We start from the raw sequence: 461,373 nt of genomic DNA, 5'->3' as shown, positions 1-461,373 counted from the left end.
CCCACCCAGGCGATTCCCGTCCCCGAACCGGAGCCGGCCAAGCCGGCGCCGGCCGCAGCCCCGGCCGCGGCGGTGAGCAACGAGGAACAGGCCATGAAGGCCGCCCGGGTGCTGACGCTGGCGCAAGACACCGCCGACCGCCTGACCACGACCGCCAAGAACGAGTCGGAAAAGATGCTGGCCGACGCCCGCGCCAATGCCGACCAGATTCTGAGCGAGGCGCGCAGCACCGCCGAGACCACGGTCACCGAGGCACGGCAGCGCGCCGACGCAATGCTCGCGGATGCACAGACCCGTTCGGAAACCCAGTTGCGGCAGGCCCAGGAGAAGGCCGACGCCCTGCAGGCCGACGCCGAACGCAAGCACTCCGAGATCATGGGCACCATCAACCAGCAGCGCACCGTCCTGGAAGGCCGCCTCGAGCAGCTCCGGACGTTCGAACGCGAATACCGCACCCGGCTCAAGACCTACCTGGAATCTCAGCTCGAGGAACTCGGGCAGCGTGGGTCGGCGGCACCGGTGGACTCCAGTGCGGATGCGGGCAGCTTCGACCAGTTCAACCGGGGCAACAACTAGCCTTTCGGGCGTGCCGTTCACTCGCCGAGCCTCGGGGTTGGCACACTAGGTCATGAAACCGCCGTCCCGCTCGTTGCTTGGAGGATGACTGATGCTCATCATTGCGCTGGTATTGGCCCTGATCGGGCTCGTCGCGTTGGTGTTCGCGGTCGTCACCAGCAATGAGCTGGTGGCCTGGGTGTGCATCGCCGCCAGCGTGGTGGGCGTGGTGCTGTTGATCCTCGACGCGCTGCGGGAGCGCCAGCGACGTGACCTGGGCGGCGACGAAGCGGAGGACGCCGGCGAGGCCCAGGCCGACGAGGACGACTACGTCGACTACCCGGAGGAAGTCCCGGCTGAGGGCGAACCGGCGGCGACCGAGGAGACGGCGCAGACCGAGGAGTCTCGGGTCGCGGCCGAAGGCCGCGGCGACGAGCCCGCCAAGTAAAACCCCTCGTCGCCCGTGGGGCGGGTCCGCACTCAGCTGGTCGGCGTGGTGAGCAGTTCGCGCACTTCGTCGTCGCTGATCTGATGGAAGTCGTCGTAGACCTGCCCGACCGCTTCGAATCCGGGCGGCATCGTCGCACACACCACGTCGTCGGCCTCCTGCGCGAGCTCGCGGCACGTCGACTCCGGTCCCACCGGAACGGCGACCACGATCGACCTCGGGCCGGCGGCTCGAATGGCGCGCACGGCGGCGAGCATGCTTGCGCCCGTTGCGATTCCGTCGTCGACCAGGATGATGATCCGGTCGCGCAGGTCGGCGACCGGGCGACCGCCCCGGTATGCGTGTTCGCGCCGGAGCAGCTCGGCCGTCTCGTTGTCGATCACCTCGCGCACCTGCTGGTCGGTGACGTGCAGGCTGGCCAGCACGTCCTCGTTCATCACCACGCCACCACCGCTGGCCAGTGCGCCCATTGCCAACTCCGACCAGTGCGGCACTCCGAGCTTGCGAACCAGGAAGACGTCGAGCGGGGCCCCCAGGGCCGCGGCGACCTCCCAGGCCACCGGCACTCCGCCGCGGGCCAGTCCCAGCACCAGCACGTCGTCGCGGCCGCGATAGGACGTCAGTTCCCGCGCCAGCGCGCGTCCGGCCTCGCGTCGGTCGACGAACGTCTTCAATGATGTCCGCCGGAAAAAACCACTCGATGGGTTCATTCGTTTACGCTCCCGGCTGCTGGGCCTCATTCCAGGCTACGTGCGGTGGCAAGACCGGGGGCGGCGGACGCGACCGGCCCGCCATACATCCCTGCAGGTGTGTGGCGGTGGGCTGTCGGCGACGGTCCCCAGGGGCGTCTGCCCGCCACCGAAGCGGCATACCGTCAGTAGATACGGGTGTGATCGTGGCTGCGCAGCTCAACACACTCCATCGGCTCGGAAATGAACTCAAGCGTCCATTTCGCTCGCCTCAGTCGGGTGTCCGAGGGGGGAGTTGTCCACCTGCGACACGAGTTGAGACCTTCCAACTCGGTCGTTGACGGAACGGCCGATGGCCATCGTCATGAGTTTGAGCTGCATATATTGCGTAAATGCGTCCTCTGGTCGACTATATATGTGTGAGTGAGATGACGGCTGTGGCAGGTGCGGAGATCCTGGGGGTTTCGGCGCGGCAGGTCGCGCGGCTTGCCCGTGCGGGGGAGTTGACGGTGACGCGGACGGTTGGCGGTGCGTTGTTGTTGGATGGTGCGTCGGTGCATCGGCTGGCAAACCAGGTCCGCCACAATGGGCGCCCATGGACGCCGGCCACGGCGTGGGCGGCACTCGCGTTGCTCTCCGGTGAGCGTGTGGATTGGCTGGACGCCTCGGCGTTGTCGCGGCTGCGGCATCGGCTGCGGGCTGGCGGCGCGTCGCAGTTGTGTTGGATGACGCGTCGCCGCGCGTCGGTGCTTCGGATGCGTGGGTGGGGCACCGATACCGGGCTGCTGGCCTCGGGAGTCAGTGCATTGCACGATGAGGCGATGTCGCAGCTGTTCGATCTCACGGCTGTCGATGGGCGAGTCGAGGGTTATGTTCGTGCTCGCGATTTGGCCGGCGTGGTCGGCGCGGCCGGGCTTATCGATGACGTGGGGGGTGACGTGATCGTGCGGGTGGTGCCTGAGGATGCCGGCTACGCGGTCGACCACATCGTGACGGCCGCGGTGGCGGTCGACTTGGCCGAGTCGCTGGACACCCGTGAGTCTGCTGCGGGGATCGGTGTCCTGGAGGATCTGCTCGACCGGTTTCGTTCCGGTGACACCGGCCGGCGCGTGTCGGGACGACGGGACCGATGAGTCCGCAGGCCGAGAATCGACCGCTCTGGCAGGTGGATGCCCCGGCCGGCGGATGGCCGTCGCCGTGGCCGCAGCTCGTCGAGATCGCCCACGCCGTCCCCTGCACGCAGTGGACGCTGGTGGGTGGATTGATGGTGCAGCTGCATGCGGTGCGGGCGGGGTTGCCGCTGACCCGCGCCACGCGTGATGTGGACATGATCCTGCACATCGAGACCGGAGCGGCGACATTTGGTGGTGTCCGGCGTGACTTGGAACGCCTCGGATATCGCCTGCGTGAACCCGTCGGCAGCGGGCCGGTACACCGTTTCGTCCGTGGTGCTGGCGACGGCGAGACGGTCGATGTCATGGTGGCCGATCGCCTTCCGCTCAAGCTTCATCCGAAGGTGTTGCAGCGGAAGGTGTTTGCCGTCCCGGGTGGGACTTCGGCGCTGCGCAAGACGGTCAACTGTGAGGTGACTGCCGGCGCGGGCGCCGTCACGCTCAGCATTCCTGACGTGCTGGGCGCGTTGGTGCTCAAAGGCGCTGCCTACCTGGATGACTCGCGTGATCGCGGTCGCCATCTCGATGACGCGGCAGTGCTGGCCTGCGCAGTGACCGATCCGGTTGGTGATCGCGCTCGGATGATTGGCAGCGACCGCAAACGTATCGCCGCGCTGTGGACGATGCTCAGTGATCTTGGCCATCGATCGTGGATAGCTACGGGGACAAACTCACGACGAGGGCACGCAGCACTGCGAGTCCTGAGCGGCGGCTGACAATCCTGGGTGTTATCAGTGCTTCGAGTGTCCTAGCTGTCGGGAGGAGCTCCTCCCGACAAATCGCTGAGTTGGTTGTATCGCGCAAGTACGCGCTCCAGCGCGGATTGGAGACGATCGCGATGTGCGGGCAGCGTAGGGATCACCCGGTGGAGTTCTCGGCCAACTTTCTTCAAGGCTTCGTGCATGGATAGAAGTACGTAGTTGGCGTGCACGCTGGTGGAGACGAGAGCGTCAGTCGCGGCTAGCGCATTGTCGATATCGTCAGTATGGAGTTGGCACACGATCATCAACGCGTCGAGGAGCACGCCGTTTTCGATTGACTCATTGGCTTCCCGCCATAGGAGTACGTGACGAAGGAGTTCCTCAAACTGCCCCGCCTCGTAGAGACGATTCGCGAGATTGTTCTGTATCGCACCGCCAGGATTCGCAGAGGGGTCACTGTCCGCGATGCCGGCGAGTTCGGTCCGCGCTCCGGCTAATAGCGGCGAATTGCGGTGCAGATCGGTGCGATTGAGGTAGCTGAGGGTCTCGGCGGCGATTACGTAGCCGAACCTGCGTTTCGACTCGTCCGCGCTGGCTGTAGCTTCGCGAACCGCGACCAGGAGTGGGTTCACGAGTGTGGAGACCATCTCCGGGGCTGCCTCGCCGATGGATAGATCGCCGATCATGTTGCTGAGAATCTTGGCTCGGATGAGTCGCGCATGTTGCTCATGCAGCCACGGCGCCAGGTCCTGTGTTGCGGCATGACCGAGTTCAAGTGCCTGCTGCAGCCTGCCACGACTCGCTGCGCACGTGCTGAGCTCGGCGCGCAGAAGTGCTTTTGCGTAGGTGAATACACGGAGACTCTGCCTCGACATCGATGATAACGGCTCGTTCTCCGCGATGAGCGCCAGAAGATCATCGGCGTGGACGCGAAGCTGTTCGACTGCGAAGAATTCGCCTTGGTCGCGCAACTTTCCCAGCCACCCGACAAGGAAGTACATGAATACGGTGCACTGGGACTCTAGATAGCCGTGGGGTACAGCGGCCAAGTATGACCGGCGGAGAATGTCGTGTACGAGGGGATGGACCGCAACCGTCTCACTGACGGGTGTGCGGTTACCTTCCCCGTCGTTCACAACTCGCTGAGCGATGGACTGCGTGCGCAACGCAGACAGAACTCCCCGACGAACAGCTTGATCTACCTCGGTTGGTACCGGGAGGTTCGCAAGATCGACGTAGACTGATTCGTCTGTCGCCTGCAGAACGAAGTTGAGTGGCAACAGTTCTGGTGCAAGCAGACAGCCGATCTCCACGACGGCCCGCGCCGACCTGCCGTACACCTGCCCGGTTCGCGTGCCTTTTGCCAAGCTGCGGGCGGCATGCTGGATAGCTGCAAACGCCGTCGACGGGAAGCCGGGCGGTATCGATGCATCGTCGGCGAGCGCTTCCAAATCGCTGAAGTACTGCAAAGCCAACTCGTCGAGTTGACCCTCAGTGTTCTTGAAGTAGATCGCAGACATGCTCACAGCCAAGGGCACCAGACCCAAACGGACAACAATCTCGCGGATCGAATCGCGGGCACGGTCGAGATCTGCGGGCCCGATATCCGCATACGCTGCAAAGCAATCGATGGCTTCATCTTCGGTGAACTCAGCCACTTCGATAACCGGAGCAGTTGGCCACCAGTTGAGACTGTTATTGGATGCGACGATAATCGAGCCGTAACCTCGCGACGGGATGTATTCCTCGATATCTGTGCGGTTTTGGAGTCCATCGAAGATGAGCAACCAAGGGCCCGGGTGGCGGCCGAGGATGCCGGCGAACACCGGCCCGATTGTCGTGCCACCTGGGACGGTCTCGTTCAACTGCTCAATCAGATTGCGGATCTGCGGTTCGATGAAGTCAACGTCGCGACAGTCGACCCAACATATGAACGCGTACGAGATGGCTTCAATATGGCAATAGTCCGATGCAAGAACGGTTTTCCCGTTTCCTGTCCGGCCCGCTAACACCACGCGAGAAGGAGTCGACACTTCCTTCGTAAGGTCGAGATGGCTTTGAATCCCATTGAGGTAGCCCAGCCTGGGAACGGTCGACAGATAGTTGGGGATGTTGGTAATCGGTAAGCCCCAATCAAATCCGCCGGCGACTTGCGCGATCGCTGCGTCCGGCATGACGAGCTTGTCGAGGAGATCGAGGGCGGAAATTCTGCTTGGTTCTGTCCCCGCCGCAGCGCTGAAGATGAAGTCGACAAGGATCGAGACCAGCAGCTGGCAGGTGACGGTGCCTGGCGAGCGTCCACGCTCCACGCGGAAACCTTTGATCAACTCCGTGATTGAGTCGAACAACTCAGCCGTGCTTCGCGAGTCGAAGATGATGCGCGGTTCCGCAGCTCCAACAGGTGCCTGCGGGCCCGACGGCCAGGTGTACTCCGTCCGGCTCGCATAGGTCGTTTGCTCTATCGCCGCGTCGGCCAGGACGGGCGAGAGGGGCTTGTTCGTGAGCAGAATTCTCTCTTCAGCGGGGTGGATCACAAGTCGGTCGAAGACTTCTCCCGCAGCAGCCGGTTGCAGTGGGTGATCATCGGGCTCAGAGGACGACTTCACCTGCACGTTGTGCGATGGCTCGTCGTCGATCTCGACCGCGAAGTCGACTACATCGTCGTCTTTGCCATCGTCCTTCCTATGCAGCGGCTCGATCACCAGCGTCGTGTGCGGTATCAGAGCGAGGTTATTTCGAAGGAAGCCCAAGACGTATTCGGCCGTTACGAGGTACTGGTACCTGAGACCGAAGGCTGCGATACCACCGCCGCCCAACGCGACCATTCTGCTCCCCGTCGTTGTCAGGTACTTGGTCGCCAGACTATCCACCACAGTCCGGCTGAACCTTTACGTCCGCCAGTGTCACCAGGACGCGGCGCATTGAATCGCGGTGAGTCCGGAGACATGTCGAAGCAATTCACGGTCCTCTTGAATCCGTTACTAATCGGCAGGTCTGATCGCCTGCGACCTCGGTGGTCGCAGTGGTGAGTTCTTCGCGGCGGTGCTTTCGCCGCCGGCGTTAGTTGTGGGGGTCCGTGTCGGTGTCGAGTGGACGTAAGCAACCACGAAAAATCCGCTCCGATGCAGTTCGGAGCTGATTTACGGACACTGCCAGCTAACAAGATTGTGTCCGAGGGGGACTTGGCCATCTGCGACACGGGTCGAGACCTTTCAACTGAGTCTGACCTGACCAGTCGAGTTTGCGACGTGAGTCATCGGGCGTGCAGTGGATGCAAGCGTAGCGATCTCTCGTGCTGTTGCAGAGGGGGCGCACCGCTGCCACAACCGTGAGCATGGGCGTAGCTTCCCGAATCAGGGCGCCGACGCCGGTCCTTGATCAGACAAACGGACTTCAGATCGTCCTCGGGAAGGTCCGCCCGTTCCGCCTCGCCGAGGCTCATCTACAGACCTCTAATCATTGCTCAGCATCAGTAATCACTGCTCAGCATCAGGCGGTCTGACGGGTCACGTCGGGTCGGTTCGGGGTCGAAAAGATCAGGAGGTGGGGCCACATCCGTTTACGGACATAGACATGTCGGCTCGGTGAGCTACGAAGAATCATGCATTTGACATGAATTATCTCTGTTGCTAGGAACAGATTATCGCGACCAGCCAGATCACACTCGGAGCGCAAAGCCAGTGTCGAAAAGTGCAAACTATGTCGGGAGCTCGACAAAGATGGTGACGATTCCGATGTGCTACGTGACCCCGGAGGCTTCGCCGCGCCCACACGCCAGCCCAGACAGAGGCTTCTGCGGTGCGGGCAGGAGGTTGTGAAGTGGTTGACGACTTCGATGACGCCGCTGTGGTGGCTGGCACGGCGCAGCGGGTCGGTCGGTTCCGGTTTTTCCTTGATGGCCAGCGCTGGGAGTGGTCAAAGGCGGTTGCCCGGATGCATGGCTATGAGCCGAGAACGGTGACACCGACCACCGAGCTGCTCCTGCTGCACAAACATCCCGACGATCGCCAGCAAGTCACGGCTGTTTTGGATCGGGTGCTGCAGGGGGAGCCCTTTAACAGTCGGCACCGCATCATTGACACGGCCGGGCATACCCGCTTTGTGGTCGTGGTGGGTGACAGCATGGTCGACGAGTCGGGTTCGGTCATCGGCACTTCGGGGTTTTACCTGGATGTCACCACGGGCGATTCGGGAGGACATCACCACGACGATCTCGGAGACGGCGGTTGCGCGGGGGCAGATTAATCAGGCCCACACAGGTGTTCATCGTCGCCTACGGCGCTCGGGCCGCGCGCCTTCGATATCTTGGTGGCTGTTCCCAGGCGACCAACATCAAATTTCGACAATGGCGTGACCCTGCCCGATCGACTGGCCCGAGTCGATCACGCACTGTTCAGCATCGACTTGCACCACCTGCGGCCCGTCCGACGCCTGCAGGGCCGTTCGACGTAGCCAGGTTCTCGGGAGACGACCGCCTACCGGCCCAGGCCGTGCTTTCAGCGCAAACCTGCCCTTACAGCTTGTGGAAGTTTTCCGCTTGTGTTATCAGAAATATATGTCTGCAGCCATCGATCGTTATCCCTGATCGGGAGGTGGAGTCCCAACACCGCAGTAACGGTGAACTGGCGTCGGCAGCGACGGCCTGGGCCGAAGATCTGCCCGCGGCGGCTCGCGCGGCAACAGAGGCTTTTGTTTATTTGATGCGCCAATACCGGGTGCGCCCCTATGACATCGCCACGACTTGTAGTTCACGATTCGCGGATCGCGACGCGCCGCCCGCAGGGCGCTCTCACTTTGAGATCGTGTGCCATTTCGACGTGGCGGCACCATTTTGGCCCTTGACCGCCGACGCCGATCAGGTCTGCGGTTACGCCATTAGCTCCGATGGGCACTGCATCCGGTATGAGCGAACGTCCTTCTCAATAAGCCCGTATGCCTTCGGGTTTATTGAGCAGCGGGCTGAATTCGCCCCCGGCTGCCGAGAAGTGATCCGCCGCGCGACAGCAAGCAACCCTGCCTTCGTGTGCAAGGTGCTGCCTGCCCGCTCCGCTGTTCATGTTATCGCGAAGTATCTGATTGATGCAGCAGTGACACTAATCGAACGCCGCGGGCCCTTGGCGGTCGAGTAAATTATCGGGTGGGGTGCAGTGGGGCCAATGACCAGGCCGATTGGGTCGAGATGTGATCGGACAGCCTTACTTGCCGTCAACTTCTTTATGGCCGACATGTCGGCCGGCATGGGCCCGTTTTTGGTGTGGTGTTGCAGAGTCGTGGTTGGGGCACCGCCGCTACCGGTATGGTGGTCACCCTGGGTGCCATTGTTGGCATGGTCGCGGTCGCACCGGCGGGAGCGCTGGTTGATGCGACCACGCGCAAGCGGGCCTGTGTCGTCGCCGTCGGCGCGTGCACGGTGACGGCCTCTGCGCTGATCCTCTCGGCGCGACAGTTTTGGGTCATCGGTGCTGCGCAGGCCGCCATGTGTATTGCTGGGGTGACGATGGTGGCGTCCGGAATCCGGTGTAAATGAGGCCGATGAAGGTTCTGGCTTCGGTGGTTGATGTGACGCCGTGGCGCTGGCGGTTTCGGTGGTGTTGTTTGGGCAGTCCTGGTTGTGCTGGGGTCGCAGTTGGCGGGGTGGTTGCAGCAGGCTGCGGCGTAGGTCTTGCAGTTGACGCAGCCCCGCGGGGGTCATGGCGAGGCCGCGCCAGCCGCGGGAGGCGCGGTCGAGGACAGCCCAGGCGATGCTGATGCAGCTGGTTTCTCCGGGGAAGCGGCCGATTACCTTTGCGCGGCGCCGTGTTTCACCGAAGGTGCGTTCGATGAAGTTCGAGTGGCGGATGCGGTGATGGTGTTCGGCCGGGAACCTCAGATAGGCGGTCAGGCCTTCGCGATCGGTCAGCACGATCTTCATCGCCGCCGGATACGTGGTGCCGTAACGCTCGGCGAACGCGGTCAGCCGGGCGTCGACGAGCTCGACCAGGCGCGGACCGGGCCCGGTGTTGACCTCGGCGGTGTCAAAGCAGGCCCAGTAGCCGTCGCGGATCTCGGCCTGCATCCCGGCGGGGATCTTGACCAGAATATTGCGTAGCCGGTGGATGAGGCAGCGTTGCCGCAGCGCGGCCGGCAAGACCTGCTCGATCGCGGCAATCAGGCCGGCCGCGCCGTCGGAGATGACCAGCAGCGGGCACCCCAAGCCCCTGTCGCGCAGGTCGGTCAAGAAATCGGCCCAGGCGTCGGTCGACTCGCCGGCACCAGGGGCCAGGCCGACGAAGACGGGTTTGCCGTCGGTGGTGATGCCCCAGCCGGCCAAGACCGGCTCGGCCGGCGAGCCAGGATGTATCCGGAAGAACGACGCATCCAAGAACAGGTAGTCCAGCACCACCTCGTCGAGCCTCCGCGCCGCCCAGCTGTCGTACTCGGTCTTGATCGCCTGGCATACCTCGACACCGTTGATTTCGAGATCGCGGCCTGATCACCGAGCGCGTCGGCCAGGGTGGCCTCCACATCGCGCACCGACAACCCCCGCACGAATGAGGCGATCACCAGCGACTCCAGTGCGTTGGTCTTGGTGACGTGCTTGCCGAACAATCGCGAAGCGAACGCGGTGGTCGTGTCACGCAGCTTAGGCCGCTCCAAAGTGACCGGGCCGGCGGTGGTCTTGACCGTCACCGGCTGATAGCCGTTGCGTGACCCGGGCTGGGCATCCGGTGCCGCGGCGGCGCGCTGGCAGCGCTCCCGGCCCAGGAACTCGGTCACCTCGGCCTCCAGCGCGGCCTGCATCAGCAACTGCGCGCCGAGGCGGGCCACCTCCTCCAAGATGTCGGGCAGCTCACGATCGGAGGCGAACAGCTCGTCGATCTTGGCGCGAACACGATCGGTCGGTGATACTCGTGCAGGCACGGGCGTAGGTCCTTTCACTTCGATGACTTGGCGGTCTCGAAGCAGAACCTACGCCCGGCCCCCTTTTACACCGGCTTTCGGACGCGACCTCGCCCCGACAGTGATTGGCATCACCCTTGGTGTGGTGGGCCAGGCCGGGTTCACCGGCCAGAACGGTCGCGACCAGGCCTGGAATCACGCTGGCAATATGGCCGGTGCTGCGCTGTCGGGGCTGCTGGGCTGGCAGTTCGGGTACCCCGCGGTGTTTTGGTTGGCGGCGGCCGGCCACAGGCAGGTCGGTCAATGGCCGCGTCACGGTGTCGCGATACCTGCCGTCGCGCCCACAGTCCGGACAACGCGGATTCCTCACCACGGGGGTGCAGAAGATCGTGGTCTGGGTGTCGTCGACGGCGGCGTCGGTGATCGTCACCCCCAACTCGATCGTGCGCATGATCGTGTCGGCAACAACAGAGCGCGGGCAGGCATTGGCCTCGCGCAACGGGTCCCCTCGGTGGTGTTGGTGGAGCTTGGTGTAGGAACCCGCATCGTCACCCACCGAGGGCCCGCCTCAGCTCACCGACACGACACCCTTCCCCAGCGTTCCGCTAACCACCGGTGCACGCTCGATCACGAAGAGCCGGTTTGGCCGCGGCGCCAGCTCGTGAGTGGTGCTGGCTAACGCTGATTCGTCTCGCGATCGGTGGTGATCGCGCTCGGCTTTTAGGCACTCAGCAACGGGCCTCGTTGCGGCCGTCGTCGTGTGTGTGGCGGGCGGGGTGTCGGTGACGGTTGGGGTGTGTGGCGGGCGCGTGCACAGCGGGCCATAATTAGCACTCAAGGAATCGAAGTGCTAACGCTTGTGGATGTTGGGAAAGGAGGAAATCCGAGTGCGCAGCATCGATTTCGTGCAGGGTGTGTCGACGCATTCTCGGCCCGATGGTCGGGCCCGGCGGTTGCGGATTGTGCAGGTGGCGCCGCCGTATTTCGACGTTCCGCCGAAGGGCTATGGGGGTGTGGAGGCGGTGCTTGCTGATCTTGTGGATGCTTTGGTTGCTCGTGGGCATGAGGTGACGGTGTTGGGGGCTGGTGAGTCGGGCACGGCGGCGCGGTTTGTGTCGTTGTGGGATCGCACGATTCCGGATCGGCTTGGTGAGCCCTATCCGGAGGTCATGCATGCATTGAAGGTTCGTAACGCCGTCGCGGACCTCGCGGCGGATCAGGGCGTCGATATCGTGCACGATCACACCTTTGCCGGTGTGCTCAACGTGCCCGTCTACCGGGGGCTGGGCTTGACGACGGTGGTGACGGTGCACGGCCCCATTGATGCCGATCTGTACCCGTACTATCGCGGATTGGGTGCAGACGTGGCGTTGGTGGCGATCAGCGATCGCCAGCGCGAATTGGCCCCGGACCTGAATTGGGTTGGGCGCGTGCATAACGCGCTGGAGGTCGAGCAGTGGCCGTTTGAAACCGACAAGGGCGACTATGCGTTGTTCTTGGGCCGTTTCGCCCCGTATAAGGGTGCGCACCTGGCCGTGCAGGCCGCCCACGAGGCGGGCGTGCCGCTGGTGTTGGCGGGCAAGTGCTCGGAAGCGTCGGAGAAGGCCTACTTCGATCAGCGGGTGCGTCCGCTGCTGACCGGCAGCGATCACGTGTTCGGTGAGGCTGACGCGGTCAGCAAGCGCAAGCTGCTCGCCGGTGCGCGGTGTTTACTGTTTCCGGTTCAGTGGGAGGAACCGTTTGGGATCGTGATGATCGAGGCGATGGCCTGTGGCACGCCAGTGGTGGCGTTGCGCGGCGGAGCGGTGGCTGAGGTTCTCATCGATGGAGTCACCGGTGTGATTTGTGAGCAGCCGGCTGAGCTGCCGGCCGCGATCGAGCGGGCGGGCAGTCTTGACCCGCACGCGTGTCGTCGGCATGTCGCGGCGAACTTCGATGTGGCGCAGTTGGGTTCGGGCTACGAGCGGATCTATCGCCGGCTGCTGTACGGCGAAGAGATTACTCGGGCGGCGAGCAACCCGATATCCCGGCGGCGTGAGTCGACGGATGAGATGGTCACCGCATGAGTGACGCGCCCGCGGCGTTCAACACCAGTGCGCCGGCGCGTCTGGGGGCCGGCGCTGACACCGTCACCCTGGTGGAGGGGTCGACGTTTTGCCTGTCCGATTGTCTCGGCGACGTGGTCGCGGGCCGCGCGCATGGGTTGTTCTTCCGCGACGCGCGGGTGTTGTCTCGGTGGGAGCTTCGGGTCGACGGCCAGCCGCCCGAACCGCTGTCGGTGCAGCCGTCGGCGGGGTTTGCCGCGCAATTCGTGTTGCGCCGCGCCCCGCGCGGCGGCCAGGCCGACAGCACACTTCTGCTGGTTCGGGAGCGGCTGGTGGCCGACGGGTTGCGCGAGACCATCTCGGTGGAAAACCTCGACCACGAACCCACCGTGGTGGTGTTGCAGTTGCACGTCGACGCCGATTTCGCGGACCTATTCGCCGTCAAGGAGGGCCGCGCGGCGCGCGGTGGCGCCGAGGTGGCCGCCATCGACGGTGAACTGGTGCTGTTGGAGTGGGGCGATCGGGTCCGCGGCCTGCGGGTGACCGCCTCGGGGGAGCCGGTGGTGGCACCGGGGTGGCTGACCTGGCGGGTGGTGGTGGCTGCCGGCCAGCGCTGGCACACCGAGATCCTCGCCGAGCCGACGTGGGCCAACAACACCGTGCGAACCCGATTCCGTCGCGGCGAGAACCTGCAGTCCAGTGCCCCGGCGCGCAAACTGGAGGCCTGGCGGCACACCGCGACCACCGTGGAGGCGGGTCATCGCGTGCTCACCGAGGTGCTGCGGCAAACCGAAAGCGACCTGGGCGCGCTGCTGATGCATGACGAGAGCGGTCAGGGTCGTTCGTTCGTGGCCGCCGGAGCGCCCTGGTTCATGACGTTGTTCGGCCGCGACAGCCTGCTGACCGCGTGGATGGCGTTGCCGCTGGACGTCGGATTGTCGGTGGGCACCTTGCAGCAGCTTGCCGCGGTGCAGGGCCGGCGGGTGGACCTGATCACCGAGGAAGAGCCGGGGCGGATCATGCATGAGATCCGCCGCGGCCCGGCCAGCACCGACGTGCTGGGTGGCGCCGTCTACTACGGGTCGGTCGACGCCACCGTGCTGTTTGTGATGCTGTTGGCCGAAGCGTGGCGGTGGGGCGCCGACCCGTCAGTGGTACGCTCGCTGCTGCCGGCCGCTGATGCGGCGCTGTCGTGGGCCCAGCGTTACGGCGATCGTGATGGTGACGGGTTTATCGAGTACCAGCGCGCCACCGACCGTGGCCTGATCAACCAGGGCTGGAAAGACAGCTTCGATGGCATCAACGACGCCACCGGCCGCACCGCCGAGCCGCCGATCGCGCTGTGCGAGGTGCAGGGCTATCACTACGCGGCCCTGCTGGCGCGCGCCGAGCTGGCCGAGGCATTCGACGACCCCACGGGAGCCGGGCAGCTGCGCGAGCGCGCCCAGGCGTTGCGCACGCGGTTCCTCGAGGCGTTCTGGTTGCCGCAGCGCGGCTGGTACGCGGTGGCCCTGGACCGGCGCAAACAGCCCGTCGATGCGTTGACCAGCAACGTCGCGCACTGCCTATGGACCGGTATCGCCACCGATGAGCACGCCGCAACGCTGGTCAAACACCTGGCATCCGGTGAGATGGATAGCGGGTTCGGGCTGCGCACCCTGGCCACCACGATGGGCGCTTACAACCCGATGAGCTACCACAACGGCGCCATCTGGCCGCACGACACCGCGATCGCGGTGGCCGGGCTGCTGCGCTACCCGCATGTGCGCGAAGCCCACGTCCTAGCCCACCGGTTGGCTAACGGCCTGCTGGATGCCGCCGACGCGTTCGGCACCCGGCTGCCTGAGCTGTACTGCGGATTTCCCCGGTCGCAGTTCGGTTCACCGATCCCGTACCCCACCTCGTGCTCACCGCAAGCCTGGTCCAGCGCCGCGCCGGTCCTGCTGCTCAGATCGTTGCTGGGACTCGAACCGCACGTGCCGGCGCGCCAGATAGCGGTCACACCGCATCTGCCCGAGGCGTGGGGCCGCGTCGTGCTGACCGACCTGCGCCTGGGAGACGCCAGCATCGATCTGGAAGCCGAGGGTGACACGGTCAAAATACATCGGATGCCCGAGGACTGGCAGCTGCTCAGCTCCTCAGCATGACCCAGGTATCGCCGCGCTCGCTCCGTGCGCGGCACCGCCTGATCCGTAATCATCTGATGGTGTGGATTCGCTGCTGCCACAACGCCGCCCCCGACATGCGCACACAGACCCGCAGCGGGTATTGCCCGCCGCGGGTGCCGCAACCAGCGTCCTAGGCGGTTTCTGTGGGTGATTGCACGACTTGGCCTTCGATGACGTGTGGTGCCGCGCCGTGGGCGACCTCGATGCGGCGCGGCTTGGCCCCTTCGGCCAGCGGGATGCTGACGGTGAGCACCCCGTTTTCGTACGTCGCGCTGATCACTGAGGCGTCGATGCCCTCTCCCAGCCACAGATGCCGACGGTATTCGCCGAAGAACCGTTCGGCGGTCAGCCACTGCACCGATTCCTCGGAGCGGGCGGTGCGCCGCGCCGACACCGTCAGGGTGCCGTTGTCCACGCTGACGTCGATCGACCCCGGATCGACCCCGGGCAAATCGGCGGTCAGCACATAGTGGTCGTCGATCTTGCACAAGTCCATCGGCATGAACCGAGGACCGCGGCTCGACCCGACCGGCCCGGCCAGCACGTCACGCACCAGAGCGTCGAAATCAGTGAACGGATCGAAACGCAACACAGCAATCCACCTCCTGTCACACTCGGTGCCCGCCACCCTGGCGGGCAGCAAAATTACTGTGCGCCAACAACTTTAGCGCTCTCACCGGCCCGCTGCCAGACGCCGCCAGGCCCGCCGGCGCGCGGCCCTGCACCGGATACGGGCAACGACCGGTGTGCCAGAGCGGAACTCCATCGCAGCGCCCCGCAGCCCAGCTTTCACCGCCCCGACACGGGACCGGATGGGATGGTGGATGAGAACTGGTCGGGATTAGGGATGTGACGCGGCGGGAAACGGTGTTGTCCCGGAAGGCTTTCTCGGCTTCCCCTCCACCGCACACTGGGTGTCACCTCCATGGCAGTGCCCGCGAGCCCCATGGGGCCCCCGGACCATATCGCCGGGCACGTACCTTCCCCGTGACGGGTTGGATCCCTCGCTCACGTCGCCTCGACGGGGGCAGAGGCCAGTGAGATGTGGTTGCCGGTGCGACGCAGCATGGGCGCGAACCCGAGCCAGATGGCCAGCGATCCCATCGACAATCCGCCAAGCATCACGAAAGCCGCTGAAAAACCAAATATTTGGGCGGTGAACCCGCCGAGCACCGGGCTGAGAGCTCCCCCAAGTCCTTGGGCGGCCATGATCGCGCCTTGGCCGACGTTGATGTGGCCGGTGCCGTCGAGGATGCGGGCCACCAGCCCGGGCACCGCTACGGACAACATGCCCGCCCCGACGCCGTCGAGGATTTGCACCGGTATCACTCCCCAGGTCGTGATGACTCCGGCGGCGACGAGCGCGCGGATGGGTAAGGCGCTGAACGCGATCAGAATGGCTAGCCAGTAGCCATGAGTTTGCACAATCCTCATGGCCGCCAGGGATGCGGGGATCATCACGGCCTGTGCCACCACGACGGTGCTGGCCACGGTGGTGAACGCGTTGGCGTGGGTGGCGACAACGGCTAGCCCGTAGAGCGGCAGCATCGCCGCATTACCCAGCCAAAACAGCATCACGGCGGCGGCCAGCGCCAACAGCGGCCGGGACTTTACCAACACCCGTAGTCGTTTGACCGGGGGCTGCTCGCCGGCCAAGATCTCGCCGCGCGCGACATGATGGTTGATGCGACCGGCGGGGATTCTCAACACCGCGAGGACGGTGACCACCGCAAAGGCTGCGGCAAGCCAGAACACTCCGGCGTATCCGAACACCCAGCCCAGCAGACCTCCAATCGCGGCGCCGGCCATGTTGCCGGCGTGGTTGTACGCCTGATTGCGACCGTTTTGGCTGATAAACCCGGCCTGGCCCACCAGGCCCAGTGTGATGCCAATCACCGCCGGGGCGATCATCGCCCCGGAAACGCACATAACAGACTGCGCGGCGGCGACCACCCAAAACTGCCGCGACGTCAAAATCACCGCCGAAGCCGCCACGGCCGCTAGACCGACTACGATCACACAGGCGCGTTTGCGGGTGGTGGCATCAACCAGCGCCCCCGCGGGCGCCACCGTGCACATGCCGACAATCGCACCCAAGGTGATAACGGTGCCAATCGCCCCGGTGGTCCAGCCGCGGCTCGCGAGCAAGACACCCAGGAACGGGCCCATGCCGGCTTCCATGTCCGCCATGAAAAAATTGACCGCCTGCAGCGCGGCGCGATCCCGGATCGGCACCGTGAGCATCGACGTGGCTTGGCTGGCCATCCCCTGAATACTCAGGCATCGAGTCGGATCTTCGCAATGCGATCGCACCGGTTCACGGCCGGGTGGGAAACGGTAACTTGACCGACCACGGGCGCTTCGCTTTTGGCACATCGGGCACCAGGGGGCCCAGAGCCACAGCATCGCCGGCGGCTTATCCACCAGGCTTTGCCGGTGGAAGTCCTGCCTGTCCAGCGGTAATCCGCAAGCTCGCCAGCGTCCACGCTAACCTGCTCGGCAACGTCGCCCATCCCATCGGCGCCCCGACTAGCGGAGACAGAGATTTCATCCAGTTCCCCCCGACACGGGGCTAGCCGCAGGCTAGCCAGTGGTGCCGGCGTCGCGGTCGTCGTCGGGCCAGGCAACGATGATGGCTTGATCGCTGACGTCGATGGGGTTGGCATCACGCTACAGGGGGTCGGCGAGGTGGTCACGATCGAGGCCGTCCTCGGTATCGGCGTCGACGGGCTGCTGCTGTTCGACGGCGTCGCCGATGGGCACATCGTCGGGCAGTTGACAGTTTTCGACGTTGATCCTCATCGCTGACGGGCTCCCCTTCCTCGAGTCGCCACCAGGTGTTCATTGCCCGGGCCGGTGTGGCGCAGGCGGGCGTTTTCGGACCTGAGGTGGCTGAGGTCGGACTCGAGTTCACCGTTGAGGTCTTGCAACGCCAGGATCTGGGCGATTCCGGCGATGTTGACGCCACCGGCGACCAGGGCACTGATGCGCTGCAGGCGCACCACGTCGTCATCGCTGTAGCGGCGGGTGCCCCGCCGGTCCGTGCCGGGGTGAGCAACCCGCGCCGCTCGTAGAGACGCAGGGTCTGCGGATCCAGACCGGTGAGCTCGGCGGCGACCGAGATCGCGTACACCCCGCGCCCTGGACGTGGCCGCTGGTCGTTGGGCAATGGGCGCTCCCTTTCGGTCGATACTCCGCTCTTGCCTCAACCTAACACCAATGCTATATGAAAGCTATGTTGGCTCGCATAGATCACCCACGGTAATGATCGGGAACGATGGGGCCGCGGTTCACCCTCCCGGCCTGCGTAGCGCTACAGCTGAGCTGGCGGTAATGGTGGGGCAGTCAGGGGTCGGGGGCGGTCGGGCATCGCTTCACGTCGCCATCGGTGCACGCTGGGACGCGCGTCCTATCGCTGCACAACGCGTCGCAGCGCGTAATTTAGGCCATTCACCCGCGGCGGCTCCCGGTTGCCGTCATGGCCCGGGAGCCACCGCATTCACCGTCGGGCAGGTGTCGGGGCGGGCACCCGGCAATGCTGATCCGCAGCACGGCGGGGTTATCTGCGGAGCGCCCCGGCGCGGATTCGCAGGGTTGATGCTCCTCGCTGCCTGGGCGGGCTGGCCCGCGCCGGCTGCTATCGATGCTGTGCCATCGAGCACCACCTCCGCAGGCACCACCTCCGCAGGCACCACCTCCGCAGGCCTTGGAGAACCGGTGAGCAGCACGGCGCACACGGTGCGCGCGGCCATCGGGCACCGCCTGCCCGCAGGCGCGCTGACACGCTCGGGCAAGCGCAGCACCCGATGACCACGGATCTTGTGGGTGACCCGCCAGCCCACACCTTGCGTGCCGACGCCGGCGCTGCGGGCAACACCTCGGGCTCGGGGGCGGCGGTGGACTCACCCGACGACCTGAGCGAGACGCCGGGCACACAACCCCATCGCGTCAATCGTGGTGTCGATGGGGGCCGCGGGGCTGACCCGGCCAGCGGGGGTGTTGACGCCGCCCGGTGCGCAGTGATCAGCGCGATCACCAGCCGCATCAGCGAAAAACGCTTGAGTGCAGCACAAGCCGCCCTCATCTTGGGGCTCACCGGGCCCCGAGTGACCGCTCTGTTCAACGGGTATGTCGACACTTTCAGCCTCGACGAGCTGATCAATCTGCTGCCCGCACTTGAACTGACTATTGAGGTGGTGCCCCAACCGCAGCAATGACTCGTCGCGATCACCTGCCGGCCCGGTGCCGGCGTTGCTCAGCCGCGCCAGGTGATCACACTCCGAATCATCGGGCGCGGCGCAGGCATCGGCGGGCTTGCACGTCGGCCGGCCTGCGACGAGCGTCACAGCGTCCAAGCCACTCCGCAGGGCAACACAGCCCCGGCCTGCCGAACACCCTGAGAGGCACCACGATTCGATGGCTAGTACATGCGATTGCAGCAGCCAAAGCGCACCGGCAGCCGGTGTGGCTGTACGGGCTGCTACCCGCAAGCGTTACGTGCGACACCCAGCAGGGCTTCGTCGCCTGACCCGCGAAACACAGATTGGAGGAACGTGAGCACCGATCACAGCACGCCAGATCCGCGCCGCAGTGCCGACCGGATCCTCGACACCGCCGAGGGCGTACTGATCACGCTGCGCCGATACCACCTCAACCAGGCCTTCATCGAGTTAGCGCGAACATCCAGACGCCACGCGATCCCCCTAACCAGCTTGGCTGATGCGCTGGTCGCCCTGGCCCAAGGCCAATCCACGGCTGACTGCGAAAAGCGCGCGGTGCACATCGCCCGGGCGACGTGGGGCGCACTGCTCGACGGCAACGAGCGCTATCACCCTGCAGAACGCGACGCAGCGCCGTGTGACCTCCGACCAACCCGCTCTGGGCAGCCATCCACCTCGACACGTCGCCACCGGATCGTCGGTGATGTGCGCTGAGCCGCTGCTGACTGAGCTGGGCCAACGGTTCCAGGGCTTGTTGAACGCCGCGCTCACCAAGGGTATCGCTCCCCCCGGTCGATCTGGTCTTGGTCCCCGCACGATGGACGCGGTGGCCGTGGTGGCCTGTGAGCATCCCGAAGCCACCCCCGAACACATTGCCCACGCCTACGACATGTTCTTGACCGAACATGGCACAGGCCACCGTTGAGCGCGGGATTCGCTTGCGCCGCAGGCGTGCTGGGGTTTAGCTTTAGCCGCGCCCGTCGCGGTGTAATCTATCGAGTTCACCGTGCAGGGCAGCGATAGTCTGGTCGCGTTCACGCAGTGCGGCCCTGAGCTCGGCGATCTGGGTGTCCTTGGCAGTCAGCCGGGCCGCAGCGCAGCCACGATGCTGGTTTCGGTCCCCGGCGGTGGTGGGTCGTGGGAACGGCCACGACCGGGCGGTGGGCGTAGATGAGAGCCAGCAGGTCCTCGCGGCGGTAGATGCTCTTGCGTGTTACCCCGGCGCGGCGGGCCACGCTGCTGACGGTGATCGTGGCGTTGTGCTTACGCAGCTCGCGCAGCGCCTTCTCAATTCGGGCGCGCACGGCGTCGCGGCGCTTGATACCAGTAGAGAAAGTTCTCACACCGCTGGTCGGGGGCCGGTGTATGAGCGTTTGCGCGCCTGCTGCCCACGGGAGCTCGCTGTGGCGGCGAGGAGCGAGGAGAGCTCTGGGTTGTCGTGGGACCCCGGGGTCGTGAGGTCCCTTGAGGTGTGGGCTCTGACTGGTCGTAGACGGGCTGGTGTGGCGGCGGACGGAGGGCGAAGCGTAGCGACCGGCGCGGACGGGAGCGCCAGCGGACGGGAGCCCAGGGAGCGGAGCGAAGCCCGCAGGTAATCGTCGCATGGCGTGCTCGCCAGACGTTGCGCTCGGTGTCGCGGCGTCGGCTGTGAGCTGCGCCGTGGCGGAGGGACTCGTAGGCTTGCGGGTGTGAGCGGGGTTCTGGCGCAGCGTGGACGGCGCGAGGCTGAGTCGCGGTTGGCAGGGCAGTCTGGGCGGTTGGCGCATGTGCGCGGCGTGGTGACGGCAGCGCAGCAGTTTGGTCGCCATTTCGATGCAGAGACTGCCGATTGTTTGGTGGCGGCGGCGTGGCTGCACGATATCGGCTATGCGCCGTCGGTGCGCCGGACGGGTTTTCATCCGCTCGATGGAGCGGAGTTTGTTCGATCGGCCGGCTTTGGGGAGCTGGTTGCGTCGTTGGTGGCGTTTCATACCGGAGCGCGTGTGGAGGCATCCGAGCGCGGTCTAGAGGGGTTGTCAGAGTTCAGTGATCCGCCCAGCGACGTCCTGGATGCGTTGACGTTTTGTGATTTGACGACCGGGTCGGACGGGGCACCCGTTTCAGCCGATGATCGATTGAGCGACGTGTTGGCTCGCTATGGGCCTGAGGATCCGGTGCATCGCGCGGTCGATGCGGGCCGCGAGGAGCTGTTAGCCGCTGTCCGGCGAATGCGGGACTGGCTCTAACCGCCCGTGGGTCAGCCGAGATAGGGACTGTCGCGGTGCTGTGAGTAGTGATCGATGCGCAGTCGCATCGAGGGGTGCATATCCAGGGTGGGGATGTCGTCAGGGTGGACCCAGGCGATATCGGTGCTTTCGTGGTCTATGGCCAGATCACCGCCGAGCAGGGTGGTGGTGAAGCACAGGGAGAATTGTTGGCGGACTTCGCCGTCGGTGAACGCCACGACGTGGTGTGGGTTGGTGTAGACGCCGACCAGGGCGGTGACTTCGACGTCGAGACCGGTTTCTTCTTTCACTTCGCGCACGGCGGTGCCTGCGATCGTTTCGCCGATGTTGTGTCCACCGCCGGGGAGCGCCCACAGGGTGTTGTCGCGGCGTTTGATCAACAGAATGCGGCCTTGTTCGTCGGTGACGATGGCCGAGGCGGACGGGACCACGCTGTTGGGCTGGGGAGCTTCGGGGTCGTTGTAGTAGTCGGTGCGCATTGAGGATCAGCCTTTCGTTGGCAGTGGGGTGGCGTTGTCCCAAACGCGGGCAAATGCTTGTTCGAAGGTGGCCCAGAGTCGGGGTTCTTGGTGGCGGGACAGCACGAGGACGGGATTGTTGCGTCCTGGTGAGCCATAGATGTGGAAGTTGATGATCATAGTGTCGTCGACCCGGAAGGTTGATGTGTATAGGGTGGTGTCGTGGGTGCGGATGTGCAGCCCCGGTGAGTTGGCGTGTGGAGTGAGCAGTTCGGCGGAGGTGCGGCACCGTGCGATGACGGCTTCACCGATGCCTTCTTCCTCACCGCGCAGGATCGTGGTGGCGGTGTCGGGGTCGCCGATGAGAAATCGCACCTGAACGCCACGGGCGGCGGCGTCGAGCAGGGTGTCGAGAAATCCGTCGAGCGTGTCGAACAGGAACGTGGCAGCCAAGACGAGTATGTCGATACAGATGGTTGCGCCGGCGAAATGCTGCTGCCACGCGGTGATCGGTAACTGCGTGCGGCTGGGATATAGCGTCGCGGTGAACGGCCCGCCCGAGTTTGTCGCCAGCGCGCGTCCGGTAAAGGGTTGGAACTGGTTGGGCCACAGGTCGTGCGGGCTGCAGCCGAGCACGTCGGCGGCGCGGCGTGCATTATCGGGGCGGACGTTGTAGTTGGTGTTGGCTAGCCACCGGCGCACGGTTTTGACGTCTACGCCCACCGCAGTGGCGAACCGCCCATGGGACATCCCCTTGGCGTGCAGCCGTTGCGTGAGGCGATCGTTGGGGATCACTGCGGTGTCGATGCAACCGTCCTGATCGTCCATCGTCTCAGCACATGTCTTTCGGTGTTGATCCTGTCCATCACTAGCGTGGTTCCTAGTTTGCCATGGGGCTGGCGCCTCCCTGCTGCGGTGATGTCTGCCTGGTGTCGGCAGCTATGTCCCTGTCGTGCCCGAAATGTCTGGGGCCGTGTCGGCAACGCCTGCAAACGTCCCTCGCAACGTCCGCGGTGTCCGCGTGAACTGATTCGAGCGCCTCATCGGGCGCATTCAGATCACGAAAGGAATAGCAGGACAATGCGATTGAGAATTGATACATCGGGGACGCGATTCATCGTCACCAGGGCTGCCGAGCCGCGGTTGAACTTCGAGACCGGCAGCCCGAAAGTCGACACCGCGACCGGGGTGCCGTTGTACGCAGCGCAGCTGCTGGCGTTGGACGACACCGGCGGCGAAGTGCTCAACGTGACGGTGGCAGGAGATCCGAAAGTGTCGGTGACACAGGCAGTATCGGTGTCGGGTCTGGTGGCCATTCCGTGGGCTCAAGGTGATCGCAGCGGCGTGGCCTTCCGCGCTGATGCCATCACCTCCACCACACCCGCAGGTGCGCCCAACGAACAGGCCCGCCCGCAGAAATAAACCACGATTTTGGGGCGCGGCGCCCATACGGTCGCGCCCCAAGATGGGCCTGCTATCGGCGAAACACCTACGGAGAGCATCGGTCATGGCATCAAACAAGAAGCACACCAACAACACTGGGTCGGATCATGATGATTGGTTCGAAGACCTCGTCCTATCCCTGGCCAAAGCCACGGGGTACCTGCTGTGGTGGTCGATTCTGTTCCCCGCCCTCAGCATCCCCATCATCCTCAGCCTGGCAGTCGCCATCAGCCACGGCCCACGCGCGGGCTTGATCACTGCCATCGCGTGCGGTGCTGCCTATGCGGGGTGGGCCTGGCTAGACCCAGGGTCATTTCAAGCCTGGGTGACCGAACCGGTGCGACACCGCTGGCTGAGCTGGTGGCGCTACAGCCGCAGCTGGGAATCGGTGTGCAGCCTGCACGGACTCACCGCCCGCCTGGGTGAACGCGCCCTCGTGCCAGCACTACGGTCGGTACAAATCGGCAAGAGTACCGACGTACTGCAGCTGCGCGTGGTGACCGGCCAATCCCTGGCTGACTGGCACAGACAAGCCGACGCGCTGGCCGCCGCCTGGCGCGCCGATCGGCTGACGATCACCTCGACCGCGCCCGGGGAACTAAAGATCACCGTCATGCGCGGGGATGTCTTGGCGGACCCGATCGCATTGCCCATACCCAACCCGGCCACACGGGTGGATGTGGGGGCGGTGCGGGTTGGGATCACCGAAACCCGCCACTGGTGGCACCTGCCCCTGCTGGGCCACCACATGCTGATTGCTGGAGCCACTGGGGCCGGCAAAAGCAGCGTGTTGTGGTCACTGATCGCCGGCATCGCCCCCGAGGTGAAAAACGGGCTGGTGCGGCTGTGCGTGATCGACCCCAAAGGCGGCATGGAACTGGGCGCCGGGGCACCAATGTTCACGGTATTCACGCACGATGCCACTGACACCACCGTGCGCCTGTTGCGCCAACTGGTTGACGTAATGCACGCGCGGGCGCACCGGCTACGTGGCAAGACTCGCCTGCATACACCCACCCCATCGGAACCTTTATTCGTCGTGGTCATCGATGAGATCGCCGCGCTTACCGCCTACGTCTCCGATCGCAAAATCCGCGCCGAAATCGAACAACTCCTGGGCCTGCTGCTCTCCCAGGGCCGGGCAGTGGGAATCAGTGTGGTGGCCGCGGTGCAAGACCCGGCAAAAGAGACACTGCCCGTGCGCCAACTGTTCACCGTGCGGATCGGGCTGCGACTGACCGAAGCCACCCAAACCGCCATGGTTCTCGGCCAGGGAGCAAGGGATGCCGGTGCGGAGTGCGACCGTATCTCTGATGCAACGCCGGGTGTCGGGTACATGATGATTGATGGCACCGCCCACCCGGTGCGGGTACGGGCATTTCACGTCACTGACCACGACATCACCACTCTGGCAGCACGGTTCCGGGCACCCCGTGCCGCGACCCGCACCAACCAGGCCAATAGCGAGCGCACGAACACCGATCGGGGTCAGCGGTGACTACTGCAACGACGGCCCTCGCGCTGGCGTTGCCCGGGATAGCCGCCACAATCGACGCCAACGCGGTGGTGGAGCAGATGGTGCGCCGCGCGTCCTCAATGGGATTCGAATCCTGGTGGCGGCGCGCGGAATCCGTTGGCTTCTGCGCCCACCCCATTCAACTCACGGGTACAGACGAGTTCGGCCGCGATCGGGTCGTGTGGACACGGTGCAATAACCGCCGCGCCCAGATCTGCCCGTCGTGCTCGGACCTCTACGCTCGCGACACGTGGCAACTGGTGCACGCTGGCACCGCCGGCGGCCACCACGACATCCCCGAAGCAGTGGCGGATCGTCCGCAGGTGTTCGTTACCCTGACCGCGCCCAGCTACGGGCCGGTCCACACCACCTCACGTGCAGGCGACAAGCGCCTCCGGGTGTGCCGCGACCACCACGGGACTGGCCGCTACCGCCGCTGCCCGCATGGAAAACCGCTGTGGTGCAGCACAGCTCACGGAGAAGCGGACATCCATGTGGGACAGCCGATCTGCGCGGACTGCTACGACTACATCGGGCATGTGCTGTTCACATGGCACATGCCAGAACTGTGGCGACGCTTCACCATCACCCTGCGCCGCACACTCCGCCGAGAGCTACGCGCCACGGGCGCCGACCCGGATGCGGTGCGGGTCAGCTTCATCAAAGTCGTCGAATTGCAAGCCCGGCTCATCCCGCATATTCATGCCCTGATCCGCCTCGACCCGCCCGACGGCGATAACTGCGGCGGTCATTACTGGCAAGCGCCCCTCACAGCCACCGAACTGGCCACCATCGTCCAACAGGCCGCTCGAACCGTAGCCGTGACGGTCACCGACCCATCCTCAGATACCGCGACACGGGTGATCAGGTTCGGCACACAAGTCGACACTCAACCCATCGACAACCGGCACGCTGGCACGGAAAGTCCTGCTGTGCAGGACGATTCACCACACGGCCGGATGTTGCCAGGCCGCCGCGTAGCTCGCTACCTCGCGAAATACGTCACCAAATCCTTAGCCGACGTAGGGATTAGCGCGCGACGAATCTCCACCGAGGCCATCGCCAACTTGGATGTGTCCGATCACGTCCGGGCGATCCTGACCACCATCAGCCAACTCGCCGATAGGGGACTGGCCGGTGTCGGCCGGTGGCTGCACACCCTGGGCTACCGCGGGCACATCACCAGCAAATCCCGCCGCTACTCCACCACGATGACCGCGCTGCGGGAACGCCGCGCCACCTGGACACGTGAACAACGTCTGAAAAGCACTGCATACCAACATGATTTAGGTTTCGACCCCACCGATAGCGATGATCTGGTGGTGTGGGAGTTCGACCGTGCCGGCCTCACCAGCCTCGGTGATCGCACCCTCGTGAACTCCGCGGCTCTCCGATGCATAGACGCCCGTCGCATCGGACTGATGGAAGTCCGTGGCAAAGCCCGCAACCAGCGATGGGATTTGCCAGGGGGATGCGATGGCTGACGGATCCCCAACAGCAAATGCCCGGTGCGAGGGTGACGCTCGAATCGCTGCGCCGACGATGTCAGTGGGGGATGTTGAAATTGTCCTGCCCGACCACTATCGACTGTCGCGCGAGGCCAACAGCGCGCTGGTACACGTGATAATGGCGGTGCGGGACCGGATGCTCGGATCAGGAAGGGTAGTGGGGTGAGTCTGAGGTTCGCCTTCTATGGCCGAGTGAGCACGGAGGACGCTCAAGATCCGGAGGCGAGCCGCAGCTGGCAGAAGCGGCGGGCCATGGACTTGATCACTCCGCACGGCGGAGTCCTCGCCGCTGACTACTTCGATGTGGGACAGAGCCGTTCGCTGCCGTGGAAGCGCAGGCCAGAGGCGTCACGTCTCCTTGCTGATGTCGCTTGTCGGGACCGTAGCTTTGATGCTGTAGTGATCGGGGAACCCGCCCGTGCGTTCTACGGGCCGCAGTTCGCGCTCACCTTCCCTGTCCTCACGCACTACGGCGTCGGCCTGTGGGTACCCGAGGTCGGCGGAGCGGTTGATCCCGGCTCCGAGGCACACGACCTGGTGATGACTCTGTTCGGTGGCATGAGCAAGGGAGAGCGCGCTCGAATCCAGATGCGCGTCCGTACCGCGATGTCGGCACTTGCGCAGGACACGGCCAGATATCTCGGTGGTCGACCACCCTACGGTTACCGGCTCGTCGATGCCGGCCCGCACCCAAACCCTGCTAAGGCCAATCTTGGGCAGCGGCTTCACCGCCTCGAACCTGACCCCGCGACATCTTCGGTTGTCGAGCGGATCTACCGCATGTACGCCGACGGAGCGGGCCTGCGCTACATCGCGCAACAGCTCACCGACGATGGCGTGCCGTCACCGAGCCAGTACGACCCGGTGCGGAATCGTCACCGTGACCCGCGAGGGTGGTCCCATTCGGCGATCCGCGCCATACTCGACAACCCGGCGTACCGCGGTATCCGTGTTTGGGGCAAGCAGGAGAAATACGAGGTCCTGGTCAACCCCGACGATGTCGCGGCGGGGTATGAGACTCGCATGCGGTGGCGTGATGAGGCCGACTGGATCGCACCAGATCGCCGCACACATGAAGCGCTGATTCCCGATGAACTGGTGCAGGCTGTTCGCCTTCGGACGCAGGCACGGCGTGGTCCCGGTCTCGTTTGCAGCAGAGAATCGACAGTGCCGTATGCGCTGCGCGGCCTGTTGTTCTGCGCCGCGTGTGGACGGCGGATGCAGGGGGCCGCTCGCGTCGGGAAACGAACGACCCGCATTCTCTACCGTTGTGAGCTGGGCAAGTCGCGCTCTGTACCTGTGGACCTGAGTGATCATCCGCGCACCGTCTATCTCCGTGAAGACGAGGTGACTGCGCGACTTGACGAATGGATCGCCAGCCTGGCCGATCCGGAAGACCTCGCACGCGGGCAGGATGTGGACCCGGCAGCCGGCACTGGCTACGCCGCCCTGCAGCGCCAGCTTCGCGAGGCGAATGCCAAGGTTGCTGCTTTGGTTAGCGCCGTGGAGTCCGGCGTGGCCGTGGAGGACCTAACCGCCGCATTGCGTCGCCGCACCGCCGAGCGCGACGAGCTGAAGGCCCGTCTTGAGCAAGCGGAGCGGCCCCGCGTCATGTCTGCGGCACAGATCAGCGAATTGGTCGAGGAACTGGGTGGGCTGTCAGCCGTGCTCGGTGCGGCGACCGGGGCGGAACGCGCCGAGGTGTACGCGAGCCTGGGGCTCCGCCTTGATTACGATCCGCATCTGCGACAAGTCAAGGCGACGGCCGACTTAAGTCGTGTCGCCGGATGTGTCCGAGGGGGGACTTGAACCCCCACAGAGCTACCTGGTCAGGGGCCGAAATCTGGATTCACCAGCGACAATACGTCCCTATAGCTAACAATTTTTGTCGCGTTTTGACAGAAGTTTGTGTCCAAAGTGCGTCCAGAGTTGCTGACGCGCCCTACGGCGCGTCGATCTTGCCCCACACGCCCCACGACTTCCCGCATACTGCGGAAGGCCCCGGCGACCCGCTCGGAACGGGCCCCGGGGAATGGCCGAACCAGATGACAAAGCAAGGAGTTCGACACGATGAGTATGACAACCACACCCAGCCCGCGCCCCACTGTTCCGCTGCCAGACGGTGCGACATCCGACGCCGACGACTGGGCATTCTGGGATAACGAGTGCCGTTGCTTCCGCGGGCCGGAGCGCGTCGTCTTGAACGGCGCCGCCGAAGTGATCGCCGAAGTGCGCACCGTAGGCGTACAGCTCGGTGACGGCCGAGTCGACAACGGCGAGGACGCCCCGACGATCGACGTGTGCCTCCGCGGCAGCGAGCTCTCGCCCGACGAGGCCCAAGACCTCGCGCTGGCGCTCCTCAACGCGGCCGCCGAAGCGCGAGGATGGGTCCGTGGCTAGCCAAGCCTGCGCGCGGTGCGGTTACGAGTCCAGGTGCCCCGATCGGGGCACCTGGTACGACCGGCACCCGGCCGCTGCGGTCACGCTGACCGTCCTCGTGCTAGCTATGGCCGTCGCGCACCCGTGGCTTTTCGGCGGCCTCGCTGTCGGTGGTGGCGTGTATTGGGCGCTTCGGGAACGTCGAAGCCGTGAGGCGATCGCGGCCCGCGCCGACTGGGAGCACCGCGCGCTGATCGCTCGCCAGGTGCCGCAACTACCAACGCCCGTCATGCCACGGCGCCGAGCGGCCGACCACTGGTCGAGGACCGAACCTATGAGGGCAGGAAGGATGTGACCGTGCCAGAAATGAGTCCTGAGCAGCGTCGCGAGCTTGAACGGCTTGCTGCCGAGCACGGCGACGAGCTGACAGAGCAGGTGGTTGTGGATGCGGCGCGGTCGCCGGATTCCCCGCTACACAGCCTGTTTGAGTGGGACGACGCTAAGGCTGCCCGCAAGTACCGCGAAGTGTGGGCGAACGAGCAACGCAACTGACGCCTATAGCGGCTCGCCGCTGTCGTCGTCCTCGATGGGGTCGGTACCGTATGAGTCTTGACGCGCTAAGTCGTTGGCGTCGAGGGCTTTGTACCGTCGCCTGTCGCGTTCAGCCCATCGCTCGTGGCGCTCCCTGATCAGCTCGTAATACTCGGCGCGGCTGGTCTGCCACAAACGCGCTATCCGTACACACCGGGGACACGCGTTGTCCTGTGTCATGTCGAACGACATGCGATAGATGACCCGAAGGCTTAGGCCGCATGCGGCCTCTACGTGCCCATCCTGTAGAAGGGCCGTGCCACGTTGATTGAGAATCCAGCGCGCTGGGCCAACGTCGTCCGGCGTGTAGAGCCAAGCGTGGATTTCGCCAGGCTCGGCTGGTTCGACTGCATCTTTGTAGCCGGTGACAGGGTCGGTCTCCCAGTCGGGATAGCGGGCAGCCGATCGCGAATCCGCAATCTTCATCTACCTAGTGTCGCCTGTCTCGATCGCCGAATACTGGCACCCCGTATCGCTGGGCGAGCCGGTCGTCGAGGGCCTGATCGCCGGTGCTGCGCAACCGCATGATCCGGGCACCCGATGCCAGCCATTCAGGCGAAGCGGACCGCACCGGGTCACCCCGCCTGGGCACGCCTCGCCGAGTCACCGACAGCCCGGCCTTGGCGAGGTAGGCGTCAGCACTCAGCTGCACCCGCCCGAGCACCACGCCGGCGCACTCAGACGGGGCGAGCAAGTCGGGAGCGAATCGTCCGGTCGCGTCGATATGGGCATGGCAGTCAGCCGCGCTCGTGAACGCATAGACACCGCAGCTACAGCTGCCCTTGATGGGGTGCGGACAGAACGCCTTGTAATCGGCCGTCTCCCAACGGTATCCGCCAATCGGCGACGCCAACACACCATCCGGCGTTAGCTTCCACCACCGCCACCACACCGGGCGCCGCTGCTCAACCCACGCCAGCAGCGCGGGCATCGCCGCCTCGATCCGGCCGTAGGCGTCCTCAAACTGGCGCAGAGTGTGCGGATTCTTCGCGTGGAGGCACCTGATGCGGTCATCGTCGACGCCCCACTTACGGAGCAGGTCGACATGCTCGGCGCCGAAAGCCACGACGAGGTCGGCGTTCAGTCGGTCCGCGTTGAGTAGCTGCGTGCGATGCCCGAGCGGCACCCGATAGCCGTGCCGGTGCAGCACCCAGAACGCCCGCTCGTCAGCCGGACCGTGATCCGCGCAAGTGATACAGGTGCCCGCGCTCGACACCCGCACCACATCACCTAAACCGCGCTGGCGCAGCTCGTGTTTGAACATCGCCGCGGCCATGACGCTCCGGCCGCGGTTGAAACTGCACAAAAAGCAGACATGCAGGCTCACAGCCCGAGACGCTCTGTAGCCTCGGCGATTGTCTCGACGCGGAAGCTGATCTCGTCGTCGGCCGACACGCGAGCCACCAGCATCGGACGCCCAGCCTCCAGCCGCGGCCGCATCTCCCGCGGCACCAAAAACGCCGGCACCTCGACCGTCGCCCCATAGGCCATCATCGCCCGCCACCGCGGCCACACAGCCTCCGGCTCGCGACCCAACACCGCCAGCTTGCGGAACTCCTCATCAATAGCCTCCGCAACCGCCGCATACACACCCCGCCGTGGCCTGACAGCGCCACCGTCAACGATCGGCACCCCTTAGCTCCTTACTCGTTTCGGCGGCCTGTTCACGCCCCACCGCGCGGTCGCAGCCGCCTGCTGCTGGGCCGACTTGGTCGGCGCCAGCTCGGGCAGGCCGATCTTCCCGACATGGTCGGCGACGACCTGATCCTGGAGCCGGATCTCGGCCATCAACTTCGCCGCGACAGACACACGCCTCTCACCGCGCATCTCCTCGTTGAGCAGCCGCTGCAGCTTGGCGACATGATCGGCCGCCCGCACCGCCGCATCCACATGGGCCTGCTCCCGGGCGTCGAAAACCAGCGGCAAACCCGCCTTTTCGGACTCCCTTTTCAGTGCGTCGGACAAGGCGGCCCGAAGCCGCCTACCAGCGGCAGAAGTGGTCATTCAGCCCTCCCAAGAACGGCGCCCGCCAGAATTTCCCGGCGCATCGGCGGACAGGCGGGCCCTATGCCGACAGGCTGTAGGCCCTTGCCCGCCGGGGTTACCCCCCCTATGCGCTTGAGCTGCGGTGATGCTGTCACAGCAAATCCGACATGGCGTCGGCTGGGTGTAGTGGTGGTCGGCGTTTGCCGCTGTGGCGTTGTCGTCCGCGTGCGGCTTCGGCTTGGCTCTTCGGTTGGTGGCAGCGTGTGCATAAGGTCTGCAGGTTGTCGAGGTCGTCGGTGCCGCCTTCGGCGCGGTTGATGATGTGGTCGACGTGCAGCTCGCCGCTGCGGGGTTCGCCTTCGTAGCCGCATTGGACGCAGGTGTAGTCGTCGCGCCGAAAGCAGGCGCGCCGCAGGCGGGTTGAGGTGTTCGACATCAGTAGACCTCTCGCGGTTGGCCCGCCGACCGCGACCTGCTCGGCGCGTTTAGAACAGGCCGCGGCCAACGGGTTTCGTGTGCAGCAGGCGCGACGGTGTCGGCTGCCATGACACTGCCGACGTCGCCGCTGCGCTGCTGCCTCACGTCTAGCTGCCGCCCTCGCCGATGGTGAACGTGCCGATGCGCTCTGGGCGGACCACGGTGTGGCCGAGTCGCCAGGTGGCGCGGACGGCGACGCTGTCGGTCTCGAAGTAGCGGTCGTCGCTGGTTGCAACCTTGAGTGTGCCGACTGCGGACATGATCGCGTTGCGGTCGATGACTGCGCCTTCGCCTGTGGGCACCGCGTTGTTGACGATGACCGGAAGGCTCAGCAGCATGGCTTGGGCGTCGCTGGTGCCGGCGCCAAGCAGGCTGAGGTTGCGGTCGGTGCCCGTCTTCAACTTGCGGAAGGCTGCCCATCCTGTCGGATCGAGCAGCAGCAGGCTCGGTGTCGCCAGGTTGTGCTGCAGCGTCGCGATGAGGTCGATCAGTACGTCGAGGTCGTCGGCGACGTGGCCGCCGTCGATCAGGCCCGGGACGTTGAACAGGCCCGCGACTGGTGCCACGGCAGGCGCTACAGGTGCGGGCTGGGTGGTGAAGAACAGGTCACCGCGGCGAGTGACCGCACGAGCCACCGACTGGGCAATGGTCTCGGCCGTGGAGGGCTGTAAAAATTGTTCGTTAGACAGCCTAACAAGTTGGGTCACCTTGGAGGTATAGATGATTCGTTCGGCCAGATCCGGTTGGGCTTCTGGTATTTCGTCGGCCTCGTCCGAGAGTTGGGCTTCGTCGTCGTCGACGTACGCGACCCTGACGGCGGGCGCGTCACCCTCGACGTCGGCGCCTTGCGTTGTGCATTGCAAGATCAGCGCGTCGGGGATGATGTCGCTGGCCGCGAACTCGTAAACGTCGGGGCGCCATGCTTGGGCTGAATTGGGGGTAGTTGCTGTGAATGCCATGTTGTTCTAGTCCTTTTGCCAGGTGCGGGAAACCCGCGCAAGTGATTGACGTGGGTTTGTCGTCCGCGGCTGGCATCTCGCCTAACGCCGTTCCGCACCTGGCTGGGGGACAACACGTTTAGTGTAGCGCGCGGGTCCGCCATATCTCAGTCGCTTTTGGGTGCGAACGCGTCCACCCAGGCGTCACGCTTGGGTGGTGTTGCCATTGCGCCGGACTGCAGCCGGGCCGGTACCGGCTTGTAGGCGACGACCCCGAGCGTTTCTTTCGCCGCCTCGGCGGCCGCCTCAACCTTCGCGGTGTCCGGCGTGCCATCCTCGCCTAACAGATCAGCGAGGTTGGCGCCGGCCGCCCACAGCACGGCGGGCTTGAGTCCCATTGCGGTGACTTGGGCGTCGATCGCGGCCCGCTGCATGGCCTCCAGTCTTGCTGTCACCGCTTGGGTTTGGGCTTCGGCTTCGCGCCGCGCGTGCCGGTGCCTGGCGGCCTCGGTGTTTTCGTCGGGGTTGTCGAGCCGGTAGTCACGCTCAGCGAGAAGCCATTTCAGCGTGTCAACCTCGCTAGGCTCTTCGGTGTCGCTGGGCTCGACGGGCTGCTCATCCGCGACCGCGGCGCCCGGTGTCGGCGGGCGGAACGAGTCGGTGAACTCGGCGCCGGCGGTGGCTTTGACCGCGATGTCCAACGCCTCGGGGCTGAGTTCCGTCTCCTCGGTGGTGGTGGTCTCGTCATTCATTTCTGTTCTCCTTCTTGGGTTTTCGGCATGATCGCCCTGGCGACGGTGACGTGCTCGGTGAACGGTCCGTCAGCGGTCAGGTGGGTGACGGTGGTCGCGGTACACGCCAGCGCGGCGACGTCCGCGGCTGGCTTCGGCGGCCCCGGTTCAATGACGTCTCCACGCGCGCGGCGCTCTCTCCAATCGTCGATGGCGCTTTTCAGGTCGGGGTGATCGCGGCTGCCGCCGCGGAGCGCGCGTACAGCCGCCGCGAGGCGGCCGACGCAGGGAATCCGGCGGACCCCGCAGCCGTCGACACACCACGCGTAAGGCGCTGCACCGCAGTCCGGGCAGCGTGTTTCGAGGACGCCCGTGGTGTTGTAGGCGGCACGGTCGGGTTGTTCGGTCATGGTGTGTTCCCTTTCGTAGGGGTGGGTTGAAGAGATGCATTCGATGAGGCGTGCGGTGCCGGTCCATTGCGGCTCAAACCCCACCTCTTATAGAGGTGGTGGTTTTCGTGATCGCTTGCCGCGTGATCGGCGTGATCGGGCGCGTGATCGCTTGACCTGCGGGTTTGCCCGAAGCGTGATCGGCGTGGTCGGTTCGTGATCGGTTTCTGGTGGAGAGGGGGGCGTGATCGCTTGACCTGCGGTTTCGCGAAAAACGTGATCGCTCCGTGATCGCTCATCAGTGGCCCCAATCAGCTAGGAACCACGCCACCGCCGTACCGCCATCAGCGCCACCCTTGGCGCCTGCAAGGCGAACCAAGAGGCGTTCGGTCTCGAGCTTCATGAGCTTGCGGCGCGCCTTCTCGACCTCCGCGCTCGACGGTTCTCGCTTCTGGAAAATCGCCGCCGCTGCGCCCTTGGCTGTTAGTCCGTCAGCACCAGTCGCCTTGACTAACGCGATCAGGTCGAAGCTGTGTTTCACGGTCATCTGGCCGGCGTCCTGGTCGTGTAGCAGCTGCCACGGCCCGGCTTCCTCGGCAGGTTGTTTGACGTGCCTGAAGCCCACGACTGGGTCGCCGGGCGCTCCGGTGAGCAGGATGACGGAGCCGCATCCATTAGTGAGCCATGCCGAGCCGTAGACGTCGTTGATGTCCTTGATCTCGCCGCCGTTGGGGCCGCGCTTCACGCAGTGGTGCAACTCGCATAGCTGGCAGCCCGCGGCGAGGAGGTGCTGGCGTGCGCGGTTCCAGGCGGCGCCCACTTCGTCGTTGGACAGGCCGAGCGCGGCATCTTTGAGCGAGTCAACGATCACTGTGGCGGCGCCGTAGTACTCGGACATCGCGGCGAGCAGCGTTGGGTGTGCCGCCAGGTCGGCAGGTGGTGGGCCGCGCCGAACGATGAGGCGCTCGGCCAGTACGTCGCGCTCGTCCTCGTTGAATTGGCGGCGCATTGCCCGTGCGATCTGCCGCGGCCGGTCCATAGCTAGGTACAGGGCAGGGCGGTCCGTGGGTGCCACCGGCAGGCCGAGGACGGTGCCGTCTCCGAGCCCCAGGCGTGCGCGGACAATCCTTCCGGCCAGGGTGGTTTTACCGAGGCCTTGTTGCCCGGCGATCATCAGGGATTCGCCCTCGGCCCAGAGCACCTGGCCGCCAGAGCCCCACACGGCGGGGATGTCGGCGGGCTCGTCGAATATGAACGACCCGCCGTCTATAGCGCCATAGTCGAGGGCGCCTGAGCCTGCGAGGCTGCTGTCGCCCGGCTCGGCGGGGCCGGGGTCGTCGGGGTGGTAGTAGCCGTTGTAGGCGGGCGCCGCGGCGGCCTCGGTGTCTGTCATTGCGCCCGCCTCAGCCAGGGCCGGGCAGCGTAAAAGTCAGTGCGCCTGTTGATTTCGCGCGCCAGCGCCGACCAGTCGACAGCACCTGAGACCGCACGGCTTACTTCCGCGTGTGCCTCCTGGTTGAGCTCGAGGCGCAGCGCATGGTGCTGGCCGCCGTCGAGTACGGCCGCCCACTTCCGGGGGTCGTCGTGGGCGAGGCTGCACCACGCCGGGGTGCCCAGCATCGGCCACCCGTTCACCTGATCGAGAACCGCGGCAACGAACTCATGCACAGCCCACCACGACACCTGCCGCGATTCGGGTCCGGCATGGTTGCCCTGCATCAGGCAGCGCCGCCTCGGGGGTCGTCGGTGCGCTGCATTCTGTTGGCATCGAGGTAGGCGAGGATGTCTTGCCGCAGGTAGCGGACCCGGCCGCCGATCTTGACGAAGGGGATGCCCCTCTTGCGGTATCGGTCCTGGGCCAGGCTGCCCTCGCTGGTTTGTATGAACTTTGCCGTCTGAGCTGGCGTGTTCACCTCCAGCAATTCGGTGTCGAGTACGGCCACTGCCATCTCCTGTCATTAAACTGTCATAGCTTGACAGTTATACGAATAGCATGTGTGTAAGTATCCGTCAACTATTGCGCAGTGTTGACAAAGTATGTCAATATGGCGGCATGGCAGGTAAAGAGCCCGACATCGGCGCGACCTCACGGACCGTCGCCGCCAACGTAAAGCGCCTACGTGAGGCGATGAACATGAACTTCACGCAGCTTTCCGAGCGGCTCATCGCTACGGCCGGTTGGTCGATAAATGCGGTCGGCATCCGGCGTCTTGAAGCAGAGGAACGGCGAGTCACGCCGGATGATCTCGTGGCTCTTGCTGTGGCGCTTGGTGTTTCGCCGATAACGCTGCTCATGCCGGTAAGCCATTCCGGCGACGACGCAGTGGAAGCGACCGGCGTGAAGAGCGGCGTGGCGGCCCACCAGCTATGGCGCTGGTACCAGGCTGCCGGACAGCTGCACGACGGCGAGTACGACGAGTTCTTGACGTTTGTCGCGCGGGCCCTTCCGCCTTGGCGGCAGCGCCAAGTCGAACTTGTCGAGTCTGGCATTGAGCCGCATGTGACCAGGTTTGTGCGTGAGAGGGTCGGCGATGGCGACGATTAAGCGGTATCAAACGGCGGGCGGCGAACGGTGGGAAGTTCGCTACCGCCAACCGAATGGCGTAACGAGCCGCAAACGGGGTTTCACCACAAAGCGCGACGCGTCGGCGTGGGCGTCCAAGGTTGAGACATCCAAGGCCGAGGGTGCCTATGTGTCCCCAGCGCGCGGCCGAATGACGGTCGGCGATCTGTCGGCCGGATGGCTGGCGCGCCAGGAACAGGCACTCGCGCCGAGCTACTACCGCACGATCTCGTATGCCTACGGCAAGCACGTCGGGCCGAAGTGGGCCGGGGTCCCGGTGGGCAAGGTAGACAGCCTCGACGTCAAGGCGTGGGCCGCGTCCATGACGCGGGGCGGTTCGAGCGCCACGGTGGTCAATCGCGCTATCGGCATCCTGGCGGGCATCCTCGACGATGCGGTTGAGCATCGGGCGCTGGCGTTCAATCCGGCGCGCAAGTTCAAGCGCGGCGAGAAGCCGAAGAAGTCACCCAAGCGCCACGTTTATCTCACCGAGACCGATGTGTGCCGGCTGGCCGAGGAGTCCGGCCGCCACGCCGACCTGGTGCTGCTGTTGGCGTTCACCGGCCTGCGGTGGGGTGAGGCGATCGCGCTGACCGTTGCCGACGTCGAGTTCCTCAAGCGCCGTATCTCGGTGCATCGCAACGCTGTCCAGGTCGGGCAGGAGTTCGAGGTCGGACAGACGAAGGGCAAGGAGAATCGGACGGTGCCGGTCGCGGCGTCGGTGCTTTCGCGGCTCGCGGTGCGATGCGAGGGGAGAGCGGCCGCCGATCTGCTGTTCCCGGCGCGCAGCAGCGGCTACCTGAAGCGACCGAGCTACGACGAAACCGGGTGGTTCAACCGCGCTGTCGAGCGGGCGGACGTGCAGACGATCACGCCTCACGATTTGCGGCACACTTGCGCGAGCCTGGCTGTCAGCTCTGGCGCGAATGTCCTTGCGGTGTCGCGGATGCTGGGCCACAAAGATCCCTCGGTGACGCTGCGCGTCTATGCCGATCTGTTCGACTCGGACCTTGATGCGGTGGCGGTCAATCTGGACGCGAAGATCGCAGATAGTGTCCAAAGCGTGTCCAAGGCACCGGCCGACCGGCGTCGCAAGCGCCGGATTACGGCCGTCTAGCTGCGGCGATGCGTGCGATTATGTTGTGTCCGAGGGGGGACTTGAACCCCCACGCCCATTAGTAGGGCACTAGCACCTCAAGCTAGCGCGTCTGCCATTCCGCCACTCGGACAAGGCCAAACCCGCATGGGTTGGCAGCTAAGGCTATCGGATCGCGTGCCGCGAACCCAATTTAGCTCCTCGAGACGTCTCGATGCTCGGCGTCGAGCCGTCCAGCCTCGGCAATGGTAGGAAAGGGTGTTGTGACCATTCAGAGCGGGGCGACCGAGGTGCCGACCAACTCGAGCGACGACGTGGTCGAGGTTGTCAGCAAGTTGATCCGGTTCGACACCACCAACACCGGCGAACCGGAGACGACCAAGGGTGAGGCCGACTGCGCGCAGTGGGTCGCGGAAAAGCTCGCGGAGGTCGGCTACGCGCCTCACTATGTCGAATCCGGCGCGCCGGGCCGCGGCAACGTGTTCGTCCGCCTGCCGGGCGCCGACAGCTCGCGTGGCGCGCTGCTGATCCACGGACATCTGGACGTGGTGCCGGCCGAGCCGACCGAATGGAGTGTGCACCCGTTTTCCGGCGCGATCAAAGAGGGCTTTGTCTGGGGCCGCGGCGCGGTCGACATGAAAGACATGGTCGGCATGATGATCGTGGTGGCCCGCCAGTTGAAGCGGGCGGGCATCGTGCCGCCGCGCGACCTGGTCTTCGCGTTCATCGCCGACGAAGAACACGGCGGCACCTTCGGAGCGCAGTGGCTGGTCGACAATCGGCCGGAGCTGTTCACCGGCGTCACCGAGGCGATCGGCGAGGTGGGCGGGTTTTCGCTGACGGTGCGGCGCCGGGACGGGGGCGAACGTCGGCTCTATCTGATCGAGACGGCCGAAAAGGGGCTGTCCTGGATGAAGCTCACCGCCCGGGGCCCGGCCGGTCACGGCTCGATGGTGCACGACCATAACGCCGTCACCGCCGTCGCCGAGGCCGTCGCCCGCCTGGGCCGCCATCAGTTCCCGCTCGTGCTGACCGACACGGTCGCGCAATTCCTGGCCGCCGTCAGCGAGGAGACCGGGCTCACCTTCGACACCGAATCGGGTGACCTGCGCGGAGCGATCGAAAAGCTGGGCCCGATGGCTCGCATGCTCAAGGCCGTGCTGCACGACACCGCGAACCCCACCATGCTCAAGGCCGGATACAAGGCCAACGTCGTCCCGGCGATTGCCGAGGCGGTGGTGGACTGCCGGATTCTGCCGGGCCGCAAGGCGGACTTCGAGGCCGAGATCGACGAACTGCTCGGGCCGGACGTGACGCGCGAGTGGATCAAGGACTTCTCGTCCTATGAGACGGGCTTCGACGGGGACCTGGTCGATGCCATGAACGCCGCGGTGCTGGCGTTCGATCCGGGTGCCCGTACCGTGCCGTATATGCTTTCCGGCGGTACCGACGCGAAGTCTTTCGCGCGCTTGGGTATTCGCTGTTTCGGCTTCAGCCCGCTGCGCCTGCCGCCGGACCTGGATTTCACCGCGCTGTTCCACGGCGTCGATGAGCGGGTACCCATCGATGCGCTGCGGTTCGGCACCGACGTGCTGGCCCATTTCCTGACCCACTGCTAGACGACAAACGCACGCTGATCACACGAGAGGACCGCCATGAGCACTGCTCCTGACCCGTACGCATCGTTGCCGAAGCTGCCAACCTTCACGTTGACCTCGCAATCGGTTACCGACGGCCAGCCGCTGGCCAATCCGCAAGTCAGCGGGATCATGGGTGCGGGCGGCGAGGACGTCAGCCCCCAGCTGAGCTGGTCGGGATTCCCGGACGAGACCCGCAGCTTCGCCGTCACCGTCTACGACCCCGACGCGCCGACGGCCTCTGGGTTCTGGCACTGGGCGGTGGCCAACCTGCCGGCCGACGTCACCGAACTGCCCGCGGGCGCCGGCGACGGCAGCAACCTGCCCGGGGATGCGCTGACTTTGGTGAATGACGCCGGGCAGCGCCGCTACATCGGCGCCGCGCCGCCGGCGGGCCACGGCGCACACCGGTACTACATCGCCGTGCATGCCGTGGACACCGAGAAGCTGGATCTGCCCGAGGACGCCAGCCCGGCCTTCCTCGGCTTCAACCTGTTCCAGCACGCCATCGCGCGGGCGGTCATCCACGCCACCTACGAACAGAAGTAGGGCGTGGATTTAGGCTCTCGCCTTCGGGCGTCGGGCGTCGGGCGTCGGGCGTCGGGCCGAAATCACTTGCGCCACTTTCGTCCCGGTGGTTCCACCGCGGCGTGATTTGTCAGTGGGCGGTCGTAGCATTCGAACATGAGTTCGATTAGTCGCTTTCAGGGGCACTTGTATGAGGCACTGACGCCTGCCGAGCTGCTTGACGTGGTCGGGGAGTACGCGTTTCTGATCGGCCAGTTGAAGGCAGCCAGGTACGAGCTGTGCAGCCCGTTCGCACGGCCGATTGGGCCGTGCAGATGACCGTGACGGACCGCGAGCAGATTCAGGACGACGTCGACACGTTGTGCGCCGTGGCTTCTCGTTTTGAGGAGCATTCGTATGCGGCACTGACCAACCCGGAACGTCTGGGAATCTTGGAGAAACTCGAATGCGTAACACGCAAACTCCAGACGCCAAGGCATCAACTGATCAATCAGGTTGGCGAGCAGTCGGATTCGACGGAGTTGGGTGGCAAGTTGTCCTGGGTGTTGGCCGATCGGCTGCATATCAGCCGGGCCGAGGCCGGCCGGCGCATCGCTGAGGCGGCCGATCTGGGGCCGCGGCGGGCGTTGAGCGGTGCGCCGTTGGCGCCGGTATTGCCGGCGACGGCGGCGGCCCAGCGTGACGGGGCGATCGGGGCCGATCATGTGGCGGTGATCCGGCGGTTTTTTCACCAGCTGCCCGAGTCGGTCGACGTCGAGACCTGCGTGCACGCCGAGCAGCATCTGGCGGCCAAGGCCGGCGAGTTTGGGCCCGAGCAGTTCGCCAAGCTGGCCCGGCGCCTGATGGATTGTCTCCATCCCGATGGCAGCTACACCGACGAAGATCGCGCGCGGGTGCGCGGGCTGGTGCTGGGCACCCAGCAGGCCGACGGCATGTCGCGGCTGAGTGGATGGCTGACGCCGGAAGCCAGGGCCAGTTGGGAGGCGGTGCTGGCCAAGCTGGCCGCCCCGGGCATGTGCAACCCCGACGACGACACCCCGGCCGTGGACGGCGCCCCGTCCGAGGAGGCGGTGCGCCGCGACACCCGCAGTGCCGCCCAACGCCATCACGACGGGCTCAACGCCGCGCTGCGCGCGATGCTGGCCAGCGGACAGTTGGGGCAGCACAACGGGCTACCGGCGTCGATCGTCGTGACCACCACGCTCGCCGACCTCGAACGCACCACCGGCACCGGGTTGACCGGCGGGGGCACCCTGCTACCGATGTCCGACGTCATCCGGCTGGCCCGCCACGCGCATCACTATCTGGCGATCTTCGACAAGGGCAAGCCGCTGGCGCTCTACCACACCAAACGCCTGGCCTCACCCGGGCAACGAATTGTCCTGTACGCCAAGGACCGCGGATGCACCGCACCGGGCTGCGACGTCGCCGGCTACTACTGCGAGGTCCACCACGTCCAAGAGTGGGCCACGACGTACCGCACCGACATCGACCAACTCACCCTGGCCTGCGGACCCCACCACCGGCTCCTCGACAAGGGCTGGACCACCCGAAAACGCGCCAACGGCGACACCGAATGGATCCCACCGCCACACCAAGACCGCGGCCAACCCCGCACCAACACCTTCCACCACCCCGAGGATCTGCTGCGCGAGCACGACGGCGAAGGCGACAACGCAGCGGGCGCAGCTTAAGGCGCCGACTCGCCGGGTGGCCGCGCCGCCGAGCGGGGCGAAGCCGACAAGCGAGATGTGCCATCGAGTTCGACCGACTCACATGCGTCCGTACGCGACGGCCATGATCAGGCCTAAACCCGCTAGCAAGAGGAACATGATCGCCACCGGGTCGATTACTTCGAAGACCATGTGATCACCTCTGGGCGCGCGGGACGTCAGCGATGGACGATTGGGCACCCGGTGCATGCCCAGTTGCCGGTGTATGTGGTTGTAATTCAACATATTCAGGCGCGATGCGATGAATCGGGGTCATATAATCGGCCATGACTTCAAACCGGCCTTGTGAACCCCGTACGGCACCGCTTCAAGCAGTGTGACGTCCAGGGTCGCACCACTGGGCAGGGTATAGGTGCGTCGTTCGCCGGGGCGTGCGCCCGCGATCGCGGCGCCTAGCGGGGACTCGTTGGAGTAGACCTCGATGTCGCTGTATTCCGCGCCGCGAACACCGAGGAGGAAGGTTTCGGTGTCACCGGTATCGTCGTAACGGACGGTCAAGACCATGCCGGGCTCGGCGATCCCGTCGTCGGGTGGGTCCTCGCCGACGACGGCATTGACCAACAAATCATGAATTCGTTGGATCCTGGCCTGCCACGCGAATTGGACAGCGATCGCGTTGTCGTCCGGCTGACCGTCAACGTTTGCGCTGCTGTGCAACATACGTAACCTGGCCAGTTCCCTTTGTAGCCGCTCATAGCCGTGCGGCGAAATCCACACGGGTGGTGTGCTGGTCATATTCGTTGCTCTCCGTATGTGGTACTTAAGGTTTCGGCCCGCGCGACGCGAACGTGGTTGGCGCGGTTGGTTTCCGAGATATGCTGCGTCAGTTGCGTGCTCGGGCCGCTATTGACGTTGCGTCGCGGTGGACTGCCTGTGACCAGCCCCTGTCGTAGGTGCATTTCATACGGCACGGCCTCCACCAGCGTCACCAGTCGACCTGTCTCACCCGGAATTGAGTAAATGCGTTGGTCGCCGGGACGCGCGCCGGCTATTGCGCGACCCAGCGGCGACGCCATCGAGTAGACCTTGATCTTGGCGCCTTCGCTGCCGCGTCTGCCGAGCAGAAAAGTTTCGGTTTCGCCCGTGACGTCGTAGCGAATGGTCAAAACCATGCCCGGTTCGGCGATTGAGTCACCGGCGGGATCCTCGCCCGCCTCGCCAACGACCGCCTTCGCCAACAGGTTCTGTATCTCGCGAATACGACGCTGTCGCGCTGAGCGATTAGCGTCGAAGTCCATCATGTCGTCGGGGACTTCGACGATCAGCCCCGACCGCAACGCGTTGAGTTTGTTCCGCAATCGGGTGTACTGCTGTCGTGTCATCCAGATGGATTTGGTGCTCGTCACTTTGAGCGATGTCCTTTCGTTTGTCGAGAGGCGTCGTCAGGGGCGGGCCAACGGAGGCAGCCGCCGCTGACGACTCGGAGGCCCATGGTGGGCGAAATTCCGGTGCGGTATAAAGGTTTTCGTGAGGCGGTTGACTCCATGGTGGCGTATGCGGGCCCGAAGGTGTTTGCCGGAAACCGACAACTGCGGTGCGAAGCATTGTCACGCCCCGACAACGCCTCTGCCGAGGCCGCCCCGAAACGGCTACAGCCCAAGTGGCGAGAGCGCCTCATACATGCGGAAACTCGATCCCCGCAGACGCTCACGCGGAGACTGTGCTGCGAATTACAAGGTGGACGCGATGCTTATCGTCGCTCGACGAGGCGGTCGAAGCTCCGTTGCCATCGGTCGTAGCGGATTCGGTCAAGGGTGATCCGTGCGCGTGCAAATAGGGCCGCTGCCAAGAGGCTCACGGCCCACCAGGTCGCTACCGCGAAGGTCAGCGCTTCGTCGCGGGCGGTATTCAGCGGTCGGGCAACGGGAAGGCCCTCGTCATCTACCCAAATCTCAACATCGTCGCCAATTTTGGCCGTCAGCGGCGCGGTGACGTCGCCGGTGCGTTCGGCCCCGGCGGCAAACCATCGGGCAGGAACCGTCACTGTCGGGCTCTCAAGGTTGCGGCGAGTGTGGCTCTCCCCGATGACAGTGGCGGTCACCGGGCGGCGAGTCTGGACCTGCTCGGCGTAGTGGCGGCTACGAGAATCATGGACCGCGGTGCCCACGGCTGCACCGATAGGTACGGCGATCAGCGACACCGCAACGGCCAACACCAAAATCAGCGCCTCCACCCGGTCCGTGGTGCGTATCAGCGGATTGCGACCAAACAGCCGCACGAACAGCCTTCGCGGCAAAGGCACGGTGAAGGTCTCCATCGCGGCGTCATCATCTGGTCGGTGGTCGGCGATCGATTGATGATCGGGGTCTGAGGTGGACATCGAAACTTTCCTATCGCAGAGTCGGCCTGGGTTTGCGGTACCGCGCGGCGGGCGGATACCAGCCGTCACTCAAACCTGCCCGCTGGGTTGGCAACCTTCATGATGGTGCGGATGGTCGCCGCCAGCTTTGCCGCAGCCAGACAACTACGGGGCCGCGCGTTATCGGGTTCCGACAGCGCCCCTGGTCAGTCGGTGTCGATAGCCGCGAGTTCTATCATCATCGCCAGCCGCTTTCTGGCATCGCCTAACGGCAGATTGGTGATCTCGGCCATCTTGCGCAACCGGTAACGCACGGTGTTTTCGTGCACTCCCAGCTGTTTACCGGCCTCGGTCGGGTCGCCCTGGGCCGCCAGCCATGCCCGCAGCGTGGCCGCGTAGTCGGTCCCGTGGGCGCGGTCGTGGCGGCCTAACTCGGCCACCGGCCCACGGGATGGGGACCGGCCGGAGCGCGCCGCGGTGCGCAACCGCTGCAGCAGGATGTCAGCCCATGACTCGTCATAGACCGGAGGCGGGATCCCGGGTGACATCTCATGCAGCGCAAGACATTCCTCGGCTTCCTGGCGTGCGGCGGCGAGGTCTGTCACCTCAGCGCCGCCACTTACGCCGGCCAACACCGTCACCTGTTTGGGAAGGGCCGCCCGCAAACCGGTTACCCAGCGCCGCGCATCCGCCGCTTGCCCGCCGGGAAGCAGCGTGTAAACGATATTGCCCGCCAAGGCGCTGCGCCCCGGCCGTGACCAGCCGAACCCAGTGGTGGCACGCTCGAAAGCCAACAACAGAGCGGCATCGCGGTCATCGCCGATGAACGCTTGCAGCGCGATCACCCTCAAACCGTCGTGCGGCAGACCCAGCCTGCTCGCCACCATGGCGGCATCAGCGGTGCCCTCCAGCAACCGGATCACCAGTTCGGATTCGACTTGGCGCTCCAAATCGGCGCTGGCCCGCGAGCGTAGAAGATGCAGGGCCACCGTGTGCGCACCCTCGGCCAAGGCGGTGCGCGCCGCTTCGTTCAGCGGCGCCGAACACGCGACCCACACCGACCCGATCAGCTCTCCGCCGGAGCGCACCGCCACCACCATGCGCCCGATCAAGCCGTGTTCGGAGTCCTTTGGGACAAACAGCGGCTCGTCGGAGACCCTCAGGTGTGCGAACACGCCCCGAGCATCAAACAGTGCGCGCAGCTGCTCCGGTGTCTGCCGTTCCAGGATCGTCTGCACCCGCGCCGGGTCGGCATGTTGCTGCAGTTTCGAATACGCCAGCACCCGCAACAGTCGATCGTGTATGACAACTGAACTGCCGATAGCGTCCGCCAGGCTATCGGCCAACGCGAACAGATCCGTTGGGCCACGACCGGATTCAGTCTCACGGCCCTCGAGCACCAGCCCGTAGACGACCGCACCCACCTCGCTCCACGTGACCGTCTCGTCGACCACCATGACCGCGCCGACCTCGGCGTCTTTGTCGAACGCGATCGGCTCCTCACCGTCGCGTACCAACACCACGACAGCACGCGCTGAAGCTGCCCACTGCACCGCTTCGCGGAGGGAGCGGGCACCGATGGCCAGCAACACATCCCCTACCACCACACGATCCGGGGCGGATTCGTGGATCACCACGCTGCGCAGTTCAGTCGACCTGGGCACCGACGACCAACGCAACCGGACTCCATAACCACCAAGCACGTTCACCAAGCGGTCCAACGTGATCACCAGCCGCTCCTTATGCCGAACTGGTAGTCAGCCTAGCCAGGAGTGGAGCGGGTCCCGCGAAAATCTATTTCCGATTTTCTACTGGTCCTAAGCGATCACCAGCACGGGTTCGTCATGCCGGCGGCCTTCTCGTGCTCGACCGCGCGATCGCAGCGGCGCGGGATTGCGGCACATTGCGGGTCGGGTCCGGACGGGCACTCCTCAATCCGGTGGGTGGGCCGCCGAGCCGACGGCATCACTGAGCGAGGCGAAACCACCGTCGCGCAGCCGCTGCGCGATGCCGTCGTGAATTTTCTTGACCCACAAGCCTCCTCCGTAGACGAAGCCGGTATAGCCCTGCAGCAGCGACGCGCCCGCGGTAATCCGCTCCCACGCGTCGTCCGCCGTCTCGATGCCCCCGACACTGATCAGCACCAGGCGATCGCCGACACGGCGGTAGAGCCGGCGCAGCACTTCCACGGCCCGGCGTGCCACCGGCGGCCCGGAGATACCACCCGGACCCAGCTCGTCGACGCCCGGTGTGTTCAAACCTTGCCGCGACACCGTGGTGTTGGTGGCGACGATGCCGGCCAGGCCCAATTCGACTGCCAAATCGGCGATTTCGTCCACGTCGGCATCGGACAGATCCGGCGCGATCTTCACCAGCACCGGTGTGGACGTCTCGGCGAGCACGGCCGACAGGATGGGCCGCAGCGACTCGACCGCTTGCAGATCGCGCAGCCCGGGCGTGTTCGGTGAGCTGACATTGACCACGAGGTAGGACGCCAGCGGGCCGACCAGGCGGGCGCTCGCCCGGTAATCGTCGACGGCGGCGTCGGCAGGCGTCACCTTCGTCTTGCCGATGTTGACCCCAATCGGCACTTCGGGCCGCTGCCGCGAAAGCCGCATCGCCAGCGCGCCGGCGCCGAGGTTGTTGAAGCCCATGCGGTTCAGCAGGGCGCGATCGGCGGGCAGCCGGAACATCCGGGGGGCCGGATTGCCGGGTTGCGGGTTGGCGGTCACCGTCCCGACCTCGGCGTAACCGAAGCCCAGCGCGCCCCAGGTGAGCAGCCCCAGGCCGTCCTTGTCGAAGCCGGCCGCCAGCCCCAGCGGCCCGGGGAAACGCACCCCGAACACCGTGCTGGCCAGCGCCGGATCTGCCGGGGCCAGCAGCCGGCTCAGCAGCCGTCGTGCCCAGCTGACCGCTGTGACACCACGCAACAAGGCGAAAACCAGCGTGTGAATCCGCTCGGGCGGGATCACAAAGAACAGCCGCCGCAGCACGCCGTACATCCGATGTCCGCCTTCGCGTGGCTGGGCGGCCGTCACAGTTCCGGCTGGTCGGGCCGTCGCCCCTCGGAGTTGGCGCTGTCCAAACGAGACTTCTTGCGGCGCAACAAAACTCGCCTGCTACCATCGGTGTAAAGCCGCACCCTGGTCAATTCCCACCCGCGGTATTCGGCCTCGATGGACAATCGGGTGGACGCGCTGATCCGGGTCACTTCCGGAGGCAGGCGCAGCGGCGCCCATTCGTATTCGTCGGACATCTCCGTGTCCCAGCCTGCGGGCAGCCTGCTCCGCCGCGCCGCGGTCAACGCGTACCCGCCGCGTGCTCGATGACCTGAACTCCGGCACCGGAACCCGACACCACGTACAGGGTGTCTGACGCTTCGTCGAAGGCCAGCGAGTTCGGTTGCTGCACGGTCGGGTAACGCACCTTTTCGACGGGAATTCCGGTGGATAGATCGTAACCAACGACGATATTGGAAACGGTCTGCGAAACCCAGGCTAACGCGCGGGAACCGGCCAGGCCGTATGGCGCCTGCGGAACCGGGTAGGCCTGACGCAGTATCAGCGGATCCACGCCGTACACCAGCAGCTGGCCGCCGCGGGTATCGGCGACCAGCACCCGGCCCGCCGGATCGGCGGCCATGGTGGTGGCGCCCCGCCCCGCCCGCAGCGCCTGCTGGGCACGACCGTCGGCGTCGATCGTCGTCACCGACGTTTGTCCACGGTCCAGCACTATCGTCGTATTCCCTTGTGTAGCAAGGGAATCGACGCGCGCAAAAATCTTATTGTGATTGGCGACGGCCGCACTGGTGCCCGGCGCCGGGGAGGCCGGTGTTGGAGAAGCAAGGGTGTACACCGCGCCGTCGGCGCTGCCCAGCACCAGCCTGCCGTCGGCGCGCTGCGCCACCGCGGTGAATTCGGTTTGGGAGGCATCTTCGACGGCCACCTGCGTCGCGCGGCCGGTGGCCAGCTCAACCGCGAAGTAGCCGCCACGCGCGGCCAGGTAGACGGTTCCGTGACCGTCATCGGCCAACGCGGCCGCCGGTCCCGGCAGCCCGACGACGTGGGGTGTGACCTGCGGTCCGCCGAAGACGGTGACGCTGGCGGGCGCGGCCGGGTCGGCGCCCGGCGTCAGGACGGCCAGCTGGTGGGTGCCGGCGTCGAAGACCGCCGCCGCGGCGGAACCGGCAAGGGGCCGCACCGCGCCGGCCGGCTGCTGCGACGCCGGCGGCGACACGGCGGGGCGCGCCGCTTCGATGGTGCGTGGCGCGGTACTGAGCGGATTCGATGAACAGCCGGCTACCGTGATCAGCAACACCGCGAGACTCCACAAACCGCCCTGACCTGCCAGCTTGTGGCGTCCTAGTCGTGGCGGCAATTCGTTTCCCTCGTGGTGCGGCGGTGGAACACAAATTCTAGGGAACGCCTTCGCATTCACTAGGGCCATGCCGCCTGCGTCCAACCCTACCGGCGAGGTATGGTCGGCTCATGGCCGTCACCGCTGACCGTCATACGGCGCAGAAAGAGTTTGCTGTCGAGGACATGTCGACAGGCATTTCCGCTAGCGGGTACGGGCAAGTCGGTGACGGGCGGAGTTTTTCATTCCACATCGAGAACCGATCCCTTGTCGTCGAGGTTTACCGGCCGCGCCTGGCCGGGCCCGTTCCGCAGGCCGACGAGGTGGTCGCCACGGCCGTCCGCAGCCTGGTCGACATCGACCTCACCGACGAGCGCAGCCTGACCGCTGCGGTGCGCGACTCCGTGGCGCACGCGGTACCCGTTCCGCGCTGATCATTCGCGGACCCGTCCACCGGGTACCGTCGTGGTCGATATGACCGTCATCCTGTTACGGCACGGCCGCTCGAGTTCGAACACCGCGGGCGTTCTCGCCGGTCGCTCCGAGGGCGTCGACCTCGATGACAAGGGCAGCGAACAATCCGCCGGCCTGATCGATCGGATCGGTGATCTGCCGATCCGGGCGCTGGTCAGCTCGCCACTGCTGCGCTGCCGGCGCACCCTCGAGCCGCTGGCCGACGCGCTCTGCCTCACCCCGCTCGTCGACGATCGGCTCGCCGAGGTGGACTACGGCGAATGGACGGGCCGCAAACTCGGTGAGTTGGTCAGCGAGCCGTTGTGGAAGGTGGTTCAGGCCCATCCCAGCGCGGCAGTGTTCCCCGGCGGCGAGGGCCTGGCGCAGGTGCAGGCGCGGGCGGTGGCCGCCGTGCGCGAGCACGACCGCCGGCTGGCTCTGGAAGCCGGGGGAGAGCACGGCGGCGACGTGCTGTGGGTCGCCTGCACTCACGGTGATGTCATCAAGGCGGTCATCGCCGACGCGTACGGCATACACCTGGACGGCTTCCAGCGCGTCACCGCCGATCCGGCTTCGGTGAGTGTGATCCGTTACACCGAACTGCGCCCGTTCGTGTTGCATGTCAACCACACCGGCGCGCGGCTGTCCGCCGCGCTGCGGGCCGGGCCGCCGGCGAAGGACGAGGCAAAAAAGGACGAGGCAAAGCCGGAAACCGATCCCACGTCCAACGGAGGGCCGCAGGAATCGGCCGCGGCAGTGCCGTCCAGCGACGCGGTGGTCGGCGGTTCCACGGATTGATTCCGCGGCTACCTCCATCGGATCGCACGGCGACGGCAACACCCGGTATTTTGGAAGTGCCATGGCCCGCGCAATTCATGTCTTCCGCACACCCGACCGCTTCGTGGCCGGGACCGTTGGCCAGCCCGGAAATCGCACGTTCTACATCCAGGCTGTGCACGACGCCCGAGTGGTGTCGGTGATATTGGAGAAGCAGCAGGTGGCGGTCCTCGCCGAACGCATCGGTGCGCTGCTGCTCGAGGTGAACCGCAGGTTCGGCACGCCCGTCCCGCCGGAGCCCGCCGAGATCGAGGACCTCAGCCCGTTGGTCACCCCCGTGGATGCCGAGTTCCGGGTCGGGACCATGGGCCTGGGCTGGGATTCGGAGGCGCAGACCGTCGTGGTGGAGCTGCTGGCGGTGACCGACGCCGAGTTCGACGCGTCGGTGGTGCTCGACGACACCGAAGAGGGTCCCGACGCGGTGCGGGTGTTCCTGACGCCGGAATCGGCGCGTCAGTTCGCCACCCGCTCCAATCGCGTCATCTCCGCAGGGCGTCCGCCGTGTCCGCTGTGCGACGAACCGCTGGAACCGGAGGGCCATATCTGCGCGCGCGCCAACGGATATCGGCGCAGTGCGCTGCTCGGGCCTGACGATGACCCCGAGGTCTGACGACCGTGAGGTGTTGCGCAACGGCGAGCTGACGGTCATCGGACGGATCCGCTCGGCCAGCAACGGCACCTTCCTCTGCGAATCGACGCTCGGCGAGTCCAGCGTGCACTGCGTCTACAAGCCGATCGCCGGTGAGGCGCCGTTGTGGGACTTCCCGGACGGGACGCTGGCCGGCCGCGAACGGGCCGCCTACCTGGTGTCGGCGAAGTTGGGCTGGAACATCGTGCCGTACACGATCATTCGGCACGGGCCGGCGGGTCCGGGCATGTTGCAGCAGTGGGTGCAGCAACCCGGCGACGCGATGGACACCGAGCCGCGGCCGGGGCCGGATCTGGTTGACCTGTTTCCCGCCGGCAGCAAGCAGCCGGGCTATCTGCCGGTGCTGCGCGCCCTCGATTACGCCGGCGACGAGGTCGTCCTGATGCACGCCGACGACATTCGCTTGTGGCGGATGGCGGTGTTCGACGTGTTGGTCAACAACGCCGACCGCAAGGGCGGCCACGTGCTGCGCGACCTCGACGGCCACATCTTCGGGGTCGACCACGGCGTGTGCCTGCACGTCGAGGACAAACTGCGCACGGTGCTGTGGGGGTGGGCCGGCAAACCCATCGACGACCACACCCTGGACGCCGTCGCCGGCCTGACGGAGGCGCTCGACGATCAGTTCGGCGAGGAACTGGCCGAACAGATCACCCGGGCCGAGATCGGCGCGCTGCGCAGGCGCGCACACGCGCTGCTGGACAACCCGGTCATGCCCGGACCCAACCGGCACCGCCCCATTCCCTGGCCGGCGTTCTAGGGGGCCGGCTTTCTAGATGGCCGCTTTCTAGCGGCGATCGCAGGCGCGGCGCCGCCGGACGCTGGGTGCACCGCCAACGGTGAAGGCGGGGCCGGGAGTGGGCATGCCGTCGGCGATACTGAAGCGGTGAACCCTGCCGCCGACGAGACGTCCGATGCCGCCCTGGCCGCCGATCTCGCCGCCGAGGCGGGGGAGCTGCTGCTGAAGGTCCGCGACGAAGTCGGCTTCGGGTATCCCTGGGCGCTGGGCGACGCGGGCGACAGCCTGGCGAACGCGCTGATCCTGCGGCGCCTGCAGGCCGAGCGGCCCGACGACGCGGTACTCAGCGAGGAGGCCTACGACGACCTGTCCCGGCTTCAGCACGACCGTGTCTGGATCATCGATCCGCTGGACGGCACCCGGGAGTTCTCCACACCGGGCCGCGACGACTGGGCGGTGCACATCGCGCTGTGGCAGCGTCCCACCGGCGACCCCAGCGGCGACTCCAGCAACGGCCGGCGCGAAATCACCGACGCGGCGGTGTCGTTGCCGGCCCGCGGCAATATCGTTTACCGCAGCGACACCGTGACGGCCGACGCCGCGCGCGTCGGTGTCACCGACACCATCCGCATCGCCGTCAGCGCCACCCGGCCCCCCGCGGTGCTGCACCGGATGCGGCAGACGCTGCCCATCCAGCCCGTCGCGATCGGCTCGGCCGGCGCGAAGGCGATGGCCATCATCGACGGGCACGTCGACGCCTACGTGCACGCGGGCGGGCAGTGGGAGTGGGACTCGGCGGCCCCGGCCGGGGTGGTGATGGCCGCCGGCATGCATGCGTCGCGGCTGGACGGATCACCGATGCGCTACAACCAACTCGACCCGTATCTGCCCGACTTCGTGATGTGCCGCGCCGAGCTGGCGCCGATCCTGCTGGGCGCCATCCGCGGCGATCGAGGCTGACGGCCGAGTCGGCGTCGCGAGTTTGGCCGCGCCAGTTCGGCCAGTGGGGCCGGGTCGGCGGTCGGGGCGGGTCATTCCGAGGCGGATCGCAGGCGCGCCTAGGCTGATTGGCATGCAGTCGTGGCCTTCCCCACAGGTTCCCGTGTTGCCGGGACGCGGTCCGGAGCTTCGGCTGTATGACACGTCCGACCGGCAGGTGCGTCCCGTGGCGGCCGGCTCGGCCGCCACGATGTATGTCTGCGGCATCACGCCGTACGACGCGACCCACCTGGGCCACGCGGCAACCTATCTGGCGTTCGACCTGATCTACCGGCAATGGCTGGATCTCGGTCACGACGTCCACTACGTCCAGAACATCACCGACGTCGACGATCCGCTGTTGGAGCGCGCCGAGCGCGACGGCATCGACTGGCGGGACTTGGCCGAGCGTGAGGTGTCGCTGTACCGAGGAGACATGGCTGCGCTGCGCATCCTGGCGCCACGCGATTACGTCGGGGCGACCGAGGCGATCGCAGAGGTCGTCGAACTCGTCGAGAAGATGCTGGCGTCCGGGGCGGCCTACGTTATCGACGGCGAATACCCGGACATCTATTACCGTGCCGACGCGACCCCGCAGTTCGGCTACGAATCCGGCTACGACCGCGAGACCATGCTTCGGCTGTTCGCCGAGCGCGGCGGCGATCCGCAACGGGCCGGCAAGACCGACGAGCTCGACGCCCTGCTGTGGCGTGCCGCGCGGCCGGGGGAGCCCAGCTGGCCGTCGCCGTTCGGCCCCGGCCGGCCGGGCTGGCACGTCGAGTGCGCGGCGATCGCGCTCAGCCGCATCGGCAGCGGCCTGGACATCCAGGGCGGCGGCAGCGACCTGATCTTCCCGCATCACGAATTCACCGCAGCGCACGCCGAATGTGTGCGCGGCGAGCGGAGATTCGCCCGCCACTACGTACACGCCGGGATGATCGGCTGGGACGGGCACAAGATGTCGAAGAGCCGCGGCAACCTGGTGCTGGTGTCGCAGCTGCGCGCCCGGGGCGTCGAACCGGCGGCCATCCGGCTGGGTCTGCTGGCCGGGCACTACCGCGGGGACCGCTATTGGAGCGAGCAAGTCCTCGAGGAGGCCTTCGCCCGGCTGCAGCGCTGGCGCCGCGCGACCGCGCCGCCGGCCGGCCCAGACGCCGCCGATGTGATCGCCCGGGTGCGCCAATACCTGGCCGATGACTTGAATACTCCCAAAGCGATTGCCGCACTTGATGGTTGGACCACCGATGCGCTGGAATACGGTGGCCACGACACCGAGGCGCCCCAGCTGGTGGCGGCTGCCATCGACGCGCTACTGGGCGTGGCCCTGTAACCACCGCGGCGGTACGTCTTCCCCGTTATGCCGGCAGGCTCGTTCCCATGCCGGGTCCATCAGAGGTTACCCGGTTTAAGTCGGTGGCCGCCAGGGCGGGTGCCCACCATTTCGCCAGTGCCAGCAGATCTGCGGCCTCCTCGTAGAGGCTTGTCGATCGGGAGCGCACGACCAAAGCCCGGTCGGGTGTCTGGGGTCGGACGCCCTCGGCTTTGGCCCTGACGGCATGTGCCAGCTCGAACGCGTCGGTCGCGGAGCCGCGTTCGTCGGCCGGCACGGCGTACGCCTGCAGGAACTGGGCCAGCGCGTCCGGTGGCGCATCACGTACGTAGTGGCGCAGTTGCAGGATCCCGTCGCGGATTTCGATGACGGTTTGGTGCAGCTGCAGAGTGGTCTTTTGAAATCGCCGGTCCGCGTGCTCGATGGTGAACCTGCTTTCCGGCACGACAACCATCATGCTGAACCGCAGTGGCTGCAGATTCTTCCAGGCGCGGCTGACGCGATCCAGGCCGAGATACGAATGCAGTCGCACCGCGAGCGAAACCGCCCCGAAGAGGTAGACGATGACGGCCATCCACAGGAACTCCGACCCATGCACCCGGTGCCGGAATTTCACCGTGTGGGTCCAGCCGAGTTGGTCGCTCACCGCCAAGACCAACGCCTCCGAGCAGGCCGCGCCCGTCACGGCAACCGCAAGTACCCCGGCGGCGGCCAGCAGCATCTCGCCACGCTCGGTGGCCCTCAACAGCTCGGAGCCGAACATCCACAGCAAGCGCACCACCAAGATGACAATGATGGTCAGGTACAGGCTCAACGCCAGTACCGCGTCCCAGCCGCCGGAGGCCTCGAACGTCTGCCCCGCGACGCGAGCACGGGTGCCCGCGGCCAGGAATGCCACCGACAACGCGACGGCGGCCAGGCGGTACCAGCGGTGACTGCGGCGCGTTTCCTCCGGTGAGATCCGGTTCCACAGCATGGTGAATCCGATGAATTCGGCGCACGCCAACATCATTGCAACGCAAGACAATTGCTGGGCCGTGGTGACGGTCATGAGCGCGCTTCTGGACAACGCCGCTTCTACCCGGTGCTCACGCAAGATCTGGGCCAGCAGCAGCCATGCCATCACACTGTTCAAGTACGTCTGGTAGAGGTTCGCCCTACACCACCGGAATCGCGCCGCAAGAAGGATCACCATGATCGTGATCACGGGCCACGCGACGACACCCGGGATGGTCGACGTCACGTGCGGCGGAAGAAGGCGCTACGCATCATGGAGTGACGTTCGGCGGCTTCACCGGCGGCGATCATAAGCAGGGAGGCGAACATCTCGGCGTCGCGTTCCTGATCACTTGCGTAGTCGCTGCGCCCCAGGACCGCACGAACGGTTTCAGGATCAAGGTCGGGCAACGCCTGGCGGCACACCCTGTACTCGGGTGCCTCGTCGAAGCTGTGGCCGCGGCTCCGGCCATGTCCGAGCAAGATATGCCCGATCTCGTGGCCGACGATCTGATCGATGTGGTAGTCGGTGGTGCCGATCTCATGCAGGATCAGGTCTTCGTCATCGCAGGCCAGCCAGAGTCCGCACGGGCTTTCCGCCAGCGCCGCGGTGTCCGTTGGGACCAGCCTGATGGCCCGCCCGCGCATTTGGCCCAGGTTCTCGATGAAGGCGTTCCGGTCCCACGGCACCGGGATCGGGAGCTTGCGTGTCAGCGCGAGGATGTCAGTGTTTGGTGCCGCCATAAACGTCGTCACCCCCCTGGGCGGAAATCGGGGGCAACTGTTCGAGCTCGCGAAGGTGATCGACAATCGCCGCCAGGCTGTTCAGGGCCTGCGGAGTCAACCCGGCTGCACGCGCCGCCAGGTCACGCACCCCGTGATCGCGTAATGCCTGCAGAAGATTCAGTTGCGCGTCGATCGCCGGGTCGGTGCCACGGTCTATCAGATACGAAGGCGGCACACCGAAGAAATCGGCAATCGCCCGCAGATGCGTGACGGTGGGGTTCGTCTTCACACCGCTTCTGAGCTGCCAAAGATAGGCCGGACTGATCGGGACGCCCGTCTTATCGGTGATCGCCGCCGCGGCCGCGGCGTTGGAGAGCGGAGGCATTCCCGCCTTGCGCATCAGCCCGAAGAGCTTGTTCAGGCGGGTCGCCAGCTCGCCGTCTTCCGATTCTTTGGCCAGTACTCCGTCGGCTCCCAATGCACTCTCGTTTCATGCAGACGCTCACTCTGTGTACCCAGGTTACAGTCCCGGTCGCGTTTTCTTACCCCGCGCCCCATTTACTCATACTCCCGCAGAACTGCGGTGACCTCGGCAATCTGCCGAGTATTTGTGGAGTGGTGGAGCGCCGCACCGCCGCTGCGCACAGGTAGCAGCCTGTCCAGTTTACATTTTCACCAGTGTACGGTTGAATGCGTGGCGTGTACTGCTGTGTACGGTTCGCGATGGGGTCTGCCAGCTCCCTGAGTCGTTTCACGATTGGCGCTGTCGACGGGAACGTGTTCGACGTTCTGTCTACGTCTCGGGGCTCGGCTTTGCTGGTGAGCGATAAGGGAGACCTGCGACCGCGCCGGAATCGCATTTGCGGGGAAAACCCGCGGATAGCTAACGCTTTTCATCCTGCGCCCGCGCGCCTTCGGAATTGGCGAAGCGACGCGCGGCGAATTGCGCCAGGTTGGCGTCAAAAATCGAAAATGCTCAGCAAACTCCAGTCGCGGTTCGGCATCGATGATGAGCTTTCGTCGTCGTTGTGGGGAAGCGCCCGATCCGGATGCCGAGGCGCAACTCGGGGTTCGATATCCACAGGTGGCCGACACCGCCAGCGGTGTTAACCCGGGATTGCCATCCCCGGGGTTGAAGCTTTCTTAGGCGTCGGTCGCGTCGCCATTCTAGGCCGCGTCGCCCAGTGTGTTGTTATTTGCTACAAAGTCCTCTAGCTTTGCGCGCCAGCCTATGAAACACCTGTATAAGCAGTGACAAATTGACGCTGGCGTCGAAACTAGTTAGTCCAAAAAGATTTGCTGTCGTGTTGAAATCGGGGTATGTTCGTTATCAATTACTGGACTGCAGAAGGAGTTGAGTCCGGTGTATATAACAAGCGGGATCGCGCGGCCGTCAGTAGACGGCCGGCTGCGTCGACCGCCGAAACGTGATCATTGTCGGCTGCAAGGGCGTCGTGTTGCTGTCACCGCCGGGGCCTGTCATCGGCCGTGCGATGTAGGACGCTATTAATGGGTACGGGCTTGGCTTTCCGAAAAGCCGTGGCGCCGAAGCCCTCCGAATAAACCCGGGTTTCCAGGTGTCGGGGGAAGTCGGGTCGACGTGGCCGATTGTCGGCCGCGATGTTGAGTTGCGCCGGTCGCTGGCGGCGCTCAGTAGCGGGGATTTCTACGGGGCGGCCTTGGTCGGCGACAGCGGGTTGGGCAAGTCGACGCTGGCGCGGATGCTGGCAAAGACGGTCGAGTCGGCAGGGCGGACGGTGCGTTTCGCGCTGGGTACCCAGACGGGTCGTGCCGTCCCACTGGGCGCTTTTTCTCGCGCGTTGAGCCTCAGCGTTGCCCATGAACCGGCGGTCATGCTGGCCGCCGCGCATAACACTCTGTGTCAGGACAAGAACCTGGTGGTGGTGGTCGATGACGCCCACCTGCTCGATCCGCTGTCGGCCACCTTGGTCAATCAGCTCGTGGCCGGGCACAGCGCCCGGTTGATCGTGACGATCCAGTCGGGGGAGCCGGTACTGGATGCGGTGACCGCGTTACTGAAAGAACGGCTGCTGCTGACGGTCCACGTCGATCCGTTCACCCGCGAGCAGACTGAATTATTGGCCGGCGCGGTTCTGGGCGGTCCGGTCGACACGCAATTGGTCGACGAGTTGCTCGAGCGCAGTGCGGGAAAACCGTTGCTGCTGCGCAGCTTTCTGACCGCGGGGCGCGCAAGCGGGGCCTTGGTTCACACCGAGGACCGCTGGCAACTCGGCGGGCCGTTGCGCGGAGATCGCGAACTTCACGACGCTTTGGAATTCCGGTTGCAGTCGCTGAGCCCAGGGGAGCTGGAGGTGGTGGAGCTGCTGGCCACCGCCGAGGAGCTGAAGTGGGAGGTCTTGCGTGATATCTGCGATCCCGACGCGGTGGCCGCTCTGGAGCGCCGTGGCCTGATCCAGTTAATTCCCGACGGATCCCACACCGTGGCGCAGTTGAATCACCCCATGCTCGGTGAGGCGGCGACCCGGCACGCCGGGATGGTGCGCTCCCGGCAACTCAACGGCAAGTTGGCGCGAGCTCTGCAAAAGCATCAGCGCAAGCGGGCGGGGGCCCCGGTGTTGAGGCTGCCCGGACCGCCGGGCCGAATCCGGTTGGCGCAGTTCATGATGCGAAGCGACTTGGAGCCCGACCTGGACGTAGTCATCACCGCGGCGGCGGACGCGCTGGCGACATCGGACGTGGTGCTGGGCGAGGAGCTGGCCAGGTTCGCGGTTGATCGTGACGGTGGTCTGCCGGCCGCGTTGGTGCTTGCCGAGGCGGTGAGTTGGCAAGGACGCGGCGAGGAGGCCGATTCCATCCTTATCAACGCCGAACCCGACGGCGACGACGACTGGCTGATCGCGCGGTGGGGCTGCCTGCGCGCGGCCAACCTGTTCTGGGGATGCATGGACGTGGAAGCCGCCACTCGGGTACTCGATGAGGTGAAAAAGCGTGTTGCGTCCGAGCTGGGCCTTCACCTCATCAACGTGCTCGAGATGTCCATGGGCTTCTTCCAGGGGGAAGTTGAGGCGACTCTCGATCTTGGGCCGGGCCTGTGTGCGGCCGATCTGCTGCCGATGGCGACCGTGTGGGCGGCTCTCCCGACATGCGGCGCCCTAGCACTGGCCGGCCGCTTTTCCGAAGTCAGCGGCATAGCTGATGCCGGCGTGCGTGCGACGGCGCTGTGCGGATTGGGACCACATCGATTCAACATCGGGATGACCGAGATCATGGCCGCGACGGCCGCCGGCGATGACGGCGCGGCCGAGCGAATTTACCAACGCTACGCCGCGCAGGCCGACGGTCTTCGCACGGCGGAGGCCATGGTGGACGCAATATTCGGGCTCCTGCAACTGAGTCGCGGCGCGCTGCCGTCGGCGTGCGCCTTGTTTACCAGTTCGGTTGCGGTGTTCGCGAAAGGCTTTTCGTCACCTTGGTTGTTGGTGGTGGCCGCGTTGAAGACCCAGGCCGAGGCGGCGCGGGGCGACTGCGCGGCGGCCGCTGCCGCGTTGCGGCTTGCGGAAAGAGCTTACGGTCCACACGTGGCGGTGTTTTTGCCGGAGCTCGAGCTCGCCCGGGCCTGGGAGCGGGCAGTTGCCGGCGACACGATGGGTGCCCAGGGGCATGCGCTGCAAGCGGCGCAGATCGCGCGAGCCACCGGGATGCATGCGGTGGAGATGCGGGCACGCCATACAGCTGTGCGCTTCGGCGATACCTCGCAGGCCCCGCGGCTCCTGCAAATTGCTCGTTTCCTGAACACCGCATTCGCCGAGGCGATCGCTGACCATGCCCGCGGCCTGGCGCAACACGACGGTGATCAGCTCGACGCCGCGGCACATCAATTGGCCGATGTCGGCGCGCTGGCGTCCGCCGCCGACGCGTCGGCCCAGGCGGCCAGCGAACATGCCCGCCGAGGCGACCGCGGCAAGAAATTCGAATCCGCGGCTTGGGCGCACGCGCTGGCCAGGCGTTGCGAATTACGCACACCGGCACTCAATGCCTCGGCGCACCCCCTCCCCTTCAGCGCCCGTGAGCGACAGATCGTAACGCTGGTCGCGGCCGGCTTGTCCAACCGTCAAATCGCCGACCGGCTGGTCATCTCCGTGCGCACGGTGGAAGGACACCTATACCGGCTTTTCACCAAGCTCGGTATCAACACTCGCGACCAACTCATCTGCTTGACCCGCCAGGAGTGGTCCGGACAGGCCTCGTTATTGGACCTTCACGGCGGATCGCTCGGTTATCAGGACGATGAGCACCCCCACGCCGGTTGAGTGTTCATCAGTCCCTTATGAAAACTTAGGGAGCGCCACTCTATCTCCGCGCACCCACCACTCGACTTGTATACGAGTCCCGACGAGGCGTGTTTAAGGGGCCATACGCTCCCGCACATGATAGGCAGTCGCAAACGCCTGGTCGCGGTCGTTGGTCACCGTGTAGACCGGCCCGGACCCGCAGAAACGGTCTTGCCGTCGGAGTTGCCGATAGTCGAGGACCGACTCCCGTCGGGCTACTCGGGGAGCACCCCGGCGGTGGACGACTTTTTCAGACTTTATCTAGCAGTAGCGAGTTCAGGCTTCATGTAGTGGTAGCGCGCTCAGGACGTCGAGGCCGGCCGATGAGCCCGGCACCGGCGCGGGGCAGACGGAGATCCGGTCCGGCACCAGGTTGGACGTCATTTCCGGCGGCCTCGGTGGAAGTGGGGAGATACATCATTTGACGCAACGGGTAAATGGGTCTACGTGGCCTATCGTGGGGCGCGATGTGGAGTTCCGGCGGTCGCTGGCGGCACTCAATAACGGGGATTTCCACGGGGTCGCGTTCGTCGGCGACAGTGGAGTGGGCAAGTCGACGCTGGCGCGGATGCTGGCAAAGACGGTCGAATCGGCCGGGCGGACGGTGCGTTTCGCGCTGGGCACCCAGACCGGCTGGTCTGTGCCGCTGGGCGCATTCTCTCGCGCGGTGAGCCTGGGGGTGGGACATGAACCGGCGATCATGCTGGCCGCCGCGCATAACACGTTGGGTCAGGACAAGAACCTGGTGGTGATGGTCGACGAGGCCCAGTTGCTCGATCCGTTGTCGGCCACCTTGGTCAATCAGCTGGCGGCCGGGCGCAGCGCCCGGTTGATCGTGACGATCCGGTCGGGGGAGCCGGTGCTGGATGCGGTGACCGCGTTGCTGAAAGAGCGGTTGTTGCTCACCGTTCACGTCGATCCGTTCAGCCGAGAGCAGACCGCGTTGTTGGCTAATGCGGTTTTGGGCGGTCCGGTCGACTCGCGACTGGTCGACGAGTTGTTCGAGCGTAGTGCGGGAAACCTGTTGCTGCTGCGCGGCTTTCTGACCGCGGGGCGCGAAAGCGGCACCTTGGTTCACACCGAGGACGGCTGGCAACTCGGGGGGCCGTTGCGCGCGGACCGCGAACTTCACGATGCCTTGGAGTTCCGGTTGCAGTCGCTGAGTTCAGAGGAGCTGGAGGTGGTGGAGCTGCTGGCCACCGCCGATCTGCTGGAGTGGGAGGTGTTGCGTGATATCTGCGATGCCGACGCGATGGCGAACCTGGAGCGCCGTGGCCTGATCCAGTTGGTTGCCGACGGATCCCATACCCTGGCCCGGTTGAATCACCCCATGCTCGGTGAGGCGGCGACCCGGCACGCCGGGGTGGTGCGCTCCCGGCAACTCAACGGCATCTTGGCGAAAACGCTTCGAAGGCACCTGCGGGTAGGGGGCCGGCGCTCGCAAGTCTCCGACCCGCGAGGCCGAATCCGGTTAGCGCAGTTCATGATGCGAAGCGACTTGGAGCCCGACCTCGATATTGTCGTCACCGCGGCGGCGGACGCGCTGGCGATGTCGGATGTGGTGCTGGGTGAGGAGCTGGCCAGGTTCGCGGTCGATCGTGGCGGTGCTCTGCCGGCCGCGTTGGTGCTTGCCGAGGCGGTGAGTTGGCAAGGACGCGGCCAAGAGGCCGAGTCCATCCTTATCGAGGCCGAACCCGACGGCGACGACGAGTGGTTGATCGCGCGGTGGGCCGGCCTGCGCGCCGCCAACTTGGCATGGGGATGCGGTGACGCCGAAACCTCGACGCGTGTACTCACCGAGGTGAAACAGCGTCTCGTCACCAAGGGCGGGCTCGAGCTGATCAATGCGCTAGAGGTGTCGATCGGGTTCTTCTGCGGCGACGTAAAGACGACGATCGAGCTCGGACCGGGCCTTTGTGAGACCGATGTGGTGCCGATTGCGACGGTGTGGGCGGCGGTCGCGACATGCGGCGCCTTGATGGCGACCGGGCGGTTTTCCGAAGTCGCCGCCATAGCCGATGCCGGCGTGCGCGCGACGACACTCTGCAGGGCGGGGGCGCAGCGCTTCTCCATCGGACTGGCCGAGGTCATGGTCGCGATCGCCGCCGGCGACTATCCTGCCGCCGACCGAATCCATAAGCGCTACGCCGCGCTGGCGACCGGACTTCCCGCAGCGGAGGCCATGGTCGACGCGATGCTCGGGCTCGTGCAGGTCACCCGCGGTGAGCTGCCCGCGGCGTGCGCCACCCTCTCCCGCTCGATCTCTCAACTGTCGCAAGGCTTTCCGTCGCCCTGGTTGTTGTTGGCAGCCGCCCTGCTGGCGCAGGCCGAGGGGATGCGGGGGGACGCCGGCGCGGCAGCCGCGGCGCTGCGGAACGCGGAAGAGACCTACGGTCCGCATTTGGCGGTGTTCTTGCCGGAGCTCGAGCTCGCGCGGGCTTGGGAGCGGGCAGCCGCCGGTGACACGATGGGAGCCCAAACGCACGCGCTGCAAGCGGCGCAGATCGCGCGGGCCGCCGGGATGCACGTGGCGGAGATGCGGGCATACCATGCGGCCACTCGTTTCGGCGATCGTTCGCAGACCACGCGAGTAGACGAGCTCGCCGCAATGCTGAACTCGCCGTCGGCGCAAGCGATCGCCGAATATGCCCGCGGTCTGGCGCAACACGACGGCGATCTGCTCGATGCCGCGGCACAACAATTCGTCGATCTCGGCGCTTCGGCTTTTGCCGCCGACGCGTCGGCTCAGGCGGCCAGCGAGCATGCCCGCCGGGGCGACCGCCGCAAGCAGGTCGAGTCGTCGACCCGCGCGCATGCGTTGGCCAACCAGTGCGGTTTGCGCACACCGGCTCTCGAGGCCGCGGCACGCCCCCTGCCCTTCAGCGGGCGCGAGCGCCAGATCGTGTTGCTGGTCGCGGCCGGCCTGTCCAACCGTCAAATCGCCGACCGGCTGGTCATTTCGGTACGCACGGTGGAGGGACACCTGTATCGACTCTTCACCAAACTCGGCGTCAACCACCGCGATCAACTCGTCCAGCTACTCAACCTGGATTCATCCAGCGCACAAAACGACGTCAGCACGTCATGACGAACACTCCGCAGCGATCCAAGCCCACCGCCGCGCGGGTGGCCCGCGCGAAGGCGGTCGAGAAAGTCATCGACGCCGGGGAAGTGTAGCTCGGCCGTCGGCTACTCCAACTGAACGCAGACCCGCTGCTTGTTTCGGTCCGATCTGAAACAGGCCAGTCGAACGACGCATTAGAACACCACTGCCTTTGTCCGGCAACGCCACTCATGACCGGCTCGACTAGGGTCGATTCCCCTGCGTAACGGCGTACACCAGCACTCTAGGCGAAAAACATTGTTGCAGAATGTAATCCGCACAACCACGCACATTTTAGGGTCGGCATTTCCCTGTCGCTACCGCAGTCACTCGGTTAGCCGGGTCGTACCACTCTATGTGCACGCCCCGACTACGCTACCCGGCTTGATAAGCCTAACAACAGGATTGAAACCCATACGCTCCCGATCAGTGCCCGGTCAAGACGTCTGCCGGGAGACCAAGGCCTAGAGCTCGTGGCCGCAAACAGCTAGTGCACTGAACTGTTCGGCACGTGCCAAATCGAGGATTTGGAGGACTGATGAGTACCAATCCGTTCGACGACGACAATGGCAGTTTCTTCGTCTTGATCAACGACGAAGAGCAACACAGCCTCTGGCCGGCTTTCGCCGATATTCCGGCCGGCTGGCAAAAGGTTTACGGCGAAGCGGATCGCGCTGCGTGCCTGGAGTACATCGAACAGAACTGGCCCGACATCCGGCCGAAGAGTCTGCGCGAGAGGCTGGCAGGCCGTGGTTCTGATATGTGAACCGTGCGGGCCGCCGACGGATCCCGACGACCGGGCACATCCGCTGACGCGCGGTCAGCTGGACATTTGGCTTTCGCAGGAAACGGGTCAGTCCGGGACGGAATGGCAGCTCGGCCTCTTCGTGAAAATCGAGGGCACAGTAGAGCGTGATGCCCTCCAGTGGGCGATCAGCCGGGCGGTGTATGAGGCGGAGGCATGCAGGGCCGGCATCTTCGAGGTGGATGGCCAGGTTTTCCAGAGGGCGGTCGAGTACCCGGAGGTCGAGCTGGCCTTCTTCGACCTGAGCCGCTCCGTGGATCCCGTGCAGGAAGCCCATGAATTAGCGTCATCGATCCAGCGCACGCCAATGCCGTTCACCGGCCCGCTGTTCAGGTTTGCGTTATTGCGGACGCGGCTCGATGAATTCATCTTGTTTGCGTGCGGTCACCACATAGTCGTAGACGGATCCGGCATTGCGCTGGTTGGCCAACGGATTGCATCCGTCTACTCCGCAATTGTTTCCGGGGCGCCCATCCCGCCTTCCATCTTCGGCTCGTTACAGGACTTGGTTGATTTCGAGTCAGAATACGAAGCGTCCAACGACTATCTCGACGATCAGGCCTATTGGACCAAAAACGTTCCCGCGGAAAGTGGATCGCAATATCGGTTGCCTCAGGCCGCGGACGAGCATGATGCGTATTGTTTTTCCGCGCCGGTTCGGCTGGACGCTGTGGTCCTTCGCCGAGTTCACGAGTTGTCCCGAGCATGGAACGTTCCGCGATCATCGGTCCTCACCGCGGCGTGCGCACTTTTGGTGCGCGGGTGGTGCTCTGAGGACTCAGAGGTGGTACTCGACTTCCCGGTCAGCAGGCGAGTGGGTCCGGAGTTAAAGACGCTTCCCGGGATGGTGGCCGGGGTTGTGCCGTTGGTGTTGAAGGTTTCGCCGGAATCGACGGTTGCCGGTTTCTGTGCCCATGTTGATATGCGAATTCGGGAAGCGTTGCAGCATCAAAGATTTCCGGTGCAGGCCCTCGAGCGCAAAATCCATGCCCGCGGCCTGGGGGGGCCAGCCGAGAGGGTGAGCGTCAATTTCCTCCCGTCTAGTTTCACGGTGTCCTTCGGTGGTGTGCCGGCATCGGCGTCCTATACCAATATCGGCCCAAGGGGCGGCTTTGGCTTGATCTTCTCCGGAGACGGTGACCAGCTCTACCTCGGGACGGCGGGCGCTGGGCAGCTGTTTTCGAGTATCGATGTCGCCAATTTGGCCCGACGGTTGCAGCGGATATTGGTGGCGATGGCCGCCGATTCGGGGCGACGGCTCTCGTCGGTGGATGTGCTGGATCCCGGTGAGCACGCCAGCCTGGACGGGTGGGGTAACCGCGCGGTGTTGACAGCACCGCCACCCACTTCGGCGTCGGTTCCGGTGTTGTTTGCCGCGCAGGTGGCCCGCGCGCCCAAGGCGGTGGCGCTGGTGTCCGGGGAGCATTCGTGGACCTATCGCGAGGTTGAGGCCGCCGCGAACCGGTTGGCGCACCTGCTGGCCGATCAGGGCGCGGGCCCGGGGCAGTGTGTTGCGCTGCTGTTTCCCCGTTGCGCCGAGGCGATCGTGGCGATTCTCGCGGTGCTGAAGACCGGGGCGGCCTATCTGCCGATCGATCCTGCGTTGCCGGCGGCTCGGATCGGCTTCATGGTGGCCGATGCGGCGCCGGTCGCCGCGGTGACCACCAGCGCGTTGGCTGAGCGGCTGACGGAGTCCGGCCTGCGGGTCATCGATGTCGATGACCCCCGCATCGACACTTACCCGGACACTGCGTTGCCGGCGCCGGCGGCCGACGATATCGCCTACATCATCTACACCTCGGGTACCACCGGTGTCCCCAAAGGTGTGGCGATCACCCACCAGAACGTCACCCAGCTGATGGCGTCAATGGACGCGAGCCTGCCGCCGGGACCGGGGCAGGTGTGGTCGCAATGGCACTCCTATAGCTTCGACATCTCTGGGTGGGAGATCTTCGGCGCCCTTCTCCGCGGCGGGCGGCTGGTGGTGGTGTCAGAGTCGGTGGCGAGCTCACCGGCTGACTTTCATGCCTTGCTGGTCACCGAAAAGGTCAGCGTATTAAGCCAAACCCCGTCGGCGGTGGGGATGCTGTCGCCTGAGGCTTTGGAGTCGGTCACCTTGTTGGTGGGCGGTGAGGCCTGCCCGGCCGATGTGGTGGATCGGTGGGCGCCGGGGCGGGTGATGATCAATGAATACGGCCCGACCGAGACCACGATGTGGGTGGCGCTCAGTGCGCCGCTGGCAGCCGGGACGGGTGCGCCGCCGATCGGTTCGCCACTGTCGGGGTCGGCATTGTTCGTGCTGGACGGATGGTTGCGGCCGCTGCCCGCCGGTGTAATCGGTGAGTTGTATGTGGCCGGTGCCGGCCTGGCAACTGGGTATTGGCGGCGGTCCGGGTTGACCGCGTCGCGGTTTGTGGCGTGCCCGTTTGGAGGGTCCGGGGCACGCATGTATCGCACCGGGGATTTGGTTTATTGGGGTCCCGATGGACAGTTGCGGTATCTGGGACGCGCCGATGAGCAGGTCAAGATCCGCGGTCACCGCGTCGAGCTCGGTGAGATTCAGAGCGCGCTAGCCGCGCTGGACGGGGTGGACCAGGCGGTGGTGATCGCCCGTGAGGACCGCCCGGGTGATAAGCGCCTGGTGGGCTATATCACCGGCACGGCCGACCCAGCCGGGCTGGGTAGTGCGCTGGCCGAGCGGCTGCCGTCGTACATGGTCCCGGCGGCGGTGGTGGTGTTGGACGCGCTGCCGCTGACACCCAACGGCAAACTCGACAAACGCGCCCTGCCGGCACCGGAATATCAGGACATTTATCGGTACCGTGCCCCTGCCAATCCCACTGAGGAGATCCTGGCCGGCATCTACGCCCAGGTACTCGGGCTGGAGCGGGTCGGTGTCGACGACTCGTTCTTCGACTTGGGTGGGGATTCGCTGTTGGCGATGCGGGTGATCGCCGCGGTCAACACCACTTTGGGTGCCGGGCTTGCGGTGCGCGCGTTGTTCGAAGCTCCCACGATTGCCCAACTGGCGCCGCGTATCGGCGAGGGTTCGGGTGGGCTGGCGCCATTGGTGGCCGGCCAGCGGCCCACGGTTGTGCCGTTGTCATTCGCGCAGAGCCGGCTGTGGTTCCTGGACCGGTTCGAGGGCGGGGTTGCGACCTACAACATGCCGACCGCGTTTCGGATCAGCGGGGGGCTCAATGTCGAGGCGTTGGATGCGGCCCTTGATGACGTGATCGCCCGCCACGAATCGCTGCGCACGGTATTTCCCGAGGTTGAAGGGGTGCCGGTGCAGCAGGTGTTGCCGGCCGAGGCGGGGATGTGGCGGCGCGGCGGCGCGGCCGTGATCTCGGTGCCCGAGCGGGACGTGGTCGACGAGCTGGTGGCGCTGGCCGGATACCGGTTTGATTTGTCGACCGAGGTTCCGATTCGTGCGCAGATCTATGCGGTGGGCCCCGAGCAGTATGTGGTGGGAATTGTGGTGCACCACATCGCGTTTGATGGTTGGTCACTGGCTCCGATGGTCCGTGATGTGGGCGAGGCGTATGCCCGCCGGTGTGAGGGTCAGGCCCCCCAATGGGCACCGTTGGCGGTGCAGTACGTCGATTACACGCTGTGGCAGCGCGAGCAGTTTGGTGATCTCGACGAGAGCGACAGCGCCATCGCCGCCCAACTCGCCTACTGGAAGCAGGCTTTGGCCGGCCTGCCCGAGCGGCTGGAGTTGCCGACGGATCGGCCTTACCCGCCGGTTACCGACTACCGCGGCGCCAGTGCGATCGTGGACTGGCCTGTCGAGCTACAGCAGCACGTTGCCCGGGTGGGCCACGAGCACAACGCAACCAGCTTCATGGTGATTCAGGCCGCCTTGTCGGTCCTGCTGTCCGAGCTCAGTGCCAGTTCCGATGTGGCCGTGGGATTCCCGATCGCCGGGCGCCGCGACCCGGCACTCGATGAACTGGTGGGTTTCTTCGTCAACACGTTGGTGCTGCGGGTGGACTTGGCGGGGGATCCCTCGTTCGTCGAGTTGCTGGCGCAGGTGCGGCAGCGCAGCATGGCCGCCTTCGAGCATCAGGATGTGCCGTTTGAGGTGTTGGTCGATCGGCTCAACCCCACCCGAAGCCTGACCCATCACCCATTGATTCAGGTGATCTTTGCCTGGCAGAACTTCCCCGGACTCAGCGACAGCGATCCCGTGGCCAACCCCGCTGCCGGGCTGGCTTTGGGTGATCTGCAGGTCACGCCGCTGCGGGCGGATACCCAAACTGCGCGAATGGATTTGGTGTTCTTCCTCAGAGAACACTGGACCGAGGCCGGTGAACCCGCCGGTATCTGGGGGACGGTGGAATACCGCACCGATGTGTTCGATGCGAGCACTATCGACACCCTGATCGAGCGGTTCCGGCGGGTGTTGTGGGCGCTGACCGCAGAGCCGACACGGCGGCTCTCGTCGGTGGATGTGCTCGATGCCGATGAGCACGCCTACCTTGACGGGTTGGGTCATCGGGCGGTGCTGACCGAATCGATGACGCCGGTGTCGATTCCGGCGTTGTTCGCCGCGCAGGTGGCGCGCGCCCCGGAGGCGGTGGCGATCAGTTTCGACGGCCGGTCGATGACCTACCGCGAGCTTGATGAGGCTGCCAACCGGTTGGCGCGTCTGTTGGCCAGTCATGGTGTGGGCCCCGGTGAATGTGTGGCGCTGCTGTTTTCCCGGTCGGCTGAGGCGATCGTCTCGATTTTGGCGGTGCTCAAGGCTGGGGCCGCATATTTGCCGATCGACCCGATGGTGCCGGATGCGCGGATGCGGTTCATCATGGCTGACGCCGCGCCGATCGCCGCGGTCACGACTGCCGTTCTGCGCGCCCGGCTCGATGGGTCTGATCTGACCGTCATCGATGTAGAAGACCGGCGCATCGCCACCCAACCGAGCACCGCATTGCCGGCGCCGGCGGCCGATGACCTGGCCCACATCATTTACACCTCGGGTACCACGGGCACTCCGAAGGGAGTGGCGGTCACCCACCAGAACGTGACCCGGTTGTTCGACTCGCTGGATGTCGGGATCGACATGGCGCCCGGGCAGGTGTGGACGCAGTGCCACTCGCTGTCCTTCGACTATTCGGTGTGGGAGATCTGGGGCGCGCTGCTGCATGGTGGCCGGCTGGTGGTGGTGCCCGAAGAGGTGACGCGCTCGCCAGAGGACTTGCACGCATTGCTGGTCGCCGAGCGGGTCAGCGTTTTGAGCCAGACCCCCTCGGCGGCGGGGATGCTCTCACGGCAGGGTCTGGATTCGGCGGCTTTGATGGTCGCCGGCGAGGCATGCCCCACCGACATGGTGGATCGGTGGGCGCCCGGGCGCGTGATGATCAACGGCTACGGCCCGACTGAGACCACGGTGTATGCCACGATCAGCGCTCCGTTGCGGCCGGGGTCGGGGGCGGTGCCGATCGGCTCCCCGGTGCCGGGTGCGGCGTTGTTTGTGCTCGATAACTTGTTGCGGCCGGCGCCGGCCGGTGTGGTCGGTGAGTTGTATGTGGCCGGCCGCGGGGTCGGCGTTGGGTACGTGCGCCGGGCCGGGCTGACCGCGTCGCGGTTCGTGGCGTGCCCGTTCGGCGGCCCTGGGGCACGGATGTATCGCACCGGGGATCTGGTGCGCTGGGGCGCCGATGGGCAGCTGACCTATCTGGGCCGCGCCGACGAGCAGGTCAAAATCCGGGGCTACCGGATCGAACTCGGTGAAATCGAAGCGGTGTTGGCGGCGCACCCCCGGGTGGGGCAGGCGGCGGTCATCACGCACACCGCTCCGTCGGGTTCGTTCGAGGGCGTCAGCGACAAGCAGTTGGTGGGCTACGTCGTGTTGGATCCGGAGATGATGCTGGTCCGGGAGCCCGACCGGGAAGCGCAGCTGGTTGAGCAGTGGCAGGGCGTGTATGAGGGCCTGTATTCGGGGGAGACGTTCACAGCAGGCGCCCGCACAGAATTAGGGGAAGATTTCGGGGGATGGAACAGCAGTTACACCGAGGCGCCGATCCCGCTGGAGCAGATGCGGGAATGGCGGGCGGCTGCGGTGGACCGGATCCGTGCCCTGAACCCGCGGCGGGTGCTGGAGATCGGGGTGGGCTCGGGGCTGTTGCTGGCGCCCCTGGCTCCGGAGTGTGACGAGTATTGGGGCACCGACTTTTCCGCGCCCACGATTCGGACGCTGCGGGCGGCGGTGGCCTCGCAGCCGTGGGGGGATCGGGTTCGGTTGCGGGTGCAGCCCGCCGATGTCACCGACGGGCTGCCCGACGGTCACTTCGATGTGGTGGTGCTGAACTCGGTCATCCAATACTTCCCTAGCGCGGGATATCTGCTGGATGTGCTCGCCGCGGCGATGCGGTTGCTGGCCCCGGGCGGCGCGTTGTTTATCGGCGACGTGCGCAACTTGTCGTTGCTGCGGGCGTTTACGACCGGCGTGGTTTCGACCGATACCGCCGACGACGACGCGACCGCTGCGGTCCGGGAGCGAGTGCGTCGCGAGATGCTGGCCGAGCAGGAATTGCTGCTGGCGCCGGAGTTCTTTATCGGGTTGGCGCAGCTGATTCCGGACATCGCCGCGGTGGATGTGCAACTCAAGGCGATGCACGCGGTCAACGAGCTCAGCGGCTACCGCTACGAGGTGGTGCTGCATAAGGCGCCGGTGGCGGTGCGGTCGCTGGCCGAGTTGCCGTCACAGCCGTGGCAGCGGTTCGCGAGCCTGGCCGCACTGGCGGAATATCTGCGGTCACAGGATCTGCCGGAGCTGCGGGTGACCGGGGTGCCGCACGCCGGGATCTGGCCGGACGTGGCACTGGCGCGGGCGCTGGCCGACGCCGGTGACCGGGTGTCTGTCGGCGAGTTGCGCGCCGGCATCTCGGCATCGGATGCGGTGTTGCCCCACCAGTGCCAGCTGCTGGGGCTCGAGTTGGGCTATGCCACGGCGGTGACCTGGTCACCGACGGCGGGGCTGGTAGATGTCATCTACACCCGCAGCGCAGAACCGCGCGTGGTGTCAGATCTGTATCTGCCCGGCGCGGGGGTGGGTTCGCTGGCCGGGCATGTGAATGATCCCGCGGCGATCGAGCGCGTGGCCGAGTTGCGCAGCTTTGCAGCGGAGCGGTTGCCGGAGTTCATGGTGCCGGCTGCGGTCATGGTGGTGGAATCGCTGCCGCTGACGGTCAACGGCAAGCTGGACCGCCGAGGTTTGCCGGCGCCGGAGTTTGTCAGTGCGGCCGCGTATCGCGCGCCGCGTGATGACCGGGAACGGGTGTTGGCCGCACTGTTCGGCGAGGTGCTGGGGGTGGCCCGGGTCGGCATCGATGAGTCGTTTTTCGACCTGGGTGGGCATTCCTTGTCGGCGACTCGGCTGATCGCGCGACTGAGGGCCGAACTAGGTGTGGAGGTCCCGATCCGGGCGTTGTTCGACGCGTACACCGTGGCCGGGTTGGCCGAATGGATCGGCGCGCATGCCGGGGCACGGGAGTGCGCGCCATTGGTGGCGCAGCAGCGGCCCGCGGTGGTGCCGCTGTCGTATGCCCAGCAACGGTTGTGGTTCATCGACCAATTGCAGGGCCCTTCACCGGTTTACAACATGCCAGTGGCATTGCGGCTGAGCGGGAGCCTTGACGCCGAGGCGTTGGGGGTGGCGCTGGCCGACGTGGTGGGTCGCCAGGAGAGCCTGCGCACCGTGTTTGCTGCGCCCGACGGGATACCGCAGCAGCTGGTTGTGCCCGCTGAGCGGGCCGACTTCGGCTGGCAGGTCGTTGACGCCAGCGGTTGGCCGGCGGGCCGGTTGCAGGAGGCCATCGGCGCGGTAGTGCGTCACACTTTTGACCTGGCCACCGAGATCCCCTTGCGCGCAACACTTTTCCGCGTTGGCGAGGACGAGCACGTGCTGGTCGCCGTGGTACATCACATCGCCGCCGACGGCTGGTCGATCGCCCCGCTGGTGGCTGATCTCGGCGTTGCCTACGCCAGCCGGAGTGCCGGGCAGGCCCCGGATTGGGCGCCGCTGGCGGTGCAGTACGTGGATTACACGCTGTGGCAGCGTGAGCAGCTGGGGGATCTGGCCGATTCCGACAGCCGCATCGCCGCGCAGCTGGCCTACTGGGAGCAGGCCCTGGCCGGCATGCCGGAGCGGCTGCAGTTGCCGACTGATCGGCCTTATCCGGCGGTGGCCGATCACCGCGGGGCCAGTGTGGCGGTGGAGTGGCCGGCAGAGTTGCAGCAGCAGGTCGCTCGGCTGGCCGACGAGCACAACGCGACCGGCTTCATGGTGGTTCAGGCCGCCCTGGCCGTGCTCTTGTCGCAACTGAGCGGCAATAACGATGTGGCCGTGGGCTTCCCGATCGCCGGGCGTGGTGATCCGGCGCTCGACGAGCTGGTCGGATTTTTCGTCAACACCCTGATTTTGCGAGTCGATTTGGGTGGGGATCTGACGGTCGCAGAGCTGCTGGGCCAGGTAAGAGCGCGCAGCCTGGCAGCCTACGAGCACCAGGACGTGCCGTTTGAGGTGTTGGTAGAGCGGCTCAACCCCACCCGAAGCCTGACCCATCACCCACTGGTGCAGGTGATGTTCGCCTGGCAGAACCTTGCCTGGGACAGCAGTGATCCCGCGGCCGGGCTGGCTTTGGGCGAGGTCCAGATCAGTCCGCTGGCGGCGGAAACCCACACCGCCCGAATGGATTTGGCGTTCTCATTAGCCGAACGCTTCACCGAGGCCGGCGAGCCCGCCGGGATTTCCGGCTCCGTGGAGTTCCGCACCGACGTGTTCGACGCGGCCAGCATCGAGGTGCTAATCGAGCGGTTGGGGCGCGTGCTGGCGGCGATGACCGCCGACCCGAACCGGCGGCTCTTGACGGTGGATCTCCTCGATGCGCCTGAGCACACCCGCCTGGATGAGATCGGTAACCGCGCGGTGCTGACCCGGTCCGCAATCGGCGCGTCGATTCCGGTCTTGTTCGCCGAGCAGGTGGCGCGCACGCCCGAGGCGGTGGCGGTGACTTTCGACGGCGCATCGATGACCTATCGGGAACTGGACGAGGCCGCGAACCGGGTGGCGCATCTGTTGGCCGCGCACGGCGCCGGCCCGGGACAGTGGGTGGCGCTGCTGTTCGAGCGGTCCGCCGAGGCGATCGTGGCGATCCTCGCAGTTTTGAAGACGGGTGCGGCCTATCTGCCGATCGACCCGGCAGTGCCGGATACGCGGCTGCACTTCATCGTGGCCGATGCCGCGCCCACGGTCGCCGTCACCACCCCGGAGCTGCGCTCGCGGCTGGACGGGAACGACTTGGCCGTCGTCGACGTCCGCGACCCCCGCATCGATACCCAACCCGGCACCGCGTTGTCGCCGCCGGCCGCCGACGACCTCGCCCACATCATCTACACCTCGGGCACCACCGGTGTGCCCAAGGGCGTGGCGGTCGCCCACAGCAACGTCACCCAGCTCATCGAGTCGCTGGATGCTGGACTGCCGCAGGTCAAGGTATGGCCGCATTGTCACTCGTTGGCCTTCGATGCCTCGGTGTGGGAGATCTGGGCCCCGCTGCTCCATGGCGGACGGGTGGTGGTGGTGCCCGAGGCGGTCGTGCGCTCGCCGGCAGACTTCCACGACCTGCTGGTCGCTGAACAGGTCAACATGCTCCTGCAGACGCCTTCGGCGGTGGGGATGCTCGCCCGCGAGGGTCTGGAGTCGGTGGCGTTGGTGGTCGCCGCGGAGGCCTGCTCGGCCGAGGTGGTGGATCAGTGGGCCCCGGGCCGGGTGATGGTCAACGCCTACGGTCCGACCGAGACCACAGTGATCGTAACGATCAGTGCGCCGTTGGCGGCCGGGTCGGGCGCCCCGCCGATCGGTGGGCCGGTCCCCGGTGCGGCGCTGTTCGTGCTGGATCGATCGTTGCGCCCGGTGCCCCCCGGGGTGGTCGGTGAGTTGTACGTGGCCGGGCGCGGCGTGGGCGTCGGGTATCTGGGCCGGCCCGGGTTGAGTGCGTCGCGGTTTGTGGCGTGCCCGTTCGGCGGGCCGGGCGCGCGGATGTATCGCACCGGGGACCTGGTCAGTTGGGGCGCTGACGGACAGCTGGTTTATGGGGGACGCGCGGACGAGCAGGTCAAGATCCGCGGGTATCGCATCGAACTCGGTGAAGTCCAAGCCGCCCTGGCCGCGGTGGATGGGGTGGATCAGGCGGTGGTGATCGCCCGCGAGGACCGCCCCGGCGACAAACGCCTGGTGGGTTACATCACCGGCACGGCAGACCCGGCCACGGCGCGTCGCCGGCTGGCCGACCGCCTGCCCACGTACATGGTTCCGGCCACGGTGATGGTGTTGGAAGCCCTGCCGCTGACGGTCAACAACAAACTGGACACCCGCGCCCTCCCGGCACCGGAATACACCGACGGCGATCACTACCGGGCCCCCGCGACTCCCACCGAGGAGATCCTGGCCGGCATCTACGCGCAAGTCCTGGGGCTCGAGCGGGTCGGAATTGACGACTCGTTCTTCGACCTGGGCGGGGATTCGCTGTCGGCGATGCGGGTGATCACCGCGATCAACACCATCCTGGACACCCACGTCGCGGTGCGCACCTTGTTCGGAGCGCCCACGGTGGCCCAATTGGCGCCTCATATCGGCGAGGGATCGGGCGGACGTCAACGGTTGGCGCCGCAGCAGCGGCCCGCGGTGGTGCCGTTGTCGTTCGCCCAGCAGCGGTTGTGGTTCCTCGACCAATTGCACGGACCCTCACCGGTTTACAACATGGCGGTGGCGTTGCGGCTGAGCGGCAAGCTTGATGCCGACGCGTTCGGCGCGGCCCTGTTCGATGTGGTGGGCCGCCAGGAGGGCCTGCGCACGCTGTTCCCGGCGCCCGAGGGCATACCCCAGCAGCTGGTGGTGCCGGTCGAGCGGGCCGACTTCGGTTGGCAGGTGGTGGATGTCACCGACTGGCCTGCGGCGCAGCTTGACGAGGCCATGGGCGCGGTGGCGCGTCACAGTTTCGATCTGGCCAACGAGATCCCTTTGCGGGCAACACTTTTCCGCATCGCTGAGGACGAGCATGTGCTGGTCGCCGTGGTGCACCATATCGCCGGCGACGGCTGGTCGGTGCAGCCGTTGGTGGCTGACCTGGGGGTGGCCTATGCCAGCCGGTGTGCGGGACAAGAACCCGACTGGGCGCCATTGCCGGTGCAGTATGTCGACTACACGCTGTGGCAGCGCGCGCAACTGGGCGACCTCGACGACAGCGACAGCCGCATCGCCGCGCAGCTGGCCTACTGGCAACAGGCACTGGATGGCATGCCCGAGCGGCTCGAGTTGCCGACCGATCGGTCCTACCCGCCGGTGGCCGACTACCGCGGGGCCAGTGTGGCGGTGGACTGGCCGGCCGACTTGCAGCGGCGGGTTGTTCGAGTCGCACGTGAGCACAACGCGACCAGCTTCATGGTGGTTCAGGCCGCCCTGGCGGTGCTGTTGTCTGAGCTGAGCGCCAGTCTCGATGTGGCAGTCGGGTTCCCGATCGCCGGGCGCGACGATCCGGCGCTGGACGATTTGGTGGGCTTCTTCGTCAACACCTTGGTCCTGCGGGTCGACCTGGCCGGAGATCCCACGGTGGCTGAGCTCCTGGCGCAGGTGCGAGCGCGCAGCCTGACCGCCTACGAGCACCAAGACGTGCCGTTCGAGCTGCTGGTCGATCGACTCAACCCCACCAGAAGCCTGACGCATCACCCGCTGGTTCAGGTGATGCTGGCGTGGCAGAACCTTCCCTGGAACAGCAGCAATCCCGCTGCCGGGTTGACTTTGGGGGAGGCGCAGGCCACCCCGCTGCCAGCGGAAACCCACACCGCCCGAATGGATTTGGCGTTCTCGTTGGCCGAACGCTTCACCGAGGCCGGTGACGGCGCCGGGATTTCCGGGTCGGTGGAGTTCCGCACCGATGTGTTCGACGCGGCCAGCATCGAACTCCTGATCGAGCGGTTGCGGCGGGTGTTGGTCGCCATCACCGACGATCCGGCTCGGCGGGTCTCTTCGGTGGATGTGCTCGATTCGCCTGAGCACGCCCTCCTCGACGAGATCGGTAACCGCGCCACGCTGGCCCAGCCCGGAACCGGGGCGTCGATACCGGAGTTGTTCGCCGCGCAGGTGGCGCGCGCCCCGGAGGCGGTGGCGGTGACCTTCGAAGGCCACTCCATGACCTATCGGGAGCTGGACGAGGCGGCAAACCGGTTGGCGCATCTGTTAACCGGCCAAGGCGTGGGCCCTGGCGATGTTGTCGCGCTGTTGTTGGAGCGCTCAGCGCAGGCGGTCGTGGCGATGCTGGCGGTGCTGAAGGCCGGTGCGGCTTACTTGGCGATCGACCCCATGCTGCCGGCGGCGCGGATGCAGTTCATGGTGGCCGATGCCGCGCCGATGGTCGCGATCACCACTGCGAAGCTGGCCGACCATCTGGACGGGTGCCACCTGCTGGTGATCGATGTCGACGACCCCCGAATCGACGGCTACCCGGACACGGCGCTGCGTGCGCCAAACCCCGACAATGTCGCCTACCTGATCTACACCTCGGGCACCACCGGCCTCCCGAAGGGCGTGGCGGTCACCCACCACAACCTGGCCCATGTGGCGGAGTCAACGCCCCCGGATCTGCCGGCGGCGCAGGCATGGACGCAGTGCCATTCCTTCGCTTTCGACTTCTCGGTATGGGAGATCTGGGCTGCGCTGTTGGGTGGGGGCCGGCTGGTGGTGGTGCCCGATGCGGTGACGGCCTCGCCAGACGACTTCCACGCCCTGCTGGTTGCCGAGCACGTCAACGTGCTCACCCAAACACCGTCAGCAGTGGCGGCGCTCTCGCCGCAGGGCTTGGAGTCGGCGGCGTTGCTGCTCGGGGGTGAAGCCTGCCCGGCGGAGGTCGTCGATCGGTGGGCGCCGGGTCGAGTGGTGATCAATGCCTACGGTCCGACCGAGGCCACGATTTACGCGTCGATGAGTTCCCCGTTGGCGGCCGGGTCCGGTGCGGTGCCGATCGGTGCGCCGGTCCCGACAGCCGCGTTGTTTGTGCTGGACCAGTGGTTGCGTCCGGTGCCGGCCGGTGTCGTGGGCGAGTTGTATGTCGCCGGCCGCGGCGTTGCGTGTGGGTACCTGGGCCGGGCCGGGTTGACCGGGTCGCGGTTCGTGGCATCCCCGTTCGGGGAGCCGGGGACGCGGATGTATCGCACCGGGGATCTGGTGCGGTGGGGCGCCGATGGGCAGCTGCGGTACCTGGGGCGCGCCGACGAGCAGGTCAAGATCCGCGGCTATCGCATCGAGCTGGGCGAGGTCCAGTCCGCGCTGGCCGCCCTCGATGGGGTGGAACAGGCGGTGGTGATTGCCCGCGAGGACCGCGCCGGCGACAAGCGCCTCGTCGGCTATGTGACTGGAGCCGCTGATCCGACCGAAATTCGGGCCCGGTTGGGTCAGCGGCTCCCCACATATATGGTGCCGTCGGCGGTGGTGGTGCTCGAAGCGCTGCCGCTGACGGTCAGCGGCAAGCTGGACGCCCGCGCCTTGCCCGCCCCGGAGTACACCGCCAGCGGGTATCGGGCGCCGGGCACTCCCACCGAGGAGATCCTGGCCGGCATCTACGCGCAGGTCCTCGGACTCGAACGTGTTGGGGTAGACGACTCGTTCTTCGATCTGGGTGGGGATTCGCTGTCGGCGATGCGCCTGATCGCCGCGGTCAACACCAGCCTGGATGCCGGGCTTGCGGTGCGCACCCTGTTCGAAGCGCCCACGGTGGCCCAGCTGGCGCCGCGTATAGGTGGGGATGGGCATCGACGTAAGCCGTTGGTGGCCGGCCCGCGGCCCTCGGCGGTGCCGTTGTCGTTTGCCCAGAGCCGGTTGTGGTTCCTTGATCGGTTCGAAGGCGGGGTTGCGACCTACAACATGCCGATCGCGTTTCGGATCAGCGGGGCGCTGGATACCGAGGCGCTGGATGCGGCGCTCGATGACGTGATCGCCCGCCACGAATCGCTGCGCACGGTATTTCCCGACGTTAACGGGGTGCCGTTGCAGCAGGTCTTACCGGCCGAGGCGGGGATGTGGCGGCGCGGCGGCGCGGCGGTAGTGTCGTTGTCCGAGCAGGATGTGGTCGGCGAGCTGGTGGCGCTGGCCGGGTATCGGTTCGATCTGTCGACCGAGATCCCGATCCGCGCACAGATCTTCGCGGTGGCGCCAGAGCAGTATGTGGTCGGAATCGTGTTGCACCACATCGTTTTTGACGGTTGGTCGATGGCTCCGATGGTCCGTGACGTCGCCGAGGCGTATCGGGCGCGGCGGCAGGGCCGGGCGCCGGACTGGGCGCCGTTGGCGGTGCAGTATGTCGATTACACGCTGTGGCAGCTGGATTGGCTGGGATCGGAGTCCGATCCGGATAGCGTGATTGCGGGGCAATTGGCCTACTGGCGTGAGCAGCTGGCTGATCTGCCGGAGGTGGTGTCGCTGCCGACTGATCGGCCCCGTCCGCCGGTGCCCAGTTACCGCGGCGATTGGGTCGAGGTGCGGATAGAACCGCAGTTGTGGGCGGGCGTCAAGGCGCTGGCAGCGGCGCATAATGCGACGGCCTCGATGGTGATGCAAGCGGTCATGGCGGTGTTGTTGCACCGCGTCGGTGTCGGCGAAGACGTGGCGATGGGCACGCCCATCGCCGGGCGGCTGGATCAAGCGCTCGATGAACTGGTCGGGTTCTTCGTCAACACGTGGGTCCTGCGGGTGGGTGTCAACCCCACGCAGCGGTTCAGCGACGTCCTTGAACAGGTGCGCCAAAGGGCGCTGGATGCCTACGGCAACCAGGATGTGCCGTTCGACCAACTGGTCGAGCAGCTCAACCCGGTGCGCTCCACGGCGCATCATCCGCTGTTCCAGGTGGCCGTGGCCTTCCAGAACAATGTGCGCCCGGAGGTGGCGCTCGACGGCGTCAGCATCGAGCCGCTGGGGGTGTCCACCCGCACCGCCAAGTTCGATCTGGATTTCGACCTGACCGAGGTGGCCACCGAGGACCCGGCCGCACCGATGGTCGCCGGCATGGCGACCTATGCCACGGATTTGTTTGACCGGGCCACCATCGAGCGGCTGGTCACCTGGCTCGGGCGAGTGATCGAGGCCGTGGTGGCCGATCCTTCGGTGGTGGTGGGAGACGTCGCGCTGCTGGACCGCGATGAGCGTGATCTGGTGCTGTCGGACTGGTCTGGCGCTGAAGTGCAGGCGCCCGTCGGTGTGGCGCCGGAATTGCTGACGGTGGCGGTGGCCGCCGACCCGGACGCGGTGGCGGTGCTCGACGGCACGCGAAGCGTGTCGTATCGCGAGCTTGACGCGTGGTCGACGCGGTTGGCCCGGGTGCTGATCGAAACGGGGGTGGGTCCCGACCGTGCGGTGGGCGTGGCGACGGATCGCTGCGTGGAGCTGGTGGTCGCCTGGTGGGCGGTGATCAAGGCCGGCGGCGTGTATGTGCCGGTGGATCGGACACATCCGGTCGAACGCATCGCCACGGTGTTGGAGACCGTGGGCGCGGTATGTGTGTTGACCGGTGGCGCCGACTCGGTGGCCGGGGCTGAGGGGCGTCCGGTTTTGCGCATCGACGGGCTGGACCTGGCCGGACGGTCCGCGGAGGCGATCACCGACGCCGACCGGCGTGGGGCCCTGCGCGCGGACTGCGCCGCGTATGTGATCTTCACGTCGGGATCCACCGGTGTCCCCAAGGGGGTGGCGGTCAGCCACGCCGGTCTGCTGGGGATGGCAGCCGCACAACGCGCGGTGTTCCGGCTGGGCGCGGATGCGCGGGTGTTGATGGTGGCCGCGCCGACCTTTGATGCCTCGGTGTTCGAGGTGTTGTTGGCGGTGGGGTCGGGATCAACGTTGGTGGTGGCGCCGCCGGACGTGTATGCCGGACAGGCGCTAACCGCACTGTTGCAGGGCCGGCAGGTCAGCACGGCCGTCATGACCCCGACGGTGCTGTCGTCGCTCGATCGGGCCCGGCTGGACGAGTTGGGCACGCTGATCACCGCGGGGGAGACCTGCCCGGCGGAGGTGGTGGCCGCCTGGGCGCCGGGTCGCCGGATGTTCAACGCCTACGGCCCCACCGAGGCCACAGTCTGGGCCACCTGCACCGAGCCGTTGGTGGAGGGGCAGCCGGTCAACATCGGCGCCCCGATCCCGGGAGTGTCTGCGCTGGTGCTGGATGCCCGGCTGAACCCGGCGCCCGTCGGGGTGGTGGGCGAGTTGTATCTGAGCGGACCGGCGCTGGCGCGTGGCTACGTCGGCCGGGCGGAACTGACCGCCGAACGGTTTGTGGCCAACCCGTACGGGGGTGCCGGGACGCGCATCTATCGCACCGGGGATCTGGCCCGCTGGACATCGGCAGGCACCCTGGACTACCTGGGCCGCGCTGACACCCAGATCAAGCTGCGTGGGCAGCGCATCGAACTGGGTGAAATCGAGAACACGCTGCTGGCCTGCCCGCAGGTCACCCAGGCAGCGGCCAGCGTGCACCACAGCAATGCGGGCGTCAACTTGGTCGCTTACATCAGCGTGGAGCAGTCCACGACCGTCGACGAGGACGTCGAAGTGGTCGAACAGTGGCAACACATGTACGACGAGTTGTACGGCGCCGAGGTCGGGGCGCCGGCGTTCGGCATGGATTTCCGGGGCTGGAACAGCAGCTACACCGATGAACCGATCTCGCTCGAAGAGATGAAGGAGTGGCGTTCGGCCACGGTCGATCGGATCATGGCGCTGCGGCCGCGGCGGGTGCTGGAGATCGGTGCCGGTTCGGGGCTGCTGTTGTCCCAGATCGCGCCGCACTGTGAACGCTACGTCGGCACCGACATGTCGGCGGCAGCTGTCCACAACTTGGCCCGCGCGCTGGATGAGTTGCAGATCCCGTGGCGGGATCGGGTCCAGTTGCTGGCCCAGCCCGCTCACGTCACCGAGGGGCTGCCGCGGGGATCGTTCGACACCATCATTCTCAACTCGGTCGTCCAGTACTTCCCCAACGCGGGATACCTGGCAGATGTCATCGACAACGCCATGGACCTGCTCGGGCCGGGCGGGACATTGTTCATCGGCGATGTGCGAAACCACAGCCTGCAGGGCGCGTTCCAAACCGGAGTCGCGCTGGCGCGCACGACCACTGACGACGGCGGCGAGATCCGCCAGCGGGTGTACCGGGCCGTGCTCGGGGAACCCGAATTGCTCTTGGCGCCAGAGTTTTTCATCACCTGGGCCGCCGAGCACACGTCGGTGGTGGCCGGAGTCGGTATCGAAGTCAAGCGTGGATCGGGCGACAACGAGCTGACCCGGTACCGCTACGACGTCAGCATCCGCAAGACCCCCGCCCGGGCTTGTTCACTGGCCAAGGCACCCGCCTGGCCGTGGACGCGGTGCGCAGGCTTGAGCGGGTTGCACACCGAGTTGACAACCCAAAGTCCCGCCATCGTGCGCGTCACCGGCATCCCGCGCGCCGGAGTGATCACCGACGTTCAGATCGAACAGGCGCTGGCCGCCGCCATGCCCCTAGCCGAGGCGCTTGCGCAGGCCAGCGCCACCGCGGACTCCGACGCCGTCACCCCTGAACAGCTGCACCAGCTTGGGGAAGCTGCCGGATATCGCGTCGCAGTGACCTGGGGCGCTCAACCCGGCACCCTGGATGCGGTTTTCATCCGCGCCGCTGACCCCGGCGCGGGGCACACCACATCGCTGACGGACCTCTACTTGCCTGCTTCCACCGGAGCGCAGCTACGCAGCGTCCATGCCAATGACCCGCACACCAACACCAAGGTCAGTGCGGTCCGGCAGTGGGTGGGCGCGCGGTTGCCCGATTACATGGTGCCGACGCAGATCGTGGTGCTCGAGGAGTTCCCGCTGACCTCTTCGGGCAAGGTCGACCGAAAGGCGCTGCCGGCACCGGTATTCGCCGCCACGCCCTTCCGGGATCCGCAGACCGAGACCGAAAAGATCGTCGCCGAGGTGTTCGGCGAGGTGCTCGGGGTGGATAGGGTCGGCCTCGACGACGACTTTTTCGCCCTGGGCGGGGACTCGTTGATCGCCACCCAGGTCAGCGCGAGGCTGCAGTCGGCGCTGGGCCGGGACGTGTCGGTGCGGTACCTGTTCGAAGCCCCCACCGTCGGCGGTCTGGCCGCCTATCTGCACCGGCACCGAGGCGCGGCTGCCCGCCCGCCGTTGCAGGCGATGCCGCGCCCGGAGCGGATCCCGTTGTCGTATGCCCAGCAACGGTTGTGGTTCATCGACCAGGTGCAGGGACCGTCGCCGGTTTACAACATGGCGGTGGCGCTGCGGCTTAGCGGGCGCCTTGATGCCGAGGCGTTGGGGGTGGCGCTGGCCGACGTGGTGGGTCGCCAGGAGAGCCTGCGCACCGTGTTCGCTGCGACCGAGGGGACACCGCAGCAGCTGGTTGTGCCCGCTGAGCGGGCCGACTTCGGCTGGCAGGTCGTTGATGCCATCGGCTGGTCGGAGGGGCGGCTACAGGAGGCCATCGGCGCGGTGGCGCGTCACAGTTTTGACTTGGCCACCGAGATCCCGTTGCGCGCAAGGGTTTTCCGCGTCAGCGAGGACGAACACGTGCTGGTCGCCGTGGTGCACCATATCGCCGCCGACGGCTGGTCGATCACCCCGCTGGTGGCCGAGCTCGGCGTTGCCTACGCCAGCCGGTGTGCGGGGCAGGCCCCCAACTGGGCGCCATTGCCGGTCCAATATGCCGATTACACGCTGTGGCAGCGCGAATACCTGGGCGACCTGGCCGATTCCGACAGCCGCATCGCCGCGCAGCTGGCCTACTGGGAGCAGGCGCTCGTCGGGCTACCCGAGCGGCTGATGCTGCCCACTGACCGGCCTTATCCGGCGGTCGCCGATCACCGCGGCGCCGGCGTGGTCGTGGACTGGCCGGCGGAGTTGCAGCAGCAGGTTGCCCGGGTGGCCCGGGAGCACAACGCGACCAGCTCCATGGTGGTTCAGGCCGCCCTGGCGGTGCTCTTGTCTCAGATCAGCGCCAGCTCCGATGTGGCGCTGGGGATCGCCAGCGCCGGGCGCGGCGACCCGGCGCTGGATGAGTTGGTCGGGTTCTTCGTCAACACCTTGGTGCTGCGGGTGGACCTGGCCGGTGATCCCACGATCGCCGAGCTGCTGGCGCAGGTGCGACAACGCGGCCTGGCGGCCTACGAGCACCAGGACGTGCCGTTCGAGGTGCTTGTCGATCGACTGAAACCCACCCGAAGCCTGACCCACCATCCGCTGGTTCAGGTGATGTTGACCTGGCAGAACCTGCCCTGGAACAGCAGCGGGCCGGCGGGCGGCCTGGTTTTGGGCGACGTGGAGGTTACGCCGCTGCGGGCGGACACCCAGACCGCCCGGATGGATTTGGTGTTTTCGCTGGCCGAACGTTGGACGGAGGCCGGCGACCCGGCCGGGATCGGGGGAGTCGTGGAGTTTCGCACCGATGTGTACGACGCGGACAGCGTCGAAATGCTGATCGAGCGGTTGCGGCGGCTGTTGGTGGAGATTACCGCCGGGGCGGGGCAGCGGTCATGACTGCTGATCTGACGCGGCGGTTGTCGTCGATGGACGTGCTGGATGCCGATGAGCTCGCCCGGCTGGACGAGTGGGGCAAGCGGGCGGTGTTGACTCGGCCCGCGACGGGGGCGTCTATCCCGGCGTTGTTCGCCGCGCAGGTGGCGCGCACGCCAGAGGCGGTGGCGCTGACCTGCGGGGAGCGCTGCCTGACGTATCGCGAGCTGGACGAGGCGTCTAACCGGTTGGCGCACCTGTTGGCCGCGCACGGCGCGGGCCCGGGACAGTCTGTGGCCCTGGTGTTTTCCCGGTCGGCTGAGGCGATCGTCGCGATCGTGGCTGTGCTCAAGACCGGGGCGGCGTATCTGCCGATCGATCCGATGGTGCCGGATGCGCGGATGCAGTTCATGGTGGCCGACGCCGCGCCGATTGCCGCGGTCACCACCGCGGAGCTGCGCTCGCGGCTGGATGGGTGCGGCTTGGCCGTTGTCGATGTCCGCGACACCCGCATCGATACCCAACCCGGCACCGCGTTGCCGGCGCCGGCTCCCGATGACCTCGCGCACATCATCTACACCTCGGGTACCACCGGTGTGCCCAAGGGGGTGGCGGTCACCCACCACAACGTGACCCGGCTGTTCGACTTGCTGGACGTCGGCCTGGAACTGGGGCCGGGACAGGTGTGGACGCAGTGCCACTCGTACGCCTTTGACTATTCGGTATGGGAGATCTGGGGCGCGCTGCTGTTTGGTGGGCGGCTGGTGGTGGTGCCCGAAGCGGTGACGCGCTCACCCCAGGACTTCCAGGCCCTGCTGGTCGCTGAAAAGGTCAGTGTGTTGAGCCAGACTCCCTCTGCGGTGGGGGTGCTCTCGCCCGAGGGGTTGGAGTCGGCGACATTGGTGGTCGCCGCGGAGGCCTGTCCGGCCGAGGTGGTGGACCGCTGGGCTCCCGGGCGGGTGATGATCAATGCCTACGGCCCGACCGAGACGACGGTGTATGCCACGATCAGCGCGCCGCTGACACCTGAGTCGACGGTGGTGCCGATCGGCTCACCGGTGCCGGGCGCGGCGCTGTTCGTGCTCGATCGGCGGTTGCGTCCGGCGCTGGCCGGGGTGGTCGGCGAGTTGTATGTGGCCGGTACCGGCGTGGGCGTCGGGTATGTGGGCCGGCCCGGACTGACCGCATCACGGTTTGTTGCCTGCCCGTTCGGCGGGCCGGGCGCGCGGATGTATCGCACGGGCGATCTGGTGCGGTGGGGTGCCGACGGACAGCTGCGGTATCTGGGGCGCGCCGACGAGCAGGTCAAGATCCGCGGCTATCGCATCGAGCTCGGTGAAGTCCAAGCCGCCCTGGCCGCGGTGGATGGGGTGGATCAGGCGGTGGTGATCGCCCGTGAGGACCGCCCCGGCGACAAACGTCTGGTGGGTTACATCACCGGTACGGCAGACCCGGCCGAGATACGCGCCGCGCTGGCCGACCGCCTGCCCGCCTACATGGTCCCCGCCGCGGTGATGGTGTTGGAAGCCCTGCCGCTGACGGTCAACAACAAACTGGACACCCGCGCCCTCCCGGCACCGGCGTACACCGACGGCGATCACTACCGGGCCCCCGCGACCCCTACCGAGGAGATCCTGGCCGGCATCTACGCACAGGTCCTGGGGCTCGAGCGGGTCGGGGTCGACGACTCGTTCTTCGACCTGGGCGGGGATTCGCTGTCGGCGATGCGGGTGATCACCGCGATCAACACCACCCTGGACACCCGCCTTGCGGTCCGCACCGTGTTCGACTCGCCCACGGTGGCCCAGTTGGCGCCCCGCATCGGCGAGGGCTCGGGCGGGCAAGAGCCGTTAGTGACCCAACAGCGGCCCGCGGTGGTGCCGCTGTCGTTCGCCCAGCAGCGGCTGTGGTTTATCGACCAGTTGCACGGGCCCTCACCGGTTTACACCATGTCGGTGGCCTTGCGGCTGAGCGGCAAGCTTGATGCCGACGCGTTCGGTGCGGCGCTGGCCGATGTGGTGGCCCGCCATGAAAGCCTGCGCACGCTGTTTGCCGCGCCCGATGGCATACCCCAGCAGGTAGTTATCCCCGTTGAGCGGGCCGAGTTCGGGTGGCAGGTAGTCGACGCCAGCGGCTGGCCGGCGGACCGGTTGGGTGAGGCCATCGACCCGCTGGTGCGTCACAGTTTCGATCTGGCCAACGAGATCCCTTTGCGGGCAACACTTTTCCGCATCACCGAGGACGAACATGTGTTGGCGGCCGCGGTGCACCATATCGCCGCCGACGGCTGGTCGATCACCCCGCTGGTGGCTGATCTGGGGGTGGCCTATGTCAGCCGGTGCGCGGGGCACGCCCCGGACTGGGCGGATCTGCCGGTGCAGTATGTCGATTACACGCTGTGGCAGCGTGCGCGGCTGGGTGAGTTCGACGACAGCGACAGTCCCATCGCCGCGCAGCTGGCCTACTGGGAACAGGCGCTGGATGGCATGCCCGAGCGGCTGGAGTTGCCGACCGATCGGCCCTACCCGCCGGTGGCCGACTACCGCGGCGCCAGTGTGGCGGTGGACTGGCCGGCCGAGTTGCAACAGCAGGTGGCGCGGGTCGCACGTGAGCACAACGCGACCAGCTTCATGGTGGTTCAGGCCGCCCTGGCGGTGCTGCTGGCCAAGCTGAGCGCCAGCCGTGATGTGGCGGTGGGATTCCCGATCGCCGGGCGCGGTGACCCGGCGCTGGACGATTTGGTGGGCTTTTTCGTCAACACGCTGGTGCTGCGGGTCGATGTGGCCGGAGATCCCAGTGTCGCCGAGCTGCTGGCCCAGGTGCGTCAGCGCAGCCTGGCCGCTTACGAGCATCAGGATGTGCCCTTTGAGGTGCTGGTGGAGCGGCTCAACCCCACCCGATCCCTGACGCATCACCCGCTGGTGCAGGTGATGTTGGCCTGGCAGAACTTCCCCTGGCAGGACTCCGCCGCCGGGGTGGCGTTGGGTGATGTGCAGGTCGCCCCGATGCCGGTAGACACTCAGACCGCCCGCATGGATTTGACGTTCTCGTTGGCTGAACGCTGGGGTGAGGCCGGTGAGCCTGCCGGGATTGGTGGGGCGGTGGCGTTTCGCACCGACGTGTTCGACGCCGAAACCATCGAGGCGCTGATCGAGCGGTTGCAGCGGGTGTTAGCGGCGATGACGGCCGACCCCGCACGGCGGTTGTCGTCGGTGGATCTGCTCGATGCCGGTGAGCATGCCCGCCTGGATCAGATGGGCAATCGGGTGGTGTTGGACCAGCCCGCGACGCCGGTGTCGATTCCAGCGTTGTTCGCTGCGCAGGTGGCGCGCACACCCGAAGCGGTGGCGATCAGCTTCGACGACCGCGCCATGACCTATCGCGAGGTGGATGAGGCCGCGAACCGGCTGGCGCACCTGTTGGCCGCGCAGGGCGCGGGCCCAGGACAGTGTGTGGCGCTGCTGTTTTCCCGGTCGGCCGAGGCGATCGTGGCGATTGCGGCGGTGCTCAAGACGGGGGCGGCGTATCTGCCGATCGACCCAGGGGTACCGGATGCGCGCATCGAGTTCACGGTGGCCGACGCCGCGCCGGTAGCCGCCGTCACGACCACCGTGTTGGCCGAGCGCCTGGACGGGTGCCACCTGCTGGTGATCGATGTCGACGACCCCCGCATCGACGGCTACCCGGACACGGCGTTGCCGGCGCCGGACCCCGATGACATCGCGCACATCATCTACACCTCGGGCACCACCGGTGTGCCCAAGGGCGTCGCGGTCACCCACCACAACGTGACCCAGCTGATGCGGACCCTGGATGCCGGCCTGGCCGTGCCGGGGCCGGCGAAGGTGTCGACGCAATGGCACTCCTATGCCTTCGACGCCTCGGTCCGGGAGATCTGGGGTGCGCTGTTGCATGGCGGGCGGATGGTGGTGGTGTCCGAGGAGGCGGCAGCCTCTCCGGACGACTTGCACGAGCTGCTGGTTGCCGAACAGGTGAACGTTCTCACCCAGACCCCGTCTGCGGTGGCGATGTTGTCGCCGGAGGGTTTGGAGTCGGCGGCGTTGGTCGTGGGCGGTGAAGCTTGCCCGGCCAGCGTGGTGGATCGGTGGGCGCCCGGGGGACGGGTGGTGATCAACGCCTACGGCCCGACCGAGACCACGGTGGATGTGACGGTCAGTGCGCCACTGTCGGCCGGGACGGGCGTCGTGCCGATCGGGTCACCGGTGTCGGGGGCGGCGTTGTTCGTGCTGGATGGGTGGTTGCACCCGGTGCCAGTCGGGGTGGTCGGGGAGTTGTATGTGGCCGGCCGCGGCGTGGGCGTCGGATATGTGGGCCGGGCCGGGTTGACCGGGTCGCGGTTTGTGGCCTGCCCATTCGGGGGGTCTGGGGAGCGGATGTATCGCACCGGGGATCTGGTGCGGTGGGGTGCCGATGGGCAGTTGCACTACCTGGGGCGCGCCGACGAGCAGGTCAAGATCCGCGGCTATCGCATCGAGCTCGGTGAAGTGCGCGCGGTGTTGGCCGGGCTGGACGGGGTGGAGCATGCGGTGGTGGTTGCCCGCGAGGACCGCCCGGGCGACAAGCGCCTGGTGGGCTATGTCACCGGGACAGCCGATCCGGCCGGAATACGCGCCGCGCTGACCGAGCGGCTCCCGGCCTACATGGTCCCGGCCGCGGTGATGGCGTTAGAGGCGCTGCCGATGACGGTCAGCGGCAAGTTGGACATCCGGGCCCTGCCGGCACCGGAGTACACCGCCGGCGGGTATCGGGCGCCGGGCACTCCCACCGAGGAGATCCTGGCCGGCATCTACGCCCAGGTGCTTGGCGTGGAGCGGGTCGGGATCGACGACTCGTTCTTCGACTTGGGTGGGGATTCGCTGTTGGCGATGCGGGTGATCGCCGCGGTCAACACCAGCCTGGATGCCGGGCTTGCGGTGCGCACCCTGTTCGAAGCGCCCACGGTGGCCCAGCTGGCGCCGCGTATCGGTGGGGACGGGCGTCGGCGCAAACCGTTGGTGGCCGGCCCGCGGCCCGAAAGGGTTCCGGTGTCGTATGCGCAGAGCCGGTTGTGGTTCCTGGACCGGTTCGAGGGGGCTGCGACCTACAACATGCCGATCGCGTTTCGGATCAGCGGGGCGCTGGATGTGCAGGCGCTGGATGCGGCGCTCGATGATGTGATCGCTCGCCACGAATCGCTGCGCACGGTATTTCCCGACGTTGACGGGGTGCCGTTGCAGCAGGTGTTGCCGGCCGAGGCGGGAATGTGGCGGCGCGGCGGCGCGGCCGTGATCTCGGTGCCCGAACAGGATGTGGTCGGCGAACTGGTGGCGCTGGCCGGATACCGGTTTGATCTGTCGACCGAGATCCCGATCCGTGCGCAGATCTTCGCGGTGGCGCCGGAGCAGCACGTGGTGGGGATTGTGGTGCACCACATCGCTTTTGATGGATGGTCAGCGGCTCCGATGGTCCGTGACGTGGGAGCGGCGTATCTGGCGCGGCGGGAGGGCGGGGCACCGGACTGGGCGCCGTTGGCGGTGCAGTATGTGGATTACACGCTGTGGCAACAGGATTGGCTGGGATCGGAGTCCGATCCCGACAGCGTGATTGCGGGGCAGTTGGCCTACTGGCGGCAGGAGTTGGCGAATCTGCCCGAGGTGGTGTCGCTGCCGGCTGATCGGCCCCGTCCGCCGGTGCCCAGCTACCGCGGTGACGGGGTAGAGGTGCGCATTGACCCGCAGACATGGGCGGGGGTCAAGGCGCTGGCGGCGGCGCACAATGCGACGGCCTCGATGGTGATGCAAGCGGTCATGGCGGTGGTGCTGCACCGGGTCGGGGCCGGTGAGGACATGGTGCTTGGCGCGCCGGTCGCGGGGCGGCTGGATCCAGCGCTCGATGAACTGGTCGGGTTCTTCGTCAACACGTGGGTGTTGCGGGTGGGTGTGAATTCTGCGCAGCCGTTCAGCAACGTGCTTTTGCAGGTGCGGAAAAAGGCACTGGATGCCTACAGCAATCAGGATGTGCCGTTCGAGCAACTGGTCGAGCAGCTCAACCCGGTGCGCTCTGCGGCGCATCATCCGCTGTTCCAGGTGGCCATGGTCTTTCAGAACAATGTGCGCCCCGATGTCGCGCTCGACGGAGTGTGCGTCGAGCCGCTGGGGGTGTCCACCCGCACCGCCAAGTTCGATCTGGATTTCGACCTCAGGGAGGTGCCGGGCGAGGGTCCGGCCGCACCGATGGTCGCCGGCATGGCGACCTATGCCACGGATTTGTTTGACCGGGCCACGATCGAGCGACTGGTCACCTGGTTTGGACGGGTGATCGAGGCCGTGGTGGCCGATCCGTCGGTGGTGGTGGGAGACGTCGCGCTGCTGGACGACGGTGAGCGCGATCTGGTGCTGTCGCAGTGGTCTGGTGCTGGGATAGGGGCGCCAGTGGGGCTGGTGTCGGAGTTGTTGGCGGCGGCGGTGGCCGTCTTCCCGGACGCGGTGGCGGTGCTCGACGGCGGGCGAAGCGTGTCGTATCGCGAGCTTGACGCGTGGTCGACGCGGTTGGCCCGGGTGCTGATCGAAACGGGGGTGGGTCCCGAGCGCGCGGTGGGCGTCGCGACGGATCGCTGCGTGGAGCTGGTGGTCGCCTGGTGGGCGGTAATCAAGGCCGGCGGCGTGTATGTGCCGGTGGATCGGACACATCCGGCGGAGCGCATCGCCACGGTGTTGGAGACCGTGGGCGCGGTATGTGTGTTGACCTGCGGCACCGACACCGTGGCCGGGGCCGGGTCGCGTCCGGTGGTGCGCCTCGACGGGCTGGACCTTTCCGGATGCTCCGCGGAGGCGATCACCGACGCCGACCGGCACGCGGTCCTGGGCGTGGATAACACCGCTTACGTCATCTTCACGTCCGGGTCCACCGGTGTGCCCAAGGGAGTGGCGGTCAGCCACACCGGTCTGCTGGGGGTGGCCGCGGCGAAACGCGAGGTCTACGGGTTGGGTCCGGATGCGCGGGTGTTGATGGTGGCCGCGCCGACCTTTGATGCCTCGATCGTCGAGTTGTTGTGGGCGGTGGGGTCGGGGTCAACGTTGGTGGTGGCGCCGCCGGACGTGTACGCCGGGGAGGCGTTGACCGCGTTGCTGCATGACCAGCAGGTCACCGCGTCCCTGTTGACGCCGACGGTGCTGTCGACGCTGGATCGGGCCAGGCTGGACAGGTTGGCCACGCTGATCGCCGTGGGGGAGGCCTGCCCGGCCGAGGTGGTGGCCGCCTGGGCGCCGGGTCGGCGGATGTGCAACGCCTACGGCCCCACCGAGGGCACCATCTGGGCCACCGACGCACAACTGTCGGCGGGGCAGCCGGTCAGCATCGGCGCCCCGATCCCGGGAGTGTGCGCCCTGGTGCTGGATGCGCGGCTGAACCCGGCCCCGGTCGGGGTGGTGAGCGAGCTGTATCTGAGCGGACCGCTGGCCAACGGCTATGTGGGCCGCGCGGAACTGACCGCCGAACGGTTCGTGGCCAACCCGTACGGGGCTGCTGGGGAGCGGATGTATCGCACCGGCGACCTGGTGCGATGGACCCCCGCGGGCACCCTGGACTACCTGGGCCGCGTCGACACCCAGATCAAGCTGCGTGGCCAGCGCATCGAACTCGGTGAAATCGAAAACACCATGTTGGCCTGCCCGCAGGTCACTCGGGCCGCCGCCGCCGTGCATCGCGGCACCACCGGCGTCAACTTGGTCGCGTACATCAGCCTCGAGCACGCCAGCAGCGCTGATCACGACACCGAAATCGTCGAACAGTGGCAACACCTATATGACGACCTGTACGGCGCCGAGGTCGAGGTGTCGGGGTTCGGCATGGATTTCCAGGGCTGGAACAGCAGCTACACCGATGAGCCGATCCCGCTGGAAGAGATGAAGGAGTGGCGTTCGGCCACAATCGATCGGATCATGGCGCTGCGGCCGCGGCATGTGCTGGAGATCGGCGTCGGTTCGGGGCTGGTGTTGTCACAGGTCGCCCCGCACTGTGAACGCTACGTCGGCACCGACATGTCGCCGGTGGCGGTGGCCACCCTGGCCCGCTCACTGGAGCAACTGCAGATCCCGTGGCGGGATCGGGTCCAATTCCTGGCCCAGCCCGCCCACGTCACCGAGGGACTGCCGCGGGGATCGTTCGACACCATCATTCTCAACTCGGTCGTCCAGTACTTCCCCAACGCGGGATACCTCGCCGAGGTCATCGACAACGCCATGGAGCTGCTGGGGCCCGGCGGGACATTGTTCATCGGCGATGTGCGAAACCACAGCCTGCAGGGCGCGTTCCAAACCGGAGTCGCGCTGGCCCGCACGGCCGCCGACGACGCTGCCGAGATCCGCCAGCGGGTGTACCGGGCCATGCTCGGGGAACCCGAATTGCTGCTGGCCCCGGAGTTTTTCACCACCTGGGCCGCCGAGCATGCGTCGGTGGGCGGAGTTGGTATCGAAGTCAAGCGCGGATCGGGCGACAACGAGCTGACCCGGTATCGCTACGACGTCACCGTGCACAAGACGCCCGCCGCGGTTCGTTCACTGGCCACCGTACCCGCCTGGCCGTGGACGCGGTGCGCAGGGTTGAGCGGACTGCACACCGAGCTGACAACCCAACGTCCCACCACCGTGCGCGTCACCGGTATTCCCCGCGCGGGAGTGATCACCGACGTCGAGATTGAACAAGAGCTGGCCGCGGGGCTGCCCTTGGCCAAGGCGCTGACCCAAGCCGCCGGCGCCGATGCTGTTGTCCCCGAAGACCTTTACCGCCTGGGTGAGGCCGCCGGATACAACGTCGCGGTCACCTGGGGAGCCCACCCCGGCACCCTCGATGCGGTCTTCATCGACGCCACGGGTACGGACGCCGAGCACAGCCCACCGCTGACCGATCTGTACCTACCCCCCGCGGGCGCGCACCACCGCACCACCTACACCAATGACCCCGATACCAATACAAAGGTCAGCGCGGTGCGGCAGTGGATGAGTGCGCGGTTGCCCGATTACATGGTGCCGACGCAGATCGTGGTGCTCGAGGAGCTCCCGCTGACCTCCTCGGGCAAGATCGACCGAAAGGCGCTGCCGGCACCGGTATTCGCCGCCAACGCCTTCCGGGCGCCGCAGACCGAGACCGAGAAGATCGTCGCCGAGGTGTTCGGCGAGGTGTTGGGGGTGGATCGGGTCGGGCTCGATGACGACTTTTTCGCCCTCGGTGGGGACTCGTTGATCGCCACCCGGGTGACCGCGCGGTTGCAGTCGGCGTTGGGCAGGGACGTATCGGTGCGGTACCTGTTCGACGCGCCCACCGTGGCCGGGTTGGCCGAATGGATCACTACACATTCGGTGGAACGGGCGGGGACGCAATTGACGGCCCAACCGCGGCCTGCGGTGGTGCCGTTGTCGTATGCCCAGCAGCGGTTGTGGTTCATCGACCAATTTCAAGGCCCTTCGCCGGTTTACAACATGGCGGTGGCGCTGCGGCTGAGCGGGCGCCTTGATGCCGAGGCGTTGGGGGTGGCGCTCGCCGATGTGGTGGGCCGCCACGAGAGCTTGCGCACCGTGTTCGCCGCGGCCGAGGGGATACCTCAGCAGGTGGTGGTGCCGACTGAGCGCGCCGACTTCGGTTGGCGCGTCGTTGATGCCATCGGCTGGTCGGCGGACCGGCTGGGTGAGGCCATCGGCGCCGTGGTAAGTCACAGTTTCGACCTGGCCACCGAGATCCCTTTGCGGGCAGGGGTTTTCCGCGTCGGCGAGGACGAGTACGTGCTGGTCGCTGTGGTGCACCATATCGCCGCCGACGGCTGGTCGATCGCCCCGCTGGTGCGGGATCTGGGGCTGGCTTATGCCAGCCGGTGTGCGGGGCAGGCCCCTAACTGGGCGCCATTGCCGGTCCAGTATGCCGATTACACGCTGTGGCAGCGTGAACAGCTAGGTGATCTCGACGACGGTGACAGCCGCATCGCCGCGCAGGTGGGCTACTGGCAAGAGGCCCTGGCCGGGATGCCCGAGCGGCTGCAGCTGCCCACCGACCGGCCTTATCCGCCGGTGGCCGATCACCGCGGCGCCAGTGTGATCGTGGACTGGCCGGCGGAGTTGCAGCAGCGGGTCGCAAGAGTGGCCCGCGAGCACAACGCGACCACCTTCATGGTGATGCAGGCCGCCCTCGCGGTGCTGCTCTCCAAGATCAGCGCCAGTTCTGATGTGGCAGTGGGTATCGCGACCGCCGGCCGCGGTGACTCCGCGCTCGATGAGCTGGTGGGTTTCTTCGTCAACACCTTGGTGTTGCGGCTCGACCTGTCCGGGGATCCCAGCGTCGCTGAGCTGCTGGCCCGGGTGCGGCAGCGTGGACTGGCCGCTTACGAGCACCAGGACGTGCCCTTTGAGGTACTCGTCGAGCGGCTCAACCCCACTCGATCGCTCACCCATCACCCGCTAATCCAGGTGATATTCACTTGGCAGAACCTTCCCGGGCAAGTCAATAACCCTGCGGCCCAGCCGGTCTTGGGTGATCTGCAGGTCACGCCGCTGCCGGTGGACACGCAGACCGCTCGCATGGATTTGACATTTTCCCTGGCCGAACGCTGGACCGAGACTGGTGAGCCCGCCGGGATTTCCGGGTCGGTGGAATTCCGCACCGACGTGTTCGACGCCGACAGCATTCGGACGCTGACCGAGCGGCTGAGGCGGGTGGTGATGGCGATGACCGCCGACCCGACGCGGCCGTTGTCGTCGGTGGATCTTCTCGATGCGCCTGAGCACGCATGGCTGGATGAGATGGGCAAGCGGGCGGTGTTGACTCGGCCCGCGACGGGGGCGTCTATCCCGGCGTTGTTCGCCGCGCAGGTGGCGCGCACGCCCGAGGCGGTGGCGCTGACCTGCGGAGGCCGATGCGTGACGTATCGCGAGCTGGACGAGGCGTCTAACCGGTTGGCGCACCTGTTGGCCGCGCACGGCGCGGGCCCGGGACAGTCTGTGGCCCTGGTGTTTTCCCGGTCGGCTGAGGCGATCGTCGCCATTCTCGCGGTGCTGAAAACCGGGGCGGCGTATCTGCCGATCGATCCGATGGTGCCGGATGCACGGATGCAGTTCATGGTGGCCGATGCCGCGCCGATTGCCGCGGTCACCACCGCGGGGTTGGCCGACCGGCTAGAGGGGTCCGACCTGCTGGTCATTGATGTCGACGATCCCCGCATTGCCGCACAACCCGGCACCGCGTTGCCGGCGCCGGCTCTCGATGACCTCGCGCACATCATCTACACCTCGGGTACCACCGGTGTGCCCAAGGGGGTGGCGGTCACCCACCACAACGTGATCCGGCTGTTCGACTTGCTGGACGTCGGCCTGGAACTGGGGCCGGGACAGGTGTGGACGCAGTGCCACTCGTACGCCTTTGACTATTCGGTTTGGGAGATCTGGGGCGCGCTGCTGTTCGGTGGGCGGCTGGTGGTGGTGCCCGAAGCGGTGACGCGCTCCCCGGACGACTTCCACGCCCTGCTGGTCGCCGAAAAGGTCAGCGTGTTGAGTCAAACCCCGTCGGCCGTGAGGGTGCTCTCGCCCGAGGGGTTGGAGTCGGCGACATTGGTGGTCGCCGCGGAGCCCTGCCCGGCCGAGGTGGTGGACCGCTGGGCTCCCGGGCGGGTGATGATCAATGCCTACGGCCCGACCGAGACGACGGTGTATGCCACGATCAGCGCGCCGCTGGCACCCGGGTCGGGCGCGGTGCCGATCGGCTCACCGGTGCCTGGCGCGGCGTTGTTCGTGCTGGACGGGTGGCTGCACCCGGTGCCTGCCGGTGTGGTCGGCGAGTTGTATGTGGCCGGTACCGGCGTGGGCGCCGGGTATGTGCGCCGGGCCGGGTTGACCGCGTCGCGGTTTGTTGCCTGCCCGTTCGGGGCGCCCGGGTCGCGGATGTATCGCACCGGCGATCTGGTGTGTTGGGGTGCCGACGGACAGTTGCAGTATCTGGGGCGCGCCGATGAGCAGGTCAAGATCCGCGGGTATCGCATCGAACTCGGTGAGATTCAGGCCGCGCTCGCCGGGCTGGACGGGGTGCAGCAGGCGGTGGTGATCGCCCGTGAGGACCGCCCCGGAGACAAACGCCTGGTGGGCTACATCACCGGCCCGGCAGACCCGGCCACGGCGCGTCGCCAGTTGGCCGAGCGGCTACCTGCCTACATGGTGCCGGCCGCGGTGATCGTGTTGGACGAGCTGCCGCTAACACTCAACGGCAAACTCGATAACCGCGCCCTTCCGGCACCCGAATACCAAGATGCCGGCGGTGGGTATCGGGCCCCGGCCACACCCACCGAGGAAATCCTGGCGGGCATCTACGCCAAGGTGCTGGGGCTCGAGCGGGTCGGGGTCGACGACTCGTTCTTCGACCTTGGGGGAGACAGCATTTCGGCGATGCGGGTGATCGCCGCGATCAACAAGGCATTGGATGCCGGCCTTGCGGTGCGCACCATGTTCGACGCCCCGTCCGTGAGAAGTTTGAGCCGGCAGCTGGGCAGACATGCCGACGCGGCGGAAGTAGTCCCTCTCGAGGTGCTAAAGGAGGGCACGGGCGTTCCGCTGTGCTGTATTCATGATGGTTTCGGGCTTAGCTGGTCGTATCGGGCTCTGGGCGAGTACTTGGATTGCCCGATTATCGGGATTAACCAACTCCCGCAAGATGGCGAAGCTGAACCTGCATCCGTTCGTAGCATGGCGGCAAGCTATGCAGACAGGCTCCAAGCCGTTTATCCTGACGGGCCCTACAAGCTTCTCGGATGGTCTTTTGGCGGCGTCGTCGCCCACGAGCTCGCCATTGAGCTTCAGCGACGCGGGTGTGAAGTCCAACGCCTTGTGCTGCTCGATGCTGCATTCATCGCGAACAAGATCATCACCAGATTAAGCGCCAAGCGAGTCAAGGTCGTCGCTAGAAATCAAGCTCTGGTCCAGAGTCAAGTCCTTGAATACATCTTGCGCGCCAATTGCATAGATGTTCCGGTGCAGTCCGGGCCACTTACCTATGTGCAGGCGGAGGAATTAATCCACCAACAAGACGCAGGGGACTTTGTTCTTCCGCCGAGGCAGCTGTTGGAGTTCATGGTGAAAAGCTTTAATGCCAGCCAGTCGTACCTCCTGCAACACACACCTGATGTGTTTGATGGCGATATGGCCATATTCTCCGCTGCACGAAATGGCAACGAGAACGCTCTCGGCCCGAGGTCACGCTGGCGAGGACCGCGAATCCGGTTGGCTACGCGATCCCACCTACGGAGTTGGCGATCTCACGTTGTCGGCGACATTACGGAGCGCCCGGTCGACTGCACACACTACGAGATGCTGACCGCCAGATCGCTCGCTCTCTACGGTCAACAACTCAAACTTTTATTAGAGCCGTAAGGAAATCGCGTTATGTTCTCCAGCGCTCGGGGCAACGCAATTTCTGAACGAAGGCGGTGCTCAATTGATCCAGTATTTGGCGGCAGCACGGTTCATCTGTCTCCAGGGTTGCGAAGACCCATTCAATGCTCGGTACAAAATTGTTTTAATCGCGCACTGGCCAGGCGATGCCTGACTTCTGGTTCAACGTTCCAACCGGCAAGTGTCCTCGGGAGTTTCTGATGCAATACCTAGATTTCACCGATGTCGTTCAGATGTACTACGCGGAGGTCGATAAGGGGGACGTTGACGGGATCATCGCACTGTTCGAAGTCGACGCCGAGTACTCTCGGCCCGGCTATGCGCATCTGAACGGAAGGGATGCGATCAGGTCCTTCTACGTGGATGGTCGCATCATCGAGTCGGGCAAGCACAATATCGAATCGATCGTTTTTGATTCCGGAACAGTGGCCGTCGAAGGAAGCTTCGAGGGCACCGTGCGTGGGGGAAAGGCCGCCGACGCCAGGTTTGCCGACTTCTTCCGGCCGGGCCCAAACGGGCTGATAAAGAAACGGTGCACGTATTTCTATGCGCCGCTGATATGAAAATTCGACCGATATCGTCAGGCGGAGCAAAATGTCGATAGCCAGGGAAGCGGAGCCTGTGTCAGAGGTTTTTCGGGTCGATGTCTCCTCATCGCGATTATCGGACGTTGAGCGGGCTAAGATCCTGGCCGACCCGGGGTTCGGCCGTTTCTTCTCCGATCATATGTCGATTGTTCACTGGGACACGGACAACGGTTGGCATGAGGCGTGCGTAACCGAACTCAGACCATTCACCATCCATCCGGCATGTACCATCCTCCACTATGCTCAGGGTGTCTTTGAGGGCTTGAAAGCTTATGGTCGAGCGGACGGGAGCGTTTGGCTGTTCAGACCCCTGCTCAATGCTCACCGCTTCCGCCAATCAGCTGCGAGGTTGGCTCTTCCTCAGTTAAGCGACAACCTTTTCCTCTCGAGCCTAATTTCGCTCGTGCAAGTGGACCGTGCGTGGGTGCCCACCGATGATCGGGAATGCAGCCTGTATCTTCGACCATTCATGTTCGGCGCGGAAGAGGGACTCACCGTTCGGCCAAGTCAGCGCGTGACCTATGCAGTTATCGCGAGCCCGTCAGGGCCATATTTTCCGGCCGGAGCCAATGGAATGTGGCAGTGGGTGGGAAGGTACCCTCGCGCCTGGGAGGGGGGCACCGGAAGTGCTAAATTCGGCGGCAACTACTCGTCGAATCTCCTGGCGGAAATGGAAGCTCAGGAGCATGGGTGCGATAACGTGTTGTACCTCGACCATGATGGCTATGTCCAGGAATCCGGCACGATGAACATATTCATCATCACTTCTGACGGGGAGCTTGTCACTCCAAGCTTGGGGACGATTCTAGAAGGGGTGACACGGGCGAGTATGCTTTCGCTGGCGCCGGCCCATGGGTTGGCCCCCGTCGAACGACAAATCTCGTTCGACGAATTAAAGAAGGATTGCATCTCTGGCAAAATACGCGAGATCTTCGCGGTGGGCACTGGGGCGGTGGTGAACCCAATTGTTGGATTCAAGGGCCCGGAGCGTGAATTTATCGTGGCCGACGGTTTGCCAGGCCCACAGAGCAATGCACTGCGCACCCACCTCCTCGACATTCAATACGGCCGGCGAGATGACCCGTTCGACTGGATGGTTGAAATCCCGTCACCGAACCGCCGTGCCGCTCGAGAGGAGAGTTGACCCGTATGGCTACCACGGACTTCGACATCGACACCATGCCGCGCGGCGGACCGGACGCGTCGTGGCTGGATCGGCGACTGCAGACCGATCGCCTGGAATACCTCGATCGCGACGACGTCGACCACCTGAAACGAAAAGTGGTCCGCTCTATGGAGCGCGTCGGAAGGACTTTCGGTGTGCACAAGGCGTTGGCGCGCATCACGCTCGACGAGGTGGCCGACATACCCGAGCCCAAGATTCTCGAACTCGGGGCCGGCCACGGCGGGCTATCACGGGCGCTGCTGGAGATGCATCCCACCGCCCACGTCACGGTCACCGACATCGAGCCCACGTCGGTGGCCGCCATCGCCGCCGGTGACCTGGGCAAGCACCCGCGCGCGGAGGTCCGCGAGATGGACGCCACCGCGATCGACGCGCCGGATGGGTGCTACGACCTCGCCGTGTTCGCGTTGTCGTTGCATCACCTGCCACCGGCGCAGGCCTCTCGGGTGTTCGCCGAGGGAACCCGCGTCGCAGACAAACTGCTGATCGTCGATTTGCGGCGCCCGCGCCCACTACGGCACATCACGAAGTTGGCGGTGAGGCTGCCGTTCACACCGGTGAGACCGGTACAGCACGACGGGTTCATCAGCTCGCTGCGCGCCTACAGCCCCTCGGCGCTGCTGGCGCTTGCCCGCCACGCCGATCCGGCGATCACGGTCGAGCTGCGCGGCGGGCCATTCAGACCCCAGATCGCGCTGGCCAGCCGGCTGCGCAGCCGTCAGTAAACCTCTGTACTGAGGTGGCCCGATCCGGAGGTAACTCGACATGGCCGGCACGACAACGGGTTACGACGTCATCGTGGTCGGATTGGGCGGTATGGGGAGTGCCGCCGCCTATCATCTTGCGGCTCGGGGATGCCGGGTGCTCGGCCTGGAGCGGCATGAGCCCGCGCATGACAAGGGATCCAGCCACGGCGGGTCTCGGATCATCCGCCAGGCGTATTTCGAGGACCCCAGGTATGTTCCGCTGTTGCTACGGGCCTATGAGTTGTGGGAGAAGCTGGCTGCCGATTCTCAGTGCGACGTTTACCGACTCACCGGGGGCCTTCTCATCGGGTCCCCGGACTGCCTGATCGTTTCCGGTAGCCTGCGTGCCAGCCGCCAATGGGATCTGCCGCATGAGTTGCTCGACGCTGCCGAGATCACCGCCCGGTTCCCGAACTTCCGCCCAGGTCCGGAAGAGGTCGCGGTCTACGACGCGAAGGCTGGGTTCGCGCGACCGGAGCTGGCGGTGCGTGCGCATCTTGAAATCGCCGAAAAAGCCGGGGCAAAATTGCAATTCGGTGAGCCCGTGCTGCATTGGAGTCAGACCGCTGCGGGTGTGCGGGCCGTTACGGCTCACGGGGCGTACACCGCGGGACGGTTGGTGATCTGCCCGGGTGCCTGGGCTCCCCAGGTGCTCGGTGAGTTCGGTATTCCCATCCAGGTGGAACGTCAGGTGATGTACTGGCTAGACCCGGTTGGCGGTGTTTCCGCGTTCGAGGATTACCCCGTCTTTATTCACGAGAATTACTCCGGCACACACATATACGGCTTTCCGGCGCTCGACGGACCGCGGGGCGGCGTGAAAGTCGCCTTCGCTCGCAACGGGATCGCCTGTACGCCGGAGACCATCGATCGGGTGGTGCACGAGCGGGAAATCGGCGAGATTCAGGCGCGGGTGGCCGAGGTGTTGCCGGCGCTGGCGGGCAAGTGCGTGCGCGCCGCGACGTGCATGTACTCCAACAGTCCCGACCGGCACTTCGTGATCGGGTGCCACCCGCAAGGCGCCGACATCATCATGGCGTGCGGATTCTCCGGACATGGCTTCAAATTCGTTCCGGTGGTTGGCGAGATCCTTGCCGACCTTGCCATCGACGGAGCCACCGACCACCCCATCGGGTTGTTCGACCCGCTGCGACCGCGCCCCGCGTGACCGCCACAACGCGGATCGTCACCTCTGTCGGGAAAATGGCCGAACGGCTGGCCGGCCGCCGCTTTCGGGCGGGAATCTGCATCGCACAGGGCAGGCCGGGCTCTTAGCAACAGGTCAGAAGGTGCCCATGCCCTTGGCGACCAGCATGACCCCAACCACTACGAAGATGGCTACCACGATCAGCCGAGTGCGGGGCCGCACCCAGTCGTGCACCACTCGCAGTACAGCTTGGGTTTTCGCCGGCATCACCAGATAGCTGACGAGAATGATCTCGACAACAGCAAGCATCCCGACGACGAACGCGATGGCGGCGCTCACCTGCATGCCGATGGCGGCTCCTGAAGTCGCAATGGTAGTGAGCACGAATAGAAATGGGGAGGGCGGCGGCCCCGATATGAGGCCGACCGCGAACGCGACCCACAAGGATCCGCCTTCCCACGCATCGCGGGCGCGGCCGGGCAGCCGCCGGATTGCAGATCCTCTGTCCGTCGGCGCATCATGCCCGCGGTCCAGCACCATGACCGACGTGCCGCCGCTGGCTCTGGGCAACTGCGCTCGCTGACGCGCCGAGGAGCGAGCCGTCATCAGCGCGGCCATCGACAGCGCGAACAGACCCAGGCCGATTTGGAAGTACCGGACGGACGCGCTCGCCTCCGATCTCGGCGTGGCCAAATCATGCGCAAGATGTGAAAACTCTGGCGTGAAGTGCAGCACCAGCAGCGGCACCAGCAGATAGGAACCGGTCGTTATCAGGCAACCGATCCAGTACACGAACAGGTTTTGCGCGGGCCGTGACCGCGAGATGATCAGCAGGATAAAGCCGAAACGCAGGGGATCGAGCGCGGTCAACAGGGCGACCACCGGCACTGAGCTCCACATGGCCGGAACGGTACCTCGTCGGCTCTTTATCTGTTGGCTCTTTCGAAGCCTTCCCCGTCGAATCCCGCCCCGGGGCATGCTCACAACGTCGCGGGATACCCGCGAGGCCGCATCCCCGCGTAAGAGCCGAAGCCGGTGGTCGCGACGAAAAACGCTGTTGCAGAATGTAATTCGTGCCAGCACGCTAATTTCGATCGAGTAAATTTCTGCCGCTGCGGGCGTCATTACTCTATTTACTGGCGCCCACCACTCCATGCACGCGCCTCGGCTACTCTACCCGCTTCATAAGCCGGACAACAGGATTGAAACCCATAACGCTCTGGTTCATGCGATTGGTCGGGACCGTTTAGGGCCATGACCAGAAATAGTTAGCGCACTGAACTGTTCGACCATGCAAGAGCGAAATTTGGAGGACTGGTGAGTATCAATCTGTTCGACGACGACGGTATGAAGCGCTCGCCTTCGACCGATTCTTCGCCCCCGGTCGCCACCACACCCGTCACTCCCGTTGCTGTGATCGGCATGGGTTGCCGGCTACCTGCAGATATCAACTCCCCGGAGCGGTTGTGGGAAGCGTTGATGCGCGGCGATGACCTGGTTACCGAGATTCCGCCCGACCGGTGGGACGCCGATGAGTATTACGACCCCGAGCCGGGTGTGCCGGGCCGGTCGGTGTCGCGGTGGGGCGCATTCATCGACGACGTCGCAGGCTTCGATCCCGAGTTCTTCGGGATCAACGAGCGGGAGGCGATCGCGACCGATCCGCAACACCGGGTGCTGTTGGAGACCTCCTGGGAGGCCATGGAACATGCCGGCCTCACGCGGGAGCGATTCGCCGACTCGCGGACCGGCGTGTTCATGGGGTTGACGCATGGCGACTACCAATTGCTGGCCGCAGACGCGCACACCCTGGAGCGGGCGTACGGCTTTTCCGGCAACAGCTTCAGCCTGGCCTCCGGACGCATCGCCTATGCCCTCGGGATACGGGGTCCCGCCCTGACGGTAGATACCGCGTGTTCTTCCGGCCTGATTGCGATACACCTGGCCTGCCGCAGCCTGCACGAGGGAGAAAGCGACCTTGCTCTGGCCGGTGGCGCCAGCCTGGCGTTGGACCCGCGGAAATTCTCCGCGGGGTCGGCTGAGGGCATGCTGTCGCCGACCGGACAGTGCCACGCCTTCGACGTCGCGGCCGACGGGTTCGCGCCCGGCGAGGGCAGCGTCGTGGTGTTGCTCAAGCGGTTGGCGGACGCGCAACGCGACGGCGACCGAGTCCTGGCGGTGCTGCGCGGGACCGCCGCCAATCAGGACGGGCATACCGTGAACATCGCGACACCGTCGGAGACCTCCCAGACAGCGGTGTATCAGGCGGCGTTGGCCGCCGCGGGTGTGGACGCCCGCACGGTCGGCATGGTCGAGGCGCACGGCCCTGGCACGCCGGTTGGTGACCCGATCGAATACGCAAGCCTCGCCAACGTCTACGGCATCGACGGACCCTGCGCGCTGGCGTCAGTGAAGACCAATTTCGGGCATACGCAGGCGGCCTCCGGGCCGCTCGGGCTGATGAAGGCGATCCTCGCGCTGCAACACGGTGTGGTGCCGCGGAATCTGCACTTCACCCACCTGCCCGATGACCTTGCCAAGATCAATACGAAACTCTTTGTGCCGCAGGAGACCACACCGTGGGTCACCAACGGGCACCACCCACGAAGGGCGGCGGTCTCGTCGTACGGGCTGTCGGGAACCAACGTGCACGCCATCGTGGAACAAGCACCTCCCGAAGCCGCTGTGCCCGAAAGTGTCTCAGCCGGACCGTCGACCACGAAGCCACTGCTGTTCCCTCTGTCGTCCACCTCGGCCGACGAACTGCGCCGCACCGCCGGCCGGCTGGCCGACTGGGTGCAAGCACACGACGATCTGGCGTTGCCCGATCTGGCCTACACCTTGGCGCGTCGGCGCGCGCACCGCCCGGTACGCACGGCCGTCATTGCCAACGACCGGTCCGAGCTCGCGGAGGCCTTGCGCGAGGTTGCCGACGGCGACACTCCATATCCGGCCGCCGTCGGACAGGACGACCGTGGACCGGTGTGGGTGTTCTCCGGGCAGGGTTCGCAATGGGCTGCGATGGGTGCAGACCTGCTGGCGACGGAACCGGTGTTTGCCGCCACCGTCGCACAAGCCGAGCCGGTGATCGCCCACGAGTCCGGGTTCTCAGTGACCGAGGCGATCTCGGCGCCGCATGTGGTGACCGGTCAAGACCGGATCCAGCCGACGCTGTTCACCATGCAGGTAGCGCTGGCCGCCACCATGAGGTCCTACGGAGTCCGCCCGGGCGCGGTCATCGGGCATTCTCTCGGCGAGGCCGCCGCGGCTGTCGTCGCGGGCGCACTGTCGCTGGAAGACGGGCTGCGTGTTATCTGCCGCCGCTCGCGGCTGATGTTCCGCGTCGCCGGTTCCGGTGCCACGGCATCGGTAGAACTGCCTGCGCAGCAAGTGCTTTCGGAGCTGACGGCCCGCGGTATCAACGACGTCGTGGTGGCGGTGGTGGCCTCGCCGCAGTCCACGGTGATTGCCGGCGCCGCGCAGACGGTGCGCGACCTGGTCGCGGCCTGGGAACAGCGTGACGTGATGGCGCGCGAGGTCCCCACCGATGTCGCCTTTCATTCACCTCAAGTCGATCCGATCATGGACGAGCTGACCGGCGCACTAGCGGAGATCAGCCCGATGACGCCGGAAGTTCCCTTCTACTCGGCGACCCTGTTCGACCCGCGCGAGCAGCCGGTGTGCGATGCCAGATATTGGGCGAACAATATGCGCCGCATGGTGCGGTTCGCCACGGCGGTGCAGGCTGCTTTGGAGGACGGCTACCGGGTCTTTGCCGAACTGGCGCCACACCCACTACTCGTCCGCGCTCTCGAGCAGACCGCCCGCGGTCGCGAGATGCCGATGGCCGCTCTGGCCGGTATGCGCCGCGAACAAGCGCTTCCGCACGGGCTGCGTGGCTTTGTGGCGGATCTACACAGCGCGGGCGCCGCGGTCGATTTCTCCGTGCTCTATCCGAGTGGACGGCTGGTGGACGCGCCGCTGCCGACCTGGACGCACCGCCGGCTGTGGTTGAGCGGCGCCGGTCAGGACTCCCCGGCACATGGTGGTTGCACCGTTTCGGTGCATCCACTGCTGGGCTCGCACGTGCACTTGCAGGAGGAACCGGAACGCCACGTCTGGCAGGCCGAGGTCGGTACCGCCGCCCAGCCCTGGCTGGCCGATCACCGGATTCGCGACGTGCCTATGCTTCCGGGTGCCGCTTACTGCGAGATGGCGCTAGAGGCCGCGCGTACTGTGCTGGGCGACGCGGCTGAGGTTCGTGACATCAGCTTCGAGCAGGCGCTGCTGCTGGATGAGCAGACCACGATCTGCGCCTCGGGGTCGTTGTCATCGCCGGGCGTTGTCGAGTTCACCGTGGAGTCAGATCAGGGCGGCGAACAAACGCGGCACGCCGCGGCAGTCCTCCATGCCGCAGACGACGAGCAGCCGCCTGCGCACTACGTGTCCGCGCTACTTGCCGCGCATCCGGGTTGCGATGATGGCGGCGAGGTGCGCAAGCGCATGGACGAGCGCGGCGTTCACTACGGTCCGGCGTTCGCTGGACTCGGTGCCGTGCACACCGGCGACGGGACTGGCACCGTGCTGGCCGAGGTCGCGCTACCCCGTCAAATCCGTTCGCAGCAAGATGCTTACGGCGTGCACCCCGCACTCCTGGACGCCTGTTTTCAGTCCGTTGAAGCTCATCCGGACGTCCAGGCGCTGGGCGAAGGTGCGCTGGGGTTGGTGTTGGGTATCAGTCGGCTCCGCTCCTACGCTTCTGCCCGCACCGCCCACTACTGCTACACCCGGGTGACCAAAGCCGATACTTCCGGGGTCGAGGCCGACATCGACGTGCTCGATCAACACGGTCAAGTTCTGCTGAGCGTACAGGGACTGCGCTGCGGCACCGGGGCTTCCGGGAGCGGACGCGACGAACAGGTGTTGGCCGAGCGGCTGCTGACCATCGAATGGCGGCAACGGGAATTGCCCGCGGTGGAATACGTCGACGCCGGAAACTGGCTGTTGATCAGCACCACCGCCACCGCGGACGTGGTCGCGACCACGTTGACCGACGCCCTGAAAAGCCATGGCGCGCAATGCACCACCATGTGCTGGCCACTGCAGGCGGTCCACACGTCCAACACGGAGCAGCTCAGGGATCAGCTTCGTGACGGTGGATTCGCCGGTGTGGTGATCCTCACCGGACCGAAAAACGGCAACCCCGACGACCAGGCTCCGCTGTTGGGCCGTGAGTATGTGGAGCACCTGGTGCGCATCACGCGCGAATTGCCGGAGATTCCAGGCGAACTCCCGCGGCTCTACGTCGTAACGCGCAACGCCCAGCAAGTGCTGGCCGGCGACGTGGCCAATCTGGAACAGGCCGGGTTGCGAGGTTTGATGCGGGTGATCGGCACCGAGCATCCGCATTTGCGCCCCACCCAGGTCGATCTCGATGAGGCCATTGACGCCCAACAGCTGGCACAGCAACTGCTCGGCGGGTCGGAGGAGGACGAGACCGCCTGGCGAAATGGCGCCTGGTATACGGCACGGTTGTACCCGGCCCCGCTGCTCCCAGAGGAGCGGCAAACCACCATGGTGGACCTCGAGCAGGACGGGATGCGTCTGCAGATCCGTACGCCCGGTGATCTGGAATCGATGGAACTCGTTGCCTGCGACCGGATTCCGCCAGGACCCGGCGAAATCGAGGTCGCGGTCAGCGCGTCCAGCATCAACTTCGCCGACGTGCTGGTCGCCTTCGGACGCTACCCCGCCTTCGAGGGGCGCCTACCGCAACTGGGCACCGACTTCGCCGGCGTGGTGACCGCGGTCGGACCCGACGTGACCGACCACAAGGTGGGCGATCACGTCGGCGGCCTGTGCGCCGATGGTTGCTGGAGCACGTTCATCACGTGCGACGCGAGCCTGGCGGTCACCCTGCCGGCCGGCTTGCCGGACGAGCAGGCGGCCGCGGTGACCACCGCGCACGCCACCGCTTACTACGGCCTGCACGACCTGGCACACATCAAGCGCGGCGACAAGGTGCTGATCCATTCCGGAACCGGTGGGGTGGGACAGGCGGCAATCGCCATCGCCCGCGCCACCGGCGCCGAGATCTTCGCCACCGCTGGCAGCGAGGAGCGCCGACAATTGCTGCGCGACATGGGTATTGAGCATGTGTATGATTCGCGGAGTCTAGAGTTCGCCGATCAGATACGAAGTGACACCGACGGGTACGGCGTCGATATCGTGCTGAATTCGGTCACCGGCGCCGCCCAGCGTGCCGGGATCGAATTGCTGGCGTTCTGTGGACGATTCGTCGAGATCGGCAAACGCGACATCTACGGCGATACCCGGTTGGGGCTCTTCCCGTTCCGGCGCAACCTCGCGTTCTTCGGTCTCGACTTGGGATTGCTGTCCGCCACCGATCCGGAACGGCTGCGAAACTTGCTGAACACGGTGTACCGGCTCACGGCGGACGGCTCGCTGCCAATCCCGGACAGCACGCTTTACCCGCTTGCCGACGCCGCCACCGCTATCCGGGTGATCAGCGGGGCCCAGCACACCGGGAAACTCGTGCTCGATGTCCCGCACACCGGCCGCAGGCGCGTGACGGTGCCGCCGGCGAAGGTTCGGGTCTTCCGCGACGACGGCGCCTACATCGTCACCGGCGGGTTGGGCGGCCTGGGGCTGTTCCTGGCCGAGAAGATGGCTTCTCCTGGTTCGGCGCCCGGGTGTGGTCGTATCGTGCTCTCGTCGCGCTCGCAGCCAACCCCCCAGGCGCTGGAGGCGATCGAGCGCATCCGCGCGACCGGTGCCGACGTCGTGGTGGAATGCGGTGACATCTCCGAACCCGAAACCGCGGGGCGGTTGGTGGCCACAGCGACCGCCACCGGGCTTCCGGTGCGCGGCGTGCTGCATGCGGCGGCGGTGATCGAGGACGCCACCCTGACCAATATCACCGACGCGCTCATCGAGCGTGACTGGGCGGCAAAGGTTTACGGTGCGTGGAACTTGCACTCCGCCACCGCTGGCCAGCCATTGGACTGGTTCTGTGCGTTCTCGTCGGCGGCCGCGCTGGTGGGCTCGCCGGGCCAGGGCGCCTACGCCGCGGCCAACAGTTGGCTGGACGCGTTCGCCCGGTGGCGCCGGGCGCGGGGCCTGCCGGCGACCGCGATCGCCTGGGGCGCCTGGGGCAAGATCGGGGCCGCCACCGCCCTGGCCGAGGGCATGGGCGTGGCTATCGCTCCCGACGAGGGTGCTTACGCGTTCCAAGCGCTGTTACGCCACGACCGCGCCTACACCGGTTACGCACCGATCATGGGCACACCGTGGTTGACCGCCTTCGCCCAACACAGTCCCTTCGCTGAGGCGTTCCGCGCCATCGGGCAAAGCTCGACGGGCACAAGCAAACTGCGCGCCGAACTCAGTGAGCTGCCCAGGGAAGAGTGGCCCACCCGGTTGCGGCGTCTGATCTCCGACCAGGTCGGCGTGATCCTGCGTCGCGGCGTCGATCCGGACCGTCCGCTCTCGGAGTACGGCATGGACTCGTTGGGCGCTCTGGAGCTGCGGACCCGTATCGAGACGGAAACGGGAATACGCATCACACCCGCCGACCTCGCGAACGAAAACACCATTCGTGGTATGGCAGGTGTGCTGTGCGACAAGTTGGCGCCCGCGGAGGCCGCCGCCTGACAGCAGAGTTAGCCATGATCCGTCGGCGAGCGGCGGGTGGACCACGAAACGCCCTGTGCGCTAAAAGAATACAAGACCGAGTTATGCGCGAAGACCTGCCAAGGATTGAACAACAATGACATCTCCTATCGCATTTACAGTTTCGCCGACAAGTGAGACGGCGAGTCATGGCGGCGAAGGGCGCGGTGACCCAATGCCCCTACCCGGGACTTCCATTTCGGACCTGCTGCGCGAACGCGCCAGCCTGCAGCCCAGCGATACGGTGTTCACCTTCATGGACTACGAGCAGGACTGGGACGGGGTTGCCCAGAGCCTGACGTGGTCGCAGCTCTATCGGCGAACGGTGAACCTTGCACGGACACTTCGAGATTGCGGATCGACTGGTGACCGCGCCGTGATAATGGCACCGCAGGGGCTCGATTACATCGTGGCGTTTCTCGGCGCACTGCAGGCGGGACAGATCGCCGTTCCGCTTTCGGTTCCGCTGGGTGGCGTCAGCGATGAGCGTGTCAGTTCGGTGCTGCGCGACGCATCGCCGACGGTCATTCTCACCACGTCCGCTGCCGCAGTTACCGTTGCCGAGTACGTCAAGTCGCAACCCGGCGGGCCCGTTCCATCCGTCGTGGAGGTCGACCTGCTCGACCTTGACGCCCGGACGGGATCTGACTTCGGGAGCGAGGCTGACCCAACGGGTGTGGCGTATCTGCAGTACACGTCCGGATCGACCCGCCAGCCGGCCGGGGTCATGGTCACGCATCGGAACTTGCTGGCCAATTTCGAGCAGATCATGTCCGACTTGTTCGTGGAGAACGGAAGCGTTCCGCCGCCGGACGCGACCATTGTGTCCTGGCTGCCGTTTTATCACGACATGGGGTTGGTCCTGGGGGTGTGCGCACCGATCCTGGGCGGACTTCGCGGTGTGCTGACGAGTCCGGTGTCGTTCCTGCAGCGACCGGCCCGGTGGATGCAATTGCTGGCGAAAGAGAGTCACGCGGTTACGGCCGCGCCGAACTTCGCCTTCGAATTGGCGGCACGCAAGATATCAGACGAGGACATGGCCGGGCTGGACCTGGGCGACGTGCTCGCCATCTTCAGCGGTAGCGAACGGGTGCACCCCGCGACGCTGCGGCGGTTCACCGAGCGGTTCGCTCGATTCAATCTGCCCAACAAGGCGGTTCGGCCGGCCTATGGGCTGGCAGAGGCGACGGTGTATGCGTTGACGCGCACACCGGCGCAGCCACCCGAGATCGTGCACTTCGACTCCGAGATGCTGGTCACCGGCACCGCACAGCGCTGCGGAAGCCCAACCGGCACACCGCTGGTCAACTATGGGACGCCACGGTCACCGATGATCCGCATTGTCGATCCCGACACCAAGATCGAGTGCCCGCAGGGAACGGTCGGTGAGATCTGGGTGCGTGGTGGCAACATCGCCATGGGTTACTGGCAAAAGCCGCAGGAGACTCAACGGACCTTCGGAGACCGGCTTGTCGCTCCGTTGGCCGGCACGCCCGAAGGGCCTTGGCTGCGAACCGGCGATTCGGGCTTTTTGTCCGACGGCGAGTTGTTCATCATCGGCCGTATCAAAGATCTGTTGATCGTCTACGGGCGGAACCACTCACCCGACGACATCGAAGCGACGGTCCAGGAGATCACCCGGGGCCGCTGCGCAGCGATAGCCGTTCCGCAAGGCAACATGGAAAAGTTGGTGATCATCATCGAGGTCAGAAACCACGGCGCGTCCGGCGAAGAGGCGACGGACAAGCTCGGCGTCGTCAAGCGCGAAGTCACCTCGGCGATCTCCAACTCGCACGGCATCGGCGTCGCGGATCTGGTTCTGGTGACACCCGGTTCGATACCGATCACCACGAGTGGCAAGGTCCGGCGAGCGGCATGCGTCGAGCATTACCGGCAAGGTCAATTCGCCCGCCTGAACGCTTAGATGTTGCCGCGGAGGAGGTTTCGCGGTGGTGTTGGCGGTCCCGGCCGGGATCAGTAGAGGGGTTGATCTCGGTCGGCCGCCCCTGCGGGCTCTCGTCGACGGGTTTCTGCCGCATTATCGCCGCCAGGGGCCTAGCTATCGGCTGGGCACCACGATCTGCCGTCTGGATACGCGGCCGCGGCTCAACCGTGATGCGGATCGGCATGGCGGCGGGCGCCGGCAGCGCCGACGCGCTGTAAGTACGCAGCGAGCTGATGTGCGCGGCCCGCGTGCCTCGGCGGATACCCGGGAGGCGGCCGCCGGCGTGGGCTCGATGTCGGTGACCGTGAAGTTTGGGCTCGGGTATGTCCGCGACCTCGTCGTGGGCGATCCACGCAAACGTCTTGTGTATAGCGAAGATTCGTCCGTTACGTTCCGGCGAGCGCACGACCCTGCGTCTGAGGTGGTCGACGTCTTCGCGGCCGAGGTTCTTCGGCCGCATATCGGTCCCGTCCTGTTCGATGTGGTCCATGCACGCAGCGCGTTCCGGTTTGCCGTAAACCGCTCGTCAGCCGGCTGGCACGTCGGCGAAGGCCTGCTACAGGCTGCGTTGCTTTTCGTCGTTGACCAACACGAAAGTCGAAGTTGTCGTCGAACGGGCTGACGCGCATTGGTTCTCCAGCCCATCTACGCGAGACGAGTAGGCCACGCCGGAGGCAAACAGCATTCGGCGGGGTTTTGACAAAGTCGGGGAAGTTCTTGGTGTGATCAGCCTGAGCTGCTGAAACAGTGTCGATTCCGCTGTTTACGTTCCGTTTACGCCAGCGAAATTTAAAGGTTCCATCACTCTGTTTCGTCCATCGTCGTCTTCGTTGCGCCCCAGTACTTTCCAACGGGACGCCAGCAGAACTGATTGCTGCCCTGGCGGTGCCAGAGGTAAGTGTCGATATCGCCCAGGCTGGCGTGCATCACAAACTTCCACGCCGAAAAGTCTCGTGGGGTGGATTTTTTATGCATTATTCCTTCCTTTTTTACAAGTGGAACCGACTAAACCCGAGCCGGTCGATTCCGCTCGCACACCGATGGAGCGCGACGGCTCCGGTGTAGACACACCCGGGCGGACCAGCGGAGATAGCCACGTCAGCGGGGCAGAAGAGCGAGAGTGGCGCGCCGGCGGAATAGTCGACGTAGTCGACCGCGACTTTGTTTCGATTGCGTTCGGCTTGAAGCCGCAAAGGTCTGCCAACGTCGCTGGCGATGGGGTCAAGCTGCAGATTGTCATCTGGCGGCCGCCCGGCCACATGCCCGACTGCGTGTCATGCCGGGAGCTTATGGTCGCGTTCGCTGCGATAGGGCCCGGTAGGAGCCGATTAGAGTAGTGCAAACGCCCAGCTAGAGTGGTCATTACAAAACATTCCAACCCGGGGCCAATCAACCCGGCTCATCGGTCCCGCGAATGAGTGCGGCCAGAAGTGCAGACATAATCAACGCGCAACACCACCGCCGCGCGGAATTTCGCAAAGGGCGCATGAATTGCCGCGCGCTTTCGGTGTTGTTAATGGCGTCGCTGCGCTGCTGCGGTCCCGTGGCTGATGCACAATCCGGCGTTTACGGCCGGCTCGGGCGCGCGGCCGTCGAGAACCTGAAAACGTAGGCGCGCAGGCGTGTTCCCTCAGGTACTCGCACGGTACGTTGGCGATCATGACATCGCTGCAGGACAAAGTCGTGTTCATTACCGGTGGTGCCCGGGGGATCGGGGCAGAGACCGCTCGCCGGCTGTGCGCCAAGGGCGCCAAGCTGGTGCTGACCGATCTCAACGAACCCGACCTCAAGGCGCTGGCCGCTGAACTCGGCGAAGAGCGGGTGCTCACGGCCGTCGCCGATGTGCGTGATCTGTCCGCGATGGAGGCCGCCGCCGCCCGCGCCGTCGAGCGATTCGGCGGCATCGATGTGGTGGTGGCCAACGCCGGTATCGCCAGTTACGGGTCGGTGCTGCAAGTTGACCCCGATGCGTTCAGGCGGGTGCTCGACATCAACGTGCTCGGCGTCTTTCACACCGTGCGGGCCACGTTGCCCGCGCTGATCGAGCGCCGCGGCTACGTGCTGATCGTGTCGTCGCTGGCCGCCTACGCCGCCTGCCCCGGGCTGGCGCCGTACAACGCCTCCAAGGCCGGCATCGAGCTGCTGGCCAATGCGCTGCGGCTGGAGGTGGCGCATCGGGGCGTCACGGTCGGCTCGGCGCACATGTCCTGGATCAACACCGCCCTGGTTCGTGACACTCAGTCCGACCTGCCGGCATTCAACCAACTGTTGGCCAGCCTGCCGTGGCCACTGAGCAAGACCACGACCGTCGACAAGTGTGCGGCCGCTTTCGTCAAGGGCATCCAGGGCCGTCGCACCCGCGTCTACTGCCCGCGCTGGGTGGCGCTGTTCCGTTGGGTCAAGCCGGTATTGGGCACCCGGGTGGGCGAGATGCCGCTGCACAAATCCACCGCCGAGCTGTTGCCGCAACTGGACGCCCAAGTCGCCGCGCTGGGCCGCTCCACCAGCGCCTACAACCGCGACCTCGGCACGTCCTAGCCCTAGCCCGTCTGGGCCGCGCGCTCCGATCCGACGGCGGCCACCCGGTTGCGCACCAGGAACCACCCGCCGCTTAGCGCCGGGACGATGACCGCGACCGCTGCGATGGTCCAGGTGCCGGTCTTCTTGTCGAGGGCCATCATGACCAGGACGGCGGCCAGGAACGCCAGGGTGAGATAGCCCGAGTACGGTGCCCACGGCATGCGAAACCGCGGCCGTTGCATCAGCCCGGCCTTGGCCAGCCGGTAGACGCGCAGCTGGCACAGCACGATGGTTGCCCAGCAGGCGATGATGCCCGGCGCGACGAGGTTGAGCACGATCTCGAAGGCTTCGCCGGGATTGATGGCATTCAAAGCGATGCCGAGCAGGCAGATGGCGGCCGCCATGGCGATACCGACGTAGGGCACTCCGGTCCTGGACATCCGGGTCGCGAACCTGGGTCCGCTGCCACTGGACGCCATCGAGTGCATGATGCGGCCGGTCGAGTACAACCCCGCATTCAAGCTCGACAGGGCGGCGGTGAGCACCACCACGTTCATCACGTCCCCGGCGCCATGGAAGCCGATCCTGGAAAAGAAGGTGACAAAAGGACTTTCGGTGGCCTTGTAGGCGGTATACGGCAGCAGCAACGCCAGCAGCGCCACCGAGCCGACGTAGAAGATCGCTATGCGCGCGATCACCGAATTGATCGCGCGCGGCATGACCTTCTCCGGCTCGGCGGTCTCCCCGGCGGCCGTGCCCACCAATTCGATTGCGGCATAGGCGAACACCACACCCGAGGTGGTCAGCAGCACCGCTATCACGCCGGAGGGGAAGAGCCCGCGGTGGTCGGACCACAGACTCAGTCCGGTGCTTTGGCCGTCGATCCGGTAACGCCCCGCGAGGAAGACGATTCCGACGACCAGGAATGCGACGAGTGCGAAAACCTTGACCAGCGCCGCCCAGAACTCGAGCTCACCGAACCACTCCACCGAGATCAAGTTCATCGACAGCACGACGAGCAAGGCGAGCAGTGCCAAAATCCACTGGGGGATCGATTCGAAGGTCGTCCACCGCCGCAGATAGGTGGCGATCGCGGTGGTGTCGACGATGGCCGTCATCGACCAGCCCAGGAAATACATCCAGCCGATGGCGTACGCCGCCTTCTCGCCGAAGAATTCGCGCGCATACGACACAAACGAACCCGACGTTGCGCGATGCAACACCAACTCGCCCAGTGCTCGCAGGATCAGAAACACAAAAACGCCGCACACGGCGTAGACCAGAAACATTCCCGGTCCCGCGCTGACCAGCCGGCCGCCTGCGCCCAGGAACAGGCCGGAGCCGATCGCGCCGCCGATGCCGATCATCTGCACTTGCCGGGGCTTGAGCCCCTTGCGGTAACCGGCGTCTTCGCCGATCACCGGATTCGGGTCGCCATCACCAGGGGCCATCAACCGTCCAATCGGTGGGTCGCGCAGCGATGCTGCCGTACTTGGTCGGCCGTCGGCAAGTTCGGGTGGGACCGACGGCGCCAGCGACCCACCACTAGTTCCGATGGTGGCGACCCGCGTCGCCCGGCTGCGCCGCGCTCGCGATCGCCACTAGTTCCGATGGTGGCGACCCGCGTCGCCGGCTGCGCCGCGCTCGCGATCGCCACTAGTTCCGATGGTGGCGACCCGCGTCGCCCGGCTGCGCCGCGCTCGCGATCGCCACTAGTTCCGATGGTGGCGACCCGCGTCGCCCGGCTGCGCCGCGCTCGCGATCGCCACTAGCGCCCGAAGCCGGGGCGACGGCGACGCAGATAACGCTCGAACTCGGCGGCCAGGGCGTCGCCGTCGATCTTGCCCAGGGCGTCGTTCATGTCGACCTCGGCGTCGCCGCGTTGCTCGAGCGACAGCACATACTCGGCGAGGTCCTCGTCCTCGGCCGTCATCTCGGTGACCGCCTGCTCCCATTCCTCGGCGTCCGTCGGCAGGTCGGCCAGCGGCACCTCGATGTCGAGCACGTCTTCGACGCGGCGCAGCAGGGCCACCGTCGCCTTGGGGTTCGGCGGCTGCGAGACGTAATGCGGCACCGCCGCCCAGAACGTCACCGCCGGGATCCCGGCCGCCACGCAGGAGTCCTGAAACACCCCGGCGATGCCGGTCGGGCCCTCGTAGCGGCTTTCCTCCAGGCCGAAACGCTTCGCCGATTCGGGGGAGTAGGCCGCACCCGATACCGGGACCGGTCGGGTGTGCGGAGTGTCGGCCAGCAGTGCGCCCAGGATCACCACGGTGTCCACGTTGAGCTTGTCGGCGATGGCCACCAGCTCCGAGCAGAACGTGCGCCAGCGCATGTTGGGTTCCACCCCGTGCATCAGCACGACATCGCGGTCGCTGCCCGGCGGCCGGCAGTGCGAGATCCGCATCGCCGGCCACACCAGCTCCCGGGTTACCCCGTCGACCTGCCGGATCACCGGGCGATTCACCTGGTAGTCGTAATACGCCTCGTCGTCGATCTCCAAGATCGGATCCGCTTCCCAGATGGCCTCGAGGTGTTCGAGCGCGTCGCTGGCCGCGTCACCGGCGTCGTTCCAGCCCTCGAACGCAGCCACGACGACGGTGTTGTGCAGTTCGGGCAATGCGGCGCTGCCGTCAGGCGGGGTCACAGAATCAGGGTACGGCCTTCGGCCCAGATGTTTGGGGGAGCCTGGCAGCGCGCTGTCAACCACCGGGGCCTATTCCATAGGACCACTATCCTGGTGGCGTGACCGGTGCGAGCGAACACGCGGGTGATGGTCGGTGCCGACACGGTCGAGGCGAATACGTTCGGCTGCAAACTGGTTAACATAGGTAACTATGACATCGCCGACAAGATCTGCGAGCTGGTGCTCATGGGCACCGCGCACGCCAAGCGGATCGGGTCGAGCTGGGCGTCCAGGCGTCGGGTGACGACGTAGACTTCTCTGGTCGAGAGGCGTTGCAACGGTTATTTGGGGGGGCCGGTCCCCTTCCGGTATCCGCCACGCTCGGCAGAGTCAAGGACGCCTTCCGTAACGGAAGGAACGCACGTGAACGCCACCGTGAGCACCTCGGCGCCGAACACCTTCGAGCCGAACATCCGCCCCGACTGCACCGACGAACTGACGGCGGCCCTGCGCCAGCGGATCATGGTGATCGACGGCGCGATGGGCACGGCGATCCAGCGCGACCGGCCGGACGAGGCTGGCTACCGCGGCGATCGGTTCACGGAGTGGCCGACCGCTCTGCAGGGCAACAACGACCTGCTCAACCTGACTCAGCCGCAGATCATCGAGGGGATCCACCAGGAGTACCTCGAGGCGGGCGCCGACATCCTCGAGACCAACACGTTCAACGCGAACGCGATCTCGCTCTCCGACTACGACATGGCGGACCTGGCCTACGAGTTGAACTACGCCGGCGCCGCCCTGGCGCGGGCGGCCGCCGACGAGTACAGCACCCCGGACAAACCTCGCTACGTGGCTGGCGCAATCGGGCCCACGACGCGGACCGCGTCGATCTCGCCGGACGTCAACGACCCCGGGGCCCGCAACGTCTCCTACGACCAGTTGGTCGCCGCCTACCTGGAGGCTGCCAACGGTCTGGTCGACGGTGGTGCCGACCTCCTCATCATCGAGACGATTTTCGATTCGCTGAACGCCAAGGCGGCGGTGTTCGCCGTCGAGACGCTGTTCGAGGATCGGGGACGCCGCTGGCCGGTGATCATCTCGGGCACCATCACCGATGCTTCCGGGCGGACGCTGTCCGGTCAGGTCACCGAGGCGTTCTGGAACTCGATCAGGCACGCGAAGCCGATCGCGGTCGGCCTCAACTGCGCCCTGGGTGCGCCGGAGATGAGGCCCTACATCGCCGAGATGGCGCGCATCGCGGACACCTTCGTCTCCTGCTACCCCAACGCCGGCCTGCCCAACGCCTTTGGCGAATACGACGAGTCCCCGGAGCGTCAGGCCGGCTACATCGCCGACTTCGCCCAGGCGGGTCTGGTCAACCTGGTCGGCGGCTGCTGCGGGACGGCGCCGCCGCACATCGCCGAGATCGCCAAGGTCGTCGAGGGCACGCCGCCGCGCGAGCTGCCGGAGATCGAGGTGGCCACCCGGCTCTCGGGCCTCGAACCGCTCAACATCACCGACGACTCCCTGTTCGTGAACATCGGTGAGCGCACCAACATCACCGGCTCCGCCCGGTTCCGCAACCTGATCAAGGCCGAGGACTACGACACCGCGCTGTCGGTCGCCCTGCAGCAGGTCGAGGTCGGCGCGCAGGTCATCGACATCAACATGGACGAGGGAATGATCGACGGCGTCGCCGCGATGGACCGGTTCACCAAGCTGGTCGCGGCCGAGCCGGACATCAGCCGCGTCCCGGTGATGATCGACTCCTCCAAGTGGGAGGTCATCGAGGCGGGTCTGAAGAATGTGCAGGGCAAGCCGATCGTCAACTCGATCTCCATGAAGGAGGGCGAGGAGAAGTTCATCCGCGAGGCACGGCTGTGCCGCAAGTACGGCGCTGCCGTGGTCGTGATGGCCTTCGACGAACAGGGGCAGGCCGACAACCTGGAGCGCCGCAAGGAGATCTGCGGACGTGCCTACCGGATCCTGACCGAACAGGTCGGCTTCCCGCCCGAGGACATCATCTTCGACCCCAACTGCTTCGCGCTGGCGACCGGTATCGAGGAGCACGCGACCTACGGGATCGATTTCATCGAGGCCTGCGCCTGGATCAAGGAGAACCTGCCCGGGGTGCACCTTTCCGGCGGTATCTCGAACGTGTCGTTCTCGTTCCGGGGCAACAACCCCGTCCGCGAAGCGATCCACGCGGTGTTCCTGTACCACGCCATCAAGGCCGGCCTGGACATGGGCATCGTCAACGCCGGCGCGCTGGTGCCCTACGACTCGATCGACGCCGAGCTGCGGGACCGCATCGAAGACGTCGTCTTGAACCGTCGCGAGGACGCGGCCGAACGACTGCTGGAGATCGCCGAACGGTTCAACAGTAAGGACCAGTCCGGGGAGGGTGATGCCGCGGCGGCCGAGTGGCGCAGCCTCCCGGTCCGGGAGCGGATCACGCACGCCCTGGTCAAGGGCATCGACGCCCACGTCGATGCCGACACCGAGGAGTTGCGGGCCGAGATCGCCGAAGCGGGTGGTCGTCCGATCGAGGTGATCGAGGGCCCGCTGATGGACGGCATGAACGTCGTCGGTGACCTGTTTGGCTCGGGCAAGATGTTCCTGCCCCAGGTGGTGAAGTCGGCCCGGGTGATGAAGAAGGCCGTGGCGTACCTGCTGCCGTACATCGAGGCGGAGAAGGAAGAGTCCGGCGCGACCGCCGGTAAGGACACCAACGGCACGATCGTGATGGCGACCGTCAAGGGCGACGTCCACGACATCGGCAAGAACATTGTCGGAGTTGTGCTGCAGTGCAACAACTTCGAGGTAATCGATCTCGGTGTGATGGTGCCCGCCCAGAAGATCCTGGACGCGGCGAAGGAGCACGACGCCGACATCATCGGACTGTCCGGACTGATCACCCCGTCGCTGGACGAGATGGCCAACTTCGCCGTCGAGATGGAACGAGAGGGCCTCGAGATCCCGCTGCTGATCGGTGGCGCGACCACTTCGCGCGCCCACACGGCCGTGAAGATATCGCCGCGTCGCAGCGGCCCGGTGGTATGGGTCAAGGACGCGTCTCGCTCGGTGCCGGTCGCCGCCGCGTTGCTCGACGACAAGCAACGGCCGGCCCTGCTGGAGGCCACCGAGAAGGACTACGCGTCGCTGCGCGAACGGCACGCCCAGAAGAACGAGCGGCCGATGCTGACGCTGGAGAAGGCCCGCGCGAACCGGACGCCGGTCGAGTGGGACGGGTACACGCCGCCGGCGCCGGCGATAGGTGTGGGAGTACGGGATTTTCATGACTACGACCTCGCCGAGTTGCGCGAGTACATCGACTGGCAGCCGTTCTTCAATGCCTGGGAGATGAAGGGTCGGTTCCCGGACATCCTCAACAACCCGGCCTCGGGCGAGGCTGCCCGCAAGCTGTACGACGACGCCCAGGAGATGCTCGACACCCTGATCAAGGAGAAGTGGTTGACCGCCAACGGCGTGATCGGGTTCTTCCCCGCGAACGCCGTCGGCTCGGGTATTGAAGACATCGAGGTCTACACCGACGACACCCGTACCGAGGTGCTGACCACGTTGCACAACCTGCGCCAGCAGGGCGAGCACCGCGACGGCATCCCGAACCGGTCGCTGGGCGACTACATCGCGCCCAAGGACACGGGTCTGGCCGACTACGTCGGCGCCTTCGCCGTCACTGCGGGGCTCGGCAGCCAGGAAAAGATCGCGGAGTTCAAGGCGGCACTCGACGACTACAGCGCGATCCTGCTGGAGTCGGTCGCCGACCGGCTGGCAGAGGCTTTCGCCGAACGGATGCACCAACGGGTCCGCAAGGAGTTCTGGGGATTTCAGCCCGACGAGCAGCTGGACAACGAGGCGCTCATCGATGAGAAGTACCGGGGAATCCGCCCTGCCCCCGGATATCCGGCGTGCCCCGAGCACACCGAGAAGGCGACGCTCTGGAAGTTGATGGACGTCAAGGAGCGGACCGGCATCGAGCTGACCGAGTCGATGGCGATGTGGCCCGGTGCCGCCGTCAGCGGCTGGTATTTCTCGCACCCGCAGTCGCAGTACTTCGTGGTCGGCCGGATGGCCCAGGATCAGGTCGCCGACTACGCGAAGCGCAAGGGCTGGACTCTGCAGGAAGCCGAGCGTTGGCTCGCCCCGAACCTCGGCTACAACCCGGAGGACTGAGCCCTGGGTTTGGCCCAACCTGGAATCAGGAGCCGGTGGCTGCTCGGAACGCGGCGGTGATCGTGGCGACGCGTGGATCGGCGCGCAGCTGGTCCAGCGTTACGGGCAGCGGCAGCCGCCAGTTCGGGTATTCGTCGATGGTGCCGGGCAGATTCGGTTGTCGCGGCTCGGCGACGATGTCGTAGGGCGAAATCAACTTCAACCTGCTCGGGGTCGCCGCCAGGAAGCGGTGCATCGCGACGATGATGTCGTTCTCGTCCGGATCGGTCGGCAGCAGCCCTTCGGCGCGCAGCAAGGCCAGCCACTCGGCCTTCTCCTTATCGGCCGAGGCTTGTTCGGCCGGCACGTCATCGAGCAGACCCAGCTCCGCGCGCACGCGCACGTGTTCGCCTCGTAAGAATCCGGCCGCGGTGGGCAGGTCGTGCGTGGACAGGCTGGCGGCCGCGCGCGGCGGCCACTTCGACGAGGGAAGCAACGGTTGTTCGGGCGCGGATTCGTCGCGGGTGAACCAGGACACCGCGCAGCCCAGCATTCCGTTGTCGCCCAACGCTTCCGTGACTTCCGGCTCGACCGTGCCCAAGTCCTCGCCCACCACGGTAGCCCCGGCTCGCTGCGCTTCCAGCGCGAGCACGGCAAGCATGGCGTCGGCGTCGTAGTGGACGTAGGTACCCCGGTCGGCAGACTCGCCCGGCGGTATCCACCACAGTCGCCACAAGCCCGCGACATGGTCGATCCGCAAACCGTCGGCGTGGATCAATATGGCGCGCAGCATGTCTCGCAATGCGGAGTATCCGGTGGCGGCGAGCCGGTCCGGCCGCCAGGGCGGTAGCCCCCAATCCTGGCCGCGGGGCGTGAAATTGTCCGGGGGAGCGCCGACGTGAACTCCGGTGGCCAGCATGTCGGCCAGGGCCCACCCGTCAGCGCCGTCCGAGTCGACCCCGACCGGGAGGTCGTGCAGGACGCCCAGCGCCATACCGGCTCTGCGCGCGGCGTTGCGTACCTCGCCGAGTTGTTCGGCGCAGCGTTGCTGGACCCAGGCATGAAAGGCAATCCGGGGTGCCAGTTCCCGGCGAGCCGCGGTGACGCCCGGTCCGTCGACGTCACGCAAAGATTCGGGCCAGTGCGGCCAGCGGCCGCCGTGCCGCTCGGCCAGCGCGCAGTAAGTGGCCCAGTCGCGCAGCGCCCTGGACGACGGTGCGTTCTCCAACGGGTCAGGCCGGTTCTCGACGCGCCAAAGCGCTTCCAGGGCCGCGCGTTTCGCGGCCCAGACCAGGTCATGGTCGATTCGCTCGGTGGCGGGCGAGACACGCAGTGCGTCGACTTCCGCGCGGGTTTCTGGGTCGGCCCGACGGTAAGCGTCGAGGTCCTCGATGCGCAGCGCCAACGGGTTGGCAAATCGTCGGCTGGACGGGGTGTAGGGCGAGGGTTGAACCGGATGCGTGGGGCCGGGCGCGTTCAGCGGGTTGAGCAACACCGCGCCCGCGCCGTGCGCCGCTGCGGTCCAGTCGATGAAGCCTCGCAGGTCGCCCAGATCGCCGATGCCCCATGAGCGGTCGGAACGCAGCGCATACAGCTGCAGCATCCAGCCCCAGGTAACCGGTGTTTGGGGCACGCGCGGAGGGGCCGCTACCAGGTTGACTTGCTGGCCGTCCCTGGTGCGCAACCGGTACCAGCCCGGCGGCAAGTCGCCGGGCAGCTCGTCGCGCAGGTCGGTCTGATTGCCGTCCTCGTCGACCAATTCGACCGCTCCGGGAAGGGTCCGCGGCCGGCCGTCCACCCGCACCGCGACCGTCGGCGCCAAGGCCTCCGCGCGCTTGCGCTCGGCCAGCCTTGCCAATTCGCGACGACGGTCCGCGTCGCTGCGGGCATCGACTTCGAGCAATGCGAGCACCCGGACCACTACGTCCGCATCGACCTCGACCGGTTCCCGTCGTTCATTGCGGTAAAAGGTGGCCACCCCGTGGGCCTCGGCCAATTGCCGCAAGTCTTCGGGCACCTGTTTGGGTGGCGCCATCAGGTCGTTCGCAATAGGGGTACGGCGGGGCGGATCGGTGACTTGGTGTCATCGCGAACACGAGAAGTGATCGGATGGCGAAGAGGCGGGGGCACTTCCGGAATGTACCCATCCTGAGCCGACTTACACGGACGCTCACACCGCTCAGATGCGCAGCACCGGTGCCAAGGCGGACAGCGGGATGTGCGCCTGCACCGTGCCGCCGTCCATGAACCACTGCATGACACCGGGCGTGAAGTTGATCGGTTCGTCGTGGGCCACCGGGTAGTCCGGCATGTACAGGATCAGCTCGTCGGGAGTCATCGCCCAGGCCTTGTACGCTCCGGAATAGACCCTGTCCGGGGTCCAGCGGTCGACGGTGAACGGGTAGCTGCCCGGGTCGTGCGGCGGCGGCGCCTGGTTCAACGCGGTTTCGATAAACGGTTGGGCCAGTGGGGGAATGGCGGTCAGCGGATTCGACGTTGTCAGGTCCGCCAGCTGCACCCTCCTGCCACTCGCCATGTCGAAGGTAAAGGTTCGATAGGCGTTGTTGGGTTTGGGCCCGTCGGCGTGATAGTCCTCGTGGAAGACCGCGCTGAGCAGGTTGCCGTGCCGGAATACCTCGAAGTTCTCCTCGCCGTAGCTATCGGCGGCCATGCTGCCGTTGGCGGTCTTCCAGTTGTTGACCAGGGTGTGCAGGTAGTCGCGGATCGCCGGGCCGGTGGTCGGATTGTCGACGAGGTCGTCGGGCACGGCGACCTTGATGTCCCGCACGGCGTTGCGTTCTGAGGTCACCGTGGTGTGGCAGTAGTGGCCGTCCCAGTCGCCGCCGAGCTCGCCGCAGAACGACGGCGCCGACGCGTGTGTGGTCGCGGTGCCGGGAATCGTTGCGGCCGCGACCAATACGAAGGCGGCTGACAATCGCTTGAGCATGAGATGGCTCCGCTCGGCTCAGAGGAGTTGGACTTTGCTTGCCCGCCAACGGCCGTCGACCTTCTCCATGGTCATCTTGATCCGGCTGCGGTCGATGCGGGGGTCGGGTGCGGCCGTGTTGGTGACGGTCTGGTCGATGAAGAGCAACACGACGACCCGGTCGGTGGATTCGGACTGGATGGCCGAGTCCACCACCACGCCATGGGCGGTCGCCTTGTTGTCGATCAACAGCTGCCGCAGTTTGACGCTGGACTGGGTATACATGTCCTTGAACTCGCCGGTCGCGCCGTCGAGCACCTGCTTGAAGTTGTCGTCGACCTTGTTCGAATCGATGCTCGTGAGCACCTGTGCGTAGGCGATGGCAGCCTGCCGGGCCTGGTCGCCCGCCAATTGCAACTGATGATCTTGCCATTGCCGCCATCCGAGGAATCCCGAAACGCCAAGTGAGGCAACAAGTAACGCCGGCAGCGCGCTGCGACGCAGATACCGCCGCCAGGGGCGCTTCGTGCGCTCGGTCTCGGGGCGCTTACGTTTCAGAAGTCCGCCGCCTTCGTCTGCGTCGTCGTCTCCGTGGTCGGCGGCGTCGGCCTGCTCGTCAAGCTCGTCGTCGTCGAGCTGTTCGTCGGCGTCGCGCACCTCCTCGGCGTCTTTGGTTTCGGCTGAAGGCATTTCGTCATCCGGCTCCGATTCCGCACGCGCCTCGGCTTTCGGGTTCTTCTTGGTGGTCACGACCACGATCATCTCCTAACGGTCGATGAGTTCAAAGCTCAGTGCGGCGGTTCGATCGGCAGCGGTGGCCCGCCGTAGGGGGTGGGAATGGTGTAGCGGCCATGCGGAGTCGGATCGGTTCGCTGGCCCAGGTTCGCGCCCAGTGGCGGTCCGGCGGTGTCGTCACCGCCCGGTCGTGGGGCGTTCTTGGCGCCCCGGATCGAGACCGCGGGGTCGTCGTCGCGGCAGTAGGTGTACATGAACGGCTCGTAATAATCGGCAGCAGACGGCGCGTGTGACGGCGTCCCGTAGTCGCACACGTAGCGGGGGTAGAGGTCGGCCGTCGCCCAGACCCCGCCGTCGTGGAAGGCGCTCGTCACCGCGTCCAACACTGAGCCACGGTAGTCGGGGAACAACGCGTTGAGCGCCGGCACCCGCAGATAGAACAGCTGCGACATGGTGGCCATGCTGCCCAGCAGCTGCACCATGGTATCGGAGTTGTCAGCGAACAGATTGTCGAGGGCCGACAGGGTGTGCGGCGTCTGCTGGGTCAACCGGCGGTAGCCGGCCTGCATTCTGGCCACGCCGGTCAGCATGCGGTTGAGTTCGGTTGCGGTGGCGCCCAATCCGGCGTTCTTGTCACTGGCCAGGGTGAGCACGACCCGGCTGGTTTTGATGATGCTGGTGGTTTGCGGTAGCACCGAATCAAGCGTTGACAACAGGAACGTACCGCCGTCGACGATGGCGGTCAGCTTCGCCGGGCCCTCCTTGCTCATACTCAATTCCTTCTTGATCAGCTCGATCTTGTGCGGGTCGACCTGGGCCAGCATTCCGTCGGCGTCACCGAGCAACTGCGCCAAGCTGACCGGGACCGTCGTGTGATCCAGGGCGATGAGGCTGCCGTCGTGCAGGTACGGTCCGGCGTCGGACACGGCTTCGAAGTTGATGTACTGCTCCCCGGCCGGCGAGAGCGCCGACACGTGCACGACGCTGTTCGCCGGGATTCGCACCTTCGACGTGATGCTGGCGACGGCGTTGACCCCGTTGTCGGTGATCTGCAGCGACTCGACCCGGCCGATGCGCACCCCGCGCAGCGCCACGTCCTGATTGGGCAGCAGGCCACCGGATTCCGGCAACTGCACGGTGACCCGATACGACGAGGCGAAGGGCTTCACCCGCAACGCGCCGATCAGCAGATAGGCGGTCGCCACAACCAGGATGAGCACCAGGCCGGCGACCGACAGCCAGACTTGTTGCCGGTGACCGGTCCGCACCGCGCGGACAACGGCATTGGCGAGGTAGGCGCCGGCGCGGGTCATGGTTGCGGTCCTGTTGGGGGCAGCGGTCCCGGCGGCGGGGCCGGTGCCGGCGGGGGCCCGGGGGCGACATCGATCTGGCCCGGGATGTTCGGGTCCGGTATCACCGGAACCTGTGGCGAGTTCGGCCCCCGGCCGACCACGCGTTCCTGCAACCGCCACAGGGTGTACTTGAGGGTGCCGACGAGCAGGTTCACGTTGTAGTGGTGCGGCCCGTGCAGACCGATGTCACCGGGGAATCCGATATCGGGGAGCGACCCGAGCATGATCTTGTCCACGCCCACATTCACCGAAATCGAGTTCCCCGCCGTCGATTTGACCAGCGCAGGGATCAGCCGGTTGATCGACAGCCAGCTGGTATCGGGGCTCACCGCGACGTCGTTGGCGGCCCCGGCGATCGTGTTCAGGTCGCGTATCACGCTGCGGCCGCTGGTGTCGGTCCCGCCGATCGACGGGAACCTGGCCAGCAAGCGGGAGGTGTCACCCACCTGGACGGCCAGGTTGGAAAGCTGGCTGGTGTTGTCGGCCAGGGCCGACGTGGCGGGGCTGGCGGCCGCCATCAGGTCGCCGATGGTTTGGTTCTTGGCGTCGAGTTGGTCTGCCAGGCCCGACAATTGGGTCAGCGCGTGCGAGATCTGATCGGACCGGGCATCCAGCCTCCCGAGCAGCTCGTTGGACTTGCGGATCATGTCTCCGAACGCCTGGCCCTGGTCGCCGGTCGCCTTGCCGAATCCGTTGATGATGTTGGTGAAATTGCGCACCGCCCCGCCGTTGACCAGAATCGCCGCCGAACTCAACACCGACTCGACGGTCGCGGCGGCCGCGGTCGAATCCAGGCCGATGGTGTCGCCCTCGCGCAACAGCGGCCCGTCCACGGGATCGTCGGGCGGCGGCTTCAGCGCGACGAACACGTCGCCCAGCGGTGTGGCGGTACGCAATTCGGCGGTGCTGCCCCGCGGCAGTTGGACACCGTCGCGGATGCGCAGCCGGGTGACTGCGGTGTAGTTGCGGGCGACCATCGATTCGAGCTGTCCGACGTCGGCGCCGGCGAGCTTGACCTTGGCATTCATCGGCAGGTTCAGCGCGTTGGAGAAGATCGCGTTCAGCGAATATCCGCCCGAGCCCAGCCCCGGGGCCGGAAGGGGCAGGCTGGCAAGGCCGTTCGTGGCGCATCCCGCGGTGACCATCGCGGCGGCCACCACCGTCAGCACGCCCCGCGCGCCCGGGGCCATCATTTCTGCCCCATGGCGGCCATGCCGTCGAGCACATACGTCAGCCCGAAATCGGGGCCGAAGTCCTGGATGGTCCCCGTGCTGCAGCCCAGTTGTCGAAGGCCCATCAGGTTGCAGATCTCTTTGGTGTATTGGCTGTCGAAGAGCAATCGATCCGTGAGGAACCGGGCCCGCACGCTGCCGTTCGCCCGGTCGATCATGTTGTAGGCGTTATCGGCCACCAACGGAGCCAGATCCAGCAGCTCGGCCAGGTCGCGCCGCTGGTCGGTCACCGTCTTCAACGTGTCGTTGCCGTGCAGGACAGCCTGCTTGACGTTGTCCCGGTTTTCGTCGAGCAGGTCGCCGGCCCGCTGGATCAGCTGGTCGAGTTTGTGCCCGGTGCTGCCGCTGCCCAGGTCCTCGTCGGCCATGATCTGGCTGACTTGGTGGATGGTGGAGGCGAATTCGCGCAATTTCGTGTCATTGGCGGCCACGGCCTCGAACAGCGTGCTGATGTTTTTGACGATCGTGGTGATCTGCCCGCGGGTCGCCGCGCCACCGTCGCTGGACAGCCGCAGCGCCTTGGACAGCTCACCCAGCGCCGCCTTGATCCTCTCGCCGTTGCCGTTGACTACCTCGGCGCCGCCGCCCAGCACGTCGGCGATGGGCCCACCTCCGTGGCCATCGCCCTCGAGCGACTTGGTCACCTTGTCCAAAACGTTGAGGACGCTGCTGAATTCGACGGGCGTCTTGGTCCGGGGCAACCCGATGGTGTCGTGGTTCTCCAGGGTCGGTCCGCCGTGATAGGGCGGCGTAAGCTCGATCTGCCGGTCGGTCAGGATGGACGTCGACACCGTGACGGCCTGCGCGGTGGCGGGCACTCTGACGTGGTGGTCGACGGTGAACTCGACCTCGACGTAGCCGCCCTTGGGGTTGATCTTGGTGACCTTGCCCACCGGCATGCCCAGCACCGCCACCTCGTTGCCCTCGTAGAGGCCCGAGGCGCTGTCGAATTGGGCGGTCACGGTGATGGTGTCCTCGTCGGAGCTCAGGTACCACCTACCGATGCCGACCGCCGCGGCGATGACCGCGACCGCGGCGACGATGGCCAGCGCCTTGGCGCCGAGCCCCCTCACTTGCAGTCCTTGAAGTACTGAATCATGCCGAACTGCTTGGCACGCCCACTGATCGCGCACATCCACGAGTCGATCAGTGGGACGTTGGGGGCGTTGAAGTTGATCGCGTTGCCGTCACCGGTGAGGTTGGCGGCCTCGCGGAAGAAGATCGGGCTGGTTTGCAGCATGCTGTGCAGCAGGTCGTCGTGCTGGGACATCAGGTCGGTGAAGTCACGCATGTCTTTGATCAGCGCGTCCAGCCCCGAGCGCTCGTTGACCACGACCTTGCTCATGGTGTCGACAAGGCTGGACAGGGACTGCATCATCGCGTGGAAAACGGCGCGCCGCGCGACGAATTGACCTAGCAGGTCTTGGCCCTGGTCGACCAGAGCGCCGATGCCGGCCTGCTGGCGCCGCAGCGTGTTGGTCACCTGCTCGGTGCTGCGGAGCAGCTGTCCAAGTTGGTCGCGCCGTACCGCGATGATCGACGACAGTGTGTTGATGTTCGTGATCGCCTGCGGCACAACGGATGGCAGGCCCTCGAGCTGCTTGCCGAGGACCGCCAGTGACTGCGCGAACCTGTCGGAGTCGACCTGTTCGAAAGTGGTGGTGGCGTCCTGCAGCGCGGCCTGCAGGTCGTAGGGCACCTCGGTGTGCGCCAAGTCGAAGGTGTTGTCGGGCAGGTGCGCCGGGCCGTTGGGTTCCAGTGCGAGGTAGCGCGAACCCAGGATGGTGGTGACCCTGATCTGTGCCCGGGAGTCTTTGCCCAGCTTGATGTCGTCGCGGACCTTCAGCCCCGCCTCGACGTGGTCGCCGACGAGTTTCATGCTCGTGACGTTGCCCACCGGGATGCCCGCGACCACGATCGGGTTGCCCGTCCGCAGGGAGGCCGCCTGCAGAAACTCCGCGGTGTAATGCCGGTAGCCGGCGCCGATCGCATGGACCAGCAGCATGACCCCGATCACCACCGCGACCACCGCGACGGCGATGAACCCGAGCCAGGTCTTGTTGTAGCTTTCCAGCGGACGCTTCTTCATCCCCGAAAGCCGTTGTCGTATCGATGCGTCAGCCATCGACCGTGCTCCTGCAGCGCGGGGTGTGCCAAGCCCGGTTGCCGGGCGTGGCAGCATTGATGATGATCGGCACGACATCGTTGAGCCCGGGGAAGAACCCCATGAAGTTCACGTCGCAGACGTAGGCGTTGCCGTAGGCGCCCTGATTGCCCACCCGGGTCAGGCCTTTCAGCAGCAGCGGAATGTTGTCGCCGAAGAACGCCACCTGCGGTTCGACGTCCATGATGTGTTTGGTGACGCCGGGCTGGCGGTCGATGAATTCGCGCAGCGCCGGGTACACGTTCGTCGCCGAGGCCGACAGCCGGTCGGTCACCCGGGCCAGCGAACCGATCGAGGCGACCAGGTCCGGGCGCCGCCGGTCGAGCTCGCCGACGACGCTGCGGGTCTGCGTGATGACCCCGTCGAGGTTGTCGTTCTGTTGGGCGAGGTTGCCGACCACCTTGTTGAGGTTGGTGATCACATTGCCCAGAGCCTGATCGCGGCCCGCGAATGTTTCGGTGAGCGTGGAGGTTTGGCCGACCAGCGTGGTGAGTGACGACGTGTCGCCCTGCAGTGACTGGATGATGCCCTTGGTGAGGTTGTCCGCGTCATGGGGGTTCAGCAGGCTGAACAACGGTTCGTAGCCGTTGAGCAGCGTGGTCACGTCGAAAGAGGGTTCGGTGCGTTCCAGCGGGATGGTGCTGCCCGGGGGGAGTAGCTGCGGACTGCCTTCTTTGCCCAGGGACAGTCCGAGGTAACGCTGGCCCACGATGTTCTGGTAGGTCACCGAGGCAAGGGTGTTTCCGAACAGCCGCTGTTCGGACTGCACGACGAACGAGACCTTCGCCAGTTTGCCGTCGAGCTCGACCTTTTCGACGCGGCCCACCCGCACGCCGGCCATCCGGACGTCATCGCCCTCGCGAAGCCCGTACACGTCGGTGAACACCGCCGAATACCTGGCGGTGTCACCGGCCACGTCACGCCGCAGGCTCACATAGACCAGCCAGGTCAGCGTCAACGAGACAATCATGAACAGGGTCAGTGCGATCAGTGGGCCTCGAAATTTCATTTCGCCTCCCCGGGTTGGTGCGCCAGCGACACCGTGGTGCCGCGGGCGACCGGGCCCAGCAGAAGCTCGGTGGCGTCGGTGGTGGGCGCACCGGTGATCACACCCAGCATGTTTCGTTCATATTGGCTCCCAACGGGTCCCACGTTTCCCCCGAAACGAGAGCCGCCGAACGCGGCCTGCGGAATCCACGGCGCCTTGGGCGCCACCGGCGCGAGCCACGGCTCGTGCTCCTGCGGTGTGGCCGGCGCTCCGGGCGAGGGGTTGTCGGGATTCGCGCTGCCGGGCACCGGCGGCGACGGCGTAATCCCCGGGGCCAGCGGGGGATTAGGATCGGTCAGATTGGGATGCGGGTTGATCAGCGGCGGACCCACCGCGACTAGGTTGCCGTCCGGACCGATCACCGTGCCCGGCGGGGGCGCCAGGTCCTTGGGTGGCTGATAGTTCTGCGGTAGCAGCACGTCGGGCAGGTCGGGCCGCACCGGAATCAGCGGTGCGGTAAAGCAGCTGGGTCCCTTGAGCTCGCCGTAATGCGGGCAGTCGGCGCGGGTGTAGGTGGAACTGGGCGTGAAGGTCAGCATCGCGCGCATGTTGCCCAGGTTCGTTCGCGGGTTCCACACCTGTTCCATGAACTGGTTGGCCAGGTTGTCCAGCTTGGCGACGGCGGGCACGAAGTTGTTCGACTTCTGCGCCAGGATTCCGAGCACCGGCGTGAAATCGGTGGTGATCTTGATGAGTTGGTCGATGTGGTTGTCGAAGGATTGACGCGTCGTGCCGACCGTGTAGTCGGCGCCCGACAGCAACGAGGCCAACTGACCGCGGGTCTCGGCGAAGGTCCGCATCGGTTCGACGGCCTGATGCAATGCATCGAGAAGATCGGGTGCCGTCTGCGCAAGCCCGGTCGTCGCATCCAGCAGCGCCGACACCGTCGAAGGGCCGGCGTCGGTGCTGACGATCGAATTGAGTTGGTCGAGAACGCGATTCAACTGCGCGCCAGCATTCAGCAGGCTTACGCGGCGATGATCGGTGGCCGCACCCAGGGTGGCCAGGATCCCCACCGACCTGTCGTCGCGGCCGCGCCCCGCGGCGGCGAGCAGATCGCGCAGCTTGGTGACGGTCGTCTGGAACAGCACCGTCGGCAGCCGCCTGTCCTCCGAGATATGGGCACCATCATGGATTTTCGCACCGGGGCCGTTGCCCACCAGCTGGACCGACGAGACGGCGAAAACGTTGCTGGGCACCACGCGTGCGGTCGCGCTGGCCGGGATCGACTTGGCATATTCCTCTTTGAGGTCGATGTGGACGTAGTTGGGCTTGCCGTGCGCCGCTGGGATGACGCCGTTGACCATGCCGACGAGCACGCCGTGGTATTTGACGTCGGACTTCTGCGGAAGTCCGTCGCCCACGTTGACCAGGTCGGCCACCACCCGCACGTAATCGTTCAGCCTGCCAGTGGATTTGATCAGCATCGCGCCGGTGACCAGGGCGCTGACCACCACGACCGCGATGCCGACACCGAACAGCTGCCGGTCCGACGGGCCGCGGCCGTCCAGCTCAAAGGAATTGGGCATGTTCCACCGGCCTACCCGCCGAACCGTGCGCCGGAGTCGACGCCCCACAACGCCATGGTGAGCAGCATGTTGACGATGATCACGACGGTGATGCTGGCCCGCATGCCGTGCCCCGCGGCGACCCCGACACCCTCGGGCCCGCCGCTGGCGTAATACCCGTAGTAGCACTGGATCGTCGATGCGATCCACACGAAGATGACGGCTTTGATCAACGAATAGACGATGTCCTGGCCGGCCAGCATCAGCGTGAAGTAGTGCAGGTAGGAACCGGTCGAGCCGCCGCTGCCGATACCCACCACCAACTGTGTGCTCAGATATCCGATCGCCAGGCATGCGGCGTACAGCGGGACGATCGCCACCACCGATGCGATGAGCCGGGTGGTCACCAGATAGGGGATGGGGCGGATGGCGATCGATTCCATCGCGTCGATCTCCTCGGCGATGCGCATGGATCCCAACTGGGCGGTGAAGCGGCAGCCACCCTGCATGGCGAAGGCGAGCGAGGCCATCAGCGGAGCCAGCTCGCGAGTGTTGACCAACGAGGAGACGAACCCGGTGGCGGGCCCGAGACCCAGCAGATCCAGGAAGTTGTAGCCCTCGATCCCGACCAGCGCGCCGACGGTCATGCCGAGCACCACGGCCACACCGGCGGTGCCGCCGCCCACCACGATGGATCCGTTGCCCCAGGTGATGTTCGACAACAGCCGCAGGAATTCGGCGCGGTACTGGCGCAAGGCGAGCGGCACGGCGACCAGCGCCCTGACGAAGAAGACGAGCAGGTGGCCGAGCCGGATGATCGGCACTTTGCCCCGGCGGTAGAGCCGGATGAGCGGGACCGAAACCGGTGCGAACGGTCGATAAACGGAGGCGGTCACGTCACAGCCCCGTCCTGGGCGACAACATGATGTAGAGCTGGCTGATGGCGACGTTGACGATCATCAAAAGCAGGATCGCCTCGACCACAGCGGCATTCACGGAGTTCGCGACGCCGGTCGGTCCGCCCTTGGTGGACAAGCCTTTCTGGCTCGACACGATGGCCACGATGGCGCCGAACACGATCGCCTTGATCAGCGCCAGGATCATGTCGCCGGTCGTGGCGAACGACGCGAACGTCGACACGAAACTGCCCGGCGCCCCGTTCTGGAAGTACACGTTGAACATGTAGCTCGCGAAGAATCCGGCGAAGCACACGACACCGGTGAGGGCCACGCCGATCATCACCGCCGCGGCGAAGCGGGGCACGACCAGGCGGCGAATCACCGAGACGCCCATCACCTCCATCGCGTCGGTCTCTTCGCGCATCGTTCGCGAACCCAGGTCGGCGGTGATGGCCGACCCGACCGCCGATGCCATCAGGACCGCGGCCACCAGCGACGCCCCCTGCCGGATGACCGCGAGCCCGCTGGCCGCCCCGGCCAGCGAGGTGGCACCGACCTGGCCGGCCAGCAATGCGAACTGGATGGACAGGGTGACGCTGATCGGCAGCGACACCAGGATCGTCGGCAACACGGCGGTGCCGGCCATGAACGCGCCCTGCCGGACGAACTCCTGCCACTGGAATCGGCCGGTCACCAGGTCGTAGAAGAAATATTGAGCGGTTCGCACGCCCAGGACAAACTGTTCGCCTACCGTCGTCAGCGAGGCGACCGGGTGACGTTGGACGTACCCGACGGACCAGTTCCGGATGGCGGTGACGCCGTCAAGCTGTGTCGTTGTCATAGCGGCGCGACCCGCGGCTCGTCTAGCAAACACATGGCGCAGGTCATCGCGTACCGGCTACCGCTTGCATCGGCCCTATTCCCACCCCTAAGTCTCGAGCGCCGAGCGGAGGGTCTTGGGCGGCCGTCGACCCCTATCCTTATTAAAATAGTGTCAACAAGTGCCAGGACTCCGCAGCTCACTGGTGTGTGCTGCATCACACTAGCCTACTTGATAGGGACTTTCAATAGTGTAGAGTCACTCATCTGAGTTCGTCGCTGGACGGCACCCCTGGGGTTCAAATGTCGGATTGACGAAGGTGATGGCATGCCCTCAGCAAACACCGGTTCGTTGCGGGACCGACGCCGTGCCGAGCTGCTTTCCCAGATCCAGCAAACCGCGCATCGGCTCTTCGCCGAACGCGGTTTCGACACGGTGACCACCGAGGACATCGCCGCGGCCGCCGGCGTCTCCATCAGCACGTATTTCCGGTATGCGCCCACCAAGGAGGGCCTGCTGATCGATCCCGTTCGGGAGGCGGCCGCCGAGATCGTCGGTTCTTACAGCGCCAGGCCGCCGGATGAGTCGCCGGCCGAGGCGCTGATCCAGCTGTTCGTGACGCACGCCCGCGACGTCAGCGAGGTTGACGACCTGGATACCTGGCGCCTTGCCGTCGCGACCGCGCCCCACCTGTTGAGCAAGTCCGTGTTGGTCAGCGAAACCGATCACGGCACGCTGATCGAGCAGGTCGCCGCTCGGATGGGGGTCGACGCGACGGTCGATGTCCGAGCCGCCCTGTTGGTCCACATTAGTTTGGCCACAGTGCAATTCGTGCTCGACGGGTGGTTGACCTCAGACATCGCGGCACGGCCCCCGTTTCACGTGCAGCTGGAGGAAGCGCTGCGCATCACGCTCGGCGGATTCGACTGACCGGGCGCTCGAAATCCGATCGGGGCTAAACCGAGGTGACTTTGCTCGCGGCCGCGTGAAACAATCGCTGGCCGTGAAGACCTTCGAGGATCTGTTCGCCGAACTGGGCGAGCGTGCCCGTACCCGGCCGGCCGGCAGCGCGACGGTCGCCGCGCTGGACGCCGGCGTGCACGGCCTGGGCAAGAAGATCCTCGAAGAAGCCGGCGAAGTGTGGCTGGCCGCCGAACACGAATCCGACGACGCGCTGGCCGGGGAGATCAGCCAGTTGCTCTACTGGACGCAGGTGTTGATGGTGGCGCGCGGACTGACCCTCGACGACGTGTATCGGAAGCTATGACCATGCTGCGGGTTGCGGTTCCCAACAAGGGCACGCTCAGCGAGCCGGCCAGCGAGATCCTCGCGGAGGCCGGCTACCGGCGCCGCACCGATTCCAAGGACCTGACCGTCATCGACCCGGCCAACCAGGTCGAGTTCTTCTTCCTGCGGCCCAAAGACATTGCCATCTATGTGGGTTCGGGAGAGCTGGATTTCGGCATCACGGGCCGCGACCTGGTGGGCGATTCCGATGCGCCGGTGCGCGAACGGCTGGCGCTGGGATTCGGCTCGTCGAGCTTTCGTTACGCCGGACCGGCCGGGCGCAACTGGAAGATCGCCGATCTGGCCGGCAGGCGGATCGCCACCGCGTATCCCAATCTGGTCCAAAAAGACTTGGCCGGGCGCGGTATTGAGGCCACCGTCATCAGGCTCGACGGTGCGGTGGAGATCTCGGTGCAACTGGGTGTGGCCGACGCCATCGCCGACGTGGTGGGGTCCGGGCGCACCCTGAGCCTGCACAACCTTGTCGCCTTCGGCGAACCGCTGTGCGATTCGGAAGCGGTGCTGATCGAGAGCGACCACAGCAGCAAGTCCGGGACGCAGGCGGCGCGCGATCAACTGGTGGCACGGATCCAGGGCGTGGTGTTCGGTCAGCAATATCTGATGCTCGATTACGACTGCCCCCGCGCGGTGCAGGACAAGGCCACGGCGATCACGCCGGGGCTGGAGTCGCCCACCATCGCACCCCTGGCCGACCCGGACTGGGTCGCCATCCGCGCGCTGGTACCGCGTCGGGGCGTCAACGAGATCATGGACGAGCTGGCCGCCATCGGTGCCAAGGCGATCCTGGCTTCCGATATCAGGTTTTGCCGGTTCTGATTGCGTACGCGGTGCAGGTCCCGCGGCTGTGTTAGCGTCCGGCTCGGGGGACTGCCCGGGTTGGCGTGTGGGTCGTCCCCGCATCGGTCGCCGGCTGTCGTCTCCCAGGAGGGTCTTCCGTGACACATACGCTTCTTGTCTTGCTGGCTTTACTGATTGGTGTTGTGGCCGGACTGCGGTCGCTCACCGCGCCCGCCGTCGTCGCCTGGGCCGCGTATATCGGCTGGATCGATGTGCACGGCACGTGGGCGGGCTGGATGGCCAGCATCATCACGGTGATCATCTTCACCGTTCTCGCCGTCGGCGAACTGATCAACGACAAGCTGCCCAAGACGCCGGCCCGCACCGCGCCGCCGATCTTCGCGGCCCGGATCGTCATGGGTGGGCTCGCGGGCGCGGCGCTCGGCGCCTGGCCGCACTGGACGTTCACCGCGCTGGGCGCCGGGATCATCGGTGCGGTGCTGGGCACCCTCGGCGGCTACCAGGCACGCAAGCGGCTCGTCGCCGCGACGGGCGGCAAGGACCTGCCGATCGCGCTGCTGGAGGACGCCGTCGCGATCGTAGGCGGGTTCGCCATCCTTGCCACGACGGGCCACCTGCTGACGGAGTACCTGCTGACGGCGGTTAAGTGACAGGCCATTTCGACGCGATCATCGTTGGGGCCGGGCAGGCCGGCCCGCCGCTGGCAGGCCGGCTGACCGCAGCCGGACAGCGCGTCGCGGTGGTGGAGCGCAAACTGATCGGTGGCACCTGCGTCAACACCGGATGCATCCCGACCAAGACCCTGGTGGCCTCCGCGCACGCCGCGCATCTGGCGCGCCGCGGCGCGGAATACGGCGTCGGGACCGGATCGGTCAGCGTCGACATGGCGAAGGTCAAAGCCCGCAAGGACGAGATCATGCTCGGCGACCGCAAGGGCGTCGAGGATTGGCTCGAGGGTATGAACGGCTGCACCGTATTTCGCGGGCATGCGGTTTTCCAGGATCCGCACACCCTGCGGGTCGGAGACGATGTGCTGCACGCCGACCGCATCTTCCTCAACGTCGGCGGACGCGCGGTGGTGCCCGACATTCCGGGCTTGTCCGAGGTCGATTTCCTCACCAACGTCTCGGTTCTCGAACTCGACACCGTGCCAGAGCATCTCGTGATCTTGGGGGGCAGCTACATCGCGCTGGAGTTCGCGCAGATGTACCGCCGGTTCGGGGCCCGGGTGACCGTCGTCGAACGGGGTCCGCGGCTGGCGGCGCGTGAAGACGAGGATGTCTCGGCGACCGTGGCGGAAATCCTGCTGGCCGAAGGCGTCGACATCATCACCGGTGCCGATGATGTGCGAATAGCCAAGTCCAGCAACGGGTTCGAATTGACTCCGCGCGAGGGCACGGCACCCGTCCGGGGGAGTCATCTGCTGCTGGCGGTGGGCCGGCGGCCCAACACCGACGACCTGCGGCTGGACGCGGCCGGGGTGCGGACCGACGCCCGCGGCCACATCGTGGTCGACGATCGACTCAAGACCAGCGTCGACCACATCTGGGCGATGGGCGACTGCAACGGCAAGGGCGCTTTCACCCATACCTCCTACAACGATTTCGAGATCGTCGCCGCCAACCTGCTGGACGACGATCCGCGCCGGGTGAGCGACCGCATCCCCACCTACGCGCTCTACATCGATCCGCCGCTGGGGCGCGCCGGCATGACCGCCGACCAGGTCCGCTCGTCGGGACGCAAGGCCCTGGTGGGCAAGCGGCCGATGACCAGAGTCGGCAGGGCGGTGGAAAAGGGTGAGACACAAGGCTTCATGAAGGTCGTGGTGGACGCCGACACAAAGGAGATCCTGGGGGCCGCCATCCTCGGGGTCGGCGGTGACGAGGCCATCCACTGCATCCTGGACGTGATGTCGGCCAAAGCGCCCTACACCACGCTGTCGCGCACCATGCACATCCATCCCACCGTCAGCGAGCTCATTCCCACGATGCTGCAGGAGCTCTCGCCCTTCGACTAGCGGCGGTTAAGCCGCCGGTTCGGCCGGATGCAAATCATTTTGCGCGACAAGAGTTTCCGGCCACCCCGGGTAGGGCGGCGGGGTGCCCCCGAAGAGCGGGCAGTGCTGTTGGTGGGGACACCAGTCGCACAAGCGTGACTGGGTGGGACGGAAATCGCCTGTCTGCCCGGCGGATTGAATGGCCCGCCAGATCGCCATCAGTGTCTTCTCGAAGCGCAGCAGCTCGTCGTGATCCGGCGTGTAGTCCAGCACCTGGCCGTCGGCCAGATAGATGAGCCGCAGCCGGGTGGGCTGCACACCGCGCGAACGCAACAGCGCCACCGCGTAGAACTTCATCTGGAACATGGCCTTGAACTCGGCCAGGGCTCGAGCGGCCGGCGGCGCCTTGCCGGTCTTGTAGTCGACCACCCGCAGCTCGCCGGTGGCGGCGACGTCGATCCGGTCGATGAAGCCGCGCAGCAGCGTGCCGTCGGCGAGCTCGACCTCCACCCGCTGCTCGCAGCACTCCGGGTTAAAACGGGTGGGGTCCTCGAGCCGGTAATAGCCGGCGAGCAACGCCTGCGCCTCGGCCAGCAGCTGGGTGCGCTGCCCCGGAGTTATGTCGGCGGTCATCTCGGGGGTCGCGGCGATGGTCTGGTCCCACGCGGGTTCCAGCAACGACATCGCGGTGTCGGGGCCGCGCTGGTCGGCGGGCAGGCCGTACAGCTGCTGCAGGGCGGCATGCACCAGCGATCCGCGCAGCTGCGCCGTCGACGGCGCCTCGGGCAACCGGTCGATGGCCCGGAACCGGTACAGCAGCGGGCACTGCTTGAAGTCCGCCGCCCGCGACGGCGACAGGGCCGGACGGTATGCCGGGCCCGCCACCGACGGGGGTGCCTCCGGCTGGACGGTCATGTCGGCAGCCTAGGACCGGGTGCCGACAACCCCCAAACACCTGCTGCGGCGAGTCGGCTGGCACGCTAGACCGCGTGTCCGTAACCGGCCCGTTCACCGAGGGCGAGCGTGTTCAGCTCACCGACGCCAAGGGTCGGCATTACACGATGGTGCTCACCGCGGGCGCGGAGTTTCACACGCACCGCGGGTCGATTCCGCACGACGCGGTGATCGGGCTCGAGCAGGGCAGCGTGGTCAAGTCCAGCAACAACGCCGTGTACTTGGTGATGCGGCCCCTGCTGATCGACTACGTGATGTCGATGCCCCGCGGACCCCAGGTGATCTACCCCAAGGACGCCGCTCAGATCGTGCACGAGGGCGACATCTTCCCGGGCGCGCGAGTGCTGGAGGCAGGTGCCGGCTCCGGCGCGCTGACCTGTTCACTGCTGCGCGCGGTCGGGCCCGAGGGCCGGGTGACCTCCTACGAACAGCGCGCCGACCATGCCGAGCACGCCGAACGCAACGTGTCGGTGTTTCACGGTGGTCAGGCCCCCGCCAACTGGCAACTGATCATCGGCGACGTTGCTGATTCCGACCTGCCCGACGGGTCCTTCGACCGTGCCGTGCTCGACATGCTCGCGCCGTGGGACGTGCTGGAGTCGGTGGCGCGGCTGCTGATCCCCGGCGGCGTGCTGATCATCTACGTGGCCACCGTCACTCAGCTGTCGCGCACGGTCGAGGCCCTGCGGGCGCAGCAGTGCTGGACCGAACCGCGGTCCTGGGAGACGTTGCAACGCGGTTGGAACGTCGTCGGCCTTGCGGTCCGGCCGCAGCATTCGATGCGCGGACACACCGCCTTTTTGATCTTCACGCGACGGCTCGCGCCCGGCGTCGTCGCGCCCGTGCCGCTGGGCCGCAAGCGCGAAGGCCGCGACGGCTAGTGGCGATCGCAAGCGCGGTGGAGCCGGGTGCAGTGGGTCGCCACCATCAAGCGAGCGGCGGGTCGCCACCTTGGGCTAGGCCAGATCGTCGCTGCGAACCAGGGAACGCCGCACCGACAGCAGCTCGAATTCGGGATGCGCGGCCACCAGCCGTTCGGCCGCGTCCAGGACGTCGACGGCATGGCCGCGATCGCCGGACACCGTCGCGACGCCGATGCCCGCTCGCCGGTACAGCTCATGCGAACCCGTCTCGGCCGCCGACACGCTGAACTTGCGCTGCAACTCGGCGACAACGGGACGAATGACCGACCGCTTCTGTTTGAGTGACCGAACGTCGCCCAGTAACACGTCGAACTCGAGCCAGCCGATCCACATGCCGCGGGTCAACCCGGTGGGTTTTGGTCGGGGCCGGGCTCCGGAGCCGGAGCGGGTTCCGGAGCCGGAGCGGGAGCGGGTTCCGGAGCCGGAGCGGGAGCGGGTTCCGGAGCCGGAGCCGGGGCGGGAGCTGGTTCCGGGGCCGGCACGGGCGGTGGCGGGGGCGCGGGTGGCGGAGTCGAGGGTGGCGGCGCCGGTGCCGGGGCGGACTCAGGTGGAGGCGGCGCCGGCGGCGGGCCCGGCGGCGGCGCGGGAACCTCGGACGTCGGAGCGGTCGGCGACTTCCCCAGGGCCAACAGCATTTCCGCCGTACGTCGCGATAGCTGCCACCCGCCCTGAAAGGGGGCGAACTCCATCGGAAAGGTGAAGTTGGCGTTGTTGGCCTGTGCGGTGTGAACGGCGATGGTCGCCTTCACGTTCGACGGGTTCTTGTCCGACCACGCGATGTCGTTCGCGTTGAAGGTCATGGGCAGATAACCGTTGTCCCGCAACGCGTTGGTGAACTTGTCCAGGGTGGGAGCGCTCTCCGGTGTCGCGCCTTCCACCAGATTCACCTTGCTGGCGCTCGGAACGTTCGGGTCGGCGAGTCGCGAGAGCACGTCGGTGAGGGCTTCGGGCGGTGGCAGGGGAGTCGTGACGGGCGCCACAACTTGTCGCGACGTGGCCGGCGGCAGCGAAGAGACGGCCGACGAACCACCCCTGGGGTGCGGCGACGAACATGCGGCAAGCCCCACCGCCGCCAGGACGGTGGCGACGCTCAGCGCTATGGACAGTGGCCGGTGCATCCAGTCGGTCGGCCGGCTAGGCGGCTCTGGCCGCTTCGCGAGGGAAGGGTGTCGCTAAGGTCGGGCCGATGGGCGCTACTGAAGTCACACCGGCGGCGGGGGCTATCGCGGTGAGACGAGCCGAGCCTGTGGCGAGGCTTTTTGCGGTCACTCTGGCACCTCCCAAGGCCCTTTCGATCATCACGATTAGTGGCCGAGATTACCAGCGTGACGAAAATCTTAACTTTTCGTGGGTATTTGACTACGCACATCAATCGGCAATCGCCGGTAGCTTTGAAGTATCCGCCGCGCCAATTCGGTGTGGGAAAGGAGCGCAAGATGGGTAGCTCAGAGCGTTCTGAAGCTTTCGGAACCCCCCACGAATCAAACATGTCCAGCGGCGACGAGGCCGAGTTGGAGGAACTACGCCGCGAGGCAGTCATGTTGCGCGAGCAACTCGAGCACGCCGTCGGCTCGCATGGTGGCGGCCGCTCCGCGCGCGATGTGCATCAGCTGGAAGCGCGCATCGACTCCCTTGCGTCGCGGAACTCGAAGTTGATGGAGACCCTCAAAGAGGCCCGCCAGCAACTGCTGGCGCTGCGTGAGGAAGTCGACCGGCTGGGGCAGCCGCCCAGCGGCTACGGCGTCCTGCTCGCCACCCACGAGGATGACACCGTCGACGTGTTCACCTCTGGTCGCAAGATGCGGCTGACCTGCTCGCCGAACATCGAAGTCCCGTTGTTGCGCAAGGGTCAGACGGTCCGCCTCAACGAGGCCCTGACCGTCGTGGAAGCCGGCACGTTCGAATCGGTCGGCGAAATCTCCACGCTGCGTGAGCTCCTGGCCGACGGTCACCGAGCTCTGGTCGTCGGGCACGCCGACGAGGAACGCATCGTCTGGCTTGCCGAGCCGCTGGTCGCCGAGAACCTGCCGGAGGGTCATCCCGACGCCCTCAACGACGACACCCGGCCGCGCAAGCTGCGTCCCGGCGACTCGTTGTTGGTCGACACCAAGGCCGGCTACGCCTTCGAGCGCATCCCTAAGGCCGAGGTCGAGGACCTGGTGCTGGAAGAGGTGCCCGATGTCAGCTACCTGGACATCGGCGGCCTGACCCGCCAGATCGAGCAGATCCGCGACGCCGTGGAGTTGCCGTTCCTGCACAAGGAGCTGTATCGCGAGTACGCGCTGCGCCCGCCCAAAGGCGTGCTGCTCTACGGTCCGCCCGGTTGCGGCAAGACGCTGATCGCCAAGGCCGTGGCCAACTCGCTGGCCAAGAAGATGGCCGAGGTGCGCGGCGACGACGCCCGCGAAGCCAAGTCCTACTTCTTGAACATCAAGGGGCCCGAGCTGCTCAACAAGTTCGTCGGTGAGACCGAGCGGCACATCCGGCTGATCTTCCAGCGCGCCCGTGAGAAGGCGTCGGAAGGGACACCGGTGATCGTGTTCTTCGACGAGATGGACTCGATCTTCCGCACCCGCGGCACCGGGGTCTCCTCGGACGTCGAGACGACCGTGGTTCCGCAGCTGCTCAGTGAGATCGACGGTGTGGAGGGGCTCGAGAACGTCATCGTGATCGGCGCCTCCAATCGCGAGGACATGATCGACCCCGCCATCCTGCGGCCCGGGCGTCTGGACGTGAAGATCAAGATCGAGCGGCCGGATGCCGAAGCGGCGCAAGACATCTTCTCGAAGTACTTGGTCGAGACGTTGCCGGTGCACGGCGACGATCTGGCCGAGTTCGACGGCGACCGGTCGGCATGCATCAAGGCGATGATCGAAAAGGTCGTCGACCGGATGTACGCCGAGATCGACGACAACCGGTTCCTGGAGGTCACCTACGCCAACGGTGACAAGGAAGTCATGTACTTCAAGGACTTCAACTCCGGGGCGATGATCCAGAACGTCGTCGACCGCGCGAAGAAGAACGCGATCAAGTCCGTGCTGGAGACCGGCCAGCCCGGTCTGCGCATCCAGCACCTGCTGGACTCGATCGTCGACGAGTTCGCCGAGAACGAGGACCTGCCCAACACCACCAACCCCGATGACTGGGCGCGGATTTCGGGCAAGAAGGGCGAGCGGATCGTCTACATCCGCACCTTGGTCACCGGCAAGAGCTCGAGCGCATCGCGGGCCATCGACACCGAATCGAACCTGGGGCAGTACCTGTAGCGCTCGTTCGGGCAACGCCCTGGCGCGACATATAAACCACGCACACGACACGACACGCCGAGGCGGGTGTGCGTGGTTTATGTCTCGGCTCAGCCGGTCACCAGCGAGTAGCTGTTGGTCAGGTTGTCCTGCAGCACCTGGGCCGCCCGCTGGGTCGTGTCCACGCGAAGTTCGTCGGTGAGCATGCGCGGTTGGTAGGCCCACCCGGCCGGCAGGTCGAGCCGGTCGGCGAGCCGCGGTAAGTCGGCGCGCGACAGCGTGGGATCGGCGACCTGGCTCCAGGTCTGCATGACCCAGTGCTGGCCCTGGGGATCGATGAGTTCGTACACCTCTTGGCCGGCGTTGAAGACGAACACCGTGTGGCGGTTGACCGTGTTGGGGACGTAGGGCGCCGGGTTCATCGACGACAACAGGACTGTGGCCTGCTGGATCATTTCGATCCCGCCAAAGGATTTCGTGATCTGCGGGCCCCGGTTCTCTTTTTCGATGTCGTTCATCAGCCAATACCGGGGACCGTTGAGCAGGGCCGCGGCGGCCCCGTGCTCGGTGGCGAGGGCATGCGCGTCCAGCGCCGACCACAAGTCCTCGGGACAGTCGTTGAGCGGGAAGCTGTTGTACACCGTCGCCTGCGGGCCGGCCTCGCCCGGCGTTACCAGGAGAACCTCGCCGTAGCGCTTGCCGGACAGGTCGCGTGCGTGCTTACCGACGGCGTGGTCGGATTCGGGGGCGGACACAGGGTGAAGTTAGTCACTGGTATCGGCGCCGTCAACACGACGGACGGTGGCCCCCGGGGCGCCGTGGTAGCGATTGCGCGCCACCAAAGTGCTGTGCAGGTCGTCGATGAGCGGGTCGAGAAAAGTGGACCGGTACTCCGCGTCGCCAGCCGCGCGGGCGCTGATGTACATGAACGTCAACGCGCCGAGGAAGAGCGTCATGTGGATCAGCGAGTCGGGCACCGGCAGCGTGAATCCGAGCACCGTTGCGCTGCTCTTGTAGGTATGGGTCCACTCGTTGAGGAGTTCGGGGCTGAGCACGATGAGCCCCAGAATCAAATAGATCGTGGTGGTCACCACGGCCACCACCAGGATCTGAGCCAGCTGTGAGACGGCCAGCACGAAAACCACATTGGCGCGCTCCGACTTCTTCAGCGGTGCCCAGTGGGGGGCGTCGGGCATCGTGGCGAACGGTGTGCCCGCGAGCTTTTCGGGTTCGTCGCGCGGCACCGTCGCCGACTGCAGCATCGGCCTGACGCGCTCTCGCGTGGCCGAGGTGACGAACGCCGCCGCGATGGCCACGAGGAAGGCCATGGCCAGTGCCAGCCGGTTGCCGCTGATGGTCGCGGCCATCAGCCACACGTAGGTGTTGAAGAACACCAACGCGGTCAGCAGCACGACCGGCAGCGCCCGAACGGCCAAAGCGCCCACCGTCGCAAGATGCGACAGCATCATCCGCACCGCCCACCCGACCACCGACCCGATTCCGCTGCCGGTCAGGATCAGCACGACGAACACGACGACGGCCTCCTGCACAACATCGCCCACGGTCACTCCGACGCACGCCACGGCCACGACCGCCAATGTCGCTATCGCGGTGCGTGTCTTGCGGCTTCGTGACCGGGAGACCAGCCAGCCGACGACCGCCATCGACGGCAGGGCCAGGGCGAGCAGAGCCAGCACGGCCAATTCCGACGTCGTCGGTTCGCCGCTGATCTCGACGTCGTGGCCGCCGGTGATCAGATACACCGCCAGGACGCAGGCCTGCAGCGCCGCATACGCGGCAAGCATGGGGGCCGACCGCGTCCAGAGCCGCCGCCACCGCGCACGCCGAATCAGTACCGACGGCAAACCGCGTTCCAAAAACCAGCTTTCGGCCGCGGCGCTCTGCTCGGCTCGGCGGCCCGGAGCGCGGCCGCGAAGAAGCTCCATGCCGGCTCACCCTACGGCGGGCGAGTCGCGCGCGGTGGCCTAATCGGACCGGTTGCCGAACGGGCAATTCCGGACACCGGCGGCCCCTCTTCGTCGCGCGGCTGGACCCGATTGGCCGGCTCGCCCCCTCGCGGCTGCGCCGCTGGGAGGTACCCCCACCGCGCCCCGCCGCGTGGGCCGCTTCGTCGCGCGGCCTAGGCTTGGGTCATGCAACGGATTATCGGGACGGAGGTCGAATACGGCATTTCATCGCCATCGGACCCGACAGCCAATCCGATCCTCACGTCGACTCAGGCGGTTTTGGCTTACGCGGCCGCAGCGGGCATTCAGCGCGCTAAGCGCACCCGCTGGGACTACGAGGTGGAATCGCCGTTGCGGGATGCCCGGGGTTTCGATCTGAGCCGCTCGGCGGGCCCGCCCCCAGTGGTCGACGCCGACGAGGTCGGCGCGGCCAACATGATCCTGACCAACGGCGCACGCCTCTACGTTGACCACGCGCACCCCGAATACTCCGCACCCGAGTGCACCGACCCGCTGGACGCGGTGATCTGGGACAAGGCCGGCGAGCGGGTGATGGAAGCCGCCGCCCGTCACGTCGCCAGCGTGCCCGGAGCCGCCAAGCTGCAGCTGTACAAGAACAACGTCGACGGCAAGGGTGCGTCGTACGGATCGCACGAGAACTACCTGATGTCGCGGCAGACGCCCTTCTCGGCGATCATCGCCGGGCTGACCCCCTTTCTGGTCTCCCGGCAGGTGGTCACCGGCTCCGGCCGGGTCGGCATCGGCCCCTCCGGTGACGAACCCGGGTTTCAGCTGTCCCAGCGCTCGGACTACATCGAGGTCGAGGTCGGCCTCGAGACCACGCTCAAACGCGGCATCATCAACACCCGCGACGAACCGCACGCCGACGCCGACCGGTACCGGCGGCTGCACGTCATCATCGGCGACGCCAACCTCGCCGAGACATCGACATACCTGAAGCTGGGCACCACGGCGCTGGTGCTCGACCTGATCGAAGAGGGCCCGGCGCATGGCATCGAGCTGAGCGACCTGGCGCTGGCGCGGCCGGTGCATGCGGTCCACGCGATCAGCCGCGACCCGTCACTGCGCGCCGCGGTGGCCCTGGCCGACGGACGAGAGCTGACTGCCCTTGCGCTGCAACGGGTTTACCTCGATCGGGTGGCCAAGCTGGTTGACAGCCGCGATCCCGATCCGCGCGCGGCCGACGTCGTCGAAACCTGGGCGCATGTGCTCGACCAACTCGAGCGTGACCCGATGGAGTGCGCCGAACTGCTGGACTGGCCGGCCAAGCTGCGCCTGCTCGAAGGGTTCCGGCAGCGCGAAAACCTGAGCTGGTCGGCGCCGCGGCTACACCTGGTGGACCTGCAATATTCCGACGTCCGGCTGGACAAGGGCCTGTACAACCGGCTCGTCGCGCGCGGCTCGATGAAGCGTCTGGTGACCGAGCACCAGGTGATCGAGGCGGTGGACAAACCGCCGACCGACACCCGCGCGTACTTCCGCGGTGAATGCCTGCGCAGGTTCGGCGCGGACATCGCCGCGGCCAGCTGGGACTCGGTGATTTTCGACCTGGGCGGCGATTCCTTGGTCCGCATTCCGACGCTGGAGCCGCTGCGCGGCAGTAAGGCGCACGTCGGGGCGCTGCTGGACTCGGTGGACAGCGCCGCCGAACTGGTCGAACAACTCACCAGCTAGGTACCGGTTAACCCCGGGAACGTCGGGGTCGACCGGTAGGCTAGGAAAGACCAACGGGCAGTGTGGCTTGATCGGTGAACAAGCCATTCAACAGGCCCAGACAACAGGAGGCGGCGATGGCTCAGGAGCAGACCAAGCGTGGCGGTGGTGGCGACGACGAAGACGACGTCGCCGGCAGCACCGCCGCGGGCCAAGAGCGCCGGGAAAAGCTGGCCGAGGACACTGACGATCTGCTTGACGAGATCGACGACGTCCTCGAGGAGAACGCCGAGGACTTCGTTCGCGCGTATGTCCAAAAGGGCGGACAGTGACCTGGCCTTTCTCTGATCGCCTGTCCACAAATTCCGCACTTGGGGGCTCCGCACTCTCCCGAAACCCCGCTATAGATCTTTCCTCGTTTGCTGACCTGCTTCGCCGTCAGGCGCCGGAGTTGCTGCCGGCGAGCCTGTCGGGCACACAGTCGGATGCCGCCACGGCGCAGTTGCCGCACGGCACCACCATCGTGGCGCTGAAATACCCCGGTGGCGTGGTGCTCGCCGGCGATCGGCGTTCGACGCAGGGCAACATGATCGCCGGGCGCGACGTCAAGAAGGTGTACATCACCGATGACTACACCGCTACCGGTATCGCCGGTACCGCCGCCATCGCCGTGGAGTTCGCTCGCCTCTACGCGGTGGAACTCGAGCATTACGAGAAACTCGAAGGTGTGCCGCTCACGTTCGCCGGCAAGGTGAACCGGCTGGCCATCATGGTGCGTGGAAACTTGGCGGCCGCGATGCAGGGTCTGGTGGCTTTGCCCCTGCTGGTGGGCTACGACATGGACGCGGCCGACCCCGAAGGCGCGGGCCGCATCGTGTCTTTCGACGCCGCCGGCGGTTGGAACCTGGAAGAGGAGGGCTACCAGTCGGTGGGGTCAGGCTCGATTTTCGCCAAGTCGTCGATGAAGAAGTTGTACTCGCAGGTGACCGACGCCGACTCCGCGGTGCGCGTCGCGGTCGAGGCGCTCTACGACGCGGCCGATGACGATTCCGCCACCGGCGGACCGGATCTGGTGCGCGGGATCTACCCCACCGCGGTCACCATAGGTGCCGAGGGGGCGCTCGAGGTGCCGGAGGGCCGCATCGCCGAACTGGCCCGCGAAGTGATTCAAAGCCGTTCGCGCGCTGACACTTTCGGCCCCGACGGTGGTGAGAAGTGAGCTTCCCGTATTTCATCTCGCCCGAGCAGGCGATGCGCGAGCGCAGCGAGCTCGCGCGCAAAGGCATCGCCCGGGGCAAGAGCGTGGTCGCGCTGGCCTACGCCGGTGGCGTGCTCTTCGTCGCGGAGAACCCGTCCAGGTCGTTGCAGAAGATCAGCGAACTCTACGACCGCGTCGGCTTCGCGGCCGCCGGCAAGTTCAACGAATTCGACAACCTGCGGCGCGGCGGAATCCAATTCGCCGACACCCGCGGCTACGCCTACGACCGTCGCGACGTCACCGGTCGCCAGCTGGCTTATGTCTACGCGCAGACGCTGGGTAGCATCTTCACCGAGCAGGCCAAGCCCTACGAGGTCGAATTGTGTGTCGCCGAGGTCGCGCACTACGGCGAGACCAAATCGCCTGAGCTGTACCGGATTACCTACGACGGATCGATCGCCGACGAGCCGCATTTCGTGGTGATGGGTGGTACCACCGAACCGATTGTCACGGCGCTCAAGGAGTCTTACGCCGAGAACGCCGATCTGCGTGAGGCCACGCGCATCGCCGTGAAAGCGCTTCGGGCCGGTAGCGAAGCCTCCAACGGGGACCAGTCCACCCTCGACGTGGGCAGCCTGGAAGTCGCCATCTTGGACGTCAACCGGCCGCGCCGGGCGTTCCGGCGGATCAATCGCGCCACCCTGGAGAATTTGCTGCGCGAGCTGAACTCCGGCGGTTCGGGAGGCGACGGCGAGCCGTCGGAGTCTGACGGCGGATCGGCCGACTAGACCCGACCGGACGCCGAACCGCGACCCATATTGACCCGTGCTGTTGGGTCTGTTGGTGCTCAAGTTGCGGGTGAGCTAACCGGTCTTCCGGTTGGTTCGGTGCGGCCGGACGGGCGCTTGGACACGCCCGGCGCGGTTAGCCGGCGGCCGACGAGAAACGTTGTCGGATCGATACGTGCGGCTTGCTCACCGTCGCGGTCGGACAACCAGTACCCTCGATTACGTGCAGCGGCGAATCATGGGCATCGAGACCGAGTTCGGGGTCACCTGCACGTTCCACGGGCACCGGCGACTCAGCCCGGACGAGGTGGCCCGCTATCTGTTCCGCCGCGTCGTGTCCTGGGGCCGCAGTTCCAACGTTTTCCTGCGTAACGGCGCCCGCCTCTACCTCGACGTGGGCAGCCACCCCGAATACGCCACCGCCGAGTGCGACAGCCTGGTACAGCTGGTCACCCACGACCGCGCCGGGGAATGGGTGCTCGAAGACCTGCTCGTCGACGCCGAGCAGCGACTGGCCGACGAGGGCATCGGCGGCGACATCTACTTATTCAAGAACAACACCGATTCGGCGGGCAACTCCTACGGCTGCCACGAAAATTACTTGATCGTGCGGGCCGGCGAGTTCTCCCGGATCTCCGATGTGCTGCTGCCGTTCCTGGTCACCCGCCAGTTGATCTGCGGTGCCGGCAAGGTGCTGCAAACCCCCAAGGCGGCGACGTTCTGCCTTTCCCAACGCGCCGAGCACATTTGGGAAGGCGTCTCCTCGGCCACCACCCGCAGCCGACCGATCATCAATACCCGCGACGAGCCGCACGCCGACGCCGAGAAGTACCGGCGGCTGCACGTGATCGTCGGCGACTCCAACATGTGCGAGACCACCACCATGCTCAAGGTGGGCACGGCCGCGCTGGTGCTGGAGATGATCGAGGCCGGCGTCCCGTTCCGGGACTTCTCGCTGGACAACCCCATCCGCGCCATTCGCGAGGTCAGCCACGACGTCACCGGCCGTCGGCCCGTGCGGCTCGCGGGCGGCCGTCAGGCCAGCGCGCTCGACATCCAGCGCGAGTACTACAGCCGCGCCGTCGAGCACCTGCAGACCCGGGAACCCAACGCCCAGATCGAGCAGATCGTCGACCTGTGGGGCCGCCAGCTGGACGCAGTCGAGAGCCAGGACTTCGCCAAGGTCGACACCGAGATCGACTGGGTGATCAAGCGCAAGCTCTTCCAGCGGTACCAAGACCGCTACAACATGGAGCTGTCCGACCCGAAGATCGCCCAGCTGGACCTGGCCTACCACGACATCAAGCGCGGGCGAGGCGTCTTTGACCTGCTGCAGCGCAAGGGCCTCGCCGCGCGGGTTACCACCGACGAGGACATCGCGCAGGCGGTCGACAACCCGCCGCAGACCACCCGGGCGCGGCTGCGTGGCGAGTTCATCAGCGCCGCCCAGGCCGCCGGACGTGACTTCACCGTCGACTGGGTGCACCTCAAGCTCAACGACCAGGCGCAGCGCACCGTGCTGTGCAAGGACCCGTTCCGTGCGGTCGACGAGCGGGTCAAGCGGCTCATCGCCAGCATGTAGCCCGCCAGGCGGCTCACCGTCTGCCACATCAGCCACACCGCCACCGCTGCGGCTCCCAAGCTCGCGTCCCCAACGTGCTAGCGGGGGCGCCAGCACGTTGGGAGGCGCGATTACCTCGCCAACGAGTGGCGGAAGCGGCGGCAGGCAACAGCGCGACGCGGACGGCGGGTGGAAGCGCCAGATGAGGACCATCGAATAATCTGGAGTCAATGGCGACGTCAAAAGTCGAGCGACTGGTAAATCTGGTCATCGCCCTGCTGTCCACCCGCGGCTACGTCTCGGCGGAGAAGATCAGGTCGAGCGTGGCGGGCTATTCGGACAGCGTCAGCACCGAGGCGTTCTCGCGCATGTTCGAGCGGGACAAGAACGAGCTGCGCGACCTTGGCATCCCGCTCGAGGTCGGCCGGGCGTCGGCCTGGGATCCCACCGAGGGCTACCGGATCAACCGCGACGCCTACGCGCTGGCGCCGGTCGACCTGACACCCGACGAGGCCGCGGCGGTAGCCGTCGCGACCCAGCTGTGGGAGTCGCCCGAACTCATCACCGCGACCCAGGGCGCGCTGCTCAAACTGCGCGCGGCCGGGGTCGACGTCGATCCGGACGCGCCGGTCGCCATCGCGTCGCCGGCCGGGGTGCCGGGCCTGCGGGGGTCGGAGGAAGTTCTCGGAATCCTGTTGTCCGCCATCGACTCCCGACAAGCCGTGCAGTTTCCGCACCGGCCGTCGCGAGCCGAGCCGTACGCCATCCGCACCGTCGAGCCCTGGGGTGTGGTCACCGAGAAGGGCCGCTGGTATCTGGTGGGCCACGACCGCGACCGCGACGCCACCCGCACCTTCCGGCTGTCCCGGATCGGTCCGGACGTCACACCGATCGGGCCGCCGGGCACCGTCACCGTGCCGAAAGACGTTGACCTGCGCAAGATCGTGGCCCAGACCGTCACCGACGTGTCGGCGAACGCGACGGTCGGACAGGCCCGAGTATGGGTGGCCGACGGGCGGGCGACCGCGCTGCGGCGCGCCGGCCAACCCGTCGACGCGCGCCAGCTCGGTGGGCGCGACGGCGAGGTGATCGAGCTCGACATCAGATCCGCCGACCAGCTGGCGCGTGATATCGCCGGCTACGGAGCCGACGCCCTGGTGCTCGAGCCCCAGTCCCTGCGCGACGACGTGCTGGCCCGGCTGCGTGCACACGCCGGCGAGGACGCCGTCGGTGCGGGACAGCCCCCCAACCGCGGCGGAGTGTCCGCATGACACCCATCTCCACCCGCCTGATCCGGCTGCTGAACATGGTGCCGTATTTCCAGGCCAATCCGCGGGTCACCCGATCCAAGGCCGCCGCGGATCTCGGGGTGTCGGCCAAGCAGCTCGAAGAGGACCTCAACCAGCTGTGGATGTGCGGCCTGCCCGGCTACTTCCCGGGTGACCTCATCGATTTCGAGTTCTCCGGCGACACCATCGAGGTCACCTTCTCCGCGGGCATCGACCGCCCGCTCAAGCTCACCTCGCCGGAGGCCACCGGCCTGCTGGTGGCATTGCGGGCGTTGGCCGACATTCCCGGTGTCGTCGACCCCGAAGCCGCGCGCAGCGCCATCGCCAAGATCGAGGGTGCCGCCGGCGCCGTCGGCCACGACGCCTCACACGCCGCGTCGGCCGTCGACGAGCCCGCGCCGGTGGAGAACCGGGCCGCCGCCGCGGTGCGGGCGGCCGTCCAGTCCAGGCACGCCCTGGCCATCGACTACTACTCCGCCTCGCACGACACTTTGACCAGCCGGGTCGTCGACCCCATCCGGGTGCTGCTGATCGGCGGACACAGTTACCTGGAAGGCTGGTCACGCGAGGCCGAAGGCGTGCGGTTGTTCCGCTTCGACCGGATCGTGGACGCCAGCGAGCTCGACGAGCCCGCCGCGCCGCCCGAGCCGGCCCTGCACGCGCCGCCGGACACCTCGCTGTTCGACGGTGATCCGGCGCTACCGTCGGCCAGGCTGCGGGTGGCGCCCGCGGCGTCCTGGATGTTCGAGTACTACCCGATGCGCGACGTGCGCGAATTGCCGGATGGATCCTGCGAGGCGGTGATGACCTATGCCTCCGAGGATTGGATGACGCGGCTGGTGCTGGGCTTCGGGCCCGACGTGCAGGTGCTACAGCCTTTGTCCCTGGCGCAGCGGGTGCGCGATGCCGCGGCGGCGGCCGTGACGGCCTACGAAGCGCTGAGCGGATAAAAGCCCAGGCGAGATGGTCCGCCGCGGCGCGGCGCGGGCCCGCCGCCACATGGCGCTACTGCGGTAGCATCGGGTGAACGTCTGGAGGTAATCAAAGTGGGCAGTCTTAGTCCGTGGCACTGGGCGATCCTCGCGGTCGTGGTGATCTTGCTGTTCGGTGCCAAGAAGCTCCCCGACGCGGCGCGTTCGTTGGGTAAATCGATGCGGATCTTCAAGTCCGAGCTCCGCGAAATGCAGATGGAGAACAAGACGGAAACGTCGGCCTTGGGAACGAACACAGCGCCCCCGAGCGACGCGGCGAACCCCACTCCCGTGCAGTCGCAGCGGGTCGAAGCGCCGTCGCCCAGCGAGCAGGGGCACAGCGAAGCACGTCCGGCGTAGCCGCCATCTTCGTCGCGCTGCCCGAGCGCACTGACCGAGCATCGTGAAAGTCTTCAAGGTTTCAGCGCGCACTTCCGGCCTGCTGAGGCGCCTCAACCCGCGCAACCGGCGCAGCAGAACCAACCCGGACGCGACCATGTCGCTGGTCGACCATCTGACCGAGCTGCGCACCCGGCTGCTGATCTCCCTGGCCGCGATCCTGCTGACCACCATTTTCGGATTCGTCTGGTACTCGCATTCGATCTTCGGGCTAGAAAGCCTCGGCGAGTGGTTGCGCCATCCCTACTGTTCGCTGCCCCAATCCGCGCGCGCGAGCATCAGCGCCGACGGGCAATGCCGGCTGCTGGCCACCGCGCCGTTCGACCAGTTCATGCTGCGGCTCAAGGTCGGGCTGACCGCCGGGGTGGTGCTGGCCTGTCCGGTGTGGTTCTACCAGCTGTGGGCCTTCATCACGCCCGGGCTCTACCAGAAGGAACGGCGCTTCGCGGTCGCGTTCGTGGTCCCCGCCGCGGTGCTGTTCGTCGTCGGTGCTGTGCTGGCCTATTTCGTACTGGCCAAGGCGCTGGGTTTCCTGCTGACCGTCGGCAGCGACGTCCAGGTGACCGCCCTGTCCGGCGACCGGTATTTCGGCTTCCTGATCAACCTGCTGGTGGTGTTCGGCGTCAGCTTCGAATTCCCGCTGCTGATCGTCATGCTCAACACCATCGGCATGCTGACCTACGAGCGGCTCAAGGCGTGGCGGCGCGGCCTGATCTTCGCGATGTTCGCGTTCGCGGCGGTCTTCACCCCCGGATCCGACCCGTTTTCAATGACCGCGCTCGGGTTGGCGCTGTCCGTGCTCCTGGAGTTCGCCATCCAGATCGCCCGCGTGCACGACAGGCGGAAGGCCAAGCGGGAATCCCAGGCCGTGATACCCGACGACGAAGCATCGGTCATCGAACCGGCCACCGTGATACCGGAGCCGTCGGTCACCGCCGGGCAACACGATGATGTCACCTGATCCGTCGCCCCCCCACGAGCTGGCGGAGCTGGTGGAGCTCACCCGGTTCACCGCCGAACTGCCCTTCGCGCTCGACGGCTTTCAGCACCGGGCGTGCGCGGCGCTCGAACGAGGTCATGGCGTGCTGGTCTGCGCCCCGACCGGGGCCGGCAAGACGGTGGTCGGCGAATTCGCGGTGCACCTCGCGCTGGCGTCCGGCGGCAAGTGCTTCTACACCACGCCGCTGAAAGCGCTGAGCAACCAGAAGCACACCGACCTGACCGCGCGCTACGGCCGCGACCGCATCGGGCTGCTCACCGGGGACATGTCGGTCAACGCCGACGCGCCCGTGGTCGTCATGACCACCGAAGTGCTGCGCAACATGCTCTACGCGGATTCTCCTGCGCTGCAAGGGCTTTCGTATGTCGTGATGGACGAGGTGCATTTTCTCGCCGACCGGATGCGGGGCCCGGTGTGGGAGGAGGTGATCCTGCACCTGCCCGAGGAGGTGCGGGTGGTGAGCCTCTCGGCGACGGTGAGCAACGCCGAGGAGTTCGGCGGCTGGATCCAGACCGTGCGCGGCGATACGACGGTCGTGGTCGACGAACACCGGCCGGTGCCGCTGTGGCAACACGTCCTGGTGGGCAAGCGCCTGCTGGACCTGTTCGACTACGAGAACGAGAAACCGGCCGCGGACCGTCACCCGCGCGTCAATCCCGAACTGCTGCGCCACATCGCGCACCGCCGCGAGGCCGACCGCATGAGCGACTGGCAGCCGCGCCGCCGGCAGGCGGGACGGGGCAGCGCTGGACGGCCGTCGCGCCCCCGCTTCTACCGGACACCGGGGCGGCCGGACGTGATCGCCACCCTGGACTCGGAGGGGCTGCTGCCGGCGATCACGTTCGTGTTCTCACGGGCCGGCTGCGACGCCGCCGTGCAGCAGTGCCTGCGCTCGCCGCTGCAACTGACCACCCAGGAGGAGCGCGCCCAGATCGCGGAGGTGATCGAGCATCGCTGCGGCGATCTCGCCGACGCCGACCTGAGCGTGCTCGGCTACTACGAGTGGCGAGAGGGGCTGCTGCGCGGTCTGGCGGCCCATCATGCCGGCATGCTGCCGGTGTTCCGGCACACGGTCGAAGAGCTGTTCACCGCCGGACTGGTCAGAGCGGTGTTCGCCACCGAGACCCTGGCGCTCGGGATCAACATGCCGGCACGCACGGTGGTGCTCGAGCGGCTGGTGAAGTTCAACGGCGAGCAGCACGTCGCCCTGACACCGGGGGAGTACACGCAACTGACCGGCCGCGCCGGGCGGCGCGGCATCGACGTCGAGGGCCACGCGGTGGTGCTGTGGAATCCCACCGAGGAAACCACCGAGCCGTCCGCGGTAGCCGGGCTGGCCTCCACGCGCACCTTCCCGCTGCGCAGCTCGTTCGCCCCGTCGTACAACATGACGATCAACCTGGTCCAGCAGATGGGCCCCGAGCAGGCGCACCGGCTGCTCGAACAGTCCTTCGCGCAGTATCAGGCCGACCGCTCCGTCGTCGGGCTGGTCCGCGGCATCGAGCGCGGCACCGCGATGCTCGACGAGATCGCCGCCGAGATGGGCGGACCCAAGGCGCCGATCCTCGAATACGCCCGGATGCGGGCACGCATCAGCGAGATGGAGCGCGCGCAGTCCCGCGCGTCCCGGCTGCAACGGCGGCAGGCCGCCAGCGATGCGCTGGCCGCACTGCGCCGCGGCGACATCATCAACATCACCCACGGCCGGCGCGGTGGCCTGGCCGTGGTGCTGGAATCCGCCCGCGACAGCACCGACCCGAGACCGTTGGTGTTGACCGAAAACCGTTGGGCGGGAAGGATTTCGACAGCCGACTATTCGGGCGCGGCGGCGCGGGTCGGTTCGATGTCGTTGCCCAAACGGGTCGAACACCGTCAGCCCCGGGTCCGGCGTGATCTGGCGTCCGCGCTGCGATCGGCCGCCGCCGGGCTGACCATCCCGGCCCGGCACCGGAGCGGCCGCGGCGACAACGACGGCGCGCTTCACGATCCGGAGCTGGCGTCGTTGCGGGAGGAGTTGCGCCGGCATCCGTCCCACAACACGCCCGGTCTCGAAGCCCAGGTCCGGCAGGCCGAGCGTTATCTGCGCATCGAGCGCGACAACGCGCAATTGGAGAAAAAGGTTGCGGCGGCCACCAATTCGCTGGCCCGGACCTTCGACCGGATCGTCGGACTGCTCACCGAGCGCGGCTTCATAGAAGGGCGCGACGGTGATCCCCGCGTCACCGACCACGGCCGGTTGCTGGCGCGCATCTACAGCGAAAGCGACCTGCTGGTCGCCGAATGCCTGCGCACCGGGGCGTGGTCCGGATTGAAGCCGGCCGAGCTGGCGGCGGTGGTGTCGGCGGTGCTGTATGAAACCCGGGGTGGCGAGGGGCCGGGCGCGGCCTTCGCGGCCGACGCGCCCACCCAGCAAGCGCGGCAGGCGCTGCAGCAGACGTCGAGGCTGTCGATGGCGCTGCGCGCCGATGAGCAAACGCACCGGATCGCCCCGAGCCGCGAACCCGACGACGGCTTCGTCAACGTCATCTACCGCTGGGCCAGGACCGGAGATCTGGCCGCCGCGCTGGCGGCCGCCGACCCGGGCGGCACGGGGTCACCGCTGCTGGCGGGGGATTTTGTGCGCTGGTGCCGCCAAGTGCTCGACCTGTTGGACCAGGTTCGCAACGCCGCGCCGGACCCCGAGCTGCGGGCCACCGCCAAGCGGGCTATCAATGACATTCGGCGCGGCGTCGTCGCAGTTGACGCCGGGTAGGCTGGGCCCGAGCTACCGTTAAACGCCGTAGTCATGCCAAGACACAAGGGCTGAGGGAGAAAGATGAGCGGACCGCAGGGATCGGACCAGCAGTGGCAGCCGCCTGGTCAAGGTCAAAGTAGCGATCACTCGTCAGACCCGACTCAGGTGGCACCGACCTGGAACGAGCAGTCGAACCAGGAGACGTCGTGGCAGGCCCCGGCCTACACCCCGCCCGCGGAGTATCCGCAGTACCAGCAGCCGGCCGGGCAGGCGTACCCGCAGCAATACCCCCAGCAGCAGCCCGGCTACGCGCAGCCCGGGCAGTACGGGCAGCCGGGCCAATACGCCCAGCCGGGCCAATACGCCCAGCCGGGCCAGTACGGCCAGCCGGGCCAATACGCCCAGCCCGGGCAGTACCCGCAGCCGGGCCAATACGGTCAGTACGGTCAACCGGGCCAGTACCCGCAGCAGTACGCCCCCTACGAGCAGCCCAAGAAGCGACCGGTCGGGCTGATCGCCGGTGTGGGCGGCGCGATCGCTTTTCTGCTCATCGCGGTCGTGCTGGTGCTGGGCTTCTGGCAGCCCGGGTTCTTCGTCACCACCAAGCTGGACGTCAATAAGGCGCAGGCCGGGGTCCAGCAGGTGCTCAGCGACGAAACCAACGGCTACGGCGCCAAGAACGTTCAGAACGTCAAGTGCAACCATGGCCAGAACCCCACCGTCAAGAAGGGCGCCACGTTCGACTGCGACGTCAGCATCGACGGTGCGCCCAAGCACGTGACGGTGACTTTCCAGGACAACAAGGGCACCTACGAGGTCGGCCGGCCGCAGTAGTCGTCGGGCCGCTCAGTTCGGCAGGGAGTCCAGCGCTTTCTGTAGGCGGGCGATCGACGAGCCGACACCGAGCTCCGTCGCGAGCTTGGCGGTGCGTTGCGGATCGGCGGCGACCAGCGGTAGTTCGTCGCTGTCCGTCGAGAAGGTTACGGGGGCGTCGGTGGCCACCCGCACCACCTTGCCGGCCGCCTCGATGTAATCCAGCGCGGCCAGCAGTTTCGTCCGCACGCCCTTGGCCATCTTCGACTTGGGGTCGTGGGCGGCGGCCAGAATCTGCTCCAGCGAGCCGTGCTGGGCCAGCAGCGTGGCCGCGGTCTTCTCACCGACGCCCGGGACCCCGGGCAGGCCGTCGGACGGGTCGCCGCGCAGCAGTGCGAGTTCGGCGTAGGCGGGGCCGGCCCTGTCCACCGGGACGCCATAGTGTTCGGCCACCTCGGCGGGCCCGAACAGCGTGGCCTTGCTCAGCCCGCGGCCGAGGTAGAGGACCCGCACCGGGACGGGATCCTCCGACACCACCTGCAGCAGGTCGCGGTCACCGCTGACCACCACCACCGCATCCTTGCGTTCCTGGGCTGCCAGGGTGCCCAGTACGTCGTCGGCCTCGAAACCCTCTGCCCCGGCCGTCGGAATCCCGAACGCGTCAAGGAGTTCGGCGATCATGTCGATCTGGGGCGTCAGGTCGTCCGGGACTTCCTCGATGTCCGGCTGGTTCTGCGGCTCTTCCTCGGCCACGCGGTGGGCCTTGTAGGACGGGACGAGGTCCACCCGGAACTGCGGCCGCCAATCGAGGTCCAGGCAAACGGCCAGCCGGGCGGGCCGCTGCTGGTTGATCACCACGGCGACGGAGTCGATGAATCCCCGAACGGCGTTGACGGGCCGGCCATCGGGAGCGGTGATCGAGGACGGCACCCCGAAATACGAGCGGAACCACATGCTGGCACCGTCGAGCAGTACGAGCGGTGATTGGGGTGCTGGCATGCCGGTTATGGTCTCACGCCGCCGCGAGGCGACGTGCGATCGAGCATTAGCCTGGCAGCCATGGAGTCTCACCGCTTCGACGCAGCAGTGTATGAGCGCCGGCTGGCGGCGGCCACGGCCGCGGCCGCCGACGCAGGCCTGGCCGGGTTGGTGATCACGCCGGGGTATGACCTGCGCTACCTCGTCGGGTCGCGCGCGCAAACGCTGGAGCGGTTCACCGCGCTGGTGCTGCCGGTATCGGGTGACCCGACGGTGGTGGTGCCGCGGCTGGAGCTGGCTTCGCTCAAGGGGTCGGCCATCGCCGAACTCGGCCTGGCGGTGCGGGATTGGGTTGACGGTGAGAATCCCTACGTTCTGGCGGGCGCCGCGTTGGGCGGTGCCCCCGCCGCGACCGCCGTCACCGATGCCATGCCGGCGCTGCACCTGCTGCCGCTGGCCGGTGTGCTCGGTGTGCTGCCGGTCCTGGCCACCGACGTGCTGCGCACGCTGCGGATGGTCAAGGAGGAATGCGAGATCGACGCGTTGCGCAAGGCCGGCGCGGCCATCGATCGCGTGCACGCCCGGGTGCCGGAGTTCCTGGTCCCGGGCCGCACCGAGGCCGACGTGGCCGCCGATATCGCGGATGCCATTGTGGCCGAAGGGCATTCGGAGGTGGCGTTCATCATCGTCGGATCCGGGCCGCACGGCGCCGACCCGCATCACGGGTATTCGGACCGCGAACTACAGGTTGGTGACGTCGTCGTCGTCGATATCGGCGGCTCCTATGAACCCGGCTACAACTCCGACTCCACCCGCACTTATAGCATCGGCGAGCCGGATCCCGAGGTGGCTGAACAGTATTCGGTATTACAGCGCGCCCAGCGCGCGGCGTACGACGCGGTACGCCCGGGGGTGACGGCCGAGCAGGTCGACGCCGCGGCCCGCGATGTGCTGGCCGCCGCAGGGCTCGCCGAGTATTTCGTGCACCGCACCGGGCACGGCATCGGGCTGTCGGTGCACGAAGAGCCCTACATCGTCGCCGGGAACGATCTGCCGCTGACTGAGGGCATGGCCTTTTCCATCGAGCCGGGCATCTATTTCCCGGGGCGTTGGGGCGCCCGCATCGAGGACATCGTCGTCGTGACCCCTGAAGGCGCCCTGGCCGTCAACAACCGCCCGCACGAGCTGATCGTCGTTCCTGTCGCCTGAGGCTGGCTGTCACCCCCGCCGCGTAGGTTGGGTGGGGTGTCGATTTTGGACCTCACGTTGCTTCCGATCCGTATCGCAAGCCACATAGCCGACGCGGTGCTGCACCCCGGCCCGCCGGCGCCGGTGCCCACGCCGCCGGCCGACCTCGTCCTGGTCGACGGCATGCCCGAGGGTGTGCCGCCAGCGGCGCGCCGGCCGGAGCCACAATTGCCCACGCCATCGAAGTGGCCCTTCGGCGAGGAGTTTCCGCGCACCTGTGGCGCAGGCCGGCTGGCCGGTGGTGCCCTGTTTTGGGCCGACTTCCTCTACGACGATCACGGCGCGACGGGCATCCCGATCGGCGACCTGAAGATCCAGGCGCCGCCGCGCGGAACCTACGTCTATCCCGACGGACCGGCGGCCGGCAACGGCGCCGACATCTTCCGCGTCGCCATCGGGCTCACCGAGACCCACACGTGGTGGCGGATCGACTGGAACACCCTGCTGGACGCCTCGGTGCCGATCGCGCTCTTCACCTTTGACACCGACCCGGCCCGAACCGCGGCAGAGGAGTGGCCCGCCGGGGCCGGCGTGCGCTCGAACGGCATCGACATGGCCCTGCTGGTCTCCGGAAGCGGCGCCGCTCTGATCGACCTGACCACCCAGGTCAGGACGCCGGTCGAGCACAGCGTCGACATGCAGTCGCGGTCGTTCGTGGCGCAGGTCCCGCGGTCGCTGGCGGAACCCACGGGGAGTTGGACGGTCCGTCTGGTCGCGGGGTTGGCCAACCCGGCGGGGGACGGGTTTGCCGACGTGCCCGCCGCACACGGTGCGCTGCCCGGCCAACCCAACGTCTACAACGTCGCGTTCCGCACCAACGGGCAGGAGCCGCCGCACCTGAACTTCTGGTCGGACGCCGCGCAGGCCGCCGCCCTCAGCAACGGCGACGTCACAGAGTTCGCGCTGGAGGTGTCGTGGGCTCGGCTGGCGGCGCGGGAGACCGCTCCCGAGCCGGTGATCACCGGCCCGTCCACCCGCTGGTATGTGTCCTCGATCGAGCTCGGCCAGGGGCTCGAACAAGGTTGGGCCGCCAACGACATCTTGAGCACCAGACCGCTGTTCCTCGGTCGGGTGCAGCCGTATTCGATCTGCCTGCCGTCGAGCTACGCACCGGGTCGCGAGCTGCCGCTGACGATGCTGCTGCACTCGCTATCGCTGGGGCAAAGCCAGTTCGCCGCGATCGACCCGCGCCTGCTGCACGAGGTATGCGAGGGGCGTGACTCGGTGGTGGTCACCCCACTGGCACGTGGGCCGTCGACGTGGTACTTCGACACCGGGGAACTCGACTTCTGGGAAGTCTGGGCGCGGGTGGCCGAGCAGCTGGGCACCGACCCCAATCGCACTGTGATTTCGGGTTATTCGATGGGCGGCTATGCGACCTACAAGCTGGGGCTGAGCTACCCGCAGGTGTTCTCGCAGGCCGTGGTGCTGGCCGGGCCGCCGACCTGCGGTGTGCGGCTGCTGCCCGACGTCGACATTCCGGCGGACCTCGACCTGAACTCGCCCTGTGCCCGTGAGGGCGATACGTGGAAGCTGCTGGTGAACGCCCGCTGGTTGCCGTACCTCATCGCCCACGGGCTGGCTGACGAACTGGTGCCGTTCGCCTCGGCGGCCGAGCAGGTGCTCGAACTCGACCGGCTGGGTTACCGCCACCGGTTCACGGTCTACCCGCTCGAGGATCACATCGCCTGGGTGTTTCAGGACAAGTTCGAGGATCCGATCTCTCACATGGGAACCGCTCTGCGGCAAGCGGATCCGGGTCACATCACGTTCGCCTGGTACCCGCAACTGGTGCGCGCTGACCTGGGTATCGGGCCGCATCAGGCGTGGTGGGTGTCGGAACTGGCCGCCGACCCCGAGGTGACCGCGCGGCGTGGGGCCGTCGCGGAAGTCGACGCGCGCTCGTACGCGCGGCCGGACCTCACGCACACCATCCGGCACCATCGCGGCTTCATTCCACACTTTGAGCCGACGCCCGGGCTGTACAGCGAGCTGGACTGGCAAGTGGGACGGCCGGTTGGCCCGCTGCCGTATCTGACGTTGGGCCTCAAAGGGGTTGCCAGTCTGAGGGTCGATATCGCGCGCGCCGGGCTGGCGGCGCTGCCGACCTCGACCATCACGGTGTCCACCGACGTCGCCGCCCGGATCACGCTCGGTGGCCTGCCCGCCGCGGTTGACGTGCGGCTCGACGGGGAACCGGCAGGGCCGACTGTCACGGTGTCGCCCGGGCGACACCACATCACGTTGACGGCGGCTGTTGGCGAATGAGTTGTCGTGCCAGGTGATGGTGGCTAGCTTGGCGGAGCGATCATTGGGTGAATAGCGGCCGCGGGCGGACCTGAGCGAAAATTCCGCACGTGGCTCCCTTGGCGGTCGATCCGGAAGCGTTGTACGCCGCGGGTACCGGTGTGGGCGTCGTCGGCGACGGCATTGCCATGGCCTTGGGCCCACTGTCAGCTGGTTTCGGGATCAATAGCGGCCAGGATTCCGCTGGAATGGTATTCGCGCTGGTCTATCAGGACGCTGCACGGTCGTTGTTGACCGGGGTAGCTGCAGGGATCAACGCGTGCCGAAAACTCGGGGCCAAGATTCAACTTGGCGCGTCCAATTACTCCAGGGCAGAGGCGGCTTCGAAAGTAGGTGGCGGCGGTCATGTACTGCCGTCGCCCGGGCAACCCGCGAAATTCGCGCCTCCTGATGCGCCGCGCGTCATGGGTCCGGGCGTGGCCCGGCCACTGCTGTGGGGAGTGGTGGAATCGCTGCTTGACGATGTGTGGCCGAATGGCAATGCGGTTGAGATGCATGCGGCCGCGGGTTGTTGGCGCGGACTCGGCGCGTCGCTTAGCGGGGTGCAAGCCGCCCTCAACGGACCGAAGTCGACGATCGCAGGACAGCAGATACCGGAAGGCGAGTTGGTCCAGGAAAATCTGGCGTCACTCGCCGCCACCATCGGCAAGCTAGGCGCGCAGTGCGACAAGCTGGCCGATGCCTTGGACAAGTTCGCGGACGAGGTCGAGGACGCTCAGAACAAGATTCGAGATCTGTTGAAACGGTTAGGGTCTCTGACCGATCTGGTCCACGACGCGATTTTGATCTTCGAAGGCGATGCGCTCGATGAGCTCGAAAAAATCGCCAAGGACATCAACGGCGTCCTGCACAACATGAAGCGTGAAGCTCATGCACGCGAACAAGTCCTGAAAACCGGAATGCAGATCATCGACGGCCTGGTGCAAAAAGGGAAGACCCTCATGCAAGGCCAGTTGGTCGAATTCTTCGGCGAGGACGTCGGGAGTACCGCAGCGGGCTACTTCGATTTTATGGCCGATTTCGGAGAAGGCGTCTTCAAAAGCGCGGTTGGAGCTGTGGAACTCGAAAACCAACTTGATCCGAGTCGATTCGCCTTCGATCCCAAAGGCGCCGGAGCCAGTTGGGCCGCACTGGATAAAACTGCGGTCCAATCCATCCCAGGTTATGCGCTGCTCGACCCAGGCGGCGCGGCGAAAACCGACCTCGGCCTCGCGAAAGGCCTCACCCACTGGGACGATTTGACCTCAGACCGGCCTGCGGTGGGGCTCGGTGAAATCGCCTTCGATCTTGGAACCATGGCCGGCGGCGGTGGGGCAGCGAAGGCCGGAGGGAAAGCTGCGGAGGCCGCGGGCGGCGCTGAGGCGACCGGGGAACTCACGGAGGGCGAAGAGGCGCTTCAGGGTGCCAAAGGAGCGGCCGCCGAGGCGGAAGGCGCCGGTGTTGCGTTGCCTGGCGTCGCCAAAACCGGCAGCGATCTAGCCAAAAACCTTGAAAATCTCGGCGGAGACCTGCCCCCGAAAGGCGATGCACCGCCCAGTGGCAGCCCCGTGAGCTTGCCGCCAGGAGAGTTGCCGGAGGCACCGGTTGACTCGGCGCCTCGTCCGGCCGATGGCGCTCCGGGGTCGCCTCACGCGCCAACGCCCGCACCCCAGGCATCGGCGCCTCCTGATGCTCCACTACCTGGCGCATCGGGTCCGCCTGATCCAGCGCCCGCGTCCCCGGCGGCACCGACAAGTGTTCCCGACAGTAGTCCGCACGATCCGGTACCGACCCCGGCGGAAGCCCCACCTGCGCCAGCGGGGGCCCCTGCCGGCGGCCCGCACGAGCCCTCTTCCGTGCCTCCCGCGCCGGATGGCGGTCCACATGAACCCGTTTCGGTGCCTGCTGGTGGCCCTCATGAGCCGGTGTCAGTGCCAGCGGAGGGTCCGCATGAACCGGCGCCTGCCGATGGTCCGCGTGAGCCTGGGTCGGTGCCGGCGGAGGGTCCGCATGAACCGGCGTCCCCAGGTGGTCCGCATGAGCCGGCGGCGGAGAGTGAACCGCGCGAGCCAGGGTCGCTGGCGGAGGACCGCCCACATGAACCCGCTGCTAATGCACCTCTCGCGCCCGTAACCGCCGCGGGAGAAAACGTGCCATCCACGGTTCCGTATGTGGCTGAACATCCGCCGGGGCGTATGCCCGTACCGACTAGGGGAGAGCCGGCACCCGCAGCTCCGCACTCAACGCAACCTGCTCCGTCGGCCAGACCGGGGCCCCATTCGCCACCGTCGAGCGGTCGCCCGGCCGCCGTGCCACCGCCCGGTCGCAACCCGCATCTGTCTAGTGATGCCAATCTTCCTGGCGGTCGGCCGAAGCCACTGCTTGATGGCTTGCCAAAGTCCGGAGAAGGCGGTCCGCCCGAAGCAAAAGTGCCACCCGACGACGATGCACCTGCCAATTCCGGTAATAAGGACGGCCAGGACGACAGTCCCGACAACGGCGACCATCATTCGAGCCCCGAAGACCCGCTAAGCCCAGAACATTTGAAGGCGCTCGCTGACTACACTGGCATGGGTTATACAGACCTAAACGAGGCGTTGAGGAGCGAGGCTTTGGACGCGTCTCAAGCTGCTCGAGTTGATGCATTAAAAGCTGCATTAAGCAAACTACCGCCGTACGAGGGTTCCGTCGTGCGTGGTACAAACCTGCCGCCAGAGGTGCTTGCCCAGTATCGGCCGGGTGAATACATCGTGGAAAAAGCCTTCCTCAGCACAACAAAAGATCCAGTCGTGGCGCAGTCGTCCGCGTTTGCTGGAAATGTTGAGTTCCGAATTGTTTCTTTCACCGGCCGTGATGTTTCTGCATTTTCAATGTACCCCGCGGAGCAAGAGATTCTGTTCCCCGCGAATACGAGGTTCCTAATACTACGGAAGACAATTGATCCGCGAACAGGCCGAACCATTATCGACATGGTTGAAGACTAGTGGATAATCTAATCAACCCTTCAAGGAGGTTTAACAGTGAGGGAGATTGCGGGAAAGATCTTCTTAACCGGAGAGGAGGCAGGTGTCCCTCCGCCCAGCCCGGAAAAGCTTGCGCGTGCTCGACAACTCCTCGACGAGTTTCAGGAGAAGGTAGACGCTGTTGCCGATGAAGACCGGCCGACAGAGATCTCGCCAAAGTTCTGGGATGACGTTTCAGGGACTGAGTATGACCCAAGACGGAAAGACCGCTGATGGCCGAATTTTTGGAGTCCAGAGTTCTGGCCTTGGGGCGAGCTAACCCGGCCTGACTACTCGCCCCGGTCCAACAGACCCGACGACCCCAACACCCGCTCGATCTGAACCTCGATCACCACGCGCCGCGGGTTGGGTCGCGGCGTGCGGTAGCGCTGGGCGTACCGCAGCTCGGCGTCGCGCACCGCGTCGACGTCGTTGTTGACCTTGGACCGGCCCTCCAGCGACAGCCACCGCGCGCCGTCGACCTGGCTGAGCACGGCCAGCCCGCCGCGATCGGCGTTGACCGCCTTCTGCGAACCCCCGGTGGTGATCACCCGCGCAATGTGTGTTCTGGGGTCGAACGTGAAACCGACCGCCACCACGTGCGGTGAATTGTCGGCTCGCAGCGTGGTCAGCATGGCCAGATGCCGCTCCGACAGGAACGCCAACGCGTCGTCGGTGAGCCGGGTAGTGGTATTCGCCATCACCGCCCACGCTAGCGCAGGTGATAATCGCAGCCGTGGACGACACGGGCGCAGGTCCAGTACTAATCCTGGGCGGCCGCAGCGAGATCGGGATTGAGTTGGCGCGGCTCCTGGCGCCGGGCGCGACGATTGTGCTGGCAGCCCGCAGCGCCGGTCAGCTCACTGACCAGGTCAACGCAGTCAAAGCCGCCGGCGCCACGGCGGTGCACACCAGGGAATTCGACGCCGACGACCTGGCCTCGCATGGCCCGCTGGTCGCTTCGATCGTCGCCGATCACGGCCCCATCGGCACCGCGGTGCTGGCGTTCGGAATCCTGGGCGACCAGGCCCGCGCCGAGAGCGACGCCGCACATGCGGTCGCCGTCGTGCACACCGACTACCTCGCCCAGGTCAGCCTGCTCACCCACCTGGCCACCGCGATGCGCAAAGCCGACAAAGGCCGACTGGTGGTGTTCTCCTCGATCGCCGGCGCACGCGTCCGCCGCGCCAACTACGTCTACGGCTCGGCCAAAGCCGGCCTGGACGGTTTCGCCAGCGGCCTTGCCGACGCGCTGCACGGCACCGGCGTTCGGCTGCTGATCGCCCGCCCGGGCTTCGTCATCGGACGCATGACCGAGGGCATGACGCCCGCGCCGCTGTCCAGCACGCCCGCCCAGGTGGCCGCCGCGACCTCGCGTGCGCTCGCGAAAGGCCGCCGCACGGTGTGGATCCCGTGGGCGCTGGGTCCCGCAGCGGCCGTGATGCGAATGCTGCCCCAATTCGTCTGGCGCAGGATGCCGCGATGATCCGCGCCGGTGACGATGCAGAGCGACCCGATGAAGTGGAGCGGCGCCCATGATCATCGTGGTCGGCATCGGCGCCGACGGCATGGCCGGGCTCGGCGAAGCGTCGCGCGTCGAATTACTGAGGGCCACAATCATTTACGGTTCGAAGCGACAGCTCGACCTGCTCGACGACACGGTGCAGGCGCCCCGGCGGCAGTGGCCGTCACCGATGTTGCCCGCGCTGCAAACCCTGCTCGACGAGCACACGGGCGACGTGCACGTGGTGGCCAGCGGCGATCCGCTGCTGCACGGCATCGGGGGCACCCTGATCCGCCTGCACGGCCGTGACAACGTCAAGGTGCTGCCGCACGTGTCCTCGGTGACGCTGGCGTGCGCGCGGATGGGCTGGACCGTGCACGACACCGAAGTGATCAGTCTGGTCACCGCGCAGCCGCACACCGCGGTGCGCCGCGGCGGCCAAGCGATCGTGCTGTCGCAGAGCAACTCCACACCCAACGAGCTCGCCGCACTGCTCACCGCGCATGGCCGCGGCGATTCCGAGTTCACCGTGCTAGAACGTCTCGGCGGCCCAGATGAACACCGCCGCGACGGCACCGCCCGCGAGTGGACCGGACAGCGAGACCTCGACGACCTCAACGTGATTGCCGTGCGCTATCTGCCCGACGAACGCGTGGCACCCCTGCCCGACGACGCATTCACCCACGATGGGCAGATCACCAAACAGGGCATCCGCGCGGTGACGCTGGCCGCCCTGGCGCCGCGCCCGGGGGAGCGGTTGTGGGACGTCGGCGCCGGCTCGGGCAGCATCAGTGTCGAGTGGTGCCTGAGCTGGCGGGGTTGCAGCGCAGTGGTATTCGAGCGCGACGAACGCCGCCGGCACAACCTCGAAGTCAATGCCGCGGCGTTCGGCGTCAGTCTTGACGTGCGCGGCGACGCCCCCGACGCGTTCGACGGCGCCGAGCTACCGTCGGCGATCTTCATCGGCGGCGGGCTGACCCAGCCCGGCCTCCTCGACGCCTGCTGGGACAGCCTGCCCGGCGGCGGGCGACTCGTCGTCAACGTGGTCACCACCGAATCGGAAGCCGTTCTGACGCAAGCGCATCAGCGCCTGGGCGGCCAGCTGCGGCGTTTCCAGCACTACCAGGGTGAGGCGCTGGGCGCCTTCACGGGCTGGCGCCCGCAGTACCCGGTCACCCAGTGGGTGGTGACCAAGTGACGGTGTATTTCATCGGCGCGGGACCGGGCGCGGCCGACCTCATCACCGTGCGCGGCCAGCGACTCCTGCAAGCATGCCGGGTGTGCCTGTATGCCGGATCGATCATGCCCGACGACCTGCTTGCATTGTGCCCGCCCGACGCGAAAATCGTCGACACCGGCCCGCTGACGTTGGAGCAGATCGTCTCCGAGCTCAGCGAGGCGCACGCGGCCGGCCACGACGTGGCGCGGCTGCATTCCGGTGACCCGTCGCTGTACAGCGCGCTGGCCGAGCAGTGCCGCCGGCTCGACGCCCTGGGCATCGACTACGAAGTCGTGCCCGGCGTACCGGCTTTCGCCGCGGCCGCGGCCGCGCTGAAGCGCGAGCTCACCGTTCCCGGGGTCGCGCAGACGGTGACGCTGACCCGGGTGGCAACCCTGTCCACGGCCATGCCGCCCGGCGAAGACCTGAAAACCCTGGCCCAATCCGGTGCCACCCTGGTCTTGCATTTGGCCGCCGCGCAGATCGACGCCATCGTGCCGCAACTTCTCGAGGGCGGCTACCGTCCCGAAACACCGGCAGCTGTCGTGGCTTTCGCGAGCTGGCCGCAAGAGGCGGTGCTGCGGGGCACGCTCGCGGACATCGCCGGGCAGATGCACCGGGCCAACATCACCAAGACCGCCGTCATCGTCGTCGGTGACGCGCTGACCGCCGGGGGGTTCACCGACAGCTACCTGTACTCGACCGGGCGGGCGCGGGGGAGCAGGCACTGATGCGAGTCCTGCTGCTCGGCGGCACCGGCGAGGCCCGCGCGCTGGCGAAAGCCCTGCACCCCCGGATCGACATCATCAGCTCCCTGGCGGGCCGGGTACCGGATCCGGCCCTGCCCGTCGGTCCCGTGCGGGTCGGCGGATTCGGTGGCGTCGACGGATTGCGGCGCTGGCTGCGCGACGCGCGCATCGACGCCGTCGTCGACGCCACCCACCCGTTCGCGGCAACCATGACGGCGCATGCCGCAACCGCGTGCGCCGAACTGCAGATCCCTCATCTGATCCTCGCGCGCCCGGCCTGGGATCCCGGCACCGCCATTGTCGTCGAATCGGACACCGCCGCCGCTGAAACCGTTGCTCGGCTAGGCTATTCTCGAGTATTCCTCACCACTGGACGCTCGGGCGTGCGGGCCTTCGCCGACAGCGACGCATGGTTTCTGATCCGGGCGGTCACCGAACCGGACACCTCCGCACTGCCGCGTCATCACCGGGTGGTGCTCTCCCGCGGACCGTATGGCTACGACAACGAGCTCGCGCTGTTGAGGGAGCATCGCATTGACGCACTGGTCACCAAGAACAGCGGTGGAGACATGACCCGGGCGAAGCTGGATGCCGCTGCGGCGCTGAGCATTCCGGTGGTGATGGTGGCGCGGCCGCCGCTACCCGCCGGGGTGTCAACCGTCGGCACCGTGCACGAGGCCGCGGAATGGGTTGGCGCGCTAGCCGGTTAGGTGGCTGCGCTCGCCATCTGCCAGCAGCGCGTCGCGGGCGCGCGCGACGCGGGAGCGGATGGTGCCCACCGGGCAGCCGCATACCGCGGCGGCGTCAGCGTAGGGCAGGCCGAGCAGCTGGGTGAGCAAAAGCGCTTCGCGCTGTTCGGCGTTGAGGTTGGCGATCATCGTCGTCACCTCGACCAGGTCTTCGAATCCGCGGGCGTGCCGGTCCCCGCGCACCACGTGTTCGGGATCGGCGCCCAGGGCGGCGCGGGGCCTCGACTGCAGATGGCGGATGTGGTCGGCCACGACGCGGCGCGCGATCGACAGCAGCCAGGTCCGCGCGCTCGAGCGCCCGGAGAACCGCTCGATGGCGCCGATGGCGCGCAGGAATGTTTCTTGAGTCAGATCGTCGGCGCTGCCCGCGTCGGACAGGTAGGCGACGAACCGCCACACGTCTTGCTGGGTGGCTTTGATGAACGCTTCCAGCGCTCGGGAGTTTCCGCGTGCGGCGGACAACGCGAGATCGGTAACGGCCTCGTCGTCGCTCGGCGCGGTCATGCCCAACCACCTTTGTTGTGCGGAATTTCCGATTCTACGACGCCACGTCGTAGAGGACGCGGTGGGGTCGAGGACCACACGATTGATCGGCCGCAGGTGCCCGCGCCGCCGACCGCTGGGTGAGTCCGCCGCCCAGGTGGGGAAGTCGGCGTCGTCGGAAGCATCCGAGCCGCGCCGCCGGTGCGAGCCCACCCGCTCCCGCGCCACCAACAACGCGAATGCCAGGCCCAGCAGCAGGGGCATGTGACTGGCGATGCGGGTGGCGGTGACTTCGCCGTCGAAGGCGTCGACAATCACATAGCCAAGCAGCGCAACGGAATAGACGCCGGTGATCGCCGCCACTCCCGATGCGGAGGCGGGCCAGACGCCGGCGGCAATCATCGCCAGACCCAGGGCCAGCAACCATGCCGTGGACTCGTGCATCAGGTGCTCGCCGGACATCGCGCCGTGCATGTGAGTGGAGACCATGCCGAAATCGATCCCGGTGATTTGGGCGGCGGCGATCGCCACCTGGAACAGGCCGACGGCGATCAGGCCCCACCGCCGGTAGTGCGACCGCAGCCAGCGCATCCGGGCCTGGTGTCCGGTGGGCTGCTCGCCGATGCTGGCCATGATCTTCTCGACCAGGTCGGGTCCCTCGCCGGGCATCACGGAGGCCAGCCGGCGCGTCTGCACCGCCGCCCCGATCAGCCAGGAGCGGCAGCTGCGGCAGGATTCGAGGTGGGCGTCGACCTGCTGCGCGAGGACCTGGGGGCGCTCGCCGTCCAACCGAGCCGACAGCGCTTCGCGCGCAATCTCACACCGCATCCCTGCATCGTTGCGCATGCCCCGGCTGCGCGCAAAGACTCGCGAAATTTATCGCCGGAACGAAATTGCGGGGAACTAAACGGCACGGCTGACCGACCTCTGGTCGTAAGCATCGCCAGCCCATCCACGAGATGCACCGAAGAGGTATTCGTGTTCTTGCCCGAAGGCCCACGACGATGACCGCCCCGCTCTGGATCGCGTTTCCACCCGAAGTGCACTCGACGTTGCTCAGCAGCGGCCCCGGCCCTGCGCCGCTGGTGGCCGCCGCGACGGCATGGTCGTCGCTGAGCACCGACTACGCGACCGCGGCAACCGAGCTCAGCGCACTGTTGGGCGCCGTGCAGGCGGGAGCCTGGGAGGGGCCCAGCGCGGACCAGTACGTGGCCGCGCACGCCCCCTACCAGGCCTGGCTGCTGGAGAGCGCGGCCAAGAGCACCGCGGCGGCGAGCCTGCACGAGACCGCGGCCACCGCCTACACCGCGGCCCTGGCGGCCATGCCGACACTGGGTGAACTCGCGGCGAATCACGCCGTTCACGGAACACTGGTCGCCACAAACTTCTTCGGCATCAACACCATTCCCATCGCCGTCAATGAAGTCGACTACGCGCGCATGTGGGTGCAGGCCGCTACGACGATGACCACGTATCAGGCGGTCAGTGAATCCGCCCTGGCCGCGGTTCCCCCGGCCACGCCCGCACCGCCGATCGTGGTGCCGGGTGCGGAGGCTGGCACCGCAAGCGTCGCGGCGGTGCAGGCCGCCGCCGTAGCGCCGGCCGCGGATTCGGGCTCCAACCTCAACAATGCCGATACCTCGAGTGCCCAGCAGCAGGCGGCGACGCAGACCTACCCCTCTTGGATGGACCAGCTCACCCAATGGCTGCAGCAGTACACCCAGAATTTCGCGTGGCCGGTGTCCAAGGACCTCAACCCCGGTGGGTGGCCCTTCCCGCCGGCGCCGTGGGTGAACAGTCTCGCGTCGTTTTTTGGGCAGCTGGGTCTGTCACCGGCCCTGTCGACTGCGCTCGGCTGGGCCATCTTCCACACCCTGATGATCTTCTGGCCGTTCATTCAGTTCGCGATCCAAATGGCGGTGGTGCTCGCTCCGGTTGTCGTTGCGGCCATCGGCGCGGCCGCGGCGGGCGGGGCGGCGGCCGCCGTGACCGCGATCAGCATCGCGGCGCCCCTCTCGATGGCCGCGCCGGTACCGGCTGTGGCGGCCGCACCGGCACCGGTGACCGCCCCGGCGCCGACGATCACTAGCGCGCCCGCCAGCGTGAGTCACGTGCCGACGCCGTCCACCGCCCCCGCGTCGACGGTCGCCGGGTCGGCCGGCGGCGGGCCGATCGGTGGGGGACCCGGCGTCGGCTTCGGCCCGACGGCGACCGACGGAGTCGGAGCGAACCTGTCCAATGCGCTTTATGCGGTGGGGCTTTCGGGGCTGTCGGCGCGCGGCAGCGCGAGCGGCCGGTCACGCCGTAAGTCGGAGGAACCGTCGTCCGACGACGTCGACGCACCCGCCGCCGCGGCCGCGGTCGCCGACGCCAAAAAGAAGGCCCGGGCCCGACGCCGCCGCGGCGGAACCGCCACAGAGCGCGCGTACCGCTACGAATTCATGGACTCCGACGAAGATTTGGCCGCGACGGGTAACGCTGACGATCCGTACGCAGCCCGCCCTTCCGAGGATAGCGCGGGCCCGCTCGGATTTGCCGGTGCCGCAGCGAAATCCGATGCGACCCAAGCCGCCGGATTGGCGACGCTGACCCGGGACGGGTTGAGCGACGGGCCCACCGTGCCGATGATGCCGAGCACCTGGGACCGCGACTAAGCCCTGTGACGATGCAGCCCGCGTAGCGGGGTGCGGAGGAGTGGGGCAATTAGGCTAAGCCCTGTGACGATGCAGCCCGCGTAGCGGGGTGCGGAGGAGTGGGGCCATCAGGCCGAGCGAGTTTCAGCCCTGGTAGCGCCGGGGCGTGAAGACCCTGTCACTGGAATCGTGTGAGTACCACTGGGTTTGCGATGACCCGACGATCAGCAGGCAGCGCATGTCGATCTCGCCGGGATTGAGATCGGCCAGCCTGACCACGCGGACGTCTTCGTCGGGGCCGGACACGTTGCGGCCGATCACCACCGGTGTGCCCGGTTCGCGGTGGCCCAGCAAGATGTCGCGCATCGCGCCCACCTGCCAGGTTCGCGTCTTGGAAGCCGGGTTGTAGATCGCCAGCACCAGATCGGCGGCCGCGGCGGCCTGCAGCCGCGCCGAGATCACCTCCCACGGCTTGAGGCGGTCGGACAGCGAGATCACCGCGTAGTCGTGCCCCAGCGGGGCGCCGACCCGGCTGGCCACCGCCTGCGCGGCGGTCATCGCCGGAATCACTCGGACCTGCACGCCCGGCCACTCCTTGGCCTCTTCGAGCACCGCGGTCGCCATCGCGAACACGCCGGGGTCGCCCGACGACACCACCGCCACCGCGCGCCCCTGCTCGGCCAGCGTGCAGGCCAGCCGGGCCCGTTCGGGCTCGTCGCGGTTGTCGCTGGGGTGACGCTGCTGGCCGTCGCGAGCCGGGACCCGATCCAGGTAGCCGCCGTAGCCGATCAGGTCGGTCGCCGCGGCGAGCTCCCGCCGGGTCTGCGGCGTCATCCAGTCCAGGTCGCCGGGTCCCAGGCCCACCACCGTGACGCTGCCGGCGGCGGGCGCGCGCCGGCCACGCTGCCCGCCCGGCAGGATGGCCAGCGAGAAGTACGGAACGCCGGCCTCGTCGACGTCGGCGGCGGGCAGTATCCGTTGCGCGGCAGTGCTGGCCCGCTCGACGTAGAACGCGTCATCCAGCTGTCCTGACGCCGAAAGCGCTTCCCGCACAGCATGATACGAACGCCCGAGTTTAAGCACGACGGCGGCGTCGGCGTCGGCGAGCCGACGCGTGAGCTCTTCGACCGGCAGGGTGCCCGGCAGCACCGACAGCACCTCGTCGCCGGCCACCAACGGTGTCGCGATGGCCGCCGAGGCGGCGCTAACCGACGTCACGCCGGGCACGATGACGGCGTCGAACCGTTCCGTCAGCCGGGTGTGCAGATGCATGTAGGAGCTGTAGAACAGCGGATCACCCTCGGCCAGCAGGGCCACATTGCGGCCGGCGTCGAGGTGGGCGGCGATGCGCTCGGCGGCCTCGACGTAGAAATCCTCGATCGCACCGGCATAGCCGCCGGGGTGGTCGGTCGTCTCGGTGGTGACGGGATAGATCAGGTGCTCTTCGATCTGACCGGGCCGCAGGTACGGTTCGGCGATGCCGCGCGCGATGCTGCGGCCGTGCCGGGCGCTGTGGTAGGCCACCACGTCGGCCTCGCCGATCACCCGCGCGGCTTTGACGGTCACCAATTCCGGGTCGCCGGGCCCCAACCCGACGCCCCACAGTGTCCCCCCAGAGACGCTTTGCGCGGTCATTCGCGATCACTTGCGATCGCGTTGACGGCGGCGGCGGCCATGGCACTGCCGCCACGTCGGCCTTGCACCACCAGATACGACGTTCCGCGCGGATGGTCGATGAGCTCCTGCTTGGACTGCGCCGACCCGACGAAACCCACCGGCCCGCCCAGCACCCCGGCCGGCGGGGCGATCCCGTCGTCGATCAGCTCGAGCAACCGGAACAGCGCGGTCGGCGCGTTGCCGATCGCCAGGACGGCGCCGGGCAGCCGGTCCGCCCATAACTCCACCCCGGCCGCCGAGCGGGTGGTCTGCCGGCGGGCGGACAGCTCGGCCGCCCGCGGATCGGCCACCAGCGACACCACCTGGTTGTCGGCCGGCAGCCGCGCGGCGGTGATCCCGGCGGCCACCATCGACGAATCGCACAGCACCGGCGCGCCGCCGCGCAGGGCGGCCCCGACCCGCTCGACGACGTCGTCGGTGAAGGCGACGTGCTCGGCGACGTCGACCTGCCCGCAGGTGTGGATCAGCCGGACCACCACCTGCGCCACGTCGGTCGGGAATCGCTCCAGATCCGCTTCGGCGCGGATCGTCGCGAACGACTGGCGATAGATCTCCGCCGCGTCGCGGATGTAGTCGAGCACCCGCCCACTTTAAGGCTCGTCGGCGTGGCGACCCGCCGCACCCGGCTACAGCCGCCGGTATCCGTCGACGGTGGCCACCAGCACCTCACCGGCGAGCGGACTGCCGCACGCCCGTTCGCAGCCGACGAAATGACGGTGCCCTGCCGCATCCGCGCCTCGCGCATCCAGCGACTGGGCGGCGTCGGCCCGCACGTCGGCGGCCGAGCGCGCGCAGCCGGGGCTGCCGGTGCAGGCGCTGACGATCAGCCAGGGCGAGTTCTCGTCGAACACCAGGCCCAAGGGCGCCAGCACGCGAAGCGCGACGTCCGCCACCTCTTCGCTGAGATCGCACACCAGCACCGACCGCCACGGCGTGATCACCAGCGGCGCCTCGATCGCGGCCAGGTACTCCGCAACGCGGGCCGGCAGCACGCCCAGCGGTACCGCGGCGCCCAGCGTCACCCGTCCGTCGTCCTGGTTGATCCAGCCCACCGGCGCCTTGGTGACGGCCGGGAATGAGCCGACGCGCGGTTCGGCGCCGGGTAGCAGCTGCCGAATGTTGTCCAATTCCTGGACGCGCCAAGCCGTTCCGCGGATGTCGACGAACCGCATCGCGAGGGTGACCAGCGTCTCGATCACCTCGCTGGCCGCCAGCCGCACACCGGTGTCGCGCCCGGCCAACAACAGGGCGCAGCCGTCGGGGAACGCGTGCACCCCGACATCGGCGCGCAACCCCGACACGTCGGCGCGCCCGTCGTCCAGGCCGAACCAGAACCGGCCGCCCAGTTCGGCGAGCCGGGGCTCGCCGCAGATCGCAGCGTCCAGCTCGCCGACCCAGCGCCGGACGTCGAGGTGGCCTCCGGCGCGCCCCGACAGCGGTGACGCGACGATGTTGCGGGCCCGCTCGTGCGTCGTCGAGGGCAACAGGCCCGCGCTCGCGAGCGCCTCGGCAACGGCGGTCACGTCGGTCAGTCCGCGCAATTGCACGTTGCCCCGGGCGGTCAGCTCCAGCGTTCCCGACCCCGACTGGCTACTGACGGCGGCCAACGCGGCGAGTTGGGCGGCCGTGATCATGCCGCCGGGTAGCCGGATCCGGGCCAAGGCGCCGTCGGCCGCCTGGTGCACCTGCAGCGCACCCGGGCATGCGTCGGTGTCGCGCGTCCTGGCCACCCGTCCACGGTACGGCCCCCGCCGAAGGCGCCGGCCGGGATTGCCTTCAGGCAGACGTAACGCCAACACCGGCGGCGTGGGCGTTGCCGAGGACCTGGTCCACGATTTCTCAGGGGTTAAACACGCGTCAGTACGGGCATCCTCGTGGCCGTGAGGACGGTGGAATATGCCCCGGGCCGGCTGGTCGATGTGTTCGGCGAGCCGGCGCCGTCCACGATCTTGCTCTGGCATGGCGCGCAAACCGATGCCCGCGCGGCCGTCGGCCCGCTGGCCGGCATGCTGGCCGGCCGCGCGGCGGCGGTGGTGGCGCCCGATTGGAATTCCCATGCCGAGGACGGTGGGCGTGCGGACCTGCTGCGATCGCTGGAGTTCGCGCGCAACCTCGCCGCCGACGCCCGACGCATCCTGCTCGTCGGGTGGTCGATGGGCGGCGCGGCGGCGGCGGGCGTGACGTTGCGCGCGGCCGAATTCGACTTCACCCCCGCGCACACGGTCTGTCTGGCCGGGGCTTTCATGATTCCCGATCCGATCTCCGGGATGCCGCTGACCGACGGGCTTAGCGCCGCTGATGTCGGTTCGCCGTTCACGTTGCTGCACGGCCTGGCCGACGACGTGGTGCCGGTGGCGGCCAGCAGAGAGTTCGCCGCCCGCCTGGAACGGATGGGCTGGCCGGTGCAGGTGGTCGAATTGGATGCCGATCACGGGTCGATCGCCGGCGCCGACTACGACGCCGGCGCGGACCGTTACGAACCGGCGAAGGACGGGCCGGCCCGGATCGTGGCCCAACAGGTCGCCGACCGGATCGCGGCGATGTTGGGCGGTTGAGCGGCCCGGGCCCGATAGGCGCGAGCGCGCCCCACTGCGGTACGAATGGTGGGTGGCCGAGCCGACAATCCTGCTGCTGTCGACGTCCGATACGGACCTGATCAGCGCCCGTTCCAGCGGGAAGAACTATCGGTGGGCCAACCCCTCGCGGCTCTCGGACGAGGTGGGGGCACCTCCCGCTTGCGGGGGCCTGCCCGACCTGCTGGCCGACGTCGCCATCGTGGTGGTGCGGATCCTCGGCGGGTACCGCGCCTGGCAGACCGGCATCGACACGGTGATCGCCAGCGGTGTGCCGACGGTGTTGGTCAGCGGCGAGCAGGCCGCCGACGCCGAATTGACCGGACTCTCCACGCTGGCCGCCGGCATCGCGGTGCAGGCGCACATCTACCTGGCGCACGGCGGCGTGGAGAACCTGCGCCAGCTGCACGCCTTCCTGTCCGACACCGTGCTGATGACCGGGTTCGGGTTCAGCCCGCCGGTCGTGATGCCGACGTGGGGCGAACTGTCGCGGCCCGCCCGCGACACCGACGGACCGACGATCGCCGTGCTGTACTACCGCGCGCAGCACTTGGCCGGCAACACCGGCTACGTCGAGGCGCTGTGTCAGGCCATCGAAAACGCCGGCGCGCGGCCGATGCCGGTCTACTGTGCGTCGCTGCGCACCGCCGAACCCGAACTGCTGCAACGGCTCGGCGGCGCCGACGCCATGGTGGTCACCGTCCTGGCGGCCGGGGGATTGAAGCCGGCCACCGCGTCGGCCGGTGGCGATGACGACAGCTGGAACGTCGAACACCTTGCCGCCCTGGATATCCCGATATTGCAGGGGTTGTGCCTGACCAGCCCGCGCGCCCAGTGGTGCGAAAACGACGATGGCCTGAGCCCGCTCGACGTGGCCAGTCAGGTCGCGGTGCCCGAGTTCGACGGCCGCATCATCACGGTGCCGTTCTCCTTCAAGGAGATTGATGACGACGGGCTGATCTCCTATGTCGCCGACGCGGAACGCTGCGCGCGGGTCGCGGGACTGGCGGTGCGCCACGCGCAGCTGCGTCGTATCGCCCCGGCGGACAAGCGGGTGGCCCTGGTGTTCTCGGCCTATCCCACCAAGCACGCCCGCATCGGCAACGCGGTCGGGTTGGACACACCGGCCAGCGCCGTCGCCCTGCTGCGGGCGATGCGCGAGCACGGCTACCGGGTGGGTGAGCTGCCCGGCGTCGAGGCCGACGACGGCGACGCCCTGATCCACGCGCTGATCGAGCGGGGCGGGCAGGACCCCGACTGGCTCACCGAAGGCCAGCTTGCCGGCAACCCGATCCGGCTGTCCGCCAAGGATTACCGGGATTGGTTCGCGACCCTGCCCGCCGAATTCACCGATGCCGTAACGGAGCACTGGGGCCCGGCACCCGGGAATCTCTTTGTGGACCGTAGCAACGACCGCGATGGCGAAATCGTCATCGCCGCAATGCAATCGGACAACCTTGTGCTGATGGTGCAGCCGCCCCGCGGCTTCGGGGAGAACCCCGTCGCCATCTACCACGACCCGGACCTGCCGCCCAGCCATCACTACCTGGCCGCCTACCTCTGGCTGGACGCCGGCTTCGGATCGCACGCCGTGGTGCATCTGGGCAAGCACGGCAATCTGGAATGGCTGCCCGGCAAGACGCTCGGCATGTCGGCGGCCTGCGGGCCCGACGCCGCTCTGGGCAACCTGCCGATGATCTATCCCTTCCTGGTCAACGACCCCGGCGAGGGCACGCAGGCCAAACGGCGGGCCCACGCCGTGCTCGTCGACCACCTCATCCCGCCGATGGCGCGCGCCGAAACCTACGGCGACATTGCGCGTTTGGAACAGCTGCTCGACGAGCATGCCAACGTCGCCGCGCTGGATCCCGGCAAGCTGCCCGCCATCCGCCAGCAGATCTGGACGCTGATCCGGGCCGCCAAGATGGACCACGACCTGGGCCTGACCGAACGGCCCGAGGAGGACTCGTTCGACGACATGCTGCTGCACGTCGATGGCTGGCTGTGCGAGATCAAGGACGTCCAGATCCGCGACGGTCTGCACATCCTCGGCCAAAAGCCAACGGGCGAAGCCGAACTGGACCTAGTGCTGGCGATCCTTCGGGCCCGCCAGCTGTTCGGCGGCGAGCACGCCCTCCCTGGATTGCGGCAGGCCCTGGGGCTGGCCGAGGACGGCACCGACGACCGGACCACCGTCGACCGCACCGAGGCCGCGGCGCGCGAACTGGTCGGTGCGTTGCAGGCGACCGACTGGGATGCTGATGCGGCCGAACGGATTACCGACAACGCCGAGGTCGCGGCGGTGCTGCGATTCGCGGCAACCGAGGTGGTGCCCCGGCTAAACGGCACCGCCGCCGAAATCGACCAGGTGCTGCGCGCGCTGGACGGCCGATTCATCCCGGCCGGCCCCTCCGGGTCACCGCTGCGCGGCCTGGTCAACGTGCTGCCCACCGGGCGCAACTTCTACTCCGTCGACCCCAAGGCGGTGCCCTCCCGGCTGGCCTGGGAAGCCGGTGTGGCCCTGGCGGATTCGCTGCTGGCCCGCTACCGCGACGACCACGGGCAGTGGCCGCAGTCGGTCGGCCTGTCGGTGTGGGGCACCTCGGCCATGCGTACCGCCGGTGACGACATCGCCGAAGTCCTTGCCCTGCTGGGTGTCCGGCCGGTGTGGGACGACGCGTCGCGGCGTGTCGTCGACCTGGCGCCGATTCCGCTGGCCGAGCTGGGCCGCCCGCGCATCGACGTGACGGTGCGAATCTCCGGCTTCTTCCGGGACGCCTTCCCGCATGTCGTGACGATGCTCGACGACGCGGTACGTTTGGTCGCCGATCTGGACGAGCCGGCCGAGGACAACTACGTGCGTGCGCACGCTCAGGCGGACATGGCCCAGCACGGTGACCAACGCCGCTCCACCACAAGGATTTTCGGATCAAAGCCGGGTACCTACGGCGCAGGGCTGCTGCAGCTGATCGACAGCCGCAACTGGCGCGACGACGCCGACCTCGCCGCGGTGTATACCGCGTGGGGAGGGTTTGCCTACGGCCGTGACCTGGACGGCCGCGAGGCCGTCGACGACATGAACCGCCAGTACCGGCGCATCGCGGTGGCCGCCAAGAACACCGACACCCGCGAACACGACATCGCCGACTCCGACGACTACTTCCAGTACCACGGGGGCATGGTGGCCACAGTGCGCGCGCTGACCGGCCAGGCGCCGGCCGCCTACATCGGCGACAACACCCGGCCCGACGCGATCCGCACTCGCACCCTCTCGGAGGAGACCACCCGGGTGTTCCGCGCGCGCGTCGTCAATCCGCGCTGGATGGCGGCGATGCGCCGGCACGGGTACAAAGGCGCGTTCGAGATGGCGGCGACCGTCGACTATCTGTTCGGTTATGACGCGACGGCCGGGGTAATGGCCGACTGGATGTACGAACAACTCACCGAGCGCTACGTGCTCGACCCGGAGAACCGGAAGTTCATGTCGGAGTCCAATCCATGGGCGCTGCACGGCATGGCGGAGCGGCTGCTGGAGGCGGCCGGACGCGGCATGTGGGCAGCCCCGCAACCGGAAACCCTCGACGGCCTGCGTCAGGCGCTGCTGGAAACCGAGGGCGACCTGGAAGGCTGAGGACTTTCAAATGAAGTCCGACCCGCCGTCTACGTTGACCGTCGCGCCGGTTACGTAGCCGTTGAGCCGCGACGCCAGGTAGGCGGTGATGGAAGCGACCTCTTCGGGAAGTCCGGCACGGCCGAGGTCGCAGGGCTGGTGGAAGTTGTTGTCGATCCAGGTCATGACATCGACCGGATTGGTGGCGTCGAGACCGTCCGCGGCGAGGATATCTCGCAGTGCCTCGGTGAAGCTCGCGGTCACGATGGTTCCCGGACACACGCAGTTGACCAGAATGCCGTCCTCGGCAAGGCTTTTCGAGAGATTCTTGGTGACACTGGCCAGGGCCGCCTTCGAGGCCGTGTACGCGACGATCCGCGGATTCTGCCGCTGGATCGAATGTGCGGACAGGGTCACGATGCGGGCCCAGTCCGCGGAGCGCAGCAGCGGCAGGGCGGCGCGAATCGATCGAACAGCCGACATCGTGCCGAGGTTGAACGCCTCCTCCCATTGCGTGTCGTCCATCTGCTCGAAATAGCCGTCGCCCGGCCCGATCGTGTGCACCAGGCTGTTGAGTCGCCCCCAACGCTGCGAGACGGCGGCGAAGCCACCGGCGATCGACTCGGCGTCGGTCATGTCCACGCTGATCCCCACGGCGTCCGGAGCGCCCGCCCGGCGCAATGACGCCACGGCGGCGTCGAGTGACGTTTGGTTCCTGGCCATCACCGCCACGCTGGCTCCTTCGGCGGCAAGGGTTTCGGCGATGGCCAGCCCCATACCCTTGCTGCCACCGGTGACCACGGCGGTCGATCCGGCAAAACCCAGGTCCATCGCTAGCCTCCCTCGGTCGGTTCCTGCACTCCCAGTCCGCGCAGGCAAAACCGAAGCATCCGTTCGCGAAGATCCTCGCGGTGGCACTCGCCCGTCGCCCACTGCTCGTTGATGCCGGCCCAGACCACCCCGTGAATGAACTGGGCGTCGGTCATCGGGTCGACGCGGTGGAATACCCCGCCCCGCAGACCGCGTTGCAGCGCATCGACGAGCGGCTTCAGCATTTCCGCGTACGCGGGCGCAACCAGCGCGGGGGACTGCGACTGAGCTTCCAACGACAGGCGACGCAAATCGGATTTGTTGGCGTCGAATGCCAAGTCGAGTCGGCTGTCGATCCAGGCAGCGACCGCGTCGATCTCCGTCTCCGCTGCGGCCATCCGGCGTCGCAGCCGCTGTTCCTCCGCGCGCGCCATCTCGAGAAAGAGCGCGGCCACCAAGTCGTCCTTGGATTCGAAATGCCGGTAGAACGCGCGGGTGCCCAGCGCCGCCCGTTCCAGCACTGCACCGATGCTGAACTTTCCAATTCCCTGCTCTTGCAGGATGATTGACGCGGCGGTCAGAATCTCGCCGCGCACCGTTGCGTCCGGACCCAGCTTGTCACGTCGTCGCGTGCGGGGAGTGCTCACGGATTCACGTGGTCGCGTCGTAGGTGGCGAGATAGTCCGCAAACCGTTCGCGAACACCTTCGGGTGTCAGGCCGTAGTCGGCCAGGTCATACTCGTGCGCGCCGCGGGAGCCGGGCCGGTGATCCGAAGCCCAACGCCGGACGGAAGCAAGGGTGGCATCGGTGAAAGCCAGGCCCAGCGCGTCGTAGCTGGTTTGCAGCGTGCCTACCGGATCCGTTTGCAGGTCCGCGAACGAGACATCGGCGAACCGGCCGTCACCCATGCGGTTGCGGAAATCCATTGCCCGCCGGATGGCTTCGACCCAGCTGTCGACTTGCTCGGCGCCGAGCTCCCTGGCGTCGTCGCGGTCGCTGCTCCAGCTGCGCACATACCGGATCAGGCTGCAGACCGAACCCATCACCTTGGCCGGATCACGATGGCTCCACAGGAATTTGGCGTCGGGGTATGCCTCGACGAGCGCGTCGAGAGCGAACATGTGCACGGGCGTCTTGAGATGCCACAGCACCGGTGGGCAGCGCCATTGCAAGAGTCGGAGCACCCGGCGATGAAAAATGTAAGTTCCGCGCATGTCGCAGCCCATCAACCACGCGAGATACCGCGGTGCGCGAACGGCGCCGTCGAAGTGGAAGGTGCGGAAGCTCATTCCCATCAGGTCCTGGCATTCGGTCGGGGCCGTGGGCTCGGAGTTGTACAGGGTCTTCATCAACGGAAACATGTCGTCGAGCAACTTCAGGCCGGCCTCGGCCTGCGCGATCCGCGGGTCGCTGTGTTCGGTGGCGGCCTCCGGCGGTGGGGTAGGCGCTTGCGATTCCCACATCCGCAGCGATCGGAACTGGGGGTCGGCGGCCACCAGCTGGCTCAGCGCGGTGGTCCCGGTGCGGGGGAGGCCGATGACGAAGACGGGGCCACCGACCATCTGGTCGTCGATCTCGGTGTGCTGCCGGTATGCGTCTTCGACCTTGAGGCGTTGGATCAGGGCGTTGCTGATGGTGGCGTGCTGGATGACCCGCCCGATCTCGTTGAGGTCCGCCTCGGTATTCAGCGCCTCGACGATGCGTTCGAGTCCTTCGCGATAGTAGGGCGAACCGAAATCGTCGAGCCCGGTGGCGGTTCGAGCGCCGTCCTCCAACTCGTCAGCGTCGAATGTCATCGTCCGAACCTTTCGTGCACCGCGCGGCGCCGTGCCGCGAGGACGGATGCGCGCTCGTCGGAGTTGATTTGTGCGGTGTCCGAAGGCAACTCGGCGCGAATATCGGCAAACGGCACGACTCGTGTCGTCGGTGTGGGTGCCGTTTCGGTGCGCACGCAGCGCAGGATGATCGGACCGTTGCTGTGGCCGGCGGTGTCGAGCCAATTGGCGATCCCGGGGTCGCGATCGCACAGCACGACGCGGACCAGCCCATCGGAATTCACGGTGGCCTGATGGGCGTTCAGGCTGGACTGGTGGCGCCCGTAGTGAATCGTCTCCCACCACGGGTTGCCGATCGAGAAGCTCCAGTAAATGCCTTCCGGCGGTTCCACTTCGACGATGAGCGCCTCGTCCGGGCGCAGCTCCCACCGGCCGATCACCGGCCTGTTCTCCGCGGCCGCGCCCATGTCGGTGCGGTCGATCGGCGGTAGGAAACCGTTGGGTGGTGCCGCGGCGCCGAACTGTAGAAAGAACGCCAGGTTGTCCGCGACGAAGTCGCCGAGGGCGGTCAGCTGGCGGGTCAGCGCCACCTCCGGATCGATGGGACGGCCCGAGGCCGGTGCGGCCTCGCCGAGTCGCTCGATGCGCAGTGACGAGGCCACCTCAGTGTCCCAGTCGTAGAAGAAATGCCGCACCGTCAACGTGGGATGCTCGCCCTCGATACGCATCCACTTGCCCGCTCGCCCCGAGGGTTCAGAGGCCGACAGCACCACCTCGAAATTCCCGTCCGCGTCCACTTCGAGCTCGTCGACCAACTCATTCGCGGTGGCGGTGATGCCGTTCATCGTCTGCAGCCCCACGTAGCGGGCGGTGCCGCGATTACCGAACAGTCGGTAGCTCTCCGCGCCGCGCAGCGCGGCGCGGGTGTAGAGGCAGTCCGGGCACTCCATTCCCCAGGTCACGATGTCATCGGTGCTGGTGCGTTGCACGCGTAACGTCGGGTCCGGATCGAATCGCAGCACCTCATCGATGCCCGCGGTGAGCAGTACCAGCAGATGCCGGATTCCGGCGGCGGCATCGATTCGATTGCGGCTGTCCGGCGCGGATTCGACGGTCCGCGCGGCTTCGTCGAGCCGGGCCAAAAGTTGAGACCACGCGTGAAACACATTGGGATGCCGGGTTTCATCCGGCGAGTTCGGCTCCAGCGCCGCCTCGGTGATCGCGAACGGCAACCATGCCAGCGGCTTCGTCGGATCGCTCACGATTCCCTACTTCGATCGGCGCTCTACGCCCTTAAATGAAAATGCTGTTTTCGTTTAAGGTGCCATGACTATCGCAGCCGGGTGCCGACAATGTCAACGGTGCGGCCGCGCAGCGGTACGTTGTCCTGGTGACGCCAACCTTCGCTGAGCTTGCCAAAGCGCAGTACATCCTGCTCACCACCTTCACCAAGGACGGCAAACCCAAGCCGACACCGATCTGGGCGGCCTTGGACAAAGAGCGTGGCGACCGCCTCCTGGTCACCACCCAGGAAAAGTCGTGGAAGATCAAGCGAATCCGCAACACCCCTCGGGTCACGCTGGCCGCCTGCACCATCAACGGCCGGCCCACCAGTGCGGCCGTCGAAGGAACCGCGGCGATTCTCGACAAGTCGGAAACGGCCGCGGTCTACGACGCGATCGGCAAGCGCTACGGGATCGTGGGCAAGGTATTCAACTTCTTCAGCAAGCTGCGCGGCGGCATGGACAACAACGTCGGCCTCGAGCTGAAGGTGGCGTGAGCCGAAGGGCGCCGTGGCCACAGTCCTGATCCCGATCCCGGACCGCGACTTCGATCCGACTGAGGTTGCGGTCAGCTGGCGGGTGTTGACCCGAAGCGGCCACCGGGTGGTGTTCGCGACCGAAACCGGCACGCCCGGCGTGGCCGACGACATCATGGTGACGGGCCGTGGACTCGACGTCTGGTCCGCGCTGCCCCTGCTGGGCGCCATCCCGTTGCTCGGGCTGACGCTGCGCGCCAACAAAGACGGGCGCACCGCCTATCGGGACATGGTGCAATCGAACGAGTTTCGGCAACCCGTCGCCTGGGCGCACGCCACCCTGGACGGCGCCGACGCGCTGCTGCTGCCGGGAGGGCATCGTGCCCGCGGGATGCGCAGCTACATCGACAGCGACATCTTGCACCGGCTGGTGGTGGAGGCGTTCGCCCGCGGGCGTGTGGTGGCCGCCATCTGTCACGGGGTGCTGCTCGCCGCGCGCAGCGTCGATCCCGGCACCGGCCGTTCGGTTCTGTACGGGCGCAAGACCACGGCGTTGACATGGGCCATGGAACGGCTGGCCTGGCGGCTCACCCGACTCACCCGGTTCTGGGATTCCGACTATTACCGAACCTATACCGAGCAACCGGGACAGCCCGACGGGTACATGTCGGTGCAGTCGGAAGTCACTCGTGCGCTTGAAGATCCGGCCGATTTCCGTGACGTCGCCCGCGGATCACCATACTGGCGGCTGAAAACCTCGGGGATGGTGCGCGACACGCCGGCCGACCCGCGGCCCGCATTCGTCGTCGACGACGGCGACTACGTGTCGGCGCGCTGGCCCGGCGACACCCACACGTTCGCAAAGTTGTTGTCGCAGAAGCTGGACGCCGCCGACTGACCGACTACGTCGCGGCGCCCGATCCCAGATGCTCGCCGAAGAACGCGAAGACCCGCCGCCACGCGTCCTCGGTGGCATCGTGGTCGTACCCGAAACCCGTGATGCGAAGCAACGGTTGGGCCGGCAGCTCGTTGGCGAAGCTGTGCCCGACGCCGGGATAGGTCTTCACATCGGCGGTGATGTTCTTGGCGGCGATGGTCTCCTTCAGCTTCTCGGGCGCGCCCCGTCCCAACGGGTCACGTCCGCCGAAGCTGGCCACGATCGGACATGCGCCGTCGAGCGTCTTGGCGAGGTTGCGCGGCAGGGGGGCGCCATAGAACGGCGCTGAGGCGCCGAAACCCTTGGGCGACATGACAAGAGCGAACTGGCCGCCCATGCAAAAACCCGCGATGCCGACCTGGCCGGAACATTCCGGCATGGCTTTGAGGTGATCGCGGGCGGCCAGAATGTCGTCGAGGGCGCGGCCGCGCTGGGTCTGCAGCTCCTTCATGACCCGGGAGATGCAGCGGATGCGGCCACCGCGGGCATACATGTTCGGGGTGAGCGCCAGATACCCCGCCGCGGCGATGCGGTCATTGGTCGACTGCTTATCCCGGCCGTAACCGAACGCATCGTGGATCACCACCACGCCCGGCCACGGGCCCTGCCCTGAAGGCGTGCTCAGTAACGCATCGATCGGTCCGTCGGGGGTATCGATCTGAATCGTCGTCATAGCGTCATCTAACTGCAATCACGATGCGGAGCACCACGGGAACTTGAGCGCGATCCGCGGACGTTGGTCTGGCATGGTGTCGCGGCTGTTGCTGATCTACGCCCTCGTCGAACTCGCGGTGATCTTCGCGTTGGTGTCGACGATCGGATGGGGCTGGACCCTGCTGGCGCTATTGGCGACCTTTCTGCTCGGCTGGGGCATCGTGGCCCCGATGGCGGGTTCGCGCCTCATCCGCCGGATCGGGCAATTGCGCTCCGGTCTGGCCGAGCAGCGCGCCGCGGCCGGCGACGGTGCGCTGGTCAGCCTGGCCGCACTCCTCGTCCTCGTTCCCGGCCTCGTCAGCACGGCGCTGGGCCTGTTGCTGCTCATCCCGCCGGTACGGTCGGCCGTCCGTCCAGGGTTGACCTCCATGGCGGTACGCACGTTGCAGCGACAAATGCCGGGACTCAGCTACGCGAGCGCTTTCCGCGCGGAGTCTTATCCGGCGTCGTACCCCGGCGGGTCGACCGCCGGCCACGGCGACTACATCGACGGCGAGGTCATCGATGTCCGCGACGTCGAGGCGCCGGTGCGGCCGCCACGGTTCGACGGGCGCTGACGCGGTCGCGACCGACGGCGTCCTTCATCCGCTGACCGTTATCGCCGTCCGAACAGTTGCACGTAGTTTTGGGACGTGACCGATGGTCCCACTCCTCCGCAGGCCGATCCACGGCCTGCATCGTCGTGGGACGTGACCGATAATGACCGTTAGTCCCGTACCGGTGACCCTGCTGGTCAACGGCCGGGTGCACAGCCCGGCCCAACCCGACGCGACCGCGATGGCCGTCCGCGACGGCGTGGTGGAATGGCTGGGCAGCGACGAGGTCGGCCGCCGCATGTTTCCCGACGCCGACGTCGAAGACCTGCAGGGCGGTTTCGTTTCGCCGGGGTTCGTGGACAGCCACATCCATCTCACCGCCACCGGGCTGACGCTCAGCGGCCTGGACCTGCGCGCGGCGACCTCGCACGCCCAGTGCCTGCAAATGGTCGCCGCCCATGCCGCCGCGCACCCGGGCCTGCCGGTGTGGGGGCATGGCTGGGACGAGGCATCGTGGCCGGAGAACACCCCGCCCAGCACCGGCGATCTGGACGCCGTTCTTGGTGACCGCCCCGCCTACCTGGCTCGCGTGGACGTGCACTCCGCGCTCGCGTCCACCGGCCTGCGCCGGCTGGTCGCGGACCTTCCGGCGGCCGCGGGTTTCAGCGCCGAGGGGCCGCTGACCGGGGATGCGCACCATCTGGTGCGGGCCGTCGCCCGGAACCTGCTGACGGCCGAACAGCTAGCCGAAGCCCGCGCCGCAGCCTTGCGGGCCGCCGCGGCCGCGGGCATCGTCGCGGTCCACGAATGTGCCGGACCCGAGATCGGCGGCATCGACGACTGGCGGCAGTTGCGGAACCTCGAGCACGGCGTCGAGGTGATCGGTTATTGGGGTGAGCCGGTGACCAGCCCCTCCCAGGCGCGCGAGTTGATGGCGGCGACCGGCGCCCACGGGCTGGCCGGTGACCTGTTCGTCGACGGGGCACTGGGGTCGCGCACTGCCTGGCTGCACGAGCCGTACACGGATGCGCCGGACCGCAGCGGAACCTGCTATCTGGATTCCGGCACCGTCGAGGCGCACCTGCGGGCCTGCACGCAGGCCGAGGTCACCGCCGGATTCCACGTCATCGGGGACGCCGCGGTCGCGACGGTGGTGGGTGCCCTCGAACGCGTCGTCGCCGACCTCGGACCGGTCGCGGTCGCACGCTGCGGGCACCGCCTCGAGCACGTCGAGATGGTCAGCGCCGATCAGGCCGCCAAACTGGGCCAATGGGGCGTCATCGCCAGCGTGCAGCCCAATTTCGATGCACTCTGGGGCGGCGCCGACGGCATGTACGCGCAGCGGCTCGGTGCCCAGCGAGGCAGCCGGCTCAACCCCTTCGCGCTGTTAGCATCCCAAGGCGTGCCCCTCGCGTTAGGTTCCGACGCTCCGGTCACGGGCCTGGACCCGTGGGTGAGCGTGCGCGCAGCGGTCAACCACCGCACCCCCGGCAGCAGCGTCTCGGCGCGGGCCGCGTTTGCTGCCGCCACCCGCGGCGGCTGGCGGGCGGCCGGCGTCCGCGACGGCAAGACGGGCACCCTGGTGCCCGGGGCGCCGGCCTCCTACGTCGTCTGGGACGCCGGCGACCTGGAGGTGCACGCGCCGCGCGACACCGTCCAGCGCTGGTCGACCGACCCGCGTTCCCGCGTGCCGGCGCTGCCGCGATTGGGCACGGACGACGCCCTGCCGCGGTGCCGGCGAACGGTGCATCGGGGCGCTGTGATCCATGGCTAAGGATTGGTTGGACGGCGACGAGCGCGCGGACCAAACCGATGCGGTGGACGAGGACCTGTCGGAGCAGCCCGACACCGACCCCATCAGCGAAGAGGCCGAGTCGGAGCGCGACGACGAACCCGCCGACGTCCGTATCGGGCCCGACGCGCAAGACCCCGGGCACGACGGAGAACCAGACGGGCACGAGGATGCCGCGGAACCAAGCTCGCCCGAAAGGCGCGCGCCGGCCGGCCCGGGTCTGGCCGACCGGCTGGGGACCGCCGCGCGCGGTGCGCTAACCGGGCTGGTGGCCGCGGTGATCACGCGGCTGCCGGCCGCCCAGGCCGCGATGCTGCCCCGCCTGGCCCGGCTGACTTGCGCGGTGGCGGGCGGCTTACTGTTCTGCGCCAGCTTCCCGGCGCTCAACTGGTGGTGGGGTGCCGTGGTGGCCGCCGCGTTGCTGGCGTGGGTGCTGACCCACCCCGCGACCACGCCGGCGGGCGGCCTGGGTTACGCGTTCCTGTTCGGGCTGGCGTTCTACCTGCCGTTGCTGCCGTGGGTCGGGCTGCTGGTCGGCCCCATCCCGTGGATCGCGCTCGCGACCGTGTCGGCGCTGTTTCCCGCCCTCTTCGGCCTGTGTGCGGTCATCGTGCGCCGGCTGCCGGGCTGGCCCATCTGGTTCGCGCTGCTGTGGGCGGCCCAGGAGTGGCTCAAGTCGGTCGTCCCGTTCGGTGGCTTCCCCTGGGGTTCGGCGGCCTTCGGGCAGACGCACGGACCGTTCCTGCCGCTGGTCCAGGTCGGCGGCGTCGCGCTGCTGTCCATGGCGATCATGCTGGTGGGATTCAGCGCGACGGCCATCGCGCTGGAGATCGCGAAGTGGTGGCATTCCGGTCACCCGGCGCCCCGCGCGGCCGGCGACACCGGCGCGCAGGATCCGGCGCCGCCCGCGGTGGTGCTGCCCGGTGTCTGCATCTGCCTGGTGTTGTTCGCGTCGCTCATCGTCTGGCCGCAGGTGCGGCACGCCGGCACCGGGTCGGGTGGCGAGCCGTCGGTGACGGTCGCGGCGGTGCAGGGCAATGTGCCGCGGCTGGGCTTCGAGTTCAACGAGCAGCGGCGTGCGGTGCTGGACAACCACGTCCGGGAGACCCTGCGGCTGGCCGACGACGTTCGCTCCGGCTCCGCCCCGCAACCGCAGTTCGTGATTTGGCCGGAAGACTCGTCGGACATCGACCCGCTGGTCAACAACGATGCCGCGCTGGCGATCTCGCGGGCCGCGACGGCGATCGGCGCGCCGATCCTGGTCGGCAGCGTGCTCGAAGTGCCGGGACGCTCGCCGCAGGATCCGAACTACACCAACACCATGATCGTGTGGAACCCGGCCACCGGTCCGGCCGACCGCCACGACAAGGAGATCGTGCAGCCGTTCGGCGAGTACCTGCCGATGCCGTGGCTGTTCAAACACCTCTCCGGCTATGCCGGCCGCGCCGGCAGCTTCGTGCCCCGCCCCGGCTCCGATGTGGTGCACATCGCAGGGGTGCCGGTCGGCGTCGCCACCTGCTGGGAAGTGATCTTCGACCGCGTGCCGCGCCAAGCGGTGCTCGGCGGCGCCCAGCTGCTGGCGGTGCCGGCCAACAACGCCACCTTCAACAAGACGATGAGTGAGCAGCAGCTGGCATTCGCCAAGGTCAGGGCCGTCGAGCACGACCGCTACGTGGTGGTGGCCGGCACCACCGGAATCAGCGCCGTCGTCGCCCCCGACGGCGGCGAGCTGGCGCGCACCGACTTCTTCCAGCCCGCCTATCTGGACATGCAGGTGCGCCTCAAGACCAGGCTGACGCCGGCGACCCGGTGGGGGCCGCTGCTGCAGTGGGTCATGGTCCTGGCGGCCGGAGCGGTCATTCTGGTCGGGATACGGCACAATGGATGGTTCCCGCGTTCGATTCGTCTCAGGCCCGCGCGTCAATCGAGAGGGGCCGGTGCGACCCCGGGGCAAACCCCGCCCGACGAGCACGACTCAGACACAGCGCCCGACGAGGGCGGCGACCGCACGCCGGCGACTGACCACACCCCGTCCGACCAGGGCGGCCGACATTCTTTCGGGCGACACAGAGGAGCTACATGACCACCGGCCAGCCGGCGCCCCACCTCCCGGGCGATCGTCCCAGCCAGCGCGTCTTGGTGATCATTCCCACGTACAACGAGCTGGAGAACCTGCCGGTGATCCACCGGCGGCTCAAAGAGGCGTGCCCGCACGTGCATCTGCTCGTGGTGGACGACAGCAGCCCCGACGGCACCGGCCAGCTTGCCGAGGAGCTGGCGGCGGCCGACGCCGGTCGCACCCACGTCATGCACCGCACCGCGAAGGACGGCCTGGGCGCGGCGTACCTGGCGGGCTTCGCCTGGGGGTTGAGCCGCGACTACTCGGTGCTGGTCGAGATGGACGCCGACGGCAGCCACGCGCCCGAACAGCTGCATCGCCTGCTGGACGCCGTCGACGCCGGCGCCGATCTGGCCATCGGGTCGCGCTACGTCGAGGGCGGGGCGGTGCGCAACTGGCCGTGGCGGCGCTGGGCGCTGTCCTGGACGGCCAACACTTACGCCCGGCTGGCGCTCGGCATCGGCGTGCACGACATCACCGCCGGCTACCGTGCCTACCGCCGCGAAGTGCTGGAGGCGATCGACCTCGACGGGGTCGACTCCAAGGGCTACTGCTTCCAGATCGACCTGACCTGGCGCACCATCTGCACCGGGTTCACCATCGCCGAGGTACCCATCACATTCACCGAGCGCGAACTCGGCGTGTCGAAGATGAGCGGCTCCAACATCCGCGAAGCCCTGGTCAAAGTCACCCGCTGGGGTGTCCAGGGCCGGCGGTCGGGTGCCCGGTCCGCCAGGGCCGACAACCGCAGCTGAATCGCGCGTCGGCCCGGGCTGAATCCGCGGATCAGCCCCGGCGGCGGGTCTTGATGATCTCGAGGCGCTCCTTGAGCAGCTCTTCGAGTTCCTCGACCGAGCGGCGCTCCAGCAGCATGTCCCAGTGCGTCCGCGGCGGCTTCACCTTTTTCGGCTCGGGCAGGTCGCCCTCGATCAGGGTGCCTTCCAGACCGTTGCGGCACAGCCAGCTGCCGGGGATTTCGGCGTCATCGGCGAAGGGAACCTCGAACTCCTCGCCGTTCTCGGTCCGGTACTTCGCGAGCTGGCGCGGCGCCAGGTCGTGGTTACGGTCAGTCTCGTAGCTCACGGCTCCGAGGCGACTGCCTCTCAGTACGCGATCAGCCATGGCTGCTACTCCTTTGGGTCTTTTCGGAGCTCTGCGGCTCCCTCAAGGCAATTCTGTGCAATCTCTTCATTTAGCAAACGGTGCGGCGATCTGCGCAGTTCCCCAGCGAGGGCGGCATACGCGACGCGACCATCCATGATACCGGGACCGACGAGAAAACCCGACTAAAGTCGGCAGGCGTGAGCCGCCGTACCCACCCGCAGCCCTGTCGTTGGTGCGGTCGCGACGTCACCGATGCGGGAATGGGCCGTCGGCGCCAGTACTGCCGGCAGTCGTGCCGGCAGCGGGCGTACGAACAGCGGGCCTCCCTGAACCGCAACGGCGCGGCGGCCGTACCCGACGATGCCGTGGTGCTGTCCGCCGAGGATGCGGCCGACCTGTCGGATCGCGTCTACCAGGTGCGATGCGCGGCCGAGGACGTCGCCACGGCGGTCGACGAAGGCGCCGGGGCCACCGAGCTCCGCCAGTTATGCGACGCGCTGATCCAAGCCGCCAGGGCCGCCGACGGCTGGCGCCGAGCGGGTGTGTGACCGCGTCGTCGGCAGCCGGACCGGGCGCAGCCGACGTTGCGCCGACGCTCCGCGACAGGCGCCTGACCACCGGCTATGGCTAGCCGGGTACAGTCGCGCCATGGACTTCGGGCCACGTCTACGGCGCACCGCTACCCAGCGAGCACACCGGGCACCCTGCGGCACGACTTCTTTGCGCGGCGCGGCGCACCTGTCCATGCCGGTCCTCCCGTAGCAGCCGGGAGCAGCGGACGTTTTGAAATCCTGTCGGAGTTGGCCATACTCACCAGCAACATTCTTGGGTCGGAGAGCAGCACGACGCTGGTCGAACGGGAAACGGCGTCGCCTCGTGCAGCAAATTCCGTCACTCGGCGAAAGCCGCGTCCGGCGGTGAATGACGGCCGAACGTCGTTAGGCGAGGGTTAGGCGAGGTTTCTGATGGTTGATCAACTCCAGCATGCGACCGAAGCGCTGCGTAAAGCGCTGGTCCAGGTTGAGCGCTTGAAGCGCACCAACCGTGCGCTGCTGGAGCGGTCCAACGAGCCGATCGCGATCGTCGGTATGTCATGCCGCTTCCCCGGTGGCGTGGACAGCCCGGAGGCGCTGTGGCAAATGGTCGCCGACGGCCGCGACGTGATTTCGGAGTTTCCCACCGACCGTGGCTGGGATGTGGCGAGCCTGTACGACCCGGATCCCGACGCGCGCCACAAGTGCTACGTGAACACCGGGGGTTTCGTCGACGGCGTCGCGGACTTCGATCCGGCCTTCTTCGGCATCGCGCCCAGCGAGGCCCTCGCGATGGATCCCCAGCATCGGATGCTGCTCGAACTGTCGTGGGAAGCGTTGGAGCGCGCGGGGATTGACCCCAGCGGGCTGCGCGGCAGCGCCACCGGCGTGTTCGCCGGGCTCATCGTTCAGGGCTACGGCATGCTCGCCGAGGAGATCGAGGGTTACCGGCTGACCGGTATGACCTCCAGCGTGGCCTCGGGGCGGGTGTCCTATGTGTTGGGGCTGGAGGGCCCGGCGGTGTCGGTGGACACCGCGTGTTCGTCGTCGTTGGTGGCGTTGCACATGGCCGTGCAGTCGCTGCGCTCGGGGGAGTGCGACCTGGCCCTGGCCGGCGGCGCAACCGTGAACGCCACCCCGACGGTTTTCGTGGAGTTCAGCCGGCACCGCGGATTGGCGCCGGACGGCCGGTGCAAGGCCTACGCGGGCGCGGCCGACGGCGTCGGCTGGTCCGAGGGCGGCGCCATGTTGGTGGTGGAGCGCCTCTCGGATGCGCAGCGGCTGGGGCATCCGGTGCTGGCGGTGGTGCGGGGCTCGGCGGTCAATCAGGACGGCGCCTCCAACGGGCTGACCGCGCCCAACGGTCCCTCGCAGCAGCGGGTGGTGCGTGCGGCGCTGGCCAATGCCGGGTTGACGACGGCCGACGTGGACGTCGTCGAGGGCCATGGCACGGGAACGACTTTGGGTGACCCGATCGAGGCGCAGGCGCTGTTGGCCACCTACGGCCAGGATCGCAGCGAGCCGCTGTGGTTGGGCTCGATCAAGTCGAACATGGGCCACACGCAGGCCGCCGCCGGGGTGGCCGGGGTGATCAAGATGGTGCAGGCGATGCGCCACGAGACGCTGCCCGCGACATTGCACGTGGACGCGCCGAGTCCGCACGTCGACTGGTCGGCGGGTTCGGTGTCGCTGCTGACCGAAGCCCGGCCATGGAATGTTGAGCGCCCACGCCGCGCGGGCGTGTCGTCGTTCGGTATCAGCGGAACCAACGCGCACGTCATCGTCGAGGCCGTGGCGGCCGAACCGCCGCGCGTCGTGGACGGTCCCAAGGCGCCGGTAGTTCCGTGGGCGGTGTCGGCGAAATCGCCGTCGGCGCTGGCCGCGCAGGCGGGTCGGCTGGCCGAATACATTCGCGCGCACAGCGATCTGGACGTCGCCGACATCGGGTGGTCGTTGGCGGGCCGCGCGACGTTCGACCACCGGGCCGTCGTCGTCGGTGGTGACCGCGAGCGGCTGCTGGCCGGTCTGGACGAGCTGGCCAACGATGACCCGACTGGATCGGTCATCAGGGGAACGGCGACGCCGTCCGGCAAGACCGTGTTCGTGTTCCCGGGCCAGGGTTCCCAATGGCGGGGTATGGCCGTTGAATTGCTGGACACCGCACCGGTATTCGCACGACAGATCCAGGAATGCGAAGAGGTCTTCGCCGAATTCGTCGACTGGTCGCTGACCGACGTGCTGCGCGGCGCGCCCGATGCGCCGGGACTGGACCGCGTCGACGTAGTGCAGCCGGTGCTCTTCGCGGTGATGGTGTCGCTGGCCGAACTGTGGAAATCGGTCGGGGTGAATCCCGCTGCGGTGATCGGCCATTCGCAAGGTGAAATCGCCGCCGCCTACGTCGCCGGCGCACTGTCGCTGCACGATGCCGCCCGGGTGGTCACGTTGCGCAGCAAGCTGCTGACGTCACTGGCCGGTCCGGGCGGTATGCTGTCCATCGCCTGCAGCACCGAACGCGCTCGGGAGTTGTTGGCGCCCTACGGCAATCGAGTCAGCATCGCCGCCGTCAACGGCCGGTCGGCCGTCGTGGTGTCGGGTGAGGTCGCCGCGCTCGACGAACTCGTCGGCTTCTGCGCCGACCTCGAGCTGCGGACCCGGCGGATCGACGTCGACTACGCCTCGCACTCGGTTGAGGTCGAGGCGATCCGCGGTGACCTCGCCGAGGTGCTGTCCGGTATCGAGCCGCGCTCCTCGCGCATCGCATTCTTCTCCACCGTGACCGGAAACCGTTTGGACACGGCCGGATTGGATGCCGAATACTGGTATCGCAACATCCGGCAGACCGTACAGTTCGACCGGGCGGTGCGCAGCGCCTGCGAGCACGGATTCCGGACGTTCATCGAATCCAGTCCCCACCCGGCGTTGGTCGCGGGCATCGAGGACACCGCCAACGACCATGTCAGCAGTGGCGCCGAGGCCGCTGAAGTCACAGTCATCCCCACCCTGGGACGCGACGACGGCGGCCTCGACCGATTCCTGAGCTCGGCGGCGACCGCATTCGTCGCGGGAGTGAGCGTGCGCTGGCGCGGCGCGGTGGACGGCGCCGGTTTCGTCGAGCTGCCCACGTATGCCTTTGACCGGCGCCGGTTTTGGCTGTCCGGGGAGGGCATCTCGGCGGACGCCTCGGGTCTGGGGCTGGGCAGCAGCGAGCACCCGCTGCTGAGCGCGGTCGTCGAGCTGCCGGCGTCGGGCGGGGTCGTGCTGACGGGCCGCCTGTCGCCGAGCCTGCAGAGCTGGCTGAGCGATCACGCGGTATCCGGCACGGTGGTGTTCCCCGGATCGGGCTTCGTGGAGTTGGCGATTCGCGCCGGTGACGAAGTCGGATGCTCGACGGTCGACGAGCTGACGTTGCAGGCGCCGTTGATGTTGCCGGCCAAGGGTTCCGGGGCGGCATCGGTTGCCGTGCAGGTGGTGGTCGGTCCCGCCGAAGAATCCGGCCAGCGCCCGGTGTCGATCTTCTCCCGCCCCGACACCGACTCCGGCTGGGTGTGCCACGCCGAAGGAACGCTGAGTACCGGCTCGGTCGAGCCGGGCGCGGATCTGTCGGCATGGCCGCCGGCGGGTGCCGTCAAGGTCGACGCAGCCGACGGGTATGAGCAGTTGGCGGCGCGTGGCTACGGCTACGGCCCGGCATTCCAGGGCCTGACCGCGACGTGGGTTCGCGACGACGAGGTGTTCGCCGAGGTGCGGTTGCCCGACGCCGCAGGCGGCGTCAACGGGTTCGGCGTCCACCCGGCGTTGCTGGATGCGGCCATGCACGCACTGATCGTCAGCCACCACATCGCCGGCCGGACCGACGAAGTGGTGCTGCCGTTCTCGTGGCAGGGAGTGTCGTTGCACGCCGCGGGCGCGTCGGCGATACGCGCGCGCATCGCGCCGGCATCGACGTCGGAGGCCACCCATGCGGTCTCGGTCGAGCTGGCCGACGGGCTCGGGCTGCCGGTGCTGTCGGTGCGGGCGATGGTCGCGCGCCCGGTGAGCGAGCGGCAGCTGCGCGCCGCGGTGTCGGCCTCGGGCCCGGACCGGCTGTTCGAGGTGGTGTGGTCACCGGCCGCCACGACGGCCGCCGGCACCGAGGGGCCCGCGCATGAGGTATTCGAATCCATTGCGGGCGAACAAGATCCGGTCTCCGGATCGTATGAGCGCACGCATGCGGCGCTGGCCGCCGTGCAGTCGTGGCTGACCGAGCGCGACTCCGGAGTGCTGATCGTCGCGACGAGGGGCGCGATGGGATTGGCGGGGCAGGACATCCCCGATCTCGCCGGCGCGGCGGTATGGGGGCTGGTGCGCTCGGCGCAGACCGAGCATCCCGGCCGGATCGTCCTGGTGGATTCCGATGCGGCGCTGGACGATAGCGCGATAGCGACCGTCTTGGCGATCGGCGAGCCCGCGGTGTTGCTGCGCGACGGCACGGCTTACACCGCGCGGGTGCACGGCAGCCGCGCGGTCGACGGCATCATGACGCCGCCGGCAGAGGGGCCCTGGCGGCTCGGCATCAGCAGCGCCGGCACCTTCGAAAACCTGCAACTCGAGCCGGTTCCCAACGCCGGTGTGGCGCTGGAGCCGGGCCAGGTCCGGGTGGCCCTGCGCGCCATCGCCACCAACTTCCGCGACGTCATGATCACCCTGGGGATGTTCACCCACGACGCGCTGCTCGGTGGCGAAGGCGCCGGCGTGGTGGTCGAGGTCGGGCCGGGAGTCACCGAGTTCGCCGTCGGCGATTCGGTGTACGGTTTCTTCCCCGATGGCAGCGGCACGCTGGTGCCCGGCGACGTGCGCCTGCTGCAGCACAAGCCCGCCGACTGGTCCTACGCCGAAGCGGCCGGCATCTCAGCGGTTTTCACCACCGCCTACATGGCGTTCATCCACCTGGCCGACGTCAAGCCGGGGCAGCGGGTGCTGGTGCACGCCGCGGCCGGCGGCGTGGGGATGGCCGCGGTTCAGCTGGGCAGGCACTTGGGCCTGGAGGTGTTCGCGACCGCCAGCCGCGGCAAGTGGGACACGTTGCGGGCCATGGGATTCGACGACGACCACATCGCGGATTCGCGCAGCCTGGAGTTCGAGGACAAGTTCCGCGCGGTCACCGGTGGCCGTGGCATGGATGTGGTGCTGGACTCGCTGGCCGGCGAATTCGTCGACGCCTCGCTGCGGCTCGTCGCTCCCGGCGGCGTGTTCCTGGAGATGGGCAAGACCGACATTCGCGACCCGGGCGTGGTGGCCCAGGAGTACCCGGGCATCCGCTACCGCGCCTTCGACCTGTTCGAACCCGGCCGTCCCCGGATGCATCAGTGGATGCAGGAGCTCGCCGGACTGTTCGATGCCGGGGTGCTGGAACCGTTGCCAGTCACCACCTTTGACGTGCGACGTGCCCGTACCGCGCTGCGGTACCTGAGTCAGGCCCGTCACATCGGCAAGGTCGTCATGACTCTGCCGTCCGGGCTGGGAGCGGGCACGGTGCTGATCACCGGCGGGACCGGCATGGCCGGCTCGACGTTAGCTCGTCACCTGGTGGCACACCATGGCGTCGAGGACCTGGTGCTGCTGAGCCGGCGCGGTCCGGACGCGCCCGGATCCGCCGAGTTGATCGCGGAGCTACAGGCCGCGGGAGCCCAGGCGCGCGTGGTGGCGTGCGACGCGGCCGACCGGGCGGCGCTGGCGCAAGTCATCGCCGACATTTCGGCGCAGCGGCCGCTGTCGGGCGTGATTCACGCGACCGGGGTGCTGGACGACGCGATGGTCACCTCGCTGACACCCGAGCGAGTCGACGCGGTATTGCGGGCCAAGGTCGACGCGGCCTGGAACCTGCACGAATTGACCCTCGACCTGAATCTGCATGCGTTCGTGATGTTTTCGTCGATGGCCGGGCTGGTGGGCTCGTCGGGCCAGGGGAACTACGGGGCGGCGAACACGTTCCTGGACGGGCTGGCCGCGCACCGGCGGGCGCTCGGGCTGCCGGCGATCTCGCTCGCCTGGGGGCTGTGGGACCAGGCCAGCGCCATGACCGGCGGGCTGGATGCCGCTGACCGCGCCCGGCTGGGCCGCGACGGGATCTTGGCGCTGTCCTCGGACGAGGCCATGGAACTCTTCGACACCGCCCTGATCGTCGACAAACCGTTCCTGGCGCCCGCCCGCATCGATCTCGGCGCGCTGCGGGCCCATGCGGTCGCGGTGCCGCCGATGTTCACCGATCTGATCAACGCCCCGACCCGCCGCCGCGTCGACGACTCGCTGGCGGCCGCCAAATCGAAATCGGCGCTGGCGCATCGCCTGGACGGACTGCCCGAGGCGGAGCAGCACGCCGTGCTCCTGGATCTGGTGCGTTCGCACATCGCCACCGTGCTGGGGAACACCAGCGCCGAGGCGATCGACCCCGACAAGGCGTTCCAGGAGCTGGGTTTCGACTCGCTGACCGCGGTCGAGATGCGCAATCGGCTCAAAACCGCTACCGGACTGGCGCTTTCGCCCACCCTGATCTTCGACTACCCGACGCCCAACGGTCTGGCCGGCTACATCCGCACCCAACTCGCCGGCGTCCCACAAGAGATCAAACACGCCCCGGCCGCCCGCGCCACCGACGACGACCCGATCGTGATCGTAGGCATGGCGTGCCGCTACCCGGGCGGGGTGAATTCCCCCGACGACCTGTGGGACATGCTGACCGAGGGCCGCGACGTGCTGTCGGAATTTCCGAGCGATCGCGGCTGGGACCTGGCCGGGGTGTACAACCCGGATCCCGACGTCCCGGGCACCTGCTACACCAGCACCGGCGGCTTCGTGGACGGTGTCGCGGACTTCGATCCGGCCTTCTTCGGCATCGCGCCCAGCGAGGCGCTCTCCATGGACCCGCAGCAGCGCATGTTCCTCGAACTGTCGTGGGAAGCGTTGGAGCGGGCGGGAATTGAACCCGGCACCTTGCGCGGCAGCGCCACCGGGATGTTCGCCGGCGTGTACACGCAGGGATACGGCATGGGCGCCGCACCGACCGCGGAGGGCTTCCGGCTGACCGGCCAGTCGTCGAGTGTGGCCTCGGGGCGGGTGTCCTATGTGTTGGGGCTGGAGGGCCCGGCGGTGTCGGTGGACACCGCGTGTTCGTCGTCGTTGGTGGCGTTGCACATGGCCGTGCAGTCGCTGCGCTCGGGGGAGTGTGACCTGGCTCTGGCCGGCGGCGTCACCGTGAACGCCACCCCCGACATCTTCGTGGAGTTCAGCCGCATGCGCGGGCTGTCCGAGGACGGCCGGTGCAAGGCCTACGCGAGGGCGGCTGACGGCACCGGATTCTCCGAGGGCGGCGGCATGTTGGTGGTGGAGCGCCTCTCGGATGCGCAGCGGCTGGGGCATCCGGTGCTGGCGGTGGTGCGGGGCTCGGCGGTCAATCAGGACGGCGCCTCCAACGGGCTGACCGCGCCCAACGGTCCCTCGCAGCAGCGGGTGGTGCGTGCGGCGCTGGCCAATGCCGGGTTGACGACGGCCGACGTGGACGTCGTCGAGGGCCATGGCACGGGAACGACTTTGGGTGACCCGATCGAGGCGCAGGCGCTGTTGGCCACCTACGGCCAGGATCGCAGCGAGCCGCTGTGGTTGGGCTCGATCAAGTCGAACATGGGCCACACGCAGGCCGCCGCCGGGGTGGCCGGGGTGATCAAGATGGTGCAGGCGATGCGCCACGAGACGCTGCCCGCGACATTGCACGTGGACGCGCCGAGTCCGCACGTCGACTGGTCGGCGGGTTCGGTGTCGCTGCTGACCGAGCCGCGGGCATGGCCCGGCAACCGTCCGCGCCGGGCGGGGGTGTCGTCGTTCGGTATCAGCGGAACCAACGCGCACGTCATCGTCGAGGCCGTGGCGGCCGAGCCGCCGCGCGTCGTGGACGGTCCCAAGGCGCCGGTGGTTGCGTGGCCGGTGTCGGCGAAATCACTGTCGGCGTTGAATTCTCAGGCGGCCCGGTTGGCGGCGCACGTGCGCGCCCACCCGGACTTGGACATCGCCGATGTCGGGTGGTCACTGGGGGGCCGGTCGGCCTTCGAACAGCGGGCCGTCATCATCGGAAGCGACCGCGACCGGCTGCTGGCCGGTCTGGACGAGCTTGCCGGTGACGATCTGGCCGGCTCGATCGTTCGTGGCACGGCCACGGCCGGCAAGACGGTCTTCGTCTTCCCCGGCCAGGGATCCCAAACGCTGGGCATGGGCATGGGATTGCACGCCGGCTATCCGGTCTTCGCGGAGACGTTCAATGCCGTTGTGGCCGAACTGGATCAACACCTGCTTCGCCCGCTGCGCGAGGTGATGTGGGGACACGACGAAAACCTGCTGAACAGCACCGAATTCGCGCAGCCCGCGCTGTTCGCCGTGGAAGTCGCGTTGTTCCGGCTGCTCGAGTCCTGGGGTGTGCGGCCCGACTTCGTGATGGGCCACTCGATCGGAGAGCTGGCGGCCGCGCACGTCGCCGGTGTGCTGTCCCTGGAGCACGCCGCGGTGCTGGTGGCGGCCCGGGGTCGATTCATGCAGGCGCTGCCCGAAGGCGGTGCGATGGTCGCGGTGCAGGCCACCGAAGAACAGGTGCGGGCGCTGCTCGCGCCCTCCGACGAGGTCGTCGTGGGCATCGCCGCGGTCAACGGGCCCACCTCGGTGGTGATTTCGGGCGCCCATGACGCAGTGGCCGCAGTGGCCGATCAATTCCGCGCCGAGGGCCACCGCGTCCATCAGTTGTCCGTGTCGCACGCCTTCCACTCGCCGTTGATGGATCCGATGATCGACGAGTTCGGCACCGTCGCTGCCGGATTGGGCGTCAACAAGCCCTCCATCCCGATCGTGTCCAACCTGACGGGACAGCCGGCCGGGGACGACTTCGCCTCGGCGGCGTACTGGAAGCGGCACGTGCGCGAGGCCGTGCGGTTCGCCGACGGCGTGCGTTTCGTGCACTCGGCCGGCGGGAACCGGTTCCTCGAAGTCGGGCCGAGCAGCGGTTTGACGGCGTCGATCGAAGAATCGCTGGCTTCTGATGCCCCGGTGACCACGATGTCCGCCCTGCGCAAGGACCGCCCCGAGCCGGTCGCCCTGATCAACTCCGTCGCGCGGGGCTTCGTCGCCGGGATGGATGTGGACTGGCACGGCGCGATGGGGGACGCCCACTTCGTCGAGCTGCCCACGTATGCCTTCGACCGGCGGCGCTTTTGGCTTGCCGCCGACGGTGCCCCGGCCGACGCCGCCGGCTTGGGCCTGGCCGCCGGCGAGCACGCCCTGCTGGGTGCGGTGGTGGAACTGCCGGCCTCCGGCGGGGTGGTGCTGACCGGCCGGCTGTCGCTCAGCGCGCAGGGCTGGTTATCCGATCATGCCGTCGGCGGTGTCGTGCTGTTCCCCGGCGCGGGGTTTGTCGAGTTGGCCATCCGCGCCGGTGACGAGGTGGGCTGCGGGGTCGTCGACGAGCTGAATCTCGCGGCGCCGCTGGTGTTGCCGGCCGGTGGGTCGGTTGCGGTTCAGGTTGTGGTCGGCGGGCCGGACGATGCGGGTGCCCGTGCGGTGTCGGTGTTTTCGCGGGCCGAGGCGGGCTCGGGCTGGTCGTTGCACGCCGAGGGTGCGCTGCGAGCCGGGTCGGTGCAGCCGAGCGCGGATCTGTCGGCGTGGCCGCCGGTGGGCGCGGTCCCGGTGGATGTCGGCGACGGGTACGAGCAACTGGCCGAGCGCGGTTACAGCTACGGTCCCGCGTTCCGCGGCCTGAGATCGATGTGGCGCCGCGGCGACGAAGTGTTCGCCGAAGTGTCGCTGCCCGCCGACGCCGGGGTTTCGCCGGCCGGGTTCGGTGTCCACCCGGCGATGCTCGACGCGGCACTGCACGCGGTCATGCTGGCCTCCGACAGCACAGAGCTCCCCGAAGGCTCGATGCTGGTCCCGTTCTCCTGGCAACAGGTGTCGCTGCACGCCGCGGGCGCGGGGGCGGTGCGCGCGAGGATCGTGTCGGTCGGCTCGTCGGCGGTGTCGATCGAATTGGCCGACGGGCTGGGATTGCCGGTGCTCTCGGTGGCGTCGATGGTGGCCCGTCCGGTGACCGATAAGCAGCTGCTGGCCGCGGTGTCGAATTCGGGACCGGACCGGCTTTTCGAGGTCATCTGGTCCGCTCAGCCGTCATCGGCGGTCCAGCCGGCATCGGTAACCGCTTGGGGTGCAACGGAATCAAATGGCACCGACGCTGAGCGGTCGGCGGTGCTATTCGAATCGCGGCCGGTGTCCGGCGACGTGATCACCGAGGTGTACGCGGCGACGCGGGCGGTGCTGCCCGTGCTGCAGTCCTGGCTGTCCCGCGACGGCGCCGGAACCCTGGTGGTAGCGACCCGGGGCGCCATGACGCTGCCGGGCGAGGACGTCACCGACCTGGCCGGTGCGGCGGTGTGGGGGCTGGTGCGCTCGGCGCAGACCGAGCACCCCGGACGAATCGTACTCGTCGACATGGATGCACCCCTCGATCCCGATGCGCTAGCGGCGGTTCTGGCGCTCGGCGAGCCCCAGGCCATCCTGCGCAAGGGGACGGTCTACACCGCGCGGGTGCTCGGTAGCCGCGCCGTCGGCGGCCTCCTGCTGCCGCCCGACGACGGCCCATGGCGACTTGGCATGAGCAGCTACGGAACGATCGAGAATCTGCGCATAGAGCGCATTCCCGACGCCGACGCGCCGTTGGGGGCCGGTCAGGTGCGGGTTGCGCTGTCGGCCATCGCGGCCAACTTCCGCGACGTCATGATCGCGTTGGGCCTCTATCCCGACCCCGAGGCGATCATGGGCATCGAAGCCTCCGGTGTGGTTATCGAAACCGCCTCGCAGGACGGGCGTTTCGCCGTCGGCGACCGCGTGATGGGGCTGTTCCCGGACGGGACCGGAACCGTCGCCAAGACCGACCAGCGCCTGCTCGCCAAGGTTCCCGCCGGATGGTCGCACACCGCTGCCGCGACGGCGTCGGTCGTGTTCGCCACGGCGAACTACGCGCTGGTCGACCTGGCCCGCGCCAAGCCCGGTCAGCGGGTGCTGGTGCACGCCGCGGCCGGTGGGGTCGGGATGGCCGCGGTCCAGCTGGCCCGCCACATCGGTCTGGAGGTGTTCGCGACTGCCAGCCGCGGCAAGTGGGACACCTTGCGGGACATGGGATTCGACGACGATCACATCGCCGACTCGCGCAGCCTGGAGTTCGAGGACAAGTTCCGGGCGGTCACCGGCAGGACCGGCATGGCCGGGATGGATATCGTCCTCGACTCGCTGTCCGGTGATTTCGTCGACGCGTCTCTGCGCCTGATGGCCCCCGGCGGGGTCTTCTTGGAGATGGGCAAGACCGACATCCGCGACCCCGAGGTCGTCGCCCGGGACCACTCGGGTGTGCGTTATCGCGCCTTCGACCTCTTCGAAGCCGGACCCGATCGCATCGCGCAGATGCTCGACGAGTTGGCCGCCATGTTCGGCGAAGACGTGCTACGGCCGTTGCCGGTGACCAGGTTCGACGTGCGACGCGCCCCCGCCGCGCTGCGCTACCTCAGTCAGGCCCGCCATGTCGGCAAGGTCGTGATGACCATGCCCGACGCGTGGACGGCCGGCACGGTGTTGATCACCGGCGCAACGGGCATGGCCGGCTCGGCGGTCGCGCGACACGTCGTATCCCGCCACGGCGCACGGAATCTGGTGTTGGTCAGCCGGCGCGGTCTGGATGCGCCGGGTGCCGCGGAGTTGGTCGCCGAACTGACCGCGGCCGGTGCGCACGTGGAGGCGGTGGCCTGTGATGCCGCCGATCGCGAGGCCTTGGCCAAGGTGATCGCCGACATCCCGATGCAGCATCCGCTGACCGGGGTGATCCACGCCGCCGGGGTCTTGCATGACGCGGTTGTGACCTCCCTGACGCCCGACCGGATCGAATCCGTGTTGCGGTCCAAGGTCGACGCGGCGTGGAACCTGCACGAATTGACCCGCGAGCTGGATGTAGCGGCGTTCGTGATGTTTTCGTCGATCGCAGGGCTCGCAGGCGCATCGGGCCAGGCCAACTACGCGGCCGGCAACTCGTTCCTGGACGGGTTGGCAGCTCATCGACGGGCCCACGGGCTGCCGGCGATCTCGCTGGGCTGGGGCCTGTGGGATCAGGCCAGTGCCATGACCGGTGCATTGGGCGCCGCCGACCGTGCCCGGTTCGGCCGGGACGGGATCGTCGCCATGTCCTCGGACCAGGCGCTGGAACTGATGGACACCGCGCTCATCGTCGACGAGCCGTTCATGCTGCCCGCCCACATCGACCTCGCGGCGTTGCGGGTCAAGTTCGACGGGGGCACGTTGCCGCCGATGTTCGTCGATCTGATCAACGCGCCCACCCGGCGCCAGGTCGACGACTCGCTGGCCGCCGCTAAGTCGAAATCGGCTCTGCTGCAACGCCTCGAAGGGCTCCCCGAGGATGAGCAGCAAGCGATCCTGCTCGACCTGGTGCGTGCCAACATAGCCACCGTGCTGGGCAGCGCCAGCCCGGAGGCGATCCACCCGGACCGGGCGTTCCAGGAACTCGGTTTCGACTCGCTGACCGCGGTCGAAATGCGCAACCGGCTGAAAGCCGCGACCGGCCTGGCGCTTTCACCAACGCTGATCTTCGACTACCCGAACTCCGCCGCACTGGCCGGCTACATGTATCGAGAATTGGTCGGTTCGGCGGACCAACCCGCGGTGGCCGCCGCACCGGGCGAAGCCGAGATTCAGCGGGTCGTAGGGTCGATTCCGGTCAAGCGCCTTCGGCAGGCCGGCGTGTTGGAGCTGTTGCTGGCCTTGGCCAACGAATCGTCCAGCGGCAACGGGCAGCCCGCTACGCCTGAGGCGACCACGGAGAAGGACATCGCGGACATGGACCTCGACGACCTGCTCAACGCCGCGCTGCTGGACGACGACGGTGAATAGCCATGAGTGGCGCCGGCGACGATGCAGAAGGCAGCGATGTGGGGAGCGCCGCAATTGAGTGAGGGCTCTTTGTGAGAATCGCGGTCACCGGGGCCAGCGGTGTACTCGGGCGCGGCCTCGCCGCCCGTCTGCTCAGCGAAGGCCACGATGTCGTCGGGCTCGCGCGCCATCGCCCCGAAAGCTGGTCGAGCGCTGCGGACTTCGCCGCCGCCGACGTCCGTGATGCCGACGCCGTCAAGCGCGCCCTGGCCGGCGCGGACGTCGTCGCGCACTGCGCGTGGGCGACCGGTCCCGGTAACGACCGCGTCAGGCGGCAGGTCAACATCGGGGGCACCCGCAACGTGCTCGCGGCCATGGCCGAGACCGGGGCCAGGCGGATCGTTTTCGGGTCGTCGGCACATGTCTACGGCCCGGGTGACACGTTGAAGACCGAGCGCGACGCGATAACCCCGGTCAGTGCCGAGGGCCACCATCAAGTCGAGGTCGAACGCATGCTGGAGGATTCGAACCTGGAATGGGTCGCGATCCGTACCGCGCTGATCCTCGGCCGGGCCGTCGACAACTGGGTGCGCCGACTGTTCGCGTCACCGGTATTCCTCGACGGGCCGGCCGACCGGCCCATGCAGGTTGTCCACCTCGACGATGCGCTTCGGCTTTTCAACCGCGCGATTACGGACGCCGAAATCACCAGCGGTGCAGTCAATCTTGCTGCCCGCGGTGAGCCGACATTTGGCCAGATCGCCGGCGTGCTCGGACGCCCGGTCGTGCGGTTGGGCGTCGGTCGGGCCGAGTTGCAACGGGTGCACAGCGCCCCGCTCATGGACGTCTCGCGATTGGCCGAGGACTGGGGATTCCGACCGGCCTGGCAGTCCGACGAATGCATCGACGATTTCGCGCTGGCGGTGCGCGGTCGGGTGACGGTGGGCAGCCGGGTGCTGTCGCTGCCTTGGCGGATGGCCAGTATCGGAGACCTGCCTTCGGTCGATGCGCCGACAGAAGACGGGGTGAAGCCCAATTGGGCTGGGCCGGTGGGGGATAACGGGGAATTCGACACCCCGATCGACCCGCGGTTTCCCACCTTTCTGGCCACCAATCTGTCGGAGGCGCTGCCGGGTCCGTTCTCCCCGGCGTCGGCCTCGGTGACCGTGCGCGGGCTGCGCGCCGGCGGCGTGGCCATCGCCGAGCGGTTGCGGCCCGGCGGGATCATCCAGCGTGAAATCGCCACGCGCACGGTCGCCGTGTTCGCCCACCGTCTCTACGGGGCCATCACGTCGGCGCATTTCATGGCCGAAACGGTGCCGTTCGCCAAGCCGTCGACGATCGTCAGCAATAGCGGGTTCTTCGGACCCAGCATGGCGTCCCTGCCGATCTTCGGTGCAGAACGTCCGCACTCCGAAACCGGCCGTATCCGAAGGCAACTGCGGACCGTTCGCAACATCGGGGTTTTCGGCGTCAACCTGATCGGTCTGTCCGCGGGCTCGGCCAAGGACACCCGTGAGCACGTCGCCGACGTCGATCGCCTGGAACGCCTTGCCGGCGACGACGTCAGTTTGCTCGACGATCGTCGGCTGCTCAGCCTCATCTCGTTGGCGCGCGACGATGTCGTGCACGGCTGGGTGCTCGCGTCGGCGTCGTTCATGCTGTGCGCCGCGTTCAACGTCTTGTTGCGCGGTTTGTGTGGGCGAGACACCGCCGCGCCGGCGGGTCCGGAATTGGTCAGCGCCCGCTCGGTCGAGGCGATGCAGCGACTGGTTATCGCCGCACAGCGCGACCCGAAAGTGTCGGCGCTGCTTGCGCAACCGGGGGAGCGGTTGGCCAAGCTGGCCGTCGAGGCGCCGGAGTTTCACGCCGCGGTCGTGGCGGAATTGGCGCTGATCGGCCATCGTGGCCCGGCTGAGCTCGAGATGCTGTCCAGCAGCTACGCCGACGATCCCGAGTTGCTCATCCGGATGGTCACCAAGACGATGAGCGCGCCGCCGGCCCCGCTGCCGGAGCGCCCGTGGATTCCATTGCGGGCCAAGCCCGTTGCCCAGCTGGCCGGACGCCAACTGCGTGACCGTGAAGTCCGGCGCGACAAGGTGGTGCGGGCCAACTGGGTGCTGCGCAACCTGATGCGCGAGTATGGGCGCAGATTGGTCGAGGCCGGAGTCGTCGACAACGCCCATGACGTGTTTTATCTACTCGTCGACGAACTTGATGCTCTCCCAGCGGATGTCCGGGGGCTGGTGGCCCGGCGGCGGGCGGAACAACGCCGGCTGGCCACGGTCGTTCCACCGACGGTCTTCAGCGGCAGCTGGCAGCCGACCGCGAGCTCGTCGTCGGCTCTGGCCAGCGGCGACACCATCCGCGGCGTCGGCGTGGGCGGCGGGCGGGTACGCGGCCGGGTGCGTATCGTGCGGCCCGAAACGATCGACGACCTGCAGCCCGGCGAAATCCTGGTGGCGGAGGTCACCGACGTCGGCTACACCGCGGCGTTCTGTTATGCCGCTGCCGTGGTGACCGAGTTGGGTGGCCCCATGTCACACGCCGCCGTGGTCGCCCGCGAATTCGGGTTCCCGTGCGTGGTGGACGTGCAGGGGGCCACCAAGTCGTTGCCGTCGGGCGCCCTGGTGGAGGTCGACGGCACGACGGGCGAGATTCGGGTCGTGGAGCTCGCCGCGGATCACCGATTGCCGAGCTAGTCGAACTCCATCTCCAAATTGGTGGGCCCGCTCAGTCCCAGCATCGGTTTCCACGCTGATGTTGCTACGCGGCGCGGATTGGTCATGCGCCGGGCGAGGATTTTGAGGGCCCCGGCGAGCTCCACGCGGGCCAGGTTCGCGCCGAGGCAATAGTGGGCGCCGCCGCCGAACGTCAAGATGGGTGGCGGGTCGACTCGGTAGACATCGAAAAGCTCCGGGTGAGGATAGACCTCTGGATCGCAGTTGGCCGCATAGGTATTCACCGAGATGAAGGTGCCGGCCGGAAACGTGTAACCGGCGAAGCGGACATCGTCGAGGACCGTGCGGAGCGTGGCACATACCGCCGGCGAATGGCGCATGCATTCCTCGACGGCGCGCATCGCGAGGTCGGGATTGTCGCGGAGCAGCGCCAGCTGATCGGGATGATCACACAGCGCGTGCATGGCCGCGGCCAGTTGATTTCGGGTGGTGTCCGTGCCGGCGCTCAGGATGCTGAACGCCAGCATGCGCATCTCCGCGTTGCTGAGCCGGTCGCCGCCGTCCTGGGCGCGAATCAATTCGGAGATCAGGTCGTCGGTCAACCGGCTGCGCCGCTCGGCGATCATGTCGTCGATGTATGCGTCGAACTCATCCCACGCCCGCATCACAACGTCTTGCTCGTTGACGAGGTCGGAGTCAAACCTCACGATCTTGAAAATGTCCTCCGCCCATAGGGAGAACTGCTCCCAGTCTTCGGGAGGGGCGCCCAACAACGCACAGATGATCGGGATGGGATAAGGCCGGGCGATGTCGGTGACGAAGTCACATCGGCCGACTCGGCCAACTGGGGCGACCCGATCGATCAACTCGTTGATCACCGCGTCGATGGTGTGCCCCATGCGCCCGGATGCCCGCGGCGTGAAAGCCTTTGACACCAGGCCGCGTAACCGCCGATGTTCGTCGCCTTCCATGCCCAGGATGGTGCCCAGCACCCTGTCGTAGAGCGGACCGGACGTGATCCCGCGGGCCGTCATGTGCATGCCCGGCGGAAACACGAATCGGGGGTCACGGAGAATGCCGCGGGCGAGCTCGTAGCCCAGCACCTCGGGTCCCAGCGGCCCGATGGCGATCGGTGACCGCTTGCGCGCCTCGTGGATGCGTGGGGCGACGTCGTGCACGGTTTCGGTGATGTCGTAGTCCAGCGCCGGGAGTCCGGCATCGAAGACGCTGGGGGCTGTCGTATCGACGGTCATGACGCCTCTGCTGTCAGGACCCGCAGCGGCAAGAGCGGCAGCGTACAGGTCGGGGACGGCCAGGTGATCTCGGGCCGGTAGCCCGGCGCAAGTTCGAAATGCGGTATCCGGGTCAACCATTCGGTCACCACGACGTTCATTTCCATCCGGGCCAGATGCGAACCCACGCAGCGGTGCGGACCGCCACCGAAGCCCCAGTGCTTGTGCACCTTGCCGTCCATCACCAGCTCGTCACCGGATGTCGCGTCGCTGCCGTCCCGGTTGATCGCGCCCAGACAGAGCCGCACCCGAGAGCCGGCCGGCAGTGTGATGCCCGCGATCGTCACTTCTTCGGTCGTCACCCGGGGGACGACCGGCGCCGACGACTCCAGGCGGACGACCTCCTCGACGAAAACGCCGATCTGTTCCGGCTGTTCCCGCAGTCGCGTGCGCAGTTCGGGCCGGCGCGCCAGTTCGAGCATGGCCGCCCCGATGGCCGACGTGACGGTGTCCAGACCCGCGAGGACGAAGAAGAACGCCATTCCGAGGGCCTCGTCGTCGGTGAGCCCGTCGTCACCGGCGAGCACCTGCGAAAGAACATCGTCGCCCGGATTCCGCCGGTGCTCGGCGACGGCCTCGGTGAGGTAGGCGAACAGTTCCAGTGCCGGTGTCAGGTCCGGCGTTTCACCGGCCGCGTTCGGAATGCTCAGCTCGATGATGGCGTCCTTCCACCCGATCAGCCGCTCGCGATCCCGCTGCGGCAGGCCGAACAAGGTCAGGAACACCTGTGACGGGTAGGGCGTCGCAAGATCGGCCATCACCTCACACTCGTCGCGCCGCGCGATCGAGTCGATGATGTCGATCGCCTGGGCCTGAATCGACGGCAGGATCGCGGCGAGCGCGTGCGGACTGAAGAACGGCTGCAGAATCCTCCGAAACCGGGTGTGCTGAGGGGGATCGAACGCCGCCGGCACCAGCGGAAGCGGGCTGCCGACCACCTCGAAGGCCTTTTTGGACGAGAACACCTTCGGGTTGCGCAGCGCCGCGAGTACATCCTCGCGTCGGGTCAGTGCGTACCACCCGTCGCTCAATACCACCGGGCCGGCTTCGCGCAGCGTGGCCCAGCCGGCGCCGCGGTCGAGCGTCATCGGCAGATCGTTCAAGTCGAGCACCGGAATTCCCTGCAGGTCAACAACTTCGGCCATGTCTTCTCCAATCACGGGATATTGGTCGTCAGAAATGTCAGCGGCAGGCCGAGGATCGACAAATCGTTCTCGTCGAGATAGGTGCCCTCGCCCTCAAAATGCTGCCGGAATCGCGTTGTGGCGCCGTAGCGTTCGGCGACGGCGCCAGCCGTCTCGGCTGCCGGTACTCCGATCACCACGGTGTACACCCCGTCTCCGTGACGCTCGAGGAACTCATTCAGCGAGCTGGCTACCTCCCCGGACGAGCCGGGGATTGGGCTGATCAACTCGATGCCTCGATTCCAGTCGAGGTGAATGTCCAGCCCGAGCTCGGTCAGTTGCAGGGGCTCGAAGACGAATCCCAGATCGCTGAACATCTGTGTCGTCTTGGCATGCCGCTCCGGTGCGACGGCGAACACGACGTGATGCAGCGAGGATTCTTGCTTTGCAGTCATGGGCGGGCCGGCTTTCTTGTCAACTGGTTTTGAGGACCCCGCGCGGAAGTAGCAGCGGCAGATCGTTGTAGGTGACGATGCCGGGCGGCGCGGCGACGACGGCGGGTATCGCGGTGATCGCCGGCATTGCGGTGATTGTGAGTCCCAGCATGATGTAGTCGTCCAGCGTCTCGCCTCGAAAATCCGGCGGTGGCAGGAAGCTCAGTGTGGTCTTGATCGTGGGTTGGCCCTGCACTTCGATGGTGTAGCCCATGTCCAGCGGCCAATCCGGGTCCAGCGATTGGCCTTTGCGCCATCTCCCGCGGATCTCGATGACGTCCCGGTCGGCGACGACACCAATCCAGCGGACGTCCACGCCGGCCACGCAGCCCTTCGCGATCGTCCAGTCGCCGGGCAGGTGTAGGTCCGCGGTGGTTTGGGCGTATTCGACTTCGCAGCGCACGTCGTCGAGCTCGGCGCCCAGGGCATCGGCGAGCAACAGAACGCCGTCGCGGAAGATGCCGGCGCCCTTCTCGGTGATGGCCGCCAGATCCGGATGATCGATGGGATAGCCGAAGCCCATGGGTATTTCGGTTGCGGGCGAGTTGTAGATCGTGGTGTCAACGGATTCCAGCATCGAGACCTTGTCCACCCGGTCCGACAGGCCTGCCGACACGATGGCGAAGAGCTGGATGAAACCGGGGTTGATGCCGCTGCCGAAGATGGACGACCCGCCGTTGCGGCAGGCCTGTGCGATGCGTTCCCGTCCGGCACCGAGGAAGTGGCCGGTGACGAACCCGGCGGTGCCCACCACGTTGATGCCCGCGCCGAGGATGCGGACCAGCTCGTCGACGTCGGCGAACATCGGGTTGTAGACCACGCAGTCCGGCTGCAGTGCGAGCAGCGCCTCAACGTCGTTGGTGGCCTTGATACCAAGCGGTGCGATCCCGCACAGCTCGCCGACATCGCGTCCGGCCTTCTCCGACGACCAGGCATAACATCCGACGAGCCGCAGCCCCGGGTTAGCGACGATCGCTTTGACCGAACTCTTGCCGACGTTGCCCGTCGTCCACTGAACGACCCGGCAGTTCAACGGGCCGGCCCCGTCACGGGTGCGACGCCGCCTGCTGTTGGGCCGCTTGGCGGGCCAGCCTGTCGTTGTGGATCTTGACCAGTTCGCGGAACCCCAGCCGGTGATACTTCGGTATCGGTTGGATGCCCCACACGTCCTGCGCGGTGGCCTTGCCCTCGGCGCCCTCGGGCGGCCCGAACGGCGGATAGGGGTACTTGCACTCCAGCGTGTCGTTGGAGTACCGGATCTTGAGCAGCTCACTGCAGATCTGGGTGAGGCTCAGCGTCGGGTATCCGTAGTAGACGGCCATGAACGGCAACGTGAAGGCACCCTCAATCACCAGTGCCACCAGGCAGACCAACACGGCCCGCTTGATCCACTTGTGCATCCGCGCGTAATACGGCGTGGTCCCCGGCTCGAGATCGGCGGCCGGGTCTTTGTCTTCGGCGGTTGACGGTATGGAGGGACTAGCCATGGGACTGCTCCTTTAGTCGGAGAAGATTTCGCGATTGACGGTGTGCAGATAGGGGATGGCGAGGAACGGGGTGATGTAGAAGATGTCGTAGAGCCACCACCCGATGACGGGGAAGACGACACCGGCGTACCGCACGTCGGCGAACATGGTCATGTTGAACACGTAGGCCGACCAGATCACCACGCCCATCCAGCAGGTGACGACCATCCACTGATGGCCCCACCGCTTCATCTGTAGGAATCCGATGGCCGCGGCCACCCGCATGGAGAAGACCGTGAGGATCAGGCCGGCCACGTACGCTTTCTCGCCCGGTCCGGCCGCGCCCCCGATCCACAGCTCGTTGTAATGCCAGAAATAGCCGGCGTCGAACATGTTGCCCCAACCGACCATCAGCACGCGGTTGATCAACGTGTGGTTGGCGACCAGATCCAGGGCCCAGCCCAGGCTGTTGAGCATCCCATCGATCAGCACCAGATAGCCGATCAGGGTGACGATCATGGGCCGGACCGACAGGCCGGCGCGCAGGGCCTGGCGCTGCAGCCACACCCCACGCATGAAAATGGGAAAACCGATCAGGCCCGGGGCCCACATGCCCATCAGCGCGGCACCGACAATCATCCACTTGTCCGCGTGCCGTTGAGCCTGCCGGGATTCGTCGTGGTGATCGTCGAGGCTGACCGACCCCTCGGCACCGGCCGGTGCACCGTCCGAACGTCGTTTCAGCAGAGGCACGTTCACAGATCCCACCACCCCCGTGCAAACGACATGTAGAGCTGGATGCCGAACATCGCCAGCAGGTAGCCGTAGATGAAGATCTGGAAGACGATGAGCGCCCTCTTGCGCTTCTCCTCCTGTCGGTCCATGCCGGTTGCTCCTTTCTAATAACTGCTCGATGCGGATGTGTCCGAGGTTCCCAGGCTGGCCGCCGCGACTTCACGCAGGCCGTCGGTGATCGCGCCGTCGGTGCTCAGCGGCGCGAGTATGCACGCGTCGGCCGCATCCAATTCGGTTGCGCCGGCGGCGATCAACTGAGCCGCGGTCACCAGCACCCTGGTCGACGGCGGCTCGAAGTGGAAGGCTTGGTCGGCGGTGCGGATCGCGACCGCGCATCCGACGAGCCGCCTGGCGGTGGCCAACGGGATTCCGGATTCGGCGACGATCACCTCGGCCTCGCGGTCGGGCGGCAGGTAATGCATCGCCAGGGTCGCGAACCGTTGGCGGAAAGAGGGTTTGAGCTCCTTGAGTGAGCTGCGGTACGCCGGATTGTACGAACACACCAGCATGAACCCGTCGGGTGCTCGCACGACCTCGCCGGCACGATCGAGGTACAGCGACCGCCGGTGGTCGGTGAGCGAATGCAGGATGGCCAGGGAATCGTGGCGGGCCTCGACGACTTCGTCGAGATAGCAGATCGCGCCGGCCTTGACGGCCCGGGTCAGCGGGCCATCGGTCCAGACGACATCGCCGCCGGTCACCATGAAGCGGCCGACCAGATCGGAGCTGGTGAGGTCGTCGTGACAGCTGATGGTGACCACGGGCCGCTGCAGCAAGGAGCCCATGTGCTCGACGAACCGGGTCTTGCCGCACCCGGTCGGGCCGGTGAGCATCACCGGGATGCGCCGGTGAAAGGCCTGCTCGAACAGCTGAACTTCGTTGCCGTTGGCGAAATACGTCTCGGTTGTCATCTCTTCCTCTGAAGGCCGGCGCTCACGCGGCGACCAGTTCACGATGGACATGGGCCAATACTCGGGGCAGCTCTTCGATGCGGCGGATCCGTTGCGACCGGCGCGGCCCGAACACCTCGGGGAGGGGGTCGACGCGGGTCGGTCCCACGCCCACGTAGTACATCGACACCCCGGCCTCGTTGGCCTCCTCGACGGCGTGCGCGGCATCGGCCCAGGCGTACCGACCCTCGTAGCCTTCGTCGGAGATGAGGCCATCACCGATGGCGATCAGGAGGCGGCGCTCCGAGGGCTGAGCCAGCAGCCTGCTCGTCAAATGGCGCAGCGGCGCACCGAGTCTGGTGTATCCGCGGGTGGACAGGCCCAGCCCACTCGGCGGTACGAAGCGACGGTCTTCGAAGTCCTTCAGGCAGCGGACTTCGACTCGGTGACGGGTGTTGCCGGTGAAGACGAAGACGCCGTGACGCTCGCGTGCCAGCGTCATGGCACGCGACAGCGCATCGGCACAGGACAATTCGAGCTGGAAGACGCGTCCGCCATGCACGCCCAACGATGAACTGCCGTCGAGCAGCAAGGCGGTGGTGACGTCGCGGCCGCTGGGCAGCAGGTCGCGAAACACCTTCGGCTCCTTGGCCTCCCCGGTCGCCAAGTCGATGTAATGGCTGACGTACTGGTCGACATCGAGGTCGGAGCCGTCTTCGAGGCGGTTCGTCATCGAGCGGTGGGTGTGTTCTTCGAACCACTTGCGCACATCGACGGCCACCGGCACGGGCCGGCGGGCGTGCCGGGCGTCGGCGTGCTCGACGACGGCGACGTGGTCGCGCATGAATCGCTGTGTCCACATGTTCCATTCGGGATAGGGGATCCCGGGCCGGTGTTGTGGCGTGACGTCGAGATCGTTGTCCTGCGGCCGGCTGGGCGGCGGCAGGTTGGGGTTGCGGACGCCCCCGTCGCCGCCGACCGGAACCGAGTACGGCCGCGGCAGCCGCTTCTGCGTTGTGGTCCAAGGCATCCTGCCGAAGCTGCGTCGCAGCTTATCGGCCAACCCGTGCGGCACCGTGTACGCCGACGGCAACGAGCCCAGCAACGGATGAACGGGCAGTTCCCGGCCCGTGGCCGCCAATGCGATTGCCCGGTTGAGCATTTCCACGCCGGCCATGTCGGCGGCTTCGGCGTGGACTTCGGGGAGCACCCGCCGGATCCCGGGAAGCAGACCGGGCCACCGGGAGGCGATCCAGCCGACGGCGACGCCGGCCTCGACCAGCGCGAGCGCGCACAGCTCGCGAGCGGACAGCTCGTTGAGACGGTATTCGGTGACGCGTTCTTTCGAGGGCGAACATTGCAGGGCCACACCGCAGGTCAGGGTCCTGCGGCTCCAAACGGACGGGTAGGGGACATGAACGAATGTCAGCGCCGCGTTCAGACCGAAGCCGCGCCCGTCGCCAGTGACCAGCCGGACGCCCTCGCGACGTTGGTCGCTCAGCGCGACCGCTGTCACCGAGCATCCCCGTTCCAGCGCCATCGCGTGTCCGTAGGATTGGTCAGCCATCGGCGAAACTCCGTGCGTTCCGACTATCGAGGCCTCGGTTCAGAACGTCCCGATGTTGGAGAACAGCCAATACCAGAACCAGATGATCAGACCGGTGCCACCCCATGCGGCGACGTAGCGAAGGATCTCCCATAGATAGCCCATGATGTGACTTCCTCAGTGACGTAGTGGATTTCGGCTCGCGCATTTCAGTCCGAGAACAGTTCGCGGTTGACGGTGTGCAGGTAGGGGATGGCGAGGAATGGGGTGATGTAGAAGATGTCGTAGAGCCACCAGCCGACGACCGGCAGCACGACGCCGGCGAAGCGCACGTCGGCGAACATGGTCATGTTGAAGACGTAGGTGATCCAGATGACGACGCCCATCCAGCAGGTGACCACCATCCACTGATGGCCCCAACGTTTCATCTGCAGGAAGCCGATGGCCGCGGCGATGCGCATGGTGAAGACGGTCAGGATGAGGCCGACTTCCAAAGCCTTTTCGCCTGGGCCGGCCGCGCCGCCGACCCACAACTCGTTGTAGTGCCAGAAATATCCGGCGTCGAACATGTTGCCCCACCCGTTGAGCAGCACGCGGGCCAGCAGAGTGTGGCTCGCCACCAAATCGAGTGCCCATCCGACCGTGTTGATGGCGGCGTCGATGATGACCAGATAGCCTAGCAACGTGACCAGCATCGGCCGCACGGAGAGGCCATCCCGCTGGGCCCTGCGCAGCAACCGCACTCCCCAGAGAAACAGCGGCAAACCGAAGACGCCCAGTGCCGCGGTGCCGATCAGGAGGCTGCCGGAGATGAGCCATTTGTCGGCCTGACGCTGCGCGAGTTGCGACCGTTCCAGGTGTTCGTCGATCGTCAGACCCGTTGGGGGAGCGCCGCTCGATCCGGCGGTGATGCCCTCACTGCCGGCAGTGCGATGTTGCAGCCTCGGCAGATTCACAAACCCTCCCGTGATTGAATCGGCCCGTGAACTATAACAGGCTGACTCAAGTCAGCAAAAGCTATTGGCATGGTTTCGGCGCAGCGGGTCTTTGGCCCGGGGACCGGCTGTCATTCGGTTTGCCCGTATGCCCGTATGCCGGTCTGGCGGCTGAATGCACGGTCGGCACTTGGCCGTTGCGGCCGCACCACTTGGGCATGACTACTGACAAGAGTCAGCCTATGAATCGTTGACACATCATTCGGCGGATGCCTACGCTCAGCAAGCGCTCAGCCGTTGCGGCCATGCAAAGGAGTAGCAATGACGCTCACATCGCCGGCCGAGAAAAAGTATCGCGTGATCCAGTGGGGCATCGGCAATGTCGGGACCGTGGCGCTGCGCCATTTCGCGCATAACCCCGCCTTCGAAGTCGTCGGTGTGCTCTGCAACCGTCCGGAAAAGGTGGGCAGGGACGCCGGGGAGCTCGTCGGCATCGCACCGATCGGGGTGCTCGCCACCACCGACAAGGACGCAATCGAAGCGCTGGACGCCGATTGCGTCTTCTATGCGCCGTTGTGGTCGGATCCCGACGAGGTCTGCCGGCTGCTGCGCGGGGGCAAGAACGTCGTCGCCTCGGGTGGCGCGTGGTGGTATCCAACCGAACACAGCAAGGCCGACATCGACAAGATCGACGCGGCGTGCCGCGAGGGCGGCACGTCGTTTCACGCCGGTGGGGTCAACCCCGGTTTCGCCGGCGACCTGCTGGTCCTGACGCTGGCCCGCATCGTCAGCCGGATCGACGCCATCCACATCTACGAGGTGGTGAACTTCGGCAAGGACACGCTGAAGTACCTGCATGAGATGGGAATGGGCAGCGACCCCGAAGAGTTCATGGCCGGGCCGAACCTGCTGGGTAACGCGTGGCCACTGTTCGCCCAATCGATGGCCATGGTGGTCGACGGCTTCGGCAAGACCGTCGACAAGTACACCACGGACGTCGAGTTGGGAACGGCAACGCGCGACATCCCTTATGAGGGAGGCCTATCCAGTGATATGCCGGGCTTCAAAGGCACGATCAAGAAGGGTACCGTCGCCTCGCAGCACCACAAGTGGACGTCGTGGGTCGACGGCAAGCCCCTGATCACCTTCCACGAGATGTACACGATGGATGAATACGATGCCATTGAGCCGCAGCCGGATTGGGGCGGGCACTATCACTACCGCATCGTGATCGAGGGCGATGAACCCACCGAGCTGATCCTGCAGGCGCCGGCCGATCCGCAGGGCAACTACCCCAAGCCCGGCTACACCTGGACTGCGATGGGCCCGGCCAACACCGTCCCGGCCGTGTGTGAGGCCGCGCCGGGGTTCCTGACGCACAAGGAGCTCGGATTGGTGCCGTTGCGCGGCGTGGTGCGTTAGGGGCGTCGGGTTTTGCAGAGCTACGGCTGCAGACTTCGCAACGTTCTCGCCACGTAGTCCTCGAGCAGGGTGTGGCCGGTCGGCCAGTGATTGGTCGTGATCAGCAGGGCGTAGAGACCCAGCAGGAAAAACACCGCGCTGTTCATGGGACTGACGTCGGGATCGGTCTCCCCGCGTTCCTGGGCCTGCTCGATTTCGCGGGCGACCAGGACGATCAGCGGATGGTCTCCGCCGTCTTCGGTCTGCGGGCGGGTTTGGGAGAAGTGCAGCGCGAGAAAATCATTGAAGAGCAGATCACCCAGCCGGCGTTCCAACCCGATCACCAGCCGGACCGCCTCGTTGAATGCGGAGACGAGATCGTGCTTGGATTTCAGGAATTGCGCGAATTGCTTGGCTATGCGGTCCTCTTCGCGGCGCTCCAGCTCCAGCAGCACGTGCTCCTTGGTGGGGAAGTGGAAGAAGAACGTTCCGTGCGCGACCCCCGCGGCGGCCACGATGGCACTGACGTCCGCCTCCGCCATTCCGGCGCGGGCGAACTCCGCTATCGCGGCGCCCATCAGACGCTCGCGCGTCTGCAGACGCTTAGCTTCTCGTGCCGACAGTCGGTCCGTCACAGCCATTGCTTTCCTCACGGTTGACCCGACTCATGTGAGTGGTTCCGGGTTCACCCGACCATTATGCCGTGCGGCAATCAAAAAGAGTTGCATAACTTGGTCATTCTTGGGCGGGTCCTGCTATCGCCGACCTCGGTCGCTGCAATTCATTGACTTTAGTCAGCATAATTTTCTAGATTTAACAACGCGGCGTACCAGACAATCGGAGGAACCCGGGATGGCAATGGAGCAGTTCAGGCTGGACGGACAGGTTGCCATCGTCACCGGTGCCGGCCGCGGTGTCGGGGCCGGCATCGCTCGGGTACTGGCGGAGGCCGGCGCCACCGTCGTCGGGACGGCACGGACCGAGTCGGAAATCGTTGGCACCATTGAGGGTATCGAAAAGGCCGGCGGCAAGGGGCTGGCGCTCGTCGCGGATGCGATGAGTCGCCCGGACGGCGAACGCGTGGTGAACACCGCCATGGAGCGCTTCGGCCGCATCGACATTCTCGTCAACAACGTCGGTGGTTCCACGTACGCACGGTTTTTGGACATCACCGACGACGACTTCCGGCACACCTTCGACTGGTGCGTGACCTCCGCCTTCATCATGAGTCAGCTCACCGCCCCGCACATGCTCAGCGCCGGACACGGTTCCATCATCAATATCTCGTCGGGCTCGGCCCGGTTCGGCATTCGGGCGCTGACCGCGTACTGCGTCGCGAAGGGCGGCCTCGAGGCGCTCACCCGCGCCATGGCCCAGGAACTCGCGCCGAAGATTCGCGTCAACGCCATCGCACTCGGTTCATTCGCGACCGACGGCCTGCAGGGCAGCCTGGATTTGATGCCCGGGTCGTTGGAGAAAATGAAAGAGGCCACACCCCTGCATCGGCTGGGTGACGTCGAGGATCTCGGGCGGCTCGCGGTGTACCTCTCCACCCGCGATTGTTATGCGACCAACGCGATCTTTCACGTCGACGGTGGCATCGACTCGAACAATTCGCCGCTGCCGATACCGGATTACTGACCCCGCCCGGCGATTGGACGCGGCATGATGGGTCAGCACCCACCGCCGGAAGGACGAGGGTAACCGTGCGCAGAGTCATTCAATTCTCCACCGGCAACGTGGGCCGGCATTCGTTGCGGGCGATCATCGGCAGACCGGATCTGGAACTGGTCGGTGTGCACGCGGCCGGCGCGGAGAAGGTCGGCCGGGATGCGGCGCAGTTGTGCGGGCTCAACGAGCCGACCGGCATCATCGCCACCGACGACATCGACGCCCTGGTGGCCCTCAGCGCCGACTGCGTCGTGTACACCTCGCAGGGCGAGACCCGGCCGATGGAAGCCATCGAGCAGATGTCGAAGTTCCTCGCGGCGGGTGTCAACGTGGTCGGTACGTCGATGGTGTGGCTGGTCACGCCCCGCCATGCCGACGATTGGTTGCGGGAGCCCCTGGAGCGGGCCTGCGCCGCCGGTAACGCCTCGCTCTACGTCAACGGCATCGACCCCGGCTTCTCCGGCGACACGCTGGTGCACTCGGCGGTCAGCCTGACCACCCGGGTCTCTTCGGTCACCGTGCAGGAAATCTTCGACTACGGAAATTACGATGACGCCGAGTTCACTGGTGCTGCAATGGGTTTCGGTACAACACCGGATGATGACTCGCCGATGATGTTTCTGCCCGGGGTGATCGTGGCGATGTGGGGTGGACAGGTTCGCAGCCTGGCCGACAATTTTGGCGTCGAGCTCGACGACGTGCGCCAGCGCATCGAACGCTGGTTCACGCCCGAGCGCATCGACTGCACCATGATGACGGTGGAGCCCGGGCGGATGGCCGCGGTTCGGTTCGCCACCGAGGGCGTGCGCGACGGTGAACCGGTGATCACGCTGGAGCACGTCACCAGGCTCACCCAGGCCGCGGCGCCCGACTGGGAATTCCCGCCCGAGGGCCACACCGGGGTGCACCGCGTCGTCGTGGAGGGCGAACCGCGCGTCGAGATCAACACCCACGTGTCCCATCCGCTGTTCGATTCCACTGATGCCGGCTGCATCTCGACGGCCGGCCGGGTCGTTAATGCGATCGACTGGGTGTGCCGCGCGCCTCAGGGGCTCATCGGCGTCGAGGAGATTCCGCTCTCGGCGACCATGCGCGGCGCGATGTGGAAAGAGCGCTGACCACCCTTACTGAGATGGCCGCAAGCCCATAAGCTGGGCTCTTGGATGAAGATTTGCCCGGCATCCGAATTTCGCGTGTTCGCCGATGGTGAGGGGTACAAATGGCTGACTTCAGGAGGAGACCCTTATGAATACGGTGCGGACGTCCGCGCTCGGCTTGACGGCTACCGCTGTGTTGATCGGCGCGACGGTGGTGGGCTGCGGCGGGGACAAGGGCTCGACGGCATCATCGGGTTCGGCCGCGTCGTCCAGCTCGGCCGCCTCGTCGACCCCGTCGGCCGGCGCGGCCCCGGCCTCACCGGGAGCCCCGGCGGACTACAGCAACCTGCTGATCAAGCCCAGCGACATCGGCCCTAACGCCACCGCCGACGGGCCGCCGAGCCAGAATCCCAGCGGCATCGCCGGTGTGGGACAGGTCTTCAAGAATCCCGACGGCAAGCGCACCATCGTCGATACGATCGCGGTCTTTCCGGACGCGGGCACTGCCGCCCAGACCGCGGCGAACATGCGCGACGTCGTCGGTAAGAAGGTCAACGGCCAGCAGCAGCCCATCGACCTCGGCACCAACGGGTTCATGGTGATCGGCCAGGGATCCGACCCGGCCAACCCGATGGAGATCTCCGAGGCGGTGTTCGTCGAGGGCAGGGCCATGGTCGACCTGGAATCCGACTGTGTCATCGGCAATCCCACGCCGGCCGACGTCATGCTCGATCTCGCCCGTAAGCAGGACGCCGCGATCAAAGCGGGCTTGCCGGCTAGCTGAGCGGCCGTTCGTTCACAGCGGCCAGCTGTCCGGCTGCACCTCATATCGCAATGCGGTGGCCGGCGGCAACGGCTGCCGCTCGTTGACCGATATCGCGTCGATGATCAGGGCGACATAGCGCCGCCAGCCGTCGCTGTCCGCATCCATGGTCGACAGCACGCCGAAGAGCATCGCGACCAGGCGGGGCAGGTCGTCGGTGACCAGGTCGGCGCGGATGCTGCCGGCCCGCTGGCCCGCACGGGCGAGGTCGCCGAGCGCGGCGTTGAGCGACACCGAGATGTCGGAGGTCAGCGACCCGGCCCGGCGCGCGGCGGTCAGCAGGTGGTGTTCCCGTGCCCCCAGCGATATCGCCGCTTCAATCAGTTCGGTCAGACCGCGCAGCGGATCCTTTGCGAGGCGGGCACGGTCGATCACCGGGGTGAGGTCCTCGGCGATGCTCTGGTCCAGGGCGGCGCGCACCAGGTCGGCCTTCGCCGGAAACCGGCGGTAGAGGGTTCGCTCGCCGACGCCGGCGCGGCGCGCGACCGCTTCCACGGGGGCGTCCGGTCCCGATTCGGCATAGACCTCGCGCGCCGCGCGCAGGATGCGCTCGACGTTGCGAGCCGCGTCCGCACGCAACGGCCGGTCCTCAACCGCGGTCATTCTGACAGCCTAACTGACAGTTGACTGCCAACAACCTGCGCTCTACGCTCTACAACTGGCAGATAACTGACAGTTAGTGGGAAACATAGGCCATGTCAATATCTTTCGAGACGACCGATTCCTGCTCGGACGCCGACCTTCCCGTGTTGCCCATCCCGCGGGCCGCGCAGTGTCCGCTTGCGCCGCCGGCCGACTTCGCCGACTGGCGGGAGCGGCCCGGGCTGCAGCGGGCGATGTTTCAGGGCAACCCGGTCTGGGTGGTCAGCCGCTATCGGGACATCAGGGCGGCGCTGGTCGATCCCCGGTTATCGGCGAAGACCATTCCGGACTCCATCATGCCGACGGACGCCGACAACAAGGTCCCGGTGATGTTCGCGCGCACCGATGATCCCGAGCATCATCGGTTGCGGCGGATGATGACCGGCAACTTCACCTTCCGGCGTTGCGAATCGATGCGGCCGCACATTCAGGACATGGTCGACCACTACCTAGGGCAGATGATCGACAACGGCGCGCCGGCCGATCTGGTGCGTGAATTCGCCTTGCCGGTGCCGTCAATGGTGATCGCGCTGTTGCTGGGAGTGCCGCCGGAAGACCTTGAACTCTTCCAGCACAACACCACGACCGGCCTTGACCAGAAATCCACCGACGCGCAAAAGGGCCAGGCGTTCGGGGCGATGTACGCCTATATCGAGGAGCTGGTGGAGCGCAAAGAGCGCGAACCCGGCGACGACCTGATCAGCCACCTCCTGACCGAATATGTGGCGACGGGGCAACTCGACCACGCCACCACGGCCATGAACAGCGTGATCATGATGCAGGCCGGCCACGAAACCACCGCCAACATGATTTCACTGGGAACGGTTGCGCTGCTGGAACATCCCGACGTGTTCGAGCGGCTCGGGCAGACCGACGATCCCGCCGTCATCGCGAATGTCGTCGAAGAACTCATGCGCTACCTGACCATCGTGCACAGCCAGGTCGACCGCGTGGCCACCGAAGATCTGATGATCGGTGGTCAGCTGATCCGCGCCGGGGAGTTCGTGATGATGAGCCTGCTGGCCGGGAACTGGGACACCGAATTCGTCGACCATCCCGAATCCCTAGACGTCGACCGAAACACCCGTGGGCACTTGGGATTCGGCTACGGGGTGCATCAATGCATCGGCGCGAACCTGGCCCGCGTCGAGATGCAGGTGGCGTTCGCCACGCTGGCACGCCGCCTGCCCGGACTGAAACTGGCGGTGCCGGCGAGCGAATTGCAATTCAAGAAAGCCAACATCTATGGCATGAAAGAACTTCTGGTGAGCTGGTGAGCTGATGACGATGCCGACGAGCGAGTTGCGGTTCGATGACCAGGTGGCCGTGATCACCGGCGCCGGGGGCGGTCTGGGGCGGCAGTACGCGTTGCTGCTCGCCTCACGTGGCGCCCGCATCGTCGTCAACGATATCGGCGGCTCGGTGACCGGGAACGGATCCGATGCCGCGGCGGCGGGCGCCGTCGCCGACGAGATCCGCGAGTTGGGCGGCGAGGCGGTCGCCGACAGCCACAGCGTGACCGATCCCGAAGGCGCACGGTCGATTATCGACGCCGCCCTGAACGTGTGGGGCCGAGTCGACATCGTGATCAACAACGCCGGCATCGTGGGGGACGCACTATTCGAGGATATGACCGCGGATCGGTTCGAGCCGCTGCTGGACGTGCACCTGAAGGGCGCCTGCTACGTGACGAGGCCGGCTTGGAAAGTGATGTGCGAACAGGGATATGGCCGCATCCTCAATACCTGTTCGGCCGCGGGAATACTCGGGGCTACCGGCATGAGCAACTACGGCTCGGCCAAGACCGGGTTGATCGGCCTGACCCGGGTTCTCGCCGCCGAAGCCGCCGGCCGCGACATCAAGGTCAACGCCATCGCCCCCATCGCCTACACCCGGATGCTGGCGCACTCCGTGGACGGTGCCGTCCGGCCGGACGACGCGGACGCCCAGGTGGTGCTGGATGACCTTGTGGGCCAATATCTTCAGAAGCTCGATCCGGCTCTGGTAGCTCCGGTGGCGGCCTTCCTGACGCATCGTGACTGCCCGGTGTCGGGGGAGATCTACACCGTTGGCGCGGGCCATGTTTCGCGATTCTTCATCGGGCGGACGAAGGGCTTCTACAGCCCTGCACTCTCCGTCGAGGACGTGCGCGACCATCTGAACGACATCCGCGACGAAGCCGGTTACACCGTGCCCGGTGGGCCCGGTGACGAAATGAGCGAGCTTTTCGCCACCATCATGGCCGGTCTCAGCAGCTGAACGCCGTGCCGACGCCATCCGGTGGCGGCGTCGACTTCAGGCATCCGAACGGCTCGATACCGGCGGGACTGAATTTGGCCGCCGACTGGTGCGCGTAGTTCACGCAATACAGGCCGGCCTGGTCGGCGCGACACCGGTAGTCGCCGAACGACAGCGAATCCCCATTCGCCAGTTCCGATCCGTTGCCGTTGATGAAGGGACCCGGATCCGCGCGGGCTGACCCGACCTGCAGGTTCACCCCGTCGAAGCTGATCCAACCGCCGTGCCATTGGCCGTAGGCCGTCGCGGGCGCCGGCGGGGGATTGGTCAAGCTCACCAGGCACTCCAGGGCGTTGCCGGTGCGTTTGGCATCGGTCATGCAGGAAACCTTGCCGGCCATGGCCGTCAGCGCGATGTCGTCACCCAACGGCGTGGCCGTGCCCTCGCGGGTGGCCGTGTGAAAGCGACCCGGATCGGCGGGGTGGCCGGCCTCGATCCAGGCGATGACGTCCGATATCGGCGCCTTGGCACTCGGCGCCCCTGCCGGAGCGCTGCCGGATGGGGTGTTCGTTGGGGAGAAACCGGACACCTGTGTCGTGTTCGGAGTCTGGCTCGGGCCGCCCCCGCCCGTGGTGTGTGAGCACCCGGCGACCAGTAATGACGCGGCGATCATCGCAGCTTTCCGCATCCAGTCAGGCTAACCGCCGCGCCGGGCGATTAAGGCGCTGCGCGCGCGTTATCACCGTCATGTCGGTTACCGTCGGGTTATGCATGACCGCACTGTCCGCGCACGCACGGCCATCGGCACCGTCGAAGGCTTCACCCGCGACGGGGTCAATCGTTGGCGGTCGATCCCGTATGCCCGTCCGCCGGTGGGCCGCCTGCGCTTCCGGGCGCCCCAGCCGGCGCTGCCGTGGTCGGGTGTCCGGCACTGCCACGGCTTCGGCAACTGCGCGCCCCAGCAGCGCCGCTACACCCTGCTCGGCATGTCGGGCTTGGGAGGTCGCTATCAGCCGATGAGCGAGGACTGCCTCACCCTCAACGTGGTGGCGCCCGAAGGCGACGCCGAGGGGCCGCTGCCGGTCATGGTGTTCATCCACGGCGGCGGCTACTTTCTGGGCAGTTCGGCGACACCGCTGTACGACGGCGCGGCGCTGGCACGCCGGGGATGCGTCTACGTGTCGGTGAACTACCGGCTGGGCGCGCTGGGGTGCGTGGACTTTTCGTCGCTGTCGACGCCGGAGACCACCATCGACAGCAACCTGTACCTGCGCGATCTGGTGCTGGCGCTGCAGTGGGTTCGCGACAACATCGCGGGATTCGGCGGTGACCCCGACAACGTCACCATTTTCGGCGAGAGCGCGGGCGCGTGCATTACCGCCTCGCTGCTGGCGGTGCCCGCCGCTCAGGGGTTGTTCGCCCGCGCGATCTCGGAAAGCCCGGCGTCGGGTCTGGTGCGCTCGAAAGAGGTTGCCGCGGAGTTCGCGAACCGGTTCGCCAACCTGCTCGGGGTGCGCAAGCAGGATGCCGCAAACGCACTGATGCAGGCGTCCTCGGCTCAACTGGTGGAGACTCAACACCGATTGATCGACGAGGGAATGCAGAAGAGACTGGGCGCCTTCCCAATTGGCCCCGTCTTCGGCGACGACATCCTGCCGAGGGATCCGGTCGAGGCGATGCGGCGCGGTGAGGCCCACCGGGTCCCGCTGATCGTGGGCACGAATGCCGAGGAAGGACGGTTGTTCACCCGCTTCCTGGCGATGTTGCCGACCAACGAGACGATGGTCGAAGAACTGCTGGCCGAGGCCGAACCCGCTGTCCGCGAGCGCATTACCGCCGCATATCCCGACTATCCCGAGCGGGCCGCGTGCATCCAGCTCGGCGGCGATTTCGCGTTCGCCTCGGCGGCCTGGCAGATCGCGGAGGCGCACGGCACGCACGCGCCGACCTACCTCTACCGGTATGACTACGCGCCGCGCACGCTGCGCTGGTCCGGCTTCGGAGCCACCCACGCCACCGAGTTGCTCGCGGTTTTCGACGTCTACCGCACCCGATTCGGCGCGTTGTTGACCGCGGCGGCGGATCGGCGCGGCGCGTTGCGGGTGAGCAATCAGGTGCAACGGCGCTGGCGCGCGTTCAGCCGAACCGGCGTGCCGGGAGAGGACTGGCCCCTCTACACCGCCGACGAACGTGCGGTGATGGTTTTCGACCGTAAGTCTCGCGTCGAGTTCGATCCACACCCGCACCGGCGGATGGCCTGGGACGGCTTCTCACTGGCGCATTGACCTGGCACGCTAGCCCTCATGCATGCCGAGACCGAGCAAGTCATCGAACGACCCAGTGACCTCAGCGCCACCTGGTTGGCCGCGGTGATCGGCACCGGACCCATCGCCGACTTCTCGGTGGAGCGCATCGGCACCGGCCAGATGAGCGAGTGCTACCGCATCCGGCTCAGCTATGCCGAGGCCGAGGGGACTGCGAATGGGCCCGAGTCGGTGGTGCTGAAGGTCGCGGCCACCGATCCGGTGAGCCGGCAGACCGGGCTGGCGCTGGGGCTCTACGAGCGCGAGGTGCGCTTCTACGGCGACATCGCGCCACGCCTGGGCGGACCTGTAACGCCCTGCTACCACGCCGCGGTCGACACCTCGACGGGCGTGTTCGACCTGCTGCTGGGCGATGCCGGTCCGGCCGTAGTCGGCGATGAAATCGCGGGCGCCACAGTCGAACAGGCCCGGCTCGGTGTCGTCGAACTGGGACGGCTGCACGGACCACTGCTGGGCGACCCCTCGCTGGCCGAGGCGCCGTGGTTCAACCGGGAGGCCCCACTGAACCAGGCGATGATCACCCCGCTGTACGCCGGTTTCGCCGACCGTTACGGCGACCAGATCGCACCGGAGCACCGCGTGGTGTGCGAACGCCTGGTCGCCGCGTTCGACGGCTACCTGGCCCAAGAGGCCGAGGCGTCCGGTCCGGGCCGGATCCAGGGGCTGGTGCACGGCGACTACCGACTGGACAACATGCTTTTCGGCACCGAGGGCGCCGATCGCGCGCTGACGGTGGTCGATTGGCAGACCGTGTCCTGGGGCCCGGCGCTGACCGACCTGGCGTACTTCCTCGGTTGCGCGTTGGCCACCGAGGATCGCCGGCAGCACTACGACGCGCTGCTGCGGGCCTACCACGAGGCGCTGGGACCCGAGGCGCCCCTCACGCTGACCGACGTCGCCGACGGCGTCCGCCGGCAGAGCTTCTTCGGGGTAATGATGGCGATCGTCTCGTCGATGCTGGTCGAGCGCACCGATCGCGGCGACCAGATGTTCATGACGATGCTGCGCCGGCACTGCGACCATGTCCTCGACACGGACGCGCTGTCGACGCTGCCCGCCGCGGTGGCACCCGAACCGTTGCAGCCGTCGCCGGAGGACGAATTGGCCCACGACCCCACGGCCGAACCGCTGTGGAGCGAAAGCTGGTACGCCGACTTCGCCGATGCGGCACAGGGATTGGGCGGCTGGTTCCGCCTCGGCCGGGTGGCCAACGAGCGGACCGCGTGGGTGCACGTGCTGTTGTGCGGCCCCGACATGCCGACCGTCGCCGTCGACGCGCAAGTGACGCTGCCGCCGGACCCGTGGGCCGTGCGGACCGATGATTTCGAGCTCGTTCACGCCGCCGACACGCCCCTGCAGAGCTATCGCGTCGACGTGCGGGCGCGGGGCCAGGCCTACGCCGACCCATCGGCGTTGTTGGCCGGCGAGCCCGGCACCCCGGTCGAGATGACGATGAACCTGGTGTGGGCCACCGACGGCACCCCGTACAAGTACGGGTTGACGACGCGTTATGAGATTCCGTGCACCGTTTCAGGGAGTGTCACGATCGACGGCACCGGCTACCGGGTGGATGCGGTTCCCGGCCAGCGTGATCACTCCTGGGGCGTGCGCGATTGGTGGGGCATGGATTGGATGTGGAGCGCGCTGCACCTGCACGACGGCACGCATCTGCACGCGGTGAACATCCGGATTCCCGGCGCGCCCGCATTCAGCATCGGCTATGAGCAGGGAGCCGACGGCAAGGTCACCGAGCTGCAGACCGTTGACTCGCGAGAATCGTTCGCCGGCAACGGGTTACCGCTCGACGCAACACTGGTGCTCGAACCGGGGGCGATCACCGCGAACGTGGACGTGCGCGGTCAGGCACCGGTCCGGCTCGTCGCGACGGACGGGCGGGTCAGCCAGTTTCCCCGCGTCTGGGCCACGATCAGCACCGCCGACGGGCGTAGCGGTGTCGGTTGGCTGGAATGGAACCGCAACCTCGGCGAACGCACCGGGTGAGCGGATCGGCCCCCGTCGTGGTGATGGGCGTCTCCGGATCGGGCAAGTCGACGGTGGGGGCGGCGCTCGCCCAACGCTTGCGGGTGCCGTTCGTCGACGCCGACACTCTGCACCCGGCGGCCAACATCGCCAAGATGGCGGCTGGTGAGCCCCTCGACGACGGCGATCGCTATCCCTGGCTGGAAAGGGTCGGCGAATGGTTGGCCGCCCACCGCGACGGCGCCGTGGTGAGTTGTTCGGCGCTGAAAAGGAAATACCGCGACCAGCTGCGCGCGCACTGCCCGGGCATGGAGTTCCTGCACCTCTCGGGTTCGGCGGAACTGATCGGCGGCCGGTTGGCTGCGCGGACCGACCACTTCATGCCGGTCGCGCTGTTGCGGTCGCAACTGGACACCCTAGAGCCTCTGGGCTCGGACGAGGCCGGCATGACCGTCGATGTCGGTCGCGGCGTCGACGCGATCGTGGACGCCGTCGTGAAGGCTCGCGAGTAGCCTGGGCGCAACCGTGCGTGTAGCATTATGCTACGGGTTGTAACGGAGTGCTGCATTGGAGGAAAGCCATGGCGGAGGCCCTCGATCGTGTCACGCGGGTCGCGTCCGACCTGATGGACAGCGCGGCGGCGGAAGGCGCCCGGCAGAGCCGCTCGGCCAAGCAGCAACTCGACCATTGGGCTCGGGTCGGGCGCGCAGTGTCCAGCCAGCACACCGCCTCGCGGCGGCGGGTGGAAGCCGCGCTCGCCGGCCAGCTCGCGACCGGCGAGCTCACCGTCGAGGAGGGCGTGGTGTTCAACGCCGAGATCTCCGCGGCCATCGAAGAAAGCCTGGCGCGCACGAACTACGGGGCGACGCTGGCCGGGCAGGGCGTCACCACGGTCGCCCTCAACGACGACGGCGAGATCGTCGAGTACCGTCCCGACGGCGCCGCGGTGGTGCTCGCGGGCGGGCGCTGACCCGGCTCCGGCCCGCGGCGCGGCGTTCCGATGGATCGACTCGACCTGGTCGTCGGGCCCAACGGTGCCGGCAAGTCGACGTTCATCGCGTTCACCTTGGCGCCGCTGTTGCCGGGCAGCCTCGTGGTCAACGCCGACGAAATCGCAAGGCAGCGCTGGCCCCAGGATGCGGCGGCACACTCCTACGACGCCGCGCGCATCGCGGCCGACACCCGTGCAAAGCTGATCGACCTGGGCCGGTCCTTCATTGCCGAGACCGTGTTTTCCCACCCCTCGAAGCTGGACCTGATCCACGCCGCCCGCCGCGCCGGCTTCACCGTCGTCCTGCACGTGGTTGTCATTCCGGAAGATCTTGCGGTCGAACGTGTCCGGCACCGCGTGCGAGCCGGCGGTCACGACGTGCCGGAAGGCAAGATCCGTCAGCGCCATCGCCGGCTGTGGACGCCGGTCGCCGAGGCCATCGCCTTGTCCGATCTCACGACGGTCTACGACAACAGCCGCCTGCGCGGCCCGTGCATCATCGCGCGGCTCAGCGGCGGGCTGACCATCGGCAAACCCGACTGGCCCGCGTGGGCGCCGGAGATCCTGCGAAGCCGCTGGCCCAACTAGCTCGCTGGTTACCGGTGGGCTCGCGTCACTACCAGGGGAGCTTGCGGCGGCCGGTCTCGACCTGACCGCCGACTCGCTCGCGGGCGGTGTCGGCCAGGTCGCTGCCGCGCTGCCGGGCGCTTTCGGCGAATTCCTCGCCACGTGCCCGTGCCGTGTCGGCGAGCTTCTCGGTGCGCGTGCGGGTCTTCTTGGCGAGCTTCTCGCTGCGCTTGCGGGCCTTCTTGGCCAGTGGCGCGGCCCGGTCGACCGCTTCGTCGGCAAGTTCCTCGCTGCGCTTGCGCGCCTTCTCGGCCAGATATGCGGCGCGATCGGCGGCCTCGTCGGCCCATTCCTCCCCGCGCTTGCGGGCCTTCTTCGCCAGCGGCCGGCCGCGGTCGGCCGCCGTGCCGGCGAGTTCGCGGCCGCGCTCCAGCGCGGCTTCGGCGTAGGGTGCGCCGCGTTCGGCAGCGGTGCTGGCGAGTTCGCGGCCGCGCTCGGCTCCGATCTGCAAGCCGTGCGCGATCCGTTCACCCAGCTCGGAGAAATCGGTGTCGTCGGAACCGGGCAACGCAGACGACACCCGCTCGGAGAGCCGTTCGGCCGCCCGGCGGCCACGCCACCCGAGTGACGGCTTGCCGGCGGTGTCGGCGGAGGCGATCAACAGCCCGCCCAGCAGGCTGAGGTCAGTGAGAAACTGCTGGCGCTTCTGAGCTTTGGCCACCGGGTCGCTTTCGTTCCAGAACGAGTGCGTCCCCAGGTTGGCCGGCAGCACCGTCACCGCGAGCGCCGCCGAGGCGATCCGGGGAAGTTTGCCAGTCGCAAGTAGTAGGCCGCCGCCGATCTGCACGGCCGCGGTGATCTGCGCGACCGTCTCAGGGTCGCTGGGAATGCTGCTGCTCACCGAATCCGGCAACGCCTGCAGGCCGTCGACCGCCGGCGCCGCGGCCTCCGCCGCTGATTTGGGATTGAGCAGTGAATTGATTCCCTGCCCGATGAAGGCCACTGACAACAGGGGTCGCGCGATTCTCCTGAGCACCATGGCCGGTGTATTACCCGGCTGCCAGTCGAGCAAACCGTGGCGCCGATATCACCAGCTAGAGGGCATTGGTGCGCACCGATAGGGTGGAGCGCGTGCGAGCGTTGATCATCGTCGACGTGCAAAACGATTTCTGCGAGGGGGGCCCGGTGCCGACGGCCGACGGCGCCGCGGTGGCGCCCGCGATCAACGCCTATCTGTCCGGCGATCCGGGCTACCGATACATCGTGGCTACCCAGGACTTCCACATCGACCCGGGCGATCATTTTTCCGACCGGCCGGATTATTCGTCGTCCTGGCCCGTGCACTGCGTCGCCGGAAGCGTCGGGGCGAATCTTCGCCCCGATCTGAACACCGGCTACCTCGATGCCGTCTTCCGCAAGGGCGCCTATTCCGCGGCGTACAGCGGTTTCGAGGGCGTTGACGAGAACGGGACGACGCTGCTGCAGTGGTTGCGGCAACGGGGGGTCGACGAGGTCGACGTGGTCGGCATCGCGACGGACTTTTGCGTCCGGCGGACCGCCGAGGACGCGGCGGCGGCGGGCCTGACCACCAGGGTGCTGGTGGACCTGACCGCGGCCGCGGCCGCGGACTCGGGCGCCGAAGCGCTGGCGGAAATGCGGTCCGCCGGCATCGAGTTGGTGGGGGGACCGTAGTGGTGGTACCGCTGGATCGACAACATCTGCTCGCCGCCGTGGAGCGCTCGCCGCAGGCGGCCGCCGCACACGACCGCGCCGGGTGGGTGGGGCTGTTCACCGCTGACGGCCGGGTCGAGGACCCGGTCGGTTCGCGACCGCACGTCGGGCATGAGCAGATCGGCCGCTTCTACGACACGTTCATCGGTCCGCGCGACATCAAGTTCCACCGCGATCTCGACATCGTCGTCGGCACGGCGGTGTTGCGCGATCTCGAGCTCGAGGTGGCGATGGGCTCGGCGGTGACGATGTACATTCCCGCGTTCCTGCGCTACGACCTTCGAGAAACCAACGGCGAGTGGAAAATTGGTCAATTGCGGGCGTATTGGGAACTGCCCGCCATGATGCTGCAGTTCCTGCGCACCGGCTCGGGTGCCTTGCGGCCCGCGTTGAACCTGTCCAAAGCGCTGTTGGGTAACCAAGGTTGGCGTGGGACCGCGGGTTTCGTTACCGGATTCCGGCGGGTGGGTGCGCGCCACCAGCGGCTGGTGACGACTTTCCTCGGCGCCGCCGCGCGTAACGACAAGTTCTCCGCCGCGCGGGCGCTGTCATCGGACGCCGCACTGACGCTGGGTGACCGTGATCCGCTCGATCTGGCCGAGCTGGTGGAACAACTGGACGGGGCCGGTGCAACCAAGATGATCAGCGCGGGCCCCACCGTCGCGGTCTCACTCAACTCAGGGCACGGGCGCGCGATCGTGTTCGCCGATGTGGCCTGGGGCGGCGATGCGGTCACCCGGATCAGGTACTTTCCCGCCTGATTCACGGCGTCCGGGCTTGTCTCAGCGCATGACCATCAGCGCCAGTGACGCCGCGGAGAGGCACAGGTACGCGCCGGGAAACGCGATGTTGTACAGCACGTGTGCCCTCACGTGCGTCACCACCGCCCCGACGAAAAACAGGACCAGGCCGGCGGCGGCCGCGATTCCCAACTCCCGTAGGCCCAGCAGGCCGATAAGAATTCCGGCGGCTCCGGCCAGCTTCAGCCCGCCCAGCGCCGGTAGCCACGACCGCGGCACCCCGACCTGGGCGGAGTTGGCCAGCACGAATCGCGCCGGAATGAGGTCGGCCACGGCGATCGCGGCGGTGACTGCGGCGGTGACCAGCGTGGTCGCGACAAGTGCGGTGTTCATGGATCAATTCCCTGTCCCGCAGCAGTTTCCGTTGCGCCACGTCGAATGCATGCTGGGCGCACGCGGCGCACAATCGGTAAGGTCATGGTGCTTGTCTCCTTCGCGAATGAAAGTCCGTTGGACGCGGTCATCTTCCTGACGACTTCCGTGCGGAAAAGGTGACCCATGAGCGCAACACATGATTTGGTGGAGCTGGCGCAGCGTTTCGACGCCGATCGACGACACCTGAGGTCGGTCGCGTTTCAGCTGCTGGGCTCAACGGCCGATGCCGACGACGCGGTGCAGTCGGCGTGGTTGAAGGCCAGTCGTGCGGACTTCGCCGCGGTCGACAACCTCTCCGGCTGGTTCACGACGATCACCGTGCGGGAGGCGTTCGACCAGCTTAGGGTGCGCAAGCGCCGCGCCGAACAATCGTTCGCCGAGGCCGACGAACTCGACCGGCTGGCCCGGACGGCGTCGGCACCGGCCGACGAGGACGCGCTGCTGACGGAGTCGGTGAGCGGCGCGCTGCTCGTCGTGCTCGACCGGCTTTCCCCGGCGCAGCGCGTCGCGTTCGTGCTGCACGACGTCTTCGCCATGCCGTTCGACCAGATCGCCGCGGCGACGAACCGGTCACCGGACGCCGTGAAGAAGCTGGCAAGCAGGGCGCGTGCGCGACTGCACGCCGCCTCAGCCACCCGGCCCCGTCGCACGGCCCACCACCTCAAGGTGGTGGAGGCATTCCTGACGGCCTCGCGCGGCGGCGACATCGCCGTCCTGCTCCACTTGTTGGCTCCCGAGGTGCTGCGCACGGTCGATCGTGCCCTCGTCCCGGCGGACGTGCCGACCGCGTTGCGCGGCGCCAGAGAGGTCGCCGAGGAGACCCGCCGATTCGCACAGCGGGCGCGCGCCGGTGCTGTCATGCTCATCGACGGGGCACCGGGCATCGTGATCGCGGCCCGCGGGCGCGCTCAGATCCTGCTGGTGATCGGCATCGGCGCCGACGATCGCATCCACACGATCGACATCACCGGCGACGCCGAGCGCATCCGTCTGGCGGCGCTGACGCTGCCCCGGTGGCCAACCCAGGAACATCACAACCTCATCGGGTAGCAAGGACGTCAGATACCGCCGGCCGGGGAGCCGGCCACGGGCAAGACCGGGAGAGCCATGCTCGATAAGCCGTTCGGGCGGCGCAGCCTGCTGCGGGGCGCCGGCGCGCTGTGCGCGGCGGCGCTGGCACCGTGGCCGGCCGGGTGCGCCCCCGACGACGACGCGCTCACCTTTTTCTTCGCGGCCAATCCAGACGAGCGTGACGCCAGGATGCGCATCGTCGATGAATTTGCGCGTCGTCATCCCGATATCAAAGTCCGGCCGGTGCAGTCCGGTCCGGGCGTCATGCAACAGCTTTCGACGTTTTGCGTCGGCGGCAGATGCCCCGACGTGCTGATGGCGTGGGAACTGTCCTACGCCGAACTCGCCGAGCGCGGTGTGCTGCTGGACATGAACACGCTATTGGCGCGCGACAAGGCGTTTGCCGACGAGCTCAAGGCGGACAGCATCCCGGCGCTGTACGAAACCTTCACATTCAACGAAAAGCAGTACGCGCTCCCCGAGCAGTGGTCGGGCAACTACTTGTTTTACAACAAGCGGCTTTTCGCCGAAGCCGGGGTGCCGGCGCCGCCCAAGACGTGGGAGCAGCCCTGGGACTTCACCGAATTCCTGGACGCGGCGCGCGCTCTGACCAAGCGTGACGCCTCGGGCCGGGCCGCGCAGTACGGGTTCGTCAACACCTGGGGCTCCTACTACTCGGCCGGTTTGTTCGCGATGAACAACGGCGTTGCGTGGTCCGATCCGCGACTGAATCCGACCCACTTCAACTTCGACAAGGCGGCGTTCCAGGAAGCCGTGCAGTTCTACGCCGATCTGGCGAACAAATACCGGGTTGCGCCCAACGCTTCGGAGACGCAGTCCATGTCGACGCCCAACCTGTTCGCGGTGGGACGGGCCGCGATCGCGCTCGGTGGGCACTGGCGCTACCAGACCTACATCCGCGCCGAGGACCTGGATTTCGATGTCGCTCCGCTGCCGGTCGGCCCGGCGCTGGGAAAGGGACATGCCGCGTGTTCCGATATCGGCGCCACCGGACTGGCCATCTCGGCGAGCAGCCCGCGCAAGGAGCAGGCGTGGGAGTTCGTGAAGTTCGCGACCGGGCCCATCGGGCAAGCGTTGATCGGTGAATCCTGTCTGTTCGTTCCGGTGCTGCGGTCGGCGCTGGGTTCGGACGGATTCGCCAAGGCTCATCGGCGGCTCGGCAATCTCGGTGTGCTCACCGAGGGGCCGGCCTATTCGCAGGGCTTGCCCATCACGCCGGCCTGGGAGAAGGTCAATGCGTTGATGGACCGCAACTTTGGTCCCGTGCTGCGGGGCAGCCAGCCGGCGGCGTCATTGAGCGGATTGTCCCGCTCGGTCGACGAAGTGCTGCGCAGCCCATGACCTCCATGGATGCAACTGACATGACCGCCACCGCGGGGAGGGCGACAGCGAAATCCCCGAAGAACCCGAGCCCGTGGCGCCGGCACGCATGGGCGGGCCGGTTGTTCGTCGCACCCAACATGGTCGCGGTCGCCGTGTTCATGCTCTTTCCCCTGGGCTTCTCGCTCTACATGAGCTTTCAGCGTTGGGATGTGTTCACCCCGCCAAAATTCGTGGGCCTGAACAACTTCGGAGACCTGTTCACCGCCGATCCGCTTTTCCTGATCGCGATCCGCAATACCGTGATCTTCACCCTCGGGACGGTCGTGCCGACGGTCTTGATCAGCCTGGCCGTCGCCGGTGTGCTGAACCAGAAGGTCAGGGGCATCGGGATCTTCCGCACCATCGTCTTTCTGCCATTGGCGATCTCATCGGTCGTAATGGCGGTCGTCTGGCAGTTCGTTTTCAACACCGACAACGGCCTGCTCAACATCATGCTCGGCTGGGTTGGGCTGGGACCGGTCCCGTGGCTGGTCGATCCCCACTGGGCCATGGCCTCACTGTGCATCGTCAGCGTCTGGCGCAGCGTGCCCTTTGCCACCGTCGTGCTGCTGGCCGCGATGCAAGGTGTTCCGGGAACGGTCTACGAGGCGGCCAAGATCGACGGTGCCAGCGAGATAAGACAATTCGTCTCCATCACCGTTCCGTTGATCCGGGGGTCGATATCGTTCGTCGTCATCATCTCGGTCATCCACGCCTTCCAGGCGTTCGACATGGTCTATGTCCTCAACGGCCCCAGCGGCGGGCCGGAATCGGCGACCTACGTCCTGGGGATCATGCTGTTCCAGCATGCGTTCTCGTTCCTTGAATTCGGCTATGCCTCCGCGCTGGCGTGGGTGATGTTCGCCGTCTTGCTGGTGCTGACCGTGGTGCAGTTGCGGGTCAGCCATCGACGATCCTTGGAGAATTCGCGTGGCCTCAAGTAGGGCTGTCTTCAAGCACACCGTCTTGCGCGGCAGCGTCGTCTATGGCGCGCTGCTCGGCGTCGCCTGGTGCGCACTGTTCCCCATCGCATGGGCGGTGTCCGGGTCGCTGAAAACGGAAGGCGAGGTGAGCGAGCCCACGCTGCTACCGGCCCACCCGCGGTGGTCCAACTACACCGAGGTGTTCGCGCTGATGCCGTTCGGCCGAATGTTTTTCAACACCGTGCTCTACGCGGGATGCGTCACCACGGGGCATGTCTTCTTTTGCTCGCTGGCCGGATATGCCTTTGCGCGGCTCGATTTCCGTGGCCGCGACGCGCTGTTCGTCGTCTATCTCGGCACCTTGATGGTGCCGCTGACGGTGACGGTGATCCCGCAGTTCCTGGTGATGCGGACCCTGGGCTGGGTGGACACACCGTGGGCGATGATCGTGCCGGGCTTTTTCGGCAGCGCATTCGGCACGTACCTGATGCGGCAGTTCTTTCGCACCCTGCCCACCGACCTGGAGGAGGCGGCGATACTCGACGGTTGCTCACCGTGGCAGGTTTACTGGCGAATCCTGCTGCCGCATGCCAGACCGGCGGTGATGGTGCTCGCCGTGCTCACCTGGGTCAACGTCTGGAACGATTTCCTGTGGCCGCTGCTGATGATTCAGCGCAACAGCCTGGCCACGCTGACCCTGGGCCTGGTCCGGATGAAGGGCGAATACGTTGCCCGATGGCCGGTGCTGATGGCAACCTCGATGTTGATCATGCTTCCCCTGGTCATCATCTACGCGATCGCGCAACGGTCGTTCGTCCGCGGTATCGCCGTCACCGGGATGGGCGGGTAGCCGTGGCCTCGGTGACGTTCGAACAAGCGACCCGGCGCTATCAGGGAGCGGATCGCCCGGCCCTCGACAATCTGGACCTCCATGTCGGCGACGGCGAGTTCGTCGTCCTGGTCGGACCGTCCGGATGCGGCAAGACCACTTCGCTGCGGATGGTGGCCGGACTGGAAGTCGTGGACTCCGGACACATCCGGATCGGCGACCGAGACGTCACCCACGTCGATCCCAAAGATCGCGACGTCGCGATGGTGTTCCAAAACTATGCGCTCTACCCGCACATGACGGTGGCCCAGAACATGGGTTTTGCCATGAAGATCGCCAAAACGCCGAAGGCTCAGATCCGCGAGCGGGTGTTGGACGCGGCGAAACTGCTTGACCTGCAAGCCTATCTCGATCGCAAACCCAAAGACCTCTCCGGCGGACAGCGCCAGCGAGTGGCAATGGGCCGCGCGATCGTGCGCCGTCCGCAGGTGTTCTTGATGGACGAACCGCTGTCCAACCTCGACGCCAAATTGCGGGTACAGACGCGTAACCAGATCGCCGCGTTGCAACGGCGGCTGGGCACCACCACCGTGTACGTCACCCACGACCAGGTCGAGGCCATGACCATGGGTGACCGCGTCGCCGTCTTGCGCGACGGCGTGCTGCAGCAGTTCGCACCGCCTCGCGAGCTCTACCGAAACCCCGACAACGTTTTCGTGGCAGGTTTCATCGGATCGCCGGCGATGAACCTTTTCACTCTGCCCATTGTGGATTGCGCTGTGTCGCTGGGCGATTGGCCCATCATCCTGCCGCGGGAGATTGCCGGAAGCGCGGGTGAGGTCGTGGTCGGGGTCCGCCCCGAACATTTCGAGCTGGGCGACCTCGGCGTGGAGATGGAGGTGGACGTGGTCGAGGAGCTGGGGGCGGACGCCTACCTCTATGGGCGAATTACCGGCCCCGGCAAGGTGATCGATGCGCCCATCGTCGCCCGGGCCGACGGGCGCCACCCACCGCAAAAGGGCAGCAGGGTGCGGCTGCACCCAGAACCCGGGCACCTGCACTTCTTCGGTGTGGACGGCCGCCGAATCTGTTGATCATGCTCCCGGCAATGAAGTGGGTAAGGTTTTCGGTGCGTCGTCAGGCTCGCCCGGCTCGAACCGGTTAGGGGGACTTTGCGATGAGTGCAGACCGTGCCGACCTGGTGTGCGAAGGCGGTGGCGTCCGGGGCATCGGACTGGTTGGCGCGGTCGATGCGCTCGCCCGGGCCGGCTACCGGTTTCCGCGCGTCGCGGGGAGCAGTGCGGGCGCTATCGTCGCCTCGCTGGTCGCGGCCCTGCAGGTGGCCGGTGAGCCGTTGAGCCGGTTGACCGATGTGATGCGCACCATCGACTACCGGAAGTTCCTTGATCGCAACCTGATCGGGCGAGTGCCGCTGATCGGCGGGGCACTGTCGCTGTTGACGTCGGACGGTGTCTATCGCGGGGCTTATCTCGAACAGCTGCTTGCCGGTCTGCTCCGCGATCTCGGGGTGCGGACTTTCGGCGATTTGCGCACCGGCGAAGAGCCCGAACAGTTCGCGTGGTCGCTCGTGGTGACGGCCAGCGACCTGTCCCGGCGCCGGCTGGTCCGCATCCCGTGGGATCTGGACTCCTACGGAATCGACCCCGACGACTTTCCGGTGGCGCGCGCGGTGCACGCGTCGTCGGCCATCCCGTATGTGTTCGAGCCCGTTCGGGTCGGCGGCGCGACGTGGGTGGACGGCGGATTGTTGTCGGACTTCCCGGTCGAGCTGTTCGATCGGCCCGACGCGCAACCGCGATGGCCGACGTTCGGTATCCGACTGTCCGCGCGCCCCGGCATCCCGCCCACCCATCCGGTGCATGGGCCGGTGTCCTTGGGGATCGCGGCAATAGAGACACTGGTGAGCAATCAAGACAACGCTTACATCGACGACCCGTGCACCGTTCGGCGCACCATCTTTGTGCCCGCCGAAGGGATCAGCCCGATCGACTTCGACATCACCACGCAGCAACGCGAAGCTTTATACGAGCGAGGATTGCAAGCGGGCCAACAGTTTCTGCAGACCTGGAATTACGCGGACTATCTGGCGGTCTGCGGCGCCCCGGTGCATAAGTCACCGTGACGGCGGTCAATCGGTCGGCGATGCTTATCCGCGTGAGCAGCGCAGCGCGTGAACGCGACGGTGGACACGCGAGACGTCGTCGGGGGAGGGCAGCTGGTTGGTAATCCGGGTGATTTCCACGCCGATATCAACCGGGCTGATCGGCCGGAGCCGGCGCGCGATGAGATCCGTTGCGATGGCCGTGATGTCGTCGTCGCCCAGCCGTCGGCGTGTCAATGCCACCAGCGGCACATACCCGGTGACCGGCATGCCGGAGGGGTAGCCGGCCCGCACAAATGCCACAATGCTTGTCACCCAATGCGACAGGTCCATATGTCCACCTCGCTAACCGCCGCAACGTGTGCGTGAGCGGCAGTGCTTGCCATGCCTAGCAACCTACCATCGACGACGTCATCAGCCAGGTAACGCCACACAGTTAAACGCGCATTTTCCTCTTGGATGGCGCTGATGCACCGAGAGTGACTTCGACGACGATTCGCCGAACGTGGCGCGCCGTAACGGTGTTTCGCCGCAAGCCTTTCTAGTATTGCCGCGTGGTGGATCGCTATGGAACCGATGTTCTCGCCGCGGGGCGACGCAAGCCCCGCTCGACCGAACACCCCGCCGAACTGGGCCTGGTCGTCGAGGACGTGGAAACCGGATATGTCGGCGCGGTGGTACGCGTCGAATACGGACGAGTGGACCTGGAAGATCGACGTGGTCATGTACGTGGATTCCCTTTGGGCCCTGGCTATTTGCTCGAGGGGCGTCCCGTCATCCTCACCGCCCCGCGCGGGCCAGCGCCGACCGCGCCGCGCCGGACCGCATCCGGTTCGGTCGCCGTGTCGGGTGTTCGCGCCCGCATCGCGCGCGCCAGCCGGATCTACGTCGAGGGTCGCCACGACGCCGAGCTCATCGCCCAGGTGTGGGGTGAGGACTTGCGAATCGAAGGTGTCGTCGTCGAGCACCTCGGTGGTGTCGACGACCTGGTGGACATCGTCGCCGAATTCGCGCCGGGTCCCCAGCGGCGGCTCGGTGTGCTTGTCGATCACCTTGTCGCGGGTTCCAAGGAGGCGCGGATCGCCGATGCGGTGCGGCGCGGTCCGGGCGGCGCCGACACCCTGGTCGTCGGTCATCCCTACGTCGACATCTGGCAGGCCGTGAAGCCGCAGCGGCTGGGCCTGGACGCCTGGCCGAAGGTGCCGCGGCAAGTGGAGTGGAAACACGGCGTATGCCAGGTGCTCGGTTTGCCCCACGACGATCAAACGGATATCGCCAGGGCCTGGCGGCATATCCGTTCGCGGGTGCGCGACTGGAACGATCTGGAGCCTGCGTTGATCAGTCGGGTGGAGGAACTCATCGATTTCGTGACCGCGCCGGTGTCCTGACACGGCAGCTGCCGGACCAGGGCGAATGCCCCTCGGTTAGTTAGGCTACGCTAAGCCGAACGTTACGACCGGCGGGACAGAAACAGGGCATATGCAGGGCGTATTCGGCGTGTTCATCGGCACCTTCCTCATCGGTCTGCGTGAAGGCCTCGAGGCGTCGCTCATTGTGAGCATCGTCGGTGCCTTCCTCATGCGAAACGGCCAGACCGTGCGCCCAATGTTTGCCGGGGTCGCCCTGGCCGTGCTGCTCAGCGTCGGAGTCGGTGTCGGCCTCGACCTGTTCGCCGCGAGCCTGCCGCAGGCCCAGCAAGAGATGATGGAGACCGTCATCAACGCCATCGCGGTGGTGTTCGTGACCTCGATGATCATCTGGATGAACGGCAACGCCGCCCAGCTCAAAGGGGAACTTGAGCGCGAAGCCCGTCGGGCGGTCAACCGCGGCAGCGCGTTCGCCCTGGCCGTGATGGCGTTCCTTGCCGTCCTCAAGGAGGGCTTCGAGACGTCGGTCTTCTTGCTGGCGGCCGCGCAGACCTCGCACGGGAACCGGTGGTTCGCCGTGCTGGGTGGCGCCGTGGGCATCGCGACGTCGGTCGGGCTCGGCGTGGGCCTGTATTACGGCGGCCTGCGGATCAACCTCGGCCGGTTCTTCCGGGTCACCGGGGTGTTTCTGGTGCTGATCGCCGCCGGGCTGGTGCTGGGTGCGCTGCGCACCGCGCACGAGGCGGGTTGGGTCAGCATCGGCCAGCAGCAGGTGCTCGACCTGTCCGGCTGGATACCCAGCAACTCGGTGCTGGGTGCGGCCACGACCGGGGTGTTCGGCATCCCCGCCGACCCGCGCCTCATCGAGGTGCTGGGCTGGCTGCTCTACGCCGTGCCGGTACTTGTCGTCTTCCTCTGGCCCGCACGGCTCGCCGCCACGCCGCGGGCCCGCGGCCGGTTGCTGGCGGCGACGTCGGCGGTGCTGGTCATCGTCGCGGCGGCGCTGGCGATCGTGACGCCCGCCGCCGGCTCATCGCCGGGCGTGCGCGTGCGCACCGTCACCGACCGCTCCGGCCACACCGCTGCGGTGTCGATGGTGACCGGGCCGCACGGACGCGAACTGACCGTCGTCCCCCAGGGCACCTCGACCGCCCACAACATCGTGCTCGTCCCGGGAGACGACCAAACCGTGGACGGCCTGCCGGTACAGGTATGGCAGGCTTCCGAGCCCGCCGGGGCCGATGGTGCGCCGGAAGTCACGCTGGGTCAGTTGCTGAGCATGACGGGGGGCCGGCTACCGGTCGGTCTCGCGGCCGGCCGCACTCCGGGGCCGTTTCAGGGTCAGTGGTCGACGACCACCGTGTATACCGTGCTCGCGCAAGGCGATTCAGTGGTGAGTGCGCAAGCGATGAGCAACCGCACGGCGATTCTGACCGGCGGTGGGCTGATCGGTGCCAAGACCGTCAGCCTCGGCGGGCTGACGACGGACTGGTCCACGTCCAAAGTCGAGGACCGCTCGACTGCCGCCGAGATCGTTTCGAACGGCCGTGATCGCGGCGAGCGGCAGCTCTGGAATGTCTGGCTTCCATTGGTGATAGCGGGTTTTGCGTTGGCTTGCGCGCTGTCGGCGATAGCCTCGGTGCGCACGGACCGCAGGCAAGACGATGAGAGGAAATCGATCTAATGGTGAGTCGCATCGCCCGGGCACGGCGCCGGTCTTCCACGAGCTGGCCCACCGCAACGGCTTTGGCCGCGGCCGCGGCGTTGGCTATGACCGCATGCGGCCACTCGACGGATAACTCGAGCCATGCCCAGCAGCAGAAACCGGGACGCACCAATGCGGTCAAGGTCACCTTGGCCAACGACGGGGGCAAAGACGGCTGCGCACTGGACACCACCAGCGTGCCCGCCGGGCCGGTGACCTTCACGGTCGCCAATACGAATGCGCCGGGGATCAGTGAAGTCGAATTACTCAGGGACCAGCGGATCGTCGGCGAGAAGGAAAACCTCGCGCCCGGCCTGGACCCGGTGTCGTTCACGGTTTCGCTGGACGGGGGTGCCTACCAACTCTACTGTCCGGGTGCGAGCACCGAATACCAGAGCCTGACGGTGACGGGCCAGACGCCGGCGACGCCGACGGGCACGGTGGCCAGCATCCTCAGCAAGGGCACCAAGGACTACGCGGCCTACATCGTCAACCAGATCGGTCAGCTCAACGATGGCGTGAAGGCACTCGATGCTGCCGTGCAGGGGGGCAATGTCGATGCCGCGAAGGCCACCTACGCCAAAGCCCGGTTGTTCTGGGAGCGTTCGGAGTCCACCGTGGAGGGCTTCGTCCTGCCGGGCTTCGCGGTCGGCGACAACGCCGGCAGCCTGGACTATCTGATCGACATGCGCGAGTCGACGCCGGTCGACGCGAAGGTCGGCTGGAAGGGCTTTCACGCCATCGAGCGCGATCTGTGGCAGGGCGGCGCGATCACCCCCGGAACAAAGGCGCTCAGCACCGAATTGGTAAGCAACGTCGGCAAATTGAACGGCATCGTCGCCAGCCTGCAGTACAAACCCGAGGACCTGGCCAACGGTGCCAGCGACCTGATCGAAGAGATCCAGAACACCAAAATCACCGGTGAGGAAGAGGCCTTCAGTCACATTGACCTGGTGGACTTTTCGGGCAACGTCGAAGGCGCCCAACAGGCGTACGCCTCGCTGCGGCCGGGCCTGGAAAAGATCGACGGCAATCTCGTCCACCAGATCGATCAGCAGTTCCAAAGCGTGCTCACCACGCTGGATGGGTATCGCGACGCGGCCGCACTCGGCGGCTACAAGACCTACACCCCGGCGCTGAAGGCCAGCGACGCACCGAAGCTGACCGCGGTCATCCAGCCGCTGCACCAAAGCCTGTCTACCGTCGCCCAAAAAGTCGTCACGGCCGGCTGATCGTGACTGACGACATCACCGAACCCGCCGGCGACCCGAACAACGCCGGCACGCCGGCGGAATCCAGCACGGTGTCGCGCCGGCGTGCGCTGGGCGGCGCCATGCTGGCCGGACTGGGCGGTGCCGCGATCGGCGCCGTCGGTGGCGGCTTCGCCGGTCACGCGATGGCGGCGGGGCAACGCGGGGACGACGATGACACCGTCGATCTGCGCCGCAGCTATCCCTTCTACGGCCAGCCCCACCAAGGCGGAATCGACACGCCCCCACAGCGGTACGCCATGTTCATGTCGTTCTCGGTGGCCGGCGGCGCGGGCCGCAGAGAGCTGCAGACGCTGTTGGCGCGCTGGTCGGCCGCCGCCGCGATCCTGCAGCAGGGCAAGCCGGTCGGGACCGTACAGCCGCAGGTCGAGGTGCAGCCTCCCGCGGACACCGGGGAGGCCTACGGGCTGAGCCCCGCCAGCCTCACCGTCACCGTCGGATTGGGCCCGTCGCTGTTCGGCGATCGGTTCGGACTGGCCGCCAAGCGGCCCGCCGTGTTCACCGACCTGCCGCCGCTGAACGGAGACAACCTTGATCCCCGGCTGCATGGTGGAGACCTGTCCGTGCAGGCGTGCGCCGACGACCCCCAGGTCTGCTACCACGCGGTGCGCAACTTGGCCCGTCTCGGCCGCAATATCGTGTCGCCGTTCTGGGCGGTGTTGGGTTTCGGTCGAGCCTCCGCCGGCCCCGGCCAGCACACGCCGCGAAACCTGTTGGGTTTCAAGGACGGTACCCGCAACATCGCCACCGATGGCGAGTACGCGAAATTCGTCTGGGTCAACAACAGTGACCAGCCGTGGATGAACGGGGGGACATACCAAGTCGTCCGCAAGATCCGGATGCTGATGGAGACGTGGGATGTCGACCGGATCGGTAATCAGCAGCGGATCTTCGGGCGCACCAAAGAGGAAGGGGCGCCGCTGAGCGGCAAGCACGAATTCGATACACCGGATTTCGCCGCCAAGGGCACCGACGGCAACCCGCTCATCGATCCGATGTCTCACGTCGGCCTTGCCGCCCGGGAAAACAACGACGGCATCATGATCCGCCGGCGGTCCTACAACTACACCGACGGTCTCGACGCCAACGGCCAACTCAACGCCGGTCTGCTGTTCGTCTCGTATCAAAAAGATCCCCAAGATTTTATCCGTCTGCAGAACCGACTGGGTGCCCACGACCTTCTCAACGAATACATCCGCCACATCGGGTCAGCAATCTTCGCGGTGCCGCCGGCGCCGGCCGAAGGCCATTACATCGCGCAAAGCCTGTTCGGCTGAGCAAATTTCGCCGATAGGCAGCGGCCGGTCAGTGGCGCTGTGTTTCAGGCGCGTGATGTTTCGTGTCGGGACGGTAAATCCATCGCGCCCGCCGTCACGCATCGATGCCCGCCGCGCACTAACTCCGTGACGCCGCACAATCTGCGAGAAATGGAGAAAGTTCACATGACCGACGCACTCGTCATCGACGCCGAAGGCCTTGACCGGCTGTCCTGTACCGCCAAGGCCAGCCCCGAGACCGGCAAGAAGACGCTCAAAGCCAAGACGGTCTGTGAGACCGGGTTCCGCAACATGACCTATGTACGGGACCTGGCGCCGATGCTGGTGGGCGAGCCACCCGCGCTGCTGGGCGACGACTCGGCACCCAATCCCTCGGAGACGGCGCTGGCCGCGCTGGGCTCGTGCGTATCGGTGGGACTGTTGGCCAACGCGACCCGTCGTGGCGTGACTCTGACCAAGATCGAAATCGAGATGGAAGGCGACATCGATATCTCCGCGGTGTGGGGCGTGGGGGACACCCCGCCCGGCAAGCCCCTCGGGTTCAGCGCGGTCCGCTGCACGGTGAGCCTGGCCGGCGGCGCCGACGAAGCGACGCTGAAGGAGATCCACGACAACGCCATTGCCTGGTCACCCGTGGTGAACACGTTTCGCAACCCGGTAACGGTCGACTCGACCCTGATCAGCCAACAAGCATCATGACGCAAAACCCGGCGTTAGCACAGACATTCACCAAGAGCGAGCTCGGCGAGGCCATCAGGCTGGCACGGGTTCAGCAAGGGCTGAGTGCCATCAATTTTCAACTGAGCGTGCAACGTCGCCCGCACCCGGAGGGCGACAGGGTGGTCGTCACATTCGACGGGAAGTTCCTCGACTACGCGTGGAAGCACTCCGCGCAGCAGGCTCAGGAGGCAGCGAAATGACGGCGACCATGGATCCTGCCGCCAGCCGGTTGGATGTCGAACTATTGGAAGACATTCGGGCTCACGCCTCGGCGCTGGACCGAGGTGAGGACCACTCCCGGCGCAGTTTCGCCGCGCTGGGTGCGGCCGGTCTGCTCGGAATCGGCGCTCCCGGCAACCTCGACGGCGGACTCCCGGTGATGGCCGAGGTGATCCGGTTGGTCTCTGGGGCCTGCATGAGCACCGGGTTCTCGTTGTGGGCGCATCGCATGACGGTCGAGTATTTGCTCATGGCCGCAACTGAATTCAGTATCGCTGCGATTGAACCGCTGCTTACGGGAAGCGTGCTGGGGGTGACCGGCATGGCCGCGGCGTTCAAGGAGGCGGCCGGTTGTGGCAGCTTGGAGCTGACCGCCGCACCCGTGGCCGACGGGTACCGGGTGTCCGGCCCGATCAGATGGGCCAGTAACTTGCACCCCGACTCGACCATGGTGACCACGGTGCGGACCGATGCCGGCGAGAAACTGATCGTCGCGTTGACCCTGGGCACGCCCGGGGTGGTTCTGGGCGAGCACTTCGATCTGCTGGCCATGGGCAGCACCGCCTCGTCCTACCTGAACCTGGACGGCGCTCACGTCCCCGCCGAACAGGTGTTGTCGCGCGACTTCGAGAGGTTCCTGCAGGCGGTCCGCCCGACTTTCCTTGTCCTGCAGTCGGCAATGTGCCTGGGCCTGACGCGGACGGCCGTGACGCAGGCCCGGTTGGAGCTCGGCGGCGTCAACGAGGTGTTCAGCGCCGATCTCGACCGCGTGACGCAGAAGCTGATCGATGCCGAGGCGACGCTGGCGACTCTGGCCGCGGCCGTGGGAGGAACCGAGCCGCCCACCAAGAAGGAACTGCTGTCGCTGCGACTGACCGCAGCCGAATTGTCCAGCGCCAGTGCCGACTTGGAGATCCGGACTGCCGGCGGGAAAGGATATGCGAGCAGAACGCCGGCAAGCAGGCGCTACCGTGAGGCGGCGTTCATCCCCGTCCAGTCGCCGTCCGAAGGGCAGCTGCGCTGGGAACTGGCCAGATGCGTCTGAGCGCAGGTCGATGGTGACTCCGGTGGCGGTGCCACCGGAGGGTACCGAATCCGAACGCCTGGTCGGCGGGGTTCCGCTGGCCAGCTTGGTGCGCGACTTTCACCGTCCGATGGTGAATTTCGCTCGCACCATGGTGGATTCGCCCACCGTCGCCGAAGAAGCGGTGCAGGAGGCATGGGTGCAGGTGCTGCAGTCGGCGGATTCGTTTCAGGGGCGTTCGTCGGTCAGTACCTGGCTGTTCGGCATTGTCAGACACACCGCATCCCGGCACCGGCAACGGGAATCGCGGATCCGCCATCATGAGGTGCTGGCCGCCGATGGCGAAGCCGACGATCCGCTGTCGGGTCACATGCATGCCGCCGGTCACCCCGATGCCGGACATTGGAGCGTCCCGCCGTCGCATCGCTTTCTGCCCGAAGATCAGACCGTCGAAACCGAACTCCTCGGCTGTCTCCGAGCGGCGCTGGAGGGGCTGCCCGAACGACAGCGGCAACTGGTCATCCTGCGTGACATCGCCGGAACCTCGGCCGACGAGGCGGCCGCGCTTCTCGAATTGTCCGCCGAGGCGCAGCGGGCACTGCTCTACCGCGCCCGGGGAAATCTCCGAACCGAACTGGAAAAGCGGTATCAACGATGACCGTTCATGACAACACAGTCCCCGCAATCGACTGCGTCGACTTCGTCCGCCTGGTCGACGATCTCGTCGACTCCGATCCGCAGCAGTGGGGGCCGATCGTGGCCAAGCACCTCGACGAATGCCCACCCTGCCTGGTCTACCTGCAACAGATGCTCGACCTCAAGATTCTGCTCAGCCATGTCTTCGACGGAGAGCGGCTCAGCGAGGAGCACATTGCCGGTGTCATCAATACGATCCACAGCTTGAGGAAAGGCGAACACGGATGACGATCAACGCTGAAGCGCCGCAGCGTCAGAGCGACGTTGTGGTTGCGTACAACGTGACCGCTTTCCCTCCCGGCGTCAGGGCGAGCGGCGTGTCCGAGGATCCGTTCGAGCCCCTGTCGGTCGGCGCCATGGTCGACCGGGTGGCGGCCATGGCAATCGAAAAGGCCGCGCACCCCTTAACATTCCTGATGCGTTCCCTGGTCGGCGGTGTCATGGTGGCGTTCGGGGCGCTGCTGGCCCTGGTGGTGAGCACCGGCGTCAAGACACCGGGCGTGGCGAGCCTGCTGATGGGCCTGGCTTTCGGCATGTCCTTCGTCCTGATCCTGGTGTCGGGCATGTCACTGATCACCGCGGACATGGCCGCGGGTTTTCTCGCGGTGCTCAACCGCGGACTGACCGTGGGCGGCTACGTCGTGTTGGTCACCGTCGGACTGATCGGCAACATCGTTGGCGCTCTGGTGTTCGTGTCGGTGTGCGCCGCGGCCGGCGGCCCTTATCTGGGTACGTTTGCCGAGCGGGCGGCGACCGTCGGCACGCTGAAGGCCGGGCAGCCGTTCTGGACGGCACTGCTGCTCGCGGTGGTGTGCACCTGGTTCCTGCAGACGTCGATGTGCATGTTCTTCAAGGCGCGCAGCGACATCGCCCGGATGGCATTCGCATTCTACGGCCCGTTCGCTTTCGTGATCGGCGGCACCCAGCACGTGATCGCCAACGTCGGATTTCTCGGTCTTCCCTTGCTGCTCAATCTCTTCCACCCGGTCGCACCGCGGGGCGTGATCACCTGGGGGTTCGGCGAACACGGCTTGCTCACCAACATCGGCATCACGACCGTGGGTAATCTCATCGGTGGCACGGTGTTCGTGGCGTTGCCGTTCTGGATCATTGCGCGATTGCAGCGGCGCCAGACTTAGCCGCGGCCGTGCCTTAACAGGAGCTGACCTCCCCCGTGACCAGCGGCTTACCCCCGGAGTCTTCCGTCCCGACAGTTGAGGACTAAAGCCTCACGATGGATAAACCCCCCGTCGGATAGCGTCGTCCACGACGGAGGGAAAACGAAATGTCGGCATCCGGCAAACAACTCGGCATCGTCGTCGCGGTTGACGGCTCGCCAGCGTCCAATGTCGCCGCGTCCTGGGCGGCCCGGGAAGCGTCGATGAGAAATGTCCCGCTGACCGTCGTGCACGCGGTGTCGACACCCACCGCGACGTACCCACCGGTGCCATACCCCGAGTCTCTCGTCACGAGTCTGGAAGACGAAGGCAAAAAGGCGATCATGCACGCGATGAAAATCGCGGACGAGGCGATGCCCGCCGACCGCAAGGTGCTCATCGGACGGGAGTTGGTGTATTCGGCCCCGGTGCCGGCCTTGCTCAAGATGTCCGATACGGCGGAGATGATCGTCGTGGGCAGCGCCGGTCACGGATTACTGGCTCGTGGTGTGCTGGGGTCGGTGAGCTCGACCGTGGTGCGGCACGCGAATTGCCCGGTCGCGGTGCTCCGGGACGAAGAGCTGCCGGATCCGCGCAACGGTTATGTCCTGTTGGGCACCGACGGCTCACCGGCGTCCGAACTCGCCACCGAGATCGCGTTCGACGAGGCGTCGCGACGCGGCGTCGATCTGGTCGCCATCCACGCCTGGAGCGACACCGCGGTGACCGAAATCTTCGAAGCCGAATGGCCGGCGGTGGAAGACGAGGCGCAGCGTAGCCTCGCCGAAAGCCTCGCGGGATGGCAGGAACGGTATCCCGACGTCGCCGTTCATCGACTGGTCGCCCGCGACCGGGCGGCGCGGCACCTCATCGACAAGGCGGAGGGCGCACAGCTGGTGGTGGTCGGCAGTCACGGGCGGGGCGGGCTAGCCAGCATGCTGTTGGGCTCGGTCAGTAACACGGTCCTGCACTCGGTGCGGGTACCGGTCATCGTCGCCCGGCCGGCGGCACCCGAATAGACGCGACCTCACCGATCGCACAGGACGGCAGTTGTCCACGCGCACACAGCCGCGACATTGCGTCCGGCCCGCGCAACGGTCCGGTCGGGGCGGATGAGCGCTGCGTTGGCGTGTCCCCGGCGTAGCCACGTCGCCAAGGGATCCCCAGGTCGGGCGATCACGACGGCGACGCCGCGGCGCACCAGGGATGCTTCGTCGGCGGCAGTCGGGCGAATCGTGGTGATCAGCGCGAAACGCGCGCCGAGCGCGTTATCGAGGCGCCGGCCGTCGGGTAGCGACGGATTCGGGCACAACCTGCCCGCGAGGCGGCGCGGTAGCCGCGAATTACACACCAGCGCAGAGGAATGCAGTGACGGCGTGGTCGAGTCGACGATCCTGCGGCGCACGCCGGGGAGGAAGCGCAGCCGCGGCAACACCAACCGGCGCGCCGCATCGCCCGCGCGGCCACCACCGGTCATTGCCCACCCGACGCCCAACGCCAACCGGATCATCTGCCGGGTATGCGGTTTGCGTTCCTGCTCGTAGGTTTCCAGTATGTCGGCGGCCATGGTGCCGTGATGGACCGCGGCAATCTTCCACGCCAGGTTGGCTGCGTCCCGAACCCCCGCCCCCATGCCTTGGCCGATGAACGGGGGCGTGAGATGCGCCGCGTCGCCGAGAATGAACACTTGGCCGCGGCGCCACCGGTCGGCGATCTGAGCGCGGAAGGTGTATTCGGCGACGCGCAGCAGCCGAAGGTCGCCGTTGGCGACCCTGTCCGTCCAGGGCGCGATCAACGACCGCAACGCCTCCAGCGTGCCGAAGTCCGCGGCCGTTTCGCCGGCCAGCAGCTGGAACTCCCAGCGGTAGCGGGCTTCTCCGATGCGCATATAGGTTCCCGCGCGCACCGGGTCGCACATCTGGTGGACGCCGTCCCATTGGCCCAGGTCGGCGTCGGTGGCCACATCGACGACCAACCATCGCTGCTGAAACTTCAAGTCCCGCATCGCGGACCCAATGTGGGCACGCACCATGCTGTTGGCGCCGTCGCAGCCCAGCACATAGCGTGTGTCGACCCGGTGCACTCGACCGTCGGAGCGGTCGGTGAACGTGACGCGGATGCCGTCCGCGCCGTGGGTGATCCCGGTGACCTCGGCGTTGCCGCGTAACTGCGCATTCGGATGGCGCTCGAGATTCGCGCGCAGCAGCGCCTCCAGCTCCGGCTGGTCGAACATGTTGGCTTGCGGGAAACCGTTCGCGTCGGGGGATTGGTCGCGGTTGAACTCGGCCAGTACACCGAAATCCGCTGCCAGCAATCGCAATCCCCGTGTGGGCCTGGAGATCGACTTGAACTCATCGGCGATGCCGAGGCGGGCGATGACGCGATAGATCTCGTCGTCCAGGTGCACGGCCCGCGGCTGCGGATACACGGCGGGCCAACGGTCGAGCACCAGGCAATCCACGCCGTATTGCGCCAACAGGGTCGCAGTGGTGATGCCCGTGGGTCCGGCACCGACTACGATCACGGAGCTGCGCCGGAACTCACCGGGCTTCACGCGAATCGGACTGTGGCGCGCTGTGTTCCGAGATCGATGACCTCGTCATCGGTTGCGATCGACGCCTCTATGACGTCACCATCTTGCAGATAATCCGTGTTGCCGGCCTGGCGCGCAAAGAAGACTTTCCACTTCACGCTGGGCGGCAACAGGTTTCCGATGATCTGCAGCGGTTTCGGCGGGGCGCTCAACGCGGTGCCGGCCGGGGTTCCGGTGAGCACCAAATCGCCCGGCGCGAGTTCCTGGAACTGGGTCAGTGACTGCAGCGCCTGCAGCGGACGGTAGAGCATGTCGGGATCCACCAGCGCATTCTGGCGCTCCTCGCCGTTGACGCTCAACCGCAACCGCAGATCGCCGAACCGCTTGAGTTCGTCCGCGCCGAGCAGCACCAGCTCCGGGCCGACCGGGGTGAACGTCGGATACGACTTTGCCTCATAGAACTGAGTTTGGGGGAGTTGGACATCGCGCGCCGAGATGTCGTTGGTGACGACCAGCCCGGCGATAAGGTCGGCGAGATTCGCATCGGAAATGCTGCTTCCGACCGGGATGGTGCGCCCGATCACCAGCCCGATCTCCACCTCGTAGTCGAGGAGTTTGACGTGTTGCGGTCTGACGATGTCGTCGAACGGGCCGTTGATCGACGCCGACGCCTTGCGAAAGAAGGTCAGGGGAACCGCCGATGGATCCATGCCCGCGTCCTTGACGTGCGACTCGAAGTTCGTCATCTGCGCTATGACCCGGCACGGCCTGGTCACCGGCGACACCAACCGCAAACCGTCGGGTTCCACGGTGTCGGCGCTGTCGGCGGCTTTCTGGATAGCGGCCCGGTCGGCCAGGAGCGCTGCGGTGCTGGTGGCGGCGGTGTCGATCTTCACGACGCCGTTGGTGGTCTTGAGCCACCAAGAGTCGGCGGTGTGCAGGACGGAAAGGGTCATGCGGTGGGCACTTTCAGTAGTCCGGCCAGACGGCCGATATCGAATTCGTTGTGTTCGCGAAGGGCGGTGGCGATCGAAACCAGTTCGTGGCGAGCCGATTTCAGGCCGGTTCCGAGGAAGTCCCTAGTCGCCGATGGGCCCCACTGGGCCAATCCGGAGGCGGTGAACGGTGCCCATCCGGGCTCGAGGGTGTTGTCGAACAGGTCACCGTCGGCGAAGTGCTCGAACAAATAGCCGTCGGGATCGCGCCAGTAGTCGAAGATCTGACTGCCCTGGATGTGTCTGCCGATTCCCCAGGACCGCAAGTAGCCGCGCTCGCGCAGGTATTCGCCGCCGGCGGCCAGAGCGTCGAGGTCGCTGACCTGATACGCCGAGTGGACGTAGCGGTTGGCCGGACCGAGTGCTATCGCCAGGGTGTGATGGTCGGCGGGGGTGAGGCCACGATCACAGCGGATGAAACTCATCGTCGGTCCTCGGTCGCGCTGGCCGGGGAAGTACAAGAAGTCGCTGACGATCATCCCGAGGTTGTCCAGATACCAGTTCAGTGCCGCGAGGTATCTCGTCGACTGCACGACCAGATGGCCCAAGCGCTGCACTCGGGCGGGCGCACGCGCGGGACGCTGAGCCTCGTTGACGCGTCGTGGTTCGGCTCCGAAATTGAATGAAAGTGGCTGCTGTGCAGCTAGTTCCGGAAGTTCCGTGACGCCGGCGACCACGCTGACGGGCATGCCACTGGGGTCGACCAGCTCGACCGACCGGCCGCCGATGGTGTCGGGCAGCGGACGCGTGGGCGCACCGTGGGCATAAGCCAACCTCAGCACGTCCGCCTCGTCGCAAGCCCGGAACGCCACACCGGCGAATCGCCGCCTCGGACCGCGGCGCAGGATGAGGCACGGACCGCCGGGCAGTGTGCCGCGCAACTGCACTTCATCCGGGCTGCGCTGCGCCGTGTGAAAGCCGAACGCTCGCGCAAATGCCTCGGCGCGGGCGAGGTCCGGTCGCTCGAAGGTCAGCCACGCGATATCGACGACTCTGATCACCGGGTTGCGCCCTCGGCCGGGATGCTCGTCGGATAGCGCGCCCTGCCGGGTGCTGTTGGTCAGGTTCATCAACCGCCTCCACACTAACTGACGAAATCGTCACATACGAGTCAATGTTCAGTCAAGGATTCTGACGGAATCCTCATAACTGATGCATACTCCTGGAGATGAACGCGATGCCCGACAATCAGACACCCAACCGCTTGGAGCGGCGCAAACAGCGCACCCGAGCCGCACTGGTCAAGGCCGCACAGCGGCTGATCGCCGAGGGCAAGGTCAACGTGCCGGTCCTGGAGATCACCCAGGCCGCCGACGTCGGCATGGGGTCTTTCTACAACCACTTCGATAGCAAGGAGCAGCTGTTCGACGCGGCCGTCGCCGACGTACTCGACGCCTACGGGGCGATGCTGGACCGGCTCAGCGAGTCCATCGAGGACCCGGCGGAGACGTTCGCCATCAGCTTCCGGCTGACCGGCCGGCTCTTTCGCCGTCGACCGCAGGAGAGCCAGATTCTGTTGGCCAACGGGCTCGCGCTGTTGTCCTCACCCAGCGGGCTGGCGCCGCGCGCCCTGCGCGACATCAAAGCCGGCGTGGCGGCCGGGCGGTTCACGGTGGACGATCCCGAACTTGCCCTGGCCATGGCCGGGGGCGCCTTGCTGGGGCTGGGCAACCTATTGCGGGATCACCCGGATCGCGACGACGCGCATGCCGCCGACACAGTCACCGAAAACGTGCTGCGACTGTTTGGGCTCAGCGCCGCCGAGGCGCACGCCGTGTGTCGGCATCCGTTGCCCGACAATCCATTTGATCAGAGTTGAGCGCGCTCATCGGTGTCGCATGTCGACCGCCCAGAGGCTGGTACAGCCTGGGCATTGCAGGTTGACCCGCGTCGCCTGATTGCTCGACGGATAATGCCGATGCGCACCGTGACAAATCTAAGGCACGTGCGGGGGGCCCAACTGCGGCCGCGGGGGAGCCGGTTCGCCGCGGCTCGCCCCTCAGCGGCACTGACGGCCCGTCGGCGGGCGTCTGGGTCCGTCCGTCACCTGATGGCAACCCTGATCGGTTATCTTCCGGCCCGAACCGTGTGGGAAGGCTGGGATGACACAGGAAACCGAACCGGATATCGAAAACCCGTCGGCGGCCGCCGTCGACCTCGACATCATGACGGCCACCAGAGAAACGCTCGAGGACTACACGCTGCGCTTCGCGCCCCGCAGTTACCGGCGCTGGTCCACCGCGGTGGTCGGGATCTCGGCTCTCGGGGGCATCGCCTATTTGGCCGACTTCGCGATTGGCGCCAACGTCGGCATCTCCTACGGCACCGGCAACGCGCTGTGCGGAATCGGGATCTTCGCCGCGGTGATCTTCCTGACCGGACTGCCGCTGGCATATTATGCGGCGCGCTACAACATCGACTTGGACCTGATCACCCGCGGCAGCGGCTTTGGCTACTACGGATCGGTGGTCACGAATGTCATCTTCGCGACGTTCACGTTCATCTTCTTCGCACTCGAGGGCTCGATCATGGCCCAGGGCCTCAAACTGGGCCTGCACGTCCCACTTTGGGCGGGCTACGCGTGCTCGACCCTGATCATCTTCCCGCTGGTGATCTACGGCATGAAAGTGCTTTCCCAGCTGCAGCTCTGGACCACTCCGCTGTGGTTGATCCTGATGGTCATCCCGTTTGTCTACCTCGTGGTGAGCCATCCGCACTCGATCCGCCAGTTCTTCGCCTACAGCGGCCACGGTGGCAACGGCGCGGTGAACGTCGGCTCCAGCCTGTTGGCGTCGGGCGTGTGCCTGTCGTTGATCGCTCAAATCGCCGAACAGATCGACTATCTGCGATTTATGCCCCCACGGACACCCACGAACTCCCGAAGCTGGTGGACGTGGATGCTGCTGGCGGGACCCGGCTGGGTGGTGTTCGGTGCGATCAAACAGATCATCGGCCTATTTCTCGCCGTGTACCTGATCTCCGAGGTTGTCGGCTCGACGCCGGTCGCCAACCAGCCGGTCCAGCAATTTCTGCTGATTTACCGCAACTTCATGCCGAGCTGGCTCGCGCTCACGCTCGCGGTGGTGTTGGTGGTGCTTAGCCAGATTAAAATCAATGTAACCAACGCGTATTCTGGCTCACTGGCGTGGACCAATTCGTTCACCCGTATCACCAAGCATTACCCGGGGCGCGTGGTATTCCTGGGTGTCAACCTTGTCATCGCGTTGATCCTGATGGAAGCCAACATGTTCGACTTCCTGAACACGATCCTCGGCTTCTATGCCAACTGCGGGATGGCCTGGGTCGTTTCCGTTGCTTCGGACATCGTCTTCAACAAATACCTACTGAAGCTGTCCCCGAAGAGGCCGGAGTTCAGGCGCGGCATGTTGTATGCCGTCAACCCGGTCGGATTCGGGTCAATGCTGTTGGCGGCGGGGCTGTCGATCATCGCCTTCTTCGGGGGCCTCGGCGTGGCGTTGCGGCCCTATTCACCGTTGGTGGCAATCGTCATCGCGTTGTTGATGCCTCCGATTCTGGCAATCGCAACCAGAGGCAAGTATTACTTACGGCGCAGCCACGATGGCATCGACCTGCCGATGTACGACGAACACGGCAATCCATCGGCCGCGACATTGAACTGCCATGTGTGCCAATATGACTACGAGCGACCCGACGTGCTGGCTTGTCCGACGCACGACGCGCACGTCTGCTCGCTGTGCCTGTCCACCGACAAGCTCGCCGACCACGTGCTGCCGGCACACGGTTAGGGACTTCCGTATTGCTCCGACGGCACCGACTCTTCCGGGCTGATGGTGAGCAATCGCGAGTGGGGTTCAGCCGGGCGGTGCCAACATGTCCTTCCATCCGTCGTCTCCCGTCTTCCTCGAGTTTTCAACCGCGTACCTCACGCCGTCGGGACCCTCCAGTTCGCCGCTCTGCGGGGCGTAAACGGCCCGGGGAGGCCCGCCGGGCGTGTACACGCACGGATTTGGTTGCTGCCCATTGCATTCGACCGTTCCCGTTCCCGGCCGGGTCAGTGGATCGCTGGTCGGCGGTGGCGTCCCAGGCACCTTGTCGGAGGGCGCCGGGTTGATGCCGTTGTCGACCGACGGCGCGGGTATCACCTGGCCCGGCTTCACCGGCTGGTCGCAACGGGCCGCGGGCGCCGGACAAGTCAGGATCTGGTTGGGGTCGCCGTACCAGGGGTTGGTGCCCAGCGGAACGTACGGCTTGCCGTCGCGGCACTCCCGCGGCGTCGCGGCGCGTTTACCGGGGACATCGACACACGGAAGGTTCCGTGCGCCGCGCACGGCATTGGCGGGAGTGTCTTGCGGGATCTTGCAATAGATTCCACCCGGCATCGGCTCCAGGCTGGTGTCCGCCGGAGACCGCCACTGGGAGGCCGGGAGAAACCCGGTCAGGCACGGCGGGGGCTGGTTGATCGTCAGCGAGGTGCCGAGCGACGCGTAGCCCGGGAAGGCCGACGTGACCGTCTGACCCTCCGATGCGCCCTGGGGGTAGGCCACCAGCAGTTGCTCGACGCCCTTGTGGTAGCGCTTGAGCATCTCGAGCACGATCGCGAGGTTAGCCAGTGTCTGTGGCAGTGACTCGCGGACGTCGCCGAACACCTCGTTGACCTGATCGGCGGTGGGGGCCCCTTGGGACAAAATGCTTTTCACGTGGTGATCGTTTTCCGCGCTTTGGGCGGCCAGGATGTTCAGGTTGTGCGACCAGCGCTCGATCGAGTCACCGGAGTTGACCTGGCTGTCGATGATCGGCCCCGAATTTTGGATGATGTCGTTGACGTCCCCGATGTTGGTCTTGAAGTCACCGGCGATCGCCTGCGTCGCATCGACCAGCCGTTGCAGCGCCGGGCCCAATCCGCCGACCGCTTGGGCCGTTTCGTCAAGCAACGAGGCGATCTTCTCCTTGGGTAGCACCGCAAGGCCGCGGTTGGCGGCGTCCAGGGCGGGCCCGATCTCGGTGGGCACCGTGCCCTTGGTGATGGTCTGTCCCGGTGAGAAGTATTGGCCCGGGTTGCCCACCGAAACCAGGTCCAGATACTGCTCACCGACCGCCGACACCGAATGCACGTTCGCCGACGCGTCGATCGGGATCCTGTAGCGGTTGCCGATGCTGATGGTCACCCGCGCTCCCGTGCCGGTGGGCTCGACGCCGGTGACCGTGCCGATGGTTTCACCGCGATACGTGACGTTGGAGGTCTTGTACAGACCGCCCGACGCGGGCAGGTCCGCCTTCAGCGTGTACTGGCCGATCCCAGCCGCAGTGGGAATCTGCAAGTAGTACCAGCCCAGCACCACCGCCGTGACCGCCGTGAGGATCGCGAACATGACCAGCTGTCGCTTGATGAAGCGGGTCAGCATTGCCTGTCCGCCCTTTCGACCAGCGGCCCGCCCGGAAAGTCGTTGGGGTTCGGCGTAAACCGGACGTCGGGGATCATCGTCTCGGGGTCGCGGCCCCACGATTGCTCGAGCGCGCGCAGTGCTCCAGAGAATCCCGTGCCGGTGAGCACCGCGTTGTCGACGGCGCTCATGGTCAGGTCGAGCGTCAGCGACAGGTTGAAGTAGTCGCCGCGAAACGCCTTGGGCACCGCGTCGATGTCGAACGGGCGGACCAGGATCAGCTTGAGCGCGCGAATCAGGTACGGAGCGCCACGGCCGAGTTCCCGCAGCGGGCACTGCAGCGACTGCAGATCCTGGTGCAGGTCGCCCCGTGAGGCCGACAGGTATTGGTCGGTGAGCTGGCTGAGCCGTCCGGTCGCGTCGATCGCGTCGACGAGAAGTTGCTGTTTGTCAGCGAAATGTTTGAGCAGTGGCGGGAATTCGGTGAGGACCCGGTCCAGGACGTCCGAGCGGGGACCCACGTACGCCAGCAGCCGGTTGGTGGAATCGATGGCTCGGGTGATGTCAGCGCGCTGCTCGTCGAGCCGGGCGGTGAAGGTGTCCAACTTGCCGAGGAACGCGCGGATCTGGTCGGCCCGTCCGTGCACGATGTTGTAGACCTCGTTCTGCAGCACTTCGAGGTTCGGGATTCCGCCGCCGCGCAGCACGATGGCGAGACTTGCCAGCGTCTGCTCGGTCGTGGGATACGTGGACGAATTCTTCAGCGGGATGGTGTCGCCGTCCCTCAGTGGCTCCGGGGACGGGTTGGGTGGCACGGCCAGCTCCACATGCTGAGAACCCAGGAGGCTGGTCTGCCCGATCTTGGCGGTCGCGTTCTTGGGCAACTTGACGCCCTTGCCCAGACGTAGCGTCAGCGTCGCGACCCAGTTCCTCAGTTCGATCGCGCGCACCGTTCCGACGAAGACATCGGCCACCCGCACCCGGCTGTTGTCATTGAGGGCGAGCGTGTCGGGCATCTGCACGTAGACGGTGTAGGAGCCGGGCCCGGAGCCCGGGCCACCGGGCATCGGAACATTGGCGATCCCATGCCATTTCGCGCACGATGTGAGCGCCACCGCGGCGCTCAACAGGGCCAGCCCCCGCCAGGCCCGGCGCCGAGCGCGAGAGCCGAATGAACGCATCGCATTCATCACGATCCCGCTCCTGTCGACGCGGCCGCGGGCATCGGCGTGACCGGACCGGGGAGCACGGGGTTCTCGTCGTAGGCGTTCGGCGGTCCCGGCGGGGTCTGCAGGCCCGCCGGCGGGGGAGCCGCGTCCGGGCCGCCCATCAATTCGGCCAAGGATTCCGGGGTCATCAGGCCGCCCGTGATCGGCCCGACCTGCGTTCCCTGCATGCCGGGTGCCGCAACCCAGCCGGGCTGGGTGTTGCGGTGCGAGGTCGGGGTATCGGGCACCCAGATGCCCGGGACGGTGGTGTCCTTGTATCCGTTCGGCGGGTGCAGCCGATCCTCGGAGTAGGCGACTTCCTTGGGCAGCGTCTCGGCGGTGCTGAACAGGTTCAGTCCGACCGGCAGGTAGTTGAACTTGATCGCGTCGAGGATCGGCGCCAGGTATTGCGCGCAGAGTTCGGCGGAATCCTGATAGCCCAGCCGGCTACCGGCCTGAATCATGCTGCAGACGAACTGCATTGGGTTCGCGAAGTTCGGGATCGCCGGGATGGACATGACGGCGCCGTGCGACGGGTGATAAATCTGGCTCAGGTTGGTCTCCAGCGTCGGCAGGACGTGCAGGGCGGTCTCCAAGCCGTTCAGCGGGTCGGGTTGGACCAGCGTGGTGGTCAGGGTGGCGAGGTTGTCGACGTCGTGCGCGAGCACCTCGCGGTTCTTGGTCAAGAACGGGCGCAGCGTGGAGAGCAGGCTGTCGAATTGCTGTAGCGCAGTGGAGAGGTCGCGGTCGGACCCGGTCAGCTTGTCGGTGAACTGGGCCAGGTTCTTGTTCAGCGCGACGAACTGCAGGTCGTCTTTGTGCAGGGCGTTGACGAACTGGGCCAGGCTGCGCACCACCGCAAAGAAGTCGCCACGGCCCTCGTTCAGTGCGGTTAACGACCGCGACAGGCTGTTCAGCGTGGTGTTGATCTGCTTGCCCTTCCCGGCCAACCCATCCGCGAACGACTCGATGGCCTCGCCGAAGGGGCCCTTGGGTTGCTCGGGTGTCGGGCCGAGTTTGTTGATGATGTTGGCGACGCTTTCGCGCAGTTCGTCCCACTCCGTCGGCACCTGGGTGCGTTCGATCGGGATCACCGCGTTATCGGCCATCACCGGACCACCTTTGTAGGGTGGCTCCAACTGAATGCTGCGGGACGCCACCAGGGTGGGGCTCAGGACCACGGCGGAAGCGTTGGCCGGCACCTTGTACTTGTTGTCGTAGTGAAACGTCACCTTCATCTTGTCGCCGGCCGGCTCGATCTTGTCGACCGAACCCACGCGGACGCCCATGATCTGGACCCTGTCCCCGGAATACAGCGCGTTCGCCGTTGGCAGGTAAGCGATTACGGTGTTGTTGGTCAACTTCTGGTACAGCCGCCAGCCGACGACGGCGGCGACCAGGGCCAGCAGCACCGCCAGCGTTCCGATGACTGTCCGGGGCCGCAGTTTGCGGATATGCAAGACGCTGCTCAATTCTGGCTCCCTCCCGTGATGCCGCTGCCGCCCGTGCCGCCGGGGTTGACGAACGGTGCCGGCAACTTCGGCCCGGGCCCCGGTGGGGCGGGTGGCCCCGGCGGCAGTCCGGGCGCGAACGTCGACGGTGGCGGGGTGGGGCCGGCGGGCTGCAGGTTCTCGGTGCGCGCACCCGGCGGCGCTTGGGTGGGCAGCGGAACCGGTGTGCCCGGGACGTCGGGTGGCGGCTCACCCGGCCGCCCGGCGATCGGGATTCCTGGAGTCGGCGGCAGGCCGTTCGGGTTGGGCGGCGACGTCTGCACATCGATCGGTGCCGGGAAGCTGCCACCGAACGGGCCGGCGTCAACACTATTGCACGGCAACGGGTTCCACGGACTCGGCAGCGCGTCGGGCGGCGGCGTGTACGAGCACGCCGTTCCGGGCGGGACGGCCGGTCCCGGATGATCCGGGGTGCCCTCGAGCACCGGAGGTGCGGGCGGCGGCGCGCCGTTGGGGAACCGGGTGCCGTTGGGGTCGGGCCAGCGGAACTCGGGCAGACCGGCGCTGCGCCAGAAGTTTTCCGGGTCGATGCCACGCTTCTTGAAGGCGGCGTCGACCCACGGCTGCAAGACCCAATAGGGCAGCAGGTTGGACAGGACTATCTTGAAGTACGGTCCCGACGCGACGGATTCCCCCAGCGATGCAGCGAATTGGCTGACGTACGTGAGGGTTTGGGCCAGGTCGTCTTTACGTGCCACCAGCACGTCGCTGATGGCACGCAACTGTTCGAGCACGGGATTGAGGTTCGGGTTGTCGTTGATGAACCCCTGGACCTCGGTCGAGAAGGCGGAGACGTTCTGCAGCAGGGCGGCGATGGCGCGGCCACGTTCGTTGAACGCGGCCAGCAGTGTCTTCGTGTTGACCAACAACCTATTGATTTGTTCGCTGCGGTCACCGAGCACGCTGGCCACCTGGTGGGCCTGAGCGAGTAGGTGTTTGATCTGTACGTCGCGTTTACCGATGGTGTCGGAGAATTTGGCCAAGCCGTCGAGTGCTGAACTCAGATGCGGGTAGGTCTGATCGACGGTCTGCGACAAGACGTTCAGCGACTGCTTGACGGTGTCGATGTCCCAGCCGGTGGCGGCCTTGGTGACGTCGAAGGCCGCGTCGTAAAGCTGGTAGGGGGTGGTGCTCTGGCCCAGCGGCAGCCCCTCCCCGGGCCGCAACGGCCGGCTTCCCCGCGGCTCGATCTCGAGCACCTTCTTGCCCAGGATGGTGTCGGTCTTGATCGCGAGCCGGCTCTCGGTGCCGATGGTGTTGCCGCCGATGGAAAACTTGATTCGGACGTGATCGCCGTCGATCTCGAGCGCTTCCACCTTGCCGACGTTCACGCCGGAGATGCGTACCTTGTCGCCCTTGTTGAGTTGACCGGTGTCGGTGAATTGCCCGTAATAGCTCGGACTGGCGAATATCATCGGGATACTGGTGAAGCTTTGGCCGACGGCGACCACGAGCAAAAGCACGGTGATACCCATCAGCCCGACTCGGCCGCGGTTGAATTCCGTCAGTGTTCTCATTGCGGCGTGCACCTACCGGTGGGCTGTTGCCAAATCCGAACCGTGCGCACCGGGCCGCCGGCTTGCAGTCCGTTCCACTTGATCGTGAGGTCGCAGACGTAGAAGTTCACCCAGTCGCCGTAGAGCCCGATGCTGCGGCCGATCAGGTTGAGCGCGGTCGGCGTCTTGTGGATCAAATCGCCGAGCTGATCGCGTTGGTCGACGAGCGGCTGCTGCAGGGCCTGCAGGTAGTTGATCGTCTTGTGCAGCAAAGCGCGGTTGTCCGAGAGCAGGTCGGCCACCGTTCCGGCGGCGTTGCTGATGTTCGCGGTGCCGGCGGCCAGCGGGTCGGCGTGGTTTTGCAGCCCGGTGATCAATCGTTCGAAGTTGTCGATGGTCTGGTCGAACTCCTTGCGATGCCGAACTGTGGTGTCCAGCACCGTGTTCAGGTTCTTGATCACCTCGCCGATCGCCTGGTCGCGTTCGGCGATGTGCGCGGTCAGCCTCGCGGTCTGGTCGAGGATGTCGTTGATGGTGCCGCCCTGCCCCTGGAAGACGGTGATGATGGCCGACGCGATGGTGTTGACCTTTTCCGGGTCGAGCGCCCGGAACAGTGGCTTGAAACCACCGATCAGGGCGTCGAGGTCCAGCGGCGGTGACGTTCGGGACAGCGGGATGAATCCGCCCGGCGGCAGGACCCGGTCGGCGCCCTCGCCCTCGCCGCGCTTGAGCTCCAGGTAGCGGTCGGCGAACAGGTTGAGATAGCGGATCTGCGCGGTCGTCGACTGGTAGAGCGTTGCCGAGCGATCGACGTCGAAGTTCACCAAAACCCGCTGGCCGCCGTCGATCAGGCGCACCGCTTTGACCTTGCCGATCTCGACTCCGGAGGCGCGGACGAACTGGCCGTTTTTCAGCCCGCCGGCATTCCTGAACTCCGCGGAATAGGTGTTGGTGCTGTTGAAGCGCATCTGGGCGAACACCACGACGATCGACACGGTGATCAGCAGCAGCACCAGTGAGACGATGCCGAGCTTGATAGCGGAGCCGGTGATCTTCATGGGTTGATCGTGTTGTCCCCGACCTGACGGCCCCAGACGTACTCGATTGCGTACGGTGAGCCGGTGTCCAGGTGGTTGTACGGCGCGAGGCTGGCGCCGGTGTCCACCACCAGACTCGGCGCCGGCCACAGGTCATGGCTGACGGCATGCCAGCAGCCCGGCGCACCCCCCGGTCCGCCGTGGGCGTTCACCCGTGGCAGATTGTCCGGGTACACAAAGGGATTCGGCGCCCCGCCGACCAGCCCGGCCAGCCCGAGCAGACCCAGGGTGGCCGCCGTGCCGGTCAACCCGGGAAGCGTGAGGATGCCGCCCAAGCCCGACGTCAGCTCGGTCATGGTTTTCAGCGCGTAGCCGTTGCCTCCGCCCGTTGTTTCGTAGGCATGGGGTTCTTCGTCGTAGTAGTTGCGGATGGTGCAGAAGATCTCGGGGCTGTAGGTGTCGAGCAGTCCGGCGGTCGTCACCAGATCGGCGGCGCCCCGTTGCAGGTAGGGGCCGCCGCGGGCGACGATGTCCGCGCCGGTGTTGCCCAGCCCGGTCGCGGCCAACAATGCGGCGTCCAGGTCGGCCTCCTGACGGTGCAGCGTGCGCGCCGTGATCACCGCGTTGTTCAGGGAGTCGAGCAGGTCCGGCGCGGCGTTGGCGTAGATGTCGCCCAGGGCGCCCAAATGTTGAATGTCGTGCCGGATCTGCGGCATTTGCGGATTGATGTCGTCGAGGATGGCGTTGGCGTTGACGATCGACTGCCCGAACTTGTCGCCCAAGCCGGTCAACGCCTGCGCGGCGGCGGCCAGCGTCAGGTTCACCTTGACCGGATCCAGCTTTTCCGTGATGGTGGTGAGCGTCTCGAACAGCGTATTGAACTCCGTCGTCACCGACCTCGCATCGATCACGCGCTGTGATGTGATGCGTTGTGGCGTAGGGTTTTTCGGGGAGGTCAGCGACACGTACTTGTTACCGAACACCGTGGTCGCCTTGATGTTTGCGTCCACGTTGGCCGGAATCAGTTCGATGTATTTCGGATTCACGTTCATGACGAACTTGGCCACCGGTGTGCCGTCACGCTCGACCTCCGAGATGCTGGCCACCCGGCCGATTTCCACACCGTTGTAGGTGACCTTCGATCCCGGATCCATCACCAAACCCGACCGGGGAGCCAACATCGTCAGGCGCGTCGTCGGCGTGAGCTGGCCCCGAAACTGCAGCCACACGAACGCCAGTACCGCCGCGGCGACCACCAGGAACACCGTCGCCGCCGTCCGGTACGGCGGGATGCGTGGCGAGTTCTCCTGCACCGGGCGTGTCATGGCGGCTACACGGTGAGGTTGAAGTTCGGCGTTTTTCCGTAGACCGCCATCGCGGTCAGCACGACCACCACGACGATCGTGATCAGCGACAGCCGCATCGACCGGCCGACCGCCTCGCCGACGCCGACCGGACCGCCGGTGGCGGTGTAGCCGTAGTAGCAGTGGGTGGTCATCACGACGATTGCAACCAGGATCACCTCGGCGAAGGACCAGCCCACGTCGTTGAGGCGCAGGAATGTGTGGAAATAGTGGTTGTACGTGCCGATGGACTGTCCGTAGAAGAACACCGTGGTGACTTGCTGGGACAGGAAGGCCATGGTTATCGCCAACCCGTAGAGCGGGAAGATGACGATCAGACCCGCCACGACCCGGGTGGACGCCAGGTAGGCGACCGACCGGATACTCATCACCTCAAGCGCGTCGATCTCCTGGCTGATGCGCATGGCGCCCAGTTCGGCGGTGGCGCCGGCGCCGACCGTGGCGGCCAGCGCCTGACCGGCGGCCACCGGCGCCACGAACCGCACATTGACCAGCGCGGCCAAGAATCCGGTGAACGCCTCGACACCGATGTTGCCCAGCGTCGCGTAACCCTGGATGGCGACCAGTGAACCCGCGGACAGGGTGATGAAGCCGACGATGGCGGCGGTGCCACCGACCACGGCCATCGCGCCGGTACCCATGCCCATCTGGGCAACCATGCGCAGCATTTCCCTGCGGTAGCGATGCATGGCGAAGGGAATCTGCCCGATGGCGGTCAGGGCGAACCACACTATTTGACCGATCTCGACCAGTAACCGGTCCGGGGGGGCGCCGTATCGACTGAGGGTGGCTCGCGGAAAGTGGATGTGCCGTGAGGGAACGGTTGTAGTCGCGGTCATGTCAGCGCCCCGTTCCGAATCGGACGCCGATGGTGGTCAGCGCCGCGTTGACCGCGAAAAGCGCGATGAAGCACAGCACCACCGTCTCGTTGACGGCAGTGCCCAACCCTTTGGAACCGCCGCGGACGATCAGCCCGCGGTAACAGCCGACCAGCCCGGCGATCAGACCGAACGTGGCGGCCTTGATGAATGCGATCACCACCTCGGGCAGGCCGGTGAGCGCCGTCAGCGTTGACAGGTAGGCACCGCTCGAGACGTTCTGCAGGTACACGCTGAACAGGTAGCCGCCCCCGAGGCCGACGGCGACGACGAGGCCGTTGAGCAGCACCGCGACCAGAGTCGAGGCGACGACGCGGGGCACCACCAGCCGGTGGATCGGGTCGATGCCGAGCACCTCGAGCGCGTCGATTTCCTCGCGGATGGTGCGCGCGCCGAGGTCGGCGCAGATGGCGGTTCCGCCCGCGCCGGCGACCACCAGCACCGTCACGATCGGGCCGAGCTGGGTCACCGCACCGATCGCGGCACCGGCGCCGGAGACGTCGGAGGCGCCGATCTCGGCGAGCAGCAGGTTGAGCGTGAAGATGAGAAGGACGGTTTCCGGGATGGACACCGCGATGGTGGGCAGCAGCGATACGCGCATGAGAAACCAGCCATTCCAGATGAACTCGCGCCACTCGAATGGCTGCCGCAGCGCTTTACCGGTCAGCACGCACATGCGGAAAAAGCCGCCGGCCACTTCGGTGCCCGGTCGAATGTGCCGCCCTAATTTGCTGGGGATCAGGTGCGAGGTAGTCATCGGTACCGCCCTTGGCGCGGGCACGCAACGAGTCGCAAGGTTGGCACTGATTGCCCGAGCGAGCCGCCCGCTGTCGCGGGGTGGAGAGACCGACGCCGCACGCGATCCCGTTTCGCGGGCGGGTTCGCCGTTCGATTACATCGCGGAATCGGTTGCATTGCGGATTCTTTCGATGACATCCGGGACGGCGACGTGGTCGCGCGCCGTTGCCGCGAGTACCGGCGCACCGATGCCTGGGGCGGCACGTCGCTTGGCGCATCGCCTCTATCACGACACAGGCCGGCCGGCTGATCCTCCCACTCGACACTCTGGGGCTGCGCCCTTCGGCCCCATGCCGCCCTCGTTTGCGCCACGCAGCAACTATGGCATTAGACCGTACGGTCAGTCAATAATATGGCGGGTCCGGCGCGGGCCGAACCTTGGGTAGCCCCGAGCGGACCGCCGCTCGGCCACGCCCCAGCAAGCCTCTGTTACCAGGTATTTGGTTTGAATCTCGCCGTCGCCATGCGACTTGCGGCAAGGCTGCCAAAAAATGGCGCCTACCGAAAAATCTGGAGTTTAACTGACCATCCGTACGGCGATGGAACTTCGCCACCCAGCGCTCGACGGATCTCGGCTCGGGACGGCACGGCGCTGCACACGCTACGGGTGCGGCCAGTTGCCATCCTGCCCAAGTTATTTCGGTGCTATGCGGTCAATCTGTCGGTCCCGTGGCCGCGGCAAGGCATTCGCGCACCACCGAGACGACGTCCGCGGCCGGGTTCGCCCACTTGCCGAGCCCCAACCGGTCGAGCAGCAGCCCGCCGAGGAACACGTCGACGAAAGCGGCCCCGACTTGTTCGGGTGTCCGGGAATCTGTGGGATCGAACCACACCCACATCCACTGCAGCGATCCCCACAGTTGCAGTGCGGCCAGGTCGACGTCGACGCTTCGGAACACACCGCTGTCAATTCCGTTGCGGATTTCATCAATCGCCAAGTTTTGCAACTGATTACGTAACTTACGCACTTGCTGCATCGCCGGATCATCGGACAACTGAACCACCTCGCGCTGGCTCGCCACCGTCGCATCGCGGGCCATCACCTGTAGCAGTGCCGAGGTGTAGATGATTGCGGCGATGCGCTCGTGCGGTGCGGCCAGGCGTGCCCACGCCATCTGCAACACATCGAGCTGGCGGGCCAGATGGGTTTCTTCCAGCTCCCGCAACATCTGCGCTTTGGTGCCGAAGTGATGAACGATGGTGCCCTTGGACATACCGAGCTCGTCGGCGATGTCTCCCATATTTGTTCTGTCATAACCGCGTTCGGCAACATAGCGGACAAACGCGTCGAAAATCTCGCTTCGCCTACCTGGCGATCGGGGCATCTTCCACCCTTCGGCACAAACTAACCGTACGAACGGTCTATCATAACCGCCGCAAAGTCAAGTTCCCTCGCCGTTGCGGACCGGGGACGGCAGCCGGCATGTGGCGCCGACGGTCCGAATTGGCGCCGCCCTTCGAGGATTGGGTCGACGAATCCCGCAGCGGGCGGAACATCTGGCCAGCCCGGCCTTTGGACGGCGGCCGGCGGCCGCAATCCAGCGGGGTCTAGGCGCCCTTGCGGCCACCGAACCGGTCCGGCGCGGTTACCACATAGGTGTTCGCGCGAGGTGATGATTTGATCTCACCGGCGGTGTACACGGTCATCAGTTCTCTGCCATCGCCGTCGGCGACGCACACGTAGGTGTCGGTCTCTGCGTCGTAATCGAAGCTGTCCCAGGCCAATACGAACGCCAGGCAGTTCCCGTCGCGGTCCGTGATCACCAGCTTGTGAACCCCAGACTCTTTCAACAGCTCGGCGTCCTGCTCGCGCTGCCGAGGAACATGGTTGGTGTGGAGCGTAGCGGTGTGTGACATTTGTGCACTCCCTTCACAGGGGTCTTCGTCCGGGCCTGGGCGCTCGATACTCACGTAATCCGAAGCCTGCCGGAGACGTTTCTCCGTGCATACCGGTCTGGCCAGGGCATTACGGCCCCTCTCGTGGGGCCGTAAGTCGCTCTGCGCGGCTACGCGGTTCGGTGCCCGACCGTCGGGCCACGAGTTGTCGACTCGGCGGTGGGCCGAAACGCCGCCATGAGTACTCCGACGACGAAAACGACTGCGATCAACCAGGGGAAGTGGCCATCGGGGGCAAATCCCTCGGCGGCGACGACGGAGAGCGCGTAGGCCGCCATCGCGGCGCCGGTCAGCATCGCCGGTTCCATCCAGCGCTCGGTGAGCGGAATGCCGACCAGCGGCAGCGGGGCCGCGAAAATTCGCCGTCCCCACCACAACAACAGCATCTCGACCACGGTCACGACACCGAGGACGGTCACCCATTCCAGCCGGGCCAACCACCACGCCGCGGTCCCGATGGGTGGTTGTGGCAACAGCCCGGCCGGGTAACCGACGATCGCGACGATGACGACCGGAATCATGTGCCAAAGGTAAAGCGCCATGATGTTTCGATTACCGATGGAGAGCATGCGTTGGACGCCCATGGCGTGTAGCGCGCGGTTGAGCGCGGGCGCCAGCGCCATCACAATCCCGGTTTGGGTGCCCGCGAACGCCAATAGTGCCACGGTGGGCGGCGTCGTATTGTCGATCGTCTGACCGGGGACCCCGATCATGCTGACCGGATAGACCTTCAGCCACATCAGCAGCGCGAGCATGATGGCCGATAGGCCGGCCAGTGCCGCGGGTCGGTGACCATCCAATCGACCGCCACGCCAGGCGATTCCGAGCTGATAAAGCGCTCCCCAGGCCAAAAGGTAATTCAGCCAGTCGAGGTATTGCACGTGGCCGCCGAGCCGGACGGCGTCCACCACCACAACGGCCAGGGCGAGGGCGCTGGGCGCCAAAAGTTTCCAACGCCGGTCTGCGGCAATGGCAATCGGTGTCAACGACACCACCACGAGATAGACGGCCAGAAACCAGAGGTGCATGGCGACCGCCCACCCGGCGTACTCGAGCACCGAGGCGGCGACACCGCGGGCGCCCAGGACGATCACCACCACCGACACCAGCACTCCGTAGACGGCCGTTGGCCCCAGCACCCGGGCCAGACGATGCTGCAGCCAGGTCTGGCGTGAGAATCCGCCGGTGTCGCGCCGATGGGTCCAGGACACAGCGCCGGCGTAGCCGGCCACCAGGAAGAACGTCGGGACCGCCTGGAACGGCCACGTCAGCCACTGGGTCCAGGGCAGTTCGACGAGGGGGTTCTGCCGGCCGAACTGCCCATCGCGATACGTCACCGATCCGGCCAGCCAGTGTCCCAGCACGATGAGCACCACACCCGACACGCGATAGAAATCGACCGCCAGATTTCGCGCCGGCCGCGGGGTGTTTGCGCGGTTCATCAGATCGGGGGAAGCTCGACGCGGTGCACAGCGCCACCGTACCGTCGCGCGGTTGTGTGAGCCGTGTTGAATCGCGTCGAGGACAGGAGACAGGCCATGAAACAGGCTCAACTCGGCGAGCTGAACGTCGGGCGCCTCGGACTCGGTGCGATGGGCATGTCGGTGGCTTACGCGGTCGGCGGTTTCGACGACACCGAATCCATCCGCACAATTCATCGCGCCATCGACCTGGGTGTCGCGCTGATCGACACCGCCGAGGTCTACGGGCCCTACGCCAACGAGGAACTCGTCGCCCGTGCCCTGCAGGACCGCCGAGATCGGGTGGTGCTGGCAACCAAATTCGGGCTGATCTCGCATACCGGCCGCGACGGCCTCGACAGCAGCCCCGCCAATATCCGTCTCGCCGTGGACGGTTCGCTGCAACGGTTGGCGACCGATCACATCGACCTGTACTACCAGCACCGCCTCGACCGCCAAACCCCGATCGAGGACACGATTTCAGCGCTGGCCGAACTGGTCGCCGCCGGGAAGATCCGGCACATCGGTCTGTCCGAGGTCGGCGTGAACACCATTCGCCGCGCGCACGCGGTACACCCCATCACGGCAGTCCAGTCCGAGTACTCGCTGTGGACGCGCGACCAGGAAGAGTCGATATTGCCGGTGCTGCGCGAGCTGGGGATCGGATTCGTCGCCTATTCGCCTCTGGGGCGTGGCTTCCTCACCGGCGCCATCCGCTCCACGCAGGAGCTTCCCGACACCGACTACCGCAAGACCAACCCGCGTTTCTTCGACGACAACTTCGCGCACAACCTCAGGTGTGCGGACGAATTGCGCGACATCAGCGCCGACATCGGTGCCACCCCGGCCCAGGTGGCGTTGGCCTGGTTGCTGGCGAAAGGTCCCGACATCGTGCCGATCCCGGGAACCAAACGCGTCGCGCGCCTTGAAGAAAACGTCGGTGCCGACGCGATAGAACTGAGCGGCGACCAGCTGGCCAGGCTCGATCGCCTCACCCCACCTGTGGGAGGGCACCACGCCGAGGCGCAAATGGTCTGGATCGACCGCTAGTCCACGCTCGCCAAAGCCGCTGTGCCGTATTTCTTTTCGACCAGCGACCACGGGTCGGCGTAACGTCCGCGTCCCTCGAGCCGGCGCTGCACAATCAGGACGGCACGCAAGGCCGGCCGCAATAGCGGTCCCAGCAGCCGCAGCAGGATGCGCAGGTGGCCCTGCGACTCGGCGAGCCAGGCCAGGGTCTGACTCCAGTCGTGTTCTTGAAAGTCCAGCAGCGCCTGCGCTTCGGTGGTGTCGTACCAGCCGGTGAAACTCCAGCCGCGGTCGTCGCTCGGGTCGCCGGGCAGGCTGGCCGAAGGGCCGAGACGCCCTAATCCGATAGCCTCCATCAGGCCGTCCTCGAGGCCGCGCTGCGTCAGTACGTAGGACTCGTCGCCTCCGATCAGCAGAACCTTGCCGGAAATGGTCGCTTCCCGATCGACGCCGTTGGCGAATGCCAATGCCACGTCACGCGCGTCTACCGCATGCATGCGGTTGTCGCCCGGCATCGATCGCATGAGGAGCAGCGAATCGGCGTTGACGGTCGAGTGGGTATCCGGCGAGATGACGCCGCCCAGCCGGAAAAGCGCGTACGGCACCCCGCTCGCGCGGATCGCCGCCTCGGCGAGCACTTTGTCCTGGCCGTATTGGTCGATCGGGTTCACCGGGGTGTCCGGGGTGATGCGCTCCGGCTGGCGGTAGGGATTCCGCGACCCGTATACCGCGGCGCTGGACGCCATGAGGAACAGCGGTGGACGGGGGAGCGCGGTGCAGGCCGCCAAGAGGTTCTCGGTGCCACCGACGTTCACCTTTCGGGCCAAACCGGGATTGCGGTACGACAGCGGGGAGACGATCGCGGCCAGGTGGACGACCGCTCCCGGGGAATGCGTCATGACGAGATTGCGCACCGCCTCAACGTCCAGCAGGTCGGTGTAGGCGGGAATCAGCGTCCCGGGGTATCCGGGGGCCGCAAGTTCCTTTTCGGCGGCGACGGTGTTGTCGTTGCGCAGATCCATCGCGACGACGGTTCGCCCCCGCTCCAAAAGAAGCTGCGTGCAACGCTTACCGACCTGCCCGAAGGCGCCGGTGACCAAAACGATGTCGACTGTCATGGGTGCGTCACCGATCCATCAGCCGGTCGGCGATCTTGCCGATCGACGTGCGCACTCGGGGAGAGACGTAGAACGAGAAAAACGGAGTCACGATGTCCTCACGGAGTCGAGTTAGCTTGGAGCTCTTGATCAACCACTGCCCGGCGATGAGTTCATAGGTTTCGTGGTAGTGGCCGTAGCCGACCAGAGTCACCCCGGGCCCGAAACGGACGACGTCTTGCAGCGCCCATGTTCCACGTGCCGTCGTCGCCGACGTGAGCTCGATTTCGGGTGTGTGCACCTGGTGGGCGGTGGGCTGCGTCGGTCGGCCGAGGGCCTGGCGGGTGAACGCCACGAAGTCGTCGGCGCCGGCGATCACCTTGCCGCCCGCTTCGGACGTGTCACTGACGAAGTCGTCGGCGAAAATGGTTCGCCATGCGGCCCAGTCCTTGGTGTCCAGATGGCGGCAGTACCGGGCTTTGAGCTGCTTGATGGATTCGATTGCCGGCAGCGTCTCGGCGACTAGGCCGTCCGCGCGCTCGGTCATTGCGGCTCGATTCTGTCAGTAAGCGTCCTGGCGCGACGTTTCACTGGCGAAGTGTAAACGTCACCCTTTGAAGTAGACGATCTGATGCGTGGTGGCCAGCAGCCCGCCGTCGCGGCTCCACACCTGCGCGCTCTGGTCGGAATAGCCGCCGGAGAAGCGGTTGGCGTGCGCGGTGGCCAGGACGAAGTCGTTGTCCAGGGCATCGAGTTGATGCCGGTCGGCGTGAAAATACGTGGTCAACGAGATGGTCCCGGACGGGATGAAGCCGCCGCGGCGCAAAAACACGCGCGGGTAGAAGATGTCACACAGCGCGGCCAGCGCCGGATAGTCGATCGGGCGCCCGGCGCCGTCGCGGGCCCAGAGCGTGGTGGTCGAAGACGGGCTGGGATCCCCGTCTTTGCCGGGCATCGCCCCCTCGACGAACCGCATGTCGTACAGGCCCGTCCACCTGACGAGTCCCGGGTCGACGGCGGGCACCTGCTCGGGCGCCGGTGCGCTGGGCGGCCGGCTTTCGGTGTCGGCCCAACTCTCCCGCCGGACCGCGTAGATCGCGGTCGCCGTGGTCTTGACTTCGCCATTTTGGCTGAGTTCGACGATCCAATGCTGGTTGGTGCGGTTGGTGCGCGCGGCCCGAAGCGTGAGGTCGAAGTCGCCGTCGGCGATGGGGGCGGCGTAGTTGACGGTCAGGGCCAGCGGTTCCCCGATGCGTTCGGGGTGCGTCTCGACGGCGCGCAGCATGGCGGCGGCCGTGATCCCGCCGAAGGGTCCGACCATGTTGGCCCACTCCGGGTGCGTGCGGCCGCGCCTTGTGTCCGCGCCGACCGTGTCGAGCTGGATGGCTTCGTCGAACGGATGTGTGTCGGTCATGTGGGTTCCTTGATCGCCAGAGCGTGCAGCGCCGCGGAGCCGGGCTGCGCACTTGCCACCGCACCGGCACGAGTCGACCGCAGATTACTTGCGAGCGACCGCGGTGCCGGACAGCGGGTCACGGCACACCCAGCTGCGCCTATACACCCGCGTGGCGGTGCTGTACAGTCGCCCAGCACACGGTCGACGTTCGAATGAGAGGCCATCCGGTGACTTCCGAATCGGTCGAGGAATTCCGGAGCCGGGCCAGGGCCTGGCTGGCCGCCAACATGCCACGACTCGATCCGGCCAAGGCGGCGACGCTGGAGCGAGATGAGTTGCCGTCGTGGCGCCGGGCTCGTGAACTGCAAAAGCTCTTGTGGGACGGCGGATTCGCCGGGATCTGTTTTCCGCGTGAGTATGGCGGGCTCGGGCTGAGCTACGAATACAAAAAGGCGTTCGACGCCGAGTCCCAGGCCTACGAGACACCGCTGCTGCTCAACGTCCCATCGTTCGCCATCTGCTGCGCCACGATTCTCGATATGGGCAGCGAGGAGCAAAAGCGCACGCACATCTCGGCCGCGCTGCGCGGCGATGAGGTGCTGGTGCAACTGCTGTCCGAGCCCAACGGCGGGTCGGATCTGGCCGGCGTCATCACCCGCGCCGAGCGCCGGGACGGACGATGGATCATCAACGGCGCCAAGACCTGGAGCACCTGGGCGTTCGCCGCCGATTACGGTCTGTGCCTGGCCCGGACCAACTGGGACGTGCCCAAACACGAGGGGCTCACCATGTTCCTGGTGCCGCTTGCCCATCCCGGCGTCACCATCAACCGCATTCAGCAGGTCAACGGCTCGATCGAATTCTGCGAGGAGTTCTTCGACGACGTTGAGGTGGGTGACGACGCTGTCGTCGGAGAACCGGGCAGGGGATGGGACGTCGCGTCGCGGCAGCTCTATCACGAGCGGCGCACGATGGGGGACGGGTCGGAGTACACCAGCGGACCGGGAATCGCTGAGGCCCACGATGTTTCCGTCGACCTCGTGTCCTTGCTCGAGAAGACGAACCAGGGTCAGAACCGACGGCTTCAGGAACTTGTCGGCCGGGCGCTGGTGCACCGCGCCGTGCATGGACAACTCAGCGAACACGTCTTCCACGCGGTGGCCAGCGGATCCCTGCCGCCCGCCGCGGGATCGATCATTCGCCTGTACATGGCCGAGGTTCACGACGTCGAAACCGATACGGCACTGGCCGTGGCGGGCTCGGCGGCCGTGGTCGACGACGACGGCGGGCTGCTCGACATCGGGACGCGCTATCTGAGCCGTCAGACCGCCAGCATCGGCGGTGGCACCACCGAGATGGCGCGCAATGTGATCGGCGAGCGGGTGTTGAACTTTCCGCGCGAGCGAGCCGACGACCGTGGCGTGCCGTTCAACCAGGTGCGGCGCGGCAAAGGCCCGGGAGGCGAACGGAATTGAGCGATCAGCTGCGTGATATTCGAGAGTTGGCGGGAGACTCTGACGCCTACCGCGATGAACTGTACCGCCGCTGGACGGGCCTGCTAAGTTACCGCTACATCGGTCGCAAACACTCGTCGATGAATCTGGGCGAGACCGATGACACCGTCACGATCCGCCGCGACATGCGCAACGAAGCGGGCGGAATCATGGTGGCGCCGTTGGCCATTTCCTCCCCGGAGGGCTGCCAGACCGACATGGTCGCGGTGCCCAATCCGGTTATCGCGTCGGTCCAGATCATCGACCCCGGCTACGACGTCAACAGGGTCGAGATCGTCGGGTCGGGCATCGTGCATCAGGGCCGCACCATGGGCTACGGCCGCTGCACGATCGTCGACGCGGACAACCCGAGCCGGGTCATCGCCTTCAACGAGGGGCAGGGAGCGATCATCGGCATCCCCCCGGAAGGCCTGGACCGCATGGATGTCTCGGGTACGGAGCTGGTGGTCGAGGATTCGCCGGACTTGCCGCCGCTGTGGCAGGCATTCGGTGCCGGCCGGCGGGGCGACGGCCACTGGATTCTGCCCGAGCTGAGCACCGAACTCGCGTCGCCGGACGCCGCGCTGCACATCGGACCCCAGCACGTCGTCCTCGAAACCGCGGCGATCGACCTCGGCGCCGCCGTCGCGGGAACCAAGAAGCTGCAGGTCGTCAGCTGGCATGTGATGTTCATGTCACGCGGCAAGGTGGGTCCCTTCCGGGTCGAGGGCACCGCGCATCCGGGCGGAGCCGGACGCGTCGGAGTGCGCATGTTGCTGCACGACGAGGGCAATGCCGACAAGGCCGTCACCAGCGCCGCGGCGGTCTTCGACGTCGTCGGCTGAGCCGGGTTGGGTCGCGGGCCGAAAGGCCCGCGAGTGCGGGCATTACGGCACTTGCCCGCCAATGTGTACGGCTGGTCGACTCGGTGGGGATGGAATTGGCCGTCGTCGCGATGCTCGATGGCTTTGGTTCTCGATCACGAACGGATTGCGAGGCCGGAGGAAGCGCTCATGGTCTTCGGTGCGCCCCGCCGTTGGATCGCGTGGGTGCGGCCGTATGTCGAATCGGCTTTGGTGGCAGGCACATTAGGTGCATTGACAGCCGGGGGGATCGCGTGGCTCGGCGGTTGGCGCGGGGTTGCCGATGCTTGCTGGATTGCCGGCACGGTACTCGCGATCGCACCGGCCTCGGTGTGGTTGATGGCGGCATTACGCCGCCGACACGGTGGCGTCGACGTCATTGCGCTGTTGTCGCTGATCGGCTGTCTGCTGGTTGACGAGTACCTGGCCGGTGCACTCATTGCGCTGATGTTGACGGGTGGGCGTGCATTGGATGCGGCGGCCGAGCGCCGCGCCTCGCACGACCTGCGGGCGCTGCTTCAGCGCGCCCCGCGCTTTGCGCGGCGACGCATCGGTGCGCAGATCAGTGTGATCCCGCTGGACGATGTCGCCGTCGGCGACGTGCTGGTGGTGGGCCCCGGTGAAGTGGTGCCGGTGGACGGGCGGGTGGTCGACGTCGCGGCGGTGCTGGATGAGTCCGTCCTGACGGGCGAACCGCTTCAGGTGGAGCGTGGGGTTGGCGAACCGGTCCGCAGCGGGGTGATCAACGCCGGCAGCGCTTTTGAACTGCGGGCGACCGCAACCGCCGCCGAGAGCACGTACGCGGGCATCGTCCGACTGGCTCAGCGGGCCAGCGCGCAGAATGCGCCGATTGTGCGGTTGGCCGACCGCTACGCGGCCTGGTTTCTGCCGCTGGCGCTGCTGCTTGCCGCGATCGCGTGGCTGGCGAGCGGATCAGCAGTGCGTGCCGTGGCGGTGCTGGTGGTGGCGACGCCATGCCCGCTGCTGCTGGCTGCACCGGTGGCGATCGTCTCGGGTTTGTCCCGGGCATCCCGCGCAGGGGTCGTCATCCGCGGCGGTGGTGTACTGGAAAACCTCGGTCATGCAACGACTTTGGTGATGGATAAGACCGGAACCATGACAATGGGACGGCCGACGGTCGTCAATGTGATTGCCGCCCCCAACGAAGATGCGACTTCCATACTGCGGTTGGCCGCGTCGGCGGACCAGCTCTCGCCCCACGTACTGGCTGAGGCCATCGTCACCGAAGCGCTCCGCCGCGGCCTGGCGCTGTCGCTGCCCATCGATGTCCTCGAACAGCCCGGCCGCGGGGTGGCGGCAACGGTCGATGGACGGTCGGTCAGCGTCGGCAAACTGCCGCTCGACGCGGTGACCGCCGGGTGGACACGAACGGTGTTCAATCGTGCCCGCCTCGACAGTGCGGCCATTGCCTGGATCTGCATCGAAAACCGGCCCGTGGGTGCGGTTTTGCTGCGAGACCCGCTGCGTCGACAGGCGCCGCGGACGGTGCGGCGGTTACGCGAGGCCGGACTGAATCGGTTGATCATGCTCACCGGAGACCGCTTGGAGCCAACCCGCGAAATCGCCGCGATCCTGGGGCTGGACGAGGTCTACGCCGAGCAGACGCCGGCCGACAAATTCGCGGCCGTGCGCGACGAATCCGCGCGCGCCGTGACGGTGATGGTGGGCGACGGCATCAACGATGCGCCGGCATTGGCCGCGGCCACCGTCGGCGTGGCGATGGGCGCACGGGGCGCCACGGCATCCTCGGAGGCCGCAGACGTCGTGCTGACCACGGACCGCATCGACCGACTTGCTGACGCCATGGATATCGCCCGCTGGTCGCGGCGTATCGCCGTGCAGAGCGCGGTTGTCGGCATGGCCCTGTCGCTGATGGCCATGGTGATCGCCGCGCTGGGCTGGTTGCCGCCCGCCGCGGGCGCGCTGCTGCAGGAAGGCATTGACGTCACCGTCATCCTCAATGCATTGCGGGCACTGCGGGGCAACCCCGGTGCCGAGGCGTCGTTGGCGGCCGGCACCGAAAAGATGTTGCACCGCTTCGCCGCCGAACACGAAGAGCTGCGTGACACCATCGGACTGCTGCGGGACAGCGCGGATCGGCTGGTCGCCGGCCCGGACGCCGCGGGATTGGAATCGTTGGCCGCCGTGCATGCCTTGCTGGCCGAACGGATCCTTCCCCATGAACAAGCGGAGGAAAATCAGCTGTATCCGGCACTGGCGCGCCCTCTGGGCAGCGAAGCCACCGCGACCATGAGCCGGATGCACGCCGAGATTCAGCGTCTTTCCGATCGCATCGGCACGCATCTGGCTCTCGCGCAGGCGGCCGGAGCGATCCAGTCCGACCAAGTCGACGACCTACTCGCGTGCCTCTACGGTCTTTACACGTTGTTGCGGCTGCACTTCGTTCAGGAAGAGGAAAATTACTTCGTTCTCGTGGAGGATGATCTTGCCCCCGCAGTCAAAACCGACGAGCGGCAACGTAATCGGCTGCCGTCAACTGGGGGCGATCCCATCCCCGCTCGACGCGGCTCGGGGTGTTGAGCCTCGGCATTCGTATGACCAAGGGCCTTTCGCGCGGGGACTTCGGGCCGGCGCCGAGGGCGACCGAAGCACTGCAGGCGGGTTTCGTTCGGCTCTACGGACCGAGTGAGCGATGTGGTCGAATCGAGCCTACGGCCGATCGAGGAGGCTGCGATGAGGTTCTCGAAGCATGCGAATCGGGTTGAGGTGACCTACTACGTCACCGACCGCCTGCACGGCGGCCGCACGGTTGCGGTGCCTGGGCGTGAGATCGCCACCATCGTGTCGATCTGGCTGGCCGAGCTGGGAACTCATAGTCCCCTGGTGGAGGAGTCGGCACGGGCGGCGTGCGTCGGTGACTGGGTGACCGCTTGCGCCGTCGGTGACCAGCTGTCCGTGGGTATCACCGTTGCGAGCGCAGCGTAGGTTGCGTCCGAATCGGCCGTGATTACCCGATTTGTGGCACAAAGTCACTCGCAGCTGGGGACGTCATCCCCTCGTGCGGTTGGGGGTAACCGAAAGACCATTGACAAGAAACGCCATGGAAGGGGCTGAGTATGACTACGCGCTTTCCCGATGAGGGCACCGTCCGGACGGTGCTGGCCTTAGCGTCTCGCGCTCCGTCCGTGCATAACACTCAGCCGTGGCGCTGGCTGGTGGGCCGGGAGAGCCTGCATCTCTACTCCGAGCTTGACCGGCAGTTGCCGAACACCGATCCGGACGGCCGTGACTTGATCTTGAGTTGCGGTGCGGTCCTGAACCACTGCACGGTTGCATTCGCGGCGGTCGGTTGGCAAGCCAAGGTGACCCGCTTACCCAATCCCGATGATCCCAGTCACCTCGCCGCGATCGAACTGGTGCGCGCTACTGCGGATTCCGTTGACATAGCGCTCGCCGCGGCGATACCCCGGCGGCGAACCGACCGGCGGCACTACAGTTCCTGGCCGGTACCGGTGGGCGACATCGCACTGATGGCCGCCCGGGCCGCCCGCAACGGAGTGACGCTGTGCCAAGTCGAAGACACCGACAGGCTGCATAAGCTTGTGACTCAATCGGTTTGGGACCACATGAACCACGACTACCTGGTGGAACTCACCGCATGGAGCGGACGCTACGCGTCGGAAGCCGGCGTTCCCGCACGGAATACGCCGCAGTCCGATCCCAGCGCCAGAATCCCGGGTCGGCTGTTTGCCGGCCCCGCGTTAGCGATGCCATCGGGATCGTCGGCCGCCGAGGACAATGCCGTGGTGCTTGCGCTTGGAACCCGCAGCGACGACAGGTTGGCCCAACTGCGCGCCGGAGAGGTCACCAGCATCGTGCTGTTGACCGCGACATCGATGGGCTTGGCCAGTTGCCCGGTTACCGAACCGCTGGAGGTTGCCGAAACGCGCGAGGCGGTGCGCGCCGAGATCTTCGGTGGGAGCAGCCATCCGCAGATGCTGCTGCGGATCGGTTGGGCGCCGATCAATGCTGATCCCTTGCCGTCGACACCGCGACGAGACTTCTCCGATGTCGTCGAATGGATGTCCGACCGCGAACGCAGCGGCCGCTGAGTAGTTGGCCGGCCCCGATAGCTGTGGATGGTCGGCATGAGAAACCGGAATCGTGGGGCTCGAGGGGGCATGCGATGGAACCGTTCATATTGGACCCGCGGTGCTGGCGGATCGCCCGCATTTTTGGTCGCAATCCACTGCTCCGGCGTGTTGATCGAATCGAAGCCATGGTTGCGTTGCTGGCGATCGTCGTGTCGCTGGTTGCGATACCCATCGCCGGCGTCGCGGGCACAGCGGTCTACGGTTCCCGTCACAGTCAGTACGTGCAGGAAGCGAATCAACGGCACGCAGTCGTGGCAACGGTCACCGCTACCGGAACCGATCGCGTGAATGCGGCTGCGGTACAGGCGAGTTGGCCGGTCGCAAAAGGGGACCGCTCTGGACCGATCCTGGTCGCCGGTGGCGCCAAGGTGGGCCAGCACATCCGAATCTGGATCGATGAGAAGGGCAATCCGGCAGACGCGCCGACTCCGGCTTGGCGAGCCCTGACCGTCGCCCTGGCAACCGGACTGGCGATCATGCTGGCGACGGCTCTCGCTTCGGCCGCACTCGCCACCGGCGTCCGTGCACGGCTCGATCGCGCACGCGACGTTCAGTGGGAGCGTGAGATCAGGTACTTCCAGGAAGATGGCGGCCGGACGAACCAGCGCTGACGCGAGTCGGGACAAACGCCTCTTTGCAGAGCATGCGGGTCGGGCGGATGATGTGTCGATGAGCGGACATGGCGACAATCCCGGTGTCGCGATGCTGACCACCGCTGGGCTGCACCGCCTGGTCGAGGTACTCATCGCACGGGACTACCGGGTGATCGGTCCGACACTGCGCGACAACGCGATCGTGCTGGCCGAACTCGTCTCGGCAGCCGAGCTGCCTCGCGGGTGGGGTGTCGATGTGGGTCCGGGACACTACCGGGTCCGTCGCCGCGAGGACGACGCAGTGTTCGGGCACTCGGCCGGTCCGCAGTCCTGGAAGCAATTTCTCCACCCACCTCGGCAGCGCTTGTGGGCCGGTACCCGGGGCGGCACCGGAGAAGCGGAATCCCAAGAAGAGACTCCCCGGTACGCATTCCTCGGAGTGCGCGGGTGCGACCTGGCGGCGATCGCGACGCTGGACCGTGTGCTGGGCGGTCCTTCCTATCCCGACCAGTCTTTTGTCGGCCGCCGCCGCCTTGCTTTCGTGATCGCGGTGAACTGTACGGAACCGGGCGGATTGTGCTTCTGCGCGTCGATGGGCACCGGACCCGCGGCCGGACCGGGTTACGACCTGGCCCTCACGGAGCGCCTCGAGGGCGACGAGCCGTCCTACCTTGTCGACGTCGGCAGTGCGGAGGGCGCCGATGTGCTGGCGTCCGTGTCGCATCGACTCGCCGAGGACGACGAAATCGCTTCTGCACGTGATGATGTCGAGGCCGCGGCACATCGGATGGGCCGCCAGATGCCGGAGGCGGATTTGCGGGACCTGCTCGTCCGGTCGCGGGAATCGCCGCAATGGGACGAGGTTGCCAGTCGTTGCCTGACGTGCGGTAACTGCACAATGGTATGCCCGACGTGTTTTTGCACCAGTACCGAGGACGTCAGCGATCTCACGGGGGAGCACGCCGAGCGGTGGCGGCACTGGGCGTCGTGTTTCGAGTTCGACTTCACCTACATCCACGGCGCTGGCAGTGTTCGCCAGTCGGGTGCATCGCGTTACCGGCATTGGCTGACCCACAAATTGGGGACGTGGCACGACCAGTTCGGCATGTCGGGCTGCGTCGGCTGCGGGCGCTGTATCGCCTGGTGCCCCACCGGCATCGACATCACCGCGGAAATGAACAAGATGGCCGGCGATGACTGACCGGGTGGTCGGCACTACCGCACTGGCGTCGGCCATGGCGCCCATCCCGTATCGGGTGTGCACGCGGGTGGTGGAGAGTCCGGACTCGGCGACGCTGACCCTGGTTCCGGTTGACGAGTCGTTACGGTCTCCGCAACCGGGGGAGTTCATGATGCTGTACGCGTTCGGTGTGGGCGAAGCCGCGATTTCGATCAGCGGTGATCCGACCGTCACCGACGGGTCGATCACCCACACGGTCCGCGCGGTCGGGGCGGTCAGCCGGGCACTGCACGACGCCGGCCCGGGAACCGTTGTCGGCGTGCGCGGTCCGTTCGGCACCACCTGGGGATTGGACGAGGCAGCCGGCAGGGACCTGGTTATGGTCGCCGGCGGCGTCGGGCTGTGTCCATTGCGCCCGGCGGTGCTCGGCGCGCTGGCGCAGCGCGCCCGCTACGGCAAGGTCACGCTCATCGTCGGCGCACGTTCGCGGGCCGACTTCGTATTCGCTGCCCAACTGGAAAAGTGGGCCGAAGAGCCGCAGATCGATCTGCATCTGATCGTCGACGCTCCGGTATCCGGGTGGACGGGCGAGGTCGGGTTGGTCACCGCGCCCCTGAGCCGGCTCGAGCTCGATACCGATCGCACCACGGCATTCCTGTGCGGGCCAGAGCCGATGCTGCGCTTCGCGGCCGACGTCCTGCTCACGAAAGGCATGGCAGCACAGAATATTCGAGTGTCACTTGAACGCAACATGCAGTGCGGAATCGGTTGGTGCGGGCGCTGTCAGCTGGGGCCGCTACTGCTGTGCCGGGACGGCCCGGTGGTCGGTTACGACATTGCCGGACCGCTGCTGCGGGTGAAGGAGCTTTGAGTGAGCCGACCCACGCTGGCCGTGTGGAAGTTTGCCTCCTGCGACGGTTGTCAGCTCACCCTGCTGGACTGCGAGGACGAGCTGCTCGTCCTGGCCGACCAAGTCGAGATCGCCACCTTCGCGGAAGCTTCGAGTGCAACCGTCGGCGGGCCTTACGACGTGTCACTGGTCGAAGGTTCGATCACCACCCGGCGTGATGCGCAGCGGATTCGTGAAATCCGGGACCAATCGAAACTTTTGGTCACTATCGGCGCGTGCGCGACCGCCGGGGGCGTGCAGGCGCTCCGCAACTTTGCCGACATCGCCGAGTTCACCTCCGTCGTGTACGCGAAACCCGAATACATCGATACGCTGGCCACCTCCACGCCGGCCTCTGAGCACGTCACCGTTGACTACCAGCTGCCCGGATGCCCCATCGACCGTGGACAGCTGCTCGATACCCTCGCCGCGCTGCTCATCGGGCGTAAACCACGGCTGCCAGCCAAGACGGTGTGCACGGAATGCAAACTTCGCGGCGTGACGTGCGTCCTGGTCGCCGACGGCATTCCATGTCTGGGACCGGTCACCCACGCCGGCTGCGGAGCCTTGTGTCCACGGCATCATCGTGGTTGCTACGGCTGCTTCGGCCCGTCGGCGGCACCGCGCACCGCGACATTGATCCCGCTGCTGCGCCGAGACGGCATGTCCGACGGCGATGTCGACCGGGTGTTCTCAACGTTCAACGTCGCCCCGTTCGCCGCCGAACGGGGCAAGGAATGACGGGGGAGACCCGCACGCTGAGCGTCGGCGCGCTCACCCGGGTGGAAGGTGAAGGCGCGCTGCACATCACCTTCAAGGGTGCGGAGCTGGAGAGCGTCCAGCTCAACATCTACGAGCCGCCGAGGTTTTTCGAAGCGTTCCTGCGCGGCCGTGCCCACACCGAGCCCCCGGACTTGACTGCGCGCATCTGCGGCATATGTCCCGTTGCCTATCAGGTCAGTGCCTGCAACGCGATCGAGCAAGCCTGTGACGTCCACATCGATGAGGAACTCATCGCGCTGCGGCGGTTGCTGTATTGCGGCGAGTGGATCAACAGTCACGCGCTGCACATCTATCTTTTGCACGCACCGGACTTCCTCGGCTACGCCGACATCGTGGGTATGGCGCGCGATCATGCCGCGGCTGTGGAGCGTGGGCTGGCGCTGAAGAAGGCCGGCAACCGCTTGATGGAGTTCGTCGGCGGGCGGGCGATACATCCCGTCAATGTGCGCCTGGGCGGCTTCTATTCCGTGCCGACCAGGGGGGACTTCAGACCGGTAACCGAGCAATTGCTTGTGGCGCTGGACGACGCGCTGGCGACGGTCGAGTGGGCGTCGAGGTTCGATTTCCCCGACCTCGAGCTTGACCACGAGTTTCTGGCCCTCAGTGCATCCGGCCGTTACCCCATCGAGAACGGTGTGATCGCGCGCAGTGCCGGCCCGGCGTTCCCCGTCGCCGATTTCACCAACCACGTCGCCGAGTCGCAGGTGCCGTACTCGACGGCGTTGCACGCCACGCTGGACGGCGGCCGCCACTTGACCGGACCGCTCGCGCGATACTCGTTGAACTCGTCGACGTTGTCACCCGTCGCCGCTCAGGCCGCGACGAGCGCCGGGTTGACGGGCGAATGCCGAAACCCGTTCCAGAGCATCGTTGTTCGCGCCGTAGAAGTCGTCTATGCGATCGAAGAGGCGTTGCGGATCATCGAGGAGTACGAGCGTCCATCGCGCCCACATGTCGATGTCCCTGCCCGGGCCGGGGTAGGCCACGGCGTCAGCGAGGCACCGCGTGGCCTGCTCTATCACCGCTATCAGATCGACGCCGGCGGACTGATATCGGCGGCGACCATCGTTCCTCCCACCTCTCAGAATCAAGCCGCGATCGAGGCGGACCTGGCCCGCCTCATAACGGACAACCTCTTTCTCGATGATGCCGCGCTGACCGCACTGTGCGAGAAAATGATTCGCAGTTACGATCCGTGCATCTCGTGCTCGGCGCACTTCTTGACCCTGAAGGTGCGGCGCCGGTGAGCGGAAACGTCGTCGTTATCGGCCTGGGCAACAGCTACCGGGGCGACGACGGTGTGGGCATTGCCGCCGCCGAGGCGCTAGACGACATGGCATTGCCGGGGGTTCGCGTGGTCACCGGCATTGCGGAACCAATGGGCCTGATTGAGGCGTGGTCTGGCGCCGGTCTGGCCGTGGTGATCGATGCCGCCGCCAATCCCGCGGTGCCGGGCCGTGTTCGGCGCTGCACCGCGTGCGATGTGGTCGATGAACGCTCGAAGTTGAGCTCGCACGGCATGAACATCGGCCGTACTCATTCGTTAGGGCAAGCCCTCGGCCGACTCCCCGACGCGCTGGTGGTCTTCACCGTCGAGGCGGCCGATACCGGCCACGGCGTGGGCTTGTCCCGACCCGTGGCAGCCGCGGTACCCGAAGTGGTCGACTTGGTGGCGGCCGAGATCAACCGTGCACGGCTGTTAACGAAGCGATAGCGGCACTGAGCTTTTCCGTGATCTCGCGGGCGATCGCCACCAGCGCAGGTTCACCGGTGACCTCCACCAGGATGGTAGGGTCCATCCCCTCGACGATCACCGTGTCGGGATCGCCGGGGTCTGCCCGTACCACGACGTTGCAGGGCAGTAGCAGCCCGATCTCTCGATCCACGCTGATGGCCTGGTACGCCAACTCCAGATTGCATGCACCCAGGATCAGGTAGTCCTCGAGGGGTACGCTGAGCGTTGCCTTCAGCGTCTCCGCGATTCTGATCTCCGTGAGCACACCAAACCCGTTTTGTGCGAGTGCCTCTCGAGTGCAAGCCACCGCATCTTCGAATCGGCTTGCTAAGCGGGTCGACAAAGCAATGGTCATGCTGATCTGTCATCGGACGACGCGCGAGAGATCGGGTAGGGCGAACCCGCCACTTGCATCGCGGCTTGGCTGCCTGCCGAGGCGCCGGTCATGTCCGGCCGCGGTCGGCACGAGCCCACGCCCGCGCCGGGACCGTGCGGCCCGCATCGACGCGGCGCGCCGATCAGAGGCGCCGAATAAGGAAAGTCCACAGGATTGATCTGATCGTCCCATCGGAGCCTGCGATAGGGGCGGAAGTCCCAAAGTGGATCCGATCCAACCCCGCGCATCGTGTCGACTCGCCGGGTCGTCGAGTGGAGTGTGCCCAGATGACCTAAGGCACTAGCTGGTATCGGGCCAGCACAGAGAAGCTTGAGACCGCGCAAAGGAGGATTCGATGATTGAAGAACTACAGGATATGCCCCAGGGCGTGATCGGTCTGCGCGTGTCGGGCCGGTTGCGTGGTGACGAGCTGCGCGAGATCAAGCCCGCTCTCGAAGACCTGCTGAAGACCGGCGAGATCAGAATCGTGGAGATCATTCCTGACGATTACGAGGGCTTCGGGCCCGGCGGCTTCTTCGAGGATCTCAAGCTGGGGCTGGGCACCGTGTTGCCGCATTATTCGGCGTTCAAGCGAATCGCAGTCGTATCCGACAAGGAGTGGGTCGCGCACACGCTGCATGCCCTGTCGTGGATGGTTCCCGGCGAGCTCGCGGTCTTCGGGCTCGACGAGCTCGAGCATGCCAAGGAATGGGCCGCGGGCTGAGGACCTTTGGTCTCTGAGTTTGTGACGTGATACCCCTCCCGGCACCACGCCATGCGTGTGCACGATTGAGCTCGAAGGAAAGGAAAGGCTCGTGAAGGCAAAAGTCGGTGACTGGCTGGTGATCAAGGGCACCACCATCGATCAGCACGACCAGCGGGGTTTGATTACCGAAGTTCACTCAGCAGATGGGTCACCACCGTATGTGGTGCGGTGGCTGGCCAACGACCACGAGGCGACCGTTTTGCCGGGCCCGGACGCGGTCATAGTCACCGCCGCGGAGCAAACGCGCGCTGATAAACGTGCGCAGGCCCGCTTCGGGACCATACAGTCGGCCATCTCCCATAAGAGCAAGTAGACGTTCGGAGCGATGGCGGCCCGTTGGCAAAGACAACCGCGAGTCCATTTATCGGCTTGCCAGACAAGGAGATTGGCGATGACCGGCAACGATGAGCGCACCAAGACCTGCTTCATCGACGTGCTGATTGAGGAGCGCGAAGAGAAGACCCGGGCAAAGGCGCGACTGTCCTGGGAAGGCCAGCGGTACGTCGGCGTAGGTTTGTCGCGGCTCGATCCGTCCGACGAACCGGTCGCGCAGATCGGCGACGAACTCGCCATTGCCCGGGCCCTGACCGATTTGGCGAATCAGCTGTTCGCCTTGACATCAGCCGACATTCAAGCCAACACTCACCAGCCGATCACAGGTCTGCACCACTGAACCCAGCCGCAGGGATGTGCGACTGGTCGTGGTGACTTTCTGCTCTACAACAACGATTTACGAAAGCGTAGCAACGAATTATGAGACAGCGACCCGATTTGCCGGCCGTTCTCGACGTCGAGGTGGTGACGCATGGCAAGCTGGAGGATGCGGCGACGTACGCGCGGGCAAAGATCGGCGAGCTTGGTCCATATACCCACCAGCCGGTACTGCATGCTGTCGTCAAATTGAGTGAGCACACCGATCCGGCTGTGGCCCGACGAGTGATCGCGCAGGCGAACCTCGACGTCAACGGACGACTGGTCCGCGCTCAGGTCGAAGCCACGACCGCGCGGGAAGCGATCGATCTACTGCAGGCACGTCTGCTCCACCGGCTGGAACGCAGCGCCGAACACTGGGAGGCCAAGCGGGGTGGCTTGCCGCGGGGTGGTGGACGCGAATGGCGGCACGGATCCGAGCCCCATGATCGGCCCAAATACTTTCCCCGGCCGGCGAGTGAACGCCGGATCATGCGGCACAAGTCATACAGCCTGCGAACCTGCACCGTCGAGGAAGCTGCGTTCGAGATGGACCAGCTCGATTACGACTTCCACCTCTTCACGGAGGAAGGAACACACCAGGACAGCGTGCTGTATCGCGGTAAGCCCGGGGAATACCGCCTCGCGCAGGTCAATCCGGAACACGCGGCCAAGCTATCGCCGTGCGAGCTGCCCGTGACCATCAGTCCGCAGCCGGCTCCGGCTCTCAGCGTTGAGCAGGCCATCGAGCGAATTGGATTGCTAGGCCTACCGTTCTTGTTTTTCGTCGATACCGCTCGAGGTCGTGGCAGCGTGCTGTATCACCGCTACGACGGGCACTTCGGTCTCATCACGCCGGCGTGCTGAACAGTCGCCACTAGGCGAACCCCCGACCTGATTCCGCGGTGGTTGGTCCCGGTACCCCCGTCATCTGGGACCAACCACCGCTCTTACAAGACACCCGGGTGCTGCGTTGCGCCGCAGGTCTTTCGGCGCTCAGGCCGCCTGGCCGTCAAGGTAGTCGACGAACCAGTCCCGAGCCAGCCTCGATGCTTGCTCGAGCGTGCCCGGTTCCTGGAACAGATGGGTGGCGCCGGGGACCACCACCACCTTGCACCTGGCAGTCATCATTCGTTGCGCCTGCCGGTTGAGTTTGAGGACGGTCTCGTCACGTTCGCCCACTATCAACAGGGTCGGCGCTTTGACCGCAGGCAGCGCCATTCCCGCGAGATCAGGCCGGTCGCCGCGGGACACCACGGCCGCCACCTTGACACCGGGGCGGGCGGCCGCGGCCAGGGCCGCACCGGCACCGGTGCTGGCGCCAAAATAACCCACCGGCAGTGACGCGGTGTCGGGTTGACCGGCCAGCCAGTCCGTGACGTTGACCAACCGGCGGGCGAGCAACTCGATGTCGAACACGTTGGCGCGGTTGCGCTCTTCGTCGGGCATCAGTAAGTCGAAGAGGAGCGTGGCGAATCCGGCACCGTTGAGGACTTCGGCGACGAACCGATTGCGTGGGCTGTATCTGCTGCTTCCACTTCCGTGCGCGAATACGACAACGCCTTTCGGTTTGCGCGGAATGGTCAACTGGCCGGCCACCGAGACGGGCCCAGCGGTCACCCGGATTTCCTCGTCGCGTAGCAAGGCATGGTCGGCGCCAGCGACTGAATGTAAATCGTTGTGGCGAAAGGCGTGAGACCGCTCGTTGCAACCAACCCGCATGCCTTCATCGTTGGTGTTCATGGCTATCCGCCCCCTGTTGAACCGATCATTGGCCTACGAGCCTGTCGACCGACACATAGCGCAGCAGCGCTGCGATCCCATCCACCGGTGTGATGCCGTCGCCGGCCCGAACCAATGCGGCGCGACCCGCGATTGCGGCGAACGGCAAAGCCTCGTCGGCCCGCGCTATCCGTTCGACCGGCTCACCGAGTTCGGACAGGGCGTCGGCGTCAGGGGCAATCGTGCTGAGCGCTTTGCCGCTGACCACCGTGATGTCATCCAAATCTCCGACGATCAGGGTGTCGACGTCGCCGTCGCGCAGTGCCTCGCACACGGCGGCGAGCCCCTCGGCCGCCAACCCCGATTCCCGTCCGATTTCTGTTTTGAATCGGTCTGCGCTGTCGGTCGCCTCGCTGTGGCGCCGTCGTTCGAACTCCGTGGTGGTCAGTCGGCGAATCTCTTCGGAATCCACGCCGGTCTTGCGTGTCCCGGCGTGCAACTGTGACAGCCGCTGGCCGACGCGCTCCGGCAATTCGGCGACCACGTCTGTGCGCGAACGTACTTCGCCGGTCAGGAAGACCACGTCGGGATCCGCCTCGTCGACCAGCCGCGTCAGTTGATGGGCGATCGCACGCGAATTCATCCGGATCGCTTCGTCGGTCGAGCGCTGGAAGTCGCCGTAGCCGTTCCAGCCGGCGGTGACCGGTTTGTGTACCGGGTAGCCGCCGCCCTCGATGCTCACGCAATCGCTGCTGCCGCCCCGATGCAGGGCGATATCGGCACCCGTATGGTCGACGGCGGCGACGACATACGTCGGTTGTTGCGTCTCCAAGTCGATCAGGGGCACGACGTAGGGGTAGTCCGATACGCGGACCACCGCAACCGGAGGCGGGCTGATCAGCTGCTCGTTGATCAGTACCTGATCCTTCGTCGCGATCACGGCGCGGCCGCGCCGGCCGACGGCGGGGCGATGGGCGCGCACGGCCTCTTCGACCGTCGTGATGAGTTGTGCACCGGCGCCCTGATTCTCGAGCTGCTTGCGCAGATCGCGCCATCGCGCCTCGAGCTGCTCGGTTGCGTCGGCGGTGTCGTGCGAGTCGTCGAAATATATTGAGGCGAACGGGCCTGGCGTCGTTGTCAGGCTTCTGAAGCGTTCTGATCGCATGCCATTCCTCCACTGTTTGTCCGGCGTGTCCTCGTCGGTTTCGCATACCGTACAAAGGGCCGATGTAGCGCCGCGAGAGCCGTTAGCCTCCCGATAAGGGTCTTAAGTCCCGGTGGCTCCTCGCCGACTCATGATGCAGCGAGCGACTTTTCGCTGCCGGAGTCGTAAAGGGCGGACAGCCGGTCGGCGAATTTTTCGATGACCACTTTGCGGCGCAGCTTCATACTCGGCGTCAAATCGCCGTCTTCGATCGACAGTTCGCGGTCGGCGATCGTGAATTTCTTGATCTGTTCCCAACGATTCAGTTCGGAGTTCAGCACATCGAGGTATCCGGCGATCATCGCGCGGGTCTTCTCGTCGTGGGCGATCTCGGCAAATGACTTGTCCGCGAGCCCGTTCTTGGCGGCCCACTCGGTAATCGCCTCGGCGTCAAGGCCTATGAGGGCCACGCAGTACGGCTTGCCCTCCCCGTAGACGAGGAACTCGCTCACGTACGGACAGAGGCCCTTGAATCTCGCATCGATTGCCGACGGCGCCACGTACTTTCCCTGTGAGGTTTTGAACATGTCCTTTTTGCGGTCGGTGATTCGCAGGAAGCCATCGGCGTCGATTTCTCCGACGTCGCCGGTGCGGAACCAACCGTCCGGGTCGAGCGCCTCGGCGGTAGCGTCGGGCAGATCGTGGTAAGCGGTCATCAAACCTGGCCCTCTGAGCAAGATCTCACCGTCGTCGGCGATCTTGACTTCGGTGGCCGGGAACGGCCAGCCAACCGTTCCGAATCGGTAGGCGCCGGGGCGGTTGATGAACGACGCGGCGGCGGTCTCGGTCAGACCGTAGCCCTCGAGCACGACGATGCCGACCGCGTCGAACCACTGCGCGACATCACGGTCGAGGGCGGCGGCAGCGGACACGAAGAATCGCAGCCGCCCGCCGAACCGCTGCCGGATCGTCGAGAACACCATCCGGTCCGCGACTTTGTAGGCCAGCGATGACGATAACGAGGGTTTCTTCCCCGCTTGCCGGGCAGCCGAGACCTTCAAGCCCACCCCGATCGACCAGTCGAACATCTTCTTGCGGAACCGGCCCTGCTCGGCGACCATCTCCTGGACGCGGGCGTGGGCTTTCTCGAAGATGCGTGGCGCAGCGCCCATGATGGTGGGCTGTAACGCCGCGAGATTGTCGACGATCCTTTCCACCCGGCCATCAATGGCGGTGGGGAACCCGATCTGAAGCGGCAGCGCCAACATCACCTTGCCGAATGCATGCGCCAACGGCAGCCACAGAAAGTTGAGGTCGTCGGGGCCGAGGATGTTGAGCGCGTCGATAGCCGCCGCGGTATACGTCCACGCGCCGTGGGTCAGCCGCACGCCTTTCGGGCGCCCGGTGGTGCCGGAGGTGTAGATCAGGCTGGCGAGCTGTTCCGGACCGACCGCCGCGACACGCTTCGTGACGGCATCGGGCGAATCGGCGAGCAATTGCTTTCCGAGCTGTTCGAGTTCGCCGAGGGTGATCACCCAGTCGCCGTCACCATTGCCGTCGATCATCACCACTTTGTGCACATCGGGCAGTTCGGCCCGGTGGGCGAGCAGTTTGTTGAGCTGAGTCTGGTTCTCGACGATCACCACTCTGCTTCCGGAATTGGCCAGAATGTAGGCGGTGTCGCGGTCGTTGGTCGTGGGATACACCGTAGTGGTCGCGGCGCCGGCGCACATCACGGCGAAATCGATGAGCACCCACTCGTAGCGCGTCGCCGATACGAGGGCGACCCGATCCTCTGGTGCGATTCCCAACGAGATCAGACCGCCGGCGATGTTGCAGACACGTTCGCCGACCTGCTGCCAATTCACGCTTTCCCAGCTGTGGTCCTGTGGGTATCGAAAGGCCTCGGCATGCGGAGTGGCGGCGACCCGGTTGAGGAACATGTGAGCCACCGACGGTGCGCGAGTCTCGATCTTGGCGAAGTCGGGCCGCTCCGCCGGAAGGTGTAATGCTTTCATTGGTGCTAATCCGTTGCTGCCGAGCCGAATACCGCTGGTGCGACTATCTGTTGTGAGCCTTTCGATCCTGCCGCTGCCCGCAGGTCGCGGGTAGAGGCAAAAGTCACGTCGAGACCGACAAACGTCCCCGGCGCCGCCCTTCCCTCGGTGTGCTTGCGCGGCAGTCAACCGGCGACAACTCGATTCATCACAAGTGACCAAGGCCCCGCTGCTGTGTGCCTTTGCGCCCTTACGGCGGGCGCACAACGCACGCAGCATGGGACCGGCGTCCGCACGTTCACGAAGGGGGTTGAGCAATGAAGTCGCTCATCATCTGCTCCTCGAAGTCGCACGGCAATACCCGCTTGGTCGCCGACCGGATGGCCGGGGCGCTGGGTGCCGAGGTCATCGCACCCGAGGCCGTCGACCCCGCCACGCTGCGCCAGTACGACCTCATCGGCTTCGGGTCGGGCATCTATTACATGAATGTGGATACGAGGCTGCAGAAGTTGATCCGCCACTTGCCGACCGTCGACCATATCCGCGCGTTCACGTTCTACACCAGCGGCGCCCGTGAAGTTCCACTGTTCGGCTACCATCGGCCGCTGCGGAAACGGCTCGCAGCCAAGGGGTTTGACGTAATCGGCTCGTACTCGTGCCGGGGGTTCGACACGATTGGGCCATTCGGGTTGATCGGGGGCATCAACAGGGGACGGCCGGACGGCCGCGATCTTGAACGAGCCGAGGGATTCGCGGCGCGTCTGCGCCGGCGGGTCGAGTCCTCCACGGCCGCTTCCTGACCGCCGGCTCGCGATTAGTGCGGTTTGCGTGCGTTCTGGACGGATGCCCCGCCAATGGCGGTGGGGCATCCGTCCATCGATGCTTTCGGGTGAAGCTCTACTTGCTGACCGCCTCGCCGGCGCTTCGTACCACGCTGCGCAAGAACTCGATCCGGGCGGTGACCAACTCGTCAGCCAACTGCAGGGCGGCGTCGACGACGGTCTTGCGTCGAGATTGATCGGGGATCTGCGCGCTGACCTGATCGACGAACTTGCGGACGGCCTCGATGGCCTGCTTACGGCCGGACTCGACCGATTCGAGTACCTCGTCGGACAGTTCCGCCCAACGGGGCGGCTCGGACTTCTGCGGCGCCTGTGCCTCTGTCATGACAACTCCTCATACTGAATTCGTCGCGATTGGCCGTTCGTCTCACCGTTGAGACCGGCCTTATTGGACGCCCCGAGGTTACGACTGCCCGAACGGCGGCGCGAGTGACCAAAGTCCCTTCACGCCCGGTAATTGGTCCCAGACGGTGCGGGCGGTTAAGGTTGCCGGTAAAGGACTTTCGTTGCTTTGGTCGGGCCGTAATCCCCTAAGGTACTGACCCTGGGGCGCGCTAACCTGCCGTCATGGCCGACGAATCCGCCAGCCACGACCGTCAGCGACTGAGTTCCTCTGCCGCCGACGGGTTAGGCGCAGCGATCAGGCCGTTCACGCACACCGGTCGATACCTCGCTCAGTCGTGGCGCGATTATCTCCATCAAGCGCCGAATCAACTCCCGATCGCACGGCCCACCCTCGCGCTGGCCGCACAGGCTTTTCGCGACGAAATCGTCCTGACCGGACTCAAGGCGCGCCGTCCGGTCAGTCGACCCGAGGTGTTCGAGCACATCACCCGCGAGGTCATCGCCGCGCTGGACTTCTACGGGGGTAAGGGATGGCTGGACAATCCCACAGAATTCTTTGGCGAACCTCCGGTCCTTTCGGAACTGACTATTCGGCACGTCAGGGGATACCGACGTTCGTTTTATCGCCTCGCCTATGACAGTGGGTACCTGCCGCATCCCGGCGAACCGGGTGCGCAACGCTGGCAGACGTACACCGGGAACAACCGTGAGTACGCCCTGCTGCTGCGCCATCCGCAGCCGCGTCCCTGGCTCGTGTGTGTGCACGGTACCGAGATGGGCCGGGCCGCACTCGATCTCGCCATATTTCGCGCGTGGAAACTGCACGATGAGCTCAAGCTGAACGTCGTCATGCCAGTGCTTCCGATGCACGGCCCCAGGGCGCGCGGCCTTCCCCAGGGCCGGGTCTTCCCGGGAGAAAATGTTCTCGACGACGTGCATGCGACGGCCCAGGCGGTGTGGGATATCCGGCGCCTGCTGTCCTGGATCCGGTTGCAGGAGCCGGATTCGCTGATCGGATTGAACAGCCTGTCGCTCGGCGGCTATATCGCCGCGCTAGTTGCCAGCCTCGAGAGCGGCCTCACCTGCGCGATCCTGGGCATCCCGGTGGCGGACCTGGTGACGGTGCTGGGCCGCCACTCCGGTCTGAGCCACGACGACCCACGTCGTCTCACGATGAAGTTGGCTGAACCCATCGGGCGGATGATCTCGCCGCTTTCGCTCACTCCACTGGTGCCCATGCAGGGGCGTTTCATCTATGCGGGCATCGCTGACCAAGTGGTGCACCCACGCGAGCAGGTGATCCGCCTCTGGGAGCACTGGGGTAAACCGAAGATAGTCTGGTACCCCGGTGGACATACCGGATTCTTCCGATCGCAGCCGGTGCAGCGGTTCGTGCTGGCGGCGCTAAGGCAATCGGGTCTTCTGGACGCACCAGCGATGCGGCGCGACAAGTCCGCGTAGTTGCCGAGGACACGGTGAATCCGCTGAATCCGTTGGACGCCGCGATGATGACCGCGGAGTTGGTGGCCAGTCCCATGCATGTCGGTGCCGTGCTGCTACTGTCACCACCCGCGGACGCCGGGCCTGACTATGTCGATGCGCTCTATCGCGCGGCGCTTGCGACCCACGACTCGATCGATCCGAGGCTTCGCAGGTACCCGCATCGAGGCTTAAATACCGGTGGCATGTGGGTCTGGCACGATCTCGACACCGTCGACCTGAGCCGACATTGCCGGCGCCGCAGCATTTCTGGCGGTTACGACGAATTCTGGCGGCTGATCGGCGAGCTCGATGCGGAGCGACTTGACCGGTCGCGCCCCATGTGGATGTCGTATCTGATCGACGGCCTCGAAGACGGCAGATTCGCCTTCTACGTCAAGGTGCACCACACCATCATCGACGGCGTTGCCGGTGTCCAGATGATCGCCGATGCGCTCAGCACCGATCCGATGCTTCGGTCGATGCCACCTTTCCATGCGAACTGCGGTCATGGATGCGCGTCGGCGCCGGAATCGAAAGGGTTGCTGCGGCGTATGGTCGCGCCGCTTCGGTTCCTGGCCGATGCGGCGGCGTCGAGCACCGGCATGGTCGAACGGGTCATCACCGGCGAGTTGTCCACCGTGATCGGCGGTCTGGTCCGGCACACCACCGTGCTGCCGCTGGGGGCTCCGTACACCAGGTTCAACGGCCGTCTCGGGCCAGGGCGTGCGGTCTGTGCGGGCAGTTGGGCGAAGAGCCGTATCCGGGCGGTACAAAGGGCCGCCGGGGTGACCGGCAACGACGTGGTCAACGCCATGTTGGCTTCCGTTCTGCGCCGGTGGCTGAGTGATCGCGGCGAATTGCCCAAGCAGTCGTTGGCGGCGATCTGTCCGATCACCGTCCGCGATCGTACGCAACCCGCGGCTGTAAATGAAAACTATGGCAACAGGTTTGGCTTCTGGATCTGTCCCCTCGGCACCAATGTGGATGATCCGGTCGCGCGGTTGGCGCTGATCCATCGGTCCATGTCGGAAGGAAAGGACTGGGTGGCAAAACGTGGAGCGGCGGCATCCCTGCTGACCACGGCGGGGAGCATTGCCGCGACGGTCATCTCCCCGATGCTGCCGTTGGCGCCGAAGATCCGAACCGGATACAACCTGCCGATTTCGCATGTCCCCGGACCTCGCGACGAAATGTACTTCAACGGAGCCCATATCGACGAGATGTATCCGGTTTCAACTGTTTACGACGGTCAAACTCTCAACATCACGACGTGCTCCTACGCCGACCGGATCGGGATCGGATTTGTTGCGGGTGCCGAGGTGGTGCGCGACATCGGCGCCCTGATTCCGCTCACCGAGCTGTCCTTGGTCGAACTGGAAGCCGCCGTTGGTGTGCAGGGCTGAACCGACCGTCCGGGAACACTTGGGCGCACCGAGGAAGGGCCCTTCGGCGGCCGAACAGGGACTTTCGGCCGCTGAGTCACACGATGACGGGCTCTAGCGTTGGTGGTAACCGCGTGGTCACCGCGGATAGGTAAGAGTAAAGTGGATCGAGGTGGTCGTCGTGAGTCAGGGTGCGACGGTTCTTTTGGTTTTCCTTTCGGTCCTGGGGTTGTCCTTATTGGCCGCCTCGATTCGGGTCGTACAGCAGTATCAACGGGGCGTGCACTTTCGGCTCGGCCGGGTCATCGCGGTCCGTGAGCCCGGACTGCGCCTCATCATCCCGGTCATCGACCGTCTGCTGCGGGTGTCGATGCGCATCGTGACCATGCCCATCCAGTCGCAGGGGATCATCACCCGCGATAACGTCAGCGTCGACATCGCCGCGGTCGCCTACTTCCGGGTCATCGATGCCCGCAAGGCCGTCGTCGTCATCGAGAACGTGCACGCGGCCATCGACCAGATCGCCCAGACCACCCTGCGCAACGTCGTCGGGCAACATTCTCTCGACGAGGTCCTCGCCCAGACCGAGAAGATCAACGCCAGCATCCGCCAAATCCTCGACACAACAACGGTGGAATGGGGCGTGGAGGTCACGTTGGTCGAGCTCAAGGACATTCAGCTTCCGGACAGCATGAAACGCGCGATGGCGCGTGAGGCCGAGGCGGAACGGGAGAAGCGTGCCAAAATCATTGCCGCAGAGGGAGAGGCACGTGCCGCGGCCGCCCTCGGCGATGCATCGGACACCATGATGCAGCACCCGCTGGCCTTACAACTGCGAAACCTGCAGACATTGCTCGAACTCGGGGTGGAGAAGAACACCACCATCGTTTTCCCCGCGCCCTTGATGAGCGCGATCGGCGAACTCACCGGCTTCTTGACGCGCGAGTCCGGTGCCTCGAAGTCCGGGCAGCCCAACGGGTTACCCGACGAGAAGCTCGTCAACGCGGCCACGCTGCATTGAGCACCGCCCCGGCCGCCCGGCCCTATCCCTTCCAAAAAGCGAAAATCGTGGGCATTACAGGCAGGTGACAGGCGCGATCCAACGGACGTGGTTGCCGCCTTCGGGAGGTGAACTGATCCGGCAGGTGCCGCCGAGTTGTGCCGCGCGGCGGTGCATGTCGGTGCAGCCTTGCGGGTTGTCGGCCGGGATTTGCCCACCGTCGGCGGTGATATCGAGGGTGAATGAGTCGTCCACCGTGATCGCCACGGTCAGTTGGGACGTGCCGACGTCACGCGCAGTATCGCCGATGGCCTGGGTAATGACCGCCGCGGCATGCTCGGCCAGCTCGCTGCCCACCGCGGACATCAACCCCGTTGTTTTCAGAGTGACAACGATGTCGCAGTCATCAGTCAGATCGGCGACGAGTTGTCGAATGCGCTGCGGAAACAGATCGCCCGGGTCGGAGCGAGGCTGTAGCTCGAAGATGGTCGCGCGGATGTCTTCGACGGTGCCCTGGAGGTTGTCGAGGGTCATGCTGAGGTGAGCCGTCATATCCGGTGAGCGGGACCGGGCGATGGCGCTCTGCAGGTCCAACTCCGCGCCGAATAGCCGCCGGATGACGTGGTCGTGCAGGTCATGCGCAATACGTTCGCGGTCGGCCAGAATGCTCAGCTCGTGCTCGCGGTCACGATTGGCGGCAAGCTGCAGCGCCACTGCGGCGTGGTCCGCGAAAGAGCTGACGGAGTCGAGGTAGCCGGGTTTGAAGGGGGGCGCTTCGGTGGCGCGGGCCACGGCGATCACCCCAATCATGGCATCACCGGCGCGTAGCGGCACCGCGATCGCCGGGCGCTGCCCGACATCGGTGAAGGCCGGTATCGGGTGGCGGAAGTGTTCGGTGATCACCGCTTTGCCGGACCGGAAGACAGCTCCGGTGGTGGAGTCGTCCATCGGCACCAATTGGCCGGTCACCTCGTCGGCGTGCAGTCCCGCAGCCATGGACACCACCAAGGAGTCGGCGCAGTCGTCCGGCTTGCCGACCGGAACAAGAACGATCGCTTGCTCGGCACCGGCCAACTCCATCGTGCGCTCGGCGATCAACCGCAGGGCATCCGAGTGCGAATCGGAACCCGACAGCAGTGCCGCGGTGATCTCGCGAGTAGCCTCGACCCACGCCGCCGACGTGCGCAGCCGATCGAAGAGTTGCGCCTTATCGATGCCCACCGCCGCGGTCGCCGCCAGCGCGCGGGCGGTGATCTCGTCGGATCCGGTGAACACCTTCTCGGGGCTGTCGTCCGCGACGTACAGGCTGCCGAACACGTCATCACGCGACGCGATCGGCACACCGAGGAAGGCGCGCATGGGCGGATGGTGTGGCGGAAAGCCGACCGCAGCCGGGTGCTTGGTCAGATCGTCCAGACGCAGCACGTCCGTCGTCTCGAGCCCGATGCCGAGAACGCCCTTGCCTACCGGTAGATCGCCGATGTATTGCTCCGTCTCTCGCTCCATGCCGGTGTGCACGAAAGTGACCATTCGGCCGTCGCTGCCCCGGACGGCCAATGCTCCATAGCGGGATTGCGTCAATTCGGTTGCCGCGGTGACGATTCGATGCAGCGTCGCATCCAGGTCCGCATAAGAACCGATCTCGACGATGGCTTGCAGCAGTTGCTCCATGTGGTCATGGGAAGCCACCAGCTCGTCGAGTTGCTGGTGCATGCGACCCACCAAATCCGGCCTGCCTAGCTGGGCAAAAGGCGCTCTAATGTGCTCCACGACCACGGATCGACACCTTCCACGGCCCCCTTGGCCCCGTTTGACGCGGCGCATGTTCCGTAGCGACCAAAAGACAGCAGCCCCGCACTGCGCCTCGCCTACGCCCGTTGATGCTACTCGGTTGGGAGCGTTGTGGTTTGGATCGAGCTACCCTAAACGAAAACTTGCCGAGCGTTACGGATAGCTGTAACGTTTGGCGCATGTCGGCCAGGGAAATGCGGTGCTGTGTGTGCCGATCATCGTTCTATGGTCGCGCCGATGCGTCGTACTGCTCCGGGGCCTGCCGGCAGAAGGCTTACCGGGCCCGTATGGCTCGGGAGTCCTCCGACGACGGACACGTCGGCGACGCGGTAGAGCATGCTCGGCAGCTGCGCAGGCGCGCGCGCTTGGCCCGCAAACAGGCACGCTTGATCAGCCGGAAGCGCGTCGTCCCCGAGGATCCGATTCGCTAGGGCGCCCGAAGACGTCTCGTGGATGGTCGTCAGTCTTTAACGAGGTCAAACGGCCCTACGCACCGCCCCGTCGCTTCCCGTAGGTTCAGCGGTGGACGCCGGTTAATCCACGCTCGGGAACCCCGGCCCAGGGGTCCGGACAGCTCCGAAATGCAGATGGGATGCGCGGTGGCGTTTTTCAAGCTCGTCGCGGCCGACTTCGACGGCACCCTGACATCGGACGGCAGCGTAGCCCCGGAAGCGATGATGGCGATCGACCAGGCGCGGCGCAACGGTCTGACAATGGTGCTCGCCACCGGCCGCATCGGAGCCGAGTTGCAGGCCGAGTTCCCGCGGATCACCGATCACTTCGATGCCCTGGTGCTGGAGAACGGCGCGGTGATCGTGATCGACGGAAAGGCGTACGTCCTGGCACCCCCGGTGGATCGGGGTCTTGAGGACGCGCTCGCCAAACGCGGCGTTCGGTGCCGGCGCGGAGAGGTGTTGGTCGCCGTCGACGTCAAGGACGCTGCGACCGTCGTCGAAGCGATCGGTGAACTTGGGATGGACTACCAGATCGTCAGAAACAGGGCCGCCCTGATGGTGCTGCCGGCCGGTATCACTAAGGGCACCGGTCTGTGCGCCCTATTGGCGAAGATGAATCTGTCCCCACACAACACCGTGGCGGTAGGCGACGCTGAGAACGACCTGTCGTTACTCGCTGTCGCCGAGATCGGCGCCGCAGTACCCGATGCGGTCTCCTCACTTCGGCGGTTCGCTGATGTCGTCCTGGACGAACCGGAAGGCGCCGGTGTCGCCGGGTTGCTCACCGGCCCGTATCTCGCTGGGGCGCAACGCTGGTGCCCGCCGCGCCACTGGGTCGACATCGGACAGTTTGATGACGGAACCCTGGCCAAGTTGCCGGGAAGTCAGGGCCGCATCCTGGTTACCGGACCGGCCGCGTCGGGAAAGAGCTACCTCGTCGGACTGATGGCCGAGCGGTGGATCCTGGCCGGTTACTGCGTGCTTGTCATCGACCCCGAGGGCGACCACCTGCAACTGCAGCAGCTCAACCAGGTGCAGGTCGTTGACAGCGGCCACCACCTTCCGGAGCCGGCCGAGATCGTCAACTCGCTACGTCCGGACTCGAGCCTGGTGGTGGACCTGTCGGGACTGGACGAGCCGGGCAAGACCGACTACGTGCATCGGCTGCGGTCGACCGCCGAGGCGCACCGGGAACAACTTGGATTCCCGCACTGGGTGATCTACGACGAGGCCCACATCCTCGGCAACGTTGAACAAGCGCACTGGGCACGCCGCGGCGGTTACGTGTTGTGCTCCTTTGCCCCGGCGGCATTGCCCGCCCATGAGATCGACAGCAGCGACGTCGTGCTGACGCTCACGAGCGCCGGCGCCGCGACGGACCTCGCTTCCCGACGGCGGGCCACCATACGTATCGGCGCGGGTCCGCCGCGCGGGTTCGCGGTCGCGGACCGGCGCACCACACACGTGCGGCACCGCCACAAATATGCCGATATCCGCCTCCCGCCTGAGCGGCGGTTCTACTTCCGCGCCACCGATGGCGAATCCATCGCCGCGGCAGCAACGATGCATGACTTCTGCAAGGCGCTAAGACATCTCGAACAGCAAGTGCTGGAATACCACCTGGAACGAGGCGACTTTTCACACTGGCTGGAAGACACCATCGCCGACAATGACCTCGCGGCGCGGGTGGCGGCCTGGGAAGACGAGCTGGAAGCCCATCGCGCCGCCGATTTGGAACGCATACGCGACCAGCTCGTGGACGCGGTGGAGAAGCGTTATCTACCTTCGGAGCGACTCGGCTGAGCCAACGGGAGCATCAGTAGCGGTTCGCCGCGCCGGACGCGGCGGGTTGGCTGGTCTAATGGAAGGCCTTAACAGGCCTACGTGCCTGTCTCGCCTTCGTCGGCTTGCGCCCGGACGTGCGGGTGACCAGGCGTGCCACACCGAGTTCGATACCGCGCGCCAACTCGTCAACGTCTGGGGTGGCATCGTAGTCGGCGGTGATGCCGAACACCAGCTGGTCGACATAACTGAGCATGCTGATCACGGTGCGTAGCTGCACAGCTATCGGCGGTACCGGCAGCAGTTCTTCCACCGGGCGACCCACTATCTGCAGGCGCTGACGAGGACCCGGAACATTGGTCGCCAGCGTGACAATGCTTCGTTGCGGCAGCCGCGTGAGTAGTCGGACGGCCCAGGCGCTCATGACAAACGGTAGGTGATTGGTCAGTGCGACAAAGGCATTCGCGGCTTGCCGCTCGCCGCTGCTTTTCAGCCTATCCAGCCGGGCGTGGACGGACCTCAGCCGCTTCACCGCGTCCTGCTGCTCGACGGGCAGAGATGAAAGCATAGCCGAGACGCGAATATCGGTGTGGTTCATTGCATCCGATGAGCGGACCGATATCGGGATCAAAGTGCGCAGTGAGTTACGCCGTGGTTTTTCCCCTCGACGTAGCAGCATGGCCCGAAAACTGTCTGCGATCGCCGCGAGCGCCACGTCGTTGAGGGTGACGTCGAATGCCTGGCATATCGTGTCGACGTCTTTGAGCGAAACCCGCGCCGCGCTGTAACGCCGCATGTTGGATACCGGGCCGTGCAACGACGATCCGGCCGCCGGACTCAGCAGGCCGGTGAGGAATTCCGCTGCGCCCCTGGCTGTCTGCGTCGCGGCACCGGTGATGGCCAGCGATGCGCGCCACAGTCCACCGGCCCAGGTCAGCGGATTGCGACTCAGCCCTGCCGACAGAACCACCGACGAAGGTAGCTCGTGGGCGGCGCGGATATCGCTGGCGAAGCCGGTTCCCGAACCCGGATCGGCGAGACCCGCCACCATCTGCATGACGGCTATTCCGTCGGCGAGGCAGTGATGGATCTTTATCAGGATCGCCCAGCGCCCGTCCGGCAAGCCCTCTATGACCCAGCACTCCCACAGCGGGTGGTCGCGGTCCAGCCTGCGCTCCATGAGATCGGCCGTTAACCGAAACAGGGCGGCGTCATCGCCGGGGTGCGGCAACGCCACCCAACGGATGTGATGGGCGATGTCGAAGTTGGCGTCGTCTGCCCATTCCGGTGCCACCAATTCGAAGGGGCGTTTTAGCACCAGTTGCGTGAACCGGGGGACACCACGTATCCGCTCGGCGAGTGTCGCGATGAGGCTCTGCTGTTCGGGTATCGGCCCATCGATGACGACCAGGGTGCCAATTGCCAGGCTCAGGTGCCGGTCGGCATCTTCTGCCTCCAGGAAGCTGGCCTCCAGAGTTGTGAGCTGTTCCATCGTCAATCATTTCCGATCACGTTGATTTGCACCACTATCGGCTCGCGGCGGGAGTGCCGATAGTGCCGTTAGTCCCGAAACGGTGCCGCCCGTGCCGCCGGTGCTGAGCCGGGCGGTTATGGCCGCAGGGCATATCGGCAGCGCGGCCGCAGGGCACATCGGCGTGACCGCAGGGACCATTGACCCTGGCGGCCAGGCGCCTGACCGATCCAGACTGGCGCCATGAGCATCACGGCAAAACGGACCGCTGAAACCGCGGCGCTGCTTGCGGTTTTGTACGGCGCGCGACGGTATTACCGCAACTGGGGTACGACGAAGTCGGAGTCCCAGATGCGTTTGCCGGGCGACACCTTGGTGGCCGATCCCGCTATTCAGACCACCGAGGCGGTATACATTGACGCCCCCGTCGCCGCGGTGTGGCCCTGGCTGTTGCAGATGGGCCAGGATCGAGGCGGCTTCTATGGTTGTGAGGGGCTGAAGAATCTGGCCGGCCTTCGCCATCACGATGCCGACCAGCTCCATGCGGAATGGCAGCGGCTCGACAGGGGGGATCGGGTGCGACTGGCTCCCGAGGGGTGGATGGGGCTGCCGGATGGCGTGACGGTGGCCGTCGCCGAGATCGTGCCTGAAAAATACTTGGTACTCAATGCGACGCAGGAAGATCAGCGCTGGAATGCGGTGTGCTCGTTTCATGTCCAGCCGCACTGGGAGGACCGCGTCCGGCTGCTCACCCGCACGAGAATCGGCTTGCGCCACCCCGGCGAGGTGTTCGTGATGGAGCTGGTCAGGCCGGCGATCGCCTTCGGCACGCGGGGTTTGTTGCTGGGCATCAAGCACCGGGCCGAGCGATTGGCTAGGACAGACGCGGTGCGGCCGCAACCACTTGCCGGTTGATCCGGCGCAGCCGCTTTCCGTTCATGTCGTCCATACGACATGCAACGGGCCCGGGCCAGTGCTGCCCGGGCCCGTCTTCGCACCGGCTATTTGGTGGCTACCTGAACGTGCTTCTCGGCGGATGCGGGTTCGGAAACTTTGACCGAGACGGTCAGGATGCCCTTGTCGTAGGTGGCCCGGATGTCGTCCTCGTCAGCGCCCGCGGGCAGTGACACGGTACGCACGAACGAGCCGTACGAAAACTCCGACCGGCCGTCGAATTCCTTCTTTTCGCTGCGTTCGGCCTTGATGGTGAGCTGTCCGTCCCGGACGGTGACGTCGACGTCCTTGTCGGGGTCGATGCCGGGAATCTCAGCGCGCACTTCGTACCGCCCTTCGGCCATCTCGTCTTCCAACCGCATCAGCCGGGTATCGAATAGCGGGCGGATGCCGGCGAACGAGGGGAATGCCGCAAAGAAGTCCGAAAACTCGGGAAGCAGCGAACGCGGCTTTTGGGTCGCAGGCAGGGTGGTGGTCATCTTGTTCTCCTGAGGTGTTTGTTCGGTCAATACGCCCCTTAGATCCGACCATGCCAGCCCATGACGCGGTAGGGGCGGAAGTCCTCATTGGGCTGATGAATGTCGGTCAATGACAGGAACACTCGAGTGATTGACCCTCAATTGGCCCGTCCTTGCTGAGTGGTCCGCGAGTGATCCGACCGCGACGGAAGTCCTGGTGCCCGTGCGGCACACCGAAATCGACGCTATTCACCCCTATTTCGGGGCGACCCCGGTGAGCGACAGCGGCGGATATTCAGGAGCCTTGAGGACGCGCTCGACATTTCAAATTCGCCAGGTATCGATCAGGTCTATTGGCCGCCCACGGAAGGTCTAACGGCCCTAGCGCCGGCTACCGTTTCACAATATTTTCGGCACAGATGGGAATTCAAAAGCGTATCCGAGTTCTGACGCCAAAACAGCTCGTGGACAACCGTGTTCGGAGGTTATGAGGTGCATGACGCGATTCCGCTGGGGCGAATTGCCGGGTTCGAAGTCAAGGTCCACTGGAGCGTCATCGTAATCCTGTGGTTATTCACCTGGAGCCTGGCCAGCTCGTTGCCCGCTGCCGTCAAAGGATATTCGCGGCCGGTCTATTGGCTGGCCGGGTCCTGTGGTGCGCTGGTCCTGCTGGCCTGCCTATTGGCGCACGAACTGGCGCACGCGGTGGTCGCCCGGCGGATGGGGGTGCGCGTGGGGGATGTGACGCTATGGCTGTTCGGTGGTGTGACCACACTGCACGGGGAGGCGAAGACGCCGAAGGCGGCCTTCCGGATCGCAGGCGCGGGCCCGGCGACCAGTCTCGCCCTGTCGGCCGCATTCGCCGCACTGGCCATGGTGCTTCCCGCGCTGGGCGCCGGAGCAATTGCGGTCAGCGTTACTTGGTGGCTTGCCGTGATCAACCTGGTGTTGGGCCTGTTCAATCTGCTGCCGGGCGCGCCACTGGATGGCGGTCGGCTGGTGCGCGCTTATTTGTGGCGCCGGCATGGCGACAGCGTGCGCGCCGCGGTCGGCGCGGCGCGTGCTGGACGAGTCGTCGCAATCGTCTTGATCGTGTTGGGATTGGCGGAGTTTTTGGTGGGCGGTCTTGTCGGTGGCGTCTGGTTGGCGTTCATCGGCTGGTTCATCTTCGCGGCCGCGCGCGAGGAAGAGCTGCAAGTGACGACCAGGCAGGCCCTCGGCGGGGTGCGCGTCGTCGACGCGATGACGGCTAACCCGCATTCGGCTCCCGGCTGGCTCACGGTGGAGGAGTTCATCGAGCGCTATCTGCTCGGCGCCCCGCATTCGGCATACCCGGTCGCCGACCGCGACGGATCGATCGTGGGGTTGGTCACGCTGAAACAGTTGCGCGATGTCGCGCCCGGCCGCCGCGCCACGACGATCGTTCGCGACATCGCGCTGCCGCTGGATCGTGTGCCGAGCGCGGCGCCCCTCGAGCCGCTCAGCGCGCTCATCGAGCGGTTGGCAGCGGCCGGCCACTGTAGCCGTGCCCTGGTCGTCGAGGGTGGCAGGGTGGTGGGCATCATCACGCCGAGCGATCTGGCGCGGCTGATCGACGTCTACCGCCTCGCCCACCCGGGTCCGGGTTACGACGCACATTCCTCACGTGCGGAAAATTATTCCAACGCAGGGTGATTCACGATCGGCCCGAGACCGAACATAGGCATTCGAAGATGATGGTCACAGAAGGTGCGGACGATGAAAGCGGTGATCGCGGGTATCGATGGTTCACAGGCGGCGATCACGGCGGCGCTCTGGGGTGTCGATGAGGCCATCAGTCGCGCAGTGCCCCTGCGTCTGATCTCGGTGATCAAGCCGACACATCTGTCGCCCGACGACTATGCGCGCGACCTCGCGCATTCCGAAAGGTCACTCAGCCAAGCGCAGAACGCGATAACCGCCTGCCGCAGGGGCGTAACCGTCGAAACGGAGATCCCTCGTGCGCCGGCAGCGATGGCCTTGATAGAGGCGTCGAGCGACGCGGAGATGGTCTGCGTCGGCTCGGTGGGGATCGGGCGCTACGCTCGCTCGCTGCTGGGATCCACGGCGGCCGAAGTCGCCGAAGGGGCACACTGTCCGGTCGCGATACTGCGCACAGAATCCGATCGGCCACCGCCGGAGATCAATTGGATCGTGGTCCGGATGACCGACGCTCCCGACAATGAGGACGTCGTCAAATATGCCGCCTGGGAGGCGAACCTGCGCAGGGCCCCCATGCTCGTCCTGGGAGGCCGACCCGAGGAACTTACCGAAAGTGCCGACGGTGAATTCGAACGTCGCGTAGAGGGATGGCGGCGGCGTCATCCGGAGGTGCGCGTCTATCCGATCACGACGAAGTTCGCGATCGCCAGCTTTCTGCGGACCAACGACGAGCGAGTCCAGCTCGCGGTGATCGGTGCCGCGGAGGCCGGTCAGTTGGCGCGACTCGTCGGCCCGGCTGGGCATCCGCTTTTTCGCCATCCGGAATGTTCGGTGCTCGTCGTCCGCGGCTAGCCTCGTTCCCTAGGCGGGCGATTCGCGCGCCACGATCACCGGCACGCGCGCCATCTGGGTGACGGCCTCACCGACGGAACCCACCAGCAGGTCGGCAAAGCCGCCGCGGCCGCGGCTGCCGACGATAACCAGCTGGGCATCTTCGGACCGCTCGACCAGCTGGTGTGCCGGCCTATCGCGCGCGACGATGCGATCGACTCGCACATCAGGGTATCGTTCCTGCCAACCGGCCAGACGCTCGGCCAAAACCTCTTCGGCCATCGACTCCGTTGGCGGCCAATCGATTCCCGGCCAATCCGAGACGTCGGTATCGGTCCATGCGTGCAATGCGAGCAGTCCGACATTCCTCCGCGAAGCTTCGTCGAAGGCGATCGCGGTCGCCAACTCAGAGGCGGATGACCCATCGATACCGACCAGGACCGGCGCTTGGCTCGGATGCGATGTCGACGGGTCCTCGTCGTGGATGATCGCGACCGGACAGTGGGCGTAGCGGAGCAGCCCGGAGCTCACCGAGCCCATCGGACGGCCGGCCCACCCTCCGGTTCCACTACACCCCGCGACCACCAACTCCGCATCTTTGGACAAGTCGACCAACGTCGGAACGGCGGCTGAGGGCAACACTTCGGTGTGCACTTCGGGGGGACCGCCCCGCCGCGACACCTTTTCGACGGCCTCGAACGCCTCGTCGACCAGCCGGCGTCCGCGATCTTGCTGCCAGCGCGCCAGGCCCGCGGGTAGCCGCACCTCCGGCCACGTGGCGATCTCCGGCGAGATCGCGTGCACGAGTGTCAGCGGGACCCTGCGGAGTTCGGCGTCATAGGCCGCCCACCGCACCGCCACCTTGGCGGCCGGGGACTCGTCGACCCCGACGATAATTCCCAACGATTCGTTTCGCGATGACATGGCCGGACCCCTAGTCGTAGCTGCATTGTCTTGCTGGTGCCGAATCGGTTTGGCCACTCGTGCCTACTCGTGGTGGTCGTAGCGGCGACTGTCCTGGCCGGTTCCCGCGAGACGCTCGATCTCGTCGGCCGCATCGGTCAGCGCCGTAGCGAGTTCGCGGGCCGCCGCGGCGCCGAGCGCATCCACGCGGGTGTGCACCGCAATCCACCACCGCGTCGAGCCGTCGGCCAGCTGTCGGCCGTAAATCTGGACACGAACGGGGCCGGCCCGGCGGGTGGTGCCCTGGACGTCGCGGAACCAGCTACCGTCGAGCTGCCAATCGAAGGTGCGCACCGCGCCGATCGGTGGTGCGAGGTGGTCGAAGGGCGCGGTCGCCGTTATGTTCTGCGCCGCCCATTGTCGCGCCATCTCCAGCAGCGTCTGCGGTTCGTCACGTTCAAGGCGCTCAAGCTGGGCGATTTGTGCCGGGGTGAGTCGGTCGGCAACCTCGCGCCAGTTTCGTACGGTGTCGTCGGATGTCGCCATGGTGGATAGTCTGTTCGGCCGCGCCGTTATTGGCGAGAGTCGAAGGTCATGTCTTAACGGAAAGCGGGGCGCTGGTTGGGAATTGACGACCCTCCAGGGTTCATTCGCCTTGGAGGACCGTCAGTTCTTGGCCTGGCTGTCACGGCGCCCAGATCATGCGGCGCGCGGGACGTCTGGACTCGATGCTCTAGCCTGTGTCGACGGGGGAGCCGGCACCGGCTTCCAGCCGACATACGTCAGATAGAGCCCCACCAGGCCGAGGAAGACGGTGGCGCTCACCCATAGGGCGGTCATCCGCATCGCGGCGTCCGCGGCTCCCATGAAGGCATGCGGGAAGGCCATCAGAAAGATTGCGCGCAGCGCGAAAACCCATCCCACGACGGACACGATGATCGCCGCCGCGCCCCGCCAGTACTGGTGAAGCCCGACGATGGCCAGGGCCACCAACAGCAGGAAACTGGCCGTCACCCACGGCAATGCGGAATTGGCCTCGAAGTCTGACAGCAGCCTTCGCATGTCCGATGCGCGTGCCACTGTCGTCACGGCGAAGATGACGAAGAACGGTCCGAGCACGCGGGCGAACATTCGGGTGCGCAGCTCGGGTTGTTCGGTAGTAGTAGTAGTACCCATTGTCACACCTCCATTGGTGCGCCCGGCATCCGTACGGTGGCAGGGCGTTGTGCGTGAGATTTCCATTTCATAGCGATATCTGAGCATTCGACCGAGGCGCCGGGGAGGGCCCGAAGTCCCACACCATCAGGTCTTTCGTCGCAAATCCGTTCGTCGGCCGGGTCCGCAATCGCGGGGTGACTTAGGCCCGTTACCCGAGGACAAATGACCCTCGCCGGTGCGCCGCAACGGTAATACGGTCGAATTGATTGTTTGCGACCACCAGGAAAAGTGTTGACCCGTGTCTGATCAGGCGCCCGCCCCGCGACAGCCTGCGGTGGTGCCGACCCGGATGAGCGAAGTCCGGACGCACAGAAGTCACACGAACGGTGTTGACGGCCAGGGTACTTCGATTGTGGGTCTCGATCCGGAGGAGGCCGCAGATCGGTTGCTGCGAGATCTGCGCAGCACCCCGGAGGGCCTGTCGACGCGCGAGGCGCAGCGCCGGTTGCTGCAATACGGACCGAACACGCTGCGGCGCCGGCGGGGGCGCCGCTGGCCCGCCGAGTTGGCACGCCAATTCACCCATCCACTGGCCCTGTTGTTGTGGTTGGCAGCCGGGCTGTTGCTAATCGTCGGCTCGCATGTCGTCGCCACCGCGGTCGTGCTGATCATCGTGCTGAACGCGGCGTTCTCGTTCGCTCAGGAGTTGCAAGCCGAGCGGGCGGTGGAGGAACTGGCCAAGTATCTGCCGCAGCATGCCACGGTAGAACGCGACGGGGTGATCACCGAAGTCGATGCGACCCAGCTGGTCCCCGGTGACATCGTGGCGATCCGGGAGGGGGACCGCATCGCCGCTGACGTCCGGCTGCTGGACGGCGCTGTCGGAGTCGACATGTCGGCGCTGACCGGGGAATCGGCGCCGGTGCTGCGTTCAGCGGCCATGGCGGACGCGAACGTGCCGCTGCTGTCCGCGCATGAGTTGGTGTTCAGCGGCAGCAATTGCACCAGTGGCGAAGCGCGCGGGGTAGCCTTCGCGACCGGCATGGCGACCGAGATCGGCCGCATCGCGGCGCTTTCCGAGCGGGTCAAAACCGAACCCAGCCCGTTGGAGCATCAGGTTCGCCGCGCGGCCTGGCTGATCGCCGCGGTCTCGGTCATGCTGGCGCTGTCTTTCATCCCGATGGCGACCCTGGCCGCGCACCTGACCCTGATCAACTCGCTGGTGTTTGCGGCCGGCCTGCTGGCCGGGATGGTGCCGGAAGGTCTGCTGCCGGTGATCACGCTGGCGCTGGCGGTGGCGGTGCGGCACTTGGCAAGCCGCGGCGCGCTCGTCAAGCGCCTCTCGGCTGTGGAGACGCTGGGTTGTACCGACGTGATCTGTACCGACAAGACCGGCACTCTGACCGAGAACCGGATGATTCCCGTCGCCGCATGGGTGCCCAGCCAACGAGTTAAGCTCGACGGCAAGAATTTTGCCGCCCCTGGCGTCACCGCCCCGGCGGCTTTGAAGTCATTGGGCCGTGCCGCCGCCACCTGCAACAACGCGCGGCTGAACGATGGGGATGATCCGACAGGAGACCCCACCGAGATCGCCATACTGATGGCTGCCGATGCTTTGGGCGCCGATCCGCACTGTCGAGAGACGCAGCGCCGGGGGCAATTTCACTTCGACCCCGAACTGAAGCTGATGTCCACCGTCGACCAGGTGTCCGATCAAACGCCCGTCGTTCATACCAAGGGTGCGCCCGAAGCGGTGTTGGCGATCTGCAGTCACATCCTTGACGCGGAAGGCCATCCGGAACCCCTGGACGCCGCGGGGCGTCGGGACGTCGAGGCGGCCGTCAACGCGTTCGCCGCCGAAGGGCTGCGAGTGCTCGCCTTCGCGTCGCGCGCCCTGGCGGCCGACGGATCGCTACCGCGGCGCCGCAGCGATGCGGAACGCGGCCTGTGCTTCACGGGCCTGATCGCGCTGCTGGATCCGCCACGCGCGGGCGTCGCCGAATCTGTCGCTCAATGCCGGACAGCGGGGATCCGCATCATCGTGATCACCGGGGACCACCCGGTCACGGCAAGAGCCATTGCGCAACGGGTCGGCATCACCGGTGATCACCCCACCGTGGTGACCGGTGATGAATTCGACAGGCTCAGCGAGCCGCAACTCGCCGCGCTGATCGAGAGCAACCCGGAGGTGATTTTCGCCCGCGCGTCCCCGGAGGCCAAATTGCACATTGCCGAGGCGCTGCGTGGTGAAGGGCACGTGGTCGCGATGACCGGCGACGGTGTCAACGACGCTCCGGCGTTGCGCTGTGCGGACATCGGCGTGGCGATGGGCAAGTCCGGCACCGACGTCGCCCGTGAAGCCGCAACGATGGTGCTCGTCGACGACAACTTCAGCACCATCGTCACCGCGGTGCACGCGGGCCGGCGGATCTATGACAACGTGCGAAAGTTCATCGTCTACATCTTCGCCCATGCCACCCCAGAGACGGTGCCGTTCTTGGTGTTTGCCATCGGGGGCGGCCTGATACCTCTGCCGGTGACGATCATGCAGATATTGGCTTTCGATGTGGGCAGCGAAACGCTGCCGGCGCTGTCACTGAGCCGCGAACCCGCCGAACCGGGCATCATGGTGCGGCCGCCGCGGCCGCGCGGCGAGGGTGTGATCCGCGGGCCGATGTTGGCCCGGGCCTGGTTGTTCCTCGGCGCCATCGTCGCCGCGCTACAAATGGCCGGCTTCTTCTATGTTCTGCTGAAAGCGGGCTGGCATCCGGGCGCACCCGTGTACGGCAATGCCCCGCTGCATCACGCTTATCAGCAAGCGACGACGATGACGTTCCTGGGCATGATGGCCGGGCAGGTCGGTACGGCCTTTGCCGTGCGGACCCAACGGGCCTCGCTACGGTCGGTGGGCGTCTTCACGAACCGGTACTTATTGGCCGCCATTGCGGCCGAAATCTTGTTGGCCGTCCTTTTCGTCTACGCACCGCCGATGCAAGCCCTGTTGGGAACCGCGCCGCTGCCGGCTTCGGATCTGCTTCTGCTGCCGGCATATCCGGTGATCGTCTGGGGAACCGACGAAATGATGCGGTACCTGCTCAGGAAGCGAGCAGCATGAAGATCGGCCAGCGAGGCAGTCGCGTCGGCGCTAGACCGGGCCACGGCCGTTTCCTGGTGAGAGGGGATGTGCGGGCCGCCCGCACCATCGGCACCCTGTTGGTGCTGTCCTCGTTGAGTTGCCTCGCGGTGCTGCTGGTGCACGAACATTCCGGCGCCGAACGCCTCGCTCCGGGCCGATTCGGGTGGTCTCTGGCGCTGCTGGCCGCAGTGGCCTTCATCGCGCGTGGCATTTTTCTCGGGCGGCCGGTGACGACCGGGCACGCGGTCGCCGCGGCAACGGTGGTGTGTGCGGGGTTGGGTGCACACTTCCTCTCGTCCGGCTTCCTCGGCAACATCCTCGTCGGTGCCAGCGGAATGACCCTCATGTTGCCCACCCCGGCGCGGCCACAACCCGAGCTGCTGGGGCCGATATGGGCGCTGGTCGATGCGACACGGGGGGATCCATTGGCGCCCTTCGCGATGCATTCGAGCAAAAGCTATTACTTCACCGTTGACGAGACCGCGGCGATCGCCTATCGGGTCCGGCTCGGGTTCGCCGTGGTGAGCGGTGACCCGATCGGTGACTCCACCCAATTCAGTGTATTGGCAGCGGATTTCGTGCGAATGTGCCGTTCTCGGGGCTGGCGGATCATCGTGCTGGCGTGCAGCCAGCAACATGTTGCGCTGTGGCGCGACGAGACTATCGGTCGCCCGAGGCTGGCGGTCCCGATCGGGCGCGACGTCGTCGTCGACGTCCGTCACTTCGCCCTGAGGGGCCGCAGCCATCGCAACTTGCGCCAGGCGGTACAGCGCACCCACAACTGCGGGTTGACGACCGACATCGTCGATGAGCAGGAAGTCGATGGACCACTGCTTGCCGAGCTCACCGAGGTGCTGTATGCCGCGCGCCGCGCCGGGCGCACGGATCGCGGTTTCTGCATGAACCTCGACGGGGTACTACAGGGCCGCGTGCCCGGTATCAAGCTGGCCGTCGCCCGCGACCGGCACGGGCGCGTGGTCGCCTTCCACCGATACGCCACCGCCGGTGCGGGGTCAGAAGTCAGCCTCGATGTGCCGTTCAGGTGTCCCACCGCGCCCAACGGCGTCGATGAGCGGCTGTCGTTCGACATGATCATCGCATCGAAAGAGAATGGCGCAGAACGGCTGTCGCTCGCGTTCGCCGCCTTTCCGGAGATCTTCGATGCCGCCCACCCAACCAGGTGGCAGCGCCTCGCATACCAGCTGATCCATCTGCTGGATCCGCTGATCCGGCTCGAGTCCCTTTATCGTTACCTGCACAAGTTCCACTCCCTGGCCGAGCGACGCTACGTGGTGTTGTGTGCCCACCACATACCGCTTGCGCTCGCGGTGCTGTTGTCGCTGGAGTTCGTGCCGCGCCCGCTCCGCCCGCAGCTGCCTCAGCACAGTACCCAATAACGCGACTCCCGCACGATTACCGGCGGATCTCCAGGACCTCGTTCAGCGGGCGTCGCGACGTCGGCACCGGGGGCCGCTCGGTTGGCGGTGCCATCCCCACGCGGACCAGCACCTGCGGCTCGCCGTGCCCAGCGATCAAGCCACGCACGATATCGCGGCTTTCGTCTACCTCGATCAGGTGGGTCAGGGTGCAGGTCGCCATGCCGGCCACGGTGCATTCCAAAAGCACCGTCGACAACGCTTCACCACACCCCAACACATCGGTGCGGGTATCTTCCGGCGTTGACAACACGAAGATTTTCGAGCAATCCACCTCGACCTCCATACGCCGTTGCGTATGACTTCTGACCGGAAACTCTCGCCCCACATCGACGCGGATGTGTTCGCTTTCGGATGCCAGGGCCGTAGCCGGGACTCCTTCGGTCACGACGAACGGTGATGTCCACCAATCTAATTCGACATGATAAGACCAATCATCGCGGCGGAGCGCCTCGGTGAAAAGCGACGCCTGGACCAGCTGCGGTCGCAGTTCGTCGGGGAGCACGTCAAGGGTCACGACGCTGTCGTGGACGCTGTCCTTGAGCACGGGTTCGAAAAAATCCCAGTACCGGGGCCGGCCCAACGGAAGCCGGTCGGTTCTGCGCTGCAGGATGGCCTCGGCACGCAGCAGATCAGCATCGGTGACTTGGTCCGCGGGGCTGAAATCGATCAACGCCAGATTGTCGGGTTCATTCGGGTCGGGGAACCGCTTGATTCGGGCTTGCCAACCCGCGGCGAGCATGGCGACCCGAAGGTGATCCAGCACTGCGCCACAACTGATGATCGTCTCTCGGCCGGACTGGTCGGCGCCCGGCACCGTCCGATAACGATCGACGAACAAGCGCAGAAGTTCGCCTTCGGCCACCCACCGCCACGGCTGGCTGTTGTGGATGGACGGCGCCCGGCACGCGACGAGCACCGCCTCCCGCAGGATCTGGCTGTTTAGCTTCGGATGCATGACGTCAACCCCTTGCCGAGCTTCCGCTTTGCCTTGACGCTAGGGGCATTACAGCGCTCGGTGCTAGAGTCCTACGTCCCGGACAACATCGGACCTGCGCAGTCGGTGATCAGTGCGGGGTTTTAGACGCATTCCGCTCGACGTAGCCCACCACGTCCGCCAACGTCCGTAGCGAAGCGTAGTCGGACTCCGGGATATCGACGTTCAACCGGCGGTGTATACCGCGCAGGAAGGTGAGCCAGTCCATGGAATCAAGATCGACCTGATCTCGCAGCAGAACGTCGTCGCGTATTTCGTCGGGTTCGACCTCGGGCGCGATGGTTGTCAGCACGGACAGGACCACATCACGTATGTCTTCTTCGGTCATGGCGTTTCATTTCTCCAAGAGATCGGGTTGCTGGAGCAACTCGTCGATTGCGGTCAGGAACAACGCACCGCGATGGCCGTCACTTGCCCGGTGGTCGGCGGCGAGGGTGGCTTGCACGGCGGTGATGACTCGGATTCCCCCGTCGATAACGCAAACCCGCTCGGCCGGCTGGCCGAAACCGACGATGGCGACCTGCGGAGGATAGATGACTCCGAATACCGTGTCGACGCCTTGGTCACCCAGATTGGTGACCGTGATGGTGGGGTCCGACATCTCCGAACTCCGCAGCGAGAACGAACGCGCCCGCGCCACCAGATCGGTGAGGTCGTCCATCAATTCGTCCAGCTTTTTCTCCGGGACGTCGTGAATGGCTGGGGCGACCAGGCCACCACCGCGCAGTGAGATTCCCACCCCGACATGCACTCCGGTCGCGGGCTCGAAGCCGTCTTCTCGCCAGAATCCGTTGAACTCACCGAATCGCTGCGCGGCGATGCCCACCGCTTTCAGCAGCAGGACGGCGGGCAGCACCCGTTCGTCAATGGACCGCTGTGCGTTTCGGGTGGTCAGCCAGCTCAACGACTTCTCCAAAAGGATCTCGTTGGCGAGGTAATAGTGCGGGATCTCCCGCTTGGACCGGCTCATCGCGGCCGCGATCGACTTGCGCATCTGGGCCGCGCGATCAGCCGGCGTGGCTTTGGTTGCCGGCTTGGCCGCCGGTTTGGTGGCCGGTTCGGCAACCGCCGCAGCGTGCTCGACGTCGCTTAAGGTGACCGCACCCTGCGGACCGGTGCCGCTCACCGCATCGATAGCGACATGCAGCGATTGGGCCAGCCGCCGTGCGGCGGGCGATACCCAGCGCCGATGCCCGGGAGCGGTCGCGGCGGCCGGCGATGGCGCCCCCGACGGCGCGGCCGCCGGTTTTTCGGCGGGTTTCGTCGCCGGCCGGGATCGCCGGCGCGGTCGTCGCTCTTCCTTTTCGCCCGGGGCCAGCAAGGTGGCCAATACCGTTCCCACTTGGACGGTTTCGCCGACCGGGATGAGGAGCTCGCTGACGGTTCCCTCCTGCCAGCATTCAACTTCGACCGCGGCTTTGGTGGTCTCGACGACGGCCACGATTTGGCCGCGGGTGATCTTGTCACCGGGTTTTATCAGCCATTCGTTCAGGGTGCCTTCGTCCATATCGGAACCCAGGGCCGGCATTGTGAACTCGATCATTGCTCCTCACCGAACAGGCTTTGTACCGTCGCGACGATTTTGGCGGTTTGGGGAAGGGCCGCCTGTTCCAGATGCTTTGCGTACGGTATGGGGACTTCCGCGCTGCACACGCGCGCCACCGGAGCGTCGAGGTCGTAGAAAGCTCCCTCCATCACGCGCGCCACAACTTCGGCGGCCAAACTGCCGGTGTGCCAAGCCTCGTCGACGACGACGGCGCGGTGTGTCTTCCGGACCGATTCGAGGATGGTGTCGTCGTCGAGCGGTCGCAGGACCCGCAGATCGACCACCTCGCAATCGATTCCGGCCAGTGACAGCTCATTCGCGGCGTCGAGCGCCTTCCCGAGAGAGCCGCCGTAGGCCACCACGGTCACGTCGTTGCCGGTGCGCCGGATCGCCGCCCGGCAGATATCGGTGGGGGCAAGGGTGTCGATATCCGACGAGGTGTTGTACAGCTGAACGTGCTCGAAGATGACCACCGGATCCGGATCGTCCAGCGCCGGTCCGAGCATGCCGTAGGCATCCTCGACCGTCGCCGGTGCTACCACCTTGATGCCTGGGATATGGGCATACCACGGTTCGAGGCTGTGCGAATGCTGGGCGGCAAGCTGGCGCCCAGCACCCGTCGCCATCCGAACAACGAGGGGTACCGAGAACTGCCCGCCTGACATATGACGAAGGGCCGCCGCGGTATTGACGATCTGATCGAGCGCCAGCAGGCTGAAGTTCACCGTCATGACTTCTACGATCGGCCGAAGCCCGTTGAGGGAAGCCCCGATTCCGATTCCGACGAAGCCCAATTCGGACAGCGGGGTGTCACGCACTCGCTCCGGACCGAATTCGTCCAACAGACCTTTCGACGCCGCATAGGTCCCGCCGTAGCGCCCTACGTCTTCGCCCATCAGCACGACACGCGGGTCGTCGCGCATCGCGTCGCGAATCGCATCGTGGACCGCGGTTCGGTAGGTGGTTTTCATCGCGCTGCCCCCGGCGTCAGCACATCGCGTTCGAGATCCTCCACGTCCTCCCACGTTCCGGCCTCGGCGAACGCGACTGCCTCCTCGATCTCGGTGGCGGCCGCATCCTCGATCTCAGCTACGTCGGCCTTGGACAGGGTGCCGTCGGCCAGGCACTTCTCGGTGAACGCGTGAATGGGGTCGCGTTTGCGCCACTCTTCGACCTCCGCCTTGTCCCGATACAGTTCCGGGTCGAACATCGAATGCGCCCGGAACCGGTAGGTGCGGAACTCGATGAAAAACGGGCCGCCGGTGTCGCGGACGTGATCGACCCCGTGTTGCGCGGCGGTATGGCACGCCTCGACATCCATCCCGTCGACGGCCAGTGTGGGAACCTGGTACGCCGCCGCCTTGACGGTGAGATCGGTCTGCGACTGTGCTCGATCCAACGCGGTGCCCATCGCGTAAAGGTTGTTCTCGCAACAGAACAGCACCGGTAGCTTCCACAGCGCGGCCATGTTCAGCGACTCGTGAAACGCCCCTTCGGCCACCGCTCCGTCGCCGAAATAGCATGCGGTCACCCGCTTCTGCTGCAGCATGGCGTCGGCGAGCGCGATGCCCACCGCGAGCGGCAGGCCGCCGGCGACTATCGCGTTGCCGCCGTAGAACCGCTTGGACGCATCGAAGAGGTGCATCGACCCGCCGCGGCCCCGTGAGCACCCTTCCTGTTTGCCGAACATCTCGGCCATGATCGAGGTCATCGGGATGCCGCGCAGCAACGCATGCGCGTGCTCGCGGTAGGTCGCGACCACAGCGTCATCGTCGGCCAGCGCGCGCAGCGACCCGGCGGCGACCGCCTCTTCACCGACGTACAGATGCAGGAAGCCGCGAATCTTGGCCGCGCTGTACAGTTCCGCGCATTTTTCCTCCATACGGCGGACGCGGACCATATCCGACAGGAGTTCGTGGGCCAGCTTGGTATCGGTCATGAAGGTACCTTTTCGACGTTCTGGTCGGGGTGCTGCTCGATGGTGGAGGTATCACCCTCGGGCAGTCCCAACTCACGAGCCTTCAGCAGCCGGCGCATGATCTTGCCGCTGCTCGTGTGTGGCAGCGAGTCGACGAAATCGAGCTCCTTCGGCGCCACCGTGGCCCCGAGTCGCTTGCGCGCGTGGCCAATCAGTTCCAGGCGCAGGTCCTCGTCGCCGACTATGCCGTTCTTCAGAGTGACGAACGCTTTGACCATTTCGCCGACGGTCGGATCGGGCTTGCCGATGACCGCCGCCTCCGCCACCGCCGGATGATCGGTCAGCGCGCTCTCCACCTCGAAGGGACCGATCAGATGTCCCGCCGACTTGATCACATCGTCTTTGCGTCCGACGAACCAGAAGTACCCGTCGGCGTCCTTCTTCGCGAGGTCTCCGGTCAGATACAGTCCATCCGCGAAACACTTCCGGTATCGATCCGCGGCGTTCAGATAGCCGCGAAACATCGATGGCCAGCCTGGCTTGAGCGCGAGCTCGCCCTCGACGTCGGGTTGATCGATGACCGTGATGGTGCCGTCGTCGTTGTGGCCCACGATATATGCGTCCACGCCGGGAAGCGGTCGGCCCATCGAGCCGGGCTTGATGTCGAACGCCGGGGTGTTCGCGATCATGATCCCGCCGGTTTCCGTCTGCCACCAGTTGTCATGAATTGGCAAGCCCAGCACCCGCTTTCCCCACCACACCGCCTCGGGGTTGAGCGGCTCGCCCACACTCGCGATAAATCGCAGTCGTGGAAAATTGTACTGCGCCGGCAGTTCGGGGCCCGCTTTGATCAGCATCCTTATCGCGGTTGGTGCCGTATACCAGATCGACACACCCTGGTCTTGCAGAATCCCGTACCACCGCTTCGCATCGAACTCCGCCTCGTCGACGATCGAGGTGACTCCATGCAGCAGGGGACTGATGATCCCGTAGGACATGCCGGTAACCCAACCGGGATCCGCTGTGCACCAATAGGTGTCGTCACGGTGCAGGTCGAGCGCGTACAAGCCGGTGACGTAGTGCATCGCGACCGCACCGTGGACGTGAATTGCGCCTTTGGGTGTACCGGTGGTTCCGCTGGTGAAGTGCAGCAGCGCCGGGTCGTCGGCGGTGGTGGGTTCGATCGGCGTGTTCTCGTTGGCGGCGTCCATCCATTGCCAGAAGTTCAGCGTTCCGGGCAACTGAACGTCGGATCTGGTTTCGTCGACCACCAAGATGTGCCGGACCGAGGGTATCCGATGGCGGACCTTGGCGATCTTGCGCTCGTAAATCGCCTTGGTGGTCACCAGCACGTCAGCCTGCCCGATGTCTATTCTCGTGGTGATCGGCTCGGGTCCGAAGGCCGAGAACAAGGGTGAGACGACACTGCCGTTGCGCAGCGCACCCATGATGGTGATGTACTGCTCGGGGCTACGACCCATGAGCGTGAAGACGCGACCGCCCTTGTTGATGCCCAGCGAGCGCAGCACGCCGGAAAATCGCATGCAAAACCGGCCGAGCTCGGCGTAGCTGAGATCGTGCGTCCCGATCGCACCGTCCCAGCCCTTGCCGGTGATGAAGCGCAACGCGGTGCGGTTGGCGGTCACGCCGACTGCGTGTCGGTCGACGGCGGCGTAGGCGATGTTGCATCCGCCCGGACCCATGCCCTCGCACAGCTGCGGCACATCGGACCAGCGGAATTTCGCACGCGCCTCCTCGTAATTCATGAGGTTCGGCGGGATGGTCAAGTCACGGGGCAGTTTGCGGATGATATCCATGCGGAAGTCCTAGAGGTCTGTCCGATCGGTGACAGCAAGAACCTTCCTCAAGCGTGGTTGAGGGCTCCCGGAGTAGTGCTCGACGCGGCAGATGGCTGCCATCACTGTCCCTTTCGTCGCGTGGGTGTCTTCATCGTTTTCCGGGTGCTGCAGGCCGCAATAGAGAAGAAAGTCATCGACAGCGACGTGTTTCGTCCTTTGAGTCGCTGCAGTTCGACGCGGGAGTCGGCTGCGTGAGGCCTTGCCGCCGTGGAGTCCAAGGACGGAACGGTGGGGACCTAGGACCCTGGCGTCGGGTGCCCGTTTGCCGAAAGGTCGTAGCCATAGACAGACAGGTGAAAGTGATGACCCAAATGACGGCGGACACCAACGTGATCACGGCGGCGGTCGAGTTGGCCTGTCATGCTCCGTCGCTGCACAACAGTCAGCCCTGGCGCTGGATTGCGGGCGGCTCCGGCGTCGACCTATTCCTCGATCCGCACCGAACGGTGGCCTCGACCGACAAATCCGGACGGGAGGCGATCATCAGCTGTGGTGCGGCGCTTGATCACTTTCGGGTCGCCATGGCTACGGTCGGCTGGAACACGAACGTCGAGCCATTTCCCAATCCGAACAATCTCGACCACCTCGCCTCGATCGACTTTGTGTTGACCGATTATGTCGCGCCGGCCCGCCGCGACCTTGCCGACGCGATATTGCGTCGCCGGACAAGCAGGCTGCCGTTTGCAGCTCCGAAGCATTGGTCGTCGTTCGAACCAGTGCTTCGCAACGCGTTGGAGGATGCTTTCGTCACCCTCGACGTGCTGGGTGTAGAGGCGCGGCCGCGGCTGGCGGAAGCGGCTCGGCTCACCGAAGCCCTGCGCCGCTACGACGACAATTACCACCACGAATTGGATTGGTGGACATCGCCGTTGAGAAAGTACGAGGGTATTCCCGAAAGCGCACTGATTTCGGAATCGGACGACCGCAGAGTCGATGTGAACCGCCGGTTCCCGGTCGACCCGTTGGACGAGCGGAGTTCAGCGGGGACCTACGACGAAGCGGTAATTCTCGTCCTGTCGACACTCGGAGACTCGCGGCTCGACGCCCTCCGATGCGGCGAGGCGCTGTCAACGGTCTTGCTGGAGTCCACGATGGCCGGCTTGTCGACGTGCCCGGTAACCCACATCACGGAGCTGGAATCGACCAGGGAGATGATCCGGGACCTGACCGGCCGGTTCGCCCTGCCGCAGGTCTTGATCCGGGTGGGAGTCGAGCCCGAGGGTGACTTGCATCCCCAGCGGACGCCGCGGCGACCGCTGAGCGACGTGTTGGAGATCCGACGCTAGGGCCTCTGGCGCGCTGAGTCTGGCGGGCGACCGGTAGTTGTCAGCGGGCGAGCAGCCCGATCAATAGGGACTTCAGGCTCTATGCGATACCCGATCACAACGAAAAAATGAAGCGGCCACCGATTTAATCCGGGGTCGCCTTACTTCGCGATAGGGCACTGAAATGACATCGGCACTGACCAAAGAAGCTCATACGCGACGACGCGGCGCATACTGCAGGTACATATACAGGGAAGTGAAATGGTCTCTCCGCTGGATGATCGATTACTGCTGACTGGTTCCGATGTCGACGCGCTCGCTTGGCAATTCACCAATTCCACCTATGCGGACGACATCTATGCGGATTGGCCGCTGGATCGGCGGCTCGAGGGGTTTCTTCGCCAGCGGGGCCTGTTCAGCATCGCTGAGGATGGCGACGCATTCGGCCTCGTGTTCGACCGCGTCATGGGATGCATCAGTGCGCAGTCGCAACGGCTTCCACCCAGCCGGTAGCCGGCCGCGACCACGCGCCGTTCTGCCGCCGAAGGCGTTCGAGGGTGGCCGCGAGAGGGTGGCCGCGAGATACCTTGTGCCGCCGGTGCGAGCCACCGCCGTCGCGGCCGGTGGGGAGCTGACGAACGACCTACGACCCGGGGACTTCGGTCCCTTTCGGCATTGCCGGCCGATTGGTGCGATGGACAGCGCAACCATTGCAAATCTCGATATCAGGAGATACCCATGAGCACCGTTTCCCTTCGGCGCCGGCCGATGTCGCTGTTCCCGGAGTTCTCGGAGCTATTCGCCGGCTTTCCATCCCTGGCCGGGCTGCGTCCTGCCTTCGACACCCGCGTGATGCGGCTCGAGGACGAGATGAAAGACGGTCGCTATGTGGTGCGCGCGGAAATGCCGGGCGTCGACCCCGCAAAGGACATCGACATCACCGTGCGTGACGGCCACCTGACGATCAAGGCGGAGCGTAGCGAGAGGAAGGACTTCGATGGGCGCTCGGAGTTCTCGTACGGCACGTTCGTTCGGAGTGTGTCCCTGCCGGCCGGTGCTGACGAGGGAAGCATCGAAGCCACTTACGACAAGGGGATTCTCACTGTCGCGGTGGCAGTTTCGGAAGCGAAGCCGGCCGAGCGACACATCGAAGTGCAATCGGCCAATGGTCAGTGACCGCGGGCGCATGATGACCACAGCGGCTGACGTCACCCGGCGCTCGCCGCGGCGCGTGTTCCGCGACCGCCGCGAGGCCGGGCAGGTGCTGGCAAACCTGCTCACCGCCTACCGGGATCGACCAGACGTGATCGTCCTGGGTTTGGCCAGGGGAGGGTTGCCCGTGGCATGGGAGGTAGCCGCAGCGCTGCACGCCCCGCTGGACGCCTTCATCGTGCGCAAGCTCGGTGCGCCCGGGCATGAAGAGTTCGCGGTCGGGGCACTGGCGAGCGGGGGGCGCGTCGTCGTCAATGACGACGTCGTGCGGGGCCTGCGGATCACCCCACAGCAACTGCGGTTCATCGCCGAACGCGAAGGCCGGGAACTGATTCGGCGCGAGGCCGCCTACCGCGACGGACGTCCACCTGTGGAGGTGGCCGGCAAAACGGTCATCCTCGTCGATGATGGTCTGGCCACCGGCGCAAGCATGCTCGCGGCGGTGCAGGCATTGCGTGAGGCCGAGCCCGCCCAGATCGTGATGGCCGTGCCCGCGGCCCCGGAATCTACCTGCCGGGAGTTCGCCGGCCTGGTGGACGACGTCGTCTGCGCAAGCATGCCAACCCCATTTCTCGCCGTTGGGGAGTCGTTCTGGGACTTCCGTCAGGTCACCGACGAGGAGGTTCGTCAGCTGCTCGCCACACCCACGACAGCGGCGCCGGCGACGACGGCCGCGGAGTGGGCCCCGGCCCAGATTGTCGCCAGTGTGGCCATCGATGCACCGGCGGGTGTCCCGCCCCGTGAAACGTTGGACGAGCTGATCGGTGATGCGCGGATCGTACTGATCGGCGAGAGTTCGCATGGCACTCATGAGTTTTACGAGGCGCGGGCCGCAATCACGAAATGGCTGATTGACGAGAAGGGGTTTTGCGCAGTCGCCGCGGAGGCCGACTGGCCTGACGCCTACCGGGTGAATCGGTACGTACACGGCCGGGGCGAAGACGAAAGCGCGGACGCCGCATTGAGCGGGTTCGAGCGCTTTCCGGCCTGGATGTGGCGCAACACAGTCGTTCGTGATTTCGTTGATTGGCTCCGTGCGCGCAACCAACGGCAGGAGTCGAACGGACAACGGCAGGCCGGATTCTACGGACTCGATCTGTACAGCCTGCACCGATCGTTGCAGGAAGTTATCGGCTACCTCGACAAGATCGATCCGAAGGCGGCGGCGCGGGCGCGGGAGCGCTATGTGTGCTTCGATCACGCCTCCGCCGATGACGGCCAGGCGTACGGTTTTGCGGCGGCATTCGGCGCCGGCCCGTCGTGTGAGACGCAAGCCGTCGAACAGCTGGTGGACATCCAGCGTCACGCACTGGCCTACGCGCGCATGGATGGACTGCTCGCGGAAGACGAACTGTTCTACGCCGAGCAGAATGCGCAGACCGTTCGCAACGCTGAGATGTACTACCGGACGATGTTCAGCGGGCGCGTCAGCTCATGGAACCTGCGCGACACGCACATGGCACAGACACTCGGGGCGCTGGTGAAACATCTGGACCGTCATTCGGATGTTCCGTCGGCGCGAATCGTGGTGTGGGCTCATAACTCTCATGTCGGCGATGCCCGGGCGACGGAAGTCTGGGCGGATGGGCAGCTCACGCTCGGACAGCTCGTCCGTCAAGAGTATGGCGAAGAGTCCCGGCTGATCGGGTTCAGCACGTACGACGGCACGGTCACCGCCGCCAGCGAGTGGGGCGGCGTGGCGGAGCGAAAGACCGTTCGGCCGGCGCTCAACGGAAGTATCGAGGAACTCCTGCACGAGGCCGGGAAGCCCTCGTTCCTGGTGTCGGCACTCATCAAGCCGGAAGCCGCCGACCCGCTCAGCGCCGTTCGGTTGGGACGCGCCATCGGCGTCATCTACCGGCCCGAAACGGAACGGCAAAGCCACTACTTCCACGTGCGGCCCGCGGACCAGTTCGACGCGATGATCCATATCGATAGCACCCGGGCGCTCGAGCCCCTGGAGCCCACCAGCCTCTGGATCGCCGGCGAAACACCGGAGACGTACCCCACCGGACTGTGACCAACGGAGCGGAGCCAACGGACATGGATGCGCCAACCCACGCACCGCCCGGCCGGGTGCAGATCGTCACGTTGACCATGAATCCGGCCCTGGACATCACAACTAGCGTTGACGTGGTGCGGCCGACCGACAAAATGCGCTGCCAGGCAACACGTTACGATCCAGGCGGCGGCGGCATCAACGTTGCTCGCGTCGCGAATGTTCTCGGTGCTTCGGTATCCGCCATATTCACCGTCGGCGGACCGACCGGTGCTCTTGTGGCGTCGTTTGTCCGGGAGGAGGGCGTGCCCTGTCAGCAGATCGAGATCGCGGCGTCGACTCGTGAAAGCTTCACTGTCAACGAAAATAGTTCCGGTCGGCAATACCGTTTCGTTCTTCCCGGACCATGGCTGTCGTCCGCCGAACAGTCGCGATGTCTCGACCGGCTGCGGGCGGAGGCGGAGTCGGCCGACTTCGTCGTCGCAAGCGGTAGCCTGCCACCAGGCGTACCGCCCGACTACTACCAGCGGGTGGCCGACATATGCCGGGACATGGGCGCCCGGCTTATCCTGGACACGTCCGGCGGGGGATTGCAGCACATCTCTTCTGGTGTGTATTTGCTCAAGGCGAGCGTGCGGGAACTGGGCGAGCGCGTCGGCGGCCTGCTCGTCACCGAGTCCGAACAATTGGCCGCCGCAAATTTGCTTGTCGAAAGCGGTTGCGCGCAAGTGGTCCTCGTGTCGCTGGGGTCTCGCGGAGCGCTCCTCGCGACGCCGCAGGGCGACCAGCGATTCTCCGCAATCACGGTACACGGCGGTGGGAGCGGTGTCGGGGCGGGCGATGCCATGGTGGGCGCCATCGCGACCGGGCTCAGCCGCGGATGGCCGCTCGTCAAATCCGTCCGCTTGGGCATAGCGGCGGGCGCAGCGATGTCGATGACGCCTGGTACGGAAGTCAGTACCCGGGCGGACGTCGAGAAATTATTTGCACTGGCCGCCGAGCCGTGCGACCTCAGCCGCCGTTGAGCGAATGCTCATCTACCAAACCGTCTTCGGTGTCGCACCTTCGGGACGAACGGCTGTCGAGGTAAGGCCTAAGGACCCCTCCATAACGGGTGGAAAATCCCTAGCCTGGCAGTGAGCCGATAAGTGATCGACCGCAACTGCAGGAGCTCCGATGAATCAGCTGCACTCGAAGTCGGTAGTCGTCGGCGTTGACGGGTCGCAAGCTGGGGTCAACGCTGCGAAATGGGCGGTCGACGAAGCGATCACGCGACAGCTACCCCTTCGCCTCGTCCACGTCGTCGGACGCAAGGGATCGCGATCCACGTCCGCGCAGCCTTCCGACTGGGAACTCGAAGCCGGCGAGACCGCCCTTTGCCAAGCCGAAGTTGCCGTGCAGGGTGCGAGAAAAGCCGTTGAACTTGAAACGGTCCTGCTCTCGGGCGACCCGGAGCAGGTGTTGATCAATGAATCGGTGGATGCGGCCCTGGTGTGTGTCGGAACCGATCGGCGTGGATGGGCGGCCGAGAAGTTGCTGGGGACAACGGAGGCCGCGTTGGCGATGCGTGCCCACTGCCCGGTGGCCATCATCCGAACCAACCCTGACGGAACGCCGGCGCAGCCCGGTGTGATCGCCGTGGTGCTCAACGATGAACCCGATAACGAAGAGGTTGTCCACCAGGCCATGGAGGAAGGTCGGCGACGCAACGCCACTGTGCGGCAGATCGATCGACGCCTCAACAGCTGGGTTCGGCGCTACCCGGACGTGCCCGTTCAGGTCGTCGCAGCCGGCACCGGCTCGAGGTCCTCTGAAAACCACAGCAGTGCAATTGAACTCGCCGTTGTCGGCAAAGTCGATGCGGATCAAATCGCCGAGCTCGGCACACCCAACTCGCACCCCATTTTGGGTTATCCCGACTGCTCAGTGCTGATCATCCGTGACTAGATCCGACAGCCTCGCGATGAACGAGTTACGGACAGATCGACCGATCGCCGTCGGTATCGACGGGTCGAAGGCCGCGGTGCAGGCGGCGCTTTGGGCGGTAGACGAGGCGGTGAGGCGGGACGCTCCGCTGCGATTGATGTATGCGATGGAGCAGGGCAAGGGGCTCGATGCCGAACCGGAGGTTCTCGCGCGCACGTTCGCCGCCGCGGAAACCGCAATCGGCCGTGCGCTCACGGCAATCGAATCCACGGGTCAGCAGGTCAAGACGGAGATGGAGATCGTCCAGGGGCCGGCGATCAGGTCATTGATTGCGGTATCGGCATCAGCGGCCATGGTGTGTGTAGGCGCGATGGGGTTGCGCCATTTTCGAGCGGGCCGGGTGGGTTCCACCGCCGCCGCCCTGGCAATCTCCGCGCAGTGTCACGTGGCGATCGTTAGGGGACTTCACGATCAGACCGGACAGCTGGGCGGCAGGATCGTGGTCGAGGTGGGCAACTCTTCCGATTGCGGTGAGTTGCTGGGCGTTGCCATGGAAGAAGCTCGGACGCGCAGCGCCACGGTTCAGGCGATCATATGCCGGCGAACCGTGTCCTACGGCGCGGCGGCCGAGGATAAGGACGACCGTCGCGCGATCGCCGACCTGGACCGCCGCCTGGCCGGTTGGCGACGCCGCTACCCCGAGATTCGGGTGGAGTCGGCGGCGGTACACAACACCCTCTTCGAATATTTGGCAGGCAACCGCGGATCGGTGCAGCTCGCCATAGTCGGCTCCGATAACCGTGAACACCTGAAAGAACTGATTGGGCCGGTCGGCAGTGCCGTGCTCCAAGACGGCGACTGCTCGCTGCTGGTCGTCAAAGGCCGGCATCTGTGAGATCGGACGACGATGACGATGCAAAATCTCGCGAAATTTCCCCGACACTGGTGTCTCGCCCGGCCGACAGGAAGGACTCGCCATGGTTACAGTCTTCTTGGTTGATGACCATGAAGTGGTGCGCCGCGGACTTACCGATCTGCTGGCAGCGGAACCCGAGCTGGACGTCATCGGCGATGCGGGCTCAGTGTCCGAAGCGATGGTGCGAATACCTGCGACGCGGCCCGACGTCGCCGTGCTCGACGTGCGCCTCCCCGATGGCAACGGCATCGAATTGTGCCGTGACCTGCTGTCGGAGCTCCCAGAGCTGCGGTGTCTGATGTTGACGTCGTTCACTTCCGATGAGGCGATGCTCGAGGCGATCCTGGCCGGCGCCAGCGGCTACGTCGTCAAGGACATCAGGGGGATGGAGCTCGCGCAGGCGATCAAGGACGTGGGTGCTGGTAAGTCGCTGCTGGACAATCGCGCGGCTGCCGCGCTGATGGCGAGGCTCCGCGGCGCCCCGGAGCACAGGGATCCGCTGTCCGGATTGACCGAACGTGAGCGAACGCTGCTCAGCCTGCTCGGCGAGGGCCTGACCAACCGGCAGATCGCGGCCCGGATGTTCTTGGCCGAGAAGACGGTGAAGAACTACGTCTCCCGGCTGCTGACCAAGCTCGGTATGGAGCGGCGGACCCAAGCGGCGGTGTTTGCCTCGACGTTGGATCGGCGCTTCGATCCAACGTCGATCGGGAGCTGACCTGCGAAGACAGCCGTTCACGACCAGCGTCGATTCTTGGGCTCCGTTCGCATAATCGGACTAAGCTGGCCTGAGCACCGCCGCGTTGATGCTGCGATCATTGGTAGTGCAACGCGCGGTTGCTGTAGGGCCGGAAATGTCGGAGGTAGTGGGTCGGGTGGCCAACGACGACAGCGGCTCGGGTTACGCCGGGTTGGGCCAGCGTGGGCTGGTAGGCAGGATGCACCAGCAACTCGATGAGTTGCTGGTGGCGCGCGATCAGATGGAGCGATTGCTGCATGTGATCGTCGAGATGGGCTCGGGTCTCGAACTCGACGCGACGCTGCGCCGGATCGTTCGTGCCGCCAAGGACCTGACCCGCGCCCCCTACGGCGCGCTTGCCATACGCGACTCCGACGGTGGGTTGATCTCGTTCGTCCATGACGGGATCGACGCCGAGACGGCGGCGCGGATCGGCCACCTGCCGGTCGGCAAGGGAGTGCTTTCCATCTCGCTTCTCGACACGCCCGCGTTGCGCCTGGACGACCTTACGAGACACCCGGCCGCGGTCGGGTTCCCCGAGCAACATCCTCCGATGCGAGGCTTCATCGGGGTGCCCATCACCATCCGCGGGGCGGTGTTCGGGAACCTCTATCTGACCCACGATGAGCCAGGGCGGGTGTTTTCCGAATCCGATGAGGTTGCCGCACGCGCATTGGCGATTGCGGCGGCCGTTGCCATCGATAATGCGCAACTGTTCGAGCGCGAGCGCACCTCGGTGAAATGGATGGAAGCCAGCAGGGAGATCACCACCGCACTATTGTCCAACGCCGAATCGGGTCCGAAGCTTTTGCAGTTGATCGCCGACCGCGCGTGCGCGCTGACCGAGGCCGAGCAGGCGATCGTGCTGGTTCCGGTCGACGCCGACCTCCCCGTTGACGAGATCGACACGCTGGTCATCTCTGCGGCGGTGGGGCTCAACGCCTCCGAGGTCATCGGCCAGCAGATTCCGGTGGACGGTTCCACCAGCGGTCGCGTTTTCCGCTCCGGGGCGGCGATGATCTGCGAGTCGTTGAGCTACCCGATCCAGGCTTTCACCGATGTCGGGCAACGCAGCGCAATCCTGATGCCATTGCGAACCGACAACGACGTCTTAGGCGTGATCGCCGTCGCACGGAGCGCGGACCGGCCACCGTTCGATGACCGTTACCTGGACCTGGTCAGCGATTTCGCCACCCACGCGGCGCTGGCACTGGTGCTCGCGTCGGGCCGCGAGCACGCCCGCCAGCTGACCCTGGTGGGCGAGCGTGAGCGCATCGCACACGACTTGCACGACCATGTCATCCAACGGTTGTTCGCCGCAGGCATGGACCTGCAAGGCACGGTCGCGCGGGCACGTTCACCGGAGATCGTGGAGCGACTCAACCGCACACTGGATGATCTTCAAACCATCATCGAGGAGATCCGCACCACCATCTTCCAACTCAAATCGCCTCTGGAGCACGAAAGTGGCTTCCGGCACCGCATTCAGCGCGTGGTTACCGATCTCACCGAAAACCGTGACATCGTCACCACCGTGCGCATGCACGGTCCGACGACAGCTGTCGGCGGCGAGCTTGCCGAGCATGCCGAAGCGGTCACCGCGGAAGCCGTGAGCAACGCGGTGCGCCACTCCGGGGCGTCGCGGCTGACGATCGAAGTCAACGTCGCCGACATGCTGACTCTCGACATCATCGACAACGGGAGCGGCATACCCGACGACAATCGTCGCCGCAGCGGTCTGGCGAATATGGCGTATCGCGCCGAACAGGTCGGTGGCCGTTGCGAGATCTCCAACCAGGCCACGGGTGGTACCCGCGTGCACTGGACCGCTCCGCTCACCGATCACTGATCCGCCACCGGCGTTCACCGATCGCGGGGACCAATGGCACGGGCGGGGGGTCCAACGGCCCTGCCCGATTGCGCGACATCCCCATAGCGTCATGTGCGGGGTGCCCAATGCAACAGGGGGGTATGCCGGCGGTCGAGGAATGGTGATGGGCAGTCAAGAGGTGGGAGATACAGTGACGTGCCAATTGCTTGACGGGCGGCTGATCTCACTGCGCGGACTTGACGGCGATGATGCCGAAGCCGTTGTCGCTCTTCATCGAGACCTCAGCGATCATGATCGCTACTTCCGTTTCTTCACAGTGCATCCGGCCCATCTGGACGAGCTCGTGAGCAGGCTCATCGAGCCTGCGGACGGGCGGTACGCGTTGGGCGCATTCGATGGGGACCGGCTGATCGGCGTGGCGGACTATACGGTCTGCGTTGATCGGACGGCCGCCGATATCGCCGTCGTCGTCGCTCACGAGGACCATTCGCATGGCGTGGGAACGGCGTTGCTCCAACGGCTTGCCCAGATCGCCAGGGCTCATGGGATTGTGCGGTTCGTCGCCGACGTCCTGGCGCAGAACCAGCTGATGCTCGCTGTCATATCCGATTTGGGATGGCCGCGTGATCGAGGTGATTGCACGTCCATCGTCCACCTGGATATCGCTCTGCCCGAGCGCATCGGCGTGTCGTCACCGGCCGGCCAAGAGATTTCATGAAGGAGTGCGAAATGGCAACGACTGTGAATCACGGAATACTGGTCTGTGTCGACGGATCGGCGGCTTCCGACGCCGCGGTGGCCTGGGCGACCCGCGAGGCCATCATGCGCGGCTTACCGATTACGGTGATGCACGTCGTTGCCCCGGTGGTCGTTGGCTGGCCGGTCGGCCAGTTGTATGCGGACATGCCCGAATGGCAGCGCGAAAGTGCGCAGCAGGTTGTTGATCAGGCGTGCAAGACGGTCACCGCCAACCTCAATGGTGCGAAGTCGCCCGAAATACGCACCGAGACAATCTATTCCAGCGTTATACCCGCCTTGATCGAAGCGTCCAGGGACGCATCGATCATCGTTGCCGGCAGCCAGGGACTCGGCGCGCTGGGCCGCCTGCTGCTGGGTTCGGTCATTGCCGGGCTGCTGCACCATGCGCACTGCCCGGTGGCGGTCATCCACCCCGATGCGGACGTGACACCCGCGGCCAACGCACCCGTGCTGGTGGGCATCGACGGATCGCCCGCATCGGAAGCGGCAGTCTCCTTGGCTTTCGACGAGGCGTCGCGCCGGGGCGTCGATTTGGTTGCGCTGCATGCCTGGAGCGACGTCGGTGTCTTTCCCATGCTCGGGATGGATTGGCGGGACAGCGAGGCCGAGGGTCAGGAGATTCTCGCCGAACGTCTCGCGGGCTGGCACGATCAGTATCCGGACGTGTGCGTGAAGCGACTGATCGTGTGCGACAAACCCGCTCGGTGGCTGCTCGCGGAGGCCGAAAACGCTCAGTTGTTAATCGTCGGCAGCCACGGCCGCGGCGGGTTTGCGGGCATGCTGCTGGGCTCCGTGAGTTCGCGTGTGGCTCAATCGGCGATGGTTCCGGTGATTGTGACCCGCGGACGCTGACCGCTCGGAGTGCTCAGCGCACCACGAGCACCGAACATCCGGTGTGTCCGAAGCGAGGGGTGAGTGGACCGACCATTCGGGCGACCTTGTCGGAATACGAGCTGTCCACCACCGCGAGTTCGACGGGTTCCTGAGTGCCGACCAAATATTCAGCGGCTCCGTGTCGTGCCGCGGTTGGGTGTACATGCACCTCGGGGTACTCAGTGACCCACGGGTGGAGCCGACGGTCCAACTGACGGTATGGAATTGCTCCGAAACCCCATCGCCAAACACCCATCGCCAGAATCGGTGCCTTGCGCAGCCGCGCTTCCCTGAACCCATGCTCGAGCACGGTGTCGTTGTTAGGCGAGTCGTCGACCACGACCGCGATCGATCCCGAATGGGACTCCGCGGCTTCCCGGTTCACGCGAATGACCGCTACCGGGCAATGAGCCTTCCGAGCGACGGCGTCGGCGGTCGAGCCGATGACCTTGCGGGCGATCTGCCCGATCCCCACAGAACCCACGCAAACCATGGCCGCGTAGCGCGATTCCTCGATCAGAGCGCTTGCCGGTGAGCCGTGCACGAGATCGGTTTCGACTTTGACTTCCGCGGTCATGGCATGCAGCGCCGCGCAAGCGGCGCGCAGGGCCGATTCGCCGCACTCCACATCGAGAAGGTTATCGTCGGCCGGTGCATCCGCCTTTCGTTGCGGGATCGCATAGATCAGGCGAAGCGGGATATCGCGGCTGATGGACTCGGCGATCGCCCACTTGGCCGCGTTGACCGCTGCATCGGAGCCGTCGATACCCACAACTATCCGCTGTGGCGAGTGCGGATGGTTCATTGCATTTCTCCGATCGAGACGCTGGGCTGGCGGGATAACCCGTGGGTCAATCGGAGACGTTATTGAGCCTTGACGCCGAACGGCAGGGCCGTTCGGCCCTCGCCGTGCGGCAATGGTCATCTGTCCTGGCGTTCACCCGACCTCGATGGCCTGTCCCGGCGCGAGTTGTTGTACGCGACCGCGACATTCCACCTCGATCGGTTGTGCTTTCCCGGCTTCCGCGGTCACGGTCGCGGTTCGTCCGCTGATCCGGAGGTGAAGGCGGTGGCGACGGTAAACCATGGCAAACTCCATCGGACCTAGTCTTTCCGGCCACAGCGGGCCGAGTATCAGCCGGTCATCGCGCATTTCCAGACCGGTGAAGCACCGCTGCAGCAGATCGACGCTGCCGGCCATCGCCGCCAGATGTATTCCTTCAAAGGTGGTGCCCCCCTGGATATCAGCGATGTCGGATTCCAGCACCCGGTCAAAGTACTCCATGGCCATCTGCCGGTGGGCGCGAGCGAGAACCCACGAATGCACAATGGCGCTCAACGTCGATCCGTGCGAAGTGCGCGCTAGGTAATAGTCGACCGTCTTCGGGATTTGTTCGGCCGCGAAGCTGTAGCCGAGGCGGCCGAGCAGAGCCAGCAATTCATCCGAGGACAACAGGTAGAACAGCATCAGCGCATCGGCCTGCTTGGACGCCTTGTAGTTGTTCACACTGTCGTCCTCGGCTTCGAGAATGCGGTCCAGCCGCTGAATGTTCCCATAGCGCCGCCGGTACTGCTCCCAATCCAATTCCGCCAGGTCCGCGTAGCCTTCGAATTGACTGATCACACCTTCGTGGAACGGGACGAACATTCGTCGCGTCACCTGCTCCCACCGATCGAGTTCCTGCGCCGTCAGATCGATCCGACCGACGAGGTCGAGCCGATCCCGTAACGGCAGCAGGTCCAGCGCGTCCATTGCACGTAAGATCACCCAGACCGCCATGACATTGGTGTACGCGTTGTTGTCTATTCCGTCGTACTCCATGCCGGGGTAGCCGGAATGGAACTCGTCGGGACCGATGATGCCCCGAATCGTGTAGCGATCGCGGCTGTCGTCGAATTGCGCCAGGCCGACCCAGAAGCGTGCGATCTCGACCATCATCTCGGCTGCGTAGTCGACGAGGAACTGGCGGTCGCCGGTCACCTGATAGTGCTGCCACGCGTTGTACGCAATCGCGAGACCCACATGATGTGCGCGCGCGCTGGGATCCGGATTCCACCGTCCCGACTGCGGATTGAGGTGCAGTTCCTGGCTCACCTCGCGGCCGTCACTGCCCGATTGCCAGGGATACATTGCCCCGAGATATCCCGCCCGTCGTGCCGCGCGGCGGGCCTCGGGCAGCCGTCGATACCGATAGAGCAGCAGGGAGCGTGCCAAGTTCGGCAGGCGCACGCTCAACATCGGGGAGATGAACAGTGAATCCCAGAAGACGTGTCCGCGGTAGGCCTCGCCATGTAGGCCGCGGGCCGGCACCCCGACGTCGAGTTCGGCGGTGTGCGGAGAGATCGTCTGTAGCACGTGCACCAGATGCAGCCGGAGAATGCGCACCGCTTCGATGCTGCCACCCAGGTTGACGGCGCACTGTTCCCACAGCCGAGCCCACGCGCGGGCGTGCTGATAATGGAGATCGGCATAGCGTCCGGCTACCTCAAGGTAATGCTGTGCGGCACTTGCTGATTCGGATACAGCCGGGTCCCGTCCGGTAACGACCGTCACGACCTTTTCCAGCGTGATCGACTGCCCAGCGGACACCGTGACCTGGATGTCATGACCGGTACGGTAACCGTCTCGCACCGTCCGGTACTGCGCATCGGCCCGGACATCGTCCAGCCAGACCGTATTGCGCGCGGCTACCGCGATCGCGACGCGTGACTGCGACGTTTCAGTCCGCAACACCACCGAATCGGACGATATCTCGTCGATCACCGGCTCGGTGAGATGGGTGTCCGCCAAGGAGCGATATCGTTCCACCAAGGTATTGCGCACACTTCCGTCCACCAACGATCTGAATTCGACTGTCCCCGACCAGTTTTCGGCGGATACGGTGGTCAGCATCGCGACGATGTGGGGCTGGTGCATCGACGCAAACCGCTGCTGGGTCAGCGTGGTGCTGTGGCCGGAACCGTGGCGGAACCGGAGGGTGCGCGTCAGCGTCGCATGACGCAAATCGAATACCTGCCGGTAGGACACCAACTCGGCATCATCGACACGGAACCACGGGCCATCGTTGATCCGGAACGTCAGCGAGAGCCAATTGGGTAGGTTGACCAGGCTTTCGTTTTCGATGGCACGGCCCGTAATTCGATCGTCGAGCCGGTTGTACACGCCGGCCGCATAAGTGCCCGGATAATGGACTTCGCATGCCGATGCTTCCGGAGCGCAACCACGGGTAGCGACGTAACCGTTGCCGACCGTGCAGAGCGCCTCCCGCAGCAGCTCGTGGTCCGGCTGGTAGCCGTCGTAGGCAAGTTCCCACGAGTCCGCCGGGGCCGCTGCGATCTCTTCCAGATCGTCCGCGAGTCGCCGGATGAATCTGCACACCGCGGAGGGGTTTTCCAGGCTGAATATCGCCGAAGATGAGCGCTCTCCTTCCTCGCCGTGGCGCACGACTATCCCCACGCCGTCGAACTGGACGGCGTCGAACGCATCCTCATCGGTGAGATCATCACCGATGTAGATGGGTAACACCAGACGCACCCCGCTGTCGCGGGCCTCGATGTGCCCGAGCAGCCAATCGAGCGTCGTGCCCTTGTCCCAGACGATGTTTGGGCGAAGTAAGATGAGCTTGCGGCCGAGGCTGGTGCGAAGACCCTTGGAACGCCCGTATCTGCGGACCGCCGCGACCACCTGACCGACGTCTGCGGGGTCGGCATTGCGATAGTGGACGGCAACCGCGAAGCGCTTGTGTTCCACCTTGATTCCCGCGACATCCTTAAGCATTTCGGTCAACCGAGAGTGAGCAAGAACCAAGGCGTCGAGAGGCCCTGCGGCAGAGATGTTCTCGTGGCGGGTGCCATCGGGTTCCAGCAGTTCGAACCCGTGGCTGCCCGCGTACCATATCCCGTCGACCCTCACCCGATCGCGCACATCTGAGACGTCGCGGCCGCTGATCACCGTGACCGGACAATGAGCGGCCAGTGCGCGCAGCGCATCGGCGGCGCCCTCGACAAGCACCGCCGACTCGGGATGCTCGACGATATCGGAGAGCGTGCCGTCGAAGTCGAGAAAGACCGCCGGTCGCCGCGCACCCACCAGTTCTTTGAGTTGGCCGTAGACCTCAACGGCATCGGCGATGTGTGACACGACGGTGCTACCGTCGTGCACCGAGATCCCGGCGAGGTCGGCGATGACCGTATCGGCGCCGCACGCCAGTAGTTCGTCGGCATCTCCCTGGTGCGCAAGACCGATGACCAGGCCGAAACCGTCCGCAATGGCGGCCTTGACACCGGCGTCGTCGTGTTCGATCACCACGCAACGAGCGGCGCGGACGCCTAAGCGGGCCACCACTTCCGCCAGCGGCGCCGAATCGAGCGTTGTGTCGGTGTCCGCATCGCGGAGAACGTCGAAGGATTCGTCCATCCCGGCGCTCCGCAAAACCTGCTTACAGCCCGGGATGCGCGAGTAGACCGCTGTGGCGATGCCGACATCTCGCAGCCGCCGGAGCAAAAAGGGAGCGGAATCGCGGGCCTTCGCCGTTTCTGGCGCAGTCTCGGTGACCACGCAAGCGAGGTTGAAGATCACGGCATCGTGGTAGCGCCTGTCGAGAGTGGTGGGCCACTCGGTCACCCGTATCACGATTCCACAAAGCGCCCCCCGATCAAGGTCGGCGCCTCAATGAAGGTCTCTCGTCCATGCGGTTGGGGACGAAAGTCTCATGATCTTCGCCCCTTGGGTCAATAGCGTTCTGGATGAACGAGGGAGAACCACATGACTGCATCCATGAGGCGCCACGGCATCGTCGTCGGAGTCGACGGATCGCCCGCGTCCAATTTCGCCGTCTGCTGGGCGGCGCGTGACGCGGCGTTACGCAATGTCCCGCTGACCCTGGTCCACATGGTGAACGCCACGACGATGTGGCCTCAGGTGCCGATGGCGGCCGAAGCCGTGGCGTGGCAGGAGGACGACGGCCGCCGGGTGTTGGAGGAGGCGGTCAAGATCGCCGAGGACACCACACGGACAACCCGGAAGATCGACATCACGAGGGAACTGTGGCACGCACCGCCGGCGCCGACGCTGGCCAAGATGTCGGAAGAGGCCGACATGGTCGTCGTCGGGTCCCACGGACGCGGAGCCGCCGGCCGGGCCTTGCTCGGATCGGTCAGTGCCGGCGTGGTGCGGCGCGCGCACTGCCCGGTAGCCGTTATTCACGACGAAGACCCACTGATGCCGTACCCGGAGCAGGCGCCCGTCCTGGTCGGAATCGACGGCTCACCGGCTTCCGAACTTGCGACGGCCATCGCCTTCGACGAAGCGTCACGACGTGGCGTCGAGCTCAAGGCTGTTCACGCGTGGAGCGACGCCCAGGTCTTCGAGCTTCCCGGAGTGGACTGGGCGGCTGTGAAATCGGAAGCGGAGCGGAGCCTGGCCGAACGTCTGGCGGGCTGGCACGAGCGTTACCCCGACGTCACGGTGCACCGCATCGTCGTATGCGATCGGCCGGCCCGGCAACTCATCGAGCAGTCGGAAACCGCCCAGCTGACCGTCGTGGGTAGCCACGGGCGCGGCGGCTTGGCCGGTGTATTGCTGGGCTCGGTGAGCAACGCCGTCGTTCACTCGGTTCGCATGCCGGTTATCGTGGCACGGCCGTCTTGAGGCGACCCCGAGATGTCCTCGGCGACGCACAAACCGACGGTGATGGGACGCGAGCTCGTGACCGCTGACGTCGGGACCTCGGGTACGCCCACGGAACCCTATGTCGATGTTCACGAAACCCACACCGGGGTGGTGGTGCTCGCCGGCAAGCGTGCCTACAAGGCGAAGAAGCCGGTGCTGACCGACTTTCTCGACTTCCGGACAACCGAACAGCGCGAACGTGCCTGCCGTCGAGAAGTCGAATTGAACAGCCGGCTTTCTCCGGAAAGCTATTTGGGGATCGCACATCTCACCGATCCGGCCGGCGGGCCCCCCGAGCCGGTCGTCGTGATGCGGCGCTACTTCGACAGTGATCGCTTGGCATTCAGAGTGTGCTACGACCCCGACGAATCCATCTGCCACGTGTTGGACACCATCGCCGCCATGTTGGCCCGATTTCACCGACAGTCCCAGCGGAGCCCGGCCATCGACGCCCAGGGCCAGGTCTGCGCTGTCGACGGACGGTTCAGCGAGAACCTGCAGGAACTGAATCGCTATGCGGACAACCCCGATTCGGGATTCTCCTTCGAGGATCTGGCCCCAATCCAGCGCCTGGCGGTCGATTTCACGTCGGGGCGTGCGCCCTTGTTTACGCATCGGATCGCGGACGGGTGCATCGTCGACGGCCACGGTGATCTGCTTGCCGACGATATTTTCTGCGTGGCAGGCGAACCGGCGCTCCTTGATTGTTTGGAGTTTGATGACAAGCTCCGCTATCTCGACCGCATCGACGACGCCGCTTTCCTGGCGATGGACCTGGAGTTCCTGGGGCGCGCAGACCTTGGAGACTATTTCCTCGATCGCTATGCACTCCATTCGGGTGACACGGCGCCATCGTCACTGCGAGACTTCTACATCGCGTACCGAGCCGTCGTCCGGGCAAAGGTTGATTGCGTACGGCTGTCGCAAGGACACCCGGGGGCTACTGCCGATGCGGCTCGGCACCTGGCGATTGCGACCCGGCACTTGGAGATGGGTAGCGTTCGGATGGCCCTGGTCGGAGGCAATCCGGGAACCGGAAAGTCGACCATCGCGCGAGCTCTCGCCGAGAAAACTGGGGCGCAGATCATCTCCACCGATGACGTACGCCGAGAATTACGGGCGGTGGGTATAGTCACCGGCGATTCCGGCGATCTGGATGCGGGGTTGTATCGTCCCGGCAACGTCAGGACTGTCTATGAGGTCGTCCTGCACCGGGCGCGGGCGCTGTTGGCCAACGGGCAATCGGTCATCCTCGACGGGACCTGGCGCAATCCGCAGGTCCGCGCCCATGCCTATCGCATTGCCCGCGAGACGTTTTCGGCATTGGTAGAAATCAGGTGTTCGGTGAACGCCGATGTGGCGGCGGAACGGATAGAAACGCGCCGGCAGGGCAGTTCCGAGGTCACGCCCGGGATCGCGGCGGCCCTGGCCGAACAGCACAGCGGCTGGGAGACGGCGTACCTGCTGGACACCTCGCAGTCGGTTGAGCACTCCGTCGACCAAGCCCATGATGTCTGGCGCCAAGCGGTCCACGCGCCGGCTCTGCAGAACCGCTGAAATGTTAAGAGAGGCTGGACATGTCATCTGAAACCCTCACCGCCAAGTATGTCTCGGATATTGCGACGCTGCGCCTCGGGGACGCCGAGGAGGCCGGCGGCAAGGGCGCCAACATGGGGGAGTTGGTGGCCGCCGGCCTTCCGGTGCCGCCGGGGTTCGTGTTGATGCGGAGTAGCTACCTGACTTCGATGGAGGCCGGCGGGGTGGATACCGAACTCGCCGCTCTGCACCGCGAAGCGTTGACGCAGGTGGACAGCGCCGCCCGGCTGGCCGAGCTCTGCCAACGAATGCGGACGCTGGTGGCGAAAGCCGGCGTGAGCCGGGACGTCCGCGATCAGTTACTCGAGTCCTACCGCGCCCTGGGACCGAATTGCATTGTGGCTGTGCGCTCGTCGGCGACCGGTGAAGACGGCCGTGATGCATCGTTCGCGGGAATGAACCAGACGGTGACCAACGTGGCAGGGGAAAGCGCCCTGCTCGAGGCGGTAATCACGTGCTGGGCCTCGCTGTTCAGCCCGCGGGTCATCACCTATCGGGCCAGTCGCGGATTCGGGGCCGATCCCGCGATGGCGGTGGTCGTCCAGCAGATGATTGCCTCCGAGCAATCCGGGGTTGCGTTCACCACCGATCCCAGCACGGGGGAGCGGGAGCACATTGTTATCGAAGCCGCTCTCGGACTTGGCGAGGTCGTGGTGTCCGGGAAGGTCCAGCCCGACACCTACGTCGTCGACAAGAAGACCTTGGACGTGCTCGACGTCAAAGTTGGGTACCAGGCTTTCAAGATCGAGCGCGGTCCCGACGGGCACGACGTCATCGTCGAATTAGACCGTGCGCAGGCCGAGGCGCGAGTCCTTGACGACACGGCGTTGCGCCGCATCGCCGAGCTGGCGATTGCCGTTGAGGCGCATCATGGTTGCCCCCAAGACGTCGAATGGGCGATCGCCTCCGGCAAGGCCTGGTTGGTTCAGGCCAGGCCGATCACGACGCTGCACCCGCACGCGGGCGACGGGGAGGAAACCACCGGCGTCCTGGTGCGGGGGCTGCCGGCGGCACCCGGGTCGGCCTCCGGCCGCGTTCGAGTGCTCCGCACTCCGGACGAGGGCAACCGGTTGATCGACAACGAGATTCTGGTGGCCCCGATGACCAATCCGGATTGGCTTCCTGCGATCCGGCGTGCGGCGGCAGTGGTGACCGAGACCGGCGGTATGACCTGCCATGCGGCCATCGTCGCGCGCGAACTCGGAGTTCCCTGTGTGGTGGGCGCCCGCAATGCGACCACCGTTCTGCACGAGGGTCAGTCGGTCACTGTCGATGGCTCGCGCGGGAATGTCACTGCCGGAAGCCTCAGCCCGCAGGTCAGCGTGTCGGCCCCCCGGCAGCCGGTGGTTACCACGAGTGCCATCGAGACAACCGGTACCAAGATCTACGTCAACCTGGCCATCCCCGACGCGGCCGAAGCGGTCGCCGCCCAAGATGTCGACGGCGTCGGCCTACTGCGGGCCGAATTCCTGCTCACCCAGGCGCTTTCCGGCAGACACCCGCGTGACCTCATAGCTCGCGGCGAGCAGTTCGCTCTCGTCGACGCCCTCGCGACATCGATTGGACGAATCGCCTCGGCCTTCGGGAACCGGCCGGTGATATACCGGGCTACGGATTTTCGTAGCAACGAGTTCCGCGGCTTGCAGGGTGGTGAGGCTTACGAACCCGTCGAGAACAACCCGATGATCGGATACCGCGGGTGCTATCGATACGTCAAAGAACGCGACCTGTTCGGTCTGGAGCTTCAGGCGTTGGCACGGGTGCGGGAGCAGAATCCGAACGTGCATCTGATGATTCCCTTCGTACGGACGCGCTGGGAACTGGAGACCTGCCTTTCGCTGGTCGACTTGAGTCCGTTGGGTTCCCAGCGCGGTCTGCATCGGTGGGTGATGGCCGAAGTGCCCTCGGTGACGTACTGGCTACCCGAATACATCGGGCTGGGTGTGGACGGCGTCTCCATCGGCAGTAATGACCTGACCCAGCTGATGCTGGGGGTCGACCGCGATTCCGGGATCTGTGCCGAGCTGTTCGACGAATCCGATGGGGCCGTTCTCGATGCGATCGGCCGCATTGTCGCGACGGCGCGGAAACACGGCATCACGTCGTCGCTGTGCGGCCAGGCGCCCTCGACCAACCCGGCTTTCGCCGAGCACCTGGTCAGGATGGGCATCACCTCGGTGTCGGTCAATCCCGACGCGGTCGGTGCCACCCGGCGGGCGGTCGCGGCCGCCGAACGGCGGTTGCTGTTGGAAGCGGCCGGCAACTGGACCGCGCAGCACCAAAGCCAGGTGTGACCCATGCCGCGGCATTGGCTGGTGATGGACGCCGCGGGGGAAGGGATCACGGCACCCTACGTCACCCGATTGGCTGGTGCCGGCCGTCATTTACCCGAGACGCACCTGACGACCGACGAATTGATGGCCACCACACGCCATCGCACGCACATCGACCTGGAACGGCTGACCGGAATCCGTGAACGCCGGGTCTCCGTGGGCGAGGAAGACTCGTACACCCTTGCCGTCTCGGCGGCGATCGACTGTCTGTCCAGGGCGCAACAGGATCCCGCATCGCTGGACGTGGTGATCAGCTGCAGTATCACGAAATTCCGTGGTGGCCTGACGCAATGGCTCGAGCCCACGATGAGCAGTGTCGTGGCCCATGGCATCGGGGCATCACAGGCGATGACCTTCGACGTATCCAACGCGTGCGCGGGGATGCTCACCGGGGTGACGATTCTGAACAATTGGATTCGGCAGGGAATCGTCGAGCGTGGGCTGGTGGTCAGCGGCGAGTACATCTCGCAGCTGAGCCACAATGCGGCGCGGCACATCCGCAACATCATGAGCAAGGAATTGGCGTGCCTGACTCTGGGTGACGCCGGGGCGGCACTGCTGCTCGAGCGGGCTCCGGCCGGCTCTGCCGGTATCACCCTTGCCGGATTCACCACTGTCGCCGACTACAGCCGGCTGTGCTTGGCGTATCCGCAGGGACACGATCCGGGTGCACGGATGTTCACGAATTCGCGCGCCATCCAGCGGGCCGCGATCGCCGATACGCCGTTGTTGCTTCATGAAGTCCTTGATGCCGTGGGTATTTCGATTCACGAGATCGACCACGTGATCACCCACCAGACCTCGGCGCGGGCGATCCGCAAGGGCATGGCCCGAATGTCGGAGACGTTCGGCGACAGCCCCCGGCACGACGCCGTGATCACCGTCGACCGGTATGGCAACACGGCATCGACGACCCACACGGTGGCATTGGTCGAGGAGCTCGAAGCGGGACGCATCGCGGCGGGGGAGAGGATCGCGCTGCTGGCGCTGGCGTCCGGGCTGGAAATCGGCGTGGTGTTAATTACTTTGGACGAGGATTTGGTGAGCCGCTATGGGCACGATCATTGATCGAGTCGCCACCGCATATCCACGGTGGCTTGGCCGGCACAGCGCGCTGCATCTCGCCGTGGCCGCGGGTAAGGACTGCCTGGAGCGGGCCGGCTGCGACCCCGGTGAACTCGATCTCGTCGTCAACGCCGGGATCTACCGCGACCGAAATCTCGGAGAACCGGCATTGGCGGCGCTGATCCAGGATGACATCGGCGCCAATCCCGAAGATCCGCACACCGGCGCCCACGGCACGTTTTCGTTCGATATCGCCAACGGCGCTTGCGGGGTGCTCACCGCGCTGCAGATCGTCGACGGCTTTTTGCGGTCACGGGCCGTTCGGCTGGCACTCGTCGTCGCCAGCGATGCCGACCCCGGCCACGGAATGAGCGAGCACTTTCCGTTTTCGGCCGCCGGTGCGGCGTTGCTGTGTCGCTGGACCGACGAAGACTACGGTCTGAGCCCGGTGTCCTGGTCGAATGCCGAGGAGCCGACGGGAGACGGTCAGAGCTTCACCGCCACAGTAGGGTTCGCGGATTCCCGCAACGTTCTCCGGTTCGGTCAATCGGGTGACATGGACGAGCGGTTCCTCGTGGCTGCGGTGTCGGCGGTGTGCGCATGCCTCGAAGCCCAATCCACACGGCTGGCCGATGTCGACGTCATTGTCGCGGCGCCCGCACGCCACGAGTACCGAACCTTGTTGAGCGACAGGCTCGGGGTGCCGGTCGACAAAATCATCGTCGCCGACGATCAGAACATGCACACCGCTGCGCTGGCGGCCGCCTTCGGGCAGCGAGCCGAAACGTTACCGGTCGGCGCTCGACTGCTTTTCGTCGTCGCCGGTGCGGGTACCACCGGGGGCGCCGCTCTCTACCGGCAACCGCCATCCGCATTTTCTGAATCGGATGGCACCGCGCGGAAGGTAGCCAAATGGAGCAACTAACTGCCTTGGATGCAGGTTTCCTCGAGGCCGAAGACTCCGATCCGCACGTAAGCCTCGCGGTCGGCGCCGTGTCAATCGCGGAGGGTCCGGCCCCAGGCTACGACGAATTTGTTTCCGTGATCGCCGACCGGATGCCGGCGATCCAGCGATTCAGGCAGGTGCTGCGGACTCATCCGCTCGATCTGCGCCCGCCCGAATGGGTTGACGACCCACATTTCGAGATTTCGCGTCATGTCCATCGTCTCGCGCTTCCGCATCCCGGGGGCGATACTGAACTATTCGAGATGATCGCGACTTTGATGGAGCACCGCCTGGATCGTGAACGGCCACTGTGGGACTGCTGGATCATCGAAGGGCTGAGCGACGACCGGTGGGCGGTACTGACCAAGATTCACCACTGCATCGCTGATGGCATCGCGGCAACGCAGCTGATGGCAAAGTTCGGCGACGATGACACCGGCGACAGTTTCGCGACAGCTATTCACGCTGCTCAGCGGCCGGTCCGGCGCGAGCCGGGTTCGGTGAAACCAAGCCTCAACCCGATGAACTGGGTGAGTGAGATGGGACGAAGTGCCATCGGTGCGGCAACCGCCGCCGAGCACGTGGCCGTGGGTGCGGCCGAACTGGCCGCCAGTCTGCTCATCCCCGGCCCGGAATCGTCACTCAACGGACCGGTAACGACGATGCGCCGGTACAGCGCAGCCCGGGTTCGGTTGGCAGACATGCAGAAGGTGGCCCAGAAATTCAGTGTCACAGTGAACGACGTTGCGCTGGCCGCGATTACCGGCAGTTACCGCACGGTCCTGCTCGCGCGCGGGGAGCAGCCCGGGCGGAATTCCCTGCGCACGCTGGTGCCGGTTTCCGTCCGTCCGATCGACCAGCTCAACGTGGCCGACAACCGGGTCTCGGCCATGTTGCCGCTGCTACCGGTCGACGAGGAGGATCCCCTCAAACAGCTGCGACTGGTGCACGATCGGCTCAAGCATGCCAAAGCGAGCGGTCAAAGCGAAGGTGGCAGTGCCGTGGTTTCGGCACTCCGGCGTGTCCCGTTCGCTTTCTCCGCGTGGACGATTCGATTGCTGATGCGCCTGCCCCAACGTGCGGTGGTCGCCCTGGCCACCAACGTTCCCGGTCCGCGCGGCCAGCAGCGATTGATGGGGCGTCGGGTGTTGGAAATTCTGCCCATTCCTCCCATCGCTCTTCAGCTGCGCACGGGCATTGCGATGGTCAGTTACGCCGATAACTTCGTGTTCGGCATCACCGCCGACTTCGACACCGCGCCCGACATCGGGGCGCTCGCCAGTGGAATCGAGGACGGTGTCGAACGGTTGGTGAGGGCCAGCCGACCGCATCGGCGTAGCCGCGCCGCGAAGCTCGGACCGTCAAAAGCAAAGCCTGCGATGTGAACGGGCGCGCCAGACATCGCGATCCGCTGACCGGGTTCGCTTCTCTCGATGCAAGCCTCGGGCGGCGCATGCCCGGATCGTCGGTTGAGTTTTGAAGTCAGGCATCCGACAGGACGGTAGTATCTGTGCAGCCGCAGGCAAGGAAAGAGGGCCACGCCTGATGACATCGCCGCGCGCCGAACGCTATCTGAGCTCGGCGTTACTCAACAAGAGCTTGCGAGAGCGGCTATGCGACGTCGACGCCATGGTGGATGCGATCACCGACTACGCGATCATCCAACTCGATGCGATCGGTTACGTGATCCGCTGGTGCCCGGGTGCCGAGGTGATGACGGGCTACACGGTGGCGGATGTGCTCGACCAACCCGTCTCGGTGTTGTACACGGAAGAGGACCGCGCCGGCGCGCGGGCCGAATGCGAGTTGGACGCGGCGCGCGACTCAGGACGCATCGAGTTCGACGGCTGGCGAGTGCGCAAGGACGGCCGGCGGTTTCGTGCCGCCGTGGCGTTGGCAGTGCTAAAAGACGACGCGGGTGCCATCACCGGGTTCACCAAAGTGATGCGCGACGTGACCGCCGAGCATCAACGAGCCGAAACGATGTTCCACGCTTTGCTGGAATCGGCCCCGGAGGCCATGGTCATCGTCGGGCCGGACGGGCGCATCATGCTCGCAAACGCCCAAACCGACCAGATGTTCGGCTACCCACGCGAAGACCTGCTGGGCAGGGAGATTGAGATGCTGATCCCGCCCCGGCTACGCGGGGCCCACGAACAGCATCGCGCCGGCTTCTTTGACAAGCCGGGGTCACGGCGCATGGGGGTCGGTCTAGAGCTCTGGGGGCTGCGTCGCGATGGAACCGTGTTCCCTGTCGACGTGAGCCTCAGCCCATTGCAGACCGAGCAGGGCGTCATGGTGTCGGCGGCGATTCGCGACATCACCGAGCAGTTGGCCCTCCAGGCCGAGCTGAGCGAAGCTCGGGCGCAGGCCGAGGTATTCGCCGAGCGGGACCGCATCGCGGGCGACCTGCAAGACCACGCAATTCAGCGCGTCTTCGCCGTCGGTCTCGCGCTTCAGGGCACCATCCCGCGGGCGCGCTCGCCCGAAGTGCAGCAGCGCCTCAACACGGCGGTCGACGATCTCCACGCGGTGGTGCAGGAGTTTCGCACCGCGATCTTCGACCTGCGCCGCAGGGATGCCGATGTCACCGGTCTGCGCCAGCGTTTGGATGAAATGATCAGCCGGCTATCAGACGATTTGGCCACCACCGTGCAGTACAAAGGACCGCTTTCGGTGGTGGAGGGAGCGCTGGCCGAGGATGCAGAAGCCGTCGTCACGGAAGCGATCAACAACGCGGTACGGCACGCGGCGGCGACCAGGCTGACGATCGCCGTCGAGGTCGCTGACGAGCTGTGTATCGAAGTCGTCGACAACGGAAGAGGCTTGTCCCACGACGTCACGGAAGCGGGCCTGATGAAATTGCGCAAGCGTGCCGAATCGGTCGGGGGCACCTTGGACGTCGATCGTGTTCCCGGCGGGGGCACCCGGCTGCGATGGATCGCTCCGCTTGTTCTGATCTAGTGCCGCGTTCTGGGCGGTGTGGCCGAACGGCCCCCGTGTCAGAGGCTTCAGTCCCTATCGGCTGGTCCGGCTGCCGCGATAAATGTTGTAAATACGACGTTTTGCGGTAAGGCGATATCGTCGTGAGAGGAACAGCCACATGGCAACTGGTGTTGCGGCCAAAATAATTGTCCTGCAGACGCACTCGGCTTGGAATGCGGCTCAGCTTCGCGCCCGCGAGCGCGAGGAGGCGATGCGCCGCCATCCATCGTCTTCGGCCGGACCCGATGTGGCTGAAGGCCTCATCGAACAGCCCGCACGCCGGTTTCCAGAAGATGGCGGAAACGAGGACAATCCGCGCCGATGGGCGTTGAGGGTCCTCAGGTGATTGTCGTCGGAACGAATTCCGCGTAAATAGCGCACTGGTCATACAGGATGTCGCATCTGTATGGTGCTCGTAGGCGCCTATCGGGCACCCTACGACAGGAGAACTGCAGTGGCGGAACGATTGGCGGGAAAGGTCGCCTTAATCAGTGGCGGTGCCCGGGGGATGGGTGCATCGCACGTGCGATCGCTGGTCGCCGAGGGAGCCAAGGTGGTCTTCGGTGACATCCTCGACGACGAGGGCAAGGCGGTAGCGGCGGAGGTCGGTGACGCGGTCCGCTATCTGCACCTCGACGTGACCAAGCCCGAGGATTGGGATGCCGCGGTGACCACCGCCCTGGGCGAGTTCGGCCACCTCGACGTGTTGGTCAACAACGCCGGCATCATCAACATCGGCACGCTGGAGGATTACGCGCTCTCGGAGTGGCAGCGCATTCTCGACATCAATTTGACGGGCGTGTTTCTCGGCATCCGGGCGGTGGTCAAGCCAATGAAGGAAGCGGGCCGCGGATCGATCATCAACATCTCCTCGATCGAGGGCATGGCCGGCACCATCGCCTGCCACGGGTACACGGCAACGAAATTCGCGGTGCGGGGTCTCACCAAGTCGGCCGCACTGGAACTTGGACCAAGCGGAATCCGGGTCAACTCAATCCATCCCGGGCTCATCAAGACCCCGATGACGGATTGGGTTCCCGACGACATCTTCCAGACGGCGCTGGGCCGGGCCGCCCAACCCGTGGAGGTGTCCCATCTCGTCGTCTACCTGGCCAGTGACGAGTCCAGCTACTCCACCGGCTCGGAGTTCGTCGTCGACGGCGGCACCACCGCCGGCCTGGGGCACAAGGACTTCTCCAACGTCGAGACCGACGCGCAGCCGGACTGGGTTACCTAAGTTCCGTCTCGTGTCGCGAGACTGTAACTGGCAACGTGTTCCGCGAATGGTGCCGTCGGCAGTTACAGTTTCGCGGCGAGACTATCGGGCATCAGCAAACGATTCGCGGTCCTTGGCCGGTTGCGGCCAGGGCGAGGGAACCGGGCGCTGCCTCACCCGTTGGGGCCACCAGAACCACTTGCCCAGCAGCGCGGCGATGGACGGTGTCATCAGCGACCGCACGATCAGGGTGTCGAACAGCAGACCGAGTCCGATCGTGGTACCCACCTGGCCGATGACCGTCAGCTCGCTGACCGCCATCGTCATCATCGTGAAGGCGAACACCAGCCCCGCCGAGGTCACCACCGAGCCGGTGCCGCCCATCGACCGGATGATGCCCGTGTTCAGGCCGGCGTGGATCTCTTCCTTGAACCGCGCCACCAGCAGCAGGTTGTAGTCGGCGCCGACGGCCAGCAGGATGATCACCGACATCGCGAGCACCATCCAGTGCAGCTCGATGCCGATGAGGTGCTGCCAGATCAGAACCGAAAGCCCGAAGGACGCGCCCAGCGAGAGCAAGACGGTTCCCACGATGACCGCCGATGCCACCACACCTCGCGTGATGATCAGCATGATGATGAAAATCAGGCACAGTGATGCGATCCCGGCGATCAACAGGTCGTAGGTGTTGCCGTCGCTGAGGTCTTTGTAGATCGACGCGGTACCCGCGAGATAAATCTTCGAGCCCTCCAGCGGCGTGCCCTTCAGCGCCTCGTAGGCGGCCTTCTTGATCGCAGGGATGTGCGAAATGCCTTCCTGCGACATCGGATCGCCGTCATGGCTGATGATGAAGCGCACGGCATGCCCGTCGGGGGAGATGAAGTTCTTCATGCCCTTCTTGAACTCGGCATTGTTGAACGTCTCCGGGGGCAGGTAGAACGAGTCGTCGTTCTTGGAGGCGTCGAACGCCTTACCCATGGCGTTGGAGTTCTTCTGCGCCTCGTTCTGCTGATCCTGCAGACCCTTCTGGGTCGAATACATGGTCAGCATCGTCGTTTTCATGGCCTTCATGTTGGCGATCATGGAGGGCATCAGCGCCACCATCTGGGGCATCAGGGTGTCGAGATGATCCATGATGGGCAGCAGGCTCTGGATGTCATCGGTCATCGTGTCGATGCCGTCGAGACCGTCGAAGACCGAGCGAAGCGACCAGCACACCGGGATGTCGTAGCAGTGCTTTTCCCAGTAGAGGTAGCTACGGATCGGGCGGAAGAAGTCCTCGAAATCCGCCATGTGGTCGCGCAATTCGTTGATGTCGATGGTCATGTCATGCATCTTCTTGACCATTTGGTGCATGTCGTTCGACATTTGCACGGTGATGCTGGACATCTTTTCCATGCTGTCAATGGTCGTCTGCATCATGTCGGCCTGGTGGAGCATGTCCGCCATCTGATCTTCTTGGTACTTCTGGTTCATCTGCTGGGTGACGCCCTGCATGCTGATCTGGAACGGGATCGAGGTGTGTTCGATCGGCGTGCCCTGCGGGCGGGTGATGGCCTGCACGCGAGCGATTCCCGGCACCCGGAAGACCGTCTTGGCAATCTTGTCGATGACCAGGAAGTCCGCCGAGTTCCGCAGGTCGTGATCGCTCTCAATCATCAGCACTTCGGGATTCATCCGCGCCTGCGAGAAGTGCCGGTCCGCGGCCGCGTAACCCTCGTTCGCGGGCAGGTCCGCGGGTAGGTAGTTGCGGTCGTTGTAGTTGGTGCGGTAGCCGGGCAGGGTCAGCAAGCCGACCAGCGCCACCCCGATCGTCATCACCAGGATCGGGCCGGGCCAGCGGACGACGAGCGCGCCGATCTTGCGCCACCCGCGAATCCTTTGCGTCCGTTTGGGTTCCAGAGTCTTACCGAACCGCGTCGCCACCGAGATGACCGCCGGACCCAGCGTCAAGGCCGCCGCGACCACGACCACCATGCCGATGGCCAACGGGATGCCCAGCGTCTGGAAATACGGCAGGTTGGTGAAGTGCAGGCAGAAGGTCGCGCCGGCGATGGTCAGACCCGACCCCAGCACCACATGCGCGGTGCCCTTGTACATGGTGTAGTACGCCTCTTCCCGGGATTCGCCGACAGCCCGGGCCTCCTGATATCGACCGATCAAAAAGATCGCGTAGTCGGTGGCGGCCGCGATTCCTAACGTGACCAACAGGTTCGTGGCGAACGTCGAAAGCCCAATGAGGTTGAAGTAGCCCAGGAATGCGACCATGCCTCGTGCGGCGGACAGCTCGAGAACCACCATCACCAGCGTCAGCAACACGGTGACGATGGACCGATAGACCAACAGCAGCATGCCGATGATCACGGTGAACGTGGCCGCCGTGATGAGCTGCAGGCTGCGGTCGCCGGCCTCGTGCTGGTCGGCCGACAACGCCGCGGGGCCGGTGACGTAGACCTTGACGCCCTTGGGCGTCGGCACACTCTTGACGATCTTCTGGACGGATTCCACCGACTCGTTGGCCAGGGCCTCACCCTGGTTACCGGCCAGGTAAACCTGGACGTAGGCGGCCTTGCCGTCGTTGCTCTGGGCCCCCGCCCCGGTCAGTGGATCGCTCCACATATCCTGAACGTGCTCAACATGTTTGGTGTCGGCGTCGAGCTTCTTGACGATCTGGTCGTAGTAGGCGTGCGCGTCGGCTCCGAGGGGATTCTGGCCCTCGAGGACGATCATGACCGAGCTGTTCGACTTGTACTCGTTGAATATCGCGCCCATGCGCTTGGTGGCGACCACCGATTGCGCGTCGTCGGGTGCCATCGACACCGAACGCATCTTGCCGACTTCGTCCAGCTGGGGGACGACGACGTTGAGCACCGCGATGAGCGCGACCCAGCCCACGATGATCGGCACGGCCAACGTGCGGATGATCCGGGGGATCTTGTCATGCACGGGTTCTTTGACGACGGGGATGGCGTCGGTGCGGGTGTCGTCGACTGTTGTGCTCATGCGGATTTCACCAAGCAGAAGGTCAGGGCGTGCACGCCGTGGGTGATGTTCTCGGCCTTGACTTCGTCATCGATGGTGATGCGGCAACCGAGGGAACTGCCGTCGCTCTGGGCCGAAAGGTTCGGGAAGACCGAGGGGGCGGTGGTGCTGAGGACCAGCGTCCACGGCAGCGGCGCGCCGTCGACCCGCCGCGGATCGGCGGACAGGTCCAAGTAGTTCACGTTCGCCTGGTCGGCCGAGCCAAAGACTTCGTATTTGACGACCTTGGGCTTGAACGGCTTCGAATCATCGAGCCGCGGGCTGGTCATGATGCCGGTGTCGTGGGCGCCGAAGAAGGATTTGACCCGGACGACCGCAAAGCCGCCGACCACCAGGACCGCCACGATCAACAGCGGCAGCCAGGCGTTGCGCACGAGTCTCGATATCTGCACCTAGGTGGTCCCTTCCCCATCACGCGGTCGTGACGTGGATCAGCGTTCGCGCGACCGAGGCTGGGCAGGTGTGTGCCCACAAGTCGCATTGCTCAACAACGAATTACGTCGATTGCTACGGTTCGCGCAGGAGCGTCAAGCGCGGTGAATGCTGCCCACCCACACCGGCCGACCTCCCCGGCACCGACACCCGGCTCGCCTTGTTGCTGAAGCCTCCCCGGGTACCGCCACCAGCGCATAGTACATGATGTGCATATCTTGCAGTGCATGCAACATTTGCTACTGGTGTTTCAGATCACTTTGTGAAGATGCTGTTCACCAGCGCGGCAGCCCGCTCAACATAGGGCATCGGCGTGTCGGCGGTTTCAGTTGCTTCGCCGCGGGCCCACTTCTCAATGCCGGAACGTACCGCCGTCAGCGCCAGCGCAGAGATCAGCGCCGCCATCTCATCGTCCGGCTCCATCGCCTGGCGGCGCACGATGATGTCGGTCAACTGGTTTTGGAACCTTTCCAAGTCGGCGAGGAACGCCGCCAACACGGCGGGAGAAGTTTTTGCGAGCTCCAGCATGTGCGCCGCGTGTTCGCGTCGGGGCGGCACGTCGCGCAGGTGGTGGGCGGCCAACGTGATCAGCTCCGCCAGCACTACCGAATAGGGGGCCGGACCTGCGGCGACAAAGTCCTCCACCAGCTCCGGGGGGATGTCCGAGGGGCCGTAGGCGATGGCGGATTCTTTGTTCGGGAAGTAGTTGAAGAACGTGCGCGTGGCGATTCCGGCTTCGGCGCAGATCTCGTCGACGGTGACCTTGTCGAATCCGCGTTTCAGCGTGAGGCGCACCGCAGCGTCGCGGATGTCGGCGCTCGTCTGGCGGCGACGGCGCTCGCGGAGCCCTACGGGATTGGCCATACCCATATGGTTGCACGCTGTGCACACTTTGCAGTCAAACAGGTGCGCTCCCGAGTTCGTTGGCCTAGCGCGTTAAGGCGGGTAGCAAAGATTGGCCGATCGGGCAGGGGCTGGGGCGATGTGCCCCAAGGAACCGCGCGTCGGTATGACCGGTTGTCGGGCAACAGAATGAACTACACGCCGCGAATGGGCGTTGGGATGATGGCAGTCATCCACTGGGCGCAAGCGCGCCGCGCAAATACTCGCATTGGCTTTCGAAGAACCTCGTCGAGATCGGCGCCTTGTCCGCGATCTGATCGAACGCATGGAACGCGCCCGGAACGATCTCCTCCTGGACCGGGACACCGGCGTCGCGCAAGCGTTGTGCGTATTCCTGGCTCTCCTGATAGAAGAGGTCGAGCGTGCCGACCCCGATCCAGGCGGGCGGCAGGCCGGACAAATCCGTTCGGCGTGCCGGCGCCGCCTCTTCGGGATCGGCGCCGTTGAGGTACCACTGCCAGGCCAGTTGATTGTCGGACTCCGTCCACATGATGCGCCTCGGGCCGTTGCGCTCGGCGCCGGTGCGATCGTCGAGCATCGGGTAGACGAGCATCTGGAACGCGATCTGGACGTCGTTGCGGTCGTGGGCCCGCTGGGCCACCGCGGCCGCGAAATTTCCACCCGCACTGGCCCCGCCGACGGCGACCCGATCCGGATCAACCCACGGCTGGCGGGCCAGCCACAGCAGGGCTGCGTAACAATCCTCGACCGGTGTCGGGTAGGGGTGCTCGGGTGCCAACCGGTGTTCCACCGCGGCAATCGCAAACCCGGTGCGGCGCGACAGCTTCCGCAGGAACTTATCGTCCTGGGCCGCGTGGCCCATGATGGTTCCGCCGCCATGGACCCACAGCAGTGCGGGTGCGCGCTCGGGAAGCCCGGGCGGACGATGCAGCCGGACCGCGACGTGCGCGTTGACGGCGGCGACGGGCACGGTGCGGATGCGTCCGGCATTGCCCATAAGATTCATCACTGCGCGCTGAAACTTCAGACCGTGGTGCAACGCGTATCCGCGAGGAACGAATCGCGCCACCTTGCGGAGGCCGGGATCCAACGCCTGCGGGGACGTGAAGGCGTTGTCGGGGAGCCTGTTTGCCATCGAATGCCCTCTGTTCCCTCTCACCGACAGACATCGCTGACCATACAGGAACGGAGTTAGTGTCCAAGGCAGCTTATTGCGCCCCATTGTCGTCGTCGTTGAGTGTGCGCACCGCGTGATCGAACATGGTCTCTTTTATCGCAGCCAGCGTGCCCGGATCTTTGCCCCGCAGTGGGCGCAGCACGTCGAGGGCGGTGTCGTTGACCGCACCCTCGGCACAGGTCGCGTCGACGATGCCGAAGTGCTCTGCATCGGGACCGCTGAAGCGTCGGCCGGTGGTCATCGAGGCGACCGCCGCGCGAGGGGTGAGTTTGGCTTGGATGAGCGCGGCCATGCCGGGGTTGAACGGTATGCGGATGTCTACTTCGGGAAAACAGAAATACCCACGGTCGGCGCGCATCACGCGAAAGTCATGCGCGATGGCCAGCATCGCTCCGGCCCCGAACGCGTGACCCACCACTGCGGCCGCGGTGGGCAGGGGTAGGGTCAGCATGCGCGCCAGCAGCCGGTGCACCCGGCCGATGTACCACTGCGCCCGGTCGGTATTGGCGCTGAGCCAGTCCAGGTCCAGTCCGTTGGAGTAGAACTTTCCGGCGGCGGTTGTGATCAGTCCCTGGGCGCCGGCTGAGACGGCTTGATCTAGTGCATCATCGATGTCATCCAGAAATGTTGGAGAGAATCGGTTCTCGTCTTCACCCAGATGAACGATGGCGATTTTGTCTGCGTAGTCCAATGTCACTGTCATGGTGTTTCCTCTTGAGTTGCGCTGATAGATGGAAAGATTCGTCATCCGCGTTGCTGCCGCGGCGGAGGGGGACCTACCGCCAGCACCGCGCGCACGGCCGCGTGCAGCTGCGCGCGTGCGGTGGCACCTTCGAGCCGGTCCTGGCGCAGCAGCAGCGCGGTCGGCAGGTCGACGACGCAGCAGGTTATCGCATCTACCGCTGCCGCGTCCTTGCGGTCCCACATCGCGATGGCAAGCCGCACCATCAACGCGACGAGATGCTTGTCGAGGCGTCGCAGCTCGTCGGCAACGTCGTCGGGCACATCGTCGGCGAGCACTTGCTTGCGGGGCACCCGCAACACCAACGTCGATGAGCCGGGGTACTGCTCGGTGAACACCACCGCCGCATCGGCAGCGGCCACCACGGCCTCGATGGGGCCGCCCTGGTCACCCCTGGCCACCACTTCGTCGACCAGCGAAGTCTGCACCGACAAGAATCGTTTACCCGCCCGCAGCCAGGCCTGGCCCATCAGCCCGCCCCGTGATGTAAACGTGTGGTACACAGCGCCGTTGGACACACCCACCGCCGCACCGATCGCTCGGATGGTCACCGCGGTTGGGCCGGACCGCGCGACCAGGTCCTCGACGGCGTCGAGGACGACGTCGGGATCGTGCATACGCGGGCGGGGCATGCGGTCACTATAACAGAGCACATGCTCTAATAACCGTCGGCGTCTCCACGTTCGAGGATGCCGGGGCCGACGGCCAGGATCAGAACGTACTGTTGCGCCGGTTAGCATCGGATGTCCGGATGTCGACGCGGAGGGTGAGGCTTGGCTGCGATACCCGTCATCGCGCTCACCGGTCACCTCGGAGCCGGTAAGACGACGCTGCTCAACCACCTGCTACGTCACCCTGGCACCCGAATCGGAGTGGTGGTCAACGACTTCGGCGACATCAACATCGACGCCGGCCTGGTGGCCGGCCAGGTCGACGAGCCCGCCTCGATCGCCGGAGGATGCATCTGTTGCCTACCCGACGGCGGAGAGCTCGACGACGCACTCATCAAGCTCGCCGATCCAGCTCGGCGCCTCGATGCCATCGTCGTCGAGGCCAGCGGTCTGGCCGACCCGGTGGCCATCGCGCGGCTCATTGGCTTCAGTGAGATCCGCGGTGTCCGACCGGGCGGCCTTGTCGACGTCGTCGACGCCGTGAACCACTTCGACACCGTCGACTGCGGCACACTGCCCCCGGTGCGCTACGGTGCGGCGTCGCTGATCGTCGTCAATAAGCTTGACCAGGTGCCTGAGCGGGAGCGGGCGGCGGTGGTGCAACGCGTCACACAGCGCGCGGCGCAACGTAACCCGTGCATACATGTCGTGGGCACGACGGGTGGCCGGATAGCCCCAGAGCTACTCTTCGACGCGTCCGCCACCTCCATCCAGGTTGGACAGCTCTCGTTTCTGGATCTGGTGCCCGAGCACGACCATGACCGCGTCCATGTCGATGCCGTCACCGTCAGCAGCTCTGGCTGCGTCGACCCCGACGCCCTGCTCGACCTCTTGGAAAATCCACCGCCGCGGGTGTTCAGGCTCAAAGGCCTCGTGGCGGTGCGCCACCGCACGGCCGTCCACGGCTACGTCGTCAACTTGGTGGGTAACGCAATCCACATCGGGACTGCGCCGCGGGGCGCAATAACCAACTGCCTGGTGGCGATCGGGATGGATCTCGACGTCGAGGCTGTCCGCGCGGGAGTCGACAGCGCGCTGCAGCCCGCCTCGGGGCGGGCGTCGGCGCAGGCCCTGCGGCGGCTTGACCGGTACCGGCGCCTGAGCGCGTGAGCAACGATCCGGCAAGATACGTGGTGATGTCATCTTCGCTGGGCGACGTGCTCGCCACGTTAGAGCTCGAGAGGGTGGACGGGTGGCTCTTCGTCGGGCAGCAGCTACCGGCGCCCGCCAACCACATCCTCGGCGGCCATATCTCGGCTCAGGCTTTGTTGGCAGCAAGCCACACCGCGCCGGGTCGCGTGCCGCACAGTGTCCACACCTATTTCCTGCGGCCGGGCGATTCGCGTCGGCCGGTGGAATTCGAGGTTGTCGATCTTCAAGAGGGCCGGACGTTCTCGGCGCGTCGGGTCACTGCGCGCCAAGACGGCAAAATCCTGATGGAAGCAATGTCCTCGTTCAAAGCCGAAGATTCCGCACCCGCCCAGGTCGTCTACCAACCGTCCATGCCCGAGGCGTCCAGCCCGGAGTCCCTACCGTGGGTCGCACCGCACCTGGCGGAGTCCGACGAGACCGCCAGGGGACGGTGGGCGAGCCTGCGCTGGTTTGAGCGACGGATCATCGACACCGCGGTCGCTCCACCCGCGCGGGCGCGAATGTGGTGGCGACCCGACGGGCAGGTGCCCGATGATCCGGTGCTGACCGCCAGCCTGGTGGCCTATCTGTCCGCGGTGACGTTGACCGAGCCGGCATACGCGGCGCGCGAGGGTGCCGTGGAGTCAGCGCAGCGTGATCATTCGGTGTAGTTCCACGCTCCGGCGGCGTTGTCGGATTGGCTTCTCTACGACCGGTCGTCGCCAAGTAGCGCGGGTTCGCTAGCGCTGGCGAGTGGGACGATGTTCAACCGCGACGGCAGGCTGGTGTGCACGGTAAAACAAGAGATGTACTTTCCGCCTCGCACGGCGTGAAACTCTCATCGATTGTTGGTCAATAATGCTGCGCTGCAGGAATATTCGTCACAGTGACGTATTGCCGGCGATGGGCGGGGGACGGGAAAGGGGGAGTCCGCGGGCCGGTTTGGTCGCGACATCCGGGCGCCCCGCGTCGTCGCACTCGTGTGGCCGGCCCGCGGTCACTTAGTTGCCGGTGCCGGATGCTTCGACGCCGACTGTGACGAACGTCAACCGGCGAGAGTGACGTGGGTCATAGCTCGACCGCCCTCAATTAGGTCATCCTGACCGTTCGTTTGCATATCTAATGGCTGGGAGCGCGATGGCCGACCTCGACTTTGCTTATGACCTGACCCTCGACGAGGCGCGCAGACGCAGCGCAATGCTCGAAGCGATTGGTGACGACTGGGACCCCATCGCCGTGCTGCGCGAGGAAGAGAAGGCCTACGACATGCTGTACTCGAACCTGGACGAGGAGCAGCAACGGGTCTACGACGAGTTGGTCCACGCCGGCGTGCTGCCCGAACGGACGATCGCTCGTGCTACCGATTGATCCGACCGCCGACCGCGGCCGCCGCGCATGGTTGCCGTGCCCGTCCTGCGATCACGGCGCCACATGCGGTGAGTGCCGCAGCAGCCGAAATTGTGACACGCACTGGCAGTATCTGCTGAGCAACAGGGGCACGCTGGTGCACCTGCAGTGCTCGGATTGTGGCCATCTCTGGTCGACCGACACGCATCGCCGCACCCGCCCCAAGCGGTGGAGCCACAAGCTGAACTGACACCGCCAGCGCCCGTATCCCAATAGCCCTTGCGCGCAAAGTAATTTGTCACAGTGACGTATTGGCGGCGATGGACGGGGAGGCGGGGATGGGGTGCCCGGGGGCGCCTGCCCGGGGCATGGCTATTTGTCACAGTGACGTATTGACGGGCCGTGTCGCCGGAACGCGGGAGGGGTAAGTGGCCGCCCGCTGCACGCGTTACTGGCCCGTTCGGATGGCACCCCGAGTTGACGGCTCTCGTCTGGCGGCGGCCCCGTCGTCCGCGCCGATTGGGTTATCCGGCCGGCGGCAAGCAACGTCGTCGCATGGCCGCGCGGGCCAACGGCGGTGTAAACCAGCAGTTCACGGCGGGCATGGCTTGAACTCGGGATTAGCGTGTGCCGATAAGCGACATTATGTCAACTTAAGTACGCGCTCTTCACCAGGGGAATCAGGGCTGTCCCTCGTCCGCTCGCATCGGTCGACTTACCGGAGAGCTCGTAGGAAAAGACTTGGGCGTGCGGTTGACTGTCACTCGATCGCCGGGAACGTCCGCGAGAGGCGAGTGTGCGTCGCGAGCTGGTGGCGGCAGGGCATGTCCGGCAGCGCCCACGCTCACTATGAGACCGTGCTTTCCTAGCTGCAGGACTACACCGAGGACCTGGGGACGATCACCGTTCCCGTCTTGGTGATGCACGGCGACGACGATCAGATCGTCCCGTTCACAAGCGCGGTTCCCCGGGCGGTCGAACTACTTCAGAACGGTGCGTTGAAGACCTATGCCGGCTATCCGCACGGCATGTTGACCACGCACGCCGATGTCCTCAACCCGGATCTGCTCGCGTTCATCGCGTCCTGATCGGCACCGTCGGACCAGGCTCGACACCATACTGGCCCTGGCGCTGACGCGGTGAGTCCGTTGGGATGAAAGAGGCTGCTCGTGCCCGAAGACTCATTTGGGACATGCCGTTGAGCTGATCCCACGGCTCTATACCCCCGAACACCACGGGCTGGCAATGCATTTAAGCGGAATGTCGAGACCTGTTGCACCACAGCCGAGTTCGCCGATAATCTACGTCTGATCGAATCCTCTCGCGCTGCCTGAAGGCCACGCGCCCTATCCACTGCTAGCCCATGGTCAAGATCGCGCCCGCGGCGATGCCGATCACCGCGACCAGGGCTACGAAAATTACCGTGATCGACGCGCGCACGATATCTTCTTCCGTGGGTCGCCAGCGCGGCTTCAATTCGGCGAGAACGGTGTCCCCCCGCCAGGCAATAGCGTTGAGTCTTGCGACCGCCAAAGTGACATCGTCGCGCGCGTGGGACGCGCCTTCTCCCTGCGCTGGCTGGTGCTCGGCGATTGCGGTCGTCATATCAGCCCCCCAGGCTTGCGGACGTCGATCGGCGTTATCTGAGGCCGAAAGCTTTGGACTTCTGGTAAATCCAATGATACGAGTGCGAAAATCACGATTGCGGTAACGATCCTTAACGGTCGCAGCACAGAGTCGTGCTCCGCGCCAGCATTCTCGGCTGGCGGCGCCCCTGTCTCAGGCAGGTCGTCGGGTGACGGTTCACCCCGGCGTCGATGAGCGCCACTTTCTGGCCTGCCCCGCGCGAGAATCGCCACGTCGAGCGGTAATTCAGCATCGCCCCGTCAGTGTCGCTCACGGTTCCACGGCGACCACATGAGCAGTAATACGGCGGGTTACCAGCAAACTGCTCCTTGCTTGCAGCTCAAGTCTTTCCGCGCTGAACGCCTGATTCGGGCTACAGCCCGGGTGGTACGGCTTTGCCGTTCACCGTCACCTCGACCTGGCCGGTCTTCGGGTTGTACCCGATGCTGCCGTGCTCGAAGTTCGACACGAGCAGATCGCCGACGGCGTTCTGGTCGCTGATGGGCAACCCGAGCGGACCTGCCGAACCGTTAGTGCCACTGACGGCAGGCACGCCGTCCGGGCTGCGTGGGACGTTCCAGGCCTCCCGGATCTTGCCCAGGATGATATAGGCGGGCGTGCCGGCCTCACCGTTTCTGGCGGTAATCGCGCCGCCCTGGAACTGCTGAAATACCACGCCGCTCTCCCGTGTGCCCGCGTTGCGGTCACCCGTCAATGGTTTGCCGAGAGCCTGCCGCTGATCCTGGGTTGCCGACGAGTACTTGGCAGCGATCGGGCCGGTGAGAGTCACCTCGACGTCGCGCTCCCCGATGATCTTTACCTCGGAGGGCTGCGCCGGGGCTTGGGACGTGGAGGTGGCGCTCACCTTGGCCTGAGGCGGCGCCGACGCGTCGACGCTCTTGCCACTGCTGCAGCTCACAGTGATCAGCGCGACGGCGGCCATGCCGACGCCTGCGGCGTGGCGGTATGCGATCGTTCTCATGGGCTTCCTTTGGTTCGTAGGTGCAGTTACTTCGTGTTGTTACGTTGTGCTGTGACCCCGCGCTCACCGCGATCCGCCGCGACCCGCAATCTCGGGCCTACTACCAGTCCAAACGCGACCAAGGTAAGAAGCCGATCCAAGCCACCATCTGTCTGGCTCGACGCCGCACCAACGTCCTCTACGCCCTCATCCCCGACCACCGCACCTGGCAACCCGACTCACCCCCGATCACCGAATCGGCCGCTTGACTTCATCATTGAGAGTCCTCTCGCGCCTAGTGGCGCAGGCTGTCGCGGTCGTCGTAGCTTCGGACGAACTTACGCCCCGGTCGTAGACGGCGAGCCAGAGCACCTGAGTAAGGATCACCGGTGCTCGGTGAAATCCATCATGGGCTGGGCGGGCGTGTTCTATGACATCGCATCGGTGTCCGGCACGACGCGATATGCAGGAGTTGAACATCAAGCGTTTCCAGTAAACCAGGCCAACACGAACGGGGAATTTGCTCTGACATCGAGCTAATCAAATGAAGGAGCGCGCAGATCGCCAAGCGCTATTCAGCAAACATCGGGGTTTGAAATCCTGGGCTCTGGATACACCTTCGATCTAGCTGCCGCTTCTGGACAGGCGGCACATCACGAAGGGAGCCCGACGTGGCGTTCTCACACATTGCATCGAAAACGATGGCAGCAACAGCTGTATTTGCGGCGGCCGGACTCCTGGCGCCGGCACCGGCATTCGCCGATCCGCAAGTGCTCCAATTCGGCCAAATGGCAGAGATTTCCAGTAACGGCGGCACCATCGACTACACCGTGAGCAACCTGCAGCCCAGCGGCCACAACGACGGCGTGTGGTACTCCGACGTAACGGCCAAAGGTGTAAGCGGCAACGCAACTCCGAACATCGCCGATTTCAACGCTCGGGCCGCCAACAGCTCCACGTTCGCGGTGATGAAGGGCAACCAGACCGACGGCCTTCCTGAGGGCCCACTCCCCTTAGGCAATCCTGTTACGGGTCGCATTTACTTTGACGTTCGCAACGGTACGAACCCCGACAGTGTCGTCTACCGGGACGCCGGAGGCGCGGACAAGGTCGTCTGGAAAGGCTAGCAACGCGCCTTCCCGGCTAGCGCCTCGTGATCGAAACCTGGCTCTAGGAGCCACTTTGACGACTCCGACCGCTGCCGCTTGTCGTCCAATGCAACCAAACTTTTTCGTCTTTCGCTCTCACGGCGGAAGAACGCGTCTGGCATCTAGTGCACGGAGGCGACACCACCGGAGCCGGACGGCGACTCAGTGAGCACCGGCGATTAGCGGACTCAGATGCGCGTGCCGCTTCGCGCTGGTGTCGTTCAGAGAGACGTTTTTGCCTTTGGACTCGTATTTACGGGTGATGGCGTCGAGTGTAGCCACGCTTGAGGCGTCCCAGATGTGCGCGTCGGTCACGTCGATCACGATGTTGTCGGGGGACAACCGGTTTCACCATCGGTGGGCGTAAAGCACGTTGACAAGGACTTGCGCCGACCAGGTCCGAATCCGGTGCCGTTCATCGTAGGCTTTGGGCATGCATTCGTATCGTTGTGCCGTCGGGGTGATCATCAGCATTGCAGCAGCTGGCGTTTGCGGGACGGCATGCACTAAGAGCACCGCCGGACATGCCGCACATAGCACTAGCGGTATGGGCACCACTTCGCAGATCGCGACGTCGGCTCCATCGGTGGCCACGTCAGTGTCGCCAACCGGCCAGCCGGTCGGCACCGCGGTGATGAAGGTCAGTGGCGGCAGCTCCCCCGTGACTATCCGATACCGCATCAATGGAGGCCCAGAACAGACCGAGTCGAATGTGCCACTGCCGTGGGAAAAGCAGTACCCCGTCTACAACGAAGTGGAGTCGCAGGTAGCCGCCGACGGCGGAGACACCCCCCTGACATGCACGATCATCATGGATGGCGACAAGGTCGTGTCTCTCAAGAGCGAACCGCGGCCCACCTGTAACTTCGCCTACTGGGGCTGACCGCCGACGCCATCAGGTCCCTGCGTGGGCGGGTCGCCGTCAGCGGACCACTCGTAGGCCGTCAAGGGCGGCGGTGGTATCGGGGGTAGTCCGCCGCCATATATGTCGAGATATGGTGCGGCGTAAAGGTTTTTCCATGGCTGCACGCCGGCGCGGCGCCTGCGCACGTAAGTCACAATGAGGACGCCGCCCGCCACGACAAGAAATGCCAGCAATAACGCTTTGCCGACCAGCAGCGCAGTCATGAGCGAATTTTAGCCTTCCCGAAGGCGCGAGAAGGGCGTGCCGTTAGGAGCACCCGCGCCCCACCGCGGCGTCCATTACCGTCGAACGCCGGGTCGTGACCACTGAGGCTTGAGCGATGCCTGAGACCACTGTGATGAACCGACCCGATCCATCCCCCGACACCCCGCCCGCCGAACGACGATTGTCGCCGCCGTGCCATATCTTGGAGCGTCCGAGGCATGACGGAACGAGACGGAGGGCGCGTGCTGGACGACGACACAACGCTGTCGCCTGCCGACCTGCTCGAGTTGAATCGCGGCCTTCAGGGCTCGCCGACGATCCGCCTCCTGGCCACGCTGAACCTGAACCTCTATGCCACCTTGATGGAGCGACGGCTCAGCGGCGGCGTGGTGCCCGAGACTGACCTCGTCGTACGGCTCGAGCGCGATCTCGCCGCACTCGACCAGGCCGGCGAGCAGTCCGGCCTGGCCCTGATCAAGTCCTGGGCCAGCCAGGGCTGGCTGCACCGGGTCGCCGACCAGCGCTCCGGCGTTGAACGCAACCTGTGTTACCTGACTCAGGAGGCGCGCCGGGCGCTCGACTTCCTGCGGGGCATGCGCCGGCAGGACACCATCGCCACCGGCGGCTCGATCAACGGCATCGCGTCCCGGCTCAAGCAGGTCGCGCTGCGGGTCGGCAATAACCCCGACCGCATCCGCGCCAATATCGAGGCTGAAATCGCCGCGCTGCAAACCGAACTCGACGCCCTGGCCCAAAGCGACAGCTCAGGTGACCACACCCAAGACGTCGACCTCACCGACGCCTACGACGAAGCCCACGCCATCGCCCTCCAGATGGAACGCCTGATCACCGACATCGGCCAGTACGGGACCATGATCGAGCGGGCCACCGCGGCCCTCGACGATCCGATCGACAGCAACGTCGAATACCGCGACCGGCAGCGCCGCATGTACGCCGACTACGAGGCCGCCTGGGACTCCCAGGGCCGCGACTCGCACCGTGCCTTCCTGCGCATGATCAACGACCCCGATCAACGCGCCGAGTTCGAAGCCGACGTCGCCGCGGTCGCCGACGCCCTCCCGGCGCTGGACCCCGCCCTGCGCAAGGTGATGGCCGGCTTCTTCGAATTGGTCGGACATCAGATCGACGAAGTGGAACGCATCCAACAGCGCTGCGCGCAGCGCGTCAAACGGTTCACCGCGTTCGGCACCCTCGAGCAGAGCCGCGGCGTGGCCCGTCAGCTCAACGAGGCGATCGGCGCCGCCCGCAACCTGCTCAAGGCATCGCTGACCGACTCCCGGCTGGATATCGAACTCCCCCTGGCCCGGCACGCATTCAGTTCCGTTGGCGCACTGAGCTTTCGGATCGGCGACTTGTCTAACCCAAAGCCCGCCCAGGCGGCCGAGGGTGAGGTCGATCTGACCAGTTTCGCCGCGCTCACCACCCAGGTCGACGCACCCGCGATGTCCGAGATGATCAACACCGCGATCCGCTCCGGGGCGACACTGTCGCTGCCGGATGCGGTCGCCATGCTCGACTCGGCCTACCTCGGGCACGTCATCGTGCTGTGGTCCTGGGCGCTCAAACAACCGGAATCCGCACAGGTTTCCGAGTCGGTCACGGTCCGCTTTCAGTCCCTGGACGGGCGCGACCGCGAAATGGAGGTGCCGCACCTGATGTTCACCGAACCGGTTTCCACCCTGCTGGGAGCAACCGCGTGACCGTCGAAGAGGCCACTAGAGAGCCCACGGACTACAGCGGTTTCTCCGCACTCCCCCACGTCGACCAGACGGCCCGCGCGCCGCACCAGCGCCGGCCCCGGTTCGACGGCGACGTGTCCGAGCTGCCCGACCGTGCCTGCTGGGCGCTGCAGCAGCTGCTGACGCGCCGCTACATCAGCGCCGAAGCCGACCGCGACGTCTACACCTGGGTGCTGGAGTACCGCGCGCAGTTGTCCGTCAGGCTGTCCGAACTGGATCTGTTGCTCCGCATCGTGGAGGGTGCTGACGTCGCGTTCGTCGAACAGGCGCGCTACGAATCCGCCCGGGGCGTCAAGCTTTTGCGCCGTGAACCGCTGGGCACCTACGACTCGATCCTGGCGCTGCACCTGGCGCAGATGATGCGCGCCTCGGGTGATCAGGCCGTCGTGATCAGCCGCGACGAGATGCACGGGCTATTCTCCGGCGTGCTCAACGACGTCGACCGCGACGCCGTCACGTTCACCGCGCGCATCGATGGCGCCATCGCGCGGCTGGCGTCGCTGGAGATCTTGCGCAAGACCCGCGACGACGAGGACAGCTACACCGTCAGCCCGGTCATCAACGCCGTCATGACGGCCTCGGTGATCAGCGAGCTGCAGCGGCAGTTCGAGATCCTGCTGGGCGGCGGGGTTCCCGACGAGCAGGGCCACGACGACGAGGAGGAACGTGAGGATGACTGAACAGTTCCACCTGTCGCGCCTGCAGGTCATCAACTGGGGTGTCTTCGACGGGTATCACTCGATCCCGTTCAGCGAAGGCGGCGCACTGATCGCCGGCGCCTCCGGAAGCGGCAAATCCTCACTGCTGGATGCCATTTCGCTCGGCTTCCTGCCGTTCAACCGGCGCAACTTCAACGCCTCCGGCGACAACACCGCCGCCGGGTCCAGCGCGGGCCGGCGGACCGTCGACAAATACGTCCGCGGCGCCTGGGGCCAACGCAGCGAGGCCGGCGCCAGCAAGGTCATGTACCTGCGCGGCGACGGCACCGCCTGGTCGGCCATCGCCGTCACCTACACCAGCAACAGCGGCCGCACCGTCACCGGCCTGGTGCTCAAATGGCTCACCGGCGAATCCCGCTCGGACTCCTCGAGCCGGTTCGTGCTGGCCGACGGCGACCGCGACATCGAGAACGTCTGCAATCGCTGGGCCGCCGGCCGCTTCGACGCCGCCGTGTTCAAAGACGACTGGCGGTTCTCCACCAAGGTGGAATCGCAGTACCTCGCCCAGCTGTACGCCACGATCGGCATCCGCGCGTCCGACGCCGCACAGCAGCTGCTCGGCAAAGCAAAGTCGTTGAAAAGTGTTGGCGGGCTTGAACAGTTCGTTCGGGAGTTCATGCTCGACGAGCCCGCTAGCCTGACCCGGCTGCCCGAAGCGCTCAAGCAGATCGACCCGCTGGTCGACGCCCGTGAACTGCTGGCCGTCGCGCAACGCAAACGCAAGATCCTCGGCGACATCGAAAAGATCCAGCAGCGCTACGCCTCGGAGTCCTCCGACCTGGGCATCATTGATCTCGTCGACCAGCCGATGGTCCGCGCGTACACCGATCACCTCCGGCTCGCGCAATGCCCGGCGCAGATCGAATCGCTCGACGCCACCATCGACCAGCTCGGCAACGAATACGAGGACGTCACCCGCCAGCTGAATCTTGCCAAGGCCGAAGGTGATTCGCTCAACACGCAGATCAGCGGATCCAGCACCAGCCTCGGTCCGTTGCAGTCGCAGGTGGCCGGTGCCGAGGCGCACGCAGAGCAAGTGTCGCGTCGGCGCACCGCCTACGAATCCATGCTCAATACCCACGGCCTCGACATCCCGGACTCCGCCGACGAATTCTGGAACCTGCGCGAGGAACTCAGCACGCGCGCCACCGAACTGCTGGCCAAACTCGATCGCGGTCGGGAAGCCTCCACCGATGCCGAATACGCCCAGAAGGTCGCCCGCATCGCCCGCGACGACGCCGCCAAGGAACTCAAACGGGTCGAGCGCGTCGGCTCGGCGCTTCCGGAGTTCGCGCTCACCATGCGCGAACACATCTGCGCCGCCGTCGGTATCGATCCCGGTGAGCTCCCGTATATCGCCGAGCTGATGGATCTGCGGCCCGAGCAGAGCCGGTGGCGCGTCGCCGTCGAGAAAGTGCTGCGCGGCGTGGGTCTGCGGCTGCTCGTGCCCGACACTCACTATGCGGCGGTGCTGCGGTTCGTCAACGAGACCAACATGGGCGGGCGGCTGCAGCTGCATCACGTCCGCGCCAGGTTCGTCGGCGCCGACGTTACCGAGGCCGACCCGAACACGTTGGCCGGCAAGCTGTTCGTGGTCGACCCGACCCATGACTGCGCCGCCGAGGCCGCCGACGTCATCGCCGCCGCCGGTGATCACATCTGCGTCGACACCCCGGACGTGTTCTCCCGGTTCCGGCGCGCCGTCACCGACACCGGCCTGTACAAGGAATCCGAGCGCCTGGCGATCAAGGACGATCGCCGGCCCCTCAAGCAGGCCGACTACATCTACCAGGGCGACGTGGCCGCCAAGATCGACGCGCTGACCGTCGATTTGGCCAATGCCGAAGAGGCGTTTCGCCGGGCCCGCGCCGTCGCCGACGACATCGCCGCCGAGCGTCAGCAGTGGCGGGACCGGGCCGCGGCGTTCAAGGCGATCTGCGATCAGTTCGAGCAGTGGACCCACGTCGACACCGACACCGCCGACGGCCACGCCGACCGGCTGCGCGAGCAGTTCGAGCTGCTGCTGGCCGACAACCCCGATATCGAGGCGCTCACCGCCCGCGCCGAGGAGTGCTGGGAGCAGATCCAGGCCCTGATGACCCGCCGCGGCGCCATCCAGACCCGACGCGACGACCTCGACGGTCGCCGCACCCGGCTGCTGGAGCTGCTGGAACGGCTCGCCCCGGCGTTCGTGTCCGAACCGCTGACCGACCTGCTGAATCGCTACGCTGCCGACGTGCCGGTGTCGCTGGACATGCTCAACCCCGAACCGCACCGCGACGCGGTCTTCACCGCGATCCGCCGCGAACGCGAGCAACTGCGCGAAAGCCGCAGGCGCTCATACGATGAGCTCGCGCGGATCCTCAACACGTTCGACACCGCGTTCCCCGATGCGATCCCCAACGACAGCGACGTGTTCGACGAGCGCGTGCACGATTACGTCGCGCTGTGTCGACACATCGACGAGCGGGAACTGCCCGAGGCCTACGAGCGGATGCTGCGACTGGTCACCGAGCAGGCGCCCGACGCCATCCTGACCCTGCACCGCGTCGCCGAGCAGGAGGCCCGGCGCATCAGCGAGCAGATCGAACGCGTCAACACCGGGCTGGGTGCGGTGGAGTTCAACCGCGGTACCCGGCTAACCCTGCGCGCCACCTCGCGCAGCCTGACCGCGGTCGCCGAACTCACCGAGATCGTCCGCTCGATCTCGCGGCGTATCGCCGAAGTGGGGCTCGGTGACAAGCAGGCCATCTTGGACCAGTACGCCGACATCTTGCGCCTGCGCAACCGATTGGCCTCGACCGCACCGGAAGACAAGGCCTGGACCCGCGACGCCCTCGATGTCCGCAACCGGTTCACCTTCGACTGCGCCGAATGGGACGTCAGCAGCGACGACCTGATCCGCACCCACAGCAACTCCGGCGACAACTCCGGCGGCGAGCAGGAGAAGCTGATGGCCTTCTGCCTGGCCGGAGCGTTGAGCTTCAACCTCGCCAACCCGGAAAGTGCCGACAACAAACCGGTTTTCGCCCAGCTGATGCTCGACGAGGCCTTCTCCAAGTCCGACCCGCAGTTCGCCCAGCAGGCGCTGCAGGCCTTCCGCAAGTTCGGCTTCCAGCTCGTCATCGTGGCCACCGTGCAAAACGCCACCACCATCCAGCCCTACATCGACAGCGTGGTGATGGTGTCCAAGCGCGAAGCCACCGGCCGCAACGCCCGCCCAGTTGCGACCGTGACCACAAAGACGATCACGGACTTCACCGCGCTGCGCCACGAGTTGCGGACGTCGGCCGCGCTGGTCCCGGCCGGGGTGTGACGCACCAACGCAATTGGAGGAGCCCGGCCCGCCGCCGAGTCGACCTCGACGGGCTCCGCGTGCTCCCTAGCCGGCAGGAGGTGCCACTGGCGGACGGCATTCGTTGGCGCCTGGATCCCACCACCAGCCGTTGTCGCATGCGAGCGGTTGCGGCCCGACACCCAGGGGTCGGCACACATTGGCCGTCGGGTCCCACCACTGGCCCGGGTCGCACGCCAAGGGCTGTGGCCCGACTCCAAGGGGTCGGCAGACCTTGCCCGTCGGATCCCACCACTCGCCGTCCGCGCAATCGGCCTTGCTCACTGCCGGCGTCATGAGCGTCACGGCGGCCATCGACGCGAACGCCAACATGACGATGACTACGAATTGGCGAATGAACGTCCTCATCGTGGACCTCCCATCGGTTATCCAATATCGAACCCAGCCTCGGGCGTCGAGGTCAAGGGCGTTTTTCGCGATCGAGTAGAGGTCGGGCCATTGTTCCGATGAATTTGCCGGTGGCTCACGAGTCAGACCTTCGAATCAACAAATCGAGCGCAAAGGTGGAGCCATGTCCCGCGAAAGCACGGCCTTGCCGCCGGTCGTCGATCACCAAACCTGGCGCGCCGCCCTCGACGAGCTGCGCACCCGGGAGAAGGCCGCCACCCGCGAATTGGATGCGATCGCCGCCCAGCGGCGACGTCTTCCGATGGTCGAAGTGGCCGATTACACCCTGGTCGGTGCCGATGGGCCCATCCGCCTGGCCGACGTGTTCGACGGCCGATCGCAGTTGATCGTCTACCACCACATGTGGTCCGACGGCGCGGAGTGGCAGTGCGCCGGGTGCACGGGGTTTACCTCGCAATTCACCCGGTTGGAGTTCCTCGACAACTACGACGCCCGGTTCGTCATCGTGACCAACGGACCGATCGAGGAGGCACTCGCCTACAAGCGCAAGGTCGGCAACCGGATGGACTGGTATTCGTCATCGCAGAGCCCGTTCGGCACCGACATGGACGCACCGCCCGGTGGCGGTTTCGGGGTCAACGTTTTCCTGCGCGACGGCGACAGGGTGTACCGGACGTGGCACACGAACGGGCGAGGGACCGAGCAACTCAGTCACTCGTTCGGGCTGATCGAGATCCTGCCGTGGGGTCGCCAAGAGGAATGGCTCGATTCGCCCGAAGGGTGGCCTTCGCGGCCCACATACTCGGGGTGGCTCGACTCCCCCGCCATCGCGGCCGCGTACGGATCGACGACAAGTGAGGACAACGCATGAGCGCCAACGCCGAACGGTACGTCGTAACCCGCACCATCGCGGCCAGCCCGGCCAAGATTTTCGCGGTCCTGGCCGACCCATCCCGCCACCAGAACACCGAGCCGACCGACTGGGTCCGCGACGCCGTGGACGCCGCGCCGATCACCGGAGCGGGCCAGATGTTCGCGATGAACATGTACCTCACCCAGGCGGGCGGCGACTACGTCACGCACAACCTGGTCAATGTGTTCGAAGTGGACCGTGCCATCGCCTGGATGCCGGGGGTGCTCGACGACGCGGGCAACCACTCTCCGGGCGGGTGGTTCTGGCGTTACGACCTCACCCCGAACGGTGATCGCACCGACGTCACCCTCATGTACGACTGGAGCGGGACGCCCCAGGCTTTCCGGGACCGCGTCGGCGAGATGCCCATCTTCGGCGAGGATTACCTCGACGCGTCACTGGCCGCCTTAGAACGCTCGGTTGGGGCTGAAGATCGGCCTACCGCAGGCTGACGAGTTGCTCGACCGAATCCCTGGGTAGCTCACCGTCGGTCACTGCCGTGACTGTCATATTCTGCAACGTGATGGCGCCCTTGTGATTGTCCAGGAATGCGGTGTCAGCGGCGTCTCGACCCGTGGCAATCCGTACCATCGACTGCCGGGGCGCCAGGCACGTGGCGTCGACGACCCTCCATGCGCCGTCGACGAATGCCTCGGCCACCGCGTGGAAATCCATTGGCTGGCAACCCGGTGCGTACACCGCCACCAAGCGGGCGGGAACATCGAGCGCGCGCAATATGGCGATGACGAGATGCGCATAATCGCGACACACACCGGCACCGGCAAGGAGTGTGTCGGTGGCGCCGTCGATCGGATCGCTGGATCCCGGGACATACTTCACTCGAGTGCCAACCCATGACGAGACTCTTTCGAGAAGCGTGACCGAGCTGCCGTACTGCTGAAATTCGGTCGTGGCAAACCCGAGGAACTTGTCGGACTCCGCATACCGACTCGGGCGCAGATAAACACTCAGGTCGACATCACTGACCGGCGGCACGTCGGCTTGGCCAGCGACCGTCGCCGAGTACGACGCGGTGACGGTTCCCCTGCCCGCCTGCACAACATGAATCCGCGTCAGATGCTCACCAACGACTTCGCGCGGTTCAATTGGCTTCCCGTTCAGTTCGATTGCCAGTGACTCGTCGACGGTGACGCCCGGTTGACGGCTGACCGTGATCTGGAAATCCAATGTCGTCGGTTCGGTAACTTCGACTTCGATATAGGCGCCGACTTTACGAACGGTGATTATCGAACTCGAATCGGTTTCGGCGGTGCGAGTTTTCCATGAAGGCATACGGTGCGGCCCCCTCTACTCAGCCAGATCCCGCTCGCTGCTTGGCAGGGCCTTCGTGTGCGCACTGTTTCCAATAGCTTAGTCGTAGAGTCCCGCCGCGTCGCGGCGGTGGCGGCGGCACCCATTTCCCGCGATCACCCGCCATCCGACGAAAATATCGGGTTAACCAGTGCGGGTTTTGCGTGGTTTCGGTTGTCTCTCAAAGCGTCTGCTGCCTGGGGTGCCTGGAGCCACCGGCATTCCGGCACTCCACTCGTCGACACCGCCATCGACACGGCGCACACTTGTCGAATGGAGGTATGTCATTACATCGCCGTTATGCTGACCGCACCGCCGCTGACCGCACCGCAACCCGCGCGCCGGTTTCGGGCTTCGACGCGACCGCGGACGGCGTGATGGGACCCGAGCCGCGCCACGTACTCAACGGCCTCTCGGACATACGCGCGTTCTTTCACACCAACAAGGTGCCGCTGTTCTTCATCTCCCCGACCCCGTTCAACCTGCTGGGCGTTGACCGCTGGATACGAAACTTCTTCTACCTTACGTACTTTGACTCTTTCGAGGGCACACACTCGCGCGTGTTCGTGCCTCGCCGACGAGACCGCCGTGATTTTGACTCCATGGACGAGGTGTGCAGCCATCTGTTGTCCGATCCCGAGACGCTCGAGTTCATCGCGGGCAAAGGTCCCGGTGGCAAGTGCTGCTTCGTGATGATGAACGAAGAAATTCAGTCCCTCGCGCGGCAGGCCGGGCTCGAGGTCATGCACCCGCGAATGGAGCTGCGCGAGCGTCTGGGCTCCAAGATCGTCATGACTCGCTTGGCCAACGAGGCGGGTATCCCGAGCGTGCCGCACGTCATCGGGCGGGCCGGTTCGTACGACGAATTGCAGGCGCTCGCACAAGGCGCCGGATTAGGAGATGACCTGGTCATCTCGATCGCGTACGGCAACGCCGGCAGCGGGACGTTCTTTGTGCACGGTCGGCGCGACTGGGACGAACACGCGGGTGACCTGACGTCGCAGCCAGAACTCAAGGTCATGAAGCGGATCCGCAATGTCGAGGTATGCCTCGAGGGTGCCGTGACCCGCCACGGCACCGTGGTCGGCCCCGCGATGACGAGCCTGGTCGGTTATTCGGAGCTGACGCCGAGCCGGGGCAGCTGGTGTGGCAATGACATCTGGCACGAGGTGCTGCCGCCTGCCCAGACGCACGCCGCGCGAGAAATGGTGACAAAGCTGGGTGACGTCATGCGCCGCGAGGGTTACCTCGGCTACTTCGAGGTGGACATTCTGCATGACCTCGACTCCGACGAGCTCTACCTGGGCGAGGTGAACCCGCGCCTGAGTGGCGCCAGCCCGATGACGAACCTGACCACCGAGGCCTACGCCGACATGCCGCTATTTCTCTTTCACCTGCTCGAGTACATGGACGTCGAGTACGAACTCGACATCGACGAGATCAACGCGCGCTGGGAGCGGGGCTATGGCGAGGACGAGGTCTGGGGCCAGGTGATACTCACCGAGACCTCACCGGAGATCGAGCTATTCACCGCGACACCACGCACCGGGGTGTGGCGCATCGACGACGACGGTCGGGTCTCCTTTTCGCGGACCGCCAACGACTGGGCCACGCTGCTCGACGGGTCCGAGGCTTTTTACATGCGTGTCGCGGCGCCCGGCGACTTGCGGTCCGAGGGCGCCCAACTCGGCGTGCTCGTCACTCGCTCACACCTGCAGACCGACGACTATCAGCTCAGCGAGCGCTGTCAGCGCTGGGTTAAGGGCATGAAGGCGAAGTTCGTCTCAACGCCCCTGACGCCGGCTGCGCCGATCGTCTCGCGGCTCGTCGCCCGCGCGTGAGCCCCCCGGCCGGTATCTCACTGAACAACTGGCTGGCGCCGCCCTATGCGCAGTGGTCCTTCCAGCACGTCGAAGACATGGTTCCGACCGCGGTCATCTCGCGCGGGGCCGGGCCCGTCGCTGCCCTGCCCGCGGCCGGTGCCTCCATCGCCGAGATCCCGGTGACCAACACCAACCGGGCGGCCACCACGGTCGGCGCGGTGATGGCAGCGACCGCTACCGACGGGTGGGCAGTCGCCCACCGCGGTGCGATGGTGGCCGAGGAGTACGTCAACGGCATGGTGGCCCAGACCCGGCACCTGATGTTCTCGGTGAGCAAGTCGCTGGTGGCGTCCGTCGTCGCCGCGCTACGCGGCTCCGGCGCGATCGAGATTGACGCGCCTGTCACGAAATACGTTCCTGCCCTTGCGAATTGCGGCTATGCCGGTGCGACGGTGCGCCACCTGCTGGACATGAGGTCGGGTATCGCCTTCTCGGAGGATTACGACGACCCGGCCGCCGAGATCCACCTCCTCGACCAGGCGATGGGCTGGGCACCGAAAAGCAATCCGGACGGACACGCCACGGTGCGCGACTTCCTGCTGACCCTGCGGCAGAAGTCGGCTCACGGCGGCCCCTTCGAATATCGCTCGTGTGAAACCGACGTGCTCGGCTGGATCTGCGAGGTCGCCGGCGGCTGGCGGATGCCCGAACTGATGTCGGAATTGCTGTGGAGCCGCATCGGCGCCCAATGCGACGCCACCATCGGTGTCGATCCCGCCGGCACCGGTTTTTTCGACGGCGGGATCAGCGCCTGCCTCAGCGACATGATCCGGTTCGGTTCGCTGTTCTTGCGCGAGGGCGTGTCGCTGACCGACCGGCAAGTATTGCCGGCGGCGTGGATCGCCGACACCCTCGACGGCGGCCCCGACTCGCGTCAGGCGTTCGCCGCCAGCCCCGATCACGACACCGATTTGCCCGGCGGGATGTACCGCAACCATATGTGGTTCCCGTATCCCGGGAACAACGTGGTGTTGTGCCTGGGCATGTGCGGCCAGATGATCTACGTCAACCGCACCGCGGAGCTGGTCGCGGCCAAGTTGTCCACCCAGCCGCACTCTCACGAGCCGCACATGTTGGACACGTTGCGCGCATTCGATGCGGTGGCATACCAACTGGCTGGTATCACCGGCTAACCGGCGCACGCTGCGAATTTCGGCGAGCCGCGAAGGCAAACTTTGGCTATTCTGCTGTGTGTCTTGCTTTGCAGCGGTGCACTTTTGGCGGCCTATGATGGCGCCGCGAAGATTGGAAGGGAACCGAATGTTCTCACCTCGAAGGCTGGCCGGAATCGCCGTCCCCATCATGGTTGCCGCCGCACCGTCCGGTAGCGCCGGCATTGCTGCGGCCACCCCCCAAGATGACGCATACCTCGCACAACTGCGCGCCGTCGGCCTCACGTGGCCGCCGAAGACGGAAGAGGCACTCATCGCCGAGGCGCACGATGTGTGTTACGACCTCACTTGGGGTTGGACGCCCCAGCAGATCGCCGACGACCTGCACGCCCGCCTGGACACGAAGGGCGTGACGTTGCTGGACGTCGGGAGCCTGGTCAACGCCGCACACTCGATCTACTGCCCCGGCAATGTGTGCGACGCCCCGAGCCTTTGCACCTAGACAGGGACGGTCACCCTCCCGCGCAAAAAATGCACGCAGGGCTCCCGGCAAGGGGCGCAATAAGTGGCTGTAGCGTGACGGCCGTGAACTTTTCCCGGATGAATCCCTCCGCCGCGCTCGCGGCCGCTGTCGCGGCAACCGCTATGACGTTCGCCGGCGCGGGCACGGCCACCGCGGCCGGTTCATGCCCGACGGCAGCGCCGCCGAACGGTGCAACGCCTGACTGGACGCTGAGCGGTACTACCGGCAGCGTCGCGGTCACCGGATCCACGGATACCACCGCTCCGCTTGTGAAAGTGACCGCACCGTTCAGCGTGAGCCAGACCCAGGTGCACACGCTGCATGCCGGCGATGGACCGGTGGTCTCGAACACCGCCAGGGTCTCCGTCTGCTACATGGGCGTCAACGGACGTGACGGGTCCGTCTTCGACAGCAGCTACCAGCGCGGCGCCCCGGTGGACTTCCCCCTTACCGGAGTGGTGCCGGGCTTTCAGAAGGCCATCGCAGGGCAAAAGGTCGGGTCCACGGTCGCCGTCGCGATGGTCCCCGCGGACGGCTACCCCGAAGGCCAGCCCAGCGCTGGAATTCAGCCTGGCGATTCGCTCGTCTTCGCGATCAAGATCCTCAGCGCCGCGGGCTAGTCGGCCCACCGAATCCCTTGCCGCGTAGGTCAATCGGCCAACGGGGCGAACATGAGCGCAGGATCGATGCCTAATTGTCGGGCGACGTGAGTGGTGTCCCAATACTCACGCCAGTGAGTGATCGCACCGTCGCGAACCGCGAAGAGCGCCGTGACGTGGAACGTGACGGCGTCGACGTCCATGCTCTGGCCGTAAGCGGCATGTATGAAATCGACCACGATCTTTTCGTTGTCGTTTTTGGTCGCAACACGTTTCGCCATCTCATCATCCTTCAGGGGTGATTGCAGTGCGCTATTCGTCGCACTGTAGATCGCTGCCAGTGGAATCGGCGCCGTTCCACGAAGCGCTTAACGCACGTTCAGGGACGAAACAACGTGATGATGGTGACGTCGTCGTCGGTGTGATCCGCCGCCATCGCCGTCCAGATTTGGGATGCCGCCATGTCGCCCGCCCGTCCGAGGGTCTCGGCCAAAAGGTCGAGCCCGTCGTCGATCGATTCGCCGCGACGTTCCACGAGGCCATCGGAGAACAACACCAGGCCGTGTCCGGGTTCGACGGCGAATGTGCTGGGTGCGTACGTCACACCCTTGATGCCGATCGGCGGCGAGAGCTTGATCGGTGCCGGGACCGCCCTCGCCAAGGAGTTCGTCAGGTACGGCATCAGGTGGCCCGCTGACGCGGCCTCCACCTGACCCGAGCCGAGATCGACCCGCGCGGCAATGACGGTGGCGAACGCGCCGCGCAGCATGTGCAGGCAGAAGTCGTTGAGCTGTTCCAGCGCCTCGGCCGGTGCGGCGCCGGCGAACAACTGAGCGCGCAGAGCATTACGCAGCGCCGCCATGGTGCCGGCTGCGGCGATGCCGTGCCCGGCGACATCGCCGATCAGCACGATCAACCGGCCGTCGCGGAGCTCGAACGCGTCGTACCAGTCGCCCCCGACGTTGTCCCCCGCCGCCGGTTCGTAATGCGCGGACAGGTGCCAGCTGTCGAACGTCGGGATCGACTCGGGCAGCAGGCTGCGCTGCAGCGTCTCGGCCACGCGCAGCGCTCCCCGGGTGCGGCGATAGAGCGATTCGACCAGCTGGCGCCGCAACGATCCGGCGGATTCGGTCTCGCTTTGTGACCACGGTTCACTGCGTTGGTGGACGATCTCGCGCCACCGGTCGAACGATTTGCGCGGGCTGAGCCGAAGCTGGTCGTCCTCGTTGACCGCGTTCGCCTTGTTGTACGGATCGCCGCCCCAGTCCACCGAGCGCAGCACCTCCCGCCGGAACCAGATGGCGTACTGCCCGTCGGGCAGATTGAGCACCAACGCGCCGGCGGCCACCTGCGGATCGACATCGAGTTCGGGCAGCGCCCGAGACAGGCATTCGCTGCAGGCGATCTCGTCGTCCGCGTCACGAGCCCAGGCGGCGACGGCGGAGACGATTTCTCGCGGTGGGACCGCGCCACGCATGCGGAGATCACCCCCGATGTTGATGATCACGCCGTCGGCGGGCACCAGGTCGAGCAGGTCGGGCGCCCCGAGCAGCGACTCCGACAGCGGCTCGCCGTCATCCAGCGCGGCAGCGGTGAGCTTGGCCAGGATGGCCTGCGCGGCCAGCCGCTTGTGGAGTTGCTCGTCCTCGAAGCGGTCGACCAGTCGCAGCGACAAGGTCGAGCCGAGGAACTCCGCCGCCGCCCGCGTGCCGAACGGCGGCAGGTGCGGACCGGCGTAGTGGTGGCAGGCGATCAGCCCCCAGAGCCGCCCCTGGCGAAGCAGCGAGATCGACATCGATGCATGCACACCCATGTTCTGCAGGTACTCGATGTGAATCGGCGAAACACTGCGCAACGTTGCATACGTGAGGTCCAGTGGCGTATTGCTCGCCGGGTCGATGCTCGGCACCAGCGGCGCCGGCGTGTAGTCGACGTCGGAGATCAGCCGAATCCAGTTCTTCTCGTACAGTGCGCGCGCCTGTGCCGGGATGTCGGTCGACGGGTAGTGCAGGCCCAGGAAGGAGTTGAGGTCGTCGCGCCTGGACTCGGCGACGACTTCACCGTTGTATTCCTCGTCGTATCGATACACCATCACCCGGTCGAACCCGGTCAGATCGCGGACGGCGCGCGCGGCGGTGGCGTACAGCTCGGTCAGGCTGGAGGCGCGGTTCAGCTCCTCCACCGCGCCGCGGACCGATTGGTAGGTGTTCGGAAAGGAGAACGGCCGCTCGCCGTAGGCGATCTCCAGTTCGACTAACAGCACACCGCCCGGCTCACGGTGCAGGATCGCGTCGAAGGCCCGCGGCTCCCCGGCGACCTCGATGGTGAGCTCCAGCGGGTTGTTTTGGCGCAGACTGCCGAAGCTCGCCGCCACCCGCTCGATGCGGGCGGCTTGTTCGGAACCGATCAGTGCCGACAGGTGCTCGCCCAGGACCGCTTCGACGGGACTGCCGAGCAGGTCGGCGACGTTGGCGCTGACCTGACGCACCTCGAACGCAGGCTCGTGCACGACCGCGAGCACACCGCGCGGCTGGATGCTGCCGGGGATGTGGATCGCTTCACGCGCACAGTTGTCCAGGTCGATCGGAGTGCCGACCGGTACGAGATTGTCGACCGGCTGATCCGGGGCTGCCGATGGCTCGACGCGCCGCCCGTCGCTGGTCACGTGAGCGGCTTTATCGCAGTGGTGAGGGGTAGCAGCCAGATCTCCAAGCTATCAATGTATGTCGGCATTCTGAACCAGGTCGGCCGCGGTTCGCATTTTCACGCGGATTTGCCTGGCTCTGATTTCTGAACGTGCTCAAGAAATTTTCCCCCTCCGGCTGCAGTACTCCGACCACGGCTCGGTCGCATAGGCCGCAGTCACCGCCCCCGTTGCAAGCACCAATGTAATCTGAACAGCTAATGTGCTCGATCGCCGTCCCGACAAGCCGCCGTCTGTCGGTGGCGATGAAAGAGGGCTCGGCGGCCGAACACGACGCCGCGGAGCAGAGCCCATTCATGTCCGAGTTGCTCGCCGGCCGGATCGGGGCGGAGGGCTATTCCGACTACTTGCTCCGCCTGCGTGTGGTGTACGCCGCGCTGGAGGACGCCGTGCGGGCCCGCCGTGACGATTCCATGGTTGCCGCCGTGTACGACCCGGCGCTGGAGCGCCTGACGGCTATCGACGCCGACCTCGACCACTGGCTGCCCTGGGGTGCCGCACGCGAGGTCGACTCCCCCGCGGCCGCGGCCTACGTCGAGCGGCTCGGGGCACTCACGTGGGGTGGTGCGCTGGTGGCCCACCACTACACGCGCTATCTCGGGGATCTCTCCGGTGGTCGGGGCATCGGGAAAATCCTGGATCGCGCGTTCGATCTGCACGGCGCCGGCCTTGCCTTCTATGAGTTCCCGGTGCGGCCCAAACCGTATAAGGACGCCTATCGGGCTCGCCTCGACGCTCTACGCCCCGACGCCGGCGAAATCGATCGCATCGTCGGTGAGGTGAAATATGCCTTCGCCCTGAACCAGGCCATCTTCGATGAACTCGCCGACAACATTGCGGATCATCAGCGCTGAGTCTGGGGCCGGTCAGACCTGGTTGAATCCGCCGTCGGCGGTCACCGTCGATCCGGTGGTGAAGCTGGACAAATCGCTGGCCAAAAACACTGCGGCATTGGCGATCTCGGTGGGATCGGCGAAGCGGCCCAGCGGGATCGTGGCGATGCGGCCGGCGCGGAACTCTTCGATGGATGCATCGGGATCGGTCTGGGCAGCCAATGTGTCGCTGCCGGGGGTGGCGGTGGATCCGGCCACGATGACGTTGACCCGGATGTTGCGGCCGGCGAGCTCGTTGGCCCAGGCGCGAGCCAGCGATCGGACGGCCGCCTTGGTGGCGGCGTAGATGCTCAGCCCGGCGCGGCCGCGGTCGGCGGTCGTGGACCCCGTCAGGATGACGGAGGCGCCGTCGTTGAGCAGCGGCAGCGCTTTTTGCACGGTGTAGATGACTCCCTTGACATTGGTGGTCAGCAGCGCGTCGAGGTCGTCCTCGGCGATCTCCCCCAGCCGCGCCACCCGGGTCGATCCGGCATTGGCCATCACGATGTCGAGGCCGTTGCCGGCGGCCGCGACCTCGGTGTAAAGCCGGTCCAAGTCCCCCGGGGTTCCGACGTCGCCGCGCACGGCCGTAGCGCGCGGGCCCAAACTCCTTGCCGCATCTTCGAGTTCGGTCTGACGGCGACCCGTGATGAACACCCGGTCGGCGCCTTCGGCGAGAAACCGCTGCGCCGTGGCCAGCCCGATGCCCGAGTTTGCGCCGGTGATGACAGCGGTCTTATGGTCGAGCAATCCCATTCAGTTCTCCTGAGGTCTGCGGGGCGGGTTTCGGTGAGCTACTCCCCCGGTATCCCGAAACTGATGAGTCCTGTTGCGGGCCGGTCTATTTGGCCGGCTTCGCTCGCTGCCAGGTCAGGCGCGCCTTGCGGAGTTTGCCTTTGATGAGCACGGGCTCGACGGGGCGTAGCTGCAAACGGTCATCGCCGACTTGGGCTGCGCGGTATTGCGTTACGCCGATCCAGTTCGGCAGCAGACTGACGTCGACGTGGTGGGCGATCGTGCCGTTGTCGTGGACGCTATACGGGCCCGTGTATGCCATATACCCTCTGGCCGCCGCGGCCAGTTCGTCGTTGCCGGCGACCTGAAGATCGCCAGAGGCAAACGGTGCGCGGTCGGCGCGCATGATCTGGGCGGACATGTATCCGTCGGCGGTGTACATGATGATTCCGCGGGCGTCGGAACCCAGCGGGTAGCGCATGTTTGAGCCATCCACGTCGGAGCTTTGGTAGGACTCCAACGTCCAAGCCCCAATGAGATATTCGCGAAGGTCTTCCTTGCTGAGTGCGGTCATTGCCGGCGGCCCCTCCCTGATGTGCTGTCGCCGCGTAACCTCAACCGCGGCATCGAGACACCTGCGCGCCGTCGACGCCTCGATAATGCCGCGCTGTGCCTGTGCCGGCACCATGGCCCCCGCGTAATCATCGCGGAGGGCGCGACCACGGCGAGCCTCCGGACGCAAGTTGTCTGCCGGCAGAGGTCGTCAGGACTTCAAATCCCCCGTCGGAGCAATGACTTTCGGCACTAGCTCGATGCGGCATTCGCGGTTTGGCTGGCCTGGGTAAGCAGCAGGTTTCCCAGCGAGGGAGGCCCAGGAATGACGGTCACCCATGTGCGCGGGCTGAGACGAGCGTCGCCGGTGTGGGCCATCTGCGTTGTAGTGACCGCACTGCTGAGCCATGTCGTGCTGCCGGCACCGCAGGCGTCTGCGGACTGCACCATGACCGCCGACGACGACCGTTACGTCACCTTGCTGGCCGAGAAGAACATCGTGCACGCGGCTGGTTACACCGATTGCCACGTGACCGCCGAGGGCCGGTGGTTCGCCGACCAGGTTCGTGCGTCCCCTGATCCGTTGGGCACTGCCCGGTCCCTGGTCAGGACGGTCATCGCCGGAACACCGTTGAGCGCTGAGCAAGCCGAGTGGGAGGTCGCGGCCGCGATTTACACCTACGCGCCGGAGATGATCCAGGTGATCATGAATCAGGGCGCGGGGCCAGCGGCCTAGGCGTTCCCTGAGCCGACGGCGCGGGTCAAAATCCGCAACCACCCGGCACCCGCCGAAGCCTACTATTTCGGTAACGCATCGAGGAGCGGCTCAATGATCACGAAGGTACTGATCGGCGGGGTCATCGCCGTTGCGGCTGCCGTGAGCGCGGCAGCACCGGCGACGGCGGACCCGTCGACCACGACGACCTGCAGCTGCCAGCCACCGGCTCAGGGGGCCGGCACTCCCGCGCCGAGTTCCGAGCAGCTGGACCAGGGGCTGCGGCACGCTCTGTCCGAGATGCAAGCCGGCCACCAGTAGCCGGAAGGCCGCCACCTCGCCGGGTCCGACGCCATCCCCGCCGTTCAGGCCGGCGCGACGGACGGGCGCCTGGGACACCAGCTCCCTCAACCAGACACGCGTGAGCCTGACTCGTATTGTCATGCAACATGATCGCCGCTTTGATCCCGTGGTCAGTGCGCCGCCCGCTGCGGGTGGCCGGCGGATCCCCGCGCTAGGCCCGGTACAGGCGCGTGGCGGCTCTGGTACTGGCGCTTGCCGGACTGGCGTTTCTCGACTCGCTCAATGTGCTCAACGTCGGGGTGGTCTCGGCCGTCATCTTCGACAGCCGGCTCGGTCGTCGGTCACCGGTCCCCGGCGCCCTGAGTTACGTCGCGGGCGTGTTCGCGGTGACCACCACGTTCGGCGTGTGCACCGTGCTGGGCATCGGCTTCATCACCGAGGTACTCGACTTTCACCTCACCCCGGCCATTCGCTTCCGGGGCGAACTGCTGCTGGGGGCCGTCCTGGTCGGTTTGGCCTTCTTCCCGCTGACCGCGCAATCGTCGGCACCGGGCTGGGCGCTGGCGGCGATGCGGCAGCGGCCGTGGCTGCTCGGGTTCCTTGGGTTGGCGGTGGGCAGCGGCCAAGCTCCGACCGCCGTGCCCTACCTCACCGGCCTGGCGATGCTCGCCGCCCTGCACCCGCGACCGCCGCTCTGGCCGGTGGTGATTATCGGCTACTGGGCGATCGCCCTCTCGCCGCCGCTGCTGATCCTCACTCTTTCGATGAGAAAAACCATGCGAGCCAAGCGCATTCAGCGCGGTATCGTGCGCGCCCTCACCCGCTACGGCCCGATGTCGGTGCGGCTGTTGTTTCTGGTCTTCGGAACCGGGCTCATCGCCGATGCCTTCGTCAATCACAGCGCGCTCTGGTGACGCGCCACAACTTCTCATGTCGTGCACAGCGAGCTGCATTACCTTGTCGCGTGTGACTGATCGTCAAATACGCGCGATGTCCTTCGGCTCGATCGCCGAGGACTACGACGCGCTGCGGCCACACCCTCCGCGGCACGCGGTGGACTGGTTGCTGCCGTCCGACTGCGAGGTGGCCGTCGACGTCGGTGCGGGCACCGGTCTGTTCACCCGCACGCTCGTCGGGCGGGCGGCGCAAGTCGTCGCGGTCGAGCCCGACGCGCGGATGCGCGCGGTGCTGGCCGAGAGATCCCCCGGGGTTCGCGCCGTGGAGGGCACCGGCGAGGCGATTCCGCTGCCCGACCATTCCGCGGACGCGGTGTTCGTCTCGTCGGCGTGGCACTGGATGGACCCCGAATGTGCCGTTCCGGAGATCGGCCGGGTGTTGCGCGACGGCGGACGGCTCGGGCTGATCTGGACCAGTCGAGATCGCGATGTGGACTGGGTCCGCGACCTCGACGTGCTGCCCGGCGACGATACGACCGAGCTGGATGCGCCCGACCGTTTCCGCCGGCGGCACGAGAACGTGGTGCTCCCCGATCCGCAGATCTTCCACAACGTCGCCAGCGAGAGGTTCGCATTCGTGCGGAGGATGACCATCGACGATGTCGTCGCGATGCTCGCCACCTACAGCCGGGTGATCATCACCTCGCCGGACGACCGCGCCCAGCGACTCGCCAACGCCCGCGCCGTCTTGACCGACCACTTCTCCGGCGCCGAGGCGATCGACGTCCCCATGCAGTCTCGGTGCTGGCGCGCCGACCGCATCGCGCGCGGCCGCTAGGCCGCTTCGGCTCGGTCCCATTTCTTGGATCTCGTAGACAGCGTGGGGTTAAGCGCATAACTTCTGCCGCATTCACGTCAGGAGGAGACGCATGTCGGTGCAATCGGTATTGGACGAGGTCCGCGCCCGCCGTTCGACGACGAGGACGAGGCCGTCGCGCTGGCCAACAACAGCACCTACGGTCTGGCTGCCACGGTGTGGACCAAGGACTTGGGCCGCTCCGATCGGCTGGCCAAGCGGCTCAAGGCCGGAACCGTCGGACTCAACTGCGCCTTTCCCTACGACCACTCGATGCCGTTCGGCGGCTACAAACAGTCCGGCTGGGGCCACGAGTCCGGCAAGGCCGGCATCGAGACCTACCTACAGACCAAGGTCGTCGGGGCGCAGATGTAGCGGCCTCAGGCCTGTGGTCCCTCCGGCGGCCAGTGCGCCCCGGGCGAGGCGTCGCCGGGGCTTTCGTAATCGCCGCGCGACAGCGGTACCCACCGTTCGCTGGGGGCGGGTTGCTTCGACGACGGAAAGTCGCGCAGGCTGCCGCTCGGCTTGGCGTCCCACTTGGCGAACGTCAACGGTGTCTGCAGCCAGGCGTGCAGAAGGTTGTAGGCGGCTTCCAGCGAATCGATGTGGGTGCGCTCCCAGCCATGACTGCCGTCGAGCCCGAAGCCGACCAGCGCGGCGCGGGTGTTGGCCCCGGCCTCGATAGCCGCCGCCGCATCGGAGCGGTAGTAGCGAAAGATGTCGCGGGCGAACGGGATTCCCTGGTCCTGTGCGAGTCGGCAGAGTTTGCGGGTCAGGTGGTAGTCGAACGGGCCGTGCATGTCCGCCATCGGGATCGTCACGCCGTCCTCGAGGGAATGCTGGCCGGGCGCGCACACCGCGTTGTCCACCGAGACCAGCTCGGCGACGTCCGCGGGCAGGCCGTGGCTGGCTCCGTGGCCGACCTCCTCGGTGATGGTGACCATGATCGTGGTGCGGTGCGGCAGCACCACCTTGTTCTCTGAGAAGTTCTTGGCCAGGGCGAGCGCGATAGCGACGCCCGCCTTGCCGTCCAGGTGCCGGGAGACGATGAAACCGTCGGCGGTGAGCTCGGGGCTGGTGATCAACGCCACGAAGTCACCGACTTGCAGGCCGAGCCGAACCAGGTCCTCCCGCGTGGACACCCTGCGGTCGATGCGAACCTCGACGTGCTTCCAGTCCGTGGGTTGCGTGTCGATTTCGTCGCCGAACGCGTGCCCGCTGGCCTTCAGCGGCATGACCGTGCCGGTGATGAACTCGTCCGGGTCGTCGATGAAGATGCGCACCCGGGCACCGGCGGCGAACCGCGCCGAAAAGGTGCCGACCGGAACGATTTCGAGGCGGCCGTTGTCCTTGAGCTCGCGGACCATGCAGCCGATGGTGTCGGAATGGACCACCACGGCCCGGTCGGTGGTCGCGGACGCACCCGCGAGTTCGGCGGTCAGCGCGCCGCGCCGGGTCAGGGTGAACGGCACCCCGAAGTCGTCGAAAATGTCGCCGATCAGCTGCATCACCGCGTCCGTGCGTCCCGACGGGCTCGGGGTCTGCAGCAGCGCGAGCAGCGTGTCGACCATCCACGCGCGGTCGGCCTCGGCCATGGCCGCGGTCTGGCCCACGTCATCTCCTCTCGAGTCGTCTCACAACGCGTTCAACCTACCGTGTGGCCGGCACTGAACGCCCGTCGTGGGCGGCCGTCGTGCACCCGCGCGGCCCGCCCGATATGTCCGCAGCCCCTAGGAAGCGGATTCCAGCTCGGAGATCAAATCCGCGAGGGTGAGGATGCGCTGGGCGTCGCGGACGTGCAAGCTCTCGATCATGCGGCCATCGACGGTGATGACGCTGGTTCCCGCGGCCTGCGCCTGCTCATAAGCTGAGACGATCTTGCGGGCGTCCTCCAGCTCTTTGTGTGACGGACCGAACAGCTCGTTGGCGGGGGCGATCTGCGACGGGTGGATCAGGGTCTTGCCGTCGAATCCCATCTCGCGGCCCTGCCGCGCCTCGGCCCGGAATGCGCTCTCGTTGGTGATGTCGTTGAACACGCCATCCAAGATGACCTTTCCGGCCGCCCTCGCGCCCAGCAGCGCCAGGCCCAGGGCGGGCACGGCGGGTGCGCGACCAGGGACGTGCAGGCCGTGCAGCTCGTTGACCAGATCGTTGGTGCCGACCACCAACCCGGCCAGGCGATCGCTGGCCGACGCGACCTCTTCGGCCCGCAGAAAGGCCCGGGGCGTTTCGATCATCACCCACAGCTGCATCGACTCCGGCGCTCCCAAAGTGCCCAGCTTGTTGGCCAGCGCTTGAACCTGTTGGCCTGTCTCGACTTTCGGCACCAGCACGCCGTCGGCGGTCGATCCGGCCGCGGCGGCCATGTCGTCTTCGTGCCAGTCGGTGTCCAGGCCGTTGATACGAACCACGACCTCGCGGGGCCGGTAGCCCCCCGCCGAGATCGCCTCGCACACCGTCACCCTCGAATCGGCCTTCGCATCGGGTCCCACCGCATCCTCGAGGTCGAAAATCAGCACATCCGCCGGCAGCGTTCTCCCCTTCTCCAGCGCGCGTGGCTTGTTACCGGGCAGGTACAGGGCGGATCGGCGCGGGCGCAGGGTCGGTGCCATGGAGTGCTTCACTTCCTGTCGTCGAGCTCGGCGCGGTTAACGGTCAGATTCCTGCGGGTGTGTGGTGCGCTCGGCATAGGCAGAAAGTACCCTTCGGTACCGGTGGCCTAGTCGCCGGTGGTGAACCTCACCGAGGGCGAATTGGCCGACGCGGTGGATGGATCCCGGAAGGGGAAAACGAATGTCATCAACTGATTCGGCGCGAACCGAGGGCGACAGCTGGGACCTGGAATCGAGCGTGGGCGCGACCGCGACCATGGTGGCGGCCTCCCGGGCGATGGCGTCCCGCGAGCCCGACCCACTGCTCGATGACAAGTTCGCCGAGCCGCTGGTGCGGGCCGTCGGGCACCCCTTCTTCACCCGCATGCTGGATGGCCAAATCCCGCTCGACACCGATGACATGCCGATGACCCTGCAGCAGCGGCGCGAGCAGATTACGGTGCGGACCAGGTTTTTCGACGACTTCTTCGGCGCGGCCACCGCGGCCGGAATCCGGCAGGCCGTCATCTTGGCCGCCGGGCTCGACGCGCGGGCCTATCGATTGTCGTGGCCCGCGGGCACCGTGGTTTTCGAGGTCGACCAGCCAGAAGTCATCGCCTTCAAGACCGACACGCTCGACCAGATCGGTGCCGAGCCGGCCGCCGAGCGCCGCACCGTCGCGATCGATCTTCGCGATGACTGGCCAACGGCGCTGCGCCACAGCGGCTTTGACGCCAACTCCCCCACCGCCTGGATCGCCGAGGGCCTGCTGCCCTATCTACCGCCCGAAGCCCAGGACCGGCTGCTGGACAACATCACCGCGCTCAGCGCCCCGGGCAGCCGGCTGGCCACGGAAAACATCACCGACATGAGCGTATTCACCGACGAACGGGCCCGGGCGATGCGCAGCGCCTGGCGTCAGCACGGACTGGACATCGACGTCGCCGAGCTGGTCTGGCTCGGCGAGCGGCGCCCGGCCGCTGAACACCTGGCCGGCACCGGCTGGAACGTCACCCGCCACCCCACCGAACAGGTCTATGCCCAATACGGATTCGTGCTACCCGACAACGAAATCCTCAAGCACTTCCGGCACGCGATCAGTTACCTCAGTGCCGAATTAAACTGAAACCGAGGTGCTTTCGCGGCGCTTCCGCTATGACCTGGCCTCCCGCCACTCGCGCTCGAAGGGCAGTCGCCACGCATTGGGCGCGATCAATTGGTGGATGGCGTTGGGTCCCCATGTGCCTGGCTGATACAGCTTGGCCGGCGGCGGATCGGTGAGGAGATCTTCCGAACGCTCCCACAATGATTCGATGCCTTCGGCCGTATTGAACAGCGTGTGGTCGCCCCGCATCGCATCGAGGATCAGCCGTTCGTAGGCCTCCAGCACGTCCACGACGGTGTCGATCTCCTGTGAGGAAAACTGCATGGACAGCTTGTCCAGCTTCATCCCGGGGCCGGGACGCTTGCCGTAGAAGGACAGCGAAACCTTCGAGTTGTCGGCGAGATCGAACGTGAGGTGATCGGGACCCTGGGTCCCGACGCCGGATCCGGGCGGGAACATGGTTCGCGGCGCCTCTTTGAACGCGATCGAGATGATGCGGATACCCTCGGCCATCTTCTTGCCGGTGCGCAGGTAGATGGGCACCCCGGCCCATCGCCAGTTGTCGATGCCGACTTTGAGCGCGATAAACGTCTCGGTGTCGGAATCCTTTGCCACCCCGTCCTCGTCGCGGTATCCGCTGTACTGACCGCGGACCACATTGGACGGCTTGACCGGCAGCATCGACCGGAACACCTTGTTTTTCTCTTCGCTGATGGCAAACGGTTCGAGCGCCGTCGGCGGCTCCATCACCACGAACGCCATCACCTGAAACAGGTGGGTTACCACCATGTCCTTGTACGCACCGGTCTCTTCGTAGAAGTTCGCCCGCTGGTCCAGGCCCAGCTCCTCGGGAATGTCGATCTGGATATGGTCGATGAAGTTGCGATTCCAGATCGGCTCGAACAGGCCGTTGGCGAAGCGGAACGCCAAGATGTTCTGCGCGGCTTCCTTGCCCAAGAAGTGATCGATACGGAAAATCTGGGATTCCTCGAAGGTTTCGTGCACGAAGTCGTTGAGCGCCACCGCGCTGGCCAGATCGGTGCCGAACGGCTTCTCCATCACCACCCGCGAGCGTTCTACCAGCTTGGCGTCGCTCAGCATGGTGATCACGGCGCGTGCCGCCTTGGGCGGCACCGACAGGTAGTGCAATCGCCGGACGTTGGGCCCCAAGTTGTCCTCGGCCTGCGCCACCGCCTCGGCCAGCGCCTCGGGCCCGGCGCTCTGTGGGACGTAGCGGACGATATCGGCGAAGTTCGCCCACTGTTCGGGCGTGAGCTTGTGGGTGCCGAAGGAATCGATGGCCTCCTTGGCGATTTCCCGGAATTCGTCCTGACTCAGGTCTTCCAACGACGTGGCGACGATCTGGATATTGGGCGCCAATTCGGACTGGTCCAGGTACGCCAGGCCGGGGATCAGCTTTCGTTTCGCCAGATCGCCCGTCGCGCCGAAAAGGACGATGACGTGCGGGTCGAGCGGGTCGGAGTGGTGGCGACGCGGGCGGGCGTCGGCACCCGGGTAAGCGATGGTCTGGGGTTTCTCGGTAGCCACTCTTGCGATACTTCCACCGCAGCGGCGCTGTGTCTCGTCCGTTCCGGGGGCGGCGGGGTCTGGTTAGCGAACGCGCGATCGGGTATTGAATAGCGGCGGGGCCCCGGCGCTGGTGCCCGTCGTCCGCCACCCAGGCCAATGGAAAGCGATATGACCAAACCCGACAAAGACCCGCTGAGCCGCGCTCAGGAGCTGGAACACATCGTCGATCAACTCGAAGAGAAAGTTACCGAGGAAAGCGAGGCCGAAGGCGTTCCCGGCAACCGCAGCGACCGGGAACAAGCGGATGTCCGAGGCTCGGCTAACGAGCCGCCGGACTGACGGGACGCCCGGACTGGACAGCGTCATCCGCTCGGCAGGTCGACGGCATGCGCCCGCAGCGTCGCCAGCAGCTCTGGTCTCGGCCATTCATTGGCGCGGTAGCGGACCGGATTGATCCCCGCAACGGGAAGGATGCCCACCGCGTCGACGACCGTCGGGAACGGGACGGTGAACTTGTCGTTCGACGGATCGCCGGCCAAGAAGGTCACGTAGTCGGTTTGCGGCAGCTCCCAGGGGACGCCTTCCCCCCACACGGTGATGGTGCGCGGGCCCCAGTCCGTCTCGATCATCTGCGCTTCGCCGACGTGTTGCGGGAACAATTCACGCGCGTAGTGCGCCCGCAGGAATTCGCTCTGATGGTTGTATTCCCTTGTGGCCAAGAGGGTTCGAGCCCGCAATGCCAACTCCCGCAGGGGGTGCGGGCCAGCCTGATCGAACGGCGCGATGATGCTGCCCTCGATCGTGTAGCCCTGCGGCGAGATGGGTTGCTCGGCATCGAGGTACATCCGCTCGGCGGCCTCGAAGAGCTCCGCGGCGTCGTCGGGCGCGTCGGTGCCGAGCAGCAGTACGCCGTCGCCGGGGAAGAACACCAGCGGGCGGGGGGCGCCGGGCACCGCGAGCGAACCCAGCCAACCGGCGGCGAGGATCAGAGAATCGACATAGGTGTCGCCGTCCGCGTCCTTCAACAGCAACTTCTCGCCCGGCGCGAAGACCTGTTGGCGCGCGGAAAGATTCTGCCTGGCCACCGCGAAGGCTTGATCACCGGTGATGGCCCAGGCATCCGTTTCGGCCGGGGTCACCATTGCCCGCACCGTGGGCAGGTCGACCACAACCATCTCGTTGATGAACGGGAACACCACGCGGACCCAGGGCTGAGCCCCGGTGTTGACCAGGTGGTTGACGTAACTTTGTGGGCGCAGCACGGGCCGGAGCAAGGGTTGGGCCTCGGCCCAATTCACGGGCGGTGTCGGGGGTTGGTCGGTTGCCATGTCCACGGTGCGCGCTTCCTGCTCTTGAACAGCGAACACGCACGTTACACCCTGCGCCATCCGATACAAGTCACCCTTTCCTGCGCACATCGTCCTCACGTCGCGGGGGCGCGCGGCCCGAACCAGGTGGCGAGGGCGTCGCGGAGTTCCGGGTCGGTTCGGGTGCCCACCCACGCGACGTGTCCGTCCGGCCGGATCAACACCGCCGGCGGTGCGCTCACCGGGCCCAGCACCGGAAGCACAAACGAGTCAACATGTTTCGCGTCAACCACGCGCACCCGGTCCGTTCGGGACCCGGTGTCGGTGCGGCCGCTGAAATGAAGCAGCAGCGGGCGGGCATCACGCATCAGGTCGAACACGCGCAGCGGGCCGTCGGTGGTGACAAGGTCCAAGTCGGGCATGCGGCGCCCCACCAGCGGGTGCCCCGCACCCAGGTCGTAACAGATGTCCAGCCCGGACATCATCGCGGCGAAGCGTTTGCGGGGTTCGTCCATGCCGAGAAGGTCGGACACGGTGTCGCGCAGCGCCTTCGTGCGCTCGTCGGGGTGCAGGAGCGCCATCTGCGCCAACGCGTTGCGCAGCACGCGCTGCGCGACCGGGTGGCGTTCGGCGTGGTAGCTGTCGAGGAGGCTGTCGGGCGATGTCTTGTTGACCACCTGAGAAAGCTTCCAGCCCAGATTCACCGCGTCCTGCACGCCGGTGTTGAGGCCCTGGCCGCCCACCGGGTGATGGATGTGCGCGGCGTCGCCGGCGAGCAAGACCCGTCCGCGCCGATAGGCAGCGGCCTGCCGCGCCGCATCGGTGAATCGGGAAACCCACGTGGGGCTATGGATTCCGAAGTCGATCCCATACACGGCGACGAGTGCCTCACTCAGGTCGCGCAGCGTGGGTTCGGTGGCGGGTCCAAGGTGCCGCTCAGTGACCATGACCCGCACCGGGCCGCCCTCCTCAACGGTGGACATGGCATGGACACCGAGCGCGTCGTGGCGGATGCCCCACTGCGGGGTTTGCCCGGTCGCGGCATCCATCTGGACCTCGGCGAGTAGATAGCTCCTCGTCGGGTCCCACCCCGGAAACTCGATACCGGCCGCCTTGCGGATGACGCTGCGTCCGCCGTCGCACCCCACGAGATACTGGCCGCGCATCACCCGGCCGCCGGACAAACTGACGTCGACGACGTTGTCGTCCTGCGCGAAAGTCGTGACCTCTTCGCCGCGATAGATCGGTACGCCGAGTTCGCGGATCCAGTCGGCCAGGATCTGTTCGATCTCGTTCTGCCACAGCGCGAGTCCGTAGGGGTGCCGGGTGGGAAAGTCGCTGATGTCCAACCGGATCTGGGAGAAGCCGGCGACCTGCGCCACCTTGCCCCGGGACAGGAATCGATCTGCGATGCCACGCTGGTCGAGAACCTCGATGGTGCGGGAATGCAGACCGCCGGCGCGAGCACCGATCAGGTGCTGGCTGGTGCGACGCTCGACAATGGCGGCGTCGACCCCCGCCAAAGCCAGTTCGCCCGCCAGCATCAGCCCCGTCGGGCCACCGCCGGCGATGAGCACCGCATGTTCGACGTCGCCGCGCGAGCTCCCCGAGAACCCCGAAACATCCACTTCGCCCCCGATTCGACCGAATTCTGGTTGAGGACAGCGATTTTGCATCATCACCCGGGTCTTGCGGCAAGTCCCCTGATGCGTTATAGGTTGAAAGTGGCGGGGGGAATCGATCACAAAGCGTCGCGCACGGCGTCGATCGCGCGGTAGATCCGCTGCTCGCTGACCGGGCGGGGCGTGCCGAGTTGCTGGGCCCACAGGCTGACCCTGAATTCCTCGATCTGCTTGGAGATATCGCGTACGCCGGCGGCTGTCGTTGCCGGCTGCGGCAGCTCGCGCACCAGCTCGTCGTAGGCGTCCTGCACGGACAGCACCCGCTGCATCCGCTCTCGATCGGCCTGGATCCCGTGGGCCAGGCCGTCGAGGCGGCGGCGGATCGCGAGCAGGTAGCGAGTGAGATCGGCGAGGTGTGCGGCGCCGGTGGCGGTGACGAACCCGGCCGGCAACAGCCGATTCAGCTGGACACGGATGTCGGCGATCGCATCGGCCTGCGCGGGCGGCGGGTTTTCGGGCACCACGAGTTGGACCTCCTGAGCGGCGGCCAGTACCTTCTCGACGCGGTGCACGATGTCGACGGTAGTGGGCAGCAAGGACTTTCCTGCCCGCTGTTGCAGCGCGACGAACTCCGCACGGGTCCACACCGGCGCGGCCACGAGGGCGTCGGTCGCGGCGTCGGCGCAGTCCTCCAGCAGCGCACTCAAGTCGCCGTCCGGGTTGCTGCCGAGGGCCAACCGGGAACGCGGATCAAGTTGACGCGCAATAGCTTTGACCGGTGATGCGACGCTGAGCCGCACCAGCCGCCGGATGCCGGGTGCCATTGTCCGATCCTGCTCCGACGAGGTGGCGAACACGCGGAGGTCGACGTTGGCACCCGAGTCGACCAACGCCGGAAAGCCCCGCACGGTGCGCCCGTCGATCGTGCGTTCCACGACGCGCGGCAGTTCTTCGAGGTCCTCGGGCCAGCCGCGCAACCCCGTCCGTTCCAGCTCGCCCGCCACCGCCTGCGCGACGGCCTGCCGGGCCGGCGTGGTGAGCCGTTCCTGCAGTACCCCCAGATCCTTGCCGCGGGCCACCTCGGTGCCGTCGCCGGACTCGACCGCGAACGTGACCCGCAAATGCGATGGCAGCCTGTCCAGGTCGAAGGCATCGACCGGCACCAAAATTCCAGTCCGACGGCGTAATTCGCGTTGCAGCGCCAGCAGCAGCGGTTCACCGGTCGGGTCGATTGCGGACAGCACCGCGCGGGCCGTGTCCGGGGCGGGAACGAAGTTGCGGCGCAGGTCTTTCGGCAGCGAGCGGATGAGCGCGGTCACCAGCTCCTCGCGCAGCGCCGGGACCTGCCAGGCGAACTCATCGCCGCCCAGGCGGGCCAGCACGTCGATGGGCACATGCACGGTGACCCCGTCGTCGGCGGCGCCGGGCTCGAACCGGTAGGTCAGCGGCAGCGCGACATCGCCCGTCCGCCATGTGTTCGGCCGGTCCGTGTCGCCCGTCTCGTCGGTGCGCAGCAGGTCGACGCGGGCGAAGGTGAGCAGGTCCGGTTTCTTGTGTCGCTGCTTTTTCCACCAGGAGTCGAAGTGCCGCGCCGAGACGACATGGGCGGGAACCCGGGCGTCGTAGAGCGCATACACGTCGTCGTCGCCGACCAGCAGGTCGCGGCGGCGGGCCCGCTCCTCCAGCTCCTCGAGCTCGGCCCGCAGCCGTGCGTTGTCGCGGAAGAAGTGATGGCGGGTGTGCCACTGTCCTTCGACCAGCGCATGGCGGATGAACAATTCCCGCGCCACCACCGGCTCGATGCGGGCGTATCCGACGCGGCGGCGCGCGACGAGCGGCAGCCCGTACAGCGTCACCCGCTCGTAGGCCAGCACCTCGCCGCGCGCGGCGTCCCAGTGCGGTTCGCTGTAGGTGCGCTGCACCAGGTCGCCCGCGACCCGCTCCACCACCTCGGGCTGCGTGCGGGCCGCCGTTCGCCCGTACAGCCGGCTCGTCTCGACCAGCTCCGCGACGACGACCCAGCGCGGTGGCCGTTTGGTGAGCACCGAGCCGGGTGCCAGGACGAAGTGCGAGTTGCGCGCGCCCAGATACTCGCGGGTGTCTTCGCGCCGCATGCCCACGTGCGACAGCAGCCCCGCAAGCAGCGCCGCATGCACCCGCGCCGGATCGGCCGGCTCATCCGACGATGCGTCTTCGACGATGCCCAGGTCGCGGGCGATGCTGCGCAGCTGCCCGACCAGGTCCTGCCACTCGCGAATGCGCAGATAGTGCAGAAACTCCGAACGGCACATCCGTCGAAACGCATTGCCGGATAACGACTTCCGTTTCTCACGCAGATAGCGCCACAGGTTGAGGTAGGACATGAAGTCGGAGTGCTCGTCGGCGAAACGGGCATGCTTGTCGCGGGCCGCCTCCTCGCGGTCGCTTGGCCGTTCCCGCGGATCCGGGATCGTGAGCGCCGCGGCCAACACCAACATTTCGCGCACACACCCCTCGGTCTGTGCCTGCAGAATCATCCGGCCCAGCCTCGGATCGACGGGCAGGCGTGCCAGGCGGCGACCGAGGTCGGTGATCGCGCCGTGGCCGTCGAACGCGCCGAGTTCGGCCAGCAGCTGCGCGCCGTCGCGGACGCTGCGCCGATCCGGCGGATCGAGGAAGGGAAATTCCTCGATGTCGCCGAGCTGCAGGGCCGCCATCTGCAGCAGCACGGCGGCGAGGTTGGTCCGCAGTATCTCGGGGTCGGTGTAGCGCGGCCGGACCGCGAAGTCCTGCTCGGAGTAGAGCCGTATGCACACGCCGGGGGCGACGCGGCCGCACCGGCCGGCCCGCTGTGCGGCCGACGCCTGCGAGATGGGCTCGATCGGCAGCCGCTGCACCTTCAACCGGCGGCTGTAGCGCGAAATGCGGGCATTGCCCGGGTCGATGACATAGCGGATCCCCGGGACGGTCAACGAGGTTTCGGCGACATTGGTCGCCAGCACGACACGGCGCCCGGTGTGGGGCGCGAACACCTTCTGTTGTTCGGCGGTGGGGAGCCGGGCGTACAGCGGGAGCACCTCGGTGTGCTTGAGGCCGCTCAAAGCCTCTGCGGTGTCGCGGATCTCGCGCTCCCCCGAGAGAAAGACCAGGATGTCGCCCGGCGGCTCGGCCTCGAGTTCGCCGATGGCGTCGACGATCGCCTCGAGCTCGTCGCGGATCTGGGTTCGCACGATTTCGTGGTCGGGGTCGTCGGGATCGTCGTCGGAGACGGACGGCACGGCGACCTCCAGCGGCCGGTAGCGCACCTCGACCGGATATGTCCGCCCGGACACCTCGATGATGGGCGCGTTCTCGAAGTGCGCGGCGAAGCGCTGGGGCTCGATCGTGGCCGAGGTGATGATCACCTTCAGGTCTGGGCGGCGCGGCAGCAACTCGCGCAGGTAGCCGAGCAGGAAATCGATATTGAGGCTGCGCTCGTGGGCCTCGTCGAGGATCAGCGTGTCGTAGCGCAGCAGACGGCGGTCGCGCTGGATCTCGGCGAGCAGGATGCCGTCGGTCATCAGCTTGATCAGCGTGCGGTCGCTGACCTGGTCGGTGAACCGCACGGTATAGCCGACGGCGTCGCCGAGCGGGCCGCCCAGCTCGTCGGCGATGCGCTGCGCGACGGTGCGGGCGGCCAGGCGGCGGGGCTGGGTGTGCCCGATGGTTCCGCGGATACCGCGGCCTGCCTCGAGACAGATCTTGGGTAACTGCGTGGTCTTCCCCGACCCGGTCTCCCCGGCGATGACGACCACCTGATTTGCCCGTATCGCGTCGGCAATTTCCCGGCGGCGCTCGCTGACCGGCAGGTCGGGGTAGGTGACCGTGGGCACGGCGGCCTGCCGGGCGGCGACGACCTTGTGCGCCGCGGCGATCTGTTCGGCCAGCTGCCGCAGCTTTTCGGGCGAGGCGCCGCGGAGGTTCTTCAGGCGTCGGCCGATGCGGGCGGCGTCGCGCAGGGGTACACCGTCGAGCTGTTTGCGCAGTTGCGCTACGGACGGTTCGGCCACCCCGCACAGAGTAGGCACTCGCGCAACCGCGACCCCACCGCTTCGGGGTGACCGGCGGGGTTGATGGCAGCCGAATTCGGGTATCACCCGGCGAATGCATCGAATTGGATGCCGGCTTGTGGGGGAAGTGATCGACGATGGTCGGTTGGCTGGACGAGCTGCAGCGGCGGAATCGAATCGTCGGCGTGATCGTCGGTGTCGTCTACAAATTCAATGACGATCAGGGTGGTTACCTAGCCGCCCTGATCACCTATTACGGGCTGGTGTCGCTGTTTCCGCTGCTACTGCTGCTGACCACCGGCCTGGGGGTGGTCCTGGCCGGCCGGCCCGATCTGCAAGCACAGGTGCTGCACAGCACCTTGAGCCAGTTCCCGGTGCTCGGTACCCAGCTGCATCATCCCGAGGGACTCAGCGGGGGCACGGTGGGCGTGGTCGTCGGCCTGCTCGGCGCGCTCTACGGCGGACTGGGCGTGGGACAGGCGCTGCAGAACGCGATGGACACGGTGTGGGCGGTGCCGAAGCACAAGCGCCCCAACCCGATCCGATCGCGCCTGCGCAGCCTCATGTTGTTGTTGGTGCTCGGCTCGGCCGCCATCGCGGCCACCGTCTTGGCCGCGGCGGGCCACGCCACCGGGGCGCTCGGCATTTTCAGCAAGATCGGTCTGGTGCTCGTCGCCGTCGCGATCAACGCGTTGATCTGCCTGGTGGCCTTTCGCGTGACGACCGCGCGGGCATTGACGTACCGGCAGGTGCTGCCGGGAGCGGTTGCCGCGGCGCTCATTTGGCAGATGCTGCAGTGGTTCGGCGCCGGCTATGTCGCGCACACGGTCAAAAGGGCGAGCGCCACCAACAGTGTGTTCGCCCTGGTGTTGGGGGCGCTGGCGTTTCTGTTCCTCGCGTCGATGGCGCTGGTGATCTGCGCCGAGGTCAATGTCGTCTTGGTGGAGCGTCTCTACCCGCGCGCGTTGCTGGGCGCGTTCAGCGACGACGCCGATTTGACGTTGGCGGATCGGCGGACCTACACCAAGAAGGTCAAGGCCGAACGGGTCAAAGCCTTCGAACGGGTCAGCGTGCATTTCGACGACGTCAAGCGCCTACCCGCGAAAACCGTTGGGCGCCTGGCGATATTCCATGATTTCCGCCGCCCGCGGACACCATGAAACGGGGCTTGTTCGCGGCATCAGGCGTGGCCGTGGGCCCGGGCGCAATAGTCTGAAGTCATGAGTCTGGTCACCTATGAGCTGCAAGACCACGTTGCCACCATCACCCTAAACCGTCCCGAGGCGCGCAACGCCATCAACGGCGCCCTTCGCCAGGACCTCAACGCCGCCTGGGATCGCTTCCGCGACGACCTGGACGCGTGGGTGGGGATCCTGACGGCCAACGGCAGCGTCTTTTGTGCCGGCGGCGACCTCAAGGACGGCGAGGGCTCGGTCGGCACCTTCGGCGGCACCTTCTGGGAGAAACCGACAATCAACTCGTTCGAATCCGGCATGGAATTGTTCAAGCCCACCATCGCCGCCGTGCACGGTCCCTGCATCGGCTACGGGGTGACCGGGGTGTTGTTTTGCGACTTCGTCATCGCCAGCACCGAGGCCACCTTCTGCTTCCCCGAGGTATCGATCGGGGTGCCCACCATCGTCGGAGCCATCCGGCTTCCGCATCGGGTCGGGTGGGCCAACGCCATGGAGTTGCTGTTGACCGGAAAGCCGATGAGCGCCGAGCGGGCCAAAGAGATCGGTCTGGTCTGGAAGCTGGTCGAGCCCGACCAACTTCAGGCCGAAGCCCAGGCCTGGGCCCGGACCCTCACCGAGGCCGCGCCCCTGGCCCAGCGGGCGACCAAGGAGGTGGCGTGGCGGACTGCCGACATGGGCTGGATCGAATCCGTGCGCTTCGGCGAGACCATGCGCAAGGTGGCCGGTGCGACCGACGACGTCGCCGAGGGGCTGCGGGCCTGGGCCGAGAAGCGCAAGCCGCAGTGGCGCGGCCGATGACAGGCGGTGCCGCGGGCAGAACGGTCGACGAGTGGTGGCGCGGTGGCCTTGACTGGTGGGATGGGTGAGCGATTGCGCGCCGAGCTGGGTCGTGCGCTCGCCGGTGGTGGCCGCGGCGCCGACCACGCCGAAATCGCCCTCGGCAACGGGCCGATGAGGCAGCGGCTCGAGTCGTCGATCCGCGCGCTGGCCGAGCATCGTGGCCCGAAAAGCAGCATCTGCCCGTCGGACGCGGCCCGCGCGGTGGGCGGCGACGATTGGCGCGAGTTGATGGACGAGGCCCGGGCGGCCGCACGGCGACTCGCCCGATCGGGTGGCGTGCAGATCACCCAGCGCGGCAGCGTCGTCGACCCCGACGGCGACTGGTCCGGCCCCATTCGTATCCGCACCACCGGATGAGCGTAAGGCATTGCGTTGCAGCTCCATTCGGCTGGCACACGCGGCGTTGTCGCCGTAGCGCCAACCGCCGACACCGTCGCGCCCGGCGATATGACAGGATTTCGGCATGAGTGCACGCAGACTTGCTCGGTTGGTTGGTATCTCGGTTGTGACGGCGTGGGCGCTGCTGAGTGCACCCATGGGGAATCCGAGCGCCACGGCCGATCCCTGCTCGGATGTCTCGGTGGTTTTCGCCCGGGGCACCCACCAGGAGCCCGGTCTGGGCAACATCGGGCAGGCGTTCGTCGACTCGCTCACCTCGCAGCTCGGGGGCAAGTCCGTCGACGTCTACGCGGTCAACTACCCCGCCAACGACGACTACCACAACAGCGCCAATGCCGGTGCCAATGACGCGAGCGCACACATCCAGGACGTCGTGGCCAACTGCCCGAACTCTAGGATCGTGCTCGGCGGCTACTCCCAGGGCTCGACGGTGATCGACCTGGCCACCAACGCGATGCCGCCCTCGGTGGCGGACCACGTCGCCGCCGTCGCCCTCTTCGGCGAGCCCACCAGTCAGTTCTCCAGCATGCTGTGGGGCGGCCAACCGCTACCCACGATCAACGCGGCCTACGGTTCCAAGGTCACCAGCCTGTGCGCGCCCGACGATCCGATCTGCTCCGGCGGCGGCAACATCATGGCGCATGTTTCCTACATCGACGCCGGGATGACCGCCCAGGCCGCGACTTTTGCGGCCAACAAGGTCAACCAGGCCGCGCCGCGCACCTGATCCGCGTCGGTAGCCCGCCCCTCTTGCCGTCGCCGATTCAGGTTCGCGCTGCCCGACGGCGATAGGCGGCAGACTTCGGTGGGCGATACCCTGGCCCACATGGCCATCGAGTCCACCATGCTCGCCCTGGGTACCGTCGCACCGGACTTCTCGCTGGCCGAGCCGGCCACCGGCCGCACGCTCAATCGCGACGACCTGACGGGCCCGGCCCTGGTCGTCACCTTCATCTGCAATCACTGCCCGTACGTCAAGCACGTCGCCGCCGGGCTTGCCGCGCTCGGTCGTGACCTCGCCGAGCAGGGCGTTGCGATGGTGGGCATTTCGAGCAATGACGTGGTCACCTACCCGCAGGACGGGCCGGAGCAGATGGTCGCGGAGGCCCGCGGCCACGGTTGGACATTCCCATACCTCTACGACGAAACCCAGGACGTTGCCCGCGCGTTCTCGGCCGCCTGCACGCCGGACACATTCGTTTTCGACGGCGAGCGTCGACTGGTCTACCGCGGCCAGCTCGACGATTCCCGGCCCAAGAACGGCCGACCGGTCACCGCCGCGGACGTCCGGGCCGCGGTCGACGCGGTGCTCGCCGGGCGACCGGTCAACCCCGAACAGCGTCCGTCCATCGGATGCGGCATCAAATGGCGCTAAGGCGCCGTTAACAGCATCGATATCGGGTAGCTGGGCTTCCACTACCGCGATAGGAAGGACGCTATGCGAGGAGCAGTCATCTACGGCGCCGGCGATGTCCGATTCGAAGACCTGCCGGAACCCGAGATCGTCGCCCCCACCGACGCGGTCGTCCGCGTCGCCGCCACCTGTGTGTGCGGTTCGGATCTATGGCAGTACCGCGGCCTCACCCCGGTGCCCGAACCCACGCCCTTCGGTCACGAATACTGCGGGGTCGTCGAGGCCGTGGGCAGCGACGTCAGCTCGGTCAAGGCCGGCCAGTTCGTCATCGGGCCCTTCTTCGCTTCCGATAACACCTGCCCGAACTGCCGCAACGGCGTTCAAACGTCGTGCCTGCACGGCCAATTGATGAGCGGCTGTCAGGCGGAATACGTGCGGGTTCCGGTGGCCGACGGCAGTCTGGTCGCACTCCCCGACCAGCCCGACAAGGAATCGCTTCCGGACCTGCTGACCTTGTCGGACGTGATGGGCACCGGGTGGTTCGCCGCCGAGGCCGCCGGCGTCGTTCCCGGCATGACCGTGGCCGTGGTGGGTGACGGCGCGGTGGGTTTGTGTGCGGTGCTGGCCGCGCGCGAAATAGGCGCCGAACGGATCATCGCCATGAGCCGCCACGAGCCCCGGCAGAAGCTGGCGCGGGAGTTCGGTGCCACCGACATCGTCACCGAACGCGGCGACGACGGTGTCGCGGCGATCAAGGACATGACCGAAGGTATCGGCGCCGATGCCGTTCTGGAATGCGTTGGAACCGAGCAAGCCATGCAACAAGCGATCGATTCCGCCCGCCCGGGCGCCTTCGTCGGGTTCGTCGGCGTGCCCCACGACGTCAGCATCAACGGTGAGGAGCTCTTCGCCAAACAAGTCGGGCTGCGCGGCGGACCGGCCCCGGTCCGGCAATTCCTGCCGTCCCTGATCGAGTCGGTGCTCGACGGACGGATCAACCCCGGCAAGGTGTTCGACCTGAGCCTGCCCCTCGAGCAGGTCGCCGAGGGCTACCGGGCGATGGACGAGCGCCGCGCCATCAAGACCTTCCTGCAGCCCTAGGTGAGGTCGGTCACTGCGCCGTCCGGTCCGGAAGGTCGCCGCGTTTGTTTCGGCTAACGTCGACCGTATGTCCAAAGTCTCCGGTAACGACCTGATCGACGACGTGGCCCCTGGCGACATCATCGCCGTGGACCGCGGCTCGGGTGAACAGCCCTACAAAGTCGTCTTCAAGGACCCCAGCGACTCGGGGTATCTCATCACGTTCGAGGCCGACGGCGGTGAGACCTTTCAGCTCGATCTGGCGGCCGGCACCAGGGTGAAACGCTCGCTCGAGGCGAAGTGGGAGTCTGCGCAGAGTCCCACGCCGAACTCAGAGAACTAACGGGCATTTTCGCCGTCGCGTTCATCGCGGTGGCGGTGCTGCTGGTGATGAAGATGGTCGGGGCGACCGGCTAGCCTGCGCCGCGCGGCGACCGGCTAACCTGCCGAAACCGTCCACCGCACTTCCTGATTACGTTTGCCCGGCAGTAGGCATAGCCAAAGGCATGGTCGATGATGCCGCGCAGGCGCCGCAGGAGAATCCGGAGAAGGACTGGGCGGGGTGGTTCGTGACCATCGCTGCCGAGGATGGCGAAGTGCCTGCGTGGCCGATCCTGCTGGGGCATAACCGTTTACGGCCTGACGGTGACCTGGTCGCCGACGCGGATGACACCCTTGGTCACCACCGCGAGGTAGGCGCCCGCGCACGGCTGTGCGCCGTGACCCCCTGTGTCCAAACGGTTTTCGGCTGCGGGTATGCGAAGAGCCTGCGGAGCTCGCGGCAGCGGTCCGTGCTCCAGCGTGGGAACCACGCAGCGCGACGTGGCCGTGAGGACGCGCAGCCGCGCCTCACCGATGACGATTTCTCCTCCCACCCACTCGTTTTCGGCATACGGCGGGTAGTCCGCCGGCGTCGTGATCACCAGATTCGGCCGGTAGCGCAGGGCCTCGACACCGATGTGCTCGAGGGTGGCCGTGGTGATCGCATGCAACGGAGCTTCGTCGGTGAACGACTCGCCCGGGGTGGCCGCGGCGATACGCAGAATGCGGCCACCGACCTCGGCGTCGAGACCGAGTTCGAGCAGTTGCTCCGGATCGGGGCGCACCAGCGTCGCGCCGTCCGGGCGCCGGGTGACCAGCCGGACCCGCCGCCCCGTCAGCCGGGAGATCAGCTCGTCGATACCGGGATCGTCGGCGGCCACGTCAGTCCCATCGGGCAGGCTGATCCGCACACCCTTGGCATCAGCACGTGCCGTGCACGTCAGCAATTCACGCCATAGCCGGGGATTCTTGGCGCTGGCCACGTGCCCGGTTTCACCGTCGATCAGCGCCAGCCGCCGGTCGCCCTCGGCACCGCGCTCGTCGACCAGCAGGCGATCGAGGGTTTCGCCGAGCATCGATTTCACCGGATAGCGAAGCAACGCCTGAACCCGCATCGGTACGGCGTCAGAAGTCTGGGCGGTCGAGTTGTCCATGAGGCGCCTTCATTGAAGTATTACCGCACACTTTGCCCGAAATCGCTTGGCGTGAACAGTGATCAGCTGGGCGCCGCGGTTACGATGACCGATTGATCGCTGGTCTGCCAGGCCGTCACGAACCTGGCGAAGCCGACCTGTTCGTCGGCGTGGTCGATGCCGGGGTCGTTCAGATGAACGATCGCTTTGCCGGTGTCGATGCCCGTCACGACCAGGAAATGGTCGGCCTTGGTGCGCTGGTCGTCGGCGTTCAAGATCACCGAGGAATTGACGAAGGCGATGATCTTGCGATCCTTCGCCAGGGAGTGCTCGAGGGCGGGCAACCCGTTCTCATCCCGGTCGGATGCGGAGGTCATCTCAGATTTGATGCCGAAGTGGTCGAGGAGGATGACCAGGTCGGACATCGAGATCCCGCTATCGGGGCCGGAGTGGCTCGAGTCGTTGCGCGGCGCGTAGATCGGACCGGGATTGGCCCCCGACGGCGTCGACTCCGCAAGGTCCAGCATCTGCCGTTCGGTCGGTGCGTGTCCGGTGATCTCGCCCACCACGTCGGCGATCGACACGAGTCCGCAATTGTCCTCGAGCGACTGCGCCGCCCAATACTTGGCCGCGGCGGCGGGATCTCCGTACACGCCGGGGGCGGTCGTTGCGGCGGGATCGGCCCCCCGCGCGGGCAACGGATTATCTTGCGCCGCAACGATTGTGGTCAATGAGGTGGTAGCGGCCGTCGTTGCCGATGGCGCCCAATCGCAGGCCGCGACCAATGGCACGCCGGCCAGGCCGATGCATGCGGCAGCCGCGGTGACGCGGGCTGCGGGAGACGGCCGGAACATGAGCATGTGCGAGGAACATCCCGTCGACGGTCCAATGGCCAGCAAACGGTAGCACCCGCAGGGCACCGTCGCCCCGCGAAAACCGTGAACTCTCTCGTTCGCGCGCATCTGTCGACGGACGCGCAGCACCTCGGCCCGGATCAGCTTGGCAGCAGTCGCTTTTTCTGCTCTTCGAATTCCTGCTGCGTCAAGATCCCCGCGTCGCGCAGCGACGCCAGTTCGCGTAGTTCGGCGGCGATGCTCGTGATCGGTCCCCCCGCCAGAACCTGCGGCGGTGTCTGGCCGGTCGTCGGCTCCTTCGGTGCCTCGCGCGTCGCCTTCTCGATCTCGCCGGCCCGCGCCCGCTCGCGGCCCAGGGCGCCGCCCGTCCCGGCCATGGCGCGCCCGGCCATGCTGGCCACGGCCATCTCGCCGAACAAGCTCCCCGCGCCGCCGGGAGCGGCCGCGGCGGCGGCCTCCGCCGCGGCGGCGGCGGGCGTGGTCGGAAGAACCAGGGCGGCGGGGCGAATCGCGGGGGCGGCCGCAGCCCAGCCCGGCGGGACTGACAGGCTGCCGACCGTATTCGCCTGGCCCAGGCCCGCCGACGCCAACGTTCCGAATCCGCCCGCCGGGTTCGTGATCACCGGAAATGGCGTCGGTGGCACGGCGCCGGTGCCCGGCCAGGACTGCACTCCGGCCCAGCCACTGACGATGTCGTCGGTGTGGAAACCGGTCAGCGCTCCGGCCACGTCGAAGGGGAGAGCAATCAACGTACCCGGCGTGTCGATGCTGAGCCCGGCCACGCTGGCAGGCGCGTCAAGGAAGAAGGTGACGAGATCGCTCCCCAGGCCCAGCACGTCCGTCGCAGACGCAGGGGTGGCCGCGGCGCCGAGATTCGGCGCTGCCGAAATGTTGCCCAGCAGGTTGGGTATCGCGGAGAACGACTGTTGGGTCACCGCATTGCGTGCGGTCCCGGCGGCGGTCCCGGTGGCCTGGGTCACCGCTTCGGACTGCGCGACATCGGAGTTGGTCGTCGGGTCGGGTTGGGCGAACGGTGTCAACCGCGTGGCCGACGCCGTAGTACCCGCGTAGCCGAACATGGCCGCAGTGTCGCGCGCCCACATCTCGGCATACTCCGTCTCGGTGGTGGCGATCGCCGGTGTGTTCTGGCCGAGGATGTTGGTCGCAACCAGGTTCGCCAGCAGGACGCGGTTGGCCGTGACAACCGGGGGCGGCACCGTCTCGGCGAACGCAGTCTCGTAGGCGAAGGCGGCGGTCCTGGCCTGGTTGGCGGTTTCCTCGGCCTGGGCGCCGGTGGCCCTCATCCACTCCAGATAGGGGGTGATCGCTGCGACCATGGACTCCGCCGACGGGCCAACCCACGGACCGGAGGTCAGGGCCGTGATCTCGGCCTGGTACGAGTTCGCCGTCGATTGCAGCGCGGCGGCCAATTCGTCCCAGGCCATCGCGGCGGCCAGCATCGGTCCCGACCCTGGACCGGCGTACATCCGCGCGGAGTTAACCTCCGGCGGTAGTACTGCGAAGTCCATGTCGCTTCCTTCCGATCAATAACATGGCCACGGGCGCATCGACTGGCCGCGATGCGTGTCGTATGTGGATAGCCACCCGAGCAGCAAACAAATCGCTTTCCCTCCGCTGCTAACGGCACCCCGAACCAACACGGCCAAATGAGACCGTTCCCGGTGTTAGCGGACCGGCCTCACAAGTTTGCAGGTTCCTCCACGTTAACGAATACAGCGAAATTGTTGCCGTAGGTTATCGCTAGGTTACCTGCACATGACGACGAGACCTCACAAGGGTTGGGCTCGGTTTGCGCAAATCACTCTCAGCCGCGCCTCAGCGGGACGTGGAACCGCCCGACGGCCGGTGTTTGCAGGTCAGGCGACCGATAACACCATGGTCAACGAGGCGGCGCGCGCCCGGCGGGTCTGGCGGCTTCGATTCTGCTTGGATTTGTGGCGTCCCCGCGAGTGAGGTCTGTTGAATGAAAATTGTGCTGGCCGCCTACGGCAGCCGAGGCGACGTCGAGCCCTGCGTCGCCGTCGCACGTGAGTTGCACGGCCGAGCACACGACGTCGTCGTCGCGGTGCCGCCCGACAAGCTTGCTGTGGCCGAGTCCGCGGGAGTCGCGGCGGTCGCTTACGGACCCGACAGTCGCGAGCAGATCACCATGGCGACCAGCTTCGTCCGCAACGTGCAGAACCCGATGAGCGCGTTGCCGCAACTCATCGAGCGGGTCACCACGGTGTGGACCGGTAAGAGCGAGACGCTGACTTCGCTGGCGGAGGGTGCCGATCTGCTGGTGGCCGGGATGAACGAGCAGCGGCTCGCCGCCAACGTCGCCGAGCGCTTGAGCATACCGTTGGCCGCGCTGCACTTCTTTCCCGCCGGCGTCCTGGAACTCGGACGGCTGCAGTCAGACGTCACCAGCGCGGCCGAACGGGTGCAGCGCCGGGTGCTCGGTCTGCCCGACGGCGCCGGGTCGTCGACCCGACCGGCGCTCGAGATTCAGGCCTACGACGAGCTGTGCGCACCCGAACTGGCACAGCAATGGGCCGAGTCGGGGTGCCGACGGCCCTTCGTCGGTTCCCTGACCCTGGGAACGCCGACCGATGCCGACGACGAGGTGCTGTCCTGGATAGCCGAGGGGACGCCGCCCATCTACTTCGGATTCGGCAGTACGCCCATCACCTCCCCCGCCGAGACCGTCGCCGTGATCAGCGCGGCCTGCGCGCAAATAGGCGAGCGGGCGTTGATTTGCAGCGGCCCAAACGATTTCACCCACATCCCGCCGGCCGGCCACGTCAAGGTCGTGGAGGCGGTGAATCACGCCGCCGTCTTTCCGGCCTGCCGTGCGATCGTGCACCACGGCGGTGCCGGAACCACCGCGGCGGGCATGCGGGCCGGCGTGCCCATGTTGATTCTCTGGCTCTGGCTCGATCAACCGATCTGGGCCGAGGCGGTCAGCAGGCTGGAAGTCGGCGCGGGGCGGGCGTTCTCGGCCTCCACCCTGGATTCGCTGGTTGCGGACCTGCGCTCGGTGCGTTCTGCGCACCACCTGAGCAGAGCCCGGGAGGTCGCCGCCCGGATGACCACGTCCAGCGAAAGCGTCGCCGCGGCGGCCGATCTTCTCGAGGGCGCCGCCCGGCCGGCGTAGCCGGATCCGCCCGTTCGGCTGAGCGGTGGTGCAAAGCCGGCCGGTCGTGTAAAAGGTTCTGGTGCAGGATCCGCCGAATAGGTCGTTCGACCCGTCGATGCTGCGCGAGGCGTTGATCAGGCGGATGTATCGGCGATTGTCGGCCGAGGGCCACATCAGGGTGCCGGCGGTGCCGGGCCTGATCGACGAGTACGTCCAGCTGTGCAACAACGTCTGCGCCACCCTGGGCGTCTGGTGCCCCCCCGAACAGTCCGCACAGCTGCGGGCCGCGTTGCAAGCCGAGTTGGCGAAAGCCTTCAAGGCCTCCCCCCGTTCCGAGGTCCTCATCTCGTATCAGGCTCCATTCGGGACCGACGTGAATTTCCGCGTCCAAGCCGATTGGCGCACGGTCGAGGCCGACTACGACCAGTGGTTGGCCATCCGCCCGCCGCCGCTGTTCGGCACCGAGCCCGACGCGCGCGTGCTGGCCCTGGCGGCCGAGGCGGCCGACCCGACGACCTATCGGGTGCTGGACGTCGGCGCCGGAACCGGGCGTAACGCGCTGGCCCTGGCCCGGCGCGGACACCCGGTCGACGCGGTCGAGATGACCGCGAAGTTCGCCGAGGTGATTGTTGTCGAAGCCGCCGGTGAATCGTTGAGCGTGAACGTCATTCAGAGCGACGTCTTCACGGCGATGGAGGGCGTGCGCGATCAGTATCAGCTGATGGTGGTCTCGGAGGTGGTGTCCGACTTCCGCACGCCGCACGAGTTACGCGGCTTGTTCGAACTCGCCACCGATTGCCTGGCCCCAGGCGGGCGTCTGGTGTTCAACACCTTCCTGGCCCGCGACGGCTACGTTCCCGACGACGTGGCGGTGCAACTCAGTCAGCAGTGCAACAGCATGATCTTCACGCGCGACGAGCTGACCGCGGCGGCGGCCGGTCTGCCTCTCGAGCCGATCGCCGATGATTCCGCCTACGAGTACGAGAAGGCGCACCTCCCCTCGGACGCGTGGCCGCCCACCGGCTGGTTCGAAGGATGGGCCGGCGGCCTCGACGTGTTCGACGTCGAACGTGACGACTCGCCGATCGAGTTGCGCTGGGTCGTCTTTCAAAAGGTGGGATGAATTCGGCGCCGGTCTACGCGGTGAGATCGCGAGTGGCCGGGCCCTCCAGCAGGGTCCCGTCGGGTGCGAACCGCGACCCGTGCAGCGGACACTCCCACGCCTGATCGGCGTCGTTCCAGTTCACGATGCCACCCAAATGCGGGCACACCGGTGAGACGCGGTGCTCGGTCCCGTCGACGTGGCAGCGGGCCTCCAGATGCCACGGCGGGCCGCTCACCACGCCGCCTTCACCGTCGACGGGGCTGCGGCGGTGCATGCGCATCGCGGGCGTGATCCACCCCTTCGTCAAGTTGAAGCCGACCTCGAGGTTGGCCTGCAGGGCCGTCGTCAGGCCCGTCAGCTCGTGCGGACGCCAGCTGGCGAACGCGCGGGCCCAGTCCATCCGGCCGCCCAGGATGCGGCTCGACAGCGCCAACGCCGCGGCCGGACCGTTGGTCATCCCCCACTTATTGAAACCCGTTGCGACAAAGATACTTTCGGTGTTCGGCAGGATGGGGCCCACGTAGGGCAGGTGGTCGATGGGCGTGTAGTCCTGCGCCGACCAGAAGTGGGTCTGCACGGCACCCGGGTAGTGCTTGCGCGTCCACGTCGACAGATCGTCCAGCGCCTCGGATGGACTCTTCTCGCGGCCCACGGTGTGGCCGGCCCCGCCCACGATCAGCCTCTCGCCGTCCACGACCGGCGCGTACCGCACCGAACGGGTCGGCGAGTCGGTCGAGATCATCATCGGCCGGGTGATGTTGCCGGGAACCTTGAAGGCCAGGCAGTAGGACCGGCTCGGCTTCACCCGCGCGAAGTAGCCGCCGCGATCCAGGATCGGGATCCCGGTGGCAAGCACCAGTTGATTGGCCTGAAGTTCGACATCCTGTTGGGCGGCGTCGTTGACATGCACGCGCACCTGCTTGCCGCGCCAGGAGACCCGCCGCACCCGGGTGTGCTCGACCAGCCGTCCGCCGCGCCCCAGCAGCTCGACCACCAGCGAGTCGAGGAACGACATCGGGTCGAACTGCGCCTGGTCGGCCAGTCGCACGCCGCCGTGATACGCGAACGGCACGTCGGCATCGTCGGCCCACGTCGCCGGCAGGCCGACCGCCTGGCATGCCGCGAGCTCGGCGCGCGCCGACGGGACACCCCGAACCGACTGGGCGTAGGTGTATGCATCTTCGCGCTGCACCGCCACGCCGTGCGCTTCGCAGTGGCCCAGCACCCACTCCTGACCTTCGCGGTTGCCGTCGACGTACGCCCGCGCCAGATCCCTGCCGTGCCGCGGCAGCACCTTGGAGAGCTGGCTGCCCTGCAGCAGGCTGATTTTGGCGGTGGTGTTTCCGGTAGCGCACGCCCCCACCGTGCGCGCCTCCAGCACGAGCACGTCCTTGCCGGCGCGGGCCAGCAGCACGGCCGTCATCAGCCCGGTGATGCCGGCGCCCACGACGATGACATCGGCGGACGCCGAGCCTTGGTCAAGCGGGCTTGCCGCCCAAGGCTGTTCGGATCGTTCGGTCATCCATAAAGAAGTCACGGCTGAGCTGATACCCCGGCCCGGCTCGGGGAAACGCACCGACGAACTCACGCCCGCTTCAGCCGGGCCTTCGCTTCCTTCAGGACGTCCGCGGCGTCCCGGGCCGCTTGCTGCGCCTTGTCGTAGTGCTTGTCGGCGCCGCTCAGCTCCCGCTCGGCGGTCCGCAGCGCCCGTGCCGCGTCGTCACGCCGGCGCCGGGCGGCATCCCGTTGAGCGTGCCGCTCCGCCAACGCGTCGTCGGCCTCCGCCTTGGCGCGTTCGGCGGCGGTGACGGCCGCGCCGAGCGTTTCTCGTCGTCGGTCCCGTACCTTGTCTTTCGCCGGCTGTACCGCGGGCGGTTTCCGCGCCCGGGTGCCCTGCCGCTTCACCGGCGCGCTTGGGGTATCCACCGATTCCGGCTCCTCATCGCCGAAGGCGCCGAAACCCGACCACTGCTCGGGCCGGGTCAACCTGCCCAGCCGCGGGCTGATCTGCGGGTCGGCGACGGCGGCCTGCAGAGTGCTGGTCAGATCCTCGCGCACGCTGGCCGACGGTTGCGTCAGGTCGGCTTCCTGCAGCGCCTTACGGGTGAGTTCGTCGATGAGCTTGTGCTGCTCGGCTGACAGGTCTCGGATGCGTCCGCCATCCATCGCCGCGTGCGCGTCGCGCAACCGCTCACCGAGATCCGCCAGCCGCTGCCGGGTGTCCGTGTGCCGGAGTGCCAGCCGGTTGACTATCCAAGCCGCCGTCGTGGGTTTGTTGGCGGCGGAAATCCGCTTCGCGGCTGCGGTATCGCCGCGCTGCTTAGCCGCGGCGGCCAATCTGGTGCGTTCCGCGGTGAACTCCTTCGGCGGTACCTCATAGAGGCGGTCGAGTTCCTCATCGGCCATGACGCCATGATCTCTCGCCGACCGCCGGTGGCGGCCCGGGTGACGCCCGCCGGTTTAGAAACCGCACGTCGCGGGATACCTCATCTACAACATCGACATCTACAACATCGACATCTACAACATCGACTTCGCCGGGCAGAAGTTCCCGCCTGCGAGAAACAGAAAGCAGGGATTCGGCAGCTCCATGACGTCCAAGACCAGCGATCAGCTCGTCGGCCGGGTCCTCAACCGGCCTCGCCGACTCTTGCTTGCGGTGTTCGCGATCGTCGCCGCGGTGGGCGCGATTTACGTCGCGTCGGGTCCGCACTGCCCGGGTGGCCGCTGCAGTCACGGCGGTGCGTCCGCGAAAACCGCTGGGCCAGCCCAAATAACGATCACTCCCGGCCCGGACACGCGTGATGTCGATCCGGTCGCCCCGGTCACCGTCAAGGCCGACAATGGCACCCTGACGGGCGTCGACATGGTCAACGAGAGCGGTAAGCCGATCGAGGGCGTCATGACGCCGGACAACACGGTGTGGAAGCCGACGGTCCCGCTGGGCTACGGACGCACCTACACTTTGACGGTCACCAGCAGTGGCATCAGTGGCATTGCGGCCAAGCAGGTTTCGTCGTTCTCCACGCTGAAGCCGTCCAACCAGACCAAGGTGTCGTTCACCACCACGTCGGAGGCGTCGTTGCGCGACGGGGGCACCTACGGCGTCGGCACGGTGATCGTGGCGCACTTCGACGAGAAGATCGCCGATCGGGCCGCCGCCGAGCGGCAGCTGTCGGTGACCACCAACCCGAAAGTCGAGGGTTCCTGGTACTGGGTAGATGACCAGAATGCGCATTGGCGGCCCGAGCGCTACTACGCGCCGGGCACAACCGTCACCGCCGAGGCGAAGATCTACGGAATCGCTTTGGGCGACGGCCTATTCGGGCAAGACGACACCAAGGTATCCTTCCGCGTCGGCGACGCACACGTCTCGATCGCCGACGACGCCACTCACCAAGTCAGCGTCTTCAGCAACGGACAACTGCAGCGCACGATGCCCACCAGCATGGGTATGGGCGGCACCGAGGACGTCGGCGCCAAGACCATCTCGCTATGGACACCTTCGGGGGTCTACACCGTCCTCGACAAAGGCAATCCCGTGATCATGGATTCCTCGACCTTCGGGCTGCCCAAGAACTCCAGGCTCGGCTATCGGGAGACCATCAACTGGGCCACCAAGATCAGCTCGGACGGCATCTATCTGCACGAGCTCGACGCGACGGTGTGGGCCCAGGGTCACCGCGACACGTCACACGGCTGCCTGAACCTCAACGCCGACAACGCGAAATGGTTCTTCGGCTTCTCGGTGCCGGGCGACGTGGTCGAGGTCCGCAACAGCGGCGGACCGCCGCTGACACTGGCGCAGAACGGCGACTGGACCCTGCCGTGGGATCAGTGGCGCAAAGGCAGCGCGCTGAAGCCAACGTGAGCGTGATCCAGCTCATTTGTCACCTGCAGTTGTGCCCCACTTCACAATAAAGTCTTGACTCGTTCCAAATAAGTGCGTCATATTGGATGGCGTGTCATCGACGGCCGATTACGCGGGCAGGTTGCGGATGGCCGATCTGCGGGTGACCCGGCCCCGGGTCGCCGTGCTGGAAGTCGTGGACGCCAACCCGCATGCCGACACCGAGACGATCTTCTCGGCGGTCCGGGCGGGACTGCCCGACGTTTCTCGCCAAGCCGTGTACGACGTGCTCAACGCGCTGAGCACCGTCGGCCTGGTGCGGCGCATCCAGCCCCTGGGCATGGTCGCGCGCTATGAATCGCGCGTCGGCGACAACCATCACCACGTCGTCTGCCGGTCCTGCGGGATCATCGCCGACATCGACTGCGCCGTCGGCGACGCCCCCTGCCTCACGCCCTCGGACGAGGACAACATTCTTGATGGCTTCGTTCTCGACGAGGCCGAAGTCATCTACTGGGGCCTGTGCGCCGATTGCTCGACGGCAGGTTCCTAGATCACAGCCCGTGATCGCAACCTGATTCACCCACCCTCGAAAGGAATGCTGTGTCATCTGATACATCCGCCAGCCGCCCTCCCCAACCTGACGCCGGGTCGGCTAGCACAAGCGAGAGCGAAAACCCAGCAATCCCTTCACCGCAGCCGAAGTCGGATGCTCCACGGACCAACCAGGACTGGTGGCCCAACCAGGTCGATGTGTCCAGGCTGCATCCGCACGTCGCCCAGTCCAACCCGCTCGGCGAGGACTTCGACTACGCCGAAGAGTTCGCCAAGCTCGATGTCGACGCGCTCAAGGCGGACATGGTCAAGCTGCTGACCACCTCGCAGGACTGGTGGCCCGCAGACTACGGCCACTACGGAGGCCTGTTCATCCGGATGAGCTGGCACGCCGCCGGCACCTACCGCATCTACGACGGCCGCGGCGGTGGCGGCCAGGGCATGCAGCGCTTCGCCCCGCTCAACAGCTGGCCCGACAACGCCAGCCTGGACAAGGCGCGTCGGCTGTTGTGGCCGCTGAAGAAGAAGTACGGCAACAAGATCTCCTGGGCGGACCTGCTGCTCTTCGCCGGAAACACGGCCCTGGAATCGATGGGATTCAAGACCTTCGGCTTCGCGTTCGGCCGCGAAGACGTCTGGGAGCCGGAGGAGATCCTCTTCGGTGAGGAAGAGGAGTGGTTGGGCACCGACAAGCGCTACTCGGGCAAACGCGACCTTGCGCAGCCCTACGGCGCCACCACCATGGGTCTGATCTACGTGAATCCCGAAGGTCCCGAAGGCAAGCCGGACCCGATCGCGGCCGCGATCGACATCCGGGAGACGTTCGGCCGGATGGCGATGAACGACGAAGAGACCGCCGCGCTGATTGTCGGTGGCCACAGCTTCGGCAAGACCCACGGTGCCGGTGACGCCGACCTGGTCGGTCCCGAGCCGGAGGCGGCCCCGATCGAACAGCAGGGCCTGGGCTGGAAGAGCTCGTTCGGGAGCGGCGTGGGCAAGGACGCCATCACCAGCGGCCTGGAGGTCGTCTGGACGCCGACGCCGACCAAGTGGGACAACTCCTTCCTGGAGACGTTGTACGGGTACGAGTGGGAGCTGACCAAGAGCCCCGCCGGGGCCTGGCAGTTCACCGCCAAGGACGGCGCCGGCGCGGGAACCATCCCCGATCCGTTCGGCGGCCCGGGGCGCGCCCCGACGATGCTGGTCACCGACATCTCGTTGCGGGAAAGCCCGATCTATCGCGACATCACCCGGCGCTGGCTCGACCACCCCGAGGAGCTGACCGAGGCCTTCGCCAAGGCGTGGTACAAGCTGCTGCACCGCGACATGGGACCGGTGTCCCGCTTCCTGGGACCTTGGATCCCCGAGCCGCAGCTGTGGCAGGACCCGGTCCCGGTCGTCGACCACCAGCTCGTCGACGACAAGGACGTTGCGGCCCTGAAGGACAAGGTGCTTGCGTCCGGTCTCTCCGTCCCCCAGCTGGTCAAGACCGCCTGGTCGGCCGCGATCAGCTACCGCAACACCGACAAGCGGGGCGGCCCGAACGGCGGGCGGCTTCGCCTCGAGCCGCAACGGAGCTGGGAGGTCAATGAGCCCTCCGAGCTGGACAAGGTGCTGCCGGTGCTGGAGCAGATCCAGCAGGACTTCAACGCCTCGGCCTCCGGCGGGAAGAAGATCTCGATCGCCGACCTGATCGTGCTGGCCGGTTCGGCGGCGGTCGAGAAGGCGGCCAAGGATGCCGGCTACGAGATCTCGGTGCACTTCGCCCCCGGGCGCACCGACGCCTCGCAGGAGAACACGGACGTGGAGGCCGCCGCGGTGCTCGAACCGCGGGCCGACGGGTTCCGCAACTACGCGCGGCCCGGTGAGAAGGCCCCGCTCGAGCAGCTCCTGCTGGACCGGGCCTACCTACTGGGTGTGACGGGTCCGGAGCTGACGGTCCTCGTCGGCGGACTGCGTGCCCTGGGCGCCAACCACGGCGGCAGCAAGCACGGCGTGTTCACCGACCGGCCGGGCGCGTTGACGAACGACTTCTTCGTCAACCTGCTCGACATGGGCACCGAGTGGAAGGCGTCGGAGACCGCGGAGAACGTCTACGAAGGGCACGACCGGGCCTCCGGTGCGCTCAAGTGGACCGCGACCCCGAATGACCTTGTCTTCGGCTCGAACTCGGTGCTGCGCGCATTGGCCGAGGTCTACGCCCAGGACGACGCCCAGGGCAAGTTCGTGGAGGACTTCGTCGCGGCATGGGTGAAGGTCATGAACAACGATCGGTTCGACCTCAAGTAAGACGGGTCGACCACGAGAAGCGGCACCCCGCGAGCAGATGGCTCGCGGGGTGCCGTTCTTTCACGAGGGGCTCCGCCCGTCGTTTTGCCGGGGACGGATGCCGGGCGGTCAGCGATTGAGGTCCCACTGCCCGAAGTCGGCAGCCAGCACTTCGTCGACATCGACATTGATGCCGCCCAGCAGGGGCCCCGGATTTCCCGGGCTGTTGACGATCGTTTGGAAGAGCACCGCCGCGGGCTCGCGATCGCCGTGCGACCAGGATCTCGTCTGCCACACCCATTGGTGCCCGGCGCTGGTGGACGGTCCGATGACGCCGTCTCTGATCGCCCACCCACACACCTGGGCGTCTCCGTAGATGCCGGTGCGGCCCACGCCCAGGACCGAGTTGATTCCCCGGAACCATTGGACCCCAGGGCCATCCCAGGTGTTGGCGTCGATGTCGTCGTCGACGCTGAAGAAAATCGGGGCCGAGTTCGGGCCGCCCGCCGCGGAGTGTAACTGCGTGGCCGTATGGGCGTCGGCCACGCCGCCGTCATACCCGCGGGTCAGATCCGACGGGTCGGGCCAGCCGGGCTTGCCGTACTGGAAGTTGCTGACGATGTGCAGCCCCGCCGCGCGCAGCGCATCGGCGTAATCCCGGGTCAGCGGTTTGGCTTCGAAGTTGGCGCCCGGCCGCGACTGGGACACGTAATTCACCACGCCGTCGTAGCCGGCCGCCTTGATCTCGTCCGGTGCGATCCTGCGCTCGGCGAAATCGATCAGCTTCATGCCGGCGGCCGACGCCCGCGGGGTGCCGCGCAGCGCACCCAGACTCAACAGCGCCGGCGTCAATGCATAGGTGCCGGCGAATCTGAGGAGGTCGCGCCTCGAGGGCGACCGCCGATCGCGGCGCCCACCCGGTCCGGCCGAATCCCGCACCGCGCGATGGTAACAAAAGCCCGAGCCTTCTTTTAGCGTATCTTCGCCGGTCAGCGCCGATCATCTCCGGCCTCGCGCGTCAAGCACCGACCGGTCGGAAAGATGGCCGCCATCGACCAGTGGCATGATCTTTGCGTGCCGGACATCCTGGGGGCCGCCTGCACGCGGTACGGCGGATTTGCGGCTCGTTGCGCTCGATTAGGTCGTCGAACTATAGTCTGGACACATGTCCAGTTTGCTGTCACGGAGTTCGGGAGTCCGTTGACCGCGATGGATTCGGCGCCATTCTGCGGTCATTTTCCAGCAAAGAAGAGTTGAGTATGCGAATTGCCCTGCTGTCCTACCGTAGTAAGACCCATTGCGGCGGACAGGGCGTCTACGTGCGCCATCTCAGCCACGGTCTGGTGGAACTCGGTCACGAGGTCGAGGTGTTTTCTGGACAGCCGTATCCCGACCTACTCGATCCGCGGGTCCGGCTCACCGAAGTGCCGAGCCTTGATCTTTATCGGGAGCCCGACCCTTTCCGCGTTCCGCGGCCCAGCGAAATTCGCGACTCCATTGACTTTTTGGAATTACTCACCACGTGGACCGCGGGCTTCCCCGAACCGCGAACGTTCACGATGCGGGCCGCCCGGTTACTCGCCCAGCGGACAGCCGATTTCGACGTCGTCCACGACAACCAGAGCCTGGGCACCGGCCTGCTCGACATCGCCGCGGCGGGACTTCCCGTCGTGGCAACCGTTCACCACCCCATCACCCGCGACCGGGTGCTGGACCTGGCCGCCGCGCGATGGTGGCGAAAGCCGTTGGTGCGCCGCTGGTATGGGTTCTTGGACATGCAGCAAGAGGTCGCCCGGCACATCCCCGACCTGTTGACGGTCTCGTCGTCGTCGGCCTCGGACATCATCGCCGACTTTGGCGTGGCGCCGGAGCAGCTGCACGTCGTGCCGCTGGGGGTGAACACCGAGCTGTTCAAGCCGGGTTCCGGCCCCCGCGAGGCCGGCCGCATCATCGCGATCGCCAGCGCCGATACCCCGCTGAAGGGCGTCCGCACCCTGCTGCAGGCGGTCGCCCGCCTGCGCACCGTCCGGGATCTCGAATTGCGGTTGGTCGCCAAGGTGGAGCCCAACGGCCCGACCCACAAACTCATCGCCGAACTCGGGATCTCCGACATCGTGCACATCACCAGCGGGCTGTCCGACGCCGAGCTGGCCGCCTTGTTCGCCTCCGCGGAGGTCGCCTGCATCCCGTCGCTTTACGAAGGGTTTTCGCTGCCCGCCGTGGAAGCCATGGCCAGCGGCACCCCGATCGTCGCCAGCCGGGTGGGCGCGCTGCCGGAAGTCCTTGGTACGGACGGTGCGTGCGCCGAACTGGTGCCGCCCGCCGACGTGGACGCCCTGACCCAAGCACTCGGCGAGCTGCTGGACTCTCCGGAAAAGCGGCGCAGCCTCGGCAGGGCGGGACGAAGCCGCGCCGTCAACGTGTTCAGCTGGGAAGCCGTGGCCGCTCAAACCGTCCGGGTCTACGAGCGGGCGATCGCACGCAACGCGCAGAGCGGATCGCCATGCTGACGGTCGACTTCGACCGGCTCGGGATCGGGCCGTCGACCACGGTCATCGACGTGGGATGCGGGGCCGGCCGGCATGCGTTCGAAGCGTATCGACGTGGCGCCGATGTCGTCGCCTTCGACCGCGACGAGGCCGAATTGCGTTCGGTGGACACCATCCTGCGCGCGATGGGCGAGACCGGCGAGGCACCCGCCGGCGCGTCGGCGAAGGTGGTCGTCGGTGACGCGCTGAAGCTGCCCTACGCCGACGGCACGTTCGATTGCGTGATCGCGTCGGAAATTCTGGAGCACATCCCCCACGACGATGCGGCGATCGCCGAGCTGATCAGGGTGCTCAAACCCGGTGGCACGCTGGCGGTCAGTGTCCCCCGCTGGCTGCCCGAGCAGGTGTGCTGGTTGCTGTCCGACGAATACCACAGCAACGAGGGCGGCCACGTACGCATCTACCGGGCCAGTGAATTACGCGGCAAGATCCTCGGCGGCGGAATGACCTTGACCCATACCCACCACGCCCACGCACTGCACTCCCCCTTCTGGTGGCTCAAATGCGCTGTGGGCGTGCAGAACACCGACCACCGCGCGGTGACCGCCTACCACAAGCTCCTGGTGTGGGACCTGATGCAGCGACCGAAGATCACCCAGCTGGCGGAGTCGCTGCTCAATCCGCTGGTGGGCAAAAGTGTAGCGATGTACTTTGTCAAACCGCAGGAGGCGAAAAGCCAGGCAACTGAAGGGTATTCAGTTGCATCGGTCTAACCCGCCAGCCGTTCCGGGGGTGCTGACTCCCGAGCAATGCCGACAAACCGCGTTATCTATAGCCGCCACACAGGAACCCACGGGTGCCATCCCCTGGTTCGAGGGCGGGCATACCGATCCGTGGGATCACATCGAATGCGCGATGGCGCTCACCACCGCCGGGCTACTGGAGCCGGCGCGGGCGGCCTTCGACTGGAGCCGGCGCACCCAGCGCCCCGATGGCTCCTGGCCCATTCAATTCCGGGCGGGTGTCATCGAAGACGCCAACAGCGACAGCAACTTCTGCGCCTACATCGGCGCCGGCGTGTGGCACCACGTCCTGGTCACCGGCGACGTGTCGTTCGCGGCCCAGATGTGGCCGGTGGTGCGCCAAGCGATTGACTTCGTCATCGACATGCAGGTCGGCTACGGCGAGATCGGTTGGGCGCGAAGCGAAGCCGGGGTATTGCCGGAAGCCCTGCTGACCGGGTGCTCGAGCATCTTTCACAGTATCCGCTGTGCCCTTGCGCTGGCCGTTTTCGTCGGCGATCCGCAGCCGGAGTGGGAATTGGCGCTGGGCCGCCTGGGACACGCCATCGACGCGCATCCCGAGGCGTTCACCGAAAAAGACCGCTACTCGATGGACTGGTACTACCCCATCCTCGGCAGCGCCTTGCGGGGTCCGGCCGCGGCCGCGCGCATCAGGCAGCGCTGGGATGCCTTCGTGGTCGACGGCCTGGGCATTCGGTGTGTCGGGGATCGCCCGTGGGTGACGGGCGCCGAAACCTGCGAGCTGGTGATGGCGCTGGACGCCATCGGGCAGCGGTCCGATGCTCATCGGCAGTTCGCGGCGATGCAGCATCTCCGCGAGAACGACGGATCATATTGGACGGGACTGGTTTTCGCGGACGGGAAGCGATGGCCCGAGGAGCGCACCACCTGGACGGGCGCGGCGATGATCTTGGCGGCGGACGCCCTGTCGAACACCACGGCCGGTGCGGGAATCTTCCGCGGCGACGAGCTGCCGGTAGGTCTGCAGACCGACTTCGACTGCGAATGCGTGGTCACCGGCCCGGGCCGGTAGCCCGCCTCTCCCGCTAGACCTGCTCTCCGGGCCGGCCGCTGACACGTTCGAGCAGCCGCAGTGAACCGGTGACTGAAATCTCCCGGAACTGCCCGGAATCGATTGCGCGACAGTAGATGTAATACGGCGGCCGCCCGCCGTCCTTCGGGTCGGGGAACACGTCGTGGATGACCAGCCCCCCACCGGGGGCGACCCACTTGGCCCAGCCGTCGAAATCCTGGTTCGCGGCGGCTTCGCTGTGGCCGCCATCGATGAACAAGAACTGCAGCGGTGCGCGCCACGCCCGCGCCACCAGAGGTGACTTGCCGACGATCGCGACGACGTGTTCGTCCAACCGGGCCGTATCGAGCGCACGACGAAACGTCGGCAGCGTGTCGAACAGGCCCGTGACCTCATCCACCATCGACGCGTCGTGGTACTCCCACCCGGCCTGGTGTTCCTCGGAACCGTGATGGTGGTCGACCGTGTAGAGGACACTGTCGGTTTGCTGCGCCGCTGCGCCCAGCAAGAGGGTGGATTTGCCGCAGTACGTGCCGATCTCGACGCCGATGCCCCCGCCGAGATACCGCAGCGCAGCGTCGTAGAGGGCACGCCCCTCGTCGGCCGGCATGAAACCTTGTACCTGTTCGGCCAGCGCGAACAAGCGCTCGGGCGCACCCGCGCCGCCGTGACTCATCAGCCGAACCTATCGTCTCGATCGACCCCGTCGACACCGTGGTCGATGTTCGCGCTGAGCGAGCACTCGAAATCTATATACCGGCTGCCCAGCGGCCGGAGCGGGTTCGTCTTAACATCATGGGCGTGCGCGCCTTGCTTGTCCGTGAATCTGCTGGTGTCGGCCTTGCCGCGGTAATGGCCGCGGTCGCCCTGATGCTGCCCGCCGCCGTGCTTCCGCCCGAGACGCCGGGGGCGGCTCCACCGGCCGCGGCCGCGAACTGCCCCCCGGTGCAGATCGTGTTCGCCCGGGGACGAAACGAATCACCCGGGGCGGGCGCCCTGGGTAACGCGTTCATCAGCGACGTCCGCGCCAAGGTGAACAAGACCGTCGGCGTCTACGCCGTGCAGTATCCCGCCGACACCGAAGTTGCCCAGGGCGCCAACGACATGAGTCACCACATCCAGGACATGGTCAACAACTGCCCGGACACCCGCCTGGTGCTGGGCGGCTACTCGCTGGGTGCGGCGGTCACCGACGTCGTGCTGGCGGCGCCCATCGGCGCGTTCGGTTTCGACAGCCCGCTGCCGCCGGGCGTCGATCAGCACATCGCCGCTGTCGCACTGTTCGGCAACGGAAGCCAATGGGTGGGTCCGATCACCAACTTGAACCCGACCTACAACGACCGGACCATCGAGCTGTGCCACGGCGCCGACCCGATCTGCAACCCGGCCGACCCGAACACCTGGAAGCAGAACTGGCCGCAGCATCTGGCGGGCGCCTACATCGACGCGGGCATGGCCAACCAGGCCGCCGACTTCGTCGCGGGCAAGCTCTGATCGCCTTCACCCGGGTGCGGCCCCAGAGCTCGCGGGCGGCCCGAGCCCGGACAATTGGAATCGCGCCGGTCCCGTCGAGCCGAATCAGCTTGATGCGGGCGCGCTTCGGGCTTTGCGCCGGGGGTGGCGGTCAAGCCAACAGTACGCAATCAGCTTGACCCGGTCGTTGAAGAGGAACCACACCACCGCGTAGGCCCATATAAGAACGGCCCACCGCCAGCCCAGCGGGGTCATCGCTACGCCGTACACGGCGATCAGGGTGGCGACGGCCTGGGTTCCGAAGACCGCGGCCAGCAGGAGCGGTGCTGGCGCCGGCCGCGACCAGAAGGGCCCGCGGGTGCGGGTGAGGAAGATTGTCAGATGCCCTGCGACCGAGAGCTTGAGGTAGATCATGGTGCGGATGACGTCGTGGCTCAGGCCGAACACCGTGTCGGCGAGGAAGAAGAGCACAAAGCTGGCAAGGACTCCGGTGATGCCCAGGACCGTGGCGACCGTGAGCACGCTTCGCATGTCCCACCTGACCGGTTTGGCGGATCCGCGCACATGGTCGTACGCGATGGACAGGATGGCGCCATCGTTGAGTAGCGCCAGCAGCACGATCATCACGGCGGTGACCGGGAAGAAGTTCATGAACACGATCGCCAGGGTGATCAGCAGCAGCACCCGGATGGTCTCGGCGATGCGGTAGGTGGCGTAGCTGGTCATCCGCGAAAAGATCTCGCGGGCCTGCCCGATAGCGGACACGATCACCGATAAGCCGGGTGCGAGCAGGACCACGTCGGCGGCCGCGCGGGCAGCATCGGTGGCCCCAGACACCGCGATGCCGGCATCGGCCTGTTTGAGCGCGGGGGCGTCGTTGACGCCATCGCCGGTCATACCGACGATGTGCCCGCGGGCCTGCAACAGCCGCACGATGTGGTACTTGTGCTCGGGAAAGACCTGCGCGAAGCCGTCGGTGGCTTCCACCCGAGCGCCCAAGTCGTCGTCACTGGCGCCGCTGTCGAGGACGGCGGCGTCGAGGATCTGCTGCCCCAGGCCGACCTGCCGGGCGATCTCGCGGCCGATGGCGACCTGGTCGCCGGTGACCATCTTGACGTCGATGCCGAGTGCTTTCGCGGCGGTGACGGTCGCCGCGGAGTCGTCACGGGGCGGGTCGGCGAACGCCAGCACACCCATCAGCCGCCAACAGCCGTCGCCGTTGGTCCTGGCCACGCTGAGGGATCGGTAGCCGTGGCCGGCGAAACTTTCCACCACGGCAGCGATCTCGGTGGCCGCGCCGTCGCCGTTACACAAAGCGGCAATGACCTGCGGTGCACCCTTGCTGACCCGGAACGTCTCCCCGTCGGAGCCGTGCACGAGCGCCTCGGTGCGTTTGCTGACCGGATCGAACGGGATGAACTTGCCCACGCGCGCAGCCTGAGGTCGGTCGGCGGCTGCAATTACCGCCAGGTCGATGAGGTCGTTGTCCTCGGCACGGGAGGCCAGTGCGGCGGCGCCGAGTAGCTCGTCGTCGCTGACGGCGGTGGCGGTCCAGCGGGCCGTGAGCGCGAGACGGTTCTGGGTCAGCGTGCCGGTCTTGTCCGAGCACAGCAGATCGATGCCGCCGAGTTCCTCGACCGCAGGCAGGTGGCTGACCACCGCCTCGTGGCGGGCCAACTGGCGCGCGCCGATGGCCATGGTCACCGACAGCACGGCCGGCAGCGCGACCGGGATGGAGGCGATCGTGACCACCAGGGCGAACTCCAGCGTCTGCAGAACCGGATTGCCGCGGATCAGCGAGACCGCGACCGTCAAGGTCACCAGGACGAGCGCGATCACGATCAGGTAGTTGGCGATGCGCAGCACCGCACGCTGAAAGTGGCTCACGGTGCCCGCGCTTTCCACCAGTGCGGTGGTCTTGCCCATGTACGACGACGCCCCGGTGGCGCACACCAGGGCGTCGGCCTCCCCGCGCACCAGGATGGACCCCGAATACAGGCTCTCGCTCCGTCCGCGACTGACGGCCAGCGACTCGCCCGTCAGCGCGGACTGGTCCACCTCAAGCATTACGTCGTCAAGCACCCGCAGGTCGGCTGGAACAACGTCGCCGAGGCGCACCCGCACCACGTCGCCCGGCACCAATTCGCGCACCGCGACCGTTACCCATGCGCCATCGCGCAGCACCCTCGCCGAGATCGCCAGCCGCTGCTTGAGCGCGGCGATCGCGCTGGCCGCCTGGTGTTCCTCGAAGAACGCGACCAGCCCGTTCATCGCCAGCAACACGCCGATGATCGCCGCGTCCGTCCAATGCCGAGCGGCCAGCGACAACGCCAGCGCCACCTCGATCATCCACGGGATTGGGGCCCAGAAATACCCAAGAAATTCCAGCACCGGATTGCGGTGGCGCTCTTCGATCTCGTTGGGGCCGTAGCGCCGTAGGCGTTCTTGCGCCTCGATAGAAGTCAATCCCGTTGCAGCGCTGTCTATTTCGGTGATCTGAGTCAATCCTACCTCTCCGCGCAAGGCGATGTTCATCGTGTATGAATTCACCCTCGCGCCCCGGCCGGTGACCTGATAGGGCCAAACGCCCCCGATCGCAATGGCCTTCGCCCGTGCTCAGCTGCCCGCGCGCCGCTGCGCCCGTCGAACAGGCGACTCTGCGGTCCGTTGGCGCGGGTGCTAGCAGATTTCGTGAAGTGGGTAGGGGTCGGTAGACGGTACGCGTGTGCCCTGAGGGCATGCCGAGGCCATTGATCCCGGCCCCGTTTATGCCTAACGCAGGTTGGTGGGGTCAGGTCCTTGAATATGTGCTGGCCGGCGTCCTCGTAGGCCTTTCTGATCGCGGCCATCGCCGGCGCGCCGTAGTCGCGCTTCTTCGCGACCGCCGTGTCGTAGCTGGCGCGCAGCGGATCCATGTGCCCCCGGAACTCGGGAATCACGTACTTGCATCAGTAGGGGACGCTAAAACGCTGCCACCCCATTTATTAACGTTAACGTTCACGTTGACAGACGCGCTAAGCCTCAGGTCAGCCCGCGCACTGGCGTAGTTTGACAACACGACACCCGTACACCAGGAGGCCGACGATTCCAGCCGTACACCAGCAGAGCGATAACGCCCGTCGCCGCCACGAGCGGCGCAATGCCGACCGCCGCGCGTCCAACGAGCGGTGGCAGACCATTCTCAAGGGCGCCACCGAAGTGTTCCGTCGCGAGGGATTCGCCCGGGCGCGGCTCGAAGACGTCGCCGTCGAGGTAGGTATCAACCGGGCCTCGCTGTATTACTACGTCGGCACCAAAGAGGAACTGCTGATCGCGCTCATCGAGCAGCCGGCCTACGAGATGACCCGGCACTGCCGCGAAGCGCTCGAATCCGACGCGGCGCCCGAGGAGAAGTTGCGCCGCGCCCTGGGCTCCTACATCACCGACCTCGCGACGTATCCCGAACTCTTCCTGCTGTTCGGCGAAAGTCAGCACATCGCAACCATTCCCGAAGCGCAGGGCATCGTCACCAACGCCGACGCCTACGGCAAGACGCTGCTGGCGATCATCGAAGAGGGTGTCGCAGCCGGCGCGTTCCGTTCGGATCTGGACCCGCGCCTGGCCATGCTCGGCATTTTGGGCATGCACAACTGGATTCACCGCTGGTATGTGCCGGGCGGGCGCAATTCGCTGGCCGAGATCGGTGATGCCTTCGCCGCCATGGTGCTGGCCGGCTTGCGGCCCTGACCCGCAGACTGTACGCAATCCCCCGCCCGGGGTGATCGCGAGCTGCGTTGACGCCGTGGCGCTGCCTAGGATTGAGTGCAATCTGCAGTCTGCCCAATGCGCGTCGCCAGCCGAGAGGAGACGCGATGGCGCGTCTGACGCCGATCCCGCGGGACGAAGTCACCGACGAATTCACCCTGAGGATGTAAGCAGCGCACCGGTTCTGGAAGGGCATGACATCCCCGCGCAGAATGCTCAAGCCCGTGGAGCGCAACCAATGGCCGACGGCGGCCATCATCGCCCGCGGGATACCGAACGACGCGGTATTAGCCCATCCCAGTCGGTGGACATTGGCCCGCCGTAAATGCCCCAACCAAAACCTAGGGGTTTGGCCGGCGCGACGGGTTATTCATTGACCGGCGTTATCTTTCCGGCACCCAGTTCTAAACGGGGGTCACCACTATTTGTAGCGAATTCAGGCCGGAGTGTTGCCGCTCGAGTACAGCTTGAAGTTGCGGACCATCGGAACGACCGGGCTGCCAGCGGCCGCGGCGCGCTGACGAGCGCGGTACGAGGGATGACGACGCATCGCTTCATTGCGTTCGCGTTCCCGGCGCTTAGCGGCGGCCCATAGCGGATGCGACTGAAGGAAAATAACCGTGCCTTCTGGTGTATTCGCCACGATCGTCACTCCTCTCAGTACCACCCGCAAAAGCTACAACAGTGTGGTTATCGGATCGTGATTCCAGAATGCCCGCCGAATCCTGAGACCAAACACCTGCCAAGATGAGAATTGGCCGTGAATTCGCGAGCGTTATCCGTTGCCACTGTCGCGCTGTCGTCCGTGCTGGTCCGACCGCGATCAGAACCCTAGCGACAGGCACCGACAGAATTTCCGTTTCAACGTTGTGCACGGTTGGCTGCTAGGGTCCCTTGCTTATGCCGGAGATCGATCGCCGCCGCATGATTTTGACAACCGGGATCGGCGTGCTGGCAGCCACGCTGCCGGCCCCCAAGGCCTGGGCCTACCCGCCCCGGCCGGACGAGCCTGCCGGTCGGATACCGCCGCCCGCTGCGCCCAGCAGCCAATCCGGGAACTACATCTTCTCCGACGATTTCGACGGCCCGGCCGGTTCCGCCCCGGATGCGTCGAAATGGGCGGTGGCCAAAGCCCGCGAGACGATCAAGGACCCGACCTACTGGGAACGACCCGAGAACATCGGGCAGTACCGCGATGATCGGCGCAACGTGTTCGTCGACGGCAAGTCCAACCTGGTGCTGCGCGCCGCCAAGGACGGCCCCACCTATTACAGCGGCAAGGTGCAGAGTCTGTGGCGCGGCGGTGTCGGCCACACCTGGGAGGCACGGATCAAGCTGGACTGCCTGACCCCCGGTGCCTGGCCCGCCTACTGGCTGGGCAACGAGGACCAGGGCGAGATCGACGTCATGGAGTGGTACGGCAACGGCAAATGGCCGTCGGCCACTACCGTGCACGCCAAAGCCAACGGCGGCGAATGGAAGACGCACAACGTCGCGGTGGACAGCGCGTGGCATACCTGGCGCACGCAGTGGGACGAGGCCGGCATCCGGTTCTGGAAGGACTACACCGACGGCGCGGCGCCCTACTTCGACGTACCGGCCAGCTCACTGCCGGACTGGCCTTTCAACGCGCCCGGATACACGGCGTATCCCGTGTTCAACCTCGCGGTCGCTGGCTCGGGTGGCGAAGACCCGGGCCCGGGCAGCTACCCCGCCGACATGCTCATCGACTGGATTCGCGTTTGGTGAGAGCCGCCGTCAGTGGGTGAGCAGGGCGACCGCACTCGACGATTTGCGGCCCGGCCGACGCAAATCCGGTCGAGGCAGCCAGGCAAGCGGACGCATCCAGAACGGTAGGCGATGCAATCGGTGGGCGGCCACCAGTACCGACTCCGCCTCCACGGTCCGCCAACCGAGGTCTTCGAAAAAGGCCAGCCCGTTGTCGGGTGCGAACTTGAACGGCGCATTTTCCGAAATTCCGGCGACGTTCTTGTTGATCCGCTTCTTCAGGCCCGGAAAGGCGAAATCGAGCATCCACCACGCGACCTCGGGGCGCTTGATCGCATCCGAAAGCCCGACGACGGCGGTGGGCTCGAGGTACATCGACAGGCCCTCGGTCAGCACGAAGACCTTCGCCGCACCGTCGAGCGCGTTGTTGAAGAACGCGTCTCGGGCGCGCGGGTCGGCGAGGTCAACCGCTGTGCGCTCGAGCCGGCAGCGCGGGGTCTGATCGCCGAGTATTTGCGTCTTCTCCTCGAGCAGCTTGGGCAGATCGGCCTCGATCCAGGTGAGATCGGGTGGGAGGTCTAAGCGGTAGGGCCGGGTGTCCAGGCCGGCGGCGAGATTCAGCACCCGGTCGCAGCCGTTCGCGAGCGCGTCGGCGATGGCGTCGTCGATGAGCTTGGTGCGCGCGACCAGCCAAAAACCGCTGCGATCCGTCCAGCGAACGTTGTCGACGATCGCGCGGCCGTGTGCACCGGCGAGGCGTCCCGCGAGTGGGTCGCGGAACAGCGCATCGGGGCGGGCTGATTCGGTCGCCCGGTGCAACGCCGTCCATCGGGCGGTGTCGGAAACATGGGTGATCGTGTGCGCGTCGCCTGACATACGTTGCGTTATAGCAGCCCCGGTGCCGCCCTACTGATCAGCCCTGCCCCCGGCGAGCCAGGCCTCGGTCAAGGCGCGGGTCGCAGGTGGCGGAAGGATGGCGTCCGGTGCGCCGAGGCGACCGACCTTGACGGTCCACGCCGCCGAGGAGCGGTCGATGCAGGAACCGGCGCCCTGGCTGGGCAGCCACAGCACGGCAAGGTCGCTGCCGGGGCCGCCGCATCCGTAGACGCCGACGTATCCATCGGGCCGCCCACCCCAGGCGCCGCCGTTGCGCAGCAGGCAGCGGGTGCCGTCGTCGAGGGTGAGCCCGAATGGGTCCGGGTTGGCGGTCGCGTGCACGGGCGGAAGTTGACCGTCGAACATCACCCGGTGCAGCTGCCTGTCCCACGGATTGTCCACGCACAGCAGCGATCCCGGCGTGGACGGCCAGCAGGTGCCGGCCCCGGCCGCGCTCGGCGAACAGTAGTAGACGTTGTCGGCCACCGCCGACGGTGACGGCTCCGAGCAGTCGCTGGCTCGCCCGACGTTGTCCGGCCCGGACAGCACGTGATAGCCGTTGATCGCTTCGCCGCCGGGCCCGACGGCCATCACGGTGATCACCTGGGTGGGCGGCGGATCGGCGTACGCGGATCCGGGCTCGACGAAAGCGGCGACCGCAATCGCGATCGATACCAGGACAACTCGCGGCATCACCTTCATCGAGCGCACCTCCGGCCGAGCGGCCCCCTTTGTGCAGGGTAGAACGCCCGCCTGCGCTGAGGGTACGGTGCGCTAATGACCGGACGAAACCGTCGCTTCCTGCTTCGCGAACGACCCACCGGACGCATCGGCCCGAACACCTTCGAACTGAGCGAGGAGGCGATCCCCGAGCTCGGCGATGGCCAGGCGCTCGTGCGGGTCGGCTGGATTTCGCTCGACCCCACGAACCGCATGTGGATCAACGACACCCCGACGTACCTGCCCCCGGTCGGGATCGGCGAGGTCATGCGCGCCGCCGGGCTCGGTGAGGTGGTCGCGTCCAAGAGCGCCAGATTCGCGGTCGGCCAGCAGGTGCAAGGCCTGCTCGGCTGGCAGGAGTACGCGGTCCTCGACGACACGGCGATGGTGAACCCGGTCGACGTCGCGCAGGGCATCTCGCCGAGCGCCTACCTGGGCGCGCTGGGCATGACCGGGCTCACCGCGTGGATCGGGATCCGCGACATCGGCAAGCCGCGGCCCGGTGAGACGGTCATCGTCTCCGCGGCGGCCGGCGCGGTCGGCTCGGTCGCGGGTCAGCTCGCCAAGGCCGTCGGTGCTCGTGTCGTCGGCATCGCCGGCGGGCCCGAGAAATGCGCGCTGCTGACCGATCAGCTCGGCTTCGACGCGGCCGTCGACCACCGTGCAAACGACTGGGCCGCCCAGCTGGCGGCGGCCACGCCCGACGGCATCGACGTCGACTTCGAGAACGTCGGCGGCGATCTGATGGACGCGATCTTCGCGCGCCTCAACATCGGTGCCCGCGTCGCGCTCTGCGGTTTGATCTCCGGCTACAACGCCGAAGACCCCCCGCCGGGTCCGCGCGCATTCGGCAACCTGCTCATTCAGCGCGCCACCGTGCAGGGCTTCATCGTGCTGGATCACTTCGGGCGCGCGGCGGAGGCGATCGGCGAGATCGCCGGCCTGATCGAGGCCGGAAAGCTCACGCCGCTCGAGACCGTCGTCGAGGGGTTCGAGCAGTTGCCGACCGCGATCAACATGCTGTTCGACGGCAAGAACGTCGGCAAGCTGGTGGTCAAGGTCGGTTGAGGCTCAACCGAATTCGAGCAGGGCGTAGATCCCGCGGTAGGGCTTCATCGGCGGGAACCGCCACAACGCGGGATACAGGGTTCCAAAGAACACGCCCCGCCCCTTGGGCATCGGCACATCGTGCACGGCGCGGATGCCGGGCGTGGTCTGCGCCCATCGCGTCAGTTGACGGGCCGAGAGGCTGAACGGCATCGGCGGCACCCGGTAGCGCTTGGACGAACGCAGCCCGTTTCGCGCGATGTGCTTGACGATCGTCGGCGGTAGGTCGAAGAACATCTGGCCGCCGGGAAAGCTGCTGGCGCACTGGGCGATCAGTCCCAGCGCCTCATCGGGCTGCAGGTACATCAACAGGCCCTCGGCGGTGATGAACACGCCGTGGCGGGCGTCGACCTTGTCGATCCAGCCGTAGTCGAGCGCGGATTGCGCGAGGTGGGTGATGCGCGTGGAATGCGGCAGCAGGCGCTGTCGAAGTTCGACGACCGGCGGCAAGTCCACCGAGACCCACGTGAATTGCGGGTCGGGCAGGGCGCGGTCCAGGCGCCAGAACGACGTTTGGAAGCCTTCGGCAAGCGCGACGACGGTTGCGCGGGGGTGCGTGATCAGGTAGTCGATCGCGCACTGGTCGACGGCCAGCGAGCGCAGCGCCATCTCCTGGCCCTTGCGGCCGAATTTTTCGAAGTCGAAGTCGATGGACTCGACGAGCCTGACGGCCGTCGGGTCGTCGATGATCGGGTCCGGGTGCCCGGCCTGGTATGCCCTTCCGTAAAGCGTGAGAAGCGCCGTTTCCGAGACGCCGGTCAGCAGCCCGGCATCCGGGTGCGGGTTGTCCCCAGGATTCATCATCGGCAAACCGTAGCCGTGCCGTGCCGGCTAGTCGGGAACGGAGGCCGGATCGACGGCGACGGTGATCTCGTTACGACGCCGCATCGGCACCGTCCACGGTGGGTCGTAGAACCAGGCTTCGGGATTGCCGGTCGGTTGAATCCCCTTGTCCCGCAATATCGTCAAAAGCTCGCCCGTGCGGGCGCTGACCGCCTTGGGGCTGCGGTCACCGCTGAATCGCAGCACCGCCACGGTCGCGGGCGGCACGGTGACGAGGCGGACCCGGTCATCGTTGGGCGCGGGAAGGGTCTCCATCGTCCACTTGGCGGGCATGAAAAACCGGATGGCCCAGCCACTCTCGGTGCCTGCGGATTGGGCGACGGGCGCGGTCATCGCGATCCGCTCGCCGCCCCGGCTCGACTGCTGGCTGACCGGTGCCGTCATCGAGATCGATTGATCGCCCCGATTACCGCCGAAGATGTATCCCGCCAATCGCCGGAACCCTTCGTTGCGGGCGCGGTTCTCGTCGGCGTCGACAACCGTCTCGGCGGCGATCCGCGGACCGTAGCGGCGGATTTCGACGGTGTCGGTAAGTCGGCGGTGCGTGTACTTGGGCTCCTCGGTGCCCACCCGGATGCCGCCCACCGCCAGCACCGATTCGGCGACCTGTTCGGCGAGCTTGATCGGATTCATCATGGGGACCCCTCCCTCGAGTCGAGCGGCGGACGCGATCCCCCGCGATCGCAGGTGTTCAGATGCATTGACCCACCCGCGCCCCGGTGCCCGCAAGTGACGTCACTCCCCGATAGCCGTGCCACCCGACCCTTGCCATCCGGCGCGAAGCAGGGGTAGTGCGGCCGTCGTCGCGCGCAGGGTTGGGATCGGTAGCCGGTTCGCGGGCCTGTACTTGGCGCAACGACGACGCCAACGAGGCGGCGCCTTACGAAAGGAAGACAGCAAATGAACATCGTGCCGACCAGCATCCAGGAACAGATCAACCGTGTCGATCGGCAACGAAGCCTGTACATCGGGATCAGCACCGGCCTGGTCGCGGTCTGGAGCTTTTTCCGGCTGATCTGGATGCTCTACATCGGAATGACTTTCGGCTGGTTCTTCGGCGCGATGGCTTTCCAGTTGGTGCTGTGGGGCGTGATCGGAACCGCCGCCGCGGTGGCCTCCGTCGGATTCCTCACCCGCTACAACAAGGGTTCTTGACCCGTCTGACGGCCGTCGGAAAAGTCCCGGACCTGCTTGCGGTCCGGGACTTTTCGTTGTGAGACGACAGGTCTAGAGCTGAGCCCAGACCGACTTCGTCTTGAGGTAGATCTCGAGGCCCTCTTTCCCGAACTCGTGGCCCCAGCCGGACTGCTTGTAGCCGCCGAACGGCACATCGTGGTCGAAGACCAGCTGGCAATTGACCTGGACACTGCCGGCCTGCAGTCGCCGCATGATCCGGTGGGCCCGGCCGAGGTTCTCCGTCCAGGCGGTGGCCGCCAGGCCGTAGGTGGTGTCATTGGCCAGGGCCACGGCCTCGTCCTCGTCGTCGAACGGCAGGATGGTGACCACGGGGCCGAAGATCTCCTGCTGGTACAGCCGCATGCTGGTGTCGACGTTGGTGAGCACCGTCGGGTGGACGAAGTAGCCCTTGCGGTCCAGCCGGTGGCCGCCGGTGACCACCTCGACGCCGTCCTTCTTGCCCTCGTCGATGAAGCCCATGACGCGGTTCAGTTGCTTCTGGCTGATCAGCGGGCCGCTGACGCAGCCCTCCTCGCTGGGGGCGCCCAGCTTGAACGAATTCGCCATCATCGCAATGCCTTCCACGACCCGGTCGTAGACACCGCGCTGGGCGAAGATGCGCGACCCGCACACGCAGCCCTGGCCCGAGTGCACGAAGATGCCCAGCGATGCCATCATGATCGCGTTGTCCAGGTTGGCGTCGTCGAAGATCAGCACCGGCGATTTGCCGCCGAGCTCCAGCGTGACCTTTTTCAGGTTGTCCGCCGAGGCCCGCACGATCTCCTTGCCGACCTCGGTCGACCCGGTGAAGGCGACCTTCTGGACATCGGGGTGCGCGGTGATCGCGGCGCCCGCGGTGTGGCCGTAACCGGTCAGCAGGTTGACGACGCCCTCGGGCACGCCGGCCTCGTGGATGAGCCTGTCCAACAGCAGCGCCGACAGCGGCGTCTCCTCGGCGGGCTTGACGAGCAGGCTGCCGCCCGCGGCCAGGGCCGGCGCGAGCTTCGCGCTGGCGTTGAAGATCGGGCCGTTCCACGGGAAGATCAGGCCCACCACGCTGTAGGGCTCCTTGAGCGTGTACGCGTGCATATTGACGTAGTTGTCGGTCGCGATGCCGTCGGTCTTCACGTCGTAGGCGACGCCGTTGATCTTCGAACACCAGCCGGCGTAGTACCGGAAGAACTCCGAGCAGGTGGACATCTGCAACTGGGCCTGCATCAGCGGCATGCCGGTGTTGAGCGAATCGAGTTGGGCGAAATCCTCGGCGTGCTCGTCGATCAAGTCCCCGATGCGCCACAAGATCTTGGCCCGCTCGCGGCCCGGAAGCTCGGACCAGACACCCGACTCGAAGGACGCCTTCGCCCGCACGGCGGCGTCGTTGACCGCTTCCTGCCCGCAGTCGGTGAATTCGGTGATCGTCTCCTCGGTCGCGGGATCGACGACCGCGATGACGTCACCCGTTCCGGGGCGCTTGCGAATGTCGTCCAATACCGCCTGCACCGTCATCTGATCCCTTTCGTATGCCACTCGTGGCGCCGTAGCGCCCAATGCGCTCAGTGCTGAGCACTTGCTTAGCATTGTGCACACGGCTGGTCAAGCACCCGCACGCGGATGGGCTCGACGCAGTCCTTGGATGCGGATGAGGTTTCCCCCGAGATCGCGCACGGCGCAGTCGCGAAGGCCGGATGGCTGGTCGGTGGGCCGACCGTGCCCTAGACGGCGACGAGGTCCGGGTGGAATTTCGCCGCCATGCGGCGGAGCCCGTCGCGCCAGTCGACGGAGGTACCGCCGATCAGCTCGTGCATCCGGTCGGTGGTGGTGGGGTTGCCGCGCAACGCCTGTTCGCTCGCCTCGAAGAGCGGCTCCGCGCCGACGAGTGAGCCGAGGTAGTCGCACCACTCCTGCAGGCTGACCGTCTGGTCGCCGCACCAGTTGACCGTGGTCGCCGGGACCGATGCGACCTCGAGCAGCTTGGGGATGGTCGCGATGATGTCGTCCTCGTGTATCGGGTTGTAGCGGGCGGGCTCACCGGGCGGGACGGGAATCGGGATGCCGCCCAGCATCATCTCCATGTGATAGAACGGCCACCCGCCGTTGTCGCCGTAGGGAACGTTGAGCCGCGCGATCGTGGTGGGCAGGCCGACGACGCGCGCCACCGATCGGGCGACCACTTCGCCGGCGATCTTGGAGATGGAGTAGGTGGGAAACAGCGGCTTGTGGTTGTCGCCGAGGGCGGACCGCTCGCTGCGCGGGTCATCGCCGGGCGGGTCATACACGGCGGCCGACGAGCAGTGCAGGAAGGCCTTCGCGTTGCGGCAGTGGGCCATCAGCAGGCCGACCGACTCCGCGTTGGCCGCCAGGTCCTTGTCCCAGCTGCCGCTCTTGGCCACCGCCAAGTTGAGGACGTACTCGAAATCGGATGGCAGACCGGTGAAGTCGCCGGCCGCCAGATTCACCTTCTCGCAACGAATTCCAGCCTTCTCGAGGCCTTCTCGCGCGGCGGGGTCGGTGAAACGGGCGATCCCCCAGACCTCGTTGTCGGCGGCAAGCGCCCGTGCGATGGGGGTGGCGATTTGACCGGTCGGGCCGGTGATCAGGATTTTCGAGCCGCGCATGCGCGCAATGGTAGCGGTGTTAAGGAGACGTGTTTCCGTTTAGGGCCGATGGACCCTACTTCCCGCCTTGAGTCTGCGACATCATTCGACTCAGGCCCATTTCGCCGAATTAGCGGTCGAATCGGTCTACCCGCCGGAATTAATTGCTGTCCGGCAAACGACGTGAGATGAGGGCATCATGTCCCGAGAAGCCGGGCAACACTACGAGTGCGAAGAGTGCGGAGCGGTACTGGTTTACGAAAAGCCTTGTCCCTGCGCATCGGAGACCGAGCACGCGGAGACGTGCTGCAATAAGCAGATGAAGCTGCTAGTGCGCAGTCAGTAGTTCCGCTCAGCCGTCGGAATCATTGAATTCGGTTGTGCGTCAGGGTATTGCAGTGCCGGACGACAATCGCAGGTATCCTCGCGCCGTTGACTTCTCGACTTCGAGTGTTCCGGTGATTCCACCGCGGCCGTTGCCCGATGACCAGAAGTTGCGTCGTTTCCGGATGTGGGGCAGGCGACCTACAGCCCGGGCTGGTCGTCGATGATGCCGAGCCAGATCTGGGCGACGTCGATGGCGACCTTCTCACTGATGAACGCGTGCTGGGTGCCGGTGTAGATGTCACGGAAGGCGCGCTCCAGCCGGCTGCCCTCCCGGATCGAGCTGGTCCCGGCGACCAGGTGGGCCCATTCGGCGCAGCTTCGGGCCGTGTCGGTGGCGTAGACGGCGGCCACCCGCATGTCGGCACGCAGCGCCGGTGTCAGGTCCTCCCCCGCCGCCACCGCGCCTTCGGCGCAGGTGAACGCGTCGAGCACCAGGAGCCGTGCCGCACGCCAGGCCGCGCGGTGATGCGCGAGTCCCTTCTGAAAGGTGGGGCGGCTGGCCAGCGATGCCATGTCACTCATCCGGAACTTCGTCGCGGCCAGCTCCTGGACGTCGTCGAGCATGCTCTTGGCCACGCCCAGCGCCCACGACGCGTGCCCGGCGGCGGTCACGGGCATCAGTCCCATCCTGGTGGCCGGCGATGTCCCCCGGTAGGGCTGACGCACGAACAGCTCGAACGTGCGGCTCTCGGGTACGAACACCTCCGCGGCGCTGTAGTCGTAGGAGCCGGTTCCCTTCAGCCCCTGCACGAACCAGCCGTCGTTGAAACTGATCTGTTCCCGCGGAATCACGGCCACCCGCATCTCGGGGAAACCCTCACTGATCCAGCGCATCTCGCCGTTGTCCATCGGAAAGAATCCCGCCGCGATGTATTGGGAGTGCCCGGTGCCCGAGCCGAAGTTCCACGCGCCGTTGACCAAGTAGCCGCCGTCGACGGCGTTGCCCTGTCCGTTGGGAAAGAATTGGCCGCCCATGGTGACCCGGTTGTCGTGCGCGGTGAACACCTCGGCGAAACCGTCGTCGGGCAGGTACGCCGCCGCGGCGAAGGACGACGGCAGGTTGGCGATGCCCACCCAGCCGAATGACCCATCCTGCCAAGCCATCTCGATCCAGGTTTCGATCATCCCGGTGAACGACGGCTCGACGCCACCGGCCGCCACCGGGTTGAACGCCGACATCAGGCCGCTCCCCCACATCGCGTCGACGATCGCCGGGGTGAGGGTGCGCGCGCGTTCGGATTCGGCGGCTTCGGCCTGCACCAGGTCCCGCATGCCGCGGGCCAGCGCGACAACCCGGTCCTCGGTATCGGCGATCGACGTCATATGGCCCCCCATCATTGGGTGCGACGGCATCAGCGGGGAACTGATACCGGTGACCGTATCAACCACTCACGGCCTGCAGAACGAAAACCACCCGCCGCGCCACGTCGTTTACGGTGTGGATTGTGCGCTGGATTGTCGACGGCATGAATGTGATCGGAAGCCGCCCCGACGGCTGGTGGAAGGACCGCGATGGTGCCATGGTCACGTTGGTCGAAACGCTGGACCGATGGGCGTCGAGTCAAGGAGAAACGGTGACAGTGGTGTTTGAGCGACCGCCGTCAGCGGCCCTCACGTCATCGGCGATAGAGATTGCGCACGCACCCAGGGCGGCCGCGAATTCGGCCGACGACGAGATCGTCCGGCTGGTCGCGGCCGACGCAGCGCCGCACGACCTTCGCGTCGTGACGTCCGACCGGGCGCTGACCGAGCGAGTGCGAAGCCTGGGTGCATCCGTGCACCGGTCGGAAAACTTCCGCAATCTCGTCGATCCGCGGGACCGATGACCACCGGCGACCCGGGTCGCGCACCCAACCGGGTCTGCGCGCTTGCGCGCATCGACATCCCGATCATCCAGGCGCCGATGACCTACATCGCCGGCGCCCCGCTGGCAGCGGCGGTGTCGAATGCCGGTGCGCTGGGAATCATCGAGACCACCTCGGATCAGGGTCGAGCCGACCTGCGGCGGGTGCGCGAGCTGACCGGTGGTGCCGTCGGCGCGAACATTGCGCTGTTGTTCAACCGGGACCCGGCGATGCTGGACCTGCTCGTCGCCAACGACATTCGGTTCGTGACCACCTCGGCCGGCAGCCCGTCGGTGTTCACCGATCGCCTGCACGATGCGGGCATCACCGTGTTCCACGTGGTCGGCACCCTGGCCGCGGCCAAGAAGGCCGTCGACGCCGGCGTGGACGGACTGGTGGTCGAAGGCGTCGAAGGAGGCGGATTCAAGAACCGGTTCGGCGCGTCGACGATGGTGTTGCTGCCGTTGGTGGCGACCCACGTCGACGTCCCGATCGTGGCCGCCGGAGGGATCTGCGACGCGCGGTCCATGGCGGCCGCTTTTGTGCTCGGCGCCGAAGCGGTGCAGATGGGCACCCGGCTGCTCGCCTCGGCCGACTCCCCGGTGCACGGCAACCTCAAGCAAGCGGTCATCGACGCCGACGAGACCGGCACGGTGATGCTGCCCCTCGACGGCAAGCGAATGATGCGAGTGATCCGCACACCCGCCGCCGAGCAGCTCGATACCGCGACGTCTGCCGAGGAGGGCGCCGCGGCACTGCAACGCGTGCAGCGGCTCTACTTCGACGGCGACATGGACGCCAGCGTGGCCAACACGGGTCAGGTGGCCGGGCGCATCCGGGATCTGCCCCCGGCCGCCGACATCATCGAAGAGATGTGGCGGGGTTGCCGAGAGGTGCTGGCGGCCACGTCGCAGTGGGTGGGCCGGCCCTAGCTCGCAGCGGCCTGCAGGTCAGCCCGCCGCGGCCAGAGCCGCGTCGTAGTTCGGCTCCTGCGCGATTTCGGGCACCAGCTCGGTGTAGGCGACATTGCCGTCGGCGCCGATCACCACGATGGCCCGGGCGAGCAACCCCGCCATCGGACCGTCGGTGATGGTGACCCCGTAGTCCTCACCGAAGCTGTCCCGGAACGCCGAACCGCTCGTGACGTTCTCGATGCCCTCGGCGCCACAAAATCGCGCCTGCGCGAACGGCAGGTCCTTCGAGACGTTCACGACGGTCGCCCCGCCGCCTGCGGCGCGCTCGTTGAAGGTCCGCACGCTGTTCGCGCACACCGGCGTGTCGATCGACGGAAAGATGTTGAGCACCACCGGCTTACCGCCGAATTGCTCGCTGCTCACCGCGGCCAGATCGCCGCCGACCAGCCTGAAGGCCGGGGCTTTGGATCCGACGGCAGGCAGCTCGCCGACAGTGTTGATCGGGTTTCCACGCAACGTTATCTGTGCCATGGGCAACAGTCTGCCAAGGCCGCCGTGGCAGCCGTGGAGCAGGTCCCATGTCCTAATTGGTGGGATGCATGGCGTAGACGACACACCCCGGCGTGTCCAACACTGGATCCATGCCTCGCAACGTGGTGATCGTCGGCTTTCCCGGCGTACAGGCCCTCGATGTGGTGGGCCCGTACGAGGTGTTCACCGGCGCATCGCTGCTGACCGGCGGAGCGTACGACGTCGCGATGGCCTCGGTTGGTGGCCAACCGGTGCAGACAGCCACCGGGCTGGCCTTCGTGGCGACCCCGCTGCCCGACCCCGGCGACCCGATCGACACGGTGGTGCTGCCCGGCGGCGCCGGTGTCGACGCGGCGCGGTTCGATGCCGCGCTGGTCGCCTGGATCAAGACCGCCGCCACCCATGCGCGCCGCATGGTGACTGTGTGCACCGGCGCGTTTCTCGCGGCCGAGGCGGGTCTGCTGGACGGGTGCCGGGTGACCACGCATTGGGCCTTCGCCGAGAAGTTGGCGAGTGAATTTCCCGCCGTAGAGGTCGATGCCGACCCGATCTTCGTGCGGAGCTCGGACGCGGTATGGACGGCCGCGGGCGTCACCGCGGGCATCGACCTCGCGCTGGCGCTGATCGAGGATGACCTCGGCACCGAGGTCGCGCAGACGGTCGCCCGCTGGCTGGTGCTGTACTTGCGGCGACCGGGCGGGCAGACGCAGTTCGCGGCGCCGGTGTGGATGCCGCGGGCCAGAAGGGACTCGATCCGCGAGGTGCAGGAGACGATCGAGGCCGAACCGGGCGGTTTGCACAGCATCGATGATCTGGCGCGCCGGGCCGCGATGAGCCCGCGCCACTTCACCCGGGTATTCACCGCCGAAATCGGTGAGGCGCCCGGTCAATACGTCGAACGCGTCCGCACCGAAGCCGCGCGCCGGCAGTTGGAGGAGACCGACGACACCGTCGTCGCGATCGCCGCCCGGTGCGGCTTCGGCACCGCGGAGACCATGAGGCGCAATTTCCTTCGCCGCGTGGGTATTTCGCCCGACCAATACCGCAAGGCATTCGCCTGACGTCGAAAGGACGACACTGATGACCCAAATCGCCATTGTGGCCTATCCGGGATTCACCGCGCTGGACATGATCGGTCCGTACGAGGTGCTGCGCAACTTGCCGGGCGCCGAGGTGCGCTTCGTGTGGCACGACGCCGGGCCGATCACCGCCGACTCCGGCGTGCTGGTCATCGGCGCCACCCACTCGCTGAGCGAAACCCCTTCGCCCGACGTGATTCTCGTGCCGGGCGGCCCGTCGACGCCGGTGCATGCCCGCGACGACGCGCTGCTGGACTGGTTGCGCCGGGCCCACGACACCGCGAACTGGACGACGTCGGTGTGCTCGGGCTCGGTGATTCTGGCGGCCGCCGGCCTACTCGAGGGCCGGCGCGCGACATCGCATTGGCTGACCATCCCCGCGCTGAAGGCATTCGGCGCGGTTCCGGTGGCCGACGAACGGATCGTGCATCAAGACGACATCGTCACCAGCGCGGGCGTGTCCGCCGGGCTCGACCTCGCCCTGTGGCTGGCCGCACAGATCGGCGGCGAACCGCGCGCGAAGGCAATCCAGCTCGCGATCGAATACGACCCGCAGCCGCCGTTCGACTCGGGCCACACGTCGAAGGCGTCGGCGACCACGAAGGCCGCCGCGACGGCGCTGCTGTCCCGCGACAGCGTGCAGCCCGCCAACGTGAAAGCCACGGCCTTGCTCGCCTGGGAGCAGGCGTTGCGCAAGGTCCGGTCGCGGCGACGCGGGCGGGCGGTCGCCGGCATGGCGTAGGTGAGTCAGAACAAAGCTAGCGTCGGTGATAGCGCTTGGCGCGCAGGCACTATCGTGCCTCGCCACTAGGCGCGTGCCTCAACGCTAGGCGCCGGGCTGCAGGATTTCGGTCGTGGCGAGCTGCCCGCCGGCCTGCATCCAGGCCGCAACCACACCGGGAGCGTCACGGTCGGGGTTGTAAACGTCTTCCTCGCTGGAGAACAGCCCGTCGCCGGCGTAGACGAGCCGGGTCCAGTTCGGGAACCAGAACGGCTCACCGTTCGGGTCGGTCGGGTGGTCCAGCAGGTTCTTGATCATGACGACGACCGCATCGTTGTCCTCGTCGTAGGCGGTCCAGTCGGACGGAAAGCGCATGTGCGGAAACGGCGCCATCACCGCGACGATCCAGTCGCGGACCGCCTCGCGCCCGTGAAAGACGCCGTAGTGGTGCTCGGTGTAGACGACGTCCTCGGTGAAGAGGTCCGCGAACGGCCGCCAGTCGCCCGAAGCGCTGCATCCCTCGACGACTTTTGTGTAGTTCTCGACGGCCTTATCGATTTCTGCCCTGGTGAATCTGCCCATAGCGGACACACTAGAACGTGTTTCGGTTTTGGTCGCTCGTATGAATGGGGATATCGAATGAACGTGTTGGACTTGTTCGGTCTGCGCGGCAAGCGGGCGTTGGTCACCGGGGCATCCAGCGGTATCGGCCGGACGGTGGCGCAGGCCTACGTGCAGGCCGGTGCCGATGTGGCGATAGCGGCGCGGAACTTCGAGGCTTTGGCAAGCCTCGCCGAGGAGCTGGCGGCCGACGGCGACGGCAAGGTCGTGCCGATCCGATGCGATGTCACCCGGCCCGAACAGGTGAACGGCATGGTGGACCGGGTGACCGCGGAGCTGGGCGGTATCGACGTCGCCGTGTGCAACGCCGGGATCATCGCGGACGTCCCGATACTGGAGATGTCGCCCCAAGAGTTCCAGCGCATCCAGGACACCAATGTGACCGGTGTCTTTTTGACCGCGCAGGCGGCGGCCCGGGCGATGGTCGCCCAGGGGCGCGGCGGCGTCATCATCAACACCGCCTCGATGTCGGGCACCATCATCAACGTCCCGCAACGGGTTGGCCACTACTGCGCCTCCAAGGCGGCTGTCATCCACCTGACCAAGGCCATGGCGGTCGAATTCGCGCCCCACAACATCCGGGTCAACAGCGTCAGTCCCGGCTACATCCTCACCGAGCTCGTCGAACCCCTCACGGAATACCACCGCCAATGGGAGCCGAAGATCCCGATCGGCCGCATCGGCCGCCCTGAAGAGCTCACCGGCCTTTACGTCTATCTGGCCAGCGAGGCCTCCAGCTACATGACCGGTTCGGACGTCATCATCGACGGCGGCTACACCTGCCCGTAGCTCTGTACTCACCGCACCGGCCGCGGGCGGCCGAAACGCGTTCGCACACCACCGGAATACAGGGCGCGCAACCGCTCGCCGGCCGGCCGCACCCCGGCCGCCTCCACCAGTTCGCTGCTCAGCTCGACGATCTCGGCCGCGCGAAGCGGCCACTGCCCGTGCTCATTCGGCACCCACCACGTCCGGCCCGCCTTGCGCGTATGGGCGCCCCACCGGGCGGTGAGCCACACTTCCAGCGGCGTCGGTTCGACCACCTCGCCAACGACGATCTCGATCCGGTTGCGTAAGCCGCGCTGAGGCCATAGGCGCACGCTGTCGTACGCGATGTGGTCGCCGTCGCGCCGCATCCGCATTCTGGCCCAGGTGTAGGGGACGCCAAGACCGATGCGGGTGAGGGGTACGACGGCCAGCCGCGCCGTTTCCAAAGACCGGAAAAGCACACCGTGGCGGCCGGCGTCGTCGATCGAGTAGAGCCGTACGTTCGTCTCCAAAAAGCTGCCGAAGTACGGAAGGGGAAGTGCGGAACCAACTTTGGTGCTGCTCATGGCGAACGGGACCAGCCCGACGTACGTCAACCTATCGGCGAAGATGTCGGGACGGGTTCCGGGAGGATACATCGGTTCGATGCTTTCGGGGGCCACCGGCCAGTGGATGAAGGTCAGGTCGCGCCAGTGCTGGTCGAACGTCACCGGCCGGGGCAGCGGTGGTGGGGTGAGCGGATACCCCTCGAGACCGCTCGGCCCATTCGGTTCGGCGGCCGGCGGGTCGGGTGTTGCGGTCATCGGATCGTCGGCCCTATCGCTCTAGCTCGCCGGAGATCCCGCGCTCGATGTTCGCCTGTATCGCCGAGGGCAAGACCAGCAGCCCGTCGAGTTCATTGCGGGCCACCTGGTAGGCGCGCTGGCGTTCGTGCGGCGCAGCCTCCGGATCGGCCGCCACCCGCAACAGGCTCTGCGCCCGCGCGATTCGCTGCTGCTCCGTCCGGGAAAAATCGTTGCGGCGTCTGCGGATCGCCTCGGCCTCGGCGGCGTTGAACGCGGTCACGTAGTCCTCGACGGCCGCCATGTACTGCGCGGCGCCGTCGCGGTCGTCGAGCAGATCCTCGGCCTTGACCGGCCGCAGGAAGTCGGCGCGAAGCTTGGCTTTGTGAAACGCGATCGTGTTCGGGTCGCGCATGTCGGTCATCAGCGGGAAGTCCAGCAGCTTGGCGACGTCGAGTTCGTACCCAAGCCAGCGCGCATCCGTGCGGCCGTGCTCATCGAGGATCCGCCGGATCGAGCGCCACTGGGCCGCTTGATTCCCGCCGGCACGCTCGGCGGCGGCAGGGTCCGGCAGTTGTGTCCGGTCGACGCCCCGCAACTCCTCGTCGCCGCGCCGCCGGTAGGCGCCGAACGCGCGTACGGCGGCCACGATCGCGCCCGTCAGCGGCAGGATGACGATCAACAGCTCCGCCAACCGGAAAACCAAACCCACATGGCCAGGATGCCACCAGGGCCGCCGGCGTTGACGTCAACTCTGCGGGCGCACCCCTAGCACGTCGCGAAACAAGGCCTGCCGCAACGCCAGTTCCCGCGGATCGCTCCAGAGGTGAAACCCGAGCCGGTTCATGACGTAGGCGAAGCCGACACCGGTGTCCGGGTCGGCGCAACCGAACGATCCCCCGAAGCCCGGGGTGCCGAAGGCCTTGTCCGACGAGCCGAACACGAACTGCGGGACGGGCTTACAGAAACCGAGCGAATACGCCACATCGATGTGCATTACCTTGTCGCGCACGCCGCGGCTCGGGGACATCGCCGGTGCCGTCAGCGCCTCGAGGGTGCCGGGGCTCAGCGGCACCTCAGCGCCGCCGCAGGCCGCGCTGCCGTACATACGCGCCACCGACCTGGCGGTACCGATGCCGTTGGCCGACGGGATCTCGACCGCCCGCACGTCGTCGCGGTTGTAATCGCCGTTGAACGGGTTGACACCGCGCGGGACCGCGATTGTGCGCGCCGTCAGGCCGACCGGGTTGAGCGAAGCGCCCACGAATCCCGGTGGCATGACGCCTAGGTGCAGCATCGTCTCCGCGCGCGCCCAATTGTGGATATGGGCCACTCGGCTGCGGTCGACCGCCTCCGGGAGTCCGATGTGCAGGTCGAGTCCCCAGCGGGCGACGATTTCGTCGGCCAGGAATCGGCCCAGCGTGCGCCCGGCGGGGTCGGTTCGGCGGATCAACTCGGATTCGTACCAGCCGAGGGTGATGGCGTGATAGCCATGCCGGGTACCCGGTCGCCACGCCGGTGCCTGGGCAGCCAGGATCGGGGACAGCCGCTCCGGATCGGCCACGTCGGCCAGCGCGGGCTTCGGTGTCAGCGCACAGACGCCGGCCTGATGGCCCAGGAGTTGGCGGACGGTCACGTCGCCCTTGCCGGCCTGCGCGAATTCCGGCCAGTAATCCGCGACCCGGGCGTCATAGGAAATCAGTCCCCGCGACACCGCCACCGCTACGACCAGGGCGGCGACGCCTTTGGTCGTGGAGAACATATTGACCATGGTGTCGGCCCGCCACGGATCCTTGGTCAACCCGTTCCGGTAGCCGCCCCACAGGTCGACGACTTTGACGCCGTCGCGGTAGACGGCGACGGCGGCGCCGACTTCGGCGCGGTCGCGAAAGGTCGCCCGGAACGCGTCGGCCACCTTGCCGTAGCCGGCCTCCACGTCGCCGCCGATCAAATCCGGCGACACCCTCATCTTGAGAACCATCTCGCGCCTCCGAGTGGAGACTAGCCAGCCCGGTTCGTGCGCAGGGCTTTTTGAGCGTACGGCCCGCCCGCTAGTGGACGCCCAGGGTGCCGGCGAGGTATGCGGCCCGGCAGGCCCTGCGGGCCAGTTTGCCGCTGGTGGTCCGGGGGATGGCACCGGCGGGCAGCAGCCGCACGTCCGAGACGGTCAGACCGTGCCCCCGCCGGACGGCTGAGCGGATCGCCTCGATCGCCGGCTGAGGATCCTGGCGGCTGGTGCCGGCGGCGCGTTCGGCGACCACGACGAGCCGCGGGTCATGGGAGTCATCGTCGGCCGGCACGGAAAACGCCGTCACATAGCCGCGCCGGACCACCTCGGAAGCGTCGGCGACGGTGGCCTCGATGTGCTGCGGGTAGTGGTTGCGGTCGCCGATCGTCACCAGGTCCGCAATCCGGCCGGTCACGTACAGCTCACCGGCGAGATGCACGCCCAGGTCGCCGGTGCGCAGCCAGGCGCGTTCGCGGTCGGCGCCCTCGGCGTGGCTGCCGTCGGTGAGCCGCGATCGCAGAACGGCGCCGAACGCTCGCCGCGTTTCCTCCGGCAGTCCCCAGTAGCCGCGTCCAACATTGTTGCCCTGCAACCAGATTTCGCCCACCTCGCCGTCCCGCAATTCGGATCCGGTGGCCGGGTCGACGATGACGGCCCATTCGCTGCGCGCGACCTGACCGCAAGACACCTGCGCGACGGCGTTGGGAGAATCCGCGTCGACGCGCACCGCGTGTCCGGCGCCCAGCCGTTCCGAGTCGAAATACACCGCCGTCGCCTCCGCGGAAGGGGCGACGGTCGCGACGAACAGCGTTGCCTCGGCGATGCCGTAGGACGGTTTGAACGCGGTGCGCGGCAACCCGTAGGGCGCGAACGCCTTGTTGAAGGTCCTGATCGCGTCGATGCTGACCGGTTCGGAGCCGATGATCATCACCACGTTGCGCAGATCGAGGTCCGCATCGCGGCCGGGCAGGCCGCGCTGTGCGGCCCACTCGTACGCGAAGTTCGGTGCGGCGGTGACGACGTTGCCCTGCCGCGACCCGTCGGACAGAGCCCGGATCCATCGCTGGGGTCGTCGCACGAATGCGGTGGGAGACATCAGCGTGGAATGGCCGCCGTAGACGGCCGGGAAGCCGATCATCGACAGACCCATGTCGTGGTAGAGCGGTAACCAGCTGACGCCGTGAGTGTTTCGGTCCAGCAGGTCGATCGACAGAATCATCTGCACCAGGTTGCTGCCCACCGCGCGGTGGGTGATCTCGACGCCGACCGGCGGCCGGGTGGAGCCCGACGTGTACTGCAGGTGGGAAACGTCGTCCATGCCGAGTTCGGTGGGCACGAACGACTCCCCCGCCGAGTCGGGTATCTGGTCGATCGCGATCACCTGCGGCCGGCGCAGGTGCGGGTGGCCGGCCAGGAACTTCTCGACCGCCTCTGCGGCGGCCGTCGTGATGAGTACGACGGTGGGCTCGGAATCGCGCAGCGCGGTGTCCAGGCGTTCGGCATGCCCGGGCAGTTCCGGCGCGAACAACGGCACCGCGATGGTTCCGGCCTTGACCGCCGCGTAGAAGCCGGCGACGTAGTCGATGCCCTGGGGCGCGAGGACCGCAACGCGCTCACCGCGACTCGCGGCTCGTTGGATTCGGGCGCCGATGGCTTCCAGTCGGACGCCGAACCGGGTCCACGTCACCTCTTCGGCATCGCCCTCGGCCGAATGGCTGTAGTCGAGATAGCGGTACGCCACGGTGTCACCCACGTTGGCGATGTTGCGGTCGATGAGCGATATCAGGTTGACCCCGGGGGGCAGCACGACAGCGCCACTGGCGTCCAGGCAGTCCTCGATCCGAAGCAGGCCGTCTGGGCCGTCGTGCCGCGCACCGCGATTCATGACTGCAGTCTAGGCAGGCCGGTGCGACGGTCCCCGCGCGGTGAATCGGCAAACATCAAGAGCGGCGGGCGCATTCGCCGTCTCCTGCAGACCTTCGATCAACGGACGAATAGCGACGCTCAACCCGATCCGGCTCAGGACCGGCGCGGGCGGTAGCCTACCGGCGAGCGGCGTCCAGGGCCGTCCGTTTGCTACCACCAGGAGTTGTCATGCCGGGCCGGAACTTTTCTTTCGAGATCAACCGCACCAGCAGCGCGCCCGCCGCGACGCTGTTCCGGCTGGTGGCCGACGGGGCCAACTGGTCGCGGTGGGCCAAGCCGATTGTCATGCACTCGAGTTGGGCCCGCCAGGGCGATCCCGCGCCGGGCGGCATCGGGGCGGTCCGCAAGGTGGGAATGTGGCCGGTCTACGTGCAGGAGGAAACGGTCGAGTACGAGCAGGACCGCCGCCACGCCTACAAGCTGGTGGGGCCCGCCACCCCGGCCAAGGACTACGCCGGCGAGGTCGTCCTCACGCCCAACGCGGCGGGCGGAACCGACATCCGCTGGACCGGTTCGTTCACCGAAGGCGTTCGCGGGACGGGTCCGCTGATGCGCGCCGCCATGGGCGGGGCGGTGCGGTTTTTCGCCGGCCGGCTGGTGAAGGCGGCCGAGCGCGAATCCAACGGCGGGCGCTAGCTTTCTGGTGCGGCCGCCACGCTTTGGTGCACGAGCTACGGGTTGTTGAACTGGTTCTCGTATGTCTGCTGCTGCTGCATGTCCTGATTGAACTGCTGTTGGGCCTGCTCGTTTTGCTGTTCGGCCTGTTGCATGGACTGCTGCAGCTGCTGCTGGTTCAGCTGCTGCTGCAGCTGGGCTTGATCGTCGTCGTCATCGGCGGCGAAGCCGCCGCCGGCAACACCCGGCGGCGCCTGGGGTGAGATGGCCAAATCCGCCAGGCGCACCGATCCGGATCCCGGCATGATTCCGGCGGTCTGGGGCTGCGCCGCGTCGTTCAGGGCCAGGACGGCCAGCACCGCGACGCCGGCCAGTCCGAGCAGTGATCGCCGCCGGCGTCCGCCGGCGCGGGTGGGGCGAGGGGTGTTGGTGGTCATCCTCCAGATTTGCGCCGCGCCCCTAGCCGCCCCCTGAGACCAGGCTGTCGTCTGGGTGTGAAGCCGGGCGCGAAATGCCCGGGCTGCGAACCGCGCTCACCCGGTTGCGGTGCCCGAGCCGCTACTTCGCGCCGACCTCGTCCTGATATTTCTTGGTCATGTGCGCGACGGCGTCCAACTGCGACTGCGCCAAGCTCTCCCGGGCCTGTCCGGCGCGCGCGGCGGCATCCAGGGTTGGCCGCGCCTGACCCTGGAAATGCGGCATCACTTCGGCGGCGAACAGTTCGGCGGAGCGTCTGGTGGCGGCCGGATTGGCCCATTCGTGCCCCATCTGCAGCATGCAGCCGAACCCGCCGGACTGATCCCACAACCGCTGCACCTGCTCCCGTGCCCGCTCGGGAGTGCCGATCACTCCCGCCCCGTTGTCGTTGATGACGTCGATCATCTCGTCGAGCTGGTCGCCCGGCATCGTCATCTGCGGGAACGCGGCCACCTTCTGGAAGTACCGGAACCACGGCTCGATGCCGAACTTGACCTCCTCGCGGGCCTGCTTTTCGGTCTCGGCGAGGTGGAACAGACCGACCAGGCTCCAGTTCTTGCGGTCGACCTGCGCACCGAAGGCCGCGGCGCGCTCCTCGACGATGCCCCAGTGGTAGGAGAGCGCGTTGAAACCCTCCACGGTCAGGGTGGCACCGATGGAGAGCAGGCCGATGCCGTGCTTGCCGGCCAGCCGTGCGCCCGTCGGCGATGCGACGGCGGCGACGGACAGTGGGATCCCACCGTCGGAGTAGGGCGCAAGCTGCAGCTTGGCGTCGAAGAGCTGATGGGTGGCCGTTTTAGCGCTGACCGTCTCCCCCGCCAGCAGCCGCACGACGATATCGAGGTTGGTTTCGAGCAACTCTCGGGTGTCGGTGGGGGTGAGTCCGATCATGGACGAGTCGCTGGGCAGCGAGCCCGGCCCCACTCCGCCGATGATGCGACCGTGCGTGAGGTGATCCAGCAGCATCAGCCGGTCGGCGACCCAGAGCGGGTTGTGATACGACAGCGAAATGACCCCGGTACCGAACCGGATCCGCTTCGCACGTTCGGCAGCGGCGGCGATGAAAACCTCTGGGGAGCTGATGATCTCGCTGCCGGCCGAGTGGTGCTCGCCCAACCAGACTTCGTCGAAGCCGAGGGCGTCGAGGTGCTCGATGAACTGAAGATCGCGTTGCAGGGCCAGCGTCGGGTTGGTGCCCGCGCGGTGGAACGGGGCGATGAAGTATCCGAACCTGAGCTTCGACATTGAAGTCCCCTTGCATCCGAGTTGCGGAGAACCATAACTCGGATTGCGGGCTCGGCCCTAGGCCCAGAAAGGGTTCAGCCGATGGGGCCAGGTAATCCCGGCCCCACCGGCTAGGTAACAAGTGTTTGTGGTCGTTCTACAACTGGCTCAACGGGACTCGGCGTCAGTAGCCGCCGCAGACGTTGCCGACGCAACCGCCGCCGCCGCCAGGTCCGCCGCCGCCACCGCCGACGCCGGGAATGCTGCCGCCGCCGCCACCGGGACCGCCGCCACCGGTCGGGCCGCCGGGCACGCTGCCGCCGCCGCCACCGGGTCCGCCGCCACCGGTCGGGCCGCCGGGCACGCTGCCGCCGCCACCGCCGGGTCCGCCACCGCCGGTCGGGCCGCCCGGTTCACCGCCACCGCCACCGGGCGCAGTGGAGGGCGCAACGCTGGACGACGGCGTGGTCGTCGAAGTGGTGGTGCTGCTCGGGCCATTCTTGTGACCGCCGCCGCAGGCGACCGATAGCACCAGCATCGCCGCACCGCCGAACAATGCGACCGCCGTCCTCGGTCCAGACCTCATCAGATCCCCCAATCTCCACTTGCGCCACTTCGCGCCGCCCACTTTTTCTTACCCCCGGGCGCCACCGCGCAAACAGTTTTCGGCGGCGAGATTGCGCAACACGAAGATGGCCCATCACGCTGGTGTGATGGGCCATCGCACACGGTGGTCGGCTAGCAATTCGCTCCCGGGACGCAGCCGACGAGCGTGGCGACGTGCACGCCGGCCGGGGCCGGGCCGGGCTGGGTCGGCGCGACGCCGGGTGACCGATGCATGGTCGCCGCCGGTGCGTTGTCCGCCGGGCTAACACCGGCAGGGCCGAATCCGACCGCCAAAATAGCCGCTGCCGCACCACCGAACGCGGCGATCGCCTTCTTGATTGTGGTTCTCATCAGGCGCTCCTTCCTGTTCGGGCGCGTTTGTTAAATCTGAACGCACGTTTGTTACAAGCGAAATCCTACACTTCTGCAACTGTATGTAGGGTGAATTCTTGGTGTGGCGCGCGCCAACGAGCCGAGACTCGGCGAGGTCACAAATAACGCACGCCGCTGGGCGCACACGGATGACGCGCCGGCATGCGTCGGGCTAGATCGGATGCAAGCCGTCAGCGGCCGCGACATCGATCGATGAGACGGCCGCCGTCGGGTCGCTGGCTAATCTTCCTTGGTGATCAGCTTGCGCAGCGCGACCCGGTCGGGCTGCAGCAATTCGGCGATGCGGGGGCGGTTGACCTCGGCGACGATGATCTCGCCGACCTCCTGATAGACCTCGCTGAAGATGCCGTGCGATTTCATCTTCGAGGTCTGATATTGGTTGTCCTCAGTCGGCGTCACGTAGATCACCGCGTCGGCCTTGAAGCGGTGCACCAGCCAGAGGTGAATCAGGGTCATCAGCCGCTTCTGCCGTAGCTTCTCGGCGAAGGTGTTCTGGTCGCGCACCTGAAGGATGCTGCGGCCGTGCCGGTCCTTGATCGGGTCGACGACGACGTTGGCCAGCTGCTCGTCGTCGTTGCCGTAGATGCCGAGTTCCAACACGTCCGAGCCGGCCCGGCGGGGCCGCAGCTGCACGCGGAGTTTCTCGCCGAGGCTGTAGTTCTCGCTCCACATCGCCAGCCACTCCTCGAGCAGCTTCTTCGGCACCTCGGTCTGCACCAGGTGCTGGTGCTGGGTCGAACCCTCGCCCATCGCCTTGGTGGTGGCGGTGCGACCCGACGAGGCGGACAGCGCGGCATCGCTGCGCGGGCCGCCGACCAGGGTTTGCGGTGTGCGGTACGGGGATTCGACCAGGCGCATCTTGCGCTGCAAGCGGGCCAGCGCCAGCATGCCGTCCTGCTGCAGCGAGGTGGCGAACTCCTCGGCCGCCACGCCGTCGATCTGGTGCCCGCCGTAGGTGATGAAGTTGAAGACGAAGCCCATCTTGCCCAGTTCCTCGGGGAACTGCTTCATCTGGTCGTCGGTCATGCCGGTGGTGTCCCAATTGAACGATGGCGACAGGTTGTAGGCCAGCATCTGGTCGGGGAACTCGGCGTGGATGGCGTCGGCGAACTGCTTGGCGTCGGCCAGGTCGGCGGTCTTGGTCTCCATCCACAGGATGTCTGCGAACGGCGCCGCCGCCAGTGATTTCGCGATGGCGTAGGGGATGCCGCCGCGGATCTGGTAGTAACCCTCGGGGGTCTTGGCCAACTCGCAGTCCCATCCCGGGTCGACGCCCAACTCGTTGGCCTTCTTCTTGGCGGAGTAGAGCGACGCACGCGCCGCGAAGGCCCGCCACTCGTCGGCGCTCATGTCGGCCGGCTCGCCCTCACTTGCGTCGAATTCGAGCACGTCGGCCACGGCCTGGCCGTAGGTCATCAACCCGGCGTCGTCTTCCCAGGCCGCCACGAATCGCGACTCGACCTGGTCGAACAGGTCGTCGATCGACTGTTCACCGTTCTCGCGCCAGGCGTTGACGGCGTCGGAGATCACGCCCTGGATGCCTTGGCGCTCCAGCCAGGCCGCTGCCTGGGCGTACTCCCCCTCGGGCAGCGCATACAGCAGATGGCCGTTGAGGTCTTTGACGCCCAGCTCGTAGAAGCGGCGCACCATCGCCAGGAAGCACGACTTGTACGAGGGGATGTTGAGGTTGGTGGCGCCGAGCAGGAACGGCTGGTCGCGCTCGTCGGCCCGGCTGTCGAGCAGGTTGGCCGCCTCGGCGTCGGTGCGGGCGACGATGATGCCGGGCACCTTCATGATGTCGAGCTGGAAGCGCGCGGCATTGAGGCGTTTGATCTGCTCGTCCGACGGGACCAGCACCTTGCCGCCCTGGTGGCCACACTTTTTGGTGCCGGGCCGCTGGTCCTCGATGTGATATCCCGGCACGCCGACCTCGACGAAGCGGCGGATGAGGTTGCGCACGTGCGGGTCGCCGCCGTGGCCGGTGTCCGCGTCGGCGATGATGAACGGCCGGTAGTCGTATTCGGTGGCGGTGGCCCGCTGCTGCTCGCTCATGCGCCGGCGCTGGTACTGCTGGTTGCGGTCGGCGGTCAGCAGCGCGCGCACCAGCACCGCGGCGTCGTCGGGAACCTGGCTCAGCGGGTAACTGGCGAGGTCGGGTCCGGGGTCCTCGGTGGTGGAGCCCTTGGCCGAGGTCGCCCAGCCGCCCAAGTAGATCCCCTCGATACCCATCCGCTTCATCGCGACCGCCTGACCGGGCGAGTACGGGCCGAACGTGGTGATGCTCTTCTTCTCAGCGAACAGCTCGCGCAGCCGCTCGTAGAAGGCGGCCGCCGCGTTGCGGGCAACGGTGTAGTCGGTGGGGATGGTGCCGCGCTGCTCGGCTACCTGGCGGGCGGTGAAGAGGCGGGTGATGCGGGAGAAGCGCGGGTCGTCGAAGTATTGCTGCGTGGCAGCGACCTCGTCGTCGAATGATGGCCGGACTTGCGTGTCCCTGTCGATGATCGCCATGTCTTACGCTCCTCTGCAGCACGATTCCTCTGAACGTGAGTCTATCCCCGGAAACGGCCGTTCAATCAGGGGCCGAAAGTCTCAAAACCAAAACTGTTGCGGCACCCTGTAGTTGCGACAGCTTTTCGGTGGTGGGTCGGCGCTCGGGGCGGATCGCCGGTCGATCGCCACGGCGGTCCTCCGGCGCTGTTGGGCCGTCGTGTGGCTTCAACGCGTTGGGAGACAATACCTTTCGATATAGTATGGCTCAGGGTGCGGCTGCGTGCCGGGCCAACCACTGGCGCTGGCGACGGACGAACTCCGCATCGACGACCTTGCCATGGCCTGGAACGTAGATCGCCTCGGGGCCCCCGACCGCCAGCAGCCGGTCGAGGGTCGTGGGCCAGGCCGCGACATCGGAGTCGGCGTCGATCGCGGGATCCGCGGACTCCTCCACCAAGTCACCGGTGAACACCACGACCCGCTCGCCGTCGTCCGTCGGCGGCGCGATCACCACCAGGTCCGACGAGGTGTGCCCACGCCCGAGGTGGGCGATGGTCACCGCCCGGTCCCCCAGGTCGACGACGGCGTCGTAGCCGCCGACGCGCGGGGGCCGCAGGGCGGCGATCGCCGCGTCTATCTCGGCGGGGTCGGCGCCGTAATGCAGCGCGTCCGCGCGGATATTCTCGGTTCCCGAGGAGAGGTATTCGACCACCTCGGGCGCGCAGTGCACCTGCGCCCCGGTGAACAACGACGAACCCAGCACATGGTCGAAGTGCTTGTGCGTCAAGACAATATCGCTCACGGGGCGTCCGGTGAGCAACCGGATGTCGGCGTCGACGGCGGCCGCCTCGGCCAGCGTGGTCCCGGTGTCGACCAGAAGCGCTCCGGTGCGGCCGCGCACCACCCCGATGGTCACGTCGCAGAACGGGAGCCGGCAGCGATGCACACCGTCGGCCAGCCGTTCCCAGGCGAAATGCACACCCAGGAAGGTAGCCCCCACGGGTTCCGGCGACCAGCGCATTGTTGCCGCGTCTTATGTCGGAAATAGTTGACATGTCGGAGATATCCGACGTATTGTGCCGAGCGTGGCAAGCGTCGATCGCGTCTTTCTCGCCTTGGCCAACCCGGTGCGGCGCGAACTGCTGGAAATCCTCGTCGACCGACCACTGTCGGCGGGGGAACTGAGCGACCGGTTCGCGTTGAGCCGGCCCGCGGTCGCCGAGCACCTCAAGGTGCTGCGTGACGCGGGGCTGGTGATCGACCAGCCGCACGGGCGCCATCGCATCTACCGCCTGACCGCGGAGCCATTGGCCGAGCTCGGCGGCTGGTTGCAGCCGTTCGAGAAGTTCTGGCGTGCCCGACTGGGCAAGCTCTGCGAGGTAGCAGAGGAGCTGGAATGACCGAAACGTCAAGGTTCGCGACGATCCGGGTGGATCAATTCGTGGCGCCGCCCGGCCAAGGTGTGGCGACTGCTGACCGAACCCGAGCTGATGAAGCTGTGGTGGGCCGAGGGGCAGGTGGCCGCGGTGGTGGTACACCAGTTCACCCTCGACATGCCGGGCTGTGGCAAGCAGCCGTGCACGGTGCTCCAGGCTGACGCGCCGCACCTCTTCGCTTACACGTTCACCGCCGCCTGGACGCTGACCTGGCGGCTGCAAGCCGAAGGGGACGGTACCCGAGTGTTCTTGGAACACAGCGGCTTTGACATCGATGACAGCCGCATGGCTCAGGCCTTCGAGCGCATGGGGCAGGGATGGCGCGACGTCGTCCTCCCCCGCCTCGCTCGCCTTGGTGCACAACCAATTCCCGGACGCGACGTGCGACTGGTTTCGACCCGCACCGCGCCGGCTATCTTCCCGGCATGGCTATCACCGACTCCCGCGAGGTCGTCATCGAGGCGACACCCGACGAAATCATGGAGGTATTGTTCGACATCGAATCTCTGCCTGAGTGGTCGTCGGTGCACAAGAAGATCGAAGTGCTCGAGCGCGACGACCAGAACCACCCGACCCGATCCAGACAGGTCGTCAAGCTAGTCGGCGTCAGCGACGAACAGGAGCTGGCGTACACGGTTCACGACGACGGTGTGGGCTGGTCCCTGGTCAGCGCTAAACAGCAACGCGCCCAAGAGGGTCGGTACACGCTGACACCGGAAGGGGATTCCACCCGGGTCCGCTTCGAACTCACCGTCGACCTGGTGGCGCCCGTGCCCGGTTTCCTGGTCAAGAAGGGGGCCAAGAGCCTGATGGACACCGCCACCGAGGGGCTGCGCAAGCGGGTCCTCGACGTCGCCAAGCGCGACAAGTAACGTCAACGGGCCCGTGTGAAGATCGGGTCCTTCCCGAGTGCCGTCGCGCGAGTCAGACTGTTATTCATGGAATCGACGCTGGCGGGCACGCTTCACTGGATCGGGGCGATCATTGGTGCGCTGGCGATCGCGCCGGCGCTGGCCGGCTGCGGGGGCCAAGGCAATAGCCACCCGACGACTCCGTCGACCCCGAAGGTCACCACCCTCGGTCGCACGGCACCGAACGCGCCCGCGGGCGGGCCGTTGACGATCAGCAGCCCGGCTTTCGCCGACGGGGCGCCGATTCCCCCGCAGTACACCTGCAAGGGCGCCGACATCGCGCCGCCGTTGGCGTGGTCGGCACCGTTGGGCGCCGCCCTGATCGTCGACGATCCCGATGCCGTCAACGGGCTTTACGTCCACTGGGTCGTCATCGGCATCCCCCCCGGTTCGGGCAGCACCGCCGACGGCCAGACGCCGGCCGGGGCGACCGCGCTGCCGAACACGGCCGGCCAGCCCGCGTACAAGGGTCCTTGTCCCCCGGCGGGAACCAGCACACATCACTACCGGTTCACCCTGTACCAGCTCCCCAACGACTACCAGCTGCCCGGCGGCCTGGCCGGAGTTCAGGCGGCACAGACGATCGCCGGTGCCGCGACCGCACAGGCGCAGCTCACCGGACTGTTCGGCGGCTGACTCGCCCGGTTCACTACGCGTCGTCGAGCACTTTGTAGGCGGCGTTGTAACCGGGGGTGAAGGTGATGCCCGGCCCACCATGGCATCCGGCGCCGGCGAGATACAGGCCTTCGATTCCGAGGGGCAGATCGAGGAAGCCTTTCGGACCGGGCCGGTTGGGTCCCATCAGATCGGGGTGCAACAGCCCGTGGCAGAAGTCGCCTGAGGGTGCGCCGAACATGGTGTTCATGTGGTAAGGCGCGAACGTGATGTGGCGTATCACGATGTCCTTGAAGTTCGGCGCCAACCGGGTGATCTTGTCGATAATCCGTTGCGCCATCGCGTTTTTCAGATTCCCGTGCTGATCGCGAGGCACTTCGACCGGGAAGGCGTAGGCGTACGCGCTCGCCGCGTGCTTGCCGGGCGGGGCCATGTCGGGATCGTGCACCGAGGGGATCTGCATGCCCATCGACGGGTTGTCCGGAACGATGCCCCGCCGGCAATTTTCCCAGTGCAGCTGTTGCTCCTCGGGTGAGCCGAAGATTCCGACGGACTGTTGCATGCCTTCCTCGTTGAGGAACTCGTACGGCGGGGCGAACTCGGGCAGCCCGTCTAGGGCGAAGTGGATCTGCACGAACGAGGCCCGGTGGTCGCGGCCGGAGACGCGCGAAACCAGCTGCGCGGAAACGTGTTCAGGTGCGATCAGTTCGGTGAGCGTGACGTCGGGCGACAGTGTTGGACACCACGATCGGCGCCGAGATCGTCGACCCGTCGCGCAGTCGTACGCCGGCCACTTGCTCGTGGTCGACCAGGATCTCCTCGACCTTGGTGCGAAACCGGATCTCACCGCCGTGGGCACCGAACAGCTCGCGCAGGTGTTCGGTGAGCGCGCCGATGCCGCCCTTCAACTTGGTCATCATCGCGGTGCTGTTGTCGGGTACTGCCAGCGCAAAGGCCAAGCAGGTCGCGCTGCCCGGTGTGTACGGGCCGCGGTAGGTCGAGTTGACGGCGAGGAATGCCAGCATTCCGCGCATGACGGCGTGTTTGTCTTTGTCCGGCAGGTAGCGGTCGATCACGTCCATGGCCGAGCCGAACAGCATCTCGTGAATCGCACGGCGTTCGTCGTCGTTGGTCGCGCAGGCATACATCGCGTCCAGGGTCTTGGGCGGCTGGCGCACGTCGAAGCGGCCCAGCGCTTTCGCCGGTCCCTGGCTCCAGCCGATCAATTCGGCCATGCCGGTGACCGCCTCGAACCCGTGCTTCTCGCTCAGATGCGTCATCAGCCGCATCGGGTCCCGGTAGAAGATCATCGGCTCTTCCCCGTGTTCGCCGATGTTGGTCGACATGACGTCGGGCTCCACCGCCGGCAGGGTGTCCAGCCCGAGGTCCTTGGTGAGTTGGCTTGCCATGGGAAACTGCACCGAACCGGCGATCTCGTACCGAAAGCCGTCGATCAACTCGACCGTCGCCGCCATGCCGCCCGCGTAAGTGTTGGCTTCCAAACACACCGTGCGCAGGCCGGCGCGTTGCAGGATGGCCGCGGCGGTCAACCCGTTGTGCCCGGCGCCCACCACGATCGCGTCGTAATCCGTATTGCCCACAGTCTTGGCCCTCGCCTCCTCGGGTAACCGCGTGCCAAGATTATGTCAGTACTGACACAATTGGAAGATGTCAGTTCTGCCGCCGGCCTGGGATACGATCACCGCTGAGATGACCGCCCCGGGCAACCGTCACGAACAACGACGACGATCGACGCATGAGGCGCTTCGCCAAGCGGCGTTGAAGAGCTTTGCCCACAAGGGGTTTGCGAACGTCACCGTCACCGAGTTGGCCCGCGAGGCCGGCGTCACCGAACGCACCTTCTTCCGGCATTTCCCGACCAAGGAAGCCGTGCTCTTCCAGGACTACGAGACCCAGCTGGGATGGCTGGCCGAAGCGCTCGCCCAACGCCCGCCCTCGGAATCGCTGTTCGACGCGGTGCTGGCCAGCGTTGCCGCGTTCCCGCACGACCTCGAAGTGGTTCGCCAGGCCGCGGCCGCCCGTGCGGAGCTGATCAGCGCCGAGCGCATCGCCGGTCACCTGCGCGTCGTGCAGTCGTCGTTTGCCCGCGTGCTCACCGACTTCGTCAGGGCGCGCAATCCGGAACTGGCGAACATCGATCTGGCCGCCGAGGTCGCGGGTTCGGCAATCGCCGCCGCCCTCGTTGCGGCAGTGGAGAATTGGGGCCGCAGAGGGTGTACCGGCGACCTTGGCGAAGACGTGACGGTGAGCCTGGATCTGGTGCGCTCCGGCCTGGCGCCGCTTGCCTGACGGTGCCCGCGCCGTCGGTCGGGCTTCTCCGTCACTGGTCCGCCGCGGTCTCCACGGCCGCCTCGATGAAGCGGCGAAGCGCGGGGCCGTTGGCCCGCTTCACAAACGCCAGGGCGACGGGAATGTCGGGCGCACCCTGCAGGGCGACGAACCGCACGCCCGGGTGGATGTCGCGCCGGATGGCGACATCGGGGATGACCCCGATGCCCCGGTCGGCCGCAACGGATTCGATCCACTCGTCGAAATTCTTTGTCTCGACCACGGTTTCGGGTCCGACGCCCGCGGGCCACGACCAGGGTCCGGTGGTGCCACTGGCGGTGTTGACCACAAGCGGCCACCGTGGCACCTCGGCCCAATCCAATGCCCCTCGCTCGGCCAGGGGTGAATGAACGGAACACACCGCCACCCGTGGCTCATCGAAAAGGTGCACGATTCGGACGGCGGTCGATGTCACGTGCCCACGCACCAGGGCGACATCGACCCTGCCCTGCTGGACCGCACCGAGCGCGTCGTCGGTGCGAATCAGGTTGACGGTGGTGCGGGCGGCCCGCTCGAAACGCGCGACGGTGTGCTGCGCCCACGGATCGGGCAGCAGCCAGCTGAACCCGAGACGGAGGCTCGCCTGCTGGCGGACGGCGTCGACACCGCGTCCCAATTCGGCGAGGACCCGCTCGACGTAATCGAGGAAGACCCGCCCGGCCTGGGTGGCGGTGACGTGTCGCGAACTCCGGTCCAGCAGCGTGGCTTCCAGCGCGTCTTCGAGCTGTTGGATGGTTCGACTCAGCGCGGGCTGGGTGATGCTGAGCTCCTGGGCGGCCTGCGTGAACGATTCGAGGCGCGCCACCGCTTCGAACGCCCGAAGGTGACGCAATTCGACTCGGCCGGCCTGCACCACGTCCATGCGTGATGAGCATAGATGCCCCGCAGAAGGCATTTCACGCGGGAGCACCGGGCACCTAACGTCGGTTGCAATGGGCGCGCAATCCGCGCTGTCGTTCGCAGGAGGAAAAAATGCCGCTGCTGTATATCGACCTCATCGAGGGTCGTACGGCGTCCGAGGTTCGTGCACTGCTGGACGCGATCCACGAGACGGTGGTCGAGGCGTTCGGCGTCCCGGAGCGGGATCGCTACCAGGTGGTGCACACTCACCCGGCGCACGAGATCGTTACGCTGGATACCGGTCTCGGCATCGATCGTTCGTCACGCCAGGTGGTCATGCACGTGGTGAGCCGACGGCGTCGCCGTGAGCTCAAGCAGAAGTTCTATGAGTTGCTGGCGTCCCGTCTCGCCGACCGCTGCGGCCTGGACCCTGCCGATCTGATCGTCTCGATCACCGAAAACGATGATGAGGATTGGTCTTTCGGCCATGGTAGGGCGCAGTTCTTGACCGGTGAGCTCACGTGAGCGCCGCGACGGGTTTGCCGACGCGGCTCACCGGATTGTTTGGGATCGAGCAGCCGATCCTGCTCGCGCCGATGGCCCTGGTCTCCGGGGGCCGGCTCGCGGCGGCGGTGACGCAGGCCGGCGGCCTGGGCCTCATCGGCGGGGGCTACGCCGACACCGATTGGCTGCAGTCCCAGATCGGGCAGGCGGACGGCACCAGGGTCGGATACGGCTTCATCACCTGGAGCCTGGCCCGGAATCCGGGGGCGCTTGACATTGCGCTGGCCCAGCGGCCGGCGACCGTGATGCTGTCCTTCGGCGAGCTGCAGCCGTTCGCCGACCGCATCCACGCGGCCGGCGTCCCGCTCATCGCGCAGGTGCAGAACCTCGATCAGACCCGCCGTGCCGTCGACGCCGGGGCGCAGGTCATCGCGGCTCAGGGCGGGGAGGCCGGTGGACATGGGATGAGCGTGCGGTCGACGTTCACCCTGGTGCCCGAGGTCGTCGACCTCGTGGCGGCTCGCTCACCCGACACATTGGTGGTGGCCGCCGGCGGCGTCGGTGATGGCCGCGGGCTGGCGGCCGCGCTGGCACTCGGTGCCGACGGCGCGGTCGTGGGAACCAGGTTCTGGGCGACGCCGGAGGCGCTGGTGTCGCCGAGAGCCCAGCAGCGGGCCCTGGCGGCCGGTGGAGACGACACCGTGCGCACCCGCGTCTATGACGCTGTGCGCCGCCTCGATTGGCCCGCCGGATACGACGCGCGGGCGCTGAGCAACGCCTTCACCGACACCTGGCACGGCAATGAGGCCGCGCTGTCGGCGCAGCTGCCCGAGGCGATCAGCGCCTACGAGAAGGCCGTCGCGGCAGAGGATTTCGACACCGCCGCCATCCTCACCGGCGAAGGGGTGGGACGCATCCACGAGGTCCGTCCCGCCGCCGAGATCGTCGCCGACATGGTGAGTCACGCGAAGCGCATCCTCAACCGGGACACCGCGCCCTAGACAGCCGCGCGGCGCGTCTGGTTTGCTCAGCTCGACAGCTCTTTTTCGCGGGCAGGAGTGCGCTGGTGGCCCGTCTCAACGTGCCGGATGGCCCCGGCGGCGAAGCCGCCATGATCTGGACGCTGCGGCCGCAACTGGGCGGCATGGTCGAACGCATGATCCGCGGCGCGTATCAACAGAGCATCCTGCCGGCCGAGGAGCGCGAGCTCGCCAGAATGCGCATCGCCATGATCAACGACTGCGTCGCCTGCGCGGACTTCCGCGCCCCGTCCGTGCTGGACGCCGGTCTGGCGCCCGAGCTGTACGACAACGTCGGCGCATATGCCAGCTACCCGGGATACACGCCGCGCCAACGCCTTTGCATCGAGTACGCCGAACGCTTTGCCACCGACCACGCGTCGATCGACGATGCGTTCTTTCAACGACTTCGGGAGTCCTTCTCCGATGAGGAGATTCTGGATCTCACGCTGTGCGTCGCCGTCTTTCTCGGCCTGGGGCGCTCCTTGAGCGTGCTGGGCGTCGACCAGTCCTGCGCCATCGACCTCTGATCACGCATCGGGAAGGAACACATGGACGTCGCCACCGTCGACGAATTGTTGAGCACCACGCGGGCGGTTCGCAAACGCCTCGACCTGACCCGCCCGGTCGGTCGCGACGTGATCCTGGAGTGCATCCGGCTGGCGATGCAGGCGCCCACGGCCAGCAACACACAGAACTGGCGCTGGCTGGTGATCACCGATGCCGACAAGCGCGCCGCGATCGCCGAGATCTACCGCAGCATCGGCGCGCAGTACCTCGCGTACGCGGCCGACAACGCGAGCGACGCGCAGACGCAGCGGGTGTACCAGAGCGCGATGAGCCTGACCGAGACGCTGGCGGAGGTACCGGTGCACGTCATTCCCTGTCTCGAGGAGCGCATCGACACCGCCGAACCGGGTATCGCCGCGGCGGCCTGGGCATCGATCATCCCGGCGGGCTGGAGCTTTCTGCTGGCGTTGCGCTCGCGCGGACTGGGATCGGTGTGGACGACGATGCACCTGTTCAAGGAGAAGGAGGTTGCCGAGCTGCTCGGCATTCCGCCCACCGTCACGCAGGCCGCGCTGTTTCCCGTCGCCTACACGATCGGCACCGACTTCCGGCCGGCCAAGCGGCCGCCCGCGGAGACCATCACTTTCTGGGACGGCTGGGGAGAAAGTTGATGCAGTCCTACACCGTGCGATTCCACGTCGATGCTCCGCCGCAGAAAGTCTGGCGAGTGCTGCATCCGCCGGTACCGGCGGACGCCCCGCGCCCGCGGGTGCTCGAGTGGCCGACCGGCAGCATGAAGATCCTCAACGAAGGCAACGAGGCCGGCGAGGGGCTGGTCCGCACCTGCGTCTACAAGGTGCCGAAGTATCTGCTGACCGGCGGCAGGGCGCGGTCGTGGGAGACGGTGACCGAGGCCGAGCTGAACAAGCTGTCGCGATACACCGCGGTCGGCGCCCCGCTGTGGTCGCGCGCCGAGGGCTATCACCAGCTCGAAGAGCAGCCGGACGGCACGACCGTGCTGACGTTCCACGAGACCTATCACGCCTACAACCCGGTGTTGCGCTTCCTTCTGGAACGCCCGGTGCACGCGAAGATTTCCCGCGACAACCTCGAGACCTACGAGCACGCGCTCGGTTACGCCGGCCGAGTGCGGCGGCTGGCTTAGGCATTCGTTGCTGTTTGGTTTGCCGCCCGGGGAGATTTCACATCGATATGAATTAGGTTGTTGACCCCGGTACCCTCGATTTCTATGGGTGGAGTACCTACTGCGGCAAGGTTGGTTGCTGCGAGTCTGATGGTCGCGGGCTGGGCCGCGTCCACGGCCGTTGCCGGCGCCGACCCGGATGAGACGCAGGGCCCGGCACCGGGTCCGGCACCTGCAGCGTCACCGTCACCGACAGCGGCGCCGGGGGCCTCGCCCGCACCAGCGGGGCCGAAGACGTCCATCGACAAGGACGGCATCTACGCCGTGGGAAGCGACATCGCGCCGGGCATCTACAGCTCGGGCGGACCCGTCGGCGACGGCACCTGCTACTGGAAGCGGACCGGCAACCCGGACGGCGCCCTGATCGACAACGCGATGTCGAAAAAGCCGCAGGTGGTGCAGATCGATCCGGGCGACAAAGCGTTCAAGACCTCGGGCTGCCAGCCCTGGCAGCTGACTCCGGATGCTGCTCTGCCTCCGAGCGCACCGCCCGCGGGTGTGCAGGGCACGCTCGGAATCCTCAACAGCCTGCTGGGTGGGAACAACCCACAGCAGGCCCCGGCTCCGAAGTCGCCGGCCGCGTCCCCGGCTCCGCAAGCTCCGGCGACCTCTGCGGCGCCGGCGTCCCCGCAAGCTCCGGCCTCGCCGGCCCCGCATTCCTGATCGGTGCTGATCGCACCCGGCGCTGACCCAATCGCGGCCCGCGGCCGGCTCGTTTTCGCTACCGTGGCGCCGTGGCACATACGCAGCAGATCGTCGTCGTCGGTGCCGGCGTCAGCGGATTGACGTCGGCCATCTGCCTGGCCGAGGCGGGCTGGCCGGTACGGGTATGGGCGGCGACGATGCCACAGCAGACGACCTCGGCGGTGGCGGGCGCCGTCTGGAGTCCCCCGCGGCCGGCCGAGCGCGCCGCCGAGACGCTGGGCTGGACCGAGCACTCGCTGCACGTGTTCACCGAGCTTGCCGGGGATCCCGACGCCGGCGTGCTGCTGGCGCCCGCGCTGGCCGTCGGCGAGCTGACCACGAGCGAGGCGATGGCCTCGGCGGCGACCCTGATCCCCGACCTGCGCCCGGCCGACCCGGCCGACGTTCCCGAGGGCTTCGGCACCGGATTTCGCGCCACCGTGCCGATGATCGACATGCCGCACTATCTCGACTACCTGGCCCGGCGGCTGACGGCGGCCGGCTGCGAAATCGAGGAGCATCCGGTGCGGTCCCTGGACGAGGCCGCCGACGCCGCCGGAATCGTGGTCAACTGCGCGGGCCTCGCCGCCGGCGCGCTGACGGGCGACGACACCGTGCGGCCGTTGTTCGGCCAACATGTCGTGCTGACCAATCCCGGTCTGCGACAACTGTTTCTGGAACTCAACAGCGGCCCGGAATGGACCTGCTTCTTTCCGCACCCGCAGCGGGTGGTCTGCGGCGGCATCAGCATCCCCGGCCGCTGTGACACCACGCCGGACCCCGAGGTGACCGAGCGGATTCTGCAGCGCTGCCGGCGCATCGAGCCGCGCCTCAACGACGCCGAGGTGATCGAGGTGATCACCGGACTGCGGCCCGACCGTCCGTCGGTGCGGGTGGAAGCCGAGCCGCTGGGGCGGGCCCGCAGACGGGCATTGTGCATCCACAATTACGGCCACAGCAGCAACGGCGTCACCCTGTCCTGGGGGTGCGCGCGCGATGTGGTGAGCCTGGTCGATGGGGTTTCGGGGTGAGCATCGATTACCGGCTGGACGAGCACATCGCCACCATCACGATCAACCGTCCCGAGACGCGAAACTCGCTGGACATGGAACACTTCCGCGACCTGGCCCACGCCTGGGTGGCGTTCCGCGACGACGATCGGGCCTGGGTCGCGGTGGTCACCGGCGTCGGCCGGGACTTCTGCACCGGGGCCGACCTCAAGAAATTCATCCCGGAGCTGACGGGTGAGCTGCCCAGGCCCGACGGGTGGAACAAGGACGACGCCATTCACGCCGTTCTGCATCGCTTCCCCGTCTATAAGCCGATCATCGCGGCGGTGAACGGTACGTGCGTCGCGGGCGGCTTTGAGATGTTGAGTTCAACCGACATTCGAGTGGCGGTGCCCGAGGCGCGATTCGCGGTGATGGAGCCGAAACGCGGCCTGTTCGCCGGAGGCGGAACGACCGTGCGGTTGCCACGTCAGATGCCTTACCCCTTGGCGATGGAGTTCCTGCTGACGGCCGACATGGTCGATGCCGAGCGGGCACTCGCCATGGGACTGATCAACCGGATGGTCCCGGCGAGCCAACTGATGGATACCGCGTACGACTACGCCGAACGCATTGCTGCCAACGCGCCGCTGGCGGTCTCTGCGACCAAGCAGTCCGCCGTGGAGGGTCTGGCGCTCGACCTCGCGTCGGCCTACGACAACGAAACCCGGCACAGCAACCGCATTTTCGAGACCGAGGACGCCAAGGAAGGGCCGCGGGCCTTTGCGGAAAAGCGTCCGCCGCGGTGGCAGGGTCGCTGAGCTTCAGGCGCGGGTGCGGCGGATTATCAGGGACAGCAACCAACTCACGATCGACAGCACGATCGCCGCCCAGATCGCCGTCCACCAGAAATGGTCGATCGCCAGGCCCCAGTGAGTGGTGTGGTCGGTGATCCAGGCGGTGATCCACAACATGAACGCGTTGACGACGACATGGAACAGGCCGAGGGTCAGGATGTACAGCGGGATCGACAAGAGCTGAACGATCGGCTTGATGAACGCGTTGACCAGGCCGAAGATCACGGCGACGACGAAGATGATGCCGACCCGTTGCAGCTTGGTGTCACCGCCGACGAACGTGATCCCGTGGACGAACTTCGTGACGAGCCATAGTGCGAAACCGGTCAGCGCGGCGCGAAGCAGGAAAGGGCCCATGCCCACGATCCTCTCACCAGCCGTGTGCGAAGGGCAGCCCGTTTAGTCCAACGTGGAAATTCCTCGGCGCAAAACCGGAGCTTCCCGATCGCTGCTGCTAAGCGTCGTCCCGCATCTCCGACGCCAGGTACTTCACCATCTGGCACAGGTTGACTACAGCCGCGCTCAACTTGTAGATGGTGGCGTCCCGATCTGCCACGCACGACTGCCAATCGGGGAACTCCTGCGGCGGTTTCTGGTTGTCCGCGTTGAGGTGGATTTTCTGCTCGATCTGGTCGCACAGATCCGCGAGGGTCAACTGTCCCGGCGCGCTGGTATCGGAGAACCACTTATCTGTCATGTCAGATCGTCGCCTTTCAAGAATCCCTGTGCCTCACGAGGCTATCGGGCCGTCCGCCGCGAGGATTGTGCAGCCGTTCAATTCAGGTTGTAGAAGCGTTGCGCATTCAGCCCGCCGATCTTCGCCCGGGAGTCCTCGCTGATATCGCTTCGCGTGCGCAGGTGCTTGGTGCTCTCGGGCCATTCACCGTCCCAGTGCGGGTAGTCGCTGGCGAACATGATGAAATCGTCGCCCAGCACGTCGATCACGCCGGGCAGGATCGGTTCCTCCGGCTCGCACGTCACCCAGATGTTGCCGGCGGCCAGATACTCGTGCGGGTCGCGACGCCAGCCGCGTTCCACCCAGTCGCCGCGCTTCTCGTAATGCTCGTGCAGCCGATCGATGAAGAACGGCACCCAGCCCGCGCCCGCTTCGAGGAAGGCGACCCGCAACTCGGGGTGGCGTTCGAAGACGCCGCCGGAGACCATCGCGGTCATCGCCGTCATCTGGTCGAACGGAAAACTGATGCAGTGCACCTGAATGTAGTTCGTGAAGCGGTCCACCCCGATCTTGGGCAGATGGATGCCCGGGGCGCCGTGCACACCCAACGGCATACCGAGTTCGACGGCGGCGGCGTAGAACGGGTCGAGGTCGGGGTGGTCGAGGTTGCGGCTCTTGAGCGCCGGCGGCACCAAAGTCGCAACAAGCCCAAGCTCTTTGGCCTCGGTCATGACGTCGATGGCCGCTTGGCCGTGCTCGATCGGCGTCACCGCGACCCCGCGCAACCGACCGCCGGACGAGGCACAGTAGTCCGCGATCCACTGGTTGTAAAGGCGGGAGAATCCGGCGGCGAAATCGGGATCCTCGAGGCTGGGCGCGCACAGGCCCATGCTCGGATACAGCACCATCGTGTCGATGTGATCGCGATCGGCGTCGCCCAGCACGCCCTCGGGTGAGCGGCAATTGATGTCGGGTGCCTTGCTGATCCCGTGCTCGGGTGGGCACCCCGCGCCCGGGCCCTGATCCTCGGGGTAGTTGCGGCCCTCGAGCGTCAAGCCGAGCCGACCGTGTGTGCTGGGTTTGACGTGTTCCGGCCATCGCTTGATTGCTTCGGTTGCCAGGGAAGAATTCTCGGCGACGTGTCCGTCGGCATCGATGATCCGCATGTATCCGGAACTTACTCCCGGACCGCGGATGTTGAAACAGGTCGCGCCGGCGCGCAGCGTAGGCCACGATGCTGACGTGACCAACCCTCGACAGAAGTTGACCGGCGATCAGCGAAACTCATTCATCGCGGCTCTGCTGGGCTGGACCATGGACGCCTTCGATTATTTCATCGTGGTGCTCGTCTACGCCGACATCGCCAAGACGTTCCATCACAGCAAGGCCGAGGTCGCGTTCGTCACCACGGCCACCCTGATCATGCGTCCCGTCGGCGCGCTGCTGTTCGGGCTGTGGGCGGACCGCGTCGGCAGGCGGCTGCCGCTGATGGTCGACGTCATGTTCTATTCCGTGGTGGGATTCCTGTGCGCGTTCGCGCCCAACTTCACCGTGCTGGTCATCCTGCGGCTGCTGTACGGCATCGGCATGGGCGGTGAGTGGGGGCTCGGCGCCGCGCTCGCCATGGAAAAGGTTCCCGTCGAGCGACGGGGATTCTTCTCCGGACTGCTGCAGGAGGGGTACGCGTTCGGCTACCTGCTGGCGAGCGTCGCCTCGCTGGTGGTGATGGATTGGCTGGGGCTGTCGTGGCGGTGGTTGTTCGGCCTGAGCGTCATCCCTGCCTTGATCAGCCTGATCATCCGCTACCGGGTGGAGGAGTCGGAGGTCTGGGAAGCCGCGCAGGACCAGATGAAGCTCACCAGCACCCGGATCCGCGACGTGCTGCGCAACGGCGCGATCATCCGGCGGTTCGTCTACCTGGTATTGCTGATGACGGCCTTCAACTGGATGAGCCACGGCACGCAGGACGTCTACCCGACGTTCCTTGGCGCGCACGCCGACCAGGGCGCCGGCCTGTCCAGCACGACGGTCAAGTGGATCGTGGTGGTCTACAACGTCGGCGCCATCTTCGGGGGGCTGGTCTTCGGGACGTTGTCGCAGCGATTCAGCCGCCGCTACACCGTCGTCTTCTGTGCGATTCTGGCTCTGCCGATCGTCCCGTTGTTCGCGTACTCGCGCAGCGCGGCGATGCTGTGCCTGGGTTCGTTCATGATGCAGCTTTTCGTGCAGGGCGCGTGGGGCGTGATCCCCGCCCACCTCACCGAGATGTCCCCGGATGCCATCCGCGGCCTCTACCCGGGCGTGACCTACCAGCTCGGAAACCTGCTGGCGGCGTTCAACTTGCCGATCCAGGAACGCCTCGCCGAATCGCACGGCTACCCGTTCGCGTTGGCGGCGACCATCGTGCCGGTGCTGATCACGGTGGCGGTGTTGACACTGATCGGGAAGGACGCCACCGGGATCCGATTCGGCACCACCCAAAGCGCTTTTCTTGCAAGCGAAGTGACGTGACGCTACTCGTCGTTGCCCAATAGCCGCCGCAGCAGGTGCATGGCCACCGTCGTCGAGCGCTCCCGGATATCCGAGCGGTTGCCGGGAAGCCGCAGTGTGCGGGTATCGGTGCGGCCGTCGGCCCGTACGCTGAAACAGACTGTGCCCACCGGCTTTTCCTCGGTGCCGCCGCCCGGGCCGGCGATTCCGGTGATCGCGACCGCGGTGTCGGCCCCGAAGCGCCGCAGCGCCCCCGCGGCCATCGCCTCGGCCACCGGCTCGGAGACCGCGCCGTGCGCGGCGATCAGCGCCGGGTCGACGCCGAGCAACTCCGTCTTCGCCTCGTTCGAGTAGGACACGACGCCGCCGGCCACATAATCCGACGAGCCGGGCCGATCTGTCAGCCGCGCCGCCAGCAGTCCCGCGGTGCAGGATTCGGCCGTCGCGATCCGGTGCCCGGCCAGCAGTTGCGCCACCAGATCATCGATGCGCGAGCCGTCCTCGGAGTAGAGCTGCTGGCCGTGCCTCTCCCGCAGCAACTTGACCAGCTGTGCGTACGCGTCCGCGGCATCGGGCTCATACCGGGTGACCATTTCGATCTCGCCGCGTCGCAGGCAGGTGGTGATCTCGAGTCGCGCGAAGCCGGGCACGGCAATTTCGGCGTCGCGCAGCGTTTCGGCCAGCCCCGATTCGGGCAGCCCGAACATCCGCAGCATCTCCTGCCGGTACTCGGTCCGCCCGGATATCGCGTCCTGCGCCGCGGGTGTCTCAATGGCCGTGTGCCACATGGGCTGCAGCTCGCGCGGCGGACCCGGCAGCACGATCACCGTCGGCTTGCCGGGGACGACCACGCCGGGCGCGGTGCCGACCGGTTCGAGCACCTGAGCCCCCACGGGAATCATCGCCTGCTTGCGATTCGCGGCGCGCAGCGAGTCGAAAGTGCCGGGATCCAAGGCGGATTGGAACGCGGGGTTGCGCGCCATCAGCTTCTTGAGAATGTTGGCGATCTTCTCTTCGACCTCGGCGTCCAGCACCAGCTCGCGTCCGCAGAAGCGGGCCACCACCTCGACGGTCATATCGTCGGCCGTCGGCCCCAAACCGCCACTGGTGACGATCAGGTCCACACCCTGGTCGGCCAGGAACCGAAGCTGCGCCTCGATGTCGGCGGGCCGGTCGCCGCAGATCGTGATGTGGGCCAGTTCGACGCCCAGCTCAAGCAGGCGATCGGCGATCCAGGGGCCGTTCGCATCTTGGACCCGTCCGGTGAGGACCTCGGTTCCGGTGACAACGATTCCTGCGCGTGCGCTCACCGGCATGAGCCTACGCATGGTGTGCGAGGCGTTCCTTCGGAGGACAATGAGCCCATGATCGAGTTAGAGGTGATCCAGGCCGACGTAACCAAGCTCGAACTCGACGCGATCACCAACGCGGCCAACACGCAGCTGCGTCATGGTGGCGGTGTCGCCGCCGCCATCTCGCGCGCGGGTGGCCCCGACGTGCAGCGCGAATCGATCGAGAAGGCGCCGATCGTGCTCGGCGAAGCGATCGAGACCACGGCCGGCGACATGCCGGCGCGTTACGTCATCCACGCCGCGACGATGGAGCTCGGCGGACCGACCTCGGCCGACATTATCGCCGCCGCCACGGCCTCGACGCTGCGCAAGGCCGACGAACTCGGCTGTCGCTCGCTCGGGCTGGTGGCCTTCGGGACCGGGGTCGGCGGCTTCCCGCTCGACGAGGCGGCGCGGCTGATGGTCGACGCGGTCCGGCAGCACCGCCCGAGTTCACTGCGCAAGGTCGTCTTCGCCGTGCACGGCGACGCGGCCGAACGGGCTTTTCAATCAGCCGTCCAGGCCTAACCTTCTTCGAGGTAGCGCTCGACGGAGGCGACCTTCTGCGTCATCGCGTCGCTGACCCCGGCCCGCAGATCCGCCTTGATCACCGTGCTGACCCTGGGCGCACGGGCCGCCACGGCCTCGACCGCGCGCTGCACGACGGCCATGACCTCTTCCCAGGTTTCGCCTTCGATGACGGTGAACATCGAATCCGTCTTGTTGGGCAGCCCGGAGGCGCGAACGACCCGAACCGCTTCGGCGACGATCTCGCCGACGCCCTCGCCCACCCCCATCGGGGTGACGGAGAACGCGACGAGCACGGACATTCACCGAGCGTACCCAACCCCGCCAACGGCAATCTGGCACCATCGAGGCCCATGCGGGTGTTGGTGCAACGGGTCTCGTCGGCAACCGTCTCGGTCGAGGGCGCGGTGGTCGGTGCCATCGATCCGGATGGCCAGGGCCTGTTGGCGTTCGTCGGCGTCACCCACAGCGACGATCGCGAGAAGGCGCGGCGGCTCGCTGAGAAGCTTTGGCAATTAAGGATTCTCACCGATGAGCGCTCCGCGGCCGACGTCAACGCCCCCATTCTGGTGGTCAGTCAGTTCACCCTGTACGCGGATACCGCCAAGGGCCGCCGCCCGTCATGGAACGCGGCCGCTCCAGGAGCCGAG

General features: G+C 66.3%; 382 protein-coding genes, 1 tRNA gene and 16 pseudogenes (2 of these 399 running past the window's edge). 226 read left to right on the top strand and 173 right to left on the bottom strand.

The window, feature by feature from the left end; genetic code table 11:
* Nucleotides 1-576, top strand: partial view of a DivIVA-like cell division protein Wag31 gene (wag31, locus tag G6N50_RS08190; protein WP_083098742.1) — the 3' portion only. Its footprint begins 222 nt before the window's first position; the window shows 576 of its 798 coding nt (coding positions 223-798); the start codon falls outside the window, past its left edge; its stop codon occupies nucleotides 574-576.
* Nucleotides 577-667: 91 nt separating this feature from the next.
* Entirely contained in the window at nucleotides 668-1,003 is a 336-nt protein-coding gene (locus G6N50_RS08185; protein WP_083098740.1) for an SUR7/PalI family protein, read from the top strand.
* 32 nt (nucleotides 1,004-1,035) lie between these two features.
* Here the strand turns inward: G6N50_RS08185 and G6N50_RS08180 are convergent.
* Nucleotides 1,036-1,719 (bottom strand): annotated as a pseudogene (locus G6N50_RS08180) (phosphoribosyltransferase); the annotation flags it as partial.
* Nucleotides 1,720-2,120: 401 nt separating this feature from the next.
* Here G6N50_RS08180 and G6N50_RS08175 point away from each other — a divergent pair.
* Nucleotides 2,121-2,825: a MerR family transcriptional regulator gene (locus tag G6N50_RS08175; protein ID WP_080691182.1), complete on the top strand. Its 705-nt coding sequence runs from the start codon at nucleotides 2,121-2,123 to the stop codon at nucleotides 2,823-2,825.
* Between the two features lie 131 nt (nucleotides 2,826-2,956).
* Nucleotides 2,957-3,580 (top strand): hypothetical protein, encoded by a 624-nt coding sequence (locus G6N50_RS08170; protein ID WP_042911635.1) that lies wholly within the window; start codon nucleotides 2,957-2,959, stop codon nucleotides 3,578-3,580.
* Nucleotides 3,581-3,612: 32 nt separating this feature from the next.
* Here G6N50_RS08170 and G6N50_RS08165 read toward each other — a convergent pair whose 3' ends face one another.
* Complete coding sequence (locus G6N50_RS08165; protein WP_142275733.1) at nucleotides 3,613-6,438, bottom strand: hypothetical protein; 2,826 nt, start codon at nucleotides 6,436-6,438, stop codon at nucleotides 3,613-3,615.
* A gap of 946 nt (nucleotides 6,439-7,384) precedes the next feature.
* Between G6N50_RS08165 and G6N50_RS08160 the strand changes: the two genes are divergently transcribed.
* A complete protein-coding gene (locus tag G6N50_RS08160; protein ID WP_051445881.1) occupies nucleotides 7,385-7,810 on the top strand; it encodes a PAS domain-containing protein in 426 nt (141 codons plus the stop codon).
* 275 nt (nucleotides 7,811-8,085) lie between these two features.
* Entirely contained in the window at nucleotides 8,086-8,694 is a 609-nt protein-coding gene (locus G6N50_RS08155) for a hypothetical protein (protein WP_133058024.1), read from the top strand.
* A gap of 434 nt (nucleotides 8,695-9,128) precedes the next feature.
* Here the strand turns inward: G6N50_RS08155 and G6N50_RS29275 are convergent.
* Nucleotides 9,129-10,465, bottom strand: a pseudogene (locus G6N50_RS29275) (IS256 family transposase); the annotation flags it as partial.
* A 296-nt stretch (nucleotides 10,466-10,761) separates the two neighbouring features.
* Here G6N50_RS29275 and G6N50_RS08140 point away from each other — a divergent pair.
* From G6N50_RS08140 to G6N50_RS08130, 3 genes are all read left to right on the top strand, one after another.
* Nucleotides 10,762-10,980 (top strand): hypothetical protein, encoded by a 219-nt coding sequence (locus G6N50_RS08140; protein WP_042911646.1) that lies wholly within the window; start codon nucleotides 10,762-10,764, stop codon nucleotides 10,978-10,980.
* Nucleotides 10,981-11,331: 351 nt separating this feature from the next.
* Nucleotides 11,332-12,510, top strand: coding sequence for a glycosyltransferase family 4 protein (locus G6N50_RS08135; protein ID WP_372506962.1), 1,179 nt, complete (start codon nucleotides 11,332-11,334; stop codon nucleotides 12,508-12,510).
* Nucleotides 12,507-14,636 (top strand): amylo-alpha-1,6-glucosidase, encoded by a 2,130-nt coding sequence (locus G6N50_RS08130; protein ID WP_042911647.1) that lies wholly within the window; start codon nucleotides 12,507-12,509, stop codon nucleotides 14,634-14,636. Before G6N50_RS08135 ends, G6N50_RS08130 begins: the two co-directional genes overlap by 4 nt.
* 151 nt (nucleotides 14,637-14,787) lie before the next feature.
* On the opposite strand, the gene G6N50_RS08125 is transcribed toward G6N50_RS08130, so the two are convergent.
* Both G6N50_RS08125 and G6N50_RS08120 read right to left on the bottom strand, forming a co-directional pair.
* The gene (locus G6N50_RS08125) at nucleotides 14,788-15,249 is read right to left on the bottom strand and encodes an Hsp20/alpha crystallin family protein (protein ID WP_042911648.1); all 462 of its coding nucleotides are present in this window, start codon (nucleotides 15,247-15,249) and stop codon (nucleotides 14,788-14,790) included.
* 416 nt (nucleotides 15,250-15,665) lie between these two features.
* The gene (locus G6N50_RS08120; protein ID WP_230493386.1) at nucleotides 15,666-16,922 is read right to left on the bottom strand and encodes an MFS transporter; all 1,257 of its coding nucleotides are present in this window, start codon (nucleotides 16,920-16,922) and stop codon (nucleotides 15,666-15,668) included.
* A 372-nt stretch (nucleotides 16,923-17,294) separates the two neighbouring features.
* On the opposite strand from G6N50_RS08120, the gene G6N50_RS08115 reads away from it, so the two are divergent.
* Entirely contained in the window at nucleotides 17,295-17,465 is a 171-nt protein-coding gene (locus G6N50_RS08115; RefSeq protein ID WP_155250296.1) for a hypothetical protein, read from the top strand.
* Here G6N50_RS08115 and G6N50_RS08110 read toward each other — a convergent pair.
* Nucleotides 17,456-17,826 (bottom strand): annotated as a pseudogene (locus tag G6N50_RS08110) (MerR family transcriptional regulator). The gene G6N50_RS08115 and the pseudogene G6N50_RS08110 sit on opposite strands and share 10 nt — an antisense overlap.
* A 637-nt stretch (nucleotides 17,827-18,463) precedes the next feature.
* On the opposite strand from G6N50_RS08110, the gene G6N50_RS08105 reads away from it, so the two are divergent.
* From G6N50_RS08105 to G6N50_RS08095, 3 genes are all read left to right on the top strand, one after another.
* Nucleotides 18,464-18,874, top strand: coding sequence for an XRE family transcriptional regulator (locus G6N50_RS08105; RefSeq protein WP_080691186.1), 411 nt, complete (start codon nucleotides 18,464-18,466; stop codon nucleotides 18,872-18,874).
* Nucleotides 18,875-19,210: 336 nt separating this feature from the next.
* Nucleotides 19,211-19,591 (top strand): ANTAR domain-containing protein, encoded by a 381-nt coding sequence (locus G6N50_RS08100; RefSeq protein ID WP_071509897.1) that lies wholly within the window; start codon nucleotides 19,211-19,213, stop codon nucleotides 19,589-19,591.
* Nucleotides 19,581-19,802 carry a hypothetical protein gene (locus tag G6N50_RS08095; RefSeq protein WP_071509898.1) on the top strand — a complete coding sequence of 74 codons (222 nt, stop codon included), beginning with the start codon at nucleotides 19,581-19,583 and terminating at the stop codon, nucleotides 19,800-19,802. Before G6N50_RS08100 ends, G6N50_RS08095 begins: the two co-directional genes overlap by 11 nt.
* A 109-nt stretch (nucleotides 19,803-19,911) precedes the next feature.
* On the opposite strand, the gene G6N50_RS08090 is transcribed toward G6N50_RS08095, so the two are convergent.
* Nucleotides 19,912-20,181, bottom strand: coding sequence for a hypothetical protein (locus tag G6N50_RS08090; protein ID WP_208859410.1), 270 nt, complete (start codon nucleotides 20,179-20,181; stop codon nucleotides 19,912-19,914).
* A gap of 384 nt (nucleotides 20,182-20,565) precedes the next feature.
* Here G6N50_RS08090 and G6N50_RS08085 point away from each other — a divergent pair, with 384 nt between their 5' ends.
* Nucleotides 20,566-21,102: an HD domain-containing protein gene (locus tag G6N50_RS08085; RefSeq protein WP_042911649.1), complete on the top strand. Its 537-nt coding sequence runs from the start codon at nucleotides 20,566-20,568 to the stop codon at nucleotides 21,100-21,102.
* Between the two features lie 11 nt (nucleotides 21,103-21,113).
* On the opposite strand, the gene G6N50_RS08080 is transcribed toward G6N50_RS08085, so the two are convergent.
* Together G6N50_RS08080 and G6N50_RS08075 are read right to left on the bottom strand one after the other, a co-directional pair.
* Nucleotides 21,114-21,581, bottom strand: coding sequence for an NUDIX hydrolase (locus tag G6N50_RS08080; protein WP_042911650.1), 468 nt, complete (start codon nucleotides 21,579-21,581; stop codon nucleotides 21,114-21,116).
* A gap of 6 nt (nucleotides 21,582-21,587) precedes the next feature.
* The gene (locus tag G6N50_RS08075; RefSeq protein ID WP_042911651.1) at nucleotides 21,588-22,388 is read right to left on the bottom strand and encodes a helix-turn-helix domain-containing protein; all 801 of its coding nucleotides are present in this window, start codon (nucleotides 22,386-22,388) and stop codon (nucleotides 21,588-21,590) included.
* A gap of 252 nt (nucleotides 22,389-22,640) precedes the next feature.
* Between G6N50_RS08075 and G6N50_RS08070 the strand changes: the two genes are divergently transcribed.
* From G6N50_RS08070 to G6N50_RS08045, 6 genes are all read left to right on the top strand, one after another.
* Nucleotides 22,641-22,982, top strand: a complete 342-nt coding sequence (locus tag G6N50_RS08070) for a hypothetical protein (protein ID WP_042911652.1) — start codon at nucleotides 22,641-22,643, stop codon at nucleotides 22,980-22,982.
* Between the two features lie 85 nt (nucleotides 22,983-23,067).
* Complete coding sequence (locus G6N50_RS08065) at nucleotides 23,068-24,501, top strand: FtsK/SpoIIIE domain-containing protein (RefSeq protein ID WP_042911654.1); 1,434 nt, start codon at nucleotides 23,068-23,070, stop codon at nucleotides 24,499-24,501.
* Complete coding sequence (locus G6N50_RS08060) at nucleotides 24,498-26,003, top strand: replication initiator (protein WP_042911655.1); 1,506 nt, start codon at nucleotides 24,498-24,500, stop codon at nucleotides 26,001-26,003. Before G6N50_RS08065 ends, G6N50_RS08060 begins: the two co-directional genes overlap by 4 nt.
* 186 nt (nucleotides 26,004-26,189) lie before the next feature.
* Nucleotides 26,190-27,836 carry a recombinase family protein gene (locus G6N50_RS08055; RefSeq protein WP_073875681.1) on the top strand — a complete coding sequence of 549 codons (1,647 nt, stop codon included), beginning with the start codon at nucleotides 26,190-26,192 and terminating at the stop codon, nucleotides 27,834-27,836.
* A gap of 261 nt (nucleotides 27,837-28,097) precedes the next feature.
* Nucleotides 28,098-28,427 (top strand): hypothetical protein, encoded by a 330-nt coding sequence (locus tag G6N50_RS08050; RefSeq protein WP_142275732.1) that lies wholly within the window; start codon nucleotides 28,098-28,100, stop codon nucleotides 28,425-28,427.
* Between the two features lie 345 nt (nucleotides 28,428-28,772).
* Nucleotides 28,773-28,958, top strand: coding sequence for a hypothetical protein (locus tag G6N50_RS08045; protein ID WP_142275731.1), 186 nt, complete (start codon nucleotides 28,773-28,775; stop codon nucleotides 28,956-28,958).
* Nucleotides 28,959-28,961: 3 nt separating this feature from the next.
* Here G6N50_RS08045 and G6N50_RS08040 read toward each other — a convergent pair whose 3' ends face one another.
* The 11 genes from G6N50_RS08040 to G6N50_RS07990 form a co-directional block, all read right to left on the bottom strand.
* The gene (locus G6N50_RS08040; protein ID WP_083098731.1) at nucleotides 28,962-29,423 is read right to left on the bottom strand and encodes a hypothetical protein; all 462 of its coding nucleotides are present in this window, start codon (nucleotides 29,421-29,423) and stop codon (nucleotides 28,962-28,964) included.
* Nucleotides 29,424-29,427: 4 nt separating this feature from the next.
* On the bottom strand, nucleotides 29,428-30,324 hold the full coding sequence (locus tag G6N50_RS08035; protein ID WP_232068910.1) for an arsenate-mycothiol transferase ArsC: 897 nt from the start codon (nucleotides 30,322-30,324) through the stop codon (nucleotides 29,428-29,430).
* The gene (locus G6N50_RS08030; RefSeq protein WP_142275730.1) at nucleotides 30,321-30,629 is read right to left on the bottom strand and encodes a hypothetical protein; all 309 of its coding nucleotides are present in this window, start codon (nucleotides 30,627-30,629) and stop codon (nucleotides 30,321-30,323) included. Before G6N50_RS08030 ends, G6N50_RS08035 begins: the two co-directional genes overlap by 4 nt.
* A 3-nt stretch (nucleotides 30,630-30,632) precedes the next feature.
* Nucleotides 30,633-31,001 carry a hypothetical protein gene (locus G6N50_RS08025; RefSeq protein ID WP_142275729.1) on the bottom strand — a complete coding sequence of 123 codons (369 nt, stop codon included), beginning with the start codon at nucleotides 30,999-31,001 and terminating at the stop codon, nucleotides 30,633-30,635.
* Between the two features lie 133 nt (nucleotides 31,002-31,134).
* Nucleotides 31,135-31,419, bottom strand: a complete 285-nt coding sequence (locus G6N50_RS08020) for an HNH endonuclease (RefSeq protein WP_083098725.1) — start codon at nucleotides 31,417-31,419, stop codon at nucleotides 31,135-31,137.
* A gap of 148 nt (nucleotides 31,420-31,567) precedes the next feature.
* Entirely contained in the window at nucleotides 31,568-32,419 is an 852-nt protein-coding gene (locus G6N50_RS08015) for a phage major capsid protein (RefSeq protein ID WP_083098724.1), read from the bottom strand.
* 146 nt (nucleotides 32,420-32,565) lie between these two features.
* Complete coding sequence (locus G6N50_RS08010; RefSeq protein WP_083098722.1) at nucleotides 32,566-33,150, bottom strand: hypothetical protein; 585 nt, start codon at nucleotides 33,148-33,150, stop codon at nucleotides 32,566-32,568.
* Nucleotides 33,147-33,539, bottom strand: a complete 393-nt coding sequence (locus tag G6N50_RS08005) for a hypothetical protein (protein WP_142275728.1) — start codon at nucleotides 33,537-33,539, stop codon at nucleotides 33,147-33,149. Before G6N50_RS08005 ends, G6N50_RS08010 begins: the two co-directional genes overlap by 4 nt.
* Before the next feature lie 277 nt (nucleotides 33,540-33,816).
* Nucleotides 33,817-34,911: an AAA family ATPase gene (locus tag G6N50_RS08000; RefSeq protein ID WP_083098719.1), complete on the bottom strand. Its 1,095-nt coding sequence runs from the start codon at nucleotides 34,909-34,911 to the stop codon at nucleotides 33,817-33,819.
* Nucleotides 34,908-35,237, bottom strand: a complete 330-nt coding sequence (locus tag G6N50_RS07995) for a DUF2742 domain-containing protein (protein ID WP_179970102.1) — start codon at nucleotides 35,235-35,237, stop codon at nucleotides 34,908-34,910. The genes G6N50_RS08000 and G6N50_RS07995 overlap by 4 nt, the downstream gene beginning before the upstream one ends.
* Nucleotides 35,237-35,467, bottom strand: coding sequence for a helix-turn-helix domain-containing protein (locus G6N50_RS07990; RefSeq protein WP_083098717.1), 231 nt, complete (start codon nucleotides 35,465-35,467; stop codon nucleotides 35,237-35,239). Before G6N50_RS07990 ends, G6N50_RS07995 begins: the two co-directional genes overlap by 1 nt.
* A gap of 104 nt (nucleotides 35,468-35,571) precedes the next feature.
* Between G6N50_RS07990 and G6N50_RS07985 the strand changes: the two genes are divergently transcribed.
* Both G6N50_RS07985 and G6N50_RS07980 read left to right on the top strand, forming a co-directional pair.
* Complete coding sequence (locus tag G6N50_RS07985; RefSeq protein ID WP_083098716.1) at nucleotides 35,572-36,063, top strand: helix-turn-helix domain-containing protein; 492 nt, start codon at nucleotides 35,572-35,574, stop codon at nucleotides 36,061-36,063.
* Nucleotides 36,064-36,232: 169 nt separating this feature from the next.
* Entirely contained in the window at nucleotides 36,233-37,198 is a 966-nt protein-coding gene (locus tag G6N50_RS07980) for a tyrosine-type recombinase/integrase (RefSeq protein ID WP_232068909.1), read from the top strand.
* Between the two features lie 26 nt (nucleotides 37,199-37,224).
* Here G6N50_RS07980 and G6N50_RS07975 read toward each other — a convergent pair.
* Nucleotides 37,225-37,310 (bottom strand) — tRNA-Leu (locus G6N50_RS07975).
* 112 nt (nucleotides 37,311-37,422) lie between these two features.
* Between G6N50_RS07975 and G6N50_RS07970 the strand changes: the two genes are divergently transcribed.
* The 3 genes from G6N50_RS07970 to G6N50_RS07960 all read left to right on the top strand — a co-directional run bounded on the left by G6N50_RS07970 (nucleotide 37,423) and on the right by G6N50_RS07960 (nucleotide 41,036).
* Complete coding sequence (locus tag G6N50_RS07970; protein WP_276053865.1) at nucleotides 37,423-38,796, top strand: M20/M25/M40 family metallo-hydrolase; 1,374 nt, start codon at nucleotides 37,423-37,425, stop codon at nucleotides 38,794-38,796.
* Nucleotides 38,797-38,832: 36 nt separating this feature from the next.
* Entirely contained in the window at nucleotides 38,833-39,363 is a 531-nt protein-coding gene (locus tag G6N50_RS07965) for a YbhB/YbcL family Raf kinase inhibitor-like protein (protein WP_083098711.1), read from the top strand.
* 293 nt (nucleotides 39,364-39,656) lie between these two features.
* Complete coding sequence (locus tag G6N50_RS07960; protein ID WP_163650825.1) at nucleotides 39,657-41,036, top strand: HNH endonuclease signature motif containing protein; 1,380 nt, start codon at nucleotides 39,657-39,659, stop codon at nucleotides 41,034-41,036.
* Nucleotides 41,037-41,327: 291 nt separating this feature from the next.
* Here the strand turns inward: G6N50_RS07960 and G6N50_RS07955 are convergent, their stop codons facing one another.
* From G6N50_RS07955 to G6N50_RS07925, 7 genes are all read right to left on the bottom strand, one after another.
* Nucleotides 41,328-41,810 (bottom strand): GreA/GreB family elongation factor, encoded by a 483-nt coding sequence (locus tag G6N50_RS07955; protein ID WP_083097730.1) that lies wholly within the window; start codon nucleotides 41,808-41,810, stop codon nucleotides 41,328-41,330.
* Nucleotides 41,807-42,421: a GreA/GreB family elongation factor gene (locus G6N50_RS07950; RefSeq protein WP_083097731.1), complete on the bottom strand. Its 615-nt coding sequence runs from the start codon at nucleotides 42,419-42,421 to the stop codon at nucleotides 41,807-41,809. The genes G6N50_RS07955 and G6N50_RS07950 overlap by 4 nt, the downstream gene beginning before the upstream one ends.
* A gap of 344 nt (nucleotides 42,422-42,765) precedes the next feature.
* Nucleotides 42,766-43,395, bottom strand: a complete 630-nt coding sequence (locus G6N50_RS07945) for an Rv1733c family protein (RefSeq protein WP_083097733.1) — start codon at nucleotides 43,393-43,395, stop codon at nucleotides 42,766-42,768.
* 185 nt (nucleotides 43,396-43,580) lie between these two features.
* On the bottom strand, nucleotides 43,581-45,104 hold the full coding sequence (locus G6N50_RS07940; protein ID WP_083097735.1) for a PucR family transcriptional regulator: 1,524 nt from the start codon (nucleotides 45,102-45,104) through the stop codon (nucleotides 43,581-43,583).
* A gap of 201 nt (nucleotides 45,105-45,305) precedes the next feature.
* Nucleotides 45,306-46,376, bottom strand: a complete 1,071-nt coding sequence (locus G6N50_RS07935) for a quinone-dependent dihydroorotate dehydrogenase (RefSeq protein WP_083097737.1) — start codon at nucleotides 46,374-46,376, stop codon at nucleotides 45,306-45,308.
* Nucleotides 46,377-46,408: 32 nt separating this feature from the next.
* Complete coding sequence (locus G6N50_RS07930) at nucleotides 46,409-46,678, bottom strand: DUF5703 family protein (RefSeq protein ID WP_083097739.1); 270 nt, start codon at nucleotides 46,676-46,678, stop codon at nucleotides 46,409-46,411.
* Nucleotides 46,675-47,724 (bottom strand): YncE family protein, encoded by a 1,050-nt coding sequence (locus G6N50_RS07925; RefSeq protein ID WP_179970143.1) that lies wholly within the window; start codon nucleotides 47,722-47,724, stop codon nucleotides 46,675-46,677. The genes G6N50_RS07930 and G6N50_RS07925 overlap by 4 nt, the downstream gene beginning before the upstream one ends.
* A gap of 137 nt (nucleotides 47,725-47,861) precedes the next feature.
* Between G6N50_RS07925 and G6N50_RS07920 the strand changes: the two genes are divergently transcribed.
* From G6N50_RS07920 to mshC, 6 genes are all read left to right on the top strand, one after another.
* Nucleotides 47,862-48,164: a hypothetical protein gene (locus G6N50_RS07920; RefSeq protein ID WP_083097743.1), complete on the top strand. Its 303-nt coding sequence runs from the start codon at nucleotides 47,862-47,864 to the stop codon at nucleotides 48,162-48,164.
* A gap of 40 nt (nucleotides 48,165-48,204) precedes the next feature.
* Nucleotides 48,205-48,981: a histidine phosphatase family protein gene (locus G6N50_RS07915; RefSeq protein ID WP_083097745.1), complete on the top strand. Its 777-nt coding sequence runs from the start codon at nucleotides 48,205-48,207 to the stop codon at nucleotides 48,979-48,981.
* Nucleotides 48,982-49,042: 61 nt separating this feature from the next.
* Nucleotides 49,043-49,630: a DUF3090 domain-containing protein gene (locus G6N50_RS07910; protein WP_083097747.1), complete on the top strand. Its 588-nt coding sequence runs from the start codon at nucleotides 49,043-49,045 to the stop codon at nucleotides 49,628-49,630.
* Nucleotides 49,614-50,429 (top strand): SCO1664 family protein, encoded by an 816-nt coding sequence (locus G6N50_RS07905; protein WP_083097749.1) that lies wholly within the window; start codon nucleotides 49,614-49,616, stop codon nucleotides 50,427-50,429. Before G6N50_RS07910 ends, G6N50_RS07905 begins: the two co-directional genes overlap by 17 nt.
* Before the next feature lie 126 nt (nucleotides 50,430-50,555).
* Complete coding sequence (locus G6N50_RS07900; protein ID WP_067828055.1) at nucleotides 50,556-51,368, top strand: 3'(2'),5'-bisphosphate nucleotidase CysQ; 813 nt, start codon at nucleotides 50,556-50,558, stop codon at nucleotides 51,366-51,368.
* Between the two features lie 112 nt (nucleotides 51,369-51,480).
* Nucleotides 51,481-52,716, top strand: coding sequence for a cysteine--1-D-myo-inosityl 2-amino-2-deoxy-alpha-D-glucopyranoside ligase (gene mshC / locus G6N50_RS07895; protein WP_083097751.1), 1,236 nt, complete (start codon nucleotides 51,481-51,483; stop codon nucleotides 52,714-52,716).
* Between the two features lie 25 nt (nucleotides 52,717-52,741).
* On the opposite strand, the gene G6N50_RS07890 is transcribed toward mshC, so the two are convergent.
* From G6N50_RS07890 to G6N50_RS07880, 3 genes are read right to left on the bottom strand one after another with little or no spacing between them, the layout of a single operon-like run.
* Nucleotides 52,742-53,959, bottom strand: a complete 1,218-nt coding sequence (locus tag G6N50_RS07890) for a DUF6545 domain-containing protein (protein WP_083097753.1) — start codon at nucleotides 53,957-53,959, stop codon at nucleotides 52,742-52,744.
* Nucleotides 53,956-54,522 (bottom strand): hypothetical protein, encoded by a 567-nt coding sequence (locus tag G6N50_RS07885; RefSeq protein ID WP_232068908.1) that lies wholly within the window; start codon nucleotides 54,520-54,522, stop codon nucleotides 53,956-53,958. The genes G6N50_RS07890 and G6N50_RS07885 overlap by 4 nt, the downstream gene beginning before the upstream one ends.
* Nucleotides 54,437-54,916 carry a helix-turn-helix domain-containing protein gene (locus tag G6N50_RS07880; protein WP_083097756.1) on the bottom strand — a complete coding sequence of 160 codons (480 nt, stop codon included), beginning with the start codon at nucleotides 54,914-54,916 and terminating at the stop codon, nucleotides 54,437-54,439. The genes G6N50_RS07885 and G6N50_RS07880 overlap by 86 nt, the downstream gene beginning before the upstream one ends.
* 1,150 nt (nucleotides 54,917-56,066) lie before the next feature.
* Here G6N50_RS07880 and G6N50_RS07875 point away from each other — a divergent pair.
* From G6N50_RS07875 to solA, 9 genes are all read left to right on the top strand, one after another.
* A complete protein-coding gene (locus G6N50_RS07875; protein ID WP_083097789.1) occupies nucleotides 56,067-58,730 on the top strand; it encodes a helix-turn-helix transcriptional regulator in 2,664 nt (887 codons plus the stop codon).
* 490 nt (nucleotides 58,731-59,220) lie between these two features.
* On the top strand, nucleotides 59,221-61,839 hold the full coding sequence (locus G6N50_RS07870) for a LuxR C-terminal-related transcriptional regulator (protein ID WP_083097791.1): 2,619 nt from the start codon (nucleotides 59,221-59,223) through the stop codon (nucleotides 61,837-61,839).
* Between the two features lie 553 nt (nucleotides 61,840-62,392).
* Nucleotides 62,393-62,620: an MbtH family protein gene (locus tag G6N50_RS07865; RefSeq protein ID WP_083097793.1), complete on the top strand. Its 228-nt coding sequence runs from the start codon at nucleotides 62,393-62,395 to the stop codon at nucleotides 62,618-62,620.
* Nucleotides 62,604-82,235: a non-ribosomal peptide synthetase gene (locus tag G6N50_RS07850; protein ID WP_169926972.1), complete on the top strand. Its 19,632-nt coding sequence runs from the start codon at nucleotides 62,604-62,606 to the stop codon at nucleotides 82,233-82,235. Before G6N50_RS07865 ends, G6N50_RS07850 begins: the two co-directional genes overlap by 17 nt.
* Nucleotides 82,232-95,611 carry a non-ribosomal peptide synthetase gene (locus G6N50_RS07845; protein ID WP_142275681.1) on the top strand — a complete coding sequence of 4,460 codons (13,380 nt, stop codon included), beginning with the start codon at nucleotides 82,232-82,234 and terminating at the stop codon, nucleotides 95,609-95,611. The genes G6N50_RS07850 and G6N50_RS07845 overlap by 4 nt, the downstream gene beginning before the upstream one ends.
* A gap of 167 nt (nucleotides 95,612-95,778) precedes the next feature.
* Complete coding sequence (locus tag G6N50_RS07840) at nucleotides 95,779-96,195, top strand: nuclear transport factor 2 family protein (protein ID WP_197748057.1); 417 nt, start codon at nucleotides 95,779-95,781, stop codon at nucleotides 96,193-96,195.
* A gap of 31 nt (nucleotides 96,196-96,226) precedes the next feature.
* The gene (locus G6N50_RS07835) at nucleotides 96,227-97,363 is read left to right on the top strand and encodes a branched-chain amino acid aminotransferase (RefSeq protein ID WP_142275682.1); all 1,137 of its coding nucleotides are present in this window, start codon (nucleotides 96,227-96,229) and stop codon (nucleotides 97,361-97,363) included.
* A gap of 5 nt (nucleotides 97,364-97,368) precedes the next feature.
* Nucleotides 97,369-98,130: a class I SAM-dependent methyltransferase gene (locus G6N50_RS07830; RefSeq protein WP_083097760.1), complete on the top strand. Its 762-nt coding sequence runs from the start codon at nucleotides 97,369-97,371 to the stop codon at nucleotides 98,128-98,130.
* Between the two features lie 40 nt (nucleotides 98,131-98,170).
* Nucleotides 98,171-99,319 carry an N-methyl-L-tryptophan oxidase gene (gene solA, locus G6N50_RS07825; RefSeq protein WP_083097761.1) on the top strand — a complete coding sequence of 383 codons (1,149 nt, stop codon included), beginning with the start codon at nucleotides 98,171-98,173 and terminating at the stop codon, nucleotides 99,317-99,319.
* A 114-nt stretch (nucleotides 99,320-99,433) separates the two neighbouring features.
* On the opposite strand, the gene G6N50_RS07820 is transcribed toward solA, so the two are convergent.
* Nucleotides 99,434-100,180, bottom strand: a complete 747-nt coding sequence (locus tag G6N50_RS07820; protein ID WP_232068907.1) for a GAP family protein — start codon at nucleotides 100,178-100,180, stop codon at nucleotides 99,434-99,436.
* A gap of 465 nt (nucleotides 100,181-100,645) precedes the next feature.
* Between G6N50_RS07820 and pks2 the strand changes: the two genes are divergently transcribed.
* From pks2 to G6N50_RS30040, 3 genes are all read left to right on the top strand, one after another.
* Complete coding sequence (gene pks2 / locus G6N50_RS07815; protein WP_083097797.1) at nucleotides 100,646-106,972, top strand: sulfolipid-1 biosynthesis phthioceranic/hydroxyphthioceranic acid synthase; 6,327 nt, start codon at nucleotides 100,646-100,648, stop codon at nucleotides 106,970-106,972.
* A gap of 193 nt (nucleotides 106,973-107,165) precedes the next feature.
* A complete protein-coding gene (locus G6N50_RS07810; RefSeq protein WP_083097765.1) occupies nucleotides 107,166-108,914 on the top strand; it encodes an AMP-binding protein in 1,749 nt (582 codons plus the stop codon).
* 25 nt (nucleotides 108,915-108,939) lie between these two features.
* On the top strand, nucleotides 108,940-109,557 hold the full coding sequence (locus tag G6N50_RS30040; RefSeq protein WP_158086100.1) for a hypothetical protein: 618 nt from the start codon (nucleotides 108,940-108,942) through the stop codon (nucleotides 109,555-109,557).
* Nucleotides 109,558-109,736: 179 nt separating this feature from the next.
* Here the strand turns inward: G6N50_RS30040 and G6N50_RS28815 are convergent, their stop codons facing one another.
* On the bottom strand, nucleotides 109,737-109,910 hold the full coding sequence (locus tag G6N50_RS28815; protein ID WP_165606875.1) for a hypothetical protein: 174 nt from the start codon (nucleotides 109,908-109,910) through the stop codon (nucleotides 109,737-109,739).
* A 684-nt stretch (nucleotides 109,911-110,594) separates the two neighbouring features.
* Between G6N50_RS28815 and G6N50_RS07800 the strand changes: the two genes are divergently transcribed.
* Nucleotides 110,595-111,473: an SDR family oxidoreductase gene (locus G6N50_RS07800; protein WP_083097771.1), complete on the top strand. Its 879-nt coding sequence runs from the start codon at nucleotides 110,595-110,597 to the stop codon at nucleotides 111,471-111,473.
* Nucleotides 111,474-111,475: 2 nt separating this feature from the next.
* On the opposite strand, the gene G6N50_RS07795 is transcribed toward G6N50_RS07800, so the two are convergent.
* Both G6N50_RS07795 and G6N50_RS07790 read right to left on the bottom strand, forming a co-directional pair.
* Nucleotides 111,476-112,906 (bottom strand): amino acid permease, encoded by a 1,431-nt coding sequence (locus tag G6N50_RS07795; RefSeq protein ID WP_083097773.1) that lies wholly within the window; start codon nucleotides 112,904-112,906, stop codon nucleotides 111,476-111,478.
* 317 nt (nucleotides 112,907-113,223) lie between these two features.
* Nucleotides 113,224-114,102: a PAC2 family protein gene (locus tag G6N50_RS07790; RefSeq protein ID WP_083097775.1), complete on the bottom strand. Its 879-nt coding sequence runs from the start codon at nucleotides 114,100-114,102 to the stop codon at nucleotides 113,224-113,226.
* 105 nt (nucleotides 114,103-114,207) lie between these two features.
* On the opposite strand from G6N50_RS07790, the gene G6N50_RS07785 reads away from it, so the two are divergent.
* Both G6N50_RS07785 and metH read left to right on the top strand, forming a co-directional pair.
* A complete protein-coding gene (locus tag G6N50_RS07785) occupies nucleotides 114,208-114,393 on the top strand; it encodes a hypothetical protein (protein ID WP_142275683.1) in 186 nt (61 codons plus the stop codon).
* A 111-nt stretch (nucleotides 114,394-114,504) separates the two neighbouring features.
* On the top strand, nucleotides 114,505-118,281 hold the full coding sequence (metH, locus tag G6N50_RS07780; RefSeq protein ID WP_083097777.1) for a methionine synthase: 3,777 nt from the start codon (nucleotides 114,505-114,507) through the stop codon (nucleotides 118,279-118,281).
* A 25-nt stretch (nucleotides 118,282-118,306) separates the two neighbouring features.
* Here the strand turns inward: metH and malQ are convergent, their stop codons facing one another.
* From malQ to G6N50_RS07725, 11 genes are all read right to left on the bottom strand, one after another.
* The gene (gene malQ / locus G6N50_RS07775; RefSeq protein WP_083097779.1) at nucleotides 118,307-120,295 is read right to left on the bottom strand and encodes a 4-alpha-glucanotransferase; all 1,989 of its coding nucleotides are present in this window, start codon (nucleotides 120,293-120,295) and stop codon (nucleotides 118,307-118,309) included.
* 144 nt (nucleotides 120,296-120,439) lie between these two features.
* On the bottom strand, nucleotides 120,440-121,207 hold the full coding sequence (locus tag G6N50_RS07770) for a mannan-binding family protein (RefSeq protein WP_083097782.1): 768 nt from the start codon (nucleotides 121,205-121,207) through the stop codon (nucleotides 120,440-120,442).
* A gap of 18 nt (nucleotides 121,208-121,225) precedes the next feature.
* Nucleotides 121,226-121,948, bottom strand: a complete 723-nt coding sequence (locus G6N50_RS07765) for a YfgM family protein (protein ID WP_083097784.1) — start codon at nucleotides 121,946-121,948, stop codon at nucleotides 121,226-121,228.
* A 26-nt stretch (nucleotides 121,949-121,974) separates the two neighbouring features.
* On the bottom strand, nucleotides 121,975-123,234 hold the full coding sequence (locus G6N50_RS07760; protein ID WP_083097786.1) for an MlaD family protein: 1,260 nt from the start codon (nucleotides 123,232-123,234) through the stop codon (nucleotides 121,975-121,977).
* Nucleotides 123,231-124,466, bottom strand: a complete 1,236-nt coding sequence (locus G6N50_RS07755; RefSeq protein ID WP_163650824.1) for an MlaD family protein — start codon at nucleotides 124,464-124,466, stop codon at nucleotides 123,231-123,233. Before G6N50_RS07755 ends, G6N50_RS07760 begins: the two co-directional genes overlap by 4 nt.
* Nucleotides 124,463-125,578, bottom strand: a complete 1,116-nt coding sequence (locus G6N50_RS07750; RefSeq protein ID WP_083100125.1) for an MCE family protein — start codon at nucleotides 125,576-125,578, stop codon at nucleotides 124,463-124,465. Before G6N50_RS07750 ends, G6N50_RS07755 begins: the two co-directional genes overlap by 4 nt.
* A complete protein-coding gene (locus tag G6N50_RS07745; RefSeq protein ID WP_083100127.1) occupies nucleotides 125,575-126,630 on the bottom strand; it encodes an MCE family protein in 1,056 nt (351 codons plus the stop codon). Before G6N50_RS07745 ends, G6N50_RS07750 begins: the two co-directional genes overlap by 4 nt.
* A complete protein-coding gene (locus G6N50_RS07740) occupies nucleotides 126,623-127,678 on the bottom strand; it encodes an MlaD family protein (RefSeq protein ID WP_083100129.1) in 1,056 nt (351 codons plus the stop codon). The genes G6N50_RS07745 and G6N50_RS07740 overlap by 8 nt, the downstream gene beginning before the upstream one ends.
* Nucleotides 127,675-129,246 (bottom strand): MlaD family protein, encoded by a 1,572-nt coding sequence (locus tag G6N50_RS07735; protein ID WP_083100131.1) that lies wholly within the window; start codon nucleotides 129,244-129,246, stop codon nucleotides 127,675-127,677. The genes G6N50_RS07740 and G6N50_RS07735 overlap by 4 nt, the downstream gene beginning before the upstream one ends.
* A gap of 11 nt (nucleotides 129,247-129,257) precedes the next feature.
* Nucleotides 129,258-130,121 (bottom strand): ABC transporter permease, encoded by an 864-nt coding sequence (locus G6N50_RS07730; protein ID WP_083100133.1) that lies wholly within the window; start codon nucleotides 130,119-130,121, stop codon nucleotides 129,258-129,260.
* Nucleotide 130,122: 1 nt separating this feature from the next.
* A complete protein-coding gene (locus G6N50_RS07725; protein WP_067827982.1) occupies nucleotides 130,123-130,965 on the bottom strand; it encodes an MlaE family ABC transporter permease in 843 nt (280 codons plus the stop codon).
* Nucleotides 130,966-131,271: 306 nt separating this feature from the next.
* On the opposite strand from G6N50_RS07725, the gene G6N50_RS07720 reads away from it, so the two are divergent.
* The 5 genes from G6N50_RS07720 to G6N50_RS07700 all read left to right on the top strand — a co-directional run bounded on the left by G6N50_RS07720 (nucleotide 131,272) and on the right by G6N50_RS07700 (nucleotide 135,067).
* Nucleotides 131,272-131,874 (top strand): TetR/AcrR family transcriptional regulator, encoded by a 603-nt coding sequence (locus G6N50_RS07720; RefSeq protein WP_083100135.1) that lies wholly within the window; start codon nucleotides 131,272-131,274, stop codon nucleotides 131,872-131,874.
* A 55-nt stretch (nucleotides 131,875-131,929) separates the two neighbouring features.
* Nucleotides 131,930-132,211 carry a phosphoribosyl-ATP diphosphatase gene (locus tag G6N50_RS07715; RefSeq protein WP_067827988.1) on the top strand — a complete coding sequence of 94 codons (282 nt, stop codon included), beginning with the start codon at nucleotides 131,930-131,932 and terminating at the stop codon, nucleotides 132,209-132,211.
* A 2-nt stretch (nucleotides 132,212-132,213) separates the two neighbouring features.
* A complete protein-coding gene (hisG, locus tag G6N50_RS07710) occupies nucleotides 132,214-133,068 on the top strand; it encodes an ATP phosphoribosyltransferase (protein WP_083100144.1) in 855 nt (284 codons plus the stop codon).
* A 119-nt stretch (nucleotides 133,069-133,187) separates the two neighbouring features.
* On the top strand, nucleotides 133,188-133,700 hold the full coding sequence (locus tag G6N50_RS07705) for a DUF4126 domain-containing protein (protein WP_067907499.1): 513 nt from the start codon (nucleotides 133,188-133,190) through the stop codon (nucleotides 133,698-133,700).
* On the top strand, nucleotides 133,697-135,067 hold the full coding sequence (locus tag G6N50_RS07700) for an FAD-containing oxidoreductase (protein WP_083100137.1): 1,371 nt from the start codon (nucleotides 133,697-133,699) through the stop codon (nucleotides 135,065-135,067). The genes G6N50_RS07705 and G6N50_RS07700 overlap by 4 nt, the downstream gene beginning before the upstream one ends.
* A gap of 6 nt (nucleotides 135,068-135,073) precedes the next feature.
* On the opposite strand, the gene G6N50_RS07695 is transcribed toward G6N50_RS07700, so the two are convergent.
* The gene (locus G6N50_RS07695) at nucleotides 135,074-135,961 is read right to left on the bottom strand and encodes a RecB family exonuclease (RefSeq protein WP_083100138.1); all 888 of its coding nucleotides are present in this window, start codon (nucleotides 135,959-135,961) and stop codon (nucleotides 135,074-135,076) included.
* Between the two features lie 74 nt (nucleotides 135,962-136,035).
* On the opposite strand from G6N50_RS07695, the gene trmI reads away from it, so the two are divergent.
* On the top strand, nucleotides 136,036-136,881 hold the full coding sequence (gene trmI / locus G6N50_RS07690; RefSeq protein WP_083100140.1) for a tRNA (adenine(58)-N(1))-methyltransferase TrmI: 846 nt from the start codon (nucleotides 136,036-136,038) through the stop codon (nucleotides 136,879-136,881).
* Between the two features lie 75 nt (nucleotides 136,882-136,956).
* On the opposite strand, the gene G6N50_RS07685 is transcribed toward trmI, so the two are convergent.
* Both G6N50_RS07685 and G6N50_RS07680 read right to left on the bottom strand, forming a co-directional pair.
* The gene (locus G6N50_RS07685; RefSeq protein ID WP_083100142.1) at nucleotides 136,957-137,256 is read right to left on the bottom strand and encodes a DUF503 domain-containing protein; all 300 of its coding nucleotides are present in this window, start codon (nucleotides 137,254-137,256) and stop codon (nucleotides 136,957-136,959) included.
* Nucleotides 137,257-137,483: 227 nt separating this feature from the next.
* Nucleotides 137,484-138,041 (bottom strand): annotated as a pseudogene (locus G6N50_RS07680) (hypothetical protein); the annotation flags it as partial.
* Nucleotides 138,042-138,359: 318 nt separating this feature from the next.
* Here G6N50_RS07680 and arc point away from each other — a divergent pair.
* Nucleotides 138,360-140,189: a proteasome ATPase gene (arc, locus tag G6N50_RS07675; protein ID WP_083092597.1), complete on the top strand. Its 1,830-nt coding sequence runs from the start codon at nucleotides 138,360-138,362 to the stop codon at nucleotides 140,187-140,189.
* A gap of 89 nt (nucleotides 140,190-140,278) precedes the next feature.
* Here the strand turns inward: arc and G6N50_RS07670 are convergent, their stop codons facing one another.
* Both G6N50_RS07670 and G6N50_RS07665 read right to left on the bottom strand, forming a co-directional pair.
* Complete coding sequence (locus G6N50_RS07670) at nucleotides 140,279-140,923, bottom strand: hypothetical protein (RefSeq protein WP_083092150.1); 645 nt, start codon at nucleotides 140,921-140,923, stop codon at nucleotides 140,279-140,281.
* A gap of 9 nt (nucleotides 140,924-140,932) precedes the next feature.
* Nucleotides 140,933-142,114 (bottom strand): hypothetical protein, encoded by a 1,182-nt coding sequence (locus G6N50_RS07665; protein ID WP_142275389.1) that lies wholly within the window; start codon nucleotides 142,112-142,114, stop codon nucleotides 140,933-140,935.
* Between the two features lie 207 nt (nucleotides 142,115-142,321).
* Between G6N50_RS07665 and dop the strand changes: the two genes are divergently transcribed.
* The 11 genes from dop to G6N50_RS07610 all read left to right on the top strand — a co-directional run bounded on the left by dop (nucleotide 142,322) and on the right by G6N50_RS07610 (nucleotide 154,583).
* The gene (gene dop, locus G6N50_RS07660) at nucleotides 142,322-143,830 is read left to right on the top strand and encodes a pup deamidase/depupylase (protein ID WP_083092152.1); all 1,509 of its coding nucleotides are present in this window, start codon (nucleotides 142,322-142,324) and stop codon (nucleotides 143,828-143,830) included.
* A 116-nt stretch (nucleotides 143,831-143,946) separates the two neighbouring features.
* A complete protein-coding gene (locus G6N50_RS07655) occupies nucleotides 143,947-144,141 on the top strand; it encodes a ubiquitin-like protein Pup (RefSeq protein WP_066860430.1) in 195 nt (64 codons plus the stop codon).
* The gene (prcB, locus tag G6N50_RS07650) at nucleotides 144,138-145,028 is read left to right on the top strand and encodes a proteasome subunit beta (RefSeq protein WP_083092153.1); all 891 of its coding nucleotides are present in this window, start codon (nucleotides 144,138-144,140) and stop codon (nucleotides 145,026-145,028) included. The genes G6N50_RS07655 and prcB overlap by 4 nt, the downstream gene beginning before the upstream one ends.
* Nucleotides 145,025-145,795 (top strand): proteasome subunit alpha, encoded by a 771-nt coding sequence (gene prcA, locus G6N50_RS07645; protein WP_083092155.1) that lies wholly within the window; start codon nucleotides 145,025-145,027, stop codon nucleotides 145,793-145,795. Before prcB ends, prcA begins: the two co-directional genes overlap by 4 nt.
* Nucleotides 145,796-146,018: 223 nt before the next feature.
* Nucleotides 146,019-147,377 carry a Pup--protein ligase gene (gene pafA / locus G6N50_RS07640; protein WP_120312356.1) on the top strand — a complete coding sequence of 453 codons (1,359 nt, stop codon included), beginning with the start codon at nucleotides 146,019-146,021 and terminating at the stop codon, nucleotides 147,375-147,377.
* A gap of 209 nt (nucleotides 147,378-147,586) precedes the next feature.
* Nucleotides 147,587-148,627 carry a helix-turn-helix transcriptional regulator gene (locus G6N50_RS07635; RefSeq protein ID WP_083092157.1) on the top strand — a complete coding sequence of 347 codons (1,041 nt, stop codon included), beginning with the start codon at nucleotides 147,587-147,589 and terminating at the stop codon, nucleotides 148,625-148,627.
* Nucleotides 148,624-149,595, top strand: a complete 972-nt coding sequence (locus G6N50_RS07630) for a helix-turn-helix transcriptional regulator (protein ID WP_083092158.1) — start codon at nucleotides 148,624-148,626, stop codon at nucleotides 149,593-149,595. Before G6N50_RS07635 ends, G6N50_RS07630 begins: the two co-directional genes overlap by 4 nt.
* 96 nt (nucleotides 149,596-149,691) lie before the next feature.
* On the top strand, nucleotides 149,692-149,976 hold the full coding sequence (gene tatA / locus G6N50_RS07625) for a Sec-independent protein translocase subunit TatA (RefSeq protein WP_083092160.1): 285 nt from the start codon (nucleotides 149,692-149,694) through the stop codon (nucleotides 149,974-149,976).
* Nucleotides 149,977-150,019: 43 nt separating this feature from the next.
* A complete protein-coding gene (gene tatC, locus G6N50_RS07620) occupies nucleotides 150,020-150,976 on the top strand; it encodes a twin-arginine translocase subunit TatC (protein ID WP_142275390.1) in 957 nt (318 codons plus the stop codon).
* 19 nt (nucleotides 150,977-150,995) lie between these two features.
* Nucleotides 150,996-153,767, top strand: coding sequence for a DEAD/DEAH box helicase (locus G6N50_RS07615; protein ID WP_083092602.1), 2,772 nt, complete (start codon nucleotides 150,996-150,998; stop codon nucleotides 153,765-153,767).
* A gap of 63 nt (nucleotides 153,768-153,830) precedes the next feature.
* The gene (locus tag G6N50_RS07610; protein ID WP_083092161.1) at nucleotides 153,831-154,583 is read left to right on the top strand and encodes a DUF4333 domain-containing protein; all 753 of its coding nucleotides are present in this window, start codon (nucleotides 153,831-153,833) and stop codon (nucleotides 154,581-154,583) included.
* Nucleotides 154,584-154,595: 12 nt separating this feature from the next.
* Here the strand turns inward: G6N50_RS07610 and G6N50_RS07605 are convergent, their stop codons facing one another.
* On the bottom strand, nucleotides 154,596-155,561 hold the full coding sequence (locus G6N50_RS07605; RefSeq protein ID WP_083092163.1) for a 5'-3' exonuclease: 966 nt from the start codon (nucleotides 155,559-155,561) through the stop codon (nucleotides 154,596-154,598).
* A gap of 60 nt (nucleotides 155,562-155,621) precedes the next feature.
* On the opposite strand from G6N50_RS07605, the gene G6N50_RS07600 reads away from it, so the two are divergent.
* From G6N50_RS07600 to G6N50_RS07585, 4 genes are all read left to right on the top strand, one after another.
* On the top strand, nucleotides 155,622-156,749 hold the full coding sequence (locus G6N50_RS07600) for a M24 family metallopeptidase (protein WP_083092164.1): 1,128 nt from the start codon (nucleotides 155,622-155,624) through the stop codon (nucleotides 156,747-156,749).
* Between the two features lie 36 nt (nucleotides 156,750-156,785).
* The gene (locus G6N50_RS07595; protein WP_083092166.1) at nucleotides 156,786-159,056 is read left to right on the top strand and encodes a prolyl oligopeptidase family serine peptidase; all 2,271 of its coding nucleotides are present in this window, start codon (nucleotides 156,786-156,788) and stop codon (nucleotides 159,054-159,056) included.
* Between the two features lie 89 nt (nucleotides 159,057-159,145).
* Complete coding sequence (locus G6N50_RS07590; RefSeq protein ID WP_142275391.1) at nucleotides 159,146-162,058, top strand: ADP-ribosyltransferase; 2,913 nt, start codon at nucleotides 159,146-159,148, stop codon at nucleotides 162,056-162,058.
* Between the two features lie 36 nt (nucleotides 162,059-162,094).
* Nucleotides 162,095-162,310, top strand: coding sequence for a hypothetical protein (locus G6N50_RS07585; RefSeq protein WP_083092169.1), 216 nt, complete (start codon nucleotides 162,095-162,097; stop codon nucleotides 162,308-162,310).
* A 56-nt stretch (nucleotides 162,311-162,366) separates the two neighbouring features.
* Here the strand turns inward: G6N50_RS07585 and G6N50_RS07580 are convergent, their stop codons facing one another.
* A complete protein-coding gene (locus G6N50_RS07580) occupies nucleotides 162,367-162,777 on the bottom strand; it encodes a F420-dependent biliverdin reductase (RefSeq protein ID WP_083092171.1) in 411 nt (136 codons plus the stop codon).
* Between the two features lie 35 nt (nucleotides 162,778-162,812).
* Between G6N50_RS07580 and G6N50_RS07575 the strand changes: the two genes are divergently transcribed.
* The 4 genes from G6N50_RS07575 to G6N50_RS07560 are packed head-to-tail and all read left to right on the top strand — an operon-like array spanning nucleotide 162,813 to nucleotide 166,258.
* Nucleotides 162,813-163,562, top strand: coding sequence for an SDR family NAD(P)-dependent oxidoreductase (locus tag G6N50_RS07575; RefSeq protein WP_083092172.1), 750 nt, complete (start codon nucleotides 162,813-162,815; stop codon nucleotides 163,560-163,562).
* A gap of 49 nt (nucleotides 163,563-163,611) precedes the next feature.
* Entirely contained in the window at nucleotides 163,612-164,778 is a 1,167-nt protein-coding gene (gene cbiE, locus G6N50_RS07570; RefSeq protein ID WP_083092174.1) for a precorrin-6y C5,15-methyltransferase (decarboxylating) subunit CbiE, read from the top strand.
* A complete protein-coding gene (gene cobM, locus G6N50_RS07565) occupies nucleotides 164,775-165,530 on the top strand; it encodes a precorrin-4 C(11)-methyltransferase (protein WP_083092175.1) in 756 nt (251 codons plus the stop codon). Before cbiE ends, cobM begins: the two co-directional genes overlap by 4 nt.
* Nucleotides 165,530-166,258, top strand: coding sequence for a cobalt-precorrin-6A reductase (locus G6N50_RS07560; RefSeq protein ID WP_083092177.1), 729 nt, complete (start codon nucleotides 165,530-165,532; stop codon nucleotides 166,256-166,258). The genes cobM and G6N50_RS07560 overlap by 1 nt, the downstream gene beginning before the upstream one ends.
* On the opposite strand, the gene sigC is transcribed toward G6N50_RS07560, so the two are convergent.
* Together sigC and G6N50_RS29255 are read right to left on the bottom strand one after the other, a co-directional pair.
* Nucleotides 166,247-166,801 (bottom strand): RNA polymerase sigma factor SigC, encoded by a 555-nt coding sequence (sigC, locus tag G6N50_RS29260; protein ID WP_232068971.1) that lies wholly within the window; start codon nucleotides 166,799-166,801, stop codon nucleotides 166,247-166,249. The genes G6N50_RS07560 and sigC overlap by 12 nt on opposite strands.
* 114 nt (nucleotides 166,802-166,915) lie before the next feature.
* Nucleotides 166,916-167,608, bottom strand: a pseudogene (locus G6N50_RS29255) (DUF2275 domain-containing protein); the annotation flags it as partial.
* Between the two features lie 176 nt (nucleotides 167,609-167,784).
* Between G6N50_RS29255 and G6N50_RS07550 the strand changes: the two are divergent.
* Nucleotides 167,785-169,434 carry a PPE family protein gene (locus G6N50_RS07550; protein WP_083092179.1) on the top strand — a complete coding sequence of 550 codons (1,650 nt, stop codon included), beginning with the start codon at nucleotides 167,785-167,787 and terminating at the stop codon, nucleotides 169,432-169,434.
* Between the two features lie 123 nt (nucleotides 169,435-169,557).
* Here the strand turns inward: G6N50_RS07550 and G6N50_RS07545 are convergent, their stop codons facing one another.
* Genes G6N50_RS07545 through cobG form a run of 3 tightly spaced genes read right to left on the bottom strand, consistent with a single transcriptional unit; the run spans nucleotide 169,558 to nucleotide 172,820 of the window.
* A complete protein-coding gene (locus G6N50_RS07545; RefSeq protein WP_083092180.1) occupies nucleotides 169,558-171,048 on the bottom strand; it encodes a precorrin-2 C(20)-methyltransferase in 1,491 nt (496 codons plus the stop codon).
* Nucleotides 171,045-171,671, bottom strand: a complete 627-nt coding sequence (locus G6N50_RS07540; protein ID WP_083092182.1) for a precorrin-8X methylmutase — start codon at nucleotides 171,669-171,671, stop codon at nucleotides 171,045-171,047. Before G6N50_RS07540 ends, G6N50_RS07545 begins: the two co-directional genes overlap by 4 nt.
* Nucleotides 171,672-171,716: 45 nt before the next feature.
* Entirely contained in the window at nucleotides 171,717-172,820 is a 1,104-nt protein-coding gene (cobG, locus tag G6N50_RS07535; protein ID WP_083092184.1) for a precorrin-3B synthase, read from the bottom strand.
* Nucleotides 172,821-172,970: 150 nt separating this feature from the next.
* On the opposite strand from cobG, the gene G6N50_RS07530 reads away from it, so the two are divergent.
* The gene (locus G6N50_RS07530; RefSeq protein WP_083092605.1) at nucleotides 172,971-173,645 is read left to right on the top strand and encodes an alpha/beta hydrolase; all 675 of its coding nucleotides are present in this window, start codon (nucleotides 172,971-172,973) and stop codon (nucleotides 173,643-173,645) included.
* A 52-nt stretch (nucleotides 173,646-173,697) separates the two neighbouring features.
* Nucleotides 173,698-177,294 (top strand): cobaltochelatase subunit CobN, encoded by a 3,597-nt coding sequence (cobN, locus tag G6N50_RS07525; RefSeq protein ID WP_083092185.1) that lies wholly within the window; start codon nucleotides 173,698-173,700, stop codon nucleotides 177,292-177,294.
* 6 nt (nucleotides 177,295-177,300) lie between these two features.
* Here the strand turns inward: cobN and G6N50_RS07520 are convergent, their stop codons facing one another.
* The 4 genes from G6N50_RS07520 to G6N50_RS07505 are packed head-to-tail and all read right to left on the bottom strand — an operon-like array spanning nucleotide 177,301 to nucleotide 181,121.
* Complete coding sequence (locus G6N50_RS07520) at nucleotides 177,301-178,104, bottom strand: SDR family NAD(P)-dependent oxidoreductase (protein ID WP_083092187.1); 804 nt, start codon at nucleotides 178,102-178,104, stop codon at nucleotides 177,301-177,303.
* 2 nt (nucleotides 178,105-178,106) lie between these two features.
* Nucleotides 178,107-178,730: a TetR/AcrR family transcriptional regulator gene (locus G6N50_RS07515; protein WP_083092189.1), complete on the bottom strand. Its 624-nt coding sequence runs from the start codon at nucleotides 178,728-178,730 to the stop codon at nucleotides 178,107-178,109.
* A 4-nt stretch (nucleotides 178,731-178,734) separates the two neighbouring features.
* Nucleotides 178,735-179,880, bottom strand: coding sequence for a sulfotransferase family protein (locus G6N50_RS07510; RefSeq protein WP_083092191.1), 1,146 nt, complete (start codon nucleotides 179,878-179,880; stop codon nucleotides 178,735-178,737).
* A complete protein-coding gene (locus tag G6N50_RS07505; RefSeq protein ID WP_179970101.1) occupies nucleotides 179,877-181,121 on the bottom strand; it encodes a DUF1214 domain-containing protein in 1,245 nt (414 codons plus the stop codon). The genes G6N50_RS07510 and G6N50_RS07505 overlap by 4 nt, the downstream gene beginning before the upstream one ends.
* A 128-nt stretch (nucleotides 181,122-181,249) precedes the next feature.
* On the opposite strand from G6N50_RS07505, the gene G6N50_RS07500 reads away from it, so the two are divergent.
* Entirely contained in the window at nucleotides 181,250-181,639 is a 390-nt protein-coding gene (locus G6N50_RS07500) for a PPOX class F420-dependent oxidoreductase (RefSeq protein WP_083092193.1), read from the top strand.
* A gap of 13 nt (nucleotides 181,640-181,652) precedes the next feature.
* Nucleotides 181,653-182,516 (top strand): type 1 glutamine amidotransferase domain-containing protein, encoded by an 864-nt coding sequence (locus G6N50_RS07495; protein ID WP_083092194.1) that lies wholly within the window; start codon nucleotides 181,653-181,655, stop codon nucleotides 182,514-182,516.
* Nucleotides 182,517-182,520: 4 nt separating this feature from the next.
* On the opposite strand, the gene G6N50_RS07490 is transcribed toward G6N50_RS07495, so the two are convergent.
* Complete coding sequence (locus G6N50_RS07490; protein WP_083092196.1) at nucleotides 182,521-183,228, bottom strand: dienelactone hydrolase family protein; 708 nt, start codon at nucleotides 183,226-183,228, stop codon at nucleotides 182,521-182,523.
* Between the two features lie 73 nt (nucleotides 183,229-183,301).
* Between G6N50_RS07490 and G6N50_RS07485 the strand changes: the two genes are divergently transcribed.
* The 3 genes and pseudogenes from G6N50_RS07485 to lnt all read left to right on the top strand — a co-directional run bounded on the left by G6N50_RS07485 (nucleotide 183,302) and on the right by lnt (nucleotide 188,471).
* A complete protein-coding gene (locus G6N50_RS07485) occupies nucleotides 183,302-183,826 on the top strand; it encodes an FxsA family protein (protein ID WP_083092198.1) in 525 nt (174 codons plus the stop codon).
* A gap of 142 nt (nucleotides 183,827-183,968) precedes the next feature.
* Entirely contained in the window at nucleotides 183,969-185,579 is a 1,611-nt protein-coding gene (locus G6N50_RS07480; protein WP_142275392.1) for an amidohydrolase, read from the top strand.
* A 328-nt stretch (nucleotides 185,580-185,907) separates the two neighbouring features.
* Nucleotides 185,908-188,471 (top strand): annotated as a pseudogene (lnt, locus tag G6N50_RS07475) (apolipoprotein N-acyltransferase).
* A gap of 31 nt (nucleotides 188,472-188,502) precedes the next feature.
* On the opposite strand, the gene G6N50_RS07465 reads toward lnt, so the two are convergent.
* Entirely contained in the window at nucleotides 188,503-188,838 is a 336-nt protein-coding gene (locus G6N50_RS07465) for an RNA polymerase-binding protein RbpA (protein ID WP_083092204.1), read from the bottom strand.
* Nucleotides 188,839-189,017: 179 nt separating this feature from the next.
* Here G6N50_RS07465 and G6N50_RS28810 point away from each other — a divergent pair, with 179 nt between their 5' ends.
* The 3 genes from G6N50_RS28810 (at nucleotide 189,018) to G6N50_RS07450 (ending at nucleotide 204,994) form a co-directional block, all read left to right on the top strand.
* Entirely contained in the window at nucleotides 189,018-189,368 is a 351-nt protein-coding gene (locus G6N50_RS28810) for a hypothetical protein (RefSeq protein WP_083092206.1), read from the top strand.
* A 417-nt stretch (nucleotides 189,369-189,785) separates the two neighbouring features.
* Nucleotides 189,786-202,313 carry a type I polyketide synthase gene (locus G6N50_RS07455; protein WP_163650822.1) on the top strand — a complete coding sequence of 4,176 codons (12,528 nt, stop codon included), beginning with the start codon at nucleotides 189,786-189,788 and terminating at the stop codon, nucleotides 202,311-202,313.
* A 71-nt stretch (nucleotides 202,314-202,384) separates the two neighbouring features.
* Nucleotides 202,385-204,994, top strand: coding sequence for a sugar epimerase family protein (locus G6N50_RS07450; RefSeq protein WP_083092210.1), 2,610 nt, complete (start codon nucleotides 202,385-202,387; stop codon nucleotides 204,992-204,994).
* On the opposite strand, the gene G6N50_RS07445 is transcribed toward G6N50_RS07450, so the two are convergent.
* The 10 genes from G6N50_RS07445 to G6N50_RS07405 all read right to left on the bottom strand — a co-directional run bounded on the left by G6N50_RS07445 (nucleotide 204,991) and on the right by G6N50_RS07405 (nucleotide 213,536).
* Complete coding sequence (locus tag G6N50_RS07445; protein WP_083092211.1) at nucleotides 204,991-206,226, bottom strand: cytochrome P450; 1,236 nt, start codon at nucleotides 206,224-206,226, stop codon at nucleotides 204,991-204,993. The genes G6N50_RS07450 and G6N50_RS07445 overlap by 4 nt on opposite strands.
* Nucleotides 206,223-207,410, bottom strand: a complete 1,188-nt coding sequence (locus G6N50_RS07440; RefSeq protein ID WP_163650821.1) for a cytochrome P450 — start codon at nucleotides 207,408-207,410, stop codon at nucleotides 206,223-206,225. Before G6N50_RS07440 ends, G6N50_RS07445 begins: the two co-directional genes overlap by 4 nt.
* An 11-nt stretch (nucleotides 207,411-207,421) precedes the next feature.
* On the bottom strand, nucleotides 207,422-207,844 hold the full coding sequence (locus G6N50_RS07435) for a VOC family protein (protein WP_083092215.1): 423 nt from the start codon (nucleotides 207,842-207,844) through the stop codon (nucleotides 207,422-207,424).
* A gap of 19 nt (nucleotides 207,845-207,863) precedes the next feature.
* Nucleotides 207,864-208,916, bottom strand: a complete 1,053-nt coding sequence (locus G6N50_RS07430) for an NAD(P)H-dependent amine dehydrogenase family protein (protein WP_083092216.1) — start codon at nucleotides 208,914-208,916, stop codon at nucleotides 207,864-207,866.
* 13 nt (nucleotides 208,917-208,929) lie between these two features.
* The gene (locus tag G6N50_RS07425; protein WP_083092218.1) at nucleotides 208,930-209,370 is read right to left on the bottom strand and encodes a hypothetical protein; all 441 of its coding nucleotides are present in this window, start codon (nucleotides 209,368-209,370) and stop codon (nucleotides 208,930-208,932) included.
* Between the two features lie 12 nt (nucleotides 209,371-209,382).
* Nucleotides 209,383-210,108 carry a hypothetical protein gene (locus G6N50_RS07420; RefSeq protein WP_232068906.1) on the bottom strand — a complete coding sequence of 242 codons (726 nt, stop codon included), beginning with the start codon at nucleotides 210,106-210,108 and terminating at the stop codon, nucleotides 209,383-209,385.
* A complete protein-coding gene (locus tag G6N50_RS29705; protein ID WP_255360762.1) occupies nucleotides 210,105-210,233 on the bottom strand; it encodes a hypothetical protein in 129 nt (42 codons plus the stop codon). The genes G6N50_RS07420 and G6N50_RS29705 overlap by 4 nt, the downstream gene beginning before the upstream one ends.
* A 15-nt stretch (nucleotides 210,234-210,248) precedes the next feature.
* Complete coding sequence (locus tag G6N50_RS07415; protein WP_083092609.1) at nucleotides 210,249-211,055, bottom strand: CbbQ/NirQ/NorQ/GpvN family protein; 807 nt, start codon at nucleotides 211,053-211,055, stop codon at nucleotides 210,249-210,251.
* Nucleotides 211,056-211,077: 22 nt separating this feature from the next.
* The gene (locus G6N50_RS07410; RefSeq protein WP_083092221.1) at nucleotides 211,078-212,601 is read right to left on the bottom strand and encodes a nitric oxide reductase activation protein NorD; all 1,524 of its coding nucleotides are present in this window, start codon (nucleotides 212,599-212,601) and stop codon (nucleotides 211,078-211,080) included.
* A 188-nt stretch (nucleotides 212,602-212,789) separates the two neighbouring features.
* Entirely contained in the window at nucleotides 212,790-213,536 is a 747-nt protein-coding gene (locus G6N50_RS07405) for a hypothetical protein (protein ID WP_372509899.1), read from the bottom strand.
* 300 nt (nucleotides 213,537-213,836) lie between these two features.
* Between G6N50_RS07405 and G6N50_RS07400 the strand changes: the two genes are divergently transcribed.
* Entirely contained in the window at nucleotides 213,837-214,937 is a 1,101-nt protein-coding gene (locus G6N50_RS07400; protein ID WP_083092223.1) for an NAD(P)H-dependent amine dehydrogenase family protein, read from the top strand.
* Between the two features lie 20 nt (nucleotides 214,938-214,957).
* Here the strand turns inward: G6N50_RS07400 and G6N50_RS07395 are convergent, their stop codons facing one another.
* Nucleotides 214,958-215,557, bottom strand: coding sequence for a TetR/AcrR family transcriptional regulator (locus G6N50_RS07395; RefSeq protein ID WP_083092224.1), 600 nt, complete (start codon nucleotides 215,555-215,557; stop codon nucleotides 214,958-214,960).
* 211 nt (nucleotides 215,558-215,768) lie between these two features.
* Between G6N50_RS07395 and G6N50_RS07390 the strand changes: the two genes are divergently transcribed.
* The 3 genes from G6N50_RS07390 to G6N50_RS07380 all read left to right on the top strand — a co-directional run bounded on the left by G6N50_RS07390 (nucleotide 215,769) and on the right by G6N50_RS07380 (nucleotide 218,468).
* Complete coding sequence (locus G6N50_RS07390; RefSeq protein ID WP_083092226.1) at nucleotides 215,769-216,557, top strand: SDR family NAD(P)-dependent oxidoreductase; 789 nt, start codon at nucleotides 215,769-215,771, stop codon at nucleotides 216,555-216,557.
* A 65-nt stretch (nucleotides 216,558-216,622) separates the two neighbouring features.
* On the top strand, nucleotides 216,623-217,705 hold the full coding sequence (locus G6N50_RS07385) for an NAD(P)H-dependent amine dehydrogenase family protein (protein WP_083092228.1): 1,083 nt from the start codon (nucleotides 216,623-216,625) through the stop codon (nucleotides 217,703-217,705).
* 127 nt (nucleotides 217,706-217,832) lie between these two features.
* Nucleotides 217,833-218,468 (top strand): hypothetical protein, encoded by a 636-nt coding sequence (locus G6N50_RS07380; RefSeq protein ID WP_083092229.1) that lies wholly within the window; start codon nucleotides 217,833-217,835, stop codon nucleotides 218,466-218,468.
* Nucleotides 218,469-218,480: 12 nt separating this feature from the next.
* On the opposite strand, the gene G6N50_RS07375 is transcribed toward G6N50_RS07380, so the two are convergent.
* Complete coding sequence (locus G6N50_RS07375; RefSeq protein WP_083092231.1) at nucleotides 218,481-219,110, bottom strand: TetR/AcrR family transcriptional regulator; 630 nt, start codon at nucleotides 219,108-219,110, stop codon at nucleotides 218,481-218,483.
* Between the two features lie 92 nt (nucleotides 219,111-219,202).
* Here G6N50_RS07375 and G6N50_RS07370 point away from each other — a divergent pair, with 92 nt between their 5' ends.
* Together G6N50_RS07370 and G6N50_RS07365 are read left to right on the top strand one after the other, a co-directional pair.
* A complete protein-coding gene (locus G6N50_RS07370) occupies nucleotides 219,203-220,426 on the top strand; it encodes a cytochrome P450 (protein WP_083092232.1) in 1,224 nt (407 codons plus the stop codon).
* 10 nt (nucleotides 220,427-220,436) lie between these two features.
* Entirely contained in the window at nucleotides 220,437-221,408 is a 972-nt protein-coding gene (locus tag G6N50_RS07365) for an SDR family NAD(P)-dependent oxidoreductase (RefSeq protein ID WP_142275400.1), read from the top strand.
* Here G6N50_RS07365 and G6N50_RS07360 read toward each other — a convergent pair.
* Nucleotides 221,398-222,075 carry a hypothetical protein gene (locus tag G6N50_RS07360; RefSeq protein ID WP_179970100.1) on the bottom strand — a complete coding sequence of 226 codons (678 nt, stop codon included), beginning with the start codon at nucleotides 222,073-222,075 and terminating at the stop codon, nucleotides 221,398-221,400. The genes G6N50_RS07365 and G6N50_RS07360 overlap by 11 nt on opposite strands.
* A gap of 79 nt (nucleotides 222,076-222,154) precedes the next feature.
* Here G6N50_RS07360 and G6N50_RS07355 point away from each other — a divergent pair, with 79 nt between their 5' ends.
* From G6N50_RS07355 to G6N50_RS07335, 5 genes are all read left to right on the top strand, one after another.
* Nucleotides 222,155-223,672, top strand: coding sequence for a carboxylesterase/lipase family protein (locus G6N50_RS07355; protein WP_083092235.1), 1,518 nt, complete (start codon nucleotides 222,155-222,157; stop codon nucleotides 223,670-223,672).
* A gap of 18 nt (nucleotides 223,673-223,690) precedes the next feature.
* On the top strand, nucleotides 223,691-225,712 hold the full coding sequence (locus G6N50_RS07350; protein ID WP_083092237.1) for a DUF7064 domain-containing protein: 2,022 nt from the start codon (nucleotides 223,691-223,693) through the stop codon (nucleotides 225,710-225,712).
* Nucleotides 225,709-226,203 carry a gluconokinase gene (locus G6N50_RS07345; RefSeq protein WP_083092239.1) on the top strand — a complete coding sequence of 165 codons (495 nt, stop codon included), beginning with the start codon at nucleotides 225,709-225,711 and terminating at the stop codon, nucleotides 226,201-226,203. The genes G6N50_RS07350 and G6N50_RS07345 overlap by 4 nt, the downstream gene beginning before the upstream one ends.
* 68 nt (nucleotides 226,204-226,271) lie before the next feature.
* Nucleotides 226,272-226,661, top strand: a complete 390-nt coding sequence (locus tag G6N50_RS07340) for a TA system antitoxin ParD family protein (RefSeq protein WP_067826524.1) — start codon at nucleotides 226,272-226,274, stop codon at nucleotides 226,659-226,661.
* Between the two features lie 30 nt (nucleotides 226,662-226,691).
* Nucleotides 226,692-227,270, top strand: coding sequence for an AAA family ATPase (locus G6N50_RS07335; protein WP_083092241.1), 579 nt, complete (start codon nucleotides 226,692-226,694; stop codon nucleotides 227,268-227,270).
* Nucleotides 227,271-227,298: 28 nt separating this feature from the next.
* On the opposite strand, the gene G6N50_RS07330 is transcribed toward G6N50_RS07335, so the two are convergent.
* A complete protein-coding gene (locus G6N50_RS07330; RefSeq protein WP_083092243.1) occupies nucleotides 227,299-228,288 on the bottom strand; it encodes a DoxX family protein in 990 nt (329 codons plus the stop codon).
* 92 nt (nucleotides 228,289-228,380) lie between these two features.
* On the opposite strand from G6N50_RS07330, the gene pncA reads away from it, so the two are divergent.
* Both pncA and G6N50_RS07320 read left to right on the top strand, forming a co-directional pair.
* Nucleotides 228,381-228,941, top strand: a complete 561-nt coding sequence (pncA, locus tag G6N50_RS07325; RefSeq protein ID WP_083092613.1) for a pyrazinamidase PncA — start codon at nucleotides 228,381-228,383, stop codon at nucleotides 228,939-228,941.
* Complete coding sequence (locus G6N50_RS07320; protein WP_179970099.1) at nucleotides 228,941-229,741, top strand: ketosteroid isomerase family protein; 801 nt, start codon at nucleotides 228,941-228,943, stop codon at nucleotides 229,739-229,741. The genes pncA and G6N50_RS07320 overlap by 1 nt, the downstream gene beginning before the upstream one ends.
* 21 nt (nucleotides 229,742-229,762) lie before the next feature.
* Here G6N50_RS07320 and G6N50_RS07315 read toward each other — a convergent pair whose 3' ends face one another.
* Entirely contained in the window at nucleotides 229,763-230,113 is a 351-nt protein-coding gene (locus G6N50_RS07315; RefSeq protein WP_083092245.1) for a DoxX family protein, read from the bottom strand.
* A gap of 165 nt (nucleotides 230,114-230,278) precedes the next feature.
* Here G6N50_RS07315 and G6N50_RS07310 point away from each other — a divergent pair, with 165 nt between their 5' ends.
* The 6 genes and pseudogenes from G6N50_RS07310 to G6N50_RS07285 all read left to right on the top strand — a co-directional run bounded on the left by G6N50_RS07310 (nucleotide 230,279) and on the right by G6N50_RS07285 (nucleotide 236,504).
* Nucleotides 230,279-231,205 carry a sigma-70 family RNA polymerase sigma factor gene (locus G6N50_RS07310; RefSeq protein ID WP_083092246.1) on the top strand — a complete coding sequence of 309 codons (927 nt, stop codon included), beginning with the start codon at nucleotides 230,279-230,281 and terminating at the stop codon, nucleotides 231,203-231,205.
* 57 nt (nucleotides 231,206-231,262) lie between these two features.
* Nucleotides 231,263-232,588: an ABC transporter substrate-binding protein gene (locus tag G6N50_RS07305; protein ID WP_083092248.1), complete on the top strand. Its 1,326-nt coding sequence runs from the start codon at nucleotides 231,263-231,265 to the stop codon at nucleotides 232,586-232,588.
* 60 nt (nucleotides 232,589-232,648) lie between these two features.
* Nucleotides 232,649-233,553 (top strand): annotated as a pseudogene (locus tag G6N50_RS07300) (carbohydrate ABC transporter permease); the annotation flags it as partial.
* Nucleotides 233,540-234,382, top strand: a complete 843-nt coding sequence (locus G6N50_RS07295) for a carbohydrate ABC transporter permease (protein WP_083092252.1) — start codon at nucleotides 233,540-233,542, stop codon at nucleotides 234,380-234,382. The pseudogene G6N50_RS07300 and the gene G6N50_RS07295, both read left to right, overlap by 14 nt.
* 2 nt (nucleotides 234,383-234,384) lie before the next feature.
* The gene (locus G6N50_RS07290) at nucleotides 234,385-235,455 is read left to right on the top strand and encodes an ABC transporter ATP-binding protein (protein WP_083092254.1); all 1,071 of its coding nucleotides are present in this window, start codon (nucleotides 234,385-234,387) and stop codon (nucleotides 235,453-235,455) included.
* Nucleotides 235,456-235,538: 83 nt separating this feature from the next.
* Nucleotides 235,539-236,504 (top strand): patatin-like phospholipase family protein, encoded by a 966-nt coding sequence (locus tag G6N50_RS07285; protein ID WP_083092256.1) that lies wholly within the window; start codon nucleotides 235,539-235,541, stop codon nucleotides 236,502-236,504.
* A 24-nt stretch (nucleotides 236,505-236,528) separates the two neighbouring features.
* On the opposite strand, the gene G6N50_RS07280 is transcribed toward G6N50_RS07285, so the two are convergent.
* A complete protein-coding gene (locus G6N50_RS07280) occupies nucleotides 236,529-236,816 on the bottom strand; it encodes a DUF3349 domain-containing protein (RefSeq protein WP_083092258.1) in 288 nt (95 codons plus the stop codon).
* 221 nt (nucleotides 236,817-237,037) lie between these two features.
* Between G6N50_RS07280 and G6N50_RS07275 the strand changes: the two genes are divergently transcribed.
* From G6N50_RS07275 to G6N50_RS07225, 11 genes and pseudogenes are all read left to right on the top strand, one after another.
* Nucleotides 237,038-237,871, top strand: a complete 834-nt coding sequence (locus G6N50_RS07275; protein WP_083092260.1) for a DUF3097 domain-containing protein — start codon at nucleotides 237,038-237,040, stop codon at nucleotides 237,869-237,871.
* Nucleotides 237,872-237,962: 91 nt separating this feature from the next.
* Nucleotides 237,963-239,534, top strand: coding sequence for an iron uptake transporter permease EfeU (gene efeU / locus G6N50_RS07270; protein ID WP_083092262.1), 1,572 nt, complete (start codon nucleotides 237,963-237,965; stop codon nucleotides 239,532-239,534).
* A gap of 86 nt (nucleotides 239,535-239,620) precedes the next feature.
* A complete protein-coding gene (efeO, locus tag G6N50_RS07265) occupies nucleotides 239,621-240,787 on the top strand; it encodes an iron uptake system protein EfeO (protein WP_308204159.1) in 1,167 nt (388 codons plus the stop codon).
* Between the two features lie 2 nt (nucleotides 240,788-240,789).
* Nucleotides 240,790-242,103, top strand: a complete 1,314-nt coding sequence (gene efeB / locus G6N50_RS07260; RefSeq protein WP_083092263.1) for an iron uptake transporter deferrochelatase/peroxidase subunit — start codon at nucleotides 240,790-240,792, stop codon at nucleotides 242,101-242,103.
* Between the two features lie 165 nt (nucleotides 242,104-242,268).
* The gene (locus G6N50_RS07255) at nucleotides 242,269-242,802 is read left to right on the top strand and encodes an OsmC family protein (RefSeq protein WP_083092618.1); all 534 of its coding nucleotides are present in this window, start codon (nucleotides 242,269-242,271) and stop codon (nucleotides 242,800-242,802) included.
* 80 nt (nucleotides 242,803-242,882) lie between these two features.
* Nucleotides 242,883-243,023, top strand: a pseudogene (locus tag G6N50_RS30230) (cyanase); the annotation flags it as partial.
* Nucleotides 243,020-244,087, top strand: coding sequence for an acyl-CoA dehydrogenase family protein (locus G6N50_RS07245; protein ID WP_083092265.1), 1,068 nt, complete (start codon nucleotides 243,020-243,022; stop codon nucleotides 244,085-244,087). The pseudogene G6N50_RS30230 and the gene G6N50_RS07245, both read left to right, overlap by 4 nt.
* Before the next feature lie 10 nt (nucleotides 244,088-244,097).
* On the top strand, nucleotides 244,098-244,724 hold the full coding sequence (locus G6N50_RS07240) for an RNA polymerase sigma factor (RefSeq protein ID WP_083092267.1): 627 nt from the start codon (nucleotides 244,098-244,100) through the stop codon (nucleotides 244,722-244,724).
* A complete protein-coding gene (locus G6N50_RS07235) occupies nucleotides 244,721-244,990 on the top strand; it encodes a hypothetical protein (RefSeq protein WP_083092268.1) in 270 nt (89 codons plus the stop codon). Before G6N50_RS07240 ends, G6N50_RS07235 begins: the two co-directional genes overlap by 4 nt.
* Nucleotides 244,987-245,901: a formate/nitrite transporter family protein gene (locus G6N50_RS07230; RefSeq protein WP_083092270.1), complete on the top strand. Its 915-nt coding sequence runs from the start codon at nucleotides 244,987-244,989 to the stop codon at nucleotides 245,899-245,901. Before G6N50_RS07235 ends, G6N50_RS07230 begins: the two co-directional genes overlap by 4 nt.
* A gap of 146 nt (nucleotides 245,902-246,047) precedes the next feature.
* Nucleotides 246,048-246,938: a universal stress protein gene (locus G6N50_RS07225; protein WP_083092272.1), complete on the top strand. Its 891-nt coding sequence runs from the start codon at nucleotides 246,048-246,050 to the stop codon at nucleotides 246,936-246,938.
* Nucleotides 246,939-246,946: 8 nt separating this feature from the next.
* Here the strand turns inward: G6N50_RS07225 and mhpA are convergent, their stop codons facing one another.
* The 3 genes from mhpA to G6N50_RS07210 are packed head-to-tail and all read right to left on the bottom strand — an operon-like array spanning nucleotide 246,947 to nucleotide 250,517.
* Entirely contained in the window at nucleotides 246,947-248,473 is a 1,527-nt protein-coding gene (gene mhpA / locus G6N50_RS07220) for a bifunctional 3-(3-hydroxy-phenyl)propionate/3-hydroxycinnamic acid hydroxylase MhpA (RefSeq protein WP_232068905.1), read from the bottom strand.
* Nucleotides 248,470-249,408, bottom strand: coding sequence for a fumarylacetoacetate hydrolase family protein (locus G6N50_RS07215; RefSeq protein ID WP_083092275.1), 939 nt, complete (start codon nucleotides 249,406-249,408; stop codon nucleotides 248,470-248,472). Before G6N50_RS07215 ends, mhpA begins: the two co-directional genes overlap by 4 nt.
* Nucleotides 249,405-250,517, bottom strand: coding sequence for a VOC family protein (locus G6N50_RS07210; RefSeq protein WP_083092277.1), 1,113 nt, complete (start codon nucleotides 250,515-250,517; stop codon nucleotides 249,405-249,407). Before G6N50_RS07210 ends, G6N50_RS07215 begins: the two co-directional genes overlap by 4 nt.
* 98 nt (nucleotides 250,518-250,615) lie before the next feature.
* Here G6N50_RS07210 and G6N50_RS07205 point away from each other — a divergent pair, with 98 nt between their 5' ends.
* Both G6N50_RS07205 and G6N50_RS07200 read left to right on the top strand, forming a co-directional pair.
* Complete coding sequence (locus G6N50_RS07205; protein WP_083092278.1) at nucleotides 250,616-251,266, top strand: TetR/AcrR family transcriptional regulator; 651 nt, start codon at nucleotides 250,616-250,618, stop codon at nucleotides 251,264-251,266.
* Nucleotides 251,267-251,612: 346 nt separating this feature from the next.
* Nucleotides 251,613-253,214, top strand: a complete 1,602-nt coding sequence (locus G6N50_RS07200; protein WP_232068970.1) for a hypothetical protein — start codon at nucleotides 251,613-251,615, stop codon at nucleotides 253,212-253,214.
* A gap of 66 nt (nucleotides 253,215-253,280) precedes the next feature.
* On the opposite strand, the gene G6N50_RS07195 is transcribed toward G6N50_RS07200, so the two are convergent.
* The 11 genes from G6N50_RS07195 to G6N50_RS07145 form a co-directional block, all read right to left on the bottom strand.
* On the bottom strand, nucleotides 253,281-254,831 hold the full coding sequence (locus G6N50_RS07195; RefSeq protein ID WP_083092280.1) for a virulence factor Mce family protein: 1,551 nt from the start codon (nucleotides 254,829-254,831) through the stop codon (nucleotides 253,281-253,283).
* A complete protein-coding gene (locus tag G6N50_RS07190; RefSeq protein WP_142275401.1) occupies nucleotides 254,825-256,000 on the bottom strand; it encodes a virulence factor Mce family protein in 1,176 nt (391 codons plus the stop codon). The genes G6N50_RS07195 and G6N50_RS07190 overlap by 7 nt, the downstream gene beginning before the upstream one ends.
* Nucleotides 256,000-257,490: a virulence factor Mce family protein gene (locus G6N50_RS07185; protein WP_083092282.1), complete on the bottom strand. Its 1,491-nt coding sequence runs from the start codon at nucleotides 257,488-257,490 to the stop codon at nucleotides 256,000-256,002. The genes G6N50_RS07190 and G6N50_RS07185 overlap by 1 nt, the downstream gene beginning before the upstream one ends.
* Nucleotides 257,487-259,046: a virulence factor Mce family protein gene (locus tag G6N50_RS07180; RefSeq protein ID WP_083092283.1), complete on the bottom strand. Its 1,560-nt coding sequence runs from the start codon at nucleotides 259,044-259,046 to the stop codon at nucleotides 257,487-257,489. Before G6N50_RS07180 ends, G6N50_RS07185 begins: the two co-directional genes overlap by 4 nt.
* Nucleotides 259,043-260,083 (bottom strand): virulence factor Mce family protein, encoded by a 1,041-nt coding sequence (locus tag G6N50_RS07175; protein ID WP_083092285.1) that lies wholly within the window; start codon nucleotides 260,081-260,083, stop codon nucleotides 259,043-259,045. The genes G6N50_RS07180 and G6N50_RS07175 overlap by 4 nt, the downstream gene beginning before the upstream one ends.
* Nucleotides 260,080-261,387, bottom strand: a complete 1,308-nt coding sequence (locus G6N50_RS07170) for an MCE family protein (RefSeq protein WP_083092287.1) — start codon at nucleotides 261,385-261,387, stop codon at nucleotides 260,080-260,082. The genes G6N50_RS07175 and G6N50_RS07170 overlap by 4 nt, the downstream gene beginning before the upstream one ends.
* A 5-nt stretch (nucleotides 261,388-261,392) precedes the next feature.
* Nucleotides 261,393-262,265, bottom strand: coding sequence for an ABC transporter permease (locus G6N50_RS07165; RefSeq protein ID WP_083092289.1), 873 nt, complete (start codon nucleotides 262,263-262,265; stop codon nucleotides 261,393-261,395).
* Between the two features lies 1 nt (nucleotide 262,266).
* Entirely contained in the window at nucleotides 262,267-262,980 is a 714-nt protein-coding gene (locus G6N50_RS07160) for an MlaE family ABC transporter permease (protein WP_372509906.1), read from the bottom strand.
* A 775-nt stretch (nucleotides 262,981-263,755) separates the two neighbouring features.
* Nucleotides 263,756-264,427 (bottom strand): TetR/AcrR family transcriptional regulator, encoded by a 672-nt coding sequence (locus G6N50_RS07155; RefSeq protein WP_083092290.1) that lies wholly within the window; start codon nucleotides 264,425-264,427, stop codon nucleotides 263,756-263,758.
* A gap of 223 nt (nucleotides 264,428-264,650) precedes the next feature.
* Nucleotides 264,651-264,959, bottom strand: coding sequence for a hypothetical protein (locus G6N50_RS07150; RefSeq protein ID WP_083092292.1), 309 nt, complete (start codon nucleotides 264,957-264,959; stop codon nucleotides 264,651-264,653).
* 149 nt (nucleotides 264,960-265,108) lie between these two features.
* The gene (locus G6N50_RS07145; RefSeq protein ID WP_083092294.1) at nucleotides 265,109-266,440 is read right to left on the bottom strand and encodes an acyltransferase family protein; all 1,332 of its coding nucleotides are present in this window, start codon (nucleotides 266,438-266,440) and stop codon (nucleotides 265,109-265,111) included.
* A gap of 96 nt (nucleotides 266,441-266,536) precedes the next feature.
* Here G6N50_RS07145 and G6N50_RS07140 point away from each other — a divergent pair, with 96 nt between their 5' ends.
* The gene (locus G6N50_RS07140; RefSeq protein WP_083092296.1) at nucleotides 266,537-267,508 is read left to right on the top strand and encodes an aldo/keto reductase; all 972 of its coding nucleotides are present in this window, start codon (nucleotides 266,537-266,539) and stop codon (nucleotides 267,506-267,508) included.
* On the opposite strand, the gene G6N50_RS07135 is transcribed toward G6N50_RS07140, so the two are convergent.
* From G6N50_RS07135 to G6N50_RS07125, 3 genes are read right to left on the bottom strand one after another with little or no spacing between them, the layout of a single operon-like run.
* Complete coding sequence (locus G6N50_RS07135) at nucleotides 267,505-268,605, bottom strand: NAD-dependent epimerase/dehydratase family protein (RefSeq protein ID WP_083092297.1); 1,101 nt, start codon at nucleotides 268,603-268,605, stop codon at nucleotides 267,505-267,507. The two genes, G6N50_RS07140 and G6N50_RS07135, sit on opposite strands and share 4 nt — an antisense overlap.
* Nucleotides 268,606-268,612: 7 nt before the next feature.
* The gene (locus G6N50_RS07130; protein WP_083092299.1) at nucleotides 268,613-269,131 is read right to left on the bottom strand and encodes a nuclear transport factor 2 family protein; all 519 of its coding nucleotides are present in this window, start codon (nucleotides 269,129-269,131) and stop codon (nucleotides 268,613-268,615) included.
* Nucleotides 269,132-269,191: 60 nt separating this feature from the next.
* Nucleotides 269,192-269,998, bottom strand: a complete 807-nt coding sequence (locus G6N50_RS07125; protein WP_083092300.1) for an acyl-CoA thioesterase — start codon at nucleotides 269,996-269,998, stop codon at nucleotides 269,192-269,194.
* A 209-nt stretch (nucleotides 269,999-270,207) separates the two neighbouring features.
* Here G6N50_RS07125 and G6N50_RS07120 point away from each other — a divergent pair, with 209 nt between their 5' ends.
* The 11 genes from G6N50_RS07120 to G6N50_RS07070 all read left to right on the top strand — a co-directional run bounded on the left by G6N50_RS07120 (nucleotide 270,208) and on the right by G6N50_RS07070 (nucleotide 281,631).
* The gene (locus G6N50_RS07120; protein ID WP_083092302.1) at nucleotides 270,208-271,455 is read left to right on the top strand and encodes an acyl-CoA dehydrogenase family protein; all 1,248 of its coding nucleotides are present in this window, start codon (nucleotides 270,208-270,210) and stop codon (nucleotides 271,453-271,455) included.
* On the top strand, nucleotides 271,452-272,318 hold the full coding sequence (locus G6N50_RS07115) for a hypothetical protein (RefSeq protein WP_083092304.1): 867 nt from the start codon (nucleotides 271,452-271,454) through the stop codon (nucleotides 272,316-272,318). The genes G6N50_RS07120 and G6N50_RS07115 overlap by 4 nt, the downstream gene beginning before the upstream one ends.
* A gap of 168 nt (nucleotides 272,319-272,486) precedes the next feature.
* The gene (locus G6N50_RS07110) at nucleotides 272,487-274,898 is read left to right on the top strand and encodes a heavy metal translocating P-type ATPase (protein WP_083092623.1); all 2,412 of its coding nucleotides are present in this window, start codon (nucleotides 272,487-272,489) and stop codon (nucleotides 274,896-274,898) included.
* Between the two features lie 153 nt (nucleotides 274,899-275,051).
* Nucleotides 275,052-275,303, top strand: coding sequence for a hypothetical protein (locus tag G6N50_RS07105; protein WP_083092625.1), 252 nt, complete (start codon nucleotides 275,052-275,054; stop codon nucleotides 275,301-275,303).
* Nucleotides 275,304-275,434: 131 nt separating this feature from the next.
* Entirely contained in the window at nucleotides 275,435-276,430 is a 996-nt protein-coding gene (locus G6N50_RS07100) for an Acg family FMN-binding oxidoreductase (RefSeq protein ID WP_083092306.1), read from the top strand.
* Complete coding sequence (locus G6N50_RS07095) at nucleotides 276,397-277,083, top strand: Rv1733c family protein (protein ID WP_456299287.1); 687 nt, start codon at nucleotides 276,397-276,399, stop codon at nucleotides 277,081-277,083. Before G6N50_RS07100 ends, G6N50_RS07095 begins: the two co-directional genes overlap by 34 nt.
* 58 nt (nucleotides 277,084-277,141) lie before the next feature.
* Nucleotides 277,142-278,266, top strand: coding sequence for a 4Fe-4S dicluster domain-containing protein (locus G6N50_RS07090; RefSeq protein ID WP_083092310.1), 1,125 nt, complete (start codon nucleotides 277,142-277,144; stop codon nucleotides 278,264-278,266).
* Nucleotides 278,259-279,116 carry an FAD/NAD(P)-binding protein gene (locus G6N50_RS07085; RefSeq protein ID WP_083092312.1) on the top strand — a complete coding sequence of 286 codons (858 nt, stop codon included), beginning with the start codon at nucleotides 278,259-278,261 and terminating at the stop codon, nucleotides 279,114-279,116. Before G6N50_RS07090 ends, G6N50_RS07085 begins: the two co-directional genes overlap by 8 nt.
* Nucleotides 279,117-279,875, top strand: a complete 759-nt coding sequence (locus G6N50_RS07080) for an NADH-quinone oxidoreductase subunit B family protein (protein WP_083092314.1) — start codon at nucleotides 279,117-279,119, stop codon at nucleotides 279,873-279,875.
* Nucleotides 279,872-281,164 (top strand): Ni/Fe hydrogenase subunit alpha, encoded by a 1,293-nt coding sequence (locus tag G6N50_RS07075; RefSeq protein ID WP_083092316.1) that lies wholly within the window; start codon nucleotides 279,872-279,874, stop codon nucleotides 281,162-281,164. The genes G6N50_RS07080 and G6N50_RS07075 overlap by 4 nt, the downstream gene beginning before the upstream one ends.
* Nucleotides 281,113-281,631: a hydrogenase maturation protease gene (locus G6N50_RS07070; protein WP_232068903.1), complete on the top strand. Its 519-nt coding sequence runs from the start codon at nucleotides 281,113-281,115 to the stop codon at nucleotides 281,629-281,631. The genes G6N50_RS07075 and G6N50_RS07070 overlap by 52 nt, the downstream gene beginning before the upstream one ends.
* Here the strand turns inward: G6N50_RS07070 and G6N50_RS07065 are convergent.
* A complete protein-coding gene (locus tag G6N50_RS07065; protein ID WP_083092320.1) occupies nucleotides 281,600-282,007 on the bottom strand; it encodes a DUF302 domain-containing protein in 408 nt (135 codons plus the stop codon). The genes G6N50_RS07070 and G6N50_RS07065 overlap by 32 nt on opposite strands.
* A gap of 376 nt (nucleotides 282,008-282,383) precedes the next feature.
* On the opposite strand from G6N50_RS07065, the gene G6N50_RS07060 reads away from it, so the two are divergent.
* The 4 genes from G6N50_RS07060 (at nucleotide 282,384) to G6N50_RS07045 (ending at nucleotide 284,351) form a co-directional block, all read left to right on the top strand.
* Nucleotides 282,384-282,752, top strand: a complete 369-nt coding sequence (locus G6N50_RS07060; RefSeq protein WP_083092323.1) for a SpoIIAA family protein — start codon at nucleotides 282,384-282,386, stop codon at nucleotides 282,750-282,752.
* 91 nt (nucleotides 282,753-282,843) lie between these two features.
* On the top strand, nucleotides 282,844-283,107 hold the full coding sequence (locus G6N50_RS07055) for a DUF1918 domain-containing protein (protein ID WP_083092325.1): 264 nt from the start codon (nucleotides 282,844-282,846) through the stop codon (nucleotides 283,105-283,107).
* Between the two features lie 78 nt (nucleotides 283,108-283,185).
* Nucleotides 283,186-283,467 carry a DUF1876 domain-containing protein gene (locus G6N50_RS07050; RefSeq protein WP_083092327.1) on the top strand — a complete coding sequence of 94 codons (282 nt, stop codon included), beginning with the start codon at nucleotides 283,186-283,188 and terminating at the stop codon, nucleotides 283,465-283,467.
* 80 nt (nucleotides 283,468-283,547) lie between these two features.
* Complete coding sequence (locus G6N50_RS07045; protein WP_083092329.1) at nucleotides 283,548-284,351, top strand: HPF/RaiA family ribosome-associated protein; 804 nt, start codon at nucleotides 283,548-283,550, stop codon at nucleotides 284,349-284,351.
* A gap of 129 nt (nucleotides 284,352-284,480) precedes the next feature.
* Here G6N50_RS07045 and G6N50_RS07040 read toward each other — a convergent pair.
* The 3 genes and pseudogenes from G6N50_RS07040 to G6N50_RS07030 all read right to left on the bottom strand — a co-directional run.
* Nucleotides 284,481-285,125: pseudogene (locus tag G6N50_RS07040) on the bottom strand (dienelactone hydrolase family protein); the annotation flags it as partial.
* A gap of 127 nt (nucleotides 285,126-285,252) precedes the next feature.
* Nucleotides 285,253-286,371 carry an Rv2629 family ribosome hibernation factor gene (locus G6N50_RS07035; RefSeq protein ID WP_083092334.1) on the bottom strand — a complete coding sequence of 373 codons (1,119 nt, stop codon included), beginning with the start codon at nucleotides 286,369-286,371 and terminating at the stop codon, nucleotides 285,253-285,255.
* Nucleotides 286,372-286,499: 128 nt separating this feature from the next.
* Entirely contained in the window at nucleotides 286,500-288,368 is a 1,869-nt protein-coding gene (locus tag G6N50_RS07030; protein ID WP_083092336.1) for an AMP-dependent synthetase/ligase, read from the bottom strand.
* Nucleotides 288,369-288,664: 296 nt separating this feature from the next.
* Here G6N50_RS07030 and G6N50_RS07025 point away from each other — a divergent pair, with 296 nt between their 5' ends.
* Nucleotides 288,665-289,147: a flavodoxin family protein gene (locus G6N50_RS07025; RefSeq protein WP_083092338.1), complete on the top strand. Its 483-nt coding sequence runs from the start codon at nucleotides 288,665-288,667 to the stop codon at nucleotides 289,145-289,147.
* A gap of 97 nt (nucleotides 289,148-289,244) precedes the next feature.
* Here the strand turns inward: G6N50_RS07025 and G6N50_RS07020 are convergent, their stop codons facing one another.
* Nucleotides 289,245-289,514 carry a hypothetical protein gene (locus G6N50_RS07020; RefSeq protein ID WP_083092340.1) on the bottom strand — a complete coding sequence of 90 codons (270 nt, stop codon included), beginning with the start codon at nucleotides 289,512-289,514 and terminating at the stop codon, nucleotides 289,245-289,247.
* A gap of 278 nt (nucleotides 289,515-289,792) precedes the next feature.
* Here G6N50_RS07020 and G6N50_RS07015 point away from each other — a divergent pair, with 278 nt between their 5' ends.
* The 3 genes from G6N50_RS07015 to G6N50_RS07005 all read left to right on the top strand — a co-directional run bounded on the left by G6N50_RS07015 (nucleotide 289,793) and on the right by G6N50_RS07005 (nucleotide 293,419).
* Nucleotides 289,793-290,995, top strand: a complete 1,203-nt coding sequence (locus G6N50_RS07015; RefSeq protein WP_083092626.1) for an alpha/beta hydrolase family protein — start codon at nucleotides 289,793-289,795, stop codon at nucleotides 290,993-290,995.
* Between the two features lie 14 nt (nucleotides 290,996-291,009).
* Nucleotides 291,010-292,419 carry a wax ester/triacylglycerol synthase family O-acyltransferase gene (locus G6N50_RS07010; protein ID WP_083092342.1) on the top strand — a complete coding sequence of 470 codons (1,410 nt, stop codon included), beginning with the start codon at nucleotides 291,010-291,012 and terminating at the stop codon, nucleotides 292,417-292,419.
* Between the two features lie 184 nt (nucleotides 292,420-292,603).
* Nucleotides 292,604-293,419 carry a slipin family protein gene (locus tag G6N50_RS07005; RefSeq protein ID WP_276053221.1) on the top strand — a complete coding sequence of 272 codons (816 nt, stop codon included), beginning with the start codon at nucleotides 292,604-292,606 and terminating at the stop codon, nucleotides 293,417-293,419.
* Between the two features lie 54 nt (nucleotides 293,420-293,473).
* Here G6N50_RS07005 and G6N50_RS07000 read toward each other — a convergent pair whose 3' ends face one another.
* Nucleotides 293,474-295,111: a GAF domain-containing sensor histidine kinase gene (locus tag G6N50_RS07000; RefSeq protein ID WP_083092344.1), complete on the bottom strand. Its 1,638-nt coding sequence runs from the start codon at nucleotides 295,109-295,111 to the stop codon at nucleotides 293,474-293,476.
* Between the two features lie 677 nt (nucleotides 295,112-295,788).
* Here G6N50_RS07000 and G6N50_RS06995 point away from each other — a divergent pair.
* Complete coding sequence (locus G6N50_RS06995; RefSeq protein WP_083092630.1) at nucleotides 295,789-297,447, top strand: HAD hydrolase family protein; 1,659 nt, start codon at nucleotides 295,789-295,791, stop codon at nucleotides 297,445-297,447.
* Nucleotides 297,448-297,502: 55 nt separating this feature from the next.
* On the opposite strand, the gene G6N50_RS06990 is transcribed toward G6N50_RS06995, so the two are convergent.
* The gene (locus tag G6N50_RS06990) at nucleotides 297,503-298,918 is read right to left on the bottom strand and encodes a WS/DGAT/MGAT family O-acyltransferase (protein ID WP_083092346.1); all 1,416 of its coding nucleotides are present in this window, start codon (nucleotides 298,916-298,918) and stop codon (nucleotides 297,503-297,505) included.
* Between the two features lie 222 nt (nucleotides 298,919-299,140).
* On the opposite strand from G6N50_RS06990, the gene G6N50_RS06985 reads away from it, so the two are divergent.
* Entirely contained in the window at nucleotides 299,141-299,812 is a 672-nt protein-coding gene (locus tag G6N50_RS06985; RefSeq protein WP_083092348.1) for a hypothetical protein, read from the top strand.
* 86 nt (nucleotides 299,813-299,898) lie between these two features.
* Here G6N50_RS06985 and G6N50_RS06980 read toward each other — a convergent pair whose 3' ends face one another.
* Nucleotides 299,899-300,330 carry an Hsp20/alpha crystallin family protein gene (locus G6N50_RS06980; protein ID WP_083092350.1) on the bottom strand — a complete coding sequence of 144 codons (432 nt, stop codon included), beginning with the start codon at nucleotides 300,328-300,330 and terminating at the stop codon, nucleotides 299,899-299,901.
* Nucleotides 300,331-300,801: 471 nt separating this feature from the next.
* Here G6N50_RS06980 and G6N50_RS06975 point away from each other — a divergent pair, with 471 nt between their 5' ends.
* Both G6N50_RS06975 and G6N50_RS06970 read left to right on the top strand, forming a co-directional pair.
* Nucleotides 300,802-301,983 (top strand): site-2 protease family protein, encoded by a 1,182-nt coding sequence (locus tag G6N50_RS06975; protein ID WP_083092632.1) that lies wholly within the window; start codon nucleotides 300,802-300,804, stop codon nucleotides 301,981-301,983.
* Nucleotides 301,984-302,046: 63 nt separating this feature from the next.
* The gene (locus G6N50_RS06970; RefSeq protein WP_083092352.1) at nucleotides 302,047-302,841 is read left to right on the top strand and encodes a universal stress protein; all 795 of its coding nucleotides are present in this window, start codon (nucleotides 302,047-302,049) and stop codon (nucleotides 302,839-302,841) included.
* A 9-nt stretch (nucleotides 302,842-302,850) separates the two neighbouring features.
* Here the strand turns inward: G6N50_RS06970 and G6N50_RS06965 are convergent, their stop codons facing one another.
* From G6N50_RS06965 to G6N50_RS06955, 3 genes are all read right to left on the bottom strand, one after another.
* Complete coding sequence (locus tag G6N50_RS06965) at nucleotides 302,851-303,744, bottom strand: universal stress protein (RefSeq protein WP_083092354.1); 894 nt, start codon at nucleotides 303,742-303,744, stop codon at nucleotides 302,851-302,853.
* A 63-nt stretch (nucleotides 303,745-303,807) separates the two neighbouring features.
* Nucleotides 303,808-304,269 (bottom strand): hypothetical protein, encoded by a 462-nt coding sequence (locus tag G6N50_RS06960; protein WP_083092356.1) that lies wholly within the window; start codon nucleotides 304,267-304,269, stop codon nucleotides 303,808-303,810.
* A gap of 153 nt (nucleotides 304,270-304,422) precedes the next feature.
* Entirely contained in the window at nucleotides 304,423-304,854 is a 432-nt protein-coding gene (locus G6N50_RS06955) for a hypothetical protein (protein WP_083092358.1), read from the bottom strand.
* A 439-nt stretch (nucleotides 304,855-305,293) separates the two neighbouring features.
* Here G6N50_RS06955 and G6N50_RS06950 point away from each other — a divergent pair, with 439 nt between their 5' ends.
* On the top strand, nucleotides 305,294-307,996 hold the full coding sequence (locus G6N50_RS06950; RefSeq protein WP_232068901.1) for a cation-translocating P-type ATPase: 2,703 nt from the start codon (nucleotides 305,294-305,296) through the stop codon (nucleotides 307,994-307,996).
* Nucleotides 307,993-309,414 (top strand): bifunctional lysylphosphatidylglycerol flippase/synthetase MprF, encoded by a 1,422-nt coding sequence (locus G6N50_RS06945; protein WP_083092359.1) that lies wholly within the window; start codon nucleotides 307,993-307,995, stop codon nucleotides 309,412-309,414. The genes G6N50_RS06950 and G6N50_RS06945 overlap by 4 nt, the downstream gene beginning before the upstream one ends.
* A gap of 16 nt (nucleotides 309,415-309,430) precedes the next feature.
* Here the strand turns inward: G6N50_RS06945 and G6N50_RS06940 are convergent, their stop codons facing one another.
* The 6 genes from G6N50_RS06940 to acsA form a co-directional block, all read right to left on the bottom strand.
* A complete protein-coding gene (locus G6N50_RS06940) occupies nucleotides 309,431-310,411 on the bottom strand; it encodes an Acg family FMN-binding oxidoreductase (RefSeq protein ID WP_083092361.1) in 981 nt (326 codons plus the stop codon).
* Nucleotides 310,412-310,520: 109 nt separating this feature from the next.
* On the bottom strand, nucleotides 310,521-310,778 hold the full coding sequence (locus tag G6N50_RS06935) for an acyl carrier protein (RefSeq protein WP_083092363.1): 258 nt from the start codon (nucleotides 310,776-310,778) through the stop codon (nucleotides 310,521-310,523).
* A 6-nt stretch (nucleotides 310,779-310,784) separates the two neighbouring features.
* Nucleotides 310,785-311,993, bottom strand: coding sequence for a dihydrolipoamide acetyltransferase family protein (locus G6N50_RS06930; protein WP_083092365.1), 1,209 nt, complete (start codon nucleotides 311,991-311,993; stop codon nucleotides 310,785-310,787).
* A complete protein-coding gene (locus G6N50_RS06925) occupies nucleotides 311,990-312,967 on the bottom strand; it encodes an alpha-ketoacid dehydrogenase subunit beta (protein WP_083092367.1) in 978 nt (325 codons plus the stop codon). The genes G6N50_RS06930 and G6N50_RS06925 overlap by 4 nt, the downstream gene beginning before the upstream one ends.
* Nucleotides 312,964-313,935: a pyruvate dehydrogenase (acetyl-transferring) E1 component subunit alpha gene (gene pdhA, locus G6N50_RS06920; RefSeq protein ID WP_083092369.1), complete on the bottom strand. Its 972-nt coding sequence runs from the start codon at nucleotides 313,933-313,935 to the stop codon at nucleotides 312,964-312,966. The genes G6N50_RS06925 and pdhA overlap by 4 nt, the downstream gene beginning before the upstream one ends.
* On the bottom strand, nucleotides 313,932-315,731 hold the full coding sequence (gene acsA / locus G6N50_RS06915; protein WP_083092371.1) for an acetate--CoA ligase: 1,800 nt from the start codon (nucleotides 315,729-315,731) through the stop codon (nucleotides 313,932-313,934). The genes pdhA and acsA overlap by 4 nt, the downstream gene beginning before the upstream one ends.
* Nucleotides 315,732-316,072: 341 nt before the next feature.
* Between acsA and G6N50_RS06910 the strand changes: the two genes are divergently transcribed.
* From G6N50_RS06910 to G6N50_RS06860, 11 genes are all read left to right on the top strand, one after another.
* The gene (locus G6N50_RS06910) at nucleotides 316,073-317,059 is read left to right on the top strand and encodes an Acg family FMN-binding oxidoreductase (protein WP_083092635.1); all 987 of its coding nucleotides are present in this window, start codon (nucleotides 316,073-316,075) and stop codon (nucleotides 317,057-317,059) included.
* Between the two features lie 240 nt (nucleotides 317,060-317,299).
* Nucleotides 317,300-317,551, top strand: coding sequence for a hypothetical protein (locus G6N50_RS06905; RefSeq protein ID WP_083092373.1), 252 nt, complete (start codon nucleotides 317,300-317,302; stop codon nucleotides 317,549-317,551).
* A 225-nt stretch (nucleotides 317,552-317,776) separates the two neighbouring features.
* Nucleotides 317,777-318,214, top strand: a complete 438-nt coding sequence (locus tag G6N50_RS06900) for an Hsp20/alpha crystallin family protein (protein WP_083092375.1) — start codon at nucleotides 317,777-317,779, stop codon at nucleotides 318,212-318,214.
* Between the two features lie 10 nt (nucleotides 318,215-318,224).
* On the top strand, nucleotides 318,225-320,270 hold the full coding sequence (locus G6N50_RS06895; protein ID WP_179970140.1) for an erythromycin esterase family protein: 2,046 nt from the start codon (nucleotides 318,225-318,227) through the stop codon (nucleotides 320,268-320,270).
* A 23-nt stretch (nucleotides 320,271-320,293) separates the two neighbouring features.
* Nucleotides 320,294-321,274: a 1-phosphofructokinase family hexose kinase gene (locus G6N50_RS06890; protein ID WP_083092638.1), complete on the top strand. Its 981-nt coding sequence runs from the start codon at nucleotides 320,294-320,296 to the stop codon at nucleotides 321,272-321,274.
* A 151-nt stretch (nucleotides 321,275-321,425) separates the two neighbouring features.
* The gene (locus G6N50_RS06885; protein WP_083092377.1) at nucleotides 321,426-322,196 is read left to right on the top strand and encodes a universal stress protein; all 771 of its coding nucleotides are present in this window, start codon (nucleotides 321,426-321,428) and stop codon (nucleotides 322,194-322,196) included.
* 16 nt (nucleotides 322,197-322,212) lie between these two features.
* Nucleotides 322,213-323,070 (top strand): universal stress protein, encoded by an 858-nt coding sequence (locus G6N50_RS06880; protein ID WP_083092379.1) that lies wholly within the window; start codon nucleotides 322,213-322,215, stop codon nucleotides 323,068-323,070.
* 82 nt (nucleotides 323,071-323,152) lie between these two features.
* Nucleotides 323,153-323,809 (top strand): hypoxia response regulator transcription factor DosR/DevR, encoded by a 657-nt coding sequence (dosR, locus tag G6N50_RS06875; RefSeq protein WP_083092380.1) that lies wholly within the window; start codon nucleotides 323,153-323,155, stop codon nucleotides 323,807-323,809.
* A 220-nt stretch (nucleotides 323,810-324,029) separates the two neighbouring features.
* Nucleotides 324,030-325,679, top strand: coding sequence for a GAF domain-containing sensor histidine kinase (locus G6N50_RS06870; protein ID WP_083092640.1), 1,650 nt, complete (start codon nucleotides 324,030-324,032; stop codon nucleotides 325,677-325,679).
* A 145-nt stretch (nucleotides 325,680-325,824) separates the two neighbouring features.
* Entirely contained in the window at nucleotides 325,825-326,379 is a 555-nt protein-coding gene (locus G6N50_RS06865; RefSeq protein WP_083092642.1) for a GNAT family N-acetyltransferase, read from the top strand.
* 11 nt (nucleotides 326,380-326,390) lie between these two features.
* Nucleotides 326,391-327,272: a universal stress protein gene (locus tag G6N50_RS06860; RefSeq protein ID WP_083092643.1), complete on the top strand. Its 882-nt coding sequence runs from the start codon at nucleotides 326,391-326,393 to the stop codon at nucleotides 327,270-327,272.
* 13 nt (nucleotides 327,273-327,285) lie between these two features.
* On the opposite strand, the gene G6N50_RS06855 is transcribed toward G6N50_RS06860, so the two are convergent.
* Nucleotides 327,286-328,218 (bottom strand): universal stress protein, encoded by a 933-nt coding sequence (locus tag G6N50_RS06855; RefSeq protein WP_232068899.1) that lies wholly within the window; start codon nucleotides 328,216-328,218, stop codon nucleotides 327,286-327,288.
* A 12-nt stretch (nucleotides 328,219-328,230) separates the two neighbouring features.
* A complete protein-coding gene (gene otsB, locus G6N50_RS06850; RefSeq protein ID WP_232068969.1) occupies nucleotides 328,231-331,851 on the bottom strand; it encodes a trehalose-phosphatase in 3,621 nt (1,206 codons plus the stop codon).
* Between the two features lie 207 nt (nucleotides 331,852-332,058).
* On the opposite strand from otsB, the gene G6N50_RS06845 reads away from it, so the two are divergent.
* From G6N50_RS06845 to G6N50_RS06810, 8 genes are all read left to right on the top strand, one after another.
* Nucleotides 332,059-332,943: a universal stress protein gene (locus G6N50_RS06845; protein ID WP_083092386.1), complete on the top strand. Its 885-nt coding sequence runs from the start codon at nucleotides 332,059-332,061 to the stop codon at nucleotides 332,941-332,943.
* A 57-nt stretch (nucleotides 332,944-333,000) separates the two neighbouring features.
* Nucleotides 333,001-334,521, top strand: coding sequence for a bifunctional aminoglycoside phosphotransferase/ATP-binding protein (locus G6N50_RS06840; RefSeq protein WP_232068898.1), 1,521 nt, complete (start codon nucleotides 333,001-333,003; stop codon nucleotides 334,519-334,521).
* Between the two features lie 20 nt (nucleotides 334,522-334,541).
* On the top strand, nucleotides 334,542-336,854 hold the full coding sequence (gene ppsA, locus G6N50_RS06835) for a phosphoenolpyruvate synthase (RefSeq protein ID WP_083092387.1): 2,313 nt from the start codon (nucleotides 334,542-334,544) through the stop codon (nucleotides 336,852-336,854).
* A gap of 3 nt (nucleotides 336,855-336,857) precedes the next feature.
* Nucleotides 336,858-337,961, top strand: coding sequence for a 3-oxoacyl-ACP synthase III family protein (locus tag G6N50_RS06830; protein WP_083092389.1), 1,104 nt, complete (start codon nucleotides 336,858-336,860; stop codon nucleotides 337,959-337,961).
* A complete protein-coding gene (locus G6N50_RS06825; protein ID WP_083092391.1) occupies nucleotides 337,945-338,883 on the top strand; it encodes a beta-ketoacyl-[acyl-carrier-protein] synthase family protein in 939 nt (312 codons plus the stop codon). Before G6N50_RS06830 ends, G6N50_RS06825 begins: the two co-directional genes overlap by 17 nt.
* Nucleotides 338,871-340,289: a WS/DGAT/MGAT family O-acyltransferase gene (locus G6N50_RS06820; RefSeq protein ID WP_083092393.1), complete on the top strand. Its 1,419-nt coding sequence runs from the start codon at nucleotides 338,871-338,873 to the stop codon at nucleotides 340,287-340,289. Before G6N50_RS06825 ends, G6N50_RS06820 begins: the two co-directional genes overlap by 13 nt.
* Before the next feature lie 91 nt (nucleotides 340,290-340,380).
* Nucleotides 340,381-341,868, top strand: coding sequence for a PAS domain-containing sensor histidine kinase (locus tag G6N50_RS06815; RefSeq protein WP_232068897.1), 1,488 nt, complete (start codon nucleotides 340,381-340,383; stop codon nucleotides 341,866-341,868).
* Nucleotides 341,869-342,343: 475 nt separating this feature from the next.
* Nucleotides 342,344-343,126, top strand: coding sequence for an SDR family oxidoreductase (locus G6N50_RS06810; RefSeq protein ID WP_083092397.1), 783 nt, complete (start codon nucleotides 342,344-342,346; stop codon nucleotides 343,124-343,126).
* An 81-nt stretch (nucleotides 343,127-343,207) separates the two neighbouring features.
* Here the strand turns inward: G6N50_RS06810 and G6N50_RS06805 are convergent, their stop codons facing one another.
* From G6N50_RS06805 to G6N50_RS06780, 6 genes are all read right to left on the bottom strand, one after another.
* Entirely contained in the window at nucleotides 343,208-346,108 is a 2,901-nt protein-coding gene (locus G6N50_RS06805; protein WP_083092399.1) for an MMPL/RND family transporter, read from the bottom strand.
* On the bottom strand, nucleotides 346,105-346,539 hold the full coding sequence (locus G6N50_RS06800; RefSeq protein ID WP_179970097.1) for an MmpS family transport accessory protein: 435 nt from the start codon (nucleotides 346,537-346,539) through the stop codon (nucleotides 346,105-346,107). The genes G6N50_RS06805 and G6N50_RS06800 overlap by 4 nt, the downstream gene beginning before the upstream one ends.
* 295 nt (nucleotides 346,540-346,834) lie before the next feature.
* On the bottom strand, nucleotides 346,835-347,443 hold the full coding sequence (locus G6N50_RS06795) for a TetR family transcriptional regulator (RefSeq protein ID WP_083092403.1): 609 nt from the start codon (nucleotides 347,441-347,443) through the stop codon (nucleotides 346,835-346,837).
* Between the two features lie 208 nt (nucleotides 347,444-347,651).
* Nucleotides 347,652-348,578 (bottom strand): alpha/beta hydrolase, encoded by a 927-nt coding sequence (locus G6N50_RS06790; protein WP_083092405.1) that lies wholly within the window; start codon nucleotides 348,576-348,578, stop codon nucleotides 347,652-347,654.
* Nucleotides 348,579-348,651: 73 nt separating this feature from the next.
* The gene (locus G6N50_RS06785) at nucleotides 348,652-349,323 is read right to left on the bottom strand and encodes an enoyl-CoA hydratase-related protein (protein ID WP_083092407.1); all 672 of its coding nucleotides are present in this window, start codon (nucleotides 349,321-349,323) and stop codon (nucleotides 348,652-348,654) included.
* A gap of 41 nt (nucleotides 349,324-349,364) precedes the next feature.
* A complete protein-coding gene (locus G6N50_RS06780; RefSeq protein WP_083092410.1) occupies nucleotides 349,365-349,994 on the bottom strand; it encodes a TetR/AcrR family transcriptional regulator in 630 nt (209 codons plus the stop codon).
* 141 nt (nucleotides 349,995-350,135) lie between these two features.
* Here G6N50_RS06780 and G6N50_RS06775 point away from each other — a divergent pair, with 141 nt between their 5' ends.
* From G6N50_RS06775 to G6N50_RS30030, 4 genes and pseudogenes are all read left to right on the top strand, one after another.
* Nucleotides 350,136-351,143, top strand: coding sequence for a CobW family GTP-binding protein (locus G6N50_RS06775; RefSeq protein WP_083092412.1), 1,008 nt, complete (start codon nucleotides 350,136-350,138; stop codon nucleotides 351,141-351,143).
* Between the two features lie 26 nt (nucleotides 351,144-351,169).
* Nucleotides 351,170-351,997: pseudogene (locus G6N50_RS06770) on the top strand (acyl-CoA thioesterase).
* A 304-nt stretch (nucleotides 351,998-352,301) separates the two neighbouring features.
* On the top strand, nucleotides 352,302-352,532 hold the full coding sequence (locus G6N50_RS06765) for a DUF6400 family protein (RefSeq protein WP_169926933.1): 231 nt from the start codon (nucleotides 352,302-352,304) through the stop codon (nucleotides 352,530-352,532).
* A gap of 893 nt (nucleotides 352,533-353,425) precedes the next feature.
* Entirely contained in the window at nucleotides 353,426-353,599 is a 174-nt protein-coding gene (locus G6N50_RS30030; RefSeq protein WP_372509896.1) for an alpha/beta fold hydrolase, read from the top strand.
* Nucleotides 353,600-353,867: 268 nt separating this feature from the next.
* On the opposite strand, the gene G6N50_RS06755 is transcribed toward G6N50_RS30030, so the two are convergent.
* Both G6N50_RS06755 and G6N50_RS06750 read right to left on the bottom strand, forming a co-directional pair.
* Nucleotides 353,868-354,116: a hypothetical protein gene (locus tag G6N50_RS06755; protein ID WP_083092418.1), complete on the bottom strand. Its 249-nt coding sequence runs from the start codon at nucleotides 354,114-354,116 to the stop codon at nucleotides 353,868-353,870.
* Nucleotides 354,117-354,510: 394 nt separating this feature from the next.
* Entirely contained in the window at nucleotides 354,511-355,119 is a 609-nt protein-coding gene (locus G6N50_RS06750) for an LGFP repeat-containing protein (RefSeq protein ID WP_083092422.1), read from the bottom strand.
* Between the two features lie 67 nt (nucleotides 355,120-355,186).
* On the opposite strand from G6N50_RS06750, the pseudogene G6N50_RS06745 reads away from it, so the two are divergent.
* Nucleotides 355,187-355,367 (top strand): annotated as a pseudogene (locus G6N50_RS06745) (IS110 family transposase); the annotation flags it as partial.
* A gap of 402 nt (nucleotides 355,368-355,769) precedes the next feature.
* The gene (locus tag G6N50_RS06735) at nucleotides 355,770-356,225 is read left to right on the top strand and encodes an MPT63 family protein (protein WP_083092424.1); all 456 of its coding nucleotides are present in this window, start codon (nucleotides 355,770-355,772) and stop codon (nucleotides 356,223-356,225) included.
* Between the two features lie 183 nt (nucleotides 356,226-356,408).
* Here G6N50_RS06735 and G6N50_RS06730 read toward each other — a convergent pair.
* Nucleotides 356,409-356,582 (bottom strand): annotated as a pseudogene (locus G6N50_RS06730) (SulP family inorganic anion transporter); the annotation flags it as partial.
* Between the two features lie 211 nt (nucleotides 356,583-356,793).
* On the opposite strand from G6N50_RS06730, the gene G6N50_RS06725 reads away from it, so the two are divergent.
* Complete coding sequence (locus G6N50_RS06725; protein ID WP_142275395.1) at nucleotides 356,794-357,129, top strand: hypothetical protein; 336 nt, start codon at nucleotides 356,794-356,796, stop codon at nucleotides 357,127-357,129.
* Here the strand turns inward: G6N50_RS06725 and G6N50_RS06720 are convergent.
* Entirely contained in the window at nucleotides 357,117-357,374 is a 258-nt protein-coding gene (locus tag G6N50_RS06720) for a hypothetical protein (RefSeq protein WP_083092430.1), read from the bottom strand. The genes G6N50_RS06725 and G6N50_RS06720 overlap by 13 nt on opposite strands.
* Nucleotides 357,375-357,593: 219 nt before the next feature.
* Between G6N50_RS06720 and G6N50_RS06715 the strand changes: the two genes are divergently transcribed.
* Genes G6N50_RS06715 through G6N50_RS06705 form a run of 3 tightly spaced genes read left to right on the top strand, consistent with a single transcriptional unit; the run spans nucleotide 357,594 to nucleotide 363,170 of the window.
* Nucleotides 357,594-359,096, top strand: a complete 1,503-nt coding sequence (locus G6N50_RS06715) for a DUF3375 domain-containing protein (RefSeq protein ID WP_083092432.1) — start codon at nucleotides 357,594-357,596, stop codon at nucleotides 359,094-359,096.
* Nucleotides 359,093-359,815 carry a DUF4194 domain-containing protein gene (locus G6N50_RS06710; RefSeq protein ID WP_083092434.1) on the top strand — a complete coding sequence of 241 codons (723 nt, stop codon included), beginning with the start codon at nucleotides 359,093-359,095 and terminating at the stop codon, nucleotides 359,813-359,815. The genes G6N50_RS06715 and G6N50_RS06710 overlap by 4 nt, the downstream gene beginning before the upstream one ends.
* A complete protein-coding gene (locus tag G6N50_RS06705) occupies nucleotides 359,808-363,170 on the top strand; it encodes an ATP-binding protein (RefSeq protein WP_083092436.1) in 3,363 nt (1,120 codons plus the stop codon). Before G6N50_RS06710 ends, G6N50_RS06705 begins: the two co-directional genes overlap by 8 nt.
* A 66-nt stretch (nucleotides 363,171-363,236) precedes the next feature.
* On the opposite strand, the gene G6N50_RS06700 is transcribed toward G6N50_RS06705, so the two are convergent.
* Nucleotides 363,237-363,557: a hypothetical protein gene (locus G6N50_RS06700; RefSeq protein ID WP_083092438.1), complete on the bottom strand. Its 321-nt coding sequence runs from the start codon at nucleotides 363,555-363,557 to the stop codon at nucleotides 363,237-363,239.
* A 163-nt stretch (nucleotides 363,558-363,720) separates the two neighbouring features.
* Here G6N50_RS06700 and G6N50_RS06695 point away from each other — a divergent pair, with 163 nt between their 5' ends.
* Complete coding sequence (locus G6N50_RS06695; protein WP_083092440.1) at nucleotides 363,721-364,428, top strand: DUF899 domain-containing protein; 708 nt, start codon at nucleotides 363,721-363,723, stop codon at nucleotides 364,426-364,428.
* Entirely contained in the window at nucleotides 364,425-364,922 is a 498-nt protein-coding gene (locus G6N50_RS06690) for an SRPBCC family protein (RefSeq protein ID WP_083092442.1), read from the top strand. Before G6N50_RS06695 ends, G6N50_RS06690 begins: the two co-directional genes overlap by 4 nt.
* Here the strand turns inward: G6N50_RS06690 and G6N50_RS06685 are convergent.
* Entirely contained in the window at nucleotides 364,909-365,763 is an 855-nt protein-coding gene (locus tag G6N50_RS06685; protein ID WP_083092444.1) for a transglutaminase-like domain-containing protein, read from the bottom strand. The two genes, G6N50_RS06690 and G6N50_RS06685, sit on opposite strands and share 14 nt — an antisense overlap.
* A 395-nt stretch (nucleotides 365,764-366,158) precedes the next feature.
* On the opposite strand from G6N50_RS06685, the gene G6N50_RS06680 reads away from it, so the two are divergent.
* The 4 genes from G6N50_RS06680 (at nucleotide 366,159) to G6N50_RS06665 (ending at nucleotide 369,919) form a co-directional block, all read left to right on the top strand.
* Nucleotides 366,159-367,622 carry a biotin carboxylase gene (locus G6N50_RS06680; protein ID WP_083092647.1) on the top strand — a complete coding sequence of 488 codons (1,464 nt, stop codon included), beginning with the start codon at nucleotides 366,159-366,161 and terminating at the stop codon, nucleotides 367,620-367,622.
* The gene (locus tag G6N50_RS06675) at nucleotides 367,619-368,797 is read left to right on the top strand and encodes a serine hydrolase domain-containing protein (RefSeq protein WP_083092446.1); all 1,179 of its coding nucleotides are present in this window, start codon (nucleotides 367,619-367,621) and stop codon (nucleotides 368,795-368,797) included. Before G6N50_RS06680 ends, G6N50_RS06675 begins: the two co-directional genes overlap by 4 nt.
* A 127-nt stretch (nucleotides 368,798-368,924) precedes the next feature.
* Entirely contained in the window at nucleotides 368,925-369,278 is a 354-nt protein-coding gene (locus G6N50_RS06670; protein ID WP_428838849.1) for a DUF732 domain-containing protein, read from the top strand.
* A 98-nt stretch (nucleotides 369,279-369,376) separates the two neighbouring features.
* A complete protein-coding gene (locus G6N50_RS06665; protein ID WP_232068968.1) occupies nucleotides 369,377-369,919 on the top strand; it encodes an FKBP-type peptidyl-prolyl cis-trans isomerase in 543 nt (180 codons plus the stop codon).
* Between the two features lie 29 nt (nucleotides 369,920-369,948).
* On the opposite strand, the gene G6N50_RS06660 is transcribed toward G6N50_RS06665, so the two are convergent.
* The gene (locus G6N50_RS06660) at nucleotides 369,949-370,179 is read right to left on the bottom strand and encodes a nuclear transport factor 2-like protein (protein WP_083092450.1); all 231 of its coding nucleotides are present in this window, start codon (nucleotides 370,177-370,179) and stop codon (nucleotides 369,949-369,951) included.
* A 98-nt stretch (nucleotides 370,180-370,277) separates the two neighbouring features.
* Nucleotides 370,278-372,563: a SpoIIE family protein phosphatase gene (locus G6N50_RS06655; RefSeq protein WP_083092452.1), complete on the bottom strand. Its 2,286-nt coding sequence runs from the start codon at nucleotides 372,561-372,563 to the stop codon at nucleotides 370,278-370,280.
* Between the two features lie 239 nt (nucleotides 372,564-372,802).
* Here G6N50_RS06655 and G6N50_RS06650 point away from each other — a divergent pair, with 239 nt between their 5' ends.
* A complete protein-coding gene (locus G6N50_RS06650) occupies nucleotides 372,803-373,456 on the top strand; it encodes a biliverdin-producing heme oxygenase (RefSeq protein ID WP_083092454.1) in 654 nt (217 codons plus the stop codon).
* 12 nt (nucleotides 373,457-373,468) lie between these two features.
* On the opposite strand, the gene G6N50_RS06645 is transcribed toward G6N50_RS06650, so the two are convergent.
* Both G6N50_RS06645 and G6N50_RS06640 read right to left on the bottom strand, forming a co-directional pair.
* Nucleotides 373,469-374,230, bottom strand: a complete 762-nt coding sequence (locus G6N50_RS06645; protein ID WP_163650818.1) for an SDR family oxidoreductase — start codon at nucleotides 374,228-374,230, stop codon at nucleotides 373,469-373,471.
* Between the two features lie 85 nt (nucleotides 374,231-374,315).
* Complete coding sequence (locus tag G6N50_RS06640; protein WP_083092458.1) at nucleotides 374,316-374,783, bottom strand: lipocalin-like domain-containing protein; 468 nt, start codon at nucleotides 374,781-374,783, stop codon at nucleotides 374,316-374,318.
* A 303-nt stretch (nucleotides 374,784-375,086) separates the two neighbouring features.
* On the opposite strand from G6N50_RS06640, the gene G6N50_RS06635 reads away from it, so the two are divergent.
* The 5 genes and pseudogenes from G6N50_RS06635 to G6N50_RS06615 form a co-directional block, all read left to right on the top strand.
* Nucleotides 375,087-375,497, top strand: a complete 411-nt coding sequence (locus tag G6N50_RS06635) for a DUF732 domain-containing protein (RefSeq protein WP_083092460.1) — start codon at nucleotides 375,087-375,089, stop codon at nucleotides 375,495-375,497.
* A gap of 93 nt (nucleotides 375,498-375,590) precedes the next feature.
* On the top strand, nucleotides 375,591-375,797 hold the full coding sequence (locus tag G6N50_RS06630) for a hypothetical protein (protein WP_083092462.1): 207 nt from the start codon (nucleotides 375,591-375,593) through the stop codon (nucleotides 375,795-375,797).
* A gap of 212 nt (nucleotides 375,798-376,009) precedes the next feature.
* Nucleotides 376,010-376,693, top strand: a complete 684-nt coding sequence (locus tag G6N50_RS06625) for a GAP family protein (protein ID WP_083092465.1) — start codon at nucleotides 376,010-376,012, stop codon at nucleotides 376,691-376,693.
* A 52-nt stretch (nucleotides 376,694-376,745) separates the two neighbouring features.
* Nucleotides 376,746-377,513, top strand: coding sequence for a class I SAM-dependent methyltransferase (locus G6N50_RS06620; protein WP_083092467.1), 768 nt, complete (start codon nucleotides 376,746-376,748; stop codon nucleotides 377,511-377,513).
* A gap of 129 nt (nucleotides 377,514-377,642) precedes the next feature.
* Nucleotides 377,643-377,906, top strand: a pseudogene (locus G6N50_RS06615) (aldehyde dehydrogenase family protein); the annotation flags it as partial.
* Between the two features lie 5 nt (nucleotides 377,907-377,911).
* Here G6N50_RS06615 and G6N50_RS06610 read toward each other — a convergent pair.
* A complete protein-coding gene (locus tag G6N50_RS06610) occupies nucleotides 377,912-379,144 on the bottom strand; it encodes an osmoprotectant NAGGN system M42 family peptidase (RefSeq protein ID WP_083092469.1) in 1,233 nt (410 codons plus the stop codon).
* A 117-nt stretch (nucleotides 379,145-379,261) separates the two neighbouring features.
* The gene (locus G6N50_RS06605; protein WP_083092471.1) at nucleotides 379,262-380,143 is read right to left on the bottom strand and encodes an HpcH/HpaI aldolase/citrate lyase family protein; all 882 of its coding nucleotides are present in this window, start codon (nucleotides 380,141-380,143) and stop codon (nucleotides 379,262-379,264) included.
* A gap of 181 nt (nucleotides 380,144-380,324) precedes the next feature.
* Here G6N50_RS06605 and G6N50_RS06600 point away from each other — a divergent pair, with 181 nt between their 5' ends.
* Entirely contained in the window at nucleotides 380,325-381,248 is a 924-nt protein-coding gene (locus G6N50_RS06600) for a class I SAM-dependent methyltransferase (RefSeq protein ID WP_083092473.1), read from the top strand.
* Between the two features lie 27 nt (nucleotides 381,249-381,275).
* Here the strand turns inward: G6N50_RS06600 and zwf are convergent, their stop codons facing one another.
* Nucleotides 381,276-382,775 carry a glucose-6-phosphate dehydrogenase gene (gene zwf, locus G6N50_RS06595; RefSeq protein WP_083092475.1) on the bottom strand — a complete coding sequence of 500 codons (1,500 nt, stop codon included), beginning with the start codon at nucleotides 382,773-382,775 and terminating at the stop codon, nucleotides 381,276-381,278.
* Nucleotides 382,776-382,913: 138 nt separating this feature from the next.
* On the opposite strand from zwf, the gene G6N50_RS06590 reads away from it, so the two are divergent.
* Nucleotides 382,914-383,096: a hypothetical protein gene (locus G6N50_RS06590; RefSeq protein WP_082951132.1), complete on the top strand. Its 183-nt coding sequence runs from the start codon at nucleotides 382,914-382,916 to the stop codon at nucleotides 383,094-383,096.
* Nucleotides 383,097-383,119: 23 nt separating this feature from the next.
* Here the strand turns inward: G6N50_RS06590 and G6N50_RS06585 are convergent, their stop codons facing one another.
* The 3 genes from G6N50_RS06585 to hrpA form a co-directional block, all read right to left on the bottom strand.
* Entirely contained in the window at nucleotides 383,120-384,091 is a 972-nt protein-coding gene (locus G6N50_RS06585) for a hypothetical protein (RefSeq protein WP_083092650.1), read from the bottom strand.
* Nucleotides 384,092-384,180: 89 nt separating this feature from the next.
* Nucleotides 384,181-385,692, bottom strand: coding sequence for an FAD-dependent monooxygenase (locus G6N50_RS06580; protein WP_282957571.1), 1,512 nt, complete (start codon nucleotides 385,690-385,692; stop codon nucleotides 384,181-384,183).
* A gap of 113 nt (nucleotides 385,693-385,805) precedes the next feature.
* A complete protein-coding gene (gene hrpA, locus G6N50_RS06575; protein WP_083092476.1) occupies nucleotides 385,806-389,714 on the bottom strand; it encodes an ATP-dependent RNA helicase HrpA in 3,909 nt (1,302 codons plus the stop codon).
* 137 nt (nucleotides 389,715-389,851) lie between these two features.
* On the opposite strand from hrpA, the gene G6N50_RS06570 reads away from it, so the two are divergent.
* The 7 genes from G6N50_RS06570 to G6N50_RS06540 all read left to right on the top strand — a co-directional run bounded on the left by G6N50_RS06570 (nucleotide 389,852) and on the right by G6N50_RS06540 (nucleotide 394,926).
* Nucleotides 389,852-390,874 carry a YhjD/YihY/BrkB family envelope integrity protein gene (locus tag G6N50_RS06570; RefSeq protein ID WP_083092479.1) on the top strand — a complete coding sequence of 341 codons (1,023 nt, stop codon included), beginning with the start codon at nucleotides 389,852-389,854 and terminating at the stop codon, nucleotides 390,872-390,874.
* A gap of 60 nt (nucleotides 390,875-390,934) precedes the next feature.
* Nucleotides 390,935-391,708, top strand: a complete 774-nt coding sequence (locus G6N50_RS06565; protein WP_083092480.1) for an enoyl-CoA hydratase/isomerase family protein — start codon at nucleotides 390,935-390,937, stop codon at nucleotides 391,706-391,708.
* Nucleotides 391,709-391,768: 60 nt separating this feature from the next.
* Nucleotides 391,769-392,107 (top strand): DUF3253 domain-containing protein, encoded by a 339-nt coding sequence (locus tag G6N50_RS06560; protein ID WP_083092482.1) that lies wholly within the window; start codon nucleotides 391,769-391,771, stop codon nucleotides 392,105-392,107.
* 106 nt (nucleotides 392,108-392,213) lie between these two features.
* Nucleotides 392,214-392,876 (top strand): cutinase family protein, encoded by a 663-nt coding sequence (locus G6N50_RS06555; RefSeq protein WP_163650817.1) that lies wholly within the window; start codon nucleotides 392,214-392,216, stop codon nucleotides 392,874-392,876.
* Nucleotides 392,877-392,975: 99 nt separating this feature from the next.
* Nucleotides 392,976-393,524 carry a thioredoxin family protein gene (locus G6N50_RS06550; protein ID WP_083092486.1) on the top strand — a complete coding sequence of 183 codons (549 nt, stop codon included), beginning with the start codon at nucleotides 392,976-392,978 and terminating at the stop codon, nucleotides 393,522-393,524.
* 63 nt (nucleotides 393,525-393,587) lie between these two features.
* Nucleotides 393,588-394,604 (top strand): zinc-dependent alcohol dehydrogenase family protein, encoded by a 1,017-nt coding sequence (locus G6N50_RS06545; RefSeq protein WP_083092488.1) that lies wholly within the window; start codon nucleotides 393,588-393,590, stop codon nucleotides 394,602-394,604.
* A 67-nt stretch (nucleotides 394,605-394,671) separates the two neighbouring features.
* Nucleotides 394,672-394,926, top strand: a complete 255-nt coding sequence (locus G6N50_RS06540; RefSeq protein WP_083092490.1) for a hypothetical protein — start codon at nucleotides 394,672-394,674, stop codon at nucleotides 394,924-394,926.
* 289 nt (nucleotides 394,927-395,215) lie between these two features.
* Here the strand turns inward: G6N50_RS06540 and G6N50_RS06535 are convergent, their stop codons facing one another.
* The 3 genes from G6N50_RS06535 to G6N50_RS06525 form a co-directional block, all read right to left on the bottom strand.
* Nucleotides 395,216-396,058 carry an MOSC domain-containing protein gene (locus G6N50_RS06535; RefSeq protein ID WP_083092492.1) on the bottom strand — a complete coding sequence of 281 codons (843 nt, stop codon included), beginning with the start codon at nucleotides 396,056-396,058 and terminating at the stop codon, nucleotides 395,216-395,218.
* Between the two features lie 62 nt (nucleotides 396,059-396,120).
* Complete coding sequence (locus G6N50_RS06530; protein ID WP_232068896.1) at nucleotides 396,121-396,735, bottom strand: C39 family peptidase; 615 nt, start codon at nucleotides 396,733-396,735, stop codon at nucleotides 396,121-396,123.
* Between the two features lie 296 nt (nucleotides 396,736-397,031).
* A complete protein-coding gene (locus G6N50_RS06525; RefSeq protein WP_083092496.1) occupies nucleotides 397,032-398,420 on the bottom strand; it encodes a PPE family protein, SVP subgroup in 1,389 nt (462 codons plus the stop codon).
* A 455-nt stretch (nucleotides 398,421-398,875) separates the two neighbouring features.
* Between G6N50_RS06525 and G6N50_RS06520 the strand changes: the two genes are divergently transcribed.
* Together G6N50_RS06520 and G6N50_RS06515 are read left to right on the top strand one after the other, a co-directional pair.
* Complete coding sequence (locus tag G6N50_RS06520) at nucleotides 398,876-400,048, top strand: glycosyltransferase (RefSeq protein WP_083092498.1); 1,173 nt, start codon at nucleotides 398,876-398,878, stop codon at nucleotides 400,046-400,048.
* Nucleotides 400,049-400,109: 61 nt separating this feature from the next.
* Nucleotides 400,110-401,153: a class I SAM-dependent methyltransferase gene (locus G6N50_RS06515; RefSeq protein WP_083092500.1), complete on the top strand. Its 1,044-nt coding sequence runs from the start codon at nucleotides 400,110-400,112 to the stop codon at nucleotides 401,151-401,153.
* 13 nt (nucleotides 401,154-401,166) lie between these two features.
* Here the strand turns inward: G6N50_RS06515 and G6N50_RS06510 are convergent, their stop codons facing one another.
* Both G6N50_RS06510 and G6N50_RS06505 read right to left on the bottom strand, forming a co-directional pair.
* Complete coding sequence (locus G6N50_RS06510) at nucleotides 401,167-402,657, bottom strand: FAD-dependent oxidoreductase (RefSeq protein WP_083092502.1); 1,491 nt, start codon at nucleotides 402,655-402,657, stop codon at nucleotides 401,167-401,169.
* A gap of 62 nt (nucleotides 402,658-402,719) precedes the next feature.
* The gene (locus tag G6N50_RS06505; protein WP_083092504.1) at nucleotides 402,720-403,541 is read right to left on the bottom strand and encodes a hypothetical protein; all 822 of its coding nucleotides are present in this window, start codon (nucleotides 403,539-403,541) and stop codon (nucleotides 402,720-402,722) included.
* 184 nt (nucleotides 403,542-403,725) lie between these two features.
* Here G6N50_RS06505 and G6N50_RS06500 point away from each other — a divergent pair, with 184 nt between their 5' ends.
* The 3 genes from G6N50_RS06500 to katG all read left to right on the top strand — a co-directional run bounded on the left by G6N50_RS06500 (nucleotide 403,726) and on the right by katG (nucleotide 407,829).
* Nucleotides 403,726-405,006 (top strand): L,D-transpeptidase, encoded by a 1,281-nt coding sequence (locus G6N50_RS06500; RefSeq protein ID WP_083092506.1) that lies wholly within the window; start codon nucleotides 403,726-403,728, stop codon nucleotides 405,004-405,006.
* A gap of 91 nt (nucleotides 405,007-405,097) precedes the next feature.
* Nucleotides 405,098-405,538 carry a Fur family transcriptional regulator gene (locus G6N50_RS06495; protein ID WP_083092508.1) on the top strand — a complete coding sequence of 147 codons (441 nt, stop codon included), beginning with the start codon at nucleotides 405,098-405,100 and terminating at the stop codon, nucleotides 405,536-405,538.
* Nucleotides 405,539-405,588: 50 nt separating this feature from the next.
* Nucleotides 405,589-407,829, top strand: coding sequence for a catalase/peroxidase HPI (katG, locus tag G6N50_RS06490; RefSeq protein ID WP_083092509.1), 2,241 nt, complete (start codon nucleotides 405,589-405,591; stop codon nucleotides 407,827-407,829).
* 108 nt (nucleotides 407,830-407,937) lie between these two features.
* On the opposite strand, the gene G6N50_RS06485 is transcribed toward katG, so the two are convergent.
* Nucleotides 407,938-408,747 carry a DUF1906 domain-containing protein gene (locus G6N50_RS06485; protein WP_083092511.1) on the bottom strand — a complete coding sequence of 270 codons (810 nt, stop codon included), beginning with the start codon at nucleotides 408,745-408,747 and terminating at the stop codon, nucleotides 407,938-407,940.
* Nucleotides 408,748-409,067: 320 nt separating this feature from the next.
* On the opposite strand from G6N50_RS06485, the gene G6N50_RS06480 reads away from it, so the two are divergent.
* The 3 genes from G6N50_RS06480 to G6N50_RS06470 are packed head-to-tail and all read left to right on the top strand — an operon-like array spanning nucleotide 409,068 to nucleotide 412,133.
* Nucleotides 409,068-410,318 carry a glycosyltransferase family 4 protein gene (locus tag G6N50_RS06480; protein WP_083092513.1) on the top strand — a complete coding sequence of 417 codons (1,251 nt, stop codon included), beginning with the start codon at nucleotides 409,068-409,070 and terminating at the stop codon, nucleotides 410,316-410,318.
* Nucleotides 410,312-411,070: a class I SAM-dependent methyltransferase gene (locus G6N50_RS06475; RefSeq protein ID WP_083092516.1), complete on the top strand. Its 759-nt coding sequence runs from the start codon at nucleotides 410,312-410,314 to the stop codon at nucleotides 411,068-411,070. The genes G6N50_RS06480 and G6N50_RS06475 overlap by 7 nt, the downstream gene beginning before the upstream one ends.
* Nucleotides 411,057-412,133, top strand: a complete 1,077-nt coding sequence (locus tag G6N50_RS06470; RefSeq protein ID WP_083092518.1) for a prenyltransferase — start codon at nucleotides 411,057-411,059, stop codon at nucleotides 412,131-412,133. The genes G6N50_RS06475 and G6N50_RS06470 overlap by 14 nt, the downstream gene beginning before the upstream one ends.
* A 13-nt stretch (nucleotides 412,134-412,146) precedes the next feature.
* Here G6N50_RS06470 and G6N50_RS06465 read toward each other — a convergent pair whose 3' ends face one another.
* Entirely contained in the window at nucleotides 412,147-412,809 is a 663-nt protein-coding gene (locus G6N50_RS06465; RefSeq protein WP_083092519.1) for a class I SAM-dependent methyltransferase, read from the bottom strand.
* A 119-nt stretch (nucleotides 412,810-412,928) separates the two neighbouring features.
* Between G6N50_RS06465 and G6N50_RS06460 the strand changes: the two genes are divergently transcribed.
* On the top strand, nucleotides 412,929-413,627 hold the full coding sequence (locus G6N50_RS06460; RefSeq protein ID WP_232068895.1) for a cutinase family protein: 699 nt from the start codon (nucleotides 412,929-412,931) through the stop codon (nucleotides 413,625-413,627).
* 84 nt (nucleotides 413,628-413,711) lie between these two features.
* Here the strand turns inward: G6N50_RS06460 and G6N50_RS06455 are convergent, their stop codons facing one another.
* Nucleotides 413,712-416,141 (bottom strand): plasma-membrane proton-efflux P-type ATPase, encoded by a 2,430-nt coding sequence (locus G6N50_RS06455; RefSeq protein ID WP_083092654.1) that lies wholly within the window; start codon nucleotides 416,139-416,141, stop codon nucleotides 413,712-413,714.
* 513 nt (nucleotides 416,142-416,654) lie between these two features.
* Here G6N50_RS06455 and G6N50_RS06450 point away from each other — a divergent pair.
* On the top strand, nucleotides 416,655-417,332 hold the full coding sequence (locus tag G6N50_RS06450) for a TetR/AcrR family transcriptional regulator (RefSeq protein ID WP_232068894.1): 678 nt from the start codon (nucleotides 416,655-416,657) through the stop codon (nucleotides 417,330-417,332).
* Nucleotides 417,333-417,786: 454 nt separating this feature from the next.
* Here G6N50_RS06450 and G6N50_RS06445 read toward each other — a convergent pair whose 3' ends face one another.
* Entirely contained in the window at nucleotides 417,787-418,002 is a 216-nt protein-coding gene (locus G6N50_RS06445; protein ID WP_142275396.1) for a hypothetical protein, read from the bottom strand.
* Nucleotides 418,003-418,250: 248 nt separating this feature from the next.
* Between G6N50_RS06445 and G6N50_RS06440 the strand changes: the two genes are divergently transcribed.
* Nucleotides 418,251-419,099 carry a glycoside hydrolase family 16 protein gene (locus tag G6N50_RS06440; protein ID WP_083092521.1) on the top strand — a complete coding sequence of 283 codons (849 nt, stop codon included), beginning with the start codon at nucleotides 418,251-418,253 and terminating at the stop codon, nucleotides 419,097-419,099.
* 9 nt (nucleotides 419,100-419,108) lie between these two features.
* On the opposite strand, the gene G6N50_RS06435 is transcribed toward G6N50_RS06440, so the two are convergent.
* The gene (locus tag G6N50_RS06435) at nucleotides 419,109-419,954 is read right to left on the bottom strand and encodes a class I SAM-dependent methyltransferase (RefSeq protein WP_083092523.1); all 846 of its coding nucleotides are present in this window, start codon (nucleotides 419,952-419,954) and stop codon (nucleotides 419,109-419,111) included.
* Between the two features lie 30 nt (nucleotides 419,955-419,984).
* Nucleotides 419,985-420,647: a hypothetical protein gene (locus G6N50_RS06430; protein WP_372509904.1), complete on the bottom strand. Its 663-nt coding sequence runs from the start codon at nucleotides 420,645-420,647 to the stop codon at nucleotides 419,985-419,987.
* Nucleotides 420,648-420,731: 84 nt separating this feature from the next.
* Here G6N50_RS06430 and G6N50_RS06425 point away from each other — a divergent pair, with 84 nt between their 5' ends.
* Nucleotides 420,732-421,742 (top strand): NADP-dependent oxidoreductase, encoded by a 1,011-nt coding sequence (locus G6N50_RS06425; RefSeq protein ID WP_083092527.1) that lies wholly within the window; start codon nucleotides 420,732-420,734, stop codon nucleotides 421,740-421,742.
* 3 nt (nucleotides 421,743-421,745) lie between these two features.
* Here G6N50_RS06425 and G6N50_RS06420 read toward each other — a convergent pair whose 3' ends face one another.
* Nucleotides 421,746-422,585, bottom strand: coding sequence for a class I SAM-dependent methyltransferase (locus tag G6N50_RS06420; protein WP_372509895.1), 840 nt, complete (start codon nucleotides 422,583-422,585; stop codon nucleotides 421,746-421,748).
* Nucleotides 422,586-422,612: 27 nt separating this feature from the next.
* The gene (locus G6N50_RS06415) at nucleotides 422,613-423,260 is read right to left on the bottom strand and encodes an SOUL family heme-binding protein (protein ID WP_083092529.1); all 648 of its coding nucleotides are present in this window, start codon (nucleotides 423,258-423,260) and stop codon (nucleotides 422,613-422,615) included.
* 264 nt (nucleotides 423,261-423,524) lie between these two features.
* On the opposite strand from G6N50_RS06415, the gene G6N50_RS06410 reads away from it, so the two are divergent.
* The gene (locus G6N50_RS06410; protein ID WP_083092530.1) at nucleotides 423,525-423,779 is read left to right on the top strand and encodes a hypothetical protein; all 255 of its coding nucleotides are present in this window, start codon (nucleotides 423,525-423,527) and stop codon (nucleotides 423,777-423,779) included.
* 72 nt (nucleotides 423,780-423,851) lie between these two features.
* On the opposite strand, the gene G6N50_RS06405 is transcribed toward G6N50_RS06410, so the two are convergent.
* The 3 genes from G6N50_RS06405 to G6N50_RS06395 form a co-directional block, all read right to left on the bottom strand.
* Complete coding sequence (locus G6N50_RS06405) at nucleotides 423,852-425,306, bottom strand: aldehyde dehydrogenase family protein (RefSeq protein WP_083092659.1); 1,455 nt, start codon at nucleotides 425,304-425,306, stop codon at nucleotides 423,852-423,854.
* A gap of 206 nt (nucleotides 425,307-425,512) precedes the next feature.
* A complete protein-coding gene (locus G6N50_RS06400; protein ID WP_083092532.1) occupies nucleotides 425,513-426,415 on the bottom strand; it encodes an NAD-dependent epimerase/dehydratase family protein in 903 nt (300 codons plus the stop codon).
* A gap of 504 nt (nucleotides 426,416-426,919) precedes the next feature.
* Entirely contained in the window at nucleotides 426,920-428,104 is a 1,185-nt protein-coding gene (locus G6N50_RS06395) for an acyl-CoA dehydrogenase family protein (protein WP_083092534.1), read from the bottom strand.
* A gap of 122 nt (nucleotides 428,105-428,226) precedes the next feature.
* On the opposite strand from G6N50_RS06395, the gene G6N50_RS06390 reads away from it, so the two are divergent.
* Nucleotides 428,227-428,607, top strand: coding sequence for an NYN domain-containing protein (locus tag G6N50_RS06390; RefSeq protein WP_083092661.1), 381 nt, complete (start codon nucleotides 428,227-428,229; stop codon nucleotides 428,605-428,607).
* Complete coding sequence (locus tag G6N50_RS06385) at nucleotides 428,604-429,557, top strand: NAD(P)H-dependent flavin oxidoreductase (RefSeq protein WP_083092536.1); 954 nt, start codon at nucleotides 428,604-428,606, stop codon at nucleotides 429,555-429,557. The genes G6N50_RS06390 and G6N50_RS06385 overlap by 4 nt, the downstream gene beginning before the upstream one ends.
* 18 nt (nucleotides 429,558-429,575) lie before the next feature.
* On the opposite strand, the gene tpx is transcribed toward G6N50_RS06385, so the two are convergent.
* Nucleotides 429,576-430,070, bottom strand: coding sequence for a thiol peroxidase (tpx, locus tag G6N50_RS06380; protein ID WP_083092538.1), 495 nt, complete (start codon nucleotides 430,068-430,070; stop codon nucleotides 429,576-429,578).
* A gap of 110 nt (nucleotides 430,071-430,180) precedes the next feature.
* Between tpx and G6N50_RS06375 the strand changes: the two genes are divergently transcribed.
* Both G6N50_RS06375 and G6N50_RS06370 read left to right on the top strand, forming a co-directional pair.
* Nucleotides 430,181-431,131 (top strand): GlxA family transcriptional regulator, encoded by a 951-nt coding sequence (locus tag G6N50_RS06375; protein ID WP_083092663.1) that lies wholly within the window; start codon nucleotides 430,181-430,183, stop codon nucleotides 431,129-431,131.
* A 19-nt stretch (nucleotides 431,132-431,150) separates the two neighbouring features.
* Nucleotides 431,151-431,891, top strand: a complete 741-nt coding sequence (locus G6N50_RS06370) for a DJ-1/PfpI family protein (protein WP_083092540.1) — start codon at nucleotides 431,151-431,153, stop codon at nucleotides 431,889-431,891.
* An 84-nt stretch (nucleotides 431,892-431,975) separates the two neighbouring features.
* Here G6N50_RS06370 and G6N50_RS06365 read toward each other — a convergent pair whose 3' ends face one another.
* A complete protein-coding gene (locus G6N50_RS06365; RefSeq protein WP_083092542.1) occupies nucleotides 431,976-432,452 on the bottom strand; it encodes a nuclear transport factor 2 family protein in 477 nt (158 codons plus the stop codon).
* Nucleotides 432,453-432,509: 57 nt separating this feature from the next.
* Between G6N50_RS06365 and G6N50_RS06360 the strand changes: the two genes are divergently transcribed.
* Nucleotides 432,510-433,280 (top strand): SDR family oxidoreductase, encoded by a 771-nt coding sequence (locus G6N50_RS06360; protein ID WP_083092544.1) that lies wholly within the window; start codon nucleotides 432,510-432,512, stop codon nucleotides 433,278-433,280.
* Between the two features lie 8 nt (nucleotides 433,281-433,288).
* Here the strand turns inward: G6N50_RS06360 and G6N50_RS06355 are convergent, their stop codons facing one another.
* From G6N50_RS06355 to G6N50_RS06340, 4 genes are all read right to left on the bottom strand, one after another.
* Nucleotides 433,289-434,062: a YqjF family protein gene (locus tag G6N50_RS06355; RefSeq protein ID WP_083092546.1), complete on the bottom strand. Its 774-nt coding sequence runs from the start codon at nucleotides 434,060-434,062 to the stop codon at nucleotides 433,289-433,291.
* Nucleotides 434,063-434,075: 13 nt separating this feature from the next.
* Nucleotides 434,076-434,753: a hypothetical protein gene (locus G6N50_RS06350; RefSeq protein WP_083092547.1), complete on the bottom strand. Its 678-nt coding sequence runs from the start codon at nucleotides 434,751-434,753 to the stop codon at nucleotides 434,076-434,078.
* 36 nt (nucleotides 434,754-434,789) lie between these two features.
* A complete protein-coding gene (locus G6N50_RS06345) occupies nucleotides 434,790-436,022 on the bottom strand; it encodes a serine hydrolase domain-containing protein (protein WP_083092549.1) in 1,233 nt (410 codons plus the stop codon).
* Between the two features lie 70 nt (nucleotides 436,023-436,092).
* Complete coding sequence (locus G6N50_RS06340; RefSeq protein ID WP_083092551.1) at nucleotides 436,093-437,934, bottom strand: fatty acyl-AMP ligase; 1,842 nt, start codon at nucleotides 437,932-437,934, stop codon at nucleotides 436,093-436,095.
* Between the two features lie 209 nt (nucleotides 437,935-438,143).
* Here G6N50_RS06340 and G6N50_RS06335 point away from each other — a divergent pair, with 209 nt between their 5' ends.
* On the top strand, nucleotides 438,144-438,611 hold the full coding sequence (locus G6N50_RS06335) for an SRPBCC family protein (protein WP_083092552.1): 468 nt from the start codon (nucleotides 438,144-438,146) through the stop codon (nucleotides 438,609-438,611).
* Between the two features lie 35 nt (nucleotides 438,612-438,646).
* Here G6N50_RS06335 and G6N50_RS06330 read toward each other — a convergent pair whose 3' ends face one another.
* From G6N50_RS06330 to G6N50_RS06305, 6 genes are all read right to left on the bottom strand, one after another.
* A complete protein-coding gene (locus G6N50_RS06330) occupies nucleotides 438,647-439,027 on the bottom strand; it encodes a hypothetical protein (RefSeq protein ID WP_083092554.1) in 381 nt (126 codons plus the stop codon).
* Nucleotides 439,028-439,148: 121 nt separating this feature from the next.
* Nucleotides 439,149-440,312, bottom strand: coding sequence for an LLM class flavin-dependent oxidoreductase (locus tag G6N50_RS06325; protein WP_083092556.1), 1,164 nt, complete (start codon nucleotides 440,310-440,312; stop codon nucleotides 439,149-439,151).
* A 163-nt stretch (nucleotides 440,313-440,475) separates the two neighbouring features.
* Complete coding sequence (locus tag G6N50_RS06320; protein ID WP_158086037.1) at nucleotides 440,476-440,877, bottom strand: hypothetical protein; 402 nt, start codon at nucleotides 440,875-440,877, stop codon at nucleotides 440,476-440,478.
* A gap of 152 nt (nucleotides 440,878-441,029) precedes the next feature.
* On the bottom strand, nucleotides 441,030-441,248 hold the full coding sequence (locus tag G6N50_RS06315; protein ID WP_083092559.1) for a hypothetical protein: 219 nt from the start codon (nucleotides 441,246-441,248) through the stop codon (nucleotides 441,030-441,032).
* A 261-nt stretch (nucleotides 441,249-441,509) separates the two neighbouring features.
* Nucleotides 441,510-443,798 carry an isocitrate lyase ICL2 gene (gene aceA / locus G6N50_RS06310; RefSeq protein WP_083092561.1) on the bottom strand — a complete coding sequence of 763 codons (2,289 nt, stop codon included), beginning with the start codon at nucleotides 443,796-443,798 and terminating at the stop codon, nucleotides 441,510-441,512.
* Nucleotides 443,799-444,045: 247 nt separating this feature from the next.
* Entirely contained in the window at nucleotides 444,046-444,759 is a 714-nt protein-coding gene (locus tag G6N50_RS06305; protein WP_083092665.1) for an MBL fold metallo-hydrolase, read from the bottom strand.
* A 106-nt stretch (nucleotides 444,760-444,865) separates the two neighbouring features.
* Between G6N50_RS06305 and G6N50_RS06300 the strand changes: the two genes are divergently transcribed.
* From G6N50_RS06300 to G6N50_RS06285, 4 genes and pseudogenes are all read left to right on the top strand, one after another.
* A complete protein-coding gene (locus tag G6N50_RS06300; protein WP_372509894.1) occupies nucleotides 444,866-445,180 on the top strand; it encodes an ArsR/SmtB family transcription factor in 315 nt (104 codons plus the stop codon).
* Nucleotides 445,177-445,570, top strand: a pseudogene (locus G6N50_RS06295) (SRPBCC family protein); the annotation flags it as partial. The gene G6N50_RS06300 and the pseudogene G6N50_RS06295, both read left to right, overlap by 4 nt.
* Nucleotides 445,571-445,641: 71 nt before the next feature.
* Nucleotides 445,642-446,088, top strand: a complete 447-nt coding sequence (locus G6N50_RS06290) for an SRPBCC family protein (protein ID WP_083092564.1) — start codon at nucleotides 445,642-445,644, stop codon at nucleotides 446,086-446,088.
* A 66-nt stretch (nucleotides 446,089-446,154) separates the two neighbouring features.
* The gene (locus G6N50_RS06285; protein ID WP_083092667.1) at nucleotides 446,155-446,763 is read left to right on the top strand and encodes a YbhB/YbcL family Raf kinase inhibitor-like protein; all 609 of its coding nucleotides are present in this window, start codon (nucleotides 446,155-446,157) and stop codon (nucleotides 446,761-446,763) included.
* Between the two features lie 13 nt (nucleotides 446,764-446,776).
* Here the strand turns inward: G6N50_RS06285 and G6N50_RS06280 are convergent.
* Nucleotides 446,777-448,343 (bottom strand): annotated as a pseudogene (locus tag G6N50_RS06280) (phytoene desaturase family protein).
* Between the two features lie 109 nt (nucleotides 448,344-448,452).
* Between G6N50_RS06280 and G6N50_RS06275 the strand changes: the two are divergent.
* A complete protein-coding gene (locus G6N50_RS06275; RefSeq protein WP_083092668.1) occupies nucleotides 448,453-449,052 on the top strand; it encodes a TetR/AcrR family transcriptional regulator in 600 nt (199 codons plus the stop codon).
* A gap of 31 nt (nucleotides 449,053-449,083) precedes the next feature.
* Here G6N50_RS06275 and G6N50_RS06270 read toward each other — a convergent pair whose 3' ends face one another.
* Nucleotides 449,084-449,953 (bottom strand): LysR family transcriptional regulator, encoded by an 870-nt coding sequence (locus tag G6N50_RS06270; protein ID WP_083092566.1) that lies wholly within the window; start codon nucleotides 449,951-449,953, stop codon nucleotides 449,084-449,086.
* A gap of 110 nt (nucleotides 449,954-450,063) precedes the next feature.
* Here G6N50_RS06270 and G6N50_RS06265 point away from each other — a divergent pair, with 110 nt between their 5' ends.
* The 8 genes and pseudogenes from G6N50_RS06265 to G6N50_RS06230 all read left to right on the top strand — a co-directional run bounded on the left by G6N50_RS06265 (nucleotide 450,064) and on the right by G6N50_RS06230 (nucleotide 455,662).
* Nucleotides 450,064-450,456 (top strand): tautomerase family protein, encoded by a 393-nt coding sequence (locus G6N50_RS06265; RefSeq protein ID WP_083092568.1) that lies wholly within the window; start codon nucleotides 450,064-450,066, stop codon nucleotides 450,454-450,456.
* On the top strand, nucleotides 450,453-451,436 hold the full coding sequence (locus tag G6N50_RS06260; RefSeq protein WP_083092570.1) for an NAD(P)H-dependent flavin oxidoreductase: 984 nt from the start codon (nucleotides 450,453-450,455) through the stop codon (nucleotides 451,434-451,436). Before G6N50_RS06265 ends, G6N50_RS06260 begins: the two co-directional genes overlap by 4 nt.
* A 65-nt stretch (nucleotides 451,437-451,501) precedes the next feature.
* The gene (locus G6N50_RS06255; protein ID WP_083092571.1) at nucleotides 451,502-451,984 is read left to right on the top strand and encodes a carboxymuconolactone decarboxylase family protein; all 483 of its coding nucleotides are present in this window, start codon (nucleotides 451,502-451,504) and stop codon (nucleotides 451,982-451,984) included.
* Between the two features lie 21 nt (nucleotides 451,985-452,005).
* Nucleotides 452,006-452,635, top strand: a complete 630-nt coding sequence (locus G6N50_RS06250) for a nitroreductase family protein (protein WP_083092573.1) — start codon at nucleotides 452,006-452,008, stop codon at nucleotides 452,633-452,635.
* On the top strand, nucleotides 452,635-453,129 hold the full coding sequence (locus G6N50_RS06245; RefSeq protein WP_083092575.1) for an SRPBCC family protein: 495 nt from the start codon (nucleotides 452,635-452,637) through the stop codon (nucleotides 453,127-453,129). The genes G6N50_RS06250 and G6N50_RS06245 overlap by 1 nt, the downstream gene beginning before the upstream one ends.
* An 84-nt stretch (nucleotides 453,130-453,213) precedes the next feature.
* Nucleotides 453,214-453,720, top strand: a pseudogene (locus G6N50_RS28970) (hypothetical protein); the annotation flags it as partial.
* 182 nt (nucleotides 453,721-453,902) lie between these two features.
* Nucleotides 453,903-454,883 carry an FAD-dependent oxidoreductase gene (locus G6N50_RS06235; RefSeq protein ID WP_083092578.1) on the top strand — a complete coding sequence of 327 codons (981 nt, stop codon included), beginning with the start codon at nucleotides 453,903-453,905 and terminating at the stop codon, nucleotides 454,881-454,883.
* Entirely contained in the window at nucleotides 454,880-455,662 is a 783-nt protein-coding gene (locus G6N50_RS06230) for an enoyl-CoA hydratase/isomerase family protein (RefSeq protein ID WP_083092580.1), read from the top strand. Before G6N50_RS06235 ends, G6N50_RS06230 begins: the two co-directional genes overlap by 4 nt.
* A 3-nt stretch (nucleotides 455,663-455,665) precedes the next feature.
* Here the strand turns inward: G6N50_RS06230 and G6N50_RS06225 are convergent, their stop codons facing one another.
* The 3 genes from G6N50_RS06225 to G6N50_RS06215 form a co-directional block, all read right to left on the bottom strand.
* Nucleotides 455,666-456,055 carry a phage holin family protein gene (locus G6N50_RS06225; protein WP_083092581.1) on the bottom strand — a complete coding sequence of 130 codons (390 nt, stop codon included), beginning with the start codon at nucleotides 456,053-456,055 and terminating at the stop codon, nucleotides 455,666-455,668.
* Between the two features lie 97 nt (nucleotides 456,056-456,152).
* Nucleotides 456,153-456,395: a hypothetical protein gene (locus G6N50_RS06220; RefSeq protein ID WP_083092583.1), complete on the bottom strand. Its 243-nt coding sequence runs from the start codon at nucleotides 456,393-456,395 to the stop codon at nucleotides 456,153-456,155.
* Between the two features lie 77 nt (nucleotides 456,396-456,472).
* Nucleotides 456,473-457,540 (bottom strand): amidohydrolase family protein, encoded by a 1,068-nt coding sequence (locus G6N50_RS06215; protein ID WP_068269332.1) that lies wholly within the window; start codon nucleotides 457,538-457,540, stop codon nucleotides 456,473-456,475.
* Here G6N50_RS06215 and G6N50_RS06210 point away from each other — a divergent pair.
* Nucleotides 457,539-458,885, top strand: coding sequence for a sialate:H+ symport family MFS transporter (locus G6N50_RS06210; protein WP_372509893.1), 1,347 nt, complete (start codon nucleotides 457,539-457,541; stop codon nucleotides 458,883-458,885). The two genes, G6N50_RS06215 and G6N50_RS06210, sit on opposite strands and share 2 nt — an antisense overlap.
* 2 nt (nucleotides 458,886-458,887) lie before the next feature.
* On the opposite strand, the gene G6N50_RS06205 is transcribed toward G6N50_RS06210, so the two are convergent.
* Entirely contained in the window at nucleotides 458,888-460,174 is a 1,287-nt protein-coding gene (locus tag G6N50_RS06205; RefSeq protein WP_456299286.1) for a competence/damage-inducible protein A, read from the bottom strand.
* Nucleotides 460,175-460,228: 54 nt separating this feature from the next.
* Between G6N50_RS06205 and G6N50_RS06200 the strand changes: the two genes are divergently transcribed.
* The gene (locus G6N50_RS06200) at nucleotides 460,229-460,723 is read left to right on the top strand and encodes a macro domain-containing protein (protein WP_083092586.1); all 495 of its coding nucleotides are present in this window, start codon (nucleotides 460,229-460,231) and stop codon (nucleotides 460,721-460,723) included.
* Here G6N50_RS06200 and G6N50_RS06195 read toward each other — a convergent pair.
* Entirely contained in the window at nucleotides 460,720-461,025 is a 306-nt protein-coding gene (locus tag G6N50_RS06195) for an MTH1187 family thiamine-binding protein (RefSeq protein ID WP_083092588.1), read from the bottom strand. The two genes, G6N50_RS06200 and G6N50_RS06195, sit on opposite strands and share 4 nt — an antisense overlap.
* Nucleotides 461,026-461,076: 51 nt before the next feature.
* Here G6N50_RS06195 and dtd point away from each other — a divergent pair, with 51 nt between their 5' ends.
* Nucleotides 461,077-461,373: the 5' portion of a D-aminoacyl-tRNA deacylase gene (dtd, locus tag G6N50_RS06190; RefSeq protein WP_083092589.1), read on the top strand. The gene runs 135 nt beyond the window's last position; 297 of the gene's 432 nt are visible here — the first part of the coding sequence; it begins with the start codon at nucleotides 461,077-461,079; the stop codon falls past the right edge of the window.

The organism is Mycobacterium mantenii (genome assembly GCF_010731775.1).
GTDB classification, from domain to species: Bacteria; Actinomycetota; Actinomycetes; order Mycobacteriales; family Mycobacteriaceae; genus Mycobacterium; species Mycobacterium mantenii.
The sequence above is the reverse complement of the archived record's forward strand: the minus strand, read 5'-3'. Positions and strand labels throughout refer to the sequence as shown.

Excerpts from the sequence above, each read along its gene's own strand:
- G6N50_RS08185 (WP_083098740.1), top strand. The coding sequence starts at position 668 with ATGCTCATCATTGCGCTGGTATTGGCCCTGATCGGGCTCGTCGCGTTG.
- G6N50_RS08175 (WP_080691182.1), top strand. The coding sequence starts at position 2,121 with ATGACGGCTGTGGCAGGTGCGGAGATCCTGGGGGTTTCGGCGCGGCAG.
- G6N50_RS08170 (WP_042911635.1), top strand. The coding sequence starts at position 2,957 with ATGGTGCAGCTGCATGCGGTGCGGGCGGGGTTGCCGCTGACCCGCGCC.
- G6N50_RS08130 (WP_042911647.1), top strand. The coding sequence starts at position 12,507 with ATGAGTGACGCGCCCGCGGCGTTCAACACCAGTGCGCCGGCGCGTCTG.
- G6N50_RS08120 (WP_230493386.1), bottom strand. The coding sequence starts at position 16,922 with ATGGCCAGCCAAGCCACGTCGATGCTCACGGTGCCGATCCGGGATCGC.
- G6N50_RS08105 (WP_080691186.1), top strand. The coding sequence starts at position 18,464 with ATGACCACGGATCTTGTGGGTGACCCGCCAGCCCACACCTTGCGTGCC.
- G6N50_RS08095 (WP_071509898.1), top strand. The coding sequence starts at position 19,581 with ATGTGCGCTGAGCCGCTGCTGACTGAGCTGGGCCAACGGTTCCAGGGC.
- G6N50_RS08080 (WP_042911650.1), bottom strand. The coding sequence starts at position 21,581 with ATGCGCACCGACTACTACAACGACCCCGAAGCTCCCCAGCCCAACAGC.
- G6N50_RS08075 (WP_042911651.1), bottom strand. The coding sequence starts at position 22,388 with ATGGACGATCAGGACGGTTGCATCGACACCGCAGTGATCCCCAACGAT.
- G6N50_RS08070 (WP_042911652.1), top strand. The coding sequence starts at position 22,641 with ATGCGATTGAGAATTGATACATCGGGGACGCGATTCATCGTCACCAGG.
- G6N50_RS08065 (WP_042911654.1), top strand. The coding sequence starts at position 23,068 with ATGGCATCAAACAAGAAGCACACCAACAACACTGGGTCGGATCATGAT.
- G6N50_RS08050 (WP_142275732.1), top strand. The coding sequence starts at position 28,098 with ATGAGTATGACAACCACACCCAGCCCGCGCCCCACTGTTCCGCTGCCA.
- G6N50_RS08045 (WP_142275731.1), top strand. The coding sequence starts at position 28,773 with ATGAGTCCTGAGCAGCGTCGCGAGCTTGAACGGCTTGCTGCCGAGCAC.
- G6N50_RS08040 (WP_083098731.1), bottom strand. The coding sequence starts at position 29,423 with ATGAAGATTGCGGATTCGCGATCGGCTGCCCGCTATCCCGACTGGGAG.
- G6N50_RS08025 (WP_142275729.1), bottom strand. The coding sequence starts at position 31,001 with ATGACCACTTCTGCCGCTGGTAGGCGGCTTCGGGCCGCCTTGTCCGAC.
- G6N50_RS08020 (WP_083098725.1), bottom strand. The coding sequence starts at position 31,419 with ATGTCGAACACCTCAACCCGCCTGCGGCGCGCCTGCTTTCGGCGCGAC.
- G6N50_RS08015 (WP_083098724.1), bottom strand. The coding sequence starts at position 32,419 with ATGGCATTCACAGCAACTACCCCCAATTCAGCCCAAGCATGGCGCCCC.
- G6N50_RS08010 (WP_083098722.1), bottom strand. The coding sequence starts at position 33,150 with ATGAATGACGAGACCACCACCACCGAGGAGACGGAACTCAGCCCCGAG.
- G6N50_RS08005 (WP_142275728.1), bottom strand. The coding sequence starts at position 33,539 with ATGACCGAACAACCCGACCGTGCCGCCTACAACACCACGGGCGTCCTC.
- G6N50_RS08000 (WP_083098719.1), bottom strand. The coding sequence starts at position 34,911 with ATGACAGACACCGAGGCCGCCGCGGCGCCCGCCTACAACGGCTACTAC.
- G6N50_RS07995 (WP_179970102.1), bottom strand. The coding sequence starts at position 35,237 with ATGCAGGGCAACCATGCCGGACCCGAATCGCGGCAGGTGTCGTGGTGG.
- G6N50_RS07990 (WP_083098717.1), bottom strand. The coding sequence starts at position 35,467 with ATGGCAGTGGCCGTACTCGACACCGAATTGCTGGAGGTGAACACGCCA.
- G6N50_RS07985 (WP_083098716.1), top strand. The coding sequence starts at position 35,572 with ATGGCAGGTAAAGAGCCCGACATCGGCGCGACCTCACGGACCGTCGCC.
- G6N50_RS07980 (WP_232068909.1), top strand. The coding sequence starts at position 36,233 with ATGACGGTCGGCGATCTGTCGGCCGGATGGCTGGCGCGCCAGGAACAG.
- G6N50_RS07970 (WP_276053865.1), top strand. The coding sequence starts at position 37,423 with ATGGTAGGAAAGGGTGTTGTGACCATTCAGAGCGGGGCGACCGAGGTG.
- G6N50_RS07965 (WP_083098711.1), top strand. The coding sequence starts at position 38,833 with ATGAGCACTGCTCCTGACCCGTACGCATCGTTGCCGAAGCTGCCAACC.
- G6N50_RS07960 (WP_163650825.1), top strand. The coding sequence starts at position 39,657 with ATGACCGTGACGGACCGCGAGCAGATTCAGGACGACGTCGACACGTTG.
- G6N50_RS07955 (WP_083097730.1), bottom strand. The coding sequence starts at position 41,810 with ATGACCAGCACACCACCCGTGTGGATTTCGCCGCACGGCTATGAGCGG.
- G6N50_RS07945 (WP_083097733.1), bottom strand. The coding sequence starts at position 43,395 with ATGTCCACCTCAGACCCCGATCATCAATCGATCGCCGACCACCGACCA.
- G6N50_RS07935 (WP_083097737.1), bottom strand. The coding sequence starts at position 46,376 with ATGTACGGCGTGCTGCGGCGGCTGTTCTTTGTGATCCCGCCCGAGCGG.
- G6N50_RS07920 (WP_083097743.1), top strand. The coding sequence starts at position 47,862 with ATGGCCGTCACCGCTGACCGTCATACGGCGCAGAAAGAGTTTGCTGTC.
- G6N50_RS07915 (WP_083097745.1), top strand. The coding sequence starts at position 48,205 with ATGACCGTCATCCTGTTACGGCACGGCCGCTCGAGTTCGAACACCGCG.
- G6N50_RS07910 (WP_083097747.1), top strand. The coding sequence starts at position 49,043 with ATGGCCCGCGCAATTCATGTCTTCCGCACACCCGACCGCTTCGTGGCC.
- G6N50_RS07905 (WP_083097749.1), top strand. The coding sequence starts at position 49,614 with ATGACCCCGAGGTCTGACGACCGTGAGGTGTTGCGCAACGGCGAGCTG.
- mshC (WP_083097751.1), top strand. The coding sequence starts at position 51,481 with ATGCAGTCGTGGCCTTCCCCACAGGTTCCCGTGTTGCCGGGACGCGGT.
- G6N50_RS07865 (WP_083097793.1), top strand. The coding sequence starts at position 62,393 with ATGAGTACCAATCCGTTCGACGACGACAATGGCAGTTTCTTCGTCTTG.
- G6N50_RS07845 (WP_142275681.1), top strand. The coding sequence starts at position 82,232 with ATGACTGCTGATCTGACGCGGCGGTTGTCGTCGATGGACGTGCTGGAT.
- G6N50_RS07840 (WP_197748057.1), top strand. The coding sequence starts at position 95,779 with ATGCCTGACTTCTGGTTCAACGTTCCAACCGGCAAGTGTCCTCGGGAG.
- G6N50_RS07835 (WP_142275682.1), top strand. The coding sequence starts at position 96,227 with ATGTCGATAGCCAGGGAAGCGGAGCCTGTGTCAGAGGTTTTTCGGGTC.
- G6N50_RS07830 (WP_083097760.1), top strand. The coding sequence starts at position 97,369 with ATGGCTACCACGGACTTCGACATCGACACCATGCCGCGCGGCGGACCG.
- solA (WP_083097761.1), top strand. The coding sequence starts at position 98,171 with ATGGCCGGCACGACAACGGGTTACGACGTCATCGTGGTCGGATTGGGC.
- pks2 (WP_083097797.1), top strand. The coding sequence starts at position 100,646 with ATGAAGCGCTCGCCTTCGACCGATTCTTCGCCCCCGGTCGCCACCACA.
- G6N50_RS07810 (WP_083097765.1), top strand. The coding sequence starts at position 107,166 with ATGCCCCTACCCGGGACTTCCATTTCGGACCTGCTGCGCGAACGCGCC.
- G6N50_RS28815 (WP_165606875.1), bottom strand. The coding sequence starts at position 109,910 with ATGCATAAAAAATCCACCCCACGAGACTTTTCGGCGTGGAAGTTTGTG.
- G6N50_RS07800 (WP_083097771.1), top strand. The coding sequence starts at position 110,595 with ATGACATCGCTGCAGGACAAAGTCGTGTTCATTACCGGTGGTGCCCGG.
- G6N50_RS07795 (WP_083097773.1), bottom strand. The coding sequence starts at position 112,906 with ATGGCCCCTGGTGATGGCGACCCGAATCCGGTGATCGGCGAAGACGCC.
- malQ (WP_083097779.1), bottom strand. The coding sequence starts at position 120,295 with ATGGCGCCACCCAAACAGGTGCCCGAAGACTTGCGGCAATTGGCCGAG.
- G6N50_RS07770 (WP_083097782.1), bottom strand. The coding sequence starts at position 121,207 with ATGCTCAAGCGATTGTCAGCCGCCTTCGTATTGGTCGCGGCCGCAACG.
- G6N50_RS07765 (WP_083097784.1), bottom strand. The coding sequence starts at position 121,948 with ATGATCGTGGTCGTGACCACCAAGAAGAACCCGAAAGCCGAGGCGCGT.
- G6N50_RS07760 (WP_083097786.1), bottom strand. The coding sequence starts at position 123,234 with ATGACCCGCGCCGGCGCCTACCTCGCCAATGCCGTTGTCCGCGCGGTG.
- G6N50_RS07755 (WP_163650824.1), bottom strand. The coding sequence starts at position 124,466 with ATGATGGCCCCGGGCGCGCGGGGCGTGCTGACGGTGGTGGCCGCCGCG.
- G6N50_RS07745 (WP_083100127.1), bottom strand. The coding sequence starts at position 126,630 with ATGGCTGACGCATCGATACGACAACGGCTTTCGGGGATGAAGAAGCGT.
- G6N50_RS07740 (WP_083100129.1), bottom strand. The coding sequence starts at position 127,678 with ATGAAATTTCGAGGCCCACTGATCGCACTGACCCTGTTCATGATTGTC.
- G6N50_RS07735 (WP_083100131.1), bottom strand. The coding sequence starts at position 129,246 with ATGCCCAATTCCTTTGAGCTGGACGGCCGCGGCCCGTCGGACCGGCAG.
- G6N50_RS07725 (WP_067827982.1), bottom strand. The coding sequence starts at position 130,965 with ATGACAACGACACAGCTTGACGGCGTCACCGCCATCCGGAACTGGTCC.
- G6N50_RS07720 (WP_083100135.1), top strand. The coding sequence starts at position 131,272 with ATGCCCTCAGCAAACACCGGTTCGTTGCGGGACCGACGCCGTGCCGAG.
- hisG (WP_083100144.1), top strand. The coding sequence starts at position 132,214 with ATGCTGCGGGTTGCGGTTCCCAACAAGGGCACGCTCAGCGAGCCGGCC.
- G6N50_RS07695 (WP_083100138.1), bottom strand. The coding sequence starts at position 135,961 with ATGACCGTCCAGCCGGAGGCACCCCCGTCGGTGGCGGGCCCGGCATAC.
- G6N50_RS07685 (WP_083100142.1), bottom strand. The coding sequence starts at position 137,256 with ATGTGGATCGGCTGGCTCGAGTTCGACGTGTTACTGGGCGACGTTCGG.
- arc (WP_083092597.1), top strand. The coding sequence starts at position 138,360 with ATGGGTAGCTCAGAGCGTTCTGAAGCTTTCGGAACCCCCCACGAATCA.
- G6N50_RS07665 (WP_142275389.1), bottom strand. The coding sequence starts at position 142,114 with ATGGAGCTTCTTCGCGGCCGCGCTCCGGGCCGCCGAGCCGAGCAGAGC.
- dop (WP_083092152.1), top strand. The coding sequence starts at position 142,322 with ATGCAACGGATTATCGGGACGGAGGTCGAATACGGCATTTCATCGCCA.
- G6N50_RS07655 (WP_066860430.1), top strand. The coding sequence starts at position 143,947 with ATGGCTCAGGAGCAGACCAAGCGTGGCGGTGGTGGCGACGACGAAGAC.
- G6N50_RS07635 (WP_083092157.1), top strand. The coding sequence starts at position 147,587 with ATGGCGACGTCAAAAGTCGAGCGACTGGTAAATCTGGTCATCGCCCTG.
- G6N50_RS07630 (WP_083092158.1), top strand. The coding sequence starts at position 148,624 with ATGACACCCATCTCCACCCGCCTGATCCGGCTGCTGAACATGGTGCCG.
- G6N50_RS07610 (WP_083092161.1), top strand. The coding sequence starts at position 153,831 with ATGAGCGGACCGCAGGGATCGGACCAGCAGTGGCAGCCGCCTGGTCAA.
- G6N50_RS07605 (WP_083092163.1), bottom strand. The coding sequence starts at position 155,561 with ATGCCAGCACCCCAATCACCGCTCGTACTGCTCGACGGTGCCAGCATG.
- G6N50_RS07600 (WP_083092164.1), top strand. The coding sequence starts at position 155,622 with ATGGAGTCTCACCGCTTCGACGCAGCAGTGTATGAGCGCCGGCTGGCG.
- G6N50_RS07580 (WP_083092171.1), bottom strand. The coding sequence starts at position 162,777 with ATGGCGAATACCACTACCCGGCTCACCGACGACGCGTTGGCGTTCCTG.
- cbiE (WP_083092174.1), top strand. The coding sequence starts at position 163,612 with ATGATCATCGTGGTCGGCATCGGCGCCGACGGCATGGCCGGGCTCGGC.
- G6N50_RS07560 (WP_083092177.1), top strand. The coding sequence starts at position 165,530 with ATGCGAGTCCTGCTGCTCGGCGGCACCGGCGAGGCCCGCGCGCTGGCG.
- sigC (WP_232068971.1), bottom strand. The coding sequence starts at position 166,801 with ATGACCGCGCCGAGCGACGACGAGGCCGTTACCGATCTCGCGTTGTCC.
- G6N50_RS07550 (WP_083092179.1), top strand. The coding sequence starts at position 167,785 with ATGACCGCCCCGCTCTGGATCGCGTTTCCACCCGAAGTGCACTCGACG.
- G6N50_RS07545 (WP_083092180.1), bottom strand. The coding sequence starts at position 171,048 with ATGACCGCGCAAAGCGTCTCTGGGGGGACACTGTGGGGCGTCGGGTTG.
- G6N50_RS07520 (WP_083092187.1), bottom strand. The coding sequence starts at position 178,104 with ATGGACCTGGGTTTTGCCGGATCGACCGCCGTGGTCACCGGTGGCAGC.
- G6N50_RS07510 (WP_083092191.1), bottom strand. The coding sequence starts at position 179,880 with ATGACATTCGACGCTGACGAGTTGGAGGACGGCGCTCGAACCGCCACC.
- G6N50_RS07490 (WP_083092196.1), bottom strand. The coding sequence starts at position 183,228 with ATGACGACGATTCAGATCGATACCCCCGACGGACCGATCGATGCGTTA.
- G6N50_RS07485 (WP_083092198.1), top strand. The coding sequence starts at position 183,302 with ATGGTGTCGCGGCTGTTGCTGATCTACGCCCTCGTCGAACTCGCGGTG.
- G6N50_RS07480 (WP_142275392.1), top strand. The coding sequence starts at position 183,969 with ATGACCGTTAGTCCCGTACCGGTGACCCTGCTGGTCAACGGCCGGGTG.
- G6N50_RS07465 (WP_083092204.1), bottom strand. The coding sequence starts at position 188,838 with ATGGCTGATCGCGTACTGAGAGGCAGTCGCCTCGGAGCCGTGAGCTAC.
- G6N50_RS07455 (WP_163650822.1), top strand. The coding sequence starts at position 189,786 with ATGGTTGATCAACTCCAGCATGCGACCGAAGCGCTGCGTAAAGCGCTG.
- G6N50_RS07445 (WP_083092211.1), bottom strand. The coding sequence starts at position 206,226 with ATGACCGTCGATACGACAGCCCCCAGCGTCTTCGATGCCGGACTCCCG.
- G6N50_RS07440 (WP_163650821.1), bottom strand. The coding sequence starts at position 207,410 with ATGGCCGAAGTTGTTGACCTGCAGGGAATTCCGGTGCTCGACTTGAAC.
- G6N50_RS07435 (WP_083092215.1), bottom strand. The coding sequence starts at position 207,844 with ATGACTGCAAAGCAAGAATCCTCGCTGCATCACGTCGTGTTCGCCGTC.
- G6N50_RS07425 (WP_083092218.1), bottom strand. The coding sequence starts at position 209,370 with ATGGCTAGTCCCTCCATACCGTCAACCGCCGAAGACAAAGACCCGGCC.
- G6N50_RS29705 (WP_255360762.1), bottom strand. The coding sequence starts at position 210,233 with ATGGACCGACAGGAGGAGAAGCGCAAGAGGGCGCTCATCGTCTTCCAG.
- G6N50_RS07415 (WP_083092609.1), bottom strand. The coding sequence starts at position 211,055 with ATGACAACCGAGACGTATTTCGCCAACGGCAACGAAGTTCAGCTGTTC.
- G6N50_RS07410 (WP_083092221.1), bottom strand. The coding sequence starts at position 212,601 with ATGGCTGACCAATCCTACGGACACGCGATGGCGCTGGAACGGGGATGC.
- G6N50_RS07400 (WP_083092223.1), top strand. The coding sequence starts at position 213,837 with ATGACGCTCACATCGCCGGCCGAGAAAAAGTATCGCGTGATCCAGTGG.
- G6N50_RS07395 (WP_083092224.1), bottom strand. The coding sequence starts at position 215,557 with ATGGCTGTGACGGACCGACTGTCGGCACGAGAAGCTAAGCGTCTGCAG.
- G6N50_RS07390 (WP_083092226.1), top strand. The coding sequence starts at position 215,769 with ATGGCAATGGAGCAGTTCAGGCTGGACGGACAGGTTGCCATCGTCACC.
- G6N50_RS07380 (WP_083092229.1), top strand. The coding sequence starts at position 217,833 with ATGAATACGGTGCGGACGTCCGCGCTCGGCTTGACGGCTACCGCTGTG.
- G6N50_RS07375 (WP_083092231.1), bottom strand. The coding sequence starts at position 219,110 with ATGACCGCGGTTGAGGACCGGCCGTTGCGTGCGGACGCGGCTCGCAAC.
- G6N50_RS07370 (WP_083092232.1), top strand. The coding sequence starts at position 219,203 with ATGTCAATATCTTTCGAGACGACCGATTCCTGCTCGGACGCCGACCTT.
- G6N50_RS07365 (WP_142275400.1), top strand. The coding sequence starts at position 220,437 with ATGCCGACGAGCGAGTTGCGGTTCGATGACCAGGTGGCCGTGATCACC.
- G6N50_RS07360 (WP_179970100.1), bottom strand. The coding sequence starts at position 222,075 with ATGCGGAAAGCTGCGATGATCGCCGCGTCATTACTGGTCGCCGGGTGC.
- G6N50_RS07355 (WP_083092235.1), top strand. The coding sequence starts at position 222,155 with ATGCATGACCGCACTGTCCGCGCACGCACGGCCATCGGCACCGTCGAA.
- G6N50_RS07350 (WP_083092237.1), top strand. The coding sequence starts at position 223,691 with ATGCATGCCGAGACCGAGCAAGTCATCGAACGACCCAGTGACCTCAGC.
- G6N50_RS07340 (WP_067826524.1), top strand. The coding sequence starts at position 226,272 with ATGGCGGAGGCCCTCGATCGTGTCACGCGGGTCGCGTCCGACCTGATG.
- G6N50_RS07335 (WP_083092241.1), top strand. The coding sequence starts at position 226,692 with ATGGATCGACTCGACCTGGTCGTCGGGCCCAACGGTGCCGGCAAGTCG.
- G6N50_RS07330 (WP_083092243.1), bottom strand. The coding sequence starts at position 228,288 with ATGGTGCTCAGGAGAATCGCGCGACCCCTGTTGTCAGTGGCCTTCATC.
- G6N50_RS07315 (WP_083092245.1), bottom strand. The coding sequence starts at position 230,113 with ATGAACACCGCACTTGTCGCGACCACGCTGGTCACCGCCGCAGTCACC.
- G6N50_RS07310 (WP_083092246.1), top strand. The coding sequence starts at position 230,279 with ATGAGCGCAACACATGATTTGGTGGAGCTGGCGCAGCGTTTCGACGCC.
- G6N50_RS07305 (WP_083092248.1), top strand. The coding sequence starts at position 231,263 with ATGCTCGATAAGCCGTTCGGGCGGCGCAGCCTGCTGCGGGGCGCCGGC.
- G6N50_RS07285 (WP_083092256.1), top strand. The coding sequence starts at position 235,539 with ATGAGTGCAGACCGTGCCGACCTGGTGTGCGAAGGCGGTGGCGTCCGG.
- G6N50_RS07280 (WP_083092258.1), bottom strand. The coding sequence starts at position 236,816 with ATGGACCTGTCGCATTGGGTGACAAGCATTGTGGCATTTGTGCGGGCC.
- efeU (WP_083092262.1), top strand. The coding sequence starts at position 237,963 with ATGCAGGGCGTATTCGGCGTGTTCATCGGCACCTTCCTCATCGGTCTG.
- efeO (WP_308204159.1), top strand. The coding sequence starts at position 239,621 with ATGACCGCATGCGGCCACTCGACGGATAACTCGAGCCATGCCCAGCAG.
- G6N50_RS07255 (WP_083092618.1), top strand. The coding sequence starts at position 242,269 with ATGACCGACGCACTCGTCATCGACGCCGAAGGCCTTGACCGGCTGTCC.
- G6N50_RS07245 (WP_083092265.1), top strand. The coding sequence starts at position 243,020 with ATGACGGCGACCATGGATCCTGCCGCCAGCCGGTTGGATGTCGAACTA.
- G6N50_RS07240 (WP_083092267.1), top strand. The coding sequence starts at position 244,098 with ATGGTGACTCCGGTGGCGGTGCCACCGGAGGGTACCGAATCCGAACGC.
- G6N50_RS07235 (WP_083092268.1), top strand. The coding sequence starts at position 244,721 with ATGACCGTTCATGACAACACAGTCCCCGCAATCGACTGCGTCGACTTC.
- G6N50_RS07230 (WP_083092270.1), top strand. The coding sequence starts at position 244,987 with ATGACGATCAACGCTGAAGCGCCGCAGCGTCAGAGCGACGTTGTGGTT.
- G6N50_RS07225 (WP_083092272.1), top strand. The coding sequence starts at position 246,048 with ATGTCGGCATCCGGCAAACAACTCGGCATCGTCGTCGCGGTTGACGGC.
- G6N50_RS07215 (WP_083092275.1), bottom strand. The coding sequence starts at position 249,408 with ATGACCCTTTCCGTCCTGCACACCGCCGACTCTTGGTGGCTCAAGACC.
- G6N50_RS07210 (WP_083092277.1), bottom strand. The coding sequence starts at position 250,517 with ATGAACCTGACCAACAGCACCCGGCAGGGCGCGCTATCCGACGAGCAT.
- G6N50_RS07205 (WP_083092278.1), top strand. The coding sequence starts at position 250,616 with ATGAACGCGATGCCCGACAATCAGACACCCAACCGCTTGGAGCGGCGC.
- G6N50_RS07200 (WP_232068970.1), top strand. The coding sequence starts at position 251,613 with ATGACGGCCACCAGAGAAACGCTCGAGGACTACACGCTGCGCTTCGCG.
- G6N50_RS07195 (WP_083092280.1), bottom strand. The coding sequence starts at position 254,831 with ATGCTGACCCGCTTCATCAAGCGACAGCTGGTCATGTTCGCGATCCTC.
- G6N50_RS07190 (WP_142275401.1), bottom strand. The coding sequence starts at position 256,000 with ATGAATGCGATGCGTTCATTCGGCTCTCGCGCTCGGCGCCGGGCCTGG.
- G6N50_RS07180 (WP_083092283.1), bottom strand. The coding sequence starts at position 259,046 with ATGAGAACACTGACGGAATTCAACCGCGGCCGAGTCGGGCTGATGGGT.
- G6N50_RS07175 (WP_083092285.1), bottom strand. The coding sequence starts at position 260,083 with ATGAAGATCACCGGCTCCGCTATCAAGCTCGGCATCGTCTCACTGGTG.
- G6N50_RS07170 (WP_083092287.1), bottom strand. The coding sequence starts at position 261,387 with ATGACACGCCCGGTGCAGGAGAACTCGCCACGCATCCCGCCGTACCGG.
- G6N50_RS07165 (WP_083092289.1), bottom strand. The coding sequence starts at position 262,265 with ATGACCGCGACTACAACCGTTCCCTCACGGCACATCCACTTTCCGCGA.
- G6N50_RS07160 (WP_372509906.1), bottom strand. The coding sequence starts at position 262,980 with ATGTGCGTGCTGACCGGTAAAGCGCTGCGGCAGCCATTCGAGTGGCGC.
- G6N50_RS07155 (WP_083092290.1), bottom strand. The coding sequence starts at position 264,427 with ATGCCCCGATCGCCAGGTAGGCGAAGCGAGATTTTCGACGCGTTTGTC.
- G6N50_RS07150 (WP_083092292.1), bottom strand. The coding sequence starts at position 264,959 with ATGTCACACACCGCTACGCTCCACACCAACCATGTTCCTCGGCAGCGC.
- G6N50_RS07145 (WP_083092294.1), bottom strand. The coding sequence starts at position 266,440 with ATGAACCGCGCAAACACCCCGCGGCCGGCGCGAAATCTGGCGGTCGAT.
- G6N50_RS07140 (WP_083092296.1), top strand. The coding sequence starts at position 266,537 with ATGAAACAGGCTCAACTCGGCGAGCTGAACGTCGGGCGCCTCGGACTC.
- G6N50_RS07135 (WP_083092297.1), bottom strand. The coding sequence starts at position 268,605 with ATGACAGTCGACATCGTTTTGGTCACCGGCGCCTTCGGGCAGGTCGGT.
- G6N50_RS07130 (WP_083092299.1), bottom strand. The coding sequence starts at position 269,131 with ATGACCGAGCGCGCGGACGGCCTAGTCGCCGAGACGCTGCCGGCAATC.
- G6N50_RS07125 (WP_083092300.1), bottom strand. The coding sequence starts at position 269,998 with ATGACCGACACACATCCGTTCGACGAAGCCATCCAGCTCGACACGGTC.
- G6N50_RS07110 (WP_083092623.1), top strand. The coding sequence starts at position 272,487 with ATGGTCTTCGGTGCGCCCCGCCGTTGGATCGCGTGGGTGCGGCCGTAT.
- G6N50_RS07105 (WP_083092625.1), top strand. The coding sequence starts at position 275,052 with ATGAGGTTCTCGAAGCATGCGAATCGGGTTGAGGTGACCTACTACGTC.
- G6N50_RS07100 (WP_083092306.1), top strand. The coding sequence starts at position 275,435 with ATGACTACGCGCTTTCCCGATGAGGGCACCGTCCGGACGGTGCTGGCC.
- G6N50_RS07095 (WP_456299287.1), top strand. The coding sequence starts at position 276,397 with ATGGATGTCCGACCGCGAACGCAGCGGCCGCTGAGTAGTTGGCCGGCC.
- G6N50_RS07090 (WP_083092310.1), top strand. The coding sequence starts at position 277,142 with ATGAGCGGACATGGCGACAATCCCGGTGTCGCGATGCTGACCACCGCT.
- G6N50_RS07085 (WP_083092312.1), top strand. The coding sequence starts at position 278,259 with ATGACTGACCGGGTGGTCGGCACTACCGCACTGGCGTCGGCCATGGCG.
- G6N50_RS07075 (WP_083092316.1), top strand. The coding sequence starts at position 279,872 with ATGACGGGGGAGACCCGCACGCTGAGCGTCGGCGCGCTCACCCGGGTG.
- G6N50_RS07065 (WP_083092320.1), bottom strand. The coding sequence starts at position 282,007 with ATGACCATTGCTTTGTCGACCCGCTTAGCAAGCCGATTCGAAGATGCG.
- G6N50_RS07060 (WP_083092323.1), top strand. The coding sequence starts at position 282,384 with ATGATTGAAGAACTACAGGATATGCCCCAGGGCGTGATCGGTCTGCGC.
- G6N50_RS07050 (WP_083092327.1), top strand. The coding sequence starts at position 283,186 with ATGACCGGCAACGATGAGCGCACCAAGACCTGCTTCATCGACGTGCTG.
- G6N50_RS07045 (WP_083092329.1), top strand. The coding sequence starts at position 283,548 with ATGAGACAGCGACCCGATTTGCCGGCCGTTCTCGACGTCGAGGTGGTG.
- G6N50_RS07035 (WP_083092334.1), bottom strand. The coding sequence starts at position 286,371 with ATGCGATCAGAACGCTTCAGAAGCCTGACAACGACGCCAGGCCCGTTC.
- G6N50_RS07030 (WP_083092336.1), bottom strand. The coding sequence starts at position 288,368 with ATGAAAGCATTACACCTTCCGGCGGAGCGGCCCGACTTCGCCAAGATC.
- G6N50_RS07025 (WP_083092338.1), top strand. The coding sequence starts at position 288,665 with ATGAAGTCGCTCATCATCTGCTCCTCGAAGTCGCACGGCAATACCCGC.
- G6N50_RS07020 (WP_083092340.1), bottom strand. The coding sequence starts at position 289,514 with ATGACAGAGGCACAGGCGCCGCAGAAGTCCGAGCCGCCCCGTTGGGCG.
- G6N50_RS07000 (WP_083092344.1), bottom strand. The coding sequence starts at position 295,111 with ATGCACCAGCAACTCGACGAGCTGGTGGCTTCCCATGACCACATGGAG.
- G6N50_RS06990 (WP_083092346.1), bottom strand. The coding sequence starts at position 298,918 with ATGGAACAGCTCACAACTCTGGAGGCCAGCTTCCTGGAGGCAGAAGAT.
- G6N50_RS06985 (WP_083092348.1), top strand. The coding sequence starts at position 299,141 with ATGAGCATCACGGCAAAACGGACCGCTGAAACCGCGGCGCTGCTTGCG.
- G6N50_RS06980 (WP_083092350.1), bottom strand. The coding sequence starts at position 300,330 with ATGACCACCACCCTGCCTGCGACCCAAAAGCCGCGTTCGCTGCTTCCC.
- G6N50_RS06970 (WP_083092352.1), top strand. The coding sequence starts at position 302,047 with ATGAAAGCGGTGATCGCGGGTATCGATGGTTCACAGGCGGCGATCACG.
- G6N50_RS06965 (WP_083092354.1), bottom strand. The coding sequence starts at position 303,744 with ATGTCATCGCGAAACGAATCGTTGGGAATTATCGTCGGGGTCGACGAG.
- G6N50_RS06960 (WP_083092356.1), bottom strand. The coding sequence starts at position 304,269 with ATGGCGACATCCGACGACACCGTACGAAACTGGCGCGAGGTTGCCGAC.
- G6N50_RS06955 (WP_083092358.1), bottom strand. The coding sequence starts at position 304,854 with ATGTTCGCCCGCGTGCTCGGACCGTTCTTCGTCATCTTCGCCGTGACG.
- G6N50_RS06945 (WP_083092359.1), top strand. The coding sequence starts at position 307,993 with ATGAAGATCGGCCAGCGAGGCAGTCGCGTCGGCGCTAGACCGGGCCAC.
- G6N50_RS06940 (WP_083092361.1), bottom strand. The coding sequence starts at position 310,411 with ATGCATCCGAAGCTAAACAGCCAGATCCTGCGGGAGGCGGTGCTCGTC.
- G6N50_RS06935 (WP_083092363.1), bottom strand. The coding sequence starts at position 310,778 with ATGACCGAAGAAGACATACGTGATGTGGTCCTGTCCGTGCTGACAACC.
- G6N50_RS06930 (WP_083092365.1), bottom strand. The coding sequence starts at position 311,993 with ATGATCGAGTTCACAATGCCGGCCCTGGGTTCCGATATGGACGAAGGC.
- G6N50_RS06925 (WP_083092367.1), bottom strand. The coding sequence starts at position 312,967 with ATGAAAACCACCTACCGAACCGCGGTCCACGATGCGATTCGCGACGCG.
- pdhA (WP_083092369.1), bottom strand. The coding sequence starts at position 313,935 with ATGACCGATACCAAGCTGGCCCACGAACTCCTGTCGGATATGGTCCGC.
- acsA (WP_083092371.1), bottom strand. The coding sequence starts at position 315,731 with ATGGATATCATCCGCAAACTGCCCCGTGACTTGACCATCCCGCCGAAC.
- G6N50_RS06905 (WP_083092373.1), top strand. The coding sequence starts at position 317,300 with ATGGTCTCTCCGCTGGATGATCGATTACTGCTGACTGGTTCCGATGTC.
- G6N50_RS06900 (WP_083092375.1), top strand. The coding sequence starts at position 317,777 with ATGAGCACCGTTTCCCTTCGGCGCCGGCCGATGTCGCTGTTCCCGGAG.
- G6N50_RS06895 (WP_179970140.1), top strand. The coding sequence starts at position 318,225 with ATGATGACCACAGCGGCTGACGTCACCCGGCGCTCGCCGCGGCGCGTG.
- G6N50_RS06890 (WP_083092638.1), top strand. The coding sequence starts at position 320,294 with ATGGATGCGCCAACCCACGCACCGCCCGGCCGGGTGCAGATCGTCACG.
- G6N50_RS06885 (WP_083092377.1), top strand. The coding sequence starts at position 321,426 with ATGAATCAGCTGCACTCGAAGTCGGTAGTCGTCGGCGTTGACGGGTCG.
- G6N50_RS06880 (WP_083092379.1), top strand. The coding sequence starts at position 322,213 with ATGAACGAGTTACGGACAGATCGACCGATCGCCGTCGGTATCGACGGG.
- dosR (WP_083092380.1), top strand. The coding sequence starts at position 323,153 with ATGGTTACAGTCTTCTTGGTTGATGACCATGAAGTGGTGCGCCGCGGA.
- G6N50_RS06870 (WP_083092640.1), top strand. The coding sequence starts at position 324,030 with ATGCACCAGCAACTCGATGAGTTGCTGGTGGCGCGCGATCAGATGGAG.
- G6N50_RS06865 (WP_083092642.1), top strand. The coding sequence starts at position 325,825 with ATGGGCAGTCAAGAGGTGGGAGATACAGTGACGTGCCAATTGCTTGAC.
- G6N50_RS06860 (WP_083092643.1), top strand. The coding sequence starts at position 326,391 with ATGGCAACGACTGTGAATCACGGAATACTGGTCTGTGTCGACGGATCG.
- G6N50_RS06855 (WP_232068899.1), bottom strand. The coding sequence starts at position 328,218 with ATGACCATTGCCGCACGGCGAGGGCCGAACGGCCCTGCCGTTCGGCGT.
- G6N50_RS06845 (WP_083092386.1), top strand. The coding sequence starts at position 332,059 with ATGACTGCATCCATGAGGCGCCACGGCATCGTCGTCGGAGTCGACGGA.
- ppsA (WP_083092387.1), top strand. The coding sequence starts at position 334,542 with ATGTCATCTGAAACCCTCACCGCCAAGTATGTCTCGGATATTGCGACG.
- G6N50_RS06830 (WP_083092389.1), top strand. The coding sequence starts at position 336,858 with ATGCCGCGGCATTGGCTGGTGATGGACGCCGCGGGGGAAGGGATCACG.
- G6N50_RS06825 (WP_083092391.1), top strand. The coding sequence starts at position 337,945 with ATGGGCACGATCATTGATCGAGTCGCCACCGCATATCCACGGTGGCTT.
- G6N50_RS06820 (WP_083092393.1), top strand. The coding sequence starts at position 338,871 with ATGGAGCAACTAACTGCCTTGGATGCAGGTTTCCTCGAGGCCGAAGAC.
- G6N50_RS06805 (WP_083092399.1), bottom strand. The coding sequence starts at position 346,108 with ATGAGCACAACAGTCGACGACACCCGCACCGACGCCATCCCCGTCGTC.
- G6N50_RS06795 (WP_083092403.1), bottom strand. The coding sequence starts at position 347,443 with ATGGCCAATCCCGTAGGGCTCCGCGAGCGCCGTCGCCGCCAGACGAGC.
- G6N50_RS06790 (WP_083092405.1), bottom strand. The coding sequence starts at position 348,578 with ATGGCAAACAGGCTCCCCGACAACGCCTTCACGTCCCCGCAGGCGTTG.
- G6N50_RS06785 (WP_083092407.1), bottom strand. The coding sequence starts at position 349,323 with ATGACAGTGACATTGGACTACGCAGACAAAATCGCCATCGTTCATCTG.
- G6N50_RS06780 (WP_083092410.1), bottom strand. The coding sequence starts at position 349,994 with ATGCCCCGCCCGCGTATGCACGATCCCGACGTCGTCCTCGACGCCGTC.
- G6N50_RS06765 (WP_169926933.1), top strand. The coding sequence starts at position 352,302 with ATGGCCGACCTCGACTTTGCTTATGACCTGACCCTCGACGAGGCGCGC.
- G6N50_RS06755 (WP_083092418.1), bottom strand. The coding sequence starts at position 354,116 with ATGACGACCGCAATCGCCGAGCACCAGCCAGCGCAGGGAGAAGGCGCG.
- G6N50_RS06750 (WP_083092422.1), bottom strand. The coding sequence starts at position 355,119 with ATGAGAACGATCGCATACCGCCACGCCGCAGGCGTCGGCATGGCCGCC.
- G6N50_RS06725 (WP_142275395.1), top strand. The coding sequence starts at position 356,794 with ATGGGCACCACTTCGCAGATCGCGACGTCGGCTCCATCGGTGGCCACG.
- G6N50_RS06720 (WP_083092430.1), bottom strand. The coding sequence starts at position 357,374 with ATGACTGCGCTGCTGGTCGGCAAAGCGTTATTGCTGGCATTTCTTGTC.
- G6N50_RS06715 (WP_083092432.1), top strand. The coding sequence starts at position 357,594 with ATGACGGAACGAGACGGAGGGCGCGTGCTGGACGACGACACAACGCTG.
- G6N50_RS06705 (WP_083092436.1), top strand. The coding sequence starts at position 359,808 with ATGACTGAACAGTTCCACCTGTCGCGCCTGCAGGTCATCAACTGGGGT.
- G6N50_RS06700 (WP_083092438.1), bottom strand. The coding sequence starts at position 363,557 with ATGAGGACGTTCATTCGCCAATTCGTAGTCATCGTCATGTTGGCGTTC.
- G6N50_RS06695 (WP_083092440.1), top strand. The coding sequence starts at position 363,721 with ATGTCCCGCGAAAGCACGGCCTTGCCGCCGGTCGTCGATCACCAAACC.
- G6N50_RS06690 (WP_083092442.1), top strand. The coding sequence starts at position 364,425 with ATGAGCGCCAACGCCGAACGGTACGTCGTAACCCGCACCATCGCGGCC.
- G6N50_RS06685 (WP_083092444.1), bottom strand. The coding sequence starts at position 365,763 with ATGCCTTCATGGAAAACTCGCACCGCCGAAACCGATTCGAGTTCGATA.
- G6N50_RS06680 (WP_083092647.1), top strand. The coding sequence starts at position 366,159 with ATGGGACCCGAGCCGCGCCACGTACTCAACGGCCTCTCGGACATACGC.
- G6N50_RS06670 (WP_428838849.1), top strand. The coding sequence starts at position 368,925 with ATGTTCTCACCTCGAAGGCTGGCCGGAATCGCCGTCCCCATCATGGTT.
- G6N50_RS06665 (WP_232068968.1), top strand. The coding sequence starts at position 369,377 with ATGAATCCCTCCGCCGCGCTCGCGGCCGCTGTCGCGGCAACCGCTATG.
- G6N50_RS06660 (WP_083092450.1), bottom strand. The coding sequence starts at position 370,179 with ATGGCGAAACGTGTTGCGACCAAAAACGACAACGAAAAGATCGTGGTC.
- G6N50_RS06650 (WP_083092454.1), top strand. The coding sequence starts at position 372,803 with ATGTGCTCGATCGCCGTCCCGACAAGCCGCCGTCTGTCGGTGGCGATG.
- G6N50_RS06645 (WP_163650818.1), bottom strand. The coding sequence starts at position 374,230 with ATGGGATTGCTCGACCATAAGACCGCTGTCATCACCGGCGCAAACTCG.
- G6N50_RS06640 (WP_083092458.1), bottom strand. The coding sequence starts at position 374,783 with ATGACCGCACTCAGCAAGGAAGACCTTCGCGAATATCTCATTGGGGCT.
- G6N50_RS06635 (WP_083092460.1), top strand. The coding sequence starts at position 375,087 with ATGACGGTCACCCATGTGCGCGGGCTGAGACGAGCGTCGCCGGTGTGG.
- G6N50_RS06630 (WP_083092462.1), top strand. The coding sequence starts at position 375,591 with ATGATCACGAAGGTACTGATCGGCGGGGTCATCGCCGTTGCGGCTGCC.
- G6N50_RS06605 (WP_083092471.1), bottom strand. The coding sequence starts at position 380,143 with ATGGCACCGACCCTGCGCCCGCGCCGATCCGCCCTGTACCTGCCCGGT.
- G6N50_RS06600 (WP_083092473.1), top strand. The coding sequence starts at position 380,325 with ATGTCATCAACTGATTCGGCGCGAACCGAGGGCGACAGCTGGGACCTG.
- G6N50_RS06590 (WP_082951132.1), top strand. The coding sequence starts at position 382,914 with ATGGAAAGCGATATGACCAAACCCGACAAAGACCCGCTGAGCCGCGCT.
- G6N50_RS06570 (WP_083092479.1), top strand. The coding sequence starts at position 389,852 with ATGGTCGGTTGGCTGGACGAGCTGCAGCGGCGGAATCGAATCGTCGGC.
- G6N50_RS06565 (WP_083092480.1), top strand. The coding sequence starts at position 390,935 with ATGAGTCTGGTCACCTATGAGCTGCAAGACCACGTTGCCACCATCACC.
- G6N50_RS06560 (WP_083092482.1), top strand. The coding sequence starts at position 391,769 with ATGGGTGAGCGATTGCGCGCCGAGCTGGGTCGTGCGCTCGCCGGTGGT.
- G6N50_RS06555 (WP_163650817.1), top strand. The coding sequence starts at position 392,214 with ATGAGTGCACGCAGACTTGCTCGGTTGGTTGGTATCTCGGTTGTGACG.
- G6N50_RS06550 (WP_083092486.1), top strand. The coding sequence starts at position 392,976 with ATGGCCATCGAGTCCACCATGCTCGCCCTGGGTACCGTCGCACCGGAC.
- G6N50_RS06545 (WP_083092488.1), top strand. The coding sequence starts at position 393,588 with ATGCGAGGAGCAGTCATCTACGGCGCCGGCGATGTCCGATTCGAAGAC.
- G6N50_RS06540 (WP_083092490.1), top strand. The coding sequence starts at position 394,672 with ATGTCCAAAGTCTCCGGTAACGACCTGATCGACGACGTGGCCCCTGGC.
- G6N50_RS06535 (WP_083092492.1), bottom strand. The coding sequence starts at position 396,058 with ATGGACAACTCGACCGCCCAGACTTCTGACGCCGTACCGATGCGGGTT.
- G6N50_RS06525 (WP_083092496.1), bottom strand. The coding sequence starts at position 398,420 with ATGGACTTCGCAGTACTACCGCCGGAGGTTAACTCCGCGCGGATGTAC.
- G6N50_RS06520 (WP_083092498.1), top strand. The coding sequence starts at position 398,876 with ATGAAAATTGTGCTGGCCGCCTACGGCAGCCGAGGCGACGTCGAGCCC.
- G6N50_RS06510 (WP_083092502.1), bottom strand. The coding sequence starts at position 402,657 with ATGACCGAACGATCCGAACAGCCTTGGGCGGCAAGCCCGCTTGACCAA.
- G6N50_RS06505 (WP_083092504.1), bottom strand. The coding sequence starts at position 403,541 with ATGGCCGATGAGGAACTCGACCGCCTCTATGAGGTACCGCCGAAGGAG.
- G6N50_RS06500 (WP_083092506.1), top strand. The coding sequence starts at position 403,726 with ATGACGTCCAAGACCAGCGATCAGCTCGTCGGCCGGGTCCTCAACCGG.
- G6N50_RS06480 (WP_083092513.1), top strand. The coding sequence starts at position 409,068 with ATGCGAATTGCCCTGCTGTCCTACCGTAGTAAGACCCATTGCGGCGGA.
- G6N50_RS06475 (WP_083092516.1), top strand. The coding sequence starts at position 410,312 with ATGCTGACGGTCGACTTCGACCGGCTCGGGATCGGGCCGTCGACCACG.
- G6N50_RS06465 (WP_083092519.1), bottom strand. The coding sequence starts at position 412,809 with ATGAGTCACGGCGGCGCGGGTGCGCCCGAGCGCTTGTTCGCGCTGGCC.
- G6N50_RS06460 (WP_232068895.1), top strand. The coding sequence starts at position 412,929 with ATGGGCGTGCGCGCCTTGCTTGTCCGTGAATCTGCTGGTGTCGGCCTT.
- G6N50_RS06455 (WP_083092654.1), bottom strand. The coding sequence starts at position 416,141 with ATGAACATCGCCTTGCGCGGAGAGGTAGGATTGACTCAGATCACCGAA.
- G6N50_RS06440 (WP_083092521.1), top strand. The coding sequence starts at position 418,251 with ATGCCGGAGATCGATCGCCGCCGCATGATTTTGACAACCGGGATCGGC.
- G6N50_RS06435 (WP_083092523.1), bottom strand. The coding sequence starts at position 419,954 with ATGTCAGGCGACGCGCACACGATCACCCATGTTTCCGACACCGCCCGA.
- G6N50_RS06430 (WP_372509904.1), bottom strand. The coding sequence starts at position 420,647 with ATGCCGCGAGTTGTCCTGGTATCGATCGCGATTGCGGTCGCCGCTTTC.
- G6N50_RS06425 (WP_083092527.1), top strand. The coding sequence starts at position 420,732 with ATGACCGGACGAAACCGTCGCTTCCTGCTTCGCGAACGACCCACCGGA.
- G6N50_RS06420 (WP_372509895.1), bottom strand. The coding sequence starts at position 422,585 with ATGATGAATCCTGGGGACAACCCGCACCCGGATGCCGGGCTGCTGACC.
- G6N50_RS06415 (WP_083092529.1), bottom strand. The coding sequence starts at position 423,260 with ATGATGAATCCGATCAAGCTCGCCGAACAGGTCGCCGAATCGGTGCTG.
- G6N50_RS06410 (WP_083092530.1), top strand. The coding sequence starts at position 423,525 with ATGAACATCGTGCCGACCAGCATCCAGGAACAGATCAACCGTGTCGAT.
- G6N50_RS06405 (WP_083092659.1), bottom strand. The coding sequence starts at position 425,306 with ATGACGGTGCAGGCGGTATTGGACGACATTCGCAAGCGCCCCGGAACG.
- G6N50_RS06400 (WP_083092532.1), bottom strand. The coding sequence starts at position 426,415 with ATGCGCGGCTCGAAAATCCTGATCACCGGCCCGACCGGTCAAATCGCC.
- G6N50_RS06395 (WP_083092534.1), bottom strand. The coding sequence starts at position 428,104 with ATGACGTCGATCGCCGATACCGAGGACCGGGTTGTCGCGCTGGCCCGC.
- G6N50_RS06385 (WP_083092536.1), top strand. The coding sequence starts at position 428,604 with ATGACCACCGGCGACCCGGGTCGCGCACCCAACCGGGTCTGCGCGCTT.
- tpx (WP_083092538.1), bottom strand. The coding sequence starts at position 430,070 with ATGGCACAGATAACGTTGCGTGGAAACCCGATCAACACTGTCGGCGAG.
- G6N50_RS06375 (WP_083092663.1), top strand. The coding sequence starts at position 430,181 with ATGCCTCGCAACGTGGTGATCGTCGGCTTTCCCGGCGTACAGGCCCTC.
- G6N50_RS06370 (WP_083092540.1), top strand. The coding sequence starts at position 431,151 with ATGACCCAAATCGCCATTGTGGCCTATCCGGGATTCACCGCGCTGGAC.
- G6N50_RS06365 (WP_083092542.1), bottom strand. The coding sequence starts at position 432,452 with ATGGGCAGATTCACCAGGGCAGAAATCGATAAGGCCGTCGAGAACTAC.
- G6N50_RS06360 (WP_083092544.1), top strand. The coding sequence starts at position 432,510 with ATGAACGTGTTGGACTTGTTCGGTCTGCGCGGCAAGCGGGCGTTGGTC.
- G6N50_RS06355 (WP_083092546.1), bottom strand. The coding sequence starts at position 434,062 with ATGACCGCAACACCCGACCCGCCGGCCGCCGAACCGAATGGGCCGAGC.
- G6N50_RS06345 (WP_083092549.1), bottom strand. The coding sequence starts at position 436,022 with ATGGTTCTCAAGATGAGGGTGTCGCCGGATTTGATCGGCGGCGACGTG.
- G6N50_RS06340 (WP_083092551.1), bottom strand. The coding sequence starts at position 437,934 with ATGAATCGCGGTGCGCGGCACGACGGCCCAGACGGCCTGCTTCGGATC.
- G6N50_RS06335 (WP_083092552.1), top strand. The coding sequence starts at position 438,144 with ATGCCGGGCCGGAACTTTTCTTTCGAGATCAACCGCACCAGCAGCGCG.
- G6N50_RS06330 (WP_083092554.1), bottom strand. The coding sequence starts at position 439,027 with ATGACCACCAACACCCCTCGCCCCACCCGCGCCGGCGGACGCCGGCGG.
- G6N50_RS06325 (WP_083092556.1), bottom strand. The coding sequence starts at position 440,312 with ATGTCGAAGCTCAGGTTCGGATACTTCATCGCCCCGTTCCACCGCGCG.
- G6N50_RS06320 (WP_158086037.1), bottom strand. The coding sequence starts at position 440,877 with ATGAGGTCTGGACCGAGGACGGCGGTCGCATTGTTCGGCGGTGCGGCG.
- G6N50_RS06315 (WP_083092559.1), bottom strand. The coding sequence starts at position 441,248 with ATGAGAACCACAATCAAGAAGGCGATCGCCGCGTTCGGTGGTGCGGCA.
- aceA (WP_083092561.1), bottom strand. The coding sequence starts at position 443,798 with ATGGCGATCATCGACAGGGACACGCAAGTCCGGCCATCATTCGACGAC.
- G6N50_RS06290 (WP_083092564.1), top strand. The coding sequence starts at position 445,642 with ATGGCTATCACCGACTCCCGCGAGGTCGTCATCGAGGCGACACCCGAC.
- G6N50_RS06285 (WP_083092667.1), top strand. The coding sequence starts at position 446,155 with ATGGAATCGACGCTGGCGGGCACGCTTCACTGGATCGGGGCGATCATT.
- G6N50_RS06275 (WP_083092668.1), top strand. The coding sequence starts at position 448,453 with ATGACCGCCCCGGGCAACCGTCACGAACAACGACGACGATCGACGCAT.
- G6N50_RS06270 (WP_083092566.1), bottom strand. The coding sequence starts at position 449,953 with ATGGACGTGGTGCAGGCCGGCCGAGTCGAATTGCGTCACCTTCGGGCG.
- G6N50_RS06265 (WP_083092568.1), top strand. The coding sequence starts at position 450,064 with ATGCCGCTGCTGTATATCGACCTCATCGAGGGTCGTACGGCGTCCGAG.
- G6N50_RS06250 (WP_083092573.1), top strand. The coding sequence starts at position 452,006 with ATGGACGTCGCCACCGTCGACGAATTGTTGAGCACCACGCGGGCGGTT.
- G6N50_RS06245 (WP_083092575.1), top strand. The coding sequence starts at position 452,635 with ATGCAGTCCTACACCGTGCGATTCCACGTCGATGCTCCGCCGCAGAAA.
- G6N50_RS06225 (WP_083092581.1), bottom strand. The coding sequence starts at position 456,055 with ATGGGCCCTTTCCTGCTTCGCGCCGCGCTGACCGGTTTCGCACTATGG.
- G6N50_RS06220 (WP_083092583.1), bottom strand. The coding sequence starts at position 456,395 with ATGACAGATAAGTGGTTCTCCGATACCAGCGCGCCGGGACAGTTGACC.
- G6N50_RS06210 (WP_372509893.1), top strand. The coding sequence starts at position 457,539 with ATGTATCCGGAACTTACTCCCGGACCGCGGATGTTGAAACAGGTCGCG.
- G6N50_RS06215 (WP_068269332.1), bottom strand. The coding sequence starts at position 457,540 with ATGCGGATCATCGATGCCGACGGACACGTCGCCGAGAATTCTTCCCTG.
- G6N50_RS06200 (WP_083092586.1), top strand. The coding sequence starts at position 460,229 with ATGATCGAGTTAGAGGTGATCCAGGCCGACGTAACCAAGCTCGAACTC.
- G6N50_RS06195 (WP_083092588.1), bottom strand. The coding sequence starts at position 461,025 with ATGTCCGTGCTCGTCGCGTTCTCCGTCACCCCGATGGGGGTGGGCGAG.